Annotated in this window: 435 protein-coding genes, 6 tRNA genes and 2 pseudogenes (1 of these 443 cut by a window edge); 239 read left to right on the forward strand and 204 right to left on the reverse strand. The window is 57.8% G+C overall.

From position 1 onward, the window contains the following. Positions 1-107: 107 nt before the first annotated feature. Positions 108-1,421 (reverse strand): pentapeptide repeat-containing protein, encoded by a 1,314-nt coding sequence (locus QEZ52_RS09195; RefSeq protein ID WP_406649685.1) that lies wholly within the window; start codon positions 1,419-1,421, stop codon positions 108-110. Between the two features lie 201 nt (positions 1,422-1,622). On the opposite strand from QEZ52_RS09195, the gene yajC reads away from it, so the two are divergent. From yajC to QEZ52_RS09245, 10 genes are all read left to right on the forward strand, one after another. Beyond that, positions 1,623-1,907, forward strand: a complete 285-nt coding sequence (gene yajC, locus QEZ52_RS09200; RefSeq protein ID WP_406649688.1) for a preprotein translocase subunit YajC — start codon at positions 1,623-1,625, stop codon at positions 1,905-1,907. A 34-nt stretch (positions 1,908-1,941) separates the two neighbouring features. Continuing rightward, entirely contained in the window at positions 1,942-3,603 is a 1,662-nt protein-coding gene (gene secD, locus QEZ52_RS09205; RefSeq protein WP_406649691.1) for a preprotein translocase subunit SecD, read from the forward strand. 1 nt (position 3,604) lies between these two features. Next, complete coding sequence (secF, locus tag QEZ52_RS09210) at positions 3,605-4,573, forward strand: protein translocase subunit SecF (RefSeq protein WP_406649694.1); 969 nt, start codon at positions 3,605-3,607, stop codon at positions 4,571-4,573. A 312-nt stretch (positions 4,574-4,885) separates the two neighbouring features. After that, entirely contained in the window at positions 4,886-5,239 is a 354-nt protein-coding gene (locus tag QEZ52_RS09215; RefSeq protein WP_406649696.1) for an Mth938-like domain-containing protein, read from the forward strand. A 46-nt stretch (positions 5,240-5,285) separates the two neighbouring features. After that, positions 5,286-5,900 (forward strand): heme ABC exporter ATP-binding protein CcmA, encoded by a 615-nt coding sequence (ccmA, locus tag QEZ52_RS09220; protein ID WP_406649700.1) that lies wholly within the window; start codon positions 5,286-5,288, stop codon positions 5,898-5,900. After that, entirely contained in the window at positions 5,897-6,553 is a 657-nt protein-coding gene (gene ccmB / locus QEZ52_RS09225) for a heme exporter protein CcmB (protein ID WP_406649702.1), read from the forward strand. The genes ccmA and ccmB overlap by 4 nt, the downstream gene beginning before the upstream one ends. Before the next feature lie 42 nt (positions 6,554-6,595). Then, positions 6,596-7,327 carry a heme ABC transporter permease gene (locus QEZ52_RS09230; RefSeq protein WP_406649705.1) on the forward strand — a complete coding sequence of 244 codons (732 nt, stop codon included), beginning with the start codon at positions 6,596-6,598 and terminating at the stop codon, positions 7,325-7,327. After that, entirely contained in the window at positions 7,324-7,482 is a 159-nt protein-coding gene (gene ccmD / locus QEZ52_RS09235) for a heme exporter protein CcmD (protein WP_406649707.1), read from the forward strand. The genes QEZ52_RS09230 and ccmD overlap by 4 nt, the downstream gene beginning before the upstream one ends. Then, positions 7,475-8,017, forward strand: coding sequence for a DsbE family thiol:disulfide interchange protein (locus tag QEZ52_RS09240; protein WP_406649710.1), 543 nt, complete (start codon positions 7,475-7,477; stop codon positions 8,015-8,017). Before ccmD ends, QEZ52_RS09240 begins: the two co-directional genes overlap by 8 nt. Before the next feature lie 231 nt (positions 8,018-8,248). Next, on the forward strand, positions 8,249-8,797 hold the full coding sequence (locus tag QEZ52_RS09245) for a DUF2059 domain-containing protein (protein ID WP_406649712.1): 549 nt from the start codon (positions 8,249-8,251) through the stop codon (positions 8,795-8,797). Between the two features lie 101 nt (positions 8,798-8,898). Here QEZ52_RS09245 and QEZ52_RS09250 read toward each other — a convergent pair whose 3' ends face one another. Together QEZ52_RS09250 and acnA are read right to left on the reverse strand one after the other, a co-directional pair. Continuing rightward, a complete protein-coding gene (locus QEZ52_RS09250; protein ID WP_406649714.1) occupies positions 8,899-9,240 on the reverse strand; it encodes a DOPA 4,5-dioxygenase family protein in 342 nt (113 codons plus the stop codon). A gap of 176 nt (positions 9,241-9,416) precedes the next feature. Continuing rightward, the gene (gene acnA / locus QEZ52_RS09255; protein WP_406649717.1) at positions 9,417-12,104 is read right to left on the reverse strand and encodes an aconitate hydratase AcnA; all 2,688 of its coding nucleotides are present in this window, start codon (positions 12,102-12,104) and stop codon (positions 9,417-9,419) included. Positions 12,105-12,347: 243 nt separating this feature from the next. Between acnA and QEZ52_RS09260 the strand changes: the two genes are divergently transcribed. Next, complete coding sequence (locus QEZ52_RS09260; RefSeq protein ID WP_406649719.1) at positions 12,348-13,046, forward strand: thioredoxin family protein; 699 nt, start codon at positions 12,348-12,350, stop codon at positions 13,044-13,046. A gap of 6 nt (positions 13,047-13,052) precedes the next feature. Here the strand turns inward: QEZ52_RS09260 and QEZ52_RS09265 are convergent, their stop codons facing one another. From QEZ52_RS09265 to purB, 6 genes are all read right to left on the reverse strand, one after another. Continuing rightward, positions 13,053-13,976, reverse strand: a complete 924-nt coding sequence (locus QEZ52_RS09265) for a lysophospholipid acyltransferase family protein (RefSeq protein WP_406649722.1) — start codon at positions 13,974-13,976, stop codon at positions 13,053-13,055. Positions 13,977-13,984: 8 nt separating this feature from the next. After that, complete coding sequence (locus QEZ52_RS09270; protein WP_406649725.1) at positions 13,985-14,956, reverse strand: DMT family transporter; 972 nt, start codon at positions 14,954-14,956, stop codon at positions 13,985-13,987. 137 nt (positions 14,957-15,093) lie between these two features. Next, the gene (locus QEZ52_RS09275; protein WP_406649727.1) at positions 15,094-16,194 is read right to left on the reverse strand and encodes a flagellar motor switch protein FliG; all 1,101 of its coding nucleotides are present in this window, start codon (positions 16,192-16,194) and stop codon (positions 15,094-15,096) included. Positions 16,195-16,275: 81 nt separating this feature from the next. Further along, positions 16,276-16,824 (reverse strand): tetratricopeptide repeat protein, encoded by a 549-nt coding sequence (locus tag QEZ52_RS09280; protein ID WP_406649730.1) that lies wholly within the window; start codon positions 16,822-16,824, stop codon positions 16,276-16,278. Positions 16,825-16,925: 101 nt separating this feature from the next. After that, positions 16,926-17,084 carry a hypothetical protein gene (locus tag QEZ52_RS09285; protein WP_291736512.1) on the reverse strand — a complete coding sequence of 53 codons (159 nt, stop codon included), beginning with the start codon at positions 17,082-17,084 and terminating at the stop codon, positions 16,926-16,928. 133 nt (positions 17,085-17,217) lie between these two features. Continuing rightward, positions 17,218-18,522, reverse strand: coding sequence for an adenylosuccinate lyase (purB, locus tag QEZ52_RS09290; RefSeq protein WP_406649733.1), 1,305 nt, complete (start codon positions 18,520-18,522; stop codon positions 17,218-17,220). Positions 18,523-18,600: 78 nt separating this feature from the next. Between purB and QEZ52_RS09295 the strand changes: the two genes are divergently transcribed. After that, a complete protein-coding gene (locus tag QEZ52_RS09295) occupies positions 18,601-18,783 on the forward strand; it encodes a hypothetical protein (RefSeq protein ID WP_406649735.1) in 183 nt (60 codons plus the stop codon). Positions 18,784-18,927: 144 nt separating this feature from the next. Here the strand turns inward: QEZ52_RS09295 and QEZ52_RS09300 are convergent, their stop codons facing one another. After that, a complete protein-coding gene (locus tag QEZ52_RS09300) occupies positions 18,928-19,185 on the reverse strand; it encodes a DUF6455 family protein (RefSeq protein ID WP_406649736.1) in 258 nt (85 codons plus the stop codon). Between the two features lie 222 nt (positions 19,186-19,407). Here QEZ52_RS09300 and QEZ52_RS09305 point away from each other — a divergent pair, with 222 nt between their 5' ends. Further along, positions 19,408-19,764, forward strand: coding sequence for a hypothetical protein (locus QEZ52_RS09305; protein ID WP_406649738.1), 357 nt, complete (start codon positions 19,408-19,410; stop codon positions 19,762-19,764). A gap of 94 nt (positions 19,765-19,858) precedes the next feature. On the opposite strand, the gene QEZ52_RS09310 is transcribed toward QEZ52_RS09305, so the two are convergent. After that, positions 19,859-21,070 carry a bifunctional alpha/beta hydrolase/OsmC family protein gene (locus tag QEZ52_RS09310; protein WP_406649740.1) on the reverse strand — a complete coding sequence of 404 codons (1,212 nt, stop codon included), beginning with the start codon at positions 21,068-21,070 and terminating at the stop codon, positions 19,859-19,861. A gap of 240 nt (positions 21,071-21,310) precedes the next feature. Between QEZ52_RS09310 and QEZ52_RS09315 the strand changes: the two genes are divergently transcribed. Next, positions 21,311-22,183: a hypothetical protein gene (locus tag QEZ52_RS09315; protein WP_406649742.1), complete on the forward strand. Its 873-nt coding sequence runs from the start codon at positions 21,311-21,313 to the stop codon at positions 22,181-22,183. Beyond that, positions 22,174-23,169, forward strand: a complete 996-nt coding sequence (locus QEZ52_RS09320) for a Hint domain-containing protein (protein ID WP_406649745.1) — start codon at positions 22,174-22,176, stop codon at positions 23,167-23,169. Before QEZ52_RS09315 ends, QEZ52_RS09320 begins: the two co-directional genes overlap by 10 nt. Positions 23,170-23,171: 2 nt before the next feature. On the opposite strand, the gene dddP is transcribed toward QEZ52_RS09320, so the two are convergent. Beyond that, complete coding sequence (gene dddP / locus QEZ52_RS09325; protein ID WP_406649748.1) at positions 23,172-24,515, reverse strand: dimethylsulfonioproprionate lyase DddP; 1,344 nt, start codon at positions 24,513-24,515, stop codon at positions 23,172-23,174. Between the two features lie 157 nt (positions 24,516-24,672). Here dddP and QEZ52_RS09330 point away from each other — a divergent pair, with 157 nt between their 5' ends. Continuing rightward, positions 24,673-25,422, forward strand: a complete 750-nt coding sequence (locus QEZ52_RS09330) for a heme-dependent oxidative N-demethylase family protein (protein WP_406649750.1) — start codon at positions 24,673-24,675, stop codon at positions 25,420-25,422. Positions 25,423-25,506: 84 nt separating this feature from the next. Here the strand turns inward: QEZ52_RS09330 and QEZ52_RS09335 are convergent, their stop codons facing one another. The 5 genes from QEZ52_RS09335 to QEZ52_RS09355 all read right to left on the reverse strand — a co-directional run bounded on the left by QEZ52_RS09335 (position 25,507) and on the right by QEZ52_RS09355 (position 31,213). Then, positions 25,507-26,373: a hypothetical protein gene (locus QEZ52_RS09335; protein ID WP_406649752.1), complete on the reverse strand. Its 867-nt coding sequence runs from the start codon at positions 26,371-26,373 to the stop codon at positions 25,507-25,509. A 266-nt stretch (positions 26,374-26,639) separates the two neighbouring features. Then, on the reverse strand, positions 26,640-27,434 hold the full coding sequence (locus QEZ52_RS09340) for a lytic transglycosylase domain-containing protein (RefSeq protein ID WP_406649755.1): 795 nt from the start codon (positions 27,432-27,434) through the stop codon (positions 26,640-26,642). Between the two features lie 90 nt (positions 27,435-27,524). Continuing rightward, complete coding sequence (locus QEZ52_RS09345) at positions 27,525-28,775, reverse strand: Hsp70 family protein (RefSeq protein ID WP_406649758.1); 1,251 nt, start codon at positions 28,773-28,775, stop codon at positions 27,525-27,527. Between the two features lie 57 nt (positions 28,776-28,832). Continuing rightward, entirely contained in the window at positions 28,833-30,047 is a 1,215-nt protein-coding gene (locus tag QEZ52_RS09350; protein ID WP_406649760.1) for a RidA family protein, read from the reverse strand. Positions 30,048-30,262: 215 nt separating this feature from the next. Next, the gene (locus QEZ52_RS09355) at positions 30,263-31,213 is read right to left on the reverse strand and encodes an aminotransferase class IV (protein ID WP_406649763.1); all 951 of its coding nucleotides are present in this window, start codon (positions 31,211-31,213) and stop codon (positions 30,263-30,265) included. Positions 31,214-31,340: 127 nt separating this feature from the next. Here QEZ52_RS09355 and QEZ52_RS09360 point away from each other — a divergent pair, with 127 nt between their 5' ends. Next, positions 31,341-31,805, forward strand: coding sequence for an Lrp/AsnC family transcriptional regulator (locus QEZ52_RS09360; RefSeq protein WP_406649765.1), 465 nt, complete (start codon positions 31,341-31,343; stop codon positions 31,803-31,805). 165 nt (positions 31,806-31,970) lie between these two features. Here the strand turns inward: QEZ52_RS09360 and glnA are convergent, their stop codons facing one another. After that, complete coding sequence (gene glnA / locus QEZ52_RS09365) at positions 31,971-33,377, reverse strand: type I glutamate--ammonia ligase (RefSeq protein WP_406649768.1); 1,407 nt, start codon at positions 33,375-33,377, stop codon at positions 31,971-31,973. Between the two features lie 67 nt (positions 33,378-33,444). Then, a complete protein-coding gene (locus QEZ52_RS09370) occupies positions 33,445-33,783 on the reverse strand; it encodes a P-II family nitrogen regulator (RefSeq protein WP_406649770.1) in 339 nt (112 codons plus the stop codon). Between the two features lie 180 nt (positions 33,784-33,963). On the opposite strand from QEZ52_RS09370, the gene QEZ52_RS09375 reads away from it, so the two are divergent. Next, positions 33,964-35,559, forward strand: coding sequence for an NAD(P)H-hydrate dehydratase (locus QEZ52_RS09375; RefSeq protein ID WP_406649773.1), 1,596 nt, complete (start codon positions 33,964-33,966; stop codon positions 35,557-35,559). Positions 35,560-35,592: 33 nt separating this feature from the next. On the opposite strand, the gene QEZ52_RS09380 is transcribed toward QEZ52_RS09375, so the two are convergent. Then, entirely contained in the window at positions 35,593-36,096 is a 504-nt protein-coding gene (locus QEZ52_RS09380; protein WP_406649776.1) for a Hint domain-containing protein, read from the reverse strand. A 189-nt stretch (positions 36,097-36,285) separates the two neighbouring features. Between QEZ52_RS09380 and QEZ52_RS09385 the strand changes: the two genes are divergently transcribed. After that, positions 36,286-36,370: transfer RNA gene (locus QEZ52_RS09385), tRNA-Leu, on the forward strand. Positions 36,371-37,101: 731 nt separating this feature from the next. Here QEZ52_RS09385 and QEZ52_RS09390 read toward each other — a convergent pair. Further along, positions 37,102-39,411 carry a hypothetical protein gene (locus QEZ52_RS09390; protein WP_406649778.1) on the reverse strand — a complete coding sequence of 770 codons (2,310 nt, stop codon included), beginning with the start codon at positions 39,409-39,411 and terminating at the stop codon, positions 37,102-37,104. Positions 39,412-40,091: 680 nt separating this feature from the next. On the opposite strand from QEZ52_RS09390, the gene QEZ52_RS09395 reads away from it, so the two are divergent. Beyond that, positions 40,092-40,823 (forward strand): hypothetical protein, encoded by a 732-nt coding sequence (locus QEZ52_RS09395; protein ID WP_406649780.1) that lies wholly within the window; start codon positions 40,092-40,094, stop codon positions 40,821-40,823. On the opposite strand, the gene QEZ52_RS09400 is transcribed toward QEZ52_RS09395, so the two are convergent. From QEZ52_RS09400 to QEZ52_RS09410, 3 genes are all read right to left on the reverse strand, one after another. Continuing rightward, positions 40,754-41,548, reverse strand: coding sequence for a helix-turn-helix domain-containing protein (locus QEZ52_RS09400; RefSeq protein WP_406649782.1), 795 nt, complete (start codon positions 41,546-41,548; stop codon positions 40,754-40,756). The genes QEZ52_RS09395 and QEZ52_RS09400 overlap by 70 nt on opposite strands. 284 nt (positions 41,549-41,832) lie before the next feature. Next, positions 41,833-43,158: an aspartate aminotransferase family protein gene (locus tag QEZ52_RS09405; RefSeq protein ID WP_406649784.1), complete on the reverse strand. Its 1,326-nt coding sequence runs from the start codon at positions 43,156-43,158 to the stop codon at positions 41,833-41,835. Between the two features lie 8 nt (positions 43,159-43,166). After that, a complete protein-coding gene (locus QEZ52_RS09410) occupies positions 43,167-43,925 on the reverse strand; it encodes a 3-keto-5-aminohexanoate cleavage protein (RefSeq protein ID WP_406649786.1) in 759 nt (252 codons plus the stop codon). Positions 43,926-44,215: 290 nt separating this feature from the next. Between QEZ52_RS09410 and QEZ52_RS09415 the strand changes: the two genes are divergently transcribed. From QEZ52_RS09415 to aqpZ, 4 genes are all read left to right on the forward strand, one after another. Beyond that, positions 44,216-45,103, forward strand: coding sequence for a MurR/RpiR family transcriptional regulator (locus QEZ52_RS09415; RefSeq protein ID WP_406649788.1), 888 nt, complete (start codon positions 44,216-44,218; stop codon positions 45,101-45,103). Positions 45,104-45,438: 335 nt separating this feature from the next. Beyond that, positions 45,439-46,542, forward strand: coding sequence for a porin (locus tag QEZ52_RS09420; protein WP_406649790.1), 1,104 nt, complete (start codon positions 45,439-45,441; stop codon positions 46,540-46,542). A gap of 211 nt (positions 46,543-46,753) precedes the next feature. Continuing rightward, a complete protein-coding gene (gene tig / locus QEZ52_RS09425; RefSeq protein ID WP_406649793.1) occupies positions 46,754-48,088 on the forward strand; it encodes a trigger factor in 1,335 nt (444 codons plus the stop codon). Between the two features lie 203 nt (positions 48,089-48,291). Beyond that, positions 48,292-48,984, forward strand: a complete 693-nt coding sequence (gene aqpZ / locus QEZ52_RS09430) for an aquaporin Z (protein ID WP_406649796.1) — start codon at positions 48,292-48,294, stop codon at positions 48,982-48,984. A 30-nt stretch (positions 48,985-49,014) separates the two neighbouring features. Here the strand turns inward: aqpZ and QEZ52_RS09435 are convergent, their stop codons facing one another. The 4 genes from QEZ52_RS09435 to rpsF form a co-directional block, all read right to left on the reverse strand. Beyond that, complete coding sequence (locus tag QEZ52_RS09435) at positions 49,015-49,485, reverse strand: lytic transglycosylase domain-containing protein (protein WP_406649800.1); 471 nt, start codon at positions 49,483-49,485, stop codon at positions 49,015-49,017. Between the two features lie 404 nt (positions 49,486-49,889). Then, positions 49,890-50,492 carry a 50S ribosomal protein L9 gene (gene rplI / locus QEZ52_RS09440; RefSeq protein WP_406649802.1) on the reverse strand — a complete coding sequence of 201 codons (603 nt, stop codon included), beginning with the start codon at positions 50,490-50,492 and terminating at the stop codon, positions 49,890-49,892. Between the two features lie 12 nt (positions 50,493-50,504). Next, positions 50,505-50,732, reverse strand: a complete 228-nt coding sequence (rpsR, locus tag QEZ52_RS09445; protein WP_005982441.1) for a 30S ribosomal protein S18 — start codon at positions 50,730-50,732, stop codon at positions 50,505-50,507. Positions 50,733-50,760: 28 nt separating this feature from the next. Beyond that, entirely contained in the window at positions 50,761-51,114 is a 354-nt protein-coding gene (gene rpsF / locus QEZ52_RS09450) for a 30S ribosomal protein S6 (protein WP_406649808.1), read from the reverse strand. Positions 51,115-51,491: 377 nt separating this feature from the next. Here rpsF and QEZ52_RS09455 point away from each other — a divergent pair, with 377 nt between their 5' ends. Together QEZ52_RS09455 and QEZ52_RS09460 are read left to right on the forward strand one after the other, a co-directional pair. Beyond that, entirely contained in the window at positions 51,492-52,022 is a 531-nt protein-coding gene (locus QEZ52_RS09455) for a hypothetical protein (RefSeq protein WP_406649811.1), read from the forward strand. Positions 52,023-52,188: 166 nt separating this feature from the next. Next, positions 52,189-52,764, forward strand: coding sequence for a YceI family protein (locus QEZ52_RS09460; RefSeq protein ID WP_406649814.1), 576 nt, complete (start codon positions 52,189-52,191; stop codon positions 52,762-52,764). A 98-nt stretch (positions 52,765-52,862) separates the two neighbouring features. Here QEZ52_RS09460 and QEZ52_RS09465 read toward each other — a convergent pair whose 3' ends face one another. Then, positions 52,863-54,134 carry a cytochrome b/b6 domain-containing protein gene (locus tag QEZ52_RS09465; protein WP_406649816.1) on the reverse strand — a complete coding sequence of 424 codons (1,272 nt, stop codon included), beginning with the start codon at positions 54,132-54,134 and terminating at the stop codon, positions 52,863-52,865. Between the two features lie 195 nt (positions 54,135-54,329). Between QEZ52_RS09465 and fabD the strand changes: the two genes are divergently transcribed. The 4 genes from fabD (at position 54,330) to QEZ52_RS09485 (ending at position 57,560) form a co-directional block, all read left to right on the forward strand. Next, on the forward strand, positions 54,330-55,262 hold the full coding sequence (fabD, locus tag QEZ52_RS09470) for an ACP S-malonyltransferase (protein ID WP_406649818.1): 933 nt from the start codon (positions 54,330-54,332) through the stop codon (positions 55,260-55,262). A 78-nt stretch (positions 55,263-55,340) separates the two neighbouring features. After that, positions 55,341-56,078 carry a 3-oxoacyl-[acyl-carrier-protein] reductase gene (gene fabG, locus QEZ52_RS09475; RefSeq protein ID WP_406649821.1) on the forward strand — a complete coding sequence of 246 codons (738 nt, stop codon included), beginning with the start codon at positions 55,341-55,343 and terminating at the stop codon, positions 56,076-56,078. Positions 56,079-56,420: 342 nt separating this feature from the next. Beyond that, positions 56,421-56,654, forward strand: coding sequence for an acyl carrier protein (locus tag QEZ52_RS09480; RefSeq protein WP_028091986.1), 234 nt, complete (start codon positions 56,421-56,423; stop codon positions 56,652-56,654). Between the two features lie 162 nt (positions 56,655-56,816). Then, positions 56,817-57,560 (forward strand): HisA/HisF-related TIM barrel protein, encoded by a 744-nt coding sequence (locus tag QEZ52_RS09485; RefSeq protein WP_406649823.1) that lies wholly within the window; start codon positions 56,817-56,819, stop codon positions 57,558-57,560. Between the two features lie 81 nt (positions 57,561-57,641). Here the strand turns inward: QEZ52_RS09485 and QEZ52_RS09490 are convergent, their stop codons facing one another. After that, positions 57,642-58,394, reverse strand: a complete 753-nt coding sequence (locus tag QEZ52_RS09490) for a PilZ domain-containing protein (protein WP_406649824.1) — start codon at positions 58,392-58,394, stop codon at positions 57,642-57,644. A 237-nt stretch (positions 58,395-58,631) separates the two neighbouring features. Between QEZ52_RS09490 and fabF the strand changes: the two genes are divergently transcribed. The 20 genes from fabF (at position 58,632) to QEZ52_RS09590 (ending at position 75,759) form a co-directional block, all read left to right on the forward strand. Next, entirely contained in the window at positions 58,632-59,897 is a 1,266-nt protein-coding gene (gene fabF / locus QEZ52_RS09495) for a beta-ketoacyl-ACP synthase II (protein ID WP_406650408.1), read from the forward strand. Then, a complete protein-coding gene (gene mltG, locus QEZ52_RS09500) occupies positions 59,898-61,052 on the forward strand; it encodes an endolytic transglycosylase MltG (RefSeq protein ID WP_406649825.1) in 1,155 nt (384 codons plus the stop codon). Between the two features lie 295 nt (positions 61,053-61,347). Next, a complete protein-coding gene (locus QEZ52_RS09505) occupies positions 61,348-61,692 on the forward strand; it encodes a hypothetical protein (RefSeq protein ID WP_406649826.1) in 345 nt (114 codons plus the stop codon). Further along, positions 61,685-62,971, forward strand: coding sequence for a DNA-packaging protein (locus QEZ52_RS09510; protein ID WP_406650411.1), 1,287 nt, complete (start codon positions 61,685-61,687; stop codon positions 62,969-62,971). The genes QEZ52_RS09505 and QEZ52_RS09510 overlap by 8 nt, the downstream gene beginning before the upstream one ends. Positions 62,972-63,185: 214 nt before the next feature. Then, positions 63,186-64,373, forward strand: a complete 1,188-nt coding sequence (locus tag QEZ52_RS09515; protein ID WP_406649827.1) for a phage portal protein — start codon at positions 63,186-63,188, stop codon at positions 64,371-64,373. Then, positions 64,366-64,590 carry a hypothetical protein gene (locus tag QEZ52_RS09520; RefSeq protein WP_406649828.1) on the forward strand — a complete coding sequence of 75 codons (225 nt, stop codon included), beginning with the start codon at positions 64,366-64,368 and terminating at the stop codon, positions 64,588-64,590. The genes QEZ52_RS09515 and QEZ52_RS09520 overlap by 8 nt, the downstream gene beginning before the upstream one ends. 26 nt (positions 64,591-64,616) lie before the next feature. Then, a complete protein-coding gene (locus QEZ52_RS09525) occupies positions 64,617-65,174 on the forward strand; it encodes an HK97 family phage prohead protease (RefSeq protein WP_406649829.1) in 558 nt (185 codons plus the stop codon). Positions 65,175-65,207: 33 nt separating this feature from the next. Then, positions 65,208-66,386 (forward strand): phage major capsid protein, encoded by a 1,179-nt coding sequence (locus QEZ52_RS09530; protein WP_406649830.1) that lies wholly within the window; start codon positions 65,208-65,210, stop codon positions 66,384-66,386. 175 nt (positions 66,387-66,561) lie between these two features. Continuing rightward, positions 66,562-67,176: a head-tail connector protein gene (locus tag QEZ52_RS09535; RefSeq protein ID WP_406649831.1), complete on the forward strand. Its 615-nt coding sequence runs from the start codon at positions 66,562-66,564 to the stop codon at positions 67,174-67,176. After that, entirely contained in the window at positions 67,173-67,511 is a 339-nt protein-coding gene (locus tag QEZ52_RS09540; protein WP_406649832.1) for a head-tail adaptor protein, read from the forward strand. The genes QEZ52_RS09535 and QEZ52_RS09540 overlap by 4 nt, the downstream gene beginning before the upstream one ends. Next, entirely contained in the window at positions 67,508-67,921 is a 414-nt protein-coding gene (locus QEZ52_RS09545; protein ID WP_406649833.1) for a DUF3168 domain-containing protein, read from the forward strand. Before QEZ52_RS09540 ends, QEZ52_RS09545 begins: the two co-directional genes overlap by 4 nt. A 37-nt stretch (positions 67,922-67,958) precedes the next feature. Then, positions 67,959-68,372 (forward strand): phage major tail protein, TP901-1 family, encoded by a 414-nt coding sequence (locus tag QEZ52_RS09550; protein ID WP_406649834.1) that lies wholly within the window; start codon positions 67,959-67,961, stop codon positions 68,370-68,372. A 3-nt stretch (positions 68,373-68,375) separates the two neighbouring features. After that, entirely contained in the window at positions 68,376-68,693 is a 318-nt protein-coding gene (locus QEZ52_RS09555; RefSeq protein ID WP_406649835.1) for a gene transfer agent family protein, read from the forward strand. Continuing rightward, complete coding sequence (locus QEZ52_RS09560; RefSeq protein WP_406649836.1) at positions 68,690-68,908, forward strand: phage tail assembly chaperone; 219 nt, start codon at positions 68,690-68,692, stop codon at positions 68,906-68,908. The genes QEZ52_RS09555 and QEZ52_RS09560 overlap by 4 nt, the downstream gene beginning before the upstream one ends. After that, complete coding sequence (locus QEZ52_RS09565; RefSeq protein WP_406649837.1) at positions 68,901-69,560, forward strand: phage tail tape measure protein; 660 nt, start codon at positions 68,901-68,903, stop codon at positions 69,558-69,560. The genes QEZ52_RS09560 and QEZ52_RS09565 overlap by 8 nt, the downstream gene beginning before the upstream one ends. 11 nt (positions 69,561-69,571) lie before the next feature. Next, positions 69,572-70,204, forward strand: a complete 633-nt coding sequence (locus tag QEZ52_RS09570; protein WP_406649838.1) for a DUF2460 domain-containing protein — start codon at positions 69,572-69,574, stop codon at positions 70,202-70,204. Then, positions 70,204-71,091 (forward strand): DUF2163 domain-containing protein, encoded by an 888-nt coding sequence (locus QEZ52_RS09575; RefSeq protein WP_406649839.1) that lies wholly within the window; start codon positions 70,204-70,206, stop codon positions 71,089-71,091. The genes QEZ52_RS09570 and QEZ52_RS09575 overlap by 1 nt, the downstream gene beginning before the upstream one ends. Beyond that, complete coding sequence (locus QEZ52_RS09580) at positions 71,088-71,534, forward strand: NlpC/P60 family protein (protein ID WP_406649840.1); 447 nt, start codon at positions 71,088-71,090, stop codon at positions 71,532-71,534. The genes QEZ52_RS09575 and QEZ52_RS09580 overlap by 4 nt, the downstream gene beginning before the upstream one ends. Further along, positions 71,534-75,463: a glycoside hydrolase/phage tail family protein gene (locus tag QEZ52_RS09585; protein ID WP_406649841.1), complete on the forward strand. Its 3,930-nt coding sequence runs from the start codon at positions 71,534-71,536 to the stop codon at positions 75,461-75,463. The genes QEZ52_RS09580 and QEZ52_RS09585 overlap by 1 nt, the downstream gene beginning before the upstream one ends. After that, positions 75,463-75,759, forward strand: a complete 297-nt coding sequence (locus tag QEZ52_RS09590) for a hypothetical protein (RefSeq protein WP_406649842.1) — start codon at positions 75,463-75,465, stop codon at positions 75,757-75,759. Before QEZ52_RS09585 ends, QEZ52_RS09590 begins: the two co-directional genes overlap by 1 nt. Here the strand turns inward: QEZ52_RS09590 and QEZ52_RS09595 are convergent. Beyond that, a complete protein-coding gene (locus tag QEZ52_RS09595; protein WP_406649843.1) occupies positions 75,740-76,078 on the reverse strand; it encodes a TraR/DksA family transcriptional regulator in 339 nt (112 codons plus the stop codon). The genes QEZ52_RS09590 and QEZ52_RS09595 overlap by 20 nt on opposite strands. Before the next feature lie 83 nt (positions 76,079-76,161). Between QEZ52_RS09595 and cysE the strand changes: the two genes are divergently transcribed. Then, positions 76,162-76,971 carry a serine O-acetyltransferase gene (gene cysE / locus QEZ52_RS09600; protein ID WP_406649844.1) on the forward strand — a complete coding sequence of 270 codons (810 nt, stop codon included), beginning with the start codon at positions 76,162-76,164 and terminating at the stop codon, positions 76,969-76,971. Positions 76,972-77,052: 81 nt separating this feature from the next. Here the strand turns inward: cysE and QEZ52_RS09605 are convergent, their stop codons facing one another. From QEZ52_RS09605 to pdhA, 3 genes are all read right to left on the reverse strand, one after another. Then, on the reverse strand, positions 77,053-78,375 hold the full coding sequence (locus QEZ52_RS09605; RefSeq protein ID WP_406649845.1) for a pyruvate dehydrogenase complex dihydrolipoamide acetyltransferase: 1,323 nt from the start codon (positions 78,373-78,375) through the stop codon (positions 77,053-77,055). 270 nt (positions 78,376-78,645) lie between these two features. Then, positions 78,646-80,025 (reverse strand): pyruvate dehydrogenase complex E1 component subunit beta, encoded by a 1,380-nt coding sequence (locus QEZ52_RS09610; RefSeq protein WP_406649846.1) that lies wholly within the window; start codon positions 80,023-80,025, stop codon positions 78,646-78,648. Positions 80,026-80,042: 17 nt separating this feature from the next. Continuing rightward, positions 80,043-81,032, reverse strand: coding sequence for a pyruvate dehydrogenase (acetyl-transferring) E1 component subunit alpha (gene pdhA, locus QEZ52_RS09615; protein WP_406649847.1), 990 nt, complete (start codon positions 81,030-81,032; stop codon positions 80,043-80,045). A 618-nt stretch (positions 81,033-81,650) separates the two neighbouring features. Between pdhA and QEZ52_RS09620 the strand changes: the two genes are divergently transcribed. After that, positions 81,651-83,462, forward strand: a complete 1,812-nt coding sequence (locus QEZ52_RS09620) for a GAF domain-containing protein (RefSeq protein WP_406649848.1) — start codon at positions 81,651-81,653, stop codon at positions 83,460-83,462. A 10-nt stretch (positions 83,463-83,472) separates the two neighbouring features. Then, entirely contained in the window at positions 83,473-83,601 is a 129-nt protein-coding gene (locus tag QEZ52_RS09625; protein ID WP_406649849.1) for a hypothetical protein, read from the forward strand. Between the two features lie 225 nt (positions 83,602-83,826). Here the strand turns inward: QEZ52_RS09625 and QEZ52_RS09630 are convergent, their stop codons facing one another. Both QEZ52_RS09630 and QEZ52_RS09635 read right to left on the reverse strand, forming a co-directional pair. Then, a complete protein-coding gene (locus tag QEZ52_RS09630; protein WP_406649850.1) occupies positions 83,827-84,009 on the reverse strand; it encodes a hypothetical protein in 183 nt (60 codons plus the stop codon). Positions 84,010-84,122: 113 nt separating this feature from the next. Beyond that, positions 84,123-84,986: a cytochrome b gene (locus tag QEZ52_RS09635; RefSeq protein WP_406649851.1), complete on the reverse strand. Its 864-nt coding sequence runs from the start codon at positions 84,984-84,986 to the stop codon at positions 84,123-84,125. A 166-nt stretch (positions 84,987-85,152) separates the two neighbouring features. On the opposite strand from QEZ52_RS09635, the gene QEZ52_RS09640 reads away from it, so the two are divergent. Continuing rightward, positions 85,153-85,623 (forward strand): LytTR family DNA-binding domain-containing protein, encoded by a 471-nt coding sequence (locus QEZ52_RS09640; RefSeq protein WP_406649852.1) that lies wholly within the window; start codon positions 85,153-85,155, stop codon positions 85,621-85,623. Positions 85,624-85,857: 234 nt separating this feature from the next. Here QEZ52_RS09640 and QEZ52_RS09645 read toward each other — a convergent pair whose 3' ends face one another. Further along, entirely contained in the window at positions 85,858-86,250 is a 393-nt protein-coding gene (locus tag QEZ52_RS09645; protein WP_406649853.1) for a nuclear transport factor 2 family protein, read from the reverse strand. 42 nt (positions 86,251-86,292) lie between these two features. Further along, on the reverse strand, positions 86,293-87,195 hold the full coding sequence (locus QEZ52_RS09650) for an MBL fold metallo-hydrolase (protein ID WP_406649854.1): 903 nt from the start codon (positions 87,193-87,195) through the stop codon (positions 86,293-86,295). A gap of 103 nt (positions 87,196-87,298) precedes the next feature. Here QEZ52_RS09650 and QEZ52_RS09655 point away from each other — a divergent pair, with 103 nt between their 5' ends. Next, on the forward strand, positions 87,299-88,201 hold the full coding sequence (locus QEZ52_RS09655) for a GlxA family transcriptional regulator (RefSeq protein ID WP_406649855.1): 903 nt from the start codon (positions 87,299-87,301) through the stop codon (positions 88,199-88,201). Between the two features lie 320 nt (positions 88,202-88,521). Here the strand turns inward: QEZ52_RS09655 and QEZ52_RS09660 are convergent, their stop codons facing one another. Both QEZ52_RS09660 and QEZ52_RS09665 read right to left on the reverse strand, forming a co-directional pair. Beyond that, positions 88,522-88,815, reverse strand: a complete 294-nt coding sequence (locus tag QEZ52_RS09660) for a DUF1330 domain-containing protein (RefSeq protein ID WP_406649856.1) — start codon at positions 88,813-88,815, stop codon at positions 88,522-88,524. Positions 88,816-89,313: 498 nt separating this feature from the next. Beyond that, positions 89,314-89,910: a TetR/AcrR family transcriptional regulator gene (locus QEZ52_RS09665; RefSeq protein ID WP_406649857.1), complete on the reverse strand. Its 597-nt coding sequence runs from the start codon at positions 89,908-89,910 to the stop codon at positions 89,314-89,316. Between the two features lie 126 nt (positions 89,911-90,036). Here QEZ52_RS09665 and QEZ52_RS09670 point away from each other — a divergent pair, with 126 nt between their 5' ends. Beyond that, a complete protein-coding gene (locus tag QEZ52_RS09670) occupies positions 90,037-90,480 on the forward strand; it encodes a DUF4345 domain-containing protein (RefSeq protein WP_406649858.1) in 444 nt (147 codons plus the stop codon). A gap of 383 nt (positions 90,481-90,863) precedes the next feature. On the opposite strand, the gene QEZ52_RS09675 is transcribed toward QEZ52_RS09670, so the two are convergent. Next, entirely contained in the window at positions 90,864-92,303 is a 1,440-nt protein-coding gene (locus QEZ52_RS09675; protein WP_406649859.1) for a sensor histidine kinase, read from the reverse strand. Positions 92,304-92,306: 3 nt separating this feature from the next. Then, positions 92,307-93,062: a response regulator transcription factor gene (locus QEZ52_RS09680; RefSeq protein WP_406649860.1), complete on the reverse strand. Its 756-nt coding sequence runs from the start codon at positions 93,060-93,062 to the stop codon at positions 92,307-92,309. A gap of 136 nt (positions 93,063-93,198) precedes the next feature. On the opposite strand from QEZ52_RS09680, the gene QEZ52_RS09685 reads away from it, so the two are divergent. From QEZ52_RS09685 to QEZ52_RS09710, 6 genes are all read left to right on the forward strand, one after another. Continuing rightward, a complete protein-coding gene (locus QEZ52_RS09685; RefSeq protein WP_406649861.1) occupies positions 93,199-94,455 on the forward strand; it encodes an ABC transporter substrate-binding protein in 1,257 nt (418 codons plus the stop codon). 110 nt (positions 94,456-94,565) lie between these two features. Continuing rightward, positions 94,566-95,441 carry a carbohydrate ABC transporter permease gene (locus QEZ52_RS09690; protein WP_406650413.1) on the forward strand — a complete coding sequence of 292 codons (876 nt, stop codon included), beginning with the start codon at positions 94,566-94,568 and terminating at the stop codon, positions 95,439-95,441. Further along, positions 95,434-96,321, forward strand: coding sequence for a carbohydrate ABC transporter permease (locus QEZ52_RS09695; protein WP_406649862.1), 888 nt, complete (start codon positions 95,434-95,436; stop codon positions 96,319-96,321). The genes QEZ52_RS09690 and QEZ52_RS09695 overlap by 8 nt, the downstream gene beginning before the upstream one ends. Positions 96,322-96,325: 4 nt before the next feature. After that, complete coding sequence (locus tag QEZ52_RS09700; RefSeq protein ID WP_406649863.1) at positions 96,326-97,441, forward strand: ABC transporter ATP-binding protein; 1,116 nt, start codon at positions 96,326-96,328, stop codon at positions 97,439-97,441. Between the two features lie 40 nt (positions 97,442-97,481). Then, entirely contained in the window at positions 97,482-98,444 is a 963-nt protein-coding gene (locus QEZ52_RS09705; protein ID WP_406649866.1) for an ROK family protein, read from the forward strand. 12 nt (positions 98,445-98,456) lie between these two features. Further along, a complete protein-coding gene (locus QEZ52_RS09710) occupies positions 98,457-99,479 on the forward strand; it encodes an oxidoreductase (RefSeq protein ID WP_406649869.1) in 1,023 nt (340 codons plus the stop codon). Between the two features lie 156 nt (positions 99,480-99,635). Here the strand turns inward: QEZ52_RS09710 and QEZ52_RS09715 are convergent, their stop codons facing one another. The 5 genes from QEZ52_RS09715 to QEZ52_RS09735 are packed head-to-tail and all read right to left on the reverse strand — an operon-like array spanning position 99,636 to position 104,447. After that, a complete protein-coding gene (locus QEZ52_RS09715) occupies positions 99,636-100,592 on the reverse strand; it encodes a sugar phosphate isomerase/epimerase family protein (RefSeq protein ID WP_406649872.1) in 957 nt (318 codons plus the stop codon). Continuing rightward, positions 100,589-101,437, reverse strand: coding sequence for a hypothetical protein (locus tag QEZ52_RS09720; RefSeq protein ID WP_406649875.1), 849 nt, complete (start codon positions 101,435-101,437; stop codon positions 100,589-100,591). Before QEZ52_RS09720 ends, QEZ52_RS09715 begins: the two co-directional genes overlap by 4 nt. After that, the gene (locus QEZ52_RS09725; protein ID WP_406649877.1) at positions 101,434-102,435 is read right to left on the reverse strand and encodes an Ldh family oxidoreductase; all 1,002 of its coding nucleotides are present in this window, start codon (positions 102,433-102,435) and stop codon (positions 101,434-101,436) included. Before QEZ52_RS09725 ends, QEZ52_RS09720 begins: the two co-directional genes overlap by 4 nt. Then, positions 102,432-103,421 (reverse strand): sterol desaturase family protein, encoded by a 990-nt coding sequence (locus QEZ52_RS09730; RefSeq protein ID WP_406649879.1) that lies wholly within the window; start codon positions 103,419-103,421, stop codon positions 102,432-102,434. The genes QEZ52_RS09725 and QEZ52_RS09730 overlap by 4 nt, the downstream gene beginning before the upstream one ends. Before the next feature lie 24 nt (positions 103,422-103,445). After that, positions 103,446-104,447 (reverse strand): sterol desaturase family protein, encoded by a 1,002-nt coding sequence (locus QEZ52_RS09735; protein WP_406649882.1) that lies wholly within the window; start codon positions 104,445-104,447, stop codon positions 103,446-103,448. A 97-nt stretch (positions 104,448-104,544) separates the two neighbouring features. Here QEZ52_RS09735 and QEZ52_RS09740 point away from each other — a divergent pair, with 97 nt between their 5' ends. Beyond that, positions 104,545-105,480 (forward strand): LysR family transcriptional regulator, encoded by a 936-nt coding sequence (locus QEZ52_RS09740; protein ID WP_406649886.1) that lies wholly within the window; start codon positions 104,545-104,547, stop codon positions 105,478-105,480. A gap of 71 nt (positions 105,481-105,551) precedes the next feature. Here QEZ52_RS09740 and QEZ52_RS09745 read toward each other — a convergent pair whose 3' ends face one another. Beyond that, complete coding sequence (locus tag QEZ52_RS09745) at positions 105,552-105,806, reverse strand: hypothetical protein (RefSeq protein WP_406649888.1); 255 nt, start codon at positions 105,804-105,806, stop codon at positions 105,552-105,554. 52 nt (positions 105,807-105,858) lie between these two features. Between QEZ52_RS09745 and QEZ52_RS09750 the strand changes: the two genes are divergently transcribed. Further along, positions 105,859-106,824: a transporter gene (locus QEZ52_RS09750; protein WP_406649890.1), complete on the forward strand. Its 966-nt coding sequence runs from the start codon at positions 105,859-105,861 to the stop codon at positions 106,822-106,824. A 290-nt stretch (positions 106,825-107,114) separates the two neighbouring features. On the opposite strand, the gene QEZ52_RS09755 is transcribed toward QEZ52_RS09750, so the two are convergent. Continuing rightward, positions 107,115-108,695: an arylsulfatase gene (locus QEZ52_RS09755; RefSeq protein WP_406649893.1), complete on the reverse strand. Its 1,581-nt coding sequence runs from the start codon at positions 108,693-108,695 to the stop codon at positions 107,115-107,117. A gap of 147 nt (positions 108,696-108,842) precedes the next feature. On the opposite strand from QEZ52_RS09755, the gene QEZ52_RS09760 reads away from it, so the two are divergent. The 3 genes from QEZ52_RS09760 to QEZ52_RS09770 all read left to right on the forward strand — a co-directional run bounded on the left by QEZ52_RS09760 (position 108,843) and on the right by QEZ52_RS09770 (position 112,313). Beyond that, entirely contained in the window at positions 108,843-109,754 is a 912-nt protein-coding gene (locus QEZ52_RS09760; RefSeq protein ID WP_406649896.1) for a LysR substrate-binding domain-containing protein, read from the forward strand. A gap of 300 nt (positions 109,755-110,054) precedes the next feature. Further along, positions 110,055-111,227: an adenylate/guanylate cyclase domain-containing protein gene (locus QEZ52_RS09765; protein ID WP_406649899.1), complete on the forward strand. Its 1,173-nt coding sequence runs from the start codon at positions 110,055-110,057 to the stop codon at positions 111,225-111,227. Positions 111,228-111,536: 309 nt separating this feature from the next. Continuing rightward, the gene (locus QEZ52_RS09770) at positions 111,537-112,313 is read left to right on the forward strand and encodes a potassium channel family protein (RefSeq protein WP_406649901.1); all 777 of its coding nucleotides are present in this window, start codon (positions 111,537-111,539) and stop codon (positions 112,311-112,313) included. Between the two features lie 34 nt (positions 112,314-112,347). On the opposite strand, the gene QEZ52_RS09775 is transcribed toward QEZ52_RS09770, so the two are convergent. From QEZ52_RS09775 to QEZ52_RS09785, 3 genes are all read right to left on the reverse strand, one after another. Beyond that, on the reverse strand, positions 112,348-112,647 hold the full coding sequence (locus tag QEZ52_RS09775; RefSeq protein ID WP_406649904.1) for a septum formation initiator family protein: 300 nt from the start codon (positions 112,645-112,647) through the stop codon (positions 112,348-112,350). Positions 112,648-112,801: 154 nt separating this feature from the next. Then, on the reverse strand, positions 112,802-113,947 hold the full coding sequence (locus QEZ52_RS09780; protein WP_406649907.1) for a M24 family metallopeptidase: 1,146 nt from the start codon (positions 113,945-113,947) through the stop codon (positions 112,802-112,804). Positions 113,948-114,111: 164 nt separating this feature from the next. Beyond that, positions 114,112-115,302, reverse strand: coding sequence for a phosphoglycerate kinase (locus QEZ52_RS09785; RefSeq protein ID WP_406649909.1), 1,191 nt, complete (start codon positions 115,300-115,302; stop codon positions 114,112-114,114). 133 nt (positions 115,303-115,435) lie between these two features. On the opposite strand from QEZ52_RS09785, the gene QEZ52_RS09790 reads away from it, so the two are divergent. The 3 genes from QEZ52_RS09790 (at position 115,436) to QEZ52_RS09800 (ending at position 117,653) form a co-directional block, all read left to right on the forward strand. Then, the gene (locus tag QEZ52_RS09790; RefSeq protein ID WP_406649911.1) at positions 115,436-115,942 is read left to right on the forward strand and encodes a peptidylprolyl isomerase; all 507 of its coding nucleotides are present in this window, start codon (positions 115,436-115,438) and stop codon (positions 115,940-115,942) included. Then, positions 115,935-116,480, forward strand: a complete 546-nt coding sequence (locus QEZ52_RS09795; RefSeq protein ID WP_406649914.1) for a peptidylprolyl isomerase — start codon at positions 115,935-115,937, stop codon at positions 116,478-116,480. The genes QEZ52_RS09790 and QEZ52_RS09795 overlap by 8 nt, the downstream gene beginning before the upstream one ends. Before the next feature lie 198 nt (positions 116,481-116,678). Next, a complete protein-coding gene (locus QEZ52_RS09800) occupies positions 116,679-117,653 on the forward strand; it encodes a DUF3179 domain-containing protein (RefSeq protein ID WP_406649916.1) in 975 nt (324 codons plus the stop codon). Positions 117,654-117,796: 143 nt separating this feature from the next. Here QEZ52_RS09800 and QEZ52_RS09805 read toward each other — a convergent pair whose 3' ends face one another. The 4 genes from QEZ52_RS09805 to QEZ52_RS09820 form a co-directional block, all read right to left on the reverse strand. Continuing rightward, positions 117,797-118,294, reverse strand: a complete 498-nt coding sequence (locus QEZ52_RS09805; protein ID WP_406649919.1) for a polymer-forming cytoskeletal protein — start codon at positions 118,292-118,294, stop codon at positions 117,797-117,799. Further along, a complete protein-coding gene (locus QEZ52_RS09810) occupies positions 118,284-119,612 on the reverse strand; it encodes a M23 family metallopeptidase (RefSeq protein WP_406649921.1) in 1,329 nt (442 codons plus the stop codon). The genes QEZ52_RS09805 and QEZ52_RS09810 overlap by 11 nt, the downstream gene beginning before the upstream one ends. 202 nt (positions 119,613-119,814) lie before the next feature. Continuing rightward, complete coding sequence (locus tag QEZ52_RS09815) at positions 119,815-120,663, reverse strand: ferritin-like domain-containing protein (RefSeq protein WP_406649924.1); 849 nt, start codon at positions 120,661-120,663, stop codon at positions 119,815-119,817. Between the two features lie 73 nt (positions 120,664-120,736). After that, positions 120,737-121,204 carry a peroxiredoxin gene (locus tag QEZ52_RS09820; protein ID WP_406649929.1) on the reverse strand — a complete coding sequence of 156 codons (468 nt, stop codon included), beginning with the start codon at positions 121,202-121,204 and terminating at the stop codon, positions 120,737-120,739. Positions 121,205-121,280: 76 nt separating this feature from the next. On the opposite strand from QEZ52_RS09820, the gene QEZ52_RS09825 reads away from it, so the two are divergent. From QEZ52_RS09825 to QEZ52_RS09840, 4 genes are all read left to right on the forward strand, one after another. Then, entirely contained in the window at positions 121,281-124,670 is a 3,390-nt protein-coding gene (locus QEZ52_RS09825; RefSeq protein ID WP_406649933.1) for a DUF3971 domain-containing protein, read from the forward strand. Positions 124,671-124,711: 41 nt separating this feature from the next. Then, on the forward strand, positions 124,712-125,791 hold the full coding sequence (gene queA / locus QEZ52_RS09830; RefSeq protein WP_406649937.1) for a tRNA preQ1(34) S-adenosylmethionine ribosyltransferase-isomerase QueA: 1,080 nt from the start codon (positions 124,712-124,714) through the stop codon (positions 125,789-125,791). 85 nt (positions 125,792-125,876) lie between these two features. Then, a complete protein-coding gene (locus tag QEZ52_RS09835) occupies positions 125,877-127,148 on the forward strand; it encodes an MFS transporter (protein WP_406649940.1) in 1,272 nt (423 codons plus the stop codon). Between the two features lie 103 nt (positions 127,149-127,251). After that, positions 127,252-127,830: a DUF924 family protein gene (locus tag QEZ52_RS09840; RefSeq protein ID WP_406649942.1), complete on the forward strand. Its 579-nt coding sequence runs from the start codon at positions 127,252-127,254 to the stop codon at positions 127,828-127,830. Here the strand turns inward: QEZ52_RS09840 and QEZ52_RS09845 are convergent. Continuing rightward, entirely contained in the window at positions 127,827-128,276 is a 450-nt protein-coding gene (locus QEZ52_RS09845; protein ID WP_406649944.1) for a hypothetical protein, read from the reverse strand. The two genes, QEZ52_RS09840 and QEZ52_RS09845, sit on opposite strands and share 4 nt — an antisense overlap. 196 nt (positions 128,277-128,472) lie before the next feature. Here QEZ52_RS09845 and lpdA point away from each other — a divergent pair, with 196 nt between their 5' ends. Both lpdA and QEZ52_RS09855 read left to right on the forward strand, forming a co-directional pair. Beyond that, positions 128,473-129,867, forward strand: a complete 1,395-nt coding sequence (lpdA, locus tag QEZ52_RS09850; protein ID WP_406649947.1) for a dihydrolipoyl dehydrogenase — start codon at positions 128,473-128,475, stop codon at positions 129,865-129,867. A 286-nt stretch (positions 129,868-130,153) separates the two neighbouring features. Further along, positions 130,154-130,714 carry a methyltransferase domain-containing protein gene (locus QEZ52_RS09855; RefSeq protein WP_406649950.1) on the forward strand — a complete coding sequence of 187 codons (561 nt, stop codon included), beginning with the start codon at positions 130,154-130,156 and terminating at the stop codon, positions 130,712-130,714. Between the two features lie 21 nt (positions 130,715-130,735). Here QEZ52_RS09855 and QEZ52_RS09860 read toward each other — a convergent pair whose 3' ends face one another. Next, complete coding sequence (locus QEZ52_RS09860; RefSeq protein ID WP_406649953.1) at positions 130,736-131,095, reverse strand: rhodanese-like domain-containing protein; 360 nt, start codon at positions 131,093-131,095, stop codon at positions 130,736-130,738. Between the two features lie 163 nt (positions 131,096-131,258). Between QEZ52_RS09860 and uvrA the strand changes: the two genes are divergently transcribed. Beyond that, the gene (uvrA, locus tag QEZ52_RS09865; RefSeq protein WP_406649959.1) at positions 131,259-134,141 is read left to right on the forward strand and encodes an excinuclease ABC subunit UvrA; all 2,883 of its coding nucleotides are present in this window, start codon (positions 131,259-131,261) and stop codon (positions 134,139-134,141) included. A gap of 208 nt (positions 134,142-134,349) precedes the next feature. Continuing rightward, on the forward strand, positions 134,350-134,934 hold the full coding sequence (locus tag QEZ52_RS09870) for a VOC family protein (protein WP_406649962.1): 585 nt from the start codon (positions 134,350-134,352) through the stop codon (positions 134,932-134,934). A gap of 222 nt (positions 134,935-135,156) precedes the next feature. On the opposite strand, the gene mmsB is transcribed toward QEZ52_RS09870, so the two are convergent. The 6 genes from mmsB to QEZ52_RS09900 all read right to left on the reverse strand — a co-directional run bounded on the left by mmsB (position 135,157) and on the right by QEZ52_RS09900 (position 142,250). Next, a complete protein-coding gene (gene mmsB / locus QEZ52_RS09875; RefSeq protein ID WP_406649966.1) occupies positions 135,157-136,029 on the reverse strand; it encodes a 3-hydroxyisobutyrate dehydrogenase in 873 nt (290 codons plus the stop codon). A gap of 3 nt (positions 136,030-136,032) precedes the next feature. After that, positions 136,033-137,073 carry an enoyl-CoA hydratase/isomerase family protein gene (locus QEZ52_RS09880; RefSeq protein WP_406649970.1) on the reverse strand — a complete coding sequence of 347 codons (1,041 nt, stop codon included), beginning with the start codon at positions 137,071-137,073 and terminating at the stop codon, positions 136,033-136,035. Between the two features lie 14 nt (positions 137,074-137,087). Then, positions 137,088-138,233 (reverse strand): acyl-CoA dehydrogenase family protein, encoded by a 1,146-nt coding sequence (locus QEZ52_RS09885; protein WP_406649974.1) that lies wholly within the window; start codon positions 138,231-138,233, stop codon positions 137,088-137,090. 197 nt (positions 138,234-138,430) lie between these two features. Continuing rightward, entirely contained in the window at positions 138,431-138,742 is a 312-nt protein-coding gene (locus QEZ52_RS09890; protein WP_406649977.1) for a cupin domain-containing protein, read from the reverse strand. 228 nt (positions 138,743-138,970) lie between these two features. Then, a complete protein-coding gene (locus QEZ52_RS09895) occupies positions 138,971-140,896 on the reverse strand; it encodes a DUF3604 domain-containing protein (protein ID WP_406649979.1) in 1,926 nt (641 codons plus the stop codon). 229 nt (positions 140,897-141,125) lie between these two features. Then, positions 141,126-142,250 carry a carboxylate-amine ligase gene (locus QEZ52_RS09900; protein ID WP_406649982.1) on the reverse strand — a complete coding sequence of 375 codons (1,125 nt, stop codon included), beginning with the start codon at positions 142,248-142,250 and terminating at the stop codon, positions 141,126-141,128. Positions 142,251-142,427: 177 nt separating this feature from the next. Here QEZ52_RS09900 and QEZ52_RS09905 point away from each other — a divergent pair, with 177 nt between their 5' ends. Next, complete coding sequence (locus tag QEZ52_RS09905) at positions 142,428-142,889, forward strand: DsrE family protein (RefSeq protein ID WP_406649985.1); 462 nt, start codon at positions 142,428-142,430, stop codon at positions 142,887-142,889. 73 nt (positions 142,890-142,962) lie between these two features. Here the strand turns inward: QEZ52_RS09905 and rsgA are convergent, their stop codons facing one another. Both rsgA and QEZ52_RS09915 read right to left on the reverse strand, forming a co-directional pair. Continuing rightward, positions 142,963-144,039: a ribosome small subunit-dependent GTPase A gene (gene rsgA / locus QEZ52_RS09910; RefSeq protein WP_406649989.1), complete on the reverse strand. Its 1,077-nt coding sequence runs from the start codon at positions 144,037-144,039 to the stop codon at positions 142,963-142,965. Between the two features lie 477 nt (positions 144,040-144,516). After that, a pseudogene (locus tag QEZ52_RS09915) lies at positions 144,517-144,813 on the reverse strand (TrmO family methyltransferase); the annotation flags it as partial. A 210-nt stretch (positions 144,814-145,023) separates the two neighbouring features. On the opposite strand from QEZ52_RS09915, the gene QEZ52_RS09920 reads away from it, so the two are divergent. Continuing rightward, a complete protein-coding gene (locus tag QEZ52_RS09920; RefSeq protein WP_406649991.1) occupies positions 145,024-145,599 on the forward strand; it encodes a TetR/AcrR family transcriptional regulator in 576 nt (191 codons plus the stop codon). An 11-nt stretch (positions 145,600-145,610) separates the two neighbouring features. On the opposite strand, the gene QEZ52_RS09925 is transcribed toward QEZ52_RS09920, so the two are convergent. The 4 genes from QEZ52_RS09925 to QEZ52_RS09940 all read right to left on the reverse strand — a co-directional run bounded on the left by QEZ52_RS09925 (position 145,611) and on the right by QEZ52_RS09940 (position 150,444). Next, the gene (locus QEZ52_RS09925; protein ID WP_406649994.1) at positions 145,611-146,282 is read right to left on the reverse strand and encodes a glutathione S-transferase family protein; all 672 of its coding nucleotides are present in this window, start codon (positions 146,280-146,282) and stop codon (positions 145,611-145,613) included. 124 nt (positions 146,283-146,406) lie between these two features. Continuing rightward, positions 146,407-147,291, reverse strand: a complete 885-nt coding sequence (locus QEZ52_RS09930) for a DMT family transporter (protein WP_406649996.1) — start codon at positions 147,289-147,291, stop codon at positions 146,407-146,409. Positions 147,292-147,748: 457 nt separating this feature from the next. Then, positions 147,749-148,264 carry a fasciclin domain-containing protein gene (locus QEZ52_RS09935; protein ID WP_406649999.1) on the reverse strand — a complete coding sequence of 172 codons (516 nt, stop codon included), beginning with the start codon at positions 148,262-148,264 and terminating at the stop codon, positions 147,749-147,751. 680 nt (positions 148,265-148,944) lie between these two features. Further along, a complete protein-coding gene (locus tag QEZ52_RS09940; protein WP_406650002.1) occupies positions 148,945-150,444 on the reverse strand; it encodes a CoA-acylating methylmalonate-semialdehyde dehydrogenase in 1,500 nt (499 codons plus the stop codon). Between the two features lie 137 nt (positions 150,445-150,581). Between QEZ52_RS09940 and QEZ52_RS09945 the strand changes: the two genes are divergently transcribed. The 3 genes from QEZ52_RS09945 (at position 150,582) to coaD (ending at position 152,558) form a co-directional block, all read left to right on the forward strand. Further along, on the forward strand, positions 150,582-151,478 hold the full coding sequence (locus QEZ52_RS09945; protein ID WP_406650006.1) for a LysR family transcriptional regulator: 897 nt from the start codon (positions 150,582-150,584) through the stop codon (positions 151,476-151,478). Positions 151,479-151,537: 59 nt separating this feature from the next. Beyond that, positions 151,538-151,972 (forward strand): CBS domain-containing protein, encoded by a 435-nt coding sequence (locus QEZ52_RS09950; protein ID WP_406650009.1) that lies wholly within the window; start codon positions 151,538-151,540, stop codon positions 151,970-151,972. A gap of 88 nt (positions 151,973-152,060) precedes the next feature. Then, positions 152,061-152,558 (forward strand): pantetheine-phosphate adenylyltransferase, encoded by a 498-nt coding sequence (gene coaD / locus QEZ52_RS09955; RefSeq protein ID WP_406650012.1) that lies wholly within the window; start codon positions 152,061-152,063, stop codon positions 152,556-152,558. A 163-nt stretch (positions 152,559-152,721) separates the two neighbouring features. Here coaD and QEZ52_RS09960 read toward each other — a convergent pair whose 3' ends face one another. Then, positions 152,722-152,865, reverse strand: coding sequence for a hypothetical protein (locus QEZ52_RS09960; protein ID WP_406650015.1), 144 nt, complete (start codon positions 152,863-152,865; stop codon positions 152,722-152,724). A gap of 90 nt (positions 152,866-152,955) precedes the next feature. Continuing rightward, entirely contained in the window at positions 152,956-153,957 is a 1,002-nt protein-coding gene (gene gap, locus QEZ52_RS09965) for a type I glyceraldehyde-3-phosphate dehydrogenase (RefSeq protein WP_406650018.1), read from the reverse strand. Positions 153,958-154,224: 267 nt separating this feature from the next. On the opposite strand from gap, the gene QEZ52_RS09970 reads away from it, so the two are divergent. Further along, positions 154,225-155,196 (forward strand): DUF808 domain-containing protein, encoded by a 972-nt coding sequence (locus QEZ52_RS09970; RefSeq protein ID WP_406650021.1) that lies wholly within the window; start codon positions 154,225-154,227, stop codon positions 155,194-155,196. A gap of 305 nt (positions 155,197-155,501) precedes the next feature. Here the strand turns inward: QEZ52_RS09970 and QEZ52_RS09975 are convergent, their stop codons facing one another. Beyond that, positions 155,502-156,746: an NAD(P)/FAD-dependent oxidoreductase gene (locus QEZ52_RS09975; protein ID WP_406650024.1), complete on the reverse strand. Its 1,245-nt coding sequence runs from the start codon at positions 156,744-156,746 to the stop codon at positions 155,502-155,504. 201 nt (positions 156,747-156,947) lie between these two features. On the opposite strand from QEZ52_RS09975, the gene QEZ52_RS09980 reads away from it, so the two are divergent. Continuing rightward, complete coding sequence (locus tag QEZ52_RS09980; RefSeq protein ID WP_406650025.1) at positions 156,948-157,433, forward strand: RidA family protein; 486 nt, start codon at positions 156,948-156,950, stop codon at positions 157,431-157,433. Between the two features lie 127 nt (positions 157,434-157,560). Here QEZ52_RS09980 and tkt read toward each other — a convergent pair whose 3' ends face one another. Next, the gene (gene tkt / locus QEZ52_RS09985) at positions 157,561-159,582 is read right to left on the reverse strand and encodes a transketolase (RefSeq protein ID WP_406650028.1); all 2,022 of its coding nucleotides are present in this window, start codon (positions 159,580-159,582) and stop codon (positions 157,561-157,563) included. A gap of 285 nt (positions 159,583-159,867) precedes the next feature. On the opposite strand from tkt, the gene QEZ52_RS09990 reads away from it, so the two are divergent. Further along, a complete protein-coding gene (locus QEZ52_RS09990; protein ID WP_406650030.1) occupies positions 159,868-160,602 on the forward strand; it encodes a hypothetical protein in 735 nt (244 codons plus the stop codon). Beyond that, positions 160,602-160,997, forward strand: coding sequence for a cell division protein ZapA (locus QEZ52_RS09995; RefSeq protein WP_406650033.1), 396 nt, complete (start codon positions 160,602-160,604; stop codon positions 160,995-160,997). The genes QEZ52_RS09990 and QEZ52_RS09995 overlap by 1 nt, the downstream gene beginning before the upstream one ends. A gap of 857 nt (positions 160,998-161,854) precedes the next feature. Here QEZ52_RS09995 and grxD read toward each other — a convergent pair. From grxD to QEZ52_RS10030, 7 genes are all read right to left on the reverse strand, one after another. Then, positions 161,855-162,217, reverse strand: coding sequence for a glutaredoxin (gene grxD / locus QEZ52_RS10000; RefSeq protein ID WP_406650036.1), 363 nt, complete (start codon positions 162,215-162,217; stop codon positions 161,855-161,857). Positions 162,218-162,427: 210 nt separating this feature from the next. Beyond that, positions 162,428-162,667 (reverse strand): hypothetical protein, encoded by a 240-nt coding sequence (locus QEZ52_RS10005; protein ID WP_406650039.1) that lies wholly within the window; start codon positions 162,665-162,667, stop codon positions 162,428-162,430. Positions 162,668-162,719: 52 nt separating this feature from the next. Further along, entirely contained in the window at positions 162,720-162,956 is a 237-nt protein-coding gene (locus tag QEZ52_RS10010; protein WP_406650041.1) for a BolA/IbaG family iron-sulfur metabolism protein, read from the reverse strand. A 65-nt stretch (positions 162,957-163,021) separates the two neighbouring features. Continuing rightward, positions 163,022-163,678 carry an ureidoglycolate lyase gene (locus tag QEZ52_RS10015; RefSeq protein ID WP_406650044.1) on the reverse strand — a complete coding sequence of 219 codons (657 nt, stop codon included), beginning with the start codon at positions 163,676-163,678 and terminating at the stop codon, positions 163,022-163,024. A 184-nt stretch (positions 163,679-163,862) separates the two neighbouring features. Continuing rightward, positions 163,863-166,028 (reverse strand): phosphoribosylformylglycinamidine synthase subunit PurL, encoded by a 2,166-nt coding sequence (gene purL / locus QEZ52_RS10020; RefSeq protein ID WP_406650046.1) that lies wholly within the window; start codon positions 166,026-166,028, stop codon positions 163,863-163,865. Between the two features lie 175 nt (positions 166,029-166,203). Further along, on the reverse strand, positions 166,204-166,509 hold the full coding sequence (locus tag QEZ52_RS10025) for a hypothetical protein (RefSeq protein WP_406650049.1): 306 nt from the start codon (positions 166,507-166,509) through the stop codon (positions 166,204-166,206). Between the two features lie 38 nt (positions 166,510-166,547). Continuing rightward, complete coding sequence (locus tag QEZ52_RS10030; protein ID WP_406650052.1) at positions 166,548-167,453, reverse strand: LysR family transcriptional regulator; 906 nt, start codon at positions 167,451-167,453, stop codon at positions 166,548-166,550. Positions 167,454-167,623: 170 nt separating this feature from the next. Here QEZ52_RS10030 and QEZ52_RS10035 point away from each other — a divergent pair, with 170 nt between their 5' ends. The 10 genes from QEZ52_RS10035 to QEZ52_RS10080 all read left to right on the forward strand — a co-directional run bounded on the left by QEZ52_RS10035 (position 167,624) and on the right by QEZ52_RS10080 (position 179,197). Next, a complete protein-coding gene (locus QEZ52_RS10035; RefSeq protein ID WP_406650055.1) occupies positions 167,624-171,049 on the forward strand; it encodes an indolepyruvate ferredoxin oxidoreductase family protein in 3,426 nt (1,141 codons plus the stop codon). A 105-nt stretch (positions 171,050-171,154) separates the two neighbouring features. Next, on the forward strand, positions 171,155-172,033 hold the full coding sequence (locus QEZ52_RS10040) for a lysophospholipid acyltransferase family protein (RefSeq protein WP_406650058.1): 879 nt from the start codon (positions 171,155-171,157) through the stop codon (positions 172,031-172,033). A 20-nt stretch (positions 172,034-172,053) separates the two neighbouring features. Continuing rightward, positions 172,054-172,863: a glutamate racemase gene (locus tag QEZ52_RS10045; protein WP_406650061.1), complete on the forward strand. Its 810-nt coding sequence runs from the start codon at positions 172,054-172,056 to the stop codon at positions 172,861-172,863. A 103-nt stretch (positions 172,864-172,966) separates the two neighbouring features. Continuing rightward, positions 172,967-173,995 (forward strand): N-acetyl-gamma-glutamyl-phosphate reductase, encoded by a 1,029-nt coding sequence (gene argC, locus QEZ52_RS10050; RefSeq protein ID WP_406650063.1) that lies wholly within the window; start codon positions 172,967-172,969, stop codon positions 173,993-173,995. A gap of 11 nt (positions 173,996-174,006) precedes the next feature. Then, positions 174,007-174,450, forward strand: a complete 444-nt coding sequence (gene ccmE, locus QEZ52_RS10055; RefSeq protein WP_406650066.1) for a cytochrome c maturation protein CcmE — start codon at positions 174,007-174,009, stop codon at positions 174,448-174,450. A gap of 191 nt (positions 174,451-174,641) precedes the next feature. After that, positions 174,642-175,253: a holin-associated N-acetylmuramidase gene (locus QEZ52_RS10060; RefSeq protein WP_406650069.1), complete on the forward strand. Its 612-nt coding sequence runs from the start codon at positions 174,642-174,644 to the stop codon at positions 175,251-175,253. After that, positions 175,244-175,825, forward strand: a complete 582-nt coding sequence (locus tag QEZ52_RS10065) for a holin family protein (protein ID WP_406650072.1) — start codon at positions 175,244-175,246, stop codon at positions 175,823-175,825. The genes QEZ52_RS10060 and QEZ52_RS10065 overlap by 10 nt, the downstream gene beginning before the upstream one ends. A gap of 75 nt (positions 175,826-175,900) precedes the next feature. Continuing rightward, positions 175,901-177,868 carry a heme lyase CcmF/NrfE family subunit gene (locus QEZ52_RS10070; protein WP_406650075.1) on the forward strand — a complete coding sequence of 656 codons (1,968 nt, stop codon included), beginning with the start codon at positions 175,901-175,903 and terminating at the stop codon, positions 177,866-177,868. 41 nt (positions 177,869-177,909) lie between these two features. Then, positions 177,910-178,347 (forward strand): cytochrome c-type biogenesis protein CcmH, encoded by a 438-nt coding sequence (locus tag QEZ52_RS10075; RefSeq protein ID WP_406650416.1) that lies wholly within the window; start codon positions 177,910-177,912, stop codon positions 178,345-178,347. A 73-nt stretch (positions 178,348-178,420) separates the two neighbouring features. After that, on the forward strand, positions 178,421-179,197 hold the full coding sequence (locus tag QEZ52_RS10080; RefSeq protein ID WP_406650078.1) for an enoyl-CoA hydratase-related protein: 777 nt from the start codon (positions 178,421-178,423) through the stop codon (positions 179,195-179,197). Between the two features lie 183 nt (positions 179,198-179,380). Here QEZ52_RS10080 and gltA read toward each other — a convergent pair whose 3' ends face one another. Then, positions 179,381-180,673: a type II citrate synthase gene (gltA, locus tag QEZ52_RS10085; RefSeq protein ID WP_406650082.1), complete on the reverse strand. Its 1,293-nt coding sequence runs from the start codon at positions 180,671-180,673 to the stop codon at positions 179,381-179,383. Between the two features lie 123 nt (positions 180,674-180,796). Beyond that, positions 180,797-182,197 carry a glutamate--tRNA ligase gene (gltX, locus tag QEZ52_RS10090; RefSeq protein ID WP_406650085.1) on the reverse strand — a complete coding sequence of 467 codons (1,401 nt, stop codon included), beginning with the start codon at positions 182,195-182,197 and terminating at the stop codon, positions 180,797-180,799. A 79-nt stretch (positions 182,198-182,276) separates the two neighbouring features. Here gltX and QEZ52_RS10095 point away from each other — a divergent pair, with 79 nt between their 5' ends. Next, the gene (locus QEZ52_RS10095) at positions 182,277-184,286 is read left to right on the forward strand and encodes a ComEC/Rec2 family competence protein (RefSeq protein WP_406650088.1); all 2,010 of its coding nucleotides are present in this window, start codon (positions 182,277-182,279) and stop codon (positions 184,284-184,286) included. Between the two features lie 305 nt (positions 184,287-184,591). On the opposite strand, the gene lexA is transcribed toward QEZ52_RS10095, so the two are convergent. The 7 genes from lexA to QEZ52_RS10130 all read right to left on the reverse strand — a co-directional run bounded on the left by lexA (position 184,592) and on the right by QEZ52_RS10130 (position 190,164). After that, positions 184,592-185,287: a transcriptional repressor LexA gene (gene lexA, locus QEZ52_RS10100; RefSeq protein ID WP_406650092.1), complete on the reverse strand. Its 696-nt coding sequence runs from the start codon at positions 185,285-185,287 to the stop codon at positions 184,592-184,594. A 166-nt stretch (positions 185,288-185,453) separates the two neighbouring features. Beyond that, positions 185,454-186,626, reverse strand: coding sequence for a gephyrin-like molybdotransferase Glp (gene glp / locus QEZ52_RS10105; RefSeq protein ID WP_406650095.1), 1,173 nt, complete (start codon positions 186,624-186,626; stop codon positions 185,454-185,456). Next, positions 186,623-187,096, reverse strand: coding sequence for a cyclic pyranopterin monophosphate synthase MoaC (gene moaC / locus QEZ52_RS10110; protein WP_406650098.1), 474 nt, complete (start codon positions 187,094-187,096; stop codon positions 186,623-186,625). The genes glp and moaC overlap by 4 nt, the downstream gene beginning before the upstream one ends. Then, the gene (gene trpC / locus QEZ52_RS10115; protein WP_406650100.1) at positions 187,096-187,908 is read right to left on the reverse strand and encodes an indole-3-glycerol phosphate synthase TrpC; all 813 of its coding nucleotides are present in this window, start codon (positions 187,906-187,908) and stop codon (positions 187,096-187,098) included. The genes moaC and trpC overlap by 1 nt, the downstream gene beginning before the upstream one ends. A gap of 14 nt (positions 187,909-187,922) precedes the next feature. After that, complete coding sequence (locus tag QEZ52_RS10120) at positions 187,923-188,570, reverse strand: uracil-DNA glycosylase (RefSeq protein WP_406650103.1); 648 nt, start codon at positions 188,568-188,570, stop codon at positions 187,923-187,925. Continuing rightward, complete coding sequence (gene trpD, locus QEZ52_RS10125) at positions 188,567-189,586, reverse strand: anthranilate phosphoribosyltransferase (RefSeq protein ID WP_406650106.1); 1,020 nt, start codon at positions 189,584-189,586, stop codon at positions 188,567-188,569. Before trpD ends, QEZ52_RS10120 begins: the two co-directional genes overlap by 4 nt. Next, positions 189,583-190,164 carry an anthranilate synthase component II gene (locus tag QEZ52_RS10130; protein WP_406650109.1) on the reverse strand — a complete coding sequence of 194 codons (582 nt, stop codon included), beginning with the start codon at positions 190,162-190,164 and terminating at the stop codon, positions 189,583-189,585. The genes trpD and QEZ52_RS10130 overlap by 4 nt, the downstream gene beginning before the upstream one ends. 186 nt (positions 190,165-190,350) lie before the next feature. On the opposite strand from QEZ52_RS10130, the gene QEZ52_RS10135 reads away from it, so the two are divergent. The 4 genes from QEZ52_RS10135 (at position 190,351) to QEZ52_RS10150 (ending at position 194,566) form a co-directional block, all read left to right on the forward strand. Continuing rightward, the gene (locus tag QEZ52_RS10135; protein WP_406650113.1) at positions 190,351-191,856 is read left to right on the forward strand and encodes a divergent polysaccharide deacetylase family protein; all 1,506 of its coding nucleotides are present in this window, start codon (positions 190,351-190,353) and stop codon (positions 191,854-191,856) included. Between the two features lie 57 nt (positions 191,857-191,913). Then, the gene (locus tag QEZ52_RS10140) at positions 191,914-192,714 is read left to right on the forward strand and encodes an alpha/beta fold hydrolase (protein WP_406650117.1); all 801 of its coding nucleotides are present in this window, start codon (positions 191,914-191,916) and stop codon (positions 192,712-192,714) included. Between the two features lie 93 nt (positions 192,715-192,807). Continuing rightward, entirely contained in the window at positions 192,808-193,848 is a 1,041-nt protein-coding gene (locus QEZ52_RS10145; protein ID WP_406650120.1) for a hypothetical protein, read from the forward strand. A gap of 4 nt (positions 193,849-193,852) precedes the next feature. After that, entirely contained in the window at positions 193,853-194,566 is a 714-nt protein-coding gene (locus QEZ52_RS10150; protein ID WP_406650122.1) for a hypothetical protein, read from the forward strand. A gap of 89 nt (positions 194,567-194,655) precedes the next feature. Here the strand turns inward: QEZ52_RS10150 and trpE are convergent, their stop codons facing one another. The 6 genes from trpE to fabI form a co-directional block, all read right to left on the reverse strand. Further along, a complete protein-coding gene (gene trpE / locus QEZ52_RS10155; protein ID WP_406650125.1) occupies positions 194,656-196,167 on the reverse strand; it encodes an anthranilate synthase component I in 1,512 nt (503 codons plus the stop codon). A 27-nt stretch (positions 196,168-196,194) separates the two neighbouring features. Next, positions 196,195-198,039 (reverse strand): peptidyl-prolyl cis-trans isomerase, encoded by a 1,845-nt coding sequence (locus QEZ52_RS10160; protein ID WP_406650129.1) that lies wholly within the window; start codon positions 198,037-198,039, stop codon positions 196,195-196,197. 101 nt (positions 198,040-198,140) lie between these two features. After that, positions 198,141-199,316: an aminotransferase gene (locus QEZ52_RS10165; protein ID WP_406650131.1), complete on the reverse strand. Its 1,176-nt coding sequence runs from the start codon at positions 199,314-199,316 to the stop codon at positions 198,141-198,143. A gap of 134 nt (positions 199,317-199,450) precedes the next feature. Beyond that, positions 199,451-199,954, reverse strand: a complete 504-nt coding sequence (gpt, locus tag QEZ52_RS10170; RefSeq protein ID WP_406650134.1) for a xanthine phosphoribosyltransferase — start codon at positions 199,952-199,954, stop codon at positions 199,451-199,453. An 11-nt stretch (positions 199,955-199,965) separates the two neighbouring features. Next, entirely contained in the window at positions 199,966-200,574 is a 609-nt protein-coding gene (locus QEZ52_RS10175; RefSeq protein ID WP_406650137.1) for a LysE family translocator, read from the reverse strand. 8 nt (positions 200,575-200,582) lie between these two features. Continuing rightward, complete coding sequence (fabI, locus tag QEZ52_RS10180) at positions 200,583-201,389, reverse strand: enoyl-[acyl-carrier-protein] reductase FabI (RefSeq protein ID WP_406650140.1); 807 nt, start codon at positions 201,387-201,389, stop codon at positions 200,583-200,585. 131 nt (positions 201,390-201,520) lie between these two features. Between fabI and pdxH the strand changes: the two genes are divergently transcribed. The 7 genes from pdxH (at position 201,521) to QEZ52_RS10215 (ending at position 209,476) form a co-directional block, all read left to right on the forward strand. Further along, entirely contained in the window at positions 201,521-202,126 is a 606-nt protein-coding gene (gene pdxH, locus QEZ52_RS10185; protein WP_406650143.1) for a pyridoxamine 5'-phosphate oxidase, read from the forward strand. Positions 202,127-202,248: 122 nt separating this feature from the next. Further along, positions 202,249-202,791 carry a cold-shock protein gene (locus QEZ52_RS10190; protein WP_406650146.1) on the forward strand — a complete coding sequence of 181 codons (543 nt, stop codon included), beginning with the start codon at positions 202,249-202,251 and terminating at the stop codon, positions 202,789-202,791. Continuing rightward, a complete protein-coding gene (locus tag QEZ52_RS10195) occupies positions 202,778-203,263 on the forward strand; it encodes a DUF192 domain-containing protein (protein ID WP_406650418.1) in 486 nt (161 codons plus the stop codon). The genes QEZ52_RS10190 and QEZ52_RS10195 overlap by 14 nt, the downstream gene beginning before the upstream one ends. A 44-nt stretch (positions 203,264-203,307) precedes the next feature. Then, positions 203,308-203,384: transfer RNA gene (locus tag QEZ52_RS10200), tRNA-Pro, on the forward strand. A 710-nt stretch (positions 203,385-204,094) separates the two neighbouring features. Further along, a complete protein-coding gene (locus QEZ52_RS10205) occupies positions 204,095-207,745 on the forward strand; it encodes a vitamin B12-dependent ribonucleotide reductase (RefSeq protein ID WP_406650148.1) in 3,651 nt (1,216 codons plus the stop codon). Positions 207,746-208,272: 527 nt separating this feature from the next. After that, positions 208,273-208,518: a hypothetical protein gene (locus QEZ52_RS10210; RefSeq protein WP_406650151.1), complete on the forward strand. Its 246-nt coding sequence runs from the start codon at positions 208,273-208,275 to the stop codon at positions 208,516-208,518. 247 nt (positions 208,519-208,765) lie between these two features. Then, positions 208,766-209,476, forward strand: coding sequence for a bifunctional 2-polyprenyl-6-hydroxyphenol methylase/3-demethylubiquinol 3-O-methyltransferase UbiG (locus QEZ52_RS10215; RefSeq protein ID WP_406650154.1), 711 nt, complete (start codon positions 208,766-208,768; stop codon positions 209,474-209,476). Positions 209,477-209,574: 98 nt separating this feature from the next. Here the strand turns inward: QEZ52_RS10215 and QEZ52_RS10220 are convergent, their stop codons facing one another. Continuing rightward, entirely contained in the window at positions 209,575-211,125 is a 1,551-nt protein-coding gene (locus QEZ52_RS10220) for a trimethylamine methyltransferase family protein (RefSeq protein WP_406650157.1), read from the reverse strand. A 393-nt stretch (positions 211,126-211,518) separates the two neighbouring features. On the opposite strand from QEZ52_RS10220, the gene QEZ52_RS10225 reads away from it, so the two are divergent. The 4 genes from QEZ52_RS10225 (at position 211,519) to QEZ52_RS10240 (ending at position 216,291) form a co-directional block, all read left to right on the forward strand. Beyond that, positions 211,519-212,037: a hypothetical protein gene (locus QEZ52_RS10225; protein WP_406650159.1), complete on the forward strand. Its 519-nt coding sequence runs from the start codon at positions 211,519-211,521 to the stop codon at positions 212,035-212,037. Between the two features lie 278 nt (positions 212,038-212,315). Next, positions 212,316-213,803, forward strand: a complete 1,488-nt coding sequence (cysS, locus tag QEZ52_RS10230) for a cysteine--tRNA ligase (RefSeq protein WP_406650162.1) — start codon at positions 212,316-212,318, stop codon at positions 213,801-213,803. Positions 213,804-213,899: 96 nt separating this feature from the next. Next, positions 213,900-215,525, forward strand: a complete 1,626-nt coding sequence (gene cimA / locus QEZ52_RS10235) for a citramalate synthase (RefSeq protein WP_406650165.1) — start codon at positions 213,900-213,902, stop codon at positions 215,523-215,525. Continuing rightward, complete coding sequence (locus QEZ52_RS10240; protein ID WP_406650167.1) at positions 215,515-216,291, forward strand: squalene/phytoene synthase family protein; 777 nt, start codon at positions 215,515-215,517, stop codon at positions 216,289-216,291. The genes cimA and QEZ52_RS10240 overlap by 11 nt, the downstream gene beginning before the upstream one ends. Positions 216,292-216,341: 50 nt before the next feature. Here QEZ52_RS10240 and QEZ52_RS10245 read toward each other — a convergent pair whose 3' ends face one another. Next, complete coding sequence (locus QEZ52_RS10245; RefSeq protein WP_406650169.1) at positions 216,342-216,932, reverse strand: YceI family protein; 591 nt, start codon at positions 216,930-216,932, stop codon at positions 216,342-216,344. Positions 216,933-217,029: 97 nt separating this feature from the next. On the opposite strand from QEZ52_RS10245, the gene QEZ52_RS10250 reads away from it, so the two are divergent. Next, positions 217,030-217,461 carry a MarR family winged helix-turn-helix transcriptional regulator gene (locus QEZ52_RS10250; RefSeq protein ID WP_406650172.1) on the forward strand — a complete coding sequence of 144 codons (432 nt, stop codon included), beginning with the start codon at positions 217,030-217,032 and terminating at the stop codon, positions 217,459-217,461. Positions 217,462-217,463: 2 nt separating this feature from the next. Here the strand turns inward: QEZ52_RS10250 and QEZ52_RS10255 are convergent, their stop codons facing one another. After that, positions 217,464-218,681, reverse strand: a complete 1,218-nt coding sequence (locus QEZ52_RS10255) for an MFS transporter (RefSeq protein ID WP_406650174.1) — start codon at positions 218,679-218,681, stop codon at positions 217,464-217,466. 96 nt (positions 218,682-218,777) lie between these two features. Here QEZ52_RS10255 and QEZ52_RS10260 point away from each other — a divergent pair, with 96 nt between their 5' ends. Then, complete coding sequence (locus QEZ52_RS10260) at positions 218,778-219,422, forward strand: DNA-3-methyladenine glycosylase family protein (protein ID WP_406650177.1); 645 nt, start codon at positions 218,778-218,780, stop codon at positions 219,420-219,422. Beyond that, complete coding sequence (locus QEZ52_RS10265) at positions 219,419-220,084, forward strand: alpha/beta hydrolase (protein WP_406650180.1); 666 nt, start codon at positions 219,419-219,421, stop codon at positions 220,082-220,084. The genes QEZ52_RS10260 and QEZ52_RS10265 overlap by 4 nt, the downstream gene beginning before the upstream one ends. 206 nt (positions 220,085-220,290) lie before the next feature. Here QEZ52_RS10265 and QEZ52_RS10270 read toward each other — a convergent pair whose 3' ends face one another. Then, the gene (locus QEZ52_RS10270) at positions 220,291-220,716 is read right to left on the reverse strand and encodes a VOC family protein (RefSeq protein ID WP_406650421.1); all 426 of its coding nucleotides are present in this window, start codon (positions 220,714-220,716) and stop codon (positions 220,291-220,293) included. 13 nt (positions 220,717-220,729) lie between these two features. Beyond that, positions 220,730-221,305, reverse strand: a complete 576-nt coding sequence (locus QEZ52_RS10275) for a pseudouridine synthase (RefSeq protein ID WP_406650183.1) — start codon at positions 221,303-221,305, stop codon at positions 220,730-220,732. A 261-nt stretch (positions 221,306-221,566) separates the two neighbouring features. Between QEZ52_RS10275 and QEZ52_RS10280 the strand changes: the two genes are divergently transcribed. Beyond that, positions 221,567-222,151: an HNH endonuclease gene (locus QEZ52_RS10280; protein ID WP_406650186.1), complete on the forward strand. Its 585-nt coding sequence runs from the start codon at positions 221,567-221,569 to the stop codon at positions 222,149-222,151. 130 nt (positions 222,152-222,281) lie between these two features. Here the strand turns inward: QEZ52_RS10280 and QEZ52_RS10285 are convergent, their stop codons facing one another. Genes QEZ52_RS10285 through rocF form a run of 3 tightly spaced genes read right to left on the reverse strand, consistent with a single transcriptional unit; the run spans position 222,282 to position 225,177 of the window. Further along, positions 222,282-223,328 carry an ornithine cyclodeaminase gene (locus tag QEZ52_RS10285; protein ID WP_406650189.1) on the reverse strand — a complete coding sequence of 349 codons (1,047 nt, stop codon included), beginning with the start codon at positions 223,326-223,328 and terminating at the stop codon, positions 222,282-222,284. Further along, positions 223,325-224,254, reverse strand: coding sequence for a citrulline utilization hydrolase CtlX (ctlX, locus tag QEZ52_RS10290; protein WP_406650192.1), 930 nt, complete (start codon positions 224,252-224,254; stop codon positions 223,325-223,327). Before ctlX ends, QEZ52_RS10285 begins: the two co-directional genes overlap by 4 nt. Beyond that, complete coding sequence (gene rocF / locus QEZ52_RS10295; RefSeq protein ID WP_406650195.1) at positions 224,251-225,177, reverse strand: arginase; 927 nt, start codon at positions 225,175-225,177, stop codon at positions 224,251-224,253. Before rocF ends, ctlX begins: the two co-directional genes overlap by 4 nt. Before the next feature lie 108 nt (positions 225,178-225,285). On the opposite strand from rocF, the gene QEZ52_RS10300 reads away from it, so the two are divergent. Continuing rightward, positions 225,286-225,711 (forward strand): Lrp/AsnC family transcriptional regulator, encoded by a 426-nt coding sequence (locus QEZ52_RS10300; RefSeq protein WP_406650424.1) that lies wholly within the window; start codon positions 225,286-225,288, stop codon positions 225,709-225,711. A gap of 40 nt (positions 225,712-225,751) precedes the next feature. Here QEZ52_RS10300 and QEZ52_RS10305 read toward each other — a convergent pair whose 3' ends face one another. Together QEZ52_RS10305 and QEZ52_RS10310 are read right to left on the reverse strand one after the other, a co-directional pair. Then, positions 225,752-226,222 (reverse strand): disulfide bond formation protein B, encoded by a 471-nt coding sequence (locus QEZ52_RS10305; protein WP_406650198.1) that lies wholly within the window; start codon positions 226,220-226,222, stop codon positions 225,752-225,754. Positions 226,223-226,224: 2 nt separating this feature from the next. Further along, positions 226,225-226,803 (reverse strand): YqaA family protein, encoded by a 579-nt coding sequence (locus QEZ52_RS10310; RefSeq protein WP_406650200.1) that lies wholly within the window; start codon positions 226,801-226,803, stop codon positions 226,225-226,227. 148 nt (positions 226,804-226,951) lie between these two features. Here QEZ52_RS10310 and QEZ52_RS10315 point away from each other — a divergent pair. Beyond that, positions 226,952-227,037, forward strand: a tRNA-Leu gene (locus QEZ52_RS10315). Between the two features lie 213 nt (positions 227,038-227,250). On the opposite strand, the gene QEZ52_RS10320 is transcribed toward QEZ52_RS10315, so the two are convergent. Genes QEZ52_RS10320 through QEZ52_RS10330 form a run of 3 tightly spaced genes read right to left on the reverse strand, consistent with a single transcriptional unit; the run spans position 227,251 to position 230,996 of the window. After that, positions 227,251-228,786, reverse strand: a complete 1,536-nt coding sequence (locus QEZ52_RS10320; protein WP_406650202.1) for a trimethylamine methyltransferase family protein — start codon at positions 228,784-228,786, stop codon at positions 227,251-227,253. A gap of 26 nt (positions 228,787-228,812) precedes the next feature. Beyond that, positions 228,813-229,685, reverse strand: coding sequence for a dihydrodipicolinate synthase family protein (locus tag QEZ52_RS10325; RefSeq protein WP_406650205.1), 873 nt, complete (start codon positions 229,683-229,685; stop codon positions 228,813-228,815). 12 nt (positions 229,686-229,697) lie between these two features. Further along, positions 229,698-230,996, reverse strand: coding sequence for an NAD(P)/FAD-dependent oxidoreductase (locus tag QEZ52_RS10330; RefSeq protein WP_406650207.1), 1,299 nt, complete (start codon positions 230,994-230,996; stop codon positions 229,698-229,700). 90 nt (positions 230,997-231,086) lie between these two features. Here QEZ52_RS10330 and QEZ52_RS10335 point away from each other — a divergent pair, with 90 nt between their 5' ends. Beyond that, positions 231,087-231,980: a LysR substrate-binding domain-containing protein gene (locus QEZ52_RS10335; protein WP_406650209.1), complete on the forward strand. Its 894-nt coding sequence runs from the start codon at positions 231,087-231,089 to the stop codon at positions 231,978-231,980. Between the two features lie 42 nt (positions 231,981-232,022). Here the strand turns inward: QEZ52_RS10335 and QEZ52_RS10340 are convergent, their stop codons facing one another. Next, positions 232,023-232,892: a LysR substrate-binding domain-containing protein gene (locus QEZ52_RS10340; RefSeq protein ID WP_406650212.1), complete on the reverse strand. Its 870-nt coding sequence runs from the start codon at positions 232,890-232,892 to the stop codon at positions 232,023-232,025. Positions 232,893-233,007: 115 nt separating this feature from the next. Between QEZ52_RS10340 and QEZ52_RS10345 the strand changes: the two genes are divergently transcribed. From QEZ52_RS10345 to QEZ52_RS10360, 4 genes are all read left to right on the forward strand, one after another. Next, positions 233,008-234,549 carry a trimethylamine methyltransferase family protein gene (locus QEZ52_RS10345; protein WP_406650427.1) on the forward strand — a complete coding sequence of 514 codons (1,542 nt, stop codon included), beginning with the start codon at positions 233,008-233,010 and terminating at the stop codon, positions 234,547-234,549. Between the two features lie 13 nt (positions 234,550-234,562). Continuing rightward, positions 234,563-235,654: an aminomethyltransferase family protein gene (locus tag QEZ52_RS10350; RefSeq protein WP_406650215.1), complete on the forward strand. Its 1,092-nt coding sequence runs from the start codon at positions 234,563-234,565 to the stop codon at positions 235,652-235,654. Between the two features lie 289 nt (positions 235,655-235,943). Then, positions 235,944-236,615 carry a TorF family putative porin gene (locus tag QEZ52_RS10355; RefSeq protein WP_406650219.1) on the forward strand — a complete coding sequence of 224 codons (672 nt, stop codon included), beginning with the start codon at positions 235,944-235,946 and terminating at the stop codon, positions 236,613-236,615. Between the two features lie 314 nt (positions 236,616-236,929). Beyond that, entirely contained in the window at positions 236,930-238,861 is a 1,932-nt protein-coding gene (locus QEZ52_RS10360) for an acyl CoA:acetate/3-ketoacid CoA transferase (protein ID WP_406650221.1), read from the forward strand. A gap of 56 nt (positions 238,862-238,917) precedes the next feature. Here the strand turns inward: QEZ52_RS10360 and pta are convergent, their stop codons facing one another. Next, the gene (gene pta, locus QEZ52_RS10365; RefSeq protein ID WP_406650223.1) at positions 238,918-239,916 is read right to left on the reverse strand and encodes a phosphate acetyltransferase; all 999 of its coding nucleotides are present in this window, start codon (positions 239,914-239,916) and stop codon (positions 238,918-238,920) included. 240 nt (positions 239,917-240,156) lie between these two features. Between pta and QEZ52_RS10370 the strand changes: the two genes are divergently transcribed. The 3 genes from QEZ52_RS10370 (at position 240,157) to QEZ52_RS10380 (ending at position 243,944) form a co-directional block, all read left to right on the forward strand. Continuing rightward, positions 240,157-241,272, forward strand: a complete 1,116-nt coding sequence (locus tag QEZ52_RS10370; RefSeq protein ID WP_406650225.1) for a class I SAM-dependent RNA methyltransferase — start codon at positions 240,157-240,159, stop codon at positions 241,270-241,272. 228 nt (positions 241,273-241,500) lie between these two features. Further along, a tRNA-Met gene (locus QEZ52_RS10375) sits at positions 241,501-241,577 on the forward strand. Positions 241,578-242,354: 777 nt separating this feature from the next. Continuing rightward, positions 242,355-243,944 carry a sulfatase-like hydrolase/transferase gene (locus QEZ52_RS10380; protein ID WP_406650227.1) on the forward strand — a complete coding sequence of 530 codons (1,590 nt, stop codon included), beginning with the start codon at positions 242,355-242,357 and terminating at the stop codon, positions 243,942-243,944. A gap of 214 nt (positions 243,945-244,158) precedes the next feature. Here the strand turns inward: QEZ52_RS10380 and QEZ52_RS10385 are convergent, their stop codons facing one another. Then, positions 244,159-244,416 carry a hypothetical protein gene (locus QEZ52_RS10385; protein ID WP_406650229.1) on the reverse strand — a complete coding sequence of 86 codons (258 nt, stop codon included), beginning with the start codon at positions 244,414-244,416 and terminating at the stop codon, positions 244,159-244,161. 908 nt (positions 244,417-245,324) lie between these two features. Here QEZ52_RS10385 and tnpA point away from each other — a divergent pair. The 4 genes from tnpA to QEZ52_RS10405 all read left to right on the forward strand — a co-directional run bounded on the left by tnpA (position 245,325) and on the right by QEZ52_RS10405 (position 249,711). After that, positions 245,325-245,756: an IS66-like element accessory protein TnpA gene (gene tnpA, locus QEZ52_RS10390; RefSeq protein WP_316300517.1), complete on the forward strand. Its 432-nt coding sequence runs from the start codon at positions 245,325-245,327 to the stop codon at positions 245,754-245,756. After that, the gene (gene tnpB / locus QEZ52_RS10395) at positions 245,753-246,106 is read left to right on the forward strand and encodes an IS66 family insertion sequence element accessory protein TnpB (protein WP_316300519.1); all 354 of its coding nucleotides are present in this window, start codon (positions 245,753-245,755) and stop codon (positions 246,104-246,106) included. The genes tnpA and tnpB overlap by 4 nt, the downstream gene beginning before the upstream one ends. Before the next feature lie 123 nt (positions 246,107-246,229). Further along, a complete protein-coding gene (gene tnpC / locus QEZ52_RS10400) occupies positions 246,230-247,717 on the forward strand; it encodes an IS66 family transposase (protein ID WP_406650379.1) in 1,488 nt (495 codons plus the stop codon). A gap of 77 nt (positions 247,718-247,794) precedes the next feature. Continuing rightward, the gene (locus QEZ52_RS10405; protein WP_406650232.1) at positions 247,795-249,711 is read left to right on the forward strand and encodes a hypothetical protein; all 1,917 of its coding nucleotides are present in this window, start codon (positions 247,795-247,797) and stop codon (positions 249,709-249,711) included. A 789-nt stretch (positions 249,712-250,500) separates the two neighbouring features. Here QEZ52_RS10405 and QEZ52_RS10410 read toward each other — a convergent pair. The 4 genes from QEZ52_RS10410 to QEZ52_RS10425 form a co-directional block, all read right to left on the reverse strand. Further along, complete coding sequence (locus QEZ52_RS10410) at positions 250,501-251,685, reverse strand: vWA domain-containing protein (RefSeq protein ID WP_406650234.1); 1,185 nt, start codon at positions 251,683-251,685, stop codon at positions 250,501-250,503. A gap of 13 nt (positions 251,686-251,698) precedes the next feature. Further along, positions 251,699-251,866: a hypothetical protein gene (locus QEZ52_RS10415; RefSeq protein ID WP_406650236.1), complete on the reverse strand. Its 168-nt coding sequence runs from the start codon at positions 251,864-251,866 to the stop codon at positions 251,699-251,701. A gap of 4 nt (positions 251,867-251,870) precedes the next feature. Next, on the reverse strand, positions 251,871-253,244 hold the full coding sequence (locus QEZ52_RS10420) for a DUF2927 domain-containing protein (protein WP_406650239.1): 1,374 nt from the start codon (positions 253,242-253,244) through the stop codon (positions 251,871-251,873). A gap of 272 nt (positions 253,245-253,516) precedes the next feature. After that, positions 253,517-254,356, reverse strand: coding sequence for a MoxR family ATPase (locus tag QEZ52_RS10425; RefSeq protein ID WP_406650241.1), 840 nt, complete (start codon positions 254,354-254,356; stop codon positions 253,517-253,519). A gap of 443 nt (positions 254,357-254,799) precedes the next feature. Between QEZ52_RS10425 and dksA the strand changes: the two genes are divergently transcribed. After that, on the forward strand, positions 254,800-255,222 hold the full coding sequence (gene dksA, locus QEZ52_RS10430) for an RNA polymerase-binding protein DksA (RefSeq protein WP_406650244.1): 423 nt from the start codon (positions 254,800-254,802) through the stop codon (positions 255,220-255,222). 207 nt (positions 255,223-255,429) lie between these two features. Then, entirely contained in the window at positions 255,430-256,617 is a 1,188-nt protein-coding gene (locus QEZ52_RS10435) for an FAD-dependent monooxygenase (RefSeq protein WP_406650247.1), read from the forward strand. A 15-nt stretch (positions 256,618-256,632) separates the two neighbouring features. Here QEZ52_RS10435 and xth read toward each other — a convergent pair whose 3' ends face one another. Next, positions 256,633-257,439: an exodeoxyribonuclease III gene (gene xth / locus QEZ52_RS10440; RefSeq protein ID WP_406650250.1), complete on the reverse strand. Its 807-nt coding sequence runs from the start codon at positions 257,437-257,439 to the stop codon at positions 256,633-256,635. 367 nt (positions 257,440-257,806) lie between these two features. On the opposite strand from xth, the gene QEZ52_RS10445 reads away from it, so the two are divergent. The 5 genes from QEZ52_RS10445 to QEZ52_RS10465 all read left to right on the forward strand — a co-directional run bounded on the left by QEZ52_RS10445 (position 257,807) and on the right by QEZ52_RS10465 (position 261,936). Beyond that, on the forward strand, positions 257,807-258,481 hold the full coding sequence (locus QEZ52_RS10445; protein WP_406650252.1) for a hypothetical protein: 675 nt from the start codon (positions 257,807-257,809) through the stop codon (positions 258,479-258,481). A 72-nt stretch (positions 258,482-258,553) separates the two neighbouring features. Further along, positions 258,554-259,633 carry a DUF6902 family protein gene (locus QEZ52_RS10450; RefSeq protein ID WP_406650255.1) on the forward strand — a complete coding sequence of 360 codons (1,080 nt, stop codon included), beginning with the start codon at positions 258,554-258,556 and terminating at the stop codon, positions 259,631-259,633. Continuing rightward, on the forward strand, positions 259,633-260,553 hold the full coding sequence (locus QEZ52_RS10455) for a DMT family transporter (protein ID WP_406650257.1): 921 nt from the start codon (positions 259,633-259,635) through the stop codon (positions 260,551-260,553). Before QEZ52_RS10450 ends, QEZ52_RS10455 begins: the two co-directional genes overlap by 1 nt. 759 nt (positions 260,554-261,312) lie before the next feature. After that, positions 261,313-261,618 carry a transposase gene (locus QEZ52_RS10460; RefSeq protein WP_406644284.1) on the forward strand — a complete coding sequence of 102 codons (306 nt, stop codon included), beginning with the start codon at positions 261,313-261,315 and terminating at the stop codon, positions 261,616-261,618. A gap of 135 nt (positions 261,619-261,753) precedes the next feature. After that, positions 261,754-261,936 (forward strand): hypothetical protein, encoded by a 183-nt coding sequence (locus QEZ52_RS10465; protein ID WP_406644285.1) that lies wholly within the window; start codon positions 261,754-261,756, stop codon positions 261,934-261,936. Positions 261,937-262,224: 288 nt separating this feature from the next. Here the strand turns inward: QEZ52_RS10465 and QEZ52_RS10470 are convergent, their stop codons facing one another. Together QEZ52_RS10470 and QEZ52_RS10475 are read right to left on the reverse strand one after the other, a co-directional pair. After that, positions 262,225-263,535, reverse strand: a complete 1,311-nt coding sequence (locus QEZ52_RS10470; protein ID WP_406644286.1) for an amidohydrolase family protein — start codon at positions 263,533-263,535, stop codon at positions 262,225-262,227. Positions 263,536-263,734: 199 nt separating this feature from the next. Then, the gene (locus QEZ52_RS10475) at positions 263,735-265,156 is read right to left on the reverse strand and encodes an amidohydrolase family protein (RefSeq protein ID WP_406644287.1); all 1,422 of its coding nucleotides are present in this window, start codon (positions 265,154-265,156) and stop codon (positions 263,735-263,737) included. Positions 265,157-265,571: 415 nt separating this feature from the next. Here QEZ52_RS10475 and QEZ52_RS10480 point away from each other — a divergent pair, with 415 nt between their 5' ends. Beyond that, positions 265,572-266,384, forward strand: a complete 813-nt coding sequence (locus QEZ52_RS10480) for a helix-turn-helix transcriptional regulator (protein ID WP_406644288.1) — start codon at positions 265,572-265,574, stop codon at positions 266,382-266,384. Positions 266,385-266,386: 2 nt separating this feature from the next. Beyond that, complete coding sequence (locus QEZ52_RS10485) at positions 266,387-266,749, forward strand: DoxX family protein (protein WP_406644289.1); 363 nt, start codon at positions 266,387-266,389, stop codon at positions 266,747-266,749. A 409-nt stretch (positions 266,750-267,158) separates the two neighbouring features. Here the strand turns inward: QEZ52_RS10485 and QEZ52_RS10490 are convergent, their stop codons facing one another. Continuing rightward, positions 267,159-267,482: an iron-sulfur cluster assembly accessory protein gene (locus QEZ52_RS10490; protein WP_406644290.1), complete on the reverse strand. Its 324-nt coding sequence runs from the start codon at positions 267,480-267,482 to the stop codon at positions 267,159-267,161. Positions 267,483-267,573: 91 nt separating this feature from the next. On the opposite strand from QEZ52_RS10490, the gene QEZ52_RS10495 reads away from it, so the two are divergent. The 8 genes from QEZ52_RS10495 to QEZ52_RS10530 all read left to right on the forward strand — a co-directional run bounded on the left by QEZ52_RS10495 (position 267,574) and on the right by QEZ52_RS10530 (position 274,943). Next, positions 267,574-268,710 carry a deoxyguanosinetriphosphate triphosphohydrolase gene (locus QEZ52_RS10495; RefSeq protein ID WP_406644291.1) on the forward strand — a complete coding sequence of 379 codons (1,137 nt, stop codon included), beginning with the start codon at positions 267,574-267,576 and terminating at the stop codon, positions 268,708-268,710. Between the two features lie 82 nt (positions 268,711-268,792). After that, positions 268,793-269,092, forward strand: a complete 300-nt coding sequence (locus QEZ52_RS10500; RefSeq protein WP_406644292.1) for a hypothetical protein — start codon at positions 268,793-268,795, stop codon at positions 269,090-269,092. Between the two features lie 77 nt (positions 269,093-269,169). Continuing rightward, on the forward strand, positions 269,170-270,915 hold the full coding sequence (gene argS / locus QEZ52_RS10505; protein WP_406644293.1) for an arginine--tRNA ligase: 1,746 nt from the start codon (positions 269,170-269,172) through the stop codon (positions 270,913-270,915). Between the two features lie 100 nt (positions 270,916-271,015). Next, positions 271,016-272,221 (forward strand): SPOR domain-containing protein, encoded by a 1,206-nt coding sequence (locus QEZ52_RS10510; protein WP_406644294.1) that lies wholly within the window; start codon positions 271,016-271,018, stop codon positions 272,219-272,221. Positions 272,222-272,232: 11 nt separating this feature from the next. Further along, entirely contained in the window at positions 272,233-273,237 is a 1,005-nt protein-coding gene (nagZ, locus tag QEZ52_RS10515; RefSeq protein ID WP_406650430.1) for a beta-N-acetylhexosaminidase, read from the forward strand. Beyond that, a complete protein-coding gene (locus QEZ52_RS10520) occupies positions 273,230-274,024 on the forward strand; it encodes a ScpA family protein (protein ID WP_406644295.1) in 795 nt (264 codons plus the stop codon). The genes nagZ and QEZ52_RS10520 overlap by 8 nt, the downstream gene beginning before the upstream one ends. Next, on the forward strand, positions 274,021-274,674 hold the full coding sequence (gene scpB, locus QEZ52_RS10525) for an SMC-Scp complex subunit ScpB (protein ID WP_406644296.1): 654 nt from the start codon (positions 274,021-274,023) through the stop codon (positions 274,672-274,674). Before QEZ52_RS10520 ends, scpB begins: the two co-directional genes overlap by 4 nt. Before the next feature lie 71 nt (positions 274,675-274,745). Next, on the forward strand, positions 274,746-274,943 hold the full coding sequence (locus tag QEZ52_RS10530) for a hypothetical protein (RefSeq protein ID WP_406644297.1): 198 nt from the start codon (positions 274,746-274,748) through the stop codon (positions 274,941-274,943). 74 nt (positions 274,944-275,017) lie between these two features. Here the strand turns inward: QEZ52_RS10530 and QEZ52_RS10535 are convergent, their stop codons facing one another. From QEZ52_RS10535 to QEZ52_RS10570, 8 genes are all read right to left on the reverse strand, one after another. Further along, positions 275,018-276,097 (reverse strand): 2'-deoxycytidine 5'-triphosphate deaminase, encoded by a 1,080-nt coding sequence (locus tag QEZ52_RS10535; protein ID WP_406644298.1) that lies wholly within the window; start codon positions 276,095-276,097, stop codon positions 275,018-275,020. A gap of 57 nt (positions 276,098-276,154) precedes the next feature. Further along, positions 276,155-276,231, reverse strand: a tRNA-Pro gene (locus tag QEZ52_RS10540). Positions 276,232-276,291: 60 nt separating this feature from the next. After that, positions 276,292-277,086: a MerR family transcriptional regulator gene (locus tag QEZ52_RS10545; protein WP_406644299.1), complete on the reverse strand. Its 795-nt coding sequence runs from the start codon at positions 277,084-277,086 to the stop codon at positions 276,292-276,294. Between the two features lie 15 nt (positions 277,087-277,101). Continuing rightward, positions 277,102-277,404 (reverse strand): integration host factor subunit alpha, encoded by a 303-nt coding sequence (gene ihfA, locus QEZ52_RS10550; RefSeq protein ID WP_406644300.1) that lies wholly within the window; start codon positions 277,402-277,404, stop codon positions 277,102-277,104. 93 nt (positions 277,405-277,497) lie between these two features. Next, positions 277,498-278,469 carry a beta-ketoacyl-ACP synthase III gene (locus QEZ52_RS10555; protein WP_406644301.1) on the reverse strand — a complete coding sequence of 324 codons (972 nt, stop codon included), beginning with the start codon at positions 278,467-278,469 and terminating at the stop codon, positions 277,498-277,500. Positions 278,470-278,482: 13 nt separating this feature from the next. Next, entirely contained in the window at positions 278,483-279,592 is a 1,110-nt protein-coding gene (plsX, locus tag QEZ52_RS10560; protein ID WP_406644302.1) for a phosphate acyltransferase PlsX, read from the reverse strand. Between the two features lie 23 nt (positions 279,593-279,615). After that, the gene (gene rpmF, locus QEZ52_RS10565; protein ID WP_406644303.1) at positions 279,616-279,822 is read right to left on the reverse strand and encodes a bL32 family ribosomal protein; all 207 of its coding nucleotides are present in this window, start codon (positions 279,820-279,822) and stop codon (positions 279,616-279,618) included. Between the two features lie 193 nt (positions 279,823-280,015). After that, positions 280,016-280,552: a DUF177 domain-containing protein gene (locus QEZ52_RS10570; RefSeq protein ID WP_406644304.1), complete on the reverse strand. Its 537-nt coding sequence runs from the start codon at positions 280,550-280,552 to the stop codon at positions 280,016-280,018. Between the two features lie 86 nt (positions 280,553-280,638). Here QEZ52_RS10570 and QEZ52_RS10575 point away from each other — a divergent pair, with 86 nt between their 5' ends. The 4 genes from QEZ52_RS10575 (at position 280,639) to QEZ52_RS10590 (ending at position 284,408) form a co-directional block, all read left to right on the forward strand. Next, on the forward strand, positions 280,639-281,106 hold the full coding sequence (locus QEZ52_RS10575) for an outer membrane protein assembly factor BamE (RefSeq protein ID WP_406644305.1): 468 nt from the start codon (positions 280,639-280,641) through the stop codon (positions 281,104-281,106). A gap of 124 nt (positions 281,107-281,230) precedes the next feature. Beyond that, complete coding sequence (locus QEZ52_RS10580; protein ID WP_406644306.1) at positions 281,231-281,974, forward strand: GNAT family N-acetyltransferase; 744 nt, start codon at positions 281,231-281,233, stop codon at positions 281,972-281,974. 70 nt (positions 281,975-282,044) lie between these two features. Continuing rightward, on the forward strand, positions 282,045-283,853 hold the full coding sequence (locus tag QEZ52_RS10585) for an ABC-F family ATP-binding cassette domain-containing protein (RefSeq protein ID WP_406644307.1): 1,809 nt from the start codon (positions 282,045-282,047) through the stop codon (positions 283,851-283,853). Between the two features lie 6 nt (positions 283,854-283,859). Next, complete coding sequence (locus QEZ52_RS10590; protein ID WP_406644308.1) at positions 283,860-284,408, forward strand: chloramphenicol phosphotransferase CPT family protein; 549 nt, start codon at positions 283,860-283,862, stop codon at positions 284,406-284,408. Here the strand turns inward: QEZ52_RS10590 and QEZ52_RS10595 are convergent, their stop codons facing one another. The 3 genes from QEZ52_RS10595 to tyrS form a co-directional block, all read right to left on the reverse strand. Further along, a complete protein-coding gene (locus QEZ52_RS10595) occupies positions 284,409-285,164 on the reverse strand; it encodes a 3-hydroxyacyl-CoA dehydrogenase (protein ID WP_406644309.1) in 756 nt (251 codons plus the stop codon). 30 nt (positions 285,165-285,194) lie between these two features. Continuing rightward, positions 285,195-285,980 (reverse strand): GNAT family N-acetyltransferase, encoded by a 786-nt coding sequence (locus QEZ52_RS10600; RefSeq protein WP_406644310.1) that lies wholly within the window; start codon positions 285,978-285,980, stop codon positions 285,195-285,197. 372 nt (positions 285,981-286,352) lie between these two features. Next, positions 286,353-287,609, reverse strand: a complete 1,257-nt coding sequence (tyrS, locus tag QEZ52_RS10605) for a tyrosine--tRNA ligase (protein WP_406644311.1) — start codon at positions 287,607-287,609, stop codon at positions 286,353-286,355. Between the two features lie 143 nt (positions 287,610-287,752). Here tyrS and QEZ52_RS10610 point away from each other — a divergent pair, with 143 nt between their 5' ends. Beyond that, positions 287,753-288,862 carry an anhydro-N-acetylmuramic acid kinase gene (locus QEZ52_RS10610; RefSeq protein WP_406644312.1) on the forward strand — a complete coding sequence of 370 codons (1,110 nt, stop codon included), beginning with the start codon at positions 287,753-287,755 and terminating at the stop codon, positions 288,860-288,862. A gap of 16 nt (positions 288,863-288,878) precedes the next feature. Here the strand turns inward: QEZ52_RS10610 and QEZ52_RS10615 are convergent, their stop codons facing one another. Beyond that, positions 288,879-289,781: a fatty acid desaturase gene (locus QEZ52_RS10615; RefSeq protein WP_406644313.1), complete on the reverse strand. Its 903-nt coding sequence runs from the start codon at positions 289,779-289,781 to the stop codon at positions 288,879-288,881. Positions 289,782-289,851: 70 nt separating this feature from the next. Beyond that, positions 289,852-290,271, reverse strand: a complete 420-nt coding sequence (locus QEZ52_RS10620) for a cupin domain-containing protein (RefSeq protein ID WP_406644314.1) — start codon at positions 290,269-290,271, stop codon at positions 289,852-289,854. A 70-nt stretch (positions 290,272-290,341) separates the two neighbouring features. Here QEZ52_RS10620 and QEZ52_RS10625 point away from each other — a divergent pair, with 70 nt between their 5' ends. Continuing rightward, a complete protein-coding gene (locus tag QEZ52_RS10625) occupies positions 290,342-291,760 on the forward strand; it encodes a protein adenylyltransferase SelO (RefSeq protein ID WP_406644315.1) in 1,419 nt (472 codons plus the stop codon). Positions 291,761-291,867: 107 nt separating this feature from the next. On the opposite strand, the gene QEZ52_RS10630 is transcribed toward QEZ52_RS10625, so the two are convergent. Beyond that, positions 291,868-292,746: a DMT family transporter gene (locus QEZ52_RS10630; protein WP_406644316.1), complete on the reverse strand. Its 879-nt coding sequence runs from the start codon at positions 292,744-292,746 to the stop codon at positions 291,868-291,870. 186 nt (positions 292,747-292,932) lie between these two features. Between QEZ52_RS10630 and QEZ52_RS10635 the strand changes: the two genes are divergently transcribed. The 3 genes from QEZ52_RS10635 to eno all read left to right on the forward strand — a co-directional run bounded on the left by QEZ52_RS10635 (position 292,933) and on the right by eno (position 295,851). Continuing rightward, a complete protein-coding gene (locus tag QEZ52_RS10635; RefSeq protein WP_406644318.1) occupies positions 292,933-293,346 on the forward strand; it encodes a Fur family transcriptional regulator in 414 nt (137 codons plus the stop codon). A gap of 165 nt (positions 293,347-293,511) precedes the next feature. Next, positions 293,512-294,405, forward strand: a complete 894-nt coding sequence (locus tag QEZ52_RS10640; RefSeq protein ID WP_406644319.1) for a DMT family transporter — start codon at positions 293,512-293,514, stop codon at positions 294,403-294,405. Positions 294,406-294,573: 168 nt separating this feature from the next. After that, entirely contained in the window at positions 294,574-295,851 is a 1,278-nt protein-coding gene (eno, locus tag QEZ52_RS10645; protein ID WP_406644320.1) for a phosphopyruvate hydratase, read from the forward strand. 250 nt (positions 295,852-296,101) lie between these two features. Here the strand turns inward: eno and QEZ52_RS10650 are convergent, their stop codons facing one another. From QEZ52_RS10650 to mazG, 6 genes are all read right to left on the reverse strand, one after another. After that, positions 296,102-296,398, reverse strand: a complete 297-nt coding sequence (locus QEZ52_RS10650; RefSeq protein WP_406644321.1) for an antibiotic biosynthesis monooxygenase — start codon at positions 296,396-296,398, stop codon at positions 296,102-296,104. A gap of 95 nt (positions 296,399-296,493) precedes the next feature. Continuing rightward, the gene (locus QEZ52_RS10655; protein WP_406644322.1) at positions 296,494-296,625 is read right to left on the reverse strand and encodes a hypothetical protein; all 132 of its coding nucleotides are present in this window, start codon (positions 296,623-296,625) and stop codon (positions 296,494-296,496) included. Positions 296,626-296,683: 58 nt separating this feature from the next. Then, positions 296,684-297,133 carry a GNAT family N-acetyltransferase gene (locus QEZ52_RS10660; RefSeq protein ID WP_406644323.1) on the reverse strand — a complete coding sequence of 150 codons (450 nt, stop codon included), beginning with the start codon at positions 297,131-297,133 and terminating at the stop codon, positions 296,684-296,686. Further along, positions 297,130-297,642 carry a GrpB family protein gene (locus tag QEZ52_RS10665; RefSeq protein ID WP_406644324.1) on the reverse strand — a complete coding sequence of 171 codons (513 nt, stop codon included), beginning with the start codon at positions 297,640-297,642 and terminating at the stop codon, positions 297,130-297,132. Before QEZ52_RS10665 ends, QEZ52_RS10660 begins: the two co-directional genes overlap by 4 nt. Further along, positions 297,639-298,580 (reverse strand): nucleoside hydrolase, encoded by a 942-nt coding sequence (locus QEZ52_RS10670; RefSeq protein ID WP_406644325.1) that lies wholly within the window; start codon positions 298,578-298,580, stop codon positions 297,639-297,641. Before QEZ52_RS10670 ends, QEZ52_RS10665 begins: the two co-directional genes overlap by 4 nt. 113 nt (positions 298,581-298,693) lie before the next feature. Continuing rightward, on the reverse strand, positions 298,694-299,512 hold the full coding sequence (gene mazG / locus QEZ52_RS10675; protein WP_406644326.1) for a nucleoside triphosphate pyrophosphohydrolase: 819 nt from the start codon (positions 299,510-299,512) through the stop codon (positions 298,694-298,696). Between the two features lie 63 nt (positions 299,513-299,575). Between mazG and QEZ52_RS10680 the strand changes: the two genes are divergently transcribed. The 4 genes from QEZ52_RS10680 to QEZ52_RS10695 all read left to right on the forward strand — a co-directional run bounded on the left by QEZ52_RS10680 (position 299,576) and on the right by QEZ52_RS10695 (position 303,277). Beyond that, positions 299,576-300,739, forward strand: coding sequence for a M20 aminoacylase family protein (locus tag QEZ52_RS10680; RefSeq protein WP_406644327.1), 1,164 nt, complete (start codon positions 299,576-299,578; stop codon positions 300,737-300,739). An 81-nt stretch (positions 300,740-300,820) separates the two neighbouring features. Continuing rightward, positions 300,821-301,789, forward strand: a complete 969-nt coding sequence (speB, locus tag QEZ52_RS10685; protein WP_406644328.1) for an agmatinase — start codon at positions 300,821-300,823, stop codon at positions 301,787-301,789. After that, positions 301,782-302,729 carry an agmatinase gene (speB, locus tag QEZ52_RS10690; RefSeq protein ID WP_406644329.1) on the forward strand — a complete coding sequence of 316 codons (948 nt, stop codon included), beginning with the start codon at positions 301,782-301,784 and terminating at the stop codon, positions 302,727-302,729. The genes speB (QEZ52_RS10685) and speB (QEZ52_RS10690) overlap by 8 nt, the downstream gene beginning before the upstream one ends. 134 nt (positions 302,730-302,863) lie before the next feature. Then, complete coding sequence (locus QEZ52_RS10695; RefSeq protein ID WP_406644330.1) at positions 302,864-303,277, forward strand: DUF1499 domain-containing protein; 414 nt, start codon at positions 302,864-302,866, stop codon at positions 303,275-303,277. On the opposite strand, the gene QEZ52_RS10700 is transcribed toward QEZ52_RS10695, so the two are convergent. Next, positions 303,218-303,508, reverse strand: coding sequence for a hypothetical protein (locus QEZ52_RS10700; RefSeq protein WP_406644331.1), 291 nt, complete (start codon positions 303,506-303,508; stop codon positions 303,218-303,220). The genes QEZ52_RS10695 and QEZ52_RS10700 overlap by 60 nt on opposite strands. A 60-nt stretch (positions 303,509-303,568) precedes the next feature. Between QEZ52_RS10700 and prfA the strand changes: the two genes are divergently transcribed. The 3 genes from prfA to QEZ52_RS10715 all read left to right on the forward strand — a co-directional run bounded on the left by prfA (position 303,569) and on the right by QEZ52_RS10715 (position 306,426). Beyond that, a complete protein-coding gene (prfA, locus tag QEZ52_RS10705) occupies positions 303,569-304,624 on the forward strand; it encodes a peptide chain release factor 1 (protein WP_406644332.1) in 1,056 nt (351 codons plus the stop codon). A gap of 29 nt (positions 304,625-304,653) precedes the next feature. Next, positions 304,654-305,469: a peptide chain release factor N(5)-glutamine methyltransferase gene (prmC, locus tag QEZ52_RS10710; protein ID WP_406650433.1), complete on the forward strand. Its 816-nt coding sequence runs from the start codon at positions 304,654-304,656 to the stop codon at positions 305,467-305,469. Between the two features lie 228 nt (positions 305,470-305,697). Further along, the gene (locus QEZ52_RS10715; RefSeq protein WP_406644333.1) at positions 305,698-306,426 is read left to right on the forward strand and encodes a DUF4167 domain-containing protein; all 729 of its coding nucleotides are present in this window, start codon (positions 305,698-305,700) and stop codon (positions 306,424-306,426) included. A 5-nt stretch (positions 306,427-306,431) separates the two neighbouring features. On the opposite strand, the gene QEZ52_RS10720 is transcribed toward QEZ52_RS10715, so the two are convergent. From QEZ52_RS10720 to lptF, 8 genes are all read right to left on the reverse strand, one after another. After that, positions 306,432-306,998 carry a TetR/AcrR family transcriptional regulator gene (locus tag QEZ52_RS10720; protein WP_406644334.1) on the reverse strand — a complete coding sequence of 189 codons (567 nt, stop codon included), beginning with the start codon at positions 306,996-306,998 and terminating at the stop codon, positions 306,432-306,434. Positions 306,999-307,110: 112 nt separating this feature from the next. After that, a complete protein-coding gene (locus QEZ52_RS10725; RefSeq protein WP_406644336.1) occupies positions 307,111-307,665 on the reverse strand; it encodes a YHS domain-containing (seleno)protein in 555 nt (184 codons plus the stop codon). A 145-nt stretch (positions 307,666-307,810) separates the two neighbouring features. Continuing rightward, complete coding sequence (gene rsmA, locus QEZ52_RS10730; RefSeq protein ID WP_406644337.1) at positions 307,811-308,656, reverse strand: 16S rRNA (adenine(1518)-N(6)/adenine(1519)-N(6))-dimethyltransferase RsmA; 846 nt, start codon at positions 308,654-308,656, stop codon at positions 307,811-307,813. Next, entirely contained in the window at positions 308,653-309,627 is a 975-nt protein-coding gene (gene pdxA, locus QEZ52_RS10735) for a 4-hydroxythreonine-4-phosphate dehydrogenase PdxA (protein ID WP_406644338.1), read from the reverse strand. The genes rsmA and pdxA overlap by 4 nt, the downstream gene beginning before the upstream one ends. After that, positions 309,624-310,871 (reverse strand): peptidylprolyl isomerase, encoded by a 1,248-nt coding sequence (locus QEZ52_RS10740; RefSeq protein ID WP_406644339.1) that lies wholly within the window; start codon positions 310,869-310,871, stop codon positions 309,624-309,626. Before QEZ52_RS10740 ends, pdxA begins: the two co-directional genes overlap by 4 nt. After that, positions 310,856-313,042: an LPS-assembly protein LptD gene (locus QEZ52_RS10745; RefSeq protein WP_406644340.1), complete on the reverse strand. Its 2,187-nt coding sequence runs from the start codon at positions 313,040-313,042 to the stop codon at positions 310,856-310,858. Before QEZ52_RS10745 ends, QEZ52_RS10740 begins: the two co-directional genes overlap by 16 nt. 1 nt (position 313,043) lies before the next feature. Continuing rightward, complete coding sequence (gene lptG / locus QEZ52_RS10750) at positions 313,044-314,147, reverse strand: LPS export ABC transporter permease LptG (protein ID WP_406644341.1); 1,104 nt, start codon at positions 314,145-314,147, stop codon at positions 313,044-313,046. After that, positions 314,144-315,280, reverse strand: a complete 1,137-nt coding sequence (gene lptF / locus QEZ52_RS10755) for an LPS export ABC transporter permease LptF (RefSeq protein WP_406644342.1) — start codon at positions 315,278-315,280, stop codon at positions 314,144-314,146. The genes lptG and lptF overlap by 4 nt, the downstream gene beginning before the upstream one ends. 143 nt (positions 315,281-315,423) lie before the next feature. Here lptF and QEZ52_RS10760 point away from each other — a divergent pair, with 143 nt between their 5' ends. The 4 genes from QEZ52_RS10760 (at position 315,424) to pssA (ending at position 318,951) form a co-directional block, all read left to right on the forward strand. Continuing rightward, positions 315,424-316,902 (forward strand): leucyl aminopeptidase, encoded by a 1,479-nt coding sequence (locus QEZ52_RS10760; protein WP_406644343.1) that lies wholly within the window; start codon positions 315,424-315,426, stop codon positions 316,900-316,902. A gap of 8 nt (positions 316,903-316,910) precedes the next feature. Next, positions 316,911-317,369: a DNA polymerase III subunit chi gene (locus tag QEZ52_RS10765; protein WP_406644344.1), complete on the forward strand. Its 459-nt coding sequence runs from the start codon at positions 316,911-316,913 to the stop codon at positions 317,367-317,369. Positions 317,370-317,502: 133 nt separating this feature from the next. Beyond that, positions 317,503-318,195 carry a phosphatidylserine decarboxylase gene (locus tag QEZ52_RS10770; protein ID WP_406644346.1) on the forward strand — a complete coding sequence of 231 codons (693 nt, stop codon included), beginning with the start codon at positions 317,503-317,505 and terminating at the stop codon, positions 318,193-318,195. A 3-nt stretch (positions 318,196-318,198) separates the two neighbouring features. Further along, on the forward strand, positions 318,199-318,951 hold the full coding sequence (gene pssA, locus QEZ52_RS10775; RefSeq protein WP_406644347.1) for a CDP-diacylglycerol--serine O-phosphatidyltransferase: 753 nt from the start codon (positions 318,199-318,201) through the stop codon (positions 318,949-318,951). Here pssA and QEZ52_RS10780 read toward each other — a convergent pair whose 3' ends face one another. From QEZ52_RS10780 to QEZ52_RS10795, 4 genes are all read right to left on the reverse strand, one after another. Beyond that, complete coding sequence (locus QEZ52_RS10780) at positions 318,952-319,533, reverse strand: TIGR02281 family clan AA aspartic protease (RefSeq protein ID WP_406644348.1); 582 nt, start codon at positions 319,531-319,533, stop codon at positions 318,952-318,954. Between the two features lie 80 nt (positions 319,534-319,613). After that, a complete protein-coding gene (locus QEZ52_RS10785) occupies positions 319,614-320,228 on the reverse strand; it encodes a MarC family protein (protein WP_406644349.1) in 615 nt (204 codons plus the stop codon). A 41-nt stretch (positions 320,229-320,269) separates the two neighbouring features. Further along, positions 320,270-322,123: an ABC-F family ATP-binding cassette domain-containing protein gene (locus QEZ52_RS10790; RefSeq protein ID WP_406644351.1), complete on the reverse strand. Its 1,854-nt coding sequence runs from the start codon at positions 322,121-322,123 to the stop codon at positions 320,270-320,272. 111 nt (positions 322,124-322,234) lie between these two features. Then, on the reverse strand, positions 322,235-322,507 hold the full coding sequence (locus QEZ52_RS10795; protein ID WP_406644352.1) for a hypothetical protein: 273 nt from the start codon (positions 322,505-322,507) through the stop codon (positions 322,235-322,237). Positions 322,508-322,716: 209 nt separating this feature from the next. On the opposite strand from QEZ52_RS10795, the gene ndk reads away from it, so the two are divergent. Then, positions 322,717-323,139 (forward strand): nucleoside-diphosphate kinase, encoded by a 423-nt coding sequence (ndk, locus tag QEZ52_RS10800; protein WP_406644353.1) that lies wholly within the window; start codon positions 322,717-322,719, stop codon positions 323,137-323,139. A gap of 153 nt (positions 323,140-323,292) precedes the next feature. Here the strand turns inward: ndk and QEZ52_RS10805 are convergent, their stop codons facing one another. Continuing rightward, positions 323,293-323,634: a TfoX/Sxy family DNA transformation protein gene (locus tag QEZ52_RS10805; protein ID WP_406644354.1), complete on the reverse strand. Its 342-nt coding sequence runs from the start codon at positions 323,632-323,634 to the stop codon at positions 323,293-323,295. A 322-nt stretch (positions 323,635-323,956) separates the two neighbouring features. On the opposite strand from QEZ52_RS10805, the gene QEZ52_RS10810 reads away from it, so the two are divergent. Continuing rightward, a complete protein-coding gene (locus QEZ52_RS10810) occupies positions 323,957-325,180 on the forward strand; it encodes a cytochrome P450 (protein WP_406644355.1) in 1,224 nt (407 codons plus the stop codon). A gap of 7 nt (positions 325,181-325,187) precedes the next feature. On the opposite strand, the gene QEZ52_RS10815 is transcribed toward QEZ52_RS10810, so the two are convergent. Then, a complete protein-coding gene (locus QEZ52_RS10815) occupies positions 325,188-325,802 on the reverse strand; it encodes a response regulator transcription factor (RefSeq protein WP_406644356.1) in 615 nt (204 codons plus the stop codon). A gap of 291 nt (positions 325,803-326,093) precedes the next feature. Here QEZ52_RS10815 and QEZ52_RS10820 point away from each other — a divergent pair, with 291 nt between their 5' ends. Both QEZ52_RS10820 and QEZ52_RS10825 read left to right on the forward strand, forming a co-directional pair. Beyond that, positions 326,094-326,606 (forward strand): molybdopterin-dependent oxidoreductase, encoded by a 513-nt coding sequence (locus QEZ52_RS10820; protein ID WP_406644357.1) that lies wholly within the window; start codon positions 326,094-326,096, stop codon positions 326,604-326,606. Positions 326,607-326,626: 20 nt separating this feature from the next. Continuing rightward, positions 326,627-329,149 (forward strand): response regulator, encoded by a 2,523-nt coding sequence (locus tag QEZ52_RS10825; protein WP_406644358.1) that lies wholly within the window; start codon positions 326,627-326,629, stop codon positions 329,147-329,149. A 144-nt stretch (positions 329,150-329,293) separates the two neighbouring features. Here the strand turns inward: QEZ52_RS10825 and QEZ52_RS10830 are convergent, their stop codons facing one another. Then, entirely contained in the window at positions 329,294-329,893 is a 600-nt protein-coding gene (locus QEZ52_RS10830; protein WP_406644359.1) for an invasion associated locus B family protein, read from the reverse strand. A gap of 513 nt (positions 329,894-330,406) precedes the next feature. Between QEZ52_RS10830 and QEZ52_RS10835 the strand changes: the two genes are divergently transcribed. Beyond that, positions 330,407-331,957, forward strand: coding sequence for a helicase HerA-like domain-containing protein (locus QEZ52_RS10835; RefSeq protein WP_406644360.1), 1,551 nt, complete (start codon positions 330,407-330,409; stop codon positions 331,955-331,957). Between the two features lie 93 nt (positions 331,958-332,050). On the opposite strand, the gene QEZ52_RS10840 is transcribed toward QEZ52_RS10835, so the two are convergent. The 5 genes from QEZ52_RS10840 to QEZ52_RS10860 form a co-directional block, all read right to left on the reverse strand. Then, positions 332,051-333,355: a branched-chain amino acid ABC transporter permease gene (locus tag QEZ52_RS10840; protein WP_406644361.1), complete on the reverse strand. Its 1,305-nt coding sequence runs from the start codon at positions 333,353-333,355 to the stop codon at positions 332,051-332,053. Next, positions 333,352-334,362 carry a branched-chain amino acid ABC transporter permease gene (locus QEZ52_RS10845; RefSeq protein WP_406644362.1) on the reverse strand — a complete coding sequence of 337 codons (1,011 nt, stop codon included), beginning with the start codon at positions 334,360-334,362 and terminating at the stop codon, positions 333,352-333,354. Before QEZ52_RS10845 ends, QEZ52_RS10840 begins: the two co-directional genes overlap by 4 nt. A gap of 3 nt (positions 334,363-334,365) precedes the next feature. Further along, positions 334,366-335,079, reverse strand: coding sequence for an ABC transporter ATP-binding protein (locus tag QEZ52_RS10850; RefSeq protein ID WP_406650436.1), 714 nt, complete (start codon positions 335,077-335,079; stop codon positions 334,366-334,368). After that, complete coding sequence (locus QEZ52_RS10855; protein WP_406644363.1) at positions 335,079-335,864, reverse strand: ABC transporter ATP-binding protein; 786 nt, start codon at positions 335,862-335,864, stop codon at positions 335,079-335,081. The genes QEZ52_RS10850 and QEZ52_RS10855 overlap by 1 nt, the downstream gene beginning before the upstream one ends. A gap of 97 nt (positions 335,865-335,961) precedes the next feature. After that, positions 335,962-337,158: an ABC transporter substrate-binding protein gene (locus tag QEZ52_RS10860; protein ID WP_406644364.1), complete on the reverse strand. Its 1,197-nt coding sequence runs from the start codon at positions 337,156-337,158 to the stop codon at positions 335,962-335,964. A 224-nt stretch (positions 337,159-337,382) separates the two neighbouring features. Here QEZ52_RS10860 and QEZ52_RS10865 point away from each other — a divergent pair, with 224 nt between their 5' ends. Both QEZ52_RS10865 and QEZ52_RS10870 read left to right on the forward strand, forming a co-directional pair. Beyond that, the gene (locus QEZ52_RS10865; protein WP_406644365.1) at positions 337,383-338,450 is read left to right on the forward strand and encodes a PQQ-dependent sugar dehydrogenase; all 1,068 of its coding nucleotides are present in this window, start codon (positions 337,383-337,385) and stop codon (positions 338,448-338,450) included. Positions 338,451-338,480: 30 nt separating this feature from the next. Further along, positions 338,481-338,891 carry a hypothetical protein gene (locus QEZ52_RS10870; RefSeq protein ID WP_406644366.1) on the forward strand — a complete coding sequence of 137 codons (411 nt, stop codon included), beginning with the start codon at positions 338,481-338,483 and terminating at the stop codon, positions 338,889-338,891. Positions 338,892-338,912: 21 nt separating this feature from the next. Here QEZ52_RS10870 and QEZ52_RS10875 read toward each other — a convergent pair whose 3' ends face one another. Further along, the gene (locus QEZ52_RS10875) at positions 338,913-339,917 is read right to left on the reverse strand and encodes a GlxA family transcriptional regulator (protein WP_406644367.1); all 1,005 of its coding nucleotides are present in this window, start codon (positions 339,915-339,917) and stop codon (positions 338,913-338,915) included. A 186-nt stretch (positions 339,918-340,103) separates the two neighbouring features. Between QEZ52_RS10875 and QEZ52_RS10880 the strand changes: the two genes are divergently transcribed. Further along, positions 340,104-341,474: a 3-deoxy-7-phosphoheptulonate synthase class II gene (locus QEZ52_RS10880; protein ID WP_406644368.1), complete on the forward strand. Its 1,371-nt coding sequence runs from the start codon at positions 340,104-340,106 to the stop codon at positions 341,472-341,474. Between the two features lie 235 nt (positions 341,475-341,709). On the opposite strand, the gene QEZ52_RS10885 is transcribed toward QEZ52_RS10880, so the two are convergent. After that, complete coding sequence (locus QEZ52_RS10885) at positions 341,710-342,405, reverse strand: PAS domain-containing protein (protein WP_406644369.1); 696 nt, start codon at positions 342,403-342,405, stop codon at positions 341,710-341,712. 251 nt (positions 342,406-342,656) lie between these two features. Between QEZ52_RS10885 and QEZ52_RS10890 the strand changes: the two genes are divergently transcribed. The 10 genes from QEZ52_RS10890 to phoB all read left to right on the forward strand — a co-directional run bounded on the left by QEZ52_RS10890 (position 342,657) and on the right by phoB (position 352,755). Then, complete coding sequence (locus QEZ52_RS10890) at positions 342,657-343,565, forward strand: YicC/YloC family endoribonuclease (RefSeq protein WP_406644370.1); 909 nt, start codon at positions 342,657-342,659, stop codon at positions 343,563-343,565. 27 nt (positions 343,566-343,592) lie between these two features. Continuing rightward, complete coding sequence (gmk, locus tag QEZ52_RS10895) at positions 343,593-344,234, forward strand: guanylate kinase (RefSeq protein WP_406644371.1); 642 nt, start codon at positions 343,593-343,595, stop codon at positions 344,232-344,234. Then, positions 344,231-344,758: a gamma carbonic anhydrase family protein gene (locus QEZ52_RS10900; protein WP_406644372.1), complete on the forward strand. Its 528-nt coding sequence runs from the start codon at positions 344,231-344,233 to the stop codon at positions 344,756-344,758. Before gmk ends, QEZ52_RS10900 begins: the two co-directional genes overlap by 4 nt. Before the next feature lie 111 nt (positions 344,759-344,869). Further along, complete coding sequence (locus QEZ52_RS10905; RefSeq protein ID WP_406644373.1) at positions 344,870-345,916, forward strand: sensor histidine kinase; 1,047 nt, start codon at positions 344,870-344,872, stop codon at positions 345,914-345,916. A 268-nt stretch (positions 345,917-346,184) separates the two neighbouring features. Next, positions 346,185-347,186, forward strand: coding sequence for a substrate-binding domain-containing protein (locus QEZ52_RS10910; RefSeq protein ID WP_406644374.1), 1,002 nt, complete (start codon positions 346,185-346,187; stop codon positions 347,184-347,186). Between the two features lie 91 nt (positions 347,187-347,277). After that, positions 347,278-348,654 (forward strand): PstC family ABC transporter permease, encoded by a 1,377-nt coding sequence (gene pstC, locus QEZ52_RS10915; protein WP_406644375.1) that lies wholly within the window; start codon positions 347,278-347,280, stop codon positions 348,652-348,654. A gap of 14 nt (positions 348,655-348,668) precedes the next feature. Then, positions 348,669-350,453: a phosphate ABC transporter permease PstA gene (gene pstA / locus QEZ52_RS10920; RefSeq protein WP_406644376.1), complete on the forward strand. Its 1,785-nt coding sequence runs from the start codon at positions 348,669-348,671 to the stop codon at positions 350,451-350,453. Between the two features lie 24 nt (positions 350,454-350,477). Then, the gene (gene pstB / locus QEZ52_RS10925) at positions 350,478-351,275 is read left to right on the forward strand and encodes a phosphate ABC transporter ATP-binding protein PstB (protein ID WP_406644377.1); all 798 of its coding nucleotides are present in this window, start codon (positions 350,478-350,480) and stop codon (positions 351,273-351,275) included. A 76-nt stretch (positions 351,276-351,351) separates the two neighbouring features. After that, positions 351,352-352,062: a phosphate uptake regulator PhoU gene (gene phoU, locus QEZ52_RS10930; RefSeq protein WP_406644378.1), complete on the forward strand. Its 711-nt coding sequence runs from the start codon at positions 351,352-351,354 to the stop codon at positions 352,060-352,062. Positions 352,063-352,065: 3 nt separating this feature from the next. Next, positions 352,066-352,755, forward strand: coding sequence for a phosphate regulon transcriptional regulator PhoB (gene phoB / locus QEZ52_RS10935; protein WP_406644379.1), 690 nt, complete (start codon positions 352,066-352,068; stop codon positions 352,753-352,755). A 119-nt stretch (positions 352,756-352,874) separates the two neighbouring features. Here phoB and QEZ52_RS10940 read toward each other — a convergent pair whose 3' ends face one another. Further along, positions 352,875-353,786, reverse strand: coding sequence for a LysR family transcriptional regulator (locus QEZ52_RS10940; RefSeq protein ID WP_406644380.1), 912 nt, complete (start codon positions 353,784-353,786; stop codon positions 352,875-352,877). A 103-nt stretch (positions 353,787-353,889) separates the two neighbouring features. On the opposite strand from QEZ52_RS10940, the gene QEZ52_RS10945 reads away from it, so the two are divergent. After that, the gene (locus tag QEZ52_RS10945) at positions 353,890-355,116 is read left to right on the forward strand and encodes an acyl-CoA dehydrogenase (protein ID WP_406644381.1); all 1,227 of its coding nucleotides are present in this window, start codon (positions 353,890-353,892) and stop codon (positions 355,114-355,116) included. 132 nt (positions 355,117-355,248) lie between these two features. Then, positions 355,249-355,743, forward strand: a pseudogene (locus QEZ52_RS10950) (IS5/IS1182 family transposase); the annotation flags it as partial. 135 nt (positions 355,744-355,878) lie between these two features. Here the strand turns inward: QEZ52_RS10950 and QEZ52_RS10955 are convergent. Next, positions 355,879-355,953 (reverse strand) — tRNA-Asn (locus QEZ52_RS10955). A gap of 93 nt (positions 355,954-356,046) precedes the next feature. Further along, positions 356,047-356,961 carry an MBL fold metallo-hydrolase gene (locus QEZ52_RS10960; protein ID WP_406644382.1) on the reverse strand — a complete coding sequence of 305 codons (915 nt, stop codon included), beginning with the start codon at positions 356,959-356,961 and terminating at the stop codon, positions 356,047-356,049. 78 nt (positions 356,962-357,039) lie between these two features. On the opposite strand from QEZ52_RS10960, the gene QEZ52_RS10965 reads away from it, so the two are divergent. Then, positions 357,040-358,359 (forward strand): ATP-binding protein, encoded by a 1,320-nt coding sequence (locus tag QEZ52_RS10965; RefSeq protein WP_406644383.1) that lies wholly within the window; start codon positions 357,040-357,042, stop codon positions 358,357-358,359. Positions 358,360-358,365: 6 nt separating this feature from the next. Here the strand turns inward: QEZ52_RS10965 and QEZ52_RS10970 are convergent, their stop codons facing one another. Then, a complete protein-coding gene (locus tag QEZ52_RS10970) occupies positions 358,366-359,670 on the reverse strand; it encodes a T6SS phospholipase effector Tle1-like catalytic domain-containing protein (RefSeq protein ID WP_406644384.1) in 1,305 nt (434 codons plus the stop codon). A gap of 109 nt (positions 359,671-359,779) precedes the next feature. Beyond that, positions 359,780-361,825 (reverse strand): ASKHA domain-containing protein, encoded by a 2,046-nt coding sequence (locus QEZ52_RS10975; RefSeq protein ID WP_406644385.1) that lies wholly within the window; start codon positions 361,823-361,825, stop codon positions 359,780-359,782. A 318-nt stretch (positions 361,826-362,143) separates the two neighbouring features. Here QEZ52_RS10975 and QEZ52_RS10980 point away from each other — a divergent pair, with 318 nt between their 5' ends. From QEZ52_RS10980 to QEZ52_RS10995, 4 genes are all read left to right on the forward strand, one after another. Continuing rightward, positions 362,144-362,662: a hypothetical protein gene (locus QEZ52_RS10980; RefSeq protein WP_406644386.1), complete on the forward strand. Its 519-nt coding sequence runs from the start codon at positions 362,144-362,146 to the stop codon at positions 362,660-362,662. Between the two features lie 107 nt (positions 362,663-362,769). After that, positions 362,770-364,218: an IMP dehydrogenase gene (guaB, locus tag QEZ52_RS10985; protein ID WP_406644387.1), complete on the forward strand. Its 1,449-nt coding sequence runs from the start codon at positions 362,770-362,772 to the stop codon at positions 364,216-364,218. Between the two features lie 239 nt (positions 364,219-364,457). Continuing rightward, a complete protein-coding gene (locus QEZ52_RS10990; RefSeq protein WP_406644389.1) occupies positions 364,458-365,603 on the forward strand; it encodes a DNA cytosine methyltransferase in 1,146 nt (381 codons plus the stop codon). Beyond that, positions 365,600-366,457 carry a hypothetical protein gene (locus QEZ52_RS10995; RefSeq protein WP_406644391.1) on the forward strand — a complete coding sequence of 286 codons (858 nt, stop codon included), beginning with the start codon at positions 365,600-365,602 and terminating at the stop codon, positions 366,455-366,457. The genes QEZ52_RS10990 and QEZ52_RS10995 overlap by 4 nt, the downstream gene beginning before the upstream one ends. Positions 366,458-366,783: 326 nt before the next feature. Here QEZ52_RS10995 and QEZ52_RS11000 read toward each other — a convergent pair whose 3' ends face one another. Beyond that, positions 366,784-366,924 (reverse strand): hypothetical protein, encoded by a 141-nt coding sequence (locus QEZ52_RS11000; protein ID WP_406644392.1) that lies wholly within the window; start codon positions 366,922-366,924, stop codon positions 366,784-366,786. An 81-nt stretch (positions 366,925-367,005) separates the two neighbouring features. Here QEZ52_RS11000 and QEZ52_RS11005 point away from each other — a divergent pair, with 81 nt between their 5' ends. Further along, positions 367,006-368,172 (forward strand): RsmB/NOP family class I SAM-dependent RNA methyltransferase, encoded by a 1,167-nt coding sequence (locus tag QEZ52_RS11005; protein WP_406644394.1) that lies wholly within the window; start codon positions 367,006-367,008, stop codon positions 368,170-368,172. 112 nt (positions 368,173-368,284) lie between these two features. Beyond that, positions 368,285-370,591: an ATP-binding protein gene (locus tag QEZ52_RS11010; RefSeq protein ID WP_406644395.1), complete on the forward strand. Its 2,307-nt coding sequence runs from the start codon at positions 368,285-368,287 to the stop codon at positions 370,589-370,591. A 37-nt stretch (positions 370,592-370,628) separates the two neighbouring features. Here QEZ52_RS11010 and QEZ52_RS11015 read toward each other — a convergent pair whose 3' ends face one another. After that, positions 370,629-371,222 carry a gamma-glutamyl kinase gene (locus tag QEZ52_RS11015; protein ID WP_406644396.1) on the reverse strand — a complete coding sequence of 198 codons (594 nt, stop codon included), beginning with the start codon at positions 371,220-371,222 and terminating at the stop codon, positions 370,629-370,631. Between the two features lie 193 nt (positions 371,223-371,415). On the opposite strand from QEZ52_RS11015, the gene recA reads away from it, so the two are divergent. The 3 genes from recA to QEZ52_RS11030 all read left to right on the forward strand — a co-directional run bounded on the left by recA (position 371,416) and on the right by QEZ52_RS11030 (position 375,660). Further along, entirely contained in the window at positions 371,416-372,483 is a 1,068-nt protein-coding gene (gene recA, locus QEZ52_RS11020) for a DNA recombination/repair protein RecA (protein ID WP_406644398.1), read from the forward strand. 213 nt (positions 372,484-372,696) lie between these two features. Then, positions 372,697-375,369 carry an alanine--tRNA ligase gene (gene alaS, locus QEZ52_RS11025; RefSeq protein ID WP_406644399.1) on the forward strand — a complete coding sequence of 891 codons (2,673 nt, stop codon included), beginning with the start codon at positions 372,697-372,699 and terminating at the stop codon, positions 375,367-375,369. A gap of 3 nt (positions 375,370-375,372) precedes the next feature. Next, positions 375,373-375,660, forward strand: a complete 288-nt coding sequence (locus QEZ52_RS11030) for a DUF1330 domain-containing protein (protein WP_406644400.1) — start codon at positions 375,373-375,375, stop codon at positions 375,658-375,660. Positions 375,661-375,735: 75 nt separating this feature from the next. Here the strand turns inward: QEZ52_RS11030 and QEZ52_RS11035 are convergent, their stop codons facing one another. Genes QEZ52_RS11035 through QEZ52_RS11050 form a run of 4 tightly spaced genes read right to left on the reverse strand, consistent with a single transcriptional unit; the run spans position 375,736 to position 381,833 of the window. Continuing rightward, positions 375,736-377,097 carry an aminotransferase class III-fold pyridoxal phosphate-dependent enzyme gene (locus QEZ52_RS11035; protein ID WP_406644401.1) on the reverse strand — a complete coding sequence of 454 codons (1,362 nt, stop codon included), beginning with the start codon at positions 377,095-377,097 and terminating at the stop codon, positions 375,736-375,738. 43 nt (positions 377,098-377,140) lie between these two features. Further along, positions 377,141-378,247: a mandelate racemase/muconate lactonizing enzyme family protein gene (locus QEZ52_RS11040; protein ID WP_406644402.1), complete on the reverse strand. Its 1,107-nt coding sequence runs from the start codon at positions 378,245-378,247 to the stop codon at positions 377,141-377,143. 11 nt (positions 378,248-378,258) lie between these two features. After that, entirely contained in the window at positions 378,259-379,368 is a 1,110-nt protein-coding gene (locus QEZ52_RS11045) for an alcohol dehydrogenase family protein (protein WP_406644403.1), read from the reverse strand. Then, positions 379,365-381,833 (reverse strand): FAD-dependent oxidoreductase, encoded by a 2,469-nt coding sequence (locus tag QEZ52_RS11050; RefSeq protein WP_406644404.1) that lies wholly within the window; start codon positions 381,831-381,833, stop codon positions 379,365-379,367. Before QEZ52_RS11050 ends, QEZ52_RS11045 begins: the two co-directional genes overlap by 4 nt. A gap of 126 nt (positions 381,834-381,959) precedes the next feature. Between QEZ52_RS11050 and QEZ52_RS11055 the strand changes: the two genes are divergently transcribed. The 4 genes from QEZ52_RS11055 to QEZ52_RS11070 all read left to right on the forward strand — a co-directional run bounded on the left by QEZ52_RS11055 (position 381,960) and on the right by QEZ52_RS11070 (position 384,850). Then, entirely contained in the window at positions 381,960-382,847 is an 888-nt protein-coding gene (locus QEZ52_RS11055; RefSeq protein WP_406644405.1) for a MurR/RpiR family transcriptional regulator, read from the forward strand. Beyond that, positions 382,844-383,935 carry an aromatic ring-hydroxylating dioxygenase subunit alpha gene (locus QEZ52_RS11060; protein ID WP_406644406.1) on the forward strand — a complete coding sequence of 364 codons (1,092 nt, stop codon included), beginning with the start codon at positions 382,844-382,846 and terminating at the stop codon, positions 383,933-383,935. The genes QEZ52_RS11055 and QEZ52_RS11060 overlap by 4 nt, the downstream gene beginning before the upstream one ends. A gap of 48 nt (positions 383,936-383,983) precedes the next feature. Next, positions 383,984-384,376 carry a hypothetical protein gene (locus tag QEZ52_RS11065; RefSeq protein ID WP_406644408.1) on the forward strand — a complete coding sequence of 131 codons (393 nt, stop codon included), beginning with the start codon at positions 383,984-383,986 and terminating at the stop codon, positions 384,374-384,376. Between the two features lie 87 nt (positions 384,377-384,463). Next, positions 384,464-384,850 (forward strand): carboxymuconolactone decarboxylase family protein, encoded by a 387-nt coding sequence (locus QEZ52_RS11070; RefSeq protein ID WP_406644409.1) that lies wholly within the window; start codon positions 384,464-384,466, stop codon positions 384,848-384,850. A 74-nt stretch (positions 384,851-384,924) separates the two neighbouring features. Here the strand turns inward: QEZ52_RS11070 and QEZ52_RS11075 are convergent, their stop codons facing one another. After that, positions 384,925-385,233, reverse strand: a complete 309-nt coding sequence (locus QEZ52_RS11075; RefSeq protein ID WP_406644410.1) for a DUF6476 family protein — start codon at positions 385,231-385,233, stop codon at positions 384,925-384,927. Between QEZ52_RS11075 and QEZ52_RS11080 the strand changes: the two genes are divergently transcribed. Then, entirely contained in the window at positions 385,232-386,260 is a 1,029-nt protein-coding gene (locus QEZ52_RS11080) for an RluA family pseudouridine synthase (protein WP_406644412.1), read from the forward strand. The two genes, QEZ52_RS11075 and QEZ52_RS11080, sit on opposite strands and share 2 nt — an antisense overlap. A 153-nt stretch (positions 386,261-386,413) precedes the next feature. Next, positions 386,414-387,310: an RNA polymerase sigma factor RpoH gene (gene rpoH, locus QEZ52_RS11085; protein WP_406644413.1), complete on the forward strand. Its 897-nt coding sequence runs from the start codon at positions 386,414-386,416 to the stop codon at positions 387,308-387,310. 64 nt (positions 387,311-387,374) lie between these two features. Here the strand turns inward: rpoH and QEZ52_RS11090 are convergent, their stop codons facing one another. Continuing rightward, entirely contained in the window at positions 387,375-388,547 is a 1,173-nt protein-coding gene (locus QEZ52_RS11090; protein ID WP_406644414.1) for a dipeptidase, read from the reverse strand. A 139-nt stretch (positions 388,548-388,686) separates the two neighbouring features. Here QEZ52_RS11090 and QEZ52_RS11095 point away from each other — a divergent pair, with 139 nt between their 5' ends. Then, on the forward strand, positions 388,687-388,956 hold the full coding sequence (locus QEZ52_RS11095; RefSeq protein WP_406644415.1) for a DksA/TraR family C4-type zinc finger protein: 270 nt from the start codon (positions 388,687-388,689) through the stop codon (positions 388,954-388,956). Between the two features lie 47 nt (positions 388,957-389,003). On the opposite strand, the gene QEZ52_RS11100 is transcribed toward QEZ52_RS11095, so the two are convergent. Continuing rightward, positions 389,004-389,459, reverse strand: coding sequence for a MarR family winged helix-turn-helix transcriptional regulator (locus tag QEZ52_RS11100; protein WP_406644416.1), 456 nt, complete (start codon positions 389,457-389,459; stop codon positions 389,004-389,006). 121 nt (positions 389,460-389,580) lie between these two features. Here QEZ52_RS11100 and QEZ52_RS11105 point away from each other — a divergent pair, with 121 nt between their 5' ends. After that, entirely contained in the window at positions 389,581-389,805 is a 225-nt protein-coding gene (locus tag QEZ52_RS11105; RefSeq protein WP_406644417.1) for a hexameric tyrosine-coordinated heme protein, read from the forward strand. 117 nt (positions 389,806-389,922) lie between these two features. Here the strand turns inward: QEZ52_RS11105 and QEZ52_RS11110 are convergent, their stop codons facing one another. From QEZ52_RS11110 to QEZ52_RS11120, 3 genes are all read right to left on the reverse strand, one after another. After that, entirely contained in the window at positions 389,923-391,743 is a 1,821-nt protein-coding gene (locus QEZ52_RS11110) for a M3 family oligoendopeptidase (protein WP_406644418.1), read from the reverse strand. A 107-nt stretch (positions 391,744-391,850) separates the two neighbouring features. Then, entirely contained in the window at positions 391,851-392,801 is a 951-nt protein-coding gene (locus tag QEZ52_RS11115) for an alpha/beta hydrolase (protein ID WP_406644419.1), read from the reverse strand. After that, complete coding sequence (locus QEZ52_RS11120) at positions 392,801-393,091, reverse strand: SCP2 sterol-binding domain-containing protein (RefSeq protein ID WP_406644420.1); 291 nt, start codon at positions 393,089-393,091, stop codon at positions 392,801-392,803. Before QEZ52_RS11120 ends, QEZ52_RS11115 begins: the two co-directional genes overlap by 1 nt. Before the next feature lie 84 nt (positions 393,092-393,175). Here QEZ52_RS11120 and QEZ52_RS11125 point away from each other — a divergent pair, with 84 nt between their 5' ends. The 5 genes from QEZ52_RS11125 (at position 393,176) to QEZ52_RS11145 (ending at position 398,312) form a co-directional block, all read left to right on the forward strand. Beyond that, on the forward strand, positions 393,176-393,736 hold the full coding sequence (locus QEZ52_RS11125) for a tetratricopeptide repeat protein (RefSeq protein ID WP_406644421.1): 561 nt from the start codon (positions 393,176-393,178) through the stop codon (positions 393,734-393,736). A gap of 46 nt (positions 393,737-393,782) precedes the next feature. Next, on the forward strand, positions 393,783-396,689 hold the full coding sequence (locus QEZ52_RS11130; protein WP_406644422.1) for a helicase-related protein: 2,907 nt from the start codon (positions 393,783-393,785) through the stop codon (positions 396,687-396,689). Positions 396,690-396,697: 8 nt separating this feature from the next. Further along, the gene (locus tag QEZ52_RS11135) at positions 396,698-397,072 is read left to right on the forward strand and encodes an RNA-binding S4 domain-containing protein (protein WP_406644423.1); all 375 of its coding nucleotides are present in this window, start codon (positions 396,698-396,700) and stop codon (positions 397,070-397,072) included. Between the two features lie 65 nt (positions 397,073-397,137). Then, positions 397,138-397,476, forward strand: coding sequence for a ferredoxin family protein (gene fdxA / locus QEZ52_RS11140; protein ID WP_406644424.1), 339 nt, complete (start codon positions 397,138-397,140; stop codon positions 397,474-397,476). A 317-nt stretch (positions 397,477-397,793) separates the two neighbouring features. Next, positions 397,794-398,312: a CarD family transcriptional regulator gene (locus QEZ52_RS11145; protein ID WP_406644425.1), complete on the forward strand. Its 519-nt coding sequence runs from the start codon at positions 397,794-397,796 to the stop codon at positions 398,310-398,312. 299 nt (positions 398,313-398,611) lie between these two features. Here QEZ52_RS11145 and QEZ52_RS11150 read toward each other — a convergent pair whose 3' ends face one another. Further along, positions 398,612-399,385, reverse strand: coding sequence for an adenosylcobinamide-GDP ribazoletransferase (locus QEZ52_RS11150; protein WP_406644426.1), 774 nt, complete (start codon positions 399,383-399,385; stop codon positions 398,612-398,614). Positions 399,386-399,486: 101 nt separating this feature from the next. On the opposite strand from QEZ52_RS11150, the gene cobT reads away from it, so the two are divergent. After that, positions 399,487-400,503: a nicotinate-nucleotide--dimethylbenzimidazole phosphoribosyltransferase gene (gene cobT / locus QEZ52_RS11155; protein WP_406644427.1), complete on the forward strand. Its 1,017-nt coding sequence runs from the start codon at positions 399,487-399,489 to the stop codon at positions 400,501-400,503. A 34-nt stretch (positions 400,504-400,537) separates the two neighbouring features. On the opposite strand, the gene QEZ52_RS11160 is transcribed toward cobT, so the two are convergent. From QEZ52_RS11160 to QEZ52_RS11195, 8 genes are all read right to left on the reverse strand, one after another. Next, entirely contained in the window at positions 400,538-401,119 is a 582-nt protein-coding gene (locus QEZ52_RS11160) for an NTP transferase domain-containing protein (RefSeq protein ID WP_406644428.1), read from the reverse strand. A gap of 151 nt (positions 401,120-401,270) precedes the next feature. Then, positions 401,271-403,700, reverse strand: a complete 2,430-nt coding sequence (locus tag QEZ52_RS11165) for an FAD-dependent oxidoreductase (protein ID WP_406644429.1) — start codon at positions 403,698-403,700, stop codon at positions 401,271-401,273. 81 nt (positions 403,701-403,781) lie between these two features. Continuing rightward, positions 403,782-404,543: an HpcH/HpaI aldolase family protein gene (locus QEZ52_RS11170; RefSeq protein WP_406644430.1), complete on the reverse strand. Its 762-nt coding sequence runs from the start codon at positions 404,541-404,543 to the stop codon at positions 403,782-403,784. Between the two features lie 81 nt (positions 404,544-404,624). Further along, complete coding sequence (locus QEZ52_RS11175) at positions 404,625-406,235, reverse strand: hypothetical protein (RefSeq protein WP_406644431.1); 1,611 nt, start codon at positions 406,233-406,235, stop codon at positions 404,625-404,627. Positions 406,236-406,237: 2 nt separating this feature from the next. Beyond that, a complete protein-coding gene (locus tag QEZ52_RS11180; protein ID WP_406644432.1) occupies positions 406,238-407,545 on the reverse strand; it encodes an HlyC/CorC family transporter in 1,308 nt (435 codons plus the stop codon). Positions 407,546-407,648: 103 nt separating this feature from the next. After that, positions 407,649-408,614 (reverse strand): tyrosine recombinase, encoded by a 966-nt coding sequence (locus tag QEZ52_RS11185; RefSeq protein WP_406644433.1) that lies wholly within the window; start codon positions 408,612-408,614, stop codon positions 407,649-407,651. 2 nt (positions 408,615-408,616) lie between these two features. Next, positions 408,617-410,146, reverse strand: coding sequence for a hypothetical protein (locus tag QEZ52_RS11190; RefSeq protein ID WP_406644434.1), 1,530 nt, complete (start codon positions 410,144-410,146; stop codon positions 408,617-408,619). Then, positions 410,136-410,285 carry a hypothetical protein gene (locus QEZ52_RS11195; RefSeq protein ID WP_406644435.1) on the reverse strand — a complete coding sequence of 50 codons (150 nt, stop codon included), beginning with the start codon at positions 410,283-410,285 and terminating at the stop codon, positions 410,136-410,138. Before QEZ52_RS11195 ends, QEZ52_RS11190 begins: the two co-directional genes overlap by 11 nt. 82 nt (positions 410,286-410,367) lie before the next feature. Between QEZ52_RS11195 and QEZ52_RS11200 the strand changes: the two genes are divergently transcribed. Together QEZ52_RS11200 and aroB are read left to right on the forward strand one after the other, a co-directional pair. Continuing rightward, positions 410,368-410,958, forward strand: a complete 591-nt coding sequence (locus tag QEZ52_RS11200) for a shikimate kinase (protein WP_406644436.1) — start codon at positions 410,368-410,370, stop codon at positions 410,956-410,958. Next, positions 410,958-412,070: a 3-dehydroquinate synthase gene (gene aroB, locus QEZ52_RS11205; RefSeq protein ID WP_406644437.1), complete on the forward strand. Its 1,113-nt coding sequence runs from the start codon at positions 410,958-410,960 to the stop codon at positions 412,068-412,070. Before QEZ52_RS11200 ends, aroB begins: the two co-directional genes overlap by 1 nt. A 19-nt stretch (positions 412,071-412,089) precedes the next feature. Here the strand turns inward: aroB and QEZ52_RS11210 are convergent, their stop codons facing one another. The 3 genes from QEZ52_RS11210 to QEZ52_RS11220 all read right to left on the reverse strand — a co-directional run bounded on the left by QEZ52_RS11210 (position 412,090) and on the right by QEZ52_RS11220 (position 415,612). Continuing rightward, complete coding sequence (locus tag QEZ52_RS11210; protein ID WP_406644438.1) at positions 412,090-413,160, reverse strand: site-2 protease family protein; 1,071 nt, start codon at positions 413,158-413,160, stop codon at positions 412,090-412,092. A 149-nt stretch (positions 413,161-413,309) separates the two neighbouring features. After that, on the reverse strand, positions 413,310-414,446 hold the full coding sequence (locus QEZ52_RS11215; protein ID WP_406644439.1) for an acyl-CoA dehydrogenase family protein: 1,137 nt from the start codon (positions 414,444-414,446) through the stop codon (positions 413,310-413,312). Then, positions 414,443-415,612 carry a CaiB/BaiF CoA transferase family protein gene (locus QEZ52_RS11220; RefSeq protein WP_406644440.1) on the reverse strand — a complete coding sequence of 390 codons (1,170 nt, stop codon included), beginning with the start codon at positions 415,610-415,612 and terminating at the stop codon, positions 414,443-414,445. Before QEZ52_RS11220 ends, QEZ52_RS11215 begins: the two co-directional genes overlap by 4 nt. Before the next feature lie 80 nt (positions 415,613-415,692). On the opposite strand from QEZ52_RS11220, the gene QEZ52_RS11225 reads away from it, so the two are divergent. Continuing rightward, on the forward strand, positions 415,693-416,586 hold the full coding sequence (locus QEZ52_RS11225; protein WP_406644441.1) for a LysR family transcriptional regulator: 894 nt from the start codon (positions 415,693-415,695) through the stop codon (positions 416,584-416,586). A gap of 315 nt (positions 416,587-416,901) precedes the next feature. On the opposite strand, the gene ssb is transcribed toward QEZ52_RS11225, so the two are convergent. Then, positions 416,902-417,444 (reverse strand): single-stranded DNA-binding protein, encoded by a 543-nt coding sequence (ssb, locus tag QEZ52_RS11230; protein ID WP_406644442.1) that lies wholly within the window; start codon positions 417,442-417,444, stop codon positions 416,902-416,904. Positions 417,445-417,670: 226 nt separating this feature from the next. On the opposite strand from ssb, the gene QEZ52_RS11235 reads away from it, so the two are divergent. The 5 genes from QEZ52_RS11235 (at position 417,671) to QEZ52_RS11255 (ending at position 422,323) form a co-directional block, all read left to right on the forward strand. Continuing rightward, complete coding sequence (locus QEZ52_RS11235) at positions 417,671-418,255, forward strand: lytic transglycosylase domain-containing protein (protein WP_406644443.1); 585 nt, start codon at positions 417,671-417,673, stop codon at positions 418,253-418,255. 108 nt (positions 418,256-418,363) lie between these two features. Then, positions 418,364-419,509 carry a cytochrome-c peroxidase gene (locus tag QEZ52_RS11240; RefSeq protein ID WP_406644444.1) on the forward strand — a complete coding sequence of 382 codons (1,146 nt, stop codon included), beginning with the start codon at positions 418,364-418,366 and terminating at the stop codon, positions 419,507-419,509. Between the two features lie 94 nt (positions 419,510-419,603). Continuing rightward, positions 419,604-420,557, forward strand: coding sequence for a LuxR C-terminal-related transcriptional regulator (locus tag QEZ52_RS11245; protein ID WP_406644445.1), 954 nt, complete (start codon positions 419,604-419,606; stop codon positions 420,555-420,557). A gap of 129 nt (positions 420,558-420,686) precedes the next feature. Continuing rightward, the gene (locus tag QEZ52_RS11250; protein ID WP_406644446.1) at positions 420,687-421,673 is read left to right on the forward strand and encodes an MBL fold metallo-hydrolase; all 987 of its coding nucleotides are present in this window, start codon (positions 420,687-420,689) and stop codon (positions 421,671-421,673) included. A 119-nt stretch (positions 421,674-421,792) separates the two neighbouring features. Continuing rightward, on the forward strand, positions 421,793-422,323 hold the full coding sequence (locus QEZ52_RS11255) for a GNAT family N-acetyltransferase (RefSeq protein WP_406644447.1): 531 nt from the start codon (positions 421,793-421,795) through the stop codon (positions 422,321-422,323). A 65-nt stretch (positions 422,324-422,388) separates the two neighbouring features. Here QEZ52_RS11255 and QEZ52_RS11260 read toward each other — a convergent pair whose 3' ends face one another. From QEZ52_RS11260 to miaA, 6 genes are all read right to left on the reverse strand, one after another. Next, the gene (locus QEZ52_RS11260) at positions 422,389-424,476 is read right to left on the reverse strand and encodes a dipeptide ABC transporter ATP-binding protein (RefSeq protein ID WP_406644448.1); all 2,088 of its coding nucleotides are present in this window, start codon (positions 424,474-424,476) and stop codon (positions 422,389-422,391) included. A 96-nt stretch (positions 424,477-424,572) separates the two neighbouring features. Next, positions 424,573-426,036 (reverse strand): ABC transporter permease, encoded by a 1,464-nt coding sequence (locus tag QEZ52_RS11265; RefSeq protein ID WP_406644449.1) that lies wholly within the window; start codon positions 426,034-426,036, stop codon positions 424,573-424,575. Positions 426,037-426,051: 15 nt separating this feature from the next. After that, a complete protein-coding gene (locus QEZ52_RS11270; protein ID WP_406644450.1) occupies positions 426,052-427,098 on the reverse strand; it encodes an ABC transporter permease in 1,047 nt (348 codons plus the stop codon). Positions 427,099-427,193: 95 nt separating this feature from the next. Beyond that, positions 427,194-428,846, reverse strand: coding sequence for an ABC transporter substrate-binding protein (locus QEZ52_RS11275; RefSeq protein WP_406644451.1), 1,653 nt, complete (start codon positions 428,844-428,846; stop codon positions 427,194-427,196). Positions 428,847-429,104: 258 nt separating this feature from the next. Further along, positions 429,105-429,884, reverse strand: a complete 780-nt coding sequence (locus QEZ52_RS11280; protein ID WP_406644452.1) for an AraC family transcriptional regulator — start codon at positions 429,882-429,884, stop codon at positions 429,105-429,107. Next, on the reverse strand, positions 429,881-430,744 hold the full coding sequence (miaA, locus tag QEZ52_RS11285; protein WP_406644453.1) for a tRNA (adenosine(37)-N6)-dimethylallyltransferase MiaA: 864 nt from the start codon (positions 430,742-430,744) through the stop codon (positions 429,881-429,883). The genes QEZ52_RS11280 and miaA overlap by 4 nt, the downstream gene beginning before the upstream one ends. A 140-nt stretch (positions 430,745-430,884) precedes the next feature. Between miaA and pyrH the strand changes: the two genes are divergently transcribed. The 13 genes from pyrH to lpxB all read left to right on the forward strand — a co-directional run bounded on the left by pyrH (position 430,885) and on the right by lpxB (position 443,303). Beyond that, positions 430,885-431,631 (forward strand): uridine monophosphate kinase, encoded by a 747-nt coding sequence (gene pyrH / locus QEZ52_RS11290; RefSeq protein WP_406644454.1) that lies wholly within the window; start codon positions 430,885-430,887, stop codon positions 431,629-431,631. A gap of 327 nt (positions 431,632-431,958) precedes the next feature. Then, on the forward strand, positions 431,959-432,522 hold the full coding sequence (gene frr / locus QEZ52_RS11295) for a ribosome-recycling factor (protein WP_406644455.1): 564 nt from the start codon (positions 431,959-431,961) through the stop codon (positions 432,520-432,522). A 76-nt stretch (positions 432,523-432,598) separates the two neighbouring features. Then, positions 432,599-433,309, forward strand: a complete 711-nt coding sequence (locus QEZ52_RS11300) for an isoprenyl transferase (protein WP_406650438.1) — start codon at positions 432,599-432,601, stop codon at positions 433,307-433,309. Further along, positions 433,306-434,085 (forward strand): phosphatidate cytidylyltransferase, encoded by a 780-nt coding sequence (locus tag QEZ52_RS11305; protein ID WP_406644456.1) that lies wholly within the window; start codon positions 433,306-433,308, stop codon positions 434,083-434,085. Before QEZ52_RS11300 ends, QEZ52_RS11305 begins: the two co-directional genes overlap by 4 nt. 3 nt (positions 434,086-434,088) lie before the next feature. Continuing rightward, a complete protein-coding gene (gene dxr, locus QEZ52_RS11310) occupies positions 434,089-435,273 on the forward strand; it encodes a 1-deoxy-D-xylulose-5-phosphate reductoisomerase (RefSeq protein ID WP_406644457.1) in 1,185 nt (394 codons plus the stop codon). 4 nt (positions 435,274-435,277) lie between these two features. After that, complete coding sequence (gene rseP / locus QEZ52_RS11315; protein ID WP_406644458.1) at positions 435,278-436,627, forward strand: RIP metalloprotease RseP; 1,350 nt, start codon at positions 435,278-435,280, stop codon at positions 436,625-436,627. Positions 436,628-436,777: 150 nt separating this feature from the next. Then, entirely contained in the window at positions 436,778-436,903 is a 126-nt protein-coding gene (locus QEZ52_RS11320) for a hypothetical protein (protein WP_406644459.1), read from the forward strand. Positions 436,904-437,071: 168 nt separating this feature from the next. Next, positions 437,072-439,411: an outer membrane protein assembly factor BamA gene (bamA, locus tag QEZ52_RS11325; RefSeq protein ID WP_406644460.1), complete on the forward strand. Its 2,340-nt coding sequence runs from the start codon at positions 437,072-437,074 to the stop codon at positions 439,409-439,411. A 14-nt stretch (positions 439,412-439,425) separates the two neighbouring features. Further along, complete coding sequence (locus QEZ52_RS11330) at positions 439,426-440,001, forward strand: OmpH family outer membrane protein (RefSeq protein ID WP_406644461.1); 576 nt, start codon at positions 439,426-439,428, stop codon at positions 439,999-440,001. A gap of 70 nt (positions 440,002-440,071) precedes the next feature. Next, entirely contained in the window at positions 440,072-440,536 is a 465-nt protein-coding gene (gene fabZ / locus QEZ52_RS11335; protein WP_406644462.1) for a 3-hydroxyacyl-ACP dehydratase FabZ, read from the forward strand. Positions 440,537-440,538: 2 nt separating this feature from the next. Then, a complete protein-coding gene (gene lpxA / locus QEZ52_RS11340) occupies positions 440,539-441,324 on the forward strand; it encodes an acyl-ACP--UDP-N-acetylglucosamine O-acyltransferase (protein WP_406644463.1) in 786 nt (261 codons plus the stop codon). A 4-nt stretch (positions 441,325-441,328) separates the two neighbouring features. Then, positions 441,329-442,120: an LpxI family protein gene (locus QEZ52_RS11345; protein ID WP_406644464.1), complete on the forward strand. Its 792-nt coding sequence runs from the start codon at positions 441,329-441,331 to the stop codon at positions 442,118-442,120. 4 nt (positions 442,121-442,124) lie between these two features. Further along, positions 442,125-443,303 carry a lipid-A-disaccharide synthase gene (gene lpxB, locus QEZ52_RS11350; protein ID WP_406644465.1) on the forward strand — a complete coding sequence of 393 codons (1,179 nt, stop codon included), beginning with the start codon at positions 442,125-442,127 and terminating at the stop codon, positions 443,301-443,303. A gap of 31 nt (positions 443,304-443,334) precedes the next feature. Here lpxB and mnmA read toward each other — a convergent pair whose 3' ends face one another. After that, the gene (gene mnmA / locus QEZ52_RS11355) at positions 443,335-444,480 is read right to left on the reverse strand and encodes a tRNA 2-thiouridine(34) synthase MnmA (protein WP_406644466.1); all 1,146 of its coding nucleotides are present in this window, start codon (positions 444,478-444,480) and stop codon (positions 443,335-443,337) included. Between the two features lie 130 nt (positions 444,481-444,610). Here mnmA and QEZ52_RS11360 point away from each other — a divergent pair, with 130 nt between their 5' ends. The 5 genes from QEZ52_RS11360 (at position 444,611) to QEZ52_RS11380 (ending at position 450,454) form a co-directional block, all read left to right on the forward strand. Beyond that, on the forward strand, positions 444,611-444,889 hold the full coding sequence (locus QEZ52_RS11360) for a DUF1153 domain-containing protein (protein ID WP_406644467.1): 279 nt from the start codon (positions 444,611-444,613) through the stop codon (positions 444,887-444,889). A 98-nt stretch (positions 444,890-444,987) separates the two neighbouring features. Further along, positions 444,988-445,704, forward strand: coding sequence for a response regulator transcription factor (gene ctrA, locus QEZ52_RS11365; protein WP_406644468.1), 717 nt, complete (start codon positions 444,988-444,990; stop codon positions 445,702-445,704). Between the two features lie 282 nt (positions 445,705-445,986). Further along, complete coding sequence (ligA, locus tag QEZ52_RS11370) at positions 445,987-448,107, forward strand: NAD-dependent DNA ligase LigA (RefSeq protein WP_406644469.1); 2,121 nt, start codon at positions 445,987-445,989, stop codon at positions 448,105-448,107. Then, positions 448,104-450,194 carry an ATP-dependent DNA helicase RecG gene (gene recG / locus QEZ52_RS11375; RefSeq protein WP_406644470.1) on the forward strand — a complete coding sequence of 697 codons (2,091 nt, stop codon included), beginning with the start codon at positions 448,104-448,106 and terminating at the stop codon, positions 450,192-450,194. Before ligA ends, recG begins: the two co-directional genes overlap by 4 nt. A gap of 137 nt (positions 450,195-450,331) precedes the next feature. Further along, a complete protein-coding gene (locus QEZ52_RS11380) occupies positions 450,332-450,454 on the forward strand; it encodes a hypothetical protein (RefSeq protein ID WP_406644471.1) in 123 nt (40 codons plus the stop codon). A 462-nt stretch (positions 450,455-450,916) separates the two neighbouring features. On the opposite strand, the gene QEZ52_RS11385 is transcribed toward QEZ52_RS11380, so the two are convergent. Then, the gene (locus QEZ52_RS11385) at positions 450,917-451,369 is read right to left on the reverse strand and encodes an iron-sulfur cluster assembly scaffold protein (RefSeq protein ID WP_406644472.1); all 453 of its coding nucleotides are present in this window, start codon (positions 451,367-451,369) and stop codon (positions 450,917-450,919) included. A 71-nt stretch (positions 451,370-451,440) separates the two neighbouring features. On the opposite strand from QEZ52_RS11385, the gene hisI reads away from it, so the two are divergent. Then, positions 451,441-451,800 (forward strand): phosphoribosyl-AMP cyclohydrolase, encoded by a 360-nt coding sequence (gene hisI, locus QEZ52_RS11390; protein ID WP_406644473.1) that lies wholly within the window; start codon positions 451,441-451,443, stop codon positions 451,798-451,800. Positions 451,801-451,876: 76 nt separating this feature from the next. On the opposite strand, the gene gluQRS is transcribed toward hisI, so the two are convergent. The 3 genes in view from gluQRS to trmFO are tightly spaced (at most 60 nt apart) and all read right to left on the reverse strand, a layout consistent with a single transcriptional unit that may run on beyond the window. After that, complete coding sequence (gene gluQRS / locus QEZ52_RS11395; RefSeq protein ID WP_406644474.1) at positions 451,877-452,770, reverse strand: tRNA glutamyl-Q(34) synthetase GluQRS; 894 nt, start codon at positions 452,768-452,770, stop codon at positions 451,877-451,879. Beyond that, positions 452,767-453,381, reverse strand: coding sequence for a class I SAM-dependent DNA methyltransferase (locus tag QEZ52_RS11400; protein ID WP_406644475.1), 615 nt, complete (start codon positions 453,379-453,381; stop codon positions 452,767-452,769). Before QEZ52_RS11400 ends, gluQRS begins: the two co-directional genes overlap by 4 nt. Before the next feature lie 60 nt (positions 453,382-453,441). Continuing rightward, positions 453,442-454,654, reverse strand: partial view of a methylenetetrahydrofolate--tRNA-(uracil(54)-C(5))-methyltransferase (FADH(2)-oxidizing) TrmFO gene (trmFO, locus tag QEZ52_RS11405; protein ID WP_406644476.1) — the 3' portion only. The gene runs 134 nt beyond the window's last position; 1,213 of the gene's 1,347 nt are visible here — the last part of the coding sequence; the start codon falls outside the window, past its right edge; its stop codon occupies positions 453,442-453,444.

A 454,654-nucleotide genomic window follows, 5' to 3' on the forward strand; every position in this document is an offset into this window, starting at 1 on the left:
TGCCCCAAGGTTTAACGAAGGGGAAGCTGGAATGGGGGGAGAGGGCGAAGATTGGCCGCAGTGGGGTATTTTGGTCGGGGCGGGGCGGGTTAGGGTTGCGGGTCGTCTCAGGTCGACGGGTCGTTGGGGTCGAAGCCGATGGATTTTTGCCAAGCGTTCTTTTGATCGCGGAATTTCTCTGCTGAAAGAACCAGATCCCAGCCCTCTTTTCTTTTAAGGTGATTGGCGAGTTTTACTGAACCGTCATAGAACACACTATCTATTTGCGACTGTGACAAATTAACTTTAGAGCAATCAACGTCCCTAAAAGAAGCTCCTCGCAAAATGGCGTTTCTAAAATCAGTGCCCTCATCCATCTGAGCCCAGGAGAAGTTAACACCTTGCAGTCGTGCTTGGGTTAGGTCGGCCCCATGTATTTGAGCACCGAAAAGGTTACTACCCTGCATACTTGCCTTAAACAAAAAGGCGTTTTGCAGTACTGCACCAAAAAGGTCAGCTTGTTGCATCTGAGCCTCGTAAAGTAGAGCACCGCTAAAATCGACGCTAGAAAGGTCAGCCCATTGCATTTGAGTGTCGGAAAGATTGGCACCCGTCAAATTTGAGCCTGTAAGGTAAAACTTCTGGAGATTGACTTTTTGCAGATCAATCTCAACTGACTTTGGGTCAACTTCTTCTATTCTCTTAAGCGTTCCTAGAACTTGAACAGCGGTTTCCATATCGGATCTGCTAACACATACAGACTTGCTTAAATCGTCTAGCTCTTTGCTATTGTTGGATGTCGGGAAAAGCACTGGAGAGCATTCTTTTGACAGTTCTCTAACGTAGATATTCAGAAGCCTAGAGATTTGACGCGCAGCGTTTGGCTGTTCTTCTGCTAGGCTCCTAAGTCGACTTAGGGCAAAGTTTCTGCTTGCTACGTCATCTTCCCATCTGGTTTGGCGACCTTTCCAAACCTGGCGCCTTGCATGCAGGCCATCGCTGGTAGCGTTAATTTTCTCGTTGAACAGGGACGCTTGCGCGATTTCGGTTTGTTTTTGCGTCAAACCCAACCGGATCAGAGTTTTAGGAAAGGCAACTATGGCACCTAGAACAGCAGTCAGAGCGGTAAGCTTGGCAAGCGCGAAGCGCCAATTCCAAATTGCTTTGGGGTCCTGAGACCATTGCGACCAGAGTAGGTCCCAGATCAGTCCAACAAGCCCGATAAAGAGCAATCCAAATATGGCTCCCCACAGGAGTATGCCAATTAGAAACAGCCCTGGATTGACCTGGTCCAGGTTCAGGCGTTTTTGAAACCGTTCCAATTGGGCAATGTGGTGGGTGCCGCTGGGGAAGGCTCCGAAGATCAGGAAGACCGACAAGAACAGGTCAACGGCCCAGACGAGGCCCCAAAACAGTTCGGGTTCAATTGGCAATTCGGTCATAAATGCGGCCTCAAATACGGTGGTGCCGCATCCTGACGTGAAAGCGCGTCAGGGCCAAGGGGGCGGGGCGCGTGGAGCCGGGGGAAATCAGATCGACTGGTGGGGCGGGGTGCTCTTGCAAACACCCCCACCAGCGCATAGGTTCCCGCAAAATTCACACGCGGGACAACCCCGTGTTTGCCCTACACAAAGGAATATCCCATGGATGGTGGCGCAATTGCCCAGTTTCTCCCGCTCATTCTGATCTTTGCGATCATGTATTTCCTTCTGATCCGTCCGCAGCAGAAGAAAATGAAGGATCATCAGGCCATGGTCGACGGTGTGCGTCGTGGTGATCAGGTTGTCACCCAAGGTGGCATCATCGGCAAGATCGCCAAGGTCAAGGAAGACGGCGAGCTGGAAGTCGAGATCGCTGACGGTGTCAAGGTTCGTGTGGTCAAGGCGACCATCGCACAGGTGCTGAGCAAGACCGAACCTGCAAGCTGAACTCTGGCCTTCAACAATCTGAAAAGGCAGGGGAATGCTGCAAATTGATCTTTGGAAGCGGGTGCTGATCTGGCTGGTTTGTGTAACTGGTCTGCTGCTGGCCCTGCCGAATGCCTTCTACACCCGCGTCGAACAATCCAACGACGCGGTTGCCGCGATCGAGATTGGCGCGGACACGGACGAAAACCAGGCGACGGCCGGGCAATGGCCGTCGTTTCTGCCCTCGGCGCTGGTAAATCTGGGGTTGGACCTGCGCGGTGGGGCACATCTGTTGGCCGAAGTGCAGGTCGCGGATGTCTATGCTGCGCGCATGGATGCGATGTGGCCGGAAATTCGCGATGCGCTGCGCCCGGAACGGGCCACCATCGGCACCTTCCGCCAACAGCCCGGTCCCGAAGATCAACTGCGGATTCGCATCTCCAACCCCGAAGGCATGTCCCGCGCATTGGAAATCGTGCGGGGAATGGCCCGCCCGATCCAGTCGCTGACAGGGGCGGGATCCACCGACATCACAGTCACCAGCGATGGTGATGTGCTGACCGTGCAACTGAGCGACGCCGAAAAGCTGGCCACGGACGATCGCACCGTGCGCCAGGCGCTGGAAATCGTGCGCCGCCGGATCGACGAGGTCGGTACCCGCGAGCCGACCATCCAACGCCAGGGTGCAGACCGGATCCTGATCCAGGTGCCCGGTATCGGCAGCGCGTCCGAATTGAAGGCCATCATCGGCACCACTGCGCGTCTGGCCTTTCACCCGGTGGTTGGCCGGGGCAGCGATGGTGACGCATCGGCGGGTGTCGGCAACAAACTGGTGCCATCTCTGGATGAGCAGGGCATTTTCTATACCATCGAATCCGCACCTGTCGTGACGGGTGAGGAACTGGTGGATGCGCAGCCGTCGTATGATCAAAACGGGCGGCCCGCGGTGAACTTTCGCTTCAACACCTCCGGCGCGCGCAAGTTCGGCGACTATACGGCCGAAAACATTGGCAGCCCTTTTGCCATCGTTCTGGATGACGAAGTGGTCAGCGCCCCTGTGATCCAATCGCATATTCCAGGTGGGTCGGGCATCATCACCGGACGCTTTACAGTCGAAGACAGTACCAATCTGGCGGTGCTGCTGCGCGCAGGGGCATTGCCCGCTGAACTGACCTTTCTCGAAGAACGGACCATTGGACCCGAATTGGGACAGGACAGCATTGATGCAGGCAAGATCGCCACGGCGGTCGCCTTTATCGGGGTGCTGGTGTTCATGGGGCTCAGCTATGGTCTGTTTGGCCTGTTTGCCAATGTGGCGTTGATTCTGAACATCGGGCTGATCTTTGGCCTGTTGTCGCTGATCGGGGCGACGCTGACGCTGCCGGGGATCGCCGGGATCGTGTTGACCGTTGGTATGGCGGTGGACGCCAATGTGTTGGTGTTTGAACGGATCCGCGAAGAGCTGAAGACAGCCAAAGGTCCGGCCCGTGCCATTGAACGGGGATATGAAAAGGCGCTGAGCGCCATTCTGGATGCCAATATCACCACCTTCATCACCGCTGTGATCCTGTTTGCCATGGGGTCGGGGCCAGTGCGCGGCTTTGCCATTACGCTGGGGCTGGGCATCATGACGTCGGTGTTCACCGCGATCTTTGTCACGCGGGTGATTATCGTGATGTGGTTTGAACGGCGCCGTCCGAAAACGATCGAGGTATGACATGAGACTGAGACTTGTTCCCAAGGAAACCTCGTTTGACTTCTTTAACAGCTGGAAGCTGTGGGTTGGCCTGTCGAGCCTGATGATGGTGTTGTCCATCGGAGCGTTTGTGGTGATGGGGCTGAATTTTGGCATCGATTTCCGGGGCGGAACCACGATCCGGACGCAAAGCAGCCAGGCCGTGGATGTCGGGTCCTATCGCGGTTCGATTGAACCCCTGGGGCTGGGGGATGTGTCGATCACCGAAGTGTTCGATCCGACCTTTGATGCCGATGAACATGTGACCATGATCCGCATTCAGGCCCAGGAAGGCGCTGAATCGGTAACGGCTGATGTGATTGCGCAGGTGGAAACTGCACTGACAACCGTGTCGCCGGACATCAAATTCGTCTCCGTGGAATCGGTAGGGCCCAAGGTATCGGGCGAATTGATCACCACCGCGGTCTATGCGGTGCTGTTGGCGATCGGCGCGGTTCTGGTCTACATCTGGTTGCGGTTTGAATGGCAGTTTGCGCTGGGGGCCGTTGCGGCGCTGGTGCATGATGTGGTGTTGACTATCGGGGTTTTCTCGGTGGTGCAGATCAAATTCGACCTGGCCATCATTGCCGCGTTGCTGACTATTGTGGGCTATTCGTTGAACGATACCGTGGTCGTGTTCGACCGGGTGCGGGAAAACCTGCGCAAGTTCAAGAAGATGTCGCTGGCGCAGGTGCTGAACCTGTCGATCAACGAAACGCTCAGCCGGACAGTCATGACCTCGGTCACAACGTTGTTGGCGCTGATTGCGCTGTTTGTGCTGGGTGGTGATGTGATCCGCGGGTTTGTCTTTGCGATGATCTGGGGTGTTGTGGTCGGGACCTATTCGTCGGTCTTTGTTGCCTCGACCATCCTGTTAAGGCTGGGCGTCAAGCGGGATTGGTCAAAACAGGCCAATAACGCGGGCAACCAGTTCGGAAATATTGATGCCTGACGCTACGGCGGCGGTCCTGGAACCTCCAGGGCTGATCTGGATGTTTCTGGCCTTGGGGAGCCGCGGGCCTTGTCCGCGGCTTTTCTGGTTTTGGCGCTGCGATGATCTTTGGCCCGGTGGCGACACACTCTGTGCCAACAGCAGGCATGATGTTTCAGATGGTCGGGACGCGACCAGCGGCGACCAAGGCGGTGTTTGACCCCATGCGGGAGAAGCTCTATCGCGTAGGGTCATATACGGTTACCACCTGGGTCATACTCATCGGGCTGCTGATCCTAAAGTGACCCCTGCGACGAAAAAGGACGACACATTATGCAACTGTCAGAAGTGGGCTTTGGCGACGTAAAACCTGTCGATGGATACGGGGACGGTTTCTTTCGCGTCGGTGGGGTCGTATTTCAGGGGTCGATCTTGACCAGTGTCAAAGGCACTGCCTCTTGGGGCGGGTATCAGGACAGCGCGCCATTGGTGGCGCTGGCCAAAGAGTTTGATGTGCTGTTGGTGGGGACCGGGCCGGAAATCGCCCATATTCCCGCTGATCTGCGCAGGACATTGGAACAGGCCGGATTGGGGGTCGAGGTGATGAATTCACCTGCCGCCTGCCGGACCTACAATGTTCTGCTCTCCGAAGGTCGGCGCGTCGCATTGGCGGCCCTGACCGTCTGACAGGTCGAGCGGCAGAAACGATAGAAACGAGAACAAGGCAGCTGGCATGAGCCTGAGCGTAACCGATCTGACCATCGCCCGTGGCGGTGTCCCTGTGCTGGAGGGGCTGAGGTTTGCCCTGACGCCGGGGCATGCGATGATCCTGCGCGGCCCGAATGGAATTGGCAAGACGACGCTGCTGCGCACTGTGGCCGGGTTGCAGCCGCCGGTGTCGGGGACGGTCACAGGGGCCGATGACACCATTGCCTATGCGGGCCATTCCGATGGCATCAAACCGACGCTGACGGTGTCGGAAAACCTGCGGTTCTGGGCCAGCGTGTTCGGGGCCGGATCCATTGAACCGGCGCTGAACGCCTATGACCTGGCAGGGTTGGCCGATCGCCACGCAGGCAACCTGTCCGCCGGACAGAAACGCCGATTGGGCCTGTCGCGGCTGGTGGTAACCGGGCGCCCGATCTGGGTGCTGGATGAGCCCACCGTGTCGCTGGATGTCAAGGCGGTCGAAATGTTTGCCGATGCAGTGCGCGCGCATCTGGGACAGGGGGGATCGGCGTTGATCGCGACGCATATCAAACTTGGGCTCGAAGGCGACGTTCTGGATGTGGGCCCGTTCAAGGCCAAGCCACCCGAGATTGACGATTTTGACGGAGGCTTCCTGTGATTGCTCTGTTGATGCGTGATTTGCGGCTGTCCTTGCGGGCCGGTGGCGGGTTTGGCCTGGGGTTGGCGTTCTTCCTGATCGTGACGGTGATGGTGCCGTTTTCGGTGGGGCCGCAATCGTCGCTGCTGGCCGAGATCGCCCCGGGCGTTTTGTGGCTGGGCGCGCTGTTGGCGTGCCTGTTGTCGCTGGATCGTCTGCTGGCGCTGGATTGGGAGGACGGCTCGCTCGATTTGCTGGCCACCGCACCGCTGCCGCTGGAAAGCACCGTGACAATCAAGGCCTTGGCCCATTGGATCACCACAGGTCTGCCGCTGGTTCTGGCCGCGCCGGTGTTGGGTGTGTTGCTGAACCTGCCGACACCCGGATACACTTGGGTGGTCGTGTCGCTGTTGCTGGGTACGCCTGCGCTGTCGGTGATCGGCACCTTTGGTGCGGCGTTGACCGTGGGGCTGAAACGGGGCGGGCTGTTGCTGTCGCTGTTGGTGATGCCGCTATACGTGCCGACGCTGATCTTTGGGGCCGAAGTTGCCCGCCGTGGGGCCATTGGCATGGACACCCACACCCCGATGTTGATGCTGGCGGGGATCACCGCTGCCAGCATTGCGTTGTTGCCCTTTGCCAGCGCTGCGGTGCTGCGGGTCAACCTGCGCTGATGTGATTTGAAAGAAACCCGAAGGAAGAGCTAAATACCCGTTATGTCATTCTGGGAATATGCCAATCCAAAGAAGTTCCTGACCACCACCGAACGGGTGATGCCGTTCCTGTGGCTGACGTCAGGCACCCTGGTGGCCGTGGGCCTGATCTGGGGGTTCTTTTTCACGCCTGACGATTATCGTCAGGGATCAACGGTCAAGATCATCTTTCTGCATGTGCCCGCTGCGATGACGGCGATCAATTGCTGGGTGATGATGCTGGTTACCTCGCTGGTGTGGATCGTGCGCCGCCACCATGTCAGCGCGCTGGCCGCCCGGGCCGCTGCGCCCATCGGGGCGGTGATGACAGTGATCGCATTGATCACCGGAGCGATCTGGGGCCAGCCGATGTGGGGCACCTGGTGGGAATGGGATCCGCGTCTGACGTCGTTCCTGATCCTGTTCCTGTTCTACCTGGGGTACATGGCGCTGTGGGAGGCGATTGATAACCCGGATACCGCCGCTGATCTGACTTCGGTCCTGTGTCTGGTGGGGTCGGTGTTTGCCCTGCTCAGTCGCTATGCGGTGAATTTCTGGAACCAGGGATTGCATCAGGGCGCGTCGCTGAGTTTGGACAAGAAGGAAAACGTGGCGGATGCGTTCTCCAACCCGCTGTATGTCTGTCTGGCGGGGTTTGTTTTGCTGTTCATTGCGTTGGTGTTTTATCGGACCGGAACCGAAATCCGGGCCCGGCGGATCAAGGCGCTGTTGGCGCGTGAAAGGATTGGCGCATGATACCTGATCTGGGAAAATATGCAGACACGGTGCTGTCAGCCTATGGGGCGTCGTTGCTGTTGCTGGCTTTGCTGGTGGTGATGTCGATCCGGCGCGGGCGCAAGGTGCGCGCCGAAATGAAACAGATCGAAGATCGGATAACACGCAATGGCTAAGATCTCTCCCCTGATGATCGCGCCGCCGGTGATCTTTGGCGCGTTTGTGCTGCTTGCTGCCGTGGGCATGTTCCGCGAGGATCCCAATTCCCTGCCGTCGGCGCGGGAAAATCAACCTGCCCCGCCGGTTGTGTTGACCGAATTCCCAGGCAAGCCGGGCTTTAGCGATGAAACCCTGCGGGACGGTGAGGTCAAACTGGTCAACTATTGGGCCAGCTGGTGCGCGCCCTGTCGTGTGGAGCACCCCAATCTGGACAAGCTGGCCAACGAAGGCGTCACCATTCTGGGCATCAACTATAAGGACCAACAGGCCAATGCCACGGCGTTCCTGAACGAATTGGGCGATCCCTATGCCGGATTGGGCCGGGATGAACAGGGCCGGATGGGGTTGGATTGGGGCGTCTACGGCGTGCCGGAAACCTATGTGATCGACGGCAATGGAACCATCATCCTGCGTCACGCGGGCCCGGTGACCGAACGGGTGATCGAAAAGACCCTGCGCCCGGCGATGGAAAAGGCCAAGGGCGGCAGCTGATTTCCAAGGCGTTCCTCGGATTATTATTGGGGGACGCAACACCGGCATGCGAGTGCGCCAATGTGTTGAATTGATTGCACCTTTGGCTGATTTTCAGAGCTAAAGAAAGGATTGGACGTGCGAGACGCTATTCGTGTGGAGCATTCAATACCGAAATCTCATGTTCAGGGTTAACTCTGCCTTGCGTTGATTTTTAATTTTTCTCATAAATCCATGGTAGAAAATTTCTAAGTGATCGGAATTCTTGTGAAAACATTTTTTTGTGCATGTGCCATCTCTCTGATTGGTCTCGGTTCGCCTGTTCACGCGAACCCAAAGAAAGCGGCGGCCGAATATATCGTCAGCCAAACCATCACCCGGTCCATGCTTGAAGGAGCCATTGCCGCACAAAGGCCGATGATGATTGATGCGGTTCAATATCAATTGAATGCCAAAGGAACAACGCTCACGGACCCCGACAGGTTTTTCGACCTGTTGATGGAAGAGTTCTTGAGTGAATTCACCCAGTCGATGCAGGAACAAAGCGCTTCAGTTTATCTCAGGAATTTTTCCAAACAGGAACTGACGGATATCGCCGCATTCTTCCAAACCGACTCCGGTCAGGCCTATGTACTGGCGACTCCGAAACTGATGAGCGAAGGGGCGCGGATGGGGCAGGTTGCGGGGCGTAAGGCCGGCAAGAATGCCGCAAAACGTCTGGCTACACGTATTGAGGACGAGGGGCTTGTTGTTGTCGAAGACCCGAGCCTGTTGTCTCGTTTGCTTGACGCACTTCAATAAAACCGGTCAACAATCGCGATGGCAACAAATTTGGCACCTCTTGTCCGAGGGGACATGCAGCATTTGCGAGCCTTGCAAGCCGGTGCTGGACCCGCCTCAAGTCAATTAAAAATCGACAGGTCCAGCTCTAACCCGGTACCCAACCAGATGCCATGATCGCGGTGATCTTTGAGGTGGTCGCTGGTTTCGGGGTGGGCAAACACGATCAACCCGTCGCGATTCAGAGCCAGCCAGGGCAGCAGCTGCGAGAATTGATCAGGCGTTGCGCCCAATTGGCAGGACCACATCGGGTGCGGTCCGACATTTCGTTCATGAACACGCCCCATAACGACGCCAAACTGGTCCGCAGCTGATTGGCACAGCTGTCGGGCCTGCTCGACGGTGTCTGAACTAAAATAGACGTGGGCGTGATAGCCGGTGATGGTTTGGATGTCCTGTGTCATGTCCGGACAATCAGGGATCTTGATCCAATTGGCAATTCATCTGGTGCCAACATCATCTGTGCAAAAATGCAGCCCGCATCTTTTGGGTCCTGTGCGTAAATCCGCCCCGGTTGTGCCAAGAAAAAAGCCCCGCCAGAAGGCGAGGCTTTGATCATTCTTGTAGGTCAGGTTTGACCTTATGATTTGGCCAGGTTGCGCAGCACGTAATGCAGCACGCCGCCGTGTTCGATGTATTCGATTTCAGGCGCGGTATCGATGCGGCACTTGAGAGTGATCTCTTTGACCGAACCATCCGCCATGGTGATGACACAGGGCACAGTCTGCAACGGCTGGATGGTGTCCAATCCGCTGATCGACACGGTTTCATCGCCGGTCAGACCCAACGATTTACGCGAGTCGCCACCGGTGAATTCGAACGGGATCACACCCATGCCAACCAGGTTGGACCGGTGGATACGTTCAAAGCTTTCGGCGATCACGGCCTTGACGCCCAGCAGCGCGGTGCCTTTGGCCGCCCAGTCACGCGAAGACCCGGCACCATACTGTTCGCCGCCAAACACCACCAGCGGAGTGCCCTGTTCCTGATAGGCCATGGACGCGTCATAGATCGCGGCCTGTTCGCCATCGGGGCCTTTGGTGTAACCACCTTCGACACCGTCCAGCATTTCGTTCTTGATGCGGATATTGGCAAATGTGCCGCGCATCATGATTTCGTGGTTGCCGCGGCGCGACCCGTACGAGTTGAACTCGCGCGGTTGCACCTGACGGTCCAGCAGGTATTTGCCCGCTGGTGTGGTGGTTGCAAACGATCCCGCAGGCGAGATGTGGTCGGTGGTGACCATGTCGCCCAGAACGGCCAGAACCTTGGCATCATTGATGTTGCTGATGGTGCCGGGTTCCGTACCCATGCCCTGGAAGTAGGGCGGGTTCTGGATGTAGGTGGACGCCGCAGGCCAGTCATAGGTTTCCGCGTCGGTGATCTCCACCGCCTGCCATTTTTCGTCGCCTTTGAACACGTCGGCGTATTTCGACAGGAATGCTTCGCGGGTGACGGTCTGTTCGACCAGCTCGGCAACCTCTTGGGTCGTGGGCCAGATATCTTTCAGATAGACATCCTTGCCTTCGGGTGTTTGTGCAATCGGGTCAGTGGCCAGATCGATGTCCATGGTACCCGCCAGCGCATAGGCGACAACCAGCGGCGGGGATGCCAGATAGTTGGCACGCACGTCTGGCGAAATCCGCCCTTCAAAGTTGCGGTTGCCCGACAGAACCGATGTCGCCACCAGATCGCCTTCGGCGATGGCTTCGGAGATCTCCTGCTGGATCGGGCCAGAGTTGCCGATACAGGTGGTGCAGCCATAGCCGACCAGGTTGAACCCGATCTTGTCCAGATCTTCCTGAAGGTTTGCGGCCTCCAGATAGGCGGACACGACCTGCGATCCCGGTGCGAGCGAGGTTTTGACCCAAGGTTTGCGATCCAGTCCCAGAGCCGCAGCCTTGCGGGCCACCAGACCGGCGCCGATCATCACATAGGGGTTCGAGGTGTTGGTGCAGGATGTGATCGACGCGATCACGACCTTGCCCGACTCCATGGTGTAGTCTTCGCCTTTGACAGCAACCTCTTTGCCCATCGGACGTTTAAAAGTCTGTTCCATCTCGTTGGCAAAGGCGGATTTGGCGTTGGTCAGGGCCACGTAATCCTGTGGGCGTTTCGGGCCGGAAATGGCCGGAACGATGGTGCCCATGTCCAGCGACATGGTGTCTGTATAGATCGGGGCGTAATCGGCGTCGCGCCAGAAACCGTTTTCCTTGGCATAGGCTTCGACCAGGGCGATACGGTCCTTGTCGCGGCCGGTGTTTTCCATATAGCGCAGGGTTTCACCATCGATCGGGAAGAACCCGCAGGTCGCACCATATTCCGGTGCCATGTTGGCGATGGTTGCCCGGTCGGCCAGCGGCAGACGGTCCAGACCGGTGCCATAGAATTCAACGAATTTGCCAACCACGCCTTTTTCGCGCAGCATTTCGACGACTTTCAGAACCAGGTCGGTGCCGGTGGTGCCTTCGACCATCGCGCCGGTCAGCTCAAAGCCCACGACTTCGGGGATCAGCATGGAAATCGGCTGACCCAGCATGGCGGCTTCGGCTTCGATCCCGCCAACACCCCAACCCAGAACGGCCATGCCGTTGACCATGGTGGTGTGGCTGTCGGTGCCGACCAATGTGTCGGGATAGGCGACGGTTTCGCCATTCTGGTCTTCGTCGGTCCAGACGGTCTGGGCCAGGTATTCAACGTTCACCTGGTGGCAGATGCCGGTTCCGGGGGGCACAACGCGGAAGTTGTTGAACGCGGTCTGACCCCATTTCAGGAACTGATAGCGTTCCATGTTGCGTTCATATTCGCGGTCCACGTTCATCTGGAACGCGCGCGGGTTGCCGAATTCGTCGATCATGACCGAATGGTCGATGACCAGATCAACCGGAACCAGCGGGTTGATTTTCGAGGCAGAGCCTTTGAGCCCGACGATACCGTCGCGCATGGCGGCCAGATCGACCACGGCGGGAACGCCGGTGAAATCCTGCATCAACACGCGGGCCGGGCGATAGGCGATTTCACGGGGGCTTTTGCCGCCATTGGTGGCCCAGTCACCAAATGCCTTGATGTCGTCCACGGAGACAGAAAACCCGTCGTCCTCAAAACGCAGCATGTTTTCCAGCACCACTTTCAGGGCGGCGGGCAGCTTGGAAAAGTCGCCCAGGCCGGCCTCGGTTGCGGCGGGAATTGAATAATAGGCGATGGATTTGCCATTCACGCTCAATGTGCGGCGTGTCTTGGCGGTGTCCTGTCCAACGGTAACGGTCATGTCTGGCCTCCCTCGGGATTGGGTGAAAAGGGGATTTGCTGGTGGCTATCTGCCCCATGACGCGGGTCCATTCAATAGCGGAAACGGCAACTGCGGCGTTTTTGTATACCGTTGCACACAAAATTTTTCAAAACATGGTCACAAACCCGCGCGAATTGATGTCGTGGCTCTCAAGAAACCTTGATTGGTATTTCGGCGCATGCGGCGGTAGGTACAGACCAGACCTATCAGGAAAGCCCTAATATGAAAGCTCTTCGCGCCGCATGTGTTGCTCTTGGATTGTTGCTGCCGGGGATCGCAGCTGCACAATCTTCGCCCGTCGTGGTCGAACTTTATACGTCACAGGGGTGTTCGTCTTGCCCGCCTGCGGATGCGCTGCTGCATCAATTGGCCGCGCGTGAAGATGTACTGCCGCTGGCTCTGCATGTGGATTATTGGGATTACATCGGGTGGAAGGACCAGTTCGCCGATCCGTCCCATGCCAAACGGCAAAAGGCCTATGCCCATGTTGCCGGGCGCAAGATGATCTACACTCCGCAGATGATCGTGATGGGGCAGGAAGACGTGGTCGGGGTGGATACGATGAAGTTGGCCGATCTGATCACACAGCATCGGGCCAACCTGGTGCCCGTGTTTCTGACAGCGCAGCGCACCGGGAATACAGTGGTGTTGGATCTGGTATCTGACCTGTCCGGGCCACAGGATCTGGTGGTTCAGCTCGTCCGCTATGCACCGGTGCGCGACATCTCGATCACCCGGGGCGAATTGGCCGGCAAGACGATGTCCTATGCCAATGTGGTCGCCGACTGGCAGATCCTTGGGTCCTGGGATGGGTTCAGTACGACACAGATGTCGTTTGACGTGACCGGCGAAGACAAGGCTGCGATTGTGGTCCAGCAGGCCGGTCTGGGCGCGGTCATGGCGGCAGTGCGGATCGACTGACCCGGTTCAGGCATCCCCGTCTTCGGGTTGAATACCCAGATGCATCCAGGGTTTCCACCGCCGGTGAATCCAGAACCATTGCCCCATGTGCTGACGAACCAGCTTCTCCAATTCGTCGTTGACGGTCTGGGTCATGGTGACCGGGTCGCTGTGTTCGATCGGGGCCTGCATGACGATTTCAAAATCCAGACCGTTCTGCTTGCGGATGCCATAGACCGGGATCATTTCGGCCCCGTATTTCAACGCCAATTCGGCATTGACCAACGAAGTGACCGCCGGTTTGCCAAAAAACTGAAGCTCGCTGCCACCATGGGCGTGCAGATCGGCGACAATGGCGATGATGCCGCCCTGTTTCAGATGGCGCACCATCTCCATCATGCCACGGCGGCCCTGTTCGAACATGGGGGTGCCGATGCGGGATATCGTGCGCACATAGTGTTCGTTGAAATAGGGGTTCTTCATCCGTCGGTATAACGCGCCCATGGGGTGCCCGCGGGCAATCAGATTGGCGCGTGCCGCATCGTAATTGCCGAAATGCCCAGTGACCAGAATGACCGGACGCCCATCAGCCCGCGCCTGTTCCAATGCGGCCAGCCCGGGGCCTGTGACTTCGGCGGCATGGGCCCGCTTCAGGAACGGAGCACCGGAATACAGTTCGATGACCGTCCGCCCCACATTGTTGGACACTTCGCGGCACAGCCGATCCACGTCCTGTGTCGACAGGTCAGGCGCAACCAGCATCAGGTTCTTGCGCACCCGTTTGTCGAAACCGGCCAAAGGGGCAAGACGACTGAGCAGCCATCCCATCGCCGGGACCCGCCATGTATAGGGCACCAGACGGGCCGCGCCGATAATGCCGCGCAACGCGACATTGGCCGCAAAGAATCCCGCCTTTTGCGCGCGGGTGAGCTGGGAAGGGTCGATGGGCATGGATTGGATCAGGCCTTGCGCCGATTGGTTTCTCGGTGCCAGACATAAAGCCCTGAACCGGCAATCACAAGCGCGCCACATATTGTCCAGATGTCCGGGATTTCGGCAAAGAACAACACGCCCCACAGAGTGGCAAAGATCAGCCCGCAATAGGCAAAGGGGGCCAGCATGGCGGCCTCTCCCTGGCTAAAGGCGCGGATCAGGCACAGTTGTCCAACCGTGCCACACAGGGCAATGACCCCCATCAACAGCAGGGATGTTCCGTCTGGTGAAACCCAAAAGAACGGCACAACACAGCTGAGCACGATTGTGCCGAACAACGCAGTGTACAGCATTGATGTCCAGGGGTCTTCCCGGGGGCCGACCTTGCGTGTGAGCAAGGCGTAGCCGGAATAGGAAACCGCGGCTGCGAGCGGTGCGAGTGCTGCCAGAGAAAACACGCCGGATCCGGGCCGGATCACGATCAATGCGCCGACCATGGCCACCGCGATCCCTGCAACCCGGCGTGGACCCAGACGCTCGCCCAGAAACAGGGCTGCACCCAGGGTGATCAGGACAGGATTGACCGACATCAGCGCCGCCGCATCGCTGATCGGGATCAGGCTGAGGCCAAGGAAGAAAAACCCGGTAGCAAGGAGCAGGAACAGGGATCTGAGCGCCTGAAGACCAGGAAACGCCGTGCGGGAAACCTGACGCAGACGCGGCAGCAAAAGGACGAGCACCAGCGCCATCTGCCCGGCATAGCGCGCCCAAAGCGCGGGCACGACACCTGTGCGCGGTGCCAGTGCCTTGACCCCGGAATCCATCAGCGTAAAGCACAGGATTGCTCCCACCATCAGAAAAATCGCCTTCTGGCCCGAGCCGGCTGTGTCCTGCGATTGGGCCACGGCATCCGCCGCCCGCGTAGAAGCCAGGGCGGCAGGGTCTGCCTGTGATACAATCGGGGCGGGCGCGGACTTTGGTGGGGGTGCCTGTGTCATGCTACGGGCTTAGGGGCAGGGCGGTGTGCTGTCCACTGTCTTGTCCCGTGCCGTTGGGGCGGTTTGCCCGTGTTGTTGGGGCGTTTTGCCCGTGTCTGGCAATGTCGGGATCTGCATGCGCACCGCCGATAGGTGGCTCACGCGGCGTCCTCTTCCCCCTCTGGCAGGATCAGTTCGATATCTCCAGCCTGCTCCAGCCCGCGGATTGCCCCCACGACGGTATTCATTGCGGATTCGCCATCGGCGGGCTTGATCTTGCCCTTTTCCGCCACTTCTTCGCGCAGATTGTCGGCCATCCGGCTCGAAATATTGGAGAGAATGAAGTCGGCGCTGGCCGTGTCCTTGGGGTCCAATGCGGCAAAGGCAAGCGCGACAATCAGATCACCCTGGTCCACTTCGCGGATCACCTGTGGCACGTCACGGGGCGACAGGCGTTCTGCAATATGGGCAAAGGTAAAGATCGACTTGCGTACCACGCTGGCAAAATCGGCGTCTTCTTCGTCCAGGGCGGTCAACATGTCTTCGCGCGTGGTCGCGGGCGACAGGTTCAGGATCGCGCCAACCCGCTCACCGGGACCCGTGTCAAAGGCGACCAGCGGTTTGTCGTCCAGCTGAGCCGCCAGGGAAATCCCGATCCGGTCTACGGTATCGGGAGTGACGGCCCCGGTTTGGGATACGGCATAGGTAATGCGCCGCGCGTCGGGGCCGGACAGTTTTCCCAACAGTTCCGCAGCCTTGGGTACATCGAGCTTGGACAGGATAACGGCGGCGATTTCGGTGCTTTCGGCCTGAACCAACTCGGCCAGATCTTCGGCGGGCAGGGCGCGCAGACGATCCCAGGGGTCGCCTGTCATGCGCACACCTGCCTCTTTGCGCAGACGGGCAGCGGTCTGTGGGCTGATCCGACCATCCAGAATGGTCAACGCCCCGCCAATCCCCTTGGGAAAGGACAGCCCAACCCCATCAAGCATTTCGGCAAACTCCTGCACCACCGAAAACAACGTGTCACGGTCCACCAATCCCATCGTGCCCATCTGATGGGTCAGAACCCCCTGCAATTCGTCGGGCAGCTCCTCGAGCGGAATATCGGCCCCTTCGTTCAGCAGCAACCGGACCACAATCGCTGCCTTTGCCCGCCCCGCGAGGGACGAGATACTGGGTTTGGTCGGAACGGTGTCTGACACATCAACTGTGCGCGCTGCCGTGCCCGGCACCGTCAAAGCGGTCTCCTGCTGCATTCTATCAAGCCTCTGTCTTACACCGGTTTTGCTCCGGGACAGGGCCAGATTAGCGGCAAAGCAGTAAAGAAAAACTGAAGCTCAATACGAGAAAGTCAGCCCGGTTTCCAAAGCTGTGCGCAAGGACGTCTCTGGCCAGGTACCGGCCCCACCGCGGGCGCGGATTTCCTTCCATTGGGCTATGGCCAATTCGGTTTTGCCTTCGGCGACAAATCCTTGGCCCATGTATGACCGCGCCAACAGATTATCCGGGTTCTGCGTGATGGCACGTTGGTAATATTGATTGGCCAGCTCTGCATGTCCCAGTTTGCGATGCGTGAACCCCCAATAGGTCAGAACGCCGTCGTCGTTCTGATCCGCCATCGCAGACAGCACGCCCTGCGCATCGTCATAGCGTCCGGCATAAGCCAATTCGCGTACGGCACCATACAGTGTTTCGGTATCCAGAGACGAGTTTTTGGGCCTGACACACCGCTTCTTTTTCTCATCCCAGACGCGCACGCCCTTGCAGGTCTTGGTTGTCTCGGACGGTTTCGGCGGGTTGGTCCAGGTGGTTCCACCATTCCCGTTGCCACCAGCCGCAAAGGCAAATCCGGGCATGGCGACGGCCAAAGCAAGCAAAACACGCATTAAAATCACTCCAATTGATCACTTGGATAGAGTTTAGTGCAAAAAAGATCCTGCGCCCCTCAAAACGGAGCGTCCGCAATAAAAAACCTGTGAGATGTGCGTCAGCTGTTGATAATCTTGACGCAACTTTGGCTGTTTGAATCCCAAGTGGTGCCTGCCGCGCAGGATTGCGCCTGATGTTCGCGGCCCGAGCACCCCATTGCCGCTGCCAGGGATGGCAACAAGAGTGCTGCGGTCAGCACAAGAGTTCCGACTTTCATAATCCGTCCTCCCAATTTTGTGGGCCTATCATAGGTCCAGAGGACGAATATCCAAAGCAAAAGATGAAAAACGGTTCGTGAATCAAAAAGACCGGCACAGGGCCGGTCTTTGAAGCGAGTAAGCTATATCAGCTTAGTCTTTGAAGACACGTTTGAAAATCGTATCCACGTGTTTCGTGTGATAGTCCATGTCGAATTTTTTGTTGATCCCATCAGTGCCCAGCGCAGCAACCACATCCGCGTCTGCCAGCAACTGTTCCCGGAAATCGACCCGCTCTTCCCAGACTTTCAACGCGTTGCGCTGTACCATGGAATAGGCATCTTCGCGCGACACACCCGCCTGTGTCAGCGCCAGCAAAACCCGCTGTGACATCACCAGGCCGGGGAATTTGTTCATGTTGTCCAACATGTTTTCCGGGAAGACCAACATTTTTTCCACGACACCGGCCAGGCGGTGCAGGGCAAAGTCCAATGTCACGGTCGCATCCGGACCAATGGCGCGTTCGACCGAGGAATGCGAAATATCCCGTTCATGCCACAGCGCCACGTTTTCCATCGCAGGCACCACAGCCATACGCACCAGGCGCGCCAGACCGGTCAGGTTTTCCGTCAGAACCGGGTTCTTCTTGTGCGGCATCGCCGACGATCCCTTTTGCCCCATCGAGAAAAACTCGGCGCCTTCCAGAACTTCGGTGCGCTGCATGTGACGGATCTCGATCGCGACGTTTTCGATCGACGAGGCGATCACACCCAACACGGCAAAGAACATCGCGTGGCGGTCGCGCGGGATCACCTGGGTCGAAATCGGTTCGGGCGACAGGCCGAGTTGGGCACAGACATGCTCTTCGACGGCGGGGTCGATATTGGCAAACGTCCCAACAGCGCCCGAGATCGCCCCGGTGGCCACTTCGTCACGGGCCGCCTGCAGACGGGTTTTGTTGCGGTCCATCTCGGCATAAAAACGGGCGAATGTCAGCCCCATCGTGGTGGGTTCGGCGTGGATGCCGTGGCTGCGACCGACGCGCACCGTGTCCTTGTGTTCAATGGCGCGGGTCTTGAGCGCGGCCAGAACCCGATCCACACCCTCCAACAGAATGTCAGCCGCACGCACCAGCTGGACGTTCAGACAGGTATCCAGAACGTCCGACGAGGTCATGCCCTGGTGCACGAAACGGGCTTCTTCGCTGCCGACGTGTTCGGCCAGATGGGTCAGAAAGGCGATGACATCGTGTTTGGTGACGGCTTCGATCTCGTCGATCCGGGCCACGTCGAACTCCACGTCCTTGGCCTTCCACACGGCATCAGCGTTTTCCTGAGGGATCACGCCCAGGTTTGCCATTGCGTCGCAGGCATGCGCCTCGATCTCATACCAGATGCGGAATTTGGTCTCGGGCGACCAGTTGGCAACCATTTCGGGGCGGGAATAACGCGGGATCATATCACGGCCTTGTGTAGTTCATTGGGTTGAGCGCGGTGTAAACTGTGCAGGACATAACGACAAGACGGGAGCGACACAATGAAACGGATGACCCATGTTTTATGGATTTCGGCGATCATGATCGGTGGGCTGGCTGCCCCGAGTCTGGCGGACAACTCGTCCCAAAGCGCTCAGGTTGCCCAGCAGGCCGGCTCCAATGCATTAAGCACGCTCACCGGATCGCGGAAATCCGGTTCGGGCCATCAATGCAGCGGTCGCTGACCCATTGAGATCGGGCTTTGGCAGATATGTCAAAGCCATGTAACTGAACAATAAGCCAATGCCCCCTTCCGACGAGCGGAAGCGGGCATTTAAATCGCGTTTTTGGTCAGGATTGATGGTCGGAAACCGCGTGCCAGCGTGGTCTCATTCGGCCTTCATATGGGCGAACAGGTCTGAATTCATGCAATAATCGGGGGTTTTGTCCAACTCAGTGGTGCCACCTTGCAGTTCGACACAGCCAGTCTGGTTGCTGCATTGGCTGCAACGCATGACGGCGCGACGGTATTTCTGGGCCTCCATTTCGGGATCGCGCCCGATGGCATCGGCAAAATCGACCCCCATTCGTTCGGCCATACCGTTGACCAGATCGCTGCTTTGTCCGACTTTTGAAAACAGGCCCATGTTGCATCTCCTCACATCTGACCGGTGTGCCATTGGCATTGGAGCATTGTGAAGGGATTGCGCCGGCTTTCCTTGATGTCGATCAATAACGCGCCAAACCGGGTGCCGAACCGGCAAGTGGAGTCACCGGTTTGTGACTGGAGCGCCCAGTCAGTCTCTCTTAGCGTCGGTGCGAGGCATCAGGGTGATGCAAACAGGGCACGCGTGCGGAAGGGGCAGAGGATGTCGAAGTGGGGACTGAGGAGTCTGGTGTTGGCAACGGGCATGGCAGGTCTAGGACTGCCGGTGATTGCCCAAGAGGGCTGGACGCCCGCACTGGGTGAGGAGATCCGCAGCGCGCTTGAAGGGCGCAGCCTGATCTATGACCGTGGTGCGTGGCAGGATTTTAACGCATCAGGGCGCACATTGTACAATGCGGGACGCGACAGCTGGGGATATTGGGCCGTGCGCGATGATCGGTATTGTTCGATGTGGCCCCCGTCGGACATTTGGGCCTGCTACAAGGTCGAAGTCACCTCTACGGCGGTCCGTTTTGTCGATCCGGGCGGGGAGATCACCACAGGCAACTATCGCGATTAAGGCGACCGTCATGCCACGGGCCGGAAAATTATGAATTTTCCGGTCAAAAATCTTATCTAAGATTTTTGCCACCGCCCATGGTGAAGGGCGTTCCTCAGATCAACCGGGTCACCACATGGGCAGAATGTTCCAAGGTGCGATGTACCGGGCATTTGTCGGCGATTTCCAACAGCTTTTCCCGCTGTGCCTGATCCAACCCGCCTTCGAGCCGGATGGACCGGGTGAACTGGTCGATCTTGGATGGTCCGCCCGGAGCGGCATCCTGGGCATGGACCTTGTCGTGGCTGATGTCGACGCTGACACCGTCCAGCGGCCAGCCCTTGCGCCGGGCATACATGCGAATGGTCATCGACGTACAGGCCCCAAGCCCGGCCGAGACCAACCCATAGGGCGTCAGCCCCTGATTGGTTCCGCCATACGCCAGCGGCTCATCAGCCAAGATATGATGATCGGGACCGGATTGGATATCCTGCAGGAACCCGCCGGGGTCGGCCTCGGTGACACGCAGGACGCCCTCCGGAGCACCGGGCGGCGGGGCCGGGGGGCACAGGTCCAGATACCGCTGCACCCAGGCCGAAATTACCTCTGCGGCGTATTCCGCGTCTTCGGCGCGCGAGATCAGGTGGTCGGCGTCATCCAGCGTGACAAAGCTTTTGGGATGTTTGGCAGCCAGAAAGATCTGTGAGGCGTTTTCGATGCTGACGGTTTCGTCGCGGGGACCATGCAACACCAGCAAGGCCGCCCGCAGGTCCGAGATCGCTGGCGCGAGCTGTTCCTGATTGATGTCGTGAATAAAGTCGCGTCCAATACGGAATGGGCGCCCCCCCAACGTCACATCCGCCGCGCCTTCGGTTTCGATCCGAGACAGGGCATCGGTGAAATGGTGGGTCACATGGCCAGGATCGAACGGCGCGGCCAGGGTGACCACGGCCTTGATGGATGCAATCCCCTCCCGCGCACGCAAAACGGCCGCTCCACCCAGCGAATGTCCGATCAACAACTGAGGTGCCATATTGCGCCCGTCCAGATAGCGGGCCGCAGCGATGAGATCCTGCACGTTCGAAGTAAATGTGGTGTTTTCGAATTCTCCTTCGGAATGTCCCAACCCGGTGAAATCGAACCTGAGCACCGCAATTCCCATTCCGGCCAATCGCCCCGCAATGCGCCGTGCGGCGGGAATGTCCTTGGAGCAGGTGAAACAATGGGCAAACAGCGCAGTGGCCAGAACCGGCCCATTGGGCAGGTCCAGACGGGCGGCCAGCTGATTGCCGTCATGGCCGGGAAAAGTGATGCGTTCCGTATTCATCGTGTCGAGATCCTTTTGGCGTTCCATCCAAGATGCGGCAGCGACCAGCCCGCGCCAACCCTTGTGACACTCAGGTCGCGCGAAGGTGAGCAGTCGGGAGTGTGACGGCATCATGGCGCACCGGCGCCCTATGACCCAATGGCACCCACGGGATTGCCATGTTCGCCCCGTACCAAGCGTCTACCTGAATGAAGTCCCACCCGCGCCCCGCGGTCAGTGGGATACCGAAAGGGTGGTCAAATGTTGGATGGAGCAGGACAGAACGGCACCGAAACTGGCGCAGACCCGGGCTGGTACGCGTTTGTGCGTGCGCGCATTGAAGGGGGGCATGACCAATTGTATCAGGCCTTGGGGTGTCCCCAGGATGCCGAGGCGCTGGAATTTCGCCTGCTCAAACGCGGCAGTCGTGCGTTTTCTCTGGAATGCAGGGCCGGGACCACGTCTGCTCTTCTCAAGATCTTTTGCGGTGCTGACGCCGGAGCGGCCTATGCGCGCGAAAAGATGTCGCTGATGGTGATGGCACCAACCGGGTTGGTTCCCGGGGTGTTGGCAGTATCTGATCAAAGGCACTTTCTACTCGAACACTGGCACAACCCTGTTGCCTGGCCCGAGACGTCACAGCGTGCGCCTGCGGTTGCGGCGGCACGACGGATCGGGGATTGGATTGCCCGGTTCGATGCGCGCGCGCCTGCGGGAAACCGGTGCGGGAACTGGTTTGAATATCTGACAAAATGCGGCGGAGACATCGACCTGGGGCAGGTGCCTTGCGCGCGTGATATCCTGTGTGACATTCCGCTGTGCGGCACGGTTCTGTCCCGCAATGACGGTGCGCTCCACAATTTTCTGGAAACTCCGACGGGCGATCTGGTCGGTTGCGATTTTGAAAACGCCCGGATGAAGCCGCGGGGCTGGGATTACATCCAGGGATACATCAGTTTGATCGAACGCTACCCGGAAGCGGCACAACAGGTGATCCAAGCCTATGCGGAAGGGTTCAGCCGTGCCCATCGGGGGGCTTTGTTGGTCAATGAGCTGAACGATGTTGCCCGCATTCTGTTTTGTGCCCGCGCCACACAGGGTCGTGCCCCACAGGAGGTGTTGTCGTGGCAGTAGAGGTTCTGACAGTCACCCTTGGACAGACCCGCAAGATCAAGGGCAAGGATCTGATTTCAGGCGACGAAGATGACAATCAGATCGTTACCGTTTTGGACGGCGGCGACCTGCGCAATTCCTATGTGTTTGAATTCTGGGGCAAGGGTACGCCGACAGAACCGGGGGCCGGGCCGGGCGGGGATGATGAATTTCATTTCGACCTCTCCGGCTTTGATGATGATTTTTCCATTTCGATCAAAAGCTTTGATGAAGGTGACTGTTTCTCGTTCACCAATTTTGACAGCTATTCGGTTGTCGGGAACACCTACACATTTCAATACACAGGGTCGGATGGGCAACCGCATACGGTTTCCATCGATGCAGAGTCGACAAATGGAACCGGGGTTGCCTGTGTCATGGTGTGTTTCGTGCGGGGCAGCCGTATCCGGACACCCGCCGGCCCGATGGCCATCGAGGATCTGAACGCCGGCGATCAGGTCATATGCGGTGACGGTCAGTCCCGTGAGATCCGCTGGGTCGGGGGGCGCAAACTGTCGGCTGCCGATCTGATGGCGCATCCCGACCTGAAACCTGTTCGGTTCGGCCGCAATGCCATCGCGCCGGGGCAACCCGACGCCCCGCTGTTTCTGTCGCCGCAACATAGGGTGTTGTTGCGGGACTGGCGGGCCGAACTGCTGTTTGGCGACAACGAAGTGCTGGCCGCGGCGAAATCCTTGGTCAACGACACCGATATCCGGGTGCAGGAGCCCTGTGGGGATGTCGAGTATTTTCACATTCTGCTGGATGGGCATCACACCGTTTTTGCCAATGGGGTCGAATGTGAAACCCTGATGCCGGCGGAATTGATGCGCAATGCGTTACCGGTCAAAGCCCGCGATGAGATCGCCCATATCTTTCCTGATCTGGTCGGGAATTTGGCCAGCTTTGGGCAATTGTACCGCAGGGCGTTGAAACCATTCGAGGTCAACGCCCTGCGGATGACCTGAGATCAGGCCTGGCCCATCAGGGCCGGGTCAAACGGGTATCTGGTCAGGTTTTCATGTCCGTCTTCGGTGATCAGCACCTGATCTTCGAGCTTGATCGAGAAGTCGCCCCCTTCGGGGCTGACCAACGCCTCGACGCATAACACCATGCCCGGCTCCAGCTCATAGTCAAAAGCACCTTCGACCATGGCATCAGGATAGGCGACCAGTGGCCATTCATCGCACAGACCAACCCCATGCATCATGCAGCCGTATTTTTGTTTCTGGTACTGGCTGTCCAAGGGATGGCAATTGCGCGACAGATCCTGAATGTTCACTCCGGGTTTCAGCATCTCCATGTTCTTCATGATGTGTTCATGACCATGCTGCATGGCATAGACCATATCCGCGGGTGGCTTTTGATCGCCGATCCACCAACTGCGTGAAATATCTACGCAAATGCCGTAGGATCCGACCAGATCAGTGTCAAAGCTGATGATTTCATTGTTCTGGATGATGCGTGGGCCGCATTCCTGGAACCAGGGATTGGTCCGGGGACCCGAGGACAGCAGCCGCGTTTCGATCCATTCGCCACCACGTTTGATGTTTTCGGCATGAAGCACGGCCCAGACATCATCTTCGGAGATGCCGCCACCGGGTATTTGTTCGCGGGCAAATGTCTCCATTTCCCCCACGGCGATCTCGCAGGCGACGGACGCGCACCGCATGGCCAGGATTTCATCGGGGCCTTTGACCGCACGGCATTTTTCAGTCAGTTCTTCGCCCGGCATGACTTCGATGCCCTGCGCTTCGAGCGCGCGCAGACCAGCGATCATGATCTTGTCCACGGCCAGGCGTTTGTTGCCTTCTGAATGTTCTTCGAGCAGCTTGCGTACCTCATTCGAGAACACATCCGCCTGCACATCCACCCGGTCACCACGGTCGAAATAGAACAGATCGGCACCGGCGCGTTGTTCTTTGACCAGGGGGTTGTATTCGCTGAGGAACGGCGACTGTTTATAGTCCCAGATCACCATATAGCCATCGGCACAGATCATCAGCGCGCGAAACGGGTTGTGGGTGTTCCACAGCTGCATGTTGGTGCTGTCGGTGGCATACCGAATGTTGAGCGGATCAAACACCAACAGCCCGCCATAGCCACGATCGTTGATGAATTTCACCAACCGCTCCCAGCGAAACTGCCGCATCCGTTGCAGGTCGGGCAGGTGCAAACCTGCCTCGGCCCACTCGGAAAAAGCCAATTGGGTCGGGCCGATTTCGACACGGTTGTTGTCGTTAGGTGTGTTGTCGCCCAGCGTTGCACCGCGTGTGGGGTCGATCTTGCGGGTGTCGCGATAGTGTTCGTTCATGGCTGGTCCCTGTCTGGCAACGATTCCCGAACGAGTTTGCAAAGCGTCGCGGCGTCCATCTTGCCCATTTCCGACATTCCTGACACATGTGTTCATTAATCTGTCGCCGGCGATCAACCCGCCACAGCCCCGGTCGCCCCCACCAGCGGAGCCTGATATGGACCCCATTGTGCAGGAACGTATCCCCTATGACGTGTCAGGCAGCCACAGGCTGCCGGGCGTGCGTCCGCTGTCTATGGATCAGGTGATCGTGCGCGATGAGGCCTTTGTCGGACAGATGGCGGAACGCGACAGGGTGCTGCAAACGCGTCGACACGATGTCGTGGCGCTGCAGGATGGGGCCAAGGCGGCAGCCGATGAGCTGTTGGATCTGGTGTTGAACCTGGCCTATCCCGCACAGGCAGGGGCCGCGGTGGTGCGTCGACCAGATACCAAATCCGTATCAATTGACCGGACGGACCCATTGGGAACGGTTGGCCGGTTGGTTCAGGAGGATTTCTGCATCTTGCAAAAACAGGGGGATGAACACGTTCTGACGGGGGCGGTTTTGTGTTTTCCTGCAAGCTGGATGTTGGCGGAAAAGATTGGCCGCCCTTTGACGGATATCCACATGCCTGTCGATGGCTATGACCCCGGCGTTGCCACGCGTGTGCAACGGCTGTTTGACGGGGTGCAGCCAGGGCGGCCCATGTGGCGGTATAACGTGCTGCGCTACAATGATCCGGATTTGCATCAGCCCCGCAGCCAATACGCAAAGCGCGGCGATCAATCCGACAAGAATGCAAAATATATCCGCAGTGAACGGCAGGTCATTCTGAGGCTCCTCGAAACACGGGCGGTGGTTTTCTGCATCCACACCTTTGTCGTGTCCAGCTGTGCCGGGGATTATTCGACCATTCCCGGCTGAGCTCGCGTAGAGGACAGACGATATGCGCCCACCGAACTTGCGAATTTGCAATTTCGGTGGGTAGAAATCGTTGTTTGCTTTGCATCAGGGCAGGTAGTTGACCACACTGGCCAGCGCGCCCGAGCTTTGTAGCATCACCAGCAGGCCGGTCAGCGACAGAACATGGGTGTTCAGGCGGAAATCTTCGCCCCTGACCAGATTGACAGCGGCCAGCGAAACCGCAACCGGTGCAGAGAGGAACACGACCATACCCGTCATTCCCCAGGTTGCGAGCCTGCGAATGTCGCTCGCGGCCTCTTCCTGGTCCGGAGACAATTCGGTCGGATGGGGGCCGACCCGAAAGGCCAGTGCCAGAGTTTCCTCCTGGGTGAGGTCGATCAACCCGACTTCACCGCTATGCGGAACCTGACCCAGAATGGTGTCATAATGTTCCATCAGGTCGGGCGCAGTTTCATCCACATCTGCAAAACGCTGACCGTGCTGGTCCAAGATCTCCTGGCGACCACGGACACGGCGCGGCGAAATATGGGAGAACGCTCCCAGAAACTCATCGATTGGCAGCGCCGTGTCCGGGTCCATCCATTCGACCTGTTCGGCGTCGCAGATGTCAACCATGCGATACAGCAGCACGACCATCATCAATTCGGTGATATCGCGATCTTCGCGCCCCGGAAGGACCGGGGTGAATTCGATAGCGATCCTTTGGATCTGGTCTTCATAAGAAGGAACTGCCTGCCCGCAGTTCATGTTTCCAAGGTCCTCAAGTTCGAGGTTGACCTTGTATTGGCTCGTCAGAACGACGGCTGTCTTGCCGCCTTGGATAGTCTGGCGTTCGACCGGGTGTCCATAATCTTCTAGAGTTGCCGACACGATCCTGCTGAATTGGTCCAGCGGGTTTTCTGCGTAACCATAGAATACTAGTCCACCGTGATATCTGCCTGTAGTGGTCACGATGACGTCCTCCAGTTGCCTTCATTACGGTTAACGCTATGCCGTGAAAGAGATTAAAATGTGACGCAAAACAGAAATTGCAGCGGCACGTATGATCTGGGTGACGTTAGGTTCGAAAACTGGATTCCCCTGTGTTTCAAGGCGCATCAGGTAAATTAGTTGTGAAAAATTAAGCTTTGGGGCAAAACCTTGGCGCGGATTGGTCCGCATTCAGCCACAAAAGGGAAAAAGCGGATTGGATTTCCGCAGACCAGGGGACAATCTGTTCAGCGGTCGATCTGGGCTCCCATGATGGCGATCGCCTTTTGATAGACCGTGGCGGCGTTCCATTCCTTGATCACTCGGAAATTCGGTTCGCCCGGTTGATACCCTTTGCCAGGTCTCCACCCTTTTTTGCGCAGGTAATAAGCCGTCGATGCCAGGGCATCCGCCTGGTTGTAGAAATCGATGCGCCCATCGCCGTTTCCGTCCTGCCCGTATTGCAACGCATTGCCCGGTAGAAATTGGGTGTGCCCCAGTTCGCCATGTTTTGCACCCAATGTCGCAGGAGTGATGGCCCCCTGATCGACCAGCTTGAGCGCGCCAATGGCGTGGGGCACAAAGAAGTCGGACCGACGGCAATCATAGGAAAGGGTTACGATGGCCGACACGATCTGGCTGTCGCCCATGAAGCTTCCAAATGCGGTTTCCATGCCATGAATGGCGATCAACACGCCCGCGGGCACACCGTATTTGCGTTCCAGTGCCGCGTAAAAATTGGCATCTCTTGCTTTGCGTTTGCGGCCCTGCGCAACGATCGTGGTGGACCCGCGCACTTTCATGAATTTGTCCAAACTGTATTTGAACGACTTCTGATTGCGGTCAGCGGCAATCGTGCGGGTGGCATATCGTGACTGCGCCAGCGCCTTGAGCCCGGGAGATTTCACCCCAGCCTGTTTCGCGGTTCTGGCGAAATCCTTTTTCCATGCGTTGAACCCAGCAGATGTATTTCCGCATGGCGCAGCCAAAGCGCTGGTTGCGAGGCTTGCAAAAACAACGGCGGGAAAAACAAGGTGACGCATGAAACCGGCTTTCAAAACAAGGACATTGCCTATTAGCCTAAGCCATTTGTTCCGAATTGCCAGCCAAAACACGGCACGGGCGTATTCGCATCAGGCAAAGGCTGACGCAGACGCCAACGCCAGCCCATCAGCCACCGCCGTCATTGCATTGGCATTGTAGATTCGGGCATTGGGACACAGTTGGCGCAGGTCGGTTGCGATCGCGTCCAACAAGGACGATCCGCCGACCAGAACGATCCGGTTGATCCGTGGCGGTGCAATTTCGGCCAGTGTCAGCGCCTGTGTGGCATGGTCGGTGATTTCGCTGACCTGATCGCTCAGCGACCGGTTCAGCGCCTCAGATGACAGCGGCACCGTCAGGCCGCGTTCCAGAACCTTCAGATCGATGCGTGGGGCCGGATGATCCGGCTGGTTGGCCAGGATCTTGCCGCGTTCCACGGCAAAGGCCACATCATGGCCCAACTCGTCCTCCAGCACGCTGACCAACCGGGTCAGCTTGGCCGGCTCAACCGCGTGTTGGGCCAGGTCGCGTGCCTTGCGTCGGGTGTCGGCGCTGTAGAGGAAGGGAATCATCTGCCAGGTGGCCAGATCGTTGAAGATGCGGTTGGGTGCGGGCAGGGTACCCTGGCCAAAGCTGTTGCGGATGGCGCTGCCCCGACCCAACAGGGGCATGACGTGATCAATGCTGAGCCGGCGGTCAAAATCCGTGCCCCCCAACCGCAACCCGTGCGAAATCAGCACCCGGGTGGTGCCATCGCCCTGTTGTTCGAACACGGTATAGTCCGACGTGCCGCCACCGATGTCGACAACCAAACCCAATCCGGCCTCTGGCGCGGTTGCACGCAGGGCGGCTTCGGGTTCATACATGAATTGCACATCTGCAAAGCCAGCCCGCAGATAGCAGTCGCGCAGGTCAATTTTTGCCTGCGCATTGCGCGCTGCATCCTGGCTGTGAAACAGCACGGGACGCCCGGACAGCGCATGGGTGAAATCCTGATGCGTGGCAGTTTCTGCCCTGGTTTTTAACGCGCGCAGAAAGCGGGCGATGATGTCGATGAAATCCATCTCCTGTTTGTAGATCCGCCGTTTCTCCCGCAACAGAGGCGTGCCCAGAAGGCTCTTGAGCGCGCGCATGAACCGGCCTTCGTCGCCTTCGATCAGCGCCTGTGTGGCGTCGCGACCGATCCGCATGCTGCTGGCCCCATGATCAAAGAACACGGCCGTCGGCAGCGTGGTTTCACCCGCCTCTACATCAATCAGCCAGGGACGACCGGCAACCGTTACTCCGGCTGCGGAATTCGATGTTCCAAAGTCGATACCAAGTGTGTTGGGTGCGGCCATGGCGCGGCTCCTGTCGATCAGCAGAGCCGCGCTGAATATCGGTTGCTTGTGCCGGAATCAAGACTGCAGAACGGCAATGACTTCGATCTCGATAACCATGTCCGGATATACCAGATTGGGCACAGGAATGCCGGTCGTGGCCGGGCCGGGCGCGGTGTAGGAATTGGAGCGGATCAGCAGATTTTCATGCAAGGCCTCGGCAGAGGCGCTGCCCTGATAAAAGGTGGTGACCTTGACCACATCATCCAGATCGGCCCCGAATTCGGCCAGGACCCGTGTCACATTGCCCATGGCAATGCGGGTTTGGGCCACCATATTGCCGGGTTCCAGCACATTGGCCTGCGCATCCAGGGCAACCTGACCGCCGACGTGGATGACCTGCCCGGATTTGACACCGTGTTTATAGGGCAGGGCAGTGGTCCAGTTCCAATGCCCGTCAGGCCAAACATGGCTGATCTGACCGTTGGTGCCGATACAGGCTGTGGCAGCGATGCGGGTCGTCAACCCGTCATGGGGAAAGGACGGCACCGGGATGCCCGTTGGTGTCGGACCGGGATCGGGGAAATATTCGGCGCGGATTCGGGCAGAGATTTCCCAATCTTCGGCTGTGCCATCGCCCCGATAGAATGTGTTGACCTTGACCACATCTTGCAGATCGGCCCCCGCGGTCTGCAAGGCGCGCGACAACCGGTCCATCATCAGTCGCGTCTGGGTCACGATATCATCGGGGTGGGCGACAGATCCATCGGCGGCCCTGGCCGTCATGTCACCGGTAAAGATCATGTCGCCGCATTTGATGACATGCGAAAAGGTGGCGGGCAGACCAGGCATGTCATCCAGATAAAACGTCTGACGCGGCAGGGTGCCGCCATCTGCGTCACGCATGGCGACACCTTCGATCTCGCACAGCATGTCAGGGTAACACAGCTCTGGCAGGTTGATCAGATTGACCACCGGCCTAACCTCGGGGCCGATGATGTCGGCCATCTGAGCCAGCAGCCGGGATTCATCCTGTGCGTTCCCGACATAATAGACGACCAGCCGTACCAGATCCCCGAAACCGGCTCCCAGATCGTTCAGCAGGTCCGACATATAGGCCATGGAATTGCGCACCTGGCTGTCCAGATCTCCGATATTTCGCACGTTGCCCTGCGCATCCAGATCCACCTGACCACCGGTAAAGATCAGATCCCCCGCCCGCACCGCGTGATGGTGGGTCAGCCGGACCGGCCAATCCCAATGCCCGTCTGGAAAACTGTATTGTCTGGTCATGTTGTGGGGGATCCTTGGCATGTGGAACTGGCGAGAGTCGCAAGTAAGCACAGGTCCGGGACACCAGCCAAGTGTATTTCCGACCGAGGCCGGTCGCCTGGCCACAAAAAATGGTGCCTGATTTGGCACGCCTCAAGCCAGAAGTGTTGTAGCCCCAATGGCGGCTGGGCGGACCAGGCCGTCATCCAACTGGAGGCCAGCATTATTGCGTCGCCTTACTGGTCAGTTGCTCCTGGGTAGCTGACAACGCTCCGATATCTGTCGTCCGCGTGGAGCTGCCAGTAGAGCGCCATCATGCGTTCTGACAGCAGGCCCACTTCTCCCGATCCAATGGGCTGCCCATCTATTTTGGAGACAGGCATGACGCCTCCGGCTGTTGATGTCACAAAGACCTCATCCGCCGATTTCAGGTCTTCAACCGCAATATCCTGCGCGTGACACGGGAGGCCCATTTCTGCGCAGAGGTCAACGATGGTCTGACGTGTAATGCCCAACAGGACGCTCAGGTTGGGTGTTGAAACCACGCCGTCCTTCACTGCAAAAATATTGAATCCGGGTCCTTCGGATACGTTGCCGTTGACGTCAATCAATACTGCTGTGTCCGCCCCCCGTTCATAGGCCGCATACAGCCCCTTCACCATATCCAGCCAATGGTAGTTCTTGACCGTCGGATCGACCGAGGATGGCGGGATGCGCAGAACATCCGTCACGGCCAGGTGCAGGCCACGTTCCATCTGTTCCTTGTTGGCGACAGAGCCGAATGGAATGGCGAACGCGATAAAACGGTTTTCTGCATCCCGTGGGTCCCGGCTGAACTCCGGGGATGTCCCTCGGGTGCAGATGAATTCCACATAAGCGTTCTCGAGCCCGGACAAGGCCACGCAATTGTGCAGGATTTCCGTCACTTGGGCTGTGTCATATGGAATCGACATATGCAGTTCCGACATCCCGCGAAAAAAGCGTTCCAGATGGTCGCCCAATCTGAAAAATGCGCCGTTCCACACATGGACGACATCATAGGTCGCGTCTGAGTGAAGAAACCCATAGTCCAGAACCGAAAGCTTCGCCTCCTGGATCGGCAAATACTGCCCGTCCATATAGGCAACGCCGGGTGGGTAGGTGCGAGGGTCGACGTGGCGCGCGGTTAACTTGGGCAATTTGTGCATGATCGAACTTTCGATGAAAAGAGTCTGCTGGTCCGATTAAAAGTATCGGATTTTCCTGAGCATTTTGCCTGATATTGAGTATGCTTCCGGGCAAGATGATGCAAATTTGGCAAGGAGCGTGAACAATATGCCTGTCATACTGGATGACACCGACAGGAAGCTTCTGGAGCTGCTTCAGCGCAACAATCGTCTGACGGCAGACGAGTTGGGGGACCATGTCGGAACGTCACGCTCGTCGGTTCAACGGCGCATGAAACGGTTCCGGGACGAAGGGGTCATCGAAGCGGACATATCCGTCCTGTCCGCCAAAGCCGTCGGGCGTCCTATGACCTTTATCGTAGAAGTGGAACTGGAACGTGAACGCACTGACCTGCTGGATGAGTTTCGCCGCTCAATGCTGGCGTTGGATGATGTTCAACAATGCTACTACGTCACAGGGCACACTGACTTCATTCTGATTGTCACGTCCGCGGATATGGCCGCATATGAAGAATTCAGCCGACAGGTGTTTACGGACAACCCCAACATTCGAAGGTTTCACTCAAACGTCGTGGTGAGCCGCGTCAAAGCTGGTTTGCAGGTGCCGCTTTAGCATTTCGGCCGGGGACATCTATTGTTCGACGAATGCCCATTCCGGTCTCAAACCGATCTTTGGGGGTGTTGCAGATCGCTCCCGGCGTGGGGCGCGGGCTGCAATACGATTGAAAAAGGGCGTCCCAGATCGGCACGCCCTTTTTCAGTTTTAACAGTCAGCAGCTCAGCAGCTGTAATACATTCCGAATTCCACCGGGTGGGGTGTGTGTTCGAACAGCTGGATCTCTTCCATTTTCAGCGCGATATAGCCGTCGATCTGGTCCTTGGTGAACACGTCACCCTGCAGCAGGAAGTCGTGGTCGGCGGCCAGCGCGTCGATGGCTTCACGCAGGGAGCCGCAGACGGTCGGGATGCCTTCCAGCTCTTCGGCCGGCAGATCGTACAGGTTCTTGTCCATGGCTTCGCCGGGGTCGATCTTGTTCTTGATACCGTCCAGGCCGGCCATCAACAGCGCTGCAAAGCACAGATAGGGGTTGGCAGCTGGATCAGGGAAACGAGCTTCGACGCGCTTGGCCTTGGGCGATTCAGTCCATGGAATACGCACACAACCGGACCGGTTGCGGGCCGAATAAGCGCGCAGAACGGGGGCTTCGAACCCGGGGATCAGACGCTTGTAGCTGTTGGTCGCCGGGTTGGTGAAGGCGTTCAGGGTTTTGGCATGCTTGAGGATACCACCGATGAAATACAGTGCCTCATCCGACAGATCGGCGTATTTGTCGCCAGCGAACAGTGGCTTGCCGTCTTTCCAGATCGACATGTTCACGTGCATGCCGGTGCCGTTGTCGCCATAGATCGGCTTGGGCATGAAGGTGGCGGATTTGCCATAGGCGTGGGCCACATTGTGGATCACGTATTTGTATTTCTGCAGCTCGTCGGCCTGTTTGGTCAGGCTGTCAAAGATCAGGCCCAGCTCGTGCTGGCAGGACGCAACCTCGTGGTGGTGCTTGTCGACCTTCATGCCCAGACGCTTCATGGTCGAGAGCATTTCGCTGCGCAGGTCCTGAGCTTCGTCGGTGGGGTTCACCGGGAAGTAACCACCCTTGAGGCCAGGGCGGTGGCCCATGTTGCCCATTTCATATTCGGTGTCGGTGTTCCATGACGCATCCGAGGCATCGACTTCGTAAGAGACCTTGTTGATGGTGTTGGAGAACCGAACGTCGTCAAACAGGAAGAATTCCGCTTCGGGGCCCATATAGGCCACATCACCGATGCCGCTGGACTTCAGATAGGCTTCGGCCTTCTGAGCGGTGCCGCGCGGGTCACGCTCATAGGCTTCGCCGGTGTCGGGTTCGACGATCGAACAGTGAATGCAGATGGTTTTTTCCGCATAGAACGGATCCACATAGGCCGACGTGGTGTCAGGCATCAGTTTCATGTCCGAGTTTTCGATCGACTTCCAACCGGCAATCGAGGAACCGTCGAACATAAAGCCTTCTTCGAGGAAGTCTTCGTCGACCAGGTCCACGTCTACGGTCACGTGCTGCAGCTTGCCGCGCACGTCGGTGAAACGAATATCCACATATGCGGCGTCTTCGTCTTTCATCATCTGGAGAACTGCGTCTACGCTCATTCCCTTGGTCCTTCTGATTGTCGAATTTCAGATTGCGTTACAGGGCCTGCCGGGGCAGGCCGGGCTATTACAGGGCGTCCGAGCCGGATTCTCCGGTCCGAATGCGAATGGCTTGTTCGACGGGGCTGACAAAAATCTTGCCGTCCCCGATCTTGTCTGTTTTTGCGGCGTCCACGATGGCCTCGACGGCGGCATCGACCTGATCGTCGTCCAGCACCACTTCGACCTTCACCTTGGGCAGAAAATCCACCACATATTCGGCACCCCGGTACAATTCGGTGTGGCCCTTTTGACGTCCAAAGCCTTTGACTTCGATCACGCTCAGCCCCTGGACGCCCACGTCCTGCAAGGCTTCTTTGACTTCGTCGAGCTTGAACGGCTTGATGATGGCTTCGATCTTTTTCATTGGCGGGCTCCTGGCAACGTGGTGCAAGCTTGTCTTGGGTGCTCAGATCACTTTCAAATCGCCGGGACAATCGGTTAGGCTGAAAACATTGGAGCCGCGTGACCTGAAAATCAGAAAATGCCCACTTTTTGTGCGGACTGCTCGAAAAATGAGCAAAATTGAATCCACGAAAGGGACCATATGGCAGAGGTTTTGACTGCGGGTCAGATGCGCGCGATTGAACAGGCGGCCATTGCATCCGGGTCCGTCACCGGGCTCGAATTGATGGAGCGGGCAGGGGCCGGAGTGGTCGCTGCCATATTTGAGGCGTGGCCCCAATGGCAGACGCGAGGGACCACCGCCTCGCGCTCTCCGGAGAATTCTGGCCAAGAAGACGCTCTGAAGGCCGTCGTTCTGTGCGGGCCGGGCAACAACGGTGGCGATGGGTTTGTCATCGCGCGGCTGTTGACGCAATCCGGTTGGGAGGTAACTGTGTCGGTGTTGGGAGATCCGGACAGGTTGCCGCCGGACGCCCGGACAAATTTCGACCGCTGGGTGGAACTGGGGACATACACACCGTTGACCAAGAACAGCCTGGGAACGGTTGAGACCGGGCCGGACCTGGTTGTGGATGCAGTGTTCGGAACAGGGTTGGCCCGCAAGATCGAGGGAGATCTGGTGGCTCTGTTTTCCCATCTTACGGCGTTGCGTGCAGAGACCGGCGTCAAATGCGTTGCCGTCGATATTCCTTCGGGGGTGTGTTCGGACAGTGGCCAGATATTGGGGATAGCCCCACGTGTGGATCTGACCGTGAGCTTCCACGCTGAAAAGCTGGGGCATACTCTGGGCCAGGTCCAGGACCATTCGTCCCGTGTCGTGGTCTGTGATATTGGATTGCCCCATGCAACACCTGCCGAGGCACGGACCCGCTATGCCTGGAAAACAGAGCCGCCCGATGCGGATTCATTGCGCAAAACACCCCTAGCGCAGAAATACAGCTATGGTCACGTGCTGGTTCTGTCCGGAGGCTGCGGCCGTACGGGCGCGGCACGGCTTGCCGCGCGATCCGCGCTGAGGGTTGGGGCCGGATTGGTGACATTGGGGGTGCCATGTGATGCCCTGACCGAGGTCGCCTGTCAGACTACGGCGGTCATGATGACCCAAGTCTCTGATGCGGCTGCCTTGAGGTCCGTGTTAGAGGACAGGCGGTTGAACACCCTGTGCATCGGACCGGGGCTCGGGTTGGATGAACGCGCGCGCAGCCTGGTCGAAACGGTTCTCGAACACCGACGCCCTGCAGTGTTGGACGCCGATGCGTTGACGATGTTTCGTGATGATCCCAAGGTGCTTTTTGCCCGGCTGCACGCAGGCTGTGTCATCACCCCGCATGGGGGCGAATTTGCCCGGTTGTTCCCTGATCTTGCCGAACGCCTGATGGCGACAGCGGACAAAGGACCAGCCTATTCCAAAGTCGATGCGACCCGATCAGCAGCCCAGCGGGCCGGGTGCACCGTTTTGTTCAAGGGAGCCGATACGGTCATTGCGACCCCAGATGGGCAATGCGCAGTGCATGTGGCCCAGTTCGACCGGTCGGCCCCGTGGTTGGCAACAGCCGGGTCCGGGGACGTTCTGTCCGGGCTTGTTGCAGGGCTGTTGGCACGGGGGATGTCCCCCATGCAGGCGGCAGAAACGGCGGCATGGCTGCACGTGCAATCTGCGCTGGATTTCGGACCTGGATTGATCGCCGAAGACCTTCCCGAGATCTTGCCGCACACACTGCGCAACCTGATAGGGTGATCCCGGGTCTGCGGCCCGCAGTGGTCATATGTGTCAGGCGGCGCTTTGCAACGGGGTCGCCGGCAAGGGGCCACATTCCACTTCCAACCCGCCTGCATAGACAATGTGGGGGCTGTCGAAATGCAATTGAAACAGGCACCGATCCATTTCGCCCAGATCAGTGATGAATTCGCCGTCGATCAGATCGCCAATTGCGGCCATCGCCTGGGACGCGCCGAAAACGGCCTTGGCGCGCCAGTCGCGGACCAGGATCCGGTGATCGGCGGGCAGGTCCATATCCTCTTCGGGGCGGGTGTCCCCCAGCGAACCCGCGGCAACCCGGACAGTCCGGACACGGCTGGTGGTCGAGGAAATACCCCTCAGAAGGACCAATCCCGCATCGCGCGAAATGATCTTGTCTCCGGCTACCAGATCCTCAACGGCGACTTCGCCCCGTTGGGTCAGAATAATCGTCCCGGTCAGAAAGCCCGTGATCGCGGGCTGCACAGGCGCAGACGGACTCCGCCCGCGGGCAGAGATGGTTTCTTGCATATTCATGGCAATACTCGCTCGGTTGCCTCATTTTTTTCTTAGAATGTGGCAAAAAATCGTTACTGCTGCGACCTTTTTCTGCCCGAGCGGATGAAATTGACAACTTGGGTGGCCAAACAGGCTCAGTTTCCTCTCGCATCCTAGGAGAAGCTTTGTTATTTAGCGCCGCACGCGCAGCACATAGCGCGTCAGGTTGCGGGTGTGGCGGAATTGGTAGACGCACCAGATTTAGGTTCTGGCGCCGCAAGGCGTGGGGGTTCAAGTCCCTTCACCCGCACCATCAAAACCTCTCTTTTTGCACGTTGTATCAATATATTATGGGCTTGGTTGCGTGTGTCGACCATACATTTTTCCCGTGTTTGGTTAAAACTTGGCTAGATCTACGTTTGGTTTTCCCGGGATGGGTGACCCCGTATCGCGTATCCATCTTGGTTCCGGCGCTGGTAAAACCGGGAGTACGAATCGTGAGATTCGCAAACCCAGTCATAAGAGCGCAAACACATCGGTGTGCGACGTGGATTTGGCATTGCTTGGCGTGGTGTGTTGGACCCCAACAACGTCTGCACCGCCAGCCGGAACACGCCGTAGCGTTTCGGATATGGATTCCGCGCTATAGCGTGCTTCTATGGACTCTGCTCGCCAGTGACAGAAGGGGCTTTTGATAGGTGCAACCACTCGCACGGCATTGACTGTGGTGCTGGCGGAAAAAACATGTGGGGTCGCCGCTGTGGCGCCAATGTCTTAATGGGTTCGGCAAACCACCATGTTTGATTGGGTTTCGTCAAAAATCGCTTTTGAAACCAGCCCGTGCTCCGGACTTAACGACGTGACGGTGGGAAACTAGAGGCCACTTGGGGCCGCGATGAATGGCGTGTCATCGCTCGCGCCTTGTGCCGCGCTGAACACGCTGTGTCGGGTGTCGCAAGATGGTCCTGGACCCGCGTTGACAATGGGTTCAGGCCACTTGCACGCGTTTGCGCAAGTGGCCTGTTTTGTTAGGTTTTTCAGAAGTTACAGCACTGTGTCCAACTGGACGTCGTCGACGCCCCAGGCGTAGGCAATGTTGTTCTTCTGGTGGAATTCCAGAACATTGGTGCCAACCAGCTGATCGGCTGCGTCAATCGAGAACTGCGACGCACCCAAACCGTTGTTCGGGGTGGTGTCCAGGTACCCGATGCTACTGCCGTTCAGGATCACTTCGACCTCGTCGGAGAAATCCACATCATAGCCGTTGAGCGACAGGATCAGTTCATCGGTGCTGCCAACAAAGTCAAAGCTCACGATGCCATCTGCATCGGACAAGCCGTTGAATTTGTTGCCATACGCCGCGCTCTCTGCGCCGTCGATTACCAGGGTTTCTTCGTGAGTCGGTGCAGGCGGCGGCGGTGGTGTGGTGTCCGTCGCCAGCTGAACATCATCAACACCCCAGGCATAGGCAATGTTGTTCTTCTGGTGGAATTCCAGAACATTGGTGCCAACCAATTGGTCGCCCGCATCAATCGAGAATTGCGACGCACCCAGACCGTTGTTCGCGGTGGTGTCCAGGAACCCGATGCTGCTGCCGTTCAGGATCACTTCGACCTCGTTGGAGAAATCCACATCATAGCCGTTGAGCGACAGGATCAGATCATCGGTGCTGCCAACAAAATCAAAGCTGATGGTGCCATCTGTATTGGACAGACCGTTGAAGTTGTTGCCATAGGCCGCGCTCTCTGCGCCGTCGATCACCAGGGTTTCTTCGTGGGTCGGTGCAGGCGGTGGCGGGGGCGGTGGGGTTGTGGTGTCCGTCGCGAGTTGTACGTCGTCGACGCCCCAAGCATAGGCAATGTTGTTCTTCTGGTGGAATTCCAGAACATTGGTGCCAACCAATTGGTCGCCCGCATCAATCGAGAATTGCGACGCACCCAGACCGTTGTTCGCGGTGGTGTCCAGGAACCCGATGCTGCTGCCGTTCAGGATCACTTCGACCTCGTTGGCGGCGTCAATATCATAGCCGTTGAGCGACAGGATCAGATCATCGGTGCTGCCAACAAAATCAAAGCTGATGGTGCCATCTGTATTGGACAAGCCGTTGAAGTTGTTGCCATAGGCCGCGCTCTCTGCGCCGTCGATCACCAGGGTTTCTTCGTGGGTCGGTGCAGGCGGTGGTGGGGTCGTGGTGTCCGTCGCCAGCTGGACGTCATCAACACCCCAGGCATAGGCAATGTTGTTTTTCTGGTGGAATTCCACAACGTTTGTGCCAACCAGCTGATCGGCTGCGTCGATCGAGAATTGCGACGCGCCCAGACCGTTGTTCGACGTTGTATCGAGGAACCCGATGCTGGTGCCGTTCAGGATCACTTCGACCTCGTTGGCGGCGTCGATGTCATAGCCGTTGAGCGACAGGATCAGATCATCGGTGCTGCCAACAAAATCAAAGCTGATGGTGCCATCTGTATTGGACAAGCCGTTGAAGTTGTTGCCATAGGCCGCGCTGGCGGCGCCGTCGATCACCAGGGTTTCTTCGTGGGTCGGTGCCGGTGGTGGTGGGGGCGGTGGGGTTGTGGTGTCCGTCGCCAGTTGAACGTCGTCGATGCCCCAAGCATAGGCAATATTGTTCTTCTGGTGGAATTCCACAACATTGGTGCCAACCAATTGGTCGCCCGCATCAATCGAGAATTGCGACGCGCCCAAACCGTTGTTCGCGGTGGTGTCAAGGAATCCGATGCTGGTGCCGTTCAGGATCACTTCGACCTCGTTGGCGGCGTCAATATCATAGCCGTTGAGCGACAGGATCAGATCATCGGTGCTGCCAACAAAATCAAAGCTCACGATGCCATCTGCATCAGACAAGCCATTGAAGTTGTTGCCATAGGCCGCGCTGGCGGCACCGTCGATCACCAGGGTTTCAACATGGGTCGGTGCCGGCGGTGGCGGCGGTGTGGTGTCGGTTGCCAGCTGGACGTCATCAACACCCCAGGCATAGGCAATGTTGTTCTTCTGGTGGAATTCCAGAACGTTGGTGCCAACCAGCTGATCGGCTGCGTCAATCGAGAACTGCGACGCGCCCAGACCGTTGTTCGACGTTGTATCGAGGAACCCGATGCTGGTGCCGTTCAGGATCACTTCGACCTCGTCGGAGAAATCAATATCATAGCCGTTGAGCGTCAGGATCAGATCATCTGTGCTGCCGACAAAATCAAAGCTCACGATGCCATCTGCATCGGACAAGCCGTTGAAATTGTTACCATAGGCCGCGCTGGCGGCGCCGTCGATCACCAAAGTCTCGTCGATGGACACGGCGAAGCCGTCAAGTCCGCTATAGGTTATTGTTCCTGTCATAAGAAAACCTCGTTGTCAGAATTTTGTTAGTCGTGAGTTTGTGGGCTATCGTCGCCAAGTCACGGATCGTCTCACTGCTCTGTGACATGGCCAAAGGGGCTCATTGAATGAGCCGCACGGCAGGACGACCGGACAACGCCAGTCACGCCAGCGGTGCGTCTTTCCGTTAGCGGCGTAACGTTCTAGTCACATGCCAACTCAACTACCCAGGTACATCTTTGGGCATTGGGCGCGCGCGCGGAAATTCTGTTTTGTGTCTGCATTTATACTAACTGCCTGTAATTAAATGAAACTTGCAGCGCAAGTGCTCGAATTTTTTTGATCCAGATAGGCATGGGCGCTAATTGGCGTCAAGATGGGAGTGGTGCGGTTTTTGCTTTTCAGTTGCGAATGAGTCCTCGTTGCATCAGTTCGGCGGGAGCAAGAGATCCCGTTTATTTCTTTTCGGCGCGGGCCATTCGCCTGTCCTGTACAGGCCCGGATCACCACCACGCCCGCGGTGTTCGGCGGGCAGGCGCGTTGAGAAAGACCACCATTCGCCACCGGTTGTGCACCAGCAGGTCAGCTGTCTCAAAACAACCCTAAGGGACGATTCTGTCGATTTTTGGGCGAAGTTGCTAAGCAGGTCGCGAGGGCCACAAAATTTGGTCCGCTAGGCAGAAAAACAAAGGATCACTGACATGGAAAGACCGAGCGACCTTGATGTGGCTAAGTTGTTTTCGTTGTGTTTGGAAAAAATGCGCGTGTTGGAGCTGGAAGTTGTACAGGTGACGGATTTTCAGGTTGCCGAAGAGCGCGCCCGATCCATGGGCAAGGCATCGTTTACCCCCATGTTATCGTCGAGTTTCAATGATTTCTCGAAGGATGACGCGTTTTGGTTGTTTCTTCAAAAAGGCAGCAAGGATGTGGGGTGCGTTGCCTGCCGCCGGGACAATCTCTATTCGGAATCCCTGTCCGAATTCTGGTCAAGAACCCAAAAGAGATACTATGGGTTGTGTGACGCCGGTGTGTCACATTCCCATGCTCCCATGGCGGTGAATGAAATCCGGGGGAGTGTCGCCTATCTGGGAGAGTTTTTCATTGCCGAAACAGCCAGAGGGTCGCGCAAACAGCTCGCGCTGTTCACGCATGCGTTGCACGCCTATGCACACCTGAAATGGAGACCGGATTGGTTGTATGCCTTTGTTCGGCTGGGTGACAATCGAAAAGGCTATGGTGTGGAATACGGGTTCAACCGGCATGTCCCGGCGGCACAAATTTGGCCATCGCCCCCGGACGGCAGGCAAAACAGCGAATATCTCACTGCTATTTCGCGTGAAGAAATTCTTCACATGGCAGATTGCTATTGGAGAAACCCGGATTTGTTTCTCAGCTTTGACTCACTCACCAGCGTCGAGAAATTCAGGACATAGGGTGTGCCTTCGCTGTCTTTTACCGGAAGCATGAGGCGCATGAAGCTGATCTCCATCGGGGCACTCATTCCCGGCATGTCGACAATTCGGGTTTGTGGGCTCAACAGCCCGATCCCGCTGTGAGAGACGGTTTGAATGCACTTTTTGAGACCGGCAAGATCGGCTTCATCCAAAGTGCGCAGAAATTGCGCCATCATATCGGTGTCGTGGGATTTCAGGGCTCGGGCTGTCAGGCTTTTGTATCCGACTTTGTGAATGGTCGGGATGGAATTGTCTGTATCCGGGCCACTGACGAGATCGAAATGTGGTTCCAACTGGTCGCAGGCTTCCAGCCTGCCACCGTTTTCCTGCCACCAGGACGACACCATATCAATCGTGGGCGGTTCTCCCATATCAACCAATTGTCTATGCGCCGATTGAAGGATGGCATTCACCAGATGCGACGCCTTGGATTCGACATTGTCGGCAGGGCGGATAGAAAACTCGGTAGCTTGCAGATCGTCGCTCTTGCGAAAAAGCTCACCCACATCGGTGCCCAGCGCTTCGGCTATGCGGGCTGCAAAATCAATGCTTGGCAGGCTGTTTCCGTTCAGGACAGTGGTTACCTTGTTGATGTTCTTGTACCCGGCAGCCCGCGACAGTTGTGCGCGGTTCAGGTCCCGGCTTTTCATCAGACGTGTGATGTTGGTTTTCAAAACATTCAATGTGCCCAGATTTGTCGTCATCCTATCCCCGCAAATATTGGGTAAAAATTTTGATACCTTGATATCAAAAAACATATACAGGTCAAGCGAGGTAGGGTCATCAACGTCGCGTCACGGTTGTGAGGGTGGGCCTGCGATCGGCCGCACTGGGCGTGTCGCACGCGCGGGTCGATGGTGAGCGTGGACAGCCGGGACCAGTATGCGTGACATTGCACGGCGATCAAGACCGCCGCGCGCCGCAGGCCGGGACGCGGGATGGGTGCGATCAAATTGGCCCGGTGGCCTGTGGCTCCGCAAAGGCCGGATTAACGGGGAAGAACCTGATTGATTGCCCGTTGCAGGCTGTCCAGCGCTGCGTCCAGTTCATCCTCGGTGGCAACAAATGGGGGGGCCAGCATGACGTGATCACCGACACGTCCATCGCGGGTGCCGGGCATCGGGTAACAGATCAGCCCTTCGGCAAAGGCGGCTTTCTTGAGCTTGGCTGCGATGCCGAGTTTGGGGTCAAAGGGTGTTTTGCTGTCGCGGTCCTGAACGAATTCGATACCGCGGAACATGCCCCGGCCGCGGATGTCACCCACATGCGGGTTCTGCCCGAACATGGCGTGCAGGCGGCTCTCCAAATGCTGTCCCAGCTGATGGGCACGGCTGGGCAGATCGCGGTCCAAAAGCTCCTGCATGACGGCCAGTCCGGCGGCGGCGGCGACCGGGTGGCCGACATAGGTGTGCCCGTGCTGAAAGAATCCGCTGCCACGTTCGACCGCCCCATAGATGTGATCGCTGCACAGCATGGCTCCGATTGGCTGATATCCCGCGCCCAGCCCTTTGGCGATGCACAGGATGTCAGGGGCGACACCATCGGCATCACAGGCAAACAGATGGCCCGTGCGTCCCATGCCGCACATGACTTCGTCCAGGATCAGCAGCACGCCATAGGTGTCACAGATTTCGCGGATACGTTTGAAATATCCCTCGACGGCGGGGACCGCGCCCAACGTCGCGCCCACAACCGGTTCTGCCATGAAGGCCATGACGGTCTCCGGACCCAGACGCAGGATTTCCTCCTCCAGCTCCTGCGCAACGCGTTGGCCGTAATCGAACTGGCTCTCATCTGCGCGGCGTTCGGCATATTCATAGCAGGGGGCAATATGGCTGACATCGACCAGAAGCGGCGCAAACTGTTGTCGGCGCCAGGCGTTTCCGCCCGCGGCCAGCGCGCCCAGCGTGTTGCCGTGATAGCTTTGGCGTCGGGCGATCAGATGACGCCGTTCAGGTTGGCCATTTTCAATGTGGAACTGACGGGCCAGCTTGATGGCGGCTTCGACCGCTTCGGAACCGCCCGATACGAAATAGACCCGGTCCAGATCGCCTGGTGCATGTTTGATCAGCAGATCGGCCAGCTGTTCGGCTGGTTCAGAGGTGAAAAACCCGGTGTGGGCAAACGCCACAGCGTCCAGCTGATCCTTGATCGCCTGGGTGACACGGTCGTTGGAATGCCCCAGGCAGGACACTGCTGCGCCGCCGGAGCCATCAAAATAACGTTTACCGCTGGCATCGATCAGAAAACACCCGTCACCGGCAACTGCGACGGGGGGCTGGGTGTGGCAATGGCGGGGGAAAACATGGCTCATGGGGGTCCTCATGCGGCGAGATGTGAGAGTTGCGCGGTCAAATCCGCGACCGAGGCGGCATTGTCGGGGTAAAGTGTTCCGTCAGCCGCGCATAAACTGTTTTCGAACCCGACCCGGATATCGCCACCCAGCCGGGCGGCCTGGATCAGGCAATTATGTTCGTTGGCCCCAAAGGCGCAAAGCATCCAGTTGGTTCCGGGATGGAGTGTGTCCAGCAATGGGGCAATCTCCTGTGGATTTGATGTCTGACCCGCGACGTAACGGCCCAGAACCAGAATGACGTCGCTCTGGCTGGGCCGAACGATGCCACGGGCGGTCCACGCCTGCAACAATGCTGCATCCGCCGTGTCATACAGGATATGCTGGACCCGTGTGCCATTGTCGGCGCAGGTCCCATAGACCGGATCGGCCAGCGCGGGTGCACGGGCGATTTCCCGGATCGAAATGCTGGCCCATTTCGGCGCGACCCGGTTCAATGTGTTCAGCTGTGCGGGGACATCAAATATCCCGGCGCTTTCGGTGGTGATCTGGACTGCCATGTCCGGCACCGCATTGGCCAGTTCATCCAACGCCTCGCGGTAGCGGCCCGGGTCCAGCGAATGGGCGCCGGCATCGTCGCGGACATGCAGATGCAACGCGTCGGCTCCGGCCCGGTGGCAGGACCGGGCCGTCGCGATGGTTTCGGACAGGGTCACAGGCAGGGCCGGGTGGTCGGCATGGGTGCGCCGGGCCCCATTGGGGGCCACCATAATCAGGGGGCGGGTCATGATTGGGGCCACATGCGCAGCCCCGGCGAGTCAAACAGCGGGCGATTTGTGACGATGGCGGCACACCGGTCTCTGGAACCTGCTCTGGCAAATGCCAGGTGGGGCACCGTCCAACGCCCGATGATGGCATCACAAATGACGACGACAGAGGTAAACGCGGGCAATGCGGGGGGCATGCAATTAATTCCTGTGACAGACCCGCACAGCATGTGCAAAAACAAGGGTCAGTCAATGTTGACAAAAAATAACATATGTTATGATCCTGGAGGGGCTCAGAGAGGATGGCGGGCATGGATCCGACGCTGAAAAATCGAACGCTCACAACGCTCAAGGAGGCGCTCCCAACATTGCCCCCACAGTTGCGTCTTGTCGCGAAATACATTGTTGATCACCCGTCTGATTTTGGGCTGGACCCGATCCGCGAAACCGCGCGCAAGTGCGATGTGAGCACATACACCCTGGTCCGTATGGCGCAGCAGCTGGGATTTGATGGCTATGACGCCCTGCGCGAGCCGTTTCGCCAAGCGCTGGTTTCTTCCAACGCGTTTGTCGAGCGGCCCGCCTGGTTGGATGCGCTGCGTGACCGGTCCCAATCCGGGCAGGTTCAGGCAGACGCGGCCGTCAATGCGATGGCGATTGTACAGCGGTCGCTGGAGCGGCAACAACCGGAACAGATGGAGCGGGTGGTGCACATGTTGCTGGGGGCGGACACCGTGTTTTTGACAGCGGTACGGGCCAGCTATGCCATGGCCTATTATTTACATTATGTTGGGCGTATGGCCTTGCCATCATTGCATTTAATTCCCCGTCACATGAGCAGTGCCATTGATGAATTGCATTCGGCCGGGGAAGGCGATGTGTTGATCGCCATCAGCGTGACGCCCTATTCGCGTGAAACAATCGAGGCCTGTAAATTTGCCCGCAGCAAGGGGGTAAAGCTGGTGATGATTTCAGACAGCGAATTGGTTTCCTCTGAATTTTCCGCTGACGAAACCCTGGTTGCCTCGGCGCTGTCGACCCATCATTTCGGCTGTTACGCAGGCGTGATGGCCGTGATCGAAAGCCTGTTGGCCCTATTGGTCAATTTGGGTGGGGATGCGGCCCGGGATCGAATCAAATCCTATGAAGACCTGCGCAAAGGAACCAAGGCATATTGGGATGGGCCAAAAAAACATTAGTTTTTGCCTGACCAATTCCGCACCTTTGGGGATGGGGCCGGTTTGGTGGAACGGTATGTAATGAATGTGTTTTTCAAGTGGTCGATCTGCCCGAATGGCGAAGATCCGGTATGCGCCCGGCGCAATGCCCAGGCGGTATTTTGCGTTTGGTCGGTCTGAGAGGGGAATTCTGTGGTATAGTTAGAGCATTGAAGACAAAGGATTCCATGCGCGAGCACGCTGATACAGTGTGGCAAAATTACTGTACTCCGACGCCGCCTGTTGCCAGTGATTGGAAGATCGCCGTTTGGCTCCCATTTTTGATGGGTCGAAACACTTTATTCGTTGGGCAACACATGACGAACGTTTTCAAGATCTCTTCCGTGGCGGTGGCGCTGAGCGCCCTTGTGGCAGGTCCTGCGGCCGCCGAAATGAAATACGACAATGGTTCTGGCGGATCGGTGCTGTTGTACGGACAGCTGAGCCCAGCATATGTCTGGGTGGACGACGGCGTATCCACCTATTCGAACCTGGTGGACAATGGACATTCCAACAGCCGGGTTGGCCTGTGGGTAACCCAGCCAGTGGGGCAGGACACCTTTACCTTCAACTTTGAAACCGCGCTGGGGCTGCGACAGTCGTTTGCGGTCAGTCAGAATTTCACCCCAAAAGGCGTTAACTGGAGCAGAACCTTCCTGCGCAAAATCGATTTTGCCTATAATTCGGACCAATACGGGAAGGTTTCGTTTGGTCTGGGCAGCATGGCCACCGATGGCATCGCCGAGAGTGACTTTGGCGGCACCGGCATGGCGTTGTACAACGGCATTGGGGATGCGGCTGGTGCGTTCCGTTTCCAACCTGTTTCGGGGATCGGGGCAACTGTGCCAATCGGCACGGTAACCGCCAGCCTGGATGGTGGGCGTCGCGGACGTGTCCGGTATGATACGCCGGAATTCAACGGCTTCCGTGTTGCGGTTGCTGCGGGTACAGAAGTTCTGCTGGCCAATGACGATGATTTCTATGACATTGCGTTGCGTTATCGCACTGACGTCGGAACGGCCAAGTTCAAGGGCGGTTTCGGCTGGTCTCGTCGGGTGCGTAATGGCGTGAACCGGGACAATACTGTGGGGTCGATGGCGTTAGAATTGCAATCTGGCCTGAATTTTGCCGTTGCGGCGGGCAACCGCCATGGCGGCGGCGACTATACCTATGGCAAGATCGGCTATAACGCCAACTGGATCTCTGCCGGGCAGACATCATTGGGCATCGACTATTATGACGGGAATGATTTCCTGGTGGGCGGGTCGTCTTCAGGTGCCATGGGGATCGCCATTCAGCAAAAAATCGACCGCATCAATACCGAGGTTTACATGGGGTATCGCACCTATGAGCTGAACGACACCGCAACCGTTTATCACGATATCGATTCCCTGATTGTCGGCGCCCGCTGGAAATTCTGAACCGACCCGACAAATCAATCCGTCATGCAGCGCGCCCCGAATTGGGGCGCGTTTGTCGTTTTGGACCGGGCAGGCGGGCAGGAATCGCGTCTGTGGGGCCGGGTTGGGCGGCAATGCCTCTTGCACCTGAGGGCGTGGACCAATAGAAGGCCTCAAATTGTCCGGGGGCGAAGTCTGCGCGCTTGCCCCGAATCTCTTATGGGGAATGAAGATGCAGGTTACCGAGACGCTGAACGAAGGTCTGAAGCGCGGCTATAACATCACTGTTACTGCTGATGAGCTGAACGCCAAAGTCAATGAAAAGCTGGCCGAAGCCCAGCCTGAAGTCGAAATGAAAGGCTTCCGCAAGGGCAAAGTGCCGATGGCGCTGCTGAAAAAGCAGTTTGGCCAGCGTCTGCTGGGCGAAGCCATGCAGGAAACCATCGATGGCGCGATGAACCAGCACTTTGAAGACAGCGGCGACCGTCCGGCGCTGCAGCCCAAAGTCGAAATGGTTGACGGCGACGACTGGAAAGAGGGCGACGACGTCAAAGTCGAAATGTCCTATGAAGCGCTGCCCGCGATCCCCGACGTCGACCTGGCGTCGATCTCGCTGGAGAAAATGGTTGTCAAAGCTGATGACGCAGCCGTTGACGAAGCGCTGGCCAACCTGGCCGAAACCGCGCAGGATTTCAAAGCCCGCCGCAAAGGTTCCAAAGCCAAGGATGGCGACCAGGTTGTCATGGATTTTGTCGGCAAGGTTGACGGCGAAGCATTCGATGGGGGATCTGCCGAAGATTACCCGCTGGTTCTGGGGTCCAATTCCTTCATCCCCGGCTTTGAAGAGCAGCTGGTTGGCGTGAAGGCCGAGGAAGAAAAAGACTGCACCGTTTCTTTCCCGGAAGATTACCAGGCCGAGCATCTGGCCGGTAAAGAAGCCGTGTTCACCTGCACCATCAAAGAGGTGAAGGAACCGGTTGCTGCCGAGATCAATGACGAAATGGCCACCAAATTCGGTGCCGAAGATCTGGACGGCCTGAAAGGTCAGATCCGTGAGCGTCTGGAAGCGGAATATGCAGGTGCATCGCGCGCCGTCATGAAGCGTGGTCTGCTCGACGCGCTGGACGGTCTGGTGTCCTTCGATCTTCCTCCGTCGCTGGTCGAAGCCGAAGCCGGTCAGATCGCGCACCAGTTGTGGCACGAGGAAAACCCTGATGTTCAGGGCCACGACCACCCCGAGATCGAAGCCTCTGACGAACACAACAAGCTGGCCGAACGCCGCGTGCGTCTGGGCCTGCTGCTCGCCGAGCTGGGACAGAAAGCCGAAGTCGAAGTGACCGACGCCGAGATGACCCAGGCGATCATGAACCAGGCACGTCAGTACCCAGGCCAGGAGCGTCAGTTCTTTGAGTTCATCCAGCAGAACGCCCAGATGCAACAGCAGATGCGCGCGCCGATCTTTGAAGACAAAGTCGTCGACTATGTCTTTGAACTGGCTCAGGTGACCGACAAGGAAGTGCCCAAGGACGATCTGCAAAAGGCAGTTGAAGCCCTGGAAGACGAATAACTGTCAGGGCCCCATGGGTCTGTGCCAGTGAGACAAGCGGGGTCGCCTTTTGGGCGGCCCCGTTTTTTGTTATGACATCCATTGCGCGAATTGGGGGATGTAGCTCCAGCACGGGTTCCCCGATGACCTTTTCCCAATGATTTTCCCGGCGACTTTTGTAGATGTCGTGTTAGCCTGATCCCGTGATCTTCAGGGAGGGACACATGACAAAGAAATTATTGGCTGAATTTATTGGTACGTTTTGGCTGGTTCTTGGCGGGTGCGGCAGCGCCGTGCTGGCCGCAGGCGTTGCGGACGTGGGGATCGGTTGGTTGGGAGTCAGTCTGGCCTTTGGTCTGACAGTCATGACCATGGCCTTTACCGTCGGGCATATTTCGGGCGGACATTTCAACCCGGCTGTGACTTTGGGTCTGGTGATAGGCGGTCGTCATGATGCCAAAGAGCTGGTGCCGTATTGGGTCGCACAGGTTGTTGGCGCGGTTGCTGCTGCTGTGGTGCTGTATGTCATCGCCATGGGACAGGCCGACGCCACAGGCGTTGGGGGATTTGCGTCAAATGGCTATGGTGCTGCCTCCCCACAGGGATATTCGATGACGGCAGGTCTGTTGACGGAAATCGTCATGACTGCGGTGTTCCTGATCATCATCCTGGGGGCAACGTCATCAGGCGCACCGGCGGGGTTTGCACCGATCGCCATCGGGCTCGGGTTGACCTTGATCCACCTTATTTCGATTCCGGTGACGAATACGTCTGTGAACCCGGCACGGTCCACTGGCGTGGCGTTGTTTGCCGATGGTCCGGCGATGGCGCAGCTGTGGCTGTTCTGGGTTGCACCACTGATCGGCGCAGCCGTGGGGGCGATCATCTGGAAGGCTCTGTCGACGACTGGCGACTGATCGCCCGATAAAAAAGCAAGGCAACCGGTGTTATTGTATCAACGCGGTTGCCTTGAGCATCCCGCGGCGTTTGGCTTCATAATAGTAGCCGCGGGCATACCAGCTGACGGCAGTGTCGTAATTGCCGTCCGAGAGCAGCCAGGCACCGCGCAGGTATTTGACGGCGAATTGCAGGTTGGTGTCTGCGTCCAGAAGATCGCTGGCCTGACCTTTGAACCCCATGCTGCGCGCAGTTGCGGGCAGGATTTGCATCAGGCCGTAGTAGGGACCGTTGCGGGCCCAGGGGCGGTGCGTGCTTTCGCGGATCACGACCTTGTGGACCAGGGCACGGGGCACCTCATAGTGGTCGGCCCATTTGTTGATCAGCCGTCTCAATTCCGGGGTTTCGTTCGGATACAACGGGGGCTCGGTCGGGGCGGCGCTTTGGGATCGTTTGCCCCGTCGGCCGCATGCCGAAAGTACAGCGGCTGAAGAGAGTATCAGAAAAGCGCGACGGTGCATTGGACAGTGCCTCGGTTTGATGGAATTGAGGCCACAGTACGCAGGACCCGGACGCTGACAAGGGGGCTGTCGTTTATGAGCGGAGGACTTCCGATGGTGGCACGGGGAATGAACGGGGCGGCAATTGTCGTGCAATCCACGGTGCAATCCGCTCTACAATCCATTGCGCAACCCGCTGTGCAGGACATGTTTGCATCCATCAGGTTTGACCCCTGATTTTATTGGGTTTGATATCAAAAGAGTGCCGAAGGTATCAAAGCCACTGAAATACTCTCGTCCTAACCTGTTGAGTTGTGGACATGGGGTGTTGAGGGGCATCAAGCTTGGGGAAAGCGATCAGGACACATGAAAAAGGCCGCACCCCCTGGAGGGCGCGGCCAATTCTGTAAAAACCAGTGTCTGGATCAGACGTTGGTTTCTTCGGCGTCTGCCGGTGCGTCGTCTTCGTCCGCTGCGGACCCGATATCGTCAAACAGTTCAGCGATTTCGAATTCGGCGCGGGCTTCTTCTTCGGCAGCCAGCTCCTGGATGGACTTGCCCGATGCCTGCAGTTCGGCTTCTTCGGCCGAACGGGCAACGTTCATTTCGATCTCGACTTCGACTTCGGGGTGCAGTTTGACGGCAACAGCGTGCAGACCCAGGTCTTTGATCGGTTTGATCAGGGCAACCTGTTTCTTGTCGACAGTGAACCCGGCTTCGGTGGCAGCTTCGGCAGCGTCCCGTGGGGTGACAGACCCGTACAGGGCACCTGCGTCCGACGCGGACCGAATCACGATGAACTGCTGACCGTTCAGCTTGTCACCCATGGCTTCGGCTTCTGCCTTGGTTTCCAGGTTGTGGGCTTCCAGCTGTGCTTTCTGGGTTTCAAAGTGGGCAATGTTCGCTTTGGACGCGATCAATGCTTTGCTTTGGGGCAACAGAAAGTTGCGGGCGTAACCGGCTTTGACGTCAACGACGTCGCCCATCTGGCCCAGCTTTGCGACGCGTTCAAGAAGGATAACTTGCATATCAGTTTCTCCTTACTTCACAGCATAGGGCAGCAGGGCGAGGAAGCGGGCACGTTTGATGGCACGGGCCAGTTCACGCTGCTTCTTTGCCGAGACGGCGGTGATGCGCGACGGCACGATTTTGCCACGCTCAGAGATGTAGCGCTGCAACAGACGTGTGTCTTTGTAGTCGATCTTCGGCGCGTTGTCGCCCGAGAAGGGGCAGACTTTGCGGCGACGGAAAAATGGTTTTGCGGCCATGATTTAGCGTCCTTTGTTAAGGCTGAGATCAGCGGCGCTCGCGACGGTTGTCGCGTTCGTCACGTTTCTGCATCTGGACCGAAGGCCCTTCGGCGTGCTCGTCGACCTTGATGGTCAGAACGCGCATCACGTCGTCATGCAGGCGCATCAGGCGTTCCATTTCCTGAATCGCCGGCGCAGGTGCGTCGGTTTTCAGAAAGGCGTAATGGCCCTTGCGGTTTTTGTTGATCTTGTAGGCCATCGTCTTGACGCCCCAGTACTCGCTTTCGACGACGCTTCCGCCGTTGTCAGCCAGAACGGCACCAAAGTGTTCGACGAGGCTTTCCGCCTGCGCGTTGGACAAATCCTGGCGCGCGATCATGACATGCTCATAGAACGGCATGTGTTCTCCTGTTTCTGTCGAGGCGCATTTCAAAGGCGAGGTCCTGACCCTTCCGCGACCCCACCACGAGAGACTGCGCGGTTCAATAAAACTGCGGAAGGCGAGGGTCCATATACAGGGTTTGCGTGCAGGAGCAAGGGGGCAGGGTCCGTTTGTGCCCGCACACTCGACGAAAGACTGGCAGAAACACTGGCGGGAACAAATGCGGTGCAGGTTGGCGTTGCACGTTTGAGTTGTGGTTTGAAAAAGAACGTGCCCGGACAATTTCAATGTCCTGCCCCATTTTCGACACTTAACACACCCAGATTTGGTTAACACAGCTTAAACGCGCCGATGCCAACGTGAGGCAGGCGCTCTTTTATCAAAGGTCAAATTCGATGGCAGCGCTCGATACATCAGCACGGATCCCCGGCGACGCTCGGGCTTCGTCCCGCGGTATTTTTGATGATGCCATCCCCTTGATCTTCAACTTTAAACCGGATGTCACCTTTCAGTCGATTTTTCTGCGTGTTCTGGGAACGGCGCTGGTGCTGAGTTCGGCCATCATGTGGATCATTCCCGGCGCTTCGGGGGATGCGCAGATGGTGTTGATGAAGCTGGGAATGTCGGTGTTCATGCTGTTTTGTGGTCTGGCCGTGTCGATGATGAACCATCCGGATGCCCGCCCCGACGCCTATTTCGACCCGATCCGTCGCGAAGTCCGTGTGCTGCAGAAAAGCAACCGGGGGCGTCCTCAGACCGTTCTGCGCCGCAGCTATGACTCGTTGGGGGCCGTGCGGTTCCAGGACAAAACTGTCGAGCTGACAGATATGGATGGGTCGATCCTGATGCGGTTGTCGCTGAGTTCGGCCGAAGAACGCCACGCCTTGCGGTCACAGCTGACCGGAGTGGTTCCGATCACCAGCTGAGCAGTGCCCAAACTGATATAAACGTTTTGCCAAGCCCGGTCCGTCGCCGGGCTTGTGTTCGTGTGTTCACAGATGCTGTTGGAAATCAAACACAACGTTGAATTGCTGATCGTGTATTCTGCCCCACATGTCACTGATACATGTTCAACACGGAGACTCCCCTGTCATGAAATCCATTCTGTTTGCCGCCGCTCTTGCCACTGCTGGTGCCACCGCCGCAGTCGCTGCACCTGAAAAATACGTTCTGGACAGCAGCCACAGCCAGGTTGTGTTCAACTATAACCATCTGGGGTTCTCGACCACCTATGGGATGTTTTCCGGTTTTGCCGGGGAAATCATGTTTGATGCGGAAAATCCCGCAGGTTCGAGCGTTTCCGTTTCGATGCCGGCCCGTTCGATGCTGACGGGGTGGCAGGAACGGTTCGACCACTTCATGTCCAAGGACTTCTTTGGCGCAGGTGACGCGGAAATGGTGACGTTCAAATCGACTGGCATCAAAGTAACAGGTGACACGACTGCCGATATCACCGGCGATCTGACGTTGAATGGGGTGACCAAACCCGTGGTTCTGAATGCCAACCTGAACCAGGCGGGTGATCACCCGATGGCGGGCAAACCCTGGGCCGGATTTGACGCGACCACATCGGTGTTGCGGTCGGATTTTGATCTGGGCAAATTCGCTCCCTTTGTCAGCGACGAAGTTCAGATCATGATCTCGATCGAGGCCATGAAAGCCGACTAAAGCCAGGCTCTGAAGGAGCCGGAAGGCAAATCAAAGCGCCGGGTCCGTGAGGATCCGGCGCTTTTTGTGTGTGAAGAGACCGTGGTGCGCAGGACGGTTTAAGGTGTGTGTGCCGCTGTCAGGGCGATCCCGATATCGACGCCAAAGGCCAGCGATCCTTCGTCCTTGACGCCTCGACCTATATCGAAATCCAGCCGGTTGACCTGAACCGCGCCGGCCATCGTGGCAACACCATCGGTGATTTCGAGCGTAAATGGCAGGGTCAAGGGCAGGGTCTTGTCCCGAATCGTGAGCGTCCCGATGGCAGCATAGGTGTCGTCGGTCCGGGAAATATCCGCCTGAAACTTGGCGGATGGGAAATTGGCGCTGTCAAAAAAGTCTGCCCCCATTGCCTGTGCCGTGACCGACCCCAGCGACAGTGAGGCGACATCGATCGTGACCGTGACGGACCCGGCCTGACCATCGGTGACTTTCGGATCAAAGGTGATTGCAGCGTTCCAGGTGCCGAAACTGCCCTGAACGGCGCTGCCCATCTGGGTGACACCAATAGACAGCGTGCCACTGCTGACTTGCCAATTTGCGGCGTGATCGGAGTCGGCTGTTGGGGGTGTCTGTGCCTGGGTCTCGGTCGTCTGGGACGTGTGCTGAGCGGTGTCTGTCTGGGCCGAATGCGATCCAAAGGCTCCCAGCAGGCCGCCGGCCCCCAAAGCGGCCGCCCACAGGAACAGGGCAAAAACGGCGGGCAAGAGGCTGTGGGATTGGTCAGGTGGGGTTGGGGCGGTGTTGGTCCCGGGCAACATGCGGCGCAGGGTTTGATCGCGATCAATCACATGGTGTTTGATAGCACCGGCAACATGCAGAAACACAGACAGGAACAGCACGTAGATCAGAATATGGTGCAGCGCGCCGAACAGCATGGCGGTGGCTTCGGATTTGGCGACAAACGGCAGGTTCTGTCCAAACGGCCACCAGATGGGTGCAAAGCCGGTCGTGGCGGCGTGGTGGATCCATCCGGTCAGAGGAACGAAAAGCAAGGAGCCATACAGCAACCAATGCACGGTTTCGGCTGCGAGCGCTTCGACGCGGTTGTCAGCATTCAATAGTCCGGGCTTTGGCTGCGTCAGCGCCCAGATGATACGAGCAAGAGCGATCAAAAAGATACTGACGCCAATGGTTTTATGGAGCGAGAACAACAATGTGGCACGGTTGATTTCGGCCTGACCACCAGTAAAGCCGGAGCTTTGAATCTCATGTGCCAGAGAGTTGGCGAACAGTCCCAAAGGGATGACGGTCAGCATCAGTAGGACGGTGGTCCAATGAAATGTCTTGGCCACACTGCCGTAGCTGCGCTGGGAATTGGAAAAGGGCACGGGGCGAGATCTCCTGTTCGCGGTCGATGTGTGATATTTCCAAACTATTGCCTGGAACGCCAATCGCAAAGGTGTGCGTGCGCACAATGGCCGTGCAAGGGTGGACAGATTGGGTTTGCGCGTCTGGGTGCTTGTTTGTACCGGCATGGCCGTCTAAACCAACATGAAAGATCCCCAAAGGAGTGAGAGATCCTGATGACGACAGCTTTTGTTTTTCCCGGGCAGGGGGCGCAAACCATTGGTATGGGCAAGAGTTTGGCCGATGCCTATCCTGCGGCGCAAGCAGTGTTCGACGAGGTCGATGACGCGTTGGGAGAGAAGCTGAGCGCGCTGATCTGGGAAGGTGACATTGCCGAGCTGACCCTGACCCAGAATGCGCAGCCCGCGCTGATGGCGACCTCGATCGCTGCGATGCGCGCGCTTGAGGCCGAAGGGATCACGATTTCCAGGGCCTCTTTTGTAGCGGGGCATTCTTTGGGCGAATATTCGGCTCTGGCAGCGGCCGGGTCGATCAGCATAGCAGACACCGCGCGCCTGTTGCGCACCCGTGGTCAGGCCATGCAGAGCGCGGTTCCGGTTGGCGAAGGCGCAATGGCAGCTGTTTTGGGGCTGGACCTGGACGCGGTGCGTGCCGTGGCCGACGCCGCCGCACAGGGCGACGTCTGTCAGGCCGCCAATGACAATGACCCGACACAGGTTGTGGTTTCAGGATCCAAGGCTGCGGTTGAGCGCGCTGCTGTGATTGCCAAGGAAAAAGGGGCCAAACGGGCGGTTATGCTGCCGGTCAGCGCGCCGTTCCATTGTGCATTGATGCAGCCGGCGGCCGAAGTGATGGCCGAGGCGCTGGCCGGGGTGCAGATTACGGCACCTGCAGTGCCACTGATTGCCAATGTGCGCGCCGATGTGGTGACGGATCCGGATGAGATCCGCGCCTTGTTGGTCGAGCAGGTGACGGGGTCGGTGCGCTGGCGCGAAAGTGTTCAGGCCATGGCGGCCAAAGGTGTGAGCGAATTCTGGGAAATCGGTGCCGGAAAGGCACTGTCTGGCATGATCCGCAAGATTGATCGCTCGCTGGCCTGTCGTCAGGTCGGCGGTCCCGAGGATGCAAAAGCCGCGGCCGAGGCGTAACCGGAATTTTTGAAAAATTCCGGCCCGTTTTCCGTGTCGGAAAACGGCGCCAGCGGGTCGGGTTGGAAAGGAAGATAAATGTTTGATCTTACAGGCAAGAACGTGCTTGTCACCGGTGCGTCCGGTGGTATCGGGGGAGCAATTGCCAAGGCGTTGCATGGAGCCGGGGCAACCGTGGCATTGTCCGGCACCCGGATTGAGCCGCTGGAGGCATTGGCGGCAGAACTGGGCGAACGCGCCCATGTTCTGACCTGCAATCTGAGCGACGCCGAAGCCGTCGAAGCGCTGCCGAAGCAGGCAGCAGCGGCGATGGGGTCGGTCGATGTTCTTGTGAACAATGCCGGTATCACCCGGGACAACCTGTTCATGCGGATGAAGGACGAGGAATGGGACAGCGTGCTGAACGTGAACCTGACCTCGACCATGCGTCTGTGTCGGGGTGTTTTGCGCGGGATGATGAAGGCGCGTTGGGGCAGGATCGTCAATATTTCGTCCGTGGTTGGCGCGACCGGCAACCCGGGGCAGGGCAATTATGCTGCATCCAAAGCAGGCATGATTGGCATGTCGAAATCGCTGGCTTATGAAGTGGCAAACCGGGGCATCACGGTCAATGCCGTTGCACCTGGTTTCATCACCACAGCGATGACCGACAAGCTGACGGATGATCAGAAGTCCAAGATTCTGACACAGGTACCCGCGGGACGTATGGGCGATGCTGAAGAAATCGCCGCGGCGGTGTTGTACCTTGCCAGCCCCGAAGCGGCTTATGTCACGGGCACTACGCTGCATGTGAATGGCGGCATGGCGATGTTGTAAGCGGGCGCGGCGCGCTGATGAGGCCACAAGGGCACAGACCATCTGTTCAACACTGTTGAATTTGAGTTTGACACTTGTACCCTTGGTCCGGCATCACCATGTGCACGGTTCCCGGGCGACACCCTGTCGCTGGGTCCGGTAACAAACCGACCCAGCGAAATCGTTTGCCTCTGGTGTCGTCTGTGTTATAGGCGGCGCATCTTTTAACGGGCACCGGCACAAGAGTCGGGTCCGACCGCCCCCGCAAGGGGAAAGCAGTCGCCCTGATCGGGCAAAACCAAGCCACCCCGATCGGGCGAGGGCAGAAACGGGTCGAAAGGCCCAGAAGAACGAGGAAAGAACATGAGCGACGTCGCAGACCGCGTGAAAAAGATTGTTGTGGAACACCTGGGTGTTGAAGAAGACAAAGTGACCGAGAACGCTTCGTTCATCGACGACCTGGGCGCCGACAGCCTGGACACCGTCGAGCTGGTCATGGCCTTTGAAGAAGAATTCGGCATCGAAATTCCTGATGATGCAGCCGAAACCATCCAGACTTTTGGCGACGCAGTCAAATTCATCACCGAGGCTTCCTGATCCACTCAGTGGACCAGAAGTACCGTTGATTTCCCGAACGGCGCTTTCCTTTTGGAAAGCGCCGTTTTTCGTATGCAGGTCCTGTCGTTTAGCAGCGAGACTGAGATTGGGTGACTCTGTGTTATACTGAGGCCCGACAATTGGTTTAGGAGGCCGCCCAACATGATGATTTTTCCCACTATGGAGCTGCAAAACGGGCGTTGCGTGACCTTGGACAAGGGCAAGCTCGATTCGGCAATGATCTGGCATGTTGACCCGGTCGAAACGGCCCGCGGCTTTGCCGCGGCTGGGGCCGAATGGATGCATTTGACCGACTTTAACGCTATTGACGGGGATGATGGAAACGAAGCGCTGATCGAGGAGATCGTTCGCAGCGTCGGTATTCCCGTCCAGCTGGGTGGCGGTATGCGGACCCGCGACGCGGTCGAGCGTTGGATTGACAAGGGGGCGGGACGAATCGTCGTTGGTACCTTGGCTGCGCGAGATCCTCAGGTGGTGATCGAGCTGGCCAAGCATTACCCCGACCAGATCGTTCTGGCCGTCGATGTGTGGCAGGGGCAGGTGATGACCGAAGGGTGGCGTCAGGCCGGCGCATTTTCGCCTGAGGATTATATCAAAGCCTTTGAAGGGGTGCCCTTTGCCGGGATCGTCGTCACCGACATTGACAGTGATATGGATGACGTCGAAGCCCAGCTGGGCCTGATTTCGGGGCTGGCGGCCACGGCAAAGTCGCCGCTGATTGCCAGTGGGGTGGTGCGCTCGGCCGACGATATCTCGCGCCTGAAATACTTGCCGAACATTTCAGGAGCCTTGGTTGGGCGTGCGTTGTTCCGCAAAACCATGTCGCTCGAAGAGGCGCTGGAAGTTGCCCGACCAACCCCCGAGGCGGTGGCCGAATTCCAGTAACGAAGAGGCTGTAGCCAATTTCAGGATTCAGGATGAACAGGCCGGGGCCAAATGCGGTGCCGGTCGAAAAAACGGATGCTGCTAGGCGCTGCCGCTCAGCACCGTTTTCAAGGCGGCGGCGCTGAGACGTTTGCGAAACACAACACCGGCGTAATTGGAGTTGTGCCACACAACTCGGGCCGAAATCTGTTGCCCGGATACACCGATCTCCATCGCAGCCCCCGGATCACAGGCAGTGGACAGGCGGATTTTTGCGCCCAAACGGCTGAGATCCACCACCTGCGCCTGCTCGATCACAGTTGAAAGCTGGATAACGCAGGCCAGTGCGCAGGGATAGCGTTTGCCGCGCTTTTTCAATGTGCTGTCTCTGGCTTCGATCATTTTGATGGCTGCGGCCAGCATCAAAAGACCCAGAGTTGCATAGACACTGATCCGTCCGATAGGGAGCGGGGTTGATTGGCTGATGGGGGCGGCACCCTGCGGCGACGCCCGTTCTGTTTCGTCGCAAGGTAGCGGTACGATGTCCTTGCGAAAGGTCTGCAGATGTCGCTGGGCCTGTAGGCGACCAACCATTTCGAATGCGCTGTTGCGTCCGTAATTCCTGTATTGCGCCAGTATCTTACGCTGTTGTTCAATGAGCTTGACGGCCGAAACAGATGCCCGGCCAATTCCGGTCGCGGCGAGTTTGGCACGGAAACGTTCGGGGGCGGTCTGGATCAGGCGTGAGCGTAGTTTTTCGGGCGCGCCGGCGGGCTGACCAGTTTCAAGAAAGGTCAGGAATGCCTGGCTTTCGGTCAACATGGCAAAAAGTTCTTCCTGGACGCGGCAATCCATTTTCTGCTGTCCGGCGTGTGAATGCGCCGGGGAGATCAGAAACGCGAAAAGAAACAGAACACGCGCAACACAGGGCGGCATTAGTCAGAAAACCTTTTTTGCTCATTTTCTGATAGCAGATTCCCCCTAACGTCTGATTACCGCCCCTTGCGCATTGTATGCTTCGGTCACACTTGCACTGAGTTGGTAAACCAAGCTATTTGAGTTTGGAAATGCCGAGGCGAAGGAGAGCAGATGATGCGTCGAGTTGTTGTTACGGGGCTGGGGCTTGTGACGCCGTTGGCCAGCGGGCTGGAAGAAACATGGTCGCGGCTGCTGGATGGTCAATCCGGCGCGGGTCCGATCACTGTATTTGATGCCGAAGCAAGCGGCGTAACCACGACCTATGCCTGTGAAGTTCCCAAAGGGGACGGCACGGACGGGACGTTCAATGCCGATGATTGGATGCCGGCCAAAGAGCAGCGCAAGATCGACGATTTCATTCTTTATGGCATTGCGGCGGCCGAAATGGCGGTTCGGGATGCGGGATGGACACCCGAAGACGAAGCGAGCCTGCAACGCACAGGGGTGATGATCGGATCCGGGATCGGCGGACTGAGTTCCATTGCCGATACAGCGGTGATGATCAAGGAACGCGGTCCCCGGCGGGTGTCGCCCTTCTTTATTCCTGGTGCGTTGATCAATCTGATTTCGGGTCAGGTGTCGATCCGGTTCGGGTTCAAGGGACCCAACCATTCGGTTGTCACGGCCTGTTCTACCGGTGCACATGCGATTGGCGATGCGAGCCGTTTGATCAAGTCGGGCGATGCGGATGTGATGATCGCAGGGGGGGCCGAAGCCGCTATCTGTGAAATCGGGATTGCGGGTTTCAACGCCTGCAAGGCACTGTCGACCAAATATAAAGACGACCCCAAAAAGGCGAGCCGCCCCTATGACAAGGATCGTGATGGTTTTGTCATGGGCGAAGGGGCCGGTATTGTCGTTTTGGAAGAATACGAACATGCCAAGGCACGCGGAGCCAAGATTTATGCCGAAGTTCTGGGATATGGGATGTCGGGCGATGCCTATCACATCACGGCTCCTTCGGAGACCGGCGAAGGTGCCGAGCGTTCAATGCGGGCCGCGTTGGCCAATGCGGGGCTGGAGCCTGCTGACATTGATTACATCAATGCGCATGGTACTTCGACGATGGCCGATACCATCGAATTGGGCTCGGTTGAGCGCATGATGGGAGAGGCCGCGAGCAAGGTCACCATGTCGTCGACCAAATCCGCCACGGGCCACCTGTTGGGGGCAGCGGGCGCGATCGAGGCGATTTTCTCGATCCTGGCAATCCGGGATCAGGTGGCACCGCCAACAATCAATCTGGACAACCCCGCTGTTGATACGGCCGTGGATCTGGCTCCGAATACCAAACGGGAGCGGGAGATCAATGTGGCCTTGTCGAATTCCTTTGGGTTCGGTGGCACCAATGCCAGCGTGATTTTCGGAAAGTCCAAATAAATGTGGCGCAGCCTTGCCTCGAATATGCTGACATTGCTTGTGGTGGCGCTGTTCCTGTTGGGCGGCGTCATCTTGTGGGGCAAATCGCAATATAGTGCCCAGGGACCGCTGGAGGCCGCAATCTGTCTGAAGGTCGATCGCGGCTCTAACCTGACCCGGGTCAGCCGTGATCTGGCCGACAAGGGAGCCATTTCAAGTGGCGCAATTTTCCGCTTGGGTGCGGATTATTCGGAAAAGGCCTCGCAGTTGAAAGCGGGTAGTTTTCTGGTGGAAAGCGGTGCCTCGATGGAGGCGATCGTCGATCAGATCACCCGCGGTGGGGCCAGCACATGCGGTACCGAAATCGTTTATCGGGTCGGGGTGACCCGGACTGTGGCGCAGGTGCGCGAATTGGATCCGGCAACAAACCGCTATGTGGAACGGGCCGCGTTCAACCTGGCCGAGGATGACGTACCGCCAGCATATACGCAAAAGCGCGGCGAACCCGATACGCGGTATCGGGTGGCGATGGCCGAGGGGGTAACTTCCTGGCAGGTCGTTGAAGCGATCAAGGCGATGGATGTTCTGGAGGGGGCCGTTACTGTCCGTCCCGCCGAAGGAATGTTGGCACCGGACAGCTATGAAGTGGTGCCGGGCAGCCAGAGAGACGCGATTTTGGCCGAGATGCAGGAAAAGCAACAATTGCGGATCAATGCTGTCTGGGAATCCCGTCAGGAAGGCTTGCCGCTGAATTCGCCCGAAGAAATGCTGGTATTGGCCTCTATCATTGAAAAGGAAACCGGAGTTCCACAAGAGCGCGGGCAGGTGGCCAGCGTGTTTGTGAACCGTCTGAACCGGGGAATGCGGCTGCAGACGGACCCGACCGTGATCTATGGTATCACCAAGGGTGAGGGCATTTTGGGGCGTGGATTGCGTCAAAGCGAACTGCGCCGGATCACCCCATGGAACACGTATGTGATCGAAGGGCTTCCCCCGACACCCATTGCCAACCCCGGGCTTGCCAGCCTGGAGGCAGCGGTGGCACCGGACCAGACCGATTTCGTGTTCTTTGTGGCCGATGGTACGGGGGGTCATGCGTTTGCCACGACCCTGGAAGACCACAACCGCAACGTCGCCGAATGGCGTAAGATCGAAGCCGAACGGCAGAACAACTGAGGTTTACGTCTACCAAGACGCAGGTCACCGGGTCCAAGGCGTTCAAAGACGCCTTGGACTGTGGTTGGAATGGCAAAGCCTGCTGGGTGAATTTTCAGAGTTTGTTAATGATACCGGACGGTTGCGTTGCGTTTGGACTGCGTTAAGATTTGACTCTGCGCGCGGTCTCGCGTATAAGTTGTGTCATGCTAGAAGAAGTGGGCAAACGGCCCCGGGGGGTACTCCGGTGGCCGTTTTTTCGTTTCGCCTGTGCGGAGGGGGCAACAAAAACTCACGCATGAGGTAGGCGGCAAACATGGCTTTGACGACCCCGGAAGAACGAATTCTGAAAACGGCTGATCTGCTTCGGTCGCTACAGGAGTCGATCAATAACCTGCGACAGCTGGCAGAAGACCTGCGTCGTCGGATGATGGCTGGGGAGGAAGCGGAACTGAACGAAACCAGTAAGGAAATGGCACGCGCGGAGACTTTGATCCGAACCTGCCAGAAAGTGGAGGCGTGCCTTGTTGAACAGCACGAAAGACAAGCCGGAATTGTCCAGGGCGGATACGCCTTTGACCTTGACCGGGCTAGACTTGAAATCGGGTGCAAATTGGCTCGCATCCGCTCCTGCTGCGATCAGGGAAGAATTTCTGAATGACCTTGGGGAGGGGGGGCTTAGGGCCCTCCCTTTTCTTTTTGAGTTCTGGGCCCTGCCGCATCAATTGCCACCTGACGGCGATTGGCGGGCCTGGGTGATCCTGGGCGGGCGCGGTGCAGGAAAGACGCGGGCAGGGGCCGAATGGGTCCGATCGGTGGTTGAGGGGGCAATGCCGCTTGACCCTGGGCAAGCGCGTCGGTTGGCGCTGGTCGGTGAGACCTTTGATCAGGTTCGTGATGTCATGATCTTTGGGGACAGTGGGATCATGGCCTGTTCGCCATCGGATCGTAGGCCGCAATGGAAGGCGGGGGAGCGCAAGCTGATCTGGCCGAATGGAGCCGAAGCCCAAGCGTTCTCTGCCCATGACCCCGAAGGGTTGCGCGGGCCGCAATTTGATGCGGCCTGGGTGGATGAGCTGGCGAAATGGAAAAAGGGCGATGAGACTTGGGATATGTTGCAGTTCGCCCTGCGCCTGGGGGATCACCCCCGGGTGTGTGTCACCACCACGCCACGAAATGTGACCGTTTTGAAGCGACTGTTGGAGGCTCCATCGACAGTGCAGACTCACGCTGCGACCGAAGCCAACCGGGCCAATCTGGCCGCGAGTTTTCTGGACGAGGTGCGGGCACGATACGCCGGGACCCGATTAGGGCGGCAGGAGTTGGACGGTGTCCTGTTGGTCGATGCCGAAGGGGCACTGTGGCGCAGCGAGGCGTTGCAAGGCGCACAGGTGCGATCCGTTCCGGACCTGGATCGGGTTGTTGTCGCGTTGGACCCGTCAGTGAGCGGTAGCGCACAGGCGGATGCCTGCGGAATCGTTGTCGTTGGTGCGCAGACGCAGGGACCGCCGCAGGATTGGCGTGCTTTTGTGTTGGCAGACCGGACAGTGCAGGGGGTTGGCCCTACAGGATGGGCCAAGGCGGCGATCGCTGCGATGGATGAATTCGATGCCGAACGGTTGGTGGCTGAGGTCAACCAGGGGGGGCAGCTGGTCGAAGAGGTCCTGCGACAGGTGGATCCGTTGGTTCCCTATAAGGGGGTACACGCCAGCCGAGGCAAAGTGGCCCGCGCGGAACCTGTGGCGGCGCTTTATGAGCAGGGGCGTGTGCGCCATGTGGCGGGGTTGAGCGATCTGGAGGAACAGATGTGCCTGATGACGTCTCGGGGGTTTGAGGGACGCGGGTCACCGGATCGGGTGGATGCGTTGGTTTGGGCAATTCATGAATTGATGATTGCCCCGGCCAGCCAGTTTCGCAGGCCCCGGGTCCGGGTGTTGTGATCCTGTGATTGAGGTTCGCGGGCAACCGGCTGCATAGGGGCAGAGGCCCCGGAAGGTGGGCGTTTGCTTTGCGTCACGAACATCCGGTTTCAGGTGTTGCGTTAGTTGCGAACGGTCTGTTTCCGGTTCTCGAACAATCATCAGCGATAACTCTCATCAACAGAAGGCCGGGTGGCGCGATTGGCGCGGCGGCGGGCAGATAGGAGCATCAGACATGGTATTCGATTTCTTGCGTCGTGGCAGCGAAAAGCAGGTGCCAGAGGCAAAGGCAAGTGCAACTGGTCCGGTGGTGGCCTGGCATGGGACAGGGCGTGTGGCCTGGAGCCCACGGGATGCGGTGTCGCTGACCCGGACGGGGTTTTCGGGAAATCCGGTGGGGTTTCGGTCGGTCAAGCTGATTGCCGAGGCCGCGGCCGCGCTTCCGTTGGTCTTGCAGGATCAGACGCAGCGGTTTGATACCCACCCGGTTTTGTCGCTCGTGAAACGTCCGAATGCGGCGCAGGGGCGGGCCGAGTTGCTGGAGTGTCTGTATGGGCAGTTGTTGCTGTCCGGCAATGCCTATGTTGAGGCGGTGGCCGGGGAGGCGGGGCTTCCGTTGGAACTGCATGTTCTGCGATCTGATCGCATGAGCGTGGTTCCGGGGGCGGATGGGTGGCCGGTGGCATATGAATATGCGGTGGGGGCGAAGAAACACCGTTTTGATGCCACCGGCCTGGTCTCTCCGATTTGCCATATCAAGAGCTTTCATCCGCAGGATGACCATTATGGGTTTTCACCGATGCAGGCGGCGGCCATGGCGCTGGATGTGCATAATGCGGCGTCACGCTGGTCCAAGGCCTTGCTGGACAATGCGGCCCGACCATCGGGCGCGTTGGTTTGGAACGGCGGCGACGGCCAAGGGTTTATGGGCGACGATCAGTTTCGCCGACTGAGCGATGAGATCGAGGCCAATTACCAAGGCGCGCGCAATGCCGGGCGGCCGATGGTGCTGGAAGGTGGATTGGATTGGAAGCCGATGGGCTTTTCCCCCAGTGATATGGAATTTCAGAAGACCAAGGAAGCGGCAGCGCGCGAGATCGCGTTGGCCTTTGGGGTGCCGCCGATGCTGTTGGGGATTCAGGGGGATGCGACCTATGCCAATTATCAGGAGGCCAATCGGGCGTTTTATCGTCTGACGGTGCTGCCGTTGGCGACACGGGTGGCGGCCGCTTTGTCCGAGTGGGTGTCCGGGTTTACCGGAGAGCCGGTAGAATTGAAGCCTGATCTGGATCAGGTGTCGGCGTTGTCTGCCGAGCGAGATGCGCAATGGGCGCGCGTGGCGCAGGCGGATTTCCTGAGCCAGGCAGAAAAGCGGGCGCTGCTTGGGTTGCCGCCTTTGGGTGAGGCAGATGCGGATGGCTGATGGACAGGGGTATCCGCCGTTCGAATGCGCTCCCGGGCTTAGATTGGCGGCTCATGAACGGGTCAGCCAGATCCATCATGACAATATCAACCGTCGGCTGGATCGGATCGAAGAGCTGATGGAGCGGCTGGAAAAGCGTCTGTGGCTGACGGTTTATGGCGTGGTCGCGGCAATTCTGGCGCAGGCATTCCAGTCAATTCTGGTCGCGGCGCAATGAAATCAAAGGGGTGTGAGGAGTTTCTCATGGAGTACGATACAGGCCTGGAGCATAAATTTGCGCGGTTCGGCGACGGGATTCAGGTGGACGATAATGCGGTGATCCAGGGCTATGCCAGCGTGTTTGGTGAAGCTGATCAAGGCGGCGATATTGTCCAAAAGGGTGCCTATGCTGCGTCGATCAAGGCGCTGGAATCCAAAGGCGCGCGGGTCAAGATGTTGTGGCAGCATGACCCCGCCCAACCCATTGGGGTCTGGGACGAGGTGCGCGAGGATACACGCGGGTTGTGGGTCAAGGGACGGCTGCTGGAAAGCACGCAAAAAGGGCGTGAGGCGGCTGCGTTGATCGGGGCCGGCGCGATCGACGGGTTGTCGATTGGTTATCGGACAACAAAAGCCAGCAAGACCGACAAGGGCCAGCGGCTTTTGAGTGAACTGGAACTTTGGGAAGTGTCTCTTGTGACGTTTCCGATGCTTCCCAGTGCGCGGGTGGCGGCAAAAGGAGCTCATGCAGAGTTCGATGACGCCTGGCGCAGCATTGCCGCGGTGTTGAACGATGCCCGGCAGGAACTGGCGCGACGGTAAGCGCCCAAACCCACCCAGAACAGGAAAATGCTGATGAGCAAGACCGACCAACCGGCCTTGGCCGGAGAAGGTGCGCCCCTGGTTCAGGAGGTGAAGCAGGCGATGACCGGCTTCGTTCATGAATTCAAGGGCTTTCAAGATGAAATTGAATTGAAACTTCAACAGCAAGAAGAGCGACTGACCATGCTGGATCGTAAATCTCAAATCGCGGCGCGTCCGCATCTGGCCACTTCTATTGACGATGGTGCCCCGCATCAGAAGGCGTTTGATGCGTATCTGCGCTCAGGTGACGACGACGGTCTGCGAGGCCTGGAAATCGAAGGCAAATCCATGTCGTCGACCGTCAATAGCGACGGTGGATATCTGGTAGACGCCCAGACATCGGAAGCTGTGAAATCGGTGCTGTATTCGTCGGCGTCGATCCGTTCGATCGCATCGGTGGTGAACGTCGAGGCGACATCATATGACGTGCTGATTGATCATACTGATGTGGGCGCAGGATGGGCCACCGAAACGGGGGCTACCGCAGAGACGGGAACGCCGTCGATTGATCGGATTTCCATTCCTCTGCACGAACTGTCGGCCCTGCCCAAAGCGTCACAGCGCCTGTTGGATGACAGTGCATTCGATATCGAAGGTTGGTTGGCGGGTCGCATTGCAGAGAAATTTGCCCGCGCCGAGGCGGCGGCATTCATCACTGGGGATGGGACCGACAAGCCGCGCGGCTTTTTGGACCACCCTGCGGTGGATGATGCGGTTTGGACCTGGGGCAATCTGGGGTATGTGCCGACCGGTATTGCCGGCGATGTGGATGGCGATGCCATTGTTGAGCTGGTTTATGCGCTTGGTGCGCAATACCGTGCCAATGGCAGCTTTGTCATGAATTCCAAGACCGCCGGACATATCCGCAAACTGAAGGATGCCGATGGTCGTTTCCTGTGGTCTGACGGGCTTGCGGCGGGCGAACCGGCGCGTCTGATGGGCTATCCAGTGCTGATTGCCGAAGACATGCCCGATGCTGCCACCGACAGCTATTCGATCGCATTTGGTGATTTTGCGGCTGGTTACACGGTGGCAGAGCGCCCTGATCTGCGCGTGCTGCGTGATCCGTTCAGCGCCAAGCCGCACGTGTTGTTCTATGCAACCAAACGCGTGGGCGGTGATGTCAGCGACTTTGCGGCCATCAAGCTTCTGAAATTCGGCACCGTCTAAAGGCGCCGGATCGTGGGGCCCTGCGACGGGTCCTGCGGTGTGGGCAGGCACCGGATGAAACCTCTGCGTTGTCTAGCTGCTCCCCTCCGTCCGAGCGACGCAGGGCGCGGTGGCTGCCCGCTCAATCTTTGACAGTTAAGCGGCCCGGAGGGGGCCGAGCTTGCGGAGTGAATGGATGATGTTGACCGAAGAAACCACCGTGCCGGACATTGCGTTGCCGGTGGACCAGTTCAAGGCGCATTTGCGGCTGGGAACCGGGTTTGGTGAAGACACGCTTCAGAATGGTGTCCTGAATGGCTTCTTGCGGGCCGCCATCGTGGCGATTGAAGCACGGATCGGCAAGGTTCTGATTTCGAGGGCGTTCACCTGGAAAATTCATGCCTGGCGCGACCGGGCGGGTGAGATCCTGCCGGTCGCACCGGTATCGGTGGTGAACGCTGTGGTGATGACCGACGGCGGCGGAACCGAGACAGTGCTGGATGCGGCACTATACCGGCTGGCAGAAGATAGCCAATCGCCAAGAATTCGGCCCACGGGCACGCTTTTGCCTGCAATTTCGCCCGGCGGAACTGTGCGGATCGACGTCATCGCAGGCATGGCAGAGGATTGGGGCGGCCTGCCGGCCGATCTGGGTCAGGCCGTGCTACTGCTTGCGGCGCATTATTATGAATACCGCAATGAGACCGCGCTGAGCGATGGGTGCATGCCCTTTGGCGTCACGAGCCTGATTCAGCGGTATCGGACCATGCGGATTTCTGTCGGACGGGGTTTGGCGGGAGTGATGCAATGAAACCACCGCATCTGAACCGCAAGTTGGTCCTGGAGGGCGCTGTGCGCACCGCCGACGGTGCTGGGGGTTTCGTTCAAAGCTGGCAAGCCCTGGGCACTCATTGGGCCGCTGTGGAGCCGCGTACGGGGCGAGAGCGGGCCCGGGGAGAGTATGCGGTGTCGTCCATGAGTTATCGGGTGATTGTGCGCGCGGCTCCGATGGGGTCGATAGCCCGACCCAGCCCGGATCAGCGGTTTCGCGAAGGCAATCGTGTCTTTGTCATCCGGGCCATCGCGGAACGCGACCCCGGGGGGCGGTATCTAATTTGTTTCACGGATGAAGAGGTGGCGGCATGAGTTACGGCGTTGCAGCAGCGCTGCAGGAAGCTGTGTATCAGCATTTGTTGGCCGATGCGGGAGTAAGCGCGTTGGTTGGGACGGCGATCTATGATGCGCTTCCCGCGGGCACATTGCCCGAAACCTATGTGACCCTGGGCCCTGAGGATGCGCGGGATCGCTCGGATGGAACCGGAGCGGGGGCCGAGCATCGGTTCACGGTCACGGTGACCACCACTGCGGCGGGCTTTGCCGGTGCCAAGGATTTGGCTGCGGCCATTGGCGATGCGTTGATTGACGCGGACCTGATTTTAAGCCGGGGGAGCCTGGTGGGGCTGTGGTTCGACCGGGCAGTGGCTGCACGTGTTGGAACCGGCGGCACGCTTCGCACGATCACGCAGCGCTTTCGCGCCCGCGTGGAAGACAACTGAACTTTTTCAATTTTCGCTTAACAATCGGAGAAACGATATGGCTGCTCAAAACGGCAAGGACCTGTTGGTCAAAGTGGATATGACCGGTGGGGGTCTTTTTGAAACCATTGCGGGGCTGCGTGCTACGCGGGTGAGCTTTAACGCGGAGAGCGTGGATGTCACCAGTCTGGAAAGCCAGGGCGGTTGGCGTGAGCTGCTGTCCGGTGCTGGCGTGAAATCGGCGGCGATTTCCGGTTCCGGTGTCTTCAAGGATGCAGGCACAGACGAACGAGCGCGTCAGCTGTTCTTTGATGGGGAAACGCCTGCGTTTCAGGTGATCATCCCGGATTTTGGCATTGTCGAAGGCGCATTTCAGGTGACGGCTCTGGAATATGCCGGCAGCCACAATGGCGAAGCCACCTATGAATTGTCGATGGCCAGCGCCGGGGCGCTGAGCTTTACCGCGGTGTAAGCCATGACCAATCCGTGGAGGGGAGAGGTGGCTTTGACCATCGATGGGCAGCAGCGGGTTTTGAAACTGACTCTCGGGGCGTTGGCCGAGCTGGAACAGGAATTGGCGACCGGATCCCTGGTCGAGCTGGTTCAGCGGTTCGAGGGTGGAGGTTTCTCATCGGGTGATGTGCTGGCCCTGATCCGCGCTGGATTGCGCGGAAGCGGGGTCGATCAAGCGGTGGATTTGATGCAGGCGGACATCGCCGGGGGGCCGTTGGCAGCGGCCCGGGCTGCAGCAGAGCTGTTGGCGCGGGCTTTCATGCTGCCGGAAGGGCCATGAGCCGGTTTGACTGGCCCGCGTTGATGCGGGCCGGGATCCAGTTCCTGCGGCTGACGCCGGAACAGTTCTGGGCGCTGACCCCAGCCGAACTGAAGTTGATGCTGGGTCAGGCGGCCGGAAAGGCACCGATGGGACGGGATGGATTGAACGCGCTGTTGGCCGCCTATCCCGACAGGGGACCAGCCGGTCCCGAACAAGGAGATGACGATGAGTGATCAGGAAGCAATGGGCGATCTGGAGGACCAGGGAGCGGCGCTGTCGGATACGCTGGCTGATGCGACTGCGATGGCGGCGGGGTTCAATGGTGAATTGCAACGCATTCGCGAAGCCTTTGCGACAACCAGCCGTGACGCCTTGGCCTTGGAACATGGGTTGTCCCGTGGATTGAGGCGGGCGTTGGATGGCGTCGTCTTTGATGGGATGAAGCTGTCAGATGCGCTCGAAACTGTGGCGCGGTCGATGATCAACGCCACCTACTCGGCAGCGGTGCGACCCGTCACGGACCATTTGGGCGGGTTGTTGGCAAATGGGGTCACCAGCGTCGTGCAGGGCGTGTTGCCGTTTGCCGATGGCGGGTCCTTTTCCCAGGGGCGGGTGATGCCGTTTGCAAATGGGGGTGTGGTGAGCGGTCCTGTGACCTTTCCGATGCGCGGAGGCATGGGGCTGATGGGCGAGGCCGGACCCGAGGCAATCATGCCACTGACACGGGGGGCTGACGGAAGGCTGGGCGTACGGGCGCAGGGTGGCGGTGCCGTGAACGTGGTTATGAATATCTCGACGCCCGATGTTCAGGGTTTCAACCGCAGCCAGGGGCAGATTGCAGCACAGATGAGCCGGGCCTTGGGTCGGGCCAATCGTAATCGGTGAAGGAGCACGCCATGAATTTTCACGATGTCAGATTCCCGGCTTCTCTGAGCTTTGGCTCGGTCGGGGGACCAGAGCGGCGCACGGACGTCGTCACGTTGGCCAATGGATTCGAGGAGCGTAACACGCCCTGGGCGCATTCACGTCGCCGCTATGATGCGGGCGTGGGAATGCGATCGCTGGATGATGTCGAAACGCTGATCTCTTTTTTCGAGGCGCGTCAGGGGCAGCTTTTTGGATTTCGCTGGAAAGACTGGGCGGATTTCAAATCTGGCCGCGCGTCTGGCGACATTGCTTATGACGATCAGGTGATTGGGATGGGGGACGGTACGACAACCGTGTTCCAGTTGACCAAAACCTATCGGTCGGGTGTGTTCACCTATACCCGCCCGATTGTCAAACCTGCGGTCGGGACTGTTCGGGTTGGGATCGAGCAGGACGAATTGCGTGACGGGGTCGAATATGAGGTCGATGCAACATCTGGTTTGATCACCTTCGACCAGCCGCCACAAGAGACCATGGTCATTACGGCGGGGTTCGAATTTGACGTTCCAGTGCGCTTTGATACCGACCGTATCCAAACCAGTGTTGCCAGCTTTCAAGCCGGTGACGTTCCCAATGTGCCAGTTGTGGAGGTGCGGGTCTGATGGCTGGTATGGATGCAGCGTTTCAGGCGCATGTCGAGACCGGGTTGACCACATTGTGCCGGTGCTGGGCAATCACGCGCGCAGATGGCATGACCTATGGGTTCACGGATCATGATTGCCGCCTGGAGTTTGAAGGGATCGACTTCAAGGCTGATACGGGCTTGTCTGCGCTGTCCTTGCAGCAAAGTACCGGGCTTTCGGTTGATAACACCGAGGCAATTGGCGCACTGAGCGATGCGGCGATCCGCGAAGAGGACATCGAAGCAGGTCGGTTTGACGGGGCCGAGGTCCGGGCCTGGTTGGTCAATTGGGCAGATGTGACGGTGCGGTGGCTACAGTTTCGGGGCACCATTGGTGAATTGCGGCGAGGTAGCGGAGCCTTTCATGCCGAGCTGCGCGGTCTAACCGAGGCATTGAACCGCCCTATGGGCCGGGTTTTTCAGAAACCGTGTACGGCGGTTCTGGGGGATGGGAGTTGTCGCTTTGACATGGAAACCCCCGGCTATGCGGCCGAATTGACTGTGGGGAGTGTGGACGACGCGCAGAACTTTCAATGGGACGCGTTGAATGGGTTTGAGCCGGGTTGGTTTGGCAAGGGGCGGCTGGTTGTCACCACGGGAGCTGCGGCGGGGCTGTGGGGGATGATCAAGTCCGACACATTCCAAGGGAGCCAGCGCGTTATCGAACTATGGGAACCCATTCGTGCCAAGGTTTCCGCCGGGGATCAAATCCGGCTGGAAGCTGGGTGTGACAAGCGGATGGAGACCTGTCGGCTGAAATTCAACAATTTGCTTAATTATCAGGGCTTTCCGGATATTCCGGGTGAAGACTGGATGTTGGCCGTTCCCAAGCAAGCGGGAACCAACTCGGGGGGGAGCCTGAGGTGAACACCGATCCACAGAAAATTGCGCAGGTTGCGCGCAGCTGGATTGGGACCCCCTATCGACATCAGGCGGCTACCCGTGGTGCGGGCAGTGATTGTCTGGGGTTGGTGCGCGGGGTGTGGCGAGAGGTGGTGGGCCAGGAACCCACGGCGGTGCCCGCCTATAGCATGGACTGGTCGGAACCTCAGGGTGACGAGCGTCTGTGGCGGGCAGCGAGACGCTATCTGAAAACCAAGCCGCTGCAACATGAAGCGGTGGGAGACGTGATCCTGTTTCGGATGCGCAGTTCGGCGGTGGCCAAGCATCTGGGGATTGTCGTCGAGGTCGCACAACATGCCCGGTTTGTTCATGCCTATGCGGGGCATGGCGTAGTTGAAAGCCCACTGAGCGGCCCCTGGCGCCGCCGAATTGTCGGGCGATTCGAATATCCAATGGAGATGCGGTAATGACAACGATTGTTCTTTCTGCTGCGGGCGCAGCCATAGGTGGCGCGGCTGGCGGCGCTGTTGCGGGATTGTCGTCGGTTGCGGTTGGCCGCGCTGCTGGTGCGATTTTGGGGCGGGTCATTGACCAGCGTTTGTTGGGGGCGGGTGCAGAGTCGGTTGCCACCGGCAAGGTTGAACGGTTTCGGCTGACTCACGCGGCCGAAGGGGCTCCGATTTCACAGGTATTCGGGCGGATGCGTGTTGGCGGTCAGGTCATATGGGCAACGGACTTTCAGGAATCTTCGACCACCACCGGTGGCGGAAAGGGCGCACCCAGCACACCCAGAACCACAACGTATAGCTATACGGTGTCGCTGGCGATCGCGGTCTGCGAAGGCGAAGTGACCAGCATTGGCCGGGTGTGGGCAGACGGTGAAGAAGTTGCGCGTGACGATCTGAACATGCGTGTCTATCTGGGGGCCGAGGACCAGTTGCCCGACCCGACCATGGAAGCCGTAGAAGGAGTCGGGCAGGTGCCGGCCTATCGCGGCACCGCCTATGTTGTGATGGAGGATTTGTCGCTCGAGGCCTTTGGCAATCGAGTGCCGCAATTTTCGTTTGAAGTGGTACGCGCGGAGCAACCAGAGGCACAGGATTTCGACACAGATCTGGGCCAGATTATCCGAGGTGTAGCTCTTATGCCGGGGACGGGCGAATATACGCTGGCCAGCGAGCCTGTCTTTTATTCTGATGGACCCGCCAGCAAATGGGGCGCGAATACCAATTCTCCGTCGGGCAAGACCGACTTGGAAACCTCATTGCAACATCTGGACGAAGAGCTTCCGGCCAGCGATGCAGCATCTTTGGTTGTGTCCTGGTTTGGAAATGATCTGCGCTGCGGAGCATGTCAGGTTGTTCCGAAAATGGAAAAGCGGAGCGTCGAGGGGATCAATATGCCCTGGCGTGTTGGCGGGCTGACCCGGGCCACGGCTGATGAAATGCGTGTTGAGAATGGGCGTCCCATTTATGGGGGCACACCGTCGGATGATGCGGTTGTTCAGGCTATTCGTCATATGGCGGATGCGGGGCGACGTGTCATGTTCTATCCGTTTATCCTGATGGATCAGCCTGTTGACAACGGGTTGGCAGACCCATGGACCGGCAATGATCATCAGCCGCATTTGCCCTGGCGTGGGCGGATCACTTTGTCCACAGCCCCAGGGCAGGATGGAACGCCGGATCAGACGGCGGGAGCGGATGCCGAAGTGGCGGCCTTCTTTGGCGCAGCGACGGCTGCCGATTTTGTGATCGGTGATGGCGTTGTCTCTTATACAGGACCAGACGAATGGGGGATGCGCCGTTTCATTCTTCACAACGCGGCGCTGTGTGCGGCTGCGGGTGGGGTTGACTCCTTTTGCATCGGTTCGGAAATGCGCGGTTTGACGCAGATCCGCGGTGCCTCCGGGTTTCCCGCAGTACAGGCGCTGATCGCGCTGGCAGCTGAGGTGCGCGCCATACTGGGGCCGGACACCAAGATCGGCTATGCAGCAGATTGGTCGGAGTATTTTGGCTATCAGCCCACGAAGGAACCGGGAGATCGGTATTTCCATCTGGATCCATTGTGGGCCGATGCAAATATCGATTTTGTCGGGATCGATAATTACATGCCAGTGTCCGATTGGCGGGATGCACCTGACCATATCGACAAAGCCGCGGGCTGGAACAGCATTTATGACCTGGGTTATCTGCGCAGCAATGTCGAAGGCGGGGAGGGATATGATTGGTATTATCACTCACCCGAAGCCGAGGCGGCGCAGATTCGGACGCCGATTGCAGATCTGGCGCATGGAGAGGACTGGATCTGGCGCTACAAGGATATGCGCGGGTGGTGGAGCAATCCGCATTACGAACGGATTGGAGGCCTGCGTCAGGCAGCACCAACTGATTGGGTCCCTCAGTCCAAGCCGATCTGGTTTACCGAACTGGGCTGTGCATCGGTTGATAAAGGGACCAATCAACCCAATAAGTTCCTGGATCCGAAGTCTTCTGAATCCAGTTTGCCCAAGTTTTCGACCGGGCATCGGGATGATTTGATTCAGCGGCAGTATCTGAAGGCAGTTCTCGGATACTGGGGGGAAGAAACAAACAATCCCGTGTCCGAAGTTTACGCCGAGCCAATGATCGACATGCAGAATGCGTTCGTCTGGGCGTGGGACGTACGTCCCTTTCCGGTGTTTCCGAACAATCGTTACCTGTGGAGCGATGGCACCAACTATGCGCGTGGGCATTGGTTGAACGGCAAAGTGGGTGCGCGCACGCTGGCATCGGTCGTAAAAGAGATCTGTGTCCGGTCGGGCGTGTCCAACATCGACACCTCAGGATTGTATGGCGTGGTGCGTGGATATGTCATCGACCAGGTTTCAGATGCGCGTGCGGCCTTGCAGCCTCTTATGCTGCGGTACGGTTTTGACGCGATTGAACGCGATGGCGTATTGCGGTTCGTGATGCGGGATGGGTTGGACGCGGCTGTGATTGACCTGTCGCAACTGGCCGAAACAGATGAAACTGATGCGGTCGTCGACCACGCCCGCGAAGCCGATGCCGAATTGGTCGGGCGCGTGCGTTTGCAATTCCTTCAGTCGGGTGCAGATCATGAGGTCCTTGCCGAAGAAGTGGTTCTGCCCGAGCACGCGACTCATGCGGTCAGTTCCAGCGAACTGCCCCTGTCAATGACCCGGGCCGAAGCGCGCCATGTGGTTGAACGCTGGTTGGCCGAATCTCGTGTGTCTCGCGACACTGTGCGATTTGCCTTGCCGCCGTCGCGAATTGCGCTGGGCGCTGGAGACGTGGTCAAACTGCCCGTAGGGGAAGGCAAGGATGCGCTGTTCCGGATTGACCGGGTCGAGCAGTCAGGGTTGCAGTTGATCGAAGCCGTTCGGATCGAACCAGAGGTGTATACCCCCTCTGAACAACCCGAAGACCTGCCGTCCGCCAAGGCCTTTGTTGCGCCTACACCGGTCTTGCCGTTTTTCATGGATTTGCCATTGATGACCGGCGACGAAGTGCCCCATGCCCCCCACGTTGCAGTAACTGCAACGCCTTGGCCGGGTACCGTGGCTCTTTACGGCTCGGGAAGCGATGACAACTATGTTCTGGATGAAATCATTGCAGCCCGGTCGATTATCGGGGCAACGGAAAGCCCGTTGGCGTGGGCGCGGTCCGGTGTCTGGGACGAAGGGGTGGCGGTTCAGGTCAAGCTGTTCAATGGCGCATTGGAAAGCCGGTACAAGGCTGCGGTTCTGAACGGTGCCAACCTGGCAGCAATTGGAGATGGGACCAGCGGAAATTGGGAGCTGTTCCAATTCCGCACAGCAGATCTGATCGCACCTGACACCTATCTGCTGTCCGGGCGTCTGCGGGGGCAATTGGGGAGTGACGGTCTGATGCCGGATGCCTGGCCGCAAGGGTCGTCATTCGTCCTGTTGGATCGCACCCAGGTGCAGATTGACCTGACCAGCGCACAACGGCGAATTTCTCGTCACTATCGCATTGGCCCGGCGCGGCGCCCCTATAGCGATCCGTCCTATGTGCATCTGACCGAGGCGTTTGACGGGAATGGCCTGAGACCCTATGCGCCGAGCCACCTGCGTGCTGTGAGCCAACCGTCCGGTGATCTGGTGCTCAGCTGGGTCCGTCGCACACGAATTGACGGAGACGCCTGGGACAATGCCGAGGTGCCCCTGGGGGAAGAGAGCGAGCATTATCGGGTGCGTGTGCTGGAAGGCAATTCGGTTCTGAGAGAGGTTGAAGTAACAACGCCTGCCTGGATCTATACGGATGCACAACAGGCGGCCGACGGGGCGAGCGCAGCGATAGACATCGAGGTCGCTCAGGTTTCCGTACGTTATGGGCCCGGCTTGCCGCGACGCATCACGGTCGGAGCCAGTTGATGCGACCGGTTTTGCACGGTGATGTTTCGTCGGCTGCACGGGTATTGTTACGTGTTCCCCGGACCGCCCGTGCGGCAGTGTGCAACAAGATGATTGATGAAGCTGAGGCGGCGGACAGTCATGTCCGTCGCTTTGGCACGTTGCACCCGTTGTTCGGGAATGGCTCCTTGATGTCATCGGCGCGCAAACGCATCCTTGCGGACGAGCCAGGATTTGATGATCTGGACTATTGTGCCTGTTTCGAATTGGTACTGAGGTGCCTGACCAGCTTCCATCTCAGCCGGAGGCGCAGCTGATACATCTGGTGGCGATCAGGTTCAGCTTGAGGCGCGCGGTCGGAATGTCATCGCCACAATCCTCGCAATAACCATAGTCATCCTCTTGCAAGCGAGCCAGCGCCTGATGCAGCAGATGTTCTTCCTGATCGCGCCTGGTGCGCTGGGCGTTGGCCATGGCCTGGTTCTGCAATGCATCCATGCGGCTCAGCCGTCCAACGGATTGTTGATCCAGCGTGACAATGGCCTGACCCTCTTTACCCAACGCGTTTTCATCCTGCAATTCCTGCAATCGCGCATGGATCAGGGCCTGAAATTCGTTGATTTCTAAGGGCGTCATAGAGAAAAAAGATCCTTCGACGGATTGCGTTTGGTCATTTCTGGTTTAGATGCGTATTCTAGGCAGAGAAAGGATACGATGCCATGTTTGAACCGCGCAAGACCATTGCCTCGGTTGATCCTGTCTGGGACCGGATCACCAGAGAAGCTCAGGAGGCCGTCCAGAAGCAGCCACTGATGGGGGGATTGATCCACGCCTGTATCCTGCATCACAGCAATATCGAGAAGGCTTTGTCCTATCGGATTTCCGCGAAACTCTGTTCGAATGAAATGTCGATGACGATGTTGCGGGAGATCGTTGACGGGGCCTATGCGGCAGATCCGACAATTGTTGACGCAGCCCGCGCAGATCTGATGGCGGTACACGACCGAGATCCGGCCTGCCATCGTTTGTTGCAACCGATCCTGTATTTCAAAGGCTATCAGGCCATGCAGGCCTATCGGGTGTCGCATTGGCTGTGGCATCAGGGACAGGAAGACCTGGCGTTTTTCTTTCAGATGCGCGCGTCCGAGATCTTCGGGATCGACATTCACCCCGGCGCACGGATCGGCAAAGGTATCATGATCGACCATGCCCATTCGATCGTCATTGGGGAAACTGCTGTTGTCGGCGACAATGTATCAATGCTGCATTCGGTAACATTGGGCGGGACCGGCAAGGAAGAAGAGGATCGCCATCCCAAGATCGAAGATGGCGTTCTGATCGGAGCCGGGGCCAAGATCCTGGGCAACATTCGCGTCGGCCATTGCAGCCGCATCGCCGCCGGTTCCGTGGTGCTGTCCGAAGTGCCGCCCTGCACAACGGTGGCTGGTATTCCTGCGAAAATCGTTGGAGAGGCCGGATGCGATCAACCGTCGATCTCGATGGATCACATGCTGGGCAAGAACCAGTAAGAAAACGTAATGAACAAACAAAAAAGCCCCGCCTCGAGTTGTTCGAGGCGGGGCTTTTTTGTTTGTTTGCTGGCCTCCTGATCAGGCCAGCATGACCAATGGATTTTCCAGATTGTCCACGATCGCTTTGAGCAATTCGGCCCCCAACGCGCCATCAATCACACGGTGATCCACCGACATTGTCACCGACATCACGGTCGCAACCGTCAGCTCACCGTCATCACCAACGACAGGTTTCTTGACACCGGTGCCCACCGCCAGAATGCCGGCGTGTGGAGGATTTACGATGGCGTCGAAATTGTCGATGCCGAACATGCCCAGATTAGAAATCGCAAATGTGCCGCCCTGATATTCATGGGGCGCAAGCTTGCGCTCCCGCGCGCGGGAAGCCAGATCTTTCATCTCGCCCGACAAGGCCGACAGCGATTTGACGTCGGCGTCTTGCAGTACCGGGGTGAACAACCCGCCTTCGATGGCGACGGCGACGGCCACATCTGATGACTTCAACTGGAGCACCCGATCTCCGGCCCAGACCGCATTACAGGCGGGAACCTGTTGCAGGGCATTGGCAACGGCCTTGATGATGAAATCATTCACCGACAGTTTGACGCCACGCCCTTCGAGTTTTTTGTTCAGCTGCCCACGGAATGCCAGCAAGGCGTCCAACTTGATATCGCGGCGCAGATAGAAATGCGGGATGGTTTGTTTGGCCTCGGACAGACGCGCTGCAATGGTCTTGCGCATACCATCCAGAGTGATTTCCTCGTATTCGCGCCCCTCGTACATACGCGCCACCATATCGGCGCTGGGGCCGGTCAGTGCAGGCGCAGCTGCCACCGCAGTTGCTGCGCCAGATGCCGAAGCCGCAGCTGGACCCGTTGCGGCGGGTTGCACGGCGACTGTTGCGCTTTCAACATCAGCCTTGACGATCCGCCCGCGGGGCCCCGAGCCAGTGACCTGGGCCAGGTCCAACCCTTTGTCCGCTGCAATCCGGCGGGCCAGAGGCGATGCAAAGATGCGATTGCCGTCCGCGGCCACAGGGGCTGCCGGTGCAGGGGCAGGGGCCCCAGTGGGTGCAGGCGCGGCTTTGGAGGCGGTGTCGGCTGAGGGGGCAGCGGACGGCGCAGCAGCTGATGCCGTCGTGATGTCGGCAGCGGATTCACCATCTTCCAGCAACACCGCGATCGCAGTGTTGACCTTGACGGCTTCGGTGCCTTCGGGGATCAGGATCTTGCCGATGACACCCTCGTCAACGGCTTCGAACTCCATGGTCGCCTTGTCGGTTTCTATTTCGGCCAGCAGGTCGCCGGATGAGACGGTATCGCCTTCCTTCACCAGCCATTTTGCCAGCGTGCCTTCCTCCATCGTCGGGGAAAGGGCAGGCATTAGGATTTCGGTGGGCATGTCAGCGCTCCTCAATCAGAGTAATTTGATCATATGGCGCCTTGGGGCGCCGGGGGCCGCGGACCAGAGTGGTGATCGCAGCTACGATGTGTTTCTTGTTCTCGGCCATCCAGACATAAGCCGTCTGGTGAGAGGGCCGCGCGCCGACAAGCTGCAGGTCGTGTGAGAGGCGTTCGGGCACAAGTGCCCGGACCGTTCGGCCCTCTACCTCAACTTCGACCACATAGCATTCTGTGGCGGGATCGCGGCCCCTGACGTTCATGTCTGCCCTTACCGATAGGTGACTTGTTTGACGGCGGCGATCACTTCGTCGGTGGTGATCAGCGCGTGCCGTTCAAGATTGGCGGCATAGGGCATTGGAACATCCTTGCCGGTGCAGTTGATCACCGGAGCGTCCAGATAATCAAACGCCTCCTGCATCACCACCGAGGAGATATAGCTGCCTACAGACCCCTGTGGCCAACCTTCTTCGACGGTGACCAGACGGTTGGTTTTCATGACCGAGGCAATGATGCTGTCCGTGTCCATCGGGCGCAGGGTGCGCAGGTCGATCACTTCGGCGGAAATCCCGTCTTCGGCAAGCTTTTCAGCAGCTTCCAAAGCATATTGCATCCCGATTCCAAAAGAGACGATGGTTACATCGCTCCCTTCGCGCCAGATCCGGGCCTTGCCGAAGGGAACTGTGAAATCATCCATCTTGGGCACATCGAACGAGCGGCCATAGAGGATTTCGTTTTCCAGGAAGATCACCGGGTTGTCATCCCGGATTGCCGTCTTCAGCAGACCTTTGGCGTCAGAGGCCGAATAGGGCATGGCGACTTTCAGGCCGGGGATCTGCATATACCAGGCGGCATAGTCCTGGGAATGCTGCGCGCCGACGCGGGCGGCGGCACCATTGGGTCCACGGAACACCATGGGTGCGCCCATCTGACCACCGGACATATAAAGCGTCTTGGCCGCAGAGTTGATGATATGGTCGATTGCCTGCATGGCAAAATTGAAGGTCATGAACTCGACGATGGGGCGCAGGCCAGCCATGGCGGACCCGGTTGCAATGCCTGCAAACCCATGTTCGGTGATCGGCGTGTCGATCACCCGTTTCGAGCCGAATTCCTCGAGCAAGCCCTGAGAAATCTTATAAGCCCCCTGATATTCGGCGACTTCCTCGCCCATCAGATAGACGTCGCCATCGCCGCGCATCTCTTCGGCCATCGCATCGCGCAGGGCTTCGCGGACCGTGGTGGGGACCAGTTCCGTGCCTTCGGGCCAATCCGGTGTCAGATCCGGTTGCGGTGCAGCAGGAGCTGCCACCGCGGCGGCAGCAGGCGTCTCGGTGCCCCCTGCGGGGGCCGCCTCGTTGCCTGCGGCTTCTGCCGGGGCAGAAGCGGGCAGGGCGGAGGCGTCTTCGCCTTCTTCGACCAGGATCGCGATGGGGGTGTTGACGCGAACGGCCTCTGTCCCTTCGGCAATCAGGATCTTGCCGACGATTCCTTCGTCAACGGCCTCGAACTCCATCGTGGCCTTGTCGGTTTCAATCTCGGCCAAAATATCGCCGGAGTTCACGGTATCGCCTTCCTTGACCAGCCATTTGGCCAGGGTGCCTTCCTCCATGGTCGGCGACAGGGCGGGCATTAGAATTTCGGTTGCCATGTCTTATCTCTTCCCTCTCAGGCGTAAATGTCTGTCCACAGCTCTTCGAGAGCCGGTTCCGGGCTGCTGCGCGAGAAATCCGCAGCTTTGTTGACGATGTCCTTGATCTCTCTGTCGATCGCTTTGAGGTCATCTTCGGTGGCGTGCTTGTTCTCGATCAGCATTTCGCGAACCTGTTCGATCGGGTCGCGTTCTTCGCGCATGCGCTGCACTTCTTCGCGGGTCCGGTATTTAGCCGGATCCGACATGGAATGACCACGGTAGCGGTAGGTCTTCACTTCGAGAATATAAGGTCCCTTGCCAGACCGGCAGTGGGCCACCGCGCGCTCACCGGCTTCTTTGACGGACAGCACGTTCATGCCATCGACAGCCTCGCCGGGAATGCCAAAGGCCTGTCCCCGTGTGTAGATGTCCGGGGTCGACGTCGAGCGCGCCTGAGCGGTGCCCATGGCGTATTGGTTGTTCTCGATCACAAAGACCACCGGCAGTTGCCACAGGGCGGCCATATTAAAGGTCTCATAGACCTGACCCTGGTTCGCGGCACCATCTCCGAAATAGGTGAAGGTGACGCGGCCATTTTCCTTGTATTTGTCGGCAAAGGCCAGACCGGCTCCCAATGGAACCTGCGCGCCCACGATGCCGTGGCCACCATAGAAGTGTTTCTCTTTCGAGAACATGTGCATCGACCCGCCCTTACCTTTGGACAGGCCCCCTTCGCGTCCGGTAAGCTCGGCCATGACACCACCTGGATCCATGCCGCAGGCCAGCATATGCCCGTGATCGCGATACGAAGTAATGCGTTTGTCGCCGTCTTCGGCGGCGGCCTCAAGGCCGACAACAACCGCTTCCTGACCGATATAAAGGTGACAGAAGCCGCCTATCAGACCCATGCCATAGAGCTGACCGGCCTTTTCTTCGAATCGGCGGATCAAAAGCATTTCACGGTAATATTGTTTCAGCTCATCGCCGGAAGCATTTGTTTTCTTTACTGTCTTTCTGGCTGCCATCGTGGTGGGCTCCCCCTTTTGGCGTAATAGTTTAGTGTTAAACTATTTAATAAGCCATTTCAGGCGATCTGGCGAGTGATAATATGACGCGGGTGTAGCTGTTGTAGCGGGACAGGGATTCCTTCAATTTTGGACAGAGATATCTTCAACATTTGATTTTGGGGCTGAAGTCCTGTGTCGTGCGCCGTTTTGAAGGAGGTTCAAACCCTGTTTGAAGAGGGGATCTCCGCTGGACCCGGTTGGAGACTGGGTCGAGGTCGACTGGAACACAAGCCGCCAGACAGTAATACATACCGCGCCAGCGCAGACGTTTCGACCATCAGTCATCCTACCCGGTAGACGACTTGCCAACGTGGCAAGACAAGGGCTGCCAGAAACGCACCGAGGATTGTTGGCGGACCTTGGTCGACATTTGGTTCATCGTCTGGTTCCAGCCCAAAGCGGAAGTTGCCTTCCCGTTCATAAAGTGGAAAGCAGACATTCATCGAGATATGGGCTAAGTTTTGCTGTGCGGGACGGGGTAGACCTTCGTGAAATTGCAATGGCGTGACAGTCTGGCAAGATATGACTCCTATGTGTAGCTTACTTCCACAGTCAATCTGGGGCTTTGGATGAGAAATGTTGGGCATATTGAAAGATTTAAGCCGGGAAGAATTGCTAACTGAACTTGGTCGCGGACTTCAGCGTGAGGAAGCCACTCGGAGTATTCTCGAAGTCATTCAAAAGTCCCGCGATGACGAAGGGCCCGTTTTAGAAGCGATCCTCACTCAAGCAGCGGAACTTTGTGCGGCAAGCCAAGCGTCCTTGCAACTTGCGAATACAGCGCGGACACAATTCGAAATTGCATCCTATTGGGGATTTGAGGAAACAGCCTTCAGCGTCGGAGGTTCGGCACCCTTGGACAGCGGTAGGCCGATTCCAGAGGTCATTCGAACTGGTCACACGATAAACATTGCTGATCTGAGAGACACCGGCTTTTATCGTGAAAAAGACTCCATTATCAGCCATGTGGTAGACGTTGAGGGTGTGCGCTCATGGCTGATTGTTCCCCTGATGAACGGATCGCAGGCGATTGGTGCAATAGCTCTTAGCCGCAAGGAGGTCAGACCTTTTTCCGACGATGAAATTGTCTTGGTCGAGACTTTTGCCGCGCAGGCGGTCATCGCCATCGAGAATGTCCGCCAGTTTCGCGAGGTGCAGGACCGGTTGGCGCGCGAGACGGCAACCAAGGACATCCTGGGGGTCATCAGCCGTTCACGAAACGACGACGTGCGCGTGTTCGATGTAATCCTGAACAGAGCCGGGCGACTTTGTGATGCATCCACCGCGATGCTGCAACTCACTAAGGACGGGGTATCATTTACCCAAAAGTCGGTATGGGCCGAACGCGCGCAAGGCGACTTTGCAAACGAAACCTCTTTTGTGCCTGATCCCGAATTGGCTGTGCCGGTCTCGGTCCGGGAAATTCGTGTTGTTCAGATCGCTGACCTTGCCGACGACGATCTCTATCGCAAGGGCAATCCGGTTCGGGTGATGATGGTGGATCAGGAAGGCATCCGGACATTCATGTCGGTTCCACTGGTGAGCGGCGACAAGGCAGTTGGTGCAATCACCCTGTCCCGGCGGGAGGTCAAGCCATTCAGCGACGCGGAAATCGCCCTGGTCGAGACTTTTGCCGCACAAGCCGTCATCGCCATTGAGAACGTTGCCCAGTTCAAAGCACTTGAAGCGCTCAATGCCCAACTCGGCGACCGCGTCGAAGAACAGGTGGGCCAGATCGAACGTATGGGCAAGCTAAAGCGTTTCCTGCCCTCAGCCGTTGCAGACACAGTTATCTCTTCTGGTTCCGAAAAGATGCTCTCAAGCCACCGCGCACTACTGGGCGTCCTTTTCTGCGACATCCGTGGCTTCACGGCCTTCTGCGAAACCGCCGAGCCGGAAGAAACAATTGAAGTACTGCAGACTTATCATCAGGAGATGGGCAAACTAATCAACGCTCATGGTGCGGGTGTCGATCACCGCATGGGCGACGGGATCATGGTGCTTTTCAACGACCCCATTCCCTGCGACGATCCAGCGGGGGATGCCGTTCGTCTTGCCAAGGCAATGCGCACCCGTATGGCCGAACTTGCCAAGGACTGGAAGCGGGTCGGCTTCCGTCTTGGCTTTGGGGTTGGTGTGTCGTTAGGCTACGCTACGGTCGGCATGGTGGGTTACGAGAACCGTTCCGATTACACAGCCTCTGGCACAGCGATCAACATCGCTTCGCGTCTGTGTGAAATGGCCGAGGACGGCGAAATCCTTCTCAGCACCCGCGCTGCCATCGCTGTAGAGGACGCCCATCCATCTATCTCCAACGGCGAGATCACACTCAAGGGCATACGCGAGCCGGTTGAGGTGTTTAGGCTTGCGCAACTCGATAACTCGTAATGAATAGGTAATGGCAACGACGATCACGTCGGCTGCCTCGGACTCGAACCTGCCGCTCGCTGCACGCGACACGAAAGTCGGTTATCGGGAGATGTTCAAGACTTTGCAAAGCCCGCTTTCTGCGCACAGCAGCCATTGACGGCCAGAACAGTATCTTGGGCTTGGGGCGATGTGGCTGGTGCTGGCCCGAAGGAGATGTTCATTCCAGTTGCAGTTTGGCTGGCCGCCAGGGCGGAGAGCGTGCATTATCGGCACCTGCATCGGAAATATTTCGTTCGGGTAAAGCCGATGATCATTCGCAGACACTGAACAGCCACTTTCGGATGCCAGCCATAGCCAGCGCCGCTGTCAGTGACGATAGGACCTATGTGTCCAGATCTGCTTGGTCCCGATGCGCAATCCGCCTGTTTTCGATATACATGATCTCAAACCGCGACACGATTGGCGGGAATTTGATATTGTTGATGCCTGGCACTTCCGGGGTCGCAAAGCGTTCTTGCAGCCCGTTCAGTGGTATATCCCAATCCCGCTCAGCAATCTCTGCCACGTCTTGAGGCCAAAGAAAACTGCTTCTGCCGGATCCAGCCCACGCGCGATTGGTCACCATGGTTGTTGGGCTGAATGCAGCAGCACAGCCAAGATATTTGCGCCTGTTGGTATTCATTTGAACACCATTCTTCCAAGTACATCATGTCCCTCTAGACGGTGTTTGACGACTGCGGCAATGTGAACGACCACGACTGCCAGCAGGGTATAGGCAAGCCAGCGGTGAAGGTTTTCGCTCGTAGTTTCGATATTAAAGCCCCAGAGAATTTCAGCTGTCGGGAAGATTTTGGGCATGGGCAGGCCGAACCATTTTACGCCATGCCCCCCTAGGTCCACCTCGGCCCAGCCCAAAAACAAGACTGCGACAGGCAATGCATATAGCGCCAGGTGACCCAGATGAGAGCCAGTCTTTTCCCACGTGCTCAGAGCCGCCAAAGGGGGAGGAGCAGGGGTTGTCACCCGGACGACAATCCGCATCGCCAACAGCATGACCATCGTCACACCCAGCGATATGTGAAAACCGAACAAAAACTCTTGTAGCGCAGAGTCATCAGCGACGACGGACGTCATTGCAAAACCAGAGATCCACATGACCAAGAAGCCGACAGCCATGAGCCAATGCAAGAGTCGTGCAGATAAACTGTAGTGATCCATTTCAGTATCCAATTTCAAACCTGAAAGTGATTTGCTGGACGGAGGCAAGGTTCTCCAGCGCAGATGCGTGAAAGGAACGGTTTCTGCGTTGACGGCAGCCGGGTTTTCGCGAACGGTCGTTTCTCGACCACTTACGAAGACGCTGTTAGCATCCCCCATGACATTGAATGATACCGCCCTCACAAAAGCACTTGTAAAGAACCTTTTTGCAGTCTCTTTGATTGGTGCAGGCTTTGTGCTGGCCTTGGAGCCTAGCCACACAGAGGATCTGCCTGTTATTGCTGCGTATGGGTTGTGGGTTAGCCATTTCTTTGTGGCGTCCACGATGTTTGTCTTTGGTGCCAACGTTCTCAACAGGCTAGGTTGCTGGGATCCAATTTCGAAATTGGCATCCGCTATAATTTTGCCGCCGCTTTTTGCTTTGGTGTCACTCGGATTGGACTAAGGGTTCGGCAAGGCAGATGAAGAAATCTTGTCCGCGCAACCGCCCATGACAATCTTCTTGAGCGAGGTCGTGGCTGTCGCTCCGATGTGTCTGGCGGTTTCGCTGGTGGTGACGCTCATTCTACGCTACGCCGCTTTGCCAAAAGCTGCGGAGCAGTTAAGGAAACCGTCGGATTCAGAGGAGGCAGGCCCCCCGCTGAACAGCCTGATCCCCTCAATTCCCCCGTCTCTGGGAAATGATATTATTCGTATGCATGCACAGGATCACTATGTGCAGATCGTCACGACCAAGGGCAGTTCTTTGCTCACTGAGCAATTTGGTGACTGTGTTGAAAAACTAAGAAAACTGGATGGTATGCAATGCCATCGGTCACATTGGATCTGCCTTGGGCATGCCAGAGACGTGACACGCAAAGGCAGCTCCTACACGTGCACGTTAAGCAACGGAGATCAAATACCTGTTAGCCGAAGGCGGTATTCTGAGCTGAAAGCACGGCATGGCTTTGGCCCGAAATGATAATTCATGTTGAAGGCGGCAAGTTGGGAAATCGCCGCGCTTTGCCCGATCAATGAACCTATTATTTTCCGCATGTCGCGAATATCGGGTTTGACAGTGCAGCGCAGCATACGGTTGCCCCATCAAAAAGGTGGCTATGGGCCGCTTGAGGCAGCGGCCCATGATGTTAGATTTCTCTGGCTTTCGAGATCGTCAACGTGCCGTCTAGTTCGGTGTCCGAAGGCCCGGGGCCGCTCATTCACTTAGTGGACGCAGGAAAATTGCTTCTCGCAATACTTGCCAACGACCGTCCTGATATCGCCATTCGATGTTGCACAACAGGTTCATTTCTTCGCCATTCATGCCGCTATGTTTACGGGTGAGAACGCAGGCACCGCTCTCTCCCAAAACATGAAAGTCATGCCAGTCCGCCCAGGTGTTGAGCTGTGTTTTGCCCTCTTCGGCCTGCTTGCGGAAATGTGTGATGAATTCTTGCTTGGTGTAGGTGACCACAGACCTATCTGGCATCACCAGTGTGGTGTGAAAATCATCGTGGTAGATGCTTTCCAACGCATCCACATCGAAATTCGTGGCGCGGTCGATCAACTGGTCCATGGCGGCGCGGATGTCAGCGGTTGTATGTGTCATTGTGGGGATCTTTCTCGATTTTTACGGCGAATGTATTTGGCGTCAGGAAAGTGGATGAAACACAAAGCCGTCGCCGCTTTGTGCGGTCTTTCCAATGCCGGGATAGGCCAGGTGGGTTGCAGCAAAGAGGCCCTGGTTGTTGGCAAGCTGGTTGAGCAAGGCCTTGCGCGTTTCGACCGCCTGTGCGGGGTCAATGTCCAACACATACGTGATGTCGGGGGCGGCGAATTGCACAGCTTCGGACAGGATCGCATCTGCGATGATCAACAACTCGCTCCCGCCCCCTGAAATACGGACACCGCTATGTCCGGGTGTGTGGCCGGGCAGTGGCAGCAAGGTCAGCCCGCTCCCTAGGTCGGTTTCGCCACTGTAAAGAGCCAATCGATCGGCAATCGGCGTGATGATGGCCTGTTGCCCTTCGATGATGTCGCGCATCTCTGCGGGCATTTTGTTCACAAGGTCCGCATCCATCCAGAAATCCCATTCGGCCTGCGCCATATGGAGCGTCGCGTTTCTGTAACCACCGGCATCAGGACCGGATAGACCACCAATGTGATCGCCGTGCATATGAGTTATGATGATGTCGGTGATGTCTGTTTTTGCGATACCGCGAGCCATAAAAAGCGCCTCAAGTTTGCCAACACCGGGGTAAAGAGGGCCCGCGCCAGTATCAATCAGGATCAACCGGTCGCCACTGTGTACAAGCCATTGATTTGCGCCAATTTCGATCTCATCGCCAATGGTGCCAAGAGCCTCTGGGCTGGCGTTCGGAAACCAGCCTGCTGGAATGTTGAACGTGCCATCAGACAGGCTGGACACCGCGATGTCACCAAGGGTCAGGGTCGCAAGCTCTCCGGCAAAGCTGGCGCTGGGAATGGCTGCGGTGCCAGCCGTTGCGGCCAATGTCAGCATGAGCTCGCGGCGATCAAGAATGAGGGTTGTCATCGTGCTTCCTTCTTTTTCCTGAAAAAGAACTAAGAGCGGGCCGCCTTGATCGCGATTGGCGGATGTGACAATTAGATGGTCATATCAGACAAAAGGTGCTGTCATGGTGCGTGTTGCAATCGCTTCTTACTCAATGGCCCAGCAGGCCGCTGTGCTGGGGGTGCATGACCTTCTGGTCGCAGCAGGGGAGTTTACCGAGCCTGGCTTTGAGGTCGTCATTGTAGACCAGTTTGAGCGTCCCAAAGCGTTTGATGTGATCATTCTTCCGCCAAGCATGGGAGGTTGGCCAGAAGGCCGGGAACAGGCCGCACTTTGCGAGTGGATTACTGCGCTGCATTCTACCGGGGCACTTGTTTGCACCGTATGTGTTGGAGCCTTTATTCTTGCGTCAACGGGACTTCTGAATGGGCGTCCGGCCACAACGCATTGGGAGCTGTCTGAAGAATTTTCCAGGCAATTTCCGGATGTGAAGCTCGAAGCGGAGCGGTTGATTGTGGATGATGGCGACCTGATAACGGCCGGGGGCATGATGGCCTGGACTGATTTGGGATTGCTGTTGATCGCACGATATCTGGGCCCGGCGGTTATGCAGAAAGTGGCCAAGCTGTTTTTGATTGATCCCGGCGGACGAGAGCAGAGCTACTACAATCTCTTCACACCAAGTCTGGCACACGGAGATACCCAGATTGTCAAAGCGCAACAATGGCTGCAGGGCCACTATCGCTCGCCCGTAACGGTCCCTCAGATCGCCTCAGCGGCCGGGCTTGAAGAACGTACTTTCCTGCGGCGGTTTCAGGCTGCGACTGGCCATCGGCCTTCTGAATACCTTCAACAATTGCGTATTGGCCAGGCACGGGAGTTGCTGGAATTGACACGGGATAACATTGGCCAGATTGCAGCAGCAGTTGGCTATGCCGACATCTCATCCTTCAGCAAACTGTTTCAAAAGATCACGGGACTGGCCCCCGGGGAGTATCGCAAACGCTTTGCGCTTGTGCGCAGATGATCGGCCTCAAGGCACCGCTCCTCTGCGGTCTGAACCAAGAGGGAAGGATCGATCTCACTGGAGGGCGGCTATAGGTCCAATGGCACTTCGGTGAAAAATCAAACGACAAGCATCATTGATCGCATAGACTGTTGAGCCGCACTAAATTTCTACAAAGTCGCAAGGCAGCTTTGGGTCCACTGCACTGCAGTGGAGCCATGGGCTTCCCAAGTCTGAAATGGGCCGTCCGTATCGTTGGCGTTTTGCCCATGATGCGAAAATGATGCGACAGATCCAATGGCACCAGTGAGCCCGAAAAAGACGCGTCAAATCGACCGCTGTCATCCGACGCCATCAATGACCGCGAGATTACACTTTGCAGATTTGTGTCGATGCTCAGCCAATTCACGGTATTCCGGATCGGCAAGCCATTCTTCAGCTTTGGTTCGACTAGGAAACTTCATAACAACCGTGCTCGGAAAGCCCCAGTCGCCTTCAACCACTGTTGTTTTGCCGCTTGTCGTTGCCAGGAGTTCCCCATCATACCGTTGAAAGATAGGCATAAAGCCTGCAAGGTAAGATTTGTATCTCTCTTTATCAAAAATCTCGAGTTGACCGATCACATATGCTGCCATTTCACCCTCCAAGCATCAAATTGACGCTAGGATAACATGAAAAGTTCGACAGTGACTTCTCAATCTGCATGGCAGTTTTCCACCGGCCAGCGCCTCACTGAAACCAACAGATGATTACGTTGAGTTATGAGTTGTCAGGTTTCGCCATTGCAGCGAAAGTTCACTGTGTCCCGCATTGCTGGCCTCTGATTGCCAGGAATGCTGCGCTTTGTGTCGAATGTCAGGTTTGGTGACGCTGCATCGCGAAATTGGAAGGACTGGTTCGTAATTGGTAGAAGCCGATGGCGTCACTTTGCAAAATCCGCAATCTGCGCACGTGTAAGGCCGTGCTGTCTGCTTTGGCAGGGTTCGGTCATCCGGTGAGGTGGATCAGACCACTGGCGGTCGTTTTTTGGTGCAAGGTCAGGTGCTGCACCGCTGCAAGTCGGCTTGTGAGCCCACAATCACCGATGCTGCGAGCTGCACCCAGGTCTGCTCTTCCTCACATTGCGAATTGGCTTAACTGAGGATGCTCGCAAGAAGTTGTTTGGTCATCAATGTCGCGTCGGCCCATGGGTAGCCAGGAATGGTGTTCATGCAAAGGGCGATGCCGATCATTCCAGATATGAGTGTGTCAGTTTTCATCTTAATGTCATGTTCCTGCGGAAGAGCCTCGCGGATCAAATTCGAAAACATCAAGACGTGTGCCAAGGTTTTGTCGTCGCTGACGAACGTACTGACATCCGCCCGCGTCACATCGTTAGACAAAAAGACAAGTCGAAAATGATCGGGGTGACTGATCCAATAGGCGGTAAAGGTTTGTGCGGCTGTCTGCAGCCGTTCCCTGGGGCCAACGACCGATTTCAGCTTGTTTTCGATGTCATTTGACATGTCTGTGAGGACGTCAGCCCAAAGGTATCGCAGGATATCCGTCTTGCCCTCAAAATGTGCATAGAGTGTCATCGGGGCGCATCCGACCTCTCTGGCCAAACGGCGCATTGAAACCGCCCCAAAGCCTTCCGCACGGTAAATCTCAAGCGCGTGTTTCCCGATCTTTGACCGGAGTTCCAGAATTTCAGCCTTGCTGCGGGGTGGCCTACCAGCGGTTCTAGCCATAATTATGCCCTCTGCAAATTATCCCGGAACGCGTGCCAAATAATGCTTGCCTTGTCAAGGCGGTGTTAATATAGAACGCGTACCAAATATTAAGCGCCCACAGGGCGGGCATTTAGGACGCGTGAAATGAACAAGAAAAATTTACTGAATTCGGTTGTTGTGATCGTTGGCGCCGTGATCGTCTTCCTGGGCTTGAATGTCGGCCTGGGCGGGATAATGACGCTGGGATGGCAATCATCGCGCGAGTTTGTTTCGATCACCGATGCTGCAACATTCCATGCTCAAGATAGCCACATCCGGTTCATTGGTGGGGTCTGGTTCGGCGTCGGTGCTGCGTTCATGATTGGCGGCTTTGCAATGCGCATGTTTCGCTCAACCTTGATTATTCTGTCGGCTCTGATCGCAATTGCGGGTTTGTTTCGGCTCAGCGGCATGAACACTGAGGTCATATTTAGCGCCGCGATCGCCCCGTCACTGGCATTTGAGCTGGTGGGTTTTCCGCTGCTTGCGTGGTGGTTGATGGCGTCTGGCAAACGGGACGCAGAGGTAGTCAAGGATGAGAGTTCCTGAAAGCGGACATCTACTCGATTGATTTGGAGGTCAGGTTTTGTCCGCATGGCTGGCCTCTGACTACCAGGAATACTACGCATAGCGGCCCTTCTGGGTCGATCTCCAAGCTCTGCCTGTGCCAGTGTTCAAGCTCTATTAACGAGGTGCACGTGATTGTCTCTCTGAAAGCGACCAATAGGTTGACGGGACCGCTTGCACACCGAACCCGTGCCCGATTGCGGGCGTTTCTTTGATCAGGTCAACGCGGTTGAAAAGGTGTTCACGACGTCAAACCCTCCAGTGTCTATAGGGTCGGGAAGGCAATCAATGCACACGCCCAATCGGGCAGGGCGCGAACCGGTCTCGGCATCGCACGCTGCGGAGTCCGCCACATCAGGTTTGAATTAGGCAATAACGCCCCTGGAAACCAAGGCTGATACCAATAATCCTCCCTGTTCCATGTTTGTGAATTCAAGCGTGCCGCCGTGAAGTTCGATCAGCTCGCCGGCAATTGAAAGCCCCAGACCGACACCGCGTTCGGGTTGTTGAGAGTGGCCGCGTACGAACGGCATCTGGACGCGCGCGATTTGGTCCGGATCGATCCCCGGGCCAAAATCTCTGATGCCAACGCACAGCATGTCCTTGGAAACCGGTTTGACCTCGACAATGGCACGGCCACCGTATTTCAGGGCATTGTCGATCAGGTTCGAAAAGGCCCGCCGCAGCTTGTCCGGTTGTCCTTGCATCATGCAGGCATTATCGGTTCTGACAGTGACGTCTTCGGCAGAGGTGAAAATCGACATTGCCGATCGCAGTTCGACCTCGTCGGGTGAAACGAATGCAACGTTCTTGCCCGTATCGCTGTAGTCGCTGACCAAACTCTCCAGCAACGATGCCAGCGAAAATCGAAAGCTTTCTTCGGGTTGCGACCTGATGCTGAGCAGGTCCAGGGCTCCGTCGATAATGCTGGAGACTTCGTCGAGATCGGATTCGAAACGGTCCCGTAGGGCGTCGTCCGTCAACAGTTCGGTGCGCAAACGCAGGCGGGTTACCGGCGTGCGCAAATCATGCGAGATCGCCGCAAGATTTCGTTCCTTGGATTCCTGCTCCACTTGAAAACGATTGGTCAAACGGTCGATCTTGTCCCTGATGAGGTAGGCCTCACTGGACGCCAATGGATCGGCTGATCCGGTCACGGGGCCGCGTTCGGCCAGTTTGGCGAATGGACCCGCGAGGTTGAGGGCCAGGGGAACCACAAGCGACAAACCGATGGCGAATGCAGCAAACCCCAAAAGCGCAACGCGTGTTTGTCCGGGCCTGGATTGCCAGATCGTCGGGGCTGATATGGTCAACAGGACATCTTCGGACATAAAAACGTGCAGCTGCGCGGTTTGGTCCTGTCGGGCGATGCCACGTGACAGTTCCGCCAGGCGTGCTGATGCGCTTTGTTCCTCAGTGCTCGCGCTGAGGGCCTGGGGCAACTGGGGTGGTCGCTCAAAGGCCACAGCGGCGCGCAATCGCTCGTCGTCGATAACAAGAATGAGCGGCACCGAATAGGGCGGCAGATCGTCTTGCAGCCGAAGGTGCCGCCGCAGCTTGAACCTCCCGGAGGTCACCACGTCGCCTTCTGTCAGATCTTGCCAGGTGTCCCTGTTCAGCAAATCGCGCAACAGATCGCCCGAGGTTTCGGCATAGGTAAGGGCGGAGCTGCGCTGAAAGAAACCATACATGGTCCAGGCCGACACAAACGCGCCCAACAGATAGGCCGTGATCACGAGCAAGGGCAAACGCTGGCTCAGTGATCGCGGCAACAAGGCCAGAACCGTCAGTTGGATTTTGCGCATGTCCTAGTCGATATCCTGGATTTCCGCACAGAACTGATACCCACGATTGCGAATGGTTCGAATGAAATCGGCATTTGGTTGGGCCACTGACATCTTTTTGCGCAACCTGCTGACAAGGATATCAACCCGCCGATCTTCCGGGCCGAGTTCCACATTCAGGATGGACCGACCAATTTCTTCGCGGCTGACAGGGTCGGGCAGATCCGTCGCCAGTTTCAAAAGAAGCTGGTATTCGGTTGAGCTGAGCGGGACCAGGATAGAGAGGGGGCTGTGCAGTTTCTGATTGGTCCGATCCAATACCCAACCGGCAAATCCGATCTTGCCGGTCGCGTGTTGGCGGTTCACGGTCGTGTTGCGGCGCAACAAAGCATTCATTCGTGCCAGCAACTCTCGGGGATTGAACGGTTTTTCAAGATAATCATCGGCTCCAAGTTCGATCCCATGAATACGTTTTCTGTCACCTTTTTCAGCGGAAAGGATGATGATGGGCACATTTGATGTTTCTCGCACCCACTGACAGAATTCCAACCCGTTCATTCCCGGCAGCATGATGTCGACAATCAGAATCTCAAAGTTGTCGGGAGCATGGGTCTGGGCGTCCTCGGCGCTTTGAGACACCTGACATTCAAAACCTCGCCCGTCGAGATAGGTGGACAAAAGCAAAGAAATTTCAGCGTCGTCTTCTATGATGTGTACACGTGGCAGGAGCTTACCTCGGATCCTTGGGGTGGTTTTAGTTGTGCCTGACCATAATAGCATGTGTTCCACTTCGCGAAGAGGTCGAAATCAGGCTGTTACAAAACGCAACAAAACAAGGTGTGGGCAGAATGGGCGATGGGCTTACCCTTTGGGCAGCGTTGGTACGACCAACTCTTTGATTCTGGGAGGAACAAGAATGAAACCGTTTTCCAAGGCGCTGGTCAGCGCCATTGCCCTTGCGACCGCCGTTACCGCAGCCCCGTTGAAAGCTGACCCAAAGGCCGAAGTTTTGCATTACTGGACATCTGGTGGTGAAGCCAAGGCCGTCAAGGCCTTGCAAGAGGCCTTTGCTGCCCGTGGCGGCGAATGGGTCGATGCTCCGGTCGCTGGTGGCGGCGGTGACGCACAGGCCGCCGTTCTGCGGGCCCGCGTTTTGGCAGGGGACCCGCCTGCAGCAGTTCAAATCAAAGGCCCGAACATTCAGGAATGGGCCGAGGCCGGGGCGCTTGCCGACCTTTCGAATGTGGCTGCAAGCCAGAATTGGGACGCCGTGTTACCGGACGCGATCCAAAACATCGTCAAGTATGAAGGCAATTACGTGGCCGTGCCGGTAAACGTACACCGGGTTGACTGGATCTGGGCCAACCCCGAGGTTCTCGCCAAAGTGGGCGCTTCGGTTCCGACAACCTGGGACGAATTCAACGCGACCGCAGACAAGCTGCTCGCCGCGGGTATCATTCCGCTGGCCCATGGCGGTCAGCCCTGGCAGGACGCGACAGTGTTCGAAACCGTGGTTCTGGGCATTGGCGGCGTCGACTTCTACCGCAAGGCGCTGGTCGAATTGGACATGGATGCTCTTGGCTCCGACACCATGGTCAAAGTATTCGACCAGATGCGCAAGATGCGTGGTTATGTCGATCCGGACTTTCCCGGGCGTGACTGGAACCTGGCAACGGCCATGGTGATGCGCGGAGAAGCCGCGATGCAGATCATGGGTGACTGGGCCAAGGGCGAATTCGCGGCAGCGGGCAAGATGCCGGGCAAGGATTACATCTGTGCGTCGACCCCATCGGAAAACGGGTACCTGCTGAATTCCGACAGCTTTGCCATGTTCAACGTCAAGGGCGACGACCTGATTGCGGGGCAAAACCTTTTGGCCGAACTCATTCTGGGTACCGAATTCCAAGAGACCTTCAACCTGTTCAAAGGATCGATTCCGGCCCGGACGGATGTTTCGCGCGGCGCGTTCGACGATTGTGCGATCAAGTCGATGGATGACATGGTGTCGGCCGCTGACGGCGGTACGCTGCTTGGTTCGATGGCGCATGAAATTGCGCAGGCCGGTGCCGTACGCGGTGCCTTCATCGACATTGCCACCGCGCACTTCAACTCTGACATGTCTTCGCAAGAAGCCGTTGAAAAGTTGGTGAAAGCCATCAAACTGGCCCAGTAAACCTGCTGAGCTTCGCCTGTGGCCCGCATTTTGATGTGCGGGCTACAACATCTGGTTTCACTTGACGCATTCTCGGAGGAGATCAGCTTGTGACCCGACATTCCCCAAATATCACCGATCGAATTGCCCGCGTTCTCCCACAGATCGTCGTGGCCCCAAGCTTTGCTCTGATCCTGTTCTTCGTCTACGGCTTTATCGTCTGGACCGGCTATATTTCGCTGACCAAATCCAAGATGCTGCCAAACTATACCGTGATCGGTCTCCGGCCCTATGAACGGCTGTTCCAGATGGACCGCTGGACCGTGGCGTTGGAAAACCTGTTCATCTTTGGCTTTCTTTTCATTTTTGTTGCGATCGTGATCGGTTGCCTGTTGGCGATCTTGCTGGATCAGAAAATCCGCGCCGAAGGATTCATTCGCACCATCTATCTCTATCCGATGGCGATTTCCTTTATCATCACGGGGACGGCCTGGAAGTGGATCATGAACCCGTCGCTGGGGCTGGAAACCGTGATACGCGGTTGGGGCTGGGAGAGCTTTTCATTCGGCTGGACCAACAGCGAAACTCTGGCTGTCTATGCATTGGTCATGGCGGCCGTCTGGCAAAGCGCGGGGTTTGTCATGGCTCTGTTCCTGTCGGCCCTGCGCAGCGTGGATCAGGACATCATCAAGGCGGCCAGCCTGGATGGTGCGTCGCCCTGGAAAATCTATCTGCGCATCATCCTGCCTTCGATGCGACCCGTCTTCATGAGCGCGGTCGTGATCCTTGCTCATCTGGCAATCAAAAGCTTTGATCTTGTCGTCGCTCTTACTGGCGGTGGGCCGGGCTATTCCTCGACGTTGCCGGCGAACTTCATGTACGAGATGACGTTCCGCCGCAACGAGATCGCTGTTGGTGCCGCCTCGGCCATGGTCATGCTGGCCACGGTCGCCGCGATCATGGTGCCCTATCTGTATTCCGAATTGCGGGGGAAGAAACATGTCTGATACCACCACATTCGCTCCTGCTCAGACCCGATCAAACGCTTGGCTGCGCTTGTCGTTGTGGGTTGTCCTGTTCGTGTTCGCGATCTGGTTCTTGCTGCCTGCCTATGTGGTGGTTGGAACCTCGCTCAAGGATCTGGCCGAAATTCGCGGTGGATCTCTTCTGGCCCTTCCGCATGAGTTGAATTTCACCGCCTGGAGCCACGCCTGGAGCAAGGCTTGCATCGGGGTCACATGCGAAGGTCTGGAGCCATATTTCTGGAATTCGGTCATCATGGCGATACCGTCCGTCGTATTGTCCACTTTGTTGGGCGCGTTGACGGGATATGCCCTGACCAAATGGAAATTTAGAGGGGCCAACATCGTATTCGCGCTGATCCTGTTTGGCTGCTTTGTGCCTTTCCAGGTCGTTATTCTGCCTATGGCGCAAACGCTTGGCCTGATTGGCATCACCAATACGGTTTACGGATTGATCCTGGTGCATACGGTGTATGGGCTTGCCTTTACCACCTTGTTTTTTCGCAATTACTACGTCTCAATCCCGGATGAGCTGGTACGAGCCGCGACCATTGATGGGGCAGGTTTCTTCACCATTTTTCGCCGCATCATCCTGCCGCTGTCACCGCCCATCATCGTGGTGTCGGTGATCTGGCAGTTCACCCAGATCTGGAACGACTTCCTGTTCGGAGCCAGTTTCACGACCGGCGGGGCTCAGCCGATCACCGTGGCGATGAACAATCTGGTGAACACCACGACCGGCGTAAAGCAATACAACGTCGACATGGCCGCGGCGCTTATCACCGCTGCTCCAACCCTTCTCGTCTATATCGCAGCGGGCCGCTACTTTGTGCGTGGTTTGACCGCTGGTTCTGTCAAAGGATAAGAAAATGGCTTCTCTGACAATCAAGAATGCAGTCAAACGCTATGGCAGTGTCGAGGTTCTGAAGGGGGTCGATATCGACTTGCAGGATGGTGAGTTTCTCGTGCTTCTCGGAGCATCGGGCTGTGGTAAATCCACGCTGCTGAACATGATCGCAGGTCTTGAAACCGTGACCGAAGGCGAAATCAAGATCGGGGATCGGGTGATCAACGATGTGCACCCCAAAGACCGCGACATCGCCATGGTGTTCCAATCCTATGCGCTCTATCCCAACATGACTGTTGGCAAGAACATGGCCTTTGGTCTCGAAATGCGTGGGGTGCCGAAAGCAGAACGCCAAACTGCCGTGACCGAAGTTGCCAAGATGCTGCAGATGGATCACCTGCTGGATCGAAAACCCAGCCAGCTTTCGGGCGGTCAACGCCAACGGGTGGCCATGGGGCGTGCGCTGGTCCGTCGTCCTGAAGTGTTTCTGTTCGACGAACCGCTTTCCAACCTTGATGCCAAGCTGCGCCTGGAAATGCGCACCGAAATCAAACGGCTGCACAAACGTCTGAATGCAACGATGGTGTATGTCACCCATGATCAGATCGAGGCCCTGACACTGGCCGACCGGATCGCGATCCTGAAAGACGGCGAAGTCCAGCAATTGGCCAGCCCGGCCGAAATCTATGACCGCCCCAAGAACATGTTTGTCGCCGGGTTGGTCGGGTCGCCACCGATGAACTTTATCCGCACGAAACTGTCGCGCACCGAAAAGGGATATGGTGCGGAAATCTCGGTCCGCGCAAATGGCGGCGATCAGCCGGTCCTGCTTGACCTGTCGGATCAATCATTGGATCTTGGCCCATATGTCGGGCGCGAGATCGTCATCGGTCTGCGCCCGGAGGCAATCAGCCAGGCAGGGCAGGGGAACAGCGGAACACAAAGCTTTGCGTCCGAAATCGATGTGACAGAGGCCACCGGCGCAGACACGCTGTGTGTGCTCAACTGGAGCGGGATCGAGGTCATGGCACGGGTCAGTTCCGGCTATGCCCAGATCATCGAAGGCACCATGGATTTTACCGTGGACATGACACGGGCCAGCCTGTTCGACCCTGAAACCGAGATGCGGCTGGAGTAAGCCGCCAAACGGGCTTTCGGGCATAGGAAAGAGACAAGCCATGTGGAATTTCGTAGCAGATGTCGGCGGCACAAATATGCGTCTTGCCGCGATTTCGAATGTGGGATCGATTGTTGACCAAAAGTCGTATCACTCCAAAAGTGATCTGGACTTCCCCGAGGCCTGCGCGTGTTTCATACGCGAACATGACGGGCCACCCGAAGCTGTTGTAGTCGCTGCGGCAGGTGTGGTTACGGATGGCGCAGTGCAGCTGACAAACTCGGCGCAAAACTTTTCCGAGACCGAGCTGGCCGAGGTCTGCCAGACGCAAAACGTCAAAATCCTGAACGACTTTGAGGCGGCGGCCTGGTCTCTTGCGACGATCGGTGGGGGGGACACCCGGGTGTTGCAGGGGCCGACCGACGTACCGCATGGTCCGCGGTTGGTTATCGGACCTGGAACCGGGCTTGGCGTGGGGGCGTTGGTTTGGGTTCATGGGCAGCCCCATGTTGTACCCGGCGAAGGGGGGCATGTCAGCCTGTCACCACAGTCTTACGAGGAATTCGGCTACTTTGAACAGTTGGTGAGACTGTGGCCCGAGATCCGTATCGGAAATGGGGTGGCCGTCGAGGCCGAAGCCATCCTGTCCGGCACAGGTGTTCCCATGCTCTATGAGGCAGTCGCACATGCACGCCAGTCAATTGTTGAACCCAAAACCTCTGCGCAGGTGTTCACCTTGGCAAAAAGGGGAGAGGATCAGAATGCCAATATCGCCATAGACCTGTTTCGCCGGGCACTGGGCCAGATCGCTGGCGATCTTGCCCTGGTCTTCAATGCCAAAGGAGGGGTCTTTCTGACGGGCGGCGTTGCGCTTTCCAATACATGGATCTTTGATCGACGCTTTCTTGATGCGTTCAACGCTGGTGGTCGCCACAGCAATTGGCGATCAGCCATGCCTGTGTACCTGTACCAGAACCCGGATTTCGGCCTGCTGGGGGCTCGAAACTATGTTTCCACACGCTAAAGGATGGGCAAGATGTCAAAGATCAAGGTCGGCCTGCTGGGATATGGAAACGCTGGACGGGTGTTCCACGCGCCCCTGATTGTGGCCGAACCCCGGTTGGAATTGACCAGGATTGGCAGTCGTGACTTCAGCGACAAAACGTTGCCGCAGGGAGCAACAGGCGCGCCGATCCTGGACGTCGTCAATGATCCCGATATCGACCTTGTGGTTGTTGCGACACCAAACGACAGCCATGCGTCGCTCGCCGAACTGGCGCTGCGCGCGGGAAAGCATGTTGTGGTCGATAAACCGTTTACCCTGGACAGCGGCTCGGCGGCCCGGATCGTACAACTGGCCGAGGACACTGGGAAAATGCTCAGCGTGTTCCAGAACCGTCGCTGGGATGGTGGGTATCTGACCGCACGGGACGTGGTGGACGACGGTCTTCTTGGGTCGATCAGTTATGGCGCGTTTCATTTCGACCGCTACAGCCCCGCAATCAAGGATCGGTGGCGCGAGTGGGATCGACCGGGGGCTGGAATTCTCTACGATCTTGGCCCGCATTTGGTTGATCAGATTGTGGTGCTTTTTGGTATGCCCGACGCCGTGACCGCCAATTTGGCGCGCCAACGCCAGGGCGCTGTTGTCGACGACTTCTTTCACATCGTCCTGGAATTCGGACCAACACGGATCGTGGCCCATGCCAGTTCCCTGATGCCCGATCATGCGCCCCGCATTTCGCTGTTTGGTGCGCGTGCATGTCTGTTCCAATATGGGTTCGATGGCCAGGAAGACGCATTGAAACGGGGGGAACGCCCGGGCGATCCGCAATGGGGTCAGACACCGGGCGGTCGCGCCGAGATTGTTGATATGAATGGCGAGCGTCGGGCGCTGAAACTTCGGGACGGTCAATACGAGGCGTTTTACGCCGGGATCGCCGATGCAATTTGCGATGGGGCACCGCTGGCCGTCACTGGATCACAGGCTCTGGAGGTGATGCGTGTGTTGGATGCTGCCAAGATTTCCGGCCAGACCGGCACGCGGGTAATGCTTTAGTCGCTTGGCGGTCTGGCTTGACTGCGCCGCGCCGGAAACACGAATTTCTGCGTGTCGACGACCGCAGGTCCGCCAGCTAGCGGAGCCAAAATGTTGAGACTTGCATTATAGGTACGCGGCCCGGCCCGCTTACAGAATGTTGCGCTGAAACACTCCTCAGGATTCCCAGTCTCCGGATGCGCCGAGGGTCTTCAGGATTTGCCGAAATGCCTCATGTCCCCGGTGCAGGGCCTGACGTTCAAGATCGACAAGAGTTTGGGGGCTGAATTCGGAGTGCCGCAGTATGACACGTGCCGGATCAAAGGGCGGATCGAGATAGGCAAACGCGCCGTCTCCCAGGCTTACACCCTTCAGCGCCTTGCGCCCGGCCTGAATGGGCGCGCTATAGGCCCAGACGTTTTCAAACGTGAACCGCCGCAAACCCTGATCCAGAAGGCGGCGGGTCAGGTCGGCAAGCGGTAGGAAACCGTCTCCGACCGGAACACCGGCAACGGTGAGCTGGCCTGCATCTTGGGCCCGGATCATCACGTGGTCTTTGAAATGGATTGAATGGACATGGGGCAGCACCGCGTCCAACGCGGCAATCGGATCTTCCAGAACCATCTGTGAATTGCCATAGTCGTAGAGGATTTTCAGATTGGGATGGTTCACCTGTTCGACGATGTCGGCCAATTCCGGGCCGGTGAAATCTTCGTGGTTTTCCAGCACGATGATCACACCCAGGTCGTGTGCTTCATGCACCACGGCCGCCAGATCGGCGGATGTGTTTTGCATCATCTCACTCACGTCTGCGCCATGACGGGTGTAGGTTCGCAGGGATGTCGCCCCCATGCGATGCGCCACATTCAGCATTTTGGACATATGCGCGGGTGCCGTATCCGAAGTATCCACCTCCAGGCTCATCCCATGCGCGACCAGATAGGCGCGCAGACGGTCCATACGGTCGGTGTCACATCCGCCCAGATGGCGATAGCTTGCATCGTTCAGCGACAGGCTGATGCCCTGAAACCCCATTGACCGTGCAAGATCGGCAAAGGCGATGGCGTCAAACCCCGGCTGATGCGCAAAGTGATGCCGGAGGCTGAAGCTGTGGATGGTGGTATCAACGATCATGCGCAGTGTCCCATGTAGGTCAGTTCTGCGCCAAACGCGCGACGATATCGCGAACAGATGTCCGCATCTTGCAACACTTCGGCGCGCCATGCGCAATACCCGGCGAAACGCCATGCATAGGCAGGGCGCAGCAACGCGTAACGCTCGGCAAGGTCTGGGCGAGACAGGGCCGACCAGAAGTCGCCGACCTGCGCGTCGGTCAGGGGCGCGCGTTCGCCCAGGATCTGGAAACCGGGCGACAGGAAGCTGTAGATGTCTTCGCAAATGTCGCCGATGGCTGGGCATTGCCAATCAATCAGGCGCAAGTTCGACCCCGCGCCGACCAGATTGCCACCAACATCCGTATGGATCAGAGACAGCTTGTGCGGCGGGGGCACCTTGGCCCAAGGCGGTGGGGTGGTGGTGGGCTGTGATGTGCAGCGGGCAAACAGGGCATCGCCTTGGGCAATGATGTCTCTGACATCCAAGGGGACGCTGCGAAAACCTGTTGGATCGGCGACCTCTTTGCGCATCACAAGCGCGGCGACGCTGGGCATGTCTCCGTCCCACATGTTCCCTTCGACGTATTCGTAAACCAGCAGAGATTGATCAGCCCAATACCCGACCAGATCGGGGGCAACGTCCAGCCCCGCAAGACGGTGCAAGGCTTTGGCTTCGTCGTCCGGCAGATTGGGAAAGAGGGTGCCTGTCATCGGCTCGGCAAACTCTTTGGCGACAAGCCGTCGGTCCGCGGTATCGACACGCCAGACTGAATTCAGATACCCTCCCTTAAGCTTGCGAAAAACTGTGCGGTCATCTGCCAGACCCTGCTGGGTGAGAAAGCGCCGCAGCTCGGCCTCTGTCATGCGAAACCTTTCAGTGTTTCCAAGAGTTCCGCGTCAATCGGAATGCCATGTTTTGCGAGATTCCGTCTGTTTTCTTCGCGTCGCGCATTTGGCAGGCGGGCCCCGTCCTGTTCAGTGATGGAGGCGACGAGCGTGGTGATCGTCTGATGGAAACCACCGCCCGAAAATTTGTCTGGATCAAAGGCCACAAAGAACTGGCCGTTGTCGATGGGTTTGCCGTCATCGTCGGTGAATGACCCCTGATCCGGTCCCAGATTGCCCCCGGCCAGCGCGGCGCAGAGCACCTCGACCAAAAGTCCGATACTGAACCCTTTGACCCCACCCGCAGGTGCCATCGACCCGGCCAGCCCGGCCTCGGCGTCAGTGGTGGGATTGCCCTGCGCATCCAGCGCCCAGCCAAGCGGGATTGGCTCACCTGCTTCGGCGGCGTGTTTCACGGCCGTCCAGGCCACTTGCGTTGCCGATTGATCAACCAGAAAGGCGATTTTGCCATTTGGTGCCGGAACGGCATAGGAAATCGGGTTGGTGCCGATGATCGGGGTTTTGCCGCCCACCGGGGCCAGATTGGGCACCGCGTTGGTCGCACCCAGGGCCAAAAGGCCAGCGCGCGCAAGATATCCGGTGTGAAACCCCAAGGTTGCGGCGTTGTAGGAGTTGTGAACACCCATCGCCGCAACGCCATGCGTCTTGGCCGCCGGGATCAGATGTTTGAATCCCATCTCAATCGCCGGATGGGCAAAGCCGTGTCGCGCATCAACCCGAAAGCTGGTGTCTGACAGTGCCTGAACCTGTGGCACGGCCTTGCCATCGACCTTGCCGCTGCGCAGATGGGCGCAGTAATATTGCAGCCAGTAAAACCCATGCCCGTCCAGACCGGACAGCTCGGTCTCCAGAATGGCTTCGGTGAAATAGGCGGCGTTTTCTTGCGACGTGCCGCTGCCGGTCATCGCCTTCCAAATCAGGGTATGTGCGTCCTCAGGGGACAGCAAAACGCTCATTTCGCGTGCATCCTTCTTTTGCGTGCCCGAACGTTCACGGTCATCTCGTCGGTTCCGTCATGGTAGGTGCCGAACCATTTATCGAGCGGGAATTCCGGGCTGCCATAATTGCATTCATAATAGCGGTGGTGAAGCTGGTGAAAGAACCCGCCAATCAGAATGCGCGCCTTGTTTCGGGCAAACACGGCCTCGTATCCCGAATGGCCGGTAGGTGCTCCCAACAACTGCCAGTGCAGCAAGAACATGATGTGCACGGGATGGGCGGGCAGCACAAAAAAGATCAAAAGGCTGCTGAAATAGAACACATGTTCGACCGGGTGCATCGACAGGCCGGACCATGGCCCGACATTGACGTTGCGATGATGCACCGAATGCACATACCGATAGAGCGGTGGCCAGTGGATCAGGCGGTGGACCAGGTAAAAGTGCACCCCCTGAAACAAGGTCAACACAGGGAAGAGCAAGACAAACCAAACCGGGCTTTGGGAAAACTCAACCGGCATCGTCCCCCCATTGGCAAAGGCCCAACGCATGGCAATCTCAAATCCCGACGCAATCGGCACACCAAAAACCAGCGTGTGAAACATGTTGTCCCATGTCTGGTATCCAAAAAGGAACAGCGCATTCTTGCGGCCTGTGATCGGGCGGGTATCAAAGCGCAGGACATTGCCCTGACCGTCGATGCCATAGAACCAGATGTGCAGCCCGCCCACCACCAACACCACCGCAACCATGTTGCGCAGCAGCACCAGCGCGGCCCAATCCCATCCAAACGTCGCCTCTGCAGGCACAAAGGGCATCAGCCAGAAGGCGATGACAAAACTGTAGACCAGAAACAGCGCCCGGTCAGAGACTTGTAGGAAGTTTTCAAAGATCCAGCGCAGAACTGCCCAGGGCCGGGGGGGCCACTGCCAGTATGGCATCGGGGCCAATGGCAGCTCTGGCGCGTGGTTCCAAACGGCGGATGTGCGGTGAGGTGTCGACATGGTTTGGCCTGTTCGTATGTGGTGTTAAGATGCGTGCATACGTTTTTTGGTTTCCCGCACGCGGTCCGTGGCCTCCGGGCTGCCGTCGTGATAGCTGCCGAACCAGTTGTCCCACGGCATTTCCGGGTTGCCGTAATTGCATTCAAAGTACCGGTGATGCAGCTGATGGTGGAACGACCCGATTTTCAGGTGGGCCTTGTCCCCCAACACCAGGTTTTCAAACCCGGCATGGGATGTGGCCGTGGCCAAGGCCAGCCAATACCCCATGAAGATGAAGTGGATCGGGTGTGCGGGCACAACGAGAAAGATCAGTAGCAGCCCCATGTAACCGATATGTTCGACCGGGTGCATCGAAAAGCCGGACCATGGCGCAATCGAGACACTGCGGTGATGCACCGAATGCACCCGTTTGTAGATCCATGGAATGTGCAGCGCGCGGTGCAGCCAATAAAAGTGCAAGGATTGGATCGCAGGCATCAACAGGAACAAGGCAAAGAACCAGATCGGGTTGCTTTTGACCGTGATCATGGGGGCCCAGCCATTGGCATAGCCCATCCAGACAATGGCATCATACAACGTCCAGATCGTGACGCCGGACAGAAGAGCGTAGGTGACGTTGTCCCAATATTGATCGTCCCACAGGAAAATACGTGCATTCTTGGCCAACCCGCGCCGGTCAAATTTGAAATCGTCGCCCTGTTTTTTCCACCCGTACAGCCACAGGTGCAGCCCCTGTGCGAAGATGATCATCAAAATCAGGTTGCGTGCCCAAAGCTGCAATACCCATCCCCAGCTCAGGTGTTGCATCTGCTCCAGCGGTGGCACCAACCATGCCCAAGTGGCCCAGGCCATCAGCGCATAGATCATGAATTCGGTCATTGGCAGCCAGTTGGTCGCAAACCACCGGATCGTTGCCATCGGATTGGGCGGCCATGAGAACAGCGGCGTGACAGCGACAGGCAGGTCAGGATGCCAATTCCATTCCTTGCTTGGACCGGCTTTCAGGTGCTCGTCAGTGTGGGACATGTGTGCTCCTCCCGTCAGGTCGATTGGGATATACTTCATGTTTTTAACCAACATCGAAAACACTGGTATTTGTCCGCAAATTACATAACCTCAAGTTATGAATAGATATCGCAAATCTCTGCCGCCGCTTGACAGCCTGTTGTTTCTCAACGCGGTTGCAAACAATCGCAGCCTGAACAGTGCCGCCGACGAACTGTTTGTGACGCAGGCGGCGGTCAGCAAACGTATTCATCGGCTTGAAGAATGGCTCGGAACGCCGCTGTTTTCCCGCGACGGGCGCGCCTTGCAAATCACCGAAGCGGGCGCTGGTCTGGCCGCAGATGTCGAGATTGCATTGGACTTCCTCGAGCGCGCGATTGACAAGGTCAAAGCCCCGGAGCAACCGGTGGTGCGCGTCGCTGCGAATGCGGCCGTCTCCATGTTCTGGCTCTATGGGCAACTGAAAGAATTCTCGCTGAGCGACAGTTCCTGCAACGTGAATGTCTCAACCAGCGACAGTACTGCTGATTTGTTGTCAGACCGCCATGATCTCGTGATCTTTTATTGTGACGGGCAGGTGCCCGGGTGGAAAACCGTCAATCTGCTGGGCGGTGATCTTGTGCCTGCGGCGACACCGGAAATTGCCCGGAAGGCCCGAGACCACGCGATGTTTGAAACCACCGTGCCCGCTGAAAATGCGCCGGCTCTATTGGAATATGCAATCCTCACGCCAGAGTGGGTCAATTGGAAGGTCTGGCTCAAACGAATGGGGCGCGCAGATATTTCTGCCTGGCCTACAATCCCGTGCAACAGCTACGTACATTCCGTTGGCAAGGCTCTCAAAGGCGAAGGCGTCGTTCTCGCCAATTCGGATTTGCTCGACGCCGAATTCCAGTCCGGCAGGCTGGTCAGAATTGGCGATGTTGGTCTGACCCCAAAGAAATCCTATTTTCTATGCTACCGGGAAAATGCCCCGCTTTCACAATCCACGACAAAGCTGCGAGATTTCCTGATCAGCGGCATCCACACAGCTCCGAGCAGCCATTCCCGCTGACCATCCCATAGCGGATCTGTCCTGCGTGACGGTGGCAATCTCGGGTGACGATAGGGTTGGCTGCGAGCTGACTATCGGGAAACAGCACTGACGGTGCCCTGTGCGGTTGGTGCCAGCTCAATGATCGCGCGCTTCACATTCTCTGGCACGCGGTTTTCGAGGGTCGGCTTCTTGTGGGAGAAGTTCACGAGAGCCGTTTCACCATCTTGCTCGGAGAGCATCTTGAACTGACAAAAGCCGTCGCGCGAACGACGGACATTCGCCGCGTTGCGCGTTCGGGTCCGGTACGCAGTCTGTGCCAGACATTTGCCCCGGTCGCTGTCCATTGACTGCTGCAGGTTGCAGGCGGATACTCGGAAACACCAGAATAACAATGTCTTGTCTGCGCAATTGAACAAGGGGCTGATGATGCTGAATGCCAAGATCGGGCGGAATGCCAAGATTGGATTGCCTGTCGTGCTTGTGACAGCGTTGGCGCACACGTCAGTCGATGCCGGAGAAGGTGCATTTTCCAATTATTTCCCAGGTGCCTACGGAAGCCTTTTGCCGGGCATGGCTCCGGAACCCGGATCAGTATTTGCAAACGTCAATTTGCTGTATCGCGGACAGGCAGATCGCGCAGTCAAAAACGGGCAGATCCAGGCGTCAATGAAAAGCGATGCGTTTTATTCCCTGTTCCAAGGTATGCACGTTTGGGATGCGCCCATGTTGGGAGGGCGGTTTGCCGTGGGCGGGTATATTCCTGTTGGTTATGCGTCTTACAGCGCCTCAGTCGGGGGGCTGGCGACGGCGCAGGACGAGTTCGCATTGGGCGATATTGGGATTATTCCGGCTTCTTTCTTCTGGTCTTCGGGAAAGGTTCATACAAATCTCTATGCTCTGATCATAGCACCCACCGGTCAGTATGACCCCAACGGGTCAGTGAATATCGGACGCAATTATTGGAGCGCCGATCTGGTTGCTGCGCTTACATGGTTCGATCCCGAACGCGGCACCGAGTTTTCCGTTGTACCGGGCGTAATGTTCAATTCGGAAAATGAGGATACGAACTATCGAACCGGGACAGAGTTCCACATGGATTTCATGTTCAACCAATTCGTGTCCGAAGAGCTTTCTGTGGGACTACATGGCTATGCGTATAAGCAATTGACCGGAGACTCGGGGGCAGGGGCCTTGTTGGGGGATTTCAAAGGGGAAGCGTTTGGTATTGGCCCGGCGATTTCCTGGATTCCAAAATCGGCGGGTGGAAATGTCGCCTTTTCGGCCAGCTGGATTCACGATGTTCATTCCAAAAACCGTTTGTCCGGTGACTATGCCACTCTTTCATTTAGCATACAGTTTTAGACCCCAGGAAGACATGACTGCGCCGCTCTTGGGACGGGGACCAGGTGTGTGTTGGGTGGATGCAGAGGCAGAAAAATCGCCGAACAGAGATGATCCTCGGGCTGGTGGAAACCAGTCTGCATTCCTAGATCGAGAAATTCCCCGGTTCCCCCAATAGAGCAGCCATCATATTGACCAACATGGCCGCCAACACAGCGACCACCACAGCAGCCATGGTCAAAATCCGACGTCAGACGTCAGTCCAATGCAAATCGAGGGCGAAAGGAATCCGCCCTCGAAATCAGTGCCGTTTATTGCGACATCCCGCCTTCGCTGGAAATTTGCTCTTCGACATGCGCCTGATTGGTCACATTTGATCCCCGCGGTGGAAAGGCTGCAAATGTACCCAAATGCCGCTGCACAAGTTTGGCCGCAGGTCCAAACGCCCACATTTTGTTGCCCATCCATCGGGTATACATTCCGGACTCGTCAGCCGCTTTTTCATAGGGGTCACGACGGAGGTTGAACAGGAGCGGGGCGTTCAACTCATCCTTGGGACCGGCCCAGCCGTGTGTTTGGATGGTAAAATGGGCCTTCCAATCGCCATAACGTACGGCCTGGAGATCGGGGCCTTCGTAATAAACGATTTCCTTCCGGTTGCTGCCGGTTTCGCCAGTGAGGAAGGATGTCTGGTTGTAGCCATCAAGGTGCACCTGATAGCCTTCATAACCAGCGAGAAGCGCCTCGGGCAGGTCGTCGGGTCCTCCAGCGGCCGCAACCAAGGTAGGCATCCAGTCCATGCCATCAAAGATCCCGTTGCTGACTTTCCCTGCAGGGATTTTGCCCGGCCAACGGACGATCGCAGGAACACGGAAGCCACCTTCCCAAGTGGTCCCTTTTTCGCCGTGAAAAGGCGTCGTGCCGCCATCTGGCCATGTCATCGTTTCGGGGCCATTGTCTGACGTGAACACAACGATCGTGTTGTCGGTGACCCCAAGTGTGTCCAGATGCGCCATGACTTTGCCGACATTGTCGTCCAGCTCTCGCATCACAACATCCTGCAACCCCCGTCCGTCGCCCATCAGCGCTTCATATTCAGGGCTCAGATGCGTCCACACATGGGCGCGCGCCGGAGCCATCCAGACAAAAAACGGTGTGTCGCTTTCGACCGCACGATCAATGAAATCAAGCGTATGAGCGGTCACTTCATTGTCGAGCGTTTTTTGACGCTCGGGCGGTGCGGGTCCATCGTCAACAATGCGCTGTTTTCCGACGGGGCCCCAACGCGGATCCACGGTCGCGTCGACCTCTTGGGTTGCATAGGCATGGATAATGTTGCGCGGACCAAAGGTGTCGTTGAATTTCTGGTCCTTGGGCCAATCAGGATCCGTCGTGTATTCCATCGCGTTCAAATGATAGAGCCACCCCCAATATTCATCGAACCCTTTGACCGTTGGCAGAAATTTATTCATGTCCCCCAAATGGTTCTTGCCAAATTGCCCCGTTGTATAACCCAGAGATTTCAACATGTTTGCGAGCGTTGGATCGTTTTCGTGCAAGCCTTTGTCCGGGTCACCGGGAAGCCCCACAGTATGCATGCCCGTCCGCACCGGGTACTGCCCGGTAATGAAGGCGGACCGCCCCGCGGTACAGCTTGGTTGCGCATAATAGTCCGTGAGACGCATTCCTTCGGACGCCAGTTGGTCCAGATTGGGTGTCTGGATGCTTTTGACGCCTTGATGATAACTCCCCAGGCTTGCCCAGCCAACGTCGTCGGCCATGATGACAAGAATATTGGGCTTGTCCGTCTCTGCATGGGCAAACACGGGCGTCAGACCCAGTATTGCGGTGGAAGCCAAGGTTAGCATCCAGCGGGTTCGTTGCGTGGGCATAATAGGTCCTTTTGGAAAATGGGATGGTGGCTCGACGTTTAGTTGCGCCATCAAAATTAGCGACACAGGGTCAGTGGGAGCAACAGCGCTGGACTTTGTTTTCGATACCTGAAATTTAAAGTCTCATATCTGAAATTACGGTGAACCATGCTGAACGAAAATGCACTGAATGCGTTCCTGGTCTTGGCCCAAACAGGCAGCTTTCAAGAGGCGGCACGCAAGATTGGCGTTTCGAACGCGTCATTGTCCCGGTATATCGCACAGGCCGAGGTCGAAACCGGTCTCACGCTTTTTCACCGGACACGCAACAACAGCAAACTCACGCGGGCGGGACAAGAGTATCTGACCGTCGCACAGGATCTGAAATCTGATCTTGATCGCTACCAAAATCGGGTTGCAGAGCTCGGGGACACAAATGGCGGCGTTCTTCGCGTTGGATGCGGACCTTTGACCACAAGAACGCTGATCCTTCCCACGCTTCAGAAAGTGCGGAAAGAAATGCCCAATCTGCGCTTTGAGATTCTGGTCAGCGCCTATGCACGCCCCTTGGATCTTGTGCAGAATGGTCAATTAGATATCTTTGTTGGCGATCTCACCTATACGCCAGAGGCGGACGACGTCGATATTTTGGTGATGGAAAAACAACAGGTTGTCTTTGTGGCACACCCCGCGCATCCCATTCATGGACGTGGTCCGCAATCCCTTAGTGACATTTTTGAGTTTCCTTTTGCGTCGCCCCATTTGCACAAACATTGGAAAGCAACGCTCACCAAAGTGCTCGGAGGTGACGCGACTGCAGCCCAAAAAGTTGCAGCGCTGCCGCGGATCGAGAGTGATGACTATGCGTTTCTGGCCGCCTTGCTGGACAGTCCCGATATCATTGTCGGTGGCATGCCCGAAACGTTCAAAGAGATGTTGGCGTTGCAAACCGTCAAGGAAATCCCTGTTCTGAGCCCGCTGTATTGGAACATTTGCGCCTCGCGAAAATCCCAGGGGGGGTCTGCGGCGTTGGACCTGTTTTGGTCCAGGTTGGCGGACCTCAACACGGCTGACATATAGGGTCGACGACGGTCGGGTCAGTCACACCAGGTTTGCCGTGGTCGGGTCGACCGGAATTCCGCGCTGTTCGGCATGTCCTTTGATAACCGCTTCTTTTGCGGCGAGGTACATGCAAAACGCCCTGTCATCCAAAACACAGCGCGATGTTGACATTCCTAACGACGGTTGTGGTGTCAGATGGGGGGCTTGGTACCTGAGCTGAGGGGGACAGAGCGACCTCCCCTGTCTGCGGCAGATCAATCAGGACTGTGCCCGACCTTTGGCATTTCTACCTGGCAAATATGGCGCTACCCTAGGCTGATGGATGCGATTGATGATCTGAATCACTGGATGATGACCCAAGGTCGATGTTCGAACGACCCGGTCAAGGTGGTTTCGCATTTTTGCGCGACCTTGATCGACGCGGGTGTCCCGCTTTGGCGTGTGAACATCGGCCAGCGCTTTGCCAATCCGCTGTTGATTGCCTGGGGTGTGGTGTGGACGCCGGACAGCACCGAAATTTACGACGTCACCCATGCGCGTATGTTGACAGATGGCTATATCGGAAGCGCTTTTGAATACATTCTGGAGAACCAGCGCCCCCTGCACAAAAGCTTGCGCGGGCTTGATCCTGACCAGGATCACGTCTCTTACCTTGAATTTGCCCAAGCGGGCGGCACAGATTATTACGCCACGTTGCTGGATTATGGAGATGGCTCGCAACACGGTTGCACATTTGCCTCTCAATCGCCCAATGGGTTTTCACCCCGACATCTGGAAATGATCGAAGCAGCCAAACCCGGCCTCGCGTCGGCGCTGGAACCTGTGACCATGCGCAAATCGTCAAAAAGCCTGCTGCGTACGTATCTTGGAGATGGGCCGAGCGAAGCAGTTTGGACGGGCAGCATTCAACGCGGAGAACGCACATCCCTGGAGGCGGTTGTGATGTTCTCTGATCTGCGCGGGTTTACTGCGCTCTCGGACAGCGCCCCAGAGGACGAGGTCTTTGATGCGTTGGAGGGCTATTTTGATATTGTCGTGCAGTCGGTCGAGGAGATGGGCGGGGATGTATTGAAATTCATGGGGGACGGCATTCTGTCTGTTTTCCCAATTCGAACGGCCGGCGAGCACCGACACCAATGCCAACACGCAACACAGGCGGCCAGAAACGTGCTGGGTGGGTTGGCCGTGCTGAATGATCGACGCCTGCAGGCGCGAAAATCGCCGCTGGACCTGGGGATCGGCATCAATGTCGGAACGGTCAGCTATGGCAATATAGGCAGCCCCGGCAGGCTGGATTTCACGGTGCTTGGCGGGGCAGTCAATGTCGCTAGCAGGATCGAAGGCCTGACCAAATCCCTGGGTCATCGGGTGCTCGCAACCCATGCCATTGCCGACGCGACCCCCAATCTGTTTACCGCGCGTGGGTCGCACAATGTGCGCGGCCTCGCGCATCCCGTTGATCTTTTCAGCCTTTCAGAGCCAAACCCATGACATGTACCCAAACACGGTTGCATGCGGGGCTGAGGTAAATCGTTCTGGCGCGGTGGGACAATACCGGCGGCATGCGACCACACCGGAGGTGGAAAACACATCGCAACCCCGCCTGTGTGCGGTCTTGGGTCAGGGTGGATCCGCCACGCCGGGTCGCGCGCGGAACAGTCGCGCGATGGACCACGCGAGGCAGAGAGATTCCGCGACGTTCATTGGTTGGGATTATGTTTGGTTTCCCGAATTCAATCGGCTTAAATGGAACAACCTGCTAAGGCGTAACCGCCTGTATTTCCTAAGGTGACGGTGCCCATGACCGAAAACTTCAAGACCAAAGTAACCCGGCTCTACACTGGTTCGGGCCAAACCTCGAAACGGTTCCGCTTTGCGTTGATCACCTTTGATGCTGTCACGATCATCTTTTTCATCATCACAGCCGCATTGCCCGCCAATCCGCTGTGGGAAGCCATCGTCGCGCTGTGTGGTGTGGTCATCGTTCTGGATTTTGCTGCCCGTCTGTGGATTGCACCTGATCGCAAGGTTTTTCTGCGGCAGGTTTACACAATTGCAGATCTGATCGTGATTGCCTCTTTGGTGATCTCTCCGCTTGTCGAAGAGAACATTGCCTTTTTGCGGATCCTGCGAGGCCTGCGGTTGATCCATTCATACCATTTGATGCACGACCTGCGTCAGACCAGCCCGTTTTTCAACAAGCACGAAGATGCGGTGGTGGCTGGGGTGAACCTGTTTGTATTTGTGTTCTTTACCACCTCTGTGGTGCATGCGATCTATTCCAAGGAAGACGCAGGCGTCGAAGGCTATGTGGATGCGCTTTATTTCACCGTGACGACGCTGACCACGACGGGGTATGGCGATATCACGCCGCAATCAACCGGGGCCAGGTTGCTGACCGTGATGATCATGATTGTTGGTGTATCGCTGTTTGTGCAATTGGCCCGTGCGATGATCCAACCGACCAAGGTCAAATACAAATGCAAAAGCTGTGGTTTGTTCAAACACGACCAGGATGCCGTACATTGCAAGCACTGCGGGACGCTGTTGCAAATCGAAACCGAAGGATTGACCTAGGCCGGGGCAGGGTGCGCGCCGGGTTGGTGCCAGATTAGCGGATGACAATTTCATCCGTGCGCAACAATCCCAGAACAGATCGGGCCTGTTGGTCCAAAAGATCCAGATCCAGGTAATCGTCGCTCAGCCGCCGGGTCAGGTTTTCCATTTCGGCGGCCTGGGCGTTCAGGCGTTCGAGATCGCCGCGCAGCAAATCTGCTTCCGCGGCGATCTCGACCCGACGAAACAGCCCGAAATCCCCCTGAACCGCTGCAAAGGTGAAATAAGCGCTCAGCGCGAATGCCACCGCAAAGAAAATCAGGGCACCAAAAGATGGTCGGTTTGTACGGGTCACGTTGGGTTGCCTGTATGCTCTGCCTCAAAGCTGCACCCGTTGTTCGGGTGTCTGGATATCTTATGACACAGGTGATTCGGCTTGTGAATCCCCTTTGAGTCCAATGCGCTATTTTTTTTCTACTTTTCCTTGACCACCGAGTCCGAGGCCCGTTTCACAGGATCAAATCGGCGATTCCCTTGGGGTGATCCGTGATCTGTTCATAGCCATCGTCCGTGATGATAAAACTGTCACCCACCTGAGCCCGAAAGGTTTCCACCGATACCGACCCATCCACCGCCAGCACCATGCCGGGTTGCAGGATCGTTTCATCCCCCGTCACCAGTTGCGGTTTTTCCAGAAAGCTGAACCCGGTCGCGCGGCCACATCGGAACGGGTAATCATACCCCGCACCCTGAATGACCTCGGCATAGGCTTCATGCACGCTTTGGGCGGTGACACCGGGGCGCAGGGCGGCCAGCGCGGCGGCTTGGCTGGCGCGGGCGATCTCATAGACCTCGGCCTGGGACGGGTCGGCAATTTCGCCAATCCAGAACGTGCGATCAAAGCCCAGCTTGAAACGATGAAAATTGGTCATGCCGCAGAAACACAGAAACACGGGGTCGCCATGCTGCATGATCCGGGTCGAAGCGCGATGATGGGTTTTGATGATATCCTGTCCCGATGCCATGATTTGCAGGAAATGGGTGTTGGGCGACATTTCCGTGTCCGCATAATGCGCCGCCAACAGGTCGGCGGCCTTGCGGGTCCCGGCCTGTGCGGTGGCAAGCGCCACTTCGAATTCAGGGACACCGGCACCAATCGCACCGCGCCCGGCGGCCATCATCGCAGTGGCCACCTGGCCGGCGTGGCGCGCCAGTTGCAGTTCCTGCTCTGATTTGATCATGCGCATATCGGCCAGATGCGGGGTAACCGTGACCAAACGATCTGCATTCACCAACCCGTCGATATACTGGCGGACCAATGGGGGCATGTGTCCGGGTTCAATGGCAACGCGTCGGGCACCCGTGAGAGCTGTGGGCAGTTCAGCGCGCCATTCCTCTCCGGCACCATCATTCCAGGCCGCAATCTGATCCACGCGGGCGGCGGTTTTGGCCATGACTTCGTCGATCACCGGGGTGATCAACAGGCTGTGCCCTTCGCGCGGTACCACCAGAATTGTGGGGCGGCCAAATTCCATATGCAGGTAATCATAATACCCAGTCAGGTAATACACGTTGTCGTCATCGGTGATCAGGGCTACATCAATATCATGATCGGCCATCTTCTGGCGGAGCTGGTCCATGCGGGCGTGAAACATCCGGATCCCTTTTTCTTGGCTGTCAGCCGTCACGCTAGACACATGTGTCCGATTCCCGGAAGGTATTTCTGCCCTGATGATGCGCGCCCTTGGGTGCCCTGAAACGCAAAAGGCGCTGCTCTTGATATGGAGAGCAGCGCCTGTGTTTAGATTTTAAAGGGGTTTTACTGGTCCAGGGCAGCAACGCCAGGCAGGGTCTTGCCTTCCATCCACTCCAGGAATGCGCCCCCGGCTGTGGAGATATAGGTGAAATCCCCGGCGGCCCCGGAGGCGTTCAGCGCTGCGACCGTGTCGCCACCACCGGCGACCGAAATCAGCTTGCCCGCGCGGGTCATGGCGGCAGCCTTGAGCGCGGCGGCGTTGGTGGCTGCATCAAAGGGTTCCAGCTCGAACGCGCCCAGGGGACCGTTCCAGATCACGGTCTGGCTGTTTTCAAAGATCTCGGTGATTGCAGCGACGCTGTCGGGGCCAGCATCCAGGATCATGCCTTCGTCGGGGCATTGATCGGCAGGCAGCACCTGATGATCAGCATGGGATTCAAATTTTTCCGCCACCACAATGTCCGTGGGCAGAATGATCTTGCAGCCTGCGGCCTCGGCTTTGGCAATGATTTCGGCAGCCGTGTCCTTCATGATGCGTTCGGCCAGTGATTTGCCGACATTCTGGCCCTTGGCCACCAGGAAGGTATTGGCCATGCCGCCACCGATCACCAGGTAATCCACCTTTTCGATAAGGTTGCCCAGCAGTTCCAGCTTGGTCGATACTTTGGCCCCCCCGACCACAGCGGTTACCGGGCGTTTGGGCGCGCCCAGGGCGGATTCCAGCGCTTCCAGTTCGGCCTGCATCAAGCGGCCAGCACAGGCGGGCAGCAGCCGGGCGATCGCCTCGGTCGAGCTGTGCGCCCGGTGCGCGGCGGAAAACGCATCGTTACAATACACATCGCCCAGACGCGCCATGCCAGCGGCCAGGTCGGGGTCATTTTTGGTTTCGGCGGCGTGAAAGCGGGTGTTTTCCAGCAGCAGCACTTCGCCCGGTTGCAGGGCATCAGCCGCCGCCGCGGCCCCTGCACCGACACAATCAGCGGCGAACAGCACTTTGGTTTCAAACGCACGCTCCAGTGTCGGAACCAGCTGCTGCAGCGACAGGTTTTCGCGGCGTTCGCCACCGGGACGGCCGAAATGGGCCAGCAAGATCGGCTTGCCACCTGCGGCCAGGATGTCACGCACTGACGGGGCGATCCGGCGGATCCGTGTGCTGTCGGTGACAACCCCGTCCACGATCGGGACGTTGATATCCACGCGCACCAAGACGCGCTTGCCGTTCAGATCCATGTCGTCGAGCGTTTTCCAACCCATGACCGATACTCTCCAAAAAATGCCAATGTTTGCGCGTTTCTCTACCGGAAAGTGCGCGCGGGTCAATGGCGCGCCTTGTCCATCCGGGCCGGGATGATTAGTTTCCGCTCAAATACAATGACAGGAGAGCCTCATGGCCGAGATCAAAGACCCCGAAAACACCATCATCATGGAACTCAAGGACGGCAACGTCGTTATCGAGCTGCTGCCTGATGTTGCGCCTGAACATTGCGCCCGGATGAAGGAACTGGCCCGGGGTGGGGAATATGACAACGTGGCGTTCCACCGCGTGATCGACGGCTTCATGGCCCAGACCGGCGATGTTCAGCATGGTGATATGGAAGACGGGTTCAACCTGCGTATGGCAGGCACGGGTGGGTCGTCGCTGCCCAACGTACCTGCCGAATTCTCGAAGCTGCCCCATGACCGTGGCACCATTGGTGCAGCGCGTTCGCAGAACCCGAACTCTGCCAACTCGCAGTTCTTCATCAACTTCAAGGACAACAATTTCCTGAACGGTCAATACACCGTTTATGGCCGCGTCGTTGAGGGCATGGAACATGTCGATGCCATCACCCGTGGCGAACCGCCAGCGAACCCGGACCGCATGATCAGCGTCAAGGTTGCCGCCGATGCGTAAGCTGGCAGCTGTTTTTGCGTTGATGGCCAGCCCCGCGCTGGCAACCGGTCTGCAGATCGAGGTCGCAGGCGAGGCCAATGGTGTCATCACCATTGACCTGCTGGACGAGGTCGCGCCCAAACATGTGGAACAGATCGCTGCGCTGGCCGCCGAGGGACAGTATGACGGGGTGGTCTTTCACCGCGTGATTGATGGTTTCATGGCGCAAACCGGCGATGTGCAGTTTGGAAAACTGGGTTCGGATATGAGCCGCGCAGGTATGGGCGGATCTGACCGGGCAGACCTGAAGGCCGAATTTTCCGATGTGCCATACGAACGTGGCGTGGTTGGCATGGCCCGGTCGCAGAATCCAAATTCCGGGAACTCGCAGTTCTTTATCATGTTTGCACCAGGGCATTTCCTGAACGGTCAGTACACCGTTGTTGGCAAGGTGACGGGCGGCATGGACGTGGTTGATGCGATCAAACGGGGCGCTGGGTCCAATGGATCCGTCGTGGGCCAGCCTGATGTGATGAAAAAAGTTACCGTGACCGATTAATCGTCGGGCGGAGTAATTTTCTTTTTCAAAGAAAATTGTCAAGACTTTTAGCTAAAAGTCTTGGGCGGCGCGTTGATTGGACGGGCCGCCCATTTTTTGTCACGCAGCTTCACATCCTTGTGCCCGGGCTGGTTTTGTTGGCTCTGGCGGAACACCCTGTGGTCTCAAACCCGCGAATTGGGGTCAAGGGAGGGTGGCATGATGTGGACGCGGCTGGTTGGAATCATTTTTGCGACTCTGGTCTTTTCGGGGCCTGGTGTTGCGGATCCGTCGTTTTGGAAACACGAATGGCCGGCGACTGATTTTTCTAGGACACAGATATCGAATTGGGCCGAAATCCTGTCCGGAGGTCCGCCCAAGGATGGGATCCTTGCGCTGCAAGATCCTGAATTTATTCATGCAATCAAGGACACACGGATCAAACCGCGCGAACCGGTTATCACGCTTGAGATCGACGGCCAATCTCCGCGGGCCTATCCTCTGCGGTATTTGACCTGGCATGAAATTGTCAATGACAGGGTGGGCGCGCTGCCTGTGGCGGTAACGTTTTGTCCGCTGTGCAATTCAGCGGTGACCTTTGACCGGCGGGTCCGGACCAGGACCCTGACATTCGGAGTGACGGGCAAGCTGCGCAATTCCGATATGGTCATGTATGACCGCGAAACTCAAAGCTGGTGGCAACAGGCGGTCGGCACCGCCATTGTTGGGGAATTGACCGGGACCGAACTTCGCCTGGTGCCCAGCTGGCTGGAAAGCTGGGAGGAATTCAGGACTCGAAATCCGATGGGGTTGGTCATGGAAGAGCCGCCGTTCAATCGGTCATACGGGCGCAACCCATATCGCGGGTATGACAGCCGCAAACGGCCGTTCCTGTACAATGGCGAATTGCCGCCACACGGTATTCCGGCATTGGCCCGGGTGGTGCGGGTTGGGGATCGTGCCTGGCCATTGACCCGGCTGATGGCGGACCCGCAGATCACCGAGGCCGGGGTCAGGATCTCATGGCGACCCGGGCAGGCATCGGCGCTGGACACCGGGCGTATCGCGCGGGGGCGCGATGTCGGGTCGATCCGGGTCCGAGACAGTCAGGGACGGGATGTGGCACATGACGTGATGTTCGCCTTTGCCTTTCATGCCTTTTGGCCGGACGGGGTCTGGATGTTGGGAAAATAGGATTTGATATCTGTGGCTTGTCTTCAGAATAAAGAAACGCCACTCCAAATGGAGCGGCGTTTCAGAGTCCCTGTCAGACTCGGCGAGATCGACGCGAATTCCTCCCGACGCGTTCGATCCGGTATTCGGGCCGGAACGCTGTATCAGCTATCGGCTTTGGGCGCGGCAGCAGCCGGCTTGGGCGCTGCTTTGCCCGGGTTCAGCGGGTCATCCTGACGCTGAACAGATCCCTCAAAATGGGCACCGCTTTCGATGGCGATGGTTTTGTGGATGATGTCGCCTTCGACCCGTGCGGTCGATGTCAGGCGCACCTTGAGACCGCGCACGCGGCCGACGATGCGGCCATTGACCACGACGTCATCGGCGGTGACTTCGCCCTTGATGGTCGCGGTTTCACCCACGGTCAGCAGGTGGGCACGGATGTCGCCTTCGACAGTGCCTTCGACCTGAATGTCGCCGGTGGTTTTCATGTTGCCACTGACGTGCAAATCCGAGCTGAGCACCGATGCCGGTGGCTTTGCCTTGGGGGCCGAGGCGCGAAAATCGCTTTTCTCGGGAGCCGATGGGGCAGAAGTGGGCGTCGGGCTGGCCGCTTCGGGCGCTTTGGGTGCCGGATCGTTGATTTTGCTCTTAGAAAACATTTCTTGCAGCCTTGATATAGATCATCGGGTTTACCGGTCTTCCGCCGACGCGCACTTCGTAATGCAAATGCGTACCGGTGGACCGTCCTGTGCTACCCATATCAGCAATATGGTCCCCGCGCGAGACCCTTTGGCCCACCTTTACGCGGATATTGCTGTTATGAGCATAAAGTGTCTCAATGCCAAAGGCATGTTTGATTTTCACCAGTTTTCCAAAGCCGCTTTGCCACCCGGCATGGCTGACCACGCCATCGGCTGTGGCAAAGATATCCGTGCCGCGGGCACCGGCGAAATCTGATCCGTTGTGCATGCGCCGGCCACCCGTTTTGGGATCGCGACGGTAACCGTAGCCGCTGGTATAGCGGACCGCCGCCCGTACGGGGCTGGCAAAGGGGGCCTGTTGGGCCGCGATGCGATACAGGTTCAACTGATCCATCTGGTTCAGAATCTTGTTGGCCCTTATTTCGTCGGGCGAGGGTTCTTCACCGCGTGTGGAAAAGGATAAAGGGGTGAGCGGACCGCCCTGGCCGCTATAACCGCGCCGCACCTGTTCGATGATGCTGTCGGTTGGCATGCCCGCACTGCGGAACATCTTGTCCAGGGGTTCGACCGAAATCGCCATGGCTTCTTCGAGCTGGCGGAAAATCTGGTCGTTACGTTCCTGCATCAGTTCGATCTCGAACTCCAGCTCGGCCCGTTGATCCAAGGCCGCTTGCGCGTCGGCGCGGATCGCGTCGCGTTCCTGGGCCGTGTCAGCCAGTACATCCGACATGAATTCCATCTGGACCGGGGCGCTGCGGGCCATGGTGATCGCGGCGCTGCCTTCCTGGGTTTGTTTTTCCAGTTCGTTCAGCGCCTTATGCGCGTCTTCGCGTTCGCTCATGGTGTCGCGCAGGGTGGTCTGGATGACGTCAATTCCAGTTTCCAGTTCGCGCCGTTGGGTTTCCGACGCCAGCAATTCGGATTGCATGGTCGAAATCTGCTTGAGCGCCGCGTTGAACCGCTGTTGGGCCATCACGGCTTCTTCTGCACGCTGATCCCGTTCGAATGACAGGGCGTTCAACCGGTCCCGGTACACTTCCTGATCGCGTTTGGCTTGTTCACGGAAATTGCCCGAACCGATGCTGTCCATCAACAGGATGGCGGTGGCGACAATGGCCCACATGACCATCACTGTCGCGCCCCCAAAGGCAATCAGCTGTGTTTCCGGCTTGAGACGGATGAACCGAGTATCGGAATCCGACTTCAAAAAGACCCGGCGTTCGGGGAACATCCGTTCCAGCACCGAGTGAATTTTTATCGCTAGACGAGTGCGCAAGCGTCCATCCCTGGTTCTATTCCGTACGTGCGCCGCATCCCCTCGGTTGCACGTATTTCTGGACAGGGTGCATACTGTGCCCAACGCCATTCGGCAAGTCTGTTAACGAAACCAAACCCCAAGCAACCGCGGCAAGGGGAGGTGAACCGGCAGAAAATCGCCGAAGGACAAAGGGTTGTGGGAAATTTGGCGCGAATTGGCGTCAGCGGGACGTGCCCCGGTCACCGATTGGGTCCTCGGCCAGCGGCCAATAGAAATCAGGTGGCAACCCCGCCTCGGCGCGTTTTTCTTCGTTAAAGGGGGGCTTGAGCGCGCCGTGGAAATAGGTGCGCACCAGACGATGGAATTCATCCTTGGGGTCCAGATTGTGACGCCCGCACAGGAAGTGAAACCACTTGGACCCATAAGCAACATGGCCGACCTCTTCGGCATAGATCACCTTTAATGCGGCCACGACCTCTGGCAATTTGGCCTTGCGAAAAATGTCGATCATTCCCGGTGTGACATCCAGACCACGCGCTTCGAGCACCATAGGAACCACGGCGAGACGCCCCATGAAATCCTGGGCGGTGTCTTCGGCGGCACGCCACATGCCCGCGTGGGCGGGCAAGGCGCCATAATGGCTGTCCAAACCTTCAAGACATTCGCATATCAGGTTGAAATGGTTCGATTCTTCGTCAGCAGCCTTGACCCAGTCGTCATAAAATCCCACTGGCATTTCGACGTGCGAGAACCGGGCAATGATATCCCAGTGCAAATCAACGGCATTGAGTTCGATATGTCCGACCGCATGCAGCAGCGCGATCTGACCTGGGCGCGATCCGGGACGACGCCGGGGCACATCGCGTGGCGACAACAATTCGGGGCGATCCGGGCGGGCCGGGTGCAGGGGCGGTGTCGCGGTGCCAATTGCAATCGGCGCACGATCGCCCCGGCGCGCTGCAAACCATTCGGCGGCATGGTGGCGCGACAGGGCGGTTTTTTCGCGCCCATCAGCAGTTGTCAAAACCTGGGCGGCACGTTCGGCAAGCGAGAGATCGTCGGGCATCATGGATCCTGTGAATGGGCCACTCCGGTTCACCGCATATCACAGCGAATGTCCAGAGCGGCCAAACCCGCATGGTTCAGCCTTGCAGCGCGCGCACGGCGTCCAGAACCTCGGCCACATGGCCGTCGACCTTTACCTTGTGCCAGACCCGGGCGATCTTGCCTTGGGCATCAATCAGGAACGTCGACCGCTGGATTCCCATGGATTTGCGCCCATACATGTTCTTTTCGACCCAGACGCCGTAATCTTCGCACATGGTGCCATCAGCATCCGACAAAAGCGGGGTTGTCAGGTCGTGTTTGGCGACAAATTTGTCATGTTTGGCAACGGTGTCCTTGGAGATCCCAAAAACCTGTGCCCCGGCATCGGCAAAGGATTGCAAATCTTGAGAAAACCCGATGGATTCCTTGGTGCAGCCCGGCGTATCATCGCGAGGATAGAAAAACAGAACAACAGCGCGGCCGCGCAGATCGGACAGGCTGATTTCGCCGCCTCCATCCCTGGGCAGGGTAAAATCGGGGGCGAGATCGGAAACATCAGGCATCAGGAAGAACTCCGGAATGAATTTTCAACATCTGGGTTGCATCATAACCATCGCAACCAGGGATTAAAGACGTACTATGCGCTCTGTCGATCAGGAAACTGACACCGGCCAGACCGGAGATGCGCCGCCGTCCCGGCGACGACCGCACCGGCGGGCGTTGCGCTGGGGGGCGTGGGTGGTGGCGATTTTGTCCATCGCTCTCAGCGGCGCGATTTTTTTCGGGATGGATCGCAACCTGACGGCACCGGATTGGTTGCGCGCCCGCGTGTCGCAACGGATCGAACAGAACCTGAATGGAATGACGCTGGATTTCGGACGGGTGGACTTTGTCGTGAACAAAGGCTGGCGTCCGCGCATCCGGTTGCAGGATGTGGTGCTGGCCCGCGACGACGGGCGGGTTCTGGCGCAATTGGCCCATGCCGAGGCCTCTTTGGCCATGCGTCCGCTGCTGCGCGGCCAGATCCAACCCAAACAGATCGAACTGAGTGGGGCGTATGGTCAGTTGCAACGGGATGCCTCCGGGCAATTCGCGTTGAGCCTGGGGGATGGGTCGACGTCCACGAAACAGGCCGCCAGCCTGCCGCAACTGATCGAACAGGGAGACCAGTTGTTTCTGCACCCCCAGCTTCAGGCGCTCACATCGGTTCAGATGGATGCGCTGACGCTCAGCTACGAAGATCTGGGCCAAGGTCGCGCCTGGACATTGGACGGGGGCCAGATCCGGTTGGTGCGCCGTGACGATGACCTGCGGATCTCGGCGCTGTTTTCGCTGCTCAGCGGGCGGGACTATGCCAGCGGCATTGATGCCAGCTATGCCAGCCGGATCGGTGATACCGAGGCGGATATTTCCGTGTCGATCCACGAAGTTGCCAGCCAGGATATTGCCGCACAGAACGTCGCGCTGGAATGGCTGGGGGTTCTGGATGCGCCGATTTCGGGGGCGTTGCGGGGCAATATCGACAGCGACGGGGCGGTCGGACCGATTTCCGCCACTTTGCAGATTGGCCAAGGGGTTCTGAAACCGGCCGATCAGGCCCGACCGGTGTCCTTTCGGGGGGCGCGCAGTTATTTTACCTATGACCCGGTTCAGCAACGTCTGACTTTTGACGAACTCAGTCTGGACAGCGACTGGGGGATCGGCGCAGCGGCTGGTGGGGCCTACCTTTACACCGATGACCAGGGTCATCTGACCGATCTGGTGGGGCAATTCAGCTTTCGGGATGTTGAGGCCAATCCCGGCAATTTCTATGAGGCCCCCCTGACGCTGAGCAAGGCCACCGCTGATTTCAGGCTGCAGCTGAACCCGTTCCGCTTCACGCTGGGAGAGGCATTGGTGCATCTGGATCAAAGCAAGCTGCGCCTCAGCGCCGATGCTTCGGTTCAGGCTCAGGATCTGGTGTTTGCGCTCAATGCCGAACTGGATCAGCTGGACGTTCCGGCTGTGAAACGATTGTGGCCCGCGTCGCTGGCGCCCAAGCCGCGCAAATGGGTGGCCAACAATCTGTTGTCCGGCGACATGAGCCAGGGCCGCTTTTCGATCCGCGGCACGGCGGGGCAGAAACCGGTGATTCAGGCGGGGTTCACCTTTGACAATGCGTCGATCCGGTTTCTGAAGACCATGCCGCCAATCCAGGGTGGGGGCGGACAGGCCAGCCTGGTGAACGGACGTTTTGTGGTGCTCGCGACCAAAGGCACGGTGACAGGGGATGCCGGTGGACCGATCGACGTTGCCGGAACGTCCTTTATCATTCCGGACATCCGGATCAAGAAAGCCGCGCCCAGCGTAACCCGTGTCACGGGCCGGGGCGAGGTGACTTCGGTCATGTCATTGTTGGCCCGCCCGCCGCTGAGCGTGCTGAAGAACACGGTTTTGCCGGTCAATATGGTTGATGGCATGGCCTATATCACCGGCACTTTGGCCCTGCCATTGCGGGACAAGGTGCCGTTCGAGGACATCAAATTCCATCTCAAGGGGGACATTCGGGACGTGTCGAGCACGCTTTTGGTGCCCGGCCACACCCTGACGGCGGATACGCTGGACATCACCGGAGACCAAAGTGCCATCCGCATTCACGGCCAGGGCGCGCTCAGCGGCATTCCGGTTCGGGCCGAATGGTCCCGCCCCATCGGCAAGGGCGTGTCGCCGGACAGTCAGGTGTCTGGAACCGTGGAGTTGTCGGCGCAGGTCATCGACACCTTTAATATCGGCCTGCCGCCCGGCACGGTGTCAGGGCGGGGGCAGGGGCAGTTTGTTCTGGATCTCGGCCCGAACCGTGCGGCCAGATTGTCGGTGACATCGGATCTGCAGGGGGTTGGCCTGCAGATGGCCGAATTGGGATGGCGCAAGCCGACAGGGACGTCCGGAACGCTCGACCTGTCGGGGGAACTGGGAGACAAGGTGCAACTGGACAAGCTGATCCTTCAGGCGGCCGGACTGACGGCGACCGGAAGCGTGATCAACCGGACCGGCGGCGGGCTGGACAGGGCCTTGCTCAGCTCGATCCGGGTCGGGGACTGGTTGGATGCGGCCGTGGAGCTGGTCGGACGTGGCACATCGGCACCAGAGATCCGGATTCTCAGTGGAACATTGGATTTGCGCAAGGCCCCTTTCGGCTCTTCGGGGACGTCATCTGCGGCAGGGGCGGGCACCGGCACGGGCCCAATGGATGTGGCGCTGAACCAATTGCAGATCACCGACAGTATTTCCCTGACCGGATTTCGGGGCGATTTTTCCACCCAGGGCGGATTCAATGGCAAATTCAGCGGGCGTCTGAATGGCGGAACCGCGGTCACCGGCCTGTTGGTTCCGCGCGAAAACGGCAGCGCCATCCGTATTCAATCCCAGGATGCGGGGGGGGTCTTTCGGGACTCGGGAATTCTGAGCAATGGCCAAGGCGGGTCCTTTGACATGACCCTATTGCCGACCGCCGAAGAAGGCCATTTCGAAGGCCAGATGAGCGTGCGCAACACACGGGTCAAAAATGGGCCTGCGATTGGGGCGCTGGTCAATTCGATCAGCGTGATCGGTCTGCTCGACGAATTGACCGGCAACGGGATCCAGTTCAATGCGGTGGATGCCCGGTTTCGGTTGGGACCATCTGTCATCACCGTCTATGAAAGCAGCGCCGAAGGGCCGTCGATCGGGTTGTCGATGGATGGGACATTCGACGTCGAGCGCAGCCTGCTGAACATGCGCGGAGTCATTTCGCCGGTTTATCTGTTGAATGCGATCGGCAGCCTGGTCACCCGCAAGGGCGAAGGCGTGTTCGGGTTCAGTTATCGCCTGACCGGCCCGACCACGGATCCATCTGTGCAGGTCAATCCGTTGTCCGGGCTGGCTCCGGCGATGCTGCGCGACATTTTTCGCACACCGGGGGCCAAAGCACCTGAAACCCAACTGCCTGCAGATCAGAACAGCGGCAGTTCCGAAACAGGCACCGAACGCGGCAACGCCGGTGACAGGTGACCCATTTTCAATTCTGGCAAAAGCCCCTATAGGCCCGGATCATGAAACTCTCTGATTTTGATTTCGACCTGCCCGAACACCTGATTGCAACCCGACCGGCCAATCCCCGTTCGTCGGCCCGCCTGTTGGTCGCCAATGGCGATGCTCTGACGGATGCGCATGTGACGGATCTGGTGGATTGGCTGCGTCCCGGTGATCTGCTTGTGCTGAACGACACCAAGGTCATTCCCGCCCGTCTCAGCGGTGCGCGCCATCGCTGCGGTCCGCAGGGCGATACCGCGGCCAAGATGGAAGTGACCCTGTTGGAGCCGCGCGCCGACGGGACCTGGGCGGCGCTGCTGAAACCGCTCAAGAAGATCCGGGTGGGCGAAGACATCCGATTTGGCGCGACACTGTCAGCCAAGTTGACGGATGTTCAGGACGGGCAGGCGCATTTGCTGTTCAATTTGTCTGGCGATGATTTTGATGCGGCCCTGGCCCAGGCCGGGGCCATGCCGCTGCCCCCCTATATTGCCGCCAAGCGCCCGGCGGACGCGCAGGACAAAGAAGACTATCAGACGGTGTGGGCCCGTCATTCCGGTGCTGTCGCAGCCCCGACCGCATCGCTGCATTTTGACCAGCCGCTGCTGGATCGTCTGGCCGCGATGGGCGTTGGATTTACCCATGTGACGCTGCATGTGGGGGCAGGGACGTTCCTGCCGGTCAAGGTGGATGACGTCACCACCCACAAGATGCACGCCGAATGGGGCCGGGTCAGCGATGAGGCCGCGGCCCGCATTGCCGAAACCAAAGCCGCAGGCGGGCGCGTGATCCCGGTTGGGACAACCGCGCTGCGCCTGATCGAAAGCGCCGCGCGCAGCGGAGCGATCGGTCCCTGGGAAGGTGAAACCGACATCTTTATCTATCCCGGTTTTACCTTTCGTGTGGCCGACGCGCTGATGACCAATTTCCATTTGCCCAAATCGACCTTGATGATGCTGGTGTCGGCGCTGATGGGGCAACAGGCTGTGCGCGACATCTATACCCATGCCGTCACACAGGGGTATCGTTTCTTTTCTTATGGGGATGCGTCGCTTTTGATCCCCGGTGGGACGAAACTGGCTCAGAATCCCGAACAATAATCATGGACAAGCACGGCTCTGGCCCTGTTAACATCGGGCGTGCCCCGAGGGGGTGGTTTTAACATCCAAGCAGCGGAGTTGCGCGATGCTACAGGTTTTGTCGAGCGCGTGGGCGCTGTTGCTGGGAATGGGGCTGTTGATGGTTGGCAACGGCCTGCAGGGTACCATGTTGGGGGTGCGCGGCGAAATCGAAGGGTTTTCCACCTTTGAGATGTCCATGGTGATGTCGGCCTATTTCGTCGGCTTTCTGGGGGGATCCCGCCTGGCACCCGAGATGATCCGCCGCGTTGGACATGTTCGGGTGTTTGCGGCGCTGGCGTCGTTCATTTCGGCTGTGATGATCCTGTATCCGGTGCTTCCCAGCATCTATGTCTGGATCGCAGGGCGTATTTTAATCGGGTTCTGCTTTTCCGGTGTGTATGTCACGGCGGAAAGCTGGCTGAACAATGCCGCGGACAATTCCAACCGTGGCAAAGCATTGTCGCTGTATATGATCGTTCAGATGATCGGGATCATCACGGCGCAGGGATTGATTCAGGTGGGCGACCCGGGCGGCTACGAAGCGTTTGTGATCGCGTCGATTCTGGTTTCGATCTCCTTTGCTCCGATCCTGTTGTCGATCTCTCCGACCCCTGCATTTGACACCGCAAAACCCATGACCCTGCGCGAATTGATGCGGATTTCACCGCTGGGCTGTGTGGGCATGTTCATTCTTGGCGGGATCTTTTCGGCCCAATTCGGCATGAGCGCGGTTTACGGTGCCGCCGTGGGCATGTCGCTGACCAAACTCTCGCTCTTTGTCGCGACGTTTTATATGGGCGCGTTGGTGCTGCAATATCCGCTTGGTTGGATTTCGGATCGGATGGATCGCCGGGGGTTGATCCTGATTGTGGCCCTGGTTGGCGGCGGCGGTTCCGTACTGGGTTTCATTTTAGGCGGCGATTTCAAGATGTTGCTTGTCTCGGCGTTTATTATTGGCGGCCTGTCAAACCCGCTGTATTCGCTGTTGATCGCCTATACCAACGATTATCTCGACCATGATGATATGGCCGCCGCTTCGGGGGGGCTGGTCTTTATCAACGGGCTGGGTGCGATTGCCGGGCCGATGATTACCGGTTGGCTGATGGCCGATGTGGTGCTGGGGCCGGCGGGGTTCTTTGCGTTCATGGCAGCCCTGATGTTTGTCATGGCCGCCTATGCTGCCTACCGCGCGACTCAGCGGGCCTCGATCCCGGTTGAAGATACCGGCACAATGTCGCCGATGTCTCCGACGGCCTCGCCGGTGGCGGTGGAATGGGCGCAGGAAGTCGCCATCGAAGCCGACCTGGAAGCCCAAGAAGAGGGCGAAGCGATATAATCTTGCATAAAAATGTCGTCTTGTTGCAATTTGTTACTGTAACACCTGTGTAAAACCCTTTTAAATCACAGGTGTGCTGGGCAGTAACAGTGGAGACAGACAGATGGTCGGGCCCGACGAGATTTTAAGGTATTGGTTGGACGAGTTGGGCCCTGCGGGGTGGTACTCGGGGGCAGCGGAACTGGATCAGCAAATTCGGGATAAATTCCTGTCCACATGGGAGGCCGCCTGTGAAGGCAAGTTTTCCCTGTGGCTGACGTATCCATCCGGGACCCTGGCCTATATCATTCTGATGGATCAGTTCCCGCGCAATATGTTCCGCGATACCGGGAAAGCCTTTGCAACTGATCGCGCGGCGCTCGCCGTGGCCAAGGTCGCGATCAACAAGGGGTGGGATCTGAAGATCGACGAACCAGCCCGACAGTTCTTTTACCTGCCGCTGATGCATTCGGAAAACCTGTGCGACCAGGACCGCTGTGTGCGCCTGATGAAGGAGCGGATGCCAATTGCCGGGGAATCCAACCTGCTGCATGCCCGGGCGCATCGCCAGGTGATCCGTGAATTCGGACGGTTCCCCTATCGCAATCAGGCATTGTCACGCCATTCCACCGGGCTCGAAACCGCCTATGTCCAGGCAGGCGGATACGGGCACACCATGCGCCAGTTGCAGGCGACGGGTTAACCGGCTGGCACGCACCCCTTGATGTCCAAAACGCTGCGGGTCAGGGCATCCGCAGCCGTTTCAACAGTATGTGTGATCAGCACTTCCGGTGATTGTGCCAAGGTGCGGACCTGACTTTGAACGCCTTCAATCCGATTATCCAGCAGCTGAACCCGATGTTGCAGCCGTTGCAGGGCTGGTGTGCTCAGCGCGTTTGATTTGTCCTTGATCGCCACCAGATCCTCGCGCAATTCGGCCAGATCGTTGCGCGCCCCCCGTACCTCATCCCGCAATGGCTCTACCTTTATGAGGTTTTGGGCAAAGGTGGCCGTCGCACCGTCCAGGACGACCGCGGTTTTCCATGCCAGAAACAGACACAGCGCAACAAGGATCAGCGTGGCGTTGAGCAAAGCGAGTGCGAGGTTTTTGAGCGTTTTGGCCATGACGTGTCCAATTTCCATTGTCATAAAATGTGTCCGCCGCCTGAAATTGATGCGACAAACCAGTGTTAGCCTATTGGCCGGGGTCGGTATAGGCTGACCTTACCGTGTTTTTGGCCCTGTTCAGTGCGTCTGAGATGTCGCAGGGGTGGGGGATTGATGTGTTTTGAGAATTAGTTTAACGGTAAACTAGTTTTTTTTTGCGCTGCGCCGAGGGGATATCATGGCCGCTAAAACCTATGATCTGATTGTTGTCGGGGCCGGCCCCGGTGGATATGTGGCTGCCATTCGAGCGGCGCAACTGGGGCTGAAGGTTGCAGTTGTCGAACGCGAACATCTGGGCGGCATCTGTCTGAACTGGGGATGCATCCCGACCAAGGCGCTGTTGCGGTCGTCCGAAGTGTTCCATCTGATGGAGCGGGCATCCGAATTCGGGCTCAAGGCCGAGAAGATCGGCTATGATCTGGACGCGGTGGTCAAACGCTCGCGCGGGGTGGCCAAACAGCTGTCCGGCGGCATTGGCCACCTGCTGAAGAAGAACAAGGTCACTGTGGTGATGGGGGCTGCGACCCTGCCTGCCAAGGGCAAGGTATCTGTCAAAACGGACAAGGGCACCGAAGAGCTGGAGGCGAAGAACATCGTTCTTGCCACCGGCGCGCGGGCCCGTGAACTGCCGGGGCTCGAGGCCGACGGAGATCTGGTCTGGACCTATAAACACGCGCTGCAACCGCCGCGCATGCCCAAAAAGCTGCTGGTCATCGGGTCGGGCGCAATTGGCATCGAATTTGCCAGCTTTTACAACACGCTGGGGTCCGAAACGACCGTGGTCGAGGTGATGGATCGGGTGCTGCCGGTCGAAGATGCAGAAATCAGTGCATTCGCCAAAAAAGCCTTTGTCAAACAGGGGATGAAGATCATGGAGAAAGCCATGGTCAAACAGCTGGACCGGGCCAAGGGCAAGGTGACGGCCCATATCGAAGTCGGTGGCAAGGTCGAGAAACAGGATTTTGACACGGTGATTTCCGCGGTCGGGATTGTTGGCAATGTCGAAAACCTGGGGCTCGAAGCGCTGGGAGTAAAGCTGGACCGTACGCATGTTGTCACGGACGCCTATTGTCGGACCGGGGTCGACGGCCTGTACGCTATTGGCGATATCGCCGGCGCACCGTGGCTGGCGCACAAGGCGTCTCACGAAGGTGTCATGGTGGCCGAATTGATCGCGGGCAAACATGCCCATCCAGTCAAACCCGAAAGCATCGCAGGCTGCACGTATTGTCATCCCCAGGTGGCGAGCGTTGGGTATTCCGAAGCCAAGGCCAAGGAACTGGGGTACGACATCAAAGTTGGCCGCTTTCCCTTTATCGGCAACGGCAAAGCGATCGCATTGGGTGAGGCCGAAGGCATGGTGAAAACCGTCTTTGACGCCAAAACCGGCGAATTGCTGGGCGCGCATATGGTCGGGGCCGAAGTCACCGAGATGATCCAGGGGTATGTGGTCGGCCGTCAGTTGGAGACCACCGAAGAAGACCTGATGAACACCGTGTTCCCGCACCCCACGCTGTCCGAAATGATGCATGAAAGCGTGTTGGACGCTTTTGACCGCGTTATTCATATGTAAGGTCTGTGACAGGCAGGGCCGGTAGCAGGCTCTGCCTCCAATCCATTTGGGTGTTCGGAGCCAGGTATTCCTTTGGATGCTGGGTCACATGACCCGGCCCGTTGTCGCACCAGAAAGCCCAACAACCGCCAGAGACAGCGGGGCAGGATCGGGTTTGGCGGTATTCCCCGCACTTTGGCACGATTGAAGGGGAAATTGGCTGAATTCACTGTCAACCCAGGTGTCTGCGCTTGTGCGTGGCCCGGGGTCTGTGGTCTCTTGGTCTCACGAACAAGGAGACCAATCTGTGCCCAGCCTGAACCGTATTGCAATGGGGAAATCCAGCCGCGGAATGATCCGCGACCTGAAACCCGCCAGCCTGGATGTCGCTGAGATTTCAGGCAAATGGGGCGAGATGTTCAAGTTCCGGTCCTATCGGCAATTCCGGTACCCCGAGTTTGACATCTGCGAAGGACCGTTTCGCGGCGCAGACGACCGGATCCTGAAATTCGACCTGATCCTGGCCAATCAGGTGTGGGAACATCTGGACCGTCCGTATCAGGCGACCAAATACGTGCGGCGTATGCTGCGTCGGGGCGGGCATTTCTGGGTCGCAGTCCCGTTTTTCATTCCTTTTCACGCCGCGCCCAACGATTGTTCGCGTTGGTCGGCGCGCGGGCTCAAGAATTTTCTGGTGGAATGCGGGTTCGAAGAGGATGCCATCCGTGCCCGTCAATGGGGCAACCGGAACGCGGCGTTGCGCAATATGGAAGAGGTCTGGCCCCCGGAATATGACGAAGAGGCCGATTCGCTCGAAAATGACCCGAAGATGCCGATTTGTTCCTGGGCGATAGCCCAAAAGACCTAAGTGGCAGCGGCAAATGTATCGTCAGGCGGGTTCGACCGCCCCGCCGGCCCGCAGCCATCCGGGTAATCCACCGATGTTATGCACATCCTCATACCCCAATTGGCGCAGGATCTTGCGTGCTGCCATGCTGCGCCCCCCAGAGGCGCAATAGACTGCAATCGGAGTGTTCTGGCGCAGCCGATTATCAAAATCTGGGTGGCGTGGATCGGCCACGTCCCGCAGCCGGATCAGGGGAATATGCAAGGCCCCCAAGGCTTTGCCAGAGCTTTTGACTTCTGCGTGTTCGCGGACATCCACCAGAATGATGGTTCCGTCGCGCACCCCGGCAATCGCATCCTGCGGTGTCATTTTTCCGGGCAACAGGGATTTGAGCGTGAACATCGGGGCCTCATCTGTCGGTTTGGTGTTACGGCATTTTAACATTCAAAAAAGCGAATACAAATATTTTCTTGCCAAATTTCGCTTGTTCACACTTTGTTCGCCATTTTGTCTTGGATACCCGGCACCTGTCGCCTATCTCTAGGAAGATTGTATTGGGGGCATCATGGCTGAGCTGAAATCCATCGAAGTGCGCGGTGCGCGCGAACACAATCTGAAAGGCATCGACGTGGATATTCCACGCGATCAGCTGGTGGTGATCACCGGCCTGTCCGGCTCGGGGAAATCCTCGTTGGCGTTTGATACGATTTATGCCGAAGGACAACGCCGCTATGTTGAATCGCTGTCCGCCTATGCGCGTCAGTTTCTGGACATGATGGAAAAGCCGGATGTCGACCATATCAGCGGCCTGTCTCCGGCGATCTCCATCGAACAGAAAACCACGTCGAAAAACCCCCGTTCGACCGTGGGGACCGTGACCGAAATATATGACTATATGCGTCTGTTGTTCGCGCGTGCGGGGACGCCGTACAGTCCCGCCACCGGCAAGCCGATCGAGGCGCAACAGGTTCAGGACATGGTCGATCGGACCATGGCGATGGAGGAGGGTACCCGCGGCTATTTGCTGGCCCCCATCGTGCGCGACCGCAAGGGCGAATACCGCAAGGAATTCCTGGAGCTGCGCAAAAGCGGCTTTCAGCGGGTCAAGGTGGATGGTGAGTTCTATGAACTGGACGAACCGCCGACATTGGACAAGAAATACCGCCATGACATCGACGTTGTCGTGGATCGGGTCGTGGTTCGCGAAGGCATGGAAACCCGGTTGGCCGACAGTTTCCGCACCGCGCTGGATCTGGCTGATGGCATTGCGATCTTTGAAACTGCCCCGCGCGAAGGGGATCCGGAGCGGATCACGTTTTCGGAAAACTTTGCCTGTCCGGTCAGCGGGTTCACCATTCCCGAAATCGAACCGCGCATGTTTTCATTTAACGCCCCCTTTGGGGCCTGTCAGGAATGTGACGGGTTGGGGGTCGAACTGTTCTTTGACGAACGTCTGGTGGTGCCGGATGCCGCGCTCAAGGTTTATGACGGGGCGTTGGCCCCGTGGCGCAAGGGCAAGTCGCCCTATTTCCTGCAAACCATCGAAGCCATCGCCAAACATTACGAGTTTGACAAGAACATTCCGTGGAAGGATCTGCCTGCGCACGTAAAGCAGGTCTTCCTCTATGGGTCTGGCGACGAAGAAATCCCGTTCCGCTATGACGAAGGCGGCCGGGTGTATCAGGTGACCCGCAGTTTCGAAGGCGTCATTCCGAACATGGAACGGCGCTATCGCGAAACGGATTCAAACTGGATTCGCGAAGAGTTTGAACGCTATCAAAACAACCGACCCTGTGGTGCCTGCGAGGGCTATCGCCTGCGGGACGAGGCATTGGCGGTCAAGATCGGGTCTGCCGCGGGCAAGCAGGAAAACCTGCTGCATGTCGGACAGGTGGTGCAGATGTCGATCCGCGAGGCGCTGGCCTGGATCGAAGATGTGCCAAACCATCTGACACAGCAAAAACAAGAGATCGCCCGCGCCATCGTCAAGGAAATTCGCGAACGGTTGGGTTTCCTGAATAACGTGGGTCTTGAATACCTTACACTGTCTCGTTCAAGCGGAACATTGTCGGGTGGCGAAAGCCAGCGTATCCGGTTGGCCTCGCAAATCGGGTCGGGTTTGACCGGGGTTCTCTATGTGCTGGACGAGCCGTCCATCGGGTTGCACCAACGCGACAACGACCGCCTGTTGGGCACGCTGAAGAACCTGCGCGATCAGGGTAATACGGTGATCGTCGTCGAACATGACGAAGAAGCGATCCGCGAAGCCGATTACGTGTTCGACATCGGCCCAGGCGCAGGTGTGCACGGTGGGCAGGTTGTCAGCCACGGTACCCCGGCCGAAATAACGGCGGATGCTGCGTCGATCACAGGCCAATATCTGGCCGGGACGCGTGAAATTGCCATTCCCGCCAAACGGCGTAAGGGCAACAAGAAGTCCGTCAAAGTGGTCAAGGCCACCGGCAATAACCTCAAGAACGTCACAGCAGACTTCCCATTGGGTAAATTTGTCTGTGTGTCGGGGGTTTCGGGGGGCGGCAAATCGACCCTGACTATCGAAACCCTGTTCAAGACCGCATCCATGCGGCTGAACGGTGCACGCCAGACGCCGGCACCCTGCGAAACGATCAAGGGGTTGGAGCATCTGGACAAGGTGATCGACATCGACCAGCGCCCCATCGGGCGCACGCCGCGATCCAACCCGGCCACCTATACCGGTGCCTTTACCCCGATCCGCGACTGGTTCGCCGGTCTGCCCGAGGCCAAGGCGCGCGGGTACAAGCCAGGGCGGTTCTCCTTTAACGTCAAAGGCGGGCGGTGTGAGGCCTGTCAGGGCGACGGCGTGATCAAGATCGAAATGCATTTTTTACCCGACGTCTATGTCACCTGCGAAACCTGTCAGGGCGCGCGCTATAACCGCGAGACTTTGGAGATCAAGTTCAAGGGCAAGAGCATTGCCGATGTTCTGGACATGACGGTGGAAGACGCACAGGAGTTTTTTAAGGCGGTCCCATCGATCCGGGACAAGATGGACGCGCTGGCCCGGGTGGGGTTGGGGTATATCAAGGTCGGCCAACAGGCGACGACCCTGTCAGGTGGCGAAGCGCAACGGGTCAAGCTGTCCAAGGAACTATCGAAACGCTCAACCGGGCGGACGCTGTATATCCTGGACGAACCGACAACTGGTCTACATTTCGAAGATGTGCGCAAACTGTTGGAAGTGCTGCATGAATTGGTCGAAGGCGGCAATACGGTGGTGGTGATCGAGCACAATCTGGATGTCATTAAGACCGCAGATTGGATCATTGACATTGGTCCCGAAGGGGGGGGCGGCGGCGGTGAGATCGTAGCCAAGGGCACGCCGGAAACCGTGGCCGCAGAACCGCGCAGCCATACCGGACACTATCTGAAAGCCATTCTGGACGCGCGGGCCGTCGCAGCGGAATAGGCGGTTTCCGAGGCCTGATCGAACGGCGGAGTTCCTGCTGTGCGTCGACCTGCACGCCACGGGAAGGGAGAACGTTGGATAACGCTTTTGGGGGCTCTGACCCCGTCTCAGCCATGGGCTGAGCCTCCCCCGAGGTATTTTTGACCAGAAAGAAGCCAGGCCGCGCGGTTTCATGGCATCATGGGAATGTAGAGGGGAGAAGAGGATTATGCGCAAGATACCAGTGCAGGGCGTGCACCACATTACGCTGACAGGAGCGGATCGCCAGACAACGATTGATTTTTGGGAGGGGGTGTTGGGAATGCCGTTCGTTTTCGAGCAGCCCAATCTGGACCGCCCGAACGAAGGGCATGTCTATTTTGATCCGGGCGACGGGCGGTTGATTACCGTGTTTACCGACGAGACCCGCAAGGGCACACCGGACCGCACACCGACCGAACCGGGATGTGTTCATCATCTTGCCTTTAGTGTCAGTCAGGCGGTGTTTGCGCAGACAGTCGATCGTTTGGACGAACGCGGGATCAAACATTCTGGCGTGCGTGATCGTGGGTTCATGGATTCGATTTATTTCAAGGACCCTTTGGGGTTGCTCATAGAACTGGCCAGCTACCGGTTCGAACCGCCCGCAGGGCACAGCCATGCGGATGTGTTGATATGCGCGCATCGCATCCGGGTGGGACGGGGGGATCATCACATCGATCAGCGCCATCTGGCCGATGCAATAGAAGAGATCGGAGCAGCGCGCGACAGCCTGTCGAACGACAGAACCGCCAAGGATCCGTATGGCGGCTGAGGTGTCTCAGGTCACTGATCAGTGACGCGGGCGACCGATCCGGTGTTCGCAACAATTTAGGTCTGTGAATAGCGTTGGTGCGGCTCGCTGCCCGGGGCCGGCAAAGGCCGCCCGAGAGTATTCGGCCCTTTGACGTTGGCGCACCGCGGCATCACATGGCGGTCACAGAAAAGGGTCCACAGGAATGACCTGCGGACCCTGAGACGTGAAATGCCGTTTTTATCAGCCGCGGCTGCGTTTTTCGAACCGGGGCAACATGGCTGAGAAATCCATGCCAGTGCCATCTTCGTTTTCGACAAACTGTGCATAGAGCGCCTGGGCCAGTTCCCCCATGGGTGTGTCGGCATCAGCGCTTTGGGCGGCCTGCTGGCTCAGGCGCAGGTCCTTGAGCATCAGTTCGGCGGCAAACCCGGGTTGATAGCCATTGTCCGACGGCGATTGGGGGCCAACACCGGGGGCGGGGCAATAGGCGTTCATGGTCCAGCTGTAGCCCGACGACGTGGAAACCACATCAAACATCTTCTGGCGATCCAGTCCCAGTTTGTCAGCCAGAGCAAAGGCTTCGCAGGTGGCGATCATGGTGACGCCCAGGATCATATTGTTGCAGATCTTGGCGGCCTGACCGGCACCGGCCTCACCACAGTGCACGGCCTTTTGGCCCATGATATCAAACAGCGGTTTGGCTGCGGCAAAAGCATCTGTGGAGCCGCCGGCCATGAAGGTCAGCGTTCCGGCCGAAGCGCCACCGATGCCACCAGACACCGGAGCGTCCACGAACAGCAGGCCCGCAGCCGTGCATTTTTCGGCCACGGCCCGGGCGCTGTCCACATCCACGGTCGAACAATCCACCAATGCGGCCCCGGCGGTCATTGCCGGGATCACCTGATCCGCAACAGCGCGCAGGATCTGGCCGTTGGGGAGCATCGTGATGACCACATCCGCACCGGTAGCAGCCTCGGCCCCGGAGGCGGCCATGGTGACGCCCTGGATTGACACGTCTGCCATGTCAAAGCCGATCACGTCGTGGCCTTCGGCGGCGAGGTTGGCCGCCATAGGCCCCCCCATGTTGCCCAACCCGATAAATCCGATTTTCATCACTCAATCCTCCTGAAAAGTCAGTGCGTCGCCGCCCAGCGGTTGCAGCATCTGGCTGACCGCCACGGCGGGTACGTTTTGATCCGCATATTGCCACTGCGGGGTGCGGTCCTTGTCGATGATCGCGGCGCGGATCCCTTCGAGGAAATCGCCTTTTTCCATCGCGCGAAAGGTAAAGCGGTATTCCAGGTCCAGCGCCTTGCGGATGCTCAGGGTGCTTGCACGCAGACGGTGCAGCATTTCCACGGTGCAAGCCATTGACAGGGGCGAATTGCGGTTCAGCGCCTTTAAGGTCTTTTGTGCAAACTCGCTGTTTTCATTGCGCAATCCATTCAGGATATCCCCAAGGGTTTCGCCGCCGAATGTGCGATCAATGTCCGCTTGCAGCGGCCTGAGTGCGCCTGGGGGCGGTGTTTGGGCGTGGCTTGCGATATGGGAGGGATCGCCTGACGCTTCGAGCATTTCGATCACATCCCCCCAAGTGGCTTGCGGGAGGAAATGATCGGCAAAACCGGCCAGTATGGCGTCATCGGGGCCCATGCGGCCAGCTGTCAGCCCCAGGTATTCACCCATCCGTCCCGGTGCCAGCGCCAGCATCAGCGAACCGCCAACGTCAGGGATCAAACCTATGCCAACCTCGGGCATGGCGATCTGGCTGCTTTCGCCCACGACCCGGTGCGAGCCGTGACAGCCAATGCCAACGCCGCCGCCCATGGTGAACCCCTGCATAAAGCTGATCACAGGTTTGGGATATTCAAAGATCAGCGCATTGGTGCGGTATTCATCCCGCCAGAACGTACGACCATAGCCAAAATCGCCCTTGGTTCCGGTATCATACAGTTCGGCAATGTCGCCGCCTGCACAGAATGCTTTGTCCCCGGCCGCGTCGATCACGATCAGGGACACGTCATCATCTTCGCGCCAATTGCGCAGGGCGGTGTCGACGGCCATGCACATGTCATAGCTCATCGCGTTCAGGGCTTTGGGGCGGGTAAAGGTGATGCGCCCCGCGCGCCCCGTTACCCGAATGTCGATGTCTGTCATAACAGCGCTGTCCTTCAACGGTTTTCAGCCAGCAGCTGACGGGCAATGATCAGACGCATGATTTCATTGGTGCCCTCAAGGATCTGATGCACCCGCAGGTCACGCACGATTTTCTCGACGCCATAGTCGGCCAGATAGCCATAGCCGCCATGCAGTTGCAAACAGCCATTGGCCACGTCGAACGACACATCTGTCACCATCAGCTTGGCCATGGCGCAGAATTTGGACGCATCATGAGCGCCATTGTCCAGCTTCCATGCGGCCTGACGCAAAAAGGTGCGCGCGGCCTGCAGTTTGGTTTCATATTCGGCCAGACGAAATTGCAGGGCCTGGAACTGGTCGATGGTTTTGCCAAAGGCCTTGCGTTCGCCCATGTATTGGATGGTCATGTTCAGCGCCGCCTGCGCGCCGCCCAGGGCCCCGGCGGAAATGTTCAGGCGACCACCGTCCAGACCGGCCATGGCATAGCTGAAACCTTTGCCCTCGTCGCCGATGCGATTGTCCAGGGGGACAGCGCAATCATCAAATTGCACCTGCGCGGTGGGTTGCGCCAGCCAGCCCATCTTTTTCTCGTTGGCACCAAACGACAGGCCGGCATTGCCGTCTTCGACCACCACGGTGGAAATCCCCTTGGGGCCGTCGTCACCGGTGCGGACCATGGTGACATAGGCATCAGAATACCCGCCACCAGAGATGAACGCCTTGGTCCCGTTCAAAACATAGGTGTCATTTGTTTTTTCGGCGCGTGTTTTCAGCGCGGCGGCGTCAGACCCAGAGCCGGGTTCTGTCAGGCAATAGGAAAACACCTTTTCCATGGTACACAGTTGGGGCAACCATTTCTGTTTGGTTTCTTCGCTGCCGAATTTGTCGATCATCCCACCGCACATATTGTGGATCGACAGGAACGATCCGACGGCGGGGCAGGACATGGCCAGCGCTTCAAAAACCAGCGTGGCGTCCAGCCGCGACAGGCCGGAGCCGCCGTATTCTTCGGAGACATACAGCCCACCAAAGCCCAGTTCACCAACCCGGGGCCACAGCTCCTTTGGGATGGTGCCTTCGGATTCCCACTGTTGGGCGAAAGGCGCAATGTTTTCCTGCCCAAAGGCCAAGGCCATGTCGAATATCGCGGTTTGTTCCTCGGTCGGTGCGAAATCCATGCGTATCCCCTTTTTCGATCTGTCGGCGGCGCGTCTGTTACTTGAATTGAACGGTTGTTCTATTACTCCTGAATTCTTACAGGAGTTTTGCAGGCAGGGGAAAGAAAAAGCCGCACGCCATCCCGAGTGGTGACAAACTGCCCCAGCAGCATGGGGACAGCGGGTCGCCGGGTCGGGGCTGTATCAGGGTATCCGCCTCAGCCCGGGCGATCTTCGAGCAGTTCGATTTCGACAAATGCGCATTCAAAGTCATTTGCATTGATGACATCGTGTTCGACCCCAATTTCGCGATAGTACGGCACGCCTCGGGTCATCTCTGCCATGATACGCTGCCCGTCGCCCAGGTCGATTTCCAGAGCCCCGTCGAATTGGGGAACAACGACATAATCATGGGCGTGGCGGTGCCAGCCGGTGTTGTCGCCGCGGTTTTTGAACCGCCATTCCGTGACCAGAACACGTTCGTTCCGTATCATCACGGTCGGAACCGCTGATCCTGCCTGTGTGCACATTTCGATGTCCTCCGTTGCTCGCCACAGACCATACTATCCGCCCCCAAACGGGTCGAAAGCGCCAGTTGTTCCTGCTGGGTCGTGCCAGGCGGGGCCGCCGCAAGGCCGGATAGAGTGTAAAGCCGCGGACCATTGCACCAGATTACGCCGGTGGAGCGGGTGTCAGATGCAACAAAAATCCCCCGACCGGTTGGGTCGGGGGTGTGCTGTTTCAACATTGACGCCGGTTCAACCCTGTGGCGTGTACCAGATTGGCGATGAATAGGCGCGTTCCTGATGGATCAGCTGCGCTTCTTCAGGGAGTTCGATGCCAAAACGGATTTTGTCATAGACAACCCAGCGTGGTGTGGGAATCTCCAGCACCCGCACATAGTAGAAAGCGCGCTCCTCTGGATCAAAGTCGGGATCGGTCCAGACGGCCGTCAGTTCAGAAGCACCGATCGTGTTGCTCCAGCTGGCCGTTTCCAGATCCACCGTATTGCCGACGGCAGGAACCTTGCCATCTGCGTCAGCTGTTCGCTCGCCCGACCAGACGACGTCATAGACTTTTTCCTCGAGCGAACCATCGGTGTTCATCCAGCCTTTGACGACCTGCATACGATCCAGGTTGGCACCGATCGGGTCCCGCAGGGCCACCAACATAAAGGTCGGGGCACCGTCACCGACGCGTTCGCGCAGATCGCCGCCCATTGGCACACCTTTTTCATAGCCTGCGACCGCTGGAGAGCGGGTGCGCAGGTCATCGTCGTTGAATTCCCAGCCGCCAAAGAAGCGCAGACCGATGCGCGGTCCGGTGGTGGCATAGGTTTCACGCCGCTTGAACGCATCATAGATCGCTTCGCGGGTGTTTTCGGTGGCCCAGACAGCCGTATAGCCCGAGGCGACCAGCTTGTGTCCGTCGATCTGACCCAGTTTGCTCTTTATGAAGGGGTGTTCGATCCGGGTGGGTGACGGTTCGACACTGACGGATTTGGAAAAGAAGTTTTCCTCCTCGGCGGTGGTCAGGCCGGTGTGGCTGTCGGTGGCACCGCCCAGACCGAATTTGTACGGGTTGGTCCCGAATTTGGCTTCCAGCGCCAGACCCTGCTTCAACGCTTCGCGGACGTATTCGCCCTTGAGCATTTCGTCGGTTTTCAGCTCGGTCAGGTCCAGATTTCCCACATCCCAGTTTTCGTAATCTGCGAATTCATCGTTGGGACTCAGGAAGGGATGCGCTTCGCCATCACCCTTGATCTGGGTGATCTCGTAATGCGGTTCCCATTTGGCGCGCTGCTCGACATAATCCTGATCGACGACCCCACCGTGATACGTGCCTTCGGTCGGGAACATCCAGCCATTGGACAGGTTGCCATTGTGCGAGAACGCGACCGCACGACCACCGGTTTTCTCCTGATAGGCCTCTAACCACTTGTACAGATCATGCGGATCGGTGCTGCCATAAGGTTCCTGGGTGACGGGTGGTACCATCTGCAACGCACGCGCTGCCCCATCGCGCAGCATCACATTGCGGTGCAGGTTGAACCCTTTGGGCACGCTGGTCCATTCAAAACCGATGAAGGCGCTGAAAGTGCCGGGCTCATTGTGATGTTCGGCCGCTTTGACGATTTTTTCCCAGGTAAAGGAATATGGATCGGCCCCCGGGCTATAGGATTCCAGCAACAGTTCAGGAAGCGTGCCCTGGGCAAAGTTGGTGATGAGGTCAAAGGCAGATTCACCTGCCGCGGCGCCCCCCTCCTTGTATCCTTCGTACCATTTGCGCCCTTTGGGATCGGCCAGCACGGCGGGTTTGCCAGCCTGCAGATCAGGCGCGAACCCCATCAGGTCAGTGTGGTCGGTCAGGACCATCCAATCCAGCGGCCGGCTGAGTTTGACAGGTTGGCCGGTGGACGATTTGATCTGTTCGCCCTTGGCAAACCGCCAGGCGTCATCCGGTCCCAGAATGTTGCCAAAGGCACCGGCGTCCAGCGACAGACCGGTGTGCAGATGTGTTTCGCCCCACAATGGCCGCGCTGGAAAGGTTCGATTGGCATAGGGTGAATATGGTTTTTCGGGAAATGTCCCTTCGGCGGCTTCGTGGGACGGGGTGACCTGAGCCTGGGCGCTATGCAGGCCCAGAACCAAAGGCACACACATAGCCGTTAACAGCAATCTCATTTCTACCTCCTATATGAATTTCTAATCTATCTCGGGTAACCGACATTATTTTTCGGTGTGTTATGGAATTAAATTATCGTGATTTTTGGTTTTTTCAAACGTTCATATTCTAAGTCGCGATTTTGATTGGTTTATCGGGGCGTTCGAGCCCAATTTGTTCGGGCCAATTAGATGGCTTGCGCGTCGGGGATTTCGGGCCTGGGGTCAATGTTTGACCGGATAAACCGGATTACAGATCGGTGTGAAACTCTTCGATCAGATGGCGGACCACGGCGGGGCCGGGTGCCTCACCGCGGGCCAGAGCAGTGGCATGGACCTGTCGTTGCCGGGTGGCGCTGGTGCCATTTCGGGCAATCCCAACCAGGGTTTCGATTTCCTGTTGGGTGCCCAAGGCTTCGGTATCTTCGGACAGAATGTCGCTCAACTCTTCCAGCAGGTCGACCTGGGGTTTGATCGACCTGTCGCCAAAATCAATCAACCCTTCGTCCACGCCATAGCGTTGTGCCCGCCAGCGGTTTTCACCGATCAGGAACCGATCATAGGCCCGCCAGCGCATGTTGCGGGCGCGCAGTCGTGACAACATGCGCACCAATGCCTGAACCAATGCCGCCAACGCCAGCGTGTGTTCCAACCGGGGTGAGACATCCATGATCCGGGTTTCCAGCGTCGGGAACCGATGGGATGGGCGCAGATCCCACCAGATCTTGGTGGTGTCTTCGATCACGCCCAGTTCGATCAACGTGCCGGTGGTGCGTTCATATTCCGCCCAGCTTTTGAAATCCGGCGGCAGGCCGGTGCGCGGCAGGTTGTCAAACACGGTCAACCGATAAGACGCCAACCCGGTGTCTTCGCCATTCCAATAGGGCGACGATGTGGACAGCGCCAACAGATGGGGCAGGAAATAGGCCAGCTGGGGCAACAGGTCGATACGGGCGGCCTGATCCTCGACCCCGACATGAACGTGCATGCCACAGATCAGCATCCGTCGCACGACGGACCCCAGAGCCGAACGCAGGTTGTCATAGCGATCCATCGGCGTGTGGTGCTGTTCTTTCCAATTGGCAAATGGGTGGCAGGAGACGGCAATGGGCGAAAGCCCGAATTGGGCTGCGCATTTCGAGATACCCGACCGCAGACGTTTCAGATCCTGGCGCGCGTCTTCAATGGTGGCGCAGACCCGGGTGCCGACTTCGATCTGGCACCGCAGGTATTCAGGGCTGACCTGGCCTTCCAGCTCGGCCCGGCAGGCCTGCATCAGCGCCTCGGGGGCTTCGGCCAGGTTTAGGCTGTCCTGGTCGACCAGCAGGTATTCTTCTTCGATGCCCAATGTAAGCGACGGCATGGAAATGGCCATGACGCAATCCTCCCCTGAATGGGATCAGTCTGACGCAACAGGATAAAAAGGCCAATGGTCGAATTGGCGCATGACGGGGGCCGGGCAAACACTCCAGCGCAGGAGGGTTTGATTTAAAACAAGTTCCAAATTTGGAATGTGTATTACCCCATGGGGATGTCGATTCAGGAGAAACAAATGAAATGTCGCCTATTCCCAATTCTTGCAGTTATCGCGATGGTCGTGACACTGGTCACGGCCGCACAGCCCGCGCAGGCGGGATCAGATACCCCCCGAGGGTTGTTTGTAAACCTGACCACCGATGACACATGGTCCGCTGCCAAAGCCATTATGTTCGCCCATCAGAAGTCGTTGAAGAACGGTCATGAAACAGCGATCTGGTTGAATGTGCGTGCCGTCTATCTGGCGGACAAGAAACGCCCAAGCCACGTTCACGGGTTGATGGCCGAACAGGGGATTTCGATCCAGGACATGTTGAGCGCCTTTATCGCCGACGGCGGAACGGTGATCATGTGTGGGGCATGTTCCAAGGCGGCAGGATTGACCCAGTTCGATTATATTGACGGCATCATCATGGGCAGTTGGCCGGTCGTCGAAGGATGGCTGTTCCGGGACGGGATGCAGACGCTCGCCTGGTAGGGGGCCGCTTGTCGCTGTGCCGTTTATCCCCAAGGCCCCCCGAAGCAGATGTTCCGGGGGGCTGATTAGGGTGTCAGCGGCGTTTGGTAGATTGCACGGCCCTGATGTGCTTTTTCAAAGACCGCGCCTCTGCTTTACGCTCGAGCATTGATTTGGCGTTAAAGGCCTCTTCGGCCACCAGTTTTTTCCACCGTTGCAGGCGGGCGTGATCAATTTCGCCCGCCGCCAGGGCTGCCTGTATGGCACAGCCGGGTTCAGTGTCATGGGCACAGTCGCGGAAACGGCAGCCATGGGCCAATTCGGTCAGATCGGCAAAAACGCTGGCGACGCCCTGATTGGCATCGGTCAGCTGCAGTTCGCGCATACCCGGCGTGTCCAGCACCATGCCGCCACCGGGCAATTGGTGCAACTGTCGCCGTGTCGTCGTGTGCCGACCTTTGGCATCATCTTCGCGAATGGCACCAGTTTCAGCCGAATTCTCGCCGGTCAGCGCATTGACCAAAGTGGATTTGCCCACCCCGGACGACCCGAGAAAGGCCAGGGTCTGACCCGGTTTGCGCCAATCGGCCAGCTGCGTTGCGACGTCCGCATCCTTGGCGTTCAGGGCCAGAACCACGATCTGATCAGAGATGGATTGGGCCTGTTGGACAAAGGTGGCGGGATCGACGCACAGGTCGGATTTGGTCAGCAGGATGACGGGTGTCACCTCTGCCTCGAACGCGAGAGCCACATAGCGTTCCAGCCGGGCGAGGTTGAAATCCTGATTGCACGACGACACGATAAACACGGTGTCCACATTGGCGGCAATCAGCTGAATACTGCGCCCGGTTCCAGGCGCGCGCCGTTTGATCAGGCTCTTGCGGTCCAGCGGTTCGCTTTTGGTCGGGGTTTCCAGATCCAGCAACAGCCAATCTCCGACCACCACGTCGGGCAACTGCGGGATCAGGGTGTCGATGCCATCGCCCAGTACATGCAACTGGGTGCGATGCGCCTCTATCACGCGGACGGGGGGCGTTTGTGTCAGCTGATCCAGGCTGGTCTGCTGCGAGAAATAGGCGCTCCAGCCAAGGGATTCCAGAAACGAAGGATCACGTTTGTTCAGATCGGTTGAGGATGAACCGGAGAAAAATTGGGAAAAGTCCCGTGTCATTGCGGTCTTCTTTCGATGTCCGGCCGCCGGACGGATCCGGGGCGGAAAGGCATTTTGGGGTTGGGTACAGCTCTCACATGCCCTGACCTGTGGGGGCAGGGGGAACATCTGTGATGGATCTGCAACGGGAGCGCACTGTGCCTCCCAACCTTACCGGGACATAAAATCTCCATTTATCGCAACAGGGATAGAACCGGGCTCCCGAGCTGTCAACACGCTCCCGCCGTTGCATGGGGGACAAGACTCCATCCGCAGGTGTGTATGACGGTGATTGAAAATCGAAATGACGAGATTGGCACATAGACCAGTTCGCGCGGGAAGCGGGCTTTTCACATCCGTGCAAGCCCCCCCAAAAAGCCGCCGTTCCAGAGGCGGACCTTAAAGTCTACGCTCCCAGTGGAGCTTACATGATCAATTGCCACGCTCTGGGGCCGGGATTGCAAGCAACCGACAGCAAATGATTTGCCAGGGTCCAGCTCATCCTGTTGCCGGTTTAATGTCGACCAACCTGGTTCCGTTCAGGCAATCGAGACCGCGAACACCGAGTCTACCATCCGCAATCCAGTGGATTGGCACAGTTGCAGCCGCAATAGGGTTGGGCCGGTGCGGGGAGCGAAGCGCGAAGGTTCCAACCTTTAGTCCGTCACCTCGCGCGCCACGGGTTTGGGTCACCAGAGAACGGTCTACCCCCTCGAACCAGTACAAAACCAATACTGACTGCCTTTCTCGAAGGCCATAAAGACCGTCAACGAATTCAGGATCAAGGATGATCTCGCACTCTGGTCCGTCTTTCTGAACATTGTTCGGACAATCCGCGAGCCTTTAAAACGGGGTTTAAATGTGACCAATAAAGCTGAGTTTGTGCATCTGTTGACTCCAGTTAATCATACTATACAGTATGATACTGAAATACTTGAACCCCTGTCAATTTCTTCATACTACTAAGGATGATCTCACAAAGCTGGCTGTTTCTACATGGGAAAGATGGAAGAACGAAGAGAGGCAAAACGCCTGTCGATCCTGACTGCGGCACGCGAAGAATTTCTGTCCGCAGGATATGAAGCCGCCAGCATGGATAGGATCGCGGCCTCGGCAAGCGTGACCAAACAAACGGTCTATCGCTATTTTCCATCAAAAATAGAGCTGTTCGAAGCTGCCGTTCGGTTCATTGGGGAATCGAGTACGGCCACTTTTGCGCGTCACTTGGAAAACCCCGACACAAAAGAGGCGTTGGTCGGTTTCGCAGAGGGATTTATCCGTTGGCACCTTGAAGACGAGCCTCTGAGGGTTTTCAGGCTGTTGGTTGCGGAAAGTGCAAAATCGCCAGAGATTGTCGAAACGTTTTTTGCGGCTGCACCCGACGAAACCGATGCGGTACTGACAAAGTTCTTTTCAGAGCGGCTGGGTATCGCGGACCCAGAGGGTCCGCTGCTTATGTGGACGTCAACGCTTTTGGCGTTTCGGGATAATGTCTTGTTAGGTCGGGAACGGCCAGATGATCAAAAAATCGCCTGGCTTGCCGAGGCCGCGACGCGGGTGCTGATCACGGAAATCGCCTGATCCATCGCTCTTCATGTCGCTGGCTGCGCCTGCTGGCGGCATACGAGAGCGTTGCTTTGAGCGATTTTATCTGCCGACTTTTCGTCGAAGTTTTCGACAACAGATGATTTGACTGATGGCCTGCTCAGGACGTTTTTGGACCATCTTTTGACGTTAGGCAAAACATCAAAGAGGTTCAGGTTGAACCTTTCATCCAGCATGGCAATGGTTCGCAAAACAGGCGCAAAAACCCCATCGACCAGGCCAAAGTCGTTGCCATTAAAGAACGGGTTTTCACCAATCAGGTCTTCAATGTCGCCCAGCTTGGCTCTCACCGCAGCTTTCTCAGCCTTAAATACACAAGGGTCGTCGGTGGTTTTCAGCGCATAGAGGTTATCAAGCAGAGCATAGCTTCGCGCTATCCACATGCGGTTCTGCGCTTTTAGGAATGCATCGTCCGGATAGAGGTCGCCGCCGGTTGTATCGTTGACAAACTCAATCATTGCAGCCGATTCAAACAGTGCTTTGCCGTCGATCAAAAGGAAAGGCGTTGCACCTTGCGGCGAGACTTCATTCACCCAGTCAGGGTTATTGCCTGGCTCGATATAGGTGACAGAGAAATCAGCTTTCTTTTCCATCAGGGCGATGATCGAAGGCTGGATGAACGGGCAGTAATCATAGCCCACGATTTTGAACTTGGTCATGGTGTCCTCTATTGTATTGGAGCTCGGGTTGAAGGGGCGTGAACTCCCCTGCGCGCGGGCGCTGATACCCGCGCGTCTTGTTGTTGGGGCGAACTAATAGGATTGCGGGCTGATGCCCGAGGCTTCAGTTTTCGCCCTTTGTGAGATGCAGCGTGTAGGCTGTGATGGTGATCAGGATAATTGCACCACCAGCAAGGCTGTTGGCCCCTGGAACCTCGGTAAAGAAGATATAGGCCCATATTGGGGCCAGAACGGTTTCAAGCATCAATGTCATAGACACCTCGGTTGCCGTGGCAAAGCGCGTCGCGACCATGGAAAGCACCCGTCCGAACGGAGCTGTAAGAAGGCCCATCGCCCCCATGATCAGCCACGTGTTCAAGCTGAAGGTGGAGGGTTCAGTGAAAAAGAACATCGTGGCCGCAAGCAGGAAGCCACCTGTGCCAACAGCGCCCATACGACTGACATCCGGAAACTTGCGCAAAAGTGTCATCATCAGTGCGAGACATGAAACCGCAAACACGGCCAACAAATCCCCGCGCCAGTTGCCGGTATCCGTAGAACCGGACACGACAACGGCAATACCTACAAATACCCCGACAATGGCGAACAGGGTTTGTTTGGACACTTTTTCACGCAGGAATATCCAGCTGAATACCGCTGCTATTGCCGGGGTTTTGCTGAAAATCAGAAATGTGTTGGCAACAGAGGTATTCTTGATGGCCGCCACCAACCCGCTGGCACTGCCCAACATAAGCACACCCGCGACAAGCAAAGGCCATCCGCTTTCGCACAACACCCGAAACAGACCGCGCTTGTCGTTCAGTTGAATGACGACAGCCATTGAGATCGCAGTGAACAGGCCAAAAAGAAACGAGGTTTCAGCCTCTTCGACCCCGGAGAACCGGATAAAGACCGGATCGAGGCTCATCAATGCCGCCCCAATGAGCGCAATTCCAATGCCCTTGAGGCGGACATTCTTGCCTGTTTGGATGTTTGTGACTTCAGACATAGTTTAGATCCTTCGCTACCAAAAGAGAGGCAACTGCGGCTGCCCAATTTATCATACTGGTAAGTGTGATAAATCGATCCGCGCAGGCCTGTCAATACAAATCATACTCAATAGTATGATTTGTATGGTGGCGCTACCGACAAGGCCTGTTTGACAGCAAACTGCCGTTGGTGGACATGCTGTATCGGGTAAGGTTGAGCTCAAAGAGACGAACACGGCCTGCACGAACGACGGCTTCAGGGTAGGCCTTCAGACTTTTCAATATCTGCTCCCTGCGCTTTTCTGACATTTGAGAGAGGCGCGGCTTCCCCTTGGGCTGTGGAGCGAGTTAGAAGGTCTGCTTTGGGCTGCCTGCAGCCATCCTTATCTGGTGCGGTGAACGGCAATAGGGAGCCTGAAACGGAAGCCAAAAAAAGGCCCCAGCTTTGCCGGGGCCTTTGTTCCACTGGGGCTTTCTTTAGTGGCAGGCAGGGCGGGTGCCAGGCAGCAGAACTTTGTCGATCACATGGATCACACCATTGTCGGCCTCGATATTTGCGATAATCACGTTGGCGCTTTCGCCGGTACCGTCGGCGATCGACACGCCAGACGAATCTTTGGTGACGCACAACCGCTCCGAAGCCAAGACTGGTTTAAAGTAGTTCGAACCGTTCGGGATCATCTCGGCGGTCAGTTTGCGGTCATCGACATGGTAAAGGAGGATATTGGTCAGCTGGCCTTTGTTCTCAGGCTCCAACAAAGTTTCCACGGTACCCTCAGGTAGCGCAGCAAAAGCGTCGTTCACGGGCGCATATACAGTGAACGGACCAGGGCCTTGCAGCGTCTCAACCAGGCCAGCAGCGCTGACTGCGGCCACAAGGGTCGAGAAACGCTCGTCGCCCGATGCTATTTCGACGATGTCAGCCGCGCTCGCGGCGGTACCCAATGTCATGGCGGTTGCCGCGATTGCGGCGAATTTGCGGATAGTTGTCATTTGAATGCCTTCCCTTTGTATTGAACATTTTCATTTGCATGTGGAAGGGATACGTACCCACGCCGAACTCAGATTTGCCCATCACGCCATTGTGAGAAATCGACATTCGATGCACTGATCTTCGCCAAAAATAACTGCGCTTTCTGAAACGTTCCGTGGACATGTTACAGACTCGTTCATCGAAAAACGGGCAATACCCAGCTGCAGCGTACCGCCACGCAGCGTAGGTCTGGTTTGTCGGCACACCGTACATTCGGCCAATTCGAGATCACGCAGCTGTAGCGAATGACCGCCAAGCGGGCTGCAATCGCAGCATGGTAGAACCGGGGGGAACATCGTCTTTGGGCTGCCCGCTCGACTTTGCAAAGCGCATTCGCTGCAGCGGGGGCGTCGTTTAGACAAAGTGCGGCGATCAATTGTATACGGACCAGGGGCACTCGGTCGTGGCTGCCTGGGGCGGAACAGCCGTCGTTTCCAAAGGTCGGAACCACGGCTCTGTCCCGCTAAACAACCAACTGAAACGAAATCACCCTCGCAGAATTCTGCGAGGGTGTTCTGTTTTGATCCCCAATGGAGAGAGCGGGTGCGCGGGTGCCTCGACAGTGTGGCAAGAGGCGGGCGGTTGCCCGCCCCGCCGCGCATATGTCAGCCCCAACGATCACGGGGACACAAGCGGTGGCTTATTCCATCACGGGGATGGAGAATTCGCCGCCTTCTTTGATGCCCGACGGCCAGCGGGCGGTCACGGTCTTGGTCCGGGTGTAGAATTTGAACGCATCCGGGCCGTGCTGGTTCAGGTCACCAAAGGACGATTTCTTCCAGCCGCCAAAGGTGTGATAGGCCAACGGCACAGGGATCGGAACGTTCACGCCGACCATGCCGATGTTGATCCGGTTGGCAAAGTCACGGGCTGCATCGCCATCGCGGGTATAGATCGCGGTGCCGTTGCCGTATTCGTGATCCATCGCCAGCGAAATGGCCTCTTCGTAGGACTGTGCGCGCACGGTGGTCAGAACCGGGCCAAAGATCTCCTGAGTGTAGATGTCCATGTCTTTGGTCGCGTGGTCAAACAGATGCGGACCAACAAAGAACCCGTCCTCATAGCCCTGCAGTTTGAAGTCACGCCCGTCTACCAGCAGCTTGGCACCCTGATCGATGCCGGTCTGAACCAGACGTTCGATGTTGGCTTTGGCGGCGGCGGTCACAACCGGACCGTAATCGACGTCGTTGCCAGCGGTGTAGGGGCCGACTTTCAGCGCTTCGACGCGTGGGATCAGCTTTTCCATCAGGCGATCAGCGGTTTCATCGCCAACCGGAACCGCAACCGAAATTGCCATGCAGCGTTCGCCGGCCGCACCGTAACCGGCACCAACCAGAGCGTCAGCTGCCTGATCCAGATCGGCGTCGGGCATGATGATCATGTGGTTCTTGGCACCGCCAAAACACTGGACGCGCTTGCCCTGGGCACAACCGGTGCCATAGATGTATTCGGCAATCGGGGTCGAGCCGACAAAGCCAACCGACTGGATCGTGTCATTGTACAGGATTGCGTCCACGGCTTCCTTGTCGCCATTGACGACCTGCAGGATGCCTTTGGGCAGACCGGCTTCTTCCATCAGTTCCGCCAGCATCAGAGGCACCGACGGGTCACGTTCGGACGGTTTCAGGATGAACGCGTTGCCGCAGGCGATGGCCGGGGCAAACATCCACATTGGGATCATGGCAGGGAAATTGAACGGGGTGATACCCGCGGTCACACCCAGGGCCTGACGCATGGAATACATGTCGATGCCGGGGCCGGCGCTGTCGGTGAATTCACCTTTCAGCAGTTCAGGCGCGCCGATGCAGTATTCGACAACTTCCAGACCGCGCTGTACGTCGCCAGCGGCGTCGGGCAGGGTTTTGCCGTGTTCGCGGCTCAGCGCTTCGGCCAGCTTGTCCATGTCGCGGTTCAGCAGCGAGACGAATTTCATCATCACACGGGCACGGCGCTGGGGGTTGACGGCAGCCCAGGCAGGTTGCGCAGCGGCAGCGATAGCCACGGCGTGCTCCATCTCTTCCTTGCTGGCCAGCGGTGTTTTTGCCTGCACTTCGCCAGTGGCGGGGTTGTAGACATCCGTGAAACGGCCAGACGTGCCTTTGACGTGTTCACCGTTGATATAATGGGTCAGTTCCTGCATCGGATCCTCCTCTAAAAATCCAGCATCAATTCCTGGCAAACCATAGGCTTGCAAAAAACGGTTGAACAGGGGCAAGATATCAAAAGGATTTTGCAAAAACGCACAGCGAAATAATTGGGGCAGTCAGGGAGATCGGAATGGAGCCGCATTGGGATGATATGAAAGTGTTTCTGGCCGTCGCACGGGAGTCCAGCCTGTCCGGGGCAGGGCGCATCCTGAAGATGGACCCTGCAACGGTCGGGCGGCGGATTGCACGGTTCGAAGGTGCAATGGAGACGTCCTTGTTTCTCAAGTCGCCGCAGGGATACGCCCTGAGCGCGGCGGGAGAACGTTTGTTGGTTCATGCAGAACAGGCGGAACAGGCGATGCGCGCCGCGTCCGAAGAGATGACCGGACCCAATGAAACGCTGGCCGGTCAGATCCGCATTGGTGCCCCGGACGGTAGCGCAAATTATATCCTGCCTCAGGTCTGTGCCAAGATCGGCGAAGCCAACCCAGATCTGGACATTCAGATTGTCGCCTTGCCCCGGGTGATCAACCTGTCACGGCGCGAGGCGGACATGGCGGTGACGGTCAGCGCGCCGACCGCCGGGCAACTGCTGGTCAAGAAAATCTGCGATTACAAGCTGCACATGGTTGCGTCGCGCCACTATCTGCGGGCGCACCAGGGCATTAATACCGTTGACGACCTCAAGGATCACCCGATGATCGGGTATATTCCCGACATGATTTTTGACAAGGAACTGGATTACCTCAGCGATCTGGGGATTGACCGTGTGGCGTTGGCGTCGAATTCGGTTTCTGTGCAGATCAGAATGCTGGCGCAGGGCACCGGAATCGGTGTGGCCCACGACTTTACATTGCCATCCCACCGTCCGCTCCGGAAAATCCTGGTCGATGATATCAGCCTGACGCGCAGTTTTTACCTGGTGCGCCACCAGGGGGACCAGCGCAGCGACCGTCTGAACCGGTTTGCCGACGCTTTTTCCGCTGGCATCCGCGACGAGGTGGCGCGGCTGGAAGCGATGACTTGACTTGCCCTGATATTGCGGCAACCCTTGGATAAAGGAAATAAAATTACGGAGGTACCCCGATGCTGATCCAGGCAATTCTCAAGTCCAAGGCAAGTGACGCTGTGGTGACGGTCAAGCCTGATGCCTGTGTGTCGGATGCGGCGAAATTGTTGTCTGAAAAGGGCATCGGAACGGTGGTCGTTTCAGCGGATGGTGTCGCGGCTGACGGCATCCTGTCGGAACGCGATATTGTGCGTGAGCTGGCCAAAAGCGGCGGCGGATGTCTGGACAAGGACGTCAGCAACTATATGACCAGCAAGCTGGTCACCTGTACGGGGCAGGCCAACATCGAAGATGTTTTGCAACAGATGACCAAAGGGCGGTTCCGCCACATGCCGGTGGTTGAAGACGGCAAACTGGTCGGCATCGTGACGCTGGGCGACGTGGTCAAGGCGCAGTTGGCGTTGGTGGCGATGGAGAAGGATGCCCTCGAAGGCATGATCATGGGACATTAAGTCCTCCGTATTTTCCCCCTCTTGCGTGGGCACATGCAACTATGTTTGCATGTGCAGCAATATATAGGATCAGAAATAGGAGAGCACCATGCGCGTGGGGCTGTATCCGGGTACGTTCGACCCGATAACATTGGGTCATGTGGACATCATTCGCCGTGCGGCTGCATTGGTGGACAAATTGGTGATTGGTGTCGCGATCAACCGTGACAAAGGGCCGTTGTTCACGCTCGAAGAGCGGGTGGCGATGATCGAAGCGGAATGCGCCAAGCTTAGTGCGGAAACGGGTACTGAGATCATCGCTCATCCCTTTGAGAACCTGTTGATTGATTGTGCCCATGATGTGGGGGCTCAGATTATCGTGCGCGGTCTGCGGGCTGTGGCGGATTTTGAGTATGAATTTCAAATGGTTGGCATGAACAGGGCGTTGGACGATACAGTCGAAACTGTGTTTCTGATGGCCGATGCCCGCCGCCAGGCAATCGCCAGCAAACTGGTCAAGGAAATTGCCCGTCTTGGTGGGGATGTATCCAAATTTGTTACACCGATGGTCAATGAGGCCTTGAAAGACAGACTTCACAGGCCGTGATCAGGTGTAATCGGCGGGTCCTGAAACCCCGTCCCGCGGCCGTTCGAACGGCCGTGGAAATTCCGATTTGCAATCAGGAATCAGATGCCTCGTCTGGCGCTGTGTCAACGGCGCGTGCGAGCGCTGTTTGTGGGGCAGGGACCTGGGGTGAACCGGGCCCAGGTCAGCGCCAGAAGGCCACCCATTCGATCAGATCGGCCAACTTTTTAGCCAGGAACAAGAGGTGTTCCTGACCATAAAGAATGATGTCTCCAATCAGGAGGATCAGGATCAGGCCACCCAGCCACATAGCGATGGTATTGGTCATCTGGACAGGTCCCTGGTTGTCGACGAAAGAAAACGCCCGGTCAGATATGCCTGACCGGGCGTTCGATCTCAAGAGGCGGCGTGCGCAGGGTTAACCCAGTTTGCCCATCGCCACGGCGACATCGGCCATACGCACCGAAAATCCCCATTCGTTGTCATACCAGGCCAGCACCCGAACCAGGCGACCGTCCAGAACCCGGGTCTGTTCCGGCGCAAAGATCGAGCTTTCGCTGGTGTGGTTGAAGTCAGTCGATACCAGCGGCGCAGGCTCATAGCCCAGAACACCCTTCATCGGGCCGGCGGCAGCTTCGGCTACGGCGGCGTTGACCTGTTCGGCGGTCACATCGCGACCCGCGCGGAAGGTCAGGTCCACCGCCGAGACATTCGGTGTCGGAACGCGAATGGCGGACCCGTCCAAGCGGCCTTTGAGGTTCGGCAGAACTTCGCCGAGTGCCTTTGCGGCCCCGGTCGACGTCGGGATCATCGACATGGCCGCGGCGCGGGCGCGGTACAGATCCTTGTGGCGGCGGTCCAAGGTGGGCTGGTCGCCAGTATAGGCGTGAATGGTGGTCATGATGCCGTGTTCGATGCCGAATGCCTCGTCCAGCACTTTGGCGATGGGCGCCAGGCAATTGGTGGTGCAGGACCCGTTCGAGATCATGGTATCGGTCGCGGTCAGCTGGTCGTCGTTGACACCGAAGACGATGGTTTTGTCGACATTCTTGCCGGGTGCCGACAGCAGTACTTTCTTGGCACCACGGTCCAGATGCGCCTTGGCTTTTTCACCGTCATTGAATTTGCCGGTGCATTCCAGAACGACGTCACAGCCGTCCCAGTCCAATTCGTTCATGTCATAGGTCGAAAACATCTGCATGTCTCCGCGACCCAAGTTCATGGTGTTTTCACCGATGCTCACGTCGCCGGGGAAACGGCCATGCACGCTGTCGTATTTGATCAGGTGGGCAGCTGTTTCCAGCGGGCCTGTGGCGTTCACCTTGATCACCTCGATGTCATCACGGCCCGAGGCCGCGATGTGAGAGAGGGTGCAGCGGCCAATGCGGCCAAAACCATTGATACCAACTTTGATGGTCATAGACATGTCTCCGAACGGGCAAGAACTTTCTGCTGTCCTATATCGGGCACAGCATGTCACCTAAAGGGGGAAATGCGTCATTATAGGAGCCTGTTAGCGCAAAAAGTGACGGGTGGCGCTAACGCGTGCGGCTTTGGGCGCGGTGGCCATGATGAATCGACGGAACCAGACGGTTTGCGGGGGGCAGACGGTTGTGTCGGACGGCGGATCGGATAGGGTGCAAAGTCAATGAATTTGCGCTGCGAGCAGAAATAAAGGGGACGCGGGATGAGCGGTTTGCTGGCCTTGCTGGATGATGTGGCAGGCATTGCCAAGGTGGCGGCGGCGTCGATTGACGATGTGGCGGCGGCAGCGGGCAAGGCCGGGGCAAAAACGGCAGGTGTGATCATCGACGATGCTGCGGTGACGCCAAAATATGTCCAGGGGTTTGCGCCTGCGCGGGAACTCCCGATCATTTGGCGCATCACGCGCGGCTCGCTATTCAACAAGCTCATCCTGCTGATGCCCGTGGCCATGTTGTTGGCCAATTTCGCGCCGTGGCTGATTACGCCGCTGCTGATGCTGGGTGGGTCCTATTTGTGCTTTGAAGGGGCTGAAAAGATCTTTCACGTGTTGTTCCCGCATGCCATCCACGAGATCGAAAGCGACATGAGCATCAAGGATCCTGGTCATCTGGAAGAACAGAAGATCAAGGGGGCGATCAAGACGGATTTCATCCTGTCGGCCGAAATCATGACCATCGCGTTGGCCGCGATCGAGGCCCCGAATGTCTGGATGCAGGCGGCAACCTTGGCCGTTGTGGCCATTGGAGTCACGGTCGCGGTCTATGGCTCTGTGGCGCTGATCGTCAAGATGGATGATGTGGGTCTGTTTCTTGCCAGGACTGCGCCGACGCCCATCGGGCGCGGTCTGGGACGCGGATTGGTGCGGTTCATGCCCGTGCTGATGAAGGTTCTTTCCGTCGTCGGCACGGCCGCGATGTTGTGGGTTGGTGGCTCGATCATCATTCATGGGCTCGAGGTTCTGGGCTTTGGCTGGTTGGGTCACCTGATCCACGATTGGGCCTTTGCGCTGGGACATGCGGTCCCTGCGGCGTGGTCCGGGTTTGTGGAGTGGACGGCCAAGGCAACCATGGACGGGGTGTTTGGCGTGGCGCTGGGATTGGTGTTGATCCCGGTGGCAACCAAGCTCGTCGGCCCTGTCCTGGCCCGGTTGGGCGGCGCGCAAAAGACGCACTGAAGCTCCGATCGAGACTCAGACTGAGACCCAGATTTGCAGGACTTCTGCACTCCTTGCACATTCTTTGCACCGTCGGATCGGCAAGGGTGCATTTGCCCGGCCAATGACGGCGCGCTTTCGTTGTCTCTGTCGGACAGCTGTGACGAACCTCGCCCCGAGCCGCGCTGTACAGTTCCCAAACCCGGTGGGAGAGGGGCAGGGCGTGCGTCCCCGCAACCTGCCATGTCGCCGGTAAGTTTGTCCCGGTAAGTTTGTCCCGGTGAATTTGTTCCGGTGAATTTGTGCGGGTGAAAATTTTTGGGTGCCTAGATTTCGAAACGCGCCGGAGAATAGGGTGCCATGTCGATGTTTGGTTGGGACTGGTCGATCATCTGGGCAATCAGCCGCCCGGTTTTGGGCCCCGCAGTCAGCCCCACGTGCTGGTGGCCAAAGGCCGTGAAAATACCGCTGTCGCCCAGCTCTCCGATCAGCGGCAGGCTGTCGGGGGTCGAGGGGCGGAAGCCCATCCATTCCTGGGTGCCAGAATAGGTCAGGTCGGGAAATGCTTCGCGTGCCTTGCGCCGGAGCAGTTTGATCGGCGCGCTGCTGGGCCCGGCGTGATGGTCGCCCAATTCGACCGTACCCGCACAGCGCAGCCCCATCTCCATCGGGGTCACCCCGAATTTGCCGGTGGTCATCATCATCGGGTTGTTGGGCATCATGGATGGATTTTCGAATATCACATGGTAGCCGCGTTCGGTTTCCAGCGGCACCTTGAGCCCCAGTTTGCCCATCAGCTCCTTGGACCAGATGCCTGCGGTGATCACCGCATGGGAACAATCGAACCGGCCCTGATCGGTGTCGATATGGGTGATGTGGCCGTCTGATTTGTGGAAATCCTGTACCTGGGTCTGGATGAACTGACCACCGTTGTCGGTGAAATGTCGGGTCAATTCGGCGATGTACTGGCCCGGGTTCAGGATATGCCCCTGACCTTCGAGCACAGCCAGACATTGGATGGCCGGGCCCAGAATGGGTTCCGCGTCATGGGCGTCTTGTCCGGTCAGCACGGTGGGCGTGAATCCGGCGTGGCGTTTCATTTCCCAGGCATAGGCGTCGGCCTGATACGCCTGACGCGTGGGGTAGGCATAGCTGAATTTGCTATCGGCAATCCAGCGTTCCAGCGGTGTGCCGCGCACCAGGGATTTGTGCTGATCGACCGCGTCCGTCAGGATCGGGATCAGGTTTTGCACCGTGCGCCGGGTGGCGGCATCGGTTGCATGGGACATGAATTTGGTCAGCCAGGGCAGCATTTTCGGCAGATAGGCCCATTTCATGAACAGCGGACTGTTGGGATTGAGCAGGTATTTTGGCGCATCCAGCCACAGGCTGGGCGTGGTCACCGGCACCACCGCCCATTGCGCCAGTAACCCGGCATTGCCGTATGACGCCCCCATGCCCGGTTCGCCCTTGTCCATCAGGATGACGCGTTTCCCGGTGCGTTGCAGCCAGATGGCCGTGGACACACCACACATGCCCGCACCCACGACGATGATTGATTTGTCTGTCATTTGCCCACCCGGTTTTTCGCGAGTAAATCCGCGACTTTGCGATGACACAAGTTTCTTTTGTCAGGGCAGCGGCAAAAAGAGATCGATGACCAGATTCAGGCTGCGCGCTTGGGATCAGGTCGTGGCCGCTTTGAACCCCGGCAGACTTTGCTCTTCTTTTGGTATAGGCTTGAACAGGTTTATTGCAGCTAGGAAATTGCCATGACGACTCCGGAAAACCGGCTCAAAGACTTGGGTCTGAAACTGCCCGCGCCGACCAAATTACCCAAGGGCCTGCATTTGCCCTTTGACTTCATCAATGTCCGAGGCACGCGGGTCCTGTTTTCCGGCCACCCCAAAAATGCACAGGATGGGAGCCTGGACGGCCCCTTTGGTGTTGTCGGTGCTGACCTGTCAACGGAGCAGGCATATGCGGAAGCCCGAGACATCGCTCTGACGGTATTGGCGAACCTGAAGGCAGACCTGGGCGAGCTATCGCGGATCGTGGGATGGGTCCGTGTCTTTGGCATGGTGACATCTGCGCCGGACTATAGCGAGCAACATGTTGTGGTGAATGGCTTTAGCGACCTGATCATTGACGTATTCGGTCACGATATCGGGCGCCATGCCCGGTCTGCCATCGGAGTGGCGGGCTTGCCTCTTGGGTTCGCGATGGAAATCGAGGGGGAGGTTCTGATCTCTGACTGACAGGTTCTGGATGCGATGCCTGGCAGAAGATACTGCCCATGACCAGAGGCGTCAGCCTGTTTCAAAAGGCACAAAAAAGGGGCACCCAAAGTTGGTGCCCCTTAATCTTGGTCCTGAGCGCTGGTATTTAGCCCAGCAGCGCCTTGGCCTTGGCCACAGTGGCGGCCGCGGTGATGCCGAATTTCTCGAACAGCTCACCTGCTGGGGCGGAGGCACCAAAGGACGCCATGCCAACGAAATCGGCCTTGGAGTCGCGGCCGCGTTCGCCCAGCAGCCAGCGATCCCAGCCACCGTCGCGTACGGCGGCTTCGATCCCGATGCGCACGGGGCCGGCGGGCAGCACCTTGCGGCGATAGGCTTCGTCCTGCTGTGCAAACAGTTCCATGCAAGGCATGGATACCACGCGGGTGCCGATGCCTTCGGCTTCGAGCTGTGCCTTGGCTTCCATGGCCAGCGACACTTCGGATCCGGTAGCGATCAGGATCACCTCACGTTTCGCGTCGGCTTCGGCCAACACATAGGCACCTTTGGCGGTCAGGTTGGCCATTTTGTGTTCGGTCCGGACGGTGGGCAGGTTCTGACGGGTCAGCGCCATGACCGACGGTGTGTCCTTGGACGACAGCGCGATTTCCCAGGCTTCGGCGGTTTCAACCGCATCGGCAGTACGGAACACATAGGTGTTCGGAGTCGCGCGACAGATCGCCAGATGTTCGACCGGCTGGTGGGTCGGGCCGTCTTCGCCAACGCCGATGGAATCATGGGTCATCACGAACACTGTCGGAATTTTTGACAGGGCCGCCAGACGCATGGAGGGCCGGGCATAATCGGTGAAACAGAAGAACGTGCCGCTATAAGGGCGGATACCGCCGTGCAGCGCCATGCCGTTCATTGCCGCCGCCATGCCATGTTCCCGGATACCCCAATAGACATAACGCCCCTTGCGGTTGTCCAGATCGAACACGCCCAGATCATCGGTCTTGGTATTGTTCGAGCCGGTCAGATCAGCCGATCCACCCACGGTTTCCGGCATCACCGGATTGATCGCTGCCAATGCCATTTCCGACGCTTTGCGGGTGGCCACTTTGGGCTGGTCTTCGCTGACCTGCTTTTTCAGCGCACGCACGACCGAGGCCAGCTTCTTGGGCGCTTCCAGCGCATAGGCGCGGGTAAACCGATCCTGTTTGCCTTGCGAGGTTTCGGCAAACCGCGCTTCCCAAGCTTCGCGTTCGGCTGCGCCTCGGCTGCCGATCGCTTCCCATTGGGATTTGACATCGGCGGGGATTTCGAACGGTCCGTGGTCCCAGCCATAAGCGGCCTTGGCCGCGGCCAATTGGTTGGCATCTGTCAGAGCCCCGTGACCCTTGGAGGTGTCCTGGGCGGCGTGACCCAGCGCGATATGGGTCTTGCAGGCGATCATCGACGGTTTTTTAGTTTTCTTGGCAGCGGTGATGGCTGCATCAATGGCCTGTGGGTCGTGGCCATCAATTTCCTGTACATGCCAGCCCGACGCCTTGAAACGCATGACCTGATTGGTGCGGTCCGACAGGTCGACGGTGCCATCGATGGTGATGTTGTTGTTGTCCCAGAAGACAATCAGCTTGCCCAGGGAATGGCGCCCGGCAAGGCCCATGGCCTCTTGGCTGATGCCTTCCATCAGGCACCCGTCGCCTGCAATGACATAGGTGTTGTGATCTACGATCTTGCGGCCGTATTGGGCGCGCTGGATCTCCTCGGCCATGGCAAATCCCACGGCATTGGCGATCCCCTGACCCAAGGGGCCTGTGGTGGTTTCAACTGCGTCCAGCAGGAAGTTCTCGGGATGGCCTGCAGTCAGCTGGCCCATCTGGCGAAAATTCTTGACCTGATCCAGGGTCACCTGTGCGTCGCCCATCAGGTGCAGCAGCGAATAGATCAGCATGGATCCGTGACCGGCGGACAGGATGAACCGGTCGCGGTCTGGCCACTGAGGGTTGGCGACGTCGAATTTCATGTGCTTTTCGAACAGCACAGTGGCGACATCGGCCATGCCCATGGGCATGCCGGAATGGCCGGAATTGGCGGCGGCCACGGCGTCAAGGGTCAGGGCACGGATGGCCGAAGCCTTGGCCCAATGGTCGGGATTGGCGGTGCGCAGGGCGTTGAGGTCCACGAGCGTTACCTTTTCGTGTGTGAGCGGAGGATTTGCCGCTCAATAACAGCCGCGTCGCAAAGATCAAGCAAATCGCGCCCAGATTGGCCCTGTTGGCGCATTGATGGGCGCAAACGCGCTCTGAGGTGCTTGAAACCTGCGATTGGGGTGTTTTACCTTGGGGTGAGGCCAGTTCAGCCGTCCCGGGATACGCGGGTCGATTCGGGCTGGGTCCCGAACCGGGTCATGCGGCGCGGGACAAAAGGCACAAAGGCAGAAAAACAACCGCACGGGAAGGTGAGGGGCATGAGCCAAATCGAGGAATTGCAAGGCCGGATCCTGGCTGCGATGGATCGGATCAATGCCGGAGTGGAGGCCGTGTCCACCGCCCAGGACGAGGCCCGGGAACCAGACGCTGATCTTGCGCTTGCGCTGGACGAGGAAAAGCTGGCCAATGCCCAGCTCGAAGAGCGCCTGAAAACGATCAAGGCCAAACACCAGGCGGAAATCGACGCGTTGAACGCGCAAACTGCCGAGGCAGAGCCGCAACCGGATGCAGCGCCAACGGCTGAGGCGGAAGCCGAACTGGAAGGCCTGAGGTCTGACCTGGAATTGCAGGCCGGACGTATCGAAGAGCTGAATCAGGAGGTTGCATCGCTGAAAGGTGCAGCACAGGAAAAACAGGGGCAGATCGATGCGGTAACCCAAGAGCGCGACCAACTGGTTGCCCGCATCGAGGGGATGGAAGCCGAACAGTCTACTGGAGCAGACGCGCAAAGCGCTGAAATCGTTGCGTTGGACGCTGATCTGCAACGGCTGCGCCAGGCCAACGAACAATTGCGCCAGACAAATGCGGCCCTGCGCGAAGCCAATGAAGCGGGGGTGGGCGAACCTGATCTGATCAACAAGGCAATGCTGGCCGAGCTGGAAGGCCTGCGTGCCACCCAGGCTGCGGACGCCGCCGAGGTGGGAGCCGTGATGACAAAGCTGAACACATTGCTGTCAAATGCCCGCAATCTGCCGGAAGGGGAGGAAGCGTAATGGCCGAAGTTACCATTCAGATTGGTGGACGTGGGTTCGAAGTGTCCTGTCAGGACGGCGAAGAGAGTTACCTGCACTCGGCAGCCAAGATGCTGGACGATGAGGCCCAGGTACTGTCCGATCAGATAGGCCGTATGCCCGAAGCGCGTATGCTGTTGATGGCCGGTCTGATGCTGGCCGACAAGACTGCGGCGGTGGAAGACCGTATTCAGGAGGTCGAGGCGACCTTGGCCGAACGCGAGGCGGAAATCGCCGAATTGCGCGCGGCACCAGCCCCGGAACCAGAACGCATTGAGGTGCCCGTGGTCCCGGCCGAAGTCACCGACACCCTTGCCGAGCTGGCTGCACGGGCCGAATCCCTCGCGGCTGAGCTGGAAGAACGGGCCGCCGGATAACGCGTTTCTCACCCCTGGCCGCAGACGCTCGCAAAAGGCGCGCCTGCGGCGCACAGGGTCCATTTTGCGTTGCCACGCAGGCGGCGAGGCTCTGCCTCGCGCTCAGGAGTGTTTGGACCGAATGAAACTGGGATCCTTTCTTCATCTGGCCAAAAATATCCCGGGGGAGCAGCCATAGGCTGCGGGGGCAGAGCCCCCTGACTATTCGGCCTCACATACTCTCCAGTCCCGGTCTCTCAAATTGGCTCTCAGCAATCTTCATGAGCGACCGCTTGAGGGGACGTTGTCGGGGGGCGGACATGACGATTGTCTCGAACATAGCTTCGCCAGACATCGGCCTTGGGCGTTGGGTACCAATCACTTTTCCACGCCCATCGGGCGCTCAGCCTGCGTAGCCACAGTTCTTCAGCAATATGCGTTTTGCATGATGGCCAGCCATCTTCGCAGGATGTGCCGACCACCTTTGGGACACTCCTGATCGCAACACGCCGGAAAGTCCGTTCATTTGGGCCGGGATTGACCGCCTCGACCATAGCGGTTGCGAGCCGGGCGACGCCCCGAAAACGCCAGCGATGCGGATCGCCCGCGCCCGTGGGCATATCCAGGGGAATTTCTGATTGGGTTGCTGAACCGGCAGTCGATTGTATTGTTGTAACTTACCGACCTCATTCAAAAATGCTGCACGCGCCACCGGTTCGTTTGGTCGGATCGTCAGGGCGACTTCAGGGACTTGGGGTAGACAGACCAAATGGAAAAACCTCCGCTGAAAACTCAGCGGAGGTCATCTATTTTTTCCACCAACCTTTGTCCAAAAGGGGCGCAAGGGGCAACCTTGGACTTTGTGGGAGAGGCGGATATCAGCCGTTGGCTTCGCGGATGCGGTTTGCCGCTTCCTTGTCAAAGGTGACGCCGTTGGTTTCGAACATGTCGTCCAGTTCGCCCGACAGAGTCATTTCTGTGATGATGTCGCAACCGCCGACAAATTCGCCTTTGATGTACAGCTGGGGAATTGTGGGCCAGTCGGAATATTCCTTGATGCCCTGGCGGATTTCTTCGTCGGCCAGCACGTTAACGTCGGAAAAATCAACGCCCATGTAATTCAATACACCGGCGACGCGGCTGGAGAAACCGCATTGCGGCATGTCCTTGGTGCCTTTCATGTACAACACCACGTCATTGGCTTTGACGGTTTCGTCGATGCGGTTTTTTGCGTCGCTCATGTCGCGCGTTCCTTTGTCTCTGTGCCAGGGCGTTTGGGCCCGCCCCGTTTATGTTCATCGTTTCAGCGAGTCCGGGTCGAACGCGCCATGACTTTGGTCAACCCATCATCAGGCGGCGGGTGCCCGGGTGGTGTTGTACCGCTTAGGCATTCAAATAGGGGTCAATGTCGGCTCCGACAAGCTTCAAAACCGTCATAAGTGCTTTGGCTGTCAATCTGAGGAGCCGCGTTCAGTCTGTGACCCGGTGTTGTGCCGCGTCTTTTTGGCCTTGAGCAGGGCGGCGCGAGTCTGGTCCACCGCCGGGTCGTCCCAGCGTCGTTTTGTGACCGCGTGGCGGGACAAGGACCGGTGGCGATTGCGGCGCAGGATGGATTCGGCAACAGCCGCCACAGCAATCAACAGACCCAGCACCCCCAGGGCCAAAAGCGCGATGCCCGCACCGGTCAGCATGGTCTGAAATGTTCACGGGGCACAATGGGCACCCCGTGATGGGTATTGCTCATCAATCCGGAGCTTTGGTGGTGAGCCCCAGCGCATGGATTTCACCATTGGATCCATCCATTTTGCCTTTGAGCGCGGCCATTACGGCGCGCTGCTGCTGGACGCGGTTCTTGCCGCGAAAGCTCTCGTCGATCACTTCGGCCGAGAAATGCACACCGTCATCCCCGACTACGGTGATCTTGGCGTCGGGAAAAGATTCGCGGATGAGCGTTTCGATGTCAGAGGCTTGCATGGCCATGGGAGAAGATCCGTCCTGTTTTCTTTTCAGATGTAAAGTGCGACAGGGCGGTGTTCAAGACAGGATCAGGGTGTTTCGGTCAATGGGACCGACAGGTAGACGCCAAACTCCTGGCCGATGTCACAGCTGACGCGGGCGTGGACGCGCCCCTGACGGTCAAGGAACCGCTGTGTGTCCTGCACGGGAAAGATGCCTTCGTGCCAGATATTGCCGTGAATATAGAGCCCTCTGGAGCCATCGCACCAAAAGGCGATGATCTTGTCCGGAGTGATGTCGTCTCCGGGCGGTGCGACAGGCACGACAAAGGGTTTGTTGTCCAAAGGATAGAACAACTGACCGCCGTCAGGATGGTAATTCATATGCCACAACAGCACTTGGTCACGCGGGGCTGTTGCCGTAGCGGAGGATGCAGTTTGCGGATCTGTGGACCAACCCAGCACATAGTTGCCATTCACCGCCTCGTTGGCGCCATACAGAACATCGCCCTGCCACGTGCCATGAAAAACGCCCTCGACATAGCCGGCTTCATCGCCGGTGCCGTCATCGACGGGGCGCCAGCCCTGTTGCGGCCATTGGGTTATTTCGATCTCGAATGTTTCCGGGTCATCGACCAGACATCCATAGCCCCTGACCGTTTCTTCGGTGGCGACGACAAGAGGCACCCGGTGAAGCGGCAGGGAGGGTTTGTCGGATGGGTCGAACATATAGACGGGGGCGCTCATGAAGGGGGGATCCTGTGTTCTGTTGCGATTCCTGAGCCGAGCCTAATCCGGCAATGATGTTTGCAATAGCTGTTTAAGTCCGGGACAAGGACCAAGAAAATCTGATGGCTCAGGCGAAATGCCATAAAAAAACGCGCCTCCGCAAGAAGGCGCGTTTTCAGGTCTCAGGAGTGGGTGCCCTGTATCAGGCAACGGCCTCGGCAAAGCTGGAGCGGAAGATGTCTGCCAGCTCGCTCAGCGGGGCTTCGGCGCTCCCGAATTTCACGCTGTCGCCGGTGAAACGGCCAACGGTTGTCAGGGTGATGCCCGCCTGACCTGCAGCCAGCATCAGCCCTTCGGCCTGGTCAAAGTTGCAGGCCACCAGATAGCGGGCCTGATCTTCGCCAAACAGGGTTTGGGTGTCGGCCACGTCCAGCTGAACGCCAACGCCTGCGGCTTCGGCCATTTCGAAGGCCGCCAGCGCCAGTCCACCGTCGGACAGATCGGTGCAGGCCTTGATCAGGTCACGGTTGGCACGGATGAATTCACCGTTACGTTTTTCCGCGTCCAGATCGACAGCAGGGGCGTCGCCATCGGTGCGGTTGAACACCTCATGCAGCAGGGCGGATTGGCCCAGGTGGCCGATGGTGTCCCCGATGACCAGCGCGATATGGCCATCGCGCGCTTCGCCCAGGATTGGTTCTTCGTCTGCGGCAATCAGGCCCACGGCCCCAATGGTCGGGGTCGGCAGGATCGCCTGGCCGTCGGTTTCATTGTACAGTGACACGTTGCCCGAAACGATCGGCATATCCAACGCCGATACCGCAGCGCCGATGCCCTGAATGGCACCAACGAACTGGCCCATGATCTCTGGCTTTTCCGGATTGCCAAAGTTCATGTTGTCGGTTGTGGCTAGGGGTTTGGCACCCACGGCGGTCAGGTTGCGATAGGCTTCGGCCACGGCCTGTTTGCCGCCCTCGATCGGGTTGGCTTTGACATAGCGCGGTGTCACGTCGCTGGTGAAGGCCAGCTTCTTGTCTGTCCCGTGCACCCGGATCACGCCAGAGCCCAAACCGGGGCCACGGGCGGTGTCTGCCATGACCATTGAGTCATATTGTTCATAGACCCATTGTTTGCCCGCATAGTTGGGTGACGAGATCAGCGCCTTGAGACCATCAATGGGGTCAATGGTGGGCACGTCCGCGTCGGTCAGCGGGTCGGCAGCCGGGGTAGGGTCCCAGGGGCGGTCGTATTCGGGCGCGGTCGAGGCCAGTTTCGACAGCGTCAGATCGGCCTTTACTTCGCCATTGTGCAGGATCAGGAAGCGGTCTTCGGCGATGGTTTCCCCGACGATGGCAAAATCCAGATCCCATTTGACGAATACGGCGCGGGCTTCGGCTTCGAGTTCGGGGTTCAGTACCATCAACATGCGTTCCTGAGATTCCGACAGCATCATCTCATAGGCTGTCATGTTCTCTTCGCGCTGGGGCACGTCTTCGAGGTTCAGTTTGACACCCAGTTTGCCCTTGTCGCCCATTTCAACGGCCGAGCAGGTCAAACCAGCCGCGCCCATGTCCTGGATCGAGATCACCGCGCCGGTCTGCATCAGCTCCAGCGTGGCCTCCATCAGGCGCTTTTCGGTAAAGGGATCGCCGACCTGAACGGTGGGGCGTTTTTCTTCGATGGTGTCATCAAATTCGGCCGAGGCCATGGTCGCGCCACCGACACCGTCGCGCCCGGTTTTGGCACCCAGATAAACAACTGGCATACCAACGCCCGAAGCGGCGGAATAAAAGATCTTGTCCGCGTCGGCCAGACCGGCAGCGAATGCGTTTACCAGGCAGTTGCCGTTATAGGCCGGATCAAAGCGAACTTCGCCGCCCACGGTGGGAACACCAAAACAGTTGCCATATCCACCGACACCTTCGACGACACCGTTGACCAGCTGTCGGGTCTTGTGGTGGGACGGTTCGCCGAACGACAGCGAGTTCATCGCCGCAATCGGACGTGCGCCCATGGTAAAGACGTCGCGCAGAATGCCGCCAACACCGGTCGCCGCACCCTGATAGGGTTCGATGTAGGAGGGGTGGTTGTGGCTTTCCATCTTGAAGATGACGGCCTGTCCATCACCAATATCGACCACGCCGGCGTTTTCACCGGGACCGCAGATGACCTGGGGGCCGGTGGTGGGCAGGGTGCGCAACCACTTCTTGGAGGATTTGTAGGAGCAATGTTCGTTCCACATCGCCGAGAAAATTCCCAGCTCGGTGAAGGTCGGCTCGCGCCCGATGATCTCGAGGATCAGATCGTATTCCTCGGGCTTGAGCCCATGGTTGGCAATCAGTTCAGGCGTGATGGCTGGTTCCTGCATCTCATAGAGTCCCCGGTGACATGAATTGCGGGCCTTTTAGGGCAAGGGGGGCGTCGGGGGAAGTCTAAAGACGCACCTCGCGAAAGCGCCGCAGAATCTTTGGTTGCTCTTTGGGGAGCTTTGGGCGCTGTGATTGCCTCTGAACCTGGGCACCGCGCAAAAAAAAGGCCGAGCACTAAGCTCGGCCGAAGTCCAACAGGGAGGTTGAAGAAGCTACGCGGTAAGCGCTGCTGCCTTCGAGAGTTGATTTAGGGATGCGGGGGCCTTGGATCAAGGAAAACAACGTCGCGTTGACGGCATTGCCGGTATGCATTTTTTGCATGGCTGCTGATTTTTGGGGCGAAGTTTTGGGATCTTTGCTGAAATATGAAGCGAAATCAAAAGATTGTCGAAACTGCCAAAGCTGGTCGGCAAAACCCTGAACGGATGCTGCCGCCCAGGGCAGTTGATTTTTCAATTGGCGAATTTGCGAAGGTTTCACGATTTTGCAGTCGGCTTTGCCGCATGTGCCCAAAACGATCAGAGTTTGCCCAACGCCTTGAGGTGTTTGCGGTGGGCAATGATTTCTTCCTGAACGAAATCGCGAAACGCCTGAATGCGGCGCGAATGGCGCAACTCTTCGGGATAGGCGAGGTAAACCGGCACTTCGGAAGAATCGCTTTCGGGCAGGACATGCACCAGATCAGGGAAATCTTCGGTGACGTAATCCGGCAGCACGCCAATACCCAGATTGTGCAAGACACCCTGCAAAACCCCGAAATAGTTGTTCACCGTCAACAGGGATTGCGGATTGTGGGTCATCAACCCCTGAACCATGACTGCCGAGGCCCCGACCTGGGCGGCTGACGGGTTCTGGCAGATCAGCCGGTGTTCGCTGATATCGGCTGCGGTTTCGGGGATGCCGTGTTTGTCGACGTATTTGCGCGAGGCATACAATTTCATCCGAACGGTCATCAGCCGTTTGCGGATCAGGTCTGCCTGGCTGGGTTCTTTCATGCGAATGGCGACATCTGCTTCGCGCATGGGCAGATCCAACACTCGCTCTTCGAGCATGAGATCAACCTTGAGATCGGGAAATTTCTCGTAGAGATGTGGCAAGCGCGGGGCCAGCCACAAGGTGCCGAACCCAAATGTCGTGGTCACACGCAATTCGCCGAACACCTCGTCCTCGCTGTCGCGAATCCTGGCCGAAGCCGCATCGAGCCGCTTGGACATGGCCGAGGTCGCGTCAAACAGAAGCTCGCCCTGTTCGGTCAGGATCAGACCGCGCGCGTGGCGATGAAACAGGGTGGCGTTCAGGCTTTCTTCCAGCGCGCGTATCTGACGACTGACTGCCGATTGCGACAGATTCAGTTTATCACCCGCATGGGTCAGGCTGCCAGCATCGGCAACCGCGTGAAAGATTCTCAGCTTGTCCCAGTCCATATCCGTTACTTCCGTTACGTTGCGGCCTAACTATATGAAATGCATCGCATATGCGACATTCAATTGTGTTACCGTCAGGGAATACAAAAAAAAATGTCTATACAGGTCAGTAATTATGACCTAATAATCCTGCAACCGTAGCGACGCGCCACGCGTTTGGGAGGCCCCGGATGTCCACACAGAAGATTTCGCTCAACGACAAATACCATTTGGATAAATCGCCGGTATTGCTGAATGGCACACAGGCATTGGTCCGCCTGATGCTGATGCAAAAGGCGCGTGATGTCGGGGCTGGATTGAAGACAGCCGGATTGGTGACCGGGTATCGCGGATCGCCTTTGGGCGCGGTCGATATGCAGATGATGCGGGCCGAAAAATTCCTGGCGGACAGCGATGTGACCTTTCAATCCGGGTTGAATGAGGATCTGTCCGTAACTGCGCTGTGGGGGGCGCAACAGGCGGAATTGCGTGGCGAGGGCAAATTCGACGGTGTGTTCGGTCTGTGGTATGGCAAGGGGCCGGGGGTGGATCGGTCCGGCGATGCGATCCGGCACGCAAATATGGCGGGCAGTTCCAGGCATGGCGGCGTGATCATGGCCATGGGAGATGATCACACGGGCGAAAGTTCGACCGTGTTGCACCAGTCGGAATGGGCGTTGATGGATGCCTATCTGCCGATTGTCAGCCCGGCAGGCGTGCAGGAGATTCTGGATTACGGCATCTATGGGTATGCGTTGTCGCGGTATTCCGGGATGTGGGTCGGGTTGAAAACCATGAAGGACACGGTCGAGGTGACATCCGTTGTGGATGCACGGCCCGATCGGATGCAACTGGTGATACCAACGGATTACGACATGCCCGAGGACGGGTTGAACATCCGCCTGGTGGATGATCGCCATATCCAGGAAGAACGGCTGATTGATCAGAAACGGTTCGCCGCCGAGGCATTTTCGCGGGCCAACAAGATGGACAAACGGGGCTGGGGGAAACCCGGGGCCAAAATCGGGTTTGTCGCGGCGGGCAAGAATTGGCTGGATCTGGTGCATGCCATGTCTTTGCTGAATATTGATGAAACGGCTGCTGAGCGACTGGGGCTCACCACCTACAAGGTCGGGCAGGTCTGGCCGCTGGACATGCGCGGGTTCAACGACTGGGCCAATGATCTGGATCTGATCATCGTGGTCGAGGAAAAGCGCAAGCTGATCGAGGTGCAGATCAAGGAAGCGATCTTTGACGACAGGCGCGGGCGTCGTGTCTGGGGCTGGCACAAGGGCGGTGGAGCCGGATCCATGCATGGGGACGAGTTGTTCCCGACGCGCGGGGCGCTGGACCCGATCATGATCGCCGAAAAGCTGGGCCAGATTCTGATGGATGAAGGCCGTGACAGCGACGCCTTGCGCGCTGGTATGGCGGCGCTGGAAGACGCACGCCGGGCCGACAACGCCGAAGAGATCGCCTCGCGTCTGCCGTATTTCTGTTCCGGCTGCCCCCATAACACCGGGACCAAAGTGCCGGACGGGTCGCGGGCCTATGCCGGGATCGGGTGTCATTTCATGGTGCAATGGATGGACCGCGACACGTTGGGGTTCACCCATATGGGGGCCGAGGGCGCGAATTGGATCGGCGAGGCCCCGTTTTCGACCCGGGCGCATGTCTTCCAGAACATGGGCGATGGCACCTATAACCATTCGGGTATTCAGGCGATCCGGGCCGCCGCCGCCCAGAACACGACGATGACCTTCAAGATCCTGTACAATGATGCGGTGGCCATGACCGGGGGACAGGACAATGATGGCGATCTGTCCGCTGGTCGCATCGCCCACGAATTGACAGCGATGGGGATCAAAACCCTGGCCGTGGTTTATGACGAAAAGGAAGACGTGGACGCCAAACAATTCCCTGCCGGTATTCGAATGCATGAACGCGCCGAATTGATGTCCGTGCAGGAAGAATTTGCCAAGATCGAGGGCACTTCGGCCATCGTCTATGTCCAGACCTGCGCGGCGGAAAAACGGCGCCGGCGCAAACGGGGAACCTTTCCGGATCCGGACCAGCGGGTGTTCATCAATACAGACATCTGCGAAGGCTGTGGCGATTGTGGGGTTCAGTCGAATTGTGTGTCCATCGTGCCGGTCGAAACCGAGCTGGGCCGAAAGCGGGCGATTGACCAGTCCAGCTGTAACAAGGATTTTTCCTGTCTGAACGGGTTTTGCCCATCCTTTGTCACCGTTGAAGGGGCCAAGATCCGCAAGGAAGCCACCCGGACGCTGGAGCTGCCCGACCTGCCACAGCCGGAACTGCCAGTCATAGATGGCACGCACAACGTGGTGATCACAGGCGTCGGGGGTACAGGTGTTGTGACTATTGGCGCGGTGCTGGCGCAGGCGGCACAGATTGACGGCAAGGGTGCCGGCATGATGGAGATGGCGGGGCTCGCCCAAAAGGGCGGCGCGGTGCATATCCATTGCCGATTGGCCAACACGCCCGAAGACATCAGCGCCATTCGCGTGGCGACGGGCGAGGCGCACGCACTGATCGGGGGTGATCTGGTGGTCAGTGCAGGGGCCAAAACGCTGGGTCTGACGGCGACGGGGCGGACAGGCGCGGTGGTCAACAGCCACGAGATCATCACGGGTGATTTTACCCGCGACACGGAATTTTCCATTCCTTCTGACCGGTTAGCGGTCGCTCTTCAGGCGCGGCTGCGGGATCGTGTTGTTCTGTTTGATGCGTCGGAGCTGGCACGGGTCACGATGGGGGATTCGATTTTCTCCAACATGATGGTGTTTGGCGCAGCCTGGCAACGCGGGCTATTGCCGATCAGTCACGAGGCCATCATGCAGGCCATCGAATTGAATGGCGCAGCCGTCGAACGCAACCTGCACGCCTTTGAAATTGGACGGTGGGCGGCCCTGCATCCCGAGGACGCAGCCTCCATGAGCGGGTCAAACGTGGTCGAGATGCCGAATTCGTCTCAGGATCCGGTCGCCTATCGCAAGGCGCAACTGACTGCATACCAGGGCAAACGGCTGGCGAATCGTTATGCCAAGATGCTGGACGGAATCGACGATGAGGCCGTACGCGGCGCGGTGGCCAAGGGATATCACAAGCTGTTGGCATACAAGGATGAATACGAGGTTGCGCGCCTGTTGTTGTCATCACGCGACAAGGCGGCGGAACAGTTCGAAGGCGATTTCAAATTGTCCTATCATCTGGCACCACCAATCCTGGGGGGCAAGCCGGTGAATGGCCGCCCGCCGAAACGCAAATTCGGGGCCGGGATGGAGCGGTGGTTTGGTCTGCTGGCCCGGATGAAAGCGCTGCGGGGCACGCCGTTTGACGTGTTCGGGTATAGCGCCGAGCGCAAAATGGAGCGGGCGTTGATCAAACAGTATGAAGCCGATCTGAAAGACGTGCTGCCCAAACTGAGCAACAACACCCGCGACACGATCATTGCCCTGGCCGAGCTGCCATTGCAGATCCGGGGATTTGGTCCGGTCAAGCTGGCCAATGAACAAAAGGCTGCAAAACAGCGCGAGACCCTTTTGGCATTGATCCGTCAAGGTGGGGCTCAGGTCAAACAAGCAGCGGAATGATGCGGGGCCGCGTTGGTCTGTAACAACGTCACAGGCCTGTCATGAAATCTGTGCAAAATCCCGCACTGTCCCTAAATCAGGGACGGTAGACGGAGGAGATGCCCCATGAACATGCGCCACCATATCGCCCGCGACATCAGTTACGCCCATTCTGCGCAGACCCGACCTGGGCGCGCGATGATCCGTCTGATGGAAAACACCACCGGGCGATTGCGGTTGATCAAACGGGCGGACGGCTATGAGCAAGACGTGGCTGCGGGGCAGAACTTTTGGTCAGTGATGGTTAAACGCTATGGGCTGAGCCTGGATGTCATTGAAGGTGCGCTAAGCAATATTCCGACTGACAAGCCGGTGATCCTGATTGCCAACCACCCCTATGGCATTCTCGATGGGCTGATGATGGGGCATATCCTGGCCGAGGCGCGCGGGGACTTTCGCATTCTGGCGCATCAAGTGTTTCGCAAGGCCGAAGACCTGAACCGGGTGATCCTTCCGATTTCTTTTGATGAAACCAAGGACGCCGTGCGTCGAAATTTGCAGACCCGCCGGGAGGCTCTGGAGTATCTGGGGCAGGGTGGAGCCATCGGAATTTTTCCCGGTGGAACGGTGTCCACCGCCACCAACCCCTTTGCCCATCCGATGGATCCGGGGTGGCGCGGGTTTACAGCGCGCATGGTGGCGAAATCCGACGCTGTTGTTGTGCCTGTTTTTTTTGACGGCCACACCAGTCGCCTGTTCCAGATCGCCAGCCATCTGCATTCCACCCTGCGTATGGGGTTGCTGATCAAAGAGTTCAGGAAACGTGTCGATACACCGGTGCGCGTCGTCATCGGGGACCCTATTGGTCGCGACATTCTGGACCCAATGGCAAAAGATACCAAGGCAATGATGGATTTTCTGCGCAAAGCCACGTATGAGCTGTCTCCGACACCTCTCAAATCTTATGAATACGGGTTTGAGTTCGAAGAGAAACATCGCGCCTGAGACGGTGCCCGAGAGAGATCATGGCAGTAGGCATATTCGATTCCGGTCTGGGCGGTTTGACCGTCCTGAACGCCGCCCAGAAACGTCTTCCGGACGTGGACTTCCTGTATTTTGGGGACAATGCCCACGCGCCCTATGGTGTGCGTGATGCCGAGGATGTCTATAACCTGACCGTCGTAGCGGTGCAGAAGATGTGGGACCGCGGCTGTGATCTGGTGATTCTGGCCTGCAACACGGCCTCGGCCGCCGCGCTGCGCCGGATGCAGGAGGGCGGATTGCCGCCCGGCAAACGGGTTCTGGGTGTGTTTGTGCCTTTGATCGAGGCGCTGACCGAACGGCAATGGGGCGACAATTCCCCCCCGCGTGAGGTCGAGACCCAGCATGTGGCGCTGTTTGCCACACCGGCAACCGTGGCGAGCCGCGCGTTTCAGCGCGAACTGGCCTTTCGCGCAATCGGCGTGGATGTCGAAGCGCAGGCCTGTGGGGGTGTGGTGGACGCCATCGAAGACGGTGATCTGATCCTGGCCGAAGCACTGGTGCGGTCTCATGTGGATGCGTTGAAGCGTAAAATGCCGATCCCACAGGCGGCCATCCTGGGCTGTACGCATTATCCGCTGATGGAGCAGACCTTTCAGGAGGCTCTGGGCGCGGAGGTCAAAGTGTTCAGCCAGGGCAATCTGGTGGCGGACTCGTTGGCCGATTATCTGCAACGTCACCCTGACATGATGGGATCTGGTGAGGCCGGGTATTTCACCACCGGTGACCCGAATCGGGTCAGCGACCGCGCGACCCAGTTTTTGCGACGACAAATCAGCTTTCAGTCCGCCTGACCTAGATTCCTGACTTAGGTCAAGGTGGCTCCCCTGCATTTCCCCTATTCCAGCCGCGGTCACACGCGGCACGACATGTGACATATGAAGGACGAGGTCTGACATGACCCATAAAATCGCAATTCTGGGCGCATCTGGTTACACTGGTGCAGAACTGGTGCGGCTGATTGCCGAACACCCGAATATGGAAATCGCCGCGCTGTCGGCCGACCGCAAGGCCGGGATGAGCATGGATCAGGTGTTCCCGCATCTGCGCCACATGAACTTGCCGACCCTGTGCAAGATTGACGAGATTGATTTCTCTGGGATCGACCTGTGTTTCTGTGCCTTGCCGCATAAAACCAGCCAAGAGGTGATTTCGGCCCTGCCCAAGGATCTGAAAATCGTCGACCTGTCCGCCGATTTCCGGCTGCGCGACGCGCAAGCCTATAAAAAATGGTATGGCAATGCGCATAGCGCGTTGGCCGAACAGGATGAGGCCGTGTACGGGCTGACCGAATTTTACCGCGAAGACATCAAGGGCGCGCGGTTGGTTGCGGGCACGGGGTGTAACGCGGCGACAGGTCAATATGCGCTGCGGCCGCTGATTTCCGCCGGGGTGATCGATCTGGATGACATCATTCTGGACCTGAAATGTGCGGTGAGCGGGGCGGGGCGGTCGCTCAAGGAAAATCTGCTGCATGCGGAACTGAGCGAAGGCTATAACGCCTATGCCGTCGGCGGCACCCACCGGCATCTGGGCGAATTCGATCAAGAGTTTTCCCTGCTGGCCGGTCGCCCGGTTCAGGTGCAATTCACGCCGCATCTGGTACCAGCCAATCGGGGCATTCTGGCCACCGTCTATGTCAAGGGAGACGCGCAGGCGATCCATGACACGCTGGCGTCAGCCTATGCGGAGGAACCGTTCGTTCAGATGCTGCCCATGGGCGAGGTGCCCAGTACGCATCACGTGCGTGGATCGAACTATTGTCATATCGGCGTGACCGCAGACCGGATCAAAGGTCGTGCAATCGTGATTGCGGCATTGGACAATCTGACCAAGGGCAGTTCAGGGCAGGCCTTGCAGAATGCCAACCTGATGTTAGGTGAGGAAGAGACAACGGGACTGAAGATGGCCCCGCTCTTCCCCTGAGGAGTTGAGAGATGAAGAACCTCAAGAAACAACGACGGATCCAGGTGATCATCGTGGCAGCGGTTGCGTTGGTCGTGGCGACCGGGTTGATCGGTTATGCGATGCGTGACGGGATCAATTTCTTTCGTGCGCCCAGCCAGATTGCCGAAGCCCCCCCCGAAGCCTCGGAAGTGTTTCGCATTGGCGGATTGGTTGAGGAAGGCACATTGGTGCGGGGTCAGGGCGAAGTCGTGCGGTTTTCCGTGACCGACGGCGGCGCGTCGATCCCGGTGACCTATACTGGGGTTTTGCCGGATCTGTTCGAGGAAAACCAGGGTATGATCGGCACCGGAAGTTATGTGAACGGTGTCTTTGAAGCAACTGAAATCCTTGCCAAACATGATGAGACATATATGCCCAAGGAAGTGGTGGATGCGCTGAAGGAACAGGGTGTTTATCAGGAACCGGAAAGCTGATCCAAACCAGTGGTTGAATGGCCTGACGGCCATGCCTCCGGCGGGAGTTTTTCCAGCAAGATGAAGACAGGAGCGTTGCGCGGTGAGCCCGGGCAGCGCTCTGTCTGGTTTGGGGGTATTAAGATTTTTGGCCTGTTGTCTTTGTCTATTCCGAGGGTGGATTACCCCGGATCTGGTGGAGGTCAGGCAACATGCAGACGGTACGACAGATTGCCGAAGAAATCGTGGCCCGTGAAGGCGGGTTTGTGAATGATCCCGACGACCCGGGCGGGGCAACAAAATATGGGGTCACCATCCATACCATGCGCCGATTGGGGCTGGATCTGACCGGGGACGGTGTGGTGGGGGTCGCGGATGTGCGCCGTCTCAGCCGGGCAAAAGCAGTTGATATTTTTATCACCCACTATTTTGAGCAACCGCGCATTGATGAAATTCCGGTGGTGCTGCAGGCGTCGTTGTTCGACATGTATGTCAACGCCGGTGGCAATGCAGTGAAGATCCTGCAACGGATGTTGCGAGACATGGGGTACGGTGTGTCCGTGGACGGGGCGATCGGGCCGCAGACATTGCGCGCGGTGCGCCAGGCCGTGGCCCCGAATGCAGTGGCCTTGCGCGATGCTTATGGGGTGGCGCGGCGCAATTACTACTTTCGACTTGCGGATCGCAGGGTGGCCAGCCGGAAATATGCCCGCACGCGGGACGGAGGCAAGGGGGGGTGGATCAAACGTGCCGAGGAATTCCTGTCGCCGCGCTATCACATGACGCAGGCCGACTTTGACCGGAGGGTCGCCGCATGGGGGTGATTGGAGAGCTGTTTGCACTGATGTTCGGCGGTGGCCGCAATATGGTGCGCGAAACCGCCGAAGTGTTTCGCGAGAATGCTGAAGCAGGTGCCCAGCGGGCCGTTGCGGTACAAGGGGCTGCGTTGCAGCAGTTTGCGGGCGAATTCGCGGTGGCGCGCAAAGGCGGATTCGACCGGTTCATGGATGGGGTCAACCGCGTGCCGCGACCGGCCCTGGCCTTGGGGACCTTGGGGTTGTTTGTGGCGGCGATGGTCAATCCGCTGTGGTTTGCCGCGCGGATGCAAGGCATTGCTCTGGTTCCGGACCCGCTGTGGTGGCTGTTGGGGGTGATTGTCAGCTTCTACTTTGGCGCGCGCCATCAGTTGAAGACGCAAAACTTCCAACGTGATATGGCCCAGGCCGTTAGCCTGGCACCGCAGGTGGTTGACAATATCCGCGCACTCGACGCCCTGCGCGCGGATAGTCCCGGGGTGGCCAATGCCGGGCCGGACGCCGAAGTGACTCTGGCGGCGGTGACACCAGAATTGAATCCGGCATTGGAAGATTGGCGCAAGTTGCGCAAGACCGGCTGATCCGTGACGCATCTGTGACAGTGCGGCGCGCCGAATTCGATTGGCGCGCCGTTCAGCGCAGCCTATATAAGCCGCATGGTTACAGAACTCGGTCATTTCGCCCTCGTCCTCGCATTTGTGGTTGCTATCTTTCAGATGGTGGTACCGCTGATTGGAGCCCATAAACGCTGGCCTGGATGGATGGCCGTTGCGGAACCTGCGGCACATGCCCAGTTCCTGCTGACGGCGCTGTCCTTTGGCGCGTTGACCTGGGCGTTCGTTACATCTGATTTTTCGCTGAAACTGGTCTGGGCCAACAGCCATTCGGCCAAGCCGATGCTGTACAAGATTTCCGGCACCTGGGGGAATCACGAAGGATCCATGTTGCTATGGGTGCTGATCGTGACCCTGTTCGGGGCCACAGCGGCCAGTTTTGGCGGCGGCCTGCCGCCCACGCTCAAGGCGCGTGTACTGGCGGTGCAAAGCGCCATCGCGGTGGCGTTTTTTGCCTTTATCCTGTTCACCTCGAACCCGTTCCTGCGTCTGGCGGTTCCGCCCTTTGACGGGCAGGACCTGAACCCGTTGCTGCAGGACCCAGGTTTGGCGTTTCACCCGCCGTTCCTGTATCTGGGGTATGTGGGGCTGAGCATGGCGTTCAGCTTTGCCGTGGCGGCGTTGATCGAGGGCCGCGTGGATGCGGCCTGGGGGCGCTGGGTGCGGCCCTGGACGCTGGCGGCCTGGGTGTTTTTGACCATTGGCATCGCTCTGGGGTCCTGGTGGGCCTATTACGAATTGGGCTGGGGTGGGTTCTGGTTCTGGGACCCGGTAGAAAATGCCTCCTTTATGCCCTGGCTGCTGGCGGCGGCGCTATTGCATTCGGCCATCGTGGTGGAAAAACGCGAAGCGCTGAAAAGCTGGACCATTCTTTTGGCTATTCTGGCCTTTGGGTTTTCGCTGATCGGGACATTCATTGTGCGCTCGGGGTTGCTGACATCCGTGCATGCCTTTGCCAATGACCCGGAACGCGGGGTGTTTATCCTGATCATTCTGGCCGTGTTCACCGGTGGTGCGCTGACCCTGTTTGCGGCGCGCGCGCAAGCGATGGAAGCCAAGGGTGTCTTTGGGATGGTCAGCCGCGAGAGTATGTTGATTACGAACAACATCCTGTTGGCTGTCAGCTGTTTCGTTGTCTTTTTCGGGACCATGTGGCCGATTCTGGCTGAGATGTTCTTTGATCGCAAACTGAGCGTTGGACCGCCCTATTTCAACGCGGCCTTTACGCCGTTCATGGTGCTGTTGGGGTTGATCCTGCCGGTGGGTGCGATGCTGCCGTGGAAACGGGGCAAACTGGGGCGCACGGCCTGGTCACTGCGGTATGTGTTTCTGTTGGCCGTTGCTTTGGGCGTTTTGGCCTGGGCGATGCAGACCGGGCGCAGCGCAATGGGGCCTGTGGGATTGTTCCTGGGGTCATGGATGGTCTTTGGGGCCTTGGCCGACCTGTGGATGCGGTCCGGGCGTGGGCTGAACCGGTTTGGCCGTCTGTTCCGCCTGCCACGCGCCGATTGGGGCAAGGCAACCGCCCATGCGGGGTTGGGTATCACCATCTTTGCCATTGCCGGGTTGACCGCCTGGGAGCGTGAAGACATTCGTATCGCCTATATGAACCAACCCTTCGATGTGGGAGCATATACGCTGACCCTGACCGACGTGCAGGAGGTCCAGGGGCCCAATTATCGTGCGACCCAGGGCACCGTGACGGCGGACCGGAATGGTCAGTTTGAAGCCGTCCTCCATCCGGAAAAACGCCAATATCCGGTGGCGCGGATGCCCACCACCGAGGCAGCGATTGACTATCAATTCCTGCGCGATCTGTATGTTGTTATCGGTGACAAACAGGCGGATGGGGGCTGGACCATGCGGACCTATATCAAACCGCTGGCGAATTGGATCTGGGGTGGGTGTATCCTGATGGCCCTGGGTGGGCTGCTGAGCCTGAGTGACCGACGGTTCCGGGTCGCGGCTGGTGCACGTAAATCCTCGACCGGCGGAGTGCCTGCGGAATGAAACAGGTTTTTGTCTTGCTGTTTGTGGGGTGTCTGTCCGCCATGGCGGGCCTGTTCGCAGGATCCGGAGCAATGGCCGTTCAACCGGACGAAGTGCTCGAAGATCCGGCGCTGGAAGCACGTGCGCGCGAGCTGAGCAAGGATCTGCGCTGTCTGGTGTGTCGCAACGAAAGCATAGATGAATCCAACGCTGAACTGGCGCGGGATCTGCGGATCCTGCTGCGTGAACGGCTGGTGGCGGGGGATGACGATCGGGAAGCGATGGCGTTCATCGTCGACCGGTACGGTGAATATGTATTGCTGCGCCCGACGGCCAATGGGGCCAATTGGATGCTTTGGGCTGCCGGGCCAGTGATGTTGCTGTTGGCGGCTTTGATGGGGTTCTATTATCTTCGGCGTCGATCGACGGCACCCGCGCGCAATGACGATGGCCTAAGCGCCGAAGAGCAGGAGCGACTGCGCAAAATTCTGGACGATTGACGCGGGGTTCTGCTTTTGCTGGCCTGACGCTTGGGTCAAGTTTGCGATCAACACATATTCACGAGGCGCGCAAATGGACTATCAGACGATCACCTTTGACATCACTGACGGCTTGGCGGTTCTGACGCTGAACCGGCCTGACAAGATGAACGCGCTGACCAGCCAAATGCGGGCCGAAATCGCTCATGCGATGAAGGAAGCCGCCGCGCAGGCCCGCGCCGTTGTGCTGACGGGGACGGGGGCCGCGTTTTGCACCGGCCAGGATCTCAGCGACGCTTCCAGTGGTGGGGCGCTGGATCTGGAACGCACATTGCGGGACGAATACCTGCCGATGCTGGAAGCGATTTATGATTGCCCGATCCCGACCGTGTCTGCGGTCAATGGGCCCGCCGCTGGGGCAGGGGCAAATCTGGCGCTGGCTGCGGATGTTGTGATCGCCACCGAGAGCGCCTATTTCCTGCAGGCGTTTGCCCGGATCGGGTTGATGCCGGATGCCGGCGGAACCTGGCTGCTGCCACACAAGATGGGCATGGCCAAGGCCATGGGCGCGGCGTTGTTTGCGGATCGCATTTCGGCGAAACAGGCCGATGATTGGGGCATGATATGGGAATCGGTGCCGGACACCGATTTTGATGCCCATTGGCGCAAGCGGGCCACCTGGTTGGCCACGGGGCCCAGCAAGGCCTTTGGTGCCATCAAACAATCTATCCGCGGTGCTTATCAAAAAACATTGGCGGAACAGCTGTTGGTCGAAGCGCATATGCAGGGTGAACTGGGTCAGTCGCGCGATTTCATGGAGGGCGTCTCGGCGTTTCTGGAAAAGCGCCCTGCAAAGTTCGAAGGACGCTGAACCAGCCATAGGGGTGCGACCTGTGATACGGCTCGGCCACTGCGGTCCGAGCCGTTTTTTATTGGGGGAATTTCGGTTCTTTGGGCCCTGTGTCAGGTTGACCTTTTGGGGGCCCTGACGGCCGTAAAACAAAAACCCCGCTTGCGACCAAGCGGGGTTTTTCTAATGTCATCTCGCTGTTGATCAGCGGTTTTCGATGTCCACGTAATCGCGCATGGTATCGCCCAGGTACAACTGACGCGGACGGCCGATTTTGGCCTGTGGATCGGCGATCATTTCCTTCCACTGCGAAATCCAGCCGACGGTGCGCGACAGCGCAAAGATCGGGGTGAACATCGAAGTGGGGAAGCCCATGGCTTCGAGAATGATCCCGGAATAGAAATCCACATTCGGGAACAGTTTCTTCTCGGCGAAATACGGATCTTCCAGCGCCTGTTTTTCCAGTTCCTTGGCGACCTGAAGGATTGGGTTGTCTTCAACACCCAGCAGGTCCAGAACCTCGTCTGCGGATTGTTTCATCACGGTCGCGCGCGGGTCAAAGTTCTTGTAGACCCGGTGGCCAAAGCCCATCAGACGGAATGGATCGTCCTTGTCCTTGGCGCGGGCAATGAATTCGGGAATCCGGTCGACGGTGCCGATTTCTTTGAGCATTTCCAGACAGGCCTGGTTTGCACCGCCATGGGCAGGCCCCCACAGACAGGCAACACCGGCAGCGATACAGGCGAACGGGTTGGCACCCGACGACGACGCCAGACGCACAGTCGAGGTCGACGCATTCTGTTCGTGATCCGCATGCAGGGTCAGAATGCGGTCCATGGCACGGGCCAGGATCGGGTTGACCTGGTAATCTTCGCAGGGCACGGCGAAACACATCCGTAGGAAATTGGATGCATAATCCATGTCGTTGCGCGGGTATTCGAACGGCTGACCGATGGTGTATTTATACGCCATCGCAACAATGGTGGGCATCTTGGCGATCAGGCGATGGGTCGCAACTTCGCGCTGACGTGGGTCGGCAATATCGGTCGAGTCATGATAAAAGGCCGACATCGCGCCAACAACACCAACAATGATCGCCATCGGGTGGGCATCGCGGCGGAATCCGCGGAACAGATAGACCATCTGTTCGTGAATCATCGTGTGGCGGGTGATGGTGGTTTCGAAAGTTTCCAACTGAGCCGCGTTCGGCAGCTCACCATACAGCAACAGATAGCAGACCTCTAGGAAATGCGATTTTCCGGCCAACTGGTCGATCGGATAGCCCCGGTGCAGCAGCTCGCCCTTGTCACCGTCAATATAGGTGATGGTGCTGTCACAGCTCGCGGTCGAGGTGAAACCGGGATCATAGGTGAACACACCCGCCTGGCCATACAGTTTGCGAATGTCGACGACATCGGGGCCCGCAGTGGGCGAAAAAATCGGCAGATCATAGCTCTGGCCGTCAATCGTGAGAGTGGCGGTCTTCGTCTCGGTCATGGTTGTCCCTTCCTGTTACAGGCATGTGGCAGCCGACAGGCGGCCCATGCGGGGCAGTCCCTGCGCACGTAATGCGCAGGTCCGTGGTAGTGGAGCAGCGTTAACCGGACGTTAATCCAGGTCTTATCCAGCTGCGTCGGTCAGTCGGGCCACTGTTTCGTCGCGGCCCAGAACCAACATCATGTCAAACACCGAAGGCGTTACGGCGCGTCCAGCCAGCACAGCCCTGAGCGGACCGGCCAGCTTGCCAAACTTGGTGCCCTGCGCTTCTGCGAATGCGTTCAGGGTCGCCTCCAGTTGATCTCGGTTCCAGCTAGCATTTTGCAACTGCGGCGTCAATTCACCCAGTATACCATCGGATACCGATGTCAGGGCTTTGGCCGCCTTTGCATCGGGTTCGATCGGGCGGGATGCCAGTGCAAAGTGTGCTTTTTCAATGAGTTCCGGGAAAGTTCGGGCCCGATCCTTGAGGCAATACATCGCACGTTCAAGATCCCGCGACTGTTTGTCATCCAGGGCCGGAAGCGCCGCTGCGGCCAGATATGCTTCGATTTCTTGCCGCAATGCAGCGTCATCGCTAACGGCGATGTGCTGACCACAGAGATTCTCGAGCTTTTTCAAATCGAAACGGGCCGGGCTTTTGCCGATTCCATCCAGGTCAAACCAGTCGCAAGCCTGTTCGTCCGAGAAAAACTCATCGTCGCCATGGCTCCAGCCCAGGCGCGCTAGGTAATTGCGCATGCCCGCCGCAGGGTACCCCATGGCCTGGTATTCCTGTGCCCCCAACGCGCCGTGGCGTTTGGACAGTTTCTTGCCATCTGGTCCATGGATCAGCGGGATATGGGCCCAGACCGGAACATCCCAGCCCATGGCCTCATAGATCATCATCTGGCGCGCGGCGTTGTTCAGATGATCATCACCGCGGATCACATGGGTCACGCCCATGTCGTGGTCATCCACCACAACGGCCAGCATATAGACCGGGGTACCATCGCTGCGCAGCAGGATCATGTCGTCCAGCTGGTCATTGCGAATGGTCACATCGCCCTGCACCTGATCCCGGATCACGGTTGCGCCCTCCTGAGGCGCCTTGATGCGGATCACATAGGGCGCGTCCGGGTGGCTGGCTGGATCAGCGTCGCGCCAGGGTGAGCGGTACAAGGTGCTGCGACCTTCGGCCTTGGCCGTTTCGCGGAAGGTGGCAATGTCTTCCTGCGATGCAAAACATTTATAGGCCTTGCCATCGGCCAGCAGCTGATGGGCGACTTCTGCGTGGCGCGCGGCACCTTCGAATTGGCTGATGACATCGCCGTCATGATCCAGCCCCAGCCATTCCATGCCTTGCAAGATTGCGGCTGTGGCCTCTGGCGTGGACCGTTCCCGGTCGGTGTCTTCGATGCGCAGCAGGAATTTACCGCCACGACCCCGGGCATAAAGCCAGTTGAACAGGGCGGTGCGGGCACCGCCGATATGCAGAAAGCCGGTGGGAGACGGAGCGAAACGGGTGACGACCGGTTTGGACATGGGAGCCATTTACCTTTTGGAAACCTTGAGGAGCGTAGGATTTCCGCCTGTCTACCCAGCCGGACCGCAGGGGGCAAGCATGCGTCTTATCGCGGCGCTCGACAGTTTGATAATGCAGCAACGCGGGCACCTGTTTCCCTGGGTGCCGGTTTTTCTGGCTATTGGGATCGGACTTTACTTTTCACGTCTGACCGAGCCGGGGATGACGACCTACGCAGGGAGGGTCGGGTTCGGGGTGCTCGCAATGGGAGTTGCCCTGCGCTGGCCCGGTGGTTTGGCCGCGCTGGTCTGGGCGGTGGCCTTGGTGGCTTTTGGGTTTGGGTTGGCCGGTCTGCGGGCGCACCGGGTGGCGGGGCCGGTGTTGGACTGGCGCTACTATGGCCCGATCGAGGGCCGCGTCGTGGCCCTGGATCGCTCATCCACCGATGCGCCCCGGGTGACACTGGATCAGGTTTACCTGGAACGGGTCAGGCCGGACCGGCGGCCGATCAGGGTGCGGCTGTCGCTGCATGGTCCGCCCGAGACCCTGCTGCCGGGAACCCGGGTGATGACCACAGGACATCTGATGCCGCCGCAGGGGCCGGCAGAACCCGGCGGATTTGATTTTCGTCGCCATGCCTGGTTTCAGGGACTTGGCGCGGTCGGCTATACCCGAAATCCGGTCCTGATCTCTGCGCCGTCGCAGGCTGGCCAGCGTGTGTTCAAGCTGCGCATGGCGGCGTCGCGTGCCATCCGTCAGGTGTTGCCCGGCGATGTCGGAGGGTTTGCTGCCGCGGTCACCACCGGTGATCGAAGCGGTGTCAGCCAAACGGCGCTCCAGGCCTTGCGTGACAGCAACCTGGCCCATTTGTTGGCGATTTCCGGACTGCACATGGGGCTGTTGGCCGGGTTTGTTTTTGGCCTGCTGCGGGTCGGCCTGTCGCTGATCCCGTCGGTGGCCTTACGCCTGCCGGTCAAACGGATTGCAGCGGCCGGAGCCTTGGGTGTCGCCGCCGGGTATCTGGTCCTGTCAGGCGGCAATGTGGCCACAGAACGTGCCTTTGTCATGGTCGCGGTTGCGCTTGGTGCGGTGATGGTGGACCGCCGGGTCTTTAGCCTGCGCGCTGTTGCCTTGGCGGCGCTGATCGTGCTGGTGCGCCGCCCGGAAACACTGTTGGGTCCGGGGTTTCAGATGTCTTTTGCAGCCACAACCGCCCTGGTTGCTGTGTTCGGCTGGATCCGAGAGGCCGAGATATCGTTGGGTCCGCCCTGGTTGCAGCCAATACTGGGTGTGGTGATTTCTTCGGCCGTCGCGGGGGCGGCGACTGGCCCCGTCGGCGCAGCGCATTTCAACGCCATGGCGCATTATGGCCTGATCGCCAATCTGGTGTCGGTGCCATTGATGGGGGTGTTGGTGATTCCGGCGGCGGTGGCGGCGCTGTGCCTGTGGCCAATTGGATTGGGATGGATCGGGTTAAAGGTGATGGGGTGGGGATTGGCGTGGATTCTCGAGGTCGCACGGGTTGTGGCCGGGCTGGACGGGGCAAAGGGATATGTTGTCAGCCCGGACCCGGTGGTTCTGCCATTGATTGGGCTGGGTTTTCTGGTGATCATTCTATGGCAGGGACGTCTGAGAGGCGTCGGTCTGGTTCCTGTTGTTATTGGTTTTGCGCTTTGGACCCAAACGGTTCGCCCCGAGGTGCTGATTGACGCCAATGGTGCATTGGTGGGGGTGATGACGGATCAGGGCCGGGCGCTGTCCAAACCCAAAGGCGCGGGGTTTGTTGCCGGGATCTGGCTCGAAAATGACGGCGATGGCGCGGATCAGACCAGTGCAGCCAGCCGCTGGGACGGACACAAGACCAGGATCCGCCGGATGCGCCTGGGGCAACGCGAGTTGGTCCATGTGATCGGGAAACGGGCCGTTGCCGATTTTCAGGAGTGCAAGGCGAACCAGATTGTCGTTGCCTCTGTGCCCATGGATCTGCAGGGCCCTTGCGCGCATTTTGACCCGGCGCACCTACGCGAAACCGGCAGTATTTCGGTGACAGATGGGCAGCTGAAAACCGCGCGCCAGATATCGGGCACCCGGTTGTGGACCGGTTTCTAGGGTGCATGCCCATTGCTTGTGCGTCATCAGCTGCGCTTCATGACGTCGCAACAGTCTGGGTTGGGCTGGCCATAGCTGTGTTACGGACAAGCGGCGTATTCCGCTGACATGGACTGCGCTGCTCTACAGGTTAAGCGGGGTGGCTCATCGAGCGAGTCGCATTGTTTCGAAGACAAACTGTTCCTGGGCAGAGGCACCGTGTCTCAGAAAAAAACGGACAAACTGGTAGCGTAGGATCAACGCGCCCAGACGTCAGTTGCGCCCGGACCCGCAAGATGCCCAGGCTCAGGGCGACCCTTCCTGGCTCAGTAGGTCCGAATCAACCCGACCAACCGGCCCTGAACCTTGACCTGTTCCGCAGGATAGACCCGAGTTTCATAGGCCGGGTTCGCCGCCTCGAGCGCAATCGAATGGCCATGGCGCAGAAAGCGTTTCAGCGTCGCCTCGTGATCTTCGACAAGGGCAACGACGATATCGCCGTTGTCGGCCGTGTTCGATTCACGGATCACCACGATGTCACCATCGTTGATCCCGGCTTCGATCATCGAATCGCCCTTGACCTCTAACGCATAATGATCGCCCGAGGCGGACAGCATCTGATTGGGAACAGCAACCTGGTGGGACACCTGACTGATGGCTTCGATGGGTACACCGGCGGCAATGCGGCCCATGACCGGCAGTTCCACGGCCGTCATCACCATTGGTTCTGTATTGGCCGGACGGGTGGAGTCGGGTTTGTTGCCTTCGATGACACGCGGGGTGAACCCGGCGCTGTCATGGCCCAGGCTGTCGGGCAGGCGGATGATTTCGATGGCGCGGGCCCGATGGGCCAGACGACGGATAAACCCGCGTTCCTCCAGCGCCGTGATCAGACGGTGGATCCCGGATTTCGATCTCAGATCCAACGCGATCTTCATTTCATCAAAGCTGGGCGGAACACCGTCCTTTTTCATGCGTTGATGAATGAATTCCAGCAGTTCCAGCTGTTTCTTGGTCAGCATTCGGTGACACCCCCTGGCCTGTGGTTGGTCCATACGTTTGGTTTTGTTCTACGCATGTTCCCGTTTTGTGTCAACAGTGTTGCTGCTTTGGTCCAATGGGCGGCGCACCCGCCCGTTTCTGGTGATGGGCAGCAAGGCGGTGAACGGCAGGCCCGGATTTAAACGGCTAAAGCGGCAGATAGGCCACGGGCTCTCCGATGGCCCGGGCCGGGTCATTGGCAGGACGCACCAGCAGGGCATCGGCGCGGGCCAGAACAGACAACATGGCGCTGTCCTGGTTGTCAAAGGCGGCAATCCCGTTACGGTCCAATTGCGCGCGCATATAATGTTCGCGCGGACCATTCGCGGCGAGCGGCGCAGTCAAAGGCGCAGTCATCAGATCGGCCTGTGTGGTGTCCTGACCCAGCATGGCACGGATCATCGGTTTGATGAAGATTTCGGCGCAAATCATTGCAGAGACAGGATTTCCGGGAAGCCCGACCATCGCAGATCGACCCAGTTTTCCCGCCATCAGCGGTTTGCCGGGACGCATGGCAACCTTGTAAAATGACCGCTCCATTCCCAATTCCGCCGACACTGGCGCGACCAGATCGTGATCGCCAACCGAGGCCCCGCCGATGGTGACGATCAGATCAGCGCTGCTGGCCAGCTCAAAGGTGGTCTTTAGGCTGGTCACCGTGTCGCGGGCGATTGGCATGATGCGGACGTCTGCTCCCACTGTTTCCAGCATGGCCTTGAGCCCAAAGGTGTTGGATACGATGATCTGATCGGGGCCCGGTGTTTCGCCCGGCATGACCAACTCGTCCCCTGTTGAAATCAGCGCGACAATCGGTTTGCGCGCGACAGGGACGGTTGGAATGTTCATCGCAGCCATCAGGGCAATGTCTTCGGCGCGCAAAGACAGCGGGGGGGAGATAGTGGTGCCGGTGCTGAAATCGCCGCCTTCGGCACGGATATTGTCCTTTTCACCCGGTTCGTTTGCGATGGTGATCAGATCGCCGGTGCGGGTGATGTCTTCTTGTATGACCACAAAGTCTGCCCCGTCAGGCACCGGTGCTCCCGTAAATATACGCACGGCCTGTCCTGGCCCGACGGTCCCGTTAAATGAATGCCCGGCGGCGGCTTCGCCAATGACCTTGAACATGGCGTGGCGTTCGACTTCGGCCCGTTTCATTGCGTATCCGTCCATCGACGAGGCGGCAAACGGCGGCTGATTGCGCCGGGCTGTGACCGGCCGGGCCAAAACCCGACCCGCAGCCCTGATCAACGGAACGTCTTCGACCCCCAAAGGGGCTGTCAGCGCCAAAAGCAGCGCGCGGGCTTGGGTGACGGTGATCATGGTGCTTCGTATCGCCCGGATTTTCCGCCGTCCTTGAGCAGCACCTTGATACCGCCGATTTCCATTGCCTTGTCCACCGCCTTGGCCATGTCATAAACCGTGAGCGCCGCGGTCGAGACCGCGGTGAGCGCCTCCATCTCGACACCGGTCTGGCCGGTGGTTTTGACGGTGGCTTCGATCCGGAGGCCCGGCAGGTCCGGATCCAGCGTCAGTTCCACGGCAACCTTGGTCACCGGCAGCGGATGGCACAGCGGAATCAGGTCAGGCGTCTTTTTGGCACCCATGATCCCGGCGAGACGGGCAACTCCCAGAACGTCACCTTTTTTGGCGCGCCCTTCGCTAATGATATCAAAGGTTTCCTGTTCCATCTTGATGTATCCACCAGCGACAGCCACGCGGGAGGTCACCGCCTTGTCCGAGACATCAACCATATGGGCGTCGCCCTTGGTGTCAAAATGCGTCAGCGACATTACATGGCTCCCGGGATCAAAGGATTGGCAAGCAGATCACGTGTGGCCTGGGCCACGTCGTCCTGGCGCATCAGGCTTTCGCCAATCAGGAATGTGCGTGATCCATAGCGGGCCATATCGGCCAGATCTGCGGGCGTGAACAGGCCGCTTTCACAGACGATAGTGCGATCGGCAGGGACTAGTTTGGACAGGGTACGGGTGGTGTCCAGCGTGGTTTCAAAGGTATTGAGATTACGATTGTTGATGCCCATCAGGCGCGATTTCAAATGGCAGGCCCGTTCAAGCTCCTGCTGGTCGTGCACTTCGAGCAGCACATCCATGTCCCATTCAAACGCGGCCTGTTCCAGTTCGGCGGCCTGGGAATCGCTGACCGAGGCCAGGATGATCAGGATGCAATCGGCCCCCAGGGCGCGGGCTTCGGCGACCTGATAGGTGTCATACATGAAATCCTTGCGCAACGCAGGCAGCGAACACGCATTTCGCGCCGCTGTCAGAAAGGATTTGTCGCCCTGAAAGCTGGGCGTGTCTGTCAACACCGACAGGCAGGTGGCTCCGCCCGCTTCATATGCCCGCGCCAGGTCAGGCGGGTTGAAATCGGCACGGATCAGGCCTTTGGAGGGGCTGGCTTTCTTGATTTCCGCGATCAAGCCATAGCCATGCTGTTTGGCGCGAAACAGCGCATCGGCAAAGCCACGGACCGGGCTGGCGTCGCGTGCCAGGGCTTCGATCTCGCTCAGCGGTTTGGCCGCTTTGTCGGCGGCCACTTCTTCGAGCTTGTAGGCTTTGATCTTGTCCAGGATGGTTGTGCTCATGCCAGCGGCTCCGTTCATGCAGTCCAGTCGATTTGTTCCTCACCCCGGGCACGCAACCAATCGTTCACAGCCGAAAATGGCCGCGAGCCGAAAAAGCCGCGCCGCGCCGACAGCGGCGAAGGGTGGGCGGTTTTCAGGATCAGGTGATCGCCCGGATTGATATGGGTTGCAAGCTTTTGCGCCTGATTTCCCCACAGAATAAAGGCAGTCGGACGCTGTGATGTGCGTGCCAGCACCTGATGCACCAATTTATCCCATCCCAGCGCCTTGTGGCCATTGGCCTCGCCCGTCGGAACGGTGAGTGCCGTGTTGAGCAGCAAAACACCCTTGTCAGCCCAGTCGCGCAGATCGGTCTGCTGTCTGGTGACGCCCAGATCGCTGTTCAATTCCTTTAGAATATTGCCCAGCGAGGCCAACCTGCCGGGAAAATCCGTAGGTATCGAAAACGCCAGCCCATCTGCCTTGCCGGGCGTGTGATAGGGGTCCTGACCCAGAATAACCACGCGGGTTTTGTCTGGCGAGGTTCGCTCCAACGCGGCAAAGCGTTGATGGGCAGGCGGTAGGATGGTGCGCGGATCGGCGTCAATGGCCGCCTGAATGGCGGGCCAATCCGTGTTGAAAAACGTCAGATCAGCCCATCCTTGAGGGATTTGTGTGCTCATGCGGCGGAAGTGATCCGGGCCACTGCTTCGATCTTGGCCTTGGCGGCACCGCTGTCGATGCTATGGGCGGCCTTGGCCACGCCATCGCGCAGGTCCGAGGCATGGCCCGCCACCACCAACGCCGCCGCCGAATTCAGCAAGACAGCATCGCGGTAAGCCGATGGCGCGCCATCCAGCAGCGCGCGGAACGCCACGGCGTTGTCCTGGGGGCTGCCGCCGACAATCGCCTCGAACGGGTGAACCGGCAGGCCGGCGTCTTCGGGGTGCAGTTCGACATCGCGGATGCTGCCGTCCTCTTCCAATGCCGATACCCAGCTGACACCGGTGATGGTGAGTTCATCGGTGCCGTCGGATCCATGCACCAACCAGGCCCGTTCGGATCCCAGCGTCTGGAGCGTTTCGGCCATGGGGCGGATCAGATCACGCGAAAACGCGCCCGTCAGCTGGCGTTTGACGCCAGCCGGGTTGGTCAGCGGCCCCAGGATGTTGAAAATCGTGCGGGTTCCCAGCTCTGCACGTGTCGGCATCACATGGGCAATCGCCGGGTGATGCATGGGGGCCATCATGAAACAGATGCCCGCCTCTTTCAGTGCCTTCTCAACGACTTGGGGGCCAACCATCACGTTGATTCCCATCTGACCCAAGGCATCCGCCGCGCCAGATTTCGAACTGAGATTGCGATTGCCGTGTTTGGCCACCACGGTTCCGGCACCGGCCACAACGAATGCGGTTGCAGTGGAAATGTTCAGCGTTCCCTTGCCATCGCCTCCGGTGCCAACGATGTCCATGGCACCTGCGGGTGCAATCACGGCGTTGCATTTGGCCCGCATCACAGCGGCGGCAGCGGCGTATTCATCCACGGTTTCGCCACGGGTACGCAGCGCCATCAGCAGGCCGCCGATCTGGCTGGGCGTGGCTTCGCCTTCGAACAGGCATTTGAACGCGGTCTCGGCCTCGCTCCGGGTCAAGGGGCGGTCGGCAGCAGTGCCGATCAGCGGCTTCAGGGTCTCGCTCATGCGGGCACCTTCATGTCATTTAGAAAATTCTGGAGCAGGGCATGGCCATGTTCCGAAGCGATGGATTCCGGGTGGAACTGGACGCCGTGGATCGGCAGCTCCTTGTGTTGCAGGCCCATGATGGTGCCATCATCAAGCCAGGCAGTGACATCGAGGCACTCTGGCAGGCTTTCGCGTTCGACCACCAGCGAATGATAGCGGGTCGCCTCGAACGGGGTCGGCAGACCGGCAAACAGGCCCGTATTGGTGTGATGCATGGTGCCCATCTTGCCGTGTACGATTTCATGACAGCGCACGACTTTGCCGCCAAAGGCCTGACCGATGGTTTGATGCCCCAGACACACGCCAAGCAGCGGCGTGCGGGTTTCGGCGGCGGCCTGTGTCAGGGCCAGACAGATGCCCGCCTGATCCGGATCGCAGGGGCCCGGGCTCAGCAGGATGCCTGCGGGGTTCATCGCCATGGCCTCCTGCACGTCGATGGCGTCATTGCGACGCACGACCATTTCGGCTCCCAATTCGCCCAGGTAATGCACCAGATTATAGGTAAATGAGTCGTAGTTATCGATCAGCAACAGCATGGCAGGCTCGTTCGTCATTAGGGCTGGTGGCACAAGGGCCAGCCGCAGTATAGTGGTCGCGACATACTTGTTCAGGGTTAGGCGGCAGCGTCAAGAGCACATAAAGAGCGCAACCCTGAAGCGCGGCTTGCTGCGGCGAAAAAACCGTGGTTAGGCAATACATGTGATTGAGGGAAGAAAACGGGCATGCGTGGATTTCTGGGTGGCGTCAGTATTGGGGCAATAGTTGCGGTGATCGGTGCGGTCGGGTTGTCGGTGATGACGCCCTTGCCGCCCCGGCCTGAGGTTGCAGTGGAGTCACCCGATGTGGTGATCCAGCCGCGCGATGCGGATGTCAGCCTGTCAAAACCGGCGGGTCAGGATGCGGATCTGGTCGAGGCGGCACCAACAGCGCCCAAGGACACAGACCCATCGGCTGGCGATCTGACAGCGCTGGCCCCATCGGTGATGGAGCCGGCGGACAAACCCCAGGTGGGCGCGGCATCGGAAGCCATCCCTGTTCCCGACCCCGAGGCCTCGGCACCGGAAATGACCGGCAGTCAGGATCAACCGGTGGTCCCGTCGGACACACCCGAACAGACCCCAGATACCCCAGGCGCGGAAACTGCAGTGTCCACAGCCGTTGCCAATCCGGCGCAACTGTCCGTGCCACAGGTGGTCCCGGAAGGATCCGGTTTCGCCGAGCCGGCCCCTGCGGATCCCGAGAGTTCGGATCTGACCAAACAAACGGACCCGGCACCCGATGTCGCGGAAACGGTGGAACCCCTGGAGCCCGCAACCGAGGCCGCGCCACAAGTTGATACCTCGGTGGTCGAAGCCACACCCGAAGCCACGACCGAAGCCGCGCCAGAGCAACCTGCCCGGATTGCGGCCCTGCCGCAGACCGGAGCCGGGACCACCGGCACCGGCCCTCAGATCGGGACGCCGGTTGTTCCTTTGACCGACCGGGGTGCGGACCCCGAGGACACACCAGAGCCGGTCGGTGATGAGGCGCCATCCGCTGACATCGCACCAACTTCGCGACCGTTCGAAGCCTTTGCCGCGCCCTTTGACAACCCAGACGGCAAGCCGTTGATGTCAATTCTTTTGATTGATGATGAACAGGCAATCGGTGCCGAAGCGTTGCTGGATTTTCCCTATCCGCTGAGCTTTGCAATCGACCCGTCCGACCCGGATGCAACGGACAAGATGGCCCGCTATCGCGCCGCCGGGTTTGAAGTGGTGGCGATGACGAATTTCGCGGCTGCGGCCACGGCAACGGATGCTGAAACAGCCCTGGAGGTCTGGTTTGCCAGCCTGCCTGAAACGGTCGCAGTATTGGAAGGCACCGGGAGCGGTATTCAGGGCAACCGGGCGCTGTCCGATCAGGTGACGGCGGTGGTCAAAGACACCGGGCGTGGGCTGATCACCCAGGACCGAGGGCTCAATACCGTGCAGAAGCTGGCGCAGCGGGACGGGGTGCCGTCAGGTGTGGTGTTCCGGGACTTTGACGGAGCCGGTCAGACACCGACAGTGATGCGACGGTTTCTGGATCAGGCCGCGTTCCGCGCCGGTCAGCAGGGTGCCGTGATCATGTTGGGTCGGGTCCGCCCGGATACGATTTCGGCGCTGTTGCTGTGGGGATTGCAGGATCGGGCCAGCCGGGTTGCCCTGGCTCCGATTTCGGCCAGCCTGGCGCTGAAGACAGAGTAAGTCGCGCGGTGCGTGCCAGCACGCAGCCTACATCTTGAGCACCAGGAGATCCAAAACATGCCCCATCTCACGGTCAATGGCGTGCGTCTACATTACACCGACAGCGGGCAGGGGGACGAAACCATCGTCTTTTCCCATGGTCTGTTGATGAGCGGCAGGATGTTTGACGCCCAGGTGGCGCAGTTCAGCAGCCGCTATCGCTGTATCACCTATGACCATCGGGGGCAGGGCAACAGCGACGCCCCCCTAGATGGCTATGACATGGAAACCGTGGCCGAAGACGCGGCCGCGTTGATCCGGGAGCTTGCAAACGGGCCGGTGCATTTTGCGGGGCTGTCGATGGGCGGTTTTGTGGGTATGCGTCTGGCGTTGCGCCACCCCGAACTGTTGCGTTCGCTGATCATTCTGGAAAGCTCGGCCGACCCCGAGCCGGAAGACAACAAGCCCAAATACCGCAAGATGAATTTCGTCGCCCGTTGGTTCGGATTGGGGGTCGTGGTCGACAAGGTGATGCCGATCATGTTCGGGCAGAGTTTCCTGACCGACCCGGCGCGGGCCGCACAAAAGGCACAGTGGCGCGACCGGATCAAGGCCAACGATCGCAAGGGGATCGTTCGGGCGGTCAACGGGGTGATTGACCGGGTGGGCGTTTACCAGGACCTGGACCAGATCAGCACACCAGCGCTGATCCTGGTGGGGGACGAAGATGTGGCCACGGTTCCGGCCAAATCCGAACGGATGCGTGATGCGATTGCGGGCGCTGAAATGCACCTGATCCCGGGTGCCGGGCATTCGGCGACCATCGAAGAGCCTGCAGCAGTCAACGCCCATATCGAAACCTACCTGGCGCGCGTCTGAGCGGTTAGGGCCGATCCGGCCTTGGATTAGGGGGAATCCAAGTTCTGTGGTACACTCGCTGGTGATTTTGAACCAAGCGATTTGAGGTGTGCCATGCGAAATTTGATTGCGGCTGTCGCGCTGTCCGTCAGCGCATTTGCCGGTGCCGGATTGGGAGCTGCTGAATGTGACCGGCAGGTGTTTGCGCGTAACGGTCTGTTTTATTCCCCAAACGGTGATCCCGCCGAAGCCCTGCGTCTGGGACGGATCCGGTTCGGTGAGATCGGCCAGAGGAAACAGGCCAATATTCATCAGTTCAAGGGGCAGGTTCCCGCCGGATACCGCTACGGCGGGAAATTCTATCTGCGGTCGGGGGTCGGGGGCACCGATCATGTGCTGGTGCAGCCCAAAACCCATCAGGAGGCCGTCCTGATCCGGCGGATCAGCCACAGCGCTCAGCAGCTGGCGGGTTCGAAAAAGGCGCATTACGTTGCGCTGGGGCGGGCGGATCTCCCCTTTGGGCGCTGTGACGTGACCAATTCGGTCAAACAACAGGGGCTGCGCGAAGCCCAGCATTTCATTGAAAGCGGCCAATATGTTCTGGCCCATTCTGACGCGCGGGAATTGAAACGGGCTCCGGTTGTGGGCGAGAATTTTCATTTCACCTTTACCGGTCGCAACGGGTGCCAATACACCGGGCGCATTGTCGATCCCCAAGGCCAGCTGCGCACAAGTCAGGTTTATACCGGTCTCGAAAAAATAGCGATCAATGCCAAGGGGCAGTTGCTGATCGAACAGACTGCGCATGATGTGGCGCAGGTCTTTCTGCCCAGCCCGGCCTATGCGAGCCTGCCCCCGGTGCAACTGCCGGCAGATGCCGGATCGCCATATGTCGTGTCCAGCGTCGAAGCGAGCCTGTTTGATATCTCGGCCCATGACAATGGCGTGTGCCTGGAGATCCCGGCCCCGATTCCGACCGGAGATCTGAGTAGGTGGTTTTTCGGGGCTGTTGCAGCCGATAAAAAGGCCGCGATCCGCGCCGCCAAAACAGGCAATTGGCGACCGCATGTGACCGAACTACACTTCCAACAGATCGAAAACTCCAGCCAAAGCGCCTATGTCCGGCTGCAGTGGCCGTCGTCCGCGGGGAACTGAGCCCATGCTGACAAAGGAAATGGAGAATATCCTGAAGGCCTTTCCATCCTTCATGTCCATGCTGTCGATGGCGCGTAACCCGTTTGTCGAAAACCGATCAAACGAAGACACGATGGAAACCGTAACCAAGGCGATCTGGTTCGTGTTGCCGTTTCATTTCATGTCGTTTCTCGGCATGGTGCCGCTGGCCGGTGGGGACACGACATTGGTTTTGCTGATCGGTTTTATCTCTTTGCTGGGGCTCAGCTGGGTTGGAACGATTCTGGGCAGCCTGATGGGGGCGGTGAATGGGTGGGGTCCGATTCGTCGTGAAAACTGTGTGGCGTCCTGGGTATCGGCCCTGTTTGTCACCTGGTTCTTTTGTGTGCTGATCATGAGCGGGCTGAATGGTTATTTCTGGTGGAAATACGAAGATTTTGCGATTTGGCCCGAACTGTTTAATCGGATGGACAAGCTGCTGTTGAATACGCTGCTGTATGACTTTCGGGTCGAGGTCATAAGCATCGGCATCCCGTTGATCGCGGCGGGAGCGATGTTGTTGACGATCCCGCATGGACGGCGCGGCACGCCCGGGCAGGCTTTGATCCTGGCGCTGGTATGCATGGTGTCCTGCACTGCGTTTATTCTGGCCAGTAAGGAATTGCTGGAGCCGATGACGCGTGTGGCGGGGGTGGGTCCGGTTGGGGCCGTGGCCGCGCTTGCACCGATCAACCCCTAGTTGGTCAAGCTCACGACCGGCTGGTAAAAAAACGGGGTCGCCCTAGCCTGGGCGACCCCGCTGAACCTGTCAGACGTACAGCGTCTGATCTAGCCATTGCCGTTGCCGGTAAACCGACCTGCGTCCGCGGCGGCGCGGCGGATGGCGTTGGATTTATGCACGGTTTCCATGTATTCGGCTTCGGGGTCGCTGTCATAGACAACGCCACCACCGGCCTGAATATACAGAGTCTGATCCTTGACCACGGCAGTGCGCAGCGCGATGCACATGTCCATGTCACCCCCGGCGCTGAAATAGCCGACCCCACCACCATAGACGCCGCGTTTTTCCGGTTCCAGTTCGTCGATGATTTCCATGGCCCGCACTTTGGGCGCGCCAGAAACGGTCCCCGCAGGCATCCCGGCAAAGAACGCATCCAGGGCGTCTTTGTCTTCGGCCAGTTCGCCGACGACATTGGACACGATGTGCATCACATGGCTGTAGCGTTCGATGATGAATTTTTCGGTCGGGCGTACGGTTCCGATTTTGGTCACACGGGCGGTGTCATTGCGGCCCAGATCCAGCAGCATCAAATGTTCTGCCAGTTCCTTTTTGTCGGCCAGCAGATCGGCCTCCAACGCCTTGTCCTCTTCGGGCGTTGCGCCACGGGGGCGGGTGCCGGCAATGGGGCGAATGGTGACTTCGCTACCAAAAACCCGGACCAGGATTTCCGGGCTGGCGCCCACCACCTGAAAACCGCCAAAGTTGAAATAGAACATGAACGGCGACGGGTTGGTGCGCCGCAGCGACCGATACAGCGCAAAGGGGGGCTGACGAAAATCCTGGGACCAGCGTTGGGCAGGGACCACCTGAAAGATATCACCGGCGCGGATGTAATCCTTGGCCTTTTCGACCGCTGCCATATAGCCGTCTTTGGTGAAATTGCTAACCGGCGCCGCGATGTCATCAGCGTCGCCCAGATCGCGGGTTTCGGCGGGCATGGCGCGTTCCAGATCACGCACCGCATCCATCACCCGTTCAGCGGCCTGGGCATAGGCGGCCTTGGCCGTCTGTCCGTCGCTGACCCAGGCGGGGGACACGACCGTGACCTCGCCTTTGACCCCATCCAGAACCGCCACAACCGACGGGCGCAGCATCAGCGCATCGGGCAGGCCCAGCGGGTCAGGGTTCACATTGGGCAGATGTTCCACCAGACGCACGGTGTCATAGCCCAGATAGCCAAACAGACCGGCCGCCGCCTGTGGCAGATCCTCGGGCAAATCAATGCGGCTCTCGCCGATCAGCGCCCGCAGATTATCCATCGGGTTGCCGTCCTGCGCCGTGAAATCTTCGGCGTCATATCGCGCCGACCGGTTCAGCTCGGAGAGCTCTCCGCGACAGCGCCAGACCAGATCCGGCTTCATTCCGATGATCGAATAGCGGCCACGCACTTCGCCGCCGGTGACCGATTCCAACATGAACGCATCCTTTTGCGCGCCTGTCAGTTTCAGCATCAGCGACACGGGCGTGTCCAGATCCGCGGCAAGCCGCGTATAGACAACCTGGTTTTCGCCCGCCTCATAGGCGCGGGCAAAGCTGTCGTAATCGGGGGTCAGGGCCATGGGTTTGGTCTTTCGAATACGCGGGGATTACTGGAAGCTGGCCGCGACGGCGTTCAATGCCTGCTGGTCCACCCGGGGGCTGGCCCGCATCTGGGCATCCGTGGCATAAGCTGTGAACAGCGCCTGTCCCAGCGCCTGATTGACCTGGATTTGCAAGGCCTGGGTCAGCTGGGTCAGATCGTCGGTCTGTTCCGGTGGCAGAGCCTCGTCCAAGTGAACGATCAGAACCTGTTCTCTGTCCTGAACTATCCGCAGATCACCGGGTTCCATGTCGAACACCTGGGTCATCAGATCTGCCGGGGCATTGTCAATAAATGCGGTTCGGGTTAGACCATTTTCCACTTTGACCGGCAGGCCGGTTGTCAGGAAATCACCCGAGGTGACCAGGTCGGCCAGAATACGGTCGGCTTCGGCGGTCAACGCCTGGGTCAGTCGATCAGCCTGAACTGCGGCCAGCACCTTGGCCTTGGCGTCTTCAAAGGGTTCTGGACGGGGCGGCAGCACGCTGTCGAGCCGCAGGGCAAACAATCCGCCATCTTCGAGAAACTCGACCGTGGGGAAATCCGTGGGCTGAACTGCTTCGGCGATTGAACGGAACGCGCTATAGGCGGCGATGCCGTCATTGCTGTCGGCGGTCCAGTCGATCTTGCCCAGGGCGAGATCGGTTTCATCGCCCAGCTCTTCGAGTGTGGCACCACCGGCCAACAGGTCGTCGATGTTTTCGGCCTGTGATTCCACCAGACGGCGGGCGCGTTCGCTGGCCAGCTCTTCGCGCAGCTCAGGTTCGGCCTGTTCGAATGTGGTGGTGCGGGCATCAAAGCGTCCATTGACCCGGAACAGGGCTGCGCCCAGATCGCTGGGCAGGGGACCAACAACATCCCCCACTTGGGCGGCAAAAATCGCCTCGCCAGCGGAACCCAGATCGCCCAGGGTCACATCTCCCAGATCCACGTCCGACAGGGTCAGGCCGCGTTGTTCGACCAATAGGTCGAAATTGGTGCCGTTTACTTCGATCTGGGCCATTGCATTCGATGCTGCGGCATCGTCGGCAAACACCAGACGTTCCACCAGTCGCCGTTCCGGGGTCTGATACAGGTCGGCGCGTTGGTCATAAAGCTCACGCAGGGCGGTTTCATCCAGTTCGACCTGATCCACCAGCATATCGGGGGTCAGGCGGGCATAGGTGATCTGTTTGGTTTCCGGCAGGGTGAACTGATCGGGGTTGCTCTCATAAAAGGCCCGCAGGTCCGCGTCGCTCGGCATGACCTGTGTCAGTACCACATCTTCGGGTGTGACACGGGTCCAGGTAAAGCTGCGCCGCGCGCCAATGTAATCGGTCAGGGTGTTGATCAGCGTGTCGGGCATCTGCACGCCGGTCAAAATAGCGCCTTGAACCAGGGTCCGGGCCGCTTCGGAGCGCAGATCCGTTTCGAATTCCACTTCGCTCAGTCCGATCTGATCCAACTGATAGCGATATGCTTCGCGGTCAAAGTTGCCCTGGATGTCCTGAAAAGCGTCGATTTCAAGGATTTCGCGCTGCACGTTTTCGTCACCGATCGACAGGCCCAGTTCAGCCACTTCGTGATCCAGCGCGGCCAGTGTGATCAGGCGGCTCAGAACAACCCGGTCCAGACCCAATTCCCGCATCTGGGACATGGGCATGGCCTGACCGGTCTGGGCCTGAACAGCGTTCTGTTCGCGTTGCAATTCACGGGCATAGGATTGAACGTCGATCTCCTGATCGCCGACCAGGGCAACCGATGTGACTGAGCCCGAGAAATTAACGGCACCAAATCCGGCCAGGCCGACAATCAGCATCCCCATCAGGATCCAGACCATGGTTTTCGAGATACTTTTCATGCCTAAGGCCATGTTGCCCCCTTGTTGGCGTCCTGTTAGCGCGTGCGCTGCCTGTAAATGTTGCGGCCCTGTCTACGACGCACACCACAGGGGGGCAAGAGGGCCAGTCAAGTTCAGAAGCCGAGGTTGGCGAGCCGGTCAAACAGCTGGGCGATACCGTCGCGATCAATATTGGCAAACGCGATGCGGAATTGACGTTTTCCGCCGGGGTCGTCGTCGGGCATGAACATGGTTCCCGGCAGCATCAGAACAGAGGCCTCGTTCACCAACCGTTGTGCCATGTCCAGCGAAGACATGTCGAATGGGTGTTCAACATAGGCGAAATAAGCTCCCAGCCCCAGCAACTTCCATCCCTGAGCCTCAAGCACGGGGAAGTGATCGGCGATGGCGCTCCGGCGGTCCAGAATTTCAACGCGTTCGCCGGCGACCCACTCCGACAGATTTTCGATTCCCCAGGTGGCCGCAATCTGACCCAGCTGGTTGGGGCAGATCGTGACCGTGTCGAGAAATTTCTCCATCTCGTACAGCAGGCCCGGTGCCGTCGCGATGGCACCGACCCGATGTCCGGTCAGGCGGTATGCTTTGGAAAAGGAGTAGAGATGGATCAGCGTATTGTCCCACTCGGGGCTCGTAAACAGATCATGGGGCGCGCCATCGCGGCTATCAAAATCGCGATAGGTTTCATCCAGAATCAGTTTGATACCGTTGGATTTAGCCAAGTCGTAAAAGGCGCGGATCACTGGGGCGGGATATTCGACACCACAGGGATTGTTGGGGCTGACCAACGCGATGGCGCGGGTGCGCTTTGTAATCAGCGCAGCGGCATGCGCAGGGTCGGGCACCATGTCTGGTCCTGTCGACAGCGCGATTGCCGCCACCCCGGACATGTCCAGCCACATTTTATGATTGAAATACCAAGGGGTTGGGATAATGATCTCATCCCCATCGCTACATAGGGCGGCAATGGTCGCGGCAAAGGCCTGATTACAGCCCGACGTGATGGCGATCTGATCTGAGTGGATATGCGCGTCATAATGGTCGGACATCTGCCCGGCCAGCGCCGCCCGCAATGCTGGCCGCCCCAGAACCGGGCCATAAAGATGGCTGTCGTCCGTGTCGATTGCCGCACGGGCGATGGCCTGGCGCAGCGGCAAGGGCGGCGGGTCGATGGGCGCGGCCTGGGACACGTTGATCAACGGGCGATCCGCCGGGAAATCCGCGTTCTGCACCCAGCGGCGGGATTCCACGATTGGAGACACAAAAGTCGAGTGGGTTCGGGGGATCGTCATACGCGCAGCCTGTTGGGTTTTGTTATCTGGTTGTGGTCTCCAGCTTCACCACAATGTCGGCTGTTCAGCAAACAAAAACGCTCCCACTGTGGGGAGCGTTTTCCAAGCGAATGCCTGACGGACGGTTCCGCAGATCAATCGGTGCCGCGATAGGGTTCGACATATTGCAGCGCCATGTCCCACGGGAAAAAGATCCAGGTGTCCTGGCTGACCTCGGTGATAAAGGTATCGACCATCGGGCGGCCTTTGGGTTTGGCATAGACGGTGGCGAAATGCGCGTTTGGATACAACGCGCGCACCAGTTCCAGGGTTTTGCCGCTGTCGACCAGATCGTCGATGATCAGAACGCCGGTGCCATCGCCCATCAATGCCGCATCGGGGGCCTTCAGCACTTCGGCTTCGCCCTGGGCCTGGTGGTGATAGGATTTGACGCTGACGGTGTCGACAGTGCGAATGTCCAGCTCGCGGCTGACGATCATTGCGGGTGCCATGCCACCGCGGGTGATCGCAACCACTGCGCGCCATGCACCGTCATCCGGCCCCTGGCCATCCAGCCGCCAGGCCAAGGCGCGGGAATCGCGATGGATCTGGTCCCAGCTGATGTGAAAGCCTTTTTCGTGGGGCAGACGGTCGGTCATGGTTCGGATCCTTATCGTTCGATCAACAGTCGCAGACCCAACGTGCCCAGCAGGGCGGCGGCTATGCGATCAATCAGAGGTTTCAGCCGCATATACCCGGCGCGGGCCGGCGGCGTGGAGAGCAGCAGGGCAAATGTAGAGTAGAACAACAATTCGATCGCCAGGTGATTGGCGACGATCATCGCCTTTTCCCACATCTGCAACTGCGGCGGGAAAATGACCAACAGGACAGCCGAGGCAAAGAGAACGGCCTTGGGATTGGCCAGATTTACCATCAGTCCGGTGACAAAGGCGCGCCGGGCAGGGGGCATGTCGGTATTCTGAGTCATGGGGGCACGTGCGTTGCGCCACATGCCGATGGCCATCCAGATCAGATAGGCCGCGCCAGATACCTTGAGCAGCATATAAGCCCACGGAAACAGGACAAACACGCCTTCCAGCCCCAGCAACGCCAATGTGGTCCACGCAGCCGCCATGATCGCCAGACCAAACCCGGTGATCAGCCCCCGCGAGGCCCCACCAGTCAGCGTGGCCCGCAATGCATAAAGCAGCGCAGGCCCCGGGCTGGCGATGGCAACCAGCAGGGTCAGGTTAAAGGCGATGAGGTGGGTCAGCTCCATGGTCTGGATCAGCCCTTTTCGATATCGGGCGCATCTACGGCCTTCATGCCGACCACATGGTACCCCGCATCGACATGCAGGTTTTCACCGGTGACACCGGATCCAAGATCGCTCAGCAGGTAGAGTGCCGATTTACCGACGTCTTCGGTGGTGACATTGCGGCGCAGGGGCGAATTGTATTCGTTCCACTTCATGATGTAGCGGAAATCGCCGATGCCGCTGGCGGCCAATGTCTTGATCGGGCCGGCCGAAATGGCGTTGACGCGGATGCCGTCCTTGCCCAGATCTTCGGCCAGATATTTTACCGATGCTTCCAGCGCAGCCTTGGCCACACCCATGACATTGTAATGCGGCATGACCTGCTCGGCACCGTAATAGGTCAGGGTCAAGGCACTGCCGCCTTCGGACATCATCTTTTCCGCGCGCTGCATAACGGCGGTAAAGGAGTAGACCGAAATATCCATGGTCATCTGGAAATTACCGCGGCTGGTGTCGACATAGCGACCCCGCAGTTCGTTCTTGTCCGAAAACCCGATGGCGTGCACCAGAAAGTCCAGCTTGCCCCATTTTTCCTCGAGCGCGGCAAACAAGGCGTCCATTGACGCTTCGTCGCCCACATCACAGGGGAGCACAATGTCGCTGCCCAATTGTGCAGCCAGCGGATCAACCCGCTTTTTCAGCGCGTCCCCCTGATAGGAAAACGCCAGTTCGGCCCCGGCTTCTGCACAGGCTTTGGCAATGCCCCATGCAATGGATTTGTCATTGGCCAGGCCCATGATGAGACCACGTTTCCCGGCCATCAATTGATTTGTCATTCAGGTTCTCCACCCGTGTGTATTGATTGACAGACCTTTAAGTTATCAAACTCCGCTCATCAAGGGTGCCCGGGCTTGCCGGATATTGACTTGGGTTCTACGGTGCCGGGGAAAACGACAAAAGGTGTGACATGTCAGATCGTGCAGGAATATTTGCAGGCGATGATCCGTTCGAAATTGCCCGAACCTGGTTGGCGGCGGCCGAGGCCGAAGAAGTGAATGACCCCAACGCGATTGCGCTGTCGACGGTCGATGCAGACGGGATGCCGAATGCGCGTATGGTATTGCTCAAAGAGATCGAAGCGGATGCCTTTGTCTTTTATACCAATTATGGCAGCGCAAAAGCGCGAGAGATCGACGCCACGGGCAAGGCCGCGTTTGTCATGCATTGGAAATCGCTGCGCCGTCAGGTTCGGGTGCGCGGTACAGTGACGCGCGAAGAAGGGCCCCAGGCGGATTCCTATTACAAATCCCGGTCGCTCAAGAGCAAATTGGGGGCCTGGGCGTCCAAACAATCCCAGCCGCTGTCCAGCCGCGCGGGGTTGGTCGCAGAAGTTGCAAAAGTGACCGCGATGCATGGTCCCAACCCGTCACGTCCCCCATTTTGGGGGGGATTTAGGTTACACCCGACAGAAATCGAATTCTGGGCGGACGGGGCGTATCGGCTGCATGATCGGTTTGTCTGGCGGCGTCAAAACCTTGATGATGCTTGGGAAATTGCTCGGCTGAGCCCTTGATATTCACGTATCGCGAAATGCAAGAGTATGAAAAGTCTTGAATTTTTCGGCTTGAATTCCCCCTGCAAAATCGCGCATCTCATCAGAGAAGCGTATAAACTAGAACTTTCGGTGGAAGTGTGGTGGCAGAAGATCTGAGCAGTATGTACCACGTCAAAGGGGTCGTGAAGTGGTTTGATCCAGCCAAGGGCTATGGGTTTGTCCTGGCTGATGAAGGTGGCCCCGACATCTTGTTGCATGTGAATGTGTTACGGAATTTCGGGCAGAGTTCGGTGACGGACGGTGCGGAAATCGAAATCGTGACGCATCGCACCGACCGGGGCGTGCAGGCCGTCGAAGTGGTCAGCATTTCGGCCCCCGACCGTGAAGCGACAACCGGTTTGAGCGATTTTGCCGAAGTGGACGAGAGCACGCTACGGGACTTGCCCTTGGAACCGGCCCGGGTGAAATGGTTCGACAAGGGCAAGGGGTTTGGCTTTGCCAATGTGTTCGGCAGCAACGAAGATGTGTTTCTGCATGTCGAAGTGTTGCGCCAATCGGGATTGGCGGACCTGCAACCGGGCGAAGCTCTGGCCATGCGGGTCATGGACGGAAAACGCGGTCGCATGGCGGCCGAGGTGCATTCCTGGGAAACAGCACTGAACGGTGATGATGAGGCTGAGTGACAGTTTAAAGGGTACAGCGCTGATACTGGCTGCTTTGACCCTGTGTTGGGCCGAAGCAGCCCGTGCAGCGTGTTCTGACAAGACGGTCGATCTGAGAGGCGATTGGGGGCAGGCGGGATTCGTTGTCGAACTGGCCGACACTGCCGAGGAACGATCCCAGGGTCTGATGTTTCGCGAAACAATGGCGCGCCGGTCCGGGATGCTGTTCGTATATGACCAGCCCCAGCGTGCCGTGTTCTGGATGAAGAACACGCTGATTCCCCTGGATATGATTTTTACGGATCGTGCGGGACGGGTGACCCATGTCCATCATGACGCGATTCCCGGCGATTTGACGCCGATTGATGGCGGCCAACAGGTTTACGCGGTGCTGGAAATCAATGCCGGCTTGGCCCGTCAGTACGGGATCAATGTCGGGTCTGAACTGCGTCACAAAATATTTTCAGATGGACCGGCGATTTGGCCCTGTTAGGGGTTTCCAAATCAGATTGGTGTCGCTAGTAAGACGCCACTGATCGGGGCGTGGCGCAGTCTGGTAGCGCACCTGTTTTGGGTACAGGGGGTCGTAGGTTCGAATCCTGCCGCCCCGACCAGTAAAACTTCTGAATATCGTTGTGTGAACCCACACTCTGCCTCTGGCAGGGTGCACACGACGATTCGGGATTGTGTCTGCTTCCCCCTCCATATGCCACATCTAGTGCCCGGTGCTGATCCCCAAGTGACGTCACGGTGAGTCTGTGCCAAAGCGCGAAATGCGGGCCTCTGGGGGCGATATTTCGGCAACATGCAGGGGTGGTCCGAACAAGGTTAAAAAAAGTTTCGCCGTTAATACTTCCTAACAAAATCCTAACGTCTCGCGCTGGACCCTGTGAACAAGTTCGGCCAACCCGCTCTTGAAACGTATAAAATCAGGACCGCGACCCGGGTCGTGTTTTGCGGCGGCTTTGGGATGGATCTGTGGATGAATCATCTACGGCACCTGACCGGCGCAAAGCCATTTTTGGGTCAAGAGGGAAAGCGGGCAAGGGGGCTGAATAATTTCATTGACCAGCTATGGGGGTATACGCCAAATTGTGGGGGCTGACAGCGTGGCTACTAAATCTGGTATCAAAGCCAGAAGCCCAGTTCAGACGGGGATAGAAAACCAACTGGAATATTTTGGCTGATGCGCCAAAGGATTGCGTGGCCGTTCGCGGACCGCTTCTGGCTGTTTCCTGCCCGGTATGACAGTCGGCGCAAACGCTGGGACGCAGGGCTGTGCAGGCCCGAACTGAAAACACAAACGGCTGGAGACGTTGGGGCAATGAAGATCGAAAGAAAATTTACCAAGGCCGGGCAGGATGCATATGCAGAGCTGGATTTCGCAGGTGTGACCTCGGAAATCCGCAACCCGGACGGCAGTATCGTCTTTCGACTCGAGAACATCGAGATTCCCACCAGCTGGAGCCAGGTCGCCAGCGATGTGATCGCCCAGAAGTATTTCCGCAAAGCGGGCGTCCCCAACAAGATCAAGACCGTGCGCGAAAAAGGTGTGCCCGAATTCCTGTGGCGGTCTGTTCCGGCCGAAAACAACACTGGATTTGGCGGCGAAACCTCGTCCAAGCAGGTGTTTGACCGTCTGGCAGGGGCCTGGACCTATTGGGGCTGGAAGGGCGGCTATTTCACCACCGAAGAGGATGCCCGCGCCTATTTCGACGAAATGCGTTTTATGCTGGCCACGCAAAAGGCTGCGCCCAACAGCCCACAGTGGTTCAACACTGGCCTGCATTGGGCCTATGGCATCGACGGCCCGGCCCAGGGGCACCATTATGTCGACCACAAATCCGGCAAGCTGACCAAATCCAAATCCTCCTATGAACATCCCCAGCCGCACGCCTGTTTCATTCAGGGTGTGTCGGACGATCTGGTCAATGACGGCGGCATCATGGATCTGTGGGTGCGAGAGGCGCGCCTGTTCAAATATGGCTCGGGGACGGGCACCAACTTTAGCCACTTGCGTGCCGAAGGGGAATCTCTGTCCGGTGGCGGCAAATCGTCAGGCCTTATGGGGTTCCTGAAAATCGGTGACCGTGCCGCGGGTGCGATCAAGTCGGGCGGAACCACCCGGCGCGCAGCCAAGATGGTGATCGTCGACGCTGACCACCCCGATATCGAAGATTTCATCCAGTGGAAGGTGCTGGAAGAGCAAAAGGTTGCGTCGATCGTCGCGGGATCGAAAATGCACGAAAAGATGCTGAACGGCATCTTTGACGCCATCCGCACCTGGGACGGTGCCGAAGTCGATGCCTATGACCCGGCCAGCAACGACAGCCTGAAACAGGCGATCCGCGAAGCCAAAAAGGTGATGATCCCGGAAACCTATATCAAACGGGTTCTGGATTATGCCAAACAGGGCCACACCAGCATCGAATTCCCGACCTATGACACCGATTGGGATTCGGAGGCCTATAATTCGGTTTCAGGGCAGAATTCGAACAACTCGATCCGGGTCACCAATGGGTTCCTGCACGCGGTGGAAAAAGACGCCGATTGGGAACTGATCAACCGCACGGATGGGCGTGTTTCTAAAACCGTCAAGGCGCGCGATCTGTGGGAAAAGGTCGGCCATGCAGCCTGGGCCTGTGCCGATCCGGGTATCCAGTACCACGATACCGTCAATGAATGGCACACATGCCCCGCCGATGGTGAAATTCGTGGTTCAAACCCCTGTTCGGAATACATGTTCCTGGATGACACCGCCTGTAACCTGGCGTCGATGAACCTGCTGACCTTCCTCAAGGATGGCAAGTTCCAGGCCGAGGATTACATGCATGCGTCGCGTCTGTGGACCGTGACCCTGGAAATCAGCGTGATGATGGCGCAATTCCCGTCCAAGGAAATCGCCCAACTGTCTTATGACTTCCGCACGCTGGGTCTGGGCTATGCAAATATCGGCGGTCTGTTGATGAATATGGGCTACAGCTATGACAGCGACGAGGGACGCGCCCTGTGTGGCACCCTGACCGCGATCATGACGGGCGTCGCCTATGCCACCAGCGCCGAAATCGCCCGCGAATTGGGTCCGTTTGCAGGCTACAAACGCAACGCCGACAATATGCTGCGGGTCATCCGCAACCACCGCAATGCGGCCTATGGCGCGTCGGATGGGTACGAAGATCTGGCGATCAAACCCGTGCCGCTGGATCAGGGGAATTGCCCGGATCCGCGTCTGGTCGAACTGGCCATGGGGGCCTGGGACGAGGCGCTGGCCTTGGGCGAAAAACACGGGTTCCGCAACGCGCAGGCCACGGTGATCGCCCCGACCGGCACGATCGGGTTGGTGATGGATTGTGACACCACCGGGATCGAGCCGGACTTTGCGTTGGTCAAATTCAAAAAGCTGGCCGGAGGCGGGTACTTCAAGATCATCAACCGGTCGGTTCCTGCGGCTTTGGAGAAACAGGGCTATTCCAGCGCCCAGATCGAAGAGATCATCGGCTATGCGGTGGGGCATGGCACCATCGGCAATGCGCCCGCGATCAATCATACTTCTCTGGCCGGACACGGGTTTGGACCCAACGAACTGCGCAAGATCGACGAAGCGCTGGAAAGCGCCTTCGACATCCGGTTCGTGTTCAACCAATGGACCTTGGGCGAAGAGTTCTGTTCCGGCGTGCTGGGCATCCCGGCGACCAAGCTGAACGATCCCACATTTGACCTGCTGCGCCACCTCGGGTTCACCCGCGCCGACATCGAGGCGGCAAATGACCACGTTTGTGGGACCATGACGCTGGAAGGCGCGCCGCATCTGAAGGAAGAGCATTATTCGATTTTCGACTGTGCCAACCCGTGCGGCAAAAAAGGCAAACGCTTCCTGAGCGTGAACAGCCATATCGACATGATGGCTGCCGCGCAGTCGTTTATTTCGGGCGCGATCTCGAAAACCATCAACATGCCCAATGATGCCACCATCGAAGATTGCCAGGCCGCGTACGAGCGCAGCTGGCAGATGGGGATCAAGGCCAATGCGCTGTATCGGGATGGCTCCAAGCTGAGCCAGCCGCTGGCCGCCGCGCTGGTCGAAGATGATGATGACGCCGCCGATATTCTGGAAACCGGATCGCAGCATGAAAAGGCTGCGGTACTGGCCGAAAAGATTGTCGAAAAGGTGGTGGTCAAGGAGATCATCAAATCGCACCGTGAAAAGATGCCTCACCGCCGCAAGGGGTACACCCAAAAAGCGGTTGTGGGTGGTCACAAGGTCTATCTGCGTACCGGCGAATACGAAGGTGGCACCCTGGGCGAAATCTTTATCGACATGCACAAGGAAGGCGCCGGTTTCCGGGCGATGATGAACAACTTTGCCATCGCCGTGTCCGTAGGCCTGCAATACGGCGTGCCGCTGGAGGAATTTGTCGACGCCTTTACCTTTACCAAATTCGAACCGGCCGGGATGGTTCAGGGCAACGACAGCATCAAAAATGCCACTTCGATTCTGGACTATGTGTTCCGCGAATTGGCGGTGTCCTATCTGGACCGCACCGATCTGGCGCATGTGAAACCCCAAGGGGCCACATTCGACGATCTGGGCCGCGGCGAGGAAGAGGGCGTGTCAAACGTGTCCGAGCTGAGCGAAACCGCCGCCACCAAATCGCTGGAAGTGCTGAAACAGATTTCTTCGACCGGGTACCTGCGCAAACGGCTGCCCCAGGAGCTGGTTGTGCTGCAAGGCGGGCAGGGGGCCACGGCGCTGAACAGTGCGGTCGATCCCGAAGCGGCGTTGCAGGCATTGGTACCGGAAACCAACCCGGCCCCGGCCGCCGTCGCAGCCCCTCTCAGCATGGATGCCCGCGCCAAGGCCAAGATGCAGGGATACGAGGGCGAAGCCTGCGGCGAATGCGGAAACTACACGCTGGTGCGCAATGGCACCTGTATGAAATGCAACACCTGTGGCGCAACCAGCGGGTGTAGCTGACGACATCGCGTCCGCGCGGACGTGTAGGGGATCAAAGGTCACAGGCCGATGTCCCCGACGAACTCGGAGAGCAGGGGTGCATCCCACCCAGTCTCTCCAAACACTCAGGGTGGGGCGGAATCCAGTCCTTCTCACTCTCTCACGGGGCGGGTGCGCTCGCCCCCGACGACGTCCAGGCCGCAGGCAAAAAAACACCGGGCGGTCAACGAATAGAGCCTGGATGGCGAAACTAGGGGGAGCTTCGGCTCCCTTTTCTTTTTTGCCTGTTCCGACTCGGGTTTTGGTGCCCCTGTCGGGCGTTTTGAGCAAAACCTTGCCAGACCGACCATCCAAACCCTGTGTCAAACCGCCGAGCCATTTTCAGCCGACTTGGCTGTGCGGGTTGCCGCAAGGGAAACAGGGCGAATCCGGCAGAGATCGGCGGGAAATTCGACCTGAGGGCCGTGCCGGGTGTCGGCCCGGATCAGACATGGTCATGTCGGTCTTGTCCAACAGACGGACACACCAACAATCTGGAGAGTACCAAAATGAAACGTTTGACCATGCCCGCCGTGACCGCCCTGATCCTGGGTCTTCCCACATTGGGCTGGGCGTCTACGGCCGCTGATGCCAATGCCGATGGCGTGCTGAGCCTGGAAGAGGTGATGGTTGCCCACCCCGAAATCAACCCGGAGACCTTTGCCAGCATGGACGCCAATGACGATGGCGTTCTGGACGCCGACGAAGTTGGCGTGGCTCAGGAAGCGGGTCTGCTGCCGGCCACGGACGGCTAAGACTCCCCAAACCGCTCACGGTTGCAATAAGACCAGAGAGCAGCAGCTTGCGTATTGCCGACCCCCAGTTCAACCGGCAATCGAATCTCTGGTCGGTCACAGGGCGCGATTCTGTCGCGCCCTGTGGTGTTGGGCAACCACCTCTTGCCAATCGGGCCCCTGCCAATCGGGCGGGCCGCCCATTTCCTGCTGGCCCCTGTGGCCCTGATGGTGCATGTAAAAGAACGCTCACTACTCAGGTCCGTTCATGTCCCGACTAAAAAATCACGCCGCCCGCGATCAATGGATTCAAACCACGCTGCGCGCGTTACCGGCAGGGAGCAGCCTGTTGGATGTGGGGGCTGGGGAATGCGCCTACAAACCGTTCTGTGATCATCTGGATTACCTGGCCCAGGATATTGCCGAATACGACGGTGCCGGCGATGGCGTCGGGTTGCATACCGGCGAATGGGACACGTCGCGGCTCGATTTTGTGTGCGATTTGTATGACATTCCCGAAGACCGTCAATTCGACACGGTGTTCTGTTCCGAAGTTCTGGAACATGTGGTTGATCCCGTGCGTGCCATCGAAAAAATGGCGCGGCTGACAAAACCGGGCGGGCAGATGATCCTGACCGCGCCGTTCAATTCTCTGACCCATTTCGCGCCCTACCACTATTGCACCGGATTTTCGCAGTATTTTTACAAGCTGCATCTGGAACGGCTGGGGTTCGAGCTGCGTGAATTGACCGCCAATGGTGGTTTCTTTGACGTGATGGACCAGGAATTGGGACGGGTCACCCGGACCCGCAAACAGTTCAAGGCCGGCCCACGGGAGCCGTTGACCTGGCTGTTGACGTCCTTGGCGCGGCTGAATGTGCGGCTGATTGCGGCGCTGGATGGGGGACGCATGGACCGTCGTTCCGCTCAGCTGCAGACCTTTGGTTGGCATGTGATTGCACAAAAGAAAAAAGCCTGACGGCTTCTTTTCATCTTGCCAATGAAACTCCGGGGGTGCGGGGGCTGGCCCCCGCGAAGTGTTCTGCTGCGCAGGAATGACCTGCACAGCAGAACGTCTTAAGACGGCAGGTGAATGTTGAATGCCTGACGCAGGGCCATGTCCAACTCTGCATCGAACCGCGCCGGGGCGCGTTGGCTCAGGATCTGTTCTTTTTTGGCGATTGCCTTTTGGATCAGATCGGGTTTGCCAATTTCAACCCATTCCTTGGGCGAGGTCCGGTCGCCCAGCGAGGGGTAAACAAAATCCTGCTGCATGCGGCCAAGGGTTTGCTCAGTCCCCAGATAGTGGCCAGGGCCATTCAGACAGACGTCGGCGATCTGATCCAAGGCCAGAGTTTCATCGCTGACCTCAATCCCACGCACACAGCGCATCGCCTGGCCCAGCAAATCGTCGCTCAGGATCAGGGATTCCAGGCAGAATCCCAGCAGCGAGGCGTGCATGCCTGCGGCCTCGTACACCATGTTCAACCCCGACAGACCCGCCATGACAGCAGAACACATTTGCTCCCACCCGGCCTGCATGTCCGGCAGTTTGGAATCGGCTGCACCCGCCGCCGCACCGCCGGGCAGATCGTAAAACGCATGCATCTGGGCACAACCCGCCGTCAGCAATGCCTGTTCGCCAGATCCGACAGTCATCGCACCGGTGCGCAAATCCAGACCAAAGGGCCAGGTGCCAACGATCGCAGGCGCGCCTGGTTTCACGGCGTTTACATAAACCAGCCCGGCCAGACATTCGGCCACGGCCTGTACGATCGCACCCGCAATGGTTGACGGAGCAGTTGCACCCGCCATACCTGCGGACAGCAGCAACACGGGCATCCCAGCCTTGATGCATTCCTCCATGACCTCGCAGCTTTCGGTCGCGAATTTCATCGGTGGAACGACAAAGCAGTTCGAATTCGACACAAACGGGCGTTCGCGCCATTTGTCTTCGCCCCCGGCGATCATGTGCAGCATTTCCACGGCTGGTGCCACATAGCTGGGATCGGTGAACGAGGTGCCGACGTGTTTGAAGGTGCCCGAACACGCGGCATAGATGGTGTTCAGATCCATTTCCCGGTTATCCAGGATATCGCGGCACACCATCGGGCGCTGAACGAAATGGATATTGTCCAGATGGTCACAGATGCGGGCGGCATCATGCAAATCCTGGACCGTCGAATCGCGGTATTCCCGCCCGTGCACGTCAACGATGGACACTGCCGCGCCGGCGGTGCCGTAATGTACCTTGTTGCCGGACAGATCCAGATCGGTTTTGCCGTCGCGGCTGTAGAGCGTGACAGACCGATTGGCCATGGCCAGCGTATCTTCGACCAACGCACGTGGAAAACGGATGCGCCCGTCTTCGCCCAGGGTGCATCCGGCGGCGGTCAGATACTCGACACCGCTTTGCGGGGCGTCTGCCAGACCGATGGTTTCCAGCGCATCCAGCGCGGCATGGTGAATGCGCAGCACCTGTTCGTCGCTCAACGGTTTGTAGGTGCCGCCTTCCATGCCGGGGCGAATTGGGCGCAGGTGGTCGGGCAGGGCGGTGGCACGGGCGGAACGGCGTGCGGCGCGACCGCCTCCACGTGCTGGTTTTCCTGAGGGAGTCTGAGTGTTCATTGAAGAGCCTGTCGTCAGATGGGATTGTTTTGTGTGTGTGGTCGGATCACACCAATGTCGGCCGTCCCCGCGCCGCACGTCCCCGCGCCGCACCGATTGTGCGGTAGACTAGGCTGACAAAACACCGTTCACCCTGCATGGAACCCCCTGTTTAGGAGGTCGATAATAAATCCGGGAAACGGCGGATCTAGTCCATTTGCGACCTGAGTGAAAATACCGACATTTTTTTCACTTAGGAACATGGTTAAGAATACTTGGGGTTTTTGCCAGGAAAATTTCCAGGAGACCTTTTTAAGGTATTGTAATTGTTTAGGTTTGCCGATTTTTCATTTTGATCTGAGAAACTTTTCCTTAAGGAGTCATGCCCAAAATCAACGGGAAGGAGACTCAAACGTGGCGATACGTGATCAGAGAGACCCCCGATCCATCATGGCGCGATTTGGCCGGATCGGTTGTATCGCTCTGGGGGTCGGGATCGGTGGCCTTGCCGGTATCGGAACAGGTTCGGCCGAGGGGTGGCTGCCCACCTCGACGGTGACACCCGTGCAACTGAGTGTGGGCCAGCGGGCCGACATGCCCGGTGGGGATGCCGTGTTCGGGGTCATGCTGCGCCGGGGGGAGCCCCTGTTCCAACACCACACAGGACAGGCGCGGGCCGTTAATCAGGTTGCTGTGGGGACACGCTTTGGGTCTGGGGCCCTGGCTGGATTTGTCGGTGTTGGGTCGCCGTTGTCACCCGGTCATCACGGCCATTGGACGGAATTGCCGATGAGCCTGGGGTTTGATTATGTCCCCGCGCAGCGGGTTTTGTTCACGGGCGAAATCCTGTTCCCAGCCGAACAGTTCACCGGGCGTGCCCCGTCTGCACCTGGGGGACATTCTGTTTTGCTGAGCGCGTCATTTCGATTTTAGATACTGACAGAGACGGCCAGATACGGTCAGATCGCGGGCACAGGCGGAGAAGAGGGCGGAACCGGGACGCGGACGGTGTGGGGGCACCCCGGCGTTTCATGGCAATTGTCTTGGCGTCCGGGAATAGCCGTGCTATTGCACCTCCATGAGACAGACAAACCGCCTCATTATCTGCTGCATTACCTGCTGAGCACATCAGCGGGCCGGTTTCTGTCGTTTTCATTTCCGAAACAAGTTGCTAAGCCCGCGCTGCGCGCAGCCTTGGGAAAGGAATTGTCATGGCCCCGTCCACCGCGACGATCAAATTGTTGAATACAAAGACCCGCAAGAAGGAGGTCTTTGTGCCATTGGATCCGCAGAATGTGCGCATGTATGTCTGTGGCCCGACGGTCTATGACCGGGCGCATCTGGGCAATGCCCGTCCGGTGGTGGTCTTTGACGTCCTGTATCGGTTGCTGCGCGAGACCTATGGCGCGGATCATGTCACCTATGCGCGGAACTTCACGGATGTGGATGACAAGATCAACGCCACCGCGCTGGCCCGCAAGGAAGCGGGTGCACCGGGAACGCTGGAAGAACTGGTTCACGAACGTTCGGACGAGACCATCAGCTGGTACCTGAATGATATGGGCGAATTGGGTGTGCTGGAACCCAACCACATGCCGCGCGCAACCGAATACATCGCCCAGATGATCACCATGATCCAAGAGCTGATTGCCAAGGGCCACGCCTATGCTGCCGAGGGTCATGTGCTGTTTGCGGTGGACAGCTGGCGAGAGGGCTATGGCAAGCTGTCGGGCCGGTCCGTCGATGACATGATTGCCGGCGCGCGGGTCGAAGTTGCACCGTACAAGAAGAACCCGATGGATTTTGTGTTGTGGAAGCCATCAACGGACGATCTGCCCGGCTGGGACAGCCCCTGGGGGCGGGGGCGTCCGGGCTGGCATATCGAATGCTCGGCGATGTCGTTGGAGTTGCTGGGGGAAACCTTTGACATCCACGGCGGCGGCAATGATCTGATGTTCCCGCATCATGAAAACGAGATTGCGCAAAGCTGCTGTGCGCATGGGGATGACAGTTTTGCGCAGGTGTGGCTGCACAACGAGATGCTGCAGGTCGAGGGCAAGAAGATGTCCAAATCTCTGGGCAATTTCTTTACCGTGCGGGATCTGCTGGACCAGGGTATCCCCGGCGAGGTGATCCGGTTTGTGTTCCTGTCGACACATTATCGCAAGCCGATGGATTGGACCGAGAAGAAGGCCAAAGAAGCCCGCCAGGCATTGGAAAAATTCTATTCTGTTCTGATGGTTCCCGGAATGTATGCTAAACCGGGTAGCAGAAGTGTTTATCTGGATTCCAAAATTTACCCTCCAGATCAGGAGATCGTCAATGCTCTCGCTGACGACTTGAACACTGCCAAGGCACTTGCCCGATTGCATGAGATGCTCAAGGAAAATGCGCCGGATGTTGGGAGCAAGATTGTTGGATCTTTGGTTCTACTCGGTTTGTTGAACAAAGATACAGATATTGATCGGCTGTCACGACCCGCGGGAGCGATCTTGGAAGAGGACCGGGTGGATCTTTCCATTCACGAAACCCGTCTGTTCGACGCACGTCAGGCAGCGATGCAAAGCAAGGACTTTTCTGAAGTGGATCGGTTGAAGGCGGCCTATCTCGCAGCTGGGCTGGAGGTGCGCATGAGCAAATCCGGGGTTGAGCTGGTGCCGGGGGCGGGTTTTGACGTGACAAAACTGGAGGGGCTGTGATGGGTTTGACTGGAACAGGGGGGCTGTCTGCCCCCCGATCGCAGGCGATCTCCCCCCGAGGATATTTTGGGCCAGGTGAAGCAGGGGAGACAGCGCATGGCTGAGCGGCTGTATCTGTATGACACCACCCTGCGCGACGGGCAGCAGACGCAGGGCGTGCAGTTTTCCACCTCTGAAAAAATACAGATTGCCGAGGCGCTGGACGCCTTGGGCGTGGATTACATCGAGGGCGGGTGGCCCGGCGCCAATCCCACCGACAGCGAATTTTTTGATGCCGCGCCGAAAACGACCGCGGTGATGACCGCTTTTGGCATGACCAAACGGGCCGGACGGTCGGCCGAGAATGACGATGTTCTGGCTGGGGTGATGAACGCCGGTACGCGCGCTGTCTGTCTGGTGGGCAAGAGCCATGACTATCACGTCACCCAAGCGCTGGGGATCACGCTGGACGAGAACCTGGAGAACATCCGGGCGTCGGTTGCGCATATCGTTGCGCAGGGGCGGGAGGCATTGTTTGACGCCGAGCATTTCTTTGACGGGTACAAGGACAATCCGGGCTATGCATTGGCGGCCTGTCGCGCGGCATTGGAGGCCGGGGCGCGGTGGGTTGTGTTGTGTGACACCAATGGCGGGGCGCTGCCTGCCGAGGTGGGCCGTATCGTGGGCGATGTGATTGCGGCCGGTCTGCCTGGGGATCATCTGGCGATCCATACCCACAATGACACCGAGAATGCGGTGGCCTGTTCGCTGGCGGCCGTGGACGCGGGCGCGCGCCAGATCCAGGGCACCCTGAACGGGTTGGGAGAACGCTGTGGCAATGCCAATTTGACCACATTGATCCCGACCTTGTTGCTGAAGGAGCCCTATGCCAGCCAGTTCGACATTGGCGTCAGCATGGAGGCATTGGCCGGGATGACCCGAGTCAGCCGGATGCTGGACGACATTCTGAACCGGGTGCCGACCCGGCAGGCCGCGTATGTGGGGGCTTCGGCCTTTGCCCATAAGGCGGGGCTGCACGCCAGCGCGATTCTCAAGGATCCGAGCACCTATGAGCATATTGAACCGGGGCTGGTGGGCAACGACCGGGTCATTCCGATGTCCAATCAGGCGGGCCAGTCGAACCTGCGCAAGCGGTTGAGCGATGCCGGATTGGTGGTCGAGGCTGGGAATCCGGCGTTGGGCACCATTCTGGAGCGGATCAAGCAGCGCGAATCCGATGGTTATTCCTATGATACCGCTCAGGCGAGTTTCGAGCTGTTGGCGCGCGCAGAGCTGGGTCAGATGCCCGCGTTTTTTGAGGTCAAGCGCTACAAGGTGACTGTCGAGCGACGCAAGAACAAATACAATCGGATGGTCAGCCTCTCTGAGGCGGTGGTTGTGGTCAAAGTCGATGGGGAAAAACGCCTGTCCGTCAGTGAATCGCTGGATGAAACCGGCAGCGATCGGGGGCCTGTGAACGCGCTGGCCAAAGCGTTGCGCAAGGATTTGGGCCGCTATTCCAAGACCCTGGACGATATGCGATTGGTGGACTTCAAGGTGCGGATCACACAGGGCGGGACCGAGGCCGTGACCCGGGTCATCATCGACAGCGAAGATGGCAGGGGGCGGCGCTGGTCGACCGTGGGGGTTAGTGCCAACATAATCGATGCCTCGTTCGAGGCGCTTCTGGATGCAATCCGGTGGAAATTGATTCGTGATACTGGCGAGACGGATGCAGTTTGACGACGATCTGATCGCCTGTGCCGATTTGGTGCGCAAAGGCGACCCGCAACGATTTCGCGCGGTAATGGCGGCTCCGGTGACAGCGCGGCCTGCGCTGTTCGCGCTCTATGCCTTTAACGTCGAACTGAGCCGCGCGCCCTGGGCCAGCGCCGAAAGTATGATCGCCGAAATGCGTGTGCAATGGTGGCGCGATGTGGGTGCCGAGATTGCTGGGGGCGGACCGGTGCGGCGCCATTTTGTGGCAACACCATTGGCGCGGGTTCTGCCCGCGCATCTGGCCACGCTGATCGATCCCATGGCCGAGGCGCGGCGCTGGGATATCTATCGCGACCCGTTTGAGGATGAAGCTGCGTTGGATGCCTATCTGGAGGCCACAAGCGGGGCGTTGACCTGGATGGCAGCGGCCATGTTGGGGGCCGCTGATGAAGAGGTGGCACGCGACTTTGGCTATGCGGTGGGGGTGTCGAAATACCTGCAGGCGATCCCGGACCTGGAGGCCCACAAGCGGATTCCATTGCCAGATGGCCGCATGGAAGCGGTGTCAGCTTTGGCGCGCAAGGGATTGGCAAGGCTGGAGAATGCGCGAAAAACCAGAGCGCAAATTTCCAAAGCGGCAAGCCCTGCATTCCTAGTCGGCTGGGAAACTGATGCCTTGTTGAAACAAGCGTCAGACACGCCGGAACGGGTGGCGGACGGGACATTGGGGATCGGAGAGTTTCAAACCCGGTGTCGATTGCTGTGGCGAACGGCCACTGGGCGTTGGTAACGCGAAACGCCGGACCCAAAGGCCCGGCGTTCCCAAGTTCGTGGCTCTGATTACTCCCAACCGCCAGCGCGCATTTCCGCAGAAATTTCCAGCTGTACGGTGTCGGATGTGCCCGGCGCAAACATGCCAACACCAAATTCGGACCGCAATAGGGTTCCGGTGGCTTCGACGCCGACCCAATCGCCTTTGTAATAGTCGAAATAACCGCCCAGCGGGTGTTCACCATCAAAGGTCAGTTCGACATCCAGAACGGCCGGTTTGGTTTGATCCTTGACGGTCAGATCTCCGGTCAGACGCAGGTTTTGGGCACCGGTCTGGACGGCGCTGGTCGAGGTGAATGTGATGGTTGGATAGGTTTCGACGTCAAAGAAATCGGCGCTTTTCAGGTGATTGTCCAACGCAGCGACGCCGGTGTGCAGACTATCTGGGTCAATCGTGATTTGCGCCGATGTGGCGGTGACATCCGCTGGATCAAAATCGATGGTCCCGGATACTTGGGTCCATTCGCCGTGCTGTTCGGTCAGCCCGGCATGGTTCCAGGAAAACCGGACCTCGGTGTGGCCGGGGTCCAAATGGTATGTCTCGGCCCAGCCGGGGGCCGCCAATGCCAGAACAAGCGCGGATGAGGTAAGAAGCTTCATGGTAGATCCTGTGCGGTTTGAAATGAAGATGTAATTGCATCTATATCGCCCGACATGTAAAAACAATTCGCGACGCAGTCGCGTAACGGAGTTGTGAATGAGCGATTTTGCCAAACTTGAGGCCGCCTGGATTGCGCTGAACCGCGCGCAGAAACAGGTATACCAACGGATCGAACGGGCGCTGCTCAACGCTGGCCTGCCACGATTGAATTGGTACGACGTGTTGTGGGAGCTGGAATTGAGCCCGGAGGGGCTGCGACCCTTTCAGTTGGAAGAGCGGCTGCTGTTTGATCAATCCAGCTTTTCCCGGCAAGTGGCGCGTATGACACAGGAAGGATTGATAGAACAACGCCCGGCGCAAGAAGATCGCCGGGGCAAGCTGTTGATCTTAACGCCCAAAGGACGCGCGCTGCGTGCGCAGATGTGGGAGGTTTATCGCCCGATGATCGACACAGGCATGGCTGAATTGATTGCCAACGGCGGATTGGATGGAATTGCCCCGGTGCAGAACCCGCACCGAGACGCGTGAAATCAGGCGTCCTTGGGACGCAGAACCAGCCAGATCAACGCACCACCGGCGAGCATCAGGAACGGGGCCATTGCCATGTTCACAGCCGACCACCCTTCGACAGCGGACCCACCCGAACAGTTCATCAATCCGCCCGATGACAGGGACGCAAGAGTGACGCCACCAAACACCAACAGGTCATTCAACCCCTGCATCCGCCCGCGTTCATGTGGTTCATGGGCTCCGGCCAGCATGGTGGTGGCCCCGATAAAGCCAAAATTCCAGCCCAGCCCCAGCAGCACCAACGCGACAAAGAAATTCTCGAGATCGACACCGTTCAGAGCGACCGCGCCTGCACCGGCCAGAATGATCAATCCGGCTGCAACGACCTTTTCGACACCAAAGCGGGCGATCAGATGTCCGGTGAAAAACGACGGAATATACATGGCCAGCACGTGGCTGGACACCACGTTGGCCGCGTCCGCTTCGTCAAACCCACAACCGACCACGGCCAGCGGGGTCGATGTCATCACCAGGTTCATCAGCGCATAAGATACCATTGCACAGATCACGGCCACGGCAATGCGTGGGGTTTTCAGCATCTCCCACCGGGTGCGTCCGCGCGGGCTGTCATGTGACGGTGCTTCGGGTTTTGGGATGTCCAGAAACAGGAACAGGCCAGATCCCAGGACATTCAAAGCGATGACCGTCAGATAAGTGCCAAAGAAGGGGATGACATACGCCTGGCTGGTCATCTTGACCAACTGAGGGCCAATCAGCGCAGCCAACAACCCCCCGGCCATGACATAGGAAATCGCCTTTGGGCGGAACTCATCGGATGCGGTGTCGGCGGCGGCAAAGCGATAAAACCCGTGCGCGCTCATATAGACGCCGGTCAGAAAGCTGCCGATCAGAAATACTGGAAAGGATCCCAGATACAGACCATAGGCCCCGATGGCCGCCCCCAAAGAGCCGCCTGTCGCCCCCACAAAGAAACCGGCAGGACGCCCCCAACGCTGCATGATCGCCGAAATCGGCGTCGCCGACAGCATTGATCCCAACACGATCAGAGAAATCGGCAAGGTTGCAAAACAGGCATTGGACGCCAAGGATTGTCCAGCCAGTCCCCCAACGATGAAAATCATCGGCATCTGCGCCCCGAGCACGGCCTGCGCCAAGACGAGGATGGCCACATTCCGCTTGGTGCGCGAGTCGCCGGTATGGGTGCTTATCATTGTCATATTCGGATCCGTAGCGGTGAACCGAAGGAGGGACAAGAATGTTGCAGCCATTGTGAACAGGGTTAATGATCGCAGATCTGAAAGAGAGGAAGTAACGTGGCGTCAAATGAGAGCTTGGGACGGATCATTCGGGGCGATGCCTGCGTGCAGGAAGGTGCGGGCTGGCTGGCAGAACAGGACAGCCGGTTTGCCTCAGCCCTGGAGCAGACAGGCGTTCTGCCCTTGCGACTGCGCCCTGATGGGTTTGCTCAATTGCTGAACGCAATCGTATCACAACAGGTGTCGGTGGCCTCGGCGAATGCGATCTGGGCGCGTCTGGAAGCGGCTGAATTGACCCAGCCGGATCAGGTTGGGCGTGCCAGCGACGAGGATCTGCGCGCCGCGGGCCTCAGCCGGCCAAAAGCGCGCTATGCCAAGGCCTTGGCCGAGGCAGGGATTGATTACATTGGATTGCGCACACGCCCAACGGATCAGGTTGTCGCCACTCTGGTGCAGGTACCTGGCATTGGAATGTGGACGGCCGAAATCTATGCGATGTTTTCGCTTGGGCGTGCGGATGTCTTTGCGCCGGGTGATCTGGCCCTTCAGGAAGCGGCGCGGGTGCTGTTTGATCTGCCTGAACGACCCAGCGAAAAGGCCCTGCGACACATGGCCGACGACTGGTCGCCGTGGCGATCGGTTGCGGCGCGCATCCTGTGGGCCTATTACCGGGTGATCAAGGACAGGGAAGGGATCCGATGACTCGTGTTTTGACTGCAGGGCGCAAAGAACCACTTTCGGGGAGCACCCGGTCGATTGTCGTGTTCCTGCACGGCTATGGGGCCAATGGGGCCGATCTGTTGGGGTTGGCGGATCCGTTGGGCGAACATCTGCCCGATACGTTGTTCGTGGCGCCGGATGCACCAGAAGATTGTGCCGGCTCGCCGATGGGATACCAGTGGTTCCCGATTCCCTGGATCGATGGATCTTCGGAAGAAGAGGCTATGCGCGGAATGTCCGCCGCTGTCGACGATCTCAACGCGTTTCTCGACGCATTGATGGTCGATGAAGATGTGCTGCCCGAGCAGGTGGTTCTGTTCGGGTTCTCACAGGGCACAATGATGAGCCTGCATGTGGCACCGCGCCGGGAAGACCCGGTCGCCGGTATCGTCGCGTTCTCAGGGCGTCTTCTGGAGCCGGATCTTTTGGTGGACGAGGTGGTCAGCAAGATGCCGATCCTACTGGTTCATGGTGATGCGGATGATGTGGTTCCGGTGCAATCGCTGCCCGAAGCGGCAGAGGCGTTGCAAAAGGCCGGTTTCACCGACGTCTATGCGCATATCATGAAGGGCACGGGGCATGGAATCGCGCCGGATGGGCTGAGCGTCGCGCTGGCCTTTATGCGGGACAAGCTGAGCCTCTGATTTCGCCTGGCCCTGCTTCTTTCTGGTTCAAAATACCTCGGGGTTTGGGGCAGAGCCCCAATGGGATGACCTCGAGCACAGCGCCCGATCTCAGGTCGACATATTGAAACCGCGGGGCTCCCGCCCCTTTGTCAGGCATCATAGATGCCAGACAAAGCGTTGGGCCTGTCAGCGCGCCTGCGGCGCGCTGTGAGCGGGATGTCAAATTAGGCGTCAGACCACAGGTGCGGTTCGGCAATTTCAATGGAATTGCCGGCGGGGTCGCGAAAATACAACGAATGGGCCCCATTAGGCCAGTCGAACTCGCTTTCGATGACAACCCCGGCTGCAATCAGCCGGGCGCGCATCTGGTCCATGTCCGCGCGGGGGTGTGCAAAGCAAAAATGCCCTGGGCCCCGCGCACCATGCGGCGGCACCGGAAAGCGGGGTGAGCTGGTGGGTTTGTCTGTTTCGGCCGGGTTGAACACCAACAATGTCGCGGTGCCAACCTGAAAGAAGACATGGCGATCGCCGATCCGCTGGATTTTCCGCAATCCGATGACGGTGCCATAGAAGTCTTCGGCTGCATCCAGATCGTCGACATACAGCGCAGCTTCGAGAACGGCAGAGGGGGCAGGGGCGTTGGGCAACATGGAGCCCAGCGTATCAGCGGTTGCCACGCTTGTCAGGAGGCGGCAAGTCAGCCCATTGTCCAATTTGCAATCCTGTCACGGTCCAGGGGCCAATCCGGGCCCGGATCAGGCGCAGGGTCGGGTGGCCGACGGCGGCGGTCATCCGGCGGACCTGCCGGTTTCGACCTTCGCGGATGGTCAGTTCGATCCAGCTGTCGGGGATGGACTTGCGCACCCGGATTGGCGGTGTACGCGGCCACAGCCCATCTGGTTCCGGTATCAGCGTGGCCTTGGCCGGGCGGGTCAACCCGTCCTTTAGCTCAACGCCATCGCACAATGCCTGGATGGCCTGTGTATCGGGCAAACCTTCGACCTGAACCCAATAGGTTTTGGCCATCTTGTGGCGGGGGTCGGCAATCTGGGCCTGAAGACGTCCATCATCGGTCAGCAGCATCAGGCCTTCGCTGTCGCGATCCAGTCGACCAGCGGGATAGACCTGTGGCACGTCGATGAAATCGGACAGCGTGGCGCGCGGTGTTCCGCTGGTACCGCGATCGGTGAACTGTGGCAGCACATCAAACGGTTTGTTAAATCGGATCAAGCGGGTCATGGGCCGCAAATACGGTCCTGCGGGCCCAGGCACAAGCCCGCGATTTCATCCGTACTGATCCGGCGCTGATCCTACACCAATCCTACGCCGATCCATGCCTGTCATTGCGCTGTCATCTTTGTGGGGCACCCTTGGGCGAGATATTGTGTGATCTTGGGGCTTGTCAGGTCTCAACCACGATATATAGTTATCGTATGGCAGGGGCGGGTTCCCCGCTCTGGTGTCGGGACGCAGGCAGACAGGGCGAGGAAGACGTTGATCATGGACGGAAACTTCAGGACCGAATTTGTACGTGAGCCGGGGGCTTTGAAACAGCATCCGGCCTTGGTGCTGAACGCGGATTATCGACCGTTGTCCTATTACCCGCTATCGCTGTGGTCCTGGCAGGAGGCGATCAAGGCAGCCTGGTTGAACAGGGTGGATATTGTCGCCGAATATGACGAGGTGGTTCATTCGCCCAGCACCGAAATCCGAATACCCTCGGTGGTGGTGTTAAAGGATTATGTGACCCCCAGAAAGCGCGTGGCCTTCACGCGCTTTAATTTATTCTTGAGGGACGGATTCCGCTGTCAGTACTGTGGTTCCAAAGGGGATCTGACGTTCGACCATGTCGTGCCGCGCGCTGCTGGTGGCGTGACCAGTTGGGAAAATGTTGTTGCGGCCTGTTCACCCTGCAACCTGCGCAAGGGATCCAAACCGTTGCATCGTGTGGGCATGTCGTTGCGCAAACCTCCGCGTCAGCCCGGAGCCGAAGAATTGCGCAATGTCGGGCGCAAATTCCCGCCCAACCACCTGCATGAAAGCTGGATGGATTTTCTGTATTGGGATGCCGAACTGGACGCCTGATCCAGCGCAGCCTGCGCAGGGGAGCAAGGCATCGCCGGCCCCCCTAAGGCGCGGCAGAAAAAAGCCGGAGCCCATAGGCTCCGGCACTAGGTGGCGCCCCGAAGAACGCAGTGGTTTATGCTGTGTGTTCTCAGGGAGCAGCGCGCTGCAACATTCCGAACAGATCACGCGGATCGTCCGGGTCCGCCAGCATGTCCAGATCAAAGAAATAGTCGGTGTCTTTGATCCGGTCGCGGATATAGCGCAGGGCGCTAAAGTCCTCTATGGCAAAACCAACACTGTCAAACAGCGTGATCTGGCGATTGTCACGCCGCCCTGGTTTGGTGCCTGAAATTACTTCCCACATTTCTGTTACGGTAAAATCGGGGGCCATCTGTTGAATTTCGCCCTCGATGCGGGTCTGGGGTGGGTATTCCACAAAGACGTCCGAACGGCTGAGGATGCCGGGTGCCAGTTCGGTCTTGCCCGGGCAATCTCCGCCGATGGCGTTGATGTGCACGCCGCTGCCAACCATATTGTCGGTCAGGATGGTGGCGCATTGTTTGTCCGCTGTGCAGGTGGTCAGAATGTGTGCGCCTTCGATGGCCGATTCCGGCGATGTACACCGCACCACCTTTAGACCGGTGCCGTCGAGATTGCGGGCACATTTTTCCGTGGCCGCAGGATCCTGATCATAGAGGCGAACGGATGTCACGCCGCAGATTGCCTTCATCGCCAGGCTCTGGAATTCTGATTGGGCACCATTGCCGATCATGGCCATGGTGTCTGCCCCTTTGGGAGCCAGGTATTTCGCCACCATGGCCGATGTCGCCGCCGTGCGGAGCGCCGTCAGGATGGTCATTTCGGTCAGCAGAACCGGATAGCCAGTGTAAACATCAGCCAAAAGGCCAAACGCGGTGACTGTTTGCAGGCCTTCCGAGGTGTTCTTGGGGTGGCCGTTGACATATTTGAAACCATAGGCTTCGCCGTCAGATGTGGGCATCAATTCGATTACCCCGACATCGGAATGAGAGGCCACACGCGGTGTCTTGTCAAACAGCTCCCAGCGTTTGAAATCGGCTTCGATATAGGCGGCCAGATCGCATAGAACCTGTTCGATACCTACATGATGAACCAGCCGCATCATATTGTCGACACTGACAAAAGGCACCAGTGCCTTGTCGGATGGTTGGTTCATTGGGAGATCCTTTCTCTTGGGCTCAGATGGACGCCGGCCAGCATGCAGCGCACCGAGCCTCCGGCGGTTTCGATTGTCGGGACATGCAGGGGCAGCGGTTGGGCCGACCGTTCGATGATTGCGATCTGTTCGGGGTGCAGCGCATCCAGCGCGCGGGCCGACAGGGCCAGCAGACGGTGGTGGCCGGTCAATTCAATGGCATTGCCAGCAAAATTCGCGATCTGGTCGTGTGTCAGGTCAATGACCGCACGCCCCGATTCCTCCAAACGACCGGCAATCTGGCGTCGACGGTTGGGATCCGTGATCATGTCCAGGCAAATCAACGCATAATCGGTCCCAATGCCCATCAGAACATTGGTGTGATAGACGTCGCGCCCCTGGGCATCCCGGGCCTGAAACGCCATCGGTTCGAAATTGAAATGGGTGCAAAACCGCTCTAATAGGATCGGGTCGGCCCGGTTGGATTGCACCGTATAGGCAATACGTCCGATATGGTCGAGCACCATGGCTCCGGTCCCTTCGAGCGCGAGCCCATCCTGTTCAAGCCCGGAATAATCTATCACATCCTGCACGCGGTAGTCGCGCTTTAGCAGTTCGATGACATCCATGCGCCGTTCCAATCGGCGGTTGGGGGCAAACATCGGATAGACCGCCACATGCCCTCCCGCATGAGTTGAGAACCAGTTGTTGGGAAACACGCTGTCGGGCGTTTGCGTCCCGGTGTCATCAAAGGCATGTACCGTGACACCGGCGTCGCGCAGCGTGCCAACAGCCGTGTCAAACTCGGCCAGCGCCGCCTGAGATGTGGCCGTGGCGGAACGGTTTGACAGGGTTTGGAACGCATTGTCGTCACGCGTTTCAGGGTTCGAACAGAAATGATGCGGGCGGATCATCACCACCGCACGGGGGGCTTGCAGAATATTCAACGAAAGCTCCGGGTTGGGCGATCAAAGACATGGCGTCCCAGCGCCGAGGCACAGAGATCCACCATCAGATGTGCGGTGCGTCCGCGTTCATCCAGAAACGGGTTCAGTTCAACCAGATCAAGCGAGGTCATCAACCCGCTGTCATGCAGGATTTCCATGACCAGATGGGCCTCGCGCACGGTGGCACCGCCCGGAACGGTGGTGCCGACAGCCGGGGCATATTCGGGGTCGATAAAATCCACGTCCAGCGAAACATGCAACATGCCGTTTTCTGCGGCGACCCGCTCCAGAAAGGCCGTCAGAGGGCGCACAATGCCCTGTTCGTCGATCTCGCGCATGTCGTGGCGTGCGATCCCTGTGCCCTGCAAGGATTCGCGCTCTGGTGTATCGACCGAACGCAGGCCAATCATGCAGACGTTTTCCTGTGGCACGGGGGAGGTCACTTTGGGGAACCCGCCAAAGTCGGGGCGTCCGGTGAAATAGCCAACCGGGGTGCCATGCAGGTTGCCAGAATCGGTGGTCATGGGCGTGTGATAGTCGGTATGGGCGTCCAGCCACAGCACGAACTGGGGGCGCCCCTGTTTGGCGGCATGATTGGCCACACCAACAACCGATCCCAAAGACAGGCTGTGATCGCCCCCCAGAAAGATCGGCAACCCGCGGTCCATCGCCTCTTCGGCCACCCGAATCAATCTGTTGGTCCAACCAATGGTTTCATTGGGGGCAAACAGCGGACCATCGTCGCTGTCGGCGGGATGTGACGCGGGGGTGAAATTTCCCAGGTCCTTGATCTTGTGCCCCAGCGATTGAATTGCCTGTGCCAGGCCAGCAGTGCGATAGGCATCCGGCCCCATCAGGCAGCCGGGCCGCCGCTTGCCGCTGTCCACGGGAGCGCCGATCAGAATACAGGTTTGCGGAGTCACGTTTGGTGCCTTTCAAATGTTTCAATTCCAAATGGCCTCCGAAACGTGATAGATTCCAGCCACCAATTTGTGCAATATGGAACCCAATTGATCAAAATGGGTGTCGATATGGACGAAATGGACGGAAGGCTGATCGCCGCGCTCAGACATGACGCGCGCGCATCTTTGTCTGATCTGGCCTTGCAGCTGGGATTGTCGCGCACAACAGTGCGCAGCCGGATCGAACGGTTACAGCAACGCGAGGAAATTGTTGGCTTTACAGTTGTGTTGAAGGCCGATGTGATGCGAGACCCGGTCAGGGGATTGATGATGATCGGGATCGAAGGACGCGGCGCCAACCGGATCACCCGGCAATTGCAAAGCTTGCCCGAGGTGCGCGCGATTCATTCCACCAACGGGCGTTGGGATCTGATCGTTGAACTGGGCACCGGCACGCTAGAGGATCTGGACAAGGCCCTGGCACGTATTCGTGGGTTGGATGGTGTTCAAACCAGCGAAACCAACCTGCTACTCTCGACCAAGAAACAGTCGTGAAGCCGGTCGGGCAGGGGTTTGGCCCCTGTTTGCGGATCGGTCAACCACGCCCTTTGCGGGCATGATTGGCGACCGCGATCCACACTGCGGCCAACCCGAACGAGGCAATTGCATTCCAGCTGGCCATCGACAGGGTGAACATCTCCCATGGCACCTCGTCACAGCGCGCAAGCGGGGCCGTCATGATCTGCTCCATCAGCTGTTGCGGCGTCAGATCGGTGACCGGTCCAGATGTGCAGGTCGTCGGCCCTTCCCAGAATCCGCGTTCAACGCCGGTATGATAGACGCCGATCCCGGCGGTTGTCAGCGCCGCCAACGCACCCAGCCAGGGCAACAGCGCCCCACCAAACAACAGTGCCAAGCCCCCGATACCAACAGCGGCGGCATGGGGGTAGCGTTGCCAATAGCACATTTTGCACGGTGCCATGTCCCCAAGATACTGAAACCCAAGCGCACCCAGCAGAAGTCCAGCAGAGCCCAGCGCAGCGATGACAATCAAGATACGTTGCATGATTAGAGAAACCTCAGAACAAAGAAGCCACCAAACAGAAGGACGACAAAGACAGTGAACATCAGCCCCAGCCGTCTTTCGATGAAATCACGGATCGGTGCGCCGAACTTCCACAACAAACCGGCGACGACAAAGAAGCGCAAGGCCCGCGCCAGAATCGAAGTGGCTATGAAGGTTCCAATCGGCATGCCTGTCCAGCCCGACATGATAGTGATGACCTTGTAAGGGAAGGGGGTTACCCCGGCACCCAACACCGCCCAGAACCCAAAGTCGTTGAACCGGGTGTTGAATTCGGCCACAGCGTCGCCCTTGCCCAGGGATTCCAGGATCGGTTGACCGATGCTGTCATAAAAGAACGCGCCAATGGCATATCCCAGCATCCCGCCCGCAACCGAAGCAACCAGCGCCACCAACGCAATCAGCCAGGCCCGCGATGGACGCGCCAGAATCATCGGGATCATCAGCACATCCGGAGGAATAGGGAAAACCGAGCTTTCGACAAATGCAACAAGGGCCAGCCACCAGATGGCTTTGGGGTGTTCGGCCAGGGCCATTGTCCAGGAATATAGCCGTTGCAGCATAAAGCCCTCCGCGCGTGCCTGCCCAGGTGATTGACCATGGCACCGGGGCAAGGTCAACCGGGATCATAAATTTCCTGCCCAATGAGTGCGTTTTCTGTGTTTTTGCCTCTGGACCTCGGCTTGCTCCTTGGGTAGATCTCTGTTCGAGGCCCAAGTGGCGGAATGGTAGACGCAGGGGATTCAAAATCCCCCGCTGGTGACAGCGTGCCGGTTCGAGTCCGGCCTTGGGTACCATTGATTTAAAAGGGAAAAGCGGCTTTTGGTCGCTTGGTCAGAAAGTAGCTTTTCCCTTGCCTCACCCCATATCAGCAGCAGGCGATAATTTGGCGTTGGTCTGGTGCAGTTTTGTTGTGCCTGTGCTCCCTGCTGGCTGGTGATTGACCATTTTGTGACGAAACCCGGCCAGACAGGCTTTCCTTGATACCTGCTGTGCGGGCGACAATGCTATTATGCGATGGAAGGCGAAATTTCTGTTTGGCGGCGGGCGACAAAGGCGTCCAACTCTTCGTGTCGGGCGATGTCCAGAGATGGGTGTTCATAGTCGCGCAGCAGAGCCTCGGCTTTTTCTGCGGCGCGTGTCTGCGTGTCCTTGCTGCCCCGGGCCTGCCATTGTTCGTAGGCCTCATAATCCAGGATCTCGGGAGCAAAAAATGCGTCCTGGAAGTGTTTGAGCGTGAATTCATCGCCCAGATAATGCCCACCTGGACCGACACGCCGCACCGCCTCCAGCGCTTCTTGCAGGCGATCAAACCGCACACCGGCGGCGTATTTCGCCATCAACAGATTCTGTTCCGCATCCACGATCAATTTGCTCAGACAGTGCACCATGCCCGCCTCGTCCCATCCTCCTGCATGGAGCAGGAAGTTTGCGTTTGAAGTGACTGCCGCCATGTAGGAGGTCGCGGATTCATATCCCGATTGCGCATCAAAACTCTTTGATGATGCCTGGGACGCGGTCGTGCGCCAGGGGATTTGATATCTGCGGGCCAGTTGGCCCACCAGCGCATTCATCTGGCTGACTTCGGGCATCCCCGACATCGGCGCGCCGGTTTTCATCGACACTGACACCGAATACTGCCCGTAAATCGTTTTGGTTCCGGGTTTGACCAATTGGGCATAGGCAATACCGGCGATGGCTTCGGCATTCAGCTGGGCGACGGTGGCCACTACATCGGCGGGTGTATTGGCAGCTCCCAGCACAAACGGAGAGATCAGCACAACCTGATTGGCAGCGGCAAACACCCGCAACCCCTCCAGCATGGTCGAATCCCAGACCAGCGGCGAATTGCCCGAGATCTGCCCCATGATGACGGCGTTCTGTTCGAGAAAGTCGGCTCCGTGGGCAATTCGGGCCATGGCGATGGAATCCTCGGCCCGCTCCTGGCCGGTGGTCAGGCCGAAATAAGCCAGATCCGTTTCCACCAGATTGGTGTGATTGATGTGTAGATGCCGCCAGGGGACCGGAATTTCGGTGGGTTCACAGGCAAATCCGGTGGCCATGTGAAACCCGGGGCTCATCTGGATCAGCTTGTTGATACGACGCAGGTCATCGAGGGTGGAAAATCGCCGGGTGCCATCCAGATCCCGAATGTTCGGTGCGCCCTGCATCGGGCAGAAAGATACCGTATCCACACCGATTTCAAATCGGGTGTCAGCGCCGCGTCCGGTCATTTCAAACCGATCTGGTGCCTGTGCCAACAGCCCCGTGACCAGATCGGGGTCCAGATGCACACGCTGTCCGCGCACATCGGCACCCGCCTTCTTCCACTGGTTCAGGGCCACCGGGTCGCGGAAATCAATGCCGATTTCCTTGAGGATCCACAATGAGGCCAGATGGATGTGTTCCAGTTCATCCCGGCTGACCAGTTCCACCGGTTTGACCCCATAGCGAATGGTACCCAGACGCGGCGTCACCTCGGCCGCACGGGCCGCCTGCCGGGCACGGCGTCCCTGGCGGATGGGGTGGGGCGGTGTCTGGTTCATGTCATGGATCCCCCGATACCCACATCTCAGGTCTCCAACGGGGCAAGGGTTCGGAGCATGGCCGCCTGGGCGGCGGCGTCAATCTGGCGCAGAGGGCGGCGAACATTGCCCAGACCATAGCCGCGATGATGTGCGGCCACGACGACGCATTGCATGTAATCATGGGTCCAGATGTGCAGCAGCGAAGGCAGCATCTTTTGCCACAGAGCCAGAGCCTGGACATGTTCACCGGCGGCCACGTGGTTATACAGCGCAACCGTTTCATGCGGCATATAGTTGGCACCGCCCCAGATTGCGCCAGTGGCCCCGGCCATCAGAGCGTAAACAGCGGTAGTGTCACAGCCATTCAGCACCTTGGCCCCAGTTTGCAGGTATTGTTGATGGGTGGTCAGATCGCCCGCGCTGTCTTTGATATAGTTGAAATTGGTCAGCGCGCTGAGGCGGGCAAACAATTCCGGCGAAACAGCCAATCCTGTGGCCTGCGGAATGTTGTAGCCAACAATATCGATGTCGATTGCCGCGTCGATTTCGCGATAAAATTCAAGAATGCCATCGTCATCAACCGGCCCCTCCAGATAGGGGGGCAGGATCATGAGCGCATCTGCCCCTGTGGCTTGGGCATGGGTGGATCTGCGGATCACCTCGTCCATGTTCAACGCCGATGTCTGACAGATCGCATTACAGCGACAATTGATCCGTTTGATCCCGGTTTCGAACAGCTGGTTGCATTCGGATTCGGTCAAATAGGGGTGTTGACCGGTGCCCGACCCCAGAACCAGCCCGTGAACGCCCGCGTCGATATAGACGTCGATCAGACGCTCCCATTCGTCATAGTCAATTGCGCCGTCCTCCCCAAAGGGGGTCTGCATTGCCAGGTTGATCCCTGCAAGATTGGCCATCTGTGCCTCCGTTCATGTTTCCTTTCCGGCCCGTAGGAACCGGTATTTTGTCGTTGCCCTGACGCCGATTTCGGTCAGCCAGGCGGGCAGACCCCGATTTGGCTTGGGGCGGTTGTTCAGAATATCAATGCTGCGGCTGGATTTGCCCAATGCCAATTCTGCCAGCGCCTTGCCAAAACCGACGCCGCGCGCAACGCCGGTGCCGTTGCAGAATGCCGCGCCAAAAACGCGTGTCCCGAGTTTGCCAAACACCATGCCGCCATTATGCGCCATGGTCAGCAACCCGCCCCAGCTGTGTTCATATCCGATATGGGACAGGTCCGGATACCGCCGGTCAAAGGCGATCTGGTGATGCCTGTGGGCGCGATCGACGTCTGCCTGATGCGATTGAAACCCGCGGGCATAGGAATAGACATTTCGCAAAAACAAACGGTTGTCCTGTGTCAGGCGCAGCGTGGTGCCAAAGCTTTCGGCGGGGATGACGCCAAATGGGCCGCGGGCACCAACCGTTTCCAGTTCGGTTTTGGTCAAGGCCCGCGTCATTGATCCATAGGTATAGACCGGGATGGCGGTCTGTTCGAAATAACCGCTGGTGGTCAGATAGGCGGCATTGCACAGGCACAGGGTGCGGGCCCGTATCACCCCATCCGGGGTTTCGCACAGATGGTGCTGTGCCTCGGTCGAGATCCCTGTGACCGGCGTCTTTTCATACACGGTCACGTTCTCCGGCAGCGCCGCAACCAGATTCACCAGATATTTGGCGGGCTGCAGCAAAACGGTTCCCGGTGTGTGAAGGGCCGATACATAGTGTTTTGACCCGGTTATGGATTGAATTTCGTCCTTGGCGATCCAGCTGAAATCCTTGCCGATCTGGGGCAGGGCGTTGGCCATGTCGTGCAGACATTGTACCCCGCGATCTGTTGCAGCAGCGTGGTATTTTCCCGAAGCATCCCAATCACACGCGACACCCAGATCGCTGACGGCGCTGTGCATGTATCTGATGCCTTCGACATTGACGTGAAATTCTTCGGCGTTGCCCGTCTTGTCTTCGGCAAAATGTTTGTTGCGCGGGTTATGGGCCAGATCAATGGCAAACCCGGCGCAACGGCCCGCTGCATTGTTGCCGATGCGGCCCGCATCCACCAATATGATCCGCGCATTCGGAGCGAGATCAGCCAATCGACGCGCACAGTGCAATCCCATCCAACCGCCGCCCACAACCAGATAGTCACAGGTTATGTCAACACTCAGCCGACGGGCCGGTGTCCGGTTCCCAAGTGCCGCGTACCACCCGGAAGATGAGGGCTCCATATGAACATTCTTTAGCTTCATACGGTGATATTAGGGAGAGACGTGATTTTCAGTAGATAGTCTTTGTTCATCTGGATATTAGTTGAATTTATGTCTGGATTGCAAAAACTCCTCCCGTCTGCCAATGCGCTTCTGGTGTTCGAAGCGGCCGCCCGGTTGCAAAGCTTCAAGGCAGCGGCGTTGGAATTGAATGTGACACAGCCCAGCATCAGCCACACGATCAAATCCATGGAAGCCCATCTGGGAGTGCAATTGTTCGAACGCGGCAATCGTGGGGTGCGTCTGACCAAAGCGGGCGCAGAGCTGAACGCCGTTCTGACCCCGGCCTTGGCACAGATCGAAGACAGGCTGCGAAACATTTCCGGACATGACAGCCAGACCATAACGATTGCCGCATCGACGTCGGTTGCGGCGCAGTGGCTGTTGCCGTTGACGGCCATATTTCAACGCGCGCATCCGGGGATCAATGTGCGCATCATGACCACCGACCGGAACGTCGAGCCGGGAAATGAAGTTGATCTGACAATTCGCCGGGGTTTGCTGAACTGGAGCAGGCCGAACAGCTGGATGCTGTGTCGGGAGGAACTGTATACGATTTGCAGCCCCGCATATCTCGAACGGGCCGGTCCGGTTCGGGGTTTGGAGGATCTGAAAAACCATGCGATCATTCACAACGCCGAACCGTTTCGCAACAGAATGACCTGGCAGGGGTGGTTGAAGTGTCAGGGGTATGAGGGGCCGGAACTGCCGGAAACGCTGGTCCTGAACGATTACCAGCTGGCTTTGCAGGCCTGCCTGGCAGGCGAAGGAATTGCATTGGGCTGGTCAATCACATCAAAGAACCTGGTAGATACCGGGATCCTGGTGCGACCTTTGTGCCAGGAAATCCATACTGACTATGGGTTCTACATGATTGGCCCCAAAACCCTCGAAATCTCGCGCGCCCGGATGAAATATGTCAATTGGTTGCGCGAAAACGTATGACGGGCCACCGCACTGTGGACCCCGGCAGGGCAACCCCTGTGGCTACTGGGTTCTGATCCAGTCTACAAAAGCTTTGACGCTGTTTTGGACCTTGTCGCGACGTGGGCGTGCGATGAAATAGCCATAGTCGGCGAGGGCCTGATCCGACAGGTGATACAGCTTTTGTTCGTGCAACTCGCGGTCGATCAATGAATCCATTAGCGCAATGCCCTGGCCGTCTATTACGGCCTGGACCCGAACATTGGGGTCAGGGATGATCAGCGTGTCCCGTCGGATCCGTGGTGGCAGGTGGGCCATGTTCAGCCATTCGGTCCAGGCATTGCTGTCATCGTGATCCCGCAACAACGTAAAGGTCGAGAACGCCTGTTCCAACCCAATCTCATTGACCAGCGCCAGAGAGGCCCGATTGCCAACGGGGTAGGCGGGGCAGGGCAGAAAGGGGATGATTTCTTCGTCCTGCCACTGTCCGTTGCCCCATCTGATTGCAATGTCGACGCCTTGGGCCTTGAGATCAAAAAGCCGGATCATTGGCTGCAGACGCAATTGGATATCAGGATGGGCCTGCATGAACGACATCAGCCTGGGCGACAGCCAACGGGCTGCGAAATAGGTTGAAACACCCACCGTCAAACTGCGGGTTGATGTTCCCTTGATCACCTGAATATCGGCTTCGATTTCCTCATAGTGGTCCTGACAGAGGGTCAGCAGCTTCTGACCTTCGGCGGTCAGTGTCACACCGCGCGCGTTGCGATGAAACAGTGCAAGCCCCAGATCCGTTTCCAGCGTTTTGACCTGATAGCTGATGGCCCCTTTGGTCATGTTCAGAGCGTGGGCGGCATCCGAAAAGCTGACGTATCGGGCGATTTCTACAAACAGCCGCAGGGAGTCGTGATGGTGAAAACGAACAGGCATGGAGAACCGTTTAAAATACTTGAACGCAAAGAGCAAAATTTATCCATTGTCGGATCACAAAAATCCTAAAATATATAGCCAATGGAAATCTCGGGAGGGGTTTGAGTTGGAAAAAATGAACGTTCTGGGGCATATTACCCAACGTGGACGTCTGCGTCGGGGCCGATTGACCCGACACAATGCACCCCAGCCCGTTCCCGTGTATCGGCACCGCAAGATCCCGGTTTACGACTTGCTTGGGGATGCGGCATTGACCCGGATCGAGGATCAGGCCGATTGGATCCTGGACACGATCGGTGTTGAATTTCGGGGGGACGAAACAGCGCTCGCGCTTTTTGCCACGGCAGGGGCGCGGGTTGATGGCGCGCGCGTCCGGTTTGAACCGGGGCTGGCCCGGCATCTCTGTACGACGGCTCCAGCGGAGTTCAGGCTGCACAGCCGCGACGCGACCAATTCGGTTGATCTGGGGGGCGACAATCTGGTGCTGATGCCCGGATATGGGGCACCATTTGTGACCGACCTGGACCGCGGGCGGCGCTATGGCACGCTGGATGATTTTCGCAACTTTGTGAAGCTGGCGTATATGTCCCCCTGGCTGCATCATTCCGGGGGGACAGTGGTTGAACCGACGGATGTTGCGGTGAACAAACGGCACCTGGACATGATGCTGGCCCATCTCACCCTGTCAACCAAACCGTTCATGGGGGGCGTGACATCGCCCGGGCGTGCACAGGACAGCACCGACATGGCTCGATTGGTTTTTGGGGCTGAGTTCATGGACCGGAACGCCGTGATGCAGGCCAATATCAATGTCAATTCTCCTTTGGTTTATGATGACACCATGTCCGGTGCCTTGCGGGTGTATGCGGCGGCCAATCAATGTGTCTGCATCTCGCCGGCCATTTTTGCCGGAGCCATGGGGCCGCTGTCTCCGGCGGCTGTGGCGGCGCAGACCCTGGCCGAGGCCATGGTAGGTATCGCGCTGAGCCAATTGGTGCGCCCTGGGTGCCCGGCGGTGTTCGGCAGCTTTCACTCGTCGATGAACCTCAAAACCGGAGCGCTGACCTTTGGATCTCCCGAGGCCAATATGACGACAATGGCGATGTCCCAGTTGGGTCGCAGGCTGGGTGTGCCCGTTCGATCGGGAGGGGGACAGGTCACCGCATCCAACGCTGCGGACGGACAGGCGATGCAGGACAGCGCAGATGCGATGTGGGCAACGTTGCTGTCCGGCGGGCATCAGGTCTGGCACGCGGCTGGTTGGCTCGAAGGGGGGCTGGTCATGTCCTATGAAAAATTCGTCATGGATCTCGACCATTGTGGCGCGATGTTGAAGATGTTGCAGGGCTTTGGGGTCGAAGACGAAGACTTTGGTCGCGACGCCTATCACGAGGCTGGACCGGGTGAGAATTTCCTGTCGACGGGGCATACCCTGCGCCATTACACCACCGCGAATTTTCAGCCCCGGATCCCCGAAGCGGGGCCATATGAAACCTGGAACGAAAACGGTGCCCAGACCGTTGATCAACGCGCCACTGCGCGTTGGCAGCAGATGCTGGCAGCATATGAACCACCCGACATGCAAGACAACATGCGCGCTGCGCTGATGGAATTCGTGGCCGAACGCAAAGCCGCCATGCCCGATGAATGGTATTAGGAAGGACCCCAAAATGACCAAAGAACTTAGCCGCACGTCGGCTCTTGCTGCACGACATATTGCTCTTGGATCCGGGCTGGAGGATTGGAACGGGATGGGCACAGCCTGGACCTATGACACCGACCCGAATGATGAACATGATGCAGTGCGGGATCGGGCCGGGATGTTCGATATGTCTGCGCTCAAAAAGGTTTTTGTGCGTGGCCCGGATGCGCAGGCGGTTCTGGATCATCTGACCACGCGGGATCTGTCCCGGCTGGTTCCGGGCAGGTCGGTTTACCTGTGTGTTCTGACCGACTCTGGCAGCATTGCCGATGATGCGATCGTGTCGAACAACGGTGGCGAGGAATGGATGATCGTGCACGGGTCCGGTGACACCATGGCGCTGCTTGCGGCCTCGGCTGTCGGGCGGGATGTGGCGTTGGAGTTTACGGACGAATTGCATGATCTGTCGGTTCAGGGGCCCAAGGCCCTGCAGATTCTGAATGCGCATTGCGATATTGATTTGGCTGCTCTGGCCTATTTTGACCACAGGCCGGTCCATTTGTTTGGCCACCCGTGCCGGATTTCACGTACCGGATATTCCGGTGAACGTGGGTACGAGATTTTTGCCGATGGCGGGGTGATCACGGACATTTGGGACAAATTGGTTGATGCCGGTGTCATGCCCTGTTCGTTCACTGCCCTGGACAAGGTCCGGATTGAAGCCGGTCTGTTGTTTTACGGGTATGACATGACCCAGGCCCATACCCCCTGGGAAGTTGGTTTGGGGTTCACGGTCAGCACGTCCAAGGGAGATTTCCGCGGCAAGGAGGCCGTGATGGCGGCCCGGGGAGATGAAAAGATCACCAATGTTTGCCTGGATATCAAACATTCCGACATGGTCGAAGGCGGAGAAGTGTTGTCGATAGGGGGCAGCGCCGTGGGCGTGATCAACAGCCCCTGCTATTCGCATCGTTTGGGCAAATCTCTTGCGCTCGCGCATGTTCAGACAGGGATCCCGGTTGGGACTGTGCTCAGCGTTGCAAGCGAAACATTTGAAACCACGGCGACCATTGTCCCAAGCCCGATCTACGATCCGCAAAAGGCGCGCACGCACAGCTGACAAGAGCGGGGTGACGGCTGCGAACACACCCGAACAGATCGGTTTGTCCAATGATCAGTTCGGCGTGGCACAGGTGTTGCGGGCATCATCTGTGGCAGATGGCAGTGGCTGATGACGGTTCTGGTGCCATTGATTGGCGGATGCAGCCGCGCCTGAAAACCGGTTTTGTCGATTTGATCCGATGAACTGGGACTTGACGACATCAAGCCCAGATTGCCAAACTGAGCAAAGGATTATGCAACCAATCAGAGTTTAAGAACCAATATCCAAATTGCAGGCGGGGTATGACATGCGAAAGACGTTTTGGAGTGTTGTCTGCATTGCGGCCAGCACCATGCCCTTGGCCGCCCAAGAATGGCAGGTTCTCGGTGGAATAGAGGCGGTGTCCAATTACGTCTCCAATGGCGTCACCCAGTCCAATGGAAACCCCGCAATCCAGCCTTGGGTCGAGATCAACAATGCCCATTTCTACGCTGGCCTGTGGGCGTCGAACGTGGATTTTGGAAATTCCGACGATTACGAACTTGATATCTATCTGGGTTATCGGCGCAGCTTTGCGAATGATCTGTTTATCGACCTCGGCTATGCGCGGTATCTGTATGACGGGACCGGGGATTGTTGCGGTGAATTGAAGGTGACGGCCGCCTATCCCATTCATGATCGGGTCGGGCTGTTGGGGTATGTCGCCTACAATCCCGAAAGCGATGAATGGAACCGCCGTGCGACCCTGGCCTACAAGGTCAACGACAAGATCTCGTTGTCAGGGACGTATGGATATTCGGATTTCAACCAACATGATTACTGGGATGTCGGGGCGTCGTTTCCGCTGACGGATACGGTGGCGATGGATGTCCGGTATCAAGGGTCCGAAGCCGGGGACGAAGGGGTGGTTGTCGGTGTGTCCTGGTCTGCGTCGCAGGTGAGCATGGCGCAGCTGTTTTTGGCCCCCTTCCGCCGGTAGCGACACGCGTGGCGAACCAGAGCGTGGCGGTGGATACCAATCGCACAACGCACACACGAATTTCAACTTGCAACATGTTGTGAACAAACGATTAGATCCGGCTGAATCCACCGTTTCAGCCGACGATGGTATACCGTTGGCCGGGCATTTGTTTCCGATCTTACCCGTCGGCTCTCGAAATTGTCGCTAGTCAGATGTTGGCTGACGCAATCCGCTGACCGGGCCCCCGAAACGGTCGCTTAGAATGCTGTACCAAGCTTTGGTGCGGCCCCGACACCAGATCGATCAACGAGGCATCTGGGAGGACGCGCGACATGAAGGACAAGACCACAACAACCGAACAGGCAATGGCCCTGATCCGCACTGGTGACGTTGTGACCACGACTGGCTTTGTACAAAGCTGTATTCCAGAGATGCTGCATGCGGCGCTGGAAAAGCGCTTTTTACAGGAGGGCGCGCCCCGTGACCTGACGTTGATCATGTGTGCGGGGGCGGGCGACAGCAAGGGGCTGGGCACTGGTCGTTTGCACCATGATGGGTTGTTGCGCCGGGTGATTGCCGGCAATTTTGGCCGGATGCCCAAGGTGGCCCAAGCCGCCCAGGAGAACAAGATCTGCGGGTATAACCTGCCACAGGGTGTTATCTCGCAGTTGTATCGCGCCTGTGCTGCGGGGCAACCGGGGCTGTTCTCCAAGGTGGGTTTGCACACCTATGTCGACCCGCGCCATGGGGGCGGCAAGGTCAACAAGGTCACAAATGAAGACATCGTCAGCCATGTCGAAGTCGAAGGCGAAGAGTGGCTGTTTTACAAGGCGACCAAGATCGACGTGGCGTTCATCCGCGGAACCAGCGCCGACAGGTCCGGCAATATCAGCATGGAACGCGAGGCGTTGACCCTGGACTGTCTGGCCCAGGCCATGGCCGCCCACAACAATGGCGGTATCGTCATTGCCCAGGTCGAACGCATTGTCGAAGATGGCTCGATTAAGCCCAAGGACGTCAAGATCCCCGGCTTGCTGGTGGATTGTGTGGTTGTCGCGGATGACCCCGAGATGCACCGGATGAATTATGGTGTTCAGCACAACCCGGCCCTGTCCGGCGAAATCCGGGTGCCGGTCAATGCCATGGCCAAGATGCCGTTGGAACAGCGCAAGATCATCGCCCGCCGTGCCGCATTCGAATTGCCGCCCAATGGGGCGGTCAACCTGGGCGTTGGGGCACCCGACGGGGTGGCCGCAGTGGCAAACGAGGAAAAGGTTACGCCGTATATCACGTTGACCACCGAGGCCGGGGCCGTAGGTGGGGTTCTGGCGGGCGGCTCCAGCTTTGGCAGTTCGGCCAATGCGGATTCGATCATCGACCAGAACCAGATGTTCGATTTCTACGACGGGGGCGGGTTGGATCTGACCTGTTTGGGGATGGCGGAATGCGATGCCCAGGGCAGCGTCAATGCCTCGCGGTTTGGCGGGCGGCTGAATGGCTGCGGCGGGTTCATCAACATCTCTCAGAATTCGCGTGCGGTGGTGTTTGCCGGGACGTTTACCGCCGGCGGCCTGCGTGTCGCCGTCGAAGATGGAAAACTGCGCATTGTTCAGGAAGGGCGCAACAAGAAGTTCGTGCGCCTGATCGAACAGATCACCTTCTCGGGGCCCTATGCATCGGAACGCTCGCAGCCGGTTCTGTATGTCACCGAACGCTGCGTGTTGCAGCTGACACCCAAGGGGCTGGAGCTGATCGAGATCGCTCCGGGGATCGACCTGCAGCGCGACATTCTGGATCAGATGGAATTCAAACCCATCATGGACAATGTCACCACGATGGATCCGCGCATTTTCCGCGATGAACCCATGGGGCTGATGGATGACCTGCTGAACCTGAACCTACCGGAACGCATCACCTATGATACCGAGCGCAACCAGCTGTTTGTCAATCTCGAAGGCTGGAGCGTCAAGAAAATGCGTGACATCGAAGATCTGTCACGGGTTTTGTCGGAGGCGTTCGACAAGAGCGGGCAGGGCGTCAATCTGGTGATGAACCAGAACGGTTTTCGCATCGCCGAGGATCTGCAGGATGAATACGCCGAGACGGTTGGAAAAATGCTCGACACATTCAGCGCCTCGGTGGCCCATTACACCACCAGCGCCTTTATGCGTCTGAAGATGAAGGAAACCTTGTCCAGCCGCGGGGTCCAGCCGCATATTTTTGAAAGCGGCGAAGAGGCGCAGCAGGATTATTGGGGGTCCTGAATTGGAAACGGCGCTGAGTGTTCAGCGCCGTTTTTCGTTGATCTGCCCGGTTTGATTCAACCAGCTTCGGCCTGTGCGGCGGTGACTGCGATCATGTGAACGATGTCTTCGTCGTTGCAGCCGCGCGACAGATCGTTGGCGGGTTTGTCCAGCCCTTGCAGGATCGGCCCGATGGCATTGGCACCGCCCACACGCTGGGCAATCTTATAGGCAATGTTGCCAGCATCCAGATTGGGAAAGATGAAAATATTGGCGTCGCCGCCCAGAGGGGAACCTTTGGCCTTGGACGCCGCCACGGTGGGGACAAACGCGGCATCGAATTGCAATTCGCCGTCGATCAACAGATCAGGGGCCAGGTCGCGGGCCATGTCGGTTGCGGTCGCGACTTTGGTGACGCTGGGGTGTTTGGCGCTGCCTTTGGTCGAGAAAGACAACATGGCCACCCGAGGTTCATTCGCGGTTAATGCCTGGTAACTGGCGGCAGATGCCAATGCGATTTGTGCCATCTCTTCGGCCGATGGATCGACCACCAGGCCGCTGTCGGAAAACACAAACGCCCCTTTTTTGGCGTGGTGATCCTGGCAGAACAGCATCAGGAAAAAGCTGGAGATCAGTTTCGACCCGGGTTTGGGGCCGATCACCTGAATGGCGGTGCGGACGATTTCAGCCGTGGTGGTGATGGCCCCACCCACGGTGCCATCGGCACGACCAGTTTTGACCAAAAGCGCGGCAAAGACATGCGGGTTGCGCACCGCGACTTTGGCGTCCTGGGGGGAAATCCCTTTGTGCTTACGCAGTTCAAAAAAGGCTTCGGCCATCTGCGGATTGAGCGGGGAGGTCTCGGGGTCATGCAGTTCGATGCCATCGGATGCAGCACCGATCGCATCCAATCCAGCACGGATTTCGCTCTCTTGCCCGACCAGCACAATCCGGGCAATGCCCTCATCACGGGCTGCGACGGCTGCCTTGATCACCCGGGGGTCGGCCCCTTCGGACAGTACGATCTTCTTTTGCGACCGGGCCGCGTTTTCCAAAAGCGTTTCCAGCGGTTTCATCGTTCACGTCTTTCTTTGGTAGGGGTGTGGCCCAAGATGGGCGTTCGTGCCGGTGATATCGAGATGTCCGCAGGGCAGGGGCATTGCCCAGCACGAGTTCCGAGTTGTTCGGGAAAATGCGCCTGATCGCCCCGGTGACGATAGGGCCAGAGCGGTGTTGTCCTTAGGTCCACAAATCCGCATCGGTCCAATCCGCACAATAGGGTCGCAGGCCCTGCTGTTTCCCGCTATGGAAACAGCATGACCCAGACCGATCCTTTCGAAATTTTCTTTGCCGTCCCACCGGGACTTGAAACTGCTTTGTGTGACGAAGCCCGTGACAAGGGGTTTGCCGCACCTCAGGCCGTGCCGGGCGGTGTGGTGACCCGGGGTGACTGGTCCGAAGTGTGGCGTGCCAATCTGGTGATGCGGGGGGCCTCACGGGTGCTGGTGCGGATCGGGTCGTTTCGGGTGTTTCATCTGGCACAGCTGGACAAACGGGCACGCAAATTCCCATGGGCCGACACGCTGCGCCCCGATGTTCCCTTGCGGGTCGATGTGACGTGCCGGCGCTCCAAGGTCTATCATGCCAAGGCTGCGGCGGAACGGATCGAACGGGCGTTGATCGAAGAGCTGGGCGCGACCATCGACCCAAAGGCCGCCATGTGTCTCAAGATCCGGATCGAAGATGACCTGTGTACCATCAGCATCGACACCTCGGGAGAGTCTCTGCACAAACGGGGTCACAAGGAAGCCGTTGGCAAGGCCCCGATGCGCGAAACCATGGCCGCGCTGTTTCTGCGTCAGGCCGGGTACACCGGACAAGAACCGGTCATTGATCCGATGTGCGGGTCCGGCACCTTTGTACTGGAGGCTGCCGAAATTGCCGTTGGCCTCAATCCCGGACGCTCGCGCGCTTTTGCATTCGAGAAACTGGCCAGCTTTGACCGGCAGGTCTGGGATCAAATGCGCGATGCCGCACCGCTCAGCCCCTGCGAACACCGGTTTTACGGTTCTGACCGCAACCCCGGTGCCATCGAAATGAGCCAGGCCAACGCCGGTCGGGCAGGGGTTTCGCAGTGGACAGAATTTCATCACCGGGCCGTCAGCGATCTGGTCCGCCCAGAGGGGCCTGCGGGGCTGGTCATTGCCAACCCTCCTTATGGGGCCCGTATCGGCAATAAAAAGTTGCTATATGCGCTGTACGGCGCATTCGGGCAGACGTTGAAAGAACGATTTTCCGGCTGGCGTGCAGCGATCATCACCAGCGACACCGGACTTGCGCGGGCCACAGGGCTTCCGTTTCTGCCTCTGGAACAGCCTGTTGCGCATGGCGGCCTCAAGGTGCGCCTGTTCCAGACCCCACGGCTGCGCTAAATCCGATCCTGGGGTACCGCGCTGCTCCCCGGACCACCATGTGATGCCCGACACATGGAATGATGCAAGAATGCGCTCTAATTTGTTGATAGAGCTTAAAAAAGCTGTTTCAGGGCCGGGCTGGTCATTCAATGGCGTCTTGATTCACGAAAGTGTCACGTTTTTCTGAAAATTGCGGAATGAGCGCTTGCAGTCCCCGATGATTAGATCTACATCAGCCTCAATTGACGCGGGATGGAGCAGCCCGGTAGCTCGTCAGGCTCATAACCTGAAGGTCGTAGGTTCAAATCCTACTCCCGCAACCACTACTGTCGAACAGGCCACCTTCGGGTGGCCTTGTTTGTTTTGGGCACCCCAAGTGCGAACAGGCCTGCCAGTTCTCCAACAATTTCAATGGTCAACGCGTCGCCATCTGGTTTCCGGCGTATCTCGCTCAGAAGGCTCCGGATGAGTGGTGTGGCCTCCGCCTTCGAAGAGAATTCGTTCAACGCAACTGGTAGGCTGGCTACATTCTCCTGGTGGACGTCAGCCAGTCCGGGGTGCCGCCATACGGGCGGTTCGTTGGTTGATGGCTGTCTCTCGGGTGTCAATTCGACTTTGCGTGCTTCCACAGCACTCACCCTGTCCTCCATGATGGGAGGAAACATGCTTAAACGATACGGTTGATTTGGGTGGTCACATTGGTCATTGCCCGCGCCGGCTTGGCACGGTCCTGTTTGATCGAACCTGCAAGTCGAATGAATTTCTCATGATAGGCGCAGACGAAGTCCGCAATGAGCTCGGGATGTACAAGTTGGTCTGTAAGACCGCACAGAACCTGATCCCCGAGGTCTGTTCGTTTGATTGTCTGGCGGTTGTCGCAGGTGCCTTAGGCAACCATTCGATAGTGGTATGGGGCATCGTGCGGGCAAAGCGTCGTTTGGCCAAATTCTGTTACAGAAACCAACGGCTTCATTGGGCTCCCTACTGCTTTGGTCGCACCAGGTACGGATGGCTGTAGGCCGCCCGAAGGAGACATTACTTTCACTTGTGGGTTGTCGCCGCACTGCGGGACGACGCGGGTTTTTGCTGATTGACAATCAATGTCGGCTCTTCAACACTCAAATTTGCGCTGCGTATCCAAGAGCTTCCGCTACCAATTGTTTAAAGAAGTACAATCGAGCCATGCGACACACTACAAATCCACCACCCCTAGCCAAAGCCTCATGAAACACCCAAACGTCTTGTGGATGGTCTCTGATCACCAAGCCTTTGCCAATCGAAAATTGAACATTGAGTATCTCCCACTCCAAAAACGACTTGGTGAGATCGGAACTACTTTTAGACGAGCCTATACAGTCTTGCCGATTTGTTCTCCGGCACGAGCATCTATGTTGACTGGGCTTTATCCGCATATGCACGGGTTGACGGAAAATGACGGGCGGTTCGGAGGCAGAGCAGAACTTGACGTCGGCGAGGCGTTGCTTCAACGCGATTTCAGGGCTGCTGGGTACCGTTGTGGATGGTTCGGGAAATGGCATCTGAACCACGACACTTCTGCGTGTGACCATGGGTTTGAAGGCTTCTCTCTGCCCGGCTACGGTTATCCGTACAATACACCGGAGTACAAAGCCTATCTTTCGAGTATTCAGTCCGGTCCCCTCTTTGCTGAAATAGAGGTGCCCGGTGAATCACGCCTTGCGCCTGCGACTCAGGTGGACCTATTGGAAGAAGACTCGTGGTACGATTATGAAGCCGGTAGCGCCATACTTCATGGCCCTGAAGAGGTCCACGAAGCGCATTTCCTTGCCGACGCTGCGATCCGATGGATTAAGAGCGTTGATAGGACCCATCCGTTCTTTGTCCGGCTTGATCCATGGGGACCACATCCGCCCTATACTGTTCCATCCGGATTTCAATCGGAGATGCGAGACGAGGATGTATTCTTGTCCCACAACTTAGACCATGATCTAGAAACACGCCCCGCGCACCACGCACAATACAGAGATCAGTGGCAACGGGATTTGCGCGAAGACAGTTTCGATTGGCCGCGTCTGACGCGCCGCGCGATCGAACATTCAATCGTGGTTGAAAGGGCCCTGAAGAAGGTCATTGATTTCCTTGAAGACTGTGGAAGGATTGAGAACACGATCATCGTCTTTTGCGCGGACCACGGCGATGCAGTTGCCTCGAACGGAGGGGTCATGAACAAAGGCAGCCTCTTGACCGAAGAAACGATCCGCATCCCTATGGTCTTTGCGGGGCCGTCCATCGCTAGGGGGAAAACGACTGACGCGCTAATCGCAAACGTCGACGTTGCACCTACACTCCTGGATCTCTGCGATCTCACGCCCAGCTCAACGCATCAGGGCCTGTCGGTGGAGGGGCAATTGCACAATCCCAGAGGTTCGGCTTTGCGCGACAAGATCATGGTCCAACACTACGGTTTGCATATCCCGATCGTCCAACGTTGCCTTGTTCAGTCGAATTGGAAGTACGTCTTGCAGGAAGATGGTTTCGAAGAATTGTACCGACTTGACGCAGATCCCTATGAACGCACCAATCTTGCAATCGAGGACCCGAATGCCAGCGCAATTCTCAATCAACTCAGGAGTGGTCTACGCAAGGAGATGGAGTCTCTCGGGGACAACCAGAAGGAAATTCGGTCTGTTCTGGACACCTTGTCAGAGTAACGAGCGTTAAGCCTCTGTGTCTCGGTCAAGTCTGTATTGGTTCAGGCTCCATTTCCATCCCGAAATTCGAGCAATTTGAAGCAACTGTAGTTTTGGGCTCGGAGCAGCCCCTCTTTGCGCAATGCATCAACGTCTTCTAAGCGGGAGGAATTACCGTCTCTACTCTCCCTACATTGTTACCCCGCCAACTTTTGGTTGACCAAGCATTGGGCTTTCAGCGCGATCTGTGAGTGTTCTCGACGATGGATTGCAGCGCGTTGCGCCTGGAGATGCCGGTGGCGCGCTTTTCATTCTTTTCCGCCATGTCCACTGTTGCGTGACCGAGGATATCACGAGTGATACCGGCATGCTCAGGGTCAAAGCCGGCGCTTGACGTTGCGGCGCAGTCGCGGAAAGCGTGGGGGCGCAGCGCCACGCCAAAGTGGTGCATCGTCCCCCTGGGAAAGTCCCGAGATTGGCCGTCTTTGGTCATTGGATCGTCGTGCTGGTTGATCCAGAGAACGTCTGACATCTTGCTCTGAAGACGTACCGGGCGAAGATTTTCCAAGTATGGGCGCATTGGTGTGACCACGTCGCGCGATAGCAAAAATCAGTGCGCTTTCTTGTCCTTCACATCCTTGGGCTGACATCGCAGGTCATTCCACTCAGTTTGATCTGCCTGGGGCCAATCTCCAAACTTCCTGACGAGAGGAATAGGATCAATCATCGTAATGACACCGTTTTGATAGCACCGCGTCGTGGCGGTCATAAGCAAACTGGTTGGACAACTCGGCAAAAAAACCGTCGTTGTCTGCAGTTTCTTGGGCCTCAGCAGGCGGCGCACCGTCTCATATTCACCGGGATCGGCGTTCGGGCAGAGCTTGGCCGCGATGTGACGGAAAAGGTGGGCGTGCACGGTCAAGCCCATTCGAACGAAAGGTGACTTTCACGAGCACGGGGACAGCGCGAAACTGGGCGTGACCACATTTTTGTCAACACGGCTTGAAGCAACGAGAACCTGCCAATACCGAAGAGGTTTGTCGAGGGTTTTTGTCCTTATCAACAGTTTGAATTTGGGTAATGAAATTTTTTACATATAGATACAATCTATGGTTGAATTAATGTACGTTTTGAATTCTTTCGGGATCAGGATTTATAACCCAGAAAAATAATAGGTTCATGCCCAACACAACCTTTATCTATAACAGTACATCCAACACCGTAGACGTAGCAGATGAGCATTTTGGCCTTAACCTTTTGTTCACACAGGACAAACTTGGCGGTGTTGCAACGACCGACTACGAAACCGTTGCAGCGTAAGCGTTTCCTGGCCCGCACCTTCCCAATTCTCACCTGACCTGAGATTTCGCACCTGACGGAGATTAGGGCAGGAGTTTCGCGATGGCGACTACGGTGGAGTTTCTCAGGGACTACGGGGTGGACATACGGACCAATGGTCAGCGACGCTGGCCGGATGAGGTCAAGGCGCGGATCGTGGCTGAGAGCTTGAAGCCTGGGGCGACAGTGAACGGGGTTGCTGCCCGGTATGGGCTTCGGGCGAACCATTTATCGGAATGGCGCAGTCGGGCGCGCGATGGCAGGTTGGTTTTGCCCGCAGTTGAAGACGATGACTTTTGTTTTGCGTCGATTGTAGTGGCGGATGATGGCGGCGATGCTCCTGTGCCAGTAGCGTCTGCACATCTGGCCAAGTCTGACGTTGCACCATCTGGTCCTATCGAGATTTGCATCGGCCAGGTGACAATCCGGCTTGATGGCGCCACAGGGGCTGCGCGGGTTGGTGAGATTGTACGGGCGATCGGTGCGCGGCCATGATGTTCCCGTCCAATCGGGTGCGGGTTCTGGTCTCGACGCAGCCTGTGGACTTCAGGAAGGGTCATGATGGCCTGGCCGCGCTCGTGTCATCAGTGCTGCGCAAGGATCCGTTCACCGGCACAGTGTTTGTGTTCCGCTCACGCCGGGCGGATCGGCTAAAGCTTTTGTATTGGGACGGCACCGGTCTGGTAATGGCGTATAAGCGGCTGGAGGATTCGACCTTCACCTGGCCCGCGATCAAGGCTGGGATAATGGCGCTGAACCATGCCCAATTCGAGGCGCTGTTTGCAGGTCTGGACTGGCGGAAGGTAAAGGCGCTGGAGAGGCGCCCACCATCTGCGGCAGAGTGAATCAACCGCCTGGTTTTGCGTGTTTTTACTGGGGCTTTGTGGTAGCTCTGGCCTATGCAAACAGCCCCCATTCTTGATCTTTCTGCCATCCCGGTTTTGCAGCGCGCAGCGGTTCTGGCATTGATGGATGAGGTGACAGCGCTGAAGGATATCACCAAGCGGCAGGAACATCTGATCGCTGAACTGAACCACGCCCTGCATGGCAAACGGTCAGAGAAGCTGTCCGAGGATGAGCGACAACTGGCGTTCGAGGATCTGTCCATCGCGCTGGCCGAGGTCGAGGCGGAAAAAGAAAAACAGGCCGCCAAAGCGGGCGACGGGACGGCCAAACCGTCGCCCAAGCGCACCATCGGCAACCTTCCCGCTGCGCTGCCGCGCATCGAAGAGGTCATCGAACCTGACAGCCTGATCTGCCCATGCGGCTGCGGTGTCATGCACAGAATTGGCGAAGACCGCAGCGAGCGGCTGGACATCGTGCCTGCCCAGCTGCGCGTCATCGTCACCGTGCGCCCGAAGTATGCCTGCCGGACCTGCACCGACGGGGTCACCCAGGCATCAGCGCCATCGCATCTGATCATGGGCGGCCTGCCGACCGAGGCCACCATCGCTCATGTGCTGGTCAGCAAATATGCGGACCATCTTCCCTTATACCGCCAGAGCCAAATACTGGCGCGCGCAGGGCTTGATCTGCACCGCGCGGTGCTGGCCGATTGGGTCGGAAAAGCGGCGTTCCATTTGAAGCCGGTTGTCGACCGGCTGGCCGACCATCTGAAACGATCCGGCAAGCTGTTCATGGACGAGACAACGGCTCCGGTGCTGGACCCGGGGCGCGGAAAGACAAAGACCGGGTATCTTTGGGCGTTGGCTCGCGACGACCGAGCTTGGGGCGGTGAGGACCCGCCCGGCGTGGTTTACTTCTATGCCCCGGGTCGTGCGGGTGAGAATGCCGAAACCTTCCTCACCGGCTTCGATGGCATCCTGCAGATCGACGGGTATCAGGGCTATAATCGGTTGACCAAACCTTCGCGCAAGGGTGGTACGCCCATTCGGGTGGCCCATTGCTGGGCGCATGCGCGCCGCAAGCTCAAAGAAGTCTTCGACCGCGACGGATCAGAGATCGCCGCAGAAGGGCTGCACCGGATCGCCGAATTTTACGCCGTCGAGGCCGATATCCGCGGTATCTCGCCCGGCCAGAGATTATCAGCCCGTCAGGCCCGCACCGCGCCGCTGGTCGCAGCCTTCGGCGACTGGCTTCAGGCGCAACGCCGCAAAGTCTCCAGTAAATCCCGGCTCGGCGAAAAGCTGACCTACATCCATAACCATTGGAATGGGCTGCAAACCTTCCTGACCGATGGCCGCGTCGAGATCGACAACAACCGCGTCGAAAACCTCATCCGCCCCATCGCCCTCAATCGCAAAAACGCGCTCTTCGCCGGCCACGACGAAGGCGGCATCGCATGGGGCCGCATCGCCTCGCTGATAGAGACCTGCAAGATCAACGGCGTCGAACCCTTCGCCTATCTCAAGGCCACCCTCTCAGCAATCGCCAACGGCCACCCGCAAAGCCGCCTTGACGACCTTCTGCCGTGGAAATTTGCGCCGTCAAGCTAATCCGCTGGTGCCATCCAGCTAACGCTTACGTTGCAGCGAATGTTGAGAACAAAGTGATCCGCTACGCAGGCGGAACTATGAGCGAAGCATGGTTTGATCCGGCCAACCCCAACGCGACAAGCAGCACAAGTTTCTTTGATGGAGAGCCAGAGAACGGTCTGACGCCCCTTGACAAAACGATGCAATACGCTGCCGACAGCAATTCCGAGCTACTTATTGTTATTCCAACCGGACGGTACTTCAATTCAAATCTACAGAGCTCTGGCTACATCTCCGTCGCTGACAAAGAAGCTATTAGAGATTTTGTCGAGGCTGTGATTGCTGATACACTGGTCACCAGCGGTCAGGTTCAGATTGCCGGATTTGAAATTGGCAACGAATGGTACCAAGATAACTTCAATTGGACGGTTGAGCAGTTTGGCGAGCTTTCCAGTCAGATCGCTAAAGTAATTCAACGAAGGATAGACAGTGTGAACAACGGACAGGATCCGATGATCTTTGTCCAATCCGGTCGAACACTTGCTGAAACGGAAGCCATCAGAGATCAATTTGGACGTGTGGAATATGATGCCGTTGATGGTGTCACCACCCATTTCTATACGACGAACTCGAATGGCAATCCAATGGGGGCCGGCGGGGGCGTCCAGGGTCGGCTGAATGATATCTACAATACATGGAATGACCCCAATGGCACCGGGGACATCCCTGTTTTGGTTTCCGAATGGAATGTCGGTGGAAATGGTCCGACAAATACATCGCTGTCTGGTCTAATGCGAAATGCGCCTTTGATGCGCACCTTTGCGGAAATGATCGAAAACGGCGTGGATATCGCCACGTTTTGGACCGCTATAGCAGCAGGGGCTGGAGCGGAGTCCCTCTCTTTGCAAGACAACGGTTCTCACCTTACGCCGACGGGCTATCTTTACCGGATGCTATCGGAAAATGTCGTTGGCACAGAACTGCAAACTCAAAACTCGGAATTCCGACTTCCCGGTGATCAGGGCTACGCAATGGTCTTTGAAGGCTCGGACCAGGCCGTTATTTACCTCACGTCTGGCACAGCCCAACAGTTGAATATCACAGCCAACTTGACGGGCTTAATCAACTCAAACTCGCATATTTACGCAACACGGCTTGGTCTGGTGGGGGCTGACAACACGGCCTATTATGGCGAGGGGACGATTGAGCACTTGACCGAAGCCGATCTTGCTCTTGATCCGGGCACAGACGCAATAGCTGCTGTCGCGCTCGGAGCCTACGAACTGATCCAGATAGTTGTTACGGACCAATCCTCGAACACTGGTATCACATTATATGGAGACGACCAAAACGCCACCCATGACGAACTTATCGGAACCATCAACGCCGACACGCTCATAGCGAACGCCGGCAACGACACTCTGATTGGGGCCGGCGGAAACGACACGCTGGTTGGAGGGCGTGGAAACGATATCTATTTTGTCAACAATGCGGGCGCTGGTATTGTTGAAAACGCCCATGAAGGCACCGATCATGTAAATGCTTCGGTTTCATTCTCACTGAGGGACTTCAGCCAGCACCTTGAAACTCTGACCCTTACTGGCAGTGGCAACATCAACGGAACCGGTAACGGGGAAAACAATACAATCACCGGAAACGCTGGCAACAACACCTTAAATGGCGCGTGGGGCGATGATACGCTCAGCGGTGGCGGCGGAAATGATACCTTTCGCGACGACGCCGGAGCGGACCGCATGACAGGAGGGGCAGGGGGCGATACCTTTGTTTTCCTAAATAACTTTGGTCAGGATGTGGTGACAGATTTCAACATTGCCCAATCCTGCGAGCATATCGACCTGAGCGCTGTGGTCTCGATCGTAAGTTTTATCGATCTGAGCAATAACCATCTCAGCCAATCCGCTGGGCACACGATCATTGATGCTGGTGGAGGCAATACGATCACCTTGCATGGGGTCAATATTAACAACCTCACAGCCGATGATTTCATCTTTTGATCCCGTTTATCCCAACACCGGGCAGGGGGACTTTACTCCTGTCCCTGGCTCTGTCGATGCCTGTAGGCGGCGATGCGGAAATGATGATCTGGGTCTGATGAAGCGACTGAAAGATATCACCGATCAGCAATCCTACGATATCCGTAACGACCCTACTCGCCGGTCAGCCCGATCATGTCAGCCACCAGAGGTTCCTCGTCAGCACATCCAACTTGCAGCCGTCTCTGTTTGAATCTGCGCAGTCCCGAACCACGGCAATCCCGACGCTCTGAGATGTGGGTCCGGTTTCGCGCACATGGTCAATACACGCGAAGGGCTCAGGAGTTCCGCCCGTTCAAGCCCAAATTGATCCACCGGATCCATTTCTAGACGGGCAACCTGTGCAACGCGCTGTTGACCGAAGGGTTATATGGCACCCTGGACGATACCCGGCGGAATCGGGCGCTATGGCACTGAGATTACAACACCGTCAGACCTCATGCACCGCCCGAGACAAAATCGCCGGACAAAGCGCTGGAGGGTTGAGCCATGTGACGGCCGCGCGCCCGGTGTGCTGCTCAGACCGCAACCGACGACGATCAAAACCAAACCCGCGAACGCGCGTCATGAACGAGGGATCAGCGGGGGCGGGCGGGTCATGGCCCTTGACTGCCAAGCCACAACAATCGCAGTGATCGGATGATGTGGGCCTGCGCTGGCACGTCCCGATACGGCCTCAACTGGACCCCTGACAACGAAGCCATCAATACAGGGCCTTTTGCATTTGGCGGGCGCGGTTGATGGCAAAGCTCAGCGGGTCAGATCGCGCATTCCGCTTTCGAGCCCCGACAGGGTCATTGGCACCATGCGGTTTTCAAAGATTTCCTGAACCATGCCGATGGAATGGGTGTAGTCCCAATATTTTTCGGGCACCGGATTGATCCACAGGTTTGATGTCCATTGTTCACGCGCGCGCTGAAGCCACACCTGGCCGGCTTCCTTGTTCCAATGTTCACTGGCTCCGCCGGGATAGGCGATTTCATAGGGCGACATCGAGGCATCGCCGACAAAGATGCATTTGTAATCTGGCCCATAGGTGCGCAGCACTTCGTGGGTTGGGGTCTGTGCGTCCCAGCGGCGGCGATTGTCCCGCCAGACACCTTCGTACAGGCAATTGTGGAAATAATAGTATTCCAGATGTTTGAATTCGGTGCGGGCGGCAGAAAACAACTCTTCGACCACCTTGATATGCGGATCCATCGACCCGCCCACATCCAGAAACAACAGCACCTTGACTGCATTGTGACGTTCGGGGCGGGTTTTTACGTCGAGATAGCCGTTCTCAGCCGTGGATCGAATGGTTCCGTCCAGATCCAGTTCTTCGTGGGCCCCTTCGCGGGCCCAGCGGCGCAGGCGTTTCAGCGCGACTTTGATATTGCGGGTCCCCAGTTCAACCGTGTCATCCAGGTTCTTGAATTCGCGTTTGTCCCAGACTTTGACAGCGCGCTGGTGACGGCTTTCCTTTTGGCCGATGCGCACGCCTTCTGGGTTGTACCCATAGGCCCCAAAGGGGGACGTCCCGGCGGTGCCAATCCATTTGTTGCCGCCCTGATGGCGGCCTTCCTGCTCCTTGAGCCGCTCCTTGAGCGTTTCCATCAGCTTGTCGAACCCGCCCAGGGCTTCGATCTCGGCCATTTCTTCAGGGTTCAGGTGATTCTCCGCCATCTTGCGGAGCCACTCTTCGGGGATGTCGACGGCGTCCATCACCTGCTGTGCAGTGATCTGTTCGAGCCCCTTGAAGCTGGACGCAAAGGCGCGATCGAATTTGTCGATATTGCGTTCGTCCTTCACCATTGATGTTCGCGCGAGATAATAGAACTCTTCGACGTCATACATCGCCAGTCCCTGTTTCAGGGCCTGCAGAAAGGTCAGATACTCGCGCAGGGAAACGGGCAGGCCCGCGTTGCGAAGATTTTCAAAGAAGGGCTGGAACATGGCAGTCCGATTGTCAGAGGGCGAAACGGTCGATTAGTACCGTCAGAATAGTCGCCACAATCCCCAGTGCGATAGCGTAAACCGCTGCATATTGCAGGATATCCGCTATTGCGCCGCCACGTTTTTTTGCTGCCCGCGCGCCAAGGATTGCGCCCACTACAATCGCTGCAATGATGATCATGTTATCAGATGCCCGTTTTTTGTTGCGGGTTCAGCGCCGAGATTTCCTGCATCTTGGCCCGAACCGCCCAGTCCGAACCGAACCCGTACCGTGCCCAGCCAAGGCTGTCCAGCCTGACAATCCGCGCCTGGTCCGGGCGATTGATCAACTCCAGCGCTTCGGCCTGCAACATCATCAATGTTGACAGCAGCGCCGCATTTTCCGATTGCGCGGCGACGGGCAAATAGGGGCGGATATTGGCCAATGCGCCATCACCGTTGCCTTTGGTAATCTGATAGGCCGCAATCTGCGTCGATACATAGGCGCGATGCAGCTGTGTATCGGGAGAGTTTTCCAGGAACTGCATGGCGCTGTGATAATGGCGTTGGGCCAGATCGGGATCGTGCCCTTGGGTCATTCGGCCCAGTATATAGTGGCTAAAGGCGCGGCGGTGATCGCGCCAGCCCATTTGCTGGGCCGTGGCGGCGGCGGCATGGGCGGCCTGACGTCTTTGTTCGGGCTTGGAGCCGGGGCCAAGTGCGGCCTGAACGTTTTCAACCCAGGATCGGGGGGTGACGGCCACGGGGCGTGTCGGCAAACCAACGCCTTGGGGATTGAGCCGCGCCAAAATGCGCGGCAACTGGGCGGCGACCTGACCTTTGGTCATACCGGTGCGCAGTTCCGGCGCATACGTGGCGCGCAGGATCAGCATGTCAAACCCGGTCAACACCGTATGGACATTGTCGTCATTGAACACGGAATCCGGCAGGCGATACAGATCATTCAGCGGTCCGATGGCCTGGGCCAGCTCTTCGTGCAGGCAATCGCGGATTTCCTGTGGGCTGGCGTCCCGCGGGATAAAAACACCCAGCCGGGACCGGTCGCGCAGCAGGGCCCAATTGGTCTTGGGGCTGTGTCGGTTGCGCCGGTATTCAGATAGGCTGGACGCGTTGGGCACGACGAAACAGGCGGCCTGGGGCAGCGCCCGTCTGATCTCCGAGCGGTCTACAGCCTCGATGGTGATATTGGCATCGCTGCCTTGAACCTGTCGGATGTCAATTCCGGCTTCGGTTCGAAAGCGGGCCAGAAGCCGGGTCAGATCGTGTCGCAGGTTCGACGGCGGTGCGCCGGTCACCCGGACAGAGATCGGCGTTTCAAACCGTGTGAAGACCGGCAATTCACGGCCGCTTTCCAGCTGAAAATGCAGATCCAGGAAATCGGCGGCGATATTGCCGTTGGATCGGGCAGGGGCGCTGGGGTGGGCGACGGAAAACGCCTTCATCGGGGGCAGGGAGCTTTCCGCGATCTGCGCCCGCGACGGCGGATCCTCGAATGGAACCGTGTCGCAGGCCGCGACCAGGGCAAAGACCGAACTGGCAAGTAGCAAAGATCGGATCATGCGTGTTTGGCCTCGCGCGGTTGAATCTGCCATACACTCGTCGCGCACAGGTTTTCTGCACGCTGCAAACGCGTTTCAATCGTTACCAATTCAAAAACTATCAGGGGCAATGCAAACGATCCCATTGATGACAATCACATGTCAGATATCGCTATTGTGATACGTCATTTGGGCGAAACTGTGAAGCGAAACAGCCGCCACCGCGGCAATTGTGGGGTCAACGTCGTTTCCGATGGGGCGACGGCGCATCCGGAGATGCGCCGATCAGGTGATCACCGACGTCCGCGCGCCATAAAGGCAAGACGTTCGAACAGATGTACGTCCTGTTCGTTCTTGAGCAAGGCACCGTGCAGCTTGGGCAAGGCATCCGCGCCGCCCCGTGCCAGATCTTCGGGCGTGAGGTCTTCGGCCAGCAACAGCTTGAGCCAGTCCAGAACTTCGGAGGTTGATGGCTTTTTCTTGAGCCCGGATGTCTCGCGAATTTCATAGAACTGGGTCAGGGCCGTGGTGAGCAAGGTGTCCTTGATACCGGGGTGGTGGACTTCGACGATCTTGCGCATCGTGTCCGCGTCCGGGAACCGGATGTAGTGAAAGAAGCAGCGGCGCAGGAAGGCATCAGGCAGCTCTTTTTCGTTATTCGACGTGATGATCATGATCGGGCGGTGTTTGGCCCGGATGGTTTCGCCGGTCTCGTAGACATGGAACTCCATCTTGTCGAGCTCCTGCAACAGATCATTGGGGAACTCGATATCGGCCTTGTCGATCTCGTCAATCAGCAGGACAACTTTTTCGTCCGCATCAAAGGCTTCCCACAGCTTGCCCTTTTTGATGTAGTTTTTCACGTCGTGGACGCGTTCTTCGCCCAATTGGCTGTCGCGCAGGCGGCTGACCGCGTCGTATTCATACAGGCCCTGTTGGGCGCGGGTGGTGGATTTGACATTCCATTCGATCATCCGAAGACCCAATGCGCCGGCGACCTGGCGTGCCAGCTCGGTTTTTCCGGTGCCGGGCTCGCCCTTGACCAGCAGCGGACGTTCCAGTGTCACCGCGGCATTGACCGCAACGGTCAGGTCTTCGGTTGCGACATATTCGGCGGTGCCGTTGAATCTCATGTGGGTCCTCGCGCGTGCGTGTGTAATTTCGTTGCGCACCATACCAGCCCGCGCTGGCGCAGCAAGAGCACGACCGGGCAAATGTCGGACATTTGGGGACATGACGCGGCGTAGGACGTTTGGCTGGATTGCAACCTGCAACCGTGCGGAACTGAGTCGCGGCTGCGCAACAATATGTCCCGACCGAGCACAATGTCTCCGAGATTGCCGCGTGACCACACGGAACCACATTTATCACCGCCACGACAGGGCATACCGTAACAGTCTGCATTTTATTGCATATTTGGCCGCTAACGGTAGCGGACGTTGCGGCAGGCCCGCCAAGCTGTTTTTGTGTAGTGACAATCTGCTAGCGACCCGTTAAAGCCTGCGTCCAGAGGGGGAGCCAGAGGTCGGCATTCATTTCTTCAGCTGTCAAATCTGGCCAGACCGAAGGAGCGGAAATGAACCAGGAAGTGCTTCTGCCGGATGACTACAAGCCGGCCGAAAATGAACCTTTCATGAACAAGCGGCAGCAGGAATATTTTCGTCGCAAATTGTTGGATTGGAAACAGGATCTTATGGCGGACAGCCGCGATACGATCGAAGGTTTGCAGGACGGCACGCGTAATATTCCGGATGTGGCTGATCGCGCAAGCGAAGAAACTGACCGTGCGCTGGAACTGCGTACTCGGGATCGCCAGCGCAAGCTGGTGTCCAAGATCGACGCGGCATTGCGTCGGCTGGATGAAGGTGAATTCGGATACTGCGAAGTGACCGGAGAACCGATTTCGTTGAAACGTCTGGATGCGCGTCCCATCGCGACGATGAGCCTGGAAGCCCAGGAACGTCATGAGCGTCGGGAAAAAGTGCATCGCGACGACTAAATTTGCCATGCCTTAGGCGTCGGGCGCTGCAATATCTGCGCGTCCGCTCATGAACGGTACAGGAAACGGCCAGAATCTTGGGGTTCTGGCCGTTTCCTTTGTTTCACTCAGATTTGCCGCGGTTTCCGGGAATTGTCTGTTGCGGGGCGCGCCGGGGTGTTTAAAACCCGTGTTCACACCCCGAGGCTGACACACAAGAGGATCACCATGAGTCTGAACGGTCGAAAGATAACGATTGTCGGGGCCGGGATTGGTGGTCTGGCGTCGGCGCTGTGTCTGCAGCGCAAGGGGGCCTGTGTCACCGTTTTGGAACAGGCAGATGCCATTTCCGAAGTCGGGGCCGGGCTTCAGATTAGCCCCAATGGCGTCGCCGTGCTGCGGGCGCTCGGGCTCGAAGAGGGGCTGCGTGAAACATCGGTCCAGGCCCGTTCGGTGGTGTTGCGCGATTACGCCCAAGGGCAGGACGTACTGTGTCTGGATCTGGAGCGTTACGCCAGCGACCAGGCCTTTTACTTTGTTCATCGTTCGGATCTGATCACGCTGTTGGCGAATGCGGTGCGCAAGGCTGGTGTACAGGTGCGCCTGCTACAGAAAGTCGCCAAGGTCGTACCGGACATTCAGGCCCCCACGGTTTGGCTGGCAAACGGAGCCCAGGCGCGCCCGGATCTGGTTGTTGGGGCCGATGGGTTGCATTCACGGGCGCGCGTCGCGCTGAATGGTGACGATGCGGCGTTCTTTACGGGGCAGGTGGCCTGGCGGGCCACGATTCCCAACGATCTGAACCTCCCGGCGCAAGCCCAGGTGTTTATGGGGCCGGGTCGCCATATGGTGTGCTATCCGCTGCGCAATGGTGAACGGATCAATATCGTTGCGGTTCAGGAACGCGATGCCTGGGCCGATGAAGGGTGGCATTTCTCGGATGACCCGGAAAACTTGCGGGCCGCCTTTTCAGATTTTGGGGGCGTGGGGCATGAAATCCTTGCGCGGGTCGATACGGTCGGTCTGTGGGGGTTGTTCCGCCACCCGGTTGCAAAGCATTGGTATCGGGGCAATGTGGCGCTGGTCGGGGATGCCGCACATCCGACACTGCCCTTTATGGCGCAGGGGGCCAATCTGGCAATGGAAGATTCATGGGTGTTGGCCGATTGCCTGGATCAGATCCAGGATTCTGATCTGGCCCTGATGCGGTATCAAACCCTGCGACGCCCCCGGGCGGCCAAAGTGGTCGGTGCGGCCAATGGCAATGCGTGGAAGTATCACCTGCGTCTGCCGCCAGTGCGCGGGATGGCACATATGGTGTTGGGATTAGGCGGGCGACTGGCACCTCGGCGCATGGTACGCCAGTTCGACTGGATTTATCGCCATGATGTCACAGCGGGCGCAGCGGCCCGCTGACATCGCGCTGTTGGATCAAAGATCCAGATCGACCCAGACCGGCACGTGATCTGACGGCTTTTCCCGCCCGCGCACATGTTTGTCGATTTCGCATGCGCGCAGCAGATCCGCAGCCTGTGCGCTGAGCAGAAAGTGGTCGATTCGGATGCCGTCATCGCGGTTCCAGGCACCGGCCTGATAATCCCAGAACGAATAATGCCCCGGACCCGTATGGCAACTGCGAAAGGCTTCGGTGAATCCGAGGTTCAGAATGCGACGGAACGCAGCGCGGCTTTCGGGTCGGAACAGGGCGTCTTTGCGCCAGGCGTCCGGGCGATTGGCGTCCTCGGCCTGGGGGATGATGTTGTAGTCACCCGCCATCAAAACCGGCATCTCGCTGGCCAGAAGATCGCGCGCGTGATCGTGCAGGCGCTGCATCCAGGCGAGCTTGTAGGCATATTTGCCGCCTGCCACCGGGCTGTTGTCGGGTTCCAGTTCCACGGGGTTTCCATTGGGCAGATACAACCCACAGATGCGGATCGCCTGTTTGCCGACCACTGTGGCCTCGATCCAGCGCGCCTGTTCATCGCTGTCATCCCCTGGCAGGCCCCGGCTGACGTCTTCGAGCGGCAATTTCGACAGGATGGCGACACCGTTAAAGCTTTTCTGTCCGTGGGTTTCCACATTGTAGCCACGGGATTCAAACAGATCGCGCGGAAAGGCATCGTCGATGGATTTGATTTCCTGCAGCAGAACAACATCGGGCTGTGCTTCGTCCAACCAATCGGGCAGGGCCTGAGCCCGGGCTTTGATACCGTTGATGTTGAAGGTGGCGATCTTCATGACCTGTCTCCCGGATGTCTGGCGCTGATGTTCTATCGCTGAACCCGTCGCGCAGGGCAAGCGTCAGGGGTGTTTCAATATCGAAAAATACGAATCGAACGAGAGCAGCGAACAGTGATTCCCGTTCGATTCGGACACAACCTATAGCTGCATGGCGTCGTTTGGTGACACATTTGGGGGGTGTGGATAAGTTTTTTGACTCTGATTAGAGTCATCACGTTTGGGAATTGAGTCAACTTTCTATTCGACTTTCTTAATGTGGATAACTTGGCGCAAGAACACCTTTTGGTAGAAAAGCCTCTTTTCAGGTCGCCTTCTGGGTGCAAGCGTTGAGGCACGATCAACTTCACAACTGGGGACTTCTGCCATGAACGCTCAACTCAAAGCCTACGACATCGAAACCGCTCTCACCAGCACGCCTGTCAACAGCCTGTTGGACGGCGAAGGAACTGCGATGTTCTCGTCCGGTTCTGCACCTGTTCTGACAACCGATCTGTTGGATGGTGACGCAACTGCTTTGTTCTCATCAGGCTCCGCTCCGACCGCATCGACTGCCACGATCACCGGCGAAGGGGTCGAGATGTTCTCGTCCGGTTCTGCGCCTGTTCTCAGCTCAACCGCTTTGACGGGCGAATTGGTTCAGATGTTCTCGTCAGGCTCCGCTCCTGCGGCATCGGCAGACGCCACCACCGGCGAAGGTGTGCATATGTTCTCGTCAGGCTCCGCACCTGCGGCATCGGCGGACGCCACCACCGGCGAAGGCACCCAGATGTTCTCGTCAGGCTCCGCACCTGCGGCATCGGCAGACGCCACCACCGGCGAAGGTACCCAGATGTTCTCCTCGGGCTCCGCTCCTGCGGCATCGGCAGACACCACCACCGGCGAAGGCACCCAGATGTTCTCCTCGGGCTCCGCACCTGCGGCATCGGTAGACGCCACCACTGGCGAAGGCACCCAGATGTTCTCCTCGGGTTCTGCACCTGCGGCATCGGCGGACGCCACAGCGGGTGACGCCACCCATATGTTCTCGTCGGGCAGCTGATCCGCGGGACACCGTCTGAAGTTGGTAACGGAGCGTTCAGAGAACGCATTTGAAAATAGGAAAGCAAACCAAATGTCGAATGTCATTCGCCTGAACGTTCCGTCCCAACGTCAAAGCAAGCGCGATCGCCGCGCGGCCTTGATTGCCAGCTTTGCCCAGCATCGTCGGTTCGGTGATGATGTGTTCTGGCTCAAGGAAAATGCCGAACTTCTGAATATCCTGGAATGTACGGGCCAAACGCTTGACGAGGATGCGCTGGCCCCGCACCAGGGTTTCTATGCCCAAGTCGAAAAACGCATGGGGTTCTTTCCACAATATTATCGCTTTTTGCTGTCGATTTGTCTGGATCTCGAAGATCTGGGGCTCACCGGGACCAAAGGCGAAGCCCTGGCTGCTTGGATAGACCGCCAAGGACTGGCCGAAGCTGAATTGTCAGACCTTCAAAGGGCCGAAGCGCGCCGCCTATTGGCACGCCGTGGCGTCACTGCGTTGGAATGGGACACCAGCCTGACAGATCGGTTGCATCGTTTTGTTAACCGTTCCGAAACTTTTGCGATGCCCAATAAGAAGGCCGCATATGAGTTGACCCACATCGTGTTCTATCTCTCTGAATATGGCCGTCGCGATCCGCAACTGGACCAGGCGGCAGTTACCAGCCTCGAATATGCGGGGATCCTGGCCTATTTGGACCAGAACGCTGATCTGCTGGCCGAAATCTGTGTCGCCTTGCGATACGCAGGCAAAACCCCTTCGCAGATCTGGGAAGACTGGCTGGAGCGAGAAACCCATCGGTTTACCGTTTCAACCGGACCACAGGTCAGCCCGCAAGACGATTACCATGACTATTTTGTCTGCAATTGGCTGATGTCGGTGTCCGATCGTGACAGTTTCACCAAACCCGCCGAATTCGACAAGATGAGCTTTGCCCGCGCCGCGCCCTATGCCGCGCCGCTGCGGGACATGTCTGAAACCATGTTCAAGCTGGAAGATCAGCGCAGCGACGATTGGCAAGTCATGCGTCCGCATGTTGAAAACGCGCTGAGCGAGATCGGCCATGACATCCTGACCGAAGCGCAGATGAGTAGCGACAAGTTTGAGAGCTTTTTTGCCGGGTTCGCCCGTACCAGCATGCAGGGCGGGGTGCTGTTGTGATGAACGCAACGATGCAGAACACGGCCATTGGGGCCGGGCTGGTCATTATCTACACCGCGCTGATTTCTTCAGCGGATGCGATTACCAAACTGATTGCGGGCGGCTATGCCGCACCGCAATTGTTCTGTCTGTCCGGGTTGATCGTCGTGGGGCTGAGCGCGCTGGCGGACCGCCACCCATCCCAGCGGCGGGGGCTGCGAACCACCTGCCCACGCGCCATGGCGCTGCGGTCCGGGGCGACCGTCCTGGCAGCCGTGAGCTTCTTCTATGCGTTCAAACTGTTGCCTTTTGCCGAAGTATTCCTGTTCATCGGTCTGATGCCGCTGTTGTCGGGGCTGATGTCGGGCATGGTTTTGGGGGAACACGTCCGGCCCTCTGCCTGGGTCGCTTTGGTGGCCGGGTTTGTTGGGGTTACGTTCCTGTTTCCGGCTGGGGTTCATTCCATTTCATGGGGCCACGGGTTTGCCTTTGCTGCTGCTGTGTTCGGGACGTTTTCCATGGTGATGGCCCGGTTTATCGGACGATATGAAACCAATGCACTGGCGCAGGTCTTTTATCCCAATCTGGCGATCTTTGTTTGTATGGGCGCGGTGCTGCCGTTTGTCTGGAAGCCGATGCCGATCAGCGATCTGGCCTGGGTGGCGACCTATGCAGGGCTGTTGTTTGGGGCACGCTGGGTGGTTGTCGTGGCGCTGCGCCTGCTGGCCGCCTATGCTGTCACGCCGCTGATGAATCTGCAATTTGTCTGGATGGTTTTTCTGGGCGCGGTGTTTTTTGGCGAGCTGCCAGCAGCGGGAACCTATGTCGGGGTGAGCTTTGTCATCGGATCTGGGCTATTTCTGGTTTGGGACTTCACCCATACAAGCGATGTCGCGACAAGAACCGTAAAACCCAGTATCATTAAAGAGCTAAACTCATAATATTCGTAGCCCAGTATTTTCCGATCTATTTCTAAGACATGCCAACAGGCGGGGCAACAGAATGGCAGTTGCAAAGACGAACGTGCGTATTTTCCAGCTGCGCTCCATGCGGGCTCCGGGCAACACGGGACCATAGGTGTGTCCCTTCCCGTGTCGTCCAAAGGGTGGTGCAGTCGGCTGGGGCAGGTCAGGATCGCAGACCGGACACATGCGTTTGGTTCGGTTAGACTGCGCGATGTCGACCGTGATGAAGCAGGCCGCGAATGGCGGTCGATCCACAGGCGGTTGCGGTAAGGTGAGACCGTTGCCGGGATCCGGGGCGCCACATCGGGCGAGAGTTTCCATGACATGGCAAAAGCGACCCATGCGACCGAAAAGAACGCCCGAAAGGGCGAGAGCGGAACAATTGGTGTGTGCACGGGGCACCATCTTGGCTCATTGAACGGGGCGACATTACCAACCTGACCGCACCTGCGCTGTTGGCACAGCTGACACACGCGGTTCAGTCACGACCAGAAATTCGGCTGTGTTGACAGACGTGCCCGGCGACACGGCTGGAAGCACGCCACTTCGGCAAGAGACCCCCGGCGAACCAATCCAAGGACGCCGTCACAAGTGACCCAAACGGTCCGTAATGCCTGGGGCGGGGTCGATCTGGTGCGATTGGCAGAACCTGATACCTTCGCCGCCAATCTCGCACCACTGCGCAAAACCGTTCGGGTCGCTTAGGCCAAACCGTCTTTCGGTGGGTCTGATCAGGTGCTGTCCTGTCTGAGCAGGTACGCGCACCGAGTCGCGATCTCCAACCATCGCCCCGTCTGCGTCGTTCCCGACACTGTCGCATTCCGTTGGAAAAACCAATGCATCAAGCGCGCGGATCGCATGACGAAGATGCGCCTGCCGACAGAAGAATTCATCCGACGCTTTCTGATCCACGTCCTGCCCTTCGGCTTCCATCGCATCCGACACTCGAGCTTTTTGGCTAACGCCATCCGTCGCGACAAGATCACGAAGATCAGGCGTTTGCTGAATTCAGGTACAGGTTCTGGTGCCGACATCGGGTGAAAAAACCCGCGACACCCCCGACGAACCACATGCGCAACAGCCTTGCCCCAAATGCAGCGGCGCAATGGTTATCGTTCAGACCTTTCTGCGCGTCCAAACACCCAAATGCCGCGCACCGCCATGGGAGGATGCCGCATGATACGACGAGCAAACCCGGCCCGTTCCTGCGCAGTCGATGGAACACTTAAAGCCCATCTGCGCCGGATCGGAGCGCGATCATTTACCAGCCTGTTTGGTGCCCTCAGCGAAATCTGCGACCTATATACTCCAGATGAATGCTGGAACTACTTTCGCGAGGCAGGATATGCTTCTACGTAAACTGGAAACGCTTTAGTGCGCCCAACTCGACAAATTCAGGACTGCACAAGGCATGTGGCGTAAGATCCCGAGTCCAGATCGTAAAACCGTGTTGGGAAAATCAATTGGACTACAGGCCCTGTCATCACACAGTCGGTCACTCTGATTATCGACCTCTGCAGCCGTAATGCACAATCCCCATGGCAACTTCTTGTCAGGCTAGTCGCCGTTGCAGCTCACGCTGACAGCAGCTTTCATTCCAACTAGGGCAATCGAGACTATGGATTCGGGAGCCCAATTGTTCCCATGTTAGTTGAGAGTGTTTTTATGGATCTCGCCGTTTTTCATCACGAACGGGATCGTATCGACGGAGGATGTTGGGCGCGGCGCAGATCCGAACATCGACTCGGATGCCCCGATCACACTGAGATCTTCCAGCGGATCGCCGTCCACCAGGATGATGTCGGCGTAGGCACCTTCTTCTATCACGCCGATCTTTCCCTCCGGGTAGGGGTTCATGATGCCACTAAGTGCCAGCAGTTTGCCCGCATCCGATGTCATAGCCTGCAATGTGCGTAAGTTGCCAAATGATCGACCCCACTGGGTAATCTGGAAGTCGCGAGTCTGTCGCCACGCGGGAGGTGTCACGGCAAGGGAATCGGAACCAAATGCCATGTTGATGCGATATTCATTGGCCAGCTTGATCCATGCCTCGCCGTTCTTGTTGACCCGTGCGGTCTTAGCATAAGCGGGGAGAGTGGGATTGCCGTAGTATGGATGTTCCAAAATGTCTGGTGCAAACGCCGCCATCGCGGGCACCACCCACGCATCCGCCTCGGCCACCATCTTGAAGGTTTCGGGCTCGGACATCAGGTTGCCATGCTCGATCGATACCACTCCCGCGCGAATAGCGTTCTGAACCGAGATGTCCGTGTAAGCGTGCACAGCCGAATACGTCCCGAAATCACCGGTTGCCTTGACCATCGCGGCCAATTCCTCGGGCGTGCCTTGTATCGAATCCAATGGATCACGCTCTGAAGTGACCCCGCCGCCCGACATCATCTTCACAAAATCCGCACCCCCTGCCAAGTTGTTGCGCGACGCTTTTAGAACCGCGTCACCACCGTCGGCCAGTGTGGTCAGGCCAAGTCCTTCGAGATAGGATTTTTCACCGCTCAACACAGTGGGGTTCCAACGCCAGTCGCCATGACCGGACGAGGCACTGACGCAAGCCCCCGACAGATAGATGCGGGGTCCCGTCAGGGTGCCGATGTCGATGTGTTTCTGGAGACCGGACGACGTACCACACAGATCGCGCACCGTGGTCACGCCCGCAGGCAGGTATTCTTGCGCGCTTGCGTAGGCCAAACCGCCCAGCTCTTCCCAAGTCATCAGTTGCGCGCCCTGAATGGCGCGGTCATTGCCCGAGCCGACAAACTGCATGTTCAGATGCACATGCATGTCGATGAGACCCGGCATTAGAGTTCGACCGCCGCCATCGATCATGACAGCGTTTGCAGCCGCCAAGGGCGCGGCAGAAACGGCCCTGATAAGGTTACCTTCGACGAGAACATTGGCGTTCTCTATGAGAGCCTCTTTCACACCGTCGAAAATATTCACATTGGTGAAAAGCGTTTGTGTCGGAGTGTCCTGTGCGGACGCAACGCTGGTAGAGAACACGGCAGCGGCAATGACCGATTCAAAAATCCAGGCCTTTTTTTGAATAGACCGGTTCTCCATAACTCTTCCTTTTCTAATTGGTTTTAAGGATGCGCGGGATACCGAGGGTAAAATTGGGGTACGCCACCCCGCGCTACGCTCAGTTGAGCGTGTTCTTATAGATCGCACCGTCTTTCATGATGAGATGCATCGCCGGGATCTCTCCGGGTTTGCGATCCGGTGCGTCGAACAATTCTTTGCTGCCACCTATCAGTGTGATGTCTTCCAGCGGGTTGCCATCGATCAATAGGATGTCAGCATATGCGCCTTGCGCGATCACACCGAGGGACCCGGCAGGATATGGGTTCTGGCCACCCGTGAGAGCGGCGAGATCGCCACCGATGGAGGTCATGGATTTCAGCGTCTGCAAAGTGCCAAACTTGTCCGCCCAGAACCAGATCTCGTGATCGCGGCTACGGATCGCGTTCGCTGGCGTAACCGTGACGGTATCTACACCAAAGGTGGTCTTTTCCAAAAGCTTGGGAAATTTCAAAAGAATATCTGGAATCCGTGCCATCCCCTTGGCAACCAACAATGATTTGGCTTTGTTCACTGACGGCTCCGGTCCAAACGTGCGCTCGATTGCTTCGAGAGAAGAAACCGAGAGCTGTGGATTATAGAACACGCCTGCGTCGACCATCATTGCGGCTGTTTCCTCATCCAGAAACTGCCCATGCATGATCTCTCCCAGGCCGAGGCGCAAACCGCGTTGAATATCGGGTGGGTTGTTCACATGCGCCGTTGCGTAGGTGCCCCAATCATTCGAAGCTCGGACCACGGCTGTCACTTCCTCGTCGGTGGCCTGTATCGTATGCAAGCCGTCCTTCGACGAGAAGACACCGCCGCTCATCATCATCTTGTTCAACTCAGCACCGTTTGCGAGGTTCTGTCGGGCGGCACTCAGCGACGCATCGTGCCCATCAACGACATAGGCCAGGCCAAGCTGTGCGACTTTGCCTGTGTTTCGGCTTTCGAGCGTGTTTTGCCCCTTCAGTCTCCAGTCACCATGCCCGGAAGTTTGGCTGATTACGGCACCAGCGTGGTAAATCCGAGGACCGATGGCAAAACCGCCGTCAATTGCGCGGCGAATCCCAACCTGCAGGGCACCGACGTCACGCACGGTCGTGAAGCCATCCATCAAGATGCTTTGAGCCGTAAATGCCGCCATTGCCCCGACTTCTTGCCAGTCACGATCCTCAAATGTATCGTAGCCACCCACCATATGTTGCATGTTCAGATGCACGTGACTTTCGATAAGCCCCGGCATCAATGTGCGGCCACCGCCGTCAATGACCGTGGCGTCCGGTGCATCAATGGCATCCGTTGACACAGCCTTGATCAAATTGCCTTCGACCAGAACGCTGGCGTTCTCAATCAGAGATTCGTTCACCCCATCAAAGACATTCACATTGGTGAACAACGTCTGCGCTGGTGTATCCTGAGCGAACGCAAAGCTGGCAGAAAAGGTTATTGCCGCAGCTAACGCCGCAACCCCAGTCGTATATTTCGACAGAACTTTCATTGGCTTCCCCTGAGATGACCGAGAACAAAATTTGGATCTCTTCTCTAGGCAGAATGCCCGATACTTAAACGAATTACCTGACAGTTCGAGGCGGCCCATTACGATTGCCGTTACAAAGTGTCAGGTTTTAGCGGGTTCCCTCTCCATTTTCCTGACGATCCGTCTCTACTCTTTAACGTGTGACAAGTGAGGGCGTTCTTGTGGCTGCAGATCATGATCGGAGTGACATACCGATGGTTCGGACCACTGTATTGGCTCCTGTGGTTCAGGCGTTGAAGGCCTGCGGCGAAGACATTGACGTTTTTCTAGCGGCTTTTGATCTTTCCGTCGCGCCCATTACAGATCCGACGTCTTACATACGAAATGATATTGTCTATCGGGTGTATGCAGCGGCGGCTGAGCTACGCAATGATCAGTGTTTCTGCACGTCCGTTGGTCGCACATCAACCTTGCAGACTTCCTTCCGTTCGGCGCCGCCCTTGAGGAGGCCACGACAATTGGTGGGTTTATCTCTCGCTTCACCCAAGCTGTGGCCAGCGAGACGAACTCCATCTCTCAGAGCCTGTTCGTCGAAGACACCACGGCATATTTTAGCGCCAAACGGAAGTTTGTCCCAACCGTGTCACCGGCCCACATCGACGGCTTTATGATTGGGATTTGGATCACATTCTTGCATGAAGCACTCGATTTCCGCTGGGATCCGGCTTCGGTGTTGGTCAGGATGTGCGATCCGGCTGTTCTACCGCAAGAGTTTCACGGCATCCGGGCGATCAAGAGCAATGACCTGGGCTTTTCCATTCGGTTTCCAGCTGCATGGTTAACGATTCCACTGAATGGGGTATTCGCGCCCAAAGACACGGACGATTTAGTCGGTCCGCAACTGGATATGCTCGCTCCGAAGGGGTTTGTGGAGGCCATTCGGGCAATACTGGAGAAACACATCAGCGAGAATGATCTGAGTGTTGAAAAAGCGGCAGAGCTGTGCGGGTTTTCAAAATCTGCACTGGCACGCAGATTGGCCAAATTTGATACGACCATTATCGAGATTCTGACAGTTCTCAAAATGGACTCTGCAAAGCGAAATCTGACCAGTTCCAATGCCTCTATCCAGAGCATTGCGCTTGGGCTTGGTTACTCTGACGCAACGGCGTTTAGCAGAGCATTTCGAAAGCGTACCGGGTTATCCCCTCGTGCCTACAGGCAATCAGTCAAAACAATGGACCAATAGCAATGATCGTGATCATTAGCATTCTACTTACCGTATTCTTCCTGTTCGCGAGTTCGATCAAAATATTCGGATGGCAGGACAAGATATTCCAAATCCAGCTTGAAATGTTCAAAAGCTACGGCCTGAACAGAGGCATTATGCGACTGGTGGGCATGGTTGAGTTGTTTGGTGCTATCGCTATCTGGTTCTCGGGTACAATCTTCTCACCGCTTGGGGCCATGGCGCTGCTCGGCACTTCGATTGGGGCCATCGGGTGCCATTTGATTTTCGACACTTGGAAGCAGGGTGTGCCAGCGATGATAACAGGGACACTATCCGCAGTCATTTTGTGGAACAGTAAGGAACTGATCTTGAGCTTGGTTTGACTGGCGTACCGGTCATTTCCAACCTTCATTCGTCAGGAGCGCAGCGACTGACCGGTTCCCGCCCAAAATGTAGAATGGTAAAATCTGCTTCGGGCCGGGGGGTATAAAAGAAACACTTTTTCGCCTTTTGGCCAGCTCTGGTCGGTCTGGAAACCGGGCTGCACGCACCAAGCAGGTGCGATAGGGAAATCCGTATGGTGCCGGAAAATAATGGTATGGAATGAGTTGCGTGACCAACGTGTCACCTGACAGCCAAGGTATACCCGCAGGTGCGCCGGTTCGGTTTTAACATATTGATGGTAGATGATTTACGTATCTTGGGCCGCGGGCCCAGTTCATGCCCGACGATCATCCCAAGCCGGTCCTGCCAAGGATCAAGGCGCTGGGGAAGCTGCGCACTGATCCCTGATTACATCGAAAACGATGTCCCGCAACCGCAGGATGAGGTGGCGTTCGGGTTGTTGATGACAAACCGGGCACCAATCAGCTCTTCGGTGAAATCGATCACCGCGTTTTCCAGAAACGGCAGCGACACGGCATCGACTACGACTTTCTGCCCTTGTCCTTCCAGCACAAGGTCATCGGACTTGGGCGCGTCCAGTTCGATTTCATATTGAAACCCGGAACACCCTCCGCCCTCTACAGCGACACGCAGGGCCTGTCCCTGGTCAGCCGCGCCAATCTCGGAGAGCCGTTCAAAGGCACGGTCGGTCACTTTGGGGGGCAGCATCATTTAGGAAAACTCCGATGGGTCATTGCGGCGCAGTACATTATATAGAAAGGTGGGGCACAGGCGACAAGATCGCAATGGGAAAAGATAATATATGTATGCGCCTTTTGCGTCGAACCCCGGGCGGTCCCGGGGACGGGTGGTCCCCGAGGAAGAAAGCGGATTTCGGTCGTGCTTTCAAAGGGATCGGGACCGGATCATTCATGCCAGCGCCTTTCGCAGGCTAAAACACAAGACCCAGGTGTTTGTCGAGCATGAAGGCGACAATTACCGAACCCGTCTGACCCATTCGATCGAGGTTGCACAGGTGGCCCGGACCATCGCCGGCGCGTTGAACCTGAACACCGAACTGACCGAGGCCGTGGCCCTGGCCCATGATCTGGGGCACACCCCGTTTGGCCACACCGGAGAGGATGCGCTCCACGCGCTGATGGCCCCCTATGGCGGGTTCGACCATAATGCACAGGCCATTCGGATCGTTACCTGTCTGGAAAAGCATTATGCCGAATTTGACGGGTTGAACTTGACCTGGGAAACCCTTGAAGCCATTGCAAAACATAATGGGCCGGTGGTGGGGGACCTTCCTTGGGCCTTGGCCGAATGCAATGCGGGTATTGATCTCGAACTGCACACCCATGCCAGCGCCGAAGCACAGGTCGCCGCATTGTCCGACGACATCGCCTATAACAATCACGATCTGCATGATGGTCTGCGCGCGGGATTGTTTTGTGACGCCGATATCGAAGCCTTGCCCATCGTCGGGCCCTGTTACGCCGAAGTGGACGCAAAATATCCCGGTCTGGATGAAAACCGTCGGCGGCACGAAGCCCTGCGCCGGGTGTTTGGTGTCATGGTCGGCGATGTAATCGATACCTCGCGCGAGATGCTGCGCCAGTCAGGCGCGGGCACGGTCGAAGAGATCCGCGCCATGGGACGTCCGGTGATCCAGTTCAGCCCGGCGTTATGGTTGCAACTCAAAGAGATACGGGCGTTTCTGTTTACGCGCATGTATCGGGCACCCAGTGTCATGCAAAAGCGCATTCAGGTGTCCAAGGTGGTAGAAGCGCTGTTCCCGTACTATCAGGACAACCCGTTACAAATGCCACAGCGTTGGCATGATGATATCCGCACAGCGTCGGGTGAAACCGCGCTGGCCCGGATCGTTTCGGATTATATCGCCGGGATGACGGATCGATTTGCGCTGTTGGAACATGAACGCCTGGGGTTGTGACTGGGTATAGGGGGGTCCTGTAACTGGTTCTATGAATTGCGCCGGTCCTGATTTCAAAAGGGGTATGGCGGTGGAACCCGGAATGACCCTTTGGAGCGTGACCTTTGAGGATGCACCGGAAATGGTGCGGATCCGCGGCAACCGCGCGCGACGTTTGGCCCACATAGATTTTGTTGCGGCCCATCCCGAATTGACCATTGGCGGTGAAATGGCCCTGACCCCACACCAGGATTTTCCCGGTGCGATCTGGACGGTCAACGCCGACAGCCGCCAGGCAGTGGAACAGTTGATCCATGCTGATCCGTATTACATTCCGTCCCTGCGTCGCTATGAAATCTTTGGCTGGGGTCGGATATCCCAGAGCAGTTCCGTAGCGCTTTAGACCAACAGATTGGTCACAGGCGGTTGACCCTTGGGCTGGGCGTGATAATTCCCGGCTGAACCAGAGGAACGCCAGACATGAACCTGTTTACCGATATCCGCACTCTTGTAATCGCGTCGCTGGATGCGATGGTGGCCGACGGCGCGCTGCCCGACGGGCTGGACTTTGCCAATGTGGCGGTTGAACCTCCGCGCGATGCGGCGCATGGCGACATGGCAACCAATGCCGCGATGGTGCTGGCGAAACCGGCAAAACAGAAACCACGCGACATTGCAGAAAAGCTGGCAGAAAAGCTGGCCATGGATGACCGGATCACCAGCGCCGAAGTCGCCGGGCCGGGGTTTTTGAACCTGCGTCTGGCTCCCGGTATCTGGCAGGACGTGATTGGGTCCGTTCTGGCGGCGGGTACCGATTTTGGCCGCTCGGATGTGGGGCAGGGGAAAAAGGTCAATGTCGAATATGTCTCGGCCAATCCGACAGGGCCGCTGCATGTGGGCCATACCCGGGGCGCGGTGTTTGGCGATGCGCTCGCCAGCTTGCTGGATTTTGCCGGGTTTAATGTGACGCGTGAATATTACATCAACGATGGTGGGGCACAGGTCGACGTGCTGGCCCGTTCGGTTTACCTGCGCTACCTCGAAGCGCACGGCCAGGAGGTTGCGTTCGAAGACGGGACCTATCCCGGGGATTATCTGATCGCCGTGGGCGAAGACTTGAAGACCCGGGTCGGTGACGCCTATGTCGGTCAGCCCGAAAGCGTCTGGTTGGAAAAAATCCGCGATTATGCCACCGAAGCGATGATGGACCTGATCCGGGCGGATCTGGCGTCTCTGGGCGTGGTCATGGACAAATTCTATTCCGAAAAATCGCTGTATGGCACCGGCCGGATCGAAGCTGCGCTGGACTCGCTGGAAAGCAAAGGCCTGATCTATGAAGGCGTTCTGGAGCCGCCCAAGGGCAAAAAGCCCGAAGACTGGGAGCCGCGCGAACAGACCCTGTTCAAATCCACCGAGCATGGGGATGACGTGGACCGGCCGGTCAAGAAATCCGATGGTGCCTGGACGTATTTCGCGCCCGATATTGCCTATCACTATGACAAGGTAACCCGGGGATATGACCTGCTGATCGACATTTTTGGCGCCGATCACGGTGGGTATGTGAAACGCATGAAGGCCGCAGTGTCGGCGTTGTCGGATGGCACCGTACCGCTGGACATCAAGCTGACCCAGCTGGTGAAACTGTTCAAGAACGGCGAACCGTTCAAAATGTCGAAACGGGCAGGGACCTTTGTGACCCTGCGCGATGTCGTCGATCAGGTGGGTCCTGATGTCACCCGGTTTGTGATGTTGACCCGCAAAAACGACGCGCCGCTGGATTTCGATTTTGACAAGGTGCTGGAGCAATCCAAGGACAACCCGGTGTTCTATGTGCAATACGCCAATGCGCGGGTGTGTTCGGCTTTGCGCAAGGCAACCGAGGTTGGTCTGGACGTGTCCGACGCCGCCACCGCTGCGGCGGATCTAAGCCTGATCACCGATCCCGCGCAATTGAGTGTTGCCAAAAAGCTGGCAGAATGGCCGCGTCTGATTGAAATCGCTGCGCGCACCAACGAACCCCATCGGGTGGCATTTTACCTCTATGAATTGGCCAGCGATCTGCATGGATTGTACCATTTGGGCAAGGATAATGCCGATTTGCGGTTCATCGACGAGGGTAACTCCGCTGCAACACAGGCAAAAATGGCGCTGGCGCGGGCTGTTTCCGTTGTTATTTCCGCAGGTCTTGGTATTCTGGGCGTAACACCGGTGGAGGAGATGCGATAACAAAATCGCCCAAACCGCCGGCCGAAGCAGAAGACCTGAGGCAGATACCAAGAGACCCCTGCGCGGAAAACGCCGCGCGATAACGGGCAGTGAGGCGGACATGGCAGATTTTGACCGGGCTGGGACGGGTGCTGGCGCTTTTGCGTCGGGAACCGGCAATACCGAGGCGTCGCAGGGCGCTTATGGTTCCTACAGCTACAATGGATATGCCCAACCTGGGCAGGCGGGTTATACCGGATGGGGCGACCCTGATCCGGCATATACATCAGACGGCTCCGATTTTGACACCGCGTCGGACGGCGGCGAACCGCTGTCTTTGGCATCTTCGCCAGGTCTGGGTCGTGCGGTCAGCCTGATGGGCGCTGTCGCGTCGCTGGCGCTGGTCGTTGGTATCGGTATCTGGGGGTACAAGCTGGTGGCGCGTGATGTCAGCGGCGTGCCTGTGGTCCGGGCCATCGAAGGCCCGATGCGGATACAACCGGCTGATCCGGGCGGCACACCCGCCGATCACCAGGGGCTGGCTGTCAATGCGGTGGCGGCACAGGGTACCGCTGCAGCACCGGCTGACCGATTGATGCTGGCACCCAAACCAGTGTCTTTGACCGGCGAAGATCAGCCGATAATTCAGCAGGCCCCAAACACAAATCTGGCCTCGGCTGATCTTCAGATTGCCGAATCCATTCCTTTGATGAGCGAAGACGCCTCTGCCGATGCCGGGTCGATCGCCGCCTATCAGGACGGGCAGGTGGACGCTCTGGTTCAGCAATTGACGGAAGGTGTGCCAACGTTGCTGGACGAAGATCCGGCTGAAATGGATCAGGTCGCCGTGGCCCAACCGGGAATTGTGCAGCCAGAGCCGCTCAAACCGCTGCCAGCCGCCGCTGATGCTGTTGTGGATGTTCAACCCGCTGTGTTTAAGGGGCCTGGGTTGGCACGATCGCTGCGTCCTGTTCTGAGACCGGCCCGTTCCCCCCAAACCCAGGCGTTGCAGACCGCGTTGACGACTGCGACGGATACCTCGGCTGCATTGGATGTTGACCCCGACACATTGCCTGCTGGCACCCGGTTGGCGCAATTGGGGGCCTATGACAGCGTTGGTGTGGCCCAATCCGAATGGGATCGGTTGAGCGGCCGGTTTGGTGATTATCTGGACGGCAAGAAACGTGTGATTCAAAAAGCCTCCAGCGGTGGGCGCACCTTTTATCGCCTGCGCGCCATGGGGTTCGACGACCTGAGCGACGCACGTCGGTTCTGTTCGGCGCTGGTTGCGGGCAATGCCGATTGTATCCCGGTCACAACCCGATGATCGCCACGCAGATGCGGTACGGAGCCACCATACTTGACGCAACTGGGCTGAGGCTGACGGCCGAGGAAAAGGCCCTGTTCCGTGATGCTCGGCCATTTGGGTTCATCCTGTTTGCGCGCAATATCGACAATGCCGATCAGGTGCGTGCCTTGTGTGACGATTTCCGCGAGGCATCGGGCCATGACTGTCTGATCACGATTGATCAAGAAGGCGGACGGGTCCAGCGCCTGCGCCCGCCATTGGCGCGACAGTGGTTGCCGCCTTTGGATCACGTAGAGCGGTCCGGCGCTGGCGCAGAGCGCGCCATGTATCTTCGTTATCGCCTGATTGCCGATGAGCTGAGAGGCCTGGGCATCGACAGCAATTGCGCACCCATGGCGGATCTGGCCAATGAGGATACCCATTCATTTTTGCGCAACCGCTGTTATGGCGACAGCGCCAAACGGGTTGCAGCTTTGGCCCGTGCCGCCGCGCAGGGGCATCTAGATGGGGGTGTGTTGCCTGTTCTGAAACATATTCCCGGACACGGTCGTGCCACCGCGGACAGTCATTTTGATTTACCCCATGTGGCGGCAACAGCCAAAACCCTGGATCAGACGGATTTTGCGGCCTTTCGCGCCCTCAATGACCTGCCGTTGGGAATGACCGCACATCTGGTCTATGACGCGATCGACCCGGCCCCTGCGACCCTGTCGGCACCTGTCATGGGGATGATCCGGGATCAGATCGGCTTTGACGGGCTGATCATGACCGATGACATTTCGATGAAAGCGCTGAGTGGGTCGCTCATGGATTTGTCGCGCGCGGCGTTGACGGCGGGATGCGATGTGATCCTGCATTGCAACGGCAGCTTTGATGAGCGGGTCGAGACGATCCAGGCAGCAGGCGAGATGACAGATCTGGCACAGGCACGGGCCGAACGGGCGCTGGCCTGGCGCAAACCGCCCGCTGCGCTTGACATTGGGGCGGCCGAGACGGAACTATCTGCCCTTATGGGCGGACAGGTGTATGGCTGAGAACCTTTTTGACGACACGACACAGACGGTCGAAGAACGCCTGGCTGCCGAGGCGCTGATCGTTGATGTGGATGGGTTCGAGGGGCCGCTTGATGTGTTGCTGATGCTGTCACGCACGCAAAAGGTGGATCTGCGAAAAATCTCGGTGCTGGACCTGGCGCGGCAGTATCTGGCCTTTGTCGAAAAGGCCAAGGAACTGCGGATCGAATTGGCCGCCGATTACCTGGTGATGGCGGCCTGGCTGGCATTTTTGAAATCACGCCTTCTGTTGCCACCGGATCCGACCGAAGAAGGGCCGTCAGGCGAGGAATTGGCGGCACATCTGGCATTTCAGCTGGAGCGGCTTCAGGCGATGCGGGACAGCGCCGCGCGTTTGATGGGTCGGGATCGGTTGGGACGTGATTTTTTTACCCGTGGTCAGGCCGAAGACGTGACACGCATTCGCACGGTGACCTATACCGCGACATTGCTGGATCTGATGCAGGCCTATGCCCGAATTCGGACCAAGGATGAATTTCGTCCCTTTGTCATGGATCGGGATTCGATTTTCACGATGGAGCAGGCTTTGAACCGGATGCGGGGGCTGATCGGGTTTTCGGGCGGGTGGACAGATATTCTCAGCTATCTTCCGGATGGGTGGCACGCCGATCCCGTCCGGCGACGGTCAGCCACGGCGTCAACCTTTGCCGCCTCCCTGGAGTTGGTCAAGGAAGGCCGTTTGGAAATTCGCCAGACAGACACGTTTGAACCCATCCAGCTGCGCAAGACAAAGGAAGACGGGCAGTGAGCGAGCATTCCGAAGAAAGCGAGAGCCTGTTTGACGCTCCACCGTTGGCCGAACAGGAACGGATGGTCGAAGCCGTGTTGTTCGCCAGTTCCGAGCCGGTGTCGATCCGGGATCTGCAGAAACGTATGCCGCATGGCTGCGATGTTCGTGCCGCTGTGGAACATCTGCGCAAACGATATGAAGGGCGAGGGGTGCATGTGGTTCGGATCGGGGACACCTGGGCCATGCGCACGGCACCCGATCTGGGTTTTCTGATGCAGAAGGAAACAGTGGAGACCCGCAAGCTTTCGCGCGCCGCTGTCGAAACTCTTGCCATCATTGCCTATCATCAACCTGTGACACGCGCCGAAATAGAAGAAATCCGGGGCGTGTCTGTGTCCCGCGGGACCATTGATCAGCTGTTGGAAATGGAGTGGATCCGATTGGGGCGGCGCAAGATGACGCCGGGACGTCCGGTGACATTTGTCGTGACGCCCGAATTTCTGGATCATTTTGGGTTGGAAAGCGCCCGCGATCTACCCGGCCTCAAGGAATTGCGTGCGGCGGGGCTGCTCGAAAATCGACCACCTCCGGGTTTGATCCCATCGGGTGTTTCACATGACGACGAAGATGACGAAGACGAGGATCAGCCGGAACTTTTTGAAGAATGATAGCAATAACGCCCTGAAAATGGCGTAATTTTGCACTAGATTCCGGGTTGGGCAGCAAAAGGAAAACTGAAATGAACATGAATCAGATCATCAATTTGATTATCCGTCAGGTGATGCGACGGGTCGTCAACGGGGGCATCAATGCCGGGATGAATGCAGCATCGGATGCAATGTCAAACCGAGGCCGCAAAGGGCGCAAGAAACAGCAGCCGATGGTCGAAGACGACTATTACGAAGACGAAATCCAGCGCCGCCGCAATATGCGTTAACTCAGACGAGATGCCCCGTCAGGCCGGTTGAATCGCTATCAGACTGATTGCGATGTTTCTGCGTTTGTATAGGCTTACGATGGGTTCTTAAAGTGTTTGGACAGTTTCAGACCCTGGCCCTGATAATTCGAGGCAATGCCAGATCCATATAGTTGCTGTGGTACCTCGGACATCTTTTCATAGACCAACCGGCCGACAATCTGGCCATGTTCAAGGACAAATGGCGCTTCGTGGCAGCGCACTTCGAGCACGCCGCGCGACCCGGTGCCTCCGACCGCATCATGCCCAAACCCGGGGTCAAAGAACCCTGCGTAATGCACCCTAAATTCACCGACCATGGCCAGATAGGGGGCCATTTCTGCGGCGTATTGGGGGGGGATATGCACGGCTTCGCGGCTGACGAGAATGTAGAACGCACCGGGATCCAGGATAATCCTGCCATCATCGCTGTGTACATTTTCCCAATAATCCGCTGCGTCATAGGCCCCGATCCGATCCAGGTCGATAACGCCGGTATGTGGTTTCGCGCGATAGCCAACCAGAGTGGACCCAGGCAAACGCAGATCCACCGAAAAGCCCAAACCGTCCTGTATGACAGCCGGGCCGTCAACCAGCGGGGTCTGGGCGTGTACGGCCCGCAACGTGTCGTCATCCAGCACCGCCTGGCCTGTCCGAAACCGGATCTGGTTCAGACGCATTCCGGGACGCACCAGCACCGAAAAGGAGCGGGGGCAGATTTCCGCAAACAATGGTCCAGTGTATCCAGGGCGAATTCGGTCGAATTCTTCGCCACCATCGGTGATTGTACGGGTCAGCAAATCCAATCGCCCTGTCGAGCTTTTGGCGTTCGCGACCGCTGAAATGTCGTCCGGCAGAGCCAGGGATTCCATCAGCGGAACCACATAGACACAGCCTTTTTCCAGCACGGCACCCTGGCTCAGATCTATGCGGTGCATTTCGAACTCGTCCAGCCGTGCAGAGACGCTTTGACCGTGCCCCGCAAGGAAAGAGGCACGGACACGATAGGCAATCGTACCCAAGCGCAGGTCCAGGCTGGCGGGTTGAATCTGTGCGGGATCTATCGCTGGCGAGGCTAAGATTTCGCCGGATATGATCATGCTTTCAAGGACTTGGCTGGGAAGAACGCCTGTCATAATGGCCCCTCTTAGATACTCAAAACGCCCGGGGATAGATCCCCGGGCGTTTTTGATTGGTCGGGCTAGCAGGACTCGAACCTGCGACCTTCCGTCCCCCAGACGGACGCGCTACCAGGCTGCGCCATAGCCCGAACATGGTGCTGTTCATACTGTTTTTCAGACCAAGAGCAAGCGAAAAACATGCGGAAAAGTCATTCTGCCGTCACATTATTTTTCGACTGGCCCAACCCGTCCAAAGCTGTGGCAATTTCGGTCAGATCGGCGATATTCTGGCCGTCCAACGACGTGACCGAATACAGATGTGACAAGGGTCCCGGCGTGAATTCTATCTGAGCGTGGGGTGGCGGGTCTGCGGCCTCGACACGGGGAATCGTCAAAGCAGGACTGGGTGCCTTGGGTTCAGGTTCTTCATCTGGATGGCTGTCAGGGGCAGCAGCCTCTGTCTCTGCATCGGGCACTGGTCGATCTTCGGTGGCCTCCTGGTCGACCTCCAGGTCTGGCAACAGCTCGGCCGATTGGGGAGCGTCAACCGGATCTGGTTCGGGCGGGGGCGGGGCGAGATCCAGATCAATCTGTGCAGGCGGGGGCGTTTCGGCCACCCGCAACGCATCCGAAAAGGAAACCACAGTGTCATCAGTATCATCGGCCGTATCGTCGGGCACATTCTGCGCGTCGACAACCGCGCCGTGTTGAATTGGTGGCGCTGTTTCATCCAGCGACTGGGACAACGAAGAAACATGGGCAACCCCATGTTCGCGCAGAATTTTCTGAACGCCTTTGATGGTCAGGCCATCGTCGTGCAACAGCTTCTTTATGCCACCGATCAACACCATATCCGAGGGCCGGTAATACCGACGCCCTCCGGCTCGTTTGACGGGTTTGACCTGGGCAAATTTGCTTTCCCAGAATCGCAACACATGAGCCTGTATTCCCAACCAATCCGCAACTTCGCTGATGGTGCGAAAGGCGTCGGGAGATTTTGTCATATGCGTTGGCCTTGATTAAGTCTTGTTACCGGCGGCAACACGATCCTTCATCAGATGAGAAGGACGGAACGTCAGAACCCGGCGTGGCTGAATAGGAACCTCTTCGCCGGTCTTGGGATTGCGGCCAACACGGGCCGATTTATCCCGAACGCTAAAGGTGCCAAAGGACGAAATCTTGACCTGTTCACCCTTTACCAAAGCGTCTGACATGTGTTGCAACATGCTTTCTACCAATTGAGCGCTTTCATTGCGGGACAACCCCACTTCTCTGAAAACCGCTTCGCTCAAATCCATACGTGTAAGTGTTTTTTCACCCATACCAGTCCCCGTTATTTTGCACGAGCATAGGGCGCAGGGAATTTAACTGTCAATATCAATGAATTGCACGCGCCAGTTTGTAGACGTATTCGGTTACCACCGCAGCACAACAGCCCCCCAGGCCAACCCGCCACCGATGGCTTCGGTCACAATCAAATCGTTTTGCTTGATTTGTCCGTTCTGCTTTCCGACAGACAGGGCCAGCGGAATGGATGCAGCCGATGTATTTCCGTGATCCTGAACGGTCACGATCACCTTATCCATCGGAAGGCCCATCTTCTTAGCGGTGCCTTGGATGATTCGAATATTGGCCTGATGTGGAACGATCCAATCCACATCCGCGTTGTTCAAGCCGACTTTGGTCAGAGCAGTTTCCGCGGTTTTCGCCAATTTTTCAACGGCATGGCGGAAGACTTGATTGCCTTGCATCCGCAAGTGACCGGTCGTGTTGGTCGATACACCCCCATCCACATACAGCAGATCCTTGTGGCGCCCATCCGAATTCAGATCGGTCGACAGGATCCCGCGATCATCTGTGGTGCCTGCCGCGTCCTGAGCTTCGATCAACAGCGCGCCTGCGCCATCTCCGAACAGCACACAGGTTGACCGGTCCGTCCAATCCATGATGCGCGAGAAAGTTTCGGCACCAATCACAAGGACCCGATCGGCCTGACCGGACAGAATCAGCGCATTGGCATTTGTCAGCGCATAGACAAAACCGGCGCAGACCGCCTGTACGTCAAAAGCGAACCCGCGGGTCATGCCCAGCTGGGCCTGAACCATGGTCGCAGCCGATGGGAACGTCAGATCCGCAGTCGATGTGGCCAAGACAATGGCGTCAACATCATCCGGGCCGAGCCCGGCGTCGTCCAATGCGGCGCGGGCGGCCCTGGTGGCCAGATCCGACGTGGTTTGACCTGTTGCAGCAAAATGACGGCGTTCGATGCCTGACCGGGACCGGATCCATTCGTCGCTGGTCTCCAGGGTGGTTTCAAATTCGCTGTTCGGGACGACCCGTTCAGGCAGGTAATGTCCAACCCCAGTAACCACCGCACGTCGTGTCATATTTTGGCCTGCCTTATTTATTGTCCTTGTCGTCAGCTTGGGCCGACTGACTGTCATCTTGAGAGAGTGTACCGGTGGATGCAACCCGGGCCGCCAGTCTTTGTGCAAAACCGGATTGCGCCAGGGTAAAGGCCAGCTTGATCGCTGCGGAGACGCCGGTTGCATCTGCGCCGCCGTGGGATTTGACGACGGTGCCATTCAGGCCCAGAAACACACCGCCATTGACCCGTCTGGGATCAATGCGTTTTTTCAGTCGCTGCAGCGAGGTATAGGCCAAAACCGAGGCCAGCCGCGACAGCGGCGAATATTTGAAGGCTTCGCGCAAGAGGTCCGAAATCAGGCTGGCGGTGCCTTCACCAGTCTTGATCGCAACGTTGCCAGTAAAGCCGTCGGTGACGATCACATCCGCGACACTGCCGGGAATATCGCTGCCTTCGACAAAGCCGACAAATTCGAAATTGGCGGCATCGGCATGATCGGTGATCAGCCGGTGGGCTTCTTTCAATTCGGCATGGCCTTTGTGTTCTTCTGTGCCGACGTTCAACAATCCGACCCGGGGACGGGCCAGCTCCAGACCGTTGCGGGCATAAGAGGCCCCCATCAGAGCATATTGCAGCAGATCGCGGGCATCGGCGCGGACATCAGCCCCCACATCCAGCATCACGTTGAACCCTTGCGGATTGCGTGACGGCCAGAGAACGCCAATCGCCGGGCGATTGACGCCGGGCAGCTTGCGCAGGCGCAGCATGGACAAGGCCATCAGCGCACCGGTATTGCCACAGGAGACGGCACCGGCGGCTTCGCCTTTCTTGACCGAATCAAGCGTCGACCACATCGACGTGCCCTTGCCATTGCGCATGATATGGCTGGGCTTGTCTTCCATCGTGACAACGTCTTTGGCGTGGCGAATATCGACGCGGCCTTCCAGAATCTTCTTGCGCGCGACCAAACGGCGGAGCTCGTCTTCGGGACCGTGCAGGATAAACCCGATGTCCGGATTGATGCTGGCAGAATCGGCAAGACCGGCCACCACAGCAGTGGGGCCGGCATCTCCGCCCATGGCGTCAACCGAAATAACGATGCGGCCAGCGTTTGCGCGTGTGTCGTCGGGCTGAACCGTCATGCCGGGACCTGTCTGAGTTCAGCTTACGCCGCGTCTTCGTCCAGGTCGATGTCGTCGGTCATGGCAACGATCTCTTTGTCGTTGTAATGGCCGCAGGACGGGCACACGTGGTGCGGACGCTTCAGTTCGCCACAGTTGGTGCATTCGTTCGGGTTTGCAGCAACCAGTGCATCGTGCGCACGACGGTTGTTGCGGCGCGACTTGGATACTTTGTTCTGTTGGACAGCCATGTCTCAACCTTTGTCTGCTGTGGCCGGGGACAAGGTCCGGGGCCTGGGTTTCAGTGTCTCGTTCAAAACGGTGTGACGTGCGTTTAGGCCGCGGCCTGTCCGTTGTCCAACCTTAAATCCGATGAGCGCGCGAAAATACTGTGATTTTTGATCTTCGCAAGCGCTTTTTCCACCTGCATGGCAGGCTTGAGCCTCACTTATCCTTGTTCAGGGCATCCTTCAAGGCCGCCAAACCCGCAAAGGGTTTAACATCGTCATCTGTCAATGGCTGGACCCCGGGGTCAGCATGGACGGATTCGCCCAGGGCGACGCCGGCCTTGCGGGGATAGACCGGCAGATTCAGCGCCAGCGACTCGGCCATGATGGCCGCAACATCGATCTCTGTGCCCAACGGCTCAATCGTGTCGTCTTCGCTCATTTCGACTTCGTTGTCTTCTGGTGTGTCCCAGTCCGACAAGAACGTGCGTTCGATCCATAGGTCAATTCGTGTTGTGACCGGGTCCAACGAGACCACGCAAGGCTGTGTAACTGTTGCCCCCAGTTTTGCCTTGAGCCGCCAATCGCGTTTTCCCTGTGCCTTGATCTCGCCAGAGAAACGCAATTTGCGCAAATCCAGCAATTCAAGTTCAGAGGCCAGCGCCGACAAAGCGTCGGAATCAGGGGTCAGATCAAAGGGGGTCGGGCTGTTTTGCGACAGGTCGGCGACGCGCAGGGCCGGATAATGTGACATTTTCGTCGACTTTCGTTTCTTGAACCGATGGCAAGCTTTGGGTAATTCGGATAAAAGGCGTTGAACGCCAAGGCAAGAGGGCAGGCATGATCGTGAACATTTCAAGGTTGAAACTGGTGCGTGGTGCCGCGATGGCAATCGGGCTCGCTGCTGTGTTGGCCGGATGTAGTGCGAGCTATCGCAACCATGGCTATGTCCCCTCCGAAGAACTTTTGGCCGAAGTGGTCCCCGGTGTCGATACCCGCGACAGCGTTGCCGAAACCATCGGGGCTCCGACGTCATCGGGTGTTCTGAATGATGGCGGGTACTATTATGTCGCGTCGCGCGTGCGCCATTATGGGGCGAGCAAGCCCAAAGTTGTATCGCGCGAATTGGTCGCCATCAATTTTGACCAGTCCGGTACAGTGAGCGGTATCGAACGCTACGGGTTGGAGGACGGCAAAGCCATTCCGCTGGAACGTCGCGTGACCAGTTCGAGTATCGAAAACAAAACCTTCCTGCGTCAGTTGCTGGGCAACCTGGGACGCTTTAACCCCGCAACGGCGATCGAATAACCCCGCCCGTCCCAAAGCGGGAGGCGCGGCAACAATTTCCGCGATGGGTTGCATGTGGTCGCCCCTCTGTCACATCCTGCGGGGCACAGGGCCTGTGGCCTGATGTCTTGGACGGAGTTCCCGGATGCCGACACGCGATACAATTCTGTTGTCAAAGGGGCGATATCAGGCCCGGCTTGGTCAGTCGGATGATGATCTGATCCGGGCGCAAAACCTGCGCGGCCTGTGTTTTCGCAGGGATGGCGTGGATCAGGACAGCTATGACCCCGGCTGTGTCCATGTTCTGGTCGAAGAACGCGTCACCGGCCGTCTGGTCTGTTGCTTTCGCATGTTGATGTTGCAGAACGGAGCCGATGTACCCCACAGTTATTCGGCCCAGTTCTATGATTTGACAGCGCTTTTTGGATTTCCGGGCTCGATGGTCGAATTGGGACGGTTTTGTATTCACCCTGATCACGCCGATGCTGACATCCTGCGTGTGGCCTGGGGAGCAATGACGCAGTTCGTGGATCAACATGGCGTCGAAATGCTGTTTGGATGTTCCTCGTTTGTCGGGACGCAGGCCGATCAATATCTGGATGTCTTTGCCGTACTAAAGCATCGGCATCTGGCACCGGAACGGTGGTTGCCCCGGATCAAGGCACCGGACGTCTTTCGGTTTGCCGCCCAGGTGCGCCGTCCACCGGATTCGCAAAAGGCCCTGCAGAAGATGCCGCCGTTGTTGCGGACGTATTTGTTGATGGGGGGGTGGGTCAGTGACCATGCGGTGGTGGATCAGCAGATGAACACGTTGCACGTGTTTACCGGCCTTGAAATCAATGCGATTCCCCCGGCGCGGAAACGTTTGTTGCGGGCTGTAGCCGGGTAATTTCAGGTATTTTTGACCAGAAAGAAGCCAGAGCGTTGACGCCCGGTGCCCAGCCGTTTAGCTGCCGGATATGGCACGTATTCCTCTTTTGCAGATGGCCGGAATTTCACTGACCTTTGGTGGTGATCCGGTGTTTGATAATCTTGATCTGGTGGTCCAGCCAGGCGACCGTGTCGCCCTGGTCGGCCGGAATGGGTCGGGCAAATCCACCCTGATGAAAGTCATGGCAGGATTGGTGGAGCCAGATCGCGGCGACATTGTTGTCCCACCGGGCAAAAGCGTCGGTTACATGGAGCAGGACCCCGGAATGAAAGGGTTTGCCACGTTGGGTGACTATGCCGCCAGCGGATTGGAGCCCGGTGAATTGTACAAAGTGGAACGGGCTGGAGAAGGGTTGAAGTTCGACCCGGCGCGTCCGATTGAAACGGCTTCGGGTGGGGAACGACGTCGCGCAGCATTGGCCAAATTGATGGCCGAAGCCCCGGATCTGATGTTGTTGGACGAACCGACCAACCACCTGGACATCGAAGCGATCGGCTGGCTCGAAGCCGAACTGAAGGCCACGCGCGCCGCCTATGTGCTGATTTCTCATGACCGCGCATTTTTGCGTGAATTGACCCGCGCAACCCTTTGGATTGACAGGGGAACGGTGCGGCGGCAGGAAAAGGGTTTTGATGCTTTCGAAGCCTGGCGTGACAAGGTCTGGGATGATGAGGACATGGCGCGTCACAAGTTGAACCGGCTGATCAAATCCGAAAGCCGCTGGGCCGTCGAAGGTATCAGCGCCCGGCGCAAGCGCAATATGGGCCGGGTGCGCGCCCTGCATGAGCTCAAGGACCAGCGCGCCGGTCAGATCAAACGTCAGGGCACTGCCGATATGGCGTTTGACGGGGCACCAAAATCAGGGCGCCAAGTGGTCGAGGCTGTTGACCTGTCCAAATCCTTCGATGGAAAACCTATTGTGCGCAACTTTTCGCTCAAGGTGCAGCGTGGCGACCGGATTGCTTTTGTCGGACCCAACGGGGTGGGCAAAACGACGGTGTTGAAGATGTTGTTGGGGTTGGAACAACCGGATGACGGACAGATCCGGATGGGCACCAATCTGGAACTTGCCATGTTTGATCAGACCCGTGACCAGCTGGATCCGGACATGAGCCTGTGGGACAATCTGACCAGCGACCCCGGCATGCGGGTTTCCGGCAAGGCGGATCAAGTGATGGTACGCGGAGAGCCGCGCCATGTGGTCGGGTATCTCAAGGATTTTCTGTTTGACGAACGCCAGGCCCGTGCACCGGTACGGTCGCTGTCAGGGGGCGAAAAGGCGCGGCTGTTGTTGGCGCGATTGATGGCACGACAAAGCAACCTTCTGGTGTTGGACGAACCGACAAACGATCTGGACGTGGAAACGTTGGATCTGTTGCAGGAAATTCTGGACGACTATGATGGGACCGTTCTGTTGGTCAGCCACGACCGGGATTTTCTGGACCGGATCGCGACAACGACGATTGCCATGGAAGGCAACGGGCAGGCCGTAGCCTATGCTGGTGGCTGGAGCGACTATCAGGCCCAACGTGCGCCCGAACAGACCAAGGTCCAGGCCAAGCCCAAGGTAGACAAACCCAAAGCCAAGCCTGAGCCAAAGGCCAAGTCGGGCCTGTCCTTTACCGAAAAGCATCGGCTGGAGGCTTTGCCGGGCGAAATTGAACGGTTAGAGCAGGAAATCGCCAAATTGGAACAGTTGATGGCGGACCCTGAATTGTTTTCACGCGACCCGGTCAAGTTCCAGAAGGCCAGCGAAGCCCTGGTGGAGCGGCAGAACAAGCTGTCAGAAGCGGAAGAAGAATGGCTGGAACTGGAAGAAAAGTCCGAAGCAGGATGATCTGATATGTGCGCGCAGATCATTTTTCTGCATGGCCCTTCCAGCAGTGGAAAATCCACATTGGCCCGCGCGCTGCAGGCCCAGGTTGACCGCCCGTTCTGGCATGTGTCGATTGATCACCTGCGAGACAGCGGCATGATTCCGATACACCGGTTCCGCGCTGGTGATTTTGACTGGATGCAGAGCAGAGAACGGGTTTTCGAAGGGTTTCATACGTCGCTGTCTGCCTATGCGGACGCTGGGAACAATCTGATCGTCGAACATATTCTGGATCAATCAGAGTGGGGCGGGCGGCTGGTCGCGCTACTTGCCGATCATGATGTGTTCTTTGTCGGGATGCATTGTGATCTGGAAACGCTCAACAGGCGGGAACAGCAGCGGGCGGATCGACCTGTTGGCAGCGCACAGCGGGATTTCGACACCGTTCATGACGGGCGGGTGTATGACCTGGAGTTGAACGGAGCCGATCCGGTCGACACCAATGTCTCCAAATTATTGCACGTCTGGCGCAGCGGGCGGCGGAAATCCGAATTCCGCGCCGCCCAACTGATGTGATCAACGCATGCGCAGGGCACCGTCGATGCGGATGACTTCGCCGTTCAGATATCCCATTTCGACAATGAAACCGGCCAGACGGCCGTATTCGCGCGGATCGCCCAAACGGGCAGGGTTGGGCACATCGGCGGCCAGTTGCTGTTGCACGTCTTCGGGCAGGCCGGCCAGCATCGGGGTCATAAAGATCCCCGGCGCAATGGTCATCACCCGAATTCCGGTGGATGACAGATCGCGTGCCATCGGCAGGGTCATGCCGACCACGCCGCCCTTGGAGGCGGCATAGGCAACCTGGCCCTTTTGCCCGTCAAAGGCCGCAATTGATGCGGTGTTGATGATTACGCCGCGCCCACCGTCAGATTCCGGTTCGTTCCGGGCAATTTCGACGGCGGCCAGACGGGACACATTGAAAGTGCCGACCAGGTTGATATCGATGGTGCGTTTATAGGCGTCCAGGGGATGCGGCCCATCCTTGCCGACGGTTTTGATGCCATAGGCGATGCCGGCGCAATTTACCGCCGCGGTGATCTTGCCCATCTTCTCAACAGCGGTTGCGATGGCTGCGGCAACGCTGTCTTCATCCGTCACATCGGTCTGGGCAAAATGTCCTCCGATTTCGGCGGCCACGGCTTGTCCGCGTTCAGAGTCCCGGTCGAGAATCGTCACCTGAGCGCCGTTCTCGGCAAAGTAGCGCGCGGTGGCTTCTCCCAGACCAGAGGCACCTCCGGTGATGACGGCGGCAGTAGTAGACAGCTGCATGGTGGCTTCCTTTGGTTTATGAACGTGTGTTCAAATAACCTGTGGGTGACCCTGCTGTCCAGTTTTTCGAGGCGAATGCCGGAACGTCATCAACCGGCGATCCAAGGCGGCCAAAGGACCAAGCGTACGCCCCAGCGGCGGCCACCAGATCCAAGTGCCTCCCAGAGTTTGCAAATCCGCACCGGTCCCCAATTTGAACCGGGCCAGACCGGGCGCGTCTTCTGTATTGACCAATCCAAGATCGAGCTGCACGCACCCCTGTTCGTGCAGCCATTCAATGGCATTCCAAATCAACAGGTTATGTGCCGAAGTTTGGCGGCCTCTGGGGCTGCTGACCGCGATGTGGTAAGTGGCACCGCCCCCGTGGCGCAAGACAAGGATTGCGGCGACCGGGTCATTGCCGTCATAGGCTGTAAACAGCTTGGCCTGGCCCGGGTTTTCGCGGGCATAGGCCAATGTCAACGCGATGGGCCAGTTTTGATACCTGCGTTGGCGTTGCTGAATTTGATCACTGGTCAATACCCAGTGAGTCGGATCCTGAGCCAGATTCTGCTGCGTGACCCGCAACGCCTGCGATTCGCTGTGGACAAGACGGTTACGCCATTTTTGGTGCAGTTGCGCACGCAATTGGGTGAGGTCGCGATCCAGTTTTAGGATCGCCGCACGTGCCGGACCGACCAATGGCACTGCACCCAATGGGCCAAGATTGGGTTCCGGGTGATCAGGTGACAGCAGGATCGGAGTTCGGGTCAACCCTTCTTCCTGAAGGATTTCCAAGAGGCGCTGGGGCTTGCGCAACTGGACACGCGGTAGCATCGCGACGTCGATCCCGGGCCAGAATCGGCGTCTCAATACCAAAATACGGTCCAATTGTGGGAGAATCAGCGGTGTTCGACCGAGATAGCGCAACGCTCCGGCAAATTCGCTGGATTGTTGCAGGGGGCGGACAGTATCGGTCCGGCGGGGCCTGACGGGTGGGGACATCTGGGCAGCGGCAATATCAAACATGTGCTTGATTAACCGGCGTGAAACCTAATTCACGGTTAATGGCGTCATGAAAAAATCTGTTCTTATCCTGGGCCACACCGCCCGCGCCCCGCGAATGACAAAGGCGGCGGCCGTCCTAATGGCCACCGCCTTGTCGATTCCGGTCTTTTTGATACTCAACCTGTTGGATTGGTTGCTGCTTTAGCCGGCCAGCTGGACCAAAGCGTGGCGTTTTTTACCGGCACTCAATTTGATGGGCGAGGACAGGGCACCTGTATCAACCATCAACCCGGCGTCAGTCAGCGGCTGGTCATCCATCCGTGCGCCGTTTTCCGCAATCAGACGTTTGGCGTCCTTGCCTGATTTGGCCAGTCCGGATTTGACCAGAAGCTGGACAATGGAAATGCCATCCCCAATGTCCGCCGCCCCCAGGGTCAGAGTCGGAAGATCAGCACCGACACCGCCCTTTTCAAAGACCTCTCGTGCGGTGGATTCGGCGGCAGCGGCAGCATGTGCCCCATGCAGCAATGTGGTGACTTCATTGGCCAGAATCACCTTGGCGGCATTGACTTCGGACCCTTCCAGCGCGCCCAGGCGGTCACATTCGTCCACCGGAAGCTCGGTATAGAGCTTTAGGAATCGCCCCACATCCGCGTCGGTTGTGTTGCGCCAGAACTGCCAGAATTCGTAAGGCGACCGCATTTCCGGGTTCAACCAGACGGCACCATCCTGGGACTTTCCCATCTTCTTGCCATCACTGGTGGTCAGCAGCGGAGAGGTCAGGCCATAGACTTCGTGGTCGATCACCCGGCGGGTCAGGTCAATCCCGTTGACAATATTTCCCCACTGATCCGATCCGCCCATCTGCAACACGCAGCCATAGCGCCGATTCAGCTCCATAAAGTCATAGGCCTGGAGAATCATGTAGTTGAATTCGAGAAAGGACAGAGATTGCTCCCGGTCCAGCCGTGATTTTACCGATTCAAAGGCCAACATCCGGTTGACGCTGAAATGGCGACCGATATCACGCAGGAATTCCAGATAGTTCAACCCATCCAGCCATTCGGCATTGTTCAGCATCAGCGCCCGGTTTGGCGCGTCGCTGTCATAGTCGATATAGGCCGAAAACACCTTTTTGATTCCGGCAATATTGTCGTCGATCTGTGCTTCGGTCAGCAGCGGGCGTTCATCCGCGCGAAACGACGGATCGCCCACCTTGGTGGTGCCGCCGCCCATCAGGGTGATCGGTTGATGCCCGGTCTTTTGCAACCAACGCAACATCATGATCTGGATGAGCGACCCCACATGCAGCGATTTGGCCGTCGCATCAAAGCCGATGTATGCGGGTTGCCCCGGTGTCATCAGAGCTTCGTCCAGACCCTGATAATCGGTACAATCTGCGAGATACCCCCGCTCCATCATGACGGCGATGAAATCCGACTTGGGATGATATGTCATGGCGTACCTCGGCTATTATTATGCGTGCTGGGGTATAAATCGCATTGACGAGGGTTGGAACCTGTTTTCGTGGCAAAATCGCTGCTCTATGGTGATGGTTAACCGACCCGTAACATGTCGGAGCGAAAAATGAGGATAAGGCCATGAGCAGGGCCATTGCAAAAACCGGTGTGATCCGTGCCCTGGGCGCGATGAGCGGGACATCGTTGGACGGGGTTGATGCGGCCGTTGTCGAAACGGACGGGCAACAGATCTTTGGGTTTGGTGACAGCAAGTTTCGCGCCTATTCCACCGACGAACAGACGGTCCTGCGCCGTGCCCTGGGGCATTGGCAGGGGGCCGAAGTCACCGCTGCGGCCCGGTTGATAGAAGAGACCCATACAGAGATTCTGAGCGAATTCGACGATGTTCAAGTGATCGGGTTTCATGGTCAGACCCTGGCCCATGCCCCGCGACTACAGGGGACGTTGCAGGTTGGTGACGGGGGCGTGTTGGCCGGACGGCTGGGCAAGCCGGTGGTCTGGGATTTTCGCAGCGATGACGTCGCGATGGGCGGCGAAGGCGCTCCGTTGGCCCCGTTTTTCCATTTCGCCTGCGCCAAATGGATCGGTGCCAGCGACCCCCTGTGTTTCCTGAACCTTGGTGGCGTTGGGAATCTGACGTATGTGGATCCGCGGTTTGACCAGCCCGAACAGCCAGGTGCGCTGCTGGCTTTTGACACGGGGCCCGCAAATGCGCCGGTCAATGACCTGCTTCAGGCCCGATTGGGACTTCCCATGGACCGGGACGGTGCCATTGCACAGTCTGGTACCGTGGAAACCGGTGCGTTGGAATTGTTTTTGGCAGAACCATATTTCTCACGTGTTCCGCCCAAGTCGCTGGATCGTAATGATTTCTCTGAAATGATCGGTTTGGTTGGCGAGCTGAACAATGCCGACGCAGCCGCGACTTTGACGGCGATGTGTGCCGCGGGTGTGGCAGAGGGAATGCAGCATTGTCCAACCCCGCCGAACCGGGTTCTGGTGACCGGCGGTGGGCGGCATAATCCGGTATTGATGGAGATGCTGCGGGTGTCTTTGGATTGTCAGGTGGACCCGGTGGAAACGGTTGGATTGGATGGCGATATGCTCGAAGCGCAGGCCTTTGCCCATCTGGCCGTGCGTGTGGCCCGGGGAATGGCGACGTCCTGTCCTGGGACAACCGGGGTGCGCGCCTGTGTCGGTGGCGGCACCCTCAGCGTTCCCGAAGATTAGGTTTTTGGTTTAACGTCTAGTTTTGCAAGTGTTTTATGTATTCTCCTGTGAACACAGCATAGCCTGGTGACGTTGATTTCAGATGCGCCCGGGTTATCGCATGGAACGCGGGCAATTGGTGAAACGGTACATTCGGGAACGAATGATGTTCCGCATGATAGGGCATGTTCCAGGCCAGAAACCGCACAAGGCGGTTGGTAAATGTGGTGCGCGAGTTTTCCAACATATTGGCCACAGGCGGGCATAACCCGTGTTCAGCCAACAGATAGGCCCGCAGGAACGGTTGGCCGATCAGCACCGGTATCAGCCAGACCCACAGCAACAAAGGTGAATACAGCAGGCTGGCCAGAGCGACGCCATAGACGGCGAGCAGAATTCGGGCTTCGCGTTGAATATCCTTTTGACGCCGGTCCGGCAGATACGAAGCCGCAGCCTGCCCACGAGCATTTGTGATCAGCGTGCTCAGCATGGCGCGCCAATATCCCCAGCCACTCAGATAGATCAGCCAGGTGCCCAGCGTTGATGGACGCGGCCCGTGTTCCAGTTCCGGGTCACGTTCGGGGTCATTGGTGAATTTGTGATGTGCCAGGTGAAAATAGCGAAACCAGACAAAGGGCAGGGCAATCGCCACAGCACAGAAATGGCCGACCACTTCGTTTATCCAGCGGGTTTCAAACGGGGTCTGATGGGTGCATTCGTGGCTGAGCGTGAACAGAAACACCAGCAGAATGCCGAGCGGCAGCATCAACACCGGCCACAAGGGTACCTTCACCGCGATTCCCAGCATGCACAGGGCAATCGCTCCCAGATACAGGGCCAGATGGCGCAGGCCTGCGGCATCGGACCGTTTGGTCAATTGGGCTTTGGTTTCAGCGGGCAGCGCTTTTATCAGCGCGGTGTGGTCAAGTATATCAGACATACTGGACAATATTGTCCAGTATCCGATTCGACACAAGGATGACCTGTGATGGTGCCAAATGTTGTCTGGCTCAGCCGCGGGGAATATCGAACCCCGGCTCTGCCAATACAAACCCGTCAAAATTGAAACCCGGTGACACAGTGCAGCTGACCAGGGTCCATGCCCCGGTGCTGTACGCCGCTTGCCAATGGCCCTCGGGCACAATGATCTGAGGCGCACCTTGGTCCAGATCCGGGCTCAGCACGTGGTCTGTCGCGGGGCCCTGGTCGGTTGCGCTCAGCGACAGGATCAGCGGTGCCCCTGCGTGAAACAGCCAGATTTCGGTGGCGTCGACCTTGTGCCAATGGCTGCTCTCCCCGGCATCCAGCAGGAAATAGATACATGTTCCCGTGGGCCGGCCATCGTTCTCTGCCCGCCATGTTTCCCGGTACCAGCCGCCTTCTGGATGTTGGGTTAGCCCCAGTTTTGCAATGATGTCCTGTGCTGTCATGGTGCGGCAGTCTCCGGTTTCAGGTCGAATTGGCTATGGTAATTCCGTGGGTACGCCATATCTATGCGTCATGAGCGTGAACATCCCCTTTGACAACAGTTTTGCCCGTCTGCCGTCGACATTTTTTGCACGTCAAACGCCGCACCCCGTGAAACAGCCCGCCCTGATCGGGTTCAACAGTGTTCTTGCCGACATTTTGCGTGTTTCCCAGGGTGACACAGTGGAGATGGCGCAGGTCTTTGCCGGAAATCAAATCCCCACAGGGGCCGAGCCATTGGCTCAGATCTATGCCGGGCATCAATTCGGGACCTTTAATCCGCAATTGGGGGACGGTCGGGCGATCCTGATGGGTGAAACCATTGGCCGCGATGGTTTGCGCCGCGACATTCAGCTCAAAGGGTCGGGCCAGACGCCGTTTTCGCGCCGGGGTGACGGGCGGGCCTGGCTGGGGCCGGTCTTGCGGGAATATGTGGTGTCCGAGGCGATGCATGCCTTGGGTATTGCAACAACACGGGCGTTGGCAGCGGTCGAGACGGGTGAAACTGTCTGGCGCGAGGGCGGCATGCCCGGGGCCGTGCTGACCCGTGTGGCCGCCAGCCACCTGCGCGTTGGCACCTTTCAATATTTTGCTGCGCGCAGTGACAAGACCGCTCTCAAGCAGTTGACCCAATATGCCATCGACCGGCATTACCCGGATGCCGACGGCCCGATGGGCCTGCTGCGCGCGGTGCGTGATGGCCAAAGCGCGTTGATTGCTTCCTGGATGTCTGTGGGTTTTATTCATGGGGTCATGAATACGGACAATTGTGCGATTTCAGGCGAAACCATCGACTATGGACCCTGTGCGTTCATGGATGTTTATCATCCGAACACGGTGTTCAGTTCGATCGACCGGATGGGGCGTTATGCCTATGCCAATCAGCCCGACATTGCGGTCTGGAATCTGGCGCAACTGGCAACCGCGTTGATCCAGCAGATGGAGGATCCGCAACAGGGCGTCGAACAGGCGACCGAAATCGTGCATGCAATGCCACAATTGACCCAGGATCTGTGGTTGGACCGTTTCCGGGCCAAGCTGGGCATGACGTCAAAACGCGATGGAGATCTGGAGTTGATCACTGGGCTGCTCAACGTCATGGCAGAACACCAGGCCGACTTCACCAATACGTTCAACGCTTTGGCAAATAGCAAGGCGCGTGACCAGTTTGCCGATCCGCTGGCCTTTGATGCCTGGGCCACAGGCTGGCAAGCGCGCCTGGATGCAGAAGCAGACCCTCAGGCCACCATGCGGGCGGCGAATCCATTGTTCATTCCCCGCAATCATCGGATCGAAGAGATGATCGCGGCCGCCGTCAACGGCGACTATGCTCCGTTTCATCGGCTCAACCGGGTTCTGGCGCGGCCCTTTTGCGACCAACCCGAGGACGCCGATCTGATGGCAGCACCGCTGCAGCAGGAGATTGTACAGGCCACGTTCTGCGGAACCTGAGCCCGTCTTCTGGTTAAAATATCATCGGGGGACGAGGGATGCAATTCGCCGCCGGTGGGGGACAAACCGCCCCCTTCTACGCCTGGCGATTGTATAACTGGCGCTGCTCACTTGCGGTTGATCAGCACCACACCGACCGCCACCAGACCAAGAGCGGCCCAAATCTCGGGCCCGACACGTTCGCCCAACAGGATCCAGCCCATCAGAACTGCCAGAACGGGCGACAGGAAACTGAAGGACGCGACCGAACTGGCCCGATACCGTTTGATCAGCGAAAACCACAGCATATAGCCGAAACTGGCGATAAATACTGCCTGAAAGGCCAGGCTGGCATAATGAATGGGCTGCGGGTCGCGGATCAAGGGGCCAAAGATCGGGGCCAGGATCAGCATCACCGGTGCAGACACCAGAAGTTGAAAGAACAACTGGGTCACGGGGGGCACGTGCGCCTGTGGTGTCAGGCGCAGACACAACGCAATTGCAGCCCAGCCAAAGGCGGCCAGCAAGGCCAGGGCATCCGCCCACAGATTGGCCGTGCCGCCGTCACGGTCCAACAGCGCCAACACCACACCACCCATGGCCAGAACCAATCCGATCGCACGGATTGGCGTCAGCGCTTCGCCAGGCAACAGGAAATGCGCCACCAGCGCGAGCCAAACCGGCATCGAATAGAACAGAATCGATACACGCGCGACCGATCCCAGATCGAGCGCTGCAAACAGACACAGGAATTCAAAGGCAAACAACAGGCCAGCAATCACGCCCCATGTAATTGCCCCGCGCGGCAACACGCCCAGCCGCTGGCGACGCACAGCCATCCAGAGGACCAGCACAACAAACCCCAGGACCGAACGAATCCCGGCCTGAAACAACGGGTTGAACCCACTGCCGGTCCATTTGATGACCACCTGATTAAAGGCCAGAAGTGTCGCGAACCCGATCAGGGCCGCCGCTCCGAACCCATCGATTGCGCGTTTTTGTTCCATGGCGCAACAGGAGGCTCAGAAGCTTGCCATGTCAAGCAAACTGTTGTGCCTGCCACAGAGACGCGGCGCGGAGCGTTGGAAACCCGGGCACAGATCCGCAAATTCGAAACCAGAGGCAAAAACGCCGGTTCCCCTGTGCGCAAACATTAGATAAAACACGGGTCCAGTCGCCGATGGGGAACCGAGATGCCGGATACGATTATCGCACGCTGCGAGTCCAAAGGACTGCGCATGACAGGCCAGCGCCGTGTGATTGCACAGGTGCTGCAGGACAGCGCCGACCACCCCGATGTCGAAGAGCTTTATACCCGTGCCAGCGGCGTTGATTCCGGTATTTCCATTGCGACCGTCTATCGGACGGTCAAATTGTTCGAAGAGGCGGGAATTCTGGAACGGCTGGAATTTGGTGACGGGCGCGCCCGCTATGAAGATGCCGACCGCGACCATCACGACCATCTGATCGACCTGAACACAGGCGAGGTGATCGAATTCTGTGATCCGGAAATCGAAGCCCTGCAAGAAAAAATTGCGGCCAAGCTGGGGTACAAGCTCAAGGGTCACAAGTTGGAACTCTATGGGGTTCCAACCCGGAAACGCTGAGCAATTGGCGCGCTTTCATCACGTTTCGTGATATGGCGGGCCAAGAATAGTCATGAACACTGTCGGAAACGCGCTTGCCGTGTCGCAAAGTTTTCGGTCTTGCTGCGTCGGGAGCCGCCGCGTTGATTGGCAATGTGGATCTGGCCCCGAGTTTTGGAAACGCGCATGAACAACATCAACGGCATTTTGCTGGTGATTGCCTCTATGGCGGCTTTCACCCTGGAAGACATGTTTATCAAACAGCTGTCGGTCGATGTTTCGACCGGGCAGATCATGATGGTGCTGGGGGGCTTTTGTTCGCTGGCCTTTGTTGGCATGGCTGTTGTGTCGCGCAAGCCGATCTTTGTCGCCGAAGCCTGGCGTCCGGTGCCGTTGATCCGCGCGCTGATGGAGGCGTTGAGCGCGCTGACGTTCATCACCGCGTTGTCGTTGGTCGAGATCTCGACCGTGGCGGCGGTATTTCAGGCGACGCCTTTGGTCATTACCATGGGGGCTGCTCTGTTCCTGGGCGAACAGGTCGGTTGGCGCCGGTGGAGCGCCATCTGCATTGGGTTTCTGGGCGTTCTGCTGATCATCCGTCCCGGTCTGGACGGATTCCAGCCCGAGGCCCTGTTCGTGGTGCTGACTGTCGTTACGGTGGCGGCCCGTGATCTGATCACGCGGTTGATCGACCCCAAGGTTTCGTCGGCCGTGGTGTCGTCGCAGGCGTATTTCTCGTTGTTGGTGGCCGGTGCGATCTTGATTGCCCTGTCGCCTGAAACGGTGGTGCCGCTGGCAGCTGGGCAGGTGTGGATATACGGGGGGGCCGTGCTGTTCGGAATCGCCGGGTATTATGGCATTGTAACGGCAATGCGGGTGGGGGATGCGTCGGCGGTAACACCGTTTCGTTATACCCGTTTGTTGTTCTCGATACTGGTCGGGATGCTGGTGTTTGGGGAACAGCCGGATTCATTGACCATGTTGGGCGCGACGCTGATCATCGGGTCAGGTCTTTATACCTTTATGCGCGAACGCCGGATGGCACGGGACATGAAAGGGGCGGCGGCTGCGGCCTGCTGACCCAGAGGCAAATTTATTTCCCCCATGTTGGCGCAAACACCGTGATGTTAGCCCTAAACTGCCGTTTTTAACCGTGTTAGCGATAACGTCTGCGGTTTACATTTGGCCTGCTGCTGCTATGACGCAGGGCAACTTTGTACTTGATATGACCTAGCCGAGGATCGACGAATGAGCACCATTATCGACATTCACGCCCGTGAAATTCTGGACAGCCGGGGGAACCCGACGGTCGAAGTTGACGTGATCCTCGAAGACGGCACCATGGGCCGTGCGGCGGTGCCATCGGGTGCGTCGACTGGTGCCTATGAGGCGGTTGAAAAACGTGACGGCGACAAAAGCCGGTATCTGGGCAAAGGGGTTCTGGAAGCGGTTGCCGCCGTGAATGGCGAGATCGCCGAAGAGCTGGTCGGGTTTGATGCCACTGAACAGGTCGCTGTGGACAGCGCGATGATCGAATTGGACGGCACAGAAAACAAGGGCCGTCTGGGTGCCAATGCCATTCTGGGTGTGTCGATGGCTGTGGCCAAGGCCGCTGCCGATTTCACCACTCAGCCGTTGTATCGCTATATTGGTGGTACGTCGGCCCGCGTTCTGCCGGTGCCGATGATGAACATCATCAACGGCGGTGAACACGCTGACAACCCGATCGACATTCAGGAATTCATGATCATGCCGGTGGCCGCCAGCAACATCCGCGAAGCGGTGCGCATGGGATCCGAAGTGTTTCACACCCTGAAGAAAGAGCTGTCGGCTGCGGGCCTGTCGACCGGTATCGGTGACGAAGGTGGGTTTGCCCCCAACATCGCGTCGACCCGCGAAGCGTTGGATTTCGTACTGAAGTCGATTGAAAAGGCGGGCTACAAGCCAGGCGAAGAAATCTATCTGGCGCTCGATTGTGCCGCGACCGAATACTACAAGGATGGCAAATATGTCCTGTCCGGCGAAGGCAAGACGCTGACATCCGAGGAAAATGCAGCCTATCTGGCGGCGCTGGTCAATGACTACCCGATTATTTCGATCGAAGACGGCATGTCCGAGGATGATTGGGATGGCTGGAAGGCCCTGACCGAAACCCTGGGCGACAAGGTACAGCTGGTCGGCGACGACCTGTTCGTGACCAACCCGGTGCGTCTGGCAGAAGGCATTGAACGTGGCTGTGCCAACTCGATGCTGGTCAAGGTCAATCAGATCGGCACGCTGACCGAAACGCTGAAAGCCGTCGATATGGCCCACCGGGCCCGGTACACAAATGTGATGTCGCACCGGTCGGGTGAAACCGAAGACGCCACAATTGCCGACCTGGCCGTGGCAACCAATTGTGGTCAGATTAAAACCGGCTCGTTGGCGCGGTCCGACCGGTTGGCGAAATACAACCAGCTGATCCGCATCGAAGAACTGTTGGGCGAAGTGGCCGAATACGCAGGCCGTTCGATCCTCAAGGCGTGATTGCCTTTTGCCCGCATTTCAAAAGGTCCGGTGTTGAACCGGGCCTTTTTTCATGTCATCCGGGGCGGTCTCACCGATATTGATGGGCGCGTGCGCAGTTTGTGAGAGACGGCATTGGGGCTCTGCCCCAAACCCCGAGGTATTTTGCACCAGAAAGAAGCGGCAGGTCCGCTCTCCTGTATCCAGTTTTGGCATATCATCTTTGGCACATGGGTATTGTGTAAATTCGCCATCGGTGGCCTGATTTGTCTCAGCTGCCCGGAAAATCATAGTGGCGGATCGTGCGAAAGGCGACCAGCTCGGCTTCGGCCGGGTCGATATGGGCATCCTGGTAATCCTCACCCACGAATGATTTGAGTGCGTCCAGATCCTCCCAGATCATGATGAGGCTGAATTCACGGGGGGTTTCCGGGCGTGGCCCACCGGGCAGGACCTGAACAATTCCCTTGGTTGCCTTCATCATCGGAACAGCTGATTGAAAGAAGAATTCGGCGAATTCCTCCTCCTTTCCCGGATGGGTGACAACCTGAAATACACGCATAATCATAGAACCAACCTCCCTGATTTAGATTAAGGGTTTGGCGTCCTGTGTATGTCCTGCCATCTGTCGGTTATTGTCGGACCCGCCGTATCGCGGGTTTGTCAGTGTCCTGTGACCCCGAACGGATCCTTGCCGTCATAAGGTTTGATCGCGGGCCCTGCCAAAGCACGGAACTGTTGGAGATTTTCGATGTCATGGAGACGAATACGGGAGACCCGGTCGCCTTGTGGCATGTTAATCATCCTGTGCTGTGCAACGTGTTTGCGTCACCAGTATAACACAGACTGCGGTTCAAAGGTGTTTGGTCATCAACATGTAATTTTCACGCGGTTCGAATCTGCTGCGTAGATACAGGCGTCGGGCGGCTTCGTTGTTGCGGTCAACTTCGAGGTGCAAGGCCTTGAGACCCGCCGCGGACAGGGCCTTGGGCAGTTCGTTCAGCACATCGGTTGCGATGCCGCGCCCGCGCACTGCGGGGCGGATATAGATTTCATCAACGAACCCATCCATGCCGCCGAATTCCACCGACCAGCCAAAACTGACAACCACATAGCCCAGTGGAGCCCGGGCCGGACCGATCAGGTAGACACAGCCATGCGGGATACCCTGTAGCAATGGCAGCAGGGCGTCGCGGCGGGACTCGTTCGTGCCTTGCAGGTTCGCTTCGGTGTGAAAGGCCGTGACCAGGGTCATGAGCCGGTCCAGATCCTCGGAGCGGGCGAGATGGAGGGCAGTGCTCATTTCGGGTCGTCCAGTGCTCTTTGTTCCACCTTGTCAATCCAGGCGGATTTGCAGATCCCATAGTCACAGCCGCCATCCGGGTGGCGGGCCGCACAATGGGCTTTTTGCGCGGTGTAGGCCGCGCGCAAGGCAGAGTTGTGCACCAAGGCGTCGCGAAAGGCCAGATGGCGGCGGATATCGGGGGAACCGGCTGAAAAGCAGTGCGCCTGAAACAGGCGGAGGCCTGTGTCGGGATCATTGCGGCCCAGACATCGCCGCCCGGTCCTGTCGAGTGTGCCACACCAGTCGTAGCCCAGCTGTTCCAGCTCCGGGCGCGCCGCGTCGCAGGCTTGGAGGTCGTGAAACACTGCCAGCAAATCAATGATCCCGCGTGCCGGGAGGCCGGGGATGGCGGTGGACCCGATGTGGTGGATGGCAACCAGGCCCAACACGCCAGTTGACCGCCAGAGGTCAGCCTCACGTTGCGCCTGCCGGGGCCAATCCGGATCGGGCGCGACCAGCAGGCTCATAAACACGCGAGCCGCTCGGTCAATAGATCAAAGAAGCCGACATCATCAACAGATCCCATGAACATCGCATTGGCAGGTCGGTCGGTGACGCCCCACCAATCGGCGACGGTCATCCCCAGCGTCAGCTCCGAACCGGTTTCGATCTCGACATTGATGTGACGACCTGAAAACAGATCCGGGCGGATCAGATAGGCCGTGACACATGGGTCGTGCAAGGGGGCCCCATCCGAACCGTATTTCGCCTTGTCGAACCGTTCAAAGAAGTCGGTCATATCCGCAACGGCACGGCCAACCCGGGTTCCCAGCGCCCGAAAGGCGTCGTTGCGGGGTTTGGTGACCAGAACCTTGTGGGTGACATCCAACGGCATCACAGTAATCGGAGCACGTGATTTGAAAACAATATCAGCGGCTTCGGGGTCGACGTAAATGTTGAATTCAGCCGCCGGGGTAATATTGCCCACTTCGAAATAAGCCCCACCCATCAGCACGATCTCCTGGATCCGACTGATGATATCGGGCGCTTGTTCAAAGGCTTTGGCAATATTTGTCAGCGGACCCAGCGGGCATAATGTTACCGTGTTTGCGGGGTGCGTTCGCAGGGTGTCGATAATGAAATCGACCGCGTGTCCCGGGGCCAATGGCATGGTGGGCTCTGCCAATTCCGGGCCATCCAGCCCGGTCTTGCCATGCACATGTTCCGCTGTGGTCAATGTGCGTCGCAGCGGTGCGCTACATCCGGCAAAGACCGGGACATCTGGTCTGGCGGCCCATTCACAGACAATGCGTGCATTTTTCTGGGTCAAAGCCAGGGGAACATTCCCGGCCACGGCGGTGATGCCGAGCACATCAATTTCGTCTGGGCTGGCGAGCGCCAACAGAATGGCAACTGCGTCATCCTGGCCAGGATCGGTGTCGATGATAATCTTGCGCGCGCTCATGCCCGTCTCCTGTCAAGCCACTGCAAGGCGCGACTGTGTCAATTGAGGGGGCCGTTGTCCAGAACCCGATTGAACCTGCCCGATTGATTCTGTCCAATCGAGCATTGCCGTGATCACGATCGGCGTTCGTCGTGTTTGACCGCGTCCCACAGCGCATCCATCTCGGCCAGATCGCTGTCTTCGGGACGTTTGCCACGTTGGGCCAGCTTGGCTTCGACGGCTTCAAACCGGCGGATGAACTTGGCATTGGCCCGGCGAAGGGCGGCTTCGGGTTCGACGCCCAGATGGCGCCCCAGATTGGCCATGACAAACAGCAGATCGCCGAACTCTTCTTCGATTGCCGCATGGGGCAGGGTATCGCGCGCTTCGACCAATTCGGCGGATTCTTCGGCGATTTTGTCGATCACATGGCTGGCATCGGGCCAGTCGAACCCGACACGCGCCGCGCGTTTTTGCAATTTGTACGCCCGCAACAGCGCAGGCAGGCCAACAGCGACACCATCCAACGATCCCCGTTGTTCCAGGCCCGCCCGTTCCGCCGCCTTGATCGTTTCCCAATCAACGGTCTGCTGATCGGCGGATTTGTCCCGGCTTTCGTCGCCGAACACATGCGGGTGGCGGCTGACCATCTTGTCGGACATGGTCGTGACCACGTCCTGAAAGGTGAAATGCCCGGCCTCGGTTGCCATCTGGGCGTGAAACACGGATTGAAACAGTAGGTCGCCCAATTCACCCTTCAGCTCGTCCCAGGCGCTCCGGTCGATGGCATCGGCCACCTCATAGGCTTCCTCGATCGTATAGGGGGCGATGGTGGCAAAATCCTGCTCAATGTCCCAGGGGCAGCCGGTGTTCGGATCACGCAGACGGCGCATGATTTCCAAAAGACGTTCGATTCCGGCCTGTTGGTCGTGGATCAGGGGATTTTCGGGCATTGCAGTGGCCTTTGTTCCAGTGTCAGATGCATCAATCCCGAGTCTGACCCAGGAGTCCAGCCCATGCCGGTCGTGAACCGCATTGCCGATTATGCCGACGAAATGAAAACCTGGAGGCGGCATTTGCATCAAATCCCCGAGCTGGAATTCGATTTGCCCAAGACATCCGCCTATGTCGCTGAAAGATTACGGGAAATAGGCGTGGACGAGCTGCACACCGGAATCGCCCAGACCGGGATGGTGGCGATCATCACCGGGCAGGGTGACGGTCCGACCATCGGGCTGCGCGCCGATATGGATGCGCTGCCGATCACGGAGGAAACCGGCGTGGATCATGCATCGACCCATGCGGGCAAAATGCATGCCTGTGGCCATGACGGACATACGACGATGTTGCTGGGGGCGGCGAAATACCTGGTGGAAACCCGCAATTTCTCTGGCCGGGTCGCGTTGATCTTTCAGCCAGCCGAAGAAGAAGGCGGTGGAGCCGGGATCATGGTGCAGGAGGGGATCATGGATCGGTTCGACATCGATCAGGTGTACGGGATCCACAATATGCCCGGCGCGCCGCTGGGTGAATTCGTGACCTCTCCCGGCCCGCTGATGGCAGCGGTGGACACATTTACCATCAACATTCAGGGACGTGGTGGCCATGGGGCGATGCCGCATGAAACCAAGGATCCGGTGATGGCGGCCTGTGGAATTGCCACGGCAATCCAGACCATTGTCAGCCGTAACAACTATGCGCTGGATGATTTGGTGATCTCGGTCACCCAGATCCACACCGGCACCGTCAACAATGTGATTCCCGATACCGCCTATATCAACGGCACCGTGCGCACCTTTGACGCCGAGGTGCAAAAAATGGTGATGCAGCGTATGGCCGACATCGCCCAAGGACAGGCAATTTCATATGGGGTCACGGCGGAGCTGGATTATGAGATTGGTTATCCCTCGACGACCAACCACGCGGAAAACGCCAAATTCGCCGCCGATGTGGCCCGCGAGATTTCGGGCGATGATCGCGTCACCGACGATGCAGCCCCGGAAATGGGGGCCGAAGATTTTTCCTATATGCTTCTGGCACGTCCTGGGGCCTATCTGTTTATGGGGCAGGGCGATGGTGCCGGGTTGCACCATCCGAAATACGATTTCAACGACGACGCATCCCCAATTGGTGCATCGTTCTTTGCCCGTTTGGTTGAACGGGCCCAGCCAATTGGCTGACAGGCACGGCAAATGAGTGACAAGAGCGGCTCTCTGCGTTATTTGATCAAATTATTTGATGCAGGACAGGAAGGTTGAGACATGGCACTGGAAGACGCAAAGAATGCAATTGATGATGCGTTTACACGTGAGAATCTGAAAGGTGTCAGCAACGAGCTGACCTTTGGCGGGGCCACATCGTTTCTGCGCCGCAAATACACCAAGGATCTGACGGGGGTGGATATTGCCGTCACGGGCGTACCCTTTGATCAGGCGGTGACCAACCGACCGGGAACCCGGTTGGGTCCCCGTGCCATCCGCGAAGCATCATCGTTGCAGGCGTTTGACGAACCTTATGGGTGGCCGCATGATCCGCTGAGCAATCTGGCGATTGTGGATTATGGAGATGTGGCGTTCGACTATGCCAATGTGCCCGAATTTCCCGCGACCCTGACGGATCATATCCGCGGTATCCTGAAACAGGATGTCGCGTCGGTCGTGTTGGGCGGGGATCACTATATCAGCTTCCCGATCCTCAAGGCCTATGCCGAAAAATACGGGCCGATTTCGCTGCTGCAATTTGATGCGCATACCGACACATGGCCCGATGACAACATGGACCGGGTTGATCATGGCACCATGTTCTACAAGGCGGTGAAATCTGGCATCGTTGATCCGGCGACGTCGGTTCAGGTGGGCATTCGCACCACCAATGAGGACACCTTGGGCGTGAACATCATCGACGCCCCGACAGTGCATGAAATTGGGTCGGTGGAAACTGCCCGCCGGATCAAGGATATTCTGGGTGACCGCCCGGTCTATCTGACCTTTGACATCGACGGGCTGGATCCGGCTTTTGCGCCTGGTACTGGCACGCCGGTCTGGGGGGGGCTGACGTCCGCCCAAGCGGCGCGGATCCTGCGCGAGATTGCCGGGATTAACATCAAGGGCGGCGATATCGTCGAAGTGTCGCCCCCGTTTGACACCACTGGGGCAACGGCCATCGCCGGGGCGCATGTGGCCACTGAAATCATCTGTCTTCTGGGCTGGAACAAACTGAAAAATGACTGAATTCAATCAACCGATCAGCGGCAATGACCTGGCGCGGTTCTCCGGGCCGAACACCTTCATGCGTCTGCCGCAGGCGGATTCGCTGGAAGGGCTGGATGTGGCGATCCTGGGCGTGCCGATGGACATTGGCACCTCTTGGCGGTCGGGCACCCGGTTCGGTCCCAAGGAAATCCGCGCCGAAAGCGCAATGATCCGCCCCTATAACATGGCGACCGGCGCGGCTCCGTTTGACAGCCTGCAGATGGCTGATATTGGCGATCTCGCGATCAATACATTTTCGTTGTCCGACAGTCTGCGCATCATCCAGGAGAGCTATGCCGCGATCCTGGATACGGGGGTCATCCCTGTGGCCATGGGCGGGGATCATTCGATTACTTTGCCGATTCTGCGCGCGATTGCCCAGAAACACGGACCCGTGGCGTTGGTGCATGTGGACGCCCATGCCGATGTGAATGACGAAATGTTTGGCGAACGCGAAACCCACGGCACAGTGTTCCGCCGCGCCTATGAAGAAGGGCTGTTGGTGGCTGACAAGGTGTATCAGATCGGCATCCGCGGGTCAGGATATGCCGCGACCGATTTCACCGAGGCCCAAGGGTGGGGGTTCCAGCAATTTCCGGCCTGGGAGCTATACCATCGGTCGCTGTCGGGCATGGGGGGCGAAATTCGCCGCGATATCGGGTCGCGCCCCGTATACGTGACCTATGACATCGACAGTCTGGATCCGGCTTTTGCCCCGGGGACAGGAACGCCAGAGATTGGCGGGCTGACAACACCGCAGGCGATGGAATTGATCCGTGAACTAAAGGGGTTGAACATTGTCGGCTGTGATCTGGTCGAGGTCTCACCGCCCTATGACACATCGGGCAATACGGCGCTGACCGCGGCAAATCTTCTTTATGAGCTGTTATGTGTTCTGCCGGGCGTAACCGCGCGTTAGGATCTGATCAGCCAGTATTGGACACGCTCCGGTTTGCCGGGGACTTCAGCTGCGCCATGGGGCATGGCAGGGGTGACGTCAGGTTAGTCATCGCTTTGCTGCGCAAGACGCCATAACGACATAGGGGAACATGAATGGGGCGCGTGATGACCGGATTGTTGATCCTTTTTGCTGGGGTAGTGATTGCATTTGGGTATGTGCGTTTGGCCCCCAGCGATCCTGTGTTCTGGCACAAATTGCCAGAGATCAACGCAGACAAGGATTTCAAACGGGGGGTGATCCGCGTGGTCGAAACCGGACCGGACGGATTGGCACGATTGAGCCAGATCGCCACAGAAAGCCCGCGCACCAAAATCCTGGCCGGCTCTATCGGCGACGGTATGATTACCTTTGTCACCCGCACCCGCGTTGTCGGGTTTCCCGACTATACCACGGTGCAACAGGACGGTCCGCATCTGAAAATCTATGCGAGATCGCGGTTCGGGCGTTCAGATCTTGGGGTAAACCGTAATCGGGTTGAAGCGTGGATCGCGGCGCTGCAATCGTGAGGACAAACAGCCTTCCTGTACCTCGCGCCACATCGGTACGTTCAACGACATCTGGCATTGCGCCATAAAGGCGCGCCCGTCCACAAACAGACAGATTGTTTCGCCCAAATCGACGCGGCTGCCGCTGCTGTCGGTGCAATAGCAATCCTGAACTGTTCCATCCGGGCGGGTCACATCGGCCACGCCAATTGCCGGGGCCAACAGTGCGATCAAGCAAAGAATGTGTTTCATGCACCGAGCATACCACGCCATCCCCCTTGACCAAAGCCCCGTGATGTCGGACACCGCGTCATGGTTCCAGAAGATCGCTTAGAACAGATTGTCCAACGGTTTCAGTATCTCGAAGCCGCGATGTCCGATGGGGCCAGCGGCAGCGATATCGCGGCGCTGGCCAAGGAGTATTCCGATCTGAAACCGGTGGTGGACCAAATCACCGGTTATCGTCAGCTGGTGGCTGAGCTGGAGGAAGCCGAGCTGATGTTGGCGGATCCGGACATGAAGGAGCTGGCCGAGGAAGAAATTCCGGCTCTCAAACAGAAGCTGCCCGACGCCGAACGTGCGTTGCAGCTCGCCCTATTGCCCAAGGATGAGGCAGACCGCCGACCGGCGATCCTGGAAATCCGGCCCGGTACGGGCGGGGACGAGGCGGCATTGTTCGCCGGGGATCTGCTGCGCATGTACCAGCGCCATGCCGAAGCGCACGGCTGGAAGGTTGAAATCCTCGAAGAGCAGGTCACCGAATTGGGCGGGATCAAGGAAGTTGTCGCCCACATCAAGGGCGACGGCGTGTTTGCGCGGCTCAAATACGAATCCGGTGTGCACCGGGTCCAGCGGGTCCCCACCACCGAAAGCGGTGGGCGAATCCATACGTCCGCTGCAACTGTCGCGGTGCTGCCCGAAGCGGAAGACGTGGATATCCGGATCAACAGCAATGATCTGCGCATTGATACCATGCGCAGTTCGGGTGCCGGTGGGCAGCATGTCAATACCACCGATTCGGCGGTCCGGATTACCCACCTGCCAACCGGCATTGTGGTGACCAGTTCCGAGAAATCCCAGCATCGCAACCGCGAGATCGCAATGCAGGTGTTGAAAACTCGGCTTTTTGATCTCGAGCGTCAACGGGTGGACAACGAACGGTCAGCTGATCGGGCATCGCAGGTTGGGTCGGGTGACCGCTCTGAACGGATTCGCACCTATAACTTCCCACAAGGTCGCCTGACGGATCACCGGATCAACCTGACACTGTATCGTCTGGATCAGGTGATGCAGGGGGATCTGGATGAAATCATCGACGCCCTGACTGCAGATGCACAGGCCCGGATGTTGGCGGAGATGGGGCAGTGAAGATTGCGCCACAAACGGCGGCTCAGGCCATGGTGGCCGCAACTCACAAGCTGCGCGCAGCAGGGGTTGCGGACCCGGCACGGGATGCCCGGATCCTGCTGGCCCATGCCGCCCGCGTCGATGCCAGCCGCGTCACGTTGATCGCGCCCGAAAATTTGGCCCCGGACATCGCGGAACGCTATGACCAACTGATTTCGTTGCGTGCTGTGCGTGTGCCGGTTTCACATCTGATCGGTGAACGTGAATTTTATGGCCGCAGGTTCAAGGTCGGGCCAGAAGTGCTTGATCCCAGGCCGGAAACCGAAACTCTGATCGAAACAGCGCTGAGCCAACCTTTTGATCGGGTGCTGGATCTGGGCGTGGGGTCGGGCTGTATTCTGGTGACATTGCTGGCCGAGCGCACGCAGGCCACTGGGGTCGGGGCCGACGTCAGTGAAGCGGCATGTCTACAGGCCAGTGCCAATGTGGTCCTGCATCGGGTTGCCGATCGCGCTGAAATCCTTCTGTCGGATTGGTTCGACGCAATCGTCGGCACATTCGACCTGATCGTGTCCAACCCACCGTATATCGCATTGGACGAAATGGACGGCCTGTCACGCGAAGTCCGCGATCATGAACCTGTGCTTGCGTTGACTGACGGCGCAGACGGGTTGGAATGCTATCGGCGCATAGCCCCCCGGGTGACCGATTTTCTCAACCCCGGCGGCCGGGTCATGGTTGAAATCGGCCCGACACAGGGGCAGGCGGTTGCCAGCTTGTTCCAAGCACAGGGGCTGCGCCGGATTCGGGTCGTTCCGGATCTGGATGGTCGGGATCGGGTTGTCTGTGCTGTGCGCGCGTCCTAGTCGAAAAATTGCGACAGAAATACCGATTTTCGGGCAAAATGTGTAAAAATACCAGTCTGACCCTTGTGCGCCCGCGCTGGACGTGTTTACTCAGAGGTGTCGCAGCGAGGACTGAAACTGAACTGCCTCAGCGACGCTAAGCCCAAAATTGGCGAGACCCACCAAGTTCAAAACGCATTACGCGTCGGGTGGAGCCATCGCAAAAGCAATAAGGCTGACGTTAGGTAAATGAGATCGTCCAAGTCACGTTCGCGGAACAAATCGAACCGCAACCGCCCGTCCGGGACCAATGTTATCAACCGGGTGTTTGATAGCTCGGGTCCTGAAGGTAAGGTGCGCGGTACGCCGCAGCAGATCATCGACAAATATAACCAGCTGGCACGCGATGCCCAGCTGTCCAATGACCGTGTTGCGACGGAAAACTTTCAGCAACATGCCGAGCATTATCAGCGTCTGCTGAGCGAAGCGATGCGGGAAATGGAAGCCAAACGCGAAGAGCAGGAACGTCAGAACCGGGAACGTCAGGCTGACCGGGATCGCGAACGCGCCGAGCGTCAAGAACGCGAAAGCGTTGCGCGCTCTGATGATCCGGCACAGGCACCACAGCCCGATGTCCGTGATATGGGTGTACAACCTGTAGCGACGCCGGAAGATACCGGATTGGTCGACACGCCTGAAGGCACCGACAAGCCGGCCGAGAAGGCACGGCCGCCGCGCAAACCTGCATCCCCGCGCAAAAACACCCCCCGCAAGGAACCGGCAGCGAAATCCGACGCGGCTCCTTCTGCGATGGAAACAGCTCCCGGCGCGGATGGCGTCGAAGGCGACGGCGCAGCTCCGGCCAAAAAGCCCCGCCGCAAGCCGAGCCCACGCAAGAAAGTGGAAGCCAAACCAGCCGATGCCAGCCCCGATGCCGCTCCTGCGCCATCTGGCGATTCCACGGAAGCGGCCGAATAACCCTGTCAGACGAGCTCTGAGAGGGTGGTTTCCCAATCCTTGAAAGAACCTCCCATGCGGCCCATCGCGTGGGAGCCCAGATACAGGCGTTTCAGCATCTGGGCTTTTTGGCGGGCGATCGGATCCGATATGTCAGGGTGAATTTCCCTGACAACGGATTCCAATGCATCCGTCAGGCGATTTAGAATACGATCGCAGGCGATGACGGCCACGGGATCGGTCGGACCCAGTTCCACAATTGCATTGCAGATGAAACAGCCCGCGGTCCGGGACGGTTTGGCCGTGTGGTATTCTGTGCGCAGAAAGAAATCCGTCAGTCTTTGTCTGGGTGTGCCGTTGGCGGCGTTGGTCAGCAGCGCCACTGCCGTGGTCATGCGGGTATCCCCATAGTGTTGAATCGCCCGCAGATAGACCGAATGTTTGTCGGTAAACGCCTTGTAGAACGACCCGCGCGTCAATGACATCGCATCCAGAAGATCAGGCAAGTTGGTCGCGGCGTAGCCTCGGGTCCAGAACATGACCATGGCGCCTTCCAATGCATTGGTTTCATCGAACTGTCGGGGGCGGCTCATGGACTCTCCTCGCGGGTCTTGGCCCGATCACAAAAATCGCCCGAACCGGGTTCGGGCGACGGATTGGTCAAAATATATGGAATTCCGACAGATGTTCAATCTGCGGGACTGGTCACGATTCGGGCAGCTGCTGGGGGTGGGAAAATCCCAATGCCGGGCGTTGGGCATGAGATCCGAACTTGACCGACCCATCCAACAGCCCCGCATGAACCGTGGACCAATTGGCCTGTGACTGTTGCAGAAGCTGGTCTTTGTTCTTTAGGAAACGGTCCTTTACCTCGGCCGACCAGGTAACATACAGCTTGTCATCCGCGATGAACCACCCGTCCAGGAAATCGACTTCGGCGGCATATCCATGAGCAACAGCCCAGGCACACCATCCATTGTTCTGTGGGGTGAATTTCTCGGGTGCGGCTTCAAACGCGGCCTTGTTTTCTGCATTGGCAAACACCCAAACCCGACCTTTGAAAGTCGCGCGATGGGCCTGATCGCCCTTGGCAGGTTTGTTTTGGGTGAAATAGGCAACTGGATCAAATCCGTCCATGGCAATGCCACGGCTGGTCGAGTTGACGACGTGATCGTGAAAATCACTGGCCTGAGCCGGGTTTGGGGGCAGTGCCACGGCCAGGAACATGGCCAGAAGAGACGCGATTACAGAAAATTTCATTTGATCCTCCTGTTATGTACCAATCGGTACCTTAATATTCGGAACCATTTGGTACATAACTTGCGGGTAAAATCAAATCTTTGATCATCACGAAGCCGTGATGGTCAAATGCGCCTCATAGGATCCCGAAGCAAAGGGGGAAATTTCATCTGGCGGCAGCGACCGATCGAGCCAGGGCGCAAAATGCTTCCAATGAAACCTGTTCGGCCCGCTCGGTTGGCGCGATTCCCACAGCGTTCAGGTGATCTTCGATATTTGGTGCCACCGATTTGAGAGAGGCCCGCAACATCTTGCGCCTTTGATTGAACCCGGCGGCCACAACCTGCGACAGAACTTTGGCATCTGCGGGGAAACGCGGTTCGGGCAGAGCGGTCAGATGCACCACTGCGCTGGACACTTTGGGCGGCGGAGTAAAGGCCCCTGGGGGCAGGGACAAAACGATTCTGGCCTCTGTGCGCCATTGTGCCAGGATGGCCAGCCTCCCATAGGACTTGGACCCAGGCTCGGCCACGATCCGCTCGGCGACTTCGCGCTGAAACATCAGTGTGAGACTTTGCCAGAATGGCGGCCATTGCGGCGGGGTCAACCAACGCACTAGCAATTCGGTCCCCACGTTGTAGGGCAAGTTGGCCGCAACCCGCACGGGCGGGGTTAGATACTGCAACGGATCAATGTCCAGCGCGTCGCCGTTGATCACCTGCAGCTGTCCCGGATAAGCGGCTGCGATCTCATCCAGCGCGGGCATGCAGCGACTGTCTTTTTCCACCGCCAGCACCCGACGCGCACCTTCGGCCAACAAACCGCGGGTCAAACCGCCGGGGCCGGGGCCGATTTCCAGAACGTCACACCCGGTCAGATCCCCGGCCTGGCGGGCAATCTTGGCCGTTAGGTTCAAGTCGAGCAGAAAATTCTGCCCCAGCGATTTTCGCGCGGCGATCTGATGGGTGTCGATCACCTCGCGCAGAGGGGGGAGTGAATCGATGGAGCTCATGCGTGGGCGGCTTTCTTCTGGGCCATCTCCCAAGCCAGCTTTAGGGCCTGGATCAGACTGGACGGATTGGCGATGCCCTGACCGGCAATGTCAAAAGCGGTACCATGGTCGGGCGAGGTTCGGATGAACGGCAGGCCCAAGGTGACATTGACCCCATTGTCGAAATCCAGCGTCTTGATCGGGATCAGCGCCTGATCATGATACATGGCGATGGCAGCATCATAACGGGTGCGCGCGGCGGCGTGAAACAATGTGTCGCCGGGCAGGGGACCGATCAGGCCATAGCGCGGTGCCAATTCCGCAACCAACGGCGCGATCCAGTCAAGTTCTTCTTGACCCATTGCGCCGCCTTCGCCGGCGTGTGGGTTAAGACCAGCAATGGCAATGCGGGGGGTGGCGATCGAAAACTGTTGTTGCAGCCCCTGGTGGGTGATGTGAATGGTGTCGCGCAACAGGTCTGGCGTCAGCTGTTTTGGTACCTCGGACAGGGCAATATGAATGGTGGCGGGCACCACCCGCAACTGTGGACTGGCCAGCATCATCACAACACGGGTCGTTCCGGCCAAAGCGGCCAGAAATTCGGTGTGACCGGGATAGGCAAATCCTGCCCCGTCAATCAGCGCCTTTTTGTGGATTGGTGCAGTGCAGACTGCCGAGGCCGACCCGGTTTGCACCAGAGATACGGCGGTTTTGATTGCGTCGATTACCCCCTGGGCATTGCTGGGGTCGGGCTGACCGGGATGGGCCGGTGCTGCAAAGCTCTGGGCCAGGACCGGCAGTGAATCGGCAACGACATCACGTGCCTGATCCAGATCGATGATCCGGGAAATCGGCGTGCCGGTCGGCAGGTGGTTCGGGTCGCCGATCCAGACGAATGGACAGGTGTCGCGCAGCTGAGACCAGGCTGCAACAGCCAGTTCAGGCCCGATCCCCGAGGGGTCGCCACAGCTGAGCGCAATGGGCGGGATCATTTATCAAGAATGACCGCATCGGCCCGCAATTGATCCAGAAGGCTGGTGGAAAACGCCGCAAGCCGTTGCTGGGTCAACCCGTCCGCGATCTGTGCGCGCGACGCATCCTGCGCCAATTCCGCCGTGCGCCCGCACATCATCAACAGCAGCAGCGTCTGGCCATTGTTGCGGGTCAGAACGGTGGAAATTTCTCCCTGATCCAGTTTGGCCAGCTCAACAGCGATATCGCTGGGAATGTCCGAAGGGCTTAGTGATTGACGGTCCAGCAGTTCGGGGGGCTGACCCTTGGCAACACCATACAGATCATCACACGTGTCAACACGGTCGGCAACTGATTTGGCGGCGGCCAACGCTTCGGGGGTGCGCCCGCCTGCAATGCGATAGGTGGCGTATTCAATGGCGGCATAGCGGGGGGCTGAAATATTCGCTTCGCGCACGCCACGCAATTGGAACAGTGCCAGGGCATTGTCCAAACGCATCGGGTTGGTCACATCACCAGGTTGCAAGGACAACAGCGTCGGACGCAACGCAGGCGGAAGCTGGTCAAGCGAAAGCCACCCCAGACGCCCGCCCTGATCCCGAGAGCTTGCAGCCGAGAATTGAGAGGCCAAGCTGGAGAATTCCTCGTACGAGGTTGTCTGTTGAGCGTCTGCGGCAATTGCTTCGACTTGGGTGATGTTTTGTTCCGTAACCGGCATGATCAGTTCAGACAGGAGAATCTGCACCGACGATCCGCCGGATTGCCCCATGGCCCGGTCGATTTCAGCTTCGCTGGGACGGGCGCGGGACAAATAGCGGTCGGCAATGTATTCGCGCCAGCCCAGGCCAATTTTGACAAAATCGCGAAAGGTTTCGGGGGAAACGCCGTTTTCACCCAGAATTTTGATGAACTCGTCTGGCTTCAATCCGGTTCGCGCCGCAAAATCGACAATACCCTGTTGGATGCTTTCATCCGAGACCACCAGCCCTACGTCGTCGAGAACCTCCTGACGCAGGCGATCGTCGATCAGTTCCTTGCGCGCCGTTTCGACAGGATCGCCCGGTGCCCGCAGCAATTCCATCAACAGCGCACGCTGCTCCAGTTCGTACTGGGAAATCACGGATTCATTCACTGAGATCGCCGGTGAAAACAACCCTCCGGCGATAGCAGGAACCGGCAATGCCAATCCAGCGGCAATGACGAGGGACGCCAGCGAGTGCTGTGCGATGCGGGTCAGGTGCTTGGGGGTCAGGAATGTTTGCATGCTCGCCTGTATTTTTCTGTTCCGCCGTCTACGGAAAATCCGTTGAGTGAGATGGTAAACCCGAAGTCGGTCGACGGTTCAATACTCGTCGACGAAGTGTAACGCCTGTTGAGCGAAAGATCGACCGTGATACATTCGTTTTGATACACTAGGCCAATCCCGGCCCAGGAGGCTTGGGATCCTTCGATGTCGTAGCGCACATTGGCGCTGGCCGTCCAGAAGTCGGTCACGTCATAGCTGCCGTCGAGCCACAATTCGGAAGTGGGAATTGCCCGTCCTTCGGCCGCGTCCGCGTCCAGCCACAAGAAGGTTCCCGACAGTTTGGTCCTGTTCGAGACCCAATCTCCGCGCAACTCGGTTTTGGAAAAGCTCAGACCGCCGTTCAGCAATCCGCGCGCCGTAAAGGCCAGGCCGGAAGCCGTGGAAATCTGACCGGCAAGCAGGATGTCCGACGAGGTGCCGCTCAGCCCGGATGTGGTCGAGAAATTCGGATCGGCGGGCTCTCTGAAAACCTGACCGATGGTTGCATAGGCATTCCAGCCGCCTTGCAGATACTGTGCCCAATTGACCCCATAGACCAGGGTCAGGCCTTCTTCGCGTACATCGTTGGAAGGAAACCGGGACAAGGCCAACAAGTTTCCCTGATCGAATTCGACAAAATTGCTTTCGTCGTTTGCGACCTGCGGTCCCGCGACATCCCGCCAGCCCAACTGAACGATCGGTTCAAAGAAATGCGTCGCCCCCGTTGATCGTTGCGCCGCCATTGGAAGTCGCAGCGTCAGCGCAGTTCGGGGAATGGTCCGGTTGGAGCGGGATGGATAGGCGGGATCATCGTAAATCCCGAAGGTGTCCGCGGCGACGCCCATTTCCCAATCGGCAACCAGACCGCTGTCGAGAATCCATTGTCGCCGCCAGTTCACGTCAACGGTGGCACGGGCAACGTCCCGACCCACGGTCGCCGGCGGTCCTGGGGTTGTCACGGATCCAGCCCGCCGGTGTCCCTGTGCATCCAGACCCAGGCGCAATTCCCCCCCGATCTGGGTTGGGAACAATCGCTTTTCATACTGAAAATGCAGGATGTTGGTCGGAATTTGGTCTTCGTCTTCACCGTCGCGTTGGGATTTGTAATCCACCAATGCCAGGCGGATCAATTCATCCCGCCGGGCGCGCTCCAGAGAGATTTCGCTGCGCAGGCGGTCTTCGTAGGGCAAACCGTAATCCAGAAGATATGCATCGTCAGATACTGATTTGATATCAAAGGCAAATCTGAAGTCACGGGCCAGGTTGAACAAACCAAAGGCGTTCAGATATCCGCGGCTGTTGTTGGGTTCCAGGTCATCGTCGGTATAGGCACCTTCGACAGTAACCCATCCGGTGCGAAAGGCCTGGCGATAGCGAAAATCCAATGTCCGGGTCTTGGATGACAGATACGGGGCCAACGTCAGGTCCTTGTGGTCACCAAGCCGAAAGAAGTACGGGACCTTGATCCCTGTACTCAATTGGGACGTTGTCCGGACGGTGGGTATCAGAAAACCTGTCGCCCGCTCCAACGTCGGATCGGGCAGGCGCATCCCGGGAAAATAAAAGATCGGGACATCCAGAATTCGCAGCTGCGCATCTTCGAAATACAACTGGCGTTCCAGCTGATCATGCGTGATCTTTCTGGCCCGGATTTGCCATAGGGGCGGACGACCATCTTCGCAGACATGACAAGAGGTTACAGCCGTTTTATAAAGCTGAGAGTACCGCCCTCCGACCCGTGTCATCTGAAGCGAGGCCAACTGCAGCTGTTGCTGGAACACCATGCGCGCCCCGATCAAAAGCCCATTTTGCAGCGCTTTATCCATTTCCGCCGAATTGGCCAGGATCGTGATTTCGTCGCCCTGGTCGATACGGATTGGACCGTCGATGGTCAACGTGTCGGTTTCCCGGTCAAACAGGATACGCTGGGCTTTCAGGCGGGTTTCCCCGTGGAAGGCCTCGACGTTGCCCTGTGCAATCAATTGGCGGTCTGGCGTGATGAACACACTGTCGGCCACCAGCACGGCTGGTTGTGGCTCCTGCTGGGGTTGCGCGGAGGGCTGTGCAGGTTGGGTCTGCGCAGACATCGGCAAGGTCGAAACCGCCAGCGCCAGCGGCACAACTGTGGAAAGAAGCAATGCGCGGATCATCTTATCCGTCCTCTGCATGAAGAAGCAGACCCAGTGACAACATCACCGAGGCGATTGGAGGGGCCCAGGCGGCCAGCGCAATGGGCAATTGTCCATTCTCACCCAGGATTTGGGCGAAATTTCGAACAAAGTACAGGGTGAATCCCAACAGAACCGCCGCCAGAACGGAAATGCCGGTGCCGCCGAACCGGGTGTGGCGCATGGTAAAGGCAGCTCCGATCAGGACCATGGCCACCAGAAACAATGGCCGGGCCAATTCGACCTGATACCAGACCTGATAGCGTTTGGTGGAAAACCCCGCCGTAGCCAATTCGCGAATGGTTTCAGGCAGGTTATAGATCGACACACCAGCAGGCCGGCCCAGGCTGTCGCGAATCCGATCCTGGGTCAATGTTGTCGGAACGCGCAGTTCATCATGTTGAGCCGCGTTTTTTTCAGGGTTTAACCCAGCGGCCAGGGGCCAGACCTTGGCGTTTTGCAAAACCCAGTCGTCTCCATTCAGTTTTGCCTGTTCGGCGATGATCTGACGAATGGGGCCGCCTCCGGGCGCGTAGGACAAAAATGTAACGTCAAACAGGGTCACATCGGTGGCCCCACCGGCATAGCCTTTGGCGTGAATCACCGACTGGCCAAAAGCGCCGCCCTGGCGCAGCCACAGCCCTTCGCCGCTGAGCGACAGAACCGACGGGCCACCATTGCGATACGTGTCTACCAATTCCTGAGATCGGTTCGATGTCGCCGCAACAATCGGATTCAACGTGGTGACCGTCAGGCCGCCGATGATGGCCGCGACCGCCACCGGTGCCGCCAACGCCCGAATGCCCGACCGACCGGTGGCCCGCGTCACCACCAGCTCGCTGCTGCGGGCCAGCCCGACAAACAGCACGATCGTGGCCAGGATCATCAACAACGGGAGAATTTCGCTGATCGCGGCGGGCGCATTCAGCAAAGTCAGATGGGCCATCTGACCCAAAGAGACGGGAATGCCTTCGAACCGGCGAATTTGTTCGATGATATCGACCAGCATGATCAATGTCAGAAACACGGTTCCAATCAAAAGAAACGACTGCACGAACCGGCGGGCGAAATAAAGATCCAGCTTCACGAACGCGCCTCCTGTGCGTGGCGACGTTTCAAGAGAGGTGCAAGAGGCCGGGCCGCCAGTTGCAGGAACACGCCGGCAAAGGCCAAACCGACGGCTGTCGGCAGATAGATCAGCGGCCAGAGGTCCGGGTTTTCGATCACCGGTTCGGATACGACACCGCGCAACATCTCGAGCACGATCAACAGCACAAAGGCACCAAATGCCTGCCGCCAGACCCCAAATCGTGAAAAACCGCCCACCAGCAGGGCGGAAAACCCGACCAGCGCCACGGCCACGCAGATCAACGCACGGGCAAAACGCAGGTGCAGTTCTTCGACCAGATGGCCTTCGGTGTATATCTCACGCTCGGGCAGGGATTCGCGGCCTCGTATCAGTTCCAGCGTCGCGATTGCCCGGATGTTGCGGACATTGGATTCGTCGGACTTCAGAACGGATGAGATGTTATATGAGAAGTCAGCAAAGACTGTTGTCGACAGGGTGCGGCTTTCGGTGTCCAGCCGTTGGGCGAGCCCATCAACCATGATCAGATTCGCCGCTTCGTTGTCGCGCACCAGAAACGCTTTGGCACCAGTGTAGATGATGGTCTGGGTCGGATCGCGCCGGTCCGATAGGAACACGTCGCGCAAGGTGCCGTCGGGGTCAATTTCACGAATGAAAAAGGCCACACCCGGCGCTGGGTGCAGAAAACTGCCCTCGCTCAGCAGTTTTGCGGTCACGTTGCGCGCCACTTCGGATTCGCGCACCGCAAGCTGGCTGATGGACGCGGGCAAAAGAAAATGGGTCAGGGCCGACATCATCGCCGCAGTGACCAGACCAAAGACCAATGCCGGACGTGCCAAACGCCACGGGCTGAACCCGGTCGCCTGCATCACCGTCAATTCGCTTTCGCTGTTGAGCCGATTGGTAACCCAGACGGCCGCAGCAAAGGCCGCCATCGGGAGCACCATCCGAATGAGATTCGGCAGCGAAAGCGCTGTGAACTCAAGGAAAACCAGCGCCGATTGGCCATCGCCAATCAAGCGGTCAAACAACACCACTGCACGGTTGATCCAGAACACTGCCACAAGGATCAGCGCGAAAAAGCCGAAGAACAGCAGAAATTGGGACAGGACATATCTGTCGTATCTAGACAACGCGATCCCCCCAGATCCTGTTATCGGTGTTTTCGCAGACCTTACTGTAAATGTTTGGCGGGGAAAACTGATATCTGGTCAACTTGCTCACAGCAGGGTACCTCTTGGCACAAACAAGCTGAAAATCCCGACAGGAGATCTTTATGACTGCACATCAGCCCATTCAATTTGTCGAACTTGAGACCGTCAAAATCGCTGAAACAGAGGGGCGCGTTGCTGTCATTGTAACACCAGAGGGGCAATTGGACCCGTCGGCACGCACCGCAAACCGGCTGACGAAAGGCGCGCTGGAGCGTCTGGTCGAAAGCGACAGTTTCAAGAAAGTCAAATCCGGTCAGGTGATCTCGCTGGCATGGCCGACGGGCATGGCGGCCGAGTCGCTGGATGTTCTGGTGCTGGAACGCGGGCTGGGTGTCACCGAGGCGCGCAAGGCCGGGTCGACTCTGGTCAAATCGCTGGGCAAGGCGGCGCTGACGGTGATGATGGGCGGGCATCCAAAGGCAGCGGATGTGGCGATGGGCATGGCGTTGCGGCTCTATGAATTTGACGCGCACAAGACACCAAAAGACGACGCTCAGGCACCCGGTGCGATCCGCATGGCCCACAAGGCCAGCGTCGAGACGGCTGAAAAATTCGCGCCGATGCAGGCCGTGGCCGAAGGGGTGCATATGACCCGCGACCTGGTCAGTGAACCGGCCAACGTGCTGACTACCACAGAATTTGCCAACCGCCTGGCCGAGATGACCGCGCTTGGGTTGGACGTCGAAATTCTGGACGAAGACAAATTGGCCGAACTGGGGATGCGGACCCTGCTCAGCGTCGGGCAGGGGTCCGATAGCCCATCCAAAGTGGTGGTGATGCAGTGGAACGGGGGCAAGGAGGGGGAAGCCCCGCTGGCTCTGGTCGGCAAGGGGGTGGTGTTTGACACCGGCGGGATCTCTCTGAAACCTGCGGGCGGCATGGAAGAGATGACCATGGATATGGGCGGGGCTGGTGTGGTTGCAGGGACCATGCGGGCCTTGGCCGCGCGCAAGGCCAAGGCCAATGTCGTCGGTCTGGTCGGTCTGGTGGAAAACATGCCGTCGGGCAATGCCACCCGCCCCGGAGACGTCGTGAAGTCGATGAAGGGGGACACGGTCGAGATTATCAACACGGATGCCGAGGGACGTTTGGTTCTGTGTGACGTGATGTGGTATGCGCAGGAACGGTTCAACCCGGTCGGGATGATTGATCTTGCGACGTTGACCGGCGCAATCATCATCGGGCTGGGGCATGACAATGCCGGGGTGTTTTCGAATGACGACACGTTGTGCAATGCCTTCCTCAAGGCCGCGCGCGAAGAGGACGAGGGTGCCTGGCGGATGCCATTGGGCAAAAGCTATGATGACCTGCTGAAGTCCGCGATTGCCGATATGAAGAACATCGGGGGCCGTCCGGCCGGATCAATCACCGCTGCGCAATTCCTGCAAAGGTTTGTCAAGGATGGCATGCCCTGGATCCATTTGGACATCGCAGGGGTTGCCCTGTTGAAATCCGAATCCGATTTCGCCCCAAAGGGCGCAACCGGTTGGGGGGTGCGCGCGCTGGATCGTCTGGTGCGCAACGCCTACGAGACGGAGTAACCGGACCCTTGGGCGCTGCCTATTTCTATCACCTGACCCGCAAGCCGCTGGACGAAACCCTGCCGTTGCTGTTGCAGAAAGCGCGGCAGGTCGGATGGCGGATTGCGGTTCGGGGAACAGATCCCGGTTATCTTGACTGGCTTGACGAAAAGCTGTGGCAGGGCCCCGAAGACAGCTTTCTGCCGCATGGGGTTGCGGGTGGCGCGCATGATGCCCTGCAACCGGTTCTTTTGACCACCGGCAGCGATCTGGCAAACACGCCCCAATGTCTGATGAGCGTCAGCGGGGCCGATGTGTCAACCGAGGAAGTCCAGGCAATGGAGCGGGTCTGTATCCTGTTTGACGGCTTTGACCAAGATGCGGTTCAGCGGGCCCGTGGACAATGGAAAAGCCTGACGGGGGCAGGCTGCGCGGCGCAATATTGGTCCGAAGAAAGCGGGCGCTGGGAAAAGAAGGCTGAAGCCTGATCTGCACCCGGATGTCTGTTTCAGGTTTCCTGAAGAGCCGGGCGTCGGGGATAACTTTTTCCATTGTCATATTGCCTTCGCAAACCGGATCGGGCAGGGAGACAGCAACTCCTAACAAAATGGTGCCTCTTCCATGAAAATGCGTGACACGTTCATCAAACCCATGCACCCGGAAGGGCGCAAATTCGTCGCCATCTTTGCGGGGATCACTTTGGTCCTGTTTCTGCTGTCGACCTTTCTGGGGTGGGTCGGTGTCGGGTTGACGGTCTGGTGCTATTACTTCTTTCGCGACCCCAAACGGGCAACGCCAACCCGCGAGGGGCTGATCGTCAGCCCCGCGGACGGAATTGTATCGCTGATCGAAAAAGCCGTGCCCCCGGCTGAATTGGGCATGTCCGATCAGGCCCTGACCCGGGTCAGCGTATTCATGAGCGTCTTCAACTGTCATGTGAACCGTGCCCCAATCGCCGGACGCATTGCCGCGATTGCCTATCGGCCGGGGAAATTCTTCAATGCATCTCTGGACAAGGCAAGTTCGGACAACGAGCGCAATTCTCTGTGTATCGAAATGGCCGATGGCCGCCAGATTGCCGTGGTACAGATTGCCGGGCTTGTGGCGCGTCGGATCGTTTGTTTTTCGTCAGTCGATGATCACAAGAAAACCGGCGAGCGGTTCGGCCTGATCCGTTTTGGATCGCGTCTGGATGTCTATCTTCCCGATGGCGTGCAACCCATGGTGAATCTGGGTCAGACCATGATTGCCGGCGAAACGGTGCTGGCGGATTTGACCTCCCAAGAGCCGGCCCGGCTGGTGCGGGAAGACTGATCCGTGACCGCACCGCTCCCCCCCCGCAAGAAAAAGGCCGTTCAGGTTTTTCAGCTGTTGCCCAACATGCTGACCATTGCGGCGATCTGTGCGGGTTTGACCGCGATCCGCTTTGGCTATGATGGCAACTATGAAATGTCCGTGCGGCTCATTTTGTTGGCCTGTATTCTTGACGGGCTGGACGGGCGGTTGGCGCGGATGATGAACAGCGCATCAGAGATCGGTGCCGAACTGGATTCGCTGGCGGATTTTCTGAACTTTGGCGTCGCTCCGGCATTGATCCTGCACAGTTGGGCCTTGCAGGATTATCGAGGCGGCTGGATCGCGGTTCTTAGCTATGCGATCTGCTGTGTTCTGCGTCTGGCCCGGTTCAACGTCAGCAGCCGGATGGAAATGGACAAGCCGGCATCGGATTATTTTGTCGGTGTTCCGTCCCCCGCGGGCGCAATACTGGTGCTGTTGCCGATGGTCGTGTCCTTTGCGTTGCCGGACGTCTCGCCCCTGCATCCGATCGCTGTCGGGCTTTATATCTGCCTGATCGGTCTGCTGATGATCAGCCGCATCCCGACTTATTCGTTCAAGAATTTTTCGATCGACCACGAAAACGCCAAGTATTTTTTGCTGGGAGGCGTGTTGTTGGTGGCGGCTTTGCTGACCTATTTGTGGACGGTTCTGTCGGTTCTGACCTTTTGCTATATCGGCCTGTTGTTCTGGGGATTGGTGGCGTCTCGGCGCTCCAAAAAACCGTCACCCTAGTCAGCGGGTCAAAACCAAAGACCCGTCGCGTATTTCAATGCTGGACCAGCGTTGCAGATAGGACATGCCCAATAACGATTGGTCCAGTTCCCCGCCATTGACCCAGGCCGACACCCGGTCATCCTTGTAGGGGCCCAATTCCACGCTCGACAGGCGAACGGGGGCAGTGGCCACTGTTCCGTTTGCGGTATAGGCGACGCTGGAAAAAATCATGTCATCCGCATTCAGCCCGACCTTGTTGGCGTCCGCCTTGTTCAACACCATCTGCGACGCGCCGGTATCGACCAGAAATTGCACCGGTTGGTTGTTGATCATCAACGTCAGGTAATAATGTCCATCCCGGGCGCGGGGCACAATGATCAGGTTGTTGTCAGTATGCACCGATTGCTGCGGTGTGATCGTTGCGCGAATGTCGTCCCAAACGCCGACGGCTGCGATCACGGCGACAAAGATCAACACCCAGGCCAACGCCTGCTGTGCGACTTTGCCCAGAGACAGCCGGTGTCGAGTGATATACCAGATCAGCACCGCGCCGCCCAGAATTGCCAGATAGGCCATTTCTGCAAATTGGTCGCCATTCATGCTGATATCCTGTGTGTCATTAGAAACATATTGGGGCTGTTAGCCGGAATGCCAATTCCCGAGCGCAATAATAATTACGTTTACCCGGCAAAGCCAAAGTCCCGCAGCCCATCCAGAATAAACTGAACCGACAGGGCCGCCAGCAGCATTCCCAACAGGCGGGTGACCACATTGATCCCGGTTTTACCCAGGGCACGTTCGAACAGACCCGCAGCCATGAACATGGCCAGCACGATGCCCAGAACCGACGCCATCACAGCCAGCACCAGCGCAAAGCCTTCGTATCCCGGGGTCTGCCCGGACAACAGGATGACCGTGGCGATCGATCCGGGACCGGCAATCAACGGAATGGCCATGGGGAACACCGAAGGATCATCGACTGTATCTTCGCCCTGATCTTCGCGCCGTTTGCTGCGCCGTTCAAACAGCATGTCCAATGCGGTCAGAAACAACAGGGCCCCACCGGCAACGCGAAAGGCAGGCATGGAAATTCCGATAAAGTTCAAGACCGCTTCGCCCAATGCCGCGAACAGGGTCAACAGCACCGCCGCCGTCAGACAGGATCGCAGGGCAACAGACCGACGCCGGGCCGGAGACATGCCCTGGGTCAGCGCGGCAAAGACAGGCATCAACCCGATGGGATCCACGATAACGAACAAGGTGACAAAGGAGGTCACAAAGAAAGATGTATCCATGCCTGCGTCTCTCTGTCGGTTTTGCGCGTGCCTGTTTGATGTCAGGCCTCGGCTTTTTCCAGTTTTTCCAGGGCGTCCATCCAAATGGATTCGGCCCGATCCAGTGCCGCCAGCACTTCGGTATGTTTGCCCTGCCAAACGGCAAGGTCTGATTGTTTGTGTGCCTCATAAAGCGACGGATCGGCCAGCTTTTCGTCCAGCTTTTTACGCATGCCGGTCAGCTTTTCCAATCGCGCTTCGGCTGTGCGAACATCCGCGCGCAGCGTCAGGATCGTATCACGCGGGGCGCGTTTGGGTTTTGCGGCTTTCTGGGACTGCTGCTTGGATGCGGGTTTGTCCTTTTTCAACAACAGGGACCGGTAAGCCTCGAGATCCTGGTCAAAGGGTTCCACCGTGCCGCCTGAAACCAGCCACAGCCGGTCGGCCACCAGGCTGAGCAAGTGCATATCGTGGCTGACCAGGATTACGGCACCGGAATAGGTGGTCAGCGCTTCGACCAATGCTTCGCGGCTTTCGATGTCCAGGTGGTTGGTCGGTTCATCAAGGATCAGCATATGCGGCGCATCAATTGTGGCAATCAACAACGACAGACGCGCCTTTTGCCCGCCCGACAGACGCCCAACCTTGATTTCGGCCTGATCCGGTCCCAGGCCAAAGCCCGCCAAACGAGACCGCCAACGGGCAGGTGTCTCGCGTGGGCGCAAGCCGCGCAGGTGATCCAATGGGGTTTCGTCCACGTACAATTCATCGACCTGATGTTGGGCAAAATATCCTATGCGCAACTTGTTCGAACGCACCATCTTGCCCGCCATCAACGGCAAACGTTCGGCCAACAATTTGGACAGGGTGGATTTGCCCTGACCATTCTTGCCCAACAAGGCGATCCGGTCGTCCTGATCAATGCGCAGGTTCAGATGTTTCAGGACTTCGACTTCACCATACCCGGTGCGCCCGCCTTCGATATTGATGATCGGGGGCGACAGCTCTTCGGGTTCGGGAAAGGTGAAAGCGCGCAGGGCGGCCTCTTGCGGGGTCGACACCAGTTGGATCCGCTCGATCATCTTGAGCCGGGATTGCGCCTGTACGGCTTTGGAGGCCTTGTAGCGGAACCGATCTACAAAGCTCTGCAAATGTGCAATGCGCGCCTTGGATCTGGTGTTCTCGGATTCGGCCTGAGCAAGCCGTTCAGCCCGGCGTTCGGCAAATTTGTCGTAAGGGACCGCATAATAGGTCAGCTTGCGGTCTTCGAGATGCAGGATGGATCCCACAGCCCGGTTCAGCAATCCGCGGTCGTGCGACACGATCAGAACGGTATGCGGGTATTTCGCCAGATAACTTTCTAGCCACAGCGCCCCTTCGAGGTCGAGATAGTTGGTCGGTTCGTCCAGCAGCAACAGATCAGGCTGGGCAAACAGAACCGCCGCCAGCGCGACCCGCATTCGCCAGCCGCCCGAAAAATCGGAACAGGGGCGGCTTTGGTCAGGATCATCGAACCCGAGCCCCTTGAGGATCGAAGATGCGCGGGCCGGGGCCGACCAGGCGTCGATGTCGATCAACCGGGTTTGAATTTCGGCAATCCGCCCCGGATCGGTCGCTGTATCGGATTCGGTCAACAAGGCGCTGCGTTCGGTGTCGGCGGCCAGAACCGTGTCGATCAGGGAAACATCGCTCGAAGGCACTTCCTGCGACACGCCACCGATGCGGGCCTTGGTTGGCATGCTGATCGTGCCGGATTCCAATGACAGTTCGTTTCGGATAATGCGGAACAGCGTGGTTTTGCCGGTGCCATTGCGTCCGACCAGGCCAACTTTGTGACCGGTAGGGATGGTAGCCGAGGCTTCCTCGAACAGCGGGCGGCCCTCGACGGCGTAGGTGATATTTTGGATCCGTAACATAGGTCTTGCACTGAGCCAGAGGATGGCGGTTGTCAATGGGCAAGCAGAAGACAAAAGTATGATTGCAACGGGTCTTGCTGGCTGGTTCGTGGCTGGCGGACCCTGCTGACTTTACCTTAACTGCGTGGCCAGGGGGCCAAAGGGATAGGTTGCAAATCCGATCATCGGGTTCTCGCCTTCTTGGTCAAAGGCAAAGACGTGGATCTCATCGTGATTGAGCGTTGCACGGCAAAAGGACTGCCCCTGTGGCAATTCCTTGGGGCACTGGTCCAGATCGACATGTGGCACAGCCGTTTCAAAAACGTCATAGGTCAATGGCAGCGGACCCTGGGCCAGGGCAGGGGAGGCAAGCAGGGCCAATAGCACTACGGGTTTGACGAACATGGTAAGTTCCTTCTTGTTCCAATTTCTAAGGTCCCGTTCGCGCGCGTCAAATCTGACGGAAACAGTCGGGTTTGAAAAGCCCCAAATGACCGGACTATGCCAAAGCTGCGCAAACCCTCTTTATCCCGAACAGGAGCCATGTTATCGGGGCCTCAATTCAACATCGGCCGGGCGTTTGCCCGGTGTTACACTCAAGCAGGAGCTCTCTCATGGCGCTGGAACGTACTTTTTCGATCATCAAACCCGATGCAACCCGCCGCAATCTGACCGGCAAGATCAATGCCAAATTCGAAGATGCTGGTCTGCGCATCGTCGCACAAAAGCGCATCCATATGACCAAAGCCCAGGCTGGCAAGTTTTATGACGTGCACGCCGAGCGTCCGTTCTATGACGAACTGTGCGAATTCATGTCGTCCGAACCGGTTATCGTTCAGGTTCTGGAAGGCGAAAATGCGATCGCCAAGAACCGTGAAGTCATGGGCGCAACCAACCCAGCCGACGCCGCTGCAGGCACCATCCGTGCGGAATTTGCGGAATCGGTTGGCGAAAACTCTGTTCATGGCTCCGACGCGCCGGAAACCGCCGCAATCGAAATCGCGTATTTCTTCTCCGGTATTGAACTGGTTGGGTAATCAAAACTTTTTTAAAAGTTTTGGCAAATTTCTTTGTAAGAAATTTGCACCGATCCAAAGCCGTCAGCCTGTGCTGGCGGCTTTTCTATTTGGGTATGTGGAAGAGTAGGGCCGCGTACAGACGGGCAGAGATGATGCCGGGAAAATTCTTGTCTAAGAATTTTGACGCCGTCGGTCGATGACACCGATTTCGTCCAGCACCTGCTCGAACGCGCCCAAGCCTTTGCCTTTGGCGTGTTCCTTGAGCGCATCAAAGCGCTGTCTGAGATCCGCCTTCTCTTGTCCTTTGCAATCATTCCAAGGGCGTCCCTGCAGGCCCATGACCAGCACATAATACCCGATAAAGTGCGGTCGCGTGCCGCTGTCCAATAGCATGCCATAGGCCCGGTCCGCTCCCAGATCCCGCAATTGTTCGGCACTGGAAATACCAGCGCGAGCACAGCTTTGTTCAAAGGCAGGGCCCAGATTTCTGATCGAAGAAACAGGTGTCATCATCGGGAAAGTTTAGCCAAGTTGCTGGCAAAGGTCAGTAGCGGAATGTGATGAATTTCATCCCATTCGGCGTGTCACCAGAAGGGTATCGGCCCGAATATGGGCGGCCATTGTCGGCGTTTGTGCTGAACGAGAAGGATCGGGGGGCCCAATCTGCCAGATCATGACAATGTCGCAATTTTGATGTTACAAAGCGGGAAAGAAATTTCGGAAATTGTAATGCATAATGCAGTTGGGGAATTGACAAGCCGCGTCGAGATTTGTCCTCTCTCCCCGGTTAGGATCCCCAGCCGGGTGGTCACATCGTCGTTGGGAAGGAAGTGTTGTGAAAACTGAACTGGATGTCAGATGGCAGGGGTTTGACCTGGCCAATCCACCAGATGGGTTCATAGAAAACCCGTTTCCCTTTTATGATGCATTGCTGGCGCATGCGCCGGTATTGCAACAGCCGGACGGTTCGGTCCTGCTGTGTCGTCACGTGGATCTGGACCGAATTTATCGTGATACAACGTTGTATTCGTCTGACAAAAAGGCGGCCTTTGGTCCCAAGTTCGGCGTCGGATCCCCCTTGTTTGAACATCACACCACATCCTTGGTCTTTAACGACCCTCCCTTGCATACCCGTGTTCGCAAGATCATGACCTCGGCGTTGACGCCGCGCGCCATTGCGCGGATGGAGCCTGGGCTGATCGACACGATTGATCATTTGCTGGACGCACTGGCAGGGCGTGATCAGGTCGACCTGATTACGGATTTTGCCTCCTCCATCCCGATCCAGATCATCGGGAACTTGCTGGATATCCCGATCGAAGAACGAGGTCCGTTGCGGGATTGGTCATTGGCGATCCTGGGCGCACTGGAACCTTCGCTGAGCGAAGCGCAATTGGAACGCGGTCACACCGCCGTGCGGGAGTTCAAGGTGTATCTACAGGATCTGATCGCACGGCGTCGGGCACATCCGGGTGATCCGGAAACCGATGTTCTGACGCGGTTGATCCGGGGCGAAGGCGTGGATGCACAGCTGAGCGAAATAGAGTTGATGCAGAATTGTATCTTTATTCTGAACGCAGGTCACGAAACCACGACCAACCTGATTGGCAATGGTCTGGCGCTTTTGAATGATTTCCCCGACTCGCGCGCATTGTTGTTGCAGGATCCGGCCCTGATCAATCCTGCGGTCGAAGAGATCCTGCGGTTTCGGTCGCCCAATCAGTTTGGCAACAGAGAAACCACGGCCGAAATCCAGATGGATGGTCTGACGATCCCGGCGGGGACCAATCTGCATCTGTGTATGGGGGCCGCGAACCGGGATCCGTCAGAGTTCGTTGACCCAACCCGGTTCGATATCACCCGTAAACCCAATCGGCATCTTGCTTTTGCCGGCGGGCCGCATGTGTGCGTGGGGTTGACTTTGGCGCGGCTCGAAGGTCGGATCGCCCTTTCGCGGCTTTTGTCGCGGTTCCCAAATTACACCTGTCTTGCGGGGCGCGAATCCGGTGGGCGCATACGGTTCCATGGCTACGCCAGTTTGCCCGCGCGGATGATGTGAGCCAGGGTCAGAACAAACCGGATTCTTTTGCGGTCAGGGCCGCCTGAGTCCGGTTCTTGACGTTCAGCTTGCGGCACAAGGTACGCACATGCAGTTTGATCGTAACTTCCTGCAATCCCAATGTCAGGGCGATTTCCTTGTTGGATCGCCCTCTGCACAATTGTTCGAGCACCTGGAATTCGCGCCGGGTGAGCTGGCGTGTCAAAGGATGGTCCTGACCCGCCTGTTCGTCCTGCAACAGTGAAACCGGAACGAATTTTTCGCCGCTCAACATGAAGCGGATGGCGTTGATCATCGAATTTGCGGTCAGGGTCTTGGGGAGGAACCCGATTGCACCGTGTTCCAACGCCGCCTGGGCAATTTTGTTCGTTGCATTGCCGGACAGGATCGCCACGGCCTTGCCGCCATTGTGCTGCAAGGCCTGCGTCAGCCCGTCCAACCCGTTCATTCCTGGCATATCATAGTCCAGCAACACCAGGTCAAAGGGCCCGGAACGTTTGATCGCCGACAATGCAGCCGGTAGAGAAGAAACCGTTGAAATTTCCGAGACGATTTCATTGCGCACATAGGCGGCGATGGTTTCCAGGACCATGTCATGGTCGTCAGCAATGAGGATTTGCAATTGTGCGTCGTCCTGACAATTCCAGCTTGGAATCAAGCTATGGGTAATCACGTGGCATTCAAACCGGAGAATCGAACAAAAGTGTCTGATTCTTAGATCCTTTTACCGAAAAGGCATATAGTTGACCAATGACTATCCAATGTTAGAAAACTTGGTGTTAATGCGCATTTATAACACAGGTTACTATACTAAAGTAGTAGTATGTGATCGAATGCTCCTGTGCTCGGGGTGACGATGTATGGCACTCTCGCGTCGTTTGAAAAACCAATGTCCTGAAGTGTGGGGGAATTGATGCTGCGGCGAACTTTTATACAGGCTGGAAGTGTTGCAGGCCTGATGCTGGGTGGCCCGGCCTGGGGGCAGGAACAGCAAGCCGAACCAGACAGGGCAGTCTTGTTGACGGTACGTTTGGCCGAGGGTGGTCAGGAAAAGACGCTGGCAGAATTCACCTTGAAAGACCTGAAGTCGATGCCGATCACAAGGTTTCAGACCAAAACCGTCTGGACCGAGGGCACACAGGAATTTACTGGTGTTGCTTTGTCCGATTTGATGAAACAGCTGGAGATTACCGCCGGCACTGTGGAAGCCTGGGCAATTAATGACTATCTGGCCGAAATTCCCATGACGGACGCACGCCCCGAGGGGCCGATCATTGCGTACCTGCGCAATGGGGACGAGATGTCGGTTCGGGAAAAAGGGCCGTTGTGGGTGGTGTACCCCTATGACAGTGACCCAGCGTATCAACGCGAAGAGATTTACGTGCGCAGCGTTTGGCAGTTAAATCGCCTTATCCTGAATCCCTGAGCGAGTGACGCGGGACTTATATGCCAACAAGATCCCCGCACATCCGCCGCCTGCTGGTCATTGGTCTGTTTCTGGTTGTCGGTCTGGTGATTGTCGGGTCGCAGACCATTCGGCTGGGCAGGGATGTTCTGTGGCAGTTGGATCAACTGTCAGTCACGAGCACGGACAATGTGCAGTGGAACCTGGTGCAGAGCGAGGTGGAGTTGATGCAATTGCAGATTGCGGTTGTGTCAGCACAGGAAAGCAGGGGCAGCCTGACCAGCCTGCGGCGTCGGTTTGATGTGTTCTATAGCCGGGTTCATACGTTTCGGGAAAGCTCGTCTTATGCGCAATTGTTTCAGGACGCAGGGTCCCCGGACCATATTGCCGAAATGGTTGATTTTTTGGATCGCTGGGTCGGAGTGATTGACGGATCAGACGCAAATCTGATGGCGTCTCTTGAAGACTTTGTTTCCGAGATCAAAGCCTTACAGCCAAAAGTTAGATCATCTTCCCTGGTGGCTGTCCGGGTGCATGCCAGCCAATCCGACGCCCGTCGAGATGCGATTGGGCAAACATTGGCCGCCATGGTCAAGGCGGCTTTGGGGTTGGCTGCAATTCTGGTGGCCGGGGTTTTGTTGTTGATTCAGATGTACCAGAGATTGGGGCGCATTTCCAAGGAGCGAGAGGGCGTTCGTGCCCGTTTGGAGGGCATGGTATCGTCGTCTTTGGATGCGATCCTGACCATCAATCGCAGTGGCGAGATACGGGATTTCAACGCCGCGGCCCAGGAATTGTTTGGCTATTCGCAGGCGGAAATGCTCGGGACGCCAGTGACACAGTTGGTTCAGACACCAGCCGACGGATCGGACCACCCCCGGGATTTGGTCGATGTCCTGTTACAAGCGGCCCACCAAAGCGATATTGCCCAAAAACGTCTGGCCTTGACTGGCAGGCGCAAGTCCGGAGAGCCGTTTTCAGCGGAATTGTCGCTCAGCGAAACCTATTCCGAGAGCCAGGAAATCCTGGTGATTTTTCTGCGTGATATCTCGGATCGGGTGCGATACGAAAACGCCCTGCGCCGCGCCCGGGACGAGGCGCTGGCAGGAGAACAGGCAAAAAGCCACCTGTTGACCGTGATGAGCCATGAGATGAGAACACCGTTGAACGGTGTGCTGGGCGCATTGGACCTGTTGGAGCATCAAGACCTCAAACCCGACCAGATCCGCCTGGTTGACGCGATACGGGTGTCTGGGGATCTTTTGCTGCATCATGTCAATGATGTGTTGGAACTGTCCAGATTGGAAGCCGAGGAGACGGCGCTCAACCGGGCGCGGTTCGATCTGGAACGTCTGGCCCAGGCGTTGGTGGACAGCCAACAGGCTGTTGCGCGCAAAGGCAACAATACGCTTGAATTGCGGTCCAATTTAAACGGTCGTCAGATCGTGTTCGGAGACGTCAGGTTGGTGCAGAAAGCAATGCTCAATCTGATCGGAAACGCATTGAAGTTCACCCGGAACGGCGAAGTCTGTATTGAACTGGATCGACTGGCAGGAACCGCCGAAGTCGAGATCCAGATCATCGACACAGGCCCGGGGATTGCGGACGGGGATCTGGACCGGATCTTTGACGATTTCGTCACCATTGACCCCAGTTTTTCCCGAATGTCCGAAGGCACAGGGCTGGGGCTCGCGATTGTCAAACGGATGGTGGAAGCGATGGAAGGGCGGATCGGTGTCGAGAGTGTCGAAGGCGAAGGTAGCCTGTTTTGGATGCGCCTGCCGCTGCCCGTGGTTCGGTCTCCGGAAACCAGCCCACAGGGTGGGGTGGACAGCCCAATGGCCCTGCAGATGGATTGCGCCCGTATTTTGGTTGTAGAAGACAATGAAATCAACAGGATGCTTCTGGCTTCGATGCTGCGCAACCAGGGACATGTTGTGGTCGAGGCAGAGGATGGTCAAACCGGCATATCGGCGGCCCAACGGCAAGGCTTTGACCTGATTTTTATGGACATCAGCATGCCAGGGATGGACGGGATTGAGGCCGCGCATCAGATTATGCGCGACGGGCCAAACCAGACGACACCAATCGTGGCGCTGACGGCACATGCCGGCATCGAAGATCAGGATCGGTTCATGGCCTCTGGTTTCGTCCAGGTCGTCACAAAACCGTTCACCGGCGAAGATCTGGAGAACGCTATTTCGCGATGGACCGAGTATTCGATGGGCAGCTTTTTGCAGGGTACGGGATCAAATCGAAACAGTGTTGAACTGCTGTGTCAGACAGTGGGAGATGACCATGTGGCCAGGCTGTTGCAGGACGTCAAATCAGATGTGGACCATCTTTATGATGAGATAAAGCAGGGAATGATCCTGTCTGGTCAGCAAAAAAAGCAGATCCACAAATTGGCTGGTTCCATCGGAGTTCTGGGGCTGCAGGGGAGTGGGTTTCTGGTCCGCTTGGAAATGGGAGACACGGAAGTGAGCGAACAAGATCTGCGCGCACTGGATTTGTTGCGCAAGGAAGTTCACCATCTGGTGCTGAACACCGCGTCCAGACCATGACATTGCTGGCCGCGGGTCAATCGCGCGGTGTCAGCAAATGCGACACGCGGCAACGCCCCCGTAGGTTTTGCATTCAAAAAAAGGCCGCACCCGTGAGCGCGGCCTTGTTTTATCCGATCAGGGGAACCCTGTTTCTGTTTGATGTTACTGTTTGACGATATCGACGACGTCAAAACCGGCGGTGAACCCTTTCAGCGACAGATCCAGTTCCACCAATTGGTCCGGTGCGGGCGCAGGGCGCAACGAGATCTTGGCAGCATTGCCTTTCTTGAAGGCCTCAATGTCTTCGCCAGTCAGCCCGATCTGGGCCACACACCCAATGGGATTGCAGAACGAGTAATTGTACCGCTTGCCGGCACCACCATCCACCGAAATGGTCAGTTGGGCGGGCAGGAGGGTTTCCAGCGGAACCACAACCGTTGCCCCGGCCACGGCCTGACCGCCGTCCTCGAGCCGGAACAGCGACATTTCGGCGATCGGGTTGCCATTGTTGTCCACGAGAACCTGCAAAAGCGAGCAAGGGTCGGTTTCGGCCTCTGTCTTGATACAGGCCAAATCCCAGTCACCGTGTTTCGCCTTGGAGTACCGTTCACCCAGCTGGGGACCATCTGCGACCGGTTCGCCCAGGTCGAGAACCGACGGGGTTTCACCGTCAGCGGACGTATCCCCGGTTTCCTGTGCAGCCAGGGGGGCGGTCATTGCGATCATCGCAGCCATTGAAATCGGAGTCAGGTATTTGAACATGAATGCCTCATTTTTCTGTAAAGGGCCGTCTTTGGTGACGCTCTACCATGGTCCACAGGTGAAGTCAGGGACTTAAGTAATGTGTCGGCGGGAAATCTCGTATGAAACTTGCGGGTCAAATGGCCCATAAACAACAAAAAAGGGAACCCGATTGGTTCCCTTTTCTGGAATTTTTTTCTCCCCGTCGGACTGGCCGACTTAGTTATTGGGGGGACGTTACGAAAGGCTAGGCTAACGGTCAACAGGTTTGATGAAAAAAAACCTGTCGGTCAGGCTTTGCTTAGTGCGCAACCGTATAAACAAAGATCGCTGCCAACAATTGGGCAACCTGCAAAAAGCGCACCGCTTTTTGCCCAAAAAATGACCGTGCCCAGAGGCACGGCCCAGTCTGACAGGGAGGAAGTGTCCGAAGGAACAGAAGATCTGCCCCGCGAACAATAATGACTATCGCAGGCAAAGGTTAACTTTGTATGGTCAGGGCGGGACGTTGAATTCAGAGGGAAAACGGTAGCAATGGACGGCAAGATCTTTATCGGCGGCGGCGATGTTGAATACCGTGAAAAACAGGGTTTGACGTTGAAATATGCGAATCGGCATGGGTTGATTGCAGGTGCCACCGGCACGGGCAAGACCGTAACCTTGCAGATCCTGGCCGAAGGGTTTTCCAACGCGGGCGTGCCGGTGATCCTGTCAGACGTCAAAGGCGATCTGTCAGGACTGGCGCTGGCGGGCTCGGTCGATCACAAGTTGCATCAACCCTTTATGGACCGCGCTGCAACGATCGGGTTTGATGATTTCGGGTATCATGCGTGCCCTGTGACATTCTGGGATCTGTTTGGTGATCAGGGGCATCCGGTGCGCACCACTGTCGCCGAAATGGGTCCGCTGTTGCTGGCGCGTCTCCTGGAGCTGACAGAGGCGCAGGAAGGCATTCTGAATATCGCCTTTCGCCTTGCCGATGAACAGGGACTGGCGCTTTTGGATCTCAAGGATCTACAGGCTCTGCTGGTTTGGATCGGTGAAAATCGCGCAGAGCTGAACCTGCGCTATGGCAATGTGTCGATTGCGTCGATCGGGGCGATCCAGCGTCGGTTGCTGGTGCTGGAAAACCAGGGCGGTGCCCAGTTCTTTGGTGAACCGGCTCTGGAACTGGCGGACCTGATGCGCACCGACGATCACGGCAAAGGCATGGTCAATATTCTGGCCGCTGACAAACTGATGTCATCACCGGGGCTGTATGCGACCTTCCTGTTGTGGTTGCTCAGCGAATTGTTCGAAGAGCTGCCCGAAGTTGGCGATCCGGACAAGCCCAAGCTGGTGTTTTTCTTTGACGAGGCGCATCTGCTGTTTGACGATGCGCCCAAGGCGTTGATTGACAAGGTTGAACAGGTGGCGCGTCTGATCCGGTCCAAGGGCGTCGGGATCTATTTTATCACCCAGAACCCGGCGGACGTGCCCGAAGACATTCTGGGGCAACTCGGCAATCGGATCCAACATGCGCTGCGTGCGTTTACCGCCAAGGATCGCAAGAACCTGAAGCTGGCGGCCGAGACCTATCGTGAGAACCCGAGGTTCGAAACCGAGGACGCCATCCGCGAGGTGGGTGTCGGCGAGGCGGTGACCTCGATGCTGCAAAAGAAGGGCGTACCCGGAATTGTCGAACGAACCCTGATCCGTCCGCCATCCTCGCATCTGGGGCCGATCACCATTGCGGAACGCAAACGGATGATGGCTGTGTCGGACATGGCTGGCAAATACGACACCCCCAGGGATCGCACCTCGGCCTATGAAATCCTGGCCAAACGGGCACAACAGGCCGCGACCGAGGCCGAACAGATCCAGGAGGCAGCAGAGGAGCAACCGCCCTTGCAGCGCGAATACACCGCGGCGCGGCGCTACACGGGTGCCAGAGTCAGCCGGTCGTCTGCACGTGTGGCAACGTCCCGGCGCAGCAGCGATACCTTTGGGTCCGCGATGAAACATGCGGTGATCAAGGAGCTCAAGGGCACCACAGGTCGCCGCCTCGTGCGTGGTATTCTGGGGTCCCTGTTCAAAGGTCGCTGACGCGGCGAACAAAAAAGCGCGGCCCCGAACCTGGGACCGCGCTTCTTTCTGGTGATCAATACCTCCGCCGGAGGCATCGCGGCATTGGCGCGATTATTTCTCGGGAATCAATCCACGCGGTGCAAACCGAAGAACCAGCAGCAACACAATCCCCATGGTGAAAAGACGCATATGGGCTGCGCTGTCGATCAGATGCTCCTTCAGCGCATTGCCTTCCGACATGCCCGAGGTGATCACCTGCATCAGGAACAGGCCGATGGGTTCCACCTGGACCCACAGGAACCAGATCAGCATGCCGCCCAGAACCGCGCCCATGTTATTGCCAGATCCGCCGACAATGACCATCACCCAGATCAGAAAGGTATAGCGCAGCGGCTGATAGGTACCCGGTGTCAGCTGACCATCCAACGTGGTCATCATCGCACCGGCCAGGCCACAAACCGCAGACCCAAGAACAAAGATCTGCAAATGGCGACGCGTCACATCCTTGCCCATGGCTTCGGCTGCGACTTCGTTGTCCCGGATTGCCCGCATCATCCGGCCCCAGGGGCTTTTCAGCGCCATCTGTGCCATCCACAACAGCACCAACAACACCACGGCAAACAGCACTGAATATCCCAGTTTCACATAAAGCGTCGATGCCGTCACCGGATCCAGACCCAGCGAGACAGCGTTTTCAACAAAACCGGGATCATTTTGCAGGTCGATTTCATAGGGAACGGGGCGGGGCAGGCCAATCACGTTTTTCACACCGCGCGCCAGCCAATCCTCGTTCTTGAGCACGGCAATGATGATCTCGGCAATGCCCAGTGTCGCGATCGCCAGATAATCCGAGCGCAGCCCCAATGCCGTCTTACCGATCAGCCAGGCGGCACCCGCCGCCAGCAGACCGCCCACAGGCCAAGCCAGCAGGATCGGCAGGTTGATGCCACCGATATTGCCGGCGGCCGCGGGGTTGATGGCCTCGATCGCGGCAACACCGGGATCGAACACGCCACGATACAGAAAAAACCCACCAACCAAGATGGCCAAGGTGATCATGTTTCGGTTGCGTCCTTTGGGCAATCTCGCGTTGACCAGGACAGCTGCGGTGACGGTTGCAGCCCCCAACACCAATGCCAATACCACACGATAGCCACCTGCGCTCCAGGCTCCGGGGGTTGGTGGCGTTGCCACCAGAACGGCCGCCAGCCCACCCAAGGCAACAAAGCCCATGATGCCGACGTTGAACAATCCGGCAAAGCCCCATTGCAGGTTCACCCCAATCGCCATGATGGCCGAAATCAGCCCCATGTTCAGGATGAGCAGCGCGGTGTTCCAGCTTTGCATGAAACCTGTCAAAAGGATCAGACATCCCACCAGGGCAAAAAGAAACGTATTTTTCATGGGTTCGCTCATACCGATTTCCCCTTGAACAGTCCGGTGGGACGGAACAGCAGCACGATCAACAGGATCACAAAGCTGACTGCAAATTTATAATCGGTGCTCAGCAACTGGACCAATCCATTTGGCTCCAGGCTCTCTGGCATCATGTATTTCAACACCTTTTTCCAGGCATAGGTGATCGTCACTTCGGAGAAGGCGATGACAAACCCACCTGCAATCGCGCCCAGCGGGTTGCCCAGCCCCCCAACGATGGCCGAGGCAAAGATCGGCAGCAGCAGTTGGAAATAGACAAACGGTTTGAAGGATTTATCCAGCCCGTACAGCACGCCTGCCACCGTCGCCAATGCGGCCACGATCATCCAAGTGTACATCACCACGCGCTCCGGGTTGATCCCCGACAGCAGTGCCAGATCCTCATTGTCCGAATAGGCGCGCATGGATTTTCCGGTGCGGGTGCGGTTCAGGAACCAGAACAGCAACGCTACGGCAATGATCGCCACAACAACAGTGATGCCTTGGGTGGTCTTGATCGCCAGCCCTTCGCGCAGACCAGTCAGTTGCTTGAATTCACGGGCGGAAATGATGAACCGTTCGCCATCGGAAAACTTTTGATCATTGGGTCCGATAATGAAACGCACGACACCGTTCATGATGAACATGACACCCATCGACACAATCACCAGGATCACCGGTTTTGCCTTTTGTTCCCGATAGAACTTGTACACCACACGGTCAGTGAACAACACCAGCAGCATACAGCCCAATATGGCCGCCGGCAGCGCCAGCAATGCGGTGGGCAACGGCCCCAGGCTGACACCCAGAGATTGCAGCCACCAGGTGACCAGCACCGCCGTCATCGACCCGAATGCCATGGTGTCACCATGGGCAAAGTTCGAAAACCTCAGGATGCCATAGATCAGAGTGACCCCCAGCGCGCCCAGAGCCAATTGGCTGCCATAGGCGATCGCGGGGACCAGAACAAAGTTGGATAGCGCCACAATGGCGTTGAGAAAATCCATGCCTCAGCCCCCCAGGAATGATTTGCGCACTTCGGGATCAGCCAACAGCTCTTTCCCGGTGCCGGTATAGGCATTGCGCCCCTGAACAAGAACATATCCCTTGTCCGCGATCTCAAGCGCCTGGCGGGCGTTTTGTTCCACCATCAAGATCGGGATGCCGGTGCGGCTGACCTCGATAATACGGTCGAACAATTCGTCCATGACGATAGGGGACACACCCGCAGTGGGTTCGTCCAGCATCAGGACCTTGGGCTGGGTCATCAATGCGCGACCCACGGCCACCTGTTGACGTTGCCCACCGGACAACTCCCCCGCCGCCTGATACCTCTTTTCCTTGAGGATCGGGAACAGATGGTACACCTGCTCCATCGTCTGAGAAAAATCGTCGGTGCGGATGAACGCACCCATTTCCAGGTTCTCTTCGACAGTCATCGTGGTGAAAATGTTCGAGGTCTGGGGCACGAACCCCATGCCTTTGACCACACGGTCCTGCGGTGACAGTTTGGTGATATCCTCGCCGTCCAGCCGAACCGAGCCCGAGCGCACCTCCAGCATCCCGAACACGGCCTTCATCGCAGTGGATTTGCCAGCACCATTGGGCCCGACAATCACGGCGATTTCACCGGGATTCACTGCAATCGTGCAGTCATGCAAAATATCCGGCCCTTTGCCGTAGCCGCCGGTCATCGTGTCGCCGATCAGAAAAGGTTCCGACATCATGCGCCCTCCAACTGATCTTTGTTTTTCAATCCGGTGCCCAAATAGGCCTCGATCACCTGCTCGTTGGCCTTGATCTCCTCCAATGTGCCTTCGGCGAGCACCTTGCCCTCGGCCATGCAGATGACGGGGTCGCACAGGCGACCAATGAAATCCATGTCGTGTTCGATCACAACAAAGGTGTACCCGCGTTCCTGGTTCAACCGGATGATTGCGTCACCGATGGTGTTCAACAGGGTGCGGTTCACCCCGGCGCCCACTTCGTCCAGAAACACGATCTTGGCATCGACCATCATGGTGCGGCCCAGTTCCAACAGCTTCTTCTGACCACCGGACACCTGGCCGGCCTTGTGGTCCGACAGGTGTTCAATGGTCAGGAACTCCAGAACCTCGTCAGCCTTGGCGCGCAGGGCGCGTTCTTCGTCCGCGATCCGCTTGCGCCCGAACCAGGTGTTCCACAGGGTTTCACCAGATTGGGCACCGGGAACCATCATCAGGTTCTCGCGGCAGCTCATCGAGCCGAATTCATGCGCGATCTGGAACGTTCGCAGCAATCCTTTGTGGAACAGTTCGTGCGGCGGCAGGCCCGTGATGTCTTCGCCATCCATGGTCACGCGACCCGAAGTTGGCGGAAGAACGCCTGCTATCACGTTGAAAAGTGTGGTTTTTCCGGCACCGTTCGGGCCTATCAACCCGGTTATGGAGCCCTTGGTGATTTCCAGCGATGCGCCATCGACTGCGTGAAATCCACCGAAATGCTTGTGTACGTCTTCGACGACGATCATTTCGTACAATCCCCCAACCGCTATTTTGCGGTCTTATTTATTGAAACAGCCCGGAACTTGCGTCCGGGCTGTCTGGTTCATGATCCTGCTGACAGGATCAGCGGTATTTGACGGTGGTGATCTTGCCGCCCTTCATTTCGTACTGGCGATAGTTGCCAGCGCTTTCGCCGGGTCCGATCAGTTCCACAGCCGTGCCGCCGACATAGTCGATGTCGCCGCCATCCTTGAGGATCTGCAGGGCCTTGGCCAGTTCACCGGGATAGATTTTTTCGCCCGGCGCGTTGGCGACGTCCATGACCTTGCCTTTGTAGTCGGCTGGATCCTTGGAGTTGGCGGCCTGCATGGCCAGCATCACCAGCGCTGCGGCGTCATAGGATTCCGCAACAAAGGACGATGTGCCGTCAAAGCCATTGGCGTCGCCCATCTCGCGGATGGTGCCGGCACCGGGGCTGTCAGTACCGGGAACCTGTCCGGTAGAGCCGTCGATTTCATCGCCAAAGTTCTCTTCGAGCAGCGCGCCATACATGCCGTCAGGGAAGTGGAACGTGTCAAAGGCACCCGAATCCAGCGAAGCACGAACGATGCCCGATCCACCCTGATCCAGATAACCGGCCACAACCAGGCGGTCGCCACCAGCAGCGGCCAGCGCGCCAACTTCGGCCGAATAGTCGGCCTTGCCGTCTTCATGTGCAGCGGTAATCGTGACAGTGCCACCCGCGGCCTTGAAGGCTTCTTCGAAGCTGGTGGCCAGGCCTTTTCCGTAGTCGTTGTTGGTGAATGTCAGCGCAACTTCCTTGATGCCCATTTCCATCAGGACTTCGGTCATCACGGCACCCTGACGCGCGTCAGATGGAGCGGTGCGGAAGAAAAGTCCGTTGTCTTCGGCAGTGGACAGTGCGGGGGATGTGGCCGACGGCGAGATCATGACCATGCCGTTGGGCACGGCGACATTTGCCAGAATGGCACCGGTCACACCGGAACAATCCGCGCCGACAATGCCGTCGATCTTGTCCGACGTGATCAGACGCTCGGCAGCAGCGGTTGCGGCGGCGGCATCAACACAGGTCGAATCTGCCCGGATCGGGGTGACTGTGGCGGCGTCCAGCAACAGGCCGCTGTCGGTCACTTCCTTCATCGCCAGTTCGGCGGCCGCAGCCATCGGCGGGGTCAGTGATTCAATGGGGCCGGTAAAGCCAAAAATGATACCCAGTTTGACTTCTTTGGCGTGGCCACCGGCAAATGCGGTACCCGCGGTCAATGCAACGGCCGCAGTGGCCATCAGCAGTTTTTTCATAAGAATACTCCCAGTTTGTTGGAACATTGAATGCTCATATTTGACCCTAGGCAAGCTGTTGCAAAAAGAAAAGTCTTATCCGCAACGCGGTTTCGCGGGGTTAACATGCCCCCCCTTTTGCCAGGGCGCGGCGGGCTGTTACACTGATTTGAAAAAAAGGAAAAGTTGAAATGTATCGCGTCTTGAGGGGTTTTTTGATTTGCTTGGTGATTGCCGGGGGGGCGATGCCATCCCGACCTGTTGCCCAAACCAGCGTGCTGCCCAGCAGCCAAGGGGGGCTTGCAATTGAGGCCATGCTGACCGGGTTGGATACTCCCTGGGCCATCGGGTTCCTGCCTGCCGGTGGATACCTGGTCACCGAACGGGACGGAAATCTTCTGTTGGTTCGGGAGGGAAAATCAAATGTACTCAAAGGGGTGCCAAGGGTAAAAGCCCAAGGGCAGGGCGGTCTTCTGGATGTTCTGGTGCCCCGCGATTTCGCCTCTAGCGGACAGATATTCCTGACCTTTTCAAAACATCAAAAGGGCGGTGCCGGGACGGCAGTTGTCGTGGGGCATCTGGATACCGCCAGGGCACGGTTGACCCAAACCCGTATCATATTCGAGGCCGCGCCCAGTTCCGGCACTGGTCGACACTTTGGCAGCCGGATTGCCGAGGCCCCGGACGGAACCCTGTTTGTGACGATCGGAGATCGGGGCCAGCCACCCAGCGCTCAGGATCTGTCGCGACAGCAAGGGTCCATCATCCGCATCAACCGTGACGGTTCGATTCCTGACAGCAACCCCTTTGTGAACACCGCCGCTGCGCGGCCCGAAATCTGGTCGTATGGGCACAGAAATCCGCAGGGGATGGCCTTGTCCAGCGATGGGTCCCTTTGGGCTGTGGAACATGGTGCCCGGGGCGGGGATGAAGTGAACCGGATCCACAAAGGCGCAAATTACGGCTGGCCCGTTATCGCCTATGGGCGCCATTATTCCGGCGGCAAAATCGGAGAAGGCACGCATAAGACGGGAATGCAACAACCTGATTTTTATTGGGATCCTTCGATCGCGCCATCCGGGATGATGATCTATTCGGGGAGGTTGTGGCCACAGTGGCGTGGTCACATGTTTGTCGGCAGCCTGAAATTCGACTATATCGCGCGATTGGCCGGGAGCCGGTTGCGTGAGCGTGAACAATTGGTGTCCCGCGAAACCGAACGGGTGCGCGACATCCGCGAAGCTCCGGACGGGTCGATCTGGTTCATCTCTGTTGGCAATGGCGCGATTTACAGGATCGCTCCCGGCCCCTAGTGTACAGGTATTCTAGGTAGGGGGGGCACGATGATGCGTTATGTTTTCGCGTTGGTTGTGATGGTGTTGTCCGGTCCGGCACTGGCCGAAAACGGGTCTTTTGCCAGTTATCAGGACTTGCGCCATCAGCTGGACCCGCTGGTCAAATCCCGCCAGATGGCCGCGGTTCTGACGTTGTTTGGCGGGTCGGACGAGATGACCCCCGAAGAGTTGAAGCGTCTGGATGAGCAGGTTCTCTCGCTTTACAAACAGGACTTTACGCAGGTTCAGCTGATCAATCGGGTTGATCTGGCGAATGGCTGGCGGCAGGAAATGCTCGGCTATTGGGTGGGGTACCAGTACATCTATGTGTACATGCTGTTGCAGCAATTGCCGGATGAACTGCGCGCGGTTCAGTTCAAATTCAACAGCGATTTCGAGAGAATTTTTAGTAATTTCTGATGGTTGCGGTTCGCAGCTCTCTCAGATTGAGAGCCGCGTCGCATGTGAGCCACGTTCCCGATAGGGGGTGGTGTCGTAATGCGCACGATAGCATTTGGAAAAATGCGATGGCGACGCAAACCCACAGGCCAGCGCCACATTGATCACGCTCATGTCGGTTTGCATCAACAGGTTGCGCGCCTTTTGCAAACGCAATTCCATATAGTACCGTTTCGGGCTGCGGTTCAGATAGCGGCGGAACAGACGTTCCAGCTGCCGGGTCGACATGCCAACGTCCTTGGCCAGAATTGAAGGGCTGATCGGTTCTTCGATATTGTTTTCCATCATCTGGATGACCAGAGACAATTTTGGATGCCGCACCCCGATACGGGTGGGGACAGACAGACGCTGAGTGTCCTGATCCGTCCGGATCGAAGAATAGATCAACTGATCGGCAACCGCATTGGCCAGATCTTCGCCATGATCATTGGCCAACAGTTTCAACATCATGTCGATTGATGATGTTCCCCCGGCAGTGGTCATTCGGTTGCCGTCGATGACAAAGACCCCTTTGGTCAACTCGACATCGTCGAATTCCTCGGCAAAGCTGTCTGCGTTTTCCCAATGGATCGTCGCGCGTTTGCCGTCCAGCAATCCGGCCTTGGCCAAGGTAAAGGCGGCCGTGCACAGGCCCCCGATCAACACGCCTTTGCGGGCTTCGCGGCGGATCCAGCCCAAAATCTTCTTGGTTGTGGCCTTCTGGACCTGAATGCCGCCACAGATGATCAATGTGTCATCGCGTTGCAGATCGCCCAGATCGCCATCCAGATTGAACGATGCGCCGGCAGAACAGGTCACCGATTCACCGCCTTCGCCAATCAGGGTCCAATTGTACAGGGTTTTGCCAGACATCCGATTGGCAATGCGCAAACATTCCACGGCCGACGCGAACGACAGCATGGTAAAATTCTCCATCAGCACAAAAACAAACCGCTTGACGCGATCTGTTTCGCCGCTGACTTCCACTGGCAGAAACTGTTCTTTCATGACGCAGGGATCCTTCATTTGCGACACGTGCCGTCGCCTATTGGACGCGCGACAGAATTGCACCATGTTCAGAGGTTCAACGCAACGTCAAGTGCGGACATTTCTTAACTGGTCAGTCTGACCTGTCTTTTGTATAGAGACCACTCTAACCCCAAGTCTTCAAAGACCCTATCGGAGATTAAAGCAATGACTGAGTGGCAAAAATCGAACTGGCGCGCGAAACCGCGGGTTCAAATGCCAGATTATACCGACGCAGACGCCCTCGCGGCTGTTGAAGGTCAGCTGTCTCAGTATCCCCCGTTGGTCTTTGCCGGCGAAGCGCGGAGCCTGAAACAACAGTTGGGCGCAGCCGGGCGTGGCGAAGCGTTCTTGTTGCAGGGCGGAGACTGTGCCGAAAGCTTTGATCAGTTCAGCGCAGATGCAATCCGGGATACCTTCCAGGTGATGCTTCAGATGGCCATGGTGCTGACCTATGGTGCCAAGGTTCCGGTCGTCAAAGTCGGCCGGATGGCAGGCCAGTTTGCCAAACCGCGCAGTGCCCCGACCGAAGTGATTGATGGGGTGGAATTGCCCAGCTACCGGGGGGATATCATCAACGAACTGGCCTTCACTCCCGAAGCGCGGATCCCGGATCCCAAAAAGATGCTGCACGCCTATACTCAGGCCGCCGCAACCCTGAACCTGTTGCGCGCCTTTTCCACAGGCGGCTTCGCGGACATGAGCCGCGTGCACTCCTGGACATTGGGATTCACCAATGCTCAGGACGAACAGAAATACTCGGAAGTGGCCGACCGCATTCAGGACACGATTGATTTCATGTCGGCGGCAGGTATCACTGCCGATACCACGCATGAATTCTCGACGGTGAAATTCTACACCAGCCACGAAAGCCTGTTGTTGGAGTACGAAGAGGCGTTGACCCGTCTTGATTCGACCTCCGGAAACTGGCTGGCCGGGTCCGGTCATATGATCTGGATCGGTGATCGCACGCGTCAGCCCGATGGAGCCCATGTGGAATTCTGCAGCGGCGTTCTGAACCCGATTGGTTTGAAATGCGGCCCGACGACCACGGCTGATGACCTCAAGGTTCTGATGAATAAACTGAACCCCGGGAACGAAGAAGGGCGTCTGACCCTGATCGCACGTTTTGGCGCGGGCAAGGTGGCAGAGCATCTGCCCCGTCTGATCCAGGCGGTGCGCGAAGAAGGCGCCAAGGTGACCTGGGTTTGTGATCCGATGCACGGCAACACCATCAAATCTTCCAGCGGGTATAAAACCCGACCCTTTGACAGTGTGCTGCGCGAAGTGCGCGACTTCTTTGCCGTGCACAAGGCCGAAGGCACCATTCCGGGGGGCGTGCATTTCGAGATGACCGGTCAGGACGTGACCGAATGCACCGGCGGCGTGCGTGCAGTTACCGACGAGGACCTGTCGGATCGCTACCATACTGCGTGCGACCCGCGTTTGAATGCATCGCAATCGCTGGAACTGGCCTTTTTGGTCGCCGAGGAATTGTCGGATCTGCGCGCAGCCCGCAAGGAACGTCAGGCCGGTTGATCAAAACCGAATGTCCGCACAATAAAAGAGCGCTCCGGGTAAACCTGGGGCGCTTTTCCTTTTGCGGGAGTGTCATTGGTGCGAGCGTATTCGCCTTTGGCGAGCTTTGGAGCGTCGGGTGAAACGCGCGCGTATCCCGGAGGTCATTCGGAGGCGGACCTTCTGGACTGCGTGTCAGAACCCGGCAAACCGCCACTTCTGTCGGGCATGTCCTGTCAAAAACCGAACAATGAAATCAGTCGCGGGAAACCACCAGACGCAAATGTGATCCACGGGGATCATATTCGGACTGATCTTCGGCAAATTCTGTCACCGATTGGTCAGACATCCGGGCGTCTTGCTGACCTTCAGGGGTGTGCCCCAAACCGTGGACATGGCGGATTTCTGTATGATCGACATTGAACCTGCATTGTCCGGAACCGGGTTTGCCCTGGGTCACCAGAACCCCCAACGCGCGGGTGACGTCCCCCAGATCGCTGCGCAGCGGCAGCATCAGCAGATGCCCCACGACAGGGCTGCGGCCTAACCGGGGTTCGCTGATCAGGTTCAATTGGACAACAGCAGGCGCATCGAACATTTTTTCGGTCGCGGCACTGACGGCCTTGCGCCCTTCGACTCCAAAGAAGCTGGTCAATGGCATCCCGCGGACTTCCATCCCGGCCAATTCGGTCAGATGATGTCCAGCAAGACGGAACCGGGCTATCCCGGGGGCGATCCGTTCCAGAATAAAGGCATATTCCAAAAGGTTTTCGATCCCACGCGGGTCAATTTGCGAGCGTCGCGGAATATTACCGTCACCCCGCAACGCGGTCCAATAGGCCTCGGCCTGACGCACCGGGGACAAGCTCTGGCTATTCCGGAACCGGTCCATGGCGACTACCTTCCCTTTTTCCGACACCAAGCCAGAGCGAAATCGCGAACCAAACAACATGACAGTCTTCCTTTACACGCCCCACCTTTTGTTGAAGTCCGCCCGATGTGCGTTGACCCGCCATTTAGGACTAGCTTCATAAAGGTTACCCAACTGTTAATGTGTCACGAGTTGTCTCAACTTTGTACCAATTCCTTAACAGTTGGTTAACATGGGATCGGGTGGCAGTTCCTTGCCTAGGGGTTGCCCTGAGTGGCCCGATGGCATTAGGTGCGCGCAACCCCGTTAACATGCGACAGGAGACCTGAAACATGGCTGACCCGCAGCTTTTGAAGTCGATGACCGGTTTTGCATCGGGCAAGGGTGATCTCGCCCCGTTTGCCTGGAGCTGGGAGCTGCGCAGTGTCAATGCCAAAGGATTGGATGTTCGTTTGCGCGTCCCCGATTGGTTGGACGGATTGGAGACGGCTTTGCGTGCCGAGCTGTCAAAATCGGTAACCCGGGGCAATATCACGCTGTCCCTGCGGTTGGTACGGACCGACGATAATGGCGGTCAGATGTCGGTGAACCGGGCGACATTGGACGGGGTGTTGGCAGCATTGGCAAGCGTCGAGGCGCGTGCGGCGCAAACCGGCGTGACATTGGCACCGTCCCGGGGAACGGATCTTTTGGCCTTGCGGGGGGTGATGGAAATCGCTGCTGCCGATTTGGATCACACACCGTTGGTTGCCCGTCTCAAGCAAGACTTTGGCGCGCTGGTTGCGGCGTTTGTACAGATGCGCGCCGATGAGGGGGCCGCATTGGAACAGGTGATGCAAACTCAGCTGCGCACGATTGAAACCCTGACGGAACAGGCGGGGCTTTTGGCTGAATCCCGTCGCACGCAGGCCGCCGAAACGCTGAAGACAAACCTGTCGCGTGTCCTGGACAACACGGACGGGGCCGACCCGGACCGGGTCGCCCAAGAGTTGGCGCTGATCGCGGTCAAAGCCGATGTCACTGAAGAACTGGACCGGTTGAGCGCCCATGTCGCGGCGGCCCGGACCCTGTTGGAAACCGGTGGACCGGTGGGCCGCAAGCTTGACTTCTTGATGCAGGAGTTCAACCGCGAGGCCAATACCCTGTGTTCCAAATCACAAAACAGCGGGCTGACAGCCGTGGGGCTGGAGCTGAAGGCAGTTATCGACCAGATGCGCGAACAGGTTCAGAACGTCGAATAAACCCGCAGTATCATTAGGAGAAATACAATGGCAGATCGACGCGGTCTTCTGATCATTCTCAGCTCGCCTTCGGGTGCGGGCAAATCCACCCTGGCACGCCGGCTGATGGCCTGGGACACAGGGCTCAAGTTTTCGGTCTCCGCCACGACCCGGCAACCCAGGCCGGGCGAGGAGCACGGGCGAGAGTATTTTTTCCTGTCAGAAGATGAATTCAAACAGCAGGTCGCCGAAGGCAATATGCTGGAACATGCCCATGTGTTTGGCAATTTCTACGGCTCGCCTGCGGGACCGGTCAAAGATACCATTGAATCCGGTCAGGATGTGCTGTTCGACGTTGATTGGCAGGGGGAAATTCAGATCCGCAATTCAGATCTGGGTAAACACGCTTTGTCGATTTTTATCCTGCCGCCGTCGATCACTGAATTGCGCCGCCGTCTGGAAACCCGCGCACAGGACAGCGATGACGTGATATCGAAACGGATGCTCAAAAGCTGGGATGAAATCAGCCATTGGGGCTATTACGATTATGTGCTGGTCAATGATGATCTGGACGAAACCGAAGAGCGCCTGAAAACCATTGTCCAGGCCGAACGTATGCGCCGGATTCAACAGCCCCGCCTGCAAGATCACGTTCGCACCCTTCAAACACAATTCGAGGAACAGTCATGACCATCTATGCCCTTGGAGCGCACAAACCACAGATCCATTCCGACACCTGGGTGGCACCGGACGTAAACCTGATCGGCAAAGTGGTTCTGGAGGAGGGGGCCAGTGTCTGGTTTGGTACCACGATCCGCGCGGATCATGAAGAGATCCGGGTCGGTGCCGGTTCCAACGTACAGGAAAACTGTGTCATGCATATCGACGCGGGTTTCCCGCTGACAATCGGCAAAAATTGCACCATCGGCCACAAGGTGATGCTGCACGGTTGTACCATTGGGGACAATACGTTGATCGGTATGGGGGCGACCATTTTGAACGGGGCAAAGATCGGCAAGAATTGCCTGATCGGCGCCGGGGCGCTGGTGACCGAAAACAAGGAAATCCCGGATAATTCCCTGGTAATGGGGGCACCGGGCAAGGTGGTACGTGAAATCACCGATGAACATGCCCGTCGTCTGACCATGAGCGCGTTGCATTATCAGGAAAACATGCGCCGGTTCCGGGATGAAATGACGCCGGTCCAGGACTAAGTGTGACGGGGTTTCCGTTTGGGATACCCTGGGCGCAATAACTGCCATATATCGGTTACAAACTTCTGACACGAGAGGGGGTACATGCCTGTTCACCGAAAGGGAGACCCGATGTCGGAACTGTTTTTTGCGCAATTGGTGGACGCGATTCCACTGCCGGCAGTGCTGGTCGGGCAAGAAGAACGGTTCCTGGGGGCAAATGCCGAAGCTCGGACCGTATTCGGAGCGTCGTTGGTCGGGCGTCATTTTGCCACTTTGCTGCGCCAACCTCCGGTGATCGAAGCAATCGAGACCTGTCTGGCCGATCGGACGCCACAAACCACCCGGCATCTGGGCAATGATGGGGCGCAGGACACCACCTTTGATGTGACCTGTCGCCATATTTCTGGCCCGCAGATCCCACAGGGCGGAGTGGTTTTGATCACATTTCGCGATGTCTCGGAACTGGAACAGGCCAGCCAGATGCGCCGAGATTTTGTCGCCAATGTCAGCCATGAATTGCGCACGCCACTGACCGCGTTGATGGGGTTTATCGAAACCCTGCGCGGACCAGCCCGCAATGACGCGGGTGCACGGGACCGGTTTCTTGAGATCATGGACGGCGAAGCCCAACGGATGAACCGCCTGGTGGGGGATCTGTTGTCGCTCAACCGGGTTGAAAGCGAAGAACGGGTGCGTCCGCGTGAAACCGTTGACCTGTGCCAGCAGTTGGAGTCGATCCTCACGGCGTTGCAGCCAGTAGCGGACAAAGTGGCAACCACATTGGTTCTGGACCCCCATGAGCAGACTGTCGAAGTTCTGGGGGATACGGACCAGTTGCGCCAGGTTTTCACCAACTTGATTGAAAACGCGATCAAATACGGCAAACCCAAAGGAACTGTGACCATTCGGCTGACATTGGTCGACCGGGATGTTTCGGTGCGCGCGGCCGCAGTTTACGTTCAGATCATGGATGACGGCCCCGGCATAGATCCGGTGCATTTGCCACGCCTGACCCAGCGGTTTTACCGGGCCGACAATCACCGATCGCGCGAGATGGGGGGCACCGGGTTGGGGTTGGCCATTGTCAAACACATCATCAATCGGCATCGCGGCAGATTGAGAGTGAACAGTGAATTGGGCAAGGGCAGCTGTTTTACGGTCGTTCTGCCGCGCTGATCCGCGACATCTGCAAATATCTGTCATAATCGGCTGTCACATTAGGTCGATTTCCGCGTCCCTGGCGCGTTGTTCCGGTAATGACTCGTTAATGAATTTGTCGACGGGATGACAAAATCACCCGGAAAAAGCGTCCCCGAACGAAAAATCCGATCTTTGTCATACAGCTGTTACATCGCTGTCACAAAAGCGCAATCAGACGCCCCTAGAGCTGACGCCAGGATCATCAAGGGGATGATCATTGCGACACGCACCCGAGGAGACCAAGATGTCTTTTGTGAAACTGACTGCATCCGCGCTGGCCATTGCGGCCATTTCAGCCACCGCCGCCGCCGCCCGCGACCAGATCCGGATCGTTGGTTCGTCCACCGTATTTCCGTTTTCGACAGCTGTAGCTGAACAATTCGGCCGCACCACCGATTTCAAAACTCCGGTTGTTGAATCAACTGGATCTGGCGGTGGCATGAAGCTGTTCTGCGCTGGCGTCGGCACCGAGCACCCGGACCTGACCAATGCCTCGCGCCGCATGAAGTCCAAGGAATTCAAGCTGTGCGCCGAAAACGGTGTGACTGAAATCACCGAAGTCAAAATCGGCTATGATGGCATCGTTGTTGCCAACGCCAAATCCGGCCAAGATTTTTCTGTGACCCGCGCCCAGCTGTGGACCGCCCTGGCCGCAGCCGGCCCGCTGCCCACCACCTGGGACGAAGTTGACCCTTCGCTGCCCGCGATCGACATCGAAGTTCTGGGCCCCCCGCCGTCGTCGGGTACCCGTGACGCATTCGAAGAACTGGTGATGCAGAAAGCCTGTAAATCGCTGGAAAAAGGCGATAAAAAATACTGTAAGGGTGACGGCAGCCACATTCGCGAAGACGGTGTCTACGTCGAAGCAGGCGAAAACGACAACCTGATTGTGTCCAAGCTGGAAGCCAACCCCAATGCACTGGGCGTCTTTGGGTTCTCTTTCCTGGACCAGAACGCCGATGCGATCAAAGGGTCGTATGTGGATGGTGTCGAGCCGACATTTGAGAACATCGCTTCGGGTGATTACCCAGTGTCGCGTTCGATGTACTTCTACATCAAGCAAGCCCATGTGGGCGTCGTTCCGGGCATCCAGGAATTCGCTGTTGAATTCATGTCGGATGGTGCCACCGGCGAAGAAGGGTACACCGTTGACAAAGGCCTGATCCCGCTGCCGACCGACGCGCATAAAGCCGTCCAGGCCGCAGTCGAAGGTCTGACCAAAATGACCGGTAACGAGTGGAACTGATCCGCTCGTAATCGGGCAGGGGGCCACGTCGCCCCCTGTCGCTTCTTTTCAGAAACCCCCGGCTTTTGCCACATTTCCCCTGGATCACGCTATGACCTCGATACTGGCTGCCCTGGTGATTATTGCCGCGCTGGCAACATTTCTTCTGGGGCGGGTAAAGGCCGTGACGGTTTCGTCAGGCGATCAATCTGCACTGCATTCGCGCCCGTCCTATCACGGGTTCTTTGGCTTTCTGGTGGTCCTGCTGGGCGGGCTGGGGATGCTGGTGGTGGTGACCGTCGTTTCGGCCTATCACACCAATACATCCTTGATGTCCCAAATCGGGGACATGGCACCGGACATGGTCTATATCGAACGCCAGCTGGTGCTGTCGGATGCTAAGGCGTTGGCCACCGGGCAGGTGGCGTCCAAATCGGACACGATGCGCCAAGAAATCGCGGCTGAATTTGCATCGTTGGCTACGATCTGGACCTGGATTCGGGGCATTGCCGTCCTGGGCGTCATCGCCCTGGGCGTGATCTATTCCCAGCGGCAGATTTCCCTGTCCTCCCGCGCCCGCAACCATTCAGAGCTGATCATTCAGGCAATTCTGGCGGTGATGGCCGTGATCGCGGTTCTGACCACTGTCGGCATTGTTCTGTCGCTGATCTTTGAAACCCTGAACTTCTTTGCCAAGATCGACTGGCGCATCGACAAATTTCTGTTTGGCACAACCTGGAGCCCTCTGTCTGGTGTGCACACCGGTGAAATGGACGCAGACAAGGTCGGGGCCATCCCGCTCTTTGCCGGGACGCTGCTGATCACGTTGATCGCGATGCTGGTGGCGGTTCCGATCGGATTGTTTGCCGCCATCTACCTGTCCGATTTTGCCACCCCCCGCGTACGCGCCTGGGCCAAACCGATGCTGGAGATCCTCGCTGGGATCCCGACTGTGGTCTATGGCTTTTTCGCAGCCATCACCGTGGCTCCGTTCTTTCGCAACTCTGGCGAGGCGATTGGTCTGTCGATTGCGTCGGAATCGGCGCTGGTGGCGGGGATCGTCATGGGGATCATGATCATCCCCTTCATCTCCTCCCTGTCGGATGACGTGATCAATTCGGTTCCCCAAACGCTGCGCGATGGGTCCTATGGTTTGGGTGCGACCAAGGCGGAAACCATCACCCAGGTCGTCTTGCCCGCGGCGCTTCCCGGTATCGTGTCGGCCTGTCTGTTGGGGTTCTCGCGTGCTGTGGGCGAAACCATGATTGTGGTGATGGCCGCAGGTCAGGGTGCCAATCTGACTGCCAACCCATTCGAGGCCGTGACCACGGTGACCGTGCAGATCGTCATGCTGATCACCGGTGACACCGAAGCAGAAACTGCTGCCGGGCCGGCCTTTACCCTGGGGTTCACTCTGTTCTGCGTGACCCTGTTGATGAATGTCGCTGCGCAACGGATCGTTGCCCGTTACCGCGAATTGTATGATTGATCGGACCTGAAACGATGTCAGACATCTCCCAGACCCCGCATGGCTCGTTGATCGAGGCCGCGCAATCCGACAAACGCCTGCGCCGCCGCAAGGCCAAGGTGACCCGGCTCAAGACCTATGGCATTGCTGCCATTGCCGCCTCTGGCCTGGCTTTGGTGTCGCTGTTGTCGTCGGTTGTGGTCCAGACCTCGTCGGCGCTGACCGAAAGCTATGTGACATTGCCGGTGACCTTGTCCGAGGACACGGTTGACCCCAACGGAGAACGCAACCCCAAGGAAATCCTGCGGGCAGATTTTGCGGGATTGACTAAATCGACCCTGCGAGAGGCATTCCCATCCGTCAAGGCGCGCAAAGCCAAACGCGAAATGTATGACATCGTTTCGGGCGGGGCACCTTTTGAACTGGCCGCGATGGTCAGTGCAAATCCAGATCTGGTGGGGCAGACCATCGACTATCGGTTTCTGGCATCGGATGTAACGGATCTGTATCTCAAGGGCAGCTACGGGACGTTGGACCGTGTCGATGTGTCCGGTGCGCTTAGCGTCGAGATGGACGGGAAAGACGCTGTGATCACGTCGACGTCTGACGATTTCGCCAATATGCTGGCTGTGGTCAAACGCGATCTGGTGGCTGATGCTGCACATCTGCGACGCAAAGCGGCGATGCAGAATAATGGTGCGGCGGTTTTTGCAAAACGTGCACAGGACGCGACTGTCGAAGAAGACGTCCAGAAGAACCGCAAACTTTCTGCCGCGCGCGCCGCCGAACGCGATAACCTGCTGCAACAGGCAGCTGATCTGGACGCAAGGGCCCAGGACACATCCGCGCCCGAAGAGCTGACACGCGAAAACAATTCGCTGATGGTGCGGGTGGGTGACGGTTGGATCAAGCTGACCCAATTGTCCCCAACCCAGGCACACGGCATTGTTCTGACCCCACTGAGCGGCGCCGCCAACGCAGTGAGCGACTGGGGCCTGTTCACCACTGAACTTCCCGAAGCGTCGCGCAAGGTGTCTGACTTGTCGATTGCCCTGATCGAAGATCTCCAGGCACGCGGCGCAATCGACAGGGTATTCAATTGGCGGTTCTTCACCGCCAGCGATTCCCGCGAACCTGAACTGGCCGGGGTATGGGGCGCGGCCATTGGGTCGTTGCTCACCATGCTGGTGACTTTCTCTCTGGCGTTCCCGATTGGCGTGTCGGCTGCTATCTACCTGGAAGAATTTGCACCCAAGAACCGGTTCACGGCCTTTATCGAAGTCAACATCAACAATCTGGCGGCGGTTCCGTCGATCGTGTTCGGCCTGTTGGGGTTGTCGGTCTTCCTGGGGGTTTTTGGCGTGCCGCGTTCGTCGCCCTTGGCCGGTGGCATCGTGCTGGCGCTGATGACATTACCAACGATCATCATCGCCGCACGCGCCGCGATCAAGGCCGTGCCGCCCAGCATCCGGGATGCGGCGTTGGGGGTCGGGGCTTCGAAACTGCAAGCGACGTTCCACCATGTCCTGCCGTTGGCGATGCCCGGCATCCTGACCGGTACGATTATTGGCATGGCCCAGGCGCTGGGGGAAACCGCTCCATTGATCATGATCGGGATGGTCGCCTTTATCGTCGATATTCCGACCTCGATCACTGACAGCGCCAGCGTTCTGCCGGTGCAGGTGTTCCGCTGGTCGGACTTCCCGGAACGGGCGTTTCAGGCAAAAACCGGTGCTGCCATTGCTGTATTGCTGTTCTTTCTGGTGGCGATGAACGCCGTCGCTATCATCCTGCGCCGCCGGTTCGAACGCCGTTGGTAAGCCGCGCATCAGAGGTATAAGATCATGAATGACATGAGAATTGTGGAGAGACACGTGGACACCCAACACGTCAAAATCGCGGCCCGGAACGTTCAGGTGTTTTACGGTGACACCCACGCCATCAAGGACGTGAATGTGGACATTCAGGACAAGACTGTCACCGCCTTTATCGGCCCGTCCGGTTGTGGGAAATCAACCTTTCTGCGGTGTATGAATCGGATGAATGACACCATCGACAGCTGCCAGATCACTGGTGATATTCTGTTGGATGGGGAAAACATTTATGACAAACGGGTCGATCCGGTTCAATTGCGGGCCAAAGTGGGCATGGTGTTTCAGAAACCCAATCCGTTTCCCAAGTCCATCTACGACAATGTCGCCTATGGCCCCAAGATCCACGGCATGGCCAAGAACAAGGCCGAGCTGGATGTGATCGTCGAAAAGGCTTTGCGACGCGGTGCCATCTGGGATGAGGTCAAGGATCGTCTGGACGCGCCAGGCACCGGTCTATCCGGCGGCCAGCAACAGCGTCTGTGCATCGCCCGCGCTGTGGCCACCGAACCCGAAGTCCTGTTGATGGATGAACCCTGTTCGGCGCTGGACCCCATTGCGACGGCCCAGGTCGAGGAACTGATTGACGAGCTGCGTCAGCGGTTTTCGGTCGTGATTGTCACACATTCGATGCAACAGGCCGCCCGTGTCAGCCAAAAAACCGCGTTCTTCCACCTTGGCAACCTGGTCGAGTTCGGCGAGACAGGCCAGATTTTCACCAACCCCGAAGATCCACGCACCGAAAGCTATATTACGGGCCGTATCGGCTGAGCCCCGGGATCAGCCCCAGGAACGACCGCAAGAACAGCCGCAAGAACAGCCCCGGAAAAACCCAAGGAACAGATCCATGGTAGACCAACATATCGTATCCGCCTTTGACCGTGATCTCGAAGGGATCCAAGCCCAGATCATGAAGATGGGCGGGCTGGTTGAAGAGGCGATCATGAAATCCGCGCGCGCGCTGGAAGCGCGCGACGAAGAGCTGGCCGAAACTGTGCGCGCCGCTGACAAGGCCGTCGATGCTTTGGATGAATCCATCAATGAAGAGGCTGCCCGCCTGATTGCGCTGCGGTCTCCCACAGCAGGGGACTTGCGGCTGGTTCTGACCGTGATGCGGATCTCGACCAATCTGGAACGCATTGGCGATTATGCCAAGAACATCGCCAAACGTACCGGTGTTCTGGCTCAGGTGCCTCCGGTCAACGACAGCACCGCGGCTCTGCGGCGCATGGCGCGCGAAGTCGAACGTATGCTCAAGGACGCATTGGATGCCTATATCCAACGCGACGTCGAATTGGCCCAGGACGTGATCGAACGCGACCACGAAGTCGACCAGATGTACAACGCCCTGTTTCGGGAATTCCTGACATTCATGATGGAAGATCCCCGCAACATCACGCCGTGTATGCATTTGCATTTCATCGGCAAGAACATCGAACGCATGGGGGACCATGTAACGTCCGTCGCCGAACAGGTCATCTATCTGGTGTCCGGGGAACGCCCCGATGAGTTCCGGACCAAGGCCGACATCACCAGCACCACTCCGGTCGAGGGTTAACCCATGTCAGCGGACCAACCCAGCGTTCTTGTCGTCGAAGATGAAATGGCCCAACGCGAAGTGCTCGCCTATAACCTCGAAGCCGAAGGGTTCCAGGTGACCCGCGCCGAAAATGGTGAAGAAGCGCTGTTGCTGGTGTCCGAAGTCATGCCGGATATTATTGTTCTGGACTGGATGATGCCCAATCTCAGCGGTATCGAAGTCTGCCGCCGACTGAAATCGCGCCCCGAAACCCGGTCCATCCCGATCATCATGTTGTCCGCCCGCACCGAAGAGCTGGACAAGGTCCGCGGCCTGGAAACCGGAGCGGACGATTATGTTGTCAAACCCTATTCGGTGGTCGAACTGATGGCGCGGGTGCGAACCCAACTGCGTCGTGTGCGTCCATCGACTGTGGGGGTCAGGCTGGAGTTTCGCGATATCGTGCTGGATTCGGAAACCCACAAGGTCAGCCGTGACGGAGACCCCTTGAAACTGGGCCCGACCGAATTCCGACTGTTGTCGACCTTTATGGAAAAACCCGGTCGGGTGTGGACGCGCGAACAATTGTTGGACAGGGTCTGGGGGCGCGACATTTTTGTTGATACCCGCACCGTTGATGTCCATATCGGCCGGTTGCGCAAGGCGTTGACACAATTTGGTGGGGATGACCCGGTGCGGACCGTGCGTGGTGCGGGGTATGCCTTGGGGTGATCCCAATTCGCATCGACAAGATACTCGGGGATCCGCTCTTCATCTGGCCAGAAATATCCCGGGGGAGTCCCTGCCTGCAGGGACGGGGGCAGAGCCCCCGGTTTGTCCAGCCCCAGGGGTCATCGGGGCAGTGGATCTTCGGGCTGGGCCTTGGTTGACATCCAGTCACGAAATTTGACCAACGCGGGGCCATCGGCCTTGTTTTCAGGCCAGACCAGGAAATAGGCCCCCTCGCTCTCAACGGCTTCGCTGTGCAGCGCGATCAACCGCCCTGTGGCCAGATCCTGTTCCACCAGATATTCAGGCATCAACGCCACGCCAAGCCCGTGCAAGGCGGCTTGGGTGATGGTTGCAAACTGGTCGTACAACGTCCCGGAGAGGTCCACATCACCCGTCTGCCCCTGTTTGTGAAACCAGTCACGCCAGGCATGGGGACGGGTTTGAATATGCAGCAACGGCAGGGACAGAATATCCGCAGGTGTTGTCAGCCGACGCTCCCCCAACAGCCCCGGCGCACAGACCGGGATGACTTGTTCATTGCGCAATAGCATCGACTGAGTGCCCGGCCACATCGCATCCCCAAAATGGATCGCAGCATCAAACCCGTCAGAGGCAAAGCTGAACGGCACCAGACGGGTGGTCATGTTGATGGTTACATCCGGGTGCAATCGGGCGAATTCCGGTAGCCGTGGCATCAGCCAGCGCATCCCGAATGTGGGCAGGATTGCCAGGTTCAAGGTTCCGGCCAACGGCGCGGCCTGTAACCGCAGGGACGCTTGGGCGATCTGGTTCAACGCCTGGCGAATTTCGGTGACATAGTCCCGCGCCGCAGGGGTAAGCGACAGCCGTTTGCGGTCGCGCTGGATCAATGTGGTGTCCAGCTGTTCTTCGAGCGATTGCAGCTGGCGGCTGACTGCGCTTTGGGTCAGGGACATTTCTTCGGCCACAGCCGATGCGCTGCCCAATCTGTCCAGCGCCTCAAGCGCGCGCAGCGCGGAAATTGATGGGGTAAAACGGCGCGGTGCAATCATAATGTATTCCGAATTCTCATGAAGTCATGTGAAATAGGCGATTTTATTTGCTCTTTACTCATAGTATGTCCAGTCCAAATTGGCAAATTCAAGGGCTGACATCATGACCGAAGCTTCCAAACCTGCACTGCGCGCCAAAGACGCCCCCGATCTGGGTCGTTTCAACTGGGAAGACGCGCTGCGTCTGGACGACCAACTGAGCGAAGAAGAGCGCATGATCGCCGAGTCCGCCCGCGCCTATGCACAGGAAAAACTGCAAACCCGTGTGACCGAGGCCTACGCCAATGAACACACTGACCCGGACATCTTTCGCGAGATGGGGGAGATGGGCCTGCTGGGCACCACAATCCCCGAGGAGTACGGTGGGTTGGGGTCGAACTATGTGTCCTACGGTCTGGTGGCGCGCGAAGTTGAACGTGTCGACAGCGGCTATCGGTCGATGATGTCGGTCCAGTCTTCGCTGGTGATGTATCCGATCTATGCCTATGGCAGCGAAGAACAGCGCCAGAAATATCTGCCAAAACTGGCAAGCGGCGAATGGATCGGGTGTTTCGGACTCACCGAACCAGATGCCGGATCCGACCCGGCCAGCATGAAAACCCGCGCGGAAAAGACCGATGGTGGCTATCGGCTGACCGGATCAAAAATGTGGATTTCGAATGCGCCAATTGCGGATGTCTTTGTTGTTTGGGCCAAATCCGAAGCCCACGGCGGTAAAATTCGTGGCTTTGTCCTGGACAAGGGCACCAAGGGGCTGAGCGCGCCCAAGATCGAAAACAAGGCGTCCTTGCGCGCCTCGATCACCGGGGAAATCGTTTTGGACAGCGTCGAAGTTGGCGAAGAAGCGCTGTTGCCGCATGTGCAGGGGCTGAAAGGTCCATTCGGCTGTCTGAACCGGGCGCGCTATGGCATCGCCTGGGGAGCCATGGGCGCTGCCGAGGCCTGCTGGCACGCCGCCCGTCAATATGGTCTGGACCGCAAACAGTTCGATCGCCCTTTGGCCAACACCCAGTTGTTTCAATTGAAACTCGCCAACATGCAGACTGAAATCACCCTGGGTCTGCAGGCTGCATTGCGCGTCGGGCGTCTGATGGATCAGGCCAATGCCGCGCCCGAGATGATTTCGATCATCAAGCGCAACAACTGTGGCAAGGCGCTGGAAATCGCGCGCCACGCCCGCGACATGCACGGCGGAAATGGCATCAGCCTGGAATTCAATGTCATCCGTCACATGGTGAACCTGGAAACGGTCAATACCTATGAGGGTACGCATGACGTGCATGCGCTGATCCTGGGCCGCGCACAAACAGGATTGCAGGCGTTCTATTAAGCCCTGGTTTCCACGCTGACAAACAAAGCCGGGCCACTCCGATGGTCCGGCTTTTTTGTGTCCTTGTCTTATCCAGCCTGGTTGAGTTCGGACAAAAGAAGGCTGGAAGTGACGACCTCTGCGGGCCCAGGCGTCTATCGCCATTCCCGTCGTTGAACCCTGGCCAGATTTTGGGAGGACATTCTGGACGCCCTGCAAATGATCGACAGGATCGTCACCCGCGCCCATCATCAGGCAGCTGGCTCCACAAGGGGGGGCTGCGTAGCAGTGTTTTGGCTATGAGAACTGAGATCACGTCGGGCCAAACATCCGATACCTGAGGTTCGATCTTGTCATGGACGACAATCTACCGGAGCCCAGCGCGCTGCTGGCGGATCGTGGCCATGACACTGACCATACTCGGAACAACATGGATAAACGCGATATCCTAATTCAGATCCCAATGCGCAAGACTTGCAATATGCGCCTTGGCGTAGATCGCATGCTTTACCGGTTGCGCACCACGGTTGAGCGGTGCCTCAACAAGCTCAAGAATGTTCGGCCGTCGCAACCCGCTTCGACAAGACTGTTGAATGCTTCCTGGGCGTCATCGACATCGCATCACTCCTCCTTTGGATACGCCATTTGCCAAAAGGGCCTAGCAGCGAACACTCCAAACCAAAATTTCGTTGCGGTGGCGACCCCGTGGCGATTGAATAGGAATATGGTCAAGGTCTGAAAGCAAAAAAGCCCTCTAAGAGGCTAACCTTAAAGGGCTTTTTATGGCTCCGGCGGTAGGGATCGAACCTACGACCAATTGATTAACAGTCAACTGCTCTACCGCTGAGCTACGCCGGAACGGTGCGCGTTCTATAGCTTGGGTTTTGGGGTGCGTCCAGAGGGGAAATAGTGATTTTTTCCGTTTTTCACCCACACCTGTGACAGGGGTGTTTAAACCCTTTGAAATGTTGATTTGGCAGACAGTGGACCCTGTGGTTCCACAATGGCACGACCCGTCAAATCGACCAGATGCGCGAGCACATTGCGTTCGGCGGCACCCATCAGGGCAGCGGGGGTTTCCAGGTATATCTGCTCGGCCAGGGCACGGGCTGTGGCTGGACCGCCGTCAAGGGCATCGATGATGGCCGCTTCGCGAGACAGGCGATGTGTGATCAACCAGTCCAACCTTTCCATCGGGTCGCTGACTGGGGCACCGTGCCCGGCATGAAAGACCGACCAGTCTCGGCCACGCAGGCGATTGCATGAGGTCATGAAATCGGTCAAGTCGCCTTCGGGGGGCGAGACAAGCGAGCTGGCCCAACCCATCACGTGATCGCCGGTAAAACAGACGTCATTCCAACCCAATGCGATATGATTGCCCAAATGACCAGGCGTATGGATAACCTCCAGGGTCCAACCATCGCCCTGGATCAGATCACCATCTGTGACAACCTGATCGGGTAAAAAGTCGTGGTCCACACCTTCTCCGCCAGCCACAAGGCCAGAGGCCGCGAGCTTTTGCATCACCACGCTGCGCCCGGCCTGGGCATCACCAAAAGCCAGGATGGGCGCGCCCGTGGCCTGAGACAATCTGCGCGCCAGGGGGGAATGGTCCAGATGGGAATGGGTGACCACGATATGGGAAATGCTCTGTCCGGGTTCCACCGCGGCCAGCAGCGCCTGTAGATGTGGGTCACTGTCGGGACCCGGATCAATGACGGCCAACTGTCGGGTGCCCAGCAGATAACTGTTGGTGCCTCGATAGGTCATTGGGGATGGGTTGGGGGCCAGCACGCGGCGCAAACCGGGGGCCAAGGTTTCAGGCAGACCGGGAACCGGGTTAAAGTCATCGGGCGGCTGCGTCATGTCTAATGTCCTGTTGCGTCTTGCGAATCTGACCTGTGCTGTATTCACACCACTGATCTGGCACTATAGGCTTAGCGCATGTTTTTCCATTGGCTCAAACAATATATGCCGCGCAGCCTGTATGGGCGGGCCGCATTGATCATGGTGTTGCCGATTGTGGTTTTGCAATTGGTTGTTTCAGTTGTGTTTTTGCAAAGGCACCTGGAGGACGTGACCGTCCAGATGACCCGCACGATGGTCCGCGAGGTGCGGCTTGTCGCGCAGCAGGCGGATCCGTCGCAGACGTCGCAGCAAATGGTGGCCCGGGCACAGCCCATTCTGGATGTGTTGAATATGGGGTTGCGCGATGTCGAGCCGGACGAAGCCCCGTTCACAGACGACATCGGTTTGATTGATTATTCCGGGCACGTGGTTGCCGACACACTCTATCAGGTGTTTCCAGAAACGCTCGCGGTTCAGTTTGCGGACAACAGGGTGGTGCGGCTGGTGTTTCAGTCACAGATCGGGCCAATGGCCATAACGTTTGACCGGCGCCGGGTGACGGCGGCGGCACCGCATCAGTTGATCGTGACCATGTTGTTCTTTGGCATGTTGATGACGGTGATCGCCTTTTTGTACATGCGCAATCAGCTGCGCCCGATCAAACGTCTGGCCGAAGCGGCGCAAGCCTTTGGTCGGGGCCGTGTCGAGCCGTATTGGCCAACTGGTGCGACCGAAGTCCGGATCGCCGGCAGCGCGTTCCTGGACATGCGGGCCCGGATTGAACGTCAGATCGAACAGCGCACCATGATGCTGTCAGGGGTCAGCCATGATCTGCGCACCCCCTTGACCCGGTTGCGGTTGGGATTGGCCATGATTGACGAAGAAGATGCCGAGCCGCTGTTGCAGGATGTGGATGACATGCAGAGTCTGCTGGATGCATTTTTGGATTTCTCACGTGGGGCAGGCCAGGGCACACCCGAAACGATTGTCCCGGACGTGTTTCTGCGTCGCGCGGTCGAGGATGCCAAACGGGAAGGCAAGCAGGTCGAACTGGGAGAGTGCCAAGGAACAGGCGACATCAAATTGCACCCGACGGCCATGCGCAGGGCGGTCGATAACCTGATCGGCAATGCGGTGCGTTATGGAAACCGTGCAAAGGTGTCTTATGTCCTGTCGGACAAATCCCTGCGGATCCGGGTCGAGGATGACGGACCTGGGATCCCGGCCGATCTGCGGGGCGATGCGATCAAACCCTTTACCCGGCTGGATCCAGCGCGCAATCAGAACCAGGGCAGCGGCGTTGGTCTGGGGCTTGCCATCGTGGCCGATATCGCCCGCGCCCACGGTGGCACTCTCAGATTGGGAGAAAGCCGCGAGCTGGGCGGATTGCAGGCAGACATCGTGATTGCCCGGTAACTCCGGTCAGGTCGTCAGTCCCCGAGATGGCGGGCTGATATTGACGGGCCGATATCCGGGGTGACCGCGCTGGCGGGCGTAAACGCTGTCATCAATCGTGTGATCGGCGGGGATGGCTCGGGGCTCCTGCATCGGCAAATACCAGAGCGGGCCACATTTTCGGCGGGGCCAATGTCGCCGTTCTCGGGTCTTGAGGATCAGGTATTCCAAAGGCAACCAGCCGGCGGCCATCGAATTGTGGATCGGGGCCAGCGCATAGGGGTTATGCCAGGGGGCGTTGGCATCGGTGTCCGCTTTTGGCAGGGCGTGGACCAGATGATCTTCGCGGAATTTGCGGTTCAGGCGAAGGTGCCGACTGGGCTCTGGCGCGGCAACATCATCGCATACGGCGTCTTCGTGATCGGCCTGAATTTCGGCCTGTTTGAGAGCGTCCAGCATCCAGCTGAGCGTCAGCTTGCCGATTTCGGCGTTTTGACCCGTGCTGCCGCCTATATCGCTGTGATATCCTGGGAACCAGCGTTGTTCGACATATTGTTTGCGCTTGTGCGCCGCATGGTGAAACCGGTTCGGGTAATAGTCGGTGGGTTTCCACGGCAGGGGGCGAAACATCGACCTTTTTTCATCCACCGCCAACGCATGCAGCACGATGCGCACCGACGGGTTGTGCACGACATTGGCGTGGGTCGCCAGTTCAAAAACCGAACCAATGTCGGCCAAGGTCTTGATCGGGTTTGGAAATCGGATCATCGACGCAACTGTATCGAACAACCCTATCGCGCGAATCGGGACATTGGGCCGCGGACGCAAAACTCGGACATAGGCCCGCAAACGGGCAAATGTCACAGCGTCGTCCGCATCGCGTTTGGATTCTGTTACCGCGCGATAGGCCCGAAAGGCTTCGGTCACCAAATGAAGGCGTTCCGGGGCCAACAGGCCAAAATTGTGCAGAAATCCCAAAAGAACCCGCGACGCATAAGCGCCGCGCGAAAATCCGAACACATAGATCTGGTCCGCCTCGGGAAAGCCCGTTTGGGTGCCGTCCCGATAATGACGGGCGAGAAAGGAATAAGCCTCGAGCACATCGTTTTCCAACCCTCGGCCAAACGCCTGTCCAGCTAGCGCCTTGAGGTTGCGGACCAGCGCGGAATCAATCAACCGCGGACCTTCGAGAGTGCCAACGCCAGGGACATAGTGTTTCAGTTGGGTGCTGTCATCCCGCACACCGGTGTACAGTTTGAGGACATTGCTGTCCGTCGCCCCGATTTCGTTACCAGTGCCATCAAAACAAATAATAATTTTGCGCGGTGCCATCCCAATACCCCAAACGAAGAATACTGTCAGTATGGCACGAAATACATGAAACAATAGGGATAATTACCTGCCCCGAGCACAGGCATCGGGGCAGGTGGGAGGATCGGGATCAGCCGCGGCGACGGCGACGACGTCCGCCACCGGCCTCGCCATCCCCACCGCCGGTGTTGAAGTTCACCTGAGGCAGCGTCACCACCTCGGCGAGGATCGGAAAGGGTTCTGCCGAATTCGGCAGCGCCGAAGCATTGACGAAATGTTCCTGAAAACGTGGCTCAACCGCGGTTTCGATTTTTTCGATCTGGCGTACGGTCTCTTCGATCTCTCCGCGCGCCTTGGTGTTGAGCAGGGCAATCCGTGCGCCCGTTCCGGCGGCGTTCCCTGCCGATGTCACCTTGTCCAATTCACAATCGGGGATCATGCCTAGAACCATGGCATGTTTGGCGCTGATATGGGCCCCAAAGGCCCCGGCCAGCACCACCCGGTCCACATTCTGAACATCGAATTTATCCATCAACAGACGTGCACCGGAATACAACGCCGCCTTGGCCATTTGAATGGCGCGGATGTCGGGGTTGGTCACGGTGATGGTTGGACCACCTTCGGCAGATCCATCCCACAGCAGATAGGCATTGGTGCGCCCGTCCTGAACACAGCGCGGCGTCCCGACCTGTTCGGCTGATCCGATCAGACCGCTGGCATCGACGATACCGGCCATGCGCATTTCGGCGATAACCTCGATAATGCCCGAGCCACAGATACCGCTGATGCCGGTGGTGGCAATGGCCTGATCAAATCCGTCTTCGTCGGACCAGATGTCCGAACCGATGACCCGGAACCGCGGCTCCTTGGTTTCGGGGTTGATTTCGACCCGTTCAATGGCACCCGGTGCCGCACGCTGGCCGCTGGAGATCTGTGCGCCCTCAAAAGCAGGGCCAGTGGGCGATGAACAGGCCAACACCTTGTTCTTGTTGCCCAGCAGGATTTCGGCATTGGTGCCCACGTCGACGACCAAAACCAAGTCTTCGGATTTATCCGGTGCCTCGGACAACGCCACCGCAGCGGCATCCGCCCCTACGTGTCCTGCGATGCAAGGCAGCAAATAGACGCGGGCGGCCGGGTGGATGTTCAGGTCCAGCTCCACCGCGCGCAGCGACAGCGCATTCGACGTGGCCAATGCAAACGGTGCCTGACCCAATTCGAACGGATCAATCCCAAGGAACAGATGATGCATGACCGGGTTGCACACAAACACCGCATCCACGATCAGCGCCTTGTCAATCTCGGCCTCAGAAGCGATCTGAACAAACAGCGCATTCATGCCTTCGCGCACGGCGTTGGTCATCTCCTGATCGCCACCCTTGTTCATCATCGAATAACTGACCCGGCTCATGAGATCTTCGCCAAAGCGGATCTGTGGGTTCATGATACCGCTGGAGGCCACGACCTCGCCGGTTTGCAGGTCGCACAGATGCGCCGCGATGGTGGTGGACCCAAGGTCAACCGCCAACCCGTAGATCGAACCTTCGTAATAGCCGGGCCAGATGTGCATGATCTTGGGCGGGTGATTGTCATCACCCAGATGCACGGCCACGGTGACCTTCCAGCCGCCCTTGCGCAGGATCGGCTGCATACATTGCAGGATGTGCAGATCGGTCTGCACGTTTTTCAGTTCCCACTGAACGTCCAGCGCTTCGATCAGACGTTCCATATCGCCCGACGGTTTGTGCATGTCGGGTTCTTCGACCTCGACATAGAACAGGCGGGTGGACGGGTTCATGATGATGTCACGCGCCTCGGCGCGTTTGCGCACCACCTGACGGTGAACCTGGCTTTCTGGAGGAACGTCGATGACCACATCGCCTTCGACTTTGGCCTGACAGCCCAGACGGCGGCCATCAATCAGCCCACGCTTGTCCTTGTAACGCTGTTCAACCTTGTTCCATTCGCTCAGCGCGTCGTCCTGTACGGTGACGCCGTGTTTGGAAAATTCGCCATAGGACGGGGTGATCTGACATTTCGAGCAGATGCCGCGGCCGCCGCAAACGGAATCGAGATCGACTCCCAATTGGCGGGCTGCTGTCAGGACCGGGGTGCCGACAGGAAAATGCCCGCGCTTGCCGGACGGGGTGAATACGACGAGGGGATCGGTGGTCATTCGTCTGCCTTCTTTTTTGCGCGTGTTGCGCGAACAATATGGTGTTGCGCAAAAAGGAAAAGGCAGTCGGCGTCACTTTCTGGTTCGTGGGCGGCATTTGTGCAGAAAACTTGTGGATCAAATGTGCCTTTGCCGAGTGAAACCAGATAGGAAAGGCGCTGAATCACGATAAGTGAACGGAATCAGCACCGGTGTTGACCTTTGGGGCCGTGGTTTCAAAAAACACCGGAAAATTGCTGGAGTCACGCCCAATTCTGAACAGATTTCAGGAGCCATTTGGCACCATTGTTGAAGTGATTTTTGTAAAGGGTTCAATACATGGATTTTGGTTTTGATGTATCGGCGGCGGCTGCGGGTGTGTCCCAGGCGTCCGATGGGGTTTCAGGAAAATTCACTGTTATTATGATCATTGCCGCGGTTGGTATGCTGGGGCGCTCCTTGTTTGTGGCTTTTGGCTCTAGTCTAAGAATATCCAACCCACTCAAAGCTTTGTCAGGTATTGCAATGATTTTGGCGGCATTCGTCATCATGTTCGGTGGTATGGTTCTGGTCGGCAAAGGCCAAAGTATGTTGTTGATGGTACAACGCAATGTCGTCGATCCTTTTGTGGTTTCGGTACTGGATCGTGACAGCTGTGATCTGCATAGTGGTGCCTATTGCGTCATCGTGTTTGAACAAGACCGGGAACGTGTGGTGAATTGGCATGACCACCGGGTCGATATGTTTGCACTGGTCAACCCGCCCAACGGCTCTGTGTTCCACACCGAACGTCCCCGCAGTCGGCCGCAGATCATTGTTCAGGGTGACGAGGCGGAAACTACACAACCGATATTCTGACGATCTGTCACGTTCGGGCGCAAAATAAGCCTCAAACAACCCTTTCCCCTGCTTTCGATCCGTGCGATAGGGTGGCCGCCAAACGGGGCTATGCATGGGGATGACAAATGCAGATTCGTGAGGCGTTTACCTTTGATGATGTTTTGCTGGTGCCAGGGGCATCTGACGTGCTGCCAAGCACGGCGGATACGCGCACCAATGTGACGCAGTCGATTTCGTTGAACATCCCGCTGCTCAGTTCGGCGATGGACACCGTAACCGAAGCGCGCATGGCCATCGCAATGGCCCAGGCAGGCGGTATGGGCGTGATTCACAAGAACCTGGATGCCGACGAGCAGGCACGCCAGGTGCGCCGGGTCAAACGGTTTGAATCGGGGATTGTTTACAACCCGATCACCCTGACTGCGGATCAGACCCTGGCCGATGCCAAGGCGCTGCAGGAACGTTACCGCGTCACCGGCTTCCCGGTGGTGGACAGCGCTGGCCGGGTCGTCGGCATCGTGACCAACCGCGACATGCGTTTTGCCAGCGATGACAATACCCCGGTCAGTGTGATGATGACATCGGACAATCTGGCGATGTTGCAGGAACCGGCCGAGCTCGAAGAAGCCAAGTCGATGATGCGGGCACGCCGGATCGAAAAGCTGCTGGTGGTGGATGGTCAGGGCAAACTGACCGGCCTGTTGACGCTGAAAGATACCGAACAGGCCGTGCTGAACCCCACCGCCTGCAAGGATGATCTGGGTCGGTTGCGGGTCGCGGCGGCGTCCTCTGTCGGTGACAGCGGATTTGCCCGGTCCGAGGCGCTGATTGATGCGGGTGTGGATATTGTGGTGGTCGACACTGCGCACGGCCATTCCGCAGGCGTGATCGAAGCAGTGAAACGGATCAAAGCCCAATCCAATGCGGTCCAGGTGATTGCGGGTAACGTCGCCACAGGCGAAGCCACCCGTGCGCTGATCGACGCGGGCGCGGACGCGATCAAGGTTGGTATTGGACCCGGATCCATCTGTACCACCCGTATGGTGGCGGGTGTGGGCGTGCCCCAGCTGACTGCGATCATGGATTGCGCGGCTGCGGCCGGAAATGTCCCTGTGATCGCTGACGGAGGCATCAAATTCTCGGGCGACTTTGCCAAGGCCATCGCCGCTGGTGCATCCTGTGCCATGGTAGGGTCGATGATCGCCGGGACTGATGAATCCCCGGGTGAAGTCATCCTGTATCAGGGCCGGTCTTTCAAATCCTATCGTGGCATGGGCAGCTTGGGGGCCATGGCGCGGGGGTCGGCGGATCGCTACTTCCAAAAGGACGCGGCCAGCGACAAGCTGGTGCCCGAAGGGATCGAAGGGCAGGTGCCTTACAAAGGTGCGGCCAGCGCCGTGATTCACCAATTGGTAGGCGGCCTGCGTGCGGCGATGGGCTATACCGGCTGTGCCACTGTTGCCGAAATGCGCTCGAACTGTCAGTTCGTGAAAATCACCGGTGCTGGTCTGACCGAAAGCCATGTGCATGACGTCCAGATCACCCGCGAAAGCCCGAACTACCGGATCGGATAAACACGGGTGCGTGGCTGATGTGGGAAAGACCCCGCATCAGCCAAAGCGCGCAATGGATCATGACTGTCTCGCCCAATCTGATGCAAAACAGATAGCGTTTGAGCGTGACTGATGCCGATTCTAGCTTGTGCTCGAATTTGCTGTTGGACAGAGAAAGTGTCGTTATACGCAAAAATTCATTGTGTTCTTGATTGGTTCTTCGGGATTTGGTGTAATCGGTTTCAAAACGGGAGGCAAACTTGGGCAGTTTCTATGAATTCTTTGCAGGCGGCGGGATGGCGCGTGCAGGATTGGGGGCTGGCTGGGATTGTCTGCTTGCCAATGACTTTGATCGAAAAAAAGGTGCCACCTACGCCAGGAACTGGGGCGATGATCATCTGGTCGTCGATGACATCCGCAATATTGCGCCCGATGACATGCGTGGGACCCCGGATCTGGTTTGGGGGTCGTTTCCCTGTCAGGATTTGTCTTTGGCCGGGGGCGGCGCAGGTTTGCGAGGTGACAGGTCAGGTACCTTCTGGCCGTTCATTCATCACATCCAAGTTCTAAAGGACGAAGGGCGGGAGCCTTCGATCATTGCCCTGGAAAATGTTCTTGGGACGTTGACGTCTCATAAGGGCAAGGATTTCAACACCATCTGCGAGGCTCTTTCAAACCTGGGGTACAAATTCGGGGCAATCGTTGCGGATGCGGCGCATTTCATTCCCCAGTCCCGGCCCAGATTGTTTATCGTTGCAGTTCGGGACGGGCTTGGGGTGTCAGGTCTTGTTGCGTCCGAGGGGCCGATGGCACCTTGGCACACAAGGGGGCTGAGGAATGCGTTCGAACGTCTTTCAGATGACCTGAAAGCAAATTGGTTGTGGTGGAGAATGCCTACACCACCGAAACGCAACGCAAAGTTCGCGGATCTTGTCGAGGACAATCCGACGTCTGTCAAATGGCACACGTCTTCTGAAACCACCGCCCTGCTGTCGATGATGTCAGAAGTGAACCTGGCCAAGGTCGAAACCGCGAAGGCGGCGGGCGTGAAGATGGTTGGAACAATCTACAAGAGAACCAGGCACGAACATGGGATCAAAGTCCAACGGGCCGAAATCCGATTTGACGAGATTGCAGGGTGTTTGAGAACGCCAGCAGGCGGATCTTCGCGACAATTGATCATGGTGGTCGATGGCGACAAAATCCGATCCCGGCTCATCTCTACACGAGAAACTGCACGCTTGATGGGGCTTGATGACAGCTATGCGCTCCCCGATCGCTATAACGAGGCCTATCACCTGACCGGTGATGGCGTGGCTGTTCCAGTCGTGCGATACATTGCGCAACATCTGTTCGAAAAGATACTCATGGAAAAAGAAGCGACCAAGAGGCGAGCAAAAGCGTGAGCGAAATCCCCTGCGAAAAGAACGAAGAGCTACGACAGAAAATCCTGGAGTTTGCCGAGGTTCTGAAAACCGAGTCACACAAACTCGGTGATCATGGTTTGGATGAAAAAGATTTCTATCAGTCAGGCCTTTTTCGTGGGACGATTGAAAGGATCAGAGGGCAGTTTTCTGCTTCGATGAAAGAGAAACGCGATTTTGTGGCGTTGATACTTGGCCACATGGAGACCCGTGGCTTTATCGCAGGGTGGGGCTCGGCAGGCGAATCCAACAGGCATGACTATTTTGTTGAACTCAATACAGGTCGGACGGCCATCATCGAGTTGAAAGGCTGCCTGGACGGAAACAACACGAACATTTTTGAACGCCCGCCTCATGCGGATGAATTCATAATCTGGAGCGTTTGCAGCAATCCTGGAGCCGATCCCAGACACAATGTCTGGTCGGGTATCCATACACGATTGAGCGCCGAAATGATCGACCGCAACCAGAGAATTGATGGGCTCGTGGTTTGGGATTGGATCTGCGGGACAAGCGCCAGGCCATGTCCAAAAATCAGTGCCGATGAAACCCGATTGACAGATGTCGGGCGATACCGGATTCCTCCGCCGTGTATCTACCTGTTTCCAGGAACCGTCCCCAGTCCCAGGAACAACCCCAACCCACGGGTCAATGGGATTGATGATGTGGGGATCTTGAAGGCAATGCACGATTGTTTTGGTGGCGCTGAGAGCGAGCTCAATCATGTTGAAATTGAAGTCGCATATCAGGGAGTTGATACCGTTCGGAAGACCTCCATAAAACGTGGTGGAATTGTTCGTAAAACAACAGATCCAACGCCCATTAGACGGTCTTAGATTGTCAGGTCAGCTTGTGAAACCGCCTGCTTGAATAGGTCGGGTGTGGCGTTTCTAATGAGATGTTGGTCCTGGTCAGGAGCCTGCACGACGCGCAATTGGCAGACAAACTGTTCGCCCTCCTTGGAGGGTGCGAGGTGAAAGCTGATGCTGTGGCGATATTCTAACAGCAACGTCAGGCCGCTCGCATTGACAACGGCGGGTATTGCGTACGACGTGCGGGCGCAAATCGATGCCGACGACCACGAAATGCAAACCTGCAATCCCCTTGAACGAGAGGCTTTTGCAGGCAGGCCGCCTGTAATTCTGCCCTTCACTATAAGTGCTCATTCGAATACTGATGCGCCCGTGAAAGGCAAAGTGATCGAGGCTTTGATGTGCTCTGATGCAAGCAACAAGGCGTTCGCCTTGGCATCACGGCGCATCAGTTGGTGGTGATAGGTGTGCATCGCGCGCGGATCATCCATGAAAGCCCGATCTACCACTTCGCCTAAACTGACCTGCCTGTCGCCACGCCGGCGTCAGGTCCAACACATTGGGGCACCGTCATGACACCGGCAGCACGTTTGCAGGCAGCGATCGAAATTCTGGAGCAGATCCTGGATGGCAGCGCTGTGGAACAGGCATTGACCGGATGGGCGCGTCGCAGCCGATATGCCGGATCCAAGGACCGTGCCGCCGTGCGCGATCATGTCTTTTCCTCTGTGCGCCAAATGAATTCGCATGCTGCATTGGGGGGCGCGCGGACGGGCCGCGGCCTGATCCTGGGCGCGTTGCGTTCGGGGGGGGTGGACCCAGAGCCCCTGTTCACAGGGGAGCGGCATGCGCCTGCGGCCTTGAGCGAGGGCGAATTTGAGCGTGCCGTGCCGGATCTCTCTATTGTCGACCTCCCGGAATGGTTGTGGGGTGCGTTTCAAAGCAGCCTGGGAGCGGACAAAGCCCATGACGCCGAACTGGCCTTGAGGGACCGTGCGCCGGTGTTTCTTCGGGTGAATTCGACCAAAGCGTCGGTTTCACATGCACAGGAGGTTTTGGCCGAGGGCGGGATTGAAACCGTACCCCATCCCAGCGCCAGTACAGCGTTGATCGTCGAACGCGGCGAACGGGCAATCCGCAATTCCAGACCCTATCTGGATGGGTTGGTTGAACTCCAGGACGGGGCCAGTCAGGCCATTGTGGAACGACTGAACCTGCAAAACGGTATGCGCGTGCTCGACTATTGCGCCGGAGGCGGTGGCAAGACGCTGGCCATGGCGGCGGCGGCCCGGCTGGAACTGGTTGCACATGACGCGGCCGAGCAACGCCTAAGGGATCTTCCCGAACGCGCTAAACGGGCCGGTGCAAAGGTAAAAATTGCAAAAACTCATGATTTGAAGTCGATGGGGCGGTTTGATCTGGTGCTGTGCGATGCGCCCTGTTCCGGGTCGGGATCCTGGCGGCGTGCGCCCGAAGGAAAATGGCGGCTTACCCCGGATCGGTTTGCTGAATTGCAGGACATCCAGGCGTCGATTCTGGCGGCCGCAGCGCAGTTGGTCAAACCGGGAGGTGTGTTGAGTTATGCAACCTGTTCTCTCTTGGTGCCCGAAAATTCGGCTCAGGTTGATCGGTTCTTGGACCATCACCCCGGATGGAGCGTCCATGACACGCATCAGTGGTTCCTTGATGAGGGTACGGACGGTTTTTTCCTCGCGCAGCTACAGGCACCTGCGGCTTGACACACGCAAGAGTTGAGTTGTACCGTCCTCCTGTGCTGGAATGCGAATTAAGCTGGGATTAACTCAAATCGCGCGAAATAGACGCCAGCGAATCCCCTGACGGAGTATCCTGGTGATCAGTCGAAACAGCTCTCCCATTCCGGGTCGGAATGCCACGGCACCAGAACATGCGCGTCTGGCAGCTGTTTTGGTGATGAGCGCAATGTTGGCAGCAGCGGGATTTGCCTTTGATATGCCGGTTCTGGCGGAACGGGGGGTATTGGCGGCGTCGCTGACTTTGGTGTTGGTGGCTATTGGGGTCACCTGGCGCACACGGATTCAGACCCGGGCCCGAAACCTTGCAACCGACCTGCTGACTCAATTTATCGAAAAAGACGCGGTTCCCAGCTTTGTCACAGATGAAGATGGGGCAATTCAGGCCTGCAACATGTCCGCCGATTTGCGGTTTCAGCAGACCAAAAGCGATACATTGGCTGGGTCGTTGCGTGCGGTTCTGTCCAATCCGACGGCGATTCTGTATCGGCTGCAGTGCCGGGCCAAGCTGGACGGCGCTGCGCGCGAAGATGTGGTAACCAGGCGGGGGCATGTGCGGCTGGCCGTGCACCAATTGGGTGAAACCGGTTTTCTGTGGCGCGTCGAAGATATGCCTGAAAAACCGCATCAAGGACGTGGCCCCGAGGCCATGCCCGTGCCGATGGTCACTGTGGGGCGGTCGGGGACGGTTCTGTTCATGAATGACGCGGCGCGCACCCTGGTCGGTCAGCGCGTCAAATCGTTAAAGGCACTGTTCGCGACCCTGCCGGTGCAACCGGGACGGGTCAACACACTGACGACGGCCTCCGGACCGACGCAGGTCTTTGCCATGGAGGTCGCGACGTCTGTGGGGCGCCAGGAGTTGTTTTTTCTCCCGGTTCGAGAAACCCCCTCAAAATCCAGAATTACCGACTTTGAAACACTGCCGGTCCCGTTGCTCAGAGTGAACGCCAAAGGAGAGATCCTTGCCGCCAATACAATGGCGGCAACAATGTTGGGTCAGACGTATCGCACTGGCATGATGATTGGCGAGGTCATGGAGGGACTGGGGCGTCCCCTGGAGGATTGGCTGACGGACACAATCGCAGGGTCGGCCGTCCAGAAGTCTGAATTTCTGCGGCTCAAGCGGCGCGACAAAGAGGTGTTTGTGCAGGTAACGCTCAGCCGGGTGCCGGACGAAGACCGCCGCGAGCTGATCGCGGTCCTGAATGATGCGACCGAGCTCAAGACCCTGGAAGCACAATTTGTCCAAAGCCAGAAAATGCAGGCGATCGGTCAACTTGCAGGCGGTGTTGCGCATGACTTCAACAATCTGCTAACAGCGATTTCGGGCCATTGCGACCTGCTTTTGCTGCGACACGATCAGGGGGATCCCGACTTTGGTGACCTGATTCAGATCAACGAGAACGCCAACAGGGCAGCGGCGTTGGTCAGCCAGTTGCTCGCATTTTCGCGCAAACAGACATTGCGCCCCGAAACCCTGGATCTGCGCGATACCCTGTCCGACCTCACGCATCTTCTTAACCGTCTTGTCGGTGAAAAAGTGACGCTGACGCTCAGTCATGATCCGGTTCTCAGCCCGATCCGCGCCGACAAACGGCAATTGGAACAGGTGTTGATGAACCTTGTTGTTAATGCCCGAGATGCCATGCCCAACGGCGGCGAAATCCGAATTCAAACCGAAGTCGTCCATCTGGATGCCCCGCTGGAACGGGACCGCGCCACGGTGCCGTCCGGGGAATACGTCGTGGTCAAGGTCAGTGACGAAGGAATGGGGATCGAAGCGGATAATCTTCAGAAAATCTTTGAACCGTTTTTCACGACCAAGCGGACCGGAGAGGGGACGGGGCTTGGTCTGTCCACCGCCTATGGCATCATCAAGCAAACTGGCGGGTTTATCTTTGTGGATTCGGTGCCGGGCAGCGGCACACAGTTTACTCTGTTCTTTCCATGTCATGATTTGGAACCCCATGCCCCCAAGCCGATGCCGAAATCCAGCGTTGTCACGACCCCGGTCGCAGGGGATGGTGTTGTGTTGCTGGTCGAAGACGAGGCACCGGTGCGTGCCTTTGCCTCGCGTGCGCTCAGGCTGAGGGGGTATACGGTTCTGGAAGCTGAATCTGCCGAAGACGCCCTGAAAACCCTTGAGGATCAAAACCTGTCCGTGGACGTTTTTGTCACCGATGTCGTCATGCCAGGGATGGATGGTCCCAGTTGGGTTCGGGAAGCGTTGAAAGTGCGCCCTGATGTACGGGTTGTCTTTGTGTCGGGATACGCCGAAGGGGCATTTGGTGATGCGAAACCGGAAATTCCAAACTCTGTATTCCTGCCGAAACCGTTTTCCCTGACACAGCTCACCGAAACGGTTTTTGAGCAGATGCACTGACGGTGACGGCTTAGGGATCTGTTCCGGCAGGCCGGGGTCAGGAAATACTGTCGTACAAATCGAACTCCGCGGCGCGTTTGCGCCTCAGAATGGCTTCGATATCCGGAGAAAGGGTCAGTTGGAAGTCCGGAGATACATTTTCACGTTTCAGTTCGAACGATACATTCAGACTGTCTCGCAGGAAGCCATTCAGCTTGTCCGGGTCTTCGTATCGGAACAGTTGTGAAACCGCGGTTCCATTGGGCTGGGGGGCAAGAAACTTGGCCTGACTGCCGACATTAGCAAAGGGGGGACAATCGCCTTTGACATAGGCGCGGACAAATTCATCAAAGCTGACATCATGAGTCGAATTCGGCCGCCCCTTCATATAGGGGCGCCGCCGGTACCGGTACCAGCTGCCCAGCCAGCTGATCGGTTCGCGCATGACGGCAATGGTTTCCATCTGTGCGTTACAGACTTTGTCGAACATCGGCCGAATGAATCGATTGTACCGATAGACCGGTGCATGTTTCAAATCCGGAGGTTCGGAAATCACCATGTCGGCCCGATCTCTCAGGGCCGTGTGATAGGCTGTTGTTCCGGTTTTTGGAACACATAGGAATACAAGGCGCTCTTTATAAAAAACAAGCATTTAGCGGCGCTTCTCTCAGGGCTGACAGATCGAAAATCATCGTAAACCAATCTTTAACACTATCGGGCAAGAGTAAAGAAGATGAATTTTTCATTTGAAATGTTCTCTTTTTGATCTCATAAGGAACAAGAGGCGAACAAACCAGCGATTGCCGCTCGGGCTCGGCTGTGACAATAAGGAAGGTAACGGGATAATGGCGGATCTTTTGACCATGAGCAGCAAGAAGAACGAAGACAAGAAAAAGGCGCTGGATAGCGCTTTGGCCCAGATCGAACGGCAATTCGGCAAGGGGTCAATCATGAAGCTTGGTGATGAGGGTGCGATTCAGGAAATCGAAGCCTCCTCGACCGGGTCGCTGGGATTGGATATTGCCCTGGGGATCGGCGGTCTGCCAATGGGGCGGATTATCGAAGTCTACGGGCCCGAGAGTTCGGGCAAGACCACGCTGACCCTGCATTGTGTGGCCGAACAACAGAAAAAGGGCGGCGTTTGTGCCTTTGTCGATGCGGAACATGCGTTGGATCCGCAATATGCCCGCAAGCTGGGTGTGGACATTGACGAATTGCTGATTTCACAGCCCGATACGGGTGAACAGGCATTGGAAATCACCGATACGCTGGTTCGGTCCGGGGCGGTGAACATGGTTGTCGTCGACTCGGTCGCGGCGTTGACACCAAAGTCGGAACTTGAAGGCGATATGGGAGACAGCAGCGTGGGTGTCCAGGCCCGCCTGATGAGCCAGGCCATGCGCAAGCTGACCGGATCAATCAGCCGGTCGAATTGCATGGTGATCTTCATCAACCAGATCCGGATGAAGATCGGCGTTATGTTTGGCAGCCCGGAAACCACAACCGGCGGTAACGCGTTGAAATTTTATTCGTCGGTTCGTTTGGACATTCGCCGCATTGGTGCGCTCAAGGACCGGGACGAAGTGGTCGGCAATGCCACAAAAGTCAAAGTGGTCAAGAACAAGGTTGCTCCGCCGTTCCGTACCGTTGAATTCGACATTATGTATGGCGAAGGCATTTCTAAGATGGGTGAACTTCTGGATCTGGGGGTCACGGCAGGCGTTGTGAACAAATCGGGGTCCTGGTTCAGCTATGGCGATGAGCGGATCGGCCAGGGTCGTGAAAACGCCAAGAAATTTCTGCGTGAAAACTCTCAGGTGGCCTTTGAGATCGAAGACAAGATCCGTGCCTCTCATGGACTGGAGTTCGACCGGCCCGACAGTGACGGTGCCGACGATATTCTCGAGGCTTGATGCTGTATGGCTAAAGCGGGGCGGAAACCTCGCGCACGCGTGACAACCCAGAAACCTTTGGAACCAGGCGACCCGGCAGGGCCGTCTGGTTTTGATTTTCGGGCCATGTCGCATTTGGAGGGACCTGTGCGCATGCGGGCGGTGGACAGGGGACGGGTGCGCCGCTAAACCTGTGCCGAACCGCCACATTTCCTGCCCGAGACGAGACCCAGAATGCCGACGCTCAATGACATCCGTTCAACCTTTCTGAACTATTTTGCCAAGCAAGGGCATGAAGTCGTTTCTTCCAGCCCGCTTGTTCCCCGTAATGATCCTACGCTGATGTTCGTCAATTCGGGGATGGTGCAGTTCAAAAACCTGTTCACCGGGGTGGAAACCCGGAACTATTCTCGCGCGACCACCGCGCAGAAGTGTGTGCGCGCAGGCGGCAAGCACAATGATCTGGACAACGTTGGCTACACAGCACGCCACCACACTTTCTTTGAAATGCTCGGCAATTTCTCGTTTGGCGATTATTTCAAACATGAGGCGATCCCCTTTGCCTGGGAGTTGATCACCAAAGAATACGGGATCGACAAGTCGCGTTTGTTGACCACGGTCTATCACACCGACGACGAAGCCTTTGAGATTTGGAAAAAGCTGGGAGTGCCCGAAGATCGGATCATCCGCATCGCGACGTCGGACAACTTTTGGCAGATGGGGCCGACCGGGCCCTGCGGACCCTGCACCGAGATTTTTTATGATCATGGCGATCATATTTGGGGTGGGCCTCCGGGATCGCCCGAGGAAGACGGGGATCGGTTCATCGAAATCTGGAACATCGTTTTCATGCAGAACGAACAGTTCGAAGATGGCTCGATGATCGACCTGGAAATGCAGTCGATTGATACCGGTATGGGGCTGGAGCGGATTGGGGCATTGCTGCAAGGCAGCCATGACAATTATGACACCGACCTGTTCAAATCCCTGATCGAGGCCAGCGCGCATGCCACCAGCGTTGATCCCTATGGTGACAAGAACGTGCACCATCGAGTGATTGCCGACCATCTGCGCTCGACGTCGTTTCTGATTGCCGATGGGGTGATGCCGTCAAATGACGGGCGCGGCTATGTGCTGCGTCGGATTATGCGGCGGGCCATGCGCCATGCGCATCTGTTGGGGGCCAAGGATCCCGTCATGCATCAACTGGTGCCTGCGCTGGTCCAACAAATGGGCGCACAGTACAAAGAGTTGGGCCAGGCCCAATCCTTGATCGAAGAGACGCTGCTGTTGGAGGAAACCCGGTTCAAACAGACTCTGGATCGCGGCCTGAAGCTTCTGGACGATGAGCTTGCCGGCCTGGCAGAAGACGCATCGCTGTCGGGCGAGGCGGCGTTCAAGTTGTATGATACATTTGGGTTCCCGTTGGATTTGACGCAGGACGCGCTGCGTGAAAAGGGGCGTGATGTAGACACCGACGGGTTCGATGCCGCCATGGCCGAGCAGAAGGCCAAGGCCCGCGCAGCCTGGTCTGGGTCGGGCGATGCAGCGGACAATGCGATCTGGTTTGACGTGTTGGATGCCGGTGGGGCGACGGATTTCCTGGGTTATGACACGGAAAAGGCCGAAGGTCAGATCCAAGCGCTGATCGTAGACGGGGCCAAAGTCGACAAGATCGAAACCGGGGTTTCAGGATGGGTCGTGGTCAACCAGACGCCGTTTTATGCGGAATCCGGGGGCCAGGTCGGTGACACAGGTGTGATACGCCGTCTGGACAATCGCGATGATGTCGCTTTGGTCGAGGACACCCGCAAATTTGCCGATGGCAAGGTCTTTGCCCATAAGGTGACTGTGGAACGTGGTACGCTGGCTATGGGCGAGCCGGTTGAATTGGAAGTGGACCACACGCGCCGCAGCGCCATCCGTGCGAACCACTCGGCCACGCATCTGTTGCACGAAGCATTGCGCGAGACGTTGGGCGATCACGTGGCACAGCGCGGGTCGTTGAATGCCCAAGACCGGTTGCGGTTCGATTTCAGCCACTCCAAAGCGCTGAGTGATGGGGAACTGGCCACGGTTGCGGCGGATGTGAACCGCTATATCCGGCAGAATTCGTCGGTTGAAACCCGGATCATGACACCGGATGACGCACGGGGGATCGGCGCACAGGCGTTGTTCGGTGAAAAATACGGTGACGAGGTGCGCGTCGTATCGATGGGGCGGGCCGAAACTGGCAAGGGGCAGGACGGCATGACCTGGTCGATCGAACTGTGTGGCGGTACGCATGTCAGGCAGACCGGCGATATCGGAACGTTTGTCCTGTTGGGCGACAGTGCCAGCAGCGCCGGTGTCCGCCGGATCGAGGCGCTTACAGGTGCCGCGGCGTTCGAACATCTGTCGGCCGAGGCCGGTCGGATGTCGGATGTGGCCGGTATGCTAAAGGCACAGCCGTCGGATGTGGTGGACCGTGTCAAAGGGCTGATGGATGAACGCAAGGCGCTTCAGAACGAAGTTGCGACCCTGCGCCGTGAGTTGGCGATGGCCGGTGGAGCCGGGCAGGGCGCGGGTCCCGAAGCGCGCGAAATTAACGGCGTAAAATTCCTGGCTCAGGTCTTGTCCGGCGTGTCGGGCAAGGATCTGCCAGCGTTGATTGACGAACACAAGGACCGCCTTGGATCGGGTGCCGTGCTGTTGATCGCCGACACCGGCGGCAAGGCAGCCGTTGCTGCCGGGGTGACCCAGGATTTGACCGGTACAGTGTCCGCCGTGGATCTGGTCAAGGCCGCAGTGGTCGAATTGGGCGGCAAGGGCGGCGGTGGCCGTCCTGATATGGCACAGGGCGGCGGCAAGGACGCGACAAATGCAGATGCAGCGATCAAAGCTGCTGAAATCGTTTTGGGAGGATAAGATATGGGCGCACTTTGGATCGCACATGTAACCGTAACGGATGCCGAGGCTTACGGAAAATATGCCGAGCTTGCCGGGCCCGCAGTGGCCAAGCACGGCGGAGAATTCATTGCCCGGGGTGGTCGGTTCGTTCAGCTCGAAGGCAAGGAACGCCCGCGCAATGTGGTTGCCAAATTCCCCAGCGTGGATGCTGCGGTCGATTGCTACAACTCTCCCGAATATCAGGACGCGCTGAGCCATGCGCGCGGAGCCTCTGAACGGGAACTGATGGTGGTAGAAACCACGGATTGATCCAATCCATCGAACCCGAGTAGCAAAATGGCCCGCCCAGAGATTGGCGGGCCATTTTCAATTAAATCAACCGCTTCAGTTGCAGTCTTTGTCCGCAATTTCCAATGTGCGATCCAGAATTTCGATCCCGGTCATCAGATCCTCCTGCGAGATATTGAGCGGCGGTGTCAGGCGGATGACATTGGAGAAGAACGACAGGTACAGCCCGTTGTTCATCGCATACCCCATCATGTCGTTCATCGGTTTGGCCGCGTCGCCCTTGGCCGCAAAAGGCACCAGCGGTTCGCGCGTGTCGCGGTTTTTCACCAGCTCGATCCCGTTGAACATGCCTTTGCCCCGGATGTCTCCGATACAGGGGTGTTTCTCGGCCAGCCTGTGCAGTTCGGTCCGCAGTGTTTCACCCATGGCAGTGGCATGGGCCAGGGTGTCTTCCTCCTGCATGGCACGGATGGCCGCAACACCGCTGGCACAGGCCAGGGGGTGACCGGCATAGGTCAGACCGCCAGGCAGGGGCGTATCGCGCAGCCAATCGTGGATCTCGGTCGAAACCGACATGGTGCCCAACGGCACATAGCCCGAATTGATGCCCTTGGCCGACGTGATGATGTCCGGCTGCACCCCCCAGTGGTCGACAGCAAACCATTTGCCGGTCCGCCCGAACCCGGCCATGACCTCGTCTGCGATCAACAGGATGCCATATTTTTCGCAGGTCGCCTTGATGGATTGCAGGTACCCCTCGGGCGGGACGATGATGCCATTGGTGCCCACGATCGGTTCGAGTATCACCGCCGCAACCGTGTTGGGGTTTTCATACATCAGTAGCTCTTCGAGATGCGGACCGCCCTGGGCCACGGGACATTTGGCCGGATCGGTGTGCCCCGTGGGCAGCCGATAGACATAAGGGTCCAACATCCGGACAATTCCGGGCATGTCGGCGCGGGTCAGATGGTGGCGGGGGTCTCCGGTCAACGACAAAGCGCCACCGGTGGCACCGTGATAGCTGCGGTAGCGGGCGATGATCTTGGTTCGGCCCGTATAATGACGGGCGACGCGGATCGCGGTTTCATTGGCCGCCGATCCGCCGGTGGTGAAAAAGGTCGACGTGATATTGTCTGGTGTGATCTCATTCATGATCGCAGCCAATTCGCTGCGAACGTCCGACCCCATGGCCGGGCTGATATAACACAGCTTGTCAGCCTGATCCTTGATCGCTTGAATGATCTTGGGGTGCTGGTGACCCAGGTTGGCATTCACCAGCTGGCTTTGAAAATCGAGATACCGTTTGCCGTCGCTATCCCAGAACCAGGAGCCCTGCGCCCCGGTGATAACGCGGGGGCGACTGCCTTGTTTTGACCAGCTTTGCAGATAATGGTCGGCATGCATGTCGCGCACCCATTCCGGATCATGGGTTGGATAGGCGTTGGAAAGGTCATCCATGGTTCAGATTCCCATCTGTTTCGGGTTTGGGAGAAGGGTGAGGTCAGGCACCGTAAATTGCAACCGGCGCGCCGAGCGAGTCGAAATCAGGGCGCACACCCAGTCCGGGCGTGTCGGTGGCGAACAGCCGGCCATCCGCAGTGGTCGGTCCACCGACCCCTGTGTTGCGGGTGTTGTAGTTCATCAAATCCGTCGAATTGATCAACATTTCGGACGGCGTCGAAGCCGCAAAATGAGCGACGGCGGCGGTGGTAATCTGCCCGCCCCAGGTGTCTTCGCTGACCACCGGAATGCCGTGATCGACCAAAAAGTCACGAACCCTGCGGGCCTTGGATAATCCGCCAAGGTTCGAAATCTTGAGACAACATATTTCTGCCCCCCGGTCGTTGACGATGCGGCGGGCCATGTCGATTCCGGTGACACATTCGTCCAGCTTCATTGGCTGCTGGGCCACCCGGCGCACCTGCTGGCATTCCTCATATGTTCGACAGGGTTGTTCCAGGATGAAGTCCAGATCGCGGGTGGCACGGGCGACCCGCAAGGCATTATCGACGCGCCAGCCCTGATTGGCATCAGCCATTGCCTTTTCCCCAGGTTTCAACAGGGGAACGGTGATGCGGATCCGGTCGATATCGGTGACCCAGTCGCCGCCGACCTTGATCTGGAACTGGCGATATCCGGCCGCGCGGTGGTGTTCCATTTCAGCGATGGTTTCTTGCAACGGTTTTTGCGGGGCAACCCGATACATGGGCGCACCATCGGTCAGCTTGCCCCCCATGAGCATCCAAACCGGCTGTCCGCTGGCCTGACCCAGCAGATCCCAGAACGCCGCATCAAACGGAGCCTTGGCATAGCCATGTCCCTGAACGATGTGGTCCATCAGGCGTTCCATCCGCCCAACCTGTCGCGGGTCTTCGCCAATCAGCTGGGGGGCAACCAACCGCGCCAATGCCGCGACCCCTTCGGAATGCGCAACCATGTAGTTTTCGCCACAGGGCGTGAATTCACCACATCCCTGCAGACCTGCGTCCGTGTCGATGACCACGACCGAAGCCGAAGCGGTGCTGATCGGATTGCCCGCGCCCCAAGTATAGGTGCCGCCAACATAGGGCAGGGGAGTTTTATAGATCCGAATACGCGTGATCTTCATAATGGGTTCCTTCAGGGCGTCACAACTATGTTGCCAACATGCTGTTTCTGCAAAAAGATCTCTTGCGCGCGGGCCAGATCCTTGAGCCCAAAGGTTTCGGCCAGCAAAGGTTTCAGCGCGCCGGTTTCGATCATGCCCACAACCCGGTGCATGGTGCCCGGCGGACAGATGGTGGCACCGGTCAATTGCAGGTCCTTGTAAACCAGCTGGCGCAGATCGAATTTGGCCATTGGCCCGGCGATACACCCCGACGTCGAATAGCGCCCGCCCTGACGGAGCGCATTGATCAGCGCCATGAACATAGGGGCCCCAACCACATCCAGCGCAATGTCCACAGGGCCCTGGGCTGCGGTGCGGATCGCGGACTCCAGATCGTCGGTGTTGCGGTCGATCACAATCTCCGCGCCCAGATCGCGCAGCAGGTCGGCCTTGGTCAGGCTGGCGACTGCGATCACCCGGCATCCGCGCAGGCGGCACAGCTGGATCGCGGCTGATCCGACCCCGCCCGACGCCCCAGTGATCACAACCGTTTCGCCCGGGCGCGGCGTTGTCCGGTTCACCAGGTTTTCAGCCGTTGTATAGGCACAGGGAAACGTGGCGAGTTCCGCGTCGGTGAGGTCAGAGGTCACAGGCAACGCATTGGCGGCCCGTACCTTGGTGTATTCGGCGAAACCACCGTCACATTCGGACCCGAAATAGCCGGAATTTGCGGTGTTCTGCCAATCTCCATGCCCCAGCAACCAGGGATCGATTATCACCCGTTCGCCAATGCGCCCCGGATCTGTATCTGGGCCCACCGCAACAATGCGGCCCACCACGTCAGCGCCCTGAATCACCGGAAAATGGATTGCGCCGCTGCCCCAGGTGGCCTCGGTATCGTCAATGGTTTCGAACCCATCCGCACCACCGTCACCGATCGCCTGATCGACGGTTTTGGAATACCAGGCGGTGCGGGTGTTGATATCGGTGTTGTTCAGCCCGCAGGCCCCAACCCGGATCACCACCTCGCCCGAGTCCGGGCGCGGTGTCGGGACATCTGTATAGACCAGCTTTTCCAATCCGCCGTGCCCGGTGAGCAGCACGGCCTTCATGGTGGCAGGAAGAGGGGCAGCGTGGCTCACTCTGCCGCCTCCAGCACCGCGTCGGTTCGCGGTTTTTGTGACATCGGGTCATAGGCGGGTTCACCCAGAATGCGGCCTGCGCGCGGCTCACCGGCGACGATGACTTCAACCTCGGTGCCAGGCACATTGACGTGCGGTTTGACATAGGCAAAGGCCAGGATCTTGCCCACCGTATGCCCATAGGCCACCGAAGCGGTTGAGCCGACGACCTCGCCATTCAGCTTGATCGCCTCGCCGCCATGACCGTCCTCGACACCGTCAGGATCAATTTCCAGATAGGCGCAGATCCAGGGTTGTTCATCGGCCTCGGCGCTGGCACGGGTGGCGTCTGCCCCCAGATACTCCTTGTCCAACCGGGCAAAACGCATCACGTCGGCCTCGGGCAGGGTGACCTCGTTGGTGAGCTCTCCGGCGCCCTTGAACCCTTTTTCCATCCGCAGGGCATTCATCGCAAATGAACCATAATCGGCAATGCCGTGCGGCGCGCCCGCCGCCCAAAGCGCGGTATAGACATCGACACAGGCAGCGTCGGGCATATGCAATTCCCAGCCCAATTCACCGGCATAGGACATGCGGAAAGCCCAGACCTGATGCCCCGCCACCGTGATTTCCTGTGCTGACAGCCAGCGGAACCCGGCATTGGACAGGTCCGCATCCGTACAGGCGGCCAGAACGTCACGCGATTTCGGCCCGTTCAGCGACAGCGCCGACCAATCCTCGGACAATGTGGTGATCGCAACATCGGCATCATTGCGATTGTGGGTCAGATGGTCCAGCAGGCGCTGTTCAAAGAAGGCGGCACAAACCAGATAATACCGATCCGCCGCCATGCGCACGATGGTGGTTTCCAATTCGATCCGGCCACGACGGTTCAGCATATGGGTCAAGGAGATCGACCCATTCTTTTGCGGCATCCGGTTGGCGGTCAGCCGGTCGAGCATCGCATGGGCGTCCGGGCCTTCGACCAGTACTTTGGTGAATGCGGTGACATCCATGATGCCGACCCGTTCCCGCACAGCGCGGCATTCGGCACCGACCATGTCAAAGACTTCATTGCGGCGGAACGAATAATGGTCGCGCTGTTCCACACCGTCACGGGCAAACCAACGGGGGCGTTCGTGGCCAAACACCTCTTCATACACCGCGCCCTTGTCCCGTAGGAGGTCGTAGAGCGGCGAAGGTTTGATCGGACGGCCCGCCAGACGGTTGAAATGCGGGAACGGGATTTCGTGGCGCAGCTTGTAATCCTCATGCGCCTTGATCACCTGCCAGTCCTTGACCGCATAGGAGCCGAAACGGCGGGGGTCATAGTCGCGCATGTTGATGTCGGCAGCGCCATGCACCATCCATTTGGCCAATTCACGCGTCAGCCCAGGACCCCACCCAATGCCGATCTGGGTGCCACAGCAGCACCAGTAATTCTGTACGCCGGGGGCAGGCCCAACCATCGGGTTGCCATCGGGTGGATGTGAAATCGCACCGTGAACCTCGCGTGTGATACCCAGATCAGCAAAAATCGGCATGCGTTCCAACGAGTTTTCGAGCCAGGGCATGACCCGGTCATAATCGGCCTCGAACAGCCAGTTTTCATAGTCCCATGGGCATTCATCATGCCAGACCGAATTCGAGTTCTCCTTTTCGTAGATCCCGATCAGGCCCTTTTTCTGTTCCATCCGAATATAGCCGGACACCTGTTTGTCGTCGCGAATGACCGGCAGTTCCCGTTCCAGATTCTGAAATTCGGGGACCTCTTCGGTGACGAAATAATGGTGTGTCATGGAGGTCATCGGCAGCTGCAGTCCCGACCATTCTCCCATCTGGCGGGCATAGGTGCCCCCCGCATTCACCACATGTTCACAGGTGATGGTGCCGTGATCGGTCTCGACCACCCAATCTCCCGCGTCGTTTTGGCTTATGTTGGTGGCCTGACAGCGGCGAAAGATTTTCACCCCTTTTTGGCGGGCACCCGTGGCCATGGCCATGGTGACATTGGAGGGGTCCACATGGCCGTCATCCGGTGTATAAAGCGCGCCCAATACGCCATCCAGATTGTAGAATGGGTGTTTTTCCGCAATGAATTCAGGACCTACCAGTTCAATGTTGAACCCCAATGCGCGACCCACTGACAGGGTGTGGCGCAGCCAGTCCATTTCATCATTGGTATAGGCCAGGCGGAAACTCCCGCAGCCATGCCAGGTCACCGCCTGTCCGGTTTCTTGCTCCAGCTTGTGGGAATACAGACCAATGTTGTAATCCACCATCTTGCCCAATCCATAGGAGCTGGTGGAGTGGGTGATCTGCCCGGCGGCGTGCCAGGTTGATCCACTGGTCAGTTCGGCCTTTTCCAGCAGAACCGTATCATCGCCCCATCCTTCGTGGGCAAGATGATAGGCCAGGCCACAGCCCATAACGCCGCCTCCGACAATGACGACCTTTGCGCGTGCGGGGAATTCTTTGGAGGACATCGCTCACTTCCTGTTCGAGAGTCGCAGTTTTCGATGGACAGGGTTAGGGATCAGATGTACCACCGTCAATAGAAAATGGGACAAATGTTCGCATTGGCGAATTCTGGGGATTTGAAGAGGACTTGAATGGGACAAAAAAACGTATCTTCTGCAGTGCTTCAGCGGCTTTCGAGCGAGCTGGACGATCTGACACCAGAGGCACAGAAGGCGGCACGCTATGTTCTGGAAAACCCACGGGATGTGGGGGTGTCGACCGTGCGCGAGATCGCGGATGCGGCGGATGTCAAACCCAACACCGTGGTCCGCATGGCGCGCCAGGTTGGGTTTGATGGCTATGACGATTTCCGTGAACCGTTTCGTGAAGCGATCCGCCAAGGGCAGGCGTCGCTTCCGGATCGGGCGCGGTGGTTGCAGGACATGCAGAAACGCGGCGGGCTGGCCGAATTATATGCCGATATGGTCTCCAGCACGCTGCGCAATATAGAAGACACGTTTTCCGGTATTGATGAATCCGAGCTGAGCGCAGCGGCCGCCAAAATCTGGGAGTCACGCAACGTGTTTACCTTGGGTGTTGGGGTCAATCACGCCAATGCCAGCAATTTTACCTATCTGGCCCGCACTGGAATGGTTCAATTTCATGCCATTCCGCGCGCTGGATCGACCGCGATTGATGATCTGGCCTGGGCGGATCAACGCGACGTTCTGATCGCCATCACATGCCGTCCGTATCGTTCCGAGGTGGTCAACGCCGTGCAGGTTGCCAAAGAGCAGGGAATGACGGTGATTGCATTGTCGGATTCCCCTGCCTCTCCGATCATACGCGCCGCAGACCACGGGTTTGTCATGTCCATCGACACCCCCCAGTTCTTTCCATCATCGGTCCCGACCATCGCGCTGCTGGAAACATTGCTCAGCTTTGTTATCGCGGCTGCGTCAGACAAAGTGGTGGATCGGGTCGAAAAGTTCCACGAACGTCGCCACCAACTCGGCTTTTATCAGGATGATCCATCATGAACATTCCCCTGACACACTCTTTGGAAGCCCGCTATTACACGGACCCCGAAATTTTCGGCAATGAACTGAACGGTTTGCTGTCGCGTACCTGGCAGTTTGCCGGGCATGTGGCAGATATTCCCAATGTCGGGGATTACTTTGCCTTTGAGATTGCCGGGCAAAGCCTGTTTGCCATCCGGGGCCGCGACGCTGTGGTGCGCACGTTCTACAATGTGTGCCAGCATCGCGCCCATGAAATGGTGTCGGGTACCGGCAATACGCGCGTTGTGGTCTGTCCCTACCACCAATGGACCTATGAGCTGACCGGGGGGTTGCGTGCCGGACCCAACGTCAAATCGGTGCCAGGGTTTGACCGCGAAAAAATCTGTCTGACCGAGGTGCGAACCGAAGATTTCAACGGATTTCTGTTCGTCAATCTCGACAAAGACGCCGCGCCGATGGACGACTGGTTTCCCGGTGTGCGCGCTGAGCTGCGCAAATACGTGCCTCATATCGACACGTTGGCACCGCTGGAATGGGTCGAATGTCCTGAGAATTGTAACTGGAAGGTGTCGGTCGAAAACTATTCCGAATGTTACCATTGCCCGACCAACCATCCGACCTTTGCCGAAGGGGTGGTGAAACCCGAAACCTATGACATTCAGCCCGACGCCGGGGGCGGATATGTGCTGCGCCATGTCACAGAATGCCAAAGCCTCGAGTCGATGACCTATCCCATTGATCTGGACAGCAACGAACATGCCGGCGACTACCAAAGCTGGTTCCTGTGGCCGATGTTTTCATTCCAGTGCTACCCGGGCAATGTGTTAAACACGTATCACTGGCGGGCCAATGACGTGGACAATTGTACGGTTTGGCGTGGTTGGTACACCGAAAACGGCCACGAAAGCGATGTGATCCGCGGGTTGGCGGTTCAGGATCGCGAAACCACGGTCGAAGAGGACATACGTCTGGTGGAATCCGTGCATCGCGGCCTGAAGTCCAAGGGATATGTACCAGGACCGTTGGTTTTGGATCCTGCTTGTGGCGTCATGAGCGAACATTCGATCGCAAAACTTCAGCAATGGATGCGCGAAGCGGTGGACTGATCGCGACCCCATCCAGTCCAGGTGATCACATACGCCAGGGAGGCAGATATGACGGACCGCGTCGAGGTGTTCTACTCGCTGCAAAGCGATTACTGCTATGCTTTGCTGGATCGGCTCCTGGGCCTACGGGACCAGGAGATCGGTGTTGTGATCCGTCCAATCCTTGGCGGTCTATTGCGCTTGGCTGAACGCTACCGGGATCGCGACGCGCTTGAGCACTCCTGTTTTGAACGGGACACCAGGCGTATCGCTGAAATGCTGGGGCTGCCTCGCGCCCATCCCGATCCTTCCCCCAGTCAATTGGCCCCCGGATCGCCCTGGATCGCCGAGTCAGAACAGCCGCTCAACCGCTATCTGAACCGGCTTTATGTCCGTGCGGCGCAGGTCGCAGTGACGTTACAGATCCGGCAGCCGACGAACGGTTGCCCGGTGCCGAGATAATACAGATGACTTGCCGAAATACGGCGATTCTGCCGAAGACACCCGCCGTTGTGGCGGCGGGCGGACAAACATGAAAAGGACAATCTCATGAGTTTTGACGAAGACCTGTTCCTGAAAGGCCTGGAGCAGCGCAAAGCGACGCTGGGCGCGGAATATGTGGAAAAGAATCTGGCCGCAGCGGATGATTTCACCCGCCCGTTTCAGGAGGCGATGACCGCCTGGTGTTGGGGGTTTGGTTGGGGCGATGATGTGATCGACCCCAAGACCCGTTCAATGATGAACCTGGCGATGATCGGTGCATTGGGCAAAATGCACGAATGGGAAATCCACTGCAAAGGCGCGCTGAACAACGGCGTGACCAAAGAAGAAATTCGCGCTATTATTCATGTGGTTGGTATCTATTGTGGTGTTCCGCAGTCGCTGGAATGTTTTCGCGTGGCCCGCAAGGTGCTCGAAGAGCGCGATCTCTTGTGATTGCGCAGCGTCGCCGCGGCAAAGGTCGCGGCGACGCTTTTTTGGACCGGATATTGCCCCAGGAGCTGCTGCGTTCAATCGGGCAGGGACACTGGGATGTCCTGGACCAGACGACCATCCTCGCGGGAAAATATCAGAATTCTGTCGTCATGCGTCACCACGGCGAACCAGGTTGCGCCCTGGGTAAAGGCCTGCGCCCGTGTCCCATCGGGCAGTACGATCTGATCGGGCAGAGCCATCTGTGCCGGGCCTGATTTCAGGCGGGTGACAAGCAGACCGACGACGACTACAACGCCGACAATCATCACGGCCGTCAGAACGGTCACCAGTACCCGTAGAAACCGAAGGTTGGCCGGCAATTCCGGCTGAGGAGAGTCGTCCATGACAACCACGCGCGTTACGTTTCAGATCGCGGAAAACCCGCCTGGTCGTCTTGATAAGGCGCTTTCGCGGGATGTGCCAGAGGCCGCAACCCTGTCACGGACCCGGTTGGCCCGGTTGATCGACCAGGGGGCGGTTTTGATCGATGGACAGGTGGCCAGCGACCCCAAGGCCAAAGTGGCCGAAGGGGCCCAGGTCGAAATCACCATCCAACAGGCCGAAGACAGCCACATCGGCCCCGAAGATATCCCGTTGGATGTGGTGTTTGAAGATGATGACCTGATTGTGGTCAATAAACCGGCGGGTATGGTGGTACACCCTGCGCCGGGGTCTCCGAACGGGACTTTGGTCAATGCTCTTTTGCATCATTGCGGGGATGATTTGTCCGGGGTCGGCGGGGTCAAACGCCCCGGTATTGTGCATCGGATCGACAAGGAAACCAGCGGATTGCTGGTAGTGGCAAAATCGGATGCCGCCCATCAGGGACTGGCGGATCAATTTGCGAAACACACGGTCGAACGCTATTACCGGGCCATCTGTTTTGGGGTGCCCGATGCCAATGATCCCAGGTTGCGCGGGGTCAAGGGGGCCAATTTTGAGTCCGGAAACATCCTGCGGATCACCACACAGTTGGCACGCCACAAGACGGATCGCCAGCGCCAGGCCGTTCTGTTTCAGGGCGGGCGCCATGCGGTGACCCGGGTTCGGATTGTGCAGCCGTTTGGCACACCGCATGTTGCGACTTTGGTTGAATGCTGGTTGGAAACCGGCCGCACCCATCAGATCCGTGTGCATATGGCCCATGCCGGGCATGGTTTGATCGGGGATCCTGTTTATGGCGGGCGGCGCAAATTGGCAGCCAAATCGCTGCCACAGCCTGCGTTGGACGCCATTCAGGCGTTTCCCCGTCAGGCGCTGCACGCTGCGGTTCTGGGCTTTGTGCATCCTGTCAGCGGTGACTCCTTGCGGTTCGAAGCGCCGTTGCCCGAGGACATGCGTGCGTTGCTGGCTGTGATGGGGCAGGGCTGAAGCTGTAACCAAATGCACATCTGCGCGAGGTTTGGATGTGTGCCTTTTCCTAATTTTTCTTTAACGCAATACTGATACCACCCCTTGAAAGGGGCGAATTGCTGACCCATATGGAATGATGTTAAGTCCTTAAACATTGGGAGGGACAGCCGAATGGCCAATTATGCAAACCTGCCTGCGCCGACACCGGAAGGTGGATTGAATCGCTATATGCAGGAGATCCGCAAGTTTCCGCTGCTGGAGCCGGAAGAGGAATACATGCTGGCAAAACGCTGGGTCGAAGAACAGGACACCCAGTCTGCGCACAAGATGGTGACATCACACCTGCGGCTCGCCGCCAAAATTGCGATGGGCTATCGCGGCTATGGGTTGCCGCAGGCCGAAGTGATTTCCGAGGCGAATGTCGGGTTGATGCAGGCCGTAAAACGGTTTGACCCCGAACGCGGTTTCCGACTGGCCACCTATGCCATGTGGTGGATCCGGGCGTCGATCCAGGAATATATCCTGCGGTCCTGGTCGCTGGTGAAAATGGGGACAACCAGTGCCCAGAAGAAGCTGTTTTTCAACCTGCGCAAGGCCAAGGCCAAGATTGGTGCCTTGGAAGAAGGCGATCTGCGCCCCGAGTCGGTCAAACGGATCGCAACCGATTTGGGCGTGACCGAAGCCGAAGTGATCAGCATGAACCGGCGGATGTCCGGTGGCGATGCGTCGCTGAACGCCATGGTCGGCTCCGAAGGCGACAGCGCCATGCAATGGCAGGACTGGCTGGAAGACGAGGATGCGGATCAGGCGGGTGATTACGAGGCCAAAGACGAGCTGGACGCGCGCCGCGAACTGTTGGCACAGTCGCTTTCTGTTCTGAATGATCGGGAAAAGGATATTCTGACCCAGCGCCGTCTGGCCGAAAAGCCGCAAACGCTCGAAGAATTGAGCACGCAGTATAATGTCAGCCGCGAACGGATCCGTCAGATTGAGGTCCGGGCCTTTGAAAAACTGCAAAAGAAGATGCGCGAGCTTGCGCAGGCCAAAGGTATGTTGACGTCGGCCTGACCGCAGGAAGCCTGAACACCCCAAAGCCCCGGACAAAAATCCGGGGCTTTTTTGATGCAGACTGCTATTTGAGTCGGGCCATCAGGACCCGAACCATATTTTGACCTGCGACTTTGCGGATCTGGGTGTCGCTCATCCCCTGATCCAACATTGCCTGGGTCAGCGCCGCCAGCTCTGATGTATCAAATCGGGTAGCGACAGAGCCGTCGAAATCCGACCCAAGCGAAACGTGATCTTCGCCCACGACCGAAATTGCGGTTTTGATGGTTTTTGCAATCCCGGCCGGACTGTCGTCACAGGTGACATCTGCCCAGTACCCAATACCGATCACGCCGCCTGTGGCTGCGATCTGGCGCATCAAATCATCTGGATAATTGCGTTTCACCGGGCAATGCGAATACACGCCGGTGTGGCTGACGACGATGGGTATGTCAGTCATCCCCAGAACATCGCGGGCCACCTGGGGGCTGGAATGGGCGATATCCAGAATCAACCCGCGATCCACCACCTGCCGGACCACGTCGCGTCCAAAATCCGAAAGGCCGGTGTTGCCATTCCCGTGCAGCGAGCCGCCCAACGCATTGTCAAAAAAATGGTGCAGCCCAATCAGGCGATACCCGGCATCCTCAAGCGTTTGCAGGTTTTCGATCTTCCCCTCCAGCGGATGGGCACCTTCGGTGCCCAGAATGCCACCGACCACTTGCTGGCCTTGTTCGCGGTCGTTCAACAGAGTTTCCAGATCTGACCGCGATCTCAGAATTCGCAGGGTTCCGCCCGATCGGGTTTCAAAATCCGCCAGGCGTTCGGCCTGATACAATGCGCGTTGCAACAGGGACCCCCAGGTGCGTATCGGCCACAGCTGGCCAACAGCCAACAGGGTAATGTTGTCCATCGCATCGGTTTCATTGTGATCGTAATTCTGACCGGCAGGGGATTTGGTCACCGCAGTAAAAACCTGCAATGCGACGTTGCCTTCGATGAGACGTGGGATATCGACCTGTCCCCTGGTACCGCGTTGGGTCAGGTCCCGGTTCCACAGCAGCGGGTCGGCGTGCCAGTCCCCGATCACCATACTGTCGTGCAGGGCCTGTGCCGACGTGGAGATCGGGTAAGGATCATGTGGTTTGACGACATTTCGGCTGCGTTCAACGTAACCGGGGGCAAAGGCGAAAAAAACTCCTGCCAGCAAGAGGATCACCGCCATCAGTCGGCCCAGCCATTTTCCAATCCTGCGCATGTACCTATTCCTTGATCTGCCTCGGTGTCAGGCTAGGGGAGTGGCCGGATCCGACAAAGCATAACGTCGCTACCCCTTTGCAACTTGGGATCGCAACGCTAAATTGCGTGATCGGTGCAGGTTATGTCCGGAGGATGTTATGGCAGGTGGATGGGCCCGGGATGGGGCGGTGAGCGAACAGATCGAGGCGTCGATCTCGGACGAATTGGCCCGGATGCAGGCGAAAAAACGCCCCGTGGGGGCGAGCCTGAGCCACTGTGCCGAATGCGAGGAACCGATCCCCGAAGCCCGCCGTCAGGCCATCCCCGGTGTAAAGCTGTGCATTGAGTGCATGCAGGAACGCGACGCCAGCGTTCAGGCGCGTGGGGGTATCAATCGGCGTGGATCCAAGGATAGTCAGCTAAAATAGGATCAGGCTTGGTCATGACACAGGGGGAATAGCTGCAATTCATTTGTCTATTTGGACTTGGTGTCCTGCGCTGCGACCAGATTCTGGGTCAGTTTCCTCAATCCAAATACGAGCGACTGAAGGTCCCCGATTTTCATCCCAGTTCCTGCGATCATACAGGCAGTAATGTCTGCCGCGTGGTGTTTCAGCTCGCGCCCGCTCTGTGTCAGACGCACAAAAACCTGACGTTCGTCTCGGAGGCCACGGTGGCGCGACACATGGCCCAAGGACTCCAGCCGTTTGATCAATGGCGTCAGTGTGCTGGATTCCATCATCAATTGCTTGGCCAGCTGGCCGACGCTTTGCCCGTCGGTTTCCCATAACAGGGTCAGGGTAATATATTGTGGATAGGTGAGCCCAAGAGGTTTCAGCAGGGGCGTATAGGCCCTGTTTATGACGTGCGCTGCATTGTAGGTCGCAAAACAAAACATGTCATCGGCGTATTCAGGAAGAGGATGTGACATTCGGACTCGGTTAATTACGTGCAGATTAGATCGTGCACGATTTTAGCAGATTGACAGCGCATGACAAAATTATTTAGTTGTTGGATGAAAATAATCGTGCACGATTTAATTGGAGGAAGTTATGTCCTGGTTACCGACACTCATCACCGATACACCTGAGCAAGGTTATGAAATTGCTATAAAAATGTCCCGGATGGCGGTAAAAATGACGCAACCGGATGATGCTGCACGCAGCAAAATGCGTCAAGATTATTCAAACAATGCGGAGAGTTTGATCATGTCGTCGCACGTCGTGGCCACGAATTTTCAGACCGTAGCTCAAGCCAATGATTTTTGGCGTCGCTAATCGTTTGGGAGCGTTTTGACCGGAAACTCAGCTGTTGTCGCATGAGCTGCGGGTGTGATTGTCATTTCCAAACTGTGCAAGCGCCCAACAAGGACGCTTGCAGGTTTGTTTGAATGATCAGTCTTCCATCGCTTCCAGTTCGTCAATGAACCCTGAAATCATCGACAACCCTTTGTCCCAGAACGTCGGATCCGACGCATCCAGACCAAAGGGGGCCAACAGTTCCTTGTGGTGCATCGACCCGCCTGCGCGCAGCATGTCGAAATACTTGTCCTCGAACCCTTCGGCACCCGAGGCATAAACCGAATACAAGGCGTTCACCAAGCCGTCGCCGAACGCATAGGCGTAGACATAAAACGGCGAATGAACAAAGTGCGGGATATAGGCCCAGAAGGTTTCATAGCCTTCCATGAATTCGAACGCTTCGCCCAAGGATTCCGCCTGTACTGACATCCACAATGCATTGATGTCATCCGGGGTCAGCTCACCTTCGGCGCGTGCGGCGTGCAATTTGCATTCAAAGTCATAAAAGGCGATCTGACGCACAACCGTGTTGATCATGTCCTCGACCTTGCCCGCCAACAGGATCTTGCGCTGCTCCTGGGTTTCGGCCGCATCCAACATCTTGCGGAACGTCAGCATTTCACCAAAAACAGAGGCAGTTTCAGCCAATGTCAGCGGCGTAGACGACAGCATTTCGCCCTGATCTGCGGCCAGAACCTGGTGGACACCATGGCCCAGTTCATGGGCCAATGTCATCACATCGCGCGGTTTGCCCAGGTAATTCAGCATCACATAGGGATGCACGTCGGTGACGGTCGGGTGGGCGAACGCACCTGGTGCCTTGCCCGGTTTCACGCCGGCATCAATCCATCCCTTCGAAAAGAACGGAGCCGCGATTTCGCCCATACGCGGGTCAAAAGCCGAATACGCATCCATCACCAGCTTTTCGGCCTCGTCCCAGCCAACGACACGGCTGTCTTCCATAGGCAGCGGCGCATTGCGGTCCCAGACCTGCATGACGTCCAGACCCAGCCATTTTCGCTTCAACTCATAGTAGCGATGCGACAGCTTGGGGTAGGCGGCAACAACCGCTTCGCGCAGCGCTTCGACCACTTCGGGTTCCACGTCATTGGACAAATGGCGCCCCATTTGCGCCGACGGCATACCGCGCCAGCGATCCAGGATTTCCTTTTCCTTGGCCTGGGTATTGTGCACTCGGGCAAAGGTTTTGATGTTGTCCTGAAACACCCCTGCCAATTCGCGGCTGGCGGCTTCGCGTTTGCTGCGGTCCTGTTCTGTGAGCAGGTTCAGCGTGCCTTCGATGTTCAGTGTCTCGCCATCAACGGTGAATTCGAGCCCGGCGATGGTTTCGTCGAACAACCGTTCCCACGCATCTCCAACTACGCCCAGATCGTGCAGGAATTTCTCCAGCTCGTCGCTGAGCTGATAAGGCTTCATGGCGCGGATGCGGCGAAATACGGGTTCATAGCGGGCCAGATCAGTGTTGCTGGCGAAATGAGCGGCCAGAACATCGTTTTCGATCCGGTTGAGTTCCAGCGTAAAGAACACCAGCGGGGTGGTGAAGATAGTGATCTTCTCCTGCATGTCGGACAGGAATTTGGCCCGGTCTGCGTCTGTTGTCAGCTGGTAATAGCGCAGGCCTGCATAGGACATGATACGTCCGGCAATGGCGTTGATCTTTTCGTTTCGCAGCACACAGTTCAGCAAGCCATCCGCATCCAAATCTGCGAGCTTTCCTTCGTAATCCACTGCAAACGCGGAACATTCCGATTCCAGCCATTCGAGATCACGGGTCAGCTCCGGGGCGTCTTCACCGGGGTACAGGTCGCTCAGATCCCATTCGGGCAGACTGCCGAGACCGTCAGAGCCTGAGCTCGCATTGGCGTCGCGAACGGGAAAGGGAAGCTGGAACATGGATTACCTCATCTGATTGTTGCCCAACATCTATGTCGGGCTCCAGGAGATCACAAGCGGGGGAAGGACCACAATTTCAGGATGGACTGCACGATCCATCGCGGCGGTCAGGATTGACCGTATGCGGTGAAATGCGCGGCCATCTTGTCAAAGATCGGCTGTCGCATCTTTGGCGTTTCGAGCATGACTTCGTGTTCGCCGCCGTCGATCAGATCCAGCGTGCCCTTGGCCCAACTGTTCATGCGGTGGTGAATTGCACCTGTGTCAACGATCCGTTCGTTGCTCCCCAGAAACGTCAGGCAGGGCATCTCGGGCGCTGGCCGTTTCGCCAGGGCACGGCATTCGCGAACGCCTTCGCTGAACCAACGGATGGTCGGTCCGCCCAGCACCAGATCCGGATGCGATTTGAGCTGGGTCTGCATCATGGCAAACATGTGAGGATCGGTTGTCAACGTATTGTCTTCGAACGGGTTTGACAGGACATACGCCTGTCTCGAGGTCGTGGGAACAAGACGATTCCCTATGCCAATCATAGGACCAAAGGCTGTCATGAAATTGCCCAGCGGACGCATGGCAGCGGACATCTGAATGCCCCACATGGGTGCCGAGAAACAGCAAGAGGCAACCGGGAGCCCCTCATATAGCGCGCGCAAACCGATGGCACCGCCCATGGAATGGCCAACCAGATGCCAGGGGCGGGGCAATTGCAGCTCCGTGGCCCAGTCCAGGGCGGCTGTCACGTCCTGCTGGTAATCTGAGAATTGCTTTACGTGACCCAGATTGCGATCGGGCAACAGCCGATCCGCCAACCCCTGGCCGCGCCAGTCAACAGCCAGCGTTGCAAGCCCGCGCAGGGCCATTTCGCGCGCAAAATCCCCGTATTTTTCGATATATTCCGTGCGCCCGGGAAACATCAGGACCGTGCCCTGATCCGCGTTTTCCGGGGTCCAGGCCCCAACGCGGATCCGCACGCCGTCAGATGTTTTCACCCAGGACGCACATCCACCGTCGGGGCCACCGGCCACATCAGCAAAGAAAGGAGCCGGTGACGCAGTCATCAGGCAAGCGCCGAAGCAAGCTGCATCGCGATGCCCATATCACCGTCAACCGTCAGCTTGCCGGTCATGAATGCGCTGGTCGGGTTTAGCTCTCCGGTCAGGATCGCCTGAAAGGTTTCGGTATCCGCGCTCAGCGTGACATCCGCATCATCGTCGCTGACCCGCGCCCCATTGGCATCCAGCACAATGGTGCCCAGATCTGCAATGGCAAATTTCGCCGACGCGTCAAAGCCGCTGGCGCTGATCTTTTCGTTCAGTTCGGCTGCGGCCTGTTCAAGAATATCGCTCATCTCATTCCTCTGGTTTGTCAGCAGTGTAGAGGCACAGATCCGTGACTGGATTTTGGTGCATTTCACGCTACAGTGACGCCTAACATGGATATACGGCTAACAAATCTCAAAGGTATCGTGGCGGCAACCGTCATTGTGCTCACAATTTCGGGTGGAACGCAGGTTTTTGCTGAATCCGAGGCCGATCTTTTGGCTGAACTGGCTCAGTCAGACCCCAAGGAGGCCATCGGACTGGAGCGTGAGCTGAAGGCGCTGTGGGGCAACAGCGGTTCGCCAGCGATGAATCTGCTGTTGAAACGGGGTCGTGATGCCTTGGAACGGGGCGACACCCGCGAAGCGATTGAACATTTCACGGCCTTGACCGATCACGCACCGGATTTTGCCGAGGGATGGAATGCACGAGCATCGGCCTTTTACGACTCCGGGCTGATTGGCCCGGCTTTGGCTGATCTGGAACGTGCGCTGTATCTGAACCCCAACAATTACGATGCGATTTTTGGTCTGGGAGTAATATTTGAGCAGTTCGGTGACAGTTCGCGCGCCTATGCCGCCTATTCCCGGGCTCAGGCTATACATCCCCATCACGACGAAGTAACCAAAGCCCTGGAACGCCTGAAGCCCGAGGTTGAAGGCGAAGAATTGTAGGCCACCTTTTGCCTGAGCAATCAGGACGGGGACATCAGGGGCAATCATGACCGGATCTTCGCGAATCGCAGCCGTTTTGGGGCCGACCAATACAGGCAAGACCCACTATGCCATCGACCGGATGTTGGGATACCGCACTGGTGTCATCGGTCTGCCGCTGCGCCTTTTGGCGCGTGAGGTCTATGACCGGATTGTTGCCATTCGCGGCCCATCCATTGTGGCGCTGGTCACCGGAGAGGAGCGCATCGTGCCGCCGCGAACCCAGTATTGGGTCTGCACCGTCGAAGCGATGCCAGATGGTATGGGCGCTGATTTTGTGGCCATTGATGAAATTCAGCTCTGCGCCGACCCGGAACGCGGACATGTTTTTACCGACCGGTTGTTGCGGGCACGCGGCACCCACGAGACGCTGTTTCTGGGCTCTGACACCATGCGCGGCCCGATTTCGGCGCTGGTACCACATGTGGAATTTCTGCGTCGCGACAGGATGTCGCAGCTGGTCTATACCGGGTCCAAGAAGATCTCGCGCATGCCGGCCCGCAGCGCCATTGTCGGGTTTTCGGTCGACAACGTCTATGCCATCGCCGAATTGATCCGCCGCCAAAAGGGGGGCGCAGCCGTGGTCATGGGGGCGCTCAGCCCGCGCACCCGCAATGCTCAAGTGGCGCTCTACCAAAACGGCGAGGTCGATTATCTGGTGTCCACAGATGCCATCGGCATGGGGCTGAACCTGGATATCGATCATGTGGCGTTTTCTTCGACCAGCAAATTTGACGGGCGCCGGATGCGCCCATTGGCGGCCAATGAGCTGGCCCAGATCGCTGGCCGGGCAGGGCGTGGTATGTCGGACGGCACCTTTGGCGTCACGGGCGAAGCGCGTCCCATGGACGATGGGCTGGCCGAGGCGATCATGGAGCATCGGTTTACCCCGTTGAAGAAGCTGAACTGGCGGTCCAATGCGCTTCAGTTCGGCTCGATCGAAGCGCTGATCGGCTCGCTCGAAGCGGCCCCCACCGGCGACCATCTGACCAAAGCCCGCGAGGCCGACGATCTGCGAGCTCTGAAACTGCTGTCGCGCGAAACCAATGTGATGGCCCGTGCCAGCGATGGAACGTCAGTCCGGCTTTTGTGGGATGTCTGCCGAATCCCGGATTTTCGCGGGATTAGTGCAGGTGAACATTCCAACCTTTTGGGGATCATTTATGACCATCTGCATCAGCGTGGCGGGATTCCTGACGATTGGATGGCCCGCCAGATCAAGCAGATCGACCGCAAGGACGGTGATATCGACACATTGTCGAAAAGATTGGCATTTATCCGCACGTGGACATATGTCGCGCAACGGAACGGTTGGGTTCGTGACGAAAGCCATTGGCGTAATGAAACACGCGCTGTAGAAGACAGGTTGTCAGATGCCTTGCATGAGCGTCTGACTCAGAGATTTGTGGACCGGCGCACCTCAGTGTTGTTGCGGCGGCTCAAACAGAAGGAGGCCCTTTTGGCCGAAGTAAATGACAAGGGTGAAGTGACCGTCGAAGGAGAATTCGTCGGTCGTTTGGAAGGGTTCCGGTTTAGCCCGGACAAATCTGCACAAGGGGCCGAGGCAAAAGCCTTGAAATCGGCGTCTTTGCAGGCATTGGCACCGCAATTCCATCTGCGTGCCGATCGATTCTATAACGCACCAGATACCGAAATCGATTTCACCGAACAGGGTGGCCTGATGTGGGGCGAACATGCGGTGGGCAAGCTGGTTGCTGGCCCTGACGCGCTGAAACCCCAGATCGACGTCTTTGTGGACGAGGCTGCGGGCGAAGATGTTGCACAGAAGGTGGAGCGCCGTCTGCAGCACTTTATCTCGCGCAAGATCGCGGCGCTGTTCGAACCGTTGCAGAACCTTGAAAAAGACGAGGCGCTGACCGGTCTGGCACGTGGGTTTGCCTTCCGCATGGTCGAGGCACTGGGCGTTTTGCCCCGCGCCGACATTGCGCAGGAGGTCAAGGACCTGGACCAGGACGCCCGTGCAGCCTTGCGCAAACACGGGATCCGGTTTGGTCAATTCACCATCTTTATGCCGTTGCTGTTGAAGCCCGCACCGACCCGGTTGCGTTTGGTTCTGTGGTCGCTGGTTCAAGGTTTGGACATCTTTCCCGAATCGCCACCTCCGGGTCTGGTTACGGTTCCTTCCGTTGCCGATGGTCCCAAGGGCTATGACACCATGAGCGGCTATCGCGTTGCCGGCGAACGGGCGATCCGTATCGACATGCTGGAACGTCTGGCCGACATGTTGCGCACCGAAGACAGCCGTGGCGGGTTTGAGGCCAAGCCCGACATGCTGTCGATCACCGGCATGACGTTGGAACAATTCGCCGACCTGATGCAGGGGCTGGGATATCGCGCTGAAAAGGGCGAGCGGGAAAAGGTGAAGGCCGCGCCTGTCGAAGCCAAAGCCGCTGAAGCCGCACCTGTCGAAGCTGCTCCTGAGAGCACTGAACAGACCGCAGCTGACGCGACATCCGAGGCTGACGCCGCCGCACCGGCTGACATTCCTGCCGAAACCGCACCTGTCGAAGCGGAGGCCGCCGAAGCTGCGCCTGCGGAACCCAAGGCACCGGGTGAACCTTCGGTCGAAAACCAGACCGAAGCCGCCGAACCGGCCGAACCTGAGATCGAAGTGTTCTATACCTTCACCTGGGGTCGGACCCGTCAGGGCGGCAACCCACGTGGCCAGCGTCGTGATGCGGCTGGCGCCGGTAAAGGTGCCGGGAACAAACCACAAGGCAAAGGTCGCCCCCGTGGTGGCAAACCTGATGGTAAACCACAGGGCCGCAAGGGAGGCCGCCCGCAACAGCAGGGGGCCAAGACCTTCTCTTCGCGTCCACCCAAGAAGGAAAAGGCCATCGATCCCGACAACCCATTCGCCGCTGCGCTGATGGGGTTGAAGGACAGCAAGTGACCTGAACCATGTCCGAAGCCGCTCCAAAGCTGAGGATAGACAAGTGGCTGTGGCATGCGCGGTTTTTCAAAACCCGCAGCCTGGCCGCAAAACAGGTCAGCGGTGGCCATGTCCGCCTGAATGGTAGCAAAACACTGAAACCGGCCCAATCCGTTGGGCCGGGAGACGTTTTGACCTTTGCTCAAGGAAATGTGATCCGCGTGGTCGAGGTCAAAGCAGTGGGAACGCGACGCGGACCCGCGCCCGAAGCCCAAGAATTATACCTGGATCGCACACCAAAACAGGAAAAAACTCCGCAAAATCCCAGATACGAAGGAAAAGGTCGCCCGGACAAGAAAGAACGTCGTGCGCTCGATCTTTCCCGACGTGATGGGCGGCCATGACATCTTGAAGTGGCGCGCAGTCTGATTTAGCTAGGCGCTCAAACCATGATTACGGGACTTGGCTCATGACTTATGTCGTTACGGATAACTGCATCGGCTGCAAATACACCGACTGTGTCGAAGTGTGCCCGGTGGATTGTTTTTATGAAGGCGAGAACTTTCTGGCGATCCATCCGGACGAATGTATCGACTGTGGCGTATGCGAGCCCGAATGCCCGGCTGATGCCATCCGCCCCGACACAGAGCCGGATATGGATAAATGGGTTGAATTCAACCGCAAGTATTCGGAACTTTGGCCGGTGATCGTGTCCAAGAAGGATCCGCTGCCCGACGCCGAAGCGCGCGACGGCGAAGAGGGCAAGCTGGAATCGATCTTTTCCGAAGCGCCGGGCGAAGGCGGCTGATCTGATTCGCACATCCTGTGCAGGCGCTGTGATATACCCTGAATCCATATTGGAATTTGGGGTGTATGACGTTGATTTCACATAGAAATGCCCCGGTTTACCTAACGTCCGCTTTCGAAGGGGTGTAATTTGTGCTATATTGGCTGCGTAAATACCATCTCTGATCGGTTCACACCCCGCCGAAACTCGCGCTAGGGGTGGCTTTTTTTTGCGAAGACCCTGACAGACGGGACTGATGATTGGTTCCGAATGGCGGGTTTGTCGCCTGCGGCCCCGGACCGAGTGGGACAATGACCATGATGCAAGGAAAGACCTGAATGACCAAATCCAAGAAGCTCGATTTCCGCCCTAACGAATATGTGGTTTATCCGGCGCATGGCGTGGGCCAGATCATTTCGATCGAGGAGCAGGAAGTCGCCGGCTTCAAGCTGGAACTGTTCGTCATCACCTTTGAAAAGGACAAGATGACCCTGCGGGTGCCCACGAACAAAGCCACAGAAATTGGCATGCGCAGCCTCAGCTCGCCGGATGTCATCAACCAGGCGATGAAAACGCTCAAGGGCAAGGCCAAGGTCAAGCGGGCCATGTGGTCGCGTCGCGCACAGGAATACGAACAAAAGATCAACTCCGGTGATCTGATTTCCATCGCTGAAGTTGTCCGCGACCTGCACCGCACCGACGATCAGCGTGAGCAAAGCTATTCCGAGCGTCAGCTGTATGAAGCGGCGCTGGAGCGTCTGACTCGGGAAGTGGCAGCCGTTTCTGGTGACGACGAAATCTCTGCGGCCAAACAGGTTGATGAGGTTCTGACTTCGCGTGCAGCAGCAGCAGCCTAACACCTAGCGCCACTGGTGGGGGCGACAGTCGTGTCAGTCTGAATCGCCTCGCTACCTTTGTGGATCGCAAAACAGACCCAAAAGGGCCAAGCCGGCAAACCGCCAGGCTTGGCCCTTTTTCTGTTTGAAAGGGCCGAGTCGATGTCAGGTCAACCGGGCGACTGTTGAACGAACGCTGTGGTGTCGCGTCTTACACCGTTGGTGGTGACCAATAGGGGCGCTCAAAATGACAAATGGCCCTCACGAGGCGACCATCAAACCGGCCCCAGCGCTGTCGCACGTATCCGGCGGGACGTTTATCAGATAGAAATCAGTGCAAGGCATCCGATCAACAGGGCAAGTTCCAAAACCTGTTGAGTAGCCCCTAGAATGTCGCCGGTCTGACCCTTGATTTTGACCTGGGCGAGACCGGCAAGTCCCAGCAACAGGGCAATTCCGATCGCGGACAGTACCAGGGTCACACTCAATCCCAGAATAATTAGGCTGATCCCCGATGCGATAAGGCCACTGACCAGGACAGACCGCAGGGGCGGGCGCCCGACGGACTGCGACAAACCAGTGCTTCGGGCGTTGGGCAACGCGATCATCATGACCGGCATTGCCGCGCGCGACAGGGCGGCCACTGCCAGAACGGGCGCAAAGCCCGAGATCGGCAGCAGCGCAGCCAGCGTCACCCACCGCAGCCCGACAGATACAATCAAGGCAAGCACCCCATAGGTGCCGATGTGGCTGTCTTTCATGATTTCGAGCCGCCGTTCCCGGGTGAACCCACCCCAGAACCCATCCGCTGTATCGGCCAGACCGTCTTCGTGCATGGCACCGCTGATCAGCATCTGAACGCAGAGGAAAACGCCGGCCGTCACGGTTGATGGCAGGCCAGCCGCGGTGGTCAAACCGCCTGCCACAGCGGCACAACCTGCGACACAGATCCCGACCAGCGGGAAGGCCCAGACCGCATGTGCCTGACGCAGAAAGGCATCAGGGGGCATCTTCGGGAGGGGCAGCCGTGTCAACAGAACCAGGGCCAACTGGATATCTCGCAGAGAAAAGTGCCTTGTGTCGTTTTTGCGCATTGCCGGGCCTCTTGCAGGTCTTGCGGATGGGGCATCATTGTTTAAACACGGATAAACCCGGCTTAAACACCGGAGTCATACCCAATGCAATGAGGCTTTCCATGCTGCCAGAGCTTACCGATCTCGACCACTTTCGCACTTTGCTGAACGACGCTCCAGGTGCAGATACCGAAGCGACCAGCGGCGCAGAGGAACGCAACGGGCAGCTGACAAAACCGCCGGGCGCGTTGGGGCGGCTCGAGGATCTGGCGATTTGGTATGCGGGATGGCGCGGCACGCCACGCCCTGAGATCCGGTCTCCACAAGTGATTGTCTTTGCCGGCAACCACGGTGTGACGGCGCAGGGGGTCTCTGCCTTTCCCCCCGAAGTCACGGTTCAGATGGTCATGAATTTCCAACATGGCGGAGCGGCAATCAATCAATTGGCCAAACTCGCTGGCGCGCGCATGGATGTGCATGCGTTGGAGCTGGACCGGCCCACAGCGGATTTCACCCAGGCCCCTGCGATGAGCCCGGATGAATTGCTGGCCGCAGTGCAGACCGGGTGGAAGGCTGTCGATCCGCAGGCTGATCTTTTGGTGGTCGGTGAGATGGGCATTGGCAACACCACGCCGGCGGCGGCCTTGGCCTGTGTCCTCTTTGGGGGCGATGCTGGCGACTGGACCGGACGGGGCACGGGGGTTGATGATGCGGGGCTTGTGAACAAGACCCGAGTTGTTGCTGAAGGTGTTGCCCGGCACAGCGGTGACATTCAGGACGGCCTGGACGCGTTGGCGCGTTTGGGAGGGCGTGAAATCGCGGCGATGGCCGGAGCCATTGCAGCGGCGCGGGTGTTGCGTATTCCGGTGATCCTGGATGGGTTCATTTGCACGGCGGCCGCTGCCTGTCTGGCCCGTTCGGCTGATGGGGCTTTGGATCATTGTGTGGCCGGTCACCAAAGCGCCGAAGGGGCCCACTCCACACTGCTGTCTGCCTTGGGCAAGGAACCGATGCTGTCGCTGGGTTTGCGATTGGGCGAAGGATCCGGGGCTGCGCTGGCGATCCAGGTTCTAAAGGGCGCGATCGCTTGTCACAGTGGCATGGCCACGTTTGCCGAAGCCGGCGTTTCGGACGGCTGAGCGCGGTCTGTGGGACATCGGATTGAAACCGATGCTAGCGCTGTTTTCTCCATGCGTCCCAGGCTTCGGGCGTGTCAAGATCGGTAAGGGCGTGTTGTGCAGGTAGGGCAATTGGCGTGATCGGTCCCATGCGCAGCACGGGTCGTGCGCCCTGATCCCCGGACAGGGATTGTAGCGCAGAGAAATACGCCCTTGGAAACAGAACCGGGTGGCCCGGCGTGCCGTTCTGAGCAGTGGCTCGTAGGATGGTCCGACTGTTGTCTGTGTGGTGCTCTGCGATCGTCAACAGATCCTGTGTTGTCAGCTCAGGCATGTCCGAAGGCAGGATCATGACTGCATCAACGGTATCAGGCAGCGCAGCAACGCCGCGTCGGATCGATGCCGCCATTCCTTCATCGGCATCAGGCACCCAGATTGGTGTCGCATCACAGATCAGGGACACACGCGGGTGGGCCGGATCAGGCAAGGTGACGAAAACGGTGAGACCCGTCGCCTTGGCCCGCCTGCACATCTGAGTCAGCAGGGGTTGCCCTTCGATCTGTTCCGCCAATTTGTCCTGTCCCCGCATACGCGAGGATCGTCCTGCGGCCAGGAGAAGGATGGCAATAGTCTGCATCTTGATGGTCTCGGGTTTGAACGCACCAGTCCAGAGTGACGGGGTGAAACCCATTTGACCAGCGCGAAAACGACTTGAACGCCGCTTGGTCCCGGGTTCGAAACCGGGCGCCCAAGGCATTTGTCAACGCCTTGGGCCGGGTGTCCGTCGCTTATCCGCGCATGCGGGCACCATCGATATCAAACAGTGGTTCGATGATCAGACGGGCCTTGTGCATTTTGCCAAGAATTTCAATCTCGACTTCCAGACCTTCGACCGCGCGATCCGTTGGGACGAACCCTTGGGCGATGGATTTGCCCGCATAATGCGAATACCCCCCGGAGGTGCAAAAACCGACCACCTCGCCATCAAGCCAGATCGGCTCATAGGCATTCACATCCGCATCCGTGGCATCGACTTCCAAGGCGCACAGCGTGCGCGCGGACCCCGCATCGCGTTCCGCTTCGGCGGCGGCACGGCCAATGAAATCAACGTTCTTTTTGAAACTGATAAACCGATCAAGCCCGGTTTCTGCCGCCGTGTAGTCCGGCGAAAATTCCGACAGCCAGGAGCCAAAGAATTTGTCCAGACGCAGCGACATCATCGCCCGCATACCAAAGGGTTTCATGCCATGCGGCTGGCCCGCGGTCCACAATACATCCCACAGCGCGCGTTGCGAGGTCAGGTCGCAGTAGATCTCGTACCCGAGATCTCCGGTATAGGAGACCCGCTGGACGATACAGTCGGCCATACCCACGACAAGACGACGTACATCCATGAACTTCATGTCTGAAATGTCGGCCCGTGTGCAGGCTTGCAGCACCTCCCGTGCTTTGGGCCCAGCGATCTGGAACCCGTTGCGGGTGTCCGAGATATTTTCGATCCGCAGGCCACGATCCGCTACTGGATCCTTGTTCTGCAGGAACCAGCGCATGTGATAGGCCTGCGACCCATAGGACGCGGTCAGTTGGAATTCGGTTTCCGACAGGCACGAGATGGTGAAATCACCGATCAGGCGGCCTTTGGGGGACAACATGGGCGTCAGAGACAGACGGCCCGGTTTCGGGACACGTCCGGCCATGATCCGGTCCAGCCACGCCCGTGCGCCTTCGCCGCGGATCAGGTATTTGCCGAAATTGTGGGTTTCGTTGATCCCGACAGCCTCACGCACGGCCTTGACCTCGCGCGCGGCGGCGTCAAAGGCGTTGGAGCGGCGGAAGGACGGGGTTTCATAACGCGGTTCGTCGCCTTCGGCGAAGTAATTCGCAACCTCCAGCCCAAATTGCTGGCCCCAGACAGCGCCCATACCATCAAAGATGTCGTACATCGGCGTGGTGCGGAACGGGCGGGCTGCGGGCAGTTCTTCGTTCGGATAGGCGACCGAGAACCGTTTCTGATAGTTTTCAACCACCTTGGGCAGGGTATAGCCGGGGGTGATCCAGTCGCCGAACCGGGCCACGTCCATGGCGATGGTGTCGCGCTCGCATTCGCCTTCGACCATCCATTGCGCCAGCATCAGGCCGACACCGCCGCCCTGGCTGAACCCAGCCATAACGCCACAGGCCGACCAATAGTTGCGCAGCCCCGGAATCGGACCGACCAACGGGTTGCCATCAGGGGCAAAGGTGAACGGCCCGTGGATGACAGATTTGACACCAGCAGCCTCGAGCGCGGGGAAGCGTTTGTACGCAAAATCAATGGATTCTTCGATCTTGTCAAAGTCGTCTTGCAACAATTCATGCCCAAAATCCCAGGGTGTGCCATCGACAGCCCAGGGTTTGCAGGGCTGTTCGTAGAACCCGATACACAGGCCGCGGCCTTCCTGACGCAGATAGCTTTCTCCAGCGGGATCCATCACATGGGGGTGTTCGCCACCTGCGTCGATGATCTCGGCAATCATCGGTACTTCGTCGGTGACGATATACTGGTGCTCCATCGGGTGCAGGGGCAGGTAAACACCAGCCATGGCACCAACTTCGCGCGCCCACAAACCGGCGGCATTGACGATATGTTCGGCGTGGATGGTGCCTTTGTCGGTGACCACATCCCAGGTCCCATCGGGGCGCTGGTTGGTCTCTACCACTTTGGTGTGGGTCTGGATGGTGGCACCACCCATGCGCGCAGCCTTGGCATAGGCATGGGTTGTGCCTGATGGGTCCAGATGCCCGTCCAGCGGATCATAGAGACCGCCCAGAATGCCATCGACATTGGTCACCGGTGCGATCTTCTTGATCTCTTCGGGGGTGACGATTTCCGTTTCCAGCCCCATGAACCGGTGCTTGGCCCGTTCGGCCAGCAGCATGTCGAACCGTTCCTGGTTGTCGGCCAGTGTCACGCCGCCAACATGGTGCAGGCCACAGGACATGCCGGTGATCTCTTCCAATTCCTTGTACAGCTTGATGGTATATCCCTGAAGCGCGGCCATATTGGTGTCGCCGTTCAGGGTGTGAAAGCCACCCGCCGCGTGCCAGGTCGACCCCGAAGTCAATTCGGAGCGTTCAATCAACATGACGTCCGACCAACCCAATTTGGTCAGGTGATACAGAACCGAAGCGCCGACAACGCCGCCGCCAATAACAGCCACACGGGTGGTGGTTTTCATGGAATCCTCCGAAATTTGATACCAGGATCACCCTAGACATATGTGCCCAGTAGTCAGGCACAAAAACGACAACATATGTCGTTATTTTTGATCTTCACACCAGGAATTCATTTCTGCAGCCTTTTGGCGCAGCCACAAGATGTCGAAATTGGCAATCAAACGATACCCGCGTGCAAATAGCGTGTCAGCATGGTCCCGGGACATCGCAACATTGCCCAGGGGAAGCCCCGCCGCATGTCCGGCGGCCTCGACCCTGGCCAATGCGGCCTGAAAGATGGGGTGATCGAATTGGCCCATGACACCCAGATCGGTGCTCAGATCGAATTGTGCCGGTATCAGGACGTCGATCCCGGGTACGGCACAGATCTCTTCGATATTTTCGACCGCTTCGGCGGTTTCAACCAACAGGCAGCAAACCAACTGATCCTGCTCTTGGGCAGGATAGTCCGTCAGGTTGGTCTGCCAACGCGATTGCGCCAGAAACGGGCCAAAGCCCCGGGTGCCTTCGGGTGCGTATTTCAGGCTGGCTACGGCATTTCGGGCGTCGTCGGCGGTGCGGATCATGGGAAACACGATCCCTTCGGCCCCCAGATCCAACACCCGTTTGACCTGGTTGGTTTCATTCTGGGCGACCCGCACCAGAGGGGCACACTCTGTTCCGGCAGTGGCGGCGATCATGGCGTGGGCGGACCCATAATCGACCGCACCGTGCTCCAGGTCGATGATCACATTGTCAATGCCACTGGCGGCCAAGGCCTGGGTGACGGTGGCCGAGGGGATGGTACATAGAACCGAGCTGAGGCGAAGGGATGGATCGGCCAATTTCTGTTTCAAACGGGGCAAAGCGATTTCTCCGGACAATGAACACTGAAAACGTGGTTCAAAGCGTAACGCAGTGGGGCAATCTGTCAAAGAAAACCGGCTTTAGTCCGATGTGCGAAGGGGGGTGTTCTGAACGATCACGATGGCGATCAATGGCGCGAGGACCGACACCACTGCGGCTGTGATCAACAGGGTGCCAAGCTGGCTGTAATCGGCTGGTGTGGTGATGATGCCATCGGTTTGCACCTCGCGGGTGATCACAAATATCTCGTTCAGATAGCGCGTGCCCAGGCTGGATGCAGAGAGTGCCAGATTGGTGAAAGAGGCCATGACCGCAAAGAATGTCGCCTTGAGATTGCCGGGCGCATTGCGGGCGATCCAGGCCAGCATCGGGATCATCGCCACCTGTCCCAAAGGCGATTCTGCGGCTGTGTCTACCAACGCAATGAACCGCGCATCGACAATGCCACCCGTCAGATCAGCGGTCCAATGGTGCACACCATAATACAGGCCGATGTTCGGCAGCGCCAGAATGCCTTCGGCCACCGTCAGTAGCAGGATGATCCAGACAATGGTCCGGCTGGCCATCATCGGGCGCAAGACGATCATCCCCGCCAGGGTCAGCAATGCGGTGATCAGGGACAGGACCGACAGGAACTGCTGATCAAACCCCAGCACATCAATTTCGAACCAGGTGGCACCTGGTCCGCGCAGGGGTACGGCGCGATAGACAAAAATGATGATGGCGGTGCCGATCAGCGCCCGCGCCTGACCAGGGTCCAACACAGCCACCAGCTGACGCATCAACAACAGGACAACGGTCATGGACCCGGCAAAGATGATCTCCTGGGAATAGGGAACGTCACCAAGACCAACCGAGAGTGACAGGGCGACAAACACGGCACCACCAATGAAATACCACCAGTTGGGCGTGACCGGATCGCGCGGCGGGTCGAGCCGGCTGTGGATTTGTCCCGGTGCAAGCCCTTGTGCACGCAGGGTTCTTTTTGCGCTGTGTTTTTGCCAAAGCGCCAAGGCGACACCGCTCAGCGACACACAGGGAATAAGCAAGGCCAGCGTATAGATCCCGGCATAAGCCGCGCCCTTGTCGACTTGGGGCAGGGCTTCGACCCCGTCAAACAACACCACATTGACAGCGGCAACGGCGCTGGATCCGGCGATCAACGCGATCCGGCCCAAAGTCTGCATGGTGGTATGCAGGGCGCGTGTGGTTTCCGATGTCAGGAGCCTGCCGTCAGTGTCACGATGTGGCACGGCCTCGACCGACATGGCGTCGGCGACCACGTCCTGAATGACAAACCCGCAGGGTGCCAGCAACAGCGCGGTAATGAACCAGGCGTTGGCCGACATGATCGCTGCCATCAATTCGGGGAGGGTCAGCAGTGCCACCATAATCGCATAGCTGCCAGCCATCAATCCGGCTCCTGCCAGGATCAAAAGCGATTTCCAACGCCAGAACAGATCCACCAGATGCCCCAACGGCATTTTTAGCGCCCAGGGCAGGCCAGTCCAAAAGGCGAGCCCGGCGAGAAAGGCCGCCGAAAGATCCAGGTATTCCTTGACATAAAAGGTGCTGACGACGCTGGTCAGCCCCTGTGCTCCAGCGGCAAAGTAAATCATCAGCGGTGGCAGAAACGACCAGCGCATCTGTCGTGCCAGATCGACAAAGACGGCCGAAAACCAACGCCCCATTCTCAAAGAGGCCGGATCTTGAGGCCAGTGATCCGGTTTCCGGCGCGCGCGGTCACTTCGAACCGGAACCCGTGGAAGGAAAACACCTGTCCCGGGATCGGGATCATCTGCGCTTCGTGGATCACCAGACCGGCGATGGTATTGGCTTCTTCATCTGGCAAAGACCAGTCTGTCGCCCGGTTCAGGTCGCGAATTGTCATCGTGCCATCAACAAGAAAATTCCCGTCCTCGCCTTTGGTCACCTGCAATTCGGCGGCAGGATCGAATTCATCGGTGATTTCGCCGACGATCTCTTCAAGAATGTCTTCGAGCGTGATCAACCCCTGGAGCGAGCCATATTCGTCCACCACCAGGGCAAAATGCGACCGGATACGCAGGAACTGGCGCATCTGTTCATCCAATGTGGTGGTTTCGGGAACGAAATACGGGTCTTTGGAGACCTTGGTGATGTCAAAGCTTTGCAGGCGTGCCGGGTCGCCATTGCTGCCGCCCGCCTGGTCGTACATGGCGCGGAACAGATCCTTGGCGTGAACAACGCCAACAATATTCTCCGGTTCCTGGCGGAACACGGGCAGGCGTGTATAGGGGCTTTCCAGACATTGTTTCAGGATTGCTTCGGGTTCGGCGTCGGCATCGACCATTTCAATGTTGGAACGGTGCAACATGATCTCTTCGACGGTGCGATCCCCCAGATCCAGCGCGCCCAGGATCCGGTCACGGTCCTCTTTCTCGACGATGCCTTCGGAATGGCCCAACTGCAAAGCACCGGCTATTTCCTCGTGCACGGACAGCATCTGGCTGTCGGGGTCGATACGCACGCCGAATATGCGCAACACGCCGCGCACGATTTGGCGGACCACGGCGACAAAGGGCGAAAAAACCATGACCACCACACCAATGATCGGGGCCACGAACGAGGCGGTTTTTTCGGCGTTGGTGATGGCATATGTCTTGGGCAGCACTTCGGCAAAGATCAAGACGAGCAGGGTCATCACCAGCGTGGCCAATGCCACACCGCTTTCGCCAAAAGCGCGGGTGAACATGGCAGTGGCCAGAGAGGCAGCCAGAATGTTCACCAGGTTGTTGCCCAACAGAACAGAGCCGATCAGGCGTTCATTGTCTTCGGTGATCAACAAGGCCCGTTTGGCCCCACGCGATCCCTTGTCAGCCTGAGTGCGAAGCTTGCCCCGCGATGCCGCGGTCAGTGCGGTTTCCGAGCCGGAGAAAAAGCCGGACAACACCAGCAACAGCAGGATAATTCCTGCCGTGATCCAAAACGTGCTGTCCAAAAGGGTCGAAGCGGTTTCCATATCAGGTCCATCTGGTCCGGGTTTATGTAAATTCTGTCATTGGTTATGGGGGCGAAGCGGGCAGGGTTCAAGTCTCGGACATCCCGCAGACGCAGGGCCGCGGTCAGCTGTCGTCATCCTCAGCCGGAGCGGCCCGAGGCCCTGCCAGTGGATGGTGCTGCAGAACCAGTTCGCTCAGACGCGCGTCCAGAACATGGGTGTAGATTTCCGTGGTGGCAATATCCGCATGTCCCAGCAATGTCTGGATCGCACGCAGATCGGCTCCATTGGCCAGCAGATGGGTCGCAAAGGCATGGCGCAGTGTGTGGGGGGTGACCTTGTCCGGGGATACGCCCCCCGCAACGGCCAGTTCCTTGATCAGCAGATAGAACCGATGTCGGGTCAGGTATCCGCTTTTGCCACGCGAAGGGAACAGGAACCGGGACGTTGCCAAACCCTTGGCGTCTCGATCGGATTCGATTTCGTCACGCGCTTTCAGCCATTCAGCCAACGCATCGCGGGCCGGTGGTGACAACGGCACCATCCGTTCCTTGCCGCCTTTGCCCTGTACCAGCAACATGCGCGGGTCGCCTCGCGCCGAAGACACGGGCAGGGACACCAATTCCGTGACGCGCATTCCGGTGGCATACAGCAACTGCATCAGGCAGGTGTTGCGCAGGCGGTCCGCCTGTGTGCGCCCTGTCTGACGCGCAGCGTCCAGCAGGCGATCGACTTCGATCACTTCCAGCGTTTTGGGGAGACGTTTTTCGCGTCCCGGGCCGCTGATTTGAATGGTCGGGTTGTCTGTGCGCCAGCCTTCTTCAAAGGCAAAGCGATAGAGCTGCTTGACTGCCGACAGGCGGCGCGCGCGGGTGGATTTCGACAGCCCCTGTGCATCGCAGTCAATCAGATAGGATTCGACCGTGTCGCGATGGGCGGTGGCGACATCATGCCCGTTGCGCTCCAGCCATCCAACGTAGTCTTTGAGATCACGCCCATAGGCCAGCAAGGTATTCTGTGCGGCCCCCTGTTCAGCGGCCTGGGCGTCCAGAAATGTGGAAATCCATTGAAAGGCGGTTGTTGGGGCCATGGTCAACTGCGCTCCAGCAGCAACAGCTGCAAAGACGCCCGGCGGGCCGTATCTTCGAGCCCGACGGCCCTGAACCCGGCGATGGCGTCGCTCAGGTCTTGCAGGTTTCCTTGTGCGCCACGATCAAACATTTCCATGGTCCGCAGGATCGCTTCGCCCAGTCGCCCATCTGCCAACAATCGTTGCAAGTCCTGAGAAACCCGGGAATCCGGTGAAAACCCACGTGAAATTGCCTGATCCCGTGCCGTGGTTGCATAAGCAGATTTGGGACTGCCCAATGCGAGCCCCACCAGAAAGACATCGCTGCCCTGTGCAGGCATCAGAGCCGCCGCTTCGTAGCTGGTCGACAGCAACCGGATACGCCAGGCCAAGGTGCCGGCCGGACCCTGGAGATCAATCCGGGCCAGTTGGTCGCCAAATAGATCGGCAAAGGCAACTTCGAGGCCCGCCTGCTGCATGGCCTTCCATACCTTTGGCAGTGTTTTTGAAACCGCATCCGCGCTGCCGGTCCGCAACGCCGTATCAAATCGTTGCACGGCATCCACACGATCCCAGATGCCGCCCGAGGCCGCAGGGCGGCGATCCGTGTACAGCCCCAAAAGCTGGTTGGGATTCAACGCACCGATCCGGGTCAATCTCTCGGCAGCCTCCAATTGTGCCTTCCACCCGGCCACATCGCGCAGATCCGCTGCGGCAAAGCTCCGGGGTAGCTGGGCAGTCGGCAGGCGTTCGCCAATTGTTTCATACAGCCGAAAAGTCAGCGGATCAGGCGTGCTGGGGGCGGACAGCGGCGGCGCGTCTTCAAAAATTCCGGGGCTGAGGAACCGATCAAGCAACGCCAGATCCGGCGGCGGCAAAGTCCCAAGCGCATGAGCGGTTTCCAACAACAGAGCCGCTGTTTCCCAATCTCCGCTCCGGGCCATGCAAAAAATTCGGGACCGGTTATCCGGGGCAAGGTATGGTTTTGAAATCAAAGTGTTACAGCTGACATCTTCGTCGCCGGTCAACAGGGTGGTGTCAAACCAGCGCGCAAACCGTGCCGTGTTGCCAGCCGGATCCGCCTGTTGGGCCAACGCCTGGGCCGGGTCGACTGCACCCAGGGCCATCAACCTGTCCAACCGGGCCAGCAGGATGGTATCTGCATCTGCGACATTCGACGGGGGACGTGCTTCGGACAAGAGCACGGTGTATAGCAGCGATTGCATCGCCGGATAATGCTGGACCGGAACCCGGTCTATCAGACGTGACAAAACCTGGGGGTCGCTGCCGCGCCACAGGTCGATTGGCAACCCTGTGGCCGCCGAAGACACGATCCCGATTGGGTCCAACAACGCTTCGAGCGGGGTGACCTGAATTTGGGGGCTGAGCACCGAGTTGGATACCGGTGGTTCCAACAGGATCGTCGGTGGCAAATTGGGGCCGCCGGTCGATGGTTCCAGCCAGTCGATCACCGACAAGGGAGTCTGTGCCAGGACCGGCCCTGGCATCATCAGGGCAACAACAGCCGCCCTGATTGTGGGGTTAATCGGCATTCAGAACCACCGGTTTGCGCACCTCGGTCTGGGGGGCGCTGAAATCAGCACCAAACCATGGCCCGACATATGCATAGGCCACAAGCCCCAAAGAGGCGAGGATAAGGAGATAAATCAAATACTTAAACAGTCTTCCCATGGTCTTCTCGCTGCCTCGTGTGGTGTTCTTTTGCTCAAGTTATATATGGCCTTTTCGTCAAGATCACGTCATTCACTTAAGAATGAGCGAAAATGAGCATATTCCGGATTCTGCAGTCATTGCTGCCACGCCGGGACAGTTGAAAAAGACCATTGTCATGGTCGGTATGATGGGGGCGGGGAAAACCGCCGTTGGACGTGCCTTGGCCGCCCGATTGGGGGTGCCGTTTCTGGACAGCGATCACGAAATCGAAACTGCCGCCAATATGACGATACCCGAAATCTTTGAGCGTGACGGCGAACCCTTCTTTCGCGAGAAAGAGACGCAGGTCATCGCGCGATTGCTAAAAGAGGAACGCGGCGTGCTGTCGACCGGTGGTGGCGCGTTTCTGGCACAGCGCAATCGCGATCTGATCACTGACGACGGTGTGTCCGTCTGGTTGGATGCAAGCCTGGGCGTGCTGTGGAACCGGGTCAGACACAAAGACACCCGACCGCTGCTGCGCACAGCTGATCCGCGTGCGACGTTGAATGCCCTGTATGATGCGCGCGTGCCGCTTTATGCCAAGGCCGATCTGGCGGTGGTTTCGGATGGGGTGTCGTCGATCGAAACGATGGTGGACAAGGTGCTGGAAGCGCTCAAACAGCGCCCGGACGTATTGGATTGGAAATAATGCAGCAAACTGTGCATGTTGCGCTGGATACGCGCGCCTATGATGTGGTGATCGGACCGGGCTTGTTGGCCGAAGCCGGAGAACGGATTGCGCCCCTGTTGCGCCGTAAACGCGTTGCGGTTGTGTCGGATGCAAATGTGGCTGCGCTGCACCTGGAAACTCTGAGGGCCGGGTTGGCGCGCGCGGGCATTGATATGGTGTCTCTCGAGTTGCCACCAGGCGAAAGCACCAAAAGCTGGCCACAGTTCGAGCGTACAGTGGAATGGTTGCTGGCACAAAAAGTTGAACGCAATGACGTTGTTATCGCATTTGGCGGCGGGGTCATTGGTGATCTGGTGGGCTTTGCGGCCGCTGTGCTGCGCCGGGGGGTGCGGTTCGTCCAGATTCCAACTTCGCTGCTGGCTCAGGTGGACAGCTCGGTCGGCGGCAAAACCGGCATCAATGCACCCCAGGGCAAAAACCTGATCGGCGCGTTTCATCAGCCGTCTCTGGTTTTGGCCGATACCGAAGTTCTAGGTACGTTGACTGCACGGGATTTCCTCGCCGGGTATGGCGAGGTTGTGAAATATGGTCTGTTGGGCGACGCTGACTTCTTTGACTGGCTCGAAACACAGGGGCCGGCGCTGGCTGCGGGGGACATGGCGGCACGGGTAGAGGCGGTTACCCGTTCGGTTCAGATGAAGGCTGACATCGTTGTGCGCGACGAAACCGAACAGGGCGACAGGGCGCTGTTGAACCTGGGCCATACGTTCTGTCACGCGCTGGAGGCCGCAACGGGGTATTCCGACCGGTTGTTCCACGGCGAAGGTGTTGCCATCGGCTGTGCGTTGGCATTCGAATTGTCGTCGCGTCTGGGCCTGTGTTCCCAGGAGGACCCCAGCCGCGTTCGCGCGCATCTGCGCGACATGGGGATGAAGACGGATCTGGCCGATATTTCCGGAGACTTGCCCAGCGCCCAGGCGTTACTGGAATTGATGGGGCAGGACAAAAAGGTTGTGGACGGACAGTTGAGGTTCATTCTGGCACGCGGCATCGGGCAGGCATTTGTCACAGCGGATGTGCCCGCGCAGTCCGTATTGGACGTACTTGAGGATGCGCTTGCAGTGCGTTGAAATAAGTGACCAAACCTGCTTATCGGCCTCGGATCACCATCAGCTCACCAACGTTTTCTCGGGTGATATAGCCAATCATCTGCCCACCTGCGGTATGGACGGCCACGGCCGGAGCACCGTTGTGAAGCGCATCCAGAACGGTTTCCAACCCTGCGCCCAGCGCGACAACAGGGATATCGGTCTGCATGATTGAACGAACCAGCGCATGGCGGGGTTCGTTCTGGGCCAACGCAGCAAACAGGCGGTCGCGTGTGACAAACCCGACAAGCGCGCCCTGTGGATCAAGCACGGGGAATTCGTGCTGCGTGGTGCGGATCACAGCGCCTGTGGCGATGTCCAGCGTGTCTTCGGGGGTCAGGGCCTGAAAGGCCGTGATCATCGCATCCCGTGCCACCAGGCGACGCGCAACCGAGCGCATCGCAACGTCCTGACTTTCGGCGTTTGCGGCAACAAAAACAAAGACCGCCACCAGAACCAGAACCGGGTTACCGGTGCTAAGCCCGGCAAACCCCAGCAGGACAGCAACCAACTGACCGGCAGTGGCGGCAATGCGTGTGGCGCGCACCCGATCCATCGTCAGACATAAAACAGCGCGAAATACCCGGCCGCCATCCATGGGAAAAGCGGGAATCATGTTGAAAACAGCAAGGAATACATTGACCAGCGCCAGCCGTGCGAGGAACCCTGGACCGGTGCTGTCGATGTGGGCCAGGTCGTTCAAATCGATACCGGCGCCCGCCAACAAAAGCACAACCCAGATCACGACATTGACCATCGGCCCGGCCAGCGCGACGACGATTTCCTGTTTGGGGTTTTCCGGCATCCGTTCCAGCCGGGCCAATCCGCCAATGGGCAACAAGGTAATATCCGGGGTTCGAATGCCATAGCGCCGCGCCGCCAGCGCATGACCGAATTCATGGGCTACGACACAGGCAAACAGGGCCAGCACAAAGGCGATGTTTTCAACCGCCGCAGCCATGCCTTGATCTGAATAGGCGGCAAAACCGACCCAGGCCAAGAGAAGAAAAAAGGTGACATGGATCCGCAACTCTGACCCCAGAATCCTGCCAACCGGGAAGGACCAGACCATGTGTGTTTCCTCTCTTGTTTCACGTCATGACACGGATGATGTGGTCTCCACTATAACGTATTTGGCGCATTGGGTCTTGTGCAGGGCGTTGTAAATTGCCCTAAAGATCAAATTCCCCTGCGTTACACATGGCGGGCTGTTGGTGCAGTTCAGGATAACAATCCGCGGGCAATGATCGTGCGCTGGATTTCCGAAGACCCTTCGTAAATGCGAAAGATCCGCAGATCACGCAGATAGCGCTCGAGCGGGAAGTCCCGGGTGTACCCATAGCCCCCGTGGATCTGTAACGCCCTGTCGGCAATCCGCCAGGCGGCCTCGGTGGCAAATAACTTGGCGTGGGCCGACTCGGTCGAATAGCGTTCTCCTGTCCCCCGTTTCGCGGCGGCCTGCATCGCCAGCGCCCGCGCAGCGGCGAGATCCGTGGCGCTGTCGGCCAGCATCCATTGCAACCCTTGGAAGTCAGCGATTGGGTGGCCACCGACCTGTCGATCCTTGGCATAGGAAATCGCGGCCTTCAGGGCGGCATCTGCAATGCCGGTGGCCTGGGCGGCCACTTCGATCCGACCATTATCAAGCACTTTCATGGCGGTCCGAAAACCGGTGCCTTCGGCTCCCAACCGATTGCAAACCGGCACCCAACACTCCAGGGAGATGCCGAACACATGCCCGCCTTTCAGCCCCATGGTACGTTCATTGGGGCTGATCGTGACGCCATCGGTGACCTTTGGGTCGACAACAAAGGCGCTGACGCCGCGACCTCCGGCAGAGGGGTCAGTTTTTGCGTAGACCACAATAAAATCGGCAGCTCCGGCGTTGGAGATGAAACATTTGGCCCCTTTGATGCGATACCCGTCGCCCTCCCGAATGGCGGTGGTGGACATATCCGCGGGATTGGATCCGGCCTGCGGTTCGGTCAAGGCAAACGCACCCAGGGTCCTGCCTGCCGCGGCATCTGGTAGAACCCGGTTTTTCAGGTCAGGATCACCGCCCAACAGGATTGATTCCGTGGCCAGGAAATGTGCGGTCAACATCGACGCGGTCGACCCGCAAGCACCGGCAATCGCTTCAATTGCACAGTAAAGCGCGGGGCCGGACAGGGCGATACCGCCGAATTCTTCGGGCAGGTTCATGCCCAACACTCCCAGATCTGCCATGGCGGGCAAATGCAGGCCAGCAAACAGGCTCTCTTCGTCCAGTTGGGCAGCCTTGGGGGCCAGGACTTTGGAACAAAACCGGTCGATTTGGTTTATCACGGCACGTTCATCTTCGGCGATTGTCGGGATCATTGGGCGGCTCCTGTGATGAGAGTGGCACGGATTGCGGTGGCATCGGCGTTCAGGGCTGGGGCTGGGCTGCGGTTGCCGCGGGGGGCGTTGTTGAAGTGAACAGGTTGTTCCGGGACCGTCAGGTGGCCCAGGGTCGGATGGTGCACCTCTGAGGCCAGCGCTCTTTCGATCGCCTGAGGGGAACTCCAAGCCTGGGAAACGGTTTGGATCAGGGCAGCGGGAATGCCTGCTTCTGACAACTGGTCCACGGCGGATTGGACTGAAAGCCGGCTGGCCCATTGGTCGATCCGGTCGGCCAGGGCCGGTTCATTTAAACGGCGCAACGAGTCGGTGGCAAACCGGGCCTCCTGGGTGAGCTCGGGCTGACCGATCACCTGACAGAACCTGACAAACAACCGGTCATTCAGCACGGCAATCGCAAAATGTCCGTCCTTGGCAGGGTAGGTGCCAAACGGTGCCGACAATGGATGACGGTTGCCGGTTCGCGTCGCCGCCTCTCCGGCCATCAGGGTGCGGCAGGCCAGGATCGGCATCATGGACATCAACCCGTCATACAGCGCCACGTCCACATGGCGTCCCTTGCCAGTGCGGCTGCGGTCAAACAGGGCCACCATTGCGCCCCAGGCTGCAAACAGGCCACCCGCAACATCGGCCATTGCCTCTCCAACCATGGTGGGATCACCGTTCGGATCTCCGGTCACGTCCATCAGCCCGCTCATGGCTTGAATGATGATGTCATAGGCGGGTTTGGTGGCGTTGGGCCCGGTTTGACCAAATCCCGAGACCGAGACATAGACCAGACCGGGAAATTCGGATTCCAGCGTCCCGAACCCCAGGCCAAGTTTGTCCATGACGCCCGGACGATAATTTTCGACCAGCACGTCGCATTCGCCAAGCAGCGCCTTGACTGTGGCCAATCCGTCCGGAGATTTGAGATCTAGCATAATGGATTTCTTGCCCCGGTTCAGGGATTGGAACAACAGGCTCTCTCCCTGTTCGAATGGCCCGATGTGTCGATAATCGTCGCCATGGGCGGATTCGATCTTGATCACCTCGGCACCTAGATCCGCCATCAAGGCGGTACAATATGGACCCGCGAGAACACGGGTGAAATCCAGAATGCGTACACCGGTCAAGGGTCTGCTGGGCGATTGGGAATGTTCCATTGGGGTCTCCGATTTGACTCCTTTGGGAATACAGCGTCTTAACCTATTAATCGAAATATGATTGTGTCATACAGGGATTTATGAAACCTATACCCATAACATTGCGCCACCTCGACTATGTCATTGCCACGGCCGACACTGGCAGCACTGCGGCCGCAGCCAGGGCGCTGAATGTATCGCAACCATCGGTTTCTCTGGCGATTGCCAAAGTGGAGGCGCATCTGGGGCGCGCGCTGTTTGCGCGCAACACAGGCCAGGGGGTGGGGCTGACTTCGTTCGGAGAACACAAGCTGGGCGAGTTCCGGACCCTGCGGTCGCAGGCTTTCGAAACGCTGAGCGGGGAAGATCGTCAACGTTCAGTTCTGACGCTGGGTGTGTTTTCAACTCTGGGGCCGCGCTATGCACCCGGGTTGGTTCGCGGATTTTTAGAAGAACAGCCAACGGCCGACGTGCGGTTGCTGGAGGCGGATCTGGAAACCTTGGCCCAATGGCTGGACAGCGGTCAGATTGATGTGGCGTTGATCTATGAATTTGGGTTGCCATCAACGCTGGAACTGATCCCTTTGGCAGATGTGCGCCCCTATGGAGTCGTATCTCAGAGCCACCGTTTGGCCGAACGTTCCAGTGTCAGTTTGGCGGAGCTGTTGCAGGATCCGATTATCCTGATGAATTTGCCACACAGTCGGGCCTATTTTCTGTCCCTGGCCCAGGTGCAGGGGATCACCCCGACCATCGCGTATGAAACCGGATCGGTCGAGATGCTGCGTGCTATGGTAGCCAACGGTTTGGGGGTTGGGGTGCTGGCGACCGATATTCCCCATCACACCGCCTACGATCAAACTCCGATCGTGCGCCTGCCTCTAACGGGGCACCTGGCACCGCACCGGATCGCGCTGGCCAGGTCCGGACGTCTGCGCCCCAGCAGCCTGACAACCGCATTCTGCCGCTACACGCGGCGTGTGTTCGTTGTCTAGGGCGAGGATCAGACCAAAGCGCGCGTGTATCTGTGGCTCAGCTTGGACCTATTGAGATACCCCCTCAGAAAGTGGGCCGCCAACGGTCGTTACGCTGTGTTTGATCCGTGCACGGCGGGTCGCAACCGCAGACAACCGGACGGCAAGAGCCCCAATGGCCAAATGGTCGGCCATATGGACCGTCGATCGTTCGATGCCGCACCGCTCCGGTTCTTCTAGTCACCCGAGAATCACAAAGGGCTGACAAAAGCCAGCCCTTTGCTGTGTTGGTTTTTGGTGGTCGAGGTCGTTGACAGCCCCCAAACCCAAGGTTCGTTAGAACGGGATCTCGTCATCGTCGATGTTATGGGCCGGGCCGCCACGCGCCGGGGCGCTTTGCTGGCCACCGCCGCCATAAGGATCACCCTGGGGTGCGCCGTAACCGCCGCTATCGCCTCCGCCATAGCTGTCGCCCTGACCGCCGCCCTGACCGCCGCCATAACCACCACCGCCGCTCTGGTCACCACCACGGCCGTCCAGAAGGGTCAGCTCACCCCGGTAGGGGCGCAGAACGACTTCGGTAGAATAGCGGTCCTGACCGGATTGATCCTGCCACTTGCGGGTTTCCAACTGACCTTCGATATAGACCTTGGACCCTTTGCGCAGGTATTGTTCAGCAATCCGGGCCAGCGGCTCGGAAAAAATTGCGACTGAATGCCATTCGGTCCGTTCGCGCCGTTCGCCGGTGTTGCGATCTTTCCAGTTTTCTGACGTGGCAATACGCAGGTTGCAGACTTTGCCGCCGTTCTGGAAACTGCGCACTTCCGGGTCACGCCCCAGATTGCCCACGATGATGACTTTGTTAACTGAGCCGGCCATGATGCTCCTTGTCCCTTTGTTTGCAACGCGCAGCACAGGGGTGCGCGAATCTTGATCTTGTGGTTGGAGCCGAGCGTATACGTCCAGCCGCAGCGAGGAAAGCAGGTGGCTGGGGGTAAAATTCCGGAGAGTGCCGGAACTGGTGGCGAGGTTCCGCCGTGCGTCTTTCTATTTTGCAGAATATCAGTATATTGCGCGGTGTTGAGGTGGGACAGGAAATCAGACGATGCGCACACTGGCCTTTGGGTTGGCTCTCGCGTCCATGACGTTGACGTCTGTGGCGCAAGCTGATGTCTTTTCTGCGCGCAATCAGCGTAACCTCTTTAAATCTCATACCAAAGTTCTCGATACACGGGCATCCACCCAATACAAGAATTCGGTGCGGTTGCAGCCGCAGTCGGTGTATACGCCGTCAAAATGGGGGTCTTTGCCCTATGCCGGGAAATATCGTGGGCAATACCTGGATATGGCGCGCAAGGCTGCACGCCGTCACAATGTGCCCGAAGATCTGTTTTTGCGGCTCGTTCAACAGGAATCAAATTGGAACCCGAACGCGAAATCGCACAAAGGGGCCTTGGGCCTGGCCCAATTGATGCCTCAAACCGCACGTCGTCTGGGTGTCGATCCGCTGGACCCGCAGGAAAACCTGGACGGTGGGGCCCGATATCTGGCCAAACAATTCCGCAAGTTCAAATCCTGGCGACTGGCATTGGCGGCGTATAACGCGGGTCCCGAGGCGGTTAAAAAATACGGTGGGGTTCCGCCGTACAAGGAAACCAAGACCTACGTCAAAAAGATCTGGGGCAGCTGACCGGCCTGACCCCGCCTATTTCTGACAAAAATTATCGGAATAGTGGTTGCCTTTGTCCAACCACAGTTTTAAGCCATGGGAAAACACCCGATTGGTGGAGAGTTCCCTATGGCGCATTCGTTATTCTGTTTGTCGGCGGTTCTGGTATCAGCCGCAGTTGCCACAACCGGTTTTGCCGGGACACCGCTGGAGGACCTGGGCGAAGCGCTGTTTTTTGACCCAAACCTGTCGGCCAATCGCACCCAGGCCTGCGCCACCTGTCATGACCCGTCGACAGGGTTTGCCGATCCGCGGGAAACGGCCGCAGGGCGGGCCGTGTCACTGGGGGATGACGGGAAATCGCTGGGTGACCGGACTGCACCTGCCATCGGCTATGTTGCCTTCACACCCGATTTTCATCGCGACGATGATGGCGACTGGGTCGGTGGGTTTTTCTGGGACGGGCGCGCCGTCGATCTAGAAGAACAGGCAGGGGGGCCACCGCTGAATCCGATCGAAATGGGGATGGCGGACAAATCCGCTGTGCTTGATCGGATGCGCGAAAACCCCGCGTATGTGGCCACGCTGAGCGATATTTTTGGCAGTGAAACCATGCAGGATCCGGTGTTGGCGTATGACGCGATGACACGGGCCATTGCTGCCTTTGAACGCACGGCGGAATTTGCGCCGTTTGACAGCAAATATGACCGGTATCTGCGCGGCGATTACGAGATGACCCGCGACGAAGAATTGGGACGGCTGTTGTTCTTCTCCGAACAGTTCACTAACTGCAACCAATGCCATCAACTGAAGCGCAGCCAGGTGGACCCGGCTGAAACCTTCTCCGATTACAGCTATCACAACATCGGCGTTCCTGAAAACAGGCGTGCGCGTGCCGTCAATGGCGTTGCGACATCCAAGGTCGATTTGGGGCTGCTGGAAAATCCCGACGTCCGGTCGGGCAGGGCGGCGGGGTTGTTCAAGACCCCCAGCCTGCGCAATGTGGCCGTCACGGCACCGTATATGCACAACGGCGTATTCGAAGATCTGCGCACTGTTGTTCTGTTCTACAACAAATATAACACCGTGGCGCAAGCACGCCAAATCAACCCGGAAACCGGCACCCCCTGGCGAATGCCTGAGGTGCCACATACCTTGTCTGTCAAGGAACTGACCCATGGTCCCGCGTTGGAAGACGACCGGATCGACGCATTGGTGGCGTTCTTGAAAACCCTGACGGATGCCCGGTACGAACCGCTGCTGGACGGCAGCTGATCCAGTGCCGCACAGCAGCGTGGCTGGTCCTTGATTGCCGACCTGAAACGCTTCTACGCTTGGGTCTTCAATTCAGGCCCCCAGGAGTGTCGTCATGCTGCCAGAGATCCCGCCGGAAACCCTGTCCAACTGGCAGCGTCTTGTGGACCTGGTGGCCCGTCTCGCAGATGTGCCTGCCAGCCTGATCATGAAGACGGACGACCCACGTCATGCGGTTCTGGTCACGTCTGATCACCCTGAAAACCCCTATCCTGTGGGGATGGAGTTTCGTCTCCACCCCAAACTGTATTGCCAGGGCGTTTTTGAACAGGACGGGGAATTGGTGGTCGAAGATGCCGCGTGTGATCCAGTCTGGCGGGGGAATGAGGACATGGAACACGGCATGTCCTTTTACATCGGTCTGCCGCTCAAATGGCCAGATGGGCAAATCTTTGGAACGATCTGTGTTCTGGATCGCAACAGGAACCGGCGGGCGCTGTTGTTTCGGGAAGGTCTGGCCCAGTTCGCGCGGCTTGTCGAACAGGATTTGGCTTTGCTACAAGAGGTTTACCTAAGACGGGTGCTGGAGGACAAGCTCAACCAGACCTTGGGACATCTCGAGGCGCGTGTCGGTGAACGAACCCGGGAACTGCAGGAGGCAAACACCGCATTGCGGGTGCTGTTGACCAGTGTCGATGAGGATCGCAAGGCACGGGACGAAGAAATCCTGACTCAGGTTCGGGGTATGGTGTTGCCCTATCTGGACAAGCTGGCCGACCATCTGGGACAGCAGGAACCAGCCCGGAGCTATCTGGATCTGGCACAGCGGAACCTGACTGAAATCACGTCGGCCATGTCCGACAAACTGTCGAATGCGTTTTCGGTCATGACCCCGACGGAAATCGAAATTGCGCATATGGTCATGTCCGGAAAAACCACCAAGGATATTGCCAGAACCCTGTCACGAGAGACCTCTACCATTGATTTTCACCGCAATAATATTCGGCGCAAATTGGGGTTGGAAGGGCGGGATCGGAACCTGCGCAGTCACCTGCTCGCGATTTCGTGATCCAAAAATAGGGGGATTACCCCCATATTCCCCCCCAATTTTTCTGATCTGACCAGACCCGGATCCGGCCGCTAGCCTGTCAGTGACGGCCCCAGAGAGGCCGTGACGTCAACAGACAGGGAGATCAACATGGATCGCAAGGATCTGAAACCCACGTTGCTGAACGGTGATCGCGACGACATGGCACCGGGTTTATCCCGCCGCTCGTTCTTTATGGCGGCCGGGGCAGCAGGGGTCGGGGCAGGGGCGAACCTGCTCGGGTCAAAGCCGGCGGCGGCCCAGTCACAGGCCTGGTTGCAGCCAGGCAACAACAATCACGTCATAGACCTGCAGGGGGCGACGGGTCAGGCCAGCACCGGTGCGGTCGGCATCGACTATTTCGGCCATTGCGCGATCAAGATCACGTCGCCAAATGGCGCCACCGTCCTGTTTGATCCGTGGCGCGACGACCCGTCCGGGGCTTGGGGGTTGTGGTTCAAGAACGAATTCCCGCAGATTCCGGTCGATATCACCATGTCGACACATGCCCATTTTGACCATGACGCCATTGAACGGCCCAGCTCGACCATGGTGTTGGACCGGATGGTTGGCAATTTTGAATTCGCTGACCTGAAGATCACCGGGTTTGCCGACAAACACGCCTGTGTGGCACCGGGCTGGTACAATTGGACCGACGCGCTGGCCGAATTCGGCGTCAATGCCTGCCCACCTGACAACGTGGGCCACATGGATATGGTGGTTTATCTGGTGGAAACTGGCGGCCTGCGCACGTTGATCTGGGGCGACAACCGCCACAACCCACCACAGGAGTTCTATGATGCCATCGGCCAGGTTGATGTTCTGACCCTGCCGGTGGATGGGTCGCAACATATCCTCAGCTATGGTCAGGGCAATGACATCGTGTCCAAGCTGAAGCCCAAGGTGATCATCCCGACCCACTATCTGAACGAAACCACCTCTTATACGCTGACCACATTGCAGGACGCGGATGAATGGGTGAAATCCCAGGCCAGTTACAAGATGCTCGACAGCGCGTCGCTGTCGCTGGAGGCCGGGGACGTTGCAGGCATGAACAGCGAATTCATGTATTTCGGCAATCACGCCCTAAAGGGCTGATGGTCACAACTTTCAAGGGCAGGGGCGTAGCATCGGTTACGCCCCTTTCTGCTGTTTTGGACGGATCGTGGAAAGTCCGCTACCGTTGACGAGACATTGGAAGCCCAAAAGGATTTGCCATGACTGATATTCAGATTGAGACTTGCGACCGGATGCCCCCAAAGGAGGCGCTGAACGGGCTGTTGGCCCAGTATTACGGTCTGATCGTCCAGCGCATGCGGGCCATAGGGGAAGAAATCGACCCGAACACACCCAAGAGCGCGCTGGCAGAGCTCTGGGAGAATGCCGACGACTATCTACCGCCCCGTGGTTGTCTGGTATTGGCCCGGGATGATCAGGGGACATTGATCGGTTGCGGGATGTTGAAATGCCTGGATGCGGAAACCGGCGAGCTCAAGCGCCTGTTTGTGACCGAAGCCGCCCGGGGCACCGGAGCTGGACGCAAGCTGGTCACTGCCCGGGTTGACGCGGCACGGGCTCTGGGCCTCAAGCGGCTGGTGGTGGATACGCTGACCCCAAATGTGGAGATGCGCAGCATGTATCCTAAAATGGGGTTCACCGAAGTGTTCGAGCCTATCGAAACCACCACTTACCTCGATCAACCCAACCTGCGCCCGCACCTGCATTTCTTTGTCCGCGACATCGCCTGAGATCTGCTGAAAAAGAAAGAGCCCGGATTTTTCAATCCGGGCTCTTGTGTTGTTCATGCGGTTGATCACTCGGCCGCGATTTTGATCACCGGGGTCATCTGGGCCAACACCTCGTCATCAAGGTGACATTTGACCTGATGCCCTTCGCTCAGGGTGCGTACAGGCGGAACTTCGCGATCGCACAATCCACCTGCAACCCTGTCCTTCCACCGGCACCGTGTCTGGAACGGACAGCCGGACGGAGGGTTCATGGCCGAAGGAATGTCACCTTCAAGCACGATATGTTCCTTTTGAACGGAGGTATCCGCAATCGGAACCGCCGATAGCAGCGCCTCGGTATAGGGGTGATAGGGCGGGCTGAACACCTGATCCGTGGTTCCCAATTCAACCACATGACCCAGATACATCACCATCACACGGTCTGACAGATACCGCACGATCGACAGATCGTGGCTGATGAACAGCAATGTGGTCTTTTGCTCGCGCTGAATCTCCATCAACAGATCGGTCACCGCCGCCTGTACCGACACGTCCAACGCGGATACTGGTTCATCGGCCACAACGATCCGTGCATCTCCGGCAAAGGCTCGGGCGATACCCACACGCTGTTTCTGGCCACCCGACAACTGGCGCGGCATCCGGTCTGCAAAGGCGCGGGGCAGTTTGACCAGATCCAAAAGCTCCAGCATCCGCTTGCGCCGTTCGGCCTCAGAGTTGCCGATACCAAAGATTTCCAACGCCCGGATGATCTGCCGCCCGACTGTCATCGACGGATTCAATGTGTCAAACGGGTTCTGGAACACCATCTGAACATCCGCAATGGTTTTGGTGTCACGTTCTTCGATCGGGATCATTTCGATATTGCGATCGTCCAGCAAAATCTGCCCGTCAGTCGCTGTTTCGAGCCCCATCAACACCTTGGCAAAAGTGGACTTGCCACAGCCGGATTCGCCAACGATGGCCAGAGTTTCGGATTCCCTGGCCTCGAAACTCAGGGTTTCATTGGCCTTGACCACCTTCCTGGCCCCACCACCAAACAGGGCATTGGCTGCAACCTCATAGTATTTCTTGAGGTTTTGCATCTTCAGGACGACCCTGCCGATTTCTCCCTTTTCCTTTTGCTCGCCCAAAGTGATTGGAGCGTTCCAATCAATCTCGGTAAACTTCAGGCAACGGGTGTGGTGGCGATCATTGCCCGGAACCGGATCCATCATGATGGCCTGTGAATCACAGCGCCCCTCTTCGAAGTAATCGCACCGTGGGCCGAAATTACAGCCCGGCGGACGTTCATGTGGCAAGGGAAAGTTGCCCGGAATTGCCACCAGCGGGCGCGAATTCTTGTCAGCCCCCGGCAAGGGGATCGACCGGAACAGCGCCTGCGTATAGGGGTGCTGCATTTCGTCGAACACATCCTTGATCGAACCGCGTTCCACCGCTTCGCCCGAATACATCACACAGATCCGGTCACAGGTTTCCAGAACCAGGCCCAGGTTGTGGCTGATGAACAGCATCGAGGTGCCGTATTTCTTGCCAAGGTCTTTGACCAGCTCGACCACGGCGGCCTCGACTGTCACGTCGAGCGCGGTGGTGGGTTCATCCAGAATCAACAACGCCGGTTTCGACATCAGCGCCATGGCGATGACGATCCGCTGCTGCTGACCGCCGGACAATTGGTGCGGAAAGGAATTCAGCATCCGCTCTGGGTCAGGCAGGCGCACATCCGTCACCACTTCCAGGGCGCGGGCATAAGCCTCCTCTTCGGTGACCCCTTCGTGGATCATCGGCACTTCCATCAGCTGCTTGCCGATTTTCATGGCCGGGTTCAACGATGCCATCGGTTCCTGATAGATCATGGCGATTTCATTGCCGCGGATGTCGCGCAACTCTTCTTCGCTGATCTCGCTCAGGTCGCGGCCCTTGAATTTGATCGACCCGCCAACGATGCGGCCGTTCTTGCCAAGATCCTGCATGACACCCAGCGCCACGGTCGATTTACCGCATCCGGATTCGCCAACCAGGCCCACGGCCTCGCCCGGTTGCACCGCAACCGAGAAATCCATCACGGCTGGGATTTCCCGTAGGCGGGTAAAGAAGGAGATGGACAGTTTGTCGATCTCAAGGATCGGACCGTCATATTCCGCCAGTTTGCTCATTTTGTTTCTCCCTGTCGGCCAAAAGCGGGGGATCCCTCTTCATCTGGCCTCAAGTATCCCGGGGGTCCGGGGGCAGCGCCCCCGGCCTCGATCACATCAGTCCTTCAGACTTTCTTCGCGCAGACCATCGGCCAGCAGGTTCAGACCCAACACCAGGCTCAGCAATGCAAAGGCAGGTGGCAGAGCAGGGTGCAGATAGATCGACAACAGCTTGCGGCCCTCGTTGATCGTCGACCCCCAGTCCGGGCTTTCCGGTGGCAGGCCCAGGCCAAAGAAGCCCAAGGTTCCCAAGAGGATGGTGGTATAGCCGATCCGCAGACAGAAATCCACGATCAGCGGTCCCCGTGCATTTGGCAGGATCTCCCACAGCATGATGTACCAGGGACCTTCACCGCGGGTCTGGGCCGCAGCCACATAGTCGCGGGTCTTGATGTCCAGTGCCAGACCGCGAACGATCCGGAACACGGTGGGCGAGTTCACAAAAACCACCGACACAAACACCACGAGAATACCGCCGGGCACGTCAAACAGATCCATAAAGGTCGGCAGGCCCCAGATGCCATAGGTTTTGGTTTCGATCAGGAAACCACCCGTGGAGACCAGTGACAGATACAGCCACATGGCAACACCCAGCACCCCGATCAACAGAGGTGTGCGGAACTTGGGACGCGTGTAGTAGCGCGAATTCAGCAGCACACCGACAAAGACGATCGGGAAGATGAACAGGATGATCGCCATATAGTTGGGCACCCCGGTCGCCACGATTTCAGGCGTCACCAGCAGATAGAACAGCAGGATGACCGGAAAGGCGAGGATCAGGTTCGCTAGGAACGACAACAGCGTGTCCAGACGACCGCCATAATACCCGGCAGGCAAACCCAAAGTGATCCCAACCATAAAGGCGAACAGGGTGGCCAGCGGTGCGATCTGCACCACGACACCGGCCCCATCGACCATCCGGCTGAACACATCACGGGCCAGGTTGTCACCGCCCAGAAGATACCATTGGAAATCTTCTGCGGAGGCACCGCGCAAAGGTGTTCCGGGCACTTTGTTCTTCATTCCAGACACCTGAACCAGCGGATCATGTGTCACGATGAGGTCCATCTGCCCAAAGATGCCGGTGAACACCCAGAACATCACCAGGCCAAAGCCGATCATGCCAATTGGGCTGTCGAACAGTTTGCCATACAGTCCCAGCCGCCGCTTGAACGCGATAGAGACGGCGTAAAGGATCGCAAGCGACGTCCAAACCGGCAGGAATTGTTGGCTGATGGCGCCGATGATGCCAGCGCTGGTCCCCAAGAAGATACCACCGACCAGATAAAGACAGACGATTGCGACGACCAGGGCAAACACCAGACGCAAGGCTGTGCCAGCCAGGCCACGCGCGCCGGTTGTTCTGGCCAACGTTCCGTCAGCGTTTGATTTTGCCCGTTCTTCGGACACCACCGAGGTGATTACCAACCAGGCGAGAATGACCAATACCAAGGCGATCAGCCCGTATTGGAGAATGGGATCCAAAAAGGAAAGTGAGCCGGTCCAGCTAAGAGCTTCCATATTCTCATGCCTCCCTTAAGAAATTCGAATGCGAGGATTGAGGTAGACATAGCCGATATCGGAAATCAGCTGGGTCACCAAAACCACCATCACAGAGACAACAGAAACCGCCAACAGCAGGTCAATGTCGTTGTTGCCGGCCGCTTGTACCAACACCCATCCAAAGCCTTTGTAGTTGAACAGGGTTTCGACAATCACCACACCGTTCAGTAGCCACGGGAACTGCAACATGATAACGGTAAAGGGTGCGATCAGCGCATTGCGCAAGGCATGTTTCATCACGATGTTGCGGAAACTGACCCCCTTGAGGCGCGCGGTGCGGATATACTGCGCGGTCATGACTTCGGCCATCGAGGCACGGGTCATTCGGGCGATATAGCCCATACCGTACAGCGCGATGGTGATCACGGGCAGAAAAAACGCCTCAAAGGTAATGGTTTCCATCGCAGATGTTGCCGACCCCTTGAACCATTTCAGACCCACGGCGGATGAGGCAAAGATCGCGATAAAGACAACACCGGACACATATTCAGGCGTCGCTGTGGTGACGATTGCTCCGGTGGACAGCACGCGGTCGGTGCTGGATCCTTCGCGCATACCCGCGAGCACCCCAATGATCAGAGCTGTGGGGATCATGACGATCATGACCCAGAACATCAACTTGCCGGTCAGCGCCAGACGGGTCCCGACGACGTCTGCTACAGGCTCCTTGAAAACCCAGGACAGGCCCCATTTCCCCTGCAGAACGCCGCAGAAGGTCGCGGTATCTTCCTTGATGGGATTGTGATTTGCACAGCGTCCACGGGTTTCACCGTCGCTGCCTTCGATTACATATCCGGGAATCACGCCGATCCACTGGCCATATTTGGAGAATACGTTTTGAGTAAAGCCGCGATTGCCAAGATAAGTGGCCACTTCGGAATCGGACATCCGGAAGTTGCCTTGGGTTTTGGCGAGCTTTTCTAGGTTTGGATAGAGATTTGTCATCACGAAGACGACAAAGGTCAGGCATAGCGCGGTTACGAGCATAACGCCCAACCTGCGCAAAATGAACAGTCCCATGGTGGCCCCTGTCGGATTTTGTTCTTGTACCGCGGGAAGCTTCCGCAGATGTGAAAACGGGCCGCTCGCGAACGAGCGGCCCATTCAGATTTAAATCAGGCTTTGATGCCCCATTTGTAGATTTGAGGAAGATAGGCGATGTGCATATCGACACCAACCAGGTTGTCGCGGTGGTGCCGCTGAACCTGACGCCAATACGGCTGAATAGTCACGCCTTCTTCGATCACGATGGCCTGAATTTTGCCCATGACCACACGACGCTCTTCCGCACCGGCAATCGAATTGGCCTCGGTCAGCAACGCGTCGAATTCGGCATTTGCCCAACCAAATTCATTCCAGGCTTCACCTGAGCGATAGGCCAGACCCAGAACCTGAGTGCCCAGCGGACGGTGGTTCCAGTTGGTCGAGCTGTAGGGATAGCTCACCCAATCGTTCCAGAAGGTCGAACCGGGCAGAATTGTCCGCTTGACCTTGAACCCGGCGTCGCGCAGCTGGGCTGCGACGGCATCGGTGGTGTTCTTGCGCCAGTCATCGTCGATCGAGATCAGTTCGTGCTCGTGATCCATCATGCCCGCTTCTTCCATCAGAGCCTTGGCTCCAGCAGGGTCAAAAGGAATACGTGTCACGTCCGGGTTGTGCTCCGGATGGATCGGGCCAACGTGGCAGTTGTCGGCAGGGATACCCTGACCACCAACACCCAGTTCCAGACAGACCGCATTGTCGACGGCCATGGCCAGCGCCTTGCGGACGCGCTTGTCGTCATAGGGTTTGTGGTTCTGGTTGGTCCGGACCACAATGGTCGCACCCGAGGTCACGGTCGACCGGGTCAGGCCCAGACTGTCCATGATGTCCGCGAATTCACCGACCGATTCCCAGTTCATATCGACTTCTTCGGATTCGAACCCGGCAATGGTTGCCGACGGATCGGTGCCGTAGTCAATGAATTCGATGCGATCCAGGTGACCACCCTTACCAGCGGCATAGCCCCACCAGTCGTGATCATCATTGCGCACCAGAACACCCTTGACGCCCACTTCGTAGGATTCAGGCTTCATGAACCCGGTGCCGATCGGGCTGGTCAGCATGTTTTCTGCACTGTGCGAGCTGTGCACGATCGCCGCTGGATAGTCGGCCATACCGGGAATGATTGTGATGTCAGGTGCGGGCAGGGTCAGCTTGACAGTGTGGCTGTCGACCACCGAGATCGCACCGTCCAGGGCCTTGTTGGTGTCCGGATTGATCATCGACGCCATACGACCGGCCATCGAGTTGCCTTCGACGTCCTTTTCACACCAGCCAGCGATGTTGCGCGCAACGTCTTCGGCGGTGAAGTCGTCACCATTGTTCCACTTAACACCTTTGCGGACACGCAGAGTGTATTCGGTGGCATCGTCATTGGCCTCCCAGCTTTCCAGAAGCATGGGTTCGAACGAGCCGTCCGAATTGTATTCGACCAGATATTCCAACCAGCCGGCCGTAAAGGTCGCGATCTGGGTCCAGTCAAAGGTGCGCGGATCTTTCAATGCACGCACTTCCATCTGCATGCGAATGGTTCCGCCTTTTTGGGCTCCTTCCGCGTGGACAGGCGACGACAGACCAATCATCGAATAGGCGGCCGGAACCGCAACACCCAGCGCAGTCGCCCGAGCCAGGAATTCACGACGGTCCAGTTTGCCATCCATAACTTCCTGAGCGTGCATTTTTGCGGCCCAGTGAATCGGTTTTCCGTTGATTGTTTCTTTTGTCATTTATTTCTCCCTGATGTGGATTTGGGTCAATGCGGGTCGTTTACCGCATTCGGCCCCGCCCCTCGGCGTGGCGCGTATGAAACTTCTGCTGGTTCGTTGGTCGCATCCCCATTTGTACATTCGGCACCAGTTTCGCGCCGACGTCAACGCATGCTTTCGGCACTTTTGGGTAAAAAAACGACATCACACTAGTTTGAATGCGACCATGACCCCATTTTCTGGACAGGCGTGACCAGTATCGGCGGGGTTTTTTGGCGATCATCGCTTTCTCAGGGTTCCCGGTGTCATCCCGAATTGATTTTGAACGAATCTGTTGAAACTCGAAGCACTTGCAAAGCCCAGGTTATGGGAAATCGCTTTTGCTGACGCTGATGTTTGGATCAACTGCGAGCGGGCTTCATGGGCGATACGTTCATTCAAAAGGGCTGCCGCTGTGCGTCCGGTCTGGGATCGGCACACTCGGGTCAGATGCGAAGGCGTAACATCCAGCATAGCCGCATAATCCGTCATCGAAGCCCCGGACGCGTATTGCTGTGAAATAGTCTGCCCATAGGTTCGGATCAGTCGGCGCGCGGCCGGAACCCTGGTCGTCTGTGGCATCAATCGGCGCAACCAGATCGCCGCCAGAACAGATTGTGCCTGCACAGCCTGGGCCCAGAAGGGCGGCTGGTGATCCTGTTCCCGCACAATCGTGTCGTGCAGATTGGAAAGCTCGGCCAGGGTTTGGGCTGACAATGATCTCAACACTTGCGCAGACTCTGGCCAAATCTGATTGGCCTGAGGCGAAATCCGCAACACATGCCCCAGGGCCTGACGTCCGGCATCCAGCGCAAACAGTGACCGAGCCGGAATGAACATGGCCGTGCTGGGGCCGAAGCCATGCTGTGCCCCATCCAGCAAGAGTCGTCCCTGACCTCTGGTGATCCAGATCAACAGATGGTCCGGCCGGTCATGCGCGAGGTCCAACTGCCACGGACCTTCCGGGGCCAATTGCGGCAGCGAAAGCGCATGTATCATCGAAAGGGCACTGTCGGTCATGATCCAGGCGTGACTGCAGTCCAGTCGCGCATCTTTGAGCGAAACCAGGTTCGCTGTCGTTTGGCAAACTGGCGGGTGGCGATGGTGGCCCGTTCCCGGGCAGAGTCGAATGTCAGCTCTCCACGCTCATAGGCGACCAATTCCGGCACGCCGATCGCCTTGCACGATGGCAACGCCGGATCATACCGGTCCAGCATGGTCCGAACTTCATCCAATGCGCCCTGGTCCAGCATCAGATCAAACCGACGGTCAATGCGCGCACCCAGCCAATCCTTGTCCACATCGAATATCAAGGCCGCGCAATCGGATGTTTGCAGCGCGGGCGGCGGTGTTTCTGCCTGCCAATTGGCGATCGAGCGCCCTGTGGCTGTCTGAACTTCCCAGGCGCGTTGAACCCTGGCCCGATTGCGCAGATCCAGCCTGGATTGGGTGACCGGATCCAGCCCGGCGCTCATTTCCTCCAGCGACATCTGGTCGGCCGTTGCCCGAATCTCGGGCGGTGTCACGGGGATGGGGGCCATGCCGCGGGTCAATGTCATGAAGTACAACCCGGTGCCGCCAACAATGATGGGCCGCTCCGGACCGTCGAGCAGCGGCAGGACCTCCCGCATCCAGTGCCCGGCCGAATAGGTGGTGTCATAGGCAACATGCCCATACAGCCGATGCGGAACACTGGCCTCTTCCTGCTCTGACGGGCGGGCTGTAATGACCCGCCAACAGTTATAGATCTGGCTGGCATCTGCATTGATGATCACGCCGCCGTGGCGATCCGCGATTTCCAGCGCCAGCGCAGATTTTCCCGATGCCGTCGGGCCGGCAATCAGAACCGGCTGATCGGGAGCAATGTCGGGCAATTTCATCGGCGTGATCCTGAACCGTTCAAAAGATGACGCAATTCATCTGTTCCACATCAATGTTGTGCGTCAAGGCGCATTGAACATGGCGGCGATTTCCGTCATTTTGCGCGCCAACCTAACCCCGCGACATTCCGGAGTGCAATATGCCCCTTTCCACCGATCTTTCGACAGACCTTGCCGATACAACCTATAAACGCGTCATGCTGAAAATTTCGGGTGAGGCCTTGATGGGGGATCAGGGGTTTGGTCTGCATCCGCCCACCGTGCAGCGGATCGCCGAGGAAGTAAAATCGGTGCATGATCTGGGGGTCGAGATCTGCATGGTGATCGGTGGCGGCAATATCTTTCGCGGTCTGTCCGGCAGCGCGCAGGGGATGGAACGCACAACGGCGGATTACATGGGGATGCTGGCCACGGTGATGAACGCACTGGCCATGCAGAGCGCCCTGGAAAGCCTGGACGTGTTCACCCGGGTCATTTCCGCGATTCCCATGGATCAGGTGTGCGAACCCTATATTCGCCGTCGCGCCGTGCGCCATCTTGAGAAAAAGCGGGTCTGCATTTTTGCAGCCGGAACCGGTAACCCGTATTTCACCACCGATACCGCCGCGACTCTGCGAGCGAATGAAATGTCCTGCGAGGCAATTTTCAAGGGGACCAAGGTTGATGGGGTCTATGACAAGGATCCGGTGAAATTCGACGATGCCAAACGCTATGATACGGTGAGCTATGATGATGTTCTGGCCAAACGTCTGGGCGTCATGGACGCCAGCGCGATTGCACTGGCGCGCGACAACAACCTGCCAATCATCGTGTTTTCTCTGGACGAGCCGGGTGGGTTCCGGGGCATTCTGGCCGGGCGTGGTACCTATACAAAAGTGCAAGGCTGATCATCGGCGCATCCAAGGTCGCTCCAACGCCCCCCGGATGCGCCAATCACAAGGGATCGCAGGCGGCACAAGGTAAACGTCCCGCTCTGCACCGTCCCATCTGTAGCGTCCCATCGTAGCGGGCATTTTTGCTACGCGGGCTTTACTGCAAAGGGGTCTTTGCCTGACCCCTTTGACGGCGAATCCATTCCGTGTCGCACAGGATGGCAAGGCAACACGTTCAAAATTGCTTTCCCGCGCGGTGATTGTGGGCCAAGATTGCTATACATCCTGTTGCCAATGGCTTATGAGCCGATGCAGTTCACCGGAAGAAGGGGAGAGAGCAGCATGTCCGAAGATTTCGAACTGGACACCGATGACCTTCAGCGCCGCATGGATGGCGCGATGGTCAATCTAAAAACCGAATTTGCGTCGTTACGCACCGGGCGTGCGTCTGCGTCAATGCTTGAGCCTGTGATGGTTGATGCCTACGGCTCGATGACGCCGATCAATCAGGTCGGCACCGTGAATGTGCCCGAACCGCGTATGGTGACGATCAATGTCTGGGACAAATCCCTGGTTGGAAAGGTCGAAAAGGCCATTCGCGAATCCGGTCTGGGGATCAATCCTCAGCTGAATGGCACCATCATCATGTTGCCGATTCCGGAACTGAACGAAGAACGTCGTCGTGAACTGACCAAGGTTGCCGGCCACTATGCCGAAAACGCCCGTGTATCGATCCGCAACGTTCGTCGCGATGGTATGGATCAGATCAAAAAAGCCAAATCCGATGGCATGTCCGAGGACGACCAGAAATTCTGGGAACAGGAAGTTCAGGAGCTGACCGACAAGATGATCAAAGTTGTCGATCAGGCGCTGGAGACCAAACAAGCCGAAATCATGCAGGTTTAATGCACAGCGCATGTCCAGAGGCTCAAAAACCGCAGCAATCCCCAGTGACGCAACCGATGGCAGCGACACTGCCAATATGGGCGGTTCAGGGCCACGCCATGTCGCAATCATCATGGACGGAAACGGCCGCTGGGCTCAGGCCCGCGGCAGACCGCGCCTGTTCGGGCATCATGCCGGTGCCCGACGTGTGCGCGAAGTGGTCGAGGCCTGCCCGGATCTGAAGGTCAAATATCTGACGATCTTTGCCTTTTCGACCGAGAATTGGAAACGGACGCAAACCGAAGTCGCCGGGTTGATGAGCCTGTTTCGCCGGTATATTTCCAAGGAGATGCAAGCGCTGTCGGCACGCAATGTGCGGGTGCGCTTCATCGGAGACCGGGTACGTCTGGACAAAAAACTGATCCAATTGATGGACCAGCTTGAAAAAGCGACCTCCGGCAATGACGGGACCCAGTTGACCATTGCTCTGAATTATGGCGGTCGTGACGAGGTGGCGCGCGCGACACGGCGTCTGGCCCAGGACGTGGCCGACGGGAAACTGCGACCGGAAGATGTCGACCAGGAAACGTTGCCGAAATATCTGGACACCCATGTCTTGCCCGACCCTGATCTGGTGATCCGTACCAGCGGCGAAGCTCGGATTTCGAACTTTCTTTTGTGGCAATCGGCCTATGCCGAGTATGAGTTTATCGATACCTTGTGGCCCGATTTTACCGCAGAAGAATTGAAATCCCTCTGCAATAGTTATGGTCGCCGCGACCGTCGATTTGGTGGGGTTCAGAAATGAGCGAAGGGCGCTGGTCTGACCTTGCACCGCGTATTGCGTCGGCGGTGGTCATGGTCGTCGTGGGGGGCGCTGGCATCCTGGCAGGGGGCATGTGGTTCAAACTGCTGATCGCGGCGAGCTGTGGGGCGATGATCTGGGAACTGGTCCGCATGCTGACCCCCGCTCAAGGCAGCGCGGCGTTACAGCTGGGAGCCTTGACGGCGGTGACACAGTTTGTGGCCTGGCTGATGCCGCCCGTGGCTCTGTTGCCAATCGCCCTAGCGGTGATCCCGGTGGGGATGTCCATCCTCAAATCCCGCAAATGGGCTTTTGCAGGTTTTGCCTTGTGGATCGCTTTGGCGGGGATCGGTTTTGTCTGGTTGCGCGGATCCTTGGGTCTGACATGGGTGGCTTGGCTGATTTGCATTGTCGTTGTCACCGATGTTGCGGGCTATTTTGCAGGCAAGGCCATTGGCGGCCCAAAATTCTGGCCTGCAATCAGCCCAAAGAAAACCTGGTCGGGCACGGCTGCCGGTTGGGTTGGCGCGTTGATCGTCGGCGCGCTGTTCGCTACCCAGATGGGGGCCGGGCTGGGCCTGTGTGTGGTGTCGGTGCTGGCGTCGATGGCCAGCCAGGCCGGAGACGTTCTGGAAAGCGCTTTGAAACGACGTACGGGAACCAAGGACAGTTCGAACCTGATTCCTGGGCATGGCGGTTTTTTGGATCGGTTCGATGGCATGATGGGGGCAATGGCGCTGGTTCTGGTGCTGAGCCTGTTTTATTCGCCCGGAGTATAAGACATGCGGCGGGTTTCCATTTTTGGCGCGACAGGCTCCATCGGTCAAAACACGCTTGATCTGATCCGCCGCGATCCGGCCGGATATGACGTAGTGGCAGTGACTGGCGGGCACAACATTGCGCAACTGGCGCAGGACGCGGTTGCGGTGCGGGCAGATCTGGCCGTGACAGCCTTTGAAGACCGGCTGGATGACCTGCGTGCGGCTCTTGCCGACACCGGTATCGAAGTCGCCGCAGGGCAGGCGGCCCTGACCGAAGCCGGTGCCCGTCCCGCAGATTGGGTCATGTCGGCCATTGTGGGGGCCGCCGGTCTGGCACCGGGGCTGGAGGCCCTGAAACAGGGGGCGACGCTGGCGCTGGCCAACAAGGAATCTTTGGTCTGTGCCGGAGCGCTGGTGCTGGAGACGGCGCGCCAGAACAACGCCCGCCTGTTGCCTGTGGACAGCGAACATTCAGCAGTGTTTCAGGCGTTGGTTGGCGAAGACATGGACGCGGTTGAACGTATCATCATCACCGCATCCGGTGGTGCGTTTCGCGATTGGCCATTGGACGCCTTGCGCAATGCGACCCTGAAACAGGCGTCGGCCCATCCGAATTGGGACATGGGACAGCGGATCACGATCGACAGCGCATCAATGTTTAACAAGGCGTTGGAAGTCATTGAAACGCGTGAGTATTTCGGGATATTTCCCGAACAGATCGAAGTCATCATACACCCTGAATCGATGATCCACGCGCTGGTCGGTTTCCGCGATGGCGCGTTGATGGCGCATCTTGGGGCACCGGACATGCGTCACGCCATCGGCTATGCGCTGCATTGGCCGGATCGACGCGATCTGCCGGTGGCGCGTCTGGATCTGGCCCAGGTGTCGCAACTGAATTTCCGTGCCCCCGAAGACGCGCGCTATCCCGCGCTGCGGCTGGCGCGTGATGTCATGGCCCAGGGTGGTTTGGCTGGGGCGGTGTTCAACGCGGCCAAGGAACGTGCGTTGGATGGCTTTATCGCGGGTCGGGTGGGGTTTCTCGACATGGCCGAGATCGTCGAAGAGGTTCTCACCCGGTTTCAGGCCCAGAAAGGTCCATTGGCGGGTCTTATTGATGCCCCAATGACCCTTGATAACGTGACACAAACAGACCACTTGGCAAGAGAGTATGCCGACAAGGTCATGAACGAACGGGCAGGGTAGTCTTTTGGATATTGTTTCACTCATTCCGCAATTCGGGAATGTCATTCAGACGTTGATCGCCTTTGTGGTGGCCTTGTCTGTCATCGTGGCCGTGCATGAGTATGGTCATTATATTGTCGGGCGCTGGTCCGGTATTCATCCCGAAGTGTTTTCGTTGGGGTTTGGTCCGGTTTTATACAGCCGGATCGACAAACGCGGCACCCGCTGGCAGGTGGCCTTGCTGCCGTTTGGCGGTTATGTCAAATTTCTGGGCGATGCCAATGCGGCCTCGGGCAAGGATGAGGACACCATGGCCGAAGCGTCACAGGATCCGGCATTTCTGCGCAAGACCATGCATGGCGCGCCTTTGTGGGCCCGTACGGCCACCGTGGCGGCCGGACCGGTGTTCAACTTTGCCCTGTCGATTGCGGTGTTTGCGGTGATCTTCATGTTGCGCGGTGTCGCCAGCGATCCGCTGACCGTTGGAGAACTGAAACCATTGCCCGGCAGCGTGCAGGAGTTGCGGGAGGGTGACGAAATTGTTGCCATAGCCGGAACTGCGACCCCCAAATTCGACGATGCCGACGCCTGGAGCGCCTTTGCCGCTGCCATTCCACAACAGGCCACATTGGATTACGACGTGCTGCGACAGGGCCAGGCAATGACCGTGCGCGGTCCGTACCTGTTCCCGGCTCATATCACGCTGGTTGCGCCGCGCAGCGCGGCGATGGATATCGAGCTGCAGGCAGGCGATGTCATTACGGCCGTGGACGGCAACCCGATCTTTGCCTTTGATCAGCTCAAGGAAATTGTCGAAGGTTCGGACGGGCGGGCATTGTTGCTGGACGTCTGGCGCAATGGCCAGACGCTGGAGTTTGCCCTGGCCCCACGCCGCACGGATGAACCACAGCCCGATGGCGGGTTTGTGACGCATTGGAGGATCGGCATTGTCGGTGGCATGGCCTTTGACCCGGCTACCGAAACCGCCGGCCCGTGGCAGGCATTGACCGGCGGGGTCTCCCAAACATTTGCCATCGTGCAGGGGTCGTTGTCAGGTCTGTGGCATATGGTGACAGGCGCGATCAGCACCTGCAATATGTCTGGTCCTCTGGGGATCGCCCAGACATCGGGCGAAGTGGCAAGCCAGGGAACACAGAGCTTTATCTGGTTCATTGCCGTCTTGTCTACGGCAGTGGGGCTGTTGAACCTGTTTCCAATTCCGGCGCTGGATGGCGGACATCTGGTGTTTTATGCCTATGAAGCCGTCACCGGCAAGCCGCCCAGCGATGCGGCGTTGCGGGTTCTCATGACCATCGGCTTTGGTCTGATCCTGTCGCTGATGGTGTTTGCGCTGAGCAACGATCTGTTCTGCTGATCTTTCTGAATTGGAGGGGTGGCGCGGAGTGATCGCGCCACTGCCCCAGTCCTGCCCCAGTCCTGCCACATTCGCCCGGTATTTTTGTCAGAACTGACGGGCTGTCTCTGCCGGTGGCGGGGACATGGGAAAGGACAGAAGGGACAGAAAATGAGCACTCTACAGCAGTCATATCGCGGCTTGAGTCTGGTTATGGAGCTGAATTGGGACCGGATCCTTTTCCTGGGGGCCATTGTGGTTGCCCTGGCGACCGGAGCCTGGCTGGGCGGTCTCTGATTCCCGACTGACAGGCCTGACAAGACAAGCGGTGCGCAGCCAACAGGTTGCGCGCCTTTTTCTTGGTTTTGACAACCGTCTTCAGACCCGTTAGTCACATGCTAATGCTGCCATAATTCTGGGTTTGAAAAGATGGGTTTGGGGAAAAACGTAGGAATATCCTGCGCTATGCGCAACCAGCGCTGCTATATGTTGTATCATTTCATACCGGCACTATTTCTTGTTTGCATGTCGGTGCTTATCGCGCTTGCCAGCCCGGCACAGGCGCAGAATTACCGCTTCAACTCGGTCAAAGTCGAAGGCAATCAGCGGATCGAAACGTCCACTATCATTGCTTATACGGGAATCGAACGGGGCCAGACGATTTCAGCAGGCGAGCTGAATGATGCCTACCAACGTATCCTTGACAGTGGTGTTTTTGAGACAGTCGAACTGGACCCGCGTGGCAGCACGCTGGTGATTTCAGTTGCTGAATTCCCGACGATCAACCGCGTCAATTTCGAAGGCAACCGGCGAATCAAGGACGAAGCGTTGGAAGGGCTGATCGCATCGGCGCCGCGCCGCGTGTTCAACCCGGGGCAGGCCGAAGACGATGCCGCCATCATTGCCGAGGCATATTCCCAGCAGGGCCGTTTGTCTGCCCGTGTGACGCCCCGGATCATTCGTCGCAGCGATAACCGCGTTGATCTGATCTTTGAAATTGGCGAAGGCGATACAATCGAAGTCGAACGGGTCAGCTTTGTTGGCAACCGTGTCTATTCGGACCGTCGTCTGCGTCGGGTTCTGGAAACCAAACAGGCCGGTATTCTGCGCGCCTTTATCCGGTCCGATACCCTGATCGAAGACCGCATTGAATTCGACAAGCAGGTCATGCGCGATTTCTATCTGTCGCGTGGCTATGTCGATTTCCGCGTCAACAGCGCCAACGCTGAACTGGCGCGCGAACGGGATGCGTTTTTCCTGGTTCTGGATGTGACCGAAGGTCAGCAGTTCTCGTTCGGTCAAATCAGCACTGTCAGCGAAATGTCCGAGGCAGACGCCGATGAATTCCAAGAGGCACTCAAGATCAAACCGGGCGTCATCTATTCACCGGCTCTGATCGAAAACTCGATCGCGCGCATGGAACGTCTGGCCATTCGCAAAGGTATCGACTTTTTGCGGGTTGAACCCCGGATCAGCCGCAATGATCGGGATCTGACCCTGGATGTTGAATTTGCACTGACACGTGGGCCGCGCATCTTTGTCGAACGCATCGATATCGAAGGCAATACAACCACATTGGACCGGGTGATCCGCAACCAGTTCCGGATTGCCGAAGGCGACCCCTTCAACCCGCGCGAAATCCGTCAAAGTGCTGAACGCATTCGGGCTTTGGGGTTCTTTGAAACCGCCGGGGTGGATGTGCGCGAAGGTTCGTCAACGGATCAGGTTGTGGTCGACGTCGATGTTGCCGAACAGCCGACCGGATCGCTCAGCCTGGGTGGTAGCTATTCGGTTGCCAACGGGATCGGTGTGGCGGTTGGCCTGACGGAAAACAACTTCCTCGGTCGCGGTCAAAGACTGTCGTTCCAGGTTTCGACGGCACAGGACGCAGAACAATATGTTCTGGGCTTTTCTGAACCGAACCTGCTGGGACGTCAGCTTCGATTTGATCTGGACCTGGGTTTGGCGACCGTTGATTCCAGTTTTGCCAATTATGACAGCGAAACCCTGTTCTTTCAGCCGGGCCTGACATTTCAGACCGGTGAGAATTCAAGATTGCGTCTGAAGTATTTCTGGAGCGACGACGAAATGTTGAGCCGCGGTACAGCGGTTGCATTGGGCCCGGTTCAAACCAGCGAAATCGGCCTGGGGGCTTTGACGTCCAGCGGTCTTGGGTTCACCTATACCTATGACAGCCGTTTGACTGGTCTGAACCCGAATGCCGGTTTCCTGTTCGAAGCTGGGGCAGATTATGCCGGGTTGGGTGGCGACAACAAATATGTCAAGACCAGCGCCAAGGCGATTGCTCAGACCCTTGTCCTGAACGAGGAAGTGACCCTGCGGGCCACGATCGAAGGCGGCATGTTCAATTGGCGCGGTGGCGGCAATAGCCGCACAATCGACCGTTTTCTGCTGGGGCCGGACGTGTTCCGCGGCTTTGAGCCCGGTGGTATTGGCCCACGTGACCAGTCTGTCGTGGGCGCAACGACTGTTGATGATGCATTGGGTGGCAACCTCTATGCCATTGCCAAGCTCGAAGCGGAATTCCCGCTGGGTCTTCCCGAAGAATTGGGTGTCCGGGGCGGTGTGTTCTATGACATCGGCAATTTGTGGGATCTGAAGAACGTGAACACTGCCGGTGCGACCGTGGTCGGTGCGAACAGTTCGTTCCGCCATGTTATCGGGTTCTCGGTTCTGTGGGACACGGCATTTGGTCCGCTGCGCTTCAACTTCAGCAACGCGCTCAAAAAGGAAACCTTTGACAAGGAACAATCCTTCGACCTCACGCTCCAGGCCAAGTTCTGATTGTGCCAGACCTGTTGAAACGAACACAAAACGGAATGCTGGCGATCTTTGTATCGCTGGCATTTCTTGCTTTTGAGACCGTGGAAGCGCGGGCTCAGCAATTGGGAATTCCACAAAGCGTCATTTTGACGATTGCATCCGAACGGTTGTTTGCAGAAAGCAAGTTCGGACGACGGGTTGCCCGTTTGATCGAGGCCGAGAGCGCGGTGTTGGCGGCTGAAAACCGTCAGATCGAGGCGCAATTGACGACCGAAGAACAGGAACTGACCGATCGCAGGCCGGGTATGGACGCGGATGCGTTCCGCGTTCTTGCGAATGCCTTTGACGAAAAGGTCCGCCAGATCCGACGCGAACAGGATGCCAAGGCACGCGCGTTGGCCCAACAGTCGGACAATGCCCGGATCGAATTTCTGAACGCGGCGGCTCCGGTTCTGGAGACGATGATGCGCGACGCCAAGGCGAGCGTGATTCTGGAAAGGGCCAGCGTGTTTCTCAGCGCCAATGCGACGGATGTGACTGATCTCGCGATTGCGCGGATTGATCTGGTGCTGGGAGATGGGGCCATAACAGAACAAGATCCGGATCAATAGGTCTGCTTGCCCAAAGCGCTGTGGATTGCTAGTCACACGGACAACTCGAAGAAAAGACAGGACACGCAACATGACCCAAGAGCTGAAGAGCGCAGACATCCAGATGATCCAGCGGATCCTGCCGCATCGCTATCCTTTTCTGTTGGTGGACAAGGTCATGGACATTGATGGCTACAGCTCGGCTCGGGGCATCAAGAATGTCACCATGAACGAGCCGCATTTCCAGGGTCACTTCCCCGGAACGCCGATCATGCCGGGTGTGACCATTGTCGAGGCAATGGCCCAGACCGCTGGTGTCATGCTGGGGATCGGCATGGATATGGTTGATACCGATCTGCTGATCTATTTCATGAACATCGATAAATGCAAATTCCGCCGCAAGGTGGTGCCCGGTGATGTGCTGGAAATGCATGTCACGACCGTGCGTGGCAAACCGGGTGGCAAGATCTTTAAATTTGCGGGCAAAGCCGTGGTCGAAGGGGAAGTGGCAGCCGAAGCCGAATTCACCGCCATGATCGACACACAGGGCGCCTGAGAATGAGTGGTATTCACCCCAGCGCCGTGATCGAAGAAGGCGCGCAATTGGGGGCCGATGTCGAAATCGGACCGTTCTGTGTGGTTGGCTCGGATGTCCGGCTGGGCGACCGTGTGGTGCTCAAAAGCCATGTGGTCATCACTGGCGACACAGAGATTGGGGATGACACGGTGGTCTTCTCCTTTGCCGTCATCGGGGAAATCCCGCAGGACCTGAAATTCAAGGGCGAGAAATGCCGCCTGGTGATTGGCAAGCGCAACCGCATCCGGGAACATGTGACCATGAACCCCGGAACGGAAGGTGGCGGCGGCCTGACCAAGATCGGCGATGATGGCCTGTTCATGGCGGGGTGTCACATCGCCCATGATGCCCATGTGGGCAATAATGTCATCGTGGTCAATTCGGCGGCGATCGCCGGACATTGTGTGCTCGAAGACAATGTGATCATCGGTGGGTTGTCCGGTATTCATCAATTTGTCCGCATCGGTCGGGGGGCGATTGTCGGTGCCGTGACCATGGTGACAAATGACGTCATTCCCTTTGGTTTGGTTCAGGCGCCGCGGGGCGAACTGGATGGATTGAACCTGGTTGGCCTGAAACGCCGTGGTGTCGCGCGGTCTGACATAACAGCGCTGCGGGCGGCCTTTCAGATGTTGGCACAGGGCGAAGGCACGTTTCAGGAGCGCGCCCGACGCCTGGGTGGTGAAACCGATAGCGACTATGTTCAGGAGATCGTCGATTTCGTGACCGGGAACAGCGACCGTTCTTTCCTGACACCGGGGGGCTGAACGGATGCTGGCATTGATCGCCGGAACCGGTGCGTTGCCTCGCGAACTCGTGGCGCGGCTGTCTCATCCCCCACTGGTCTGCGCCATGCAGGGGTCCGAACCCGATCAGGTGCCCGCGCAGCTGACATTTCGGATCGAAAATCTGGGCAGCTTTTTGGCCGAGCTCCAGGCCCGCGGTGTTACCGATGTCTGTCTGGCCGGTGCCGTACGCCGTCCCGCGCTGGACCCATCGGCGTTGGATGCTGCGACGTTGCCGCTGATCCCGATTCTTCAAAAGGCGCTAACCAGCGGAGATGACAATGCTTTGCGCGCCATCATGGGCTTGCTCGAAGGGCAGGGGTTCGCGGTGCGCGCGGCCCATGATATTGCCCCGGATCTTTTGATGACCGCCGGAGTGCCGACCAGCCGCCAGCCCACAGATGCGGATCGGGCCGATGTGATCCGCGCAGAGGAAATCGTGGCCGCCATGGCGGCTGCGGATACAGGTCAGGCCTGCGCGGTCCGGGGTGGTCAGGTTTTGGCGATGGAAACTGTCTTTGGCACCGACTGGATGCTGGGGACATTGGAACAGCGCCCTGATGGCTCGTCGGGTGGGGTACTGTACAAGGCGCCAAAGGCGGGCCAGGATCTGCGTGCGGATCTGCCCACGATTGGGCCCGAAACTGTAGAGATGACTGCCAGGGCGGGATTGAACGGCATTGTGGTCCAGGCCGGTCAGGTCATCGTTTTGGACCAGGAGGCCGTGATTACCGCCTGTGATCGGTTTGACATGTTCCTCTGGCTGCGAAAAGGCTGACCCTATGCGCGTCTTTCTCCTTGCCGGAGAGTTGTCGGGAGACCGTTTGGGCGGTGCCCTGATGGCAGGTTTGCGGGAATTGGTAGAAGATGTTGAATTCCAAGGGGTAGGTGGCCCATCCATGCAAGAACAGGGGCTGAGTTCTCTGTTTCCAATGGACGAACTCAGCGTCATGGGTATTTTCGAAGTCCTGCCCAAATACGCCCAACTGAAACGGCGGATCGCTCAGACCGCGCAGGCGGTTCTGGACAGCAAACCCGATGTGCTGATTACGATCGACAGCCCGGATTTTTCGTTACGGGTGGCCAAGCTGGTCAAAGCCAGCAGCTCTATTCGGACCGTGCATTATGTGGCGCCATCGGTCTGGGCCTGGCGGCCAGAGCGTGCTGCCAAAATGGCCCGGGTAATCGACCATGTTTTGGCCCTTTTGTCGTTTGAACCGCCCTATATGACTGCGGCGGGGATGGCGTGTGATTTTGTTGGACATCCCGTCGTCGCCGAACCCAAGGCAACCGACGAGGATGTCGCGCGGTTTCGCGTCGAAAGCGGCGTCGGTGATGCGCCTTATGTGCTGGCTTTGCCCGGATCACGGCGCGGCGAAGTCGGGCGACTGACGCCCGTGTTTGGAGCCGCGCTGAGCGCCTTCAAACAGCGACACCCGCAGTTTCGCATTGTTGTACCTGCGGCCGGGCCGGTGGCCAGCCTGTTACATCAAACTATGCAAAGCTGGCCCGCTGACACGATTGTTCTGGACCCGGCAGATGTGGCACGTGATCAGGCGTTGACCCGAAAACGGGCGGCGTTTGCGGGGGCGACTCTGGCAATGGCGGCATCGGGGACCGTGTCTTTGGAGTTGGCTGCCGCCCGCACGCCCATGGTCATCGGATACAATTTCAACTGGCTGACCTGGCAGATCATGAAACGCAAGGCCCTGATTGATACGGTGACCCTGGTCAATCTGGTCAGTGACACACGCGTTGTTCCCGAATGCCTTGGGCCGGAGTGTACCGCCGAGAACCTGACGCGGGCCCTGGACAGTGTGCTTGAACACCCGGAGGCCCAACAGCAGGCCATGGAGCTGACCATGCAGCGATTGGGGGAGGGCGGCGAAGCCCCGGGGCTTCGCGCTGCACGTGCGGTTCTGGCTGGGCTGGAACGCTCGGGGAAATCGAACAAGGATTGACCGCAGCCGGCGGTGTCAGCCACAGGCTATGTCAGTACCCACGCCAGATCCAACCGCCGCCAAAAATCCTGCTGCCGTCGCTTTCGTAAAACACACAGGCCTGGCCCGGAGACACGCCTTCTTCGGGGGTTAAAAGTTCGACTTCGGCCGTGGTATCTGACAGCGGGCGGATGATCGCCTCGCGTGGGGGACGGGTGGAACGGACCTTGACCGAGACATGCCATTCCTTCTGCGAGGTAAACGCCTCATCGCCCAACCAGTTGATCTCGCGGACCGGGATGGTCCGTGTCGCCAACAGCTCTTTGGGGCCGACAACGACCTGTTTGCTGTCCACATCCAGCTTGACCACATACAATGGTTCGCTCAGCCCGCCGATCCCCAATCCGCGGCGTTGACCGATGGTATAGTGGATCACCCCGTTGTGCTGGCCCAGCACACGACCATCAGAATGCACGATTTCACCGGGCTCTACCGCGCCGGGGCGCAGTTTTTCGATGACGCTGGCATAGTTTCCGTCGGGCACGAAACAGATGTCCTGGCTATCGGGTTTGTCGGCCACGGCCAACCCGTATTGCGCGGCCATCTCGCGGGTTGCATCCTTGGATGGCAAATGACCCAGCGGAAAGCGCAGATAATCCAACTGCTCTGGCGTGGTTGAAAACAGGAAATAGGACTGATCGCGATTGGCGTCTTCGGCGCTGTGCAATTCTGCACCATTGGTCCCCATCTTGCGTTGGATGTAATGCCCGGTGGCCATACAGTCGGCTTCCAGATCCCGCGCGGTTTCCAACAGGTCCTTGAATTTGACACGTTCGTTGCAGCGAATGCAGGGCACCGGCGTTGCGCCCGCCAGATAGCTGTCTGCGAATTCATCGATCACTGCATCTTTAAAGATGTTTTCATAATCCAGAACGTAATGTGGGAACCCGCGTTCTTCGGCGACACGGCGGGCATCGTGGATGTCGATCCCGGCGCAACAGGCCCCTTTTTTGGCCAGGGCAGCGCCATGGTCATACAGCTGTAGCGTCACGCCCACCACGTCATAGCCCTGATCCGCCAGATGGGCGGCCACGACCGAGCTGTCGACACCACCTGACATGGCAACAACGACCCGCGTTTCAGACGGGGGTTTGGCAAAGCCGAGTGAGTTCAGCGGTGTTTCACTGTCCAGCGCCATATCGGCGTCTCCTTGGATCCTGGGAAGGCCGTTCAGAATATATGAAAATCCTAGCGACTCTCAAGGGGTCGTTTCACACTCCATTAAGCTTGTTTGGCCACCTTGTCCCGGAAAGGACAAAGGAACGGTCATGTTTTTGAAAAAGGTTGATGGGCCACGGGCGGTTACCCTGCCTGATGGATCGGTCATGACACGTGCAGATCTTCCGCCTGTTTCGACCCGCCGTTGGGTGGCGTCGCGCAAGGCCGCAGTGGTGCGGGGGGTCCTGTATGGGTTGATCGGACAAAACGAAGCGATACGCACCTATGGGCTGAGCGATGAGGAATTTCGCAGCTGGGTTTGCGCCGTCGCGGATCACGGCGAAGATGCACTGAAGACAACCGCGTTGAAAAAGTATAGACAACCTTAAGTTGTTTTGACATAAATGTTCTCGCAGTAACGTGGAGTTAACTATTTTTGGTCACGGTTAACACAACCATGAGCTGGGGACTTACGCGGAGACAAATTATGCGCATTCTTTTGGTCGAGGACGATCCGACGACGTCAAAAAGTATCGAACTGATGCTGACGCACGCCAATCTCAACGTCTATTCGACGGACTTGGGAGAAGAAGGGATCGATCTGGCAAAACTGTACGACTACGATCTGATCCTTTTGGATCTCAATCTGCCGGACATGAACGGACACGAGGTGCTGCGCCAATTGCGTCTGGCACGGATTGATACACCGATCCTGATTTTGTCAGGGGCCGATGACACGGAAAATAAAATCAAGGGATTCGGATTTGGGGCGGACGATTACCTGACCAAACCCTTTCACCGCGAAGAGCTGGTCGCGCGAATCCACGCGATCATCCGTCGGTCCAAGGGGCATTCCCAATCCATCATACGTACAGGCAAGATTTCGGTGAACCTGGACGCCAAGACGGTCGAAGCAGAGGGGCAGGCCGTGCATCTGACAGGCAAGGAATACCAGATGCTGGAATTGCTGAGCCTGCGAAAGGGAACAACCCTGACCAAGGAGATGTTCCTGAACCATCTCTATGGCGGCATGGATGAACCCGAATTGAAGATCATCGACGTGTTTATCTGCAAGCTTCGCAAAAAGCTGAGCAATGCAACAGGCGGTGAAAACTATATCGAAACCGTTTGGGGACGTGGGTATGTCCTGCGTGAAACCCAGAACGGGGAAATGCCAGGGGCCCGGATGGCCGTTGGGGCCTGACCGCCCCTAAGAAAACGCGGGGGATGGGATCTGCTCGCAAAATTTGAGGCAGGAATCCATTTTTCCTTTTTCCAAACCGCTCAGCATGTCTTCGGGCTGGGCGGTTTTTTTGTCGGCGGGTAAACGCACAGAACCCGACCTGCAAGTTTCCCATAGGATCGAGAAATCCGAAAATCTGTGGTCGCGCTGTTGGCTCTTGCCGCGTAACGTGTATGAGGGCATCTATGACGTTCGGCGCCGATCTGGACGTGATCTTGCAGGCGCGTGACAGCGGGGGAAAACGTGGAACATCCGGTCGAAAACTTGTCGCCAGAAACTGCGCGCGAAGAATTTCTGGAGCTTCAGACTTTGCTCTGGGCCGCCAACAGAGAATACCACAGCAGCGATTCTCCATCGATCTCCGACGCCGAGTATGATGCCGCCAAACGCCGGTATCTGGCCCTGATCGAGGCATTCCCGGTTTTGGCCGCCAGCGCGACCCAAAAAGATACGGTTGGCGCACCGGTCGATGATGGTTTCGGCAAGGTCACGCATGACGTCCGAATGCTGTCTCTGGGCAACGCGTTTGAGGATGGCGACGTTCAGGCGTTTGACGCGTCCATCCGCAAATACCTGGGTCTGTCGGCGGATGCACCATTGGCCTATACAGCCGAGCCCAAAATTGATGGGCTTTCGTTGTCATTGCGGTACGAAAAGGGCCATCTGATTCAGGCGGCAACACGCGGAGATGGCGAAACCGGCGAGAATGTCACCGCAAATGCCCGAATGATCCAAGGACTTCCTCAGACGATCCAGGGCGCACCAGATCTGTTGGAGGTGCGGGGCGAGGTCTATATGTCCCATGCGGATTTTGCCGATCTGAACGCGCGCCAAACAAACAATGGCGACAAGGTTTTTGCCAACCCGCGCAATGCGGCTGCGGGGTCGTTGCGACAATTGGATGCTCGGGTCACCGAAACGCGGCCATTGCGATTCTTTGCTTACAGTTGGGGCGCCTTGTCCGAACCACTGGCATCCACGCAAATGGCTGCGATCAAACGGCTGGCCGATCTGGGGTTTGAAACCAACCCATTGACCAAGAAGTGTGAAACGCCTGAAACGCTGTTGGCACATTACCGGGACATCGAAGCGCAGCGTGCCGGTTTGGGCTATGACATTGACGGGGTGGTTTACAAGGTTGACGACCTGTCCTTGCAGGGGCGGCTGGGGTTTCGCTCGACCACGCCCCGTTGGGCGATCGCGCATAAATTTCCGGCCGAACTGGCCTGGACCCGGCTCGAAGGGATCGACATTCAGGTTGGGCGGACCGGCACGCTCAGCCCGGTCGCCCGTCTGACCCCGGTTACCGTCGGTGGCGTTGTGGTCTCCAACGCCACGCTGCACAACGAAGATTACATTCAGGGTCGCGATTCCAAAGGCGAAGAGATCCGTGGCGGCAAGGATATTCGGGTTGGTGATTGGGTACAGGTCTATCGCGCCGGGGATGTGATTCCGAAAGTGGCCGATGTGGATCTGTCGAAACGGCCAGAGGGGGCATTGGCGTTCGTGTTCCCTGATACCTGTCCCGAATGTGGCAGCGACGCGGTGCGCGAAGATGGAGATGCGGCACGGCGCTGTGTTGGAGGCATTATTTGCCCGGCCCAAGCTGTTGAGAAGCTGAAACATTTTGTCGCGCGCAAGGCCTTTGATATCGAAGGGCTGGGTGCCAAGCAGATTGAGATGTTCTATGAAGATGAACAGTTGCCCATTCGCAGCCCGGTTGACATCTTTACCCTGCAAGACCGGGACGCGAACAATTTTACCAAACTGGCCAATCGCAAGGGTTGGGGCGCGCAAAGTGTGAACAACCTGTGGCAGGCGATTGAAGAGAAACGAAAAATTGGGTTTGGACGATTGTTGTTTGCACTCGGCATCCGGCACGTTGGCGAAGCGGCATCGAATTTGATCGCCAATCACTATGGCACCTGGGAGGATTTTGAAGCCGCAATCAGCAAGGCGTCTGACCACGAAGGTCCAGAGTGGGACGGGCTGTTATCCATAGACGGAGTGGGCGAGGTCATGGCTCGGGCGCTTGTGGCGGCCTTTGAGCAGGATGCGGAACGGGCCTCGATTGACGCTCTGATTGCTCAGTTGGAAGTGCAAAAGGCGGAACGCCCCAAAATCGCCGACAGCCCGGTTGTTGGAAAGATCGTCGTGTTCACCGGAACCTTGGAAAAGATGAGCCGGGCCGAAGCCAAATCCCGTGCCGAGGCACTGGGTGCCAAGGTCTCTGGCTCGGTGTCCAAGAAAACCGATTTGCTGGTTGCAGGTCCCGGCGCAGGATCCAAGGCCAAAAAGGCGGCGGAATTGGGGGTTGAAACCGTGGATGAAGACGGTTGGTTGGCGTTGATCGAGGGATTATGAGCGGACGTCCTGAATCCCTTTTCCCGCTGTTTGCGGGGTTGGAAACGCTTGACGGTGTTGGGCCCAAGACCGCACGTCTATTGGAACAGTTGGACCTGAAAACACCGCGTGATGTGTTGTTTTCGCTGCCGTATTCAGTGATCGACAGACGACGACGCGATACGGTTCAAGGGGCCGAGGTTCCAGGCACGTTGACTGTCGAAGTGACAATCGGTGCGCACCGACCGGCCCGCAATCGTGGCGGTGCCTATCGTGTGCATGTCGAAGATGCACAGACCGAATTTCAGCTGGTGTTTTTCCACGGACGCAGCCGTTATCTCGAAGCACAGATTCCGACAGGTAGCCGCCGGGTTGTGTCTGGCAAGCTCGAGATGTTTGACGGAATGTTGCAGATGGTGCATCCCGATCATATGGTTCCTGTAGACGAGGCGGATACGATCCCGGACTTCGAACCGGTGTATCACCTGACACAGGGTGTCACACAAAAAACCATGGCCAAGGCGGTGGCGCGAACCCTGACGCGGAGTCCTGAGCTGGTCGAGTGGATTGACCCGTCGCAGGTCAAATTCGAAAACTGGCCGACCTGGCAGGAGGCAGTTTTCGCGGCACATGAGCCCCAGGGGGCTGACGATCTGGCCCCACACGCTCCGGCGCGGGCGCGTCTTGCCTATGACGAATTGATGGCGCATCAGTTGACCCTTGCATTGGCACGCCAGCGTGAACGCAAGGCACAAGGGATCAGCAGTTCAGGGGACGGGCGGCTGCGGGCGCGGGTGCTCGCAGCCTTGCCATACAAGCCGACCGGGGCTCAATTGCGGTCGATGGACGAGATCGCTGCCGATATGGCAGATGATCATCGCATGAACCGATTGTTGCAAGGTGATGTCGGGGCAGGGAAAACCCTGGTGGCCTTTATGGCGTTGCTGACCGCTGTCGAAGCTGGCGGACAAGGAGTGTTGATGGCGCCCACGGGTATTCTGGCCCAGCAGCATATGGAGGGGCTGAAGCCGCTTGCCGAAGATGCAGGCGTGGTGGTTGAGCTGTTGACCGGGCGTGACAAAGGCAGCGAACGCCGGGCCAAGCTGGACGCGTTGAAACGCGGTGCCATCCAGATCCTGGTCGGGACCCACGCGGTGTTTCAGGCCGATGTTTCTTTTGCCGATTTACGATTGGCGGTGATTGACGAACAACACCGTTTTGGAGTGCAGCAACGGCTGGAACTGGCGAAAAAAGGTGTGGCAGCGGATGTCCTGGTGATGACGGCGACACCGATCCCACGATCTTTGTCGCTGGCGCAATACGGCGACATGGATGTATCGGTGCTGGATCAAAAGCCGCCAGGGCGCAAACCCATTCGAACGGCGGTGATCGCAACCGAACGTATGGACGAAGTTGTGTCCCATCTGCGCGAAGCCGTGTCTCAGGGGCGTCAATGTTATTGGGTATGCCCGTTGGTGGATGAATCCGAGGTCAGCGACCTGACAGCTGCCGAAGAGCGGTTCAAGCATTTGCGGGCGGTTCTGGGTGACGGGGTTGTTGGTCTGGTGCATGGTCAGATGCCCGTGGCGGACAAGGACGCGGCAATGGTGGCCTTTCAGAATGGCCAGACCCAGGTTCTGGTCGCGACCACGGTGATCGAAGTTGGGGTGAACGTGCCCAATGCGACGATCATGGTGATTGAACGGGCCGAAACCTTTGGGTTGGCACAGCTACATCAGTTGCGGGGACGTGTGGGGCGCGGCGAGGCCGCGTCGACCTGTTTGCTGATGTATCAGGCACCGTTGACCGAAGGCGGGCGACGGCGGTTGGAACTGTTGCGCGAAACCGAAGATGGGTTTCGCATTGCCGAAACCGATCTGGAAATGCGCGGGGCAGGCGATATGATCGGAACGGCGCAATCCGGGCTGCCCCGTTTCCAGGTGGCAGATCTCGAACGACAGGCTGGATTGATGGCCGTGGCCCAAAGCGATGCACGGGCCCTGCTGGCAACAGATCCGGCTTTGCAATCCCCACGAGGACAGGCAGCGCGGGTGCTTCTGTGGTTGATGAAACAGGATCAAGCCATTCGTTTGATTTCAGTTGGTTAGCAATTTTCCCCTGAAAAGTTCACAAATGTTCTCAAAAAGTTCTTTACTTGAGCCCCTGAAAGTGAGAACAAAAGGTCAACAAACGCTTAACGGCATCCCGCGCCACCTGGCACGGATCGCCCCAAGGAGGTTTCGTCATGCTGACCCAGATCAAGACTGTTATCACCCGTTCCCAGGCAACATTGCTTCAGGATGCGATTGGTGCGGCTTCGCTCTGTGTCATGTTGTGGGGGGCCTTGCATCTACCCGGCTTGAACTGAGCTTTTGATTTACCTGTTTCTGCCTGCGCTCTCGTGCCAACACATCCGCATCCTGTCCCAATGATGATTGAGGGGTGACCTGCCAAACCGATCCCTTCCCGGACCCGCCTCATGGTCCAACCGGATGTGTTTTGGATCCCACATGAGAACCGCAATGCCTGCCGCCGCCATTCCTGCCCGGAATGTGCGGCGGTTTTTTTTGTGGGGTATACAAGAAAGTCGAACGTGACAAATACCTGCGTGGCGAGACGGCACGTCGATTGGCTGGGCAGATGACTCGGAGGTTCCAAACCGGGGAGACACCGATGTCATCTATATGCAACAAACCGCGCGCGGGGCAGCGCCCTGCGCGCGGCCACGCCCAACGGCCGGCGCTCCATCTTTGATGGAGGTCCGGTGGGCGGGAGCGCACCAAATGGCTCTCCTGCGTCCGGCCTTTTCAGAAACCCGGATTTGCCTGGGTCAGGCGCAGTTTTCTTGCTGTGCCTGCGCAAAGGCTTCGGCTGTCGCGTCCAGCGCCAAAAGGATGGATGCGTGCCGGTTTTTGAATTCACGGGCCGGAATCAACACCTCAAGCCCGTCAAAAGGTGCATCGGGGATCGGACCATCCGAGCGCAGCATGGCCTTGAGCTGGGAGCGGGCCGTTTCAATTTCGGCTTGGGTTCGACCAATCACCGCAGATCCGACCACGGCAGCAGCGGCCTGACCCAAGGCACAGGCCTTGACGTCCTGACCAAAGGCGACGACCTGACCGTCTTCGACCTTCAGATCAACTGTGACCGTTGATCCACACAGTGGAGACCGTTTTTTGACCGACGCATCGGGGTCGCTCAGACGGTCGAGATGGGGGATATCCGCCGCAAGTTCGAGAATTCGGGCGGAATATAGTTTGATCAGATCGCTTTCGCCGGACATTGAGGCTTTCCCTGACTACTGGTCCCTCATAAATAGGGTCTCGGTTCCCCGATGCAAAAGGTTTTTATGCGATGCGTTTCGATCCCGCCACTCTTGTTTATAATGACGCAGGTTTGATCCCCTGTATTGCCCAGGCCGAAGGCACCGGTGAGGTGTTGATGATGGCCTGGATGAATCAGGACGCAGTGACCAGAACCCTGGAAACCGGCCAAGTGACCTATTGGTCCCGATCGCGTCAAGCCTTTTGGATCAAGGGGGAAACATCGGGCCACACACAAACGCTGATCGATCTGCGGGTCGATTGTGATCGTGATTGTTTGCTGGCCATCGTACGCCAAAACGGACCTGCCTGTCACACCAATCGCCGCAGCTGTTTTTATACTTCTGTACGTGACGGTGAGGACGTGGAGTTGATGCAGCCGATGCTTTGATCCGGTCGTCGAATTGGCTCGTGCCGAGCCAAGCCTGCGGCGCAGGTATTTTTGACCAGAAAGAAGCAGGGGCAGGTCAGAGACCGACGATCTTGCGTATATCGGCAGGGGAGAGGCCGTCCTGCCGGTATTTTGCAATGGCCCGGGCGTCGTCTCGTTTGGCCAGCCGTTTGCCGGCGTCATCTCGGATCAGATCGTGGTGGTGATACACCGGAGTTGGCAGCCCTAGCAGCAACTGAAGAAGGACATGAATGGGTGTGGCATCAAACAGATCGGCCCCCCGTACCACATGGGTTATGTTTTGGTCTGCGTCGTCCACAACCACCGAGAGGTGATAGGATGTGCCCATGTCCCTGCGCGACAGCACCACATCGCCGATGGTCTGTACCATCTGATCTGTGGTGCGCGTGATATGTCCGGTTTCCTGGCACAGGCCGTGACCGTCTTCGACAAAGTGGCAGGCCACGCCCCCGGAAAGCGAGGCCGCGGCCTGTTTCGTGGCTGCCGCCATGTTCAACCTGAGAGGAATGCCACGCGGTCGTTCTGAACGTTTGGACATGTCCAGATCAGACAATGGTCGACAGGTGCCAGGGTAGACAATGCCGTCCGGCCCCAACAGGGGTGCGCCTTCCTGTGGTGCGGATGCGGCGGCGGCAATGTCTTTCCTGTTGCATGTACAGGGATACAGCAGGCCCAGGTTCCACAGGTGATCCAAGGCTGTGTCATAAGCCGATTGACGGTCTGATTGGCGCATCACCGGCTCAGGCCACGACAGGCCCAACCAGCGCAGATCGTCATAGATCTGTTCTTCCCAATGTGTACGGGCCCGGGATTGGTCGATGTCCTCGATTCGCAACAGGAATTGGCCACCGGCCCGTTCGGCCATATCCCAAGCCAGCAAGGCGGAAAACGCGTGCCCCAAATGGAGGGGCCCGGTTGGAGAGGGCGCAAATCGGGTGGTGAGAGTCACGCTTTTTTAATCACATACACGTCAGATTTCAGATCAATGCCAGGCAGGTGCGGGCCGTATTCCCTGAACAGCAGATGGGCCGCGGCGCAATCGACCCATTCGCTGATCTTGCTGGTATAGGCAGGGTCGGCCAAGGCGTGATCGTTCAAGGAGAATGCAAACAGGCCCTGGCGGGGCAAGGCATGCAAGATCAGGTCAAAAACGTCTGGCGGAGCACCGCCAACCCCCAGCAGGCCGGCACCAGCGACGGCCCGATAGCGATCTTGAGCAATGGGTCGGGGATCGTCCAGGCTGATCTGTTCAAGCCTGCGATAAATCCCCTTGGCACGGGCGCTGTCGATCATGTCTGCTGAAAGATCCATACCATCGACCGTGTGAAACCCGACACGTTTCAATTCCTGCCCGCATAGACCGGTGCCGCATCCATAATCCAGAACCTCAGTGTCCGGTTCGGGCAGAAACTGCCATAGGGCATCAGCCACACGGCCGGGCGTCGCATAGCCGTTTTCTGCGATTTCCCGATCATAGGACTCTGCCCATTTGTCGTAATGGCTACGGGTTTCCTCGGGGGTGTCGAGATCGTAGGTCTTGTCCAGAAATGAGTTGCTCATGCAATCAGGATAGGCGCAGCATTGGCCGTTCGTCCAGTTGCAAGTGACAGCCAGGACCCGTTATGGGCCGATTTCGCCAAGCCAATCGGTCCACACGGATTTTGCACGGTCGGTATAGGCCTTGTAGCGGTCCTTGCGTCCTCGGCGGCCACCCTTGAGCCCATCAACCGGGCGGAACAGGCCAAAGTTGACGTTCATGGGTTGAAAGGTCTTGGCCTCGGCACCGCCCGTGATGTGATGGACCAAGGCACCCATGGCGCTGTCCTGTGGCACGACGGGACAGTCGCGGCCCAGGATTTCACAGGCGGCCATACGACCCGCAAGCAACCCCATGGCGGCGCTTTCGACATAGCCTTCGACTCCGGTGATCTGTCCGGCGAACCGAATGTGCGGCTTGGACTTTAACCGCATCTGAGCGTCCAGCAAAGTGGGCGAATTCAAAAAGGTATTCCGGTGGATGCCACCCAATCGGGCAAAGCTGGCATTCTCCAAACCGGGGATCATCCGCAGCACGTCGGTCTGGGCGCCGTATTTCATTTTTGTCTGGAACCCGACGATATTAAACAACGTACCCAGCGCATTGTCTCGACGTAGCTGCACCACCGCATAGGGTTTGGTGTCGGGGTGGTGCGCATTGGTCAGGCCCACGGGTTTCATCGGGCCAAATCGCAATGTTTCGCGACCGCGTTCGGCCATGACTTCGATCGGCAGGCAGCCGTCAAAGTAGCCGGCGGTTTCACCATCGTGGAATTCGGTTTTATCTGCGGCCAACAGCGCGTCGATAAAGGCTTCGTACTGCGCCTTGTCCATCGGGCAGTTGAGGTAGGCGGTGCGCTCTTCTTCAGTTTCACCCTTGTCATAACGCGACTGCATCCAGGCCTGGGACATGTCGATGCTTTCGGCATAGATGATCGGGGCGATGGCGTCGAAAAAGGCCAACGCTTCGGCACCGGTTTCGGCCTGGATCGCCTGGCCCAAGGTGCCAGAAGTCAGCGGCCCGGTGGCAAAGATCCAGTTTCCCTCCGTAGGCAGCGTGGTGATTTCTTCGTAGCTGACCGACACATTGGGGTGGGCTGTTAATTTGGCGGTAACGGTTTCGGCAAAGGGGTCGCGGTCGACGGCCAGGGCACCACCGGCGGGCAGACGATGCGCATCAGCCGTGGCCATGATCAACCCATTGGCCGCCCGCATTTCCCAATGCAGCAGGCCGACAGCATTCTGTTCGCTATCATCGGAACGGAACGAATTGGAACAAACCATCTCGCCCAGATGG

This window comes from Aliisedimentitalea scapharcae (assembly GCF_045277565.1).
Lineage (GTDB): Bacteria > Pseudomonadota > Alphaproteobacteria > Rhodobacterales > Rhodobacteraceae > Aliisedimentitalea > Aliisedimentitalea scapharcae.

Bases quoted from the DNA above. Each gene is read 5' to 3' on its own strand.
- QEZ52_RS10165 (WP_406650131.1), bottom strand. From the start codon at position 199,316: ATGACGATCCCCCGAACCCACTCGACTTTTGTGTCTCCAATCGTGGAA.
- QEZ52_RS10120 (WP_406650103.1), bottom strand. From the start codon at position 188,570: ATGAGCACACAAATCCCTCAAGGATGGGCTGATCTGACGTTTTTCAAC.
- QEZ52_RS11030 (WP_406644400.1), top strand. From the start codon at position 375,373: ATGGGCGCACTTTGGATCGCACATGTAACCGTAACGGATGCCGAGGCT.
- rpsF (WP_406649808.1), bottom strand. From the start codon at position 51,114: ATGCCGTTCTATGAGCATGTCATGATCGCGCGCCAGGATTTGTCCAAC.
- QEZ52_RS10900 (WP_406644372.1), top strand. From the start codon at position 344,231: ATGACCATCTATGCCCTTGGAGCGCACAAACCACAGATCCATTCCGAC.
- QEZ52_RS09675 (WP_406649859.1), bottom strand. From the start codon at position 92,303: ATGCGCAAAATCCAACTGACGGTTCTGGCCTTGTTGCCGCGATCACTG.
- QEZ52_RS09490 (WP_406649824.1), bottom strand. From the start codon at position 58,394: ATGGATTGCCGCGTCCAGGAAGAACTTTTTGCCATGTTGACCGAAAGC.
- QEZ52_RS10790 (WP_406644351.1), bottom strand. From the start codon at position 322,123: ATGTTACGGATCCAAAATATCACCTACGCCGTCGAGGGCCGCCCGCTG.
- argS (WP_406644293.1), top strand. From the start codon at position 269,170: ATGAACCTGTTTACCGATATCCGCACTCTTGTAATCGCGTCGCTGGAT.
- QEZ52_RS10520 (WP_406644295.1), top strand. From the start codon at position 273,230: ATGGCTGAGAACCTTTTTGACGACACGACACAGACGGTCGAAGAACGC.
- QEZ52_RS09590 (WP_406649842.1), top strand. From the start codon at position 75,463: ATGCGACCGGTTTTGCACGGTGATGTTTCGTCGGCTGCACGGGTATTG.
- QEZ52_RS10780 (WP_406644348.1), bottom strand. From the start codon at position 319,533: ATGAATGGCGACCAATTTGCAGAAATGGCCTATCTGGCAATTCTGGGC.
- QEZ52_RS09870 (WP_406649962.1), top strand. From the start codon at position 134,350: ATGCGCAAGATACCAGTGCAGGGCGTGCACCACATTACGCTGACAGGA.
- uvrA (WP_406649959.1), top strand. From the start codon at position 131,259: ATGGCTGAGCTGAAATCCATCGAAGTGCGCGGTGCGCGCGAACACAAT.
- eno (WP_406644320.1), top strand. From the start codon at position 294,574: ATGAGCACCATTATCGACATTCACGCCCGTGAAATTCTGGACAGCCGG.
- dxr (WP_406644457.1), top strand. From the start codon at position 434,089: ATGCGGCGGGTTTCCATTTTTGGCGCGACAGGCTCCATCGGTCAAAAC.
- mmsB (WP_406649966.1), bottom strand. From the start codon at position 136,029: ATGAAAATCGGATTTATCGGGTTGGGCAACATGGGGGGGCCTATGGCG.
- coaD (WP_406650012.1), top strand. From the start codon at position 152,061: ATGCGCGTGGGGCTGTATCCGGGTACGTTCGACCCGATAACATTGGGT.
- mazG (WP_406644326.1), bottom strand. From the start codon at position 299,512: ATGCCCGAAAATCCCCTGATCCACGACCAACAGGCCGGAATCGAACGT.
- QEZ52_RS11200 (WP_406644436.1), top strand. From the start codon at position 410,368: ATGAGCGAAAATGAGCATATTCCGGATTCTGCAGTCATTGCTGCCACG.
- QEZ52_RS10485 (WP_406644289.1), top strand. From the start codon at position 266,387: ATGATCGTGATCATTAGCATTCTACTTACCGTATTCTTCCTGTTCGCG.
- QEZ52_RS11070 (WP_406644409.1), top strand. From the start codon at position 384,464: ATGAGTTTTGACGAAGACCTGTTCCTGAAAGGCCTGGAGCAGCGCAAA.
- alaS (WP_406644399.1), top strand. From the start codon at position 372,697: ATGCCGACGCTCAATGACATCCGTTCAACCTTTCTGAACTATTTTGCC.
- QEZ52_RS09900 (WP_406649982.1), bottom strand. From the start codon at position 142,250: ATGGCCATTTCCATGCCGTCGCTTACATTGGGCATCGAAGAAGAATAC.
- purB (WP_406649733.1), bottom strand. From the start codon at position 18,522: ATGATCCCGCGTTATTCCCGCCCCGAAATGGTTGCCAACTGGTCGCCC.
- QEZ52_RS10175 (WP_406650137.1), bottom strand. From the start codon at position 200,574: ATGGAGCTGACCCACCTCATCGCCTTTAACCTGACCCTGCTGGTTGCC.
- cysS (WP_406650162.1), top strand. From the start codon at position 212,316: ATGGCCCCGTCCACCGCGACGATCAAATTGTTGAATACAAAGACCCGC.
- QEZ52_RS10335 (WP_406650209.1), top strand. From the start codon at position 231,087: ATGTCTGGATTGCAAAAACTCCTCCCGTCTGCCAATGCGCTTCTGGTG.
- QEZ52_RS09760 (WP_406649896.1), top strand. From the start codon at position 108,843: ATGCTGAACGAAAATGCACTGAATGCGTTCCTGGTCTTGGCCCAAACA.
- gmk (WP_406644371.1), top strand. From the start codon at position 343,593: ATGGCAGATCGACGCGGTCTTCTGATCATTCTCAGCTCGCCTTCGGGT.
- QEZ52_RS09230 (WP_406649705.1), top strand. From the start codon at position 6,596: ATGTCATTCTGGGAATATGCCAATCCAAAGAAGTTCCTGACCACCACC.
- lpxA (WP_406644463.1), top strand. From the start codon at position 440,539: ATGAGTGGTATTCACCCCAGCGCCGTGATCGAAGAAGGCGCGCAATTG.
- QEZ52_RS09970 (WP_406650021.1), top strand. From the start codon at position 154,225: ATGAGCGGTTTGCTGGCCTTGCTGGATGATGTGGCAGGCATTGCCAAG.
- QEZ52_RS09665 (WP_406649857.1), bottom strand. From the start codon at position 89,910: ATGGCTAGAACCGCTGGTAGGCCACCCCGCAGCAAGGCTGAAATTCTG.
- QEZ52_RS09420 (WP_406649790.1), top strand. From the start codon at position 45,439: ATGACGAACGTTTTCAAGATCTCTTCCGTGGCGGTGGCGCTGAGCGCC.
- QEZ52_RS10715 (WP_406644333.1), top strand. From the start codon at position 305,698: ATGAGATCGTCCAAGTCACGTTCGCGGAACAAATCGAACCGCAACCGC.
- gap (WP_406650018.1), bottom strand. From the start codon at position 153,957: ATGACCATCAAAGTTGGTATCAATGGTTTTGGCCGCATTGGCCGCTGC.
- QEZ52_RS09410 (WP_406649786.1), bottom strand. From the start codon at position 43,925: ATGACCCGCCCCCTGATTATGGTGGCCCCCAATGGGGCCCGGCGCACC.
- QEZ52_RS09560 (WP_406649836.1), top strand. From the start codon at position 68,690: ATGAGCCGGTTTGACTGGCCCGCGTTGATGCGGGCCGGGATCCAGTTC.
- QEZ52_RS09880 (WP_406649970.1), bottom strand. From the start codon at position 137,073: ATGACAGACATCGACATTCGGGTAACGGGGCGCGCGGGGCGCATCACC.
- QEZ52_RS11270 (WP_406644450.1), bottom strand. From the start codon at position 427,098: ATGGGACTGTTCATTTTGCGCAGGTTGGGCGTTATGCTCGTAACCGCG.
- QEZ52_RS10655 (WP_406644322.1), bottom strand. From the start codon at position 296,625: ATGCCACAAGGCGACCGGGTCTCCCGTATTCGTCTCCATGACATCGAA.
- QEZ52_RS10030 (WP_406650052.1), bottom strand. From the start codon at position 167,453: ATGGACTGGGACAAGCTGAGAATCTTTCACGCGGTTGCCGATGCTGGC.
- QEZ52_RS10500 (WP_406644292.1), top strand. From the start codon at position 268,793: ATGACCCTTTGGAGCGTGACCTTTGAGGATGCACCGGAAATGGTGCGG.
- recA (WP_406644398.1), top strand. From the start codon at position 371,416: ATGGCGGATCTTTTGACCATGAGCAGCAAGAAGAACGAAGACAAGAAA.
- fabZ (WP_406644462.1), top strand. From the start codon at position 440,072: ATGACCCAAGAGCTGAAGAGCGCAGACATCCAGATGATCCAGCGGATC.
- fabD (WP_406649818.1), top strand. From the start codon at position 54,330: ATGACGACAGCTTTTGTTTTTCCCGGGCAGGGGGCGCAAACCATTGGT.
- cysE (WP_406649844.1), top strand. From the start codon at position 76,162: ATGTTTGAACCGCGCAAGACCATTGCCTCGGTTGATCCTGTCTGGGAC.
- rpsR (WP_005982441.1), bottom strand. From the start codon at position 50,732: ATGGCCGCAAAACCATTTTTCCGTCGCCGCAAAGTCTGCCCCTTCTCG.
- QEZ52_RS10725 (WP_406644336.1), bottom strand. From the start codon at position 307,665: ATGAAATTTTCTGTAATCGCGTCTCTTCTGGCCATGTTCCTGGCCGTG.
- QEZ52_RS10210 (WP_406650151.1), top strand. From the start codon at position 208,273: ATGAAACGTTTGACCATGCCCGCCGTGACCGCCCTGATCCTGGGTCTT.
- QEZ52_RS10905 (WP_406644373.1), top strand. From the start codon at position 344,870: ATGTCGGAACTGTTTTTTGCGCAATTGGTGGACGCGATTCCACTGCCG.
- QEZ52_RS09455 (WP_406649811.1), top strand. From the start codon at position 51,492: ATGGCAGCGCTCGATACATCAGCACGGATCCCCGGCGACGCTCGGGCT.
- QEZ52_RS10355 (WP_406650219.1), top strand. From the start codon at position 235,944: ATGCGAAAGACGTTTTGGAGTGTTGTCTGCATTGCGGCCAGCACCATG.
- QEZ52_RS09645 (WP_406649853.1), bottom strand. From the start codon at position 86,250: ATGACACATACAACCGCTGACATCCGCGCCGCCATGGACCAGTTGATC.
- QEZ52_RS11190 (WP_406644434.1), bottom strand. From the start codon at position 410,146: ATGCCGATTAACCCCACAATCAGGGCGGCTGTTGTTGCCCTGATGATG.
- QEZ52_RS11400 (WP_406644475.1), bottom strand. From the start codon at position 453,381: ATGAGCAACTCATTTCTGGACAAGACCTACGATCTCGACACCCCCGAG.
- QEZ52_RS09565 (WP_406649837.1), top strand. From the start codon at position 68,901: ATGAGTGATCAGGAAGCAATGGGCGATCTGGAGGACCAGGGAGCGGCG.
- rpoH (WP_406644413.1), top strand. From the start codon at position 386,414: ATGGCCAATTATGCAAACCTGCCTGCGCCGACACCGGAAGGTGGATTG.
- QEZ52_RS10450 (WP_406650255.1), top strand. From the start codon at position 258,554: ATGTCGAATGTCATTCGCCTGAACGTTCCGTCCCAACGTCAAAGCAAG.
- QEZ52_RS10535 (WP_406644298.1), bottom strand. From the start codon at position 276,097: ATGACAGGCGTTCTTCCCAGCCAAGTCCTTGAAAGCATGATCATATCC.
- QEZ52_RS10870 (WP_406644366.1), top strand. From the start codon at position 338,481: ATGATGCGTTATGTTTTCGCGTTGGTTGTGATGGTGTTGTCCGGTCCG.
- QEZ52_RS11180 (WP_406644432.1), bottom strand. From the start codon at position 407,545: ATGGAAACCGCTTCGACCCTTTTGGACAGCACGTTTTGGATCACGGCA.
- QEZ52_RS10545 (WP_406644299.1), bottom strand. From the start codon at position 277,086: ATGACAAAATCTCCCGACGCCTTTCGCACCATCAGCGAAGTTGCGGAT.
- QEZ52_RS10945 (WP_406644381.1), top strand. From the start codon at position 353,890: ATGACCGAAGCTTCCAAACCTGCACTGCGCGCCAAAGACGCCCCCGAT.
- QEZ52_RS09305 (WP_406649738.1), top strand. From the start codon at position 19,408: ATGTCGAAGTGGGGACTGAGGAGTCTGGTGTTGGCAACGGGCATGGCA.
- QEZ52_RS09640 (WP_406649852.1), top strand. From the start codon at position 85,153: ATGACAATCTTCTTGAGCGAGGTCGTGGCTGTCGCTCCGATGTGTCTG.
- trpD (WP_406650106.1), bottom strand. From the start codon at position 189,586: ATGAGCGAGACCCTGAAGCCGCTGATCGGCACTGCTGCCGACCGCCCC.
- QEZ52_RS09315 (WP_406649742.1), top strand. From the start codon at position 21,311: ATGTTGGATGGAGCAGGACAGAACGGCACCGAAACTGGCGCAGACCCG.
- queA (WP_406649937.1), top strand. From the start codon at position 124,712: ATGAAACTCTCTGATTTTGATTTCGACCTGCCCGAACACCTGATTGCA.
- QEZ52_RS10285 (WP_406650189.1), bottom strand. From the start codon at position 223,328: ATGAACCAACCATCCGACAAGGCACTGGTGCCTTTTGTCAGTGTCGAC.
- QEZ52_RS11360 (WP_406644467.1), top strand. From the start codon at position 444,611: ATGTTTTTGAAAAAGGTTGATGGGCCACGGGCGGTTACCCTGCCTGAT.
- QEZ52_RS10075 (WP_406650416.1), top strand. From the start codon at position 177,910: ATGGCGGGCCTGTTCGCAGGATCCGGAGCAATGGCCGTTCAACCGGAC.
- QEZ52_RS09960 (WP_406650015.1), bottom strand. From the start codon at position 152,865: ATGACCAATACCATCGCTATGTGGCTGGGTGGCCTGATCCTGATCCTC.
- speB (WP_406644328.1), top strand. From the start codon at position 300,821: ATGGCACTGGAAGACGCAAAGAATGCAATTGATGATGCGTTTACACGT.
- QEZ52_RS10650 (WP_406644321.1), bottom strand. From the start codon at position 296,398: ATGATTATGCGTGTATTTCAGGTTGTCACCCATCCGGGAAAGGAGGAG.
- QEZ52_RS09380 (WP_406649776.1), bottom strand. From the start codon at position 36,096: ATGAATATGCAAGAAACCATCTCTGCCCGCGGGCGGAGTCCGTCTGCG.
- QEZ52_RS10760 (WP_406644343.1), top strand. From the start codon at position 315,424: ATGACTGCACATCAGCCCATTCAATTTGTCGAACTTGAGACCGTCAAA.
- QEZ52_RS09620 (WP_406649848.1), top strand. From the start codon at position 81,651: ATGTTGGGCATATTGAAAGATTTAAGCCGGGAAGAATTGCTAACTGAA.
- secF (WP_406649694.1), top strand. From the start codon at position 3,605: ATGAGACTGAGACTTGTTCCCAAGGAAACCTCGTTTGACTTCTTTAAC.
- QEZ52_RS09300 (WP_406649736.1), bottom strand. From the start codon at position 19,185: ATGGGCCTGTTTTCAAAAGTCGGACAAAGCAGCGATCTGGTCAACGGT.
- mnmA (WP_406644466.1), bottom strand. From the start codon at position 444,480: ATGGCGCTGGACAGTGAAACACCGCTGAACTCACTCGGCTTTGCCAAA.
- moaC (WP_406650098.1), bottom strand. From the start codon at position 187,096: ATGTCGCTGACGCATTTTGACACCAAGGGCGACGCCCATATGGTTGAT.
- QEZ52_RS11090 (WP_406644414.1), bottom strand. From the start codon at position 388,547: ATGCGCAGGATTGGAAAATGGCTGGGCCGACTGATGGCGGTGATCCTC.
- QEZ52_RS10255 (WP_406650174.1), bottom strand. From the start codon at position 218,681: ATGACAATGATAAGCACCCATACCGGCGACTCGCGCACCAAGCGGAAT.
- QEZ52_RS10475 (WP_406644287.1), bottom strand. From the start codon at position 265,156: ATGAAAGTTCTGTCGAAATATACGACTGGGGTTGCGGCGTTAGCTGCG.
- mltG (WP_406649825.1), top strand. From the start codon at position 59,898: ATGTGGCGCAGCCTTGCCTCGAATATGCTGACATTGCTTGTGGTGGCG.
- fdxA (WP_406644424.1), top strand. From the start codon at position 397,138: ATGACTTATGTCGTTACGGATAACTGCATCGGCTGCAAATACACCGAC.
- QEZ52_RS09395 (WP_406649780.1), top strand. From the start codon at position 40,092: ATGGAAAGACCGAGCGACCTTGATGTGGCTAAGTTGTTTTCGTTGTGT.
- QEZ52_RS09660 (WP_406649856.1), bottom strand. From the start codon at position 88,815: ATGGCAGCATATGTGATCGGTCAACTCGAGATTTTTGATAAAGAGAGA.
- QEZ52_RS10860 (WP_406644364.1), bottom strand. From the start codon at position 337,158: ATGAAAAAACTGCTGATGGCCACTGCGGCCGTTGCATTGACCGCGGGT.
- QEZ52_RS10600 (WP_406644310.1), bottom strand. From the start codon at position 285,980: ATGCTACCGCGTGTCCAGTTGCGCAAGCCCCAGCGCCTCTTGGAAATC.
- tig (WP_406649793.1), top strand. From the start codon at position 46,754: ATGCAGGTTACCGAGACGCTGAACGAAGGTCTGAAGCGCGGCTATAAC.
- QEZ52_RS09280 (WP_406649730.1), bottom strand. From the start codon at position 16,824: ATGCGTGTTTTGCTTGCTTTGGCCGTCGCCATGCCCGGATTTGCCTTT.
- QEZ52_RS10970 (WP_406644384.1), bottom strand. From the start codon at position 359,670: ATGGCACCGCGCAAAATTATTATTTGTTTTGATGGCACTGGTAACGAA.
- QEZ52_RS09240 (WP_406649710.1), top strand. From the start codon at position 7,475: ATGGCTAAGATCTCTCCCCTGATGATCGCGCCGCCGGTGATCTTTGGC.
- QEZ52_RS10805 (WP_406644354.1), bottom strand. From the start codon at position 323,634: ATGATGACACCTGTTTCTTCGATCAGAAATCTGGGCCCTGCCTTTGAA.
- QEZ52_RS11245 (WP_406644445.1), top strand. From the start codon at position 419,604: ATGCTGCCAGAGATCCCGCCGGAAACCCTGTCCAACTGGCAGCGTCTT.
- QEZ52_RS10350 (WP_406650215.1), top strand. From the start codon at position 234,563: ATGACCAAAGAACTTAGCCGCACGTCGGCTCTTGCTGCACGACATATT.
- QEZ52_RS10325 (WP_406650205.1), bottom strand. From the start codon at position 229,685: ATGGCCAATCTTGCAGGGATCAACCTGGCAATGCAGACCCCCTTTGGG.
- QEZ52_RS11050 (WP_406644404.1), bottom strand. From the start codon at position 381,833: ATGTCCTCCAAAGAATTCCCCGCACGCGCAAAGGTCGTCATTGTCGGA.
- nagZ (WP_406650430.1), top strand. From the start codon at position 272,233: ATGCGGTACGGAGCCACCATACTTGACGCAACTGGGCTGAGGCTGACG.
- QEZ52_RS09460 (WP_406649814.1), top strand. From the start codon at position 52,189: ATGAAATCCATTCTGTTTGCCGCCGCTCTTGCCACTGCTGGTGCCACC.
- QEZ52_RS11130 (WP_406644422.1), top strand. From the start codon at position 393,783: ATGACCGGATCTTCGCGAATCGCAGCCGTTTTGGGGCCGACCAATACA.
- grxD (WP_406650036.1), bottom strand. From the start codon at position 162,217: ATGAGCGACGCAAAAAACCGCATCGACGAAACCGTCAAAGCCAATGAC.
- QEZ52_RS11100 (WP_406644416.1), bottom strand. From the start codon at position 389,459: ATGTCACATCCTCTTCCTGAATACGCCGATGACATGTTTTGTTTTGCG.
- pdxH (WP_406650143.1), top strand. From the start codon at position 201,521: ATGTCAGATCGTGCAGGAATATTTGCAGGCGATGATCCGTTCGAAATT.
- QEZ52_RS09355 (WP_406649763.1), bottom strand. From the start codon at position 31,213: ATGCACAAATTGCCCAAGTTAACCGCGCGCCACGTCGACCCTCGCACC.
- QEZ52_RS10095 (WP_406650088.1), top strand. From the start codon at position 182,277: ATGCGTCTTATCGCGGCGCTCGACAGTTTGATAATGCAGCAACGCGGG.
- QEZ52_RS09780 (WP_406649907.1), bottom strand. From the start codon at position 113,947: ATGTTTCACGCCCGCATGGACCAGCTCCGCCAGAAGATGGCCGATCAT.
- tnpB (WP_316300519.1), top strand. From the start codon at position 245,753: ATGATGTTCCCGTCCAATCGGGTGCGGGTTCTGGTCTCGACGCAGCCT.
- QEZ52_RS10670 (WP_406644325.1), bottom strand. From the start codon at position 298,580: ATGAGCGCGCGCAAGATTATCATCGACACCGATCCTGGCCAGGATGAC.
- QEZ52_RS10910 (WP_406644374.1), top strand. From the start codon at position 346,185: ATGTCTTTTGTGAAACTGACTGCATCCGCGCTGGCCATTGCGGCCATT.
- QEZ52_RS09605 (WP_406649845.1), bottom strand. From the start codon at position 78,375: ATGCCCACCGAAATCCTAATGCCTGCCCTTTCCCCGACGATGGAGGAA.
- rsmA (WP_406644337.1), bottom strand. From the start codon at position 308,656: ATGAGCTCCATCGATTCACTCCCCCCTCTGCGCGAGGTGATCGACACC.
- QEZ52_RS09790 (WP_406649911.1), top strand. From the start codon at position 115,436: ATGGCCGAGATCAAAGACCCCGAAAACACCATCATCATGGAACTCAAG.
- QEZ52_RS09800 (WP_406649916.1), top strand. From the start codon at position 116,679: ATGATGTGGACGCGGCTGGTTGGAATCATTTTTGCGACTCTGGTCTTT.
- QEZ52_RS11105 (WP_406644417.1), top strand. From the start codon at position 389,581: ATGTCCTGGTTACCGACACTCATCACCGATACACCTGAGCAAGGTTAT.
- gpt (WP_406650134.1), bottom strand. From the start codon at position 199,954: ATGACCGACCGTCTGCCCCACGAAAAAGGCTTTCACATCAGCTGGGAC.
- QEZ52_RS10720 (WP_406644334.1), bottom strand. From the start codon at position 306,998: ATGAGCCGCCCCCGACAGTTCGATGAAACCAATGCATTGGAAGGCGCC.
- QEZ52_RS09405 (WP_406649784.1), bottom strand. From the start codon at position 43,158: ATGAGCCATGTTTTCCCCCGCCATTGCCACACCCAGCCCCCCGTCGCA.
- QEZ52_RS10530 (WP_406644297.1), top strand. From the start codon at position 274,746: ATGAACATGAATCAGATCATCAATTTGATTATCCGTCAGGTGATGCGA.
- QEZ52_RS10495 (WP_406644291.1), top strand. From the start codon at position 267,574: ATGTATGCGCCTTTTGCGTCGAACCCCGGGCGGTCCCGGGGACGGGTG.
- purL (WP_406650046.1), bottom strand. From the start codon at position 166,028: ATGCAGGAACCAGCCATCACGCCTGAACTGATTGCCAACCATGGGCTC.
- QEZ52_RS09415 (WP_406649788.1), top strand. From the start codon at position 44,216: ATGGATCCGACGCTGAAAAATCGAACGCTCACAACGCTCAAGGAGGCG.
- QEZ52_RS09390 (WP_406649778.1), bottom strand. From the start codon at position 39,411: ATGACAGGAACAATAACCTATAGCGGACTTGACGGCTTCGCCGTGTCC.
- QEZ52_RS11015 (WP_406644396.1), bottom strand. From the start codon at position 371,222: ATGCTTGTTTTTTATAAAGAGCGCCTTGTATTCCTATGTGTTCCAAAA.
- prmC (WP_406650433.1), top strand. From the start codon at position 304,654: ATGGTGGCCGCAACTCACAAGCTGCGCGCAGCAGGGGTTGCGGACCCG.
- QEZ52_RS09570 (WP_406649838.1), top strand. From the start codon at position 69,572: ATGAATTTTCACGATGTCAGATTCCCGGCTTCTCTGAGCTTTGGCTCG.
- QEZ52_RS09195 (WP_406649685.1), bottom strand. From the start codon at position 1,421: ATGACCGAATTGCCAATTGAACCCGAACTGTTTTGGGGCCTCGTCTGG.
- pdxA (WP_406644338.1), bottom strand. From the start codon at position 309,627: ATGATCCCGCCCATTGCGCTCAGCTGTGGCGACCCCTCGGGGATCGGG.
- QEZ52_RS10880 (WP_406644368.1), top strand. From the start codon at position 340,104: ATGACTGAGTGGCAAAAATCGAACTGGCGCGCGAAACCGCGGGTTCAA.
- QEZ52_RS11040 (WP_406644402.1), bottom strand. From the start codon at position 378,247: ATGAAGATCACGCGTATTCGGATCTATAAAACTCCCCTGCCCTATGTT.
- QEZ52_RS10865 (WP_406644365.1), top strand. From the start codon at position 337,383: ATGCCATCCCGACCTGTTGCCCAAACCAGCGTGCTGCCCAGCAGCCAA.
- QEZ52_RS10320 (WP_406650202.1), bottom strand. From the start codon at position 228,786: ATGAACCAGACACCGCCCCACCCCATCCGCCAGGGACGCCGTGCCCGG.
- QEZ52_RS09730 (WP_406649879.1), bottom strand. From the start codon at position 103,421: ATGTCGACACCTCACCGCACATCCGCCGTTTGGAACCACGCGCCAGAG.
- QEZ52_RS10665 (WP_406644324.1), bottom strand. From the start codon at position 297,642: ATGAGCCTGCTGGTCGCGCCCGATCCGGATTGGCCCCGGCAGGCGCAA.
- QEZ52_RS09360 (WP_406649765.1), top strand. From the start codon at position 31,341: ATGCCTGTCATACTGGATGACACCGACAGGAAGCTTCTGGAGCTGCTT.
- QEZ52_RS11095 (WP_406644415.1), top strand. From the start codon at position 388,687: ATGGCAGGTGGATGGGCCCGGGATGGGGCGGTGAGCGAACAGATCGAG.
- QEZ52_RS09505 (WP_406649826.1), top strand. From the start codon at position 61,348: ATGGCTTTGACGACCCCGGAAGAACGAATTCTGAAAACGGCTGATCTG.
- frr (WP_406644455.1), top strand. From the start codon at position 431,959: ATGTCCGAAGATTTCGAACTGGACACCGATGACCTTCAGCGCCGCATG.
- QEZ52_RS10015 (WP_406650044.1), bottom strand. From the start codon at position 163,678: ATGAGCGCCCCCGTCTATATGTTCGACCCATCCGACAAACCCTCCCTG.
- QEZ52_RS09270 (WP_406649725.1), bottom strand. From the start codon at position 14,956: ATGACACAGGCACCCCCACCAAAGTCCGCGCCCGCCCCGATTGTATCA.
- QEZ52_RS10040 (WP_406650058.1), top strand. From the start codon at position 171,155: ATGAACATGCGCCACCATATCGCCCGCGACATCAGTTACGCCCATTCT.
- QEZ52_RS09940 (WP_406650002.1), bottom strand. From the start codon at position 150,444: ATGCAGGAACTGACCCATTATATCAACGGTGAACACGTCAAAGGCACG.
- secD (WP_406649691.1), top strand. From the start codon at position 1,942: ATGCTGCAAATTGATCTTTGGAAGCGGGTGCTGATCTGGCTGGTTTGT.
- QEZ52_RS10620 (WP_406644314.1), bottom strand. From the start codon at position 290,271: ATGACAGCACAGGACATCATTGCAAAACTGGGGCTAACCCAACATCCA.
- pstA (WP_406644376.1), top strand. From the start codon at position 348,669: ATGTCAGACATCTCCCAGACCCCGCATGGCTCGTTGATCGAGGCCGCG.
- QEZ52_RS09895 (WP_406649979.1), bottom strand. From the start codon at position 140,896: ATGAGATTGCTGTTAACGGCTATGTGTGTGCCTTTGGTTCTGGGCCTG.
- QEZ52_RS10830 (WP_406644359.1), bottom strand. From the start codon at position 329,893: ATGTTCAAATACCTGACTCCGATTTCAATGGCTGCGATGATCGCAATG.
- QEZ52_RS10835 (WP_406644360.1), top strand. From the start codon at position 330,407: ATGGACGGCAAGATCTTTATCGGCGGCGGCGATGTTGAATACCGTGAA.
- QEZ52_RS11255 (WP_406644447.1), top strand. From the start codon at position 421,793: ATGACTGATATTCAGATTGAGACTTGCGACCGGATGCCCCCAAAGGAG.
- QEZ52_RS10330 (WP_406650207.1), bottom strand. From the start codon at position 230,996: ATGGAGCCCTCATCTTCCGGGTGGTACGCGGCACTTGGGAACCGGACA.
- QEZ52_RS11225 (WP_406644441.1), top strand. From the start codon at position 415,693: ATGAAACCTATACCCATAACATTGCGCCACCTCGACTATGTCATTGCC.
- QEZ52_RS10160 (WP_406650129.1), bottom strand. From the start codon at position 198,039: ATGGCCTTAGGCATGAAAAGTATCTCGAAAACCATGGTCTGGATCCTG.
- QEZ52_RS10035 (WP_406650055.1), top strand. From the start codon at position 167,624: ATGTCCACACAGAAGATTTCGCTCAACGACAAATACCATTTGGATAAA.
- QEZ52_RS11185 (WP_406644433.1), bottom strand. From the start codon at position 408,614: ATGGCCCCAACAACCGCCTTTCAATGGATTTCCACATTTCTGGACGCC.
- QEZ52_RS10215 (WP_406650154.1), top strand. From the start codon at position 208,766: ATGTCCCGACTAAAAAATCACGCCGCCCGCGATCAATGGATTCAAACC.
- plsX (WP_406644302.1), bottom strand. From the start codon at position 279,592: ATGACGGTTCAGCCCGACGACACACGCGCAAACGCTGGCCGCATCGTT.
- lpxB (WP_406644465.1), top strand. From the start codon at position 442,125: ATGCGCGTCTTTCTCCTTGCCGGAGAGTTGTCGGGAGACCGTTTGGGC.
- QEZ52_RS11150 (WP_406644426.1), bottom strand. From the start codon at position 399,385: ATGCGCAAAAACGACACAAGGCACTTTTCTCTGCGAGATATCCAGTTG.
- bamA (WP_406644460.1), top strand. From the start codon at position 437,072: ATGCGCAACCAGCGCTGCTATATGTTGTATCATTTCATACCGGCACTA.
- QEZ52_RS10415 (WP_406650236.1), bottom strand. From the start codon at position 251,866: ATGATCATCATTGCAGCGATTGTAGTGGGCGCAATCCTTGGCGCGCGG.
- QEZ52_RS09435 (WP_406649800.1), bottom strand. From the start codon at position 49,485: ATGCACCGTCGCGCTTTTCTGATACTCTCTTCAGCCGCTGTACTTTCG.
- ccmD (WP_406649707.1), top strand. From the start codon at position 7,324: ATGATACCTGATCTGGGAAAATATGCAGACACGGTGCTGTCAGCCTAT.
- QEZ52_RS09980 (WP_406650025.1), top strand. From the start codon at position 156,948: ATGACGACTCCGGAAAACCGGCTCAAAGACTTGGGTCTGAAACTGCCC.
- QEZ52_RS10960 (WP_406644382.1), bottom strand. From the start codon at position 356,961: ATGACGCAGCCGCCCGATGACTTTAACCCGGTTCCCGGTCTGCCTGAA.
- QEZ52_RS10975 (WP_406644385.1), bottom strand. From the start codon at position 361,825: ATGACCACCGATCCCCTCGTCGTATTCACCCCGTCCGGCAAGCGCGGG.
- QEZ52_RS11080 (WP_406644412.1), top strand. From the start codon at position 385,232: ATGACAACCACGCGCGTTACGTTTCAGATCGCGGAAAACCCGCCTGGT.
- QEZ52_RS09715 (WP_406649872.1), bottom strand. From the start codon at position 100,592: ATGATCGTTGATACCACCATCCACAGCTTCAGCCTCCGGCATCACTTT.
- rpmF (WP_406644303.1), bottom strand. From the start codon at position 279,822: ATGGCTGTCCAACAGAACAAAGTATCCAAGTCGCGCCGCAACAACCGT.
- tnpA (WP_316300517.1), top strand. From the start codon at position 245,325: ATGGCGACTACGGTGGAGTTTCTCAGGGACTACGGGGTGGACATACGG.
- QEZ52_RS09480 (WP_028091986.1), top strand. From the start codon at position 56,421: ATGAGCGACGTCGCAGACCGCGTGAAAAAGATTGTTGTGGAACACCTG.
- pta (WP_406650223.1), bottom strand. From the start codon at position 239,916: ATGAAACCGCTGGAAACGCTTTTGGAAAACGCGGCCCGGTCGCAAAAG.
- QEZ52_RS09680 (WP_406649860.1), bottom strand. From the start codon at position 93,062: ATGCTATTATGGTCAGGCACAACTAAAACCACCCCAAGGATCCGAGGT.
- QEZ52_RS11220 (WP_406644440.1), bottom strand. From the start codon at position 415,612: ATGGAACATTCCCAATCGCCCAGCAGACCCTTGACCGGTGTACGCATT.
- phoB (WP_406644379.1), top strand. From the start codon at position 352,066: ATGTCAGCGGACCAACCCAGCGTTCTTGTCGTCGAAGATGAAATGGCC.
- QEZ52_RS09350 (WP_406649760.1), bottom strand. From the start codon at position 30,047: ATGACCAGACAATACAGTTTTCCAGACGGGCATTGGGATTGGCCGGTC.
- QEZ52_RS10695 (WP_406644330.1), top strand. From the start codon at position 302,864: ATGGGGCGCGTGATGACCGGATTGTTGATCCTTTTTGCTGGGGTAGTG.
- QEZ52_RS10455 (WP_406650257.1), top strand. From the start codon at position 259,633: ATGAACGCAACGATGCAGAACACGGCCATTGGGGCCGGGCTGGTCATT.
- QEZ52_RS10825 (WP_406644358.1), top strand. From the start codon at position 326,627: ATGCCAACAAGATCCCCGCACATCCGCCGCCTGCTGGTCATTGGTCTG.
- QEZ52_RS10635 (WP_406644318.1), top strand. From the start codon at position 292,933: ATGCCGGATACGATTATCGCACGCTGCGAGTCCAAAGGACTGCGCATG.
- QEZ52_RS10425 (WP_406650241.1), bottom strand. From the start codon at position 254,356: ATGAGATTCAACGGCACCGCCGAATATGTCGCAACCGAAGACCTGACC.
- QEZ52_RS09400 (WP_406649782.1), bottom strand. From the start codon at position 41,548: ATGACGACAAATCTGGGCACATTGAATGTTTTGAAAACCAACATCACA.
- QEZ52_RS10240 (WP_406650167.1), top strand. From the start codon at position 215,515: ATGCAGTTTGACGACGATCTGATCGCCTGTGCCGATTTGGTGCGCAAA.
- QEZ52_RS09695 (WP_406649862.1), top strand. From the start codon at position 95,434: ATGTCTGATACCACCACATTCGCTCCTGCTCAGACCCGATCAAACGCT.
- QEZ52_RS09990 (WP_406650030.1), top strand. From the start codon at position 159,868: ATGAGCCAAATCGAGGAATTGCAAGGCCGGATCCTGGCTGCGATGGAT.
- QEZ52_RS10845 (WP_406644362.1), bottom strand. From the start codon at position 334,362: ATGGATTTTCTCAACGCCATTGTGGCGCTATCCAACTTTGTTCTGGTC.
- QEZ52_RS09585 (WP_406649841.1), top strand. From the start codon at position 71,534: ATGACAACGATTGTTCTTTCTGCTGCGGGCGCAGCCATAGGTGGCGCG.
- miaA (WP_406644453.1), bottom strand. From the start codon at position 430,744: ATGAAATTGCCCGACATTGCTCCCGATCAGCCGGTTCTGATTGCCGGC.
- QEZ52_RS11300 (WP_406650438.1), top strand. From the start codon at position 432,599: ATGGGCGGTTCAGGGCCACGCCATGTCGCAATCATCATGGACGGAAAC.
- QEZ52_RS11110 (WP_406644418.1), bottom strand. From the start codon at position 391,743: ATGTTCCAGCTTCCCTTTCCCGTTCGCGACGCCAATGCGAGCTCAGGC.
- QEZ52_RS11235 (WP_406644443.1), top strand. From the start codon at position 417,671: ATGCGCACACTGGCCTTTGGGTTGGCTCTCGCGTCCATGACGTTGACG.
- QEZ52_RS11065 (WP_406644408.1), top strand. From the start codon at position 383,984: ATGACGGACCGCGTCGAGGTGTTCTACTCGCTGCAAAGCGATTACTGC.
- ccmE (WP_406650066.1), top strand. From the start codon at position 174,007: ATGAAGAACCTCAAGAAACAACGACGGATCCAGGTGATCATCGTGGCA.
- prfA (WP_406644332.1), top strand. From the start codon at position 303,569: ATGGTTCCAGAAGATCGCTTAGAACAGATTGTCCAACGGTTTCAGTAT.
- QEZ52_RS09575 (WP_406649839.1), top strand. From the start codon at position 70,204: ATGGCTGGTATGGATGCAGCGTTTCAGGCGCATGTCGAGACCGGGTTG.
- QEZ52_RS10280 (WP_406650186.1), top strand. From the start codon at position 221,567: ATGGACGGAAACTTCAGGACCGAATTTGTACGTGAGCCGGGGGCTTTG.
- QEZ52_RS09755 (WP_406649893.1), bottom strand. From the start codon at position 108,695: ATGCCCACGCAACGAACCCGCTGGATGCTAACCTTGGCTTCCACCGCA.
- QEZ52_RS09265 (WP_406649722.1), bottom strand. From the start codon at position 13,976: ATGCCCATCGACCCTTCCCAGCTCACCCGCGCGCAAAAGGCGGGATTC.
- QEZ52_RS09740 (WP_406649886.1), top strand. From the start codon at position 104,545: ATGAATAGATATCGCAAATCTCTGCCGCCGCTTGACAGCCTGTTGTTT.
- QEZ52_RS10510 (WP_406644294.1), top strand. From the start codon at position 271,016: ATGGCAGATTTTGACCGGGCTGGGACGGGTGCTGGCGCTTTTGCGTCG.
- QEZ52_RS10840 (WP_406644361.1), bottom strand. From the start codon at position 333,355: ATGAGCGAACCCATGAAAAATACGTTTCTTTTTGCCCTGGTGGGATGT.
- QEZ52_RS10060 (WP_406650069.1), top strand. From the start codon at position 174,642: ATGCAGACGGTACGACAGATTGCCGAAGAAATCGTGGCCCGTGAAGGC.
- trpE (WP_406650125.1), bottom strand. From the start codon at position 196,167: ATGGCCCTGACCCCCGATTACGACAGCTTTGCCCGCGCCTATGAGGCG.
- QEZ52_RS10305 (WP_406650198.1), bottom strand. From the start codon at position 226,222: ATGCAACGTATCTTGATTGTCATCGCTGCGCTGGGCTCTGCTGGACTT.
- QEZ52_RS09310 (WP_406649740.1), bottom strand. From the start codon at position 21,070: ATGAATACGGAACGCATCACTTTTCCCGGCCATGACGGCAATCAGCTG.
- QEZ52_RS10965 (WP_406644383.1), top strand. From the start codon at position 357,040: ATGTTTTTCCATTGGCTCAAACAATATATGCCGCGCAGCCTGTATGGG.
- QEZ52_RS09515 (WP_406649827.1), top strand. From the start codon at position 63,186: ATGGTATTCGATTTCTTGCGTCGTGGCAGCGAAAAGCAGGTGCCAGAG.
- QEZ52_RS09520 (WP_406649828.1), top strand. From the start codon at position 64,366: ATGGCTGATGGACAGGGGTATCCGCCGTTCGAATGCGCTCCCGGGCTT.
- QEZ52_RS10555 (WP_406644301.1), bottom strand. From the start codon at position 278,469: ATGACACGACGTGCGGTGGTTACTGGGGTTGGACATTACCTGCCTGAA.
- QEZ52_RS10435 (WP_406650247.1), top strand. From the start codon at position 255,430: ATGAGTCTGAACGGTCGAAAGATAACGATTGTCGGGGCCGGGATTGGT.
- QEZ52_RS11160 (WP_406644428.1), bottom strand. From the start codon at position 401,119: ATGCAGACTATTGCCATCCTTCTCCTGGCCGCAGGACGATCCTCGCGT.
- QEZ52_RS10150 (WP_406650122.1), top strand. From the start codon at position 193,853: ATGCTGACAAAGGAAATGGAGAATATCCTGAAGGCCTTTCCATCCTTC.
- QEZ52_RS11135 (WP_406644423.1), top strand. From the start codon at position 396,698: ATGTCCGAAGCCGCTCCAAAGCTGAGGATAGACAAGTGGCTGTGGCAT.
- fabG (WP_406649821.1), top strand. From the start codon at position 55,341: ATGTTTGATCTTACAGGCAAGAACGTGCTTGTCACCGGTGCGTCCGGT.
- QEZ52_RS09625 (WP_406649849.1), top strand. From the start codon at position 83,473: ATGGCAACGACGATCACGTCGGCTGCCTCGGACTCGAACCTGCCGCTC.
- QEZ52_RS09820 (WP_406649929.1), bottom strand. From the start codon at position 121,204: ATGCCTGATGTTTCCGATCTCGCCCCCGATTTTACCCTGCCCAGGGAT.
- QEZ52_RS11320 (WP_406644459.1), top strand. From the start codon at position 436,778: ATGAGCACTCTACAGCAGTCATATCGCGGCTTGAGTCTGGTTATGGAG.
- QEZ52_RS10875 (WP_406644367.1), bottom strand. From the start codon at position 339,917: ATGAAAGAACAGTTTCTGCCAGTGGAAGTCAGCGGCGAAACAGATCGC.
- QEZ52_RS10080 (WP_406650078.1), top strand. From the start codon at position 178,421: ATGGACTATCAGACGATCACCTTTGACATCACTGACGGCTTGGCGGTT.
- QEZ52_RS09340 (WP_406649755.1), bottom strand. From the start codon at position 27,434: ATGCGTCACCTTGTTTTTCCCGCCGTTGTTTTTGCAAGCCTCGCAACC.
- QEZ52_RS10130 (WP_406650109.1), bottom strand. From the start codon at position 190,164: ATGCTGTTGCTGATCGATAACTACGACTCATTTACCTATAATCTGGTG.
- pyrH (WP_406644454.1), top strand. From the start codon at position 430,885: ATGCCCCTTTCCACCGATCTTTCGACAGACCTTGCCGATACAACCTAT.
- QEZ52_RS10700 (WP_406644331.1), bottom strand. From the start codon at position 303,508: ATGAAACACATTCTTTGCTTGATCGCACTGTTGGCCCCGGCAATTGGC.
- QEZ52_RS10045 (WP_406650061.1), top strand. From the start codon at position 172,054: ATGGCAGTAGGCATATTCGATTCCGGTCTGGGCGGTTTGACCGTCCTG.
- QEZ52_RS10265 (WP_406650180.1), top strand. From the start codon at position 219,419: ATGACTCGTGTTTTGACTGCAGGGCGCAAAGAACCACTTTCGGGGAGC.
- ctrA (WP_406644468.1), top strand. From the start codon at position 444,988: ATGCGCATTCTTTTGGTCGAGGACGATCCGACGACGTCAAAAAGTATC.
- QEZ52_RS11035 (WP_406644401.1), bottom strand. From the start codon at position 377,097: ATGGATGACCTTTCCAACGCCTATCCAACCCATGATCCGGAATGGGTG.
- glp (WP_406650095.1), bottom strand. From the start codon at position 186,626: ATGATCACCGTCACCCAAGCCCGCGCGCTGCTTTTGGCGCTGACAGCC.
- QEZ52_RS11060 (WP_406644406.1), top strand. From the start codon at position 382,844: ATGAACATTCCCCTGACACACTCTTTGGAAGCCCGCTATTACACGGAC.
- pstC (WP_406644375.1), top strand. From the start codon at position 347,278: ATGACCTCGATACTGGCTGCCCTGGTGATTATTGCCGCGCTGGCAACA.
- QEZ52_RS10360 (WP_406650221.1), top strand. From the start codon at position 236,930: ATGAAGGACAAGACCACAACAACCGAACAGGCAATGGCCCTGATCCGC.
- QEZ52_RS11175 (WP_406644431.1), bottom strand. From the start codon at position 406,235: ATGGGGCGTTGGTTTTCGGCCGTCTTTGTCGATCTGGCACGACAGATG.
- QEZ52_RS11260 (WP_406644448.1), bottom strand. From the start codon at position 424,476: ATGAGCAAACTGGCGGAATATGACGGTCCGATCCTTGAGATCGACAAA.
- QEZ52_RS10580 (WP_406644306.1), top strand. From the start codon at position 281,231: ATGCCGACACGCGATACAATTCTGTTGTCAAAGGGGCGATATCAGGCC.
- lpdA (WP_406649947.1), top strand. From the start codon at position 128,473: ATGGCCGCTAAAACCTATGATCTGATTGTTGTCGGGGCCGGCCCCGGT.
- QEZ52_RS09535 (WP_406649831.1), top strand. From the start codon at position 66,562: ATGATGTTGACCGAAGAAACCACCGTGCCGGACATTGCGTTGCCGGTG.
- QEZ52_RS10250 (WP_406650172.1), top strand. From the start codon at position 217,030: ATGAGCGATTTTGCCAAACTTGAGGCCGCCTGGATTGCGCTGAACCGC.
- QEZ52_RS11240 (WP_406644444.1), top strand. From the start codon at position 418,364: ATGGCGCATTCGTTATTCTGTTTGTCGGCGGTTCTGGTATCAGCCGCA.
- pstB (WP_406644377.1), top strand. From the start codon at position 350,478: ATGAATGACATGAGAATTGTGGAGAGACACGTGGACACCCAACACGTC.
- tnpC (WP_406650379.1), top strand. From the start codon at position 246,230: ATGGATGAGGTGACAGCGCTGAAGGATATCACCAAGCGGCAGGAACAT.
- pdhA (WP_406649847.1), bottom strand. From the start codon at position 81,032: ATGGCAGCCAGAAAGACAGTAAAGAAAACAAATGCTTCCGGCGATGAG.
- ihfA (WP_406644300.1), bottom strand. From the start codon at position 277,404: ATGGGTGAAAAAACACTTACACGTATGGATTTGAGCGAAGCGGTTTTC.
- QEZ52_RS11380 (WP_406644471.1), top strand. From the start codon at position 450,332: ATGCTGACCCAGATCAAGACTGTTATCACCCGTTCCCAGGCAACATTG.
- QEZ52_RS09945 (WP_406650006.1), top strand. From the start codon at position 150,582: ATGGAGCCGCATTGGGATGATATGAAAGTGTTTCTGGCCGTCGCACGG.
- QEZ52_RS11005 (WP_406644394.1), top strand. From the start codon at position 367,006: ATGACACCGGCAGCACGTTTGCAGGCAGCGATCGAAATTCTGGAGCAG.
- QEZ52_RS10205 (WP_406650148.1), top strand. From the start codon at position 204,095: ATGAAGATCGAAAGAAAATTTACCAAGGCCGGGCAGGATGCATATGCA.
- QEZ52_RS09555 (WP_406649835.1), top strand. From the start codon at position 68,376: ATGACCAATCCGTGGAGGGGAGAGGTGGCTTTGACCATCGATGGGCAG.
- QEZ52_RS10445 (WP_406650252.1), top strand. From the start codon at position 257,807: ATGAACGCTCAACTCAAAGCCTACGACATCGAAACCGCTCTCACCAGC.
- QEZ52_RS09250 (WP_406649714.1), bottom strand. From the start codon at position 9,240: ATGACACAGGACATCCAAACCATCACCGGCTATCACGCCCACGTCTAT.
- QEZ52_RS10370 (WP_406650225.1), top strand. From the start codon at position 240,157: ATGACCCAGACCGATCCTTTCGAAATTTTCTTTGCCGTCCCACCGGGA.
- QEZ52_RS11115 (WP_406644419.1), bottom strand. From the start codon at position 392,801: ATGACTGCGTCACCGGCTCCTTTCTTTGCTGATGTGGCCGGTGGCCCC.
- QEZ52_RS10630 (WP_406644316.1), bottom strand. From the start codon at position 292,746: ATGGAACAAAAACGCGCAATCGATGGGTTCGGAGCGGCGGCCCTGATC.
- QEZ52_RS10410 (WP_406650234.1), bottom strand. From the start codon at position 251,685: ATGTTCCAGCCCTTCTTTGAAAATCTTCGCAACGCGGGCCTGCCCGTT.
- QEZ52_RS10615 (WP_406644313.1), bottom strand. From the start codon at position 289,781: ATGTCTGATATACTTGACCACACCGCGCTGATAAAAGCGCTGCCCGCT.
- QEZ52_RS09885 (WP_406649974.1), bottom strand. From the start codon at position 138,233: ATGGATTTCGCACCGACCGAGGAACAAACCGCGATATTCGACATGGCC.
- trpC (WP_406650100.1), bottom strand. From the start codon at position 187,908: ATGAGCACAACCATCCTGGACAAGATCAAAGCCTACAAGCTCGAAGAA.
- QEZ52_RS10660 (WP_406644323.1), bottom strand. From the start codon at position 297,133: ATGAGCACTGCCCTCCATCTCGCCCGCTCCGAGGATCTGGACCGGCTC.
- dksA (WP_406650244.1), top strand. From the start codon at position 254,800: ATGAACCAGGAAGTGCTTCTGCCGGATGACTACAAGCCGGCCGAAAAT.
- QEZ52_RS11385 (WP_406644472.1), bottom strand. From the start codon at position 451,369: ATGTCCGGCGAAAGCGATCTGATCAAACTATATTCCGCCCGAATTCTC.
- QEZ52_RS09545 (WP_406649833.1), top strand. From the start codon at position 67,508: ATGAGTTACGGCGTTGCAGCAGCGCTGCAGGAAGCTGTGTATCAGCAT.
- QEZ52_RS09650 (WP_406649854.1), bottom strand. From the start codon at position 87,195: ATGACAACCCTCATTCTTGATCGCCGCGAGCTCATGCTGACATTGGCC.
- QEZ52_RS10585 (WP_406644307.1), top strand. From the start codon at position 282,045: ATGGCACGTATTCCTCTTTTGCAGATGGCCGGAATTTCACTGACCTTT.
- QEZ52_RS11345 (WP_406644464.1), top strand. From the start codon at position 441,329: ATGCTGGCATTGATCGCCGGAACCGGTGCGTTGCCTCGCGAACTCGTG.
- QEZ52_RS11305 (WP_406644456.1), top strand. From the start codon at position 433,306: ATGAGCGAAGGGCGCTGGTCTGACCTTGCACCGCGTATTGCGTCGGCG.
- QEZ52_RS10220 (WP_406650157.1), bottom strand. From the start codon at position 211,125: ATGAACACTCAGACTCCCTCAGGAAAACCAGCACGTGGAGGCGGTCGC.
- fabF (WP_406650408.1), top strand. From the start codon at position 58,632: ATGCGTCGAGTTGTTGTTACGGGGCTGGGGCTTGTGACGCCGTTGGCC.
- QEZ52_RS10795 (WP_406644352.1), bottom strand. From the start codon at position 322,507: ATGTTCGTCAAACCCGTAGTGCTATTGGCCCTGCTTGCCTCCCCTGCC.
- QEZ52_RS10785 (WP_406644349.1), bottom strand. From the start codon at position 320,228: ATGGATACATCTTTCTTTGTGACCTCCTTTGTCACCTTGTTCGTTATC.
- QEZ52_RS11165 (WP_406644429.1), bottom strand. From the start codon at position 403,700: ATGAAAACCACCACCCGTGTGGCTGTTATTGGCGGCGGCGTTGTCGGC.
- QEZ52_RS09540 (WP_406649832.1), top strand. From the start codon at position 67,173: ATGAAACCACCGCATCTGAACCGCAAGTTGGTCCTGGAGGGCGCTGTG.
- QEZ52_RS10640 (WP_406644319.1), top strand. From the start codon at position 293,512: ATGAACAACATCAACGGCATTTTGCTGGTGATTGCCTCTATGGCGGCT.
- QEZ52_RS11195 (WP_406644435.1), bottom strand. From the start codon at position 410,285: ATGGGAAGACTGTTTAAGTATTTGATTTATCTCCTTATCCTCGCCTCT.
- dddP (WP_406649748.1), bottom strand. From the start codon at position 24,515: ATGAACGAACACTATCGCGACACCCGCAAGATCGACCCCACACGCGGT.
- QEZ52_RS09770 (WP_406649901.1), top strand. From the start codon at position 111,537: ATGACCGAAAACTTCAAGACCAAAGTAACCCGGCTCTACACTGGTTCG.
- QEZ52_RS10595 (WP_406644309.1), bottom strand. From the start codon at position 285,164: ATGCAGCTGTCTACTACTGCCGCCGTCATCACCGGAGGTGCCTCTGGT.
- QEZ52_RS09860 (WP_406649953.1), bottom strand. From the start codon at position 131,095: ATGTTCACGCTCAAATCCCTGTTGCCCGGAAAAATGACACCGCAGGAT.
- QEZ52_RS10770 (WP_406644346.1), top strand. From the start codon at position 317,503: ATGAAAATGCGTGACACGTTCATCAAACCCATGCACCCGGAAGGGCGC.
- QEZ52_RS11125 (WP_406644421.1), top strand. From the start codon at position 393,176: ATGGATATACGGCTAACAAATCTCAAAGGTATCGTGGCGGCAACCGTC.
- QEZ52_RS10610 (WP_406644312.1), top strand. From the start codon at position 287,753: ATGAGCAGGGCCATTGCAAAAACCGGTGTGATCCGTGCCCTGGGCGCG.
- QEZ52_RS09295 (WP_406649735.1), top strand. From the start codon at position 18,601: ATGAAACGGATGACCCATGTTTTATGGATTTCGGCGATCATGATCGGT.
- ccmA (WP_406649700.1), top strand. From the start codon at position 5,286: ATGAGCCTGAGCGTAACCGATCTGACCATCGCCCGTGGCGGTGTCCCT.
- QEZ52_RS09735 (WP_406649882.1), bottom strand. From the start codon at position 104,447: ATGTCCCACACTGACGAGCACCTGAAAGCCGGTCCAAGCAAGGAATGG.
- QEZ52_RS10145 (WP_406650120.1), top strand. From the start codon at position 192,808: ATGCGAAATTTGATTGCGGCTGTCGCGCTGTCCGTCAGCGCATTTGCC.
- QEZ52_RS09995 (WP_406650033.1), top strand. From the start codon at position 160,602: ATGGCCGAAGTTACCATTCAGATTGGTGGACGTGGGTTCGAAGTGTCC.
- QEZ52_RS10590 (WP_406644308.1), top strand. From the start codon at position 283,860: ATGTGCGCGCAGATCATTTTTCTGCATGGCCCTTCCAGCAGTGGAAAA.
- QEZ52_RS10490 (WP_406644290.1), bottom strand. From the start codon at position 267,482: ATGATGCTGCCCCCCAAAGTGACCGACCGTGCCTTTGAACGGCTCTCC.
- gltX (WP_406650085.1), bottom strand. From the start codon at position 182,197: ATGTCCAAACCGGTCGTCACCCGTTTCGCTCCGTCTCCCACCGGCTTT.
- QEZ52_RS09275 (WP_406649727.1), bottom strand. From the start codon at position 16,194: ATGCAGCAGGAGACCGCTTTGACGGTGCCGGGCACGGCAGCGCGCACA.
- QEZ52_RS11275 (WP_406644451.1), bottom strand. From the start codon at position 428,846: ATGACAAAAGAAACAATCAACGGAAAACCGATTCACTGGGCCGCAAAA.
- phoU (WP_406644378.1), top strand. From the start codon at position 351,352: ATGGTAGACCAACATATCGTATCCGCCTTTGACCGTGATCTCGAAGGG.
- QEZ52_RS10745 (WP_406644340.1), bottom strand. From the start codon at position 313,042: ATGATCCGCGCATTGCTTCTTTCCACAGTTGTGCCGCTGGCGCTGGCG.
- QEZ52_RS09610 (WP_406649846.1), bottom strand. From the start codon at position 80,025: ATGGCAACCGAAATTCTAATGCCCGCCCTGTCGCCGACCATGGAGGAA.
- ndk (WP_406644353.1), top strand. From the start codon at position 322,717: ATGGCGCTGGAACGTACTTTTTCGATCATCAAACCCGATGCAACCCGC.
- QEZ52_RS09550 (WP_406649834.1), top strand. From the start codon at position 67,959: ATGGCTGCTCAAAACGGCAAGGACCTGTTGGTCAAAGTGGATATGACC.
- QEZ52_RS09260 (WP_406649719.1), top strand. From the start codon at position 12,348: ATGAAAGCTCTTCGCGCCGCATGTGTTGCTCTTGGATTGTTGCTGCCG.
- QEZ52_RS10380 (WP_406650227.1), top strand. From the start codon at position 242,355: ATGTCGGCTCTTCAACACTCAAATTTGCGCTGCGTATCCAAGAGCTTC.
- QEZ52_RS09485 (WP_406649823.1), top strand. From the start codon at position 56,817: ATGATGATTTTTCCCACTATGGAGCTGCAAAACGGGCGTTGCGTGACC.
- QEZ52_RS11120 (WP_406644420.1), bottom strand. From the start codon at position 393,091: ATGAGCGATATTCTTGAACAGGCCGCAGCCGAACTGAACGAAAAGATC.
- QEZ52_RS09930 (WP_406649996.1), bottom strand. From the start codon at position 147,291: ATGTCTGAAGTCACAAACATCCAAACAGGCAAGAATGTCCGCCTCAAG.
- argC (WP_406650063.1), top strand. From the start codon at position 172,967: ATGACCCATAAAATCGCAATTCTGGGCGCATCTGGTTACACTGGTGCA.
- QEZ52_RS10420 (WP_406650239.1), bottom strand. From the start codon at position 253,244: ATGATCCGATCTTTGCTACTTGCCAGTTCGGTCTTTGCCCTGGTCGCG.
- glnA (WP_406649768.1), bottom strand. From the start codon at position 33,377: ATGAGCGTAGACGCAGTTCTCCAGATGATGAAAGACGAAGACGCCGCA.
- QEZ52_RS10195 (WP_406650418.1), top strand. From the start codon at position 202,778: ATGAGGCTGAGTGACAGTTTAAAGGGTACAGCGCTGATACTGGCTGCT.
- QEZ52_RS09815 (WP_406649924.1), bottom strand. From the start codon at position 120,663: ATGATGCCCGACGATCTCTCGCTTGCCGAACGTGCCGCCCAGGTTTTG.
- rsgA (WP_406649989.1), bottom strand. From the start codon at position 144,039: ATGACACGGGACTTTTCCCAATTTTTCTCCGGTTCATCCTCAACCGAT.
- QEZ52_RS11215 (WP_406644439.1), bottom strand. From the start codon at position 414,446: ATGATCCCGACAATCGCCGAAGATGAACGTGCCGTGATAAACCAAATC.
- QEZ52_RS09785 (WP_406649909.1), bottom strand. From the start codon at position 115,302: ATGGGTTGGAAAACGCTCGACGACATGGATCTGAACGGCAAGCGCGTC.
- speB (WP_406644329.1), top strand. From the start codon at position 301,782: ATGACTGAATTCAATCAACCGATCAGCGGCAATGACCTGGCGCGGTTC.
- QEZ52_RS10245 (WP_406650169.1), bottom strand. From the start codon at position 216,932: ATGAAGCTTCTTACCTCATCCGCGCTTGTTCTGGCATTGGCGGCCCCC.
- QEZ52_RS10885 (WP_406644369.1), bottom strand. From the start codon at position 342,405: ATGTTGTTTGGTTCGCGATTTCGCTCTGGCTTGGTGTCGGAAAAAGGG.
- recG (WP_406644470.1), top strand. From the start codon at position 448,104: ATGAGCGGACGTCCTGAATCCCTTTTCCCGCTGTTTGCGGGGTTGGAA.
- QEZ52_RS10850 (WP_406650436.1), bottom strand. From the start codon at position 335,079: ATGTCGGAACCTTTTCTGATCGGCGACACGATGACCGGCGGCTACGGC.
- QEZ52_RS09720 (WP_406649875.1), bottom strand. From the start codon at position 101,437: ATGACAGAGGCCGAGCTGCGGCGCTTTCTCACCCAGCAGGGTCTGGCA.
- QEZ52_RS09975 (WP_406650024.1), bottom strand. From the start codon at position 156,746: ATGACAGACAAATCAATCATCGTCGTGGGTGCGGGCATGTGTGGTGTG.
- QEZ52_RS09745 (WP_406649888.1), bottom strand. From the start codon at position 105,806: ATGGACAGCGACCGGGGCAAATGTCTGGCACAGACTGCGTACCGGACC.
- aroB (WP_406644437.1), top strand. From the start codon at position 410,958: ATGCAGCAAACTGTGCATGTTGCGCTGGATACGCGCGCCTATGATGTG.
- QEZ52_RS10270 (WP_406650421.1), bottom strand. From the start codon at position 220,716: ATGTTGCCCAACGCCCCTGCCCCCTCTGCCGTTCTCGAAGCTGCGCTG.
- QEZ52_RS09375 (WP_406649773.1), top strand. From the start codon at position 33,964: ATGGCAGAGGTTTTGACTGCGGGTCAGATGCGCGCGATTGAACAGGCG.
- QEZ52_RS09835 (WP_406649940.1), top strand. From the start codon at position 125,877: ATGCTACAGGTTTTGTCGAGCGCGTGGGCGCTGTTGCTGGGAATGGGG.
- QEZ52_RS10465 (WP_406644285.1), top strand. From the start codon at position 261,754: ATGATACGACGAGCAAACCCGGCCCGTTCCTGCGCAGTCGATGGAACA.
- hisI (WP_406644473.1), top strand. From the start codon at position 451,441: ATGCGTTTCGATCCCGCCACTCTTGTTTATAATGACGCAGGTTTGATC.
- QEZ52_RS11000 (WP_406644392.1), bottom strand. From the start codon at position 366,924: ATGGATGATCCGCGCGCGATGCACACCTATCACCACCAACTGATGCGC.
- QEZ52_RS09525 (WP_406649829.1), top strand. From the start codon at position 64,617: ATGGAGTACGATACAGGCCTGGAGCATAAATTTGCGCGGTTCGGCGAC.
- QEZ52_RS11210 (WP_406644438.1), bottom strand. From the start codon at position 413,160: ATGGTCTGGTCCTTCCCGGTTGGCAGGATTCTGGGGTCAGAGTTGCGG.
- QEZ52_RS10890 (WP_406644370.1), top strand. From the start codon at position 342,657: ATGGCTGACCCGCAGCTTTTGAAGTCGATGACCGGTTTTGCATCGGGC.
- QEZ52_RS10310 (WP_406650200.1), bottom strand. From the start codon at position 226,803: ATGCTGCAACGGCTATATTCCTGGACAATGGCCCTGGCCGAACACCCC.
- QEZ52_RS10135 (WP_406650113.1), top strand. From the start codon at position 190,351: ATGCGTGGATTTCTGGGTGGCGTCAGTATTGGGGCAATAGTTGCGGTG.
- aqpZ (WP_406649796.1), top strand. From the start codon at position 48,292: ATGACAAAGAAATTATTGGCTGAATTTATTGGTACGTTTTGGCTGGTT.
- QEZ52_RS10300 (WP_406650424.1), top strand. From the start codon at position 225,286: ATGGACGAAATGGACGGAAGGCTGATCGCCGCGCTCAGACATGACGCG.
- QEZ52_RS09890 (WP_406649977.1), bottom strand. From the start codon at position 138,742: ATGTGCACACAGGCAGGATCAGCGGTTCCGACCGTGATGATACGGAAC.
- QEZ52_RS10140 (WP_406650117.1), top strand. From the start codon at position 191,914: ATGCCCCATCTCACGGTCAATGGCGTGCGTCTACATTACACCGACAGC.
- QEZ52_RS10005 (WP_406650039.1), bottom strand. From the start codon at position 162,667: ATGCTGACCGGTGCGGGCATCGCGCTTTTGGCCCTGGGGGTGCTGGGT.
- QEZ52_RS09370 (WP_406649770.1), bottom strand. From the start codon at position 33,783: ATGAAAAAGATCGAAGCCATCATCAAGCCGTTCAAGCTCGACGAAGTC.
- QEZ52_RS10570 (WP_406644304.1), bottom strand. From the start codon at position 280,552: ATGTCACATTATCCGGCCCTGCGCGTCGCCGACCTGTCGCAAAACAGC.
- QEZ52_RS09215 (WP_406649696.1), top strand. From the start codon at position 4,886: ATGCAACTGTCAGAAGTGGGCTTTGGCGACGTAAAACCTGTCGATGGA.
- QEZ52_RS10575 (WP_406644305.1), top strand. From the start codon at position 280,639: ATGATCGTGAACATTTCAAGGTTGAAACTGGTGCGTGGTGCCGCGATG.
- QEZ52_RS09935 (WP_406649999.1), bottom strand. From the start codon at position 148,264: ATGACAACTATCCGCAAATTCGCCGCAATCGCGGCAACCGCCATGACA.
- QEZ52_RS10010 (WP_406650041.1), bottom strand. From the start codon at position 162,956: ATGGCCATGCAAGCCTCTGACATCGAAACGCTCATCCGCGAATCTTTT.
- fabI (WP_406650140.1), bottom strand. From the start codon at position 201,389: ATGACAAATCAATTGATGGCCGGGAAACGTGGTCTCATCATGGGCCTG.
- QEZ52_RS09920 (WP_406649991.1), top strand. From the start codon at position 145,024: ATGGAAGAACGAAGAGAGGCAAAACGCCTGTCGATCCTGACTGCGGCA.
- QEZ52_RS10065 (WP_406650072.1), top strand. From the start codon at position 175,244: ATGGGGGTGATTGGAGAGCTGTTTGCACTGATGTTCGGCGGTGGCCGC.
- QEZ52_RS10740 (WP_406644339.1), bottom strand. From the start codon at position 310,871: ATGCAAACATTCCTGACCCCCAAGCACCTGACCCGCATCGCACAGCAC.
- QEZ52_RS11075 (WP_406644410.1), bottom strand. From the start codon at position 385,233: ATGGACGACTCTCCTCAGCCGGAATTGCCGGCCAACCTTCGGTTTCTA.
- QEZ52_RS09710 (WP_406649869.1), top strand. From the start codon at position 98,457: ATGTCAAAGATCAAGGTCGGCCTGCTGGGATATGGAAACGCTGGACGG.
- QEZ52_RS09845 (WP_406649944.1), bottom strand. From the start codon at position 128,276: ATGACAATGGAAATTGGACACGTCATGGCCAAAACGCTCAAAAACCTC.
- QEZ52_RS10405 (WP_406650232.1), top strand. From the start codon at position 247,795: ATGAGCGAAGCATGGTTTGATCCGGCCAACCCCAACGCGACAAGCAGC.
- QEZ52_RS10275 (WP_406650183.1), bottom strand. From the start codon at position 221,305: ATGACCCGCTTGATCCGATTTAACAAACCGTTTGATGTGCTGCCACAG.
- QEZ52_RS10345 (WP_406650427.1), top strand. From the start codon at position 233,008: ATGAACGTTCTGGGGCATATTACCCAACGTGGACGTCTGCGTCGGGGC.
- QEZ52_RS11145 (WP_406644425.1), top strand. From the start codon at position 397,794: ATGACCAAATCCAAGAAGCTCGATTTCCGCCCTAACGAATATGTGGTT.
- ssb (WP_406644442.1), bottom strand. From the start codon at position 417,444: ATGGCCGGCTCAGTTAACAAAGTCATCATCGTGGGCAATCTGGGGCGT.
- QEZ52_RS09530 (WP_406649830.1), top strand. From the start codon at position 65,208: ATGAGCAAGACCGACCAACCGGCCTTGGCCGGAGAAGGTGCGCCCCTG.
- QEZ52_RS11055 (WP_406644405.1), top strand. From the start codon at position 381,960: ATGGGACAAAAAAACGTATCTTCTGCAGTGCTTCAGCGGCTTTCGAGC.
- QEZ52_RS10980 (WP_406644386.1), top strand. From the start codon at position 362,144: ATGGATTTTGGTTTTGATGTATCGGCGGCGGCTGCGGGTGTGTCCCAG.
- QEZ52_RS11280 (WP_406644452.1), bottom strand. From the start codon at position 429,884: ATGACCGACAGTGCCCTTTCGATGATACATGCGCTTTCGCTGCCGCAA.
- QEZ52_RS09795 (WP_406649914.1), top strand. From the start codon at position 115,935: ATGCGTAAGCTGGCAGCTGTTTTTGCGTTGATGGCCAGCCCCGCGCTG.
- QEZ52_RS09685 (WP_406649861.1), top strand. From the start codon at position 93,199: ATGAAACCGTTTTCCAAGGCGCTGGTCAGCGCCATTGCCCTTGCGACC.
- QEZ52_RS10385 (WP_406650229.1), bottom strand. From the start codon at position 244,416: ATGACCAAAGACGGCCAATCTCGGGACTTTCCCAGGGGGACGATGCAC.
- QEZ52_RS09700 (WP_406649863.1), top strand. From the start codon at position 96,326: ATGGCTTCTCTGACAATCAAGAATGCAGTCAAACGCTATGGCAGTGTC.
- acnA (WP_406649717.1), bottom strand. From the start codon at position 12,104: ATGACCGTTACCGTTGGACAGGACACCGCCAAGACACGCCGCACATTG.
- cimA (WP_406650165.1), top strand. From the start codon at position 213,900: ATGGCTGAGCGGCTGTATCTGTATGACACCACCCTGCGCGACGGGCAG.
- QEZ52_RS11250 (WP_406644446.1), top strand. From the start codon at position 420,687: ATGGATCGCAAGGATCTGAAACCCACGTTGCTGAACGGTGATCGCGAC.
- QEZ52_RS09670 (WP_406649858.1), top strand. From the start codon at position 90,037: ATGAACAAGAAAAATTTACTGAATTCGGTTGTTGTGATCGTTGGCGCC.
- QEZ52_RS09825 (WP_406649933.1), top strand. From the start codon at position 121,281: ATGCGCTCTGTCGATCAGGAAACTGACACCGGCCAGACCGGAGATGCG.
- QEZ52_RS09840 (WP_406649942.1), top strand. From the start codon at position 127,252: ATGGTCGGGCCCGACGAGATTTTAAGGTATTGGTTGGACGAGTTGGGC.
- QEZ52_RS10070 (WP_406650075.1), top strand. From the start codon at position 175,901: ATGGTTACAGAACTCGGTCATTTCGCCCTCGTCCTCGCATTTGTGGTT.
- QEZ52_RS09345 (WP_406649758.1), bottom strand. From the start codon at position 28,775: ATGGCCGCACCCAACACACTTGGTATCGACTTTGGAACATCGAATTCC.
- tyrS (WP_406644311.1), bottom strand. From the start codon at position 287,609: ATGACATATCATCCCAAGTCGGATTTCATCGCCGTCATGATGGAGCGG.
- QEZ52_RS09725 (WP_406649877.1), bottom strand. From the start codon at position 102,435: ATGAGCGTTTTGCTGTCCCCTGAGGACGCACATACCCTGATTTGGAAG.
- QEZ52_RS09950 (WP_406650009.1), top strand. From the start codon at position 151,538: ATGCTGATCCAGGCAATTCTCAAGTCCAAGGCAAGTGACGCTGTGGTG.
- cobT (WP_406644427.1), top strand. From the start codon at position 399,487: ATGCTGCCAGAGCTTACCGATCTCGACCACTTTCGCACTTTGCTGAAC.
- guaB (WP_406644387.1), top strand. From the start codon at position 362,770: ATGCAGATTCGTGAGGCGTTTACCTTTGATGATGTTTTGCTGGTGCCA.
- yajC (WP_406649688.1), top strand. From the start codon at position 1,623: ATGGATGGTGGCGCAATTGCCCAGTTTCTCCCGCTCATTCTGATCTTT.
- QEZ52_RS09925 (WP_406649994.1), bottom strand. From the start codon at position 146,282: ATGACCAAGTTCAAAATCGTGGGCTATGATTACTGCCCGTTCATCCAG.
- rplI (WP_406649802.1), bottom strand. From the start codon at position 50,492: ATGCAAGTTATCCTTCTTGAACGCGTCGCAAAGCTGGGCCAGATGGGC.
- gltA (WP_406650082.1), bottom strand. From the start codon at position 180,673: ATGACCGAGACGAAGACCGCCACTCTCACGATTGACGGCCAGAGCTAT.
- QEZ52_RS09595 (WP_406649843.1), bottom strand. From the start codon at position 76,078: ATGACGCCCTTAGAAATCAACGAATTTCAGGCCCTGATCCATGCGCGA.
- QEZ52_RS09655 (WP_406649855.1), top strand. From the start codon at position 87,299: ATGGTGCGTGTTGCAATCGCTTCTTACTCAATGGCCCAGCAGGCCGCT.
- QEZ52_RS09905 (WP_406649985.1), top strand. From the start codon at position 142,428: ATGAAATGTCGCCTATTCCCAATTCTTGCAGTTATCGCGATGGTCGTG.
- QEZ52_RS10940 (WP_406644380.1), bottom strand. From the start codon at position 353,786: ATGATTGCACCGCGCCGTTTTACCCCATCAATTTCCGCGCTGCGCGCG.
- QEZ52_RS09705 (WP_406649866.1), top strand. From the start codon at position 97,482: ATGTGGAATTTCGTAGCAGATGTCGGCGGCACAAATATGCGTCTTGCC.
- QEZ52_RS11265 (WP_406644449.1), bottom strand. From the start codon at position 426,036: ATGGAAGCTCTTAGCTGGACCGGCTCACTTTCCTTTTTGGATCCCATT.
- QEZ52_RS09285 (WP_291736512.1), bottom strand. From the start codon at position 17,084: ATGAAAGTCGGAACTCTTGTGCTGACCGCAGCACTCTTGTTGCCATCC.
- QEZ52_RS10625 (WP_406644315.1), top strand. From the start codon at position 290,342: ATGAGCGTGAACATCCCCTTTGACAACAGTTTTGCCCGTCTGCCGTCG.
- QEZ52_RS10340 (WP_406650212.1), bottom strand. From the start codon at position 232,892: ATGCCTGTTCGTTTTCACCATCACGACTCCCTGCGGCTGTTTGTAGAA.
- QEZ52_RS10820 (WP_406644357.1), top strand. From the start codon at position 326,094: ATGCTGCGGCGAACTTTTATACAGGCTGGAAGTGTTGCAGGCCTGATG.
- xth (WP_406650250.1), bottom strand. From the start codon at position 257,439: ATGAAGATCGCCACCTTCAACATCAACGGTATCAAAGCCCGGGCTCAG.
- QEZ52_RS09330 (WP_406649750.1), top strand. From the start codon at position 24,673: ATGGACCCCATTGTGCAGGAACGTATCCCCTATGACGTGTCAGGCAGC.
- lexA (WP_406650092.1), bottom strand. From the start codon at position 185,287: ATGCTGACCAAGAAACAGCTGGAACTGCTGGAATTCATTCATCAACGC.
- QEZ52_RS10680 (WP_406644327.1), top strand. From the start codon at position 299,576: ATGCCGGTCGTGAACCGCATTGCCGATTATGCCGACGAAATGAAAACC.
- QEZ52_RS09765 (WP_406649899.1), top strand. From the start codon at position 110,055: ATGGATGCGATTGATGATCTGAATCACTGGATGATGACCCAAGGTCGA.
- QEZ52_RS10855 (WP_406644363.1), bottom strand. From the start codon at position 335,864: ATGATCGTCGTCGAAGACGTACACAAGCATTTCGGTGGATTTCACGCA.
- QEZ52_RS09805 (WP_406649919.1), bottom strand. From the start codon at position 118,294: ATGTTTTCTAAGAGCAAAATCAACGATCCGGCACCCAAAGCGCCCGAA.